This is a genomic window from Brevundimonas sp. KH_025 (genome assembly GCF_057839885.1).
In genome coordinates this window covers 1,215,361-1,661,614 of sequence record NZ_CM174501.1, presented here as the reverse complement: position 1 = coordinate 1,661,614, position 446,254 = coordinate 1,215,361, and the positions used below count along the sequence as shown (strand labels likewise).

Annotated in this window: 429 protein-coding genes, 7 tRNA genes and 1 other RNA gene (2 of these 437 running past the window's edge); 210 read left to right on the top strand and 227 right to left on the bottom strand. The window is 67.2% G+C overall.

Translation table 11 applies throughout. The features are described from left to right. Together AC3IS2_RS08340 and AC3IS2_RS08335 are read right to left on the bottom strand one after the other, a co-directional pair. Positions 1 to 387, bottom strand: the 5' portion of a protein-coding gene (locus AC3IS2_RS08340; RefSeq protein WP_489197149.1) for an LptF/LptG family permease. Its footprint begins 717 nt before the window's first position; only the first 387 of its 1,104 coding nucleotides appear in the window; it begins with the start codon at positions 385 to 387; its stop codon lies off the left edge, out of view. Further along, positions 384 to 1,517, bottom strand: coding sequence for an LptF/LptG family permease (locus tag AC3IS2_RS08335; protein WP_489197147.1), 1,134 nt, complete (start codon positions 1,515 to 1,517; stop codon positions 384 to 386). The genes AC3IS2_RS08340 and AC3IS2_RS08335 overlap by 4 nt, the downstream gene beginning before the upstream one ends. Positions 1,518 to 1,672: 155 nt before the next feature. Here AC3IS2_RS08335 and AC3IS2_RS08330 point away from each other — a divergent pair, with 155 nt between their 5' ends. Genes AC3IS2_RS08330 through AC3IS2_RS08315 form a run of 4 tightly spaced genes read left to right on the top strand, consistent with a single transcriptional unit; the run spans position 1,673 to position 4,287 of the window. Then, positions 1,673 to 3,148 carry a leucyl aminopeptidase gene (locus tag AC3IS2_RS08330; RefSeq protein WP_489197146.1) on the top strand — a complete coding sequence of 492 codons (1,476 nt, stop codon included), beginning with the start codon at positions 1,673 to 1,675 and terminating at the stop codon, positions 3,146 to 3,148. 27 nt (positions 3,149 to 3,175) lie between these two features. Beyond that, the gene (locus tag AC3IS2_RS08325; protein WP_489197144.1) at positions 3,176 to 3,637 is read left to right on the top strand and encodes a DNA polymerase III subunit chi; all 462 of its coding nucleotides are present in this window, start codon (positions 3,176 to 3,178) and stop codon (positions 3,635 to 3,637) included. An 8-nt stretch (positions 3,638 to 3,645) separates the two neighbouring features. Beyond that, positions 3,646 to 3,966: a hypothetical protein gene (locus AC3IS2_RS08320; protein ID WP_489197143.1), complete on the top strand. Its 321-nt coding sequence runs from the start codon at positions 3,646 to 3,648 to the stop codon at positions 3,964 to 3,966. Positions 3,967 to 3,987: 21 nt separating this feature from the next. Next, complete coding sequence (locus AC3IS2_RS08315) at positions 3,988 to 4,287, top strand: hemolysin (RefSeq protein WP_489197142.1); 300 nt, start codon at positions 3,988 to 3,990, stop codon at positions 4,285 to 4,287. 6 nt (positions 4,288 to 4,293) lie between these two features. Here the strand turns inward: AC3IS2_RS08315 and AC3IS2_RS08310 are convergent, their stop codons facing one another. The 3 genes from AC3IS2_RS08310 to AC3IS2_RS08300 all read right to left on the bottom strand — a co-directional run bounded on the left by AC3IS2_RS08310 (position 4,294) and on the right by AC3IS2_RS08300 (position 7,048). Then, the gene (locus AC3IS2_RS08310; RefSeq protein ID WP_489197141.1) at positions 4,294 to 4,689 is read right to left on the bottom strand and encodes a hypothetical protein; all 396 of its coding nucleotides are present in this window, start codon (positions 4,687 to 4,689) and stop codon (positions 4,294 to 4,296) included. Between the two features lie 224 nt (positions 4,690 to 4,913). Further along, positions 4,914 to 5,162: a DUF2164 domain-containing protein gene (locus tag AC3IS2_RS08305; protein WP_489197140.1), complete on the bottom strand. Its 249-nt coding sequence runs from the start codon at positions 5,160 to 5,162 to the stop codon at positions 4,914 to 4,916. Then, the gene (locus AC3IS2_RS08300; RefSeq protein WP_489197139.1) at positions 5,162 to 7,048 is read right to left on the bottom strand and encodes an ABC-F family ATP-binding cassette domain-containing protein; all 1,887 of its coding nucleotides are present in this window, start codon (positions 7,046 to 7,048) and stop codon (positions 5,162 to 5,164) included. The genes AC3IS2_RS08305 and AC3IS2_RS08300 overlap by 1 nt, the downstream gene beginning before the upstream one ends. A 97-nt stretch (positions 7,049 to 7,145) precedes the next feature. Between AC3IS2_RS08300 and ndk the strand changes: the two genes are divergently transcribed. Then, complete coding sequence (gene ndk / locus AC3IS2_RS08295) at positions 7,146 to 7,565, top strand: nucleoside-diphosphate kinase (RefSeq protein WP_489197138.1); 420 nt, start codon at positions 7,146 to 7,148, stop codon at positions 7,563 to 7,565. A 306-nt stretch (positions 7,566 to 7,871) separates the two neighbouring features. Here ndk and AC3IS2_RS08290 read toward each other — a convergent pair whose 3' ends face one another. Then, the gene (locus tag AC3IS2_RS08290) at positions 7,872 to 9,944 is read right to left on the bottom strand and encodes a M13 family metallopeptidase (protein ID WP_489197137.1); all 2,073 of its coding nucleotides are present in this window, start codon (positions 9,942 to 9,944) and stop codon (positions 7,872 to 7,874) included. Positions 9,945 to 10,066: 122 nt separating this feature from the next. Further along, positions 10,067 to 10,660, bottom strand: coding sequence for a phosphoribosylglycinamide formyltransferase (purN, locus tag AC3IS2_RS08285; protein WP_489197136.1), 594 nt, complete (start codon positions 10,658 to 10,660; stop codon positions 10,067 to 10,069). A gap of 180 nt (positions 10,661 to 10,840) precedes the next feature. Here purN and AC3IS2_RS08280 point away from each other — a divergent pair, with 180 nt between their 5' ends. Next, positions 10,841 to 12,433, top strand: a complete 1,593-nt coding sequence (locus AC3IS2_RS08280; protein ID WP_489197135.1) for a S10 family peptidase — start codon at positions 10,841 to 10,843, stop codon at positions 12,431 to 12,433. 69 nt (positions 12,434 to 12,502) lie between these two features. Here the strand turns inward: AC3IS2_RS08280 and purM are convergent, their stop codons facing one another. Next, on the bottom strand, positions 12,503 to 13,540 hold the full coding sequence (gene purM, locus AC3IS2_RS08275) for a phosphoribosylformylglycinamidine cyclo-ligase (RefSeq protein WP_489197134.1): 1,038 nt from the start codon (positions 13,538 to 13,540) through the stop codon (positions 12,503 to 12,505). 81 nt (positions 13,541 to 13,621) lie between these two features. Between purM and rnd the strand changes: the two genes are divergently transcribed. Continuing rightward, positions 13,622 to 14,773 (top strand): ribonuclease D, encoded by a 1,152-nt coding sequence (rnd, locus tag AC3IS2_RS08270; RefSeq protein WP_489197133.1) that lies wholly within the window; start codon positions 13,622 to 13,624, stop codon positions 14,771 to 14,773. 72 nt (positions 14,774 to 14,845) lie between these two features. Here the strand turns inward: rnd and AC3IS2_RS08265 are convergent, their stop codons facing one another. Genes AC3IS2_RS08265 through AC3IS2_RS08255 form a run of 3 tightly spaced genes read right to left on the bottom strand, consistent with a single transcriptional unit; the run spans position 14,846 to position 18,957 of the window. Then, the gene (locus AC3IS2_RS08265) at positions 14,846 to 15,214 is read right to left on the bottom strand and encodes a VOC family protein (RefSeq protein WP_489197132.1); all 369 of its coding nucleotides are present in this window, start codon (positions 15,212 to 15,214) and stop codon (positions 14,846 to 14,848) included. Between the two features lie 9 nt (positions 15,215 to 15,223). Further along, positions 15,224 to 16,726, bottom strand: coding sequence for a Ppx/GppA phosphatase family protein (locus tag AC3IS2_RS08260; protein ID WP_489197131.1), 1,503 nt, complete (start codon positions 16,724 to 16,726; stop codon positions 15,224 to 15,226). Further along, complete coding sequence (locus AC3IS2_RS08255) at positions 16,726 to 18,957, bottom strand: RNA degradosome polyphosphate kinase (RefSeq protein WP_489197130.1); 2,232 nt, start codon at positions 18,955 to 18,957, stop codon at positions 16,726 to 16,728. The genes AC3IS2_RS08260 and AC3IS2_RS08255 overlap by 1 nt, the downstream gene beginning before the upstream one ends. A 101-nt stretch (positions 18,958 to 19,058) precedes the next feature. Between AC3IS2_RS08255 and AC3IS2_RS08250 the strand changes: the two genes are divergently transcribed. Continuing rightward, positions 19,059 to 19,355: a hypothetical protein gene (locus AC3IS2_RS08250; RefSeq protein WP_489197129.1), complete on the top strand. Its 297-nt coding sequence runs from the start codon at positions 19,059 to 19,061 to the stop codon at positions 19,353 to 19,355. On the opposite strand, the gene AC3IS2_RS08245 is transcribed toward AC3IS2_RS08250, so the two are convergent. Beyond that, the gene (locus AC3IS2_RS08245; RefSeq protein ID WP_489197128.1) at positions 19,356 to 20,030 is read right to left on the bottom strand and encodes a P-loop NTPase family protein; all 675 of its coding nucleotides are present in this window, start codon (positions 20,028 to 20,030) and stop codon (positions 19,356 to 19,358) included. A gap of 175 nt (positions 20,031 to 20,205) precedes the next feature. On the opposite strand from AC3IS2_RS08245, the gene aspS reads away from it, so the two are divergent. Next, entirely contained in the window at positions 20,206 to 22,035 is a 1,830-nt protein-coding gene (gene aspS, locus AC3IS2_RS08240; RefSeq protein ID WP_489197127.1) for an aspartate--tRNA ligase, read from the top strand. A 71-nt stretch (positions 22,036 to 22,106) separates the two neighbouring features. On the opposite strand, the gene AC3IS2_RS08235 is transcribed toward aspS, so the two are convergent. From AC3IS2_RS08235 to AC3IS2_RS08225, 3 genes are all read right to left on the bottom strand, one after another. Next, a complete protein-coding gene (locus AC3IS2_RS08235) occupies positions 22,107 to 23,018 on the bottom strand; it encodes a pentapeptide repeat-containing protein (protein ID WP_489197126.1) in 912 nt (303 codons plus the stop codon). A gap of 65 nt (positions 23,019 to 23,083) precedes the next feature. Next, positions 23,084 to 23,575 carry a pentapeptide repeat-containing protein gene (locus AC3IS2_RS08230; RefSeq protein ID WP_489197124.1) on the bottom strand — a complete coding sequence of 164 codons (492 nt, stop codon included), beginning with the start codon at positions 23,573 to 23,575 and terminating at the stop codon, positions 23,084 to 23,086. Positions 23,576 to 23,633: 58 nt separating this feature from the next. Further along, the gene (locus AC3IS2_RS08225; RefSeq protein WP_489197123.1) at positions 23,634 to 26,297 is read right to left on the bottom strand and encodes a TSCPD domain-containing protein; all 2,664 of its coding nucleotides are present in this window, start codon (positions 26,295 to 26,297) and stop codon (positions 23,634 to 23,636) included. A 218-nt stretch (positions 26,298 to 26,515) separates the two neighbouring features. On the opposite strand from AC3IS2_RS08225, the gene AC3IS2_RS08220 reads away from it, so the two are divergent. Together AC3IS2_RS08220 and AC3IS2_RS08215 are read left to right on the top strand one after the other, a co-directional pair. Further along, positions 26,516 to 26,908 carry an NADH:ubiquinone oxidoreductase subunit NDUFA12 gene (locus AC3IS2_RS08220; RefSeq protein WP_331034267.1) on the top strand — a complete coding sequence of 131 codons (393 nt, stop codon included), beginning with the start codon at positions 26,516 to 26,518 and terminating at the stop codon, positions 26,906 to 26,908. After that, positions 26,905 to 27,597, top strand: a complete 693-nt coding sequence (locus tag AC3IS2_RS08215; RefSeq protein WP_489197120.1) for a DUF2155 domain-containing protein — start codon at positions 26,905 to 26,907, stop codon at positions 27,595 to 27,597. Before AC3IS2_RS08220 ends, AC3IS2_RS08215 begins: the two co-directional genes overlap by 4 nt. Here the strand turns inward: AC3IS2_RS08215 and aat are convergent. Genes aat through aroQ form a run of 4 tightly spaced genes read right to left on the bottom strand, consistent with a single transcriptional unit; the run spans position 27,564 to position 30,605 of the window. After that, the gene (gene aat / locus AC3IS2_RS08210) at positions 27,564 to 28,259 is read right to left on the bottom strand and encodes a leucyl/phenylalanyl-tRNA--protein transferase (RefSeq protein ID WP_489197119.1); all 696 of its coding nucleotides are present in this window, start codon (positions 28,257 to 28,259) and stop codon (positions 27,564 to 27,566) included. The two genes, AC3IS2_RS08215 and aat, sit on opposite strands and share 34 nt — an antisense overlap. Before the next feature lie 6 nt (positions 28,260 to 28,265). Beyond that, on the bottom strand, positions 28,266 to 29,618 hold the full coding sequence (gene accC / locus AC3IS2_RS08205; protein ID WP_489197117.1) for an acetyl-CoA carboxylase biotin carboxylase subunit: 1,353 nt from the start codon (positions 29,616 to 29,618) through the stop codon (positions 28,266 to 28,268). Positions 29,619 to 29,626: 8 nt separating this feature from the next. Beyond that, entirely contained in the window at positions 29,627 to 30,118 is a 492-nt protein-coding gene (gene accB, locus AC3IS2_RS08200; RefSeq protein ID WP_489197116.1) for an acetyl-CoA carboxylase biotin carboxyl carrier protein, read from the bottom strand. Positions 30,119 to 30,131: 13 nt separating this feature from the next. Continuing rightward, on the bottom strand, positions 30,132 to 30,605 hold the full coding sequence (gene aroQ, locus AC3IS2_RS08195; protein ID WP_489197115.1) for a type II 3-dehydroquinate dehydratase: 474 nt from the start codon (positions 30,603 to 30,605) through the stop codon (positions 30,132 to 30,134). A 104-nt stretch (positions 30,606 to 30,709) separates the two neighbouring features. On the opposite strand from aroQ, the gene thiS reads away from it, so the two are divergent. The 3 genes from thiS (at position 30,710) to AC3IS2_RS08180 (ending at position 33,663) form a co-directional block, all read left to right on the top strand. Next, positions 30,710 to 30,907 (top strand): sulfur carrier protein ThiS, encoded by a 198-nt coding sequence (thiS, locus tag AC3IS2_RS08190; RefSeq protein ID WP_400544732.1) that lies wholly within the window; start codon positions 30,710 to 30,712, stop codon positions 30,905 to 30,907. Positions 30,908 to 31,102: 195 nt separating this feature from the next. Continuing rightward, entirely contained in the window at positions 31,103 to 31,891 is a 789-nt protein-coding gene (locus tag AC3IS2_RS08185) for a thiazole synthase (protein ID WP_489197113.1), read from the top strand. A 77-nt stretch (positions 31,892 to 31,968) separates the two neighbouring features. After that, positions 31,969 to 33,663 (top strand): tetratricopeptide repeat protein, encoded by a 1,695-nt coding sequence (locus AC3IS2_RS08180; protein WP_489197112.1) that lies wholly within the window; start codon positions 31,969 to 31,971, stop codon positions 33,661 to 33,663. On the opposite strand, the gene AC3IS2_RS08175 is transcribed toward AC3IS2_RS08180, so the two are convergent. Genes AC3IS2_RS08175 through AC3IS2_RS08165 form a run of 3 tightly spaced genes read right to left on the bottom strand, consistent with a single transcriptional unit; the run spans position 33,660 to position 38,640 of the window. Continuing rightward, complete coding sequence (locus tag AC3IS2_RS08175) at positions 33,660 to 34,466, bottom strand: DsbA family protein (protein WP_489197111.1); 807 nt, start codon at positions 34,464 to 34,466, stop codon at positions 33,660 to 33,662. The genes AC3IS2_RS08180 and AC3IS2_RS08175 overlap by 4 nt on opposite strands. 31 nt (positions 34,467 to 34,497) lie before the next feature. Then, a complete protein-coding gene (locus AC3IS2_RS08170; RefSeq protein ID WP_489197109.1) occupies positions 34,498 to 35,922 on the bottom strand; it encodes a M48 family metalloprotease in 1,425 nt (474 codons plus the stop codon). 54 nt (positions 35,923 to 35,976) lie between these two features. Further along, a complete protein-coding gene (locus tag AC3IS2_RS08165) occupies positions 35,977 to 38,640 on the bottom strand; it encodes an Rne/Rng family ribonuclease (RefSeq protein WP_489197107.1) in 2,664 nt (887 codons plus the stop codon). A gap of 506 nt (positions 38,641 to 39,146) precedes the next feature. Here AC3IS2_RS08165 and AC3IS2_RS08160 point away from each other — a divergent pair. Next, positions 39,147 to 40,310: an N-acetylmuramoyl-L-alanine amidase gene (locus tag AC3IS2_RS08160; RefSeq protein WP_489197106.1), complete on the top strand. Its 1,164-nt coding sequence runs from the start codon at positions 39,147 to 39,149 to the stop codon at positions 40,308 to 40,310. Position 40,311: 1 nt separating this feature from the next. Here AC3IS2_RS08160 and AC3IS2_RS08155 read toward each other — a convergent pair whose 3' ends face one another. Together AC3IS2_RS08155 and AC3IS2_RS08150 are read right to left on the bottom strand one after the other, a co-directional pair. Further along, the gene (locus AC3IS2_RS08155) at positions 40,312 to 40,956 is read right to left on the bottom strand and encodes a uracil-DNA glycosylase (protein WP_489197105.1); all 645 of its coding nucleotides are present in this window, start codon (positions 40,954 to 40,956) and stop codon (positions 40,312 to 40,314) included. Further along, positions 40,953 to 41,534, bottom strand: a complete 582-nt coding sequence (locus AC3IS2_RS08150) for a LabA-like NYN domain-containing protein (RefSeq protein ID WP_489197104.1) — start codon at positions 41,532 to 41,534, stop codon at positions 40,953 to 40,955. The genes AC3IS2_RS08155 and AC3IS2_RS08150 overlap by 4 nt, the downstream gene beginning before the upstream one ends. Positions 41,535 to 41,552: 18 nt before the next feature. Between AC3IS2_RS08150 and folK the strand changes: the two genes are divergently transcribed. The 11 genes from folK to AC3IS2_RS08095 all read left to right on the top strand — a co-directional run bounded on the left by folK (position 41,553) and on the right by AC3IS2_RS08095 (position 51,428). Next, positions 41,553 to 42,116, top strand: coding sequence for a 2-amino-4-hydroxy-6-hydroxymethyldihydropteridine diphosphokinase (folK, locus tag AC3IS2_RS08145; RefSeq protein WP_489200126.1), 564 nt, complete (start codon positions 41,553 to 41,555; stop codon positions 42,114 to 42,116). 84 nt (positions 42,117 to 42,200) lie between these two features. Next, complete coding sequence (gene rpoZ / locus AC3IS2_RS08140) at positions 42,201 to 42,560, top strand: DNA-directed RNA polymerase subunit omega (protein ID WP_489197103.1); 360 nt, start codon at positions 42,201 to 42,203, stop codon at positions 42,558 to 42,560. 197 nt (positions 42,561 to 42,757) lie between these two features. Then, the gene (locus tag AC3IS2_RS08135; protein ID WP_489197101.1) at positions 42,758 to 44,911 is read left to right on the top strand and encodes a RelA/SpoT family protein; all 2,154 of its coding nucleotides are present in this window, start codon (positions 42,758 to 42,760) and stop codon (positions 44,909 to 44,911) included. A 30-nt stretch (positions 44,912 to 44,941) separates the two neighbouring features. Then, positions 44,942 to 45,721, top strand: a complete 780-nt coding sequence (locus AC3IS2_RS08130) for an LOG family protein (RefSeq protein WP_489197100.1) — start codon at positions 44,942 to 44,944, stop codon at positions 45,719 to 45,721. A gap of 47 nt (positions 45,722 to 45,768) precedes the next feature. Continuing rightward, on the top strand, positions 45,769 to 46,353 hold the full coding sequence (gene pyrE / locus AC3IS2_RS08125) for an orotate phosphoribosyltransferase (protein ID WP_489197099.1): 585 nt from the start codon (positions 45,769 to 45,771) through the stop codon (positions 46,351 to 46,353). A gap of 15 nt (positions 46,354 to 46,368) precedes the next feature. Then, the gene (locus AC3IS2_RS08120; RefSeq protein ID WP_489197098.1) at positions 46,369 to 47,127 is read left to right on the top strand and encodes a pyridoxine 5'-phosphate synthase; all 759 of its coding nucleotides are present in this window, start codon (positions 46,369 to 46,371) and stop codon (positions 47,125 to 47,127) included. Beyond that, on the top strand, positions 47,124 to 47,525 hold the full coding sequence (gene acpS / locus AC3IS2_RS08115; RefSeq protein ID WP_489197097.1) for a holo-ACP synthase: 402 nt from the start codon (positions 47,124 to 47,126) through the stop codon (positions 47,523 to 47,525). Before AC3IS2_RS08120 ends, acpS begins: the two co-directional genes overlap by 4 nt. A gap of 57 nt (positions 47,526 to 47,582) precedes the next feature. Further along, on the top strand, positions 47,583 to 48,509 hold the full coding sequence (gene lepB / locus AC3IS2_RS08110; protein WP_489197096.1) for a signal peptidase I: 927 nt from the start codon (positions 47,583 to 47,585) through the stop codon (positions 48,507 to 48,509). Next, positions 48,509 to 49,222 carry a ribonuclease III gene (gene rnc / locus AC3IS2_RS08105; protein WP_489197094.1) on the top strand — a complete coding sequence of 238 codons (714 nt, stop codon included), beginning with the start codon at positions 48,509 to 48,511 and terminating at the stop codon, positions 49,220 to 49,222. The genes lepB and rnc overlap by 1 nt, the downstream gene beginning before the upstream one ends. Next, positions 49,219 to 50,172: a GTPase Era gene (era, locus tag AC3IS2_RS08100; protein ID WP_489197093.1), complete on the top strand. Its 954-nt coding sequence runs from the start codon at positions 49,219 to 49,221 to the stop codon at positions 50,170 to 50,172. Before rnc ends, era begins: the two co-directional genes overlap by 4 nt. A gap of 17 nt (positions 50,173 to 50,189) precedes the next feature. Further along, positions 50,190 to 51,428, top strand: coding sequence for a serine hydrolase domain-containing protein (locus AC3IS2_RS08095; RefSeq protein WP_489197092.1), 1,239 nt, complete (start codon positions 50,190 to 50,192; stop codon positions 51,426 to 51,428). A 174-nt stretch (positions 51,429 to 51,602) separates the two neighbouring features. Here AC3IS2_RS08095 and scpC read toward each other — a convergent pair whose 3' ends face one another. Together scpC and AC3IS2_RS08085 are read right to left on the bottom strand one after the other, a co-directional pair. Further along, positions 51,603 to 53,111 (bottom strand): succinyl-CoA:acetate CoA-transferase ScpC, encoded by a 1,509-nt coding sequence (gene scpC, locus AC3IS2_RS08090; RefSeq protein WP_489197091.1) that lies wholly within the window; start codon positions 53,109 to 53,111, stop codon positions 51,603 to 51,605. A gap of 113 nt (positions 53,112 to 53,224) precedes the next feature. Next, complete coding sequence (locus AC3IS2_RS08085) at positions 53,225 to 53,665, bottom strand: VOC family protein (RefSeq protein WP_489197089.1); 441 nt, start codon at positions 53,663 to 53,665, stop codon at positions 53,225 to 53,227. Between the two features lie 212 nt (positions 53,666 to 53,877). On the opposite strand from AC3IS2_RS08085, the gene AC3IS2_RS08080 reads away from it, so the two are divergent. After that, positions 53,878 to 54,357: a nuclear transport factor 2 family protein gene (locus AC3IS2_RS08080; RefSeq protein ID WP_489197088.1), complete on the top strand. Its 480-nt coding sequence runs from the start codon at positions 53,878 to 53,880 to the stop codon at positions 54,355 to 54,357. Beyond that, a complete protein-coding gene (gene recO / locus AC3IS2_RS08075; RefSeq protein WP_489197087.1) occupies positions 54,357 to 55,088 on the top strand; it encodes a DNA repair protein RecO in 732 nt (243 codons plus the stop codon). The genes AC3IS2_RS08080 and recO overlap by 1 nt, the downstream gene beginning before the upstream one ends. Here the strand turns inward: recO and AC3IS2_RS08070 are convergent. Next, positions 55,085 to 56,815 carry a cytochrome c biogenesis protein DipZ gene (locus AC3IS2_RS08070; protein ID WP_489197086.1) on the bottom strand — a complete coding sequence of 577 codons (1,731 nt, stop codon included), beginning with the start codon at positions 56,813 to 56,815 and terminating at the stop codon, positions 55,085 to 55,087. The two genes, recO and AC3IS2_RS08070, sit on opposite strands and share 4 nt — an antisense overlap. Before the next feature lie 146 nt (positions 56,816 to 56,961). On the opposite strand from AC3IS2_RS08070, the gene parC reads away from it, so the two are divergent. From parC to AC3IS2_RS08055, 3 genes are all read left to right on the top strand, one after another. Further along, positions 56,962 to 59,163, top strand: coding sequence for a DNA topoisomerase IV subunit A (parC, locus tag AC3IS2_RS08065; RefSeq protein ID WP_489197084.1), 2,202 nt, complete (start codon positions 56,962 to 56,964; stop codon positions 59,161 to 59,163). Positions 59,164 to 59,368: 205 nt separating this feature from the next. Continuing rightward, positions 59,369 to 59,938, top strand: coding sequence for a LemA family protein (locus AC3IS2_RS08060; RefSeq protein ID WP_489197083.1), 570 nt, complete (start codon positions 59,369 to 59,371; stop codon positions 59,936 to 59,938). 6 nt (positions 59,939 to 59,944) lie between these two features. Continuing rightward, positions 59,945 to 60,982, top strand: a complete 1,038-nt coding sequence (locus AC3IS2_RS08055; RefSeq protein WP_489197082.1) for a M48 family metallopeptidase — start codon at positions 59,945 to 59,947, stop codon at positions 60,980 to 60,982. Between the two features lies 1 nt (position 60,983). Here AC3IS2_RS08055 and AC3IS2_RS08050 read toward each other — a convergent pair whose 3' ends face one another. After that, a complete protein-coding gene (locus AC3IS2_RS08050) occupies positions 60,984 to 61,718 on the bottom strand; it encodes an arginyltransferase (RefSeq protein WP_489197081.1) in 735 nt (244 codons plus the stop codon). A gap of 111 nt (positions 61,719 to 61,829) precedes the next feature. After that, positions 61,830 to 62,729: a flagellar motor protein MotB gene (locus AC3IS2_RS08045; protein WP_489197079.1), complete on the bottom strand. Its 900-nt coding sequence runs from the start codon at positions 62,727 to 62,729 to the stop codon at positions 61,830 to 61,832. 126 nt (positions 62,730 to 62,855) lie between these two features. Here AC3IS2_RS08045 and AC3IS2_RS08040 point away from each other — a divergent pair, with 126 nt between their 5' ends. Then, entirely contained in the window at positions 62,856 to 63,356 is a 501-nt protein-coding gene (locus AC3IS2_RS08040) for a flavin reductase family protein (RefSeq protein WP_489197078.1), read from the top strand. Between the two features lie 6 nt (positions 63,357 to 63,362). Here the strand turns inward: AC3IS2_RS08040 and hemB are convergent, their stop codons facing one another. Continuing rightward, positions 63,363 to 64,367 carry a porphobilinogen synthase gene (gene hemB / locus AC3IS2_RS08035; protein ID WP_489197077.1) on the bottom strand — a complete coding sequence of 335 codons (1,005 nt, stop codon included), beginning with the start codon at positions 64,365 to 64,367 and terminating at the stop codon, positions 63,363 to 63,365. Between the two features lie 262 nt (positions 64,368 to 64,629). Here hemB and AC3IS2_RS08030 point away from each other — a divergent pair, with 262 nt between their 5' ends. The 8 genes from AC3IS2_RS08030 to AC3IS2_RS07995 all read left to right on the top strand — a co-directional run bounded on the left by AC3IS2_RS08030 (position 64,630) and on the right by AC3IS2_RS07995 (position 71,962). Further along, positions 64,630 to 65,766, top strand: coding sequence for an isobutyryl-CoA dehydrogenase (locus AC3IS2_RS08030; RefSeq protein ID WP_489197076.1), 1,137 nt, complete (start codon positions 64,630 to 64,632; stop codon positions 65,764 to 65,766). Continuing rightward, the gene (locus AC3IS2_RS08025; RefSeq protein ID WP_489197074.1) at positions 65,763 to 66,821 is read left to right on the top strand and encodes an enoyl-CoA hydratase/isomerase family protein; all 1,059 of its coding nucleotides are present in this window, start codon (positions 65,763 to 65,765) and stop codon (positions 66,819 to 66,821) included. Before AC3IS2_RS08030 ends, AC3IS2_RS08025 begins: the two co-directional genes overlap by 4 nt. Before the next feature lie 59 nt (positions 66,822 to 66,880). Continuing rightward, a complete protein-coding gene (locus tag AC3IS2_RS08020) occupies positions 66,881 to 68,251 on the top strand; it encodes a class II 3-deoxy-7-phosphoheptulonate synthase (RefSeq protein WP_489197073.1) in 1,371 nt (456 codons plus the stop codon). Beyond that, positions 68,248 to 68,820: a prephenate dehydratase domain-containing protein gene (locus AC3IS2_RS08015; RefSeq protein ID WP_489197072.1), complete on the top strand. Its 573-nt coding sequence runs from the start codon at positions 68,248 to 68,250 to the stop codon at positions 68,818 to 68,820. Before AC3IS2_RS08020 ends, AC3IS2_RS08015 begins: the two co-directional genes overlap by 4 nt. A 284-nt stretch (positions 68,821 to 69,104) precedes the next feature. Further along, positions 69,105 to 69,866: a chorismate mutase gene (locus AC3IS2_RS08010; RefSeq protein ID WP_489197071.1), complete on the top strand. Its 762-nt coding sequence runs from the start codon at positions 69,105 to 69,107 to the stop codon at positions 69,864 to 69,866. A 70-nt stretch (positions 69,867 to 69,936) separates the two neighbouring features. Continuing rightward, positions 69,937 to 70,578 carry an SPOR domain-containing protein gene (locus AC3IS2_RS08005; protein WP_489197069.1) on the top strand — a complete coding sequence of 214 codons (642 nt, stop codon included), beginning with the start codon at positions 69,937 to 69,939 and terminating at the stop codon, positions 70,576 to 70,578. A 96-nt stretch (positions 70,579 to 70,674) separates the two neighbouring features. Continuing rightward, the gene (locus tag AC3IS2_RS08000; RefSeq protein WP_489197068.1) at positions 70,675 to 71,523 is read left to right on the top strand and encodes a division plane positioning ATPase MipZ; all 849 of its coding nucleotides are present in this window, start codon (positions 70,675 to 70,677) and stop codon (positions 71,521 to 71,523) included. 7 nt (positions 71,524 to 71,530) lie between these two features. After that, positions 71,531 to 71,962 (top strand): J domain-containing protein, encoded by a 432-nt coding sequence (locus AC3IS2_RS07995; protein ID WP_489197067.1) that lies wholly within the window; start codon positions 71,531 to 71,533, stop codon positions 71,960 to 71,962. 142 nt (positions 71,963 to 72,104) lie between these two features. On the opposite strand, the gene parE is transcribed toward AC3IS2_RS07995, so the two are convergent. Next, positions 72,105 to 74,198, bottom strand: coding sequence for a DNA topoisomerase IV subunit B (gene parE, locus AC3IS2_RS07990; protein WP_489197066.1), 2,094 nt, complete (start codon positions 74,196 to 74,198; stop codon positions 72,105 to 72,107). A 156-nt stretch (positions 74,199 to 74,354) separates the two neighbouring features. Between parE and AC3IS2_RS07985 the strand changes: the two genes are divergently transcribed. Further along, positions 74,355 to 75,512 (top strand): low temperature requirement protein A, encoded by a 1,158-nt coding sequence (locus tag AC3IS2_RS07985; RefSeq protein ID WP_489197065.1) that lies wholly within the window; start codon positions 74,355 to 74,357, stop codon positions 75,510 to 75,512. Here AC3IS2_RS07985 and AC3IS2_RS07980 read toward each other — a convergent pair. Continuing rightward, the gene (locus AC3IS2_RS07980) at positions 75,509 to 77,863 is read right to left on the bottom strand and encodes an ATP-dependent helicase (protein ID WP_489197064.1); all 2,355 of its coding nucleotides are present in this window, start codon (positions 77,861 to 77,863) and stop codon (positions 75,509 to 75,511) included. The two genes, AC3IS2_RS07985 and AC3IS2_RS07980, sit on opposite strands and share 4 nt — an antisense overlap. Before the next feature lie 147 nt (positions 77,864 to 78,010). Here AC3IS2_RS07980 and AC3IS2_RS07975 point away from each other — a divergent pair, with 147 nt between their 5' ends. After that, positions 78,011 to 78,337 carry a hypothetical protein gene (locus AC3IS2_RS07975; protein WP_489197063.1) on the top strand — a complete coding sequence of 109 codons (327 nt, stop codon included), beginning with the start codon at positions 78,011 to 78,013 and terminating at the stop codon, positions 78,335 to 78,337. Positions 78,338 to 78,356: 19 nt separating this feature from the next. Then, a complete protein-coding gene (locus AC3IS2_RS07970) occupies positions 78,357 to 78,698 on the top strand; it encodes a DUF488 domain-containing protein (RefSeq protein WP_489197061.1) in 342 nt (113 codons plus the stop codon). 159 nt (positions 78,699 to 78,857) lie between these two features. On the opposite strand, the gene AC3IS2_RS07965 is transcribed toward AC3IS2_RS07970, so the two are convergent. From AC3IS2_RS07965 to AC3IS2_RS07955, 3 genes are read right to left on the bottom strand one after another with little or no spacing between them, the layout of a single operon-like run. Continuing rightward, complete coding sequence (locus tag AC3IS2_RS07965) at positions 78,858 to 79,577, bottom strand: SIMPL domain-containing protein (RefSeq protein ID WP_489197060.1); 720 nt, start codon at positions 79,575 to 79,577, stop codon at positions 78,858 to 78,860. Beyond that, positions 79,574 to 79,810 carry a ribbon-helix-helix domain-containing protein gene (locus tag AC3IS2_RS07960; protein ID WP_489197058.1) on the bottom strand — a complete coding sequence of 79 codons (237 nt, stop codon included), beginning with the start codon at positions 79,808 to 79,810 and terminating at the stop codon, positions 79,574 to 79,576. Before AC3IS2_RS07960 ends, AC3IS2_RS07965 begins: the two co-directional genes overlap by 4 nt. Positions 79,811 to 79,813: 3 nt before the next feature. Then, positions 79,814 to 80,224, bottom strand: coding sequence for a YbaY family lipoprotein (locus AC3IS2_RS07955; RefSeq protein ID WP_489197056.1), 411 nt, complete (start codon positions 80,222 to 80,224; stop codon positions 79,814 to 79,816). A 167-nt stretch (positions 80,225 to 80,391) separates the two neighbouring features. On the opposite strand from AC3IS2_RS07955, the gene AC3IS2_RS07950 reads away from it, so the two are divergent. Next, positions 80,392 to 81,288, top strand: a complete 897-nt coding sequence (locus tag AC3IS2_RS07950; RefSeq protein WP_489197054.1) for a DMT family transporter — start codon at positions 80,392 to 80,394, stop codon at positions 81,286 to 81,288. A gap of 115 nt (positions 81,289 to 81,403) precedes the next feature. Here the strand turns inward: AC3IS2_RS07950 and AC3IS2_RS07945 are convergent, their stop codons facing one another. Both AC3IS2_RS07945 and AC3IS2_RS07940 read right to left on the bottom strand, forming a co-directional pair. After that, entirely contained in the window at positions 81,404 to 81,586 is a 183-nt protein-coding gene (locus tag AC3IS2_RS07945) for a DUF4169 family protein (protein ID WP_489197053.1), read from the bottom strand. After that, on the bottom strand, positions 81,586 to 82,179 hold the full coding sequence (locus AC3IS2_RS07940; protein WP_489197051.1) for a glutathione S-transferase family protein: 594 nt from the start codon (positions 82,177 to 82,179) through the stop codon (positions 81,586 to 81,588). The genes AC3IS2_RS07945 and AC3IS2_RS07940 overlap by 1 nt, the downstream gene beginning before the upstream one ends. An 86-nt stretch (positions 82,180 to 82,265) precedes the next feature. On the opposite strand from AC3IS2_RS07940, the gene AC3IS2_RS07935 reads away from it, so the two are divergent. After that, positions 82,266 to 82,499, top strand: coding sequence for a DUF2171 domain-containing protein (locus AC3IS2_RS07935; RefSeq protein ID WP_489197049.1), 234 nt, complete (start codon positions 82,266 to 82,268; stop codon positions 82,497 to 82,499). A gap of 95 nt (positions 82,500 to 82,594) precedes the next feature. Beyond that, positions 82,595 to 82,987 carry a YccF domain-containing protein gene (locus tag AC3IS2_RS07930; protein ID WP_489197047.1) on the top strand — a complete coding sequence of 131 codons (393 nt, stop codon included), beginning with the start codon at positions 82,595 to 82,597 and terminating at the stop codon, positions 82,985 to 82,987. 62 nt (positions 82,988 to 83,049) lie between these two features. Here AC3IS2_RS07930 and fumC read toward each other — a convergent pair whose 3' ends face one another. Then, a complete protein-coding gene (gene fumC / locus AC3IS2_RS07925) occupies positions 83,050 to 84,453 on the bottom strand; it encodes a class II fumarate hydratase (RefSeq protein ID WP_489197046.1) in 1,404 nt (467 codons plus the stop codon). A gap of 103 nt (positions 84,454 to 84,556) precedes the next feature. Between fumC and AC3IS2_RS07920 the strand changes: the two genes are divergently transcribed. Continuing rightward, positions 84,557 to 84,907 (top strand): RusA family crossover junction endodeoxyribonuclease, encoded by a 351-nt coding sequence (locus AC3IS2_RS07920; protein ID WP_489197045.1) that lies wholly within the window; start codon positions 84,557 to 84,559, stop codon positions 84,905 to 84,907. A gap of 569 nt (positions 84,908 to 85,476) precedes the next feature. On the opposite strand, the gene AC3IS2_RS07915 is transcribed toward AC3IS2_RS07920, so the two are convergent. From AC3IS2_RS07915 to AC3IS2_RS07905, 3 genes are all read right to left on the bottom strand, one after another. After that, positions 85,477 to 85,974 carry an SspB family protein gene (locus tag AC3IS2_RS07915; protein ID WP_489197044.1) on the bottom strand — a complete coding sequence of 166 codons (498 nt, stop codon included), beginning with the start codon at positions 85,972 to 85,974 and terminating at the stop codon, positions 85,477 to 85,479. A 116-nt stretch (positions 85,975 to 86,090) separates the two neighbouring features. Continuing rightward, positions 86,091 to 86,457, bottom strand: a transfer-messenger RNA (tmRNA) gene (gene ssrA / locus AC3IS2_RS07910). A gap of 48 nt (positions 86,458 to 86,505) precedes the next feature. Further along, positions 86,506 to 87,354 carry a class I SAM-dependent methyltransferase gene (locus AC3IS2_RS07905; RefSeq protein WP_489197043.1) on the bottom strand — a complete coding sequence of 283 codons (849 nt, stop codon included), beginning with the start codon at positions 87,352 to 87,354 and terminating at the stop codon, positions 86,506 to 86,508. Positions 87,355 to 87,420: 66 nt separating this feature from the next. Between AC3IS2_RS07905 and AC3IS2_RS07900 the strand changes: the two genes are divergently transcribed. After that, positions 87,421 to 87,867 (top strand): helix-turn-helix domain-containing protein, encoded by a 447-nt coding sequence (locus AC3IS2_RS07900; RefSeq protein WP_489197042.1) that lies wholly within the window; start codon positions 87,421 to 87,423, stop codon positions 87,865 to 87,867. Here AC3IS2_RS07900 and miaA read toward each other — a convergent pair. Next, complete coding sequence (gene miaA / locus AC3IS2_RS07895) at positions 87,821 to 88,633, bottom strand: tRNA (adenosine(37)-N6)-dimethylallyltransferase MiaA (RefSeq protein ID WP_489200125.1); 813 nt, start codon at positions 88,631 to 88,633, stop codon at positions 87,821 to 87,823. The two genes, AC3IS2_RS07900 and miaA, sit on opposite strands and share 47 nt — an antisense overlap. Positions 88,634 to 88,782: 149 nt before the next feature. On the opposite strand from miaA, the gene AC3IS2_RS07890 reads away from it, so the two are divergent. Next, positions 88,783 to 89,853 carry an Mrp/NBP35 family ATP-binding protein gene (locus AC3IS2_RS07890; RefSeq protein WP_489197041.1) on the top strand — a complete coding sequence of 357 codons (1,071 nt, stop codon included), beginning with the start codon at positions 88,783 to 88,785 and terminating at the stop codon, positions 89,851 to 89,853. On the opposite strand, the gene AC3IS2_RS07885 is transcribed toward AC3IS2_RS07890, so the two are convergent. From AC3IS2_RS07885 to AC3IS2_RS07855, 7 genes are all read right to left on the bottom strand, one after another. Further along, complete coding sequence (locus AC3IS2_RS07885; protein WP_489197040.1) at positions 89,850 to 90,170, bottom strand: YbjQ family protein; 321 nt, start codon at positions 90,168 to 90,170, stop codon at positions 89,850 to 89,852. The genes AC3IS2_RS07890 and AC3IS2_RS07885 overlap by 4 nt on opposite strands. Positions 90,171 to 90,185: 15 nt before the next feature. Then, positions 90,186 to 90,725: a dihydrofolate reductase gene (locus tag AC3IS2_RS07880; RefSeq protein ID WP_489197039.1), complete on the bottom strand. Its 540-nt coding sequence runs from the start codon at positions 90,723 to 90,725 to the stop codon at positions 90,186 to 90,188. 52 nt (positions 90,726 to 90,777) lie between these two features. Further along, complete coding sequence (locus tag AC3IS2_RS07875) at positions 90,778 to 91,449, bottom strand: aquaporin (protein ID WP_489197038.1); 672 nt, start codon at positions 91,447 to 91,449, stop codon at positions 90,778 to 90,780. A 91-nt stretch (positions 91,450 to 91,540) separates the two neighbouring features. Beyond that, positions 91,541 to 91,840, bottom strand: coding sequence for a phosphoribosyl-ATP pyrophosphohydrolase (locus tag AC3IS2_RS07870; RefSeq protein WP_489197037.1), 300 nt, complete (start codon positions 91,838 to 91,840; stop codon positions 91,541 to 91,543). Positions 91,841 to 91,845: 5 nt separating this feature from the next. Then, positions 91,846 to 92,703, bottom strand: a complete 858-nt coding sequence (locus AC3IS2_RS07865) for a thymidylate synthase (RefSeq protein WP_489197036.1) — start codon at positions 92,701 to 92,703, stop codon at positions 91,846 to 91,848. 71 nt (positions 92,704 to 92,774) lie between these two features. Continuing rightward, positions 92,775 to 93,323 carry a DUF924 family protein gene (locus AC3IS2_RS07860; RefSeq protein ID WP_489197035.1) on the bottom strand — a complete coding sequence of 183 codons (549 nt, stop codon included), beginning with the start codon at positions 93,321 to 93,323 and terminating at the stop codon, positions 92,775 to 92,777. Between the two features lie 76 nt (positions 93,324 to 93,399). After that, positions 93,400 to 93,476: transfer RNA gene (locus AC3IS2_RS07855), tRNA-Pro, on the bottom strand. A 213-nt stretch (positions 93,477 to 93,689) separates the two neighbouring features. Here AC3IS2_RS07855 and AC3IS2_RS07850 point away from each other — a divergent pair. Then, a tRNA-Gln gene (locus AC3IS2_RS07850) sits at positions 93,690 to 93,763 on the top strand. Between the two features lie 277 nt (positions 93,764 to 94,040). Here AC3IS2_RS07850 and AC3IS2_RS07845 read toward each other — a convergent pair. Beyond that, positions 94,041 to 94,667 carry a helix-turn-helix domain-containing protein gene (locus AC3IS2_RS07845; RefSeq protein ID WP_489197034.1) on the bottom strand — a complete coding sequence of 209 codons (627 nt, stop codon included), beginning with the start codon at positions 94,665 to 94,667 and terminating at the stop codon, positions 94,041 to 94,043. 170 nt (positions 94,668 to 94,837) lie between these two features. Between AC3IS2_RS07845 and AC3IS2_RS07840 the strand changes: the two genes are divergently transcribed. After that, positions 94,838 to 95,728: a hypothetical protein gene (locus AC3IS2_RS07840; protein WP_489197032.1), complete on the top strand. Its 891-nt coding sequence runs from the start codon at positions 94,838 to 94,840 to the stop codon at positions 95,726 to 95,728. A 3-nt stretch (positions 95,729 to 95,731) separates the two neighbouring features. Next, complete coding sequence (locus AC3IS2_RS07835; RefSeq protein ID WP_489197031.1) at positions 95,732 to 96,409, top strand: phosphoribosyltransferase; 678 nt, start codon at positions 95,732 to 95,734, stop codon at positions 96,407 to 96,409. 6 nt (positions 96,410 to 96,415) lie between these two features. Here the strand turns inward: AC3IS2_RS07835 and AC3IS2_RS07830 are convergent, their stop codons facing one another. Next, complete coding sequence (locus tag AC3IS2_RS07830) at positions 96,416 to 97,054, bottom strand: dienelactone hydrolase family protein (RefSeq protein WP_489197029.1); 639 nt, start codon at positions 97,052 to 97,054, stop codon at positions 96,416 to 96,418. Positions 97,055 to 97,173: 119 nt separating this feature from the next. Here AC3IS2_RS07830 and AC3IS2_RS07825 point away from each other — a divergent pair, with 119 nt between their 5' ends. Further along, complete coding sequence (locus AC3IS2_RS07825) at positions 97,174 to 98,484, top strand: erythromycin esterase family protein (protein ID WP_489197028.1); 1,311 nt, start codon at positions 97,174 to 97,176, stop codon at positions 98,482 to 98,484. On the opposite strand, the gene AC3IS2_RS07820 is transcribed toward AC3IS2_RS07825, so the two are convergent. The 4 genes from AC3IS2_RS07820 to AC3IS2_RS07805 form a co-directional block, all read right to left on the bottom strand. After that, the gene (locus tag AC3IS2_RS07820) at positions 98,466 to 99,191 is read right to left on the bottom strand and encodes a hypothetical protein (protein WP_489197027.1); all 726 of its coding nucleotides are present in this window, start codon (positions 99,189 to 99,191) and stop codon (positions 98,466 to 98,468) included. The two genes, AC3IS2_RS07825 and AC3IS2_RS07820, sit on opposite strands and share 19 nt — an antisense overlap. 239 nt (positions 99,192 to 99,430) lie before the next feature. Continuing rightward, positions 99,431 to 101,512 (bottom strand): prolyl oligopeptidase family serine peptidase, encoded by a 2,082-nt coding sequence (locus tag AC3IS2_RS07815; protein WP_489197026.1) that lies wholly within the window; start codon positions 101,510 to 101,512, stop codon positions 99,431 to 99,433. Positions 101,513 to 101,649: 137 nt separating this feature from the next. Beyond that, positions 101,650 to 101,726, bottom strand: a tRNA-Asp gene (locus AC3IS2_RS07810). A 111-nt stretch (positions 101,727 to 101,837) separates the two neighbouring features. Further along, positions 101,838 to 103,448: an AbgT family transporter gene (locus AC3IS2_RS07805; RefSeq protein WP_489197025.1), complete on the bottom strand. Its 1,611-nt coding sequence runs from the start codon at positions 103,446 to 103,448 to the stop codon at positions 101,838 to 101,840. A gap of 210 nt (positions 103,449 to 103,658) precedes the next feature. On the opposite strand from AC3IS2_RS07805, the gene AC3IS2_RS07800 reads away from it, so the two are divergent. The 20 genes from AC3IS2_RS07800 (at position 103,659) to AC3IS2_RS07705 (ending at position 122,195) form a co-directional block, all read left to right on the top strand. Further along, positions 103,659 to 104,036 carry an NADH-quinone oxidoreductase subunit A gene (locus tag AC3IS2_RS07800; RefSeq protein WP_207821670.1) on the top strand — a complete coding sequence of 126 codons (378 nt, stop codon included), beginning with the start codon at positions 103,659 to 103,661 and terminating at the stop codon, positions 104,034 to 104,036. Further along, positions 104,006 to 104,605, top strand: a complete 600-nt coding sequence (locus tag AC3IS2_RS07795) for a NuoB/complex I 20 kDa subunit family protein (protein WP_489197024.1) — start codon at positions 104,006 to 104,008, stop codon at positions 104,603 to 104,605. The genes AC3IS2_RS07800 and AC3IS2_RS07795 overlap by 31 nt, the downstream gene beginning before the upstream one ends. Continuing rightward, positions 104,602 to 105,225, top strand: coding sequence for an NADH-quinone oxidoreductase subunit C (locus AC3IS2_RS07790; RefSeq protein WP_489197023.1), 624 nt, complete (start codon positions 104,602 to 104,604; stop codon positions 105,223 to 105,225). The genes AC3IS2_RS07795 and AC3IS2_RS07790 overlap by 4 nt, the downstream gene beginning before the upstream one ends. 95 nt (positions 105,226 to 105,320) lie before the next feature. Next, positions 105,321 to 106,499 carry an NADH-quinone oxidoreductase subunit D gene (locus AC3IS2_RS07785; protein WP_489200124.1) on the top strand — a complete coding sequence of 393 codons (1,179 nt, stop codon included), beginning with the start codon at positions 105,321 to 105,323 and terminating at the stop codon, positions 106,497 to 106,499. After that, complete coding sequence (gene nuoE / locus AC3IS2_RS07780; protein WP_489197022.1) at positions 106,496 to 107,170, top strand: NADH-quinone oxidoreductase subunit NuoE; 675 nt, start codon at positions 106,496 to 106,498, stop codon at positions 107,168 to 107,170. The genes AC3IS2_RS07785 and nuoE overlap by 4 nt, the downstream gene beginning before the upstream one ends. Further along, the gene (locus AC3IS2_RS07775; protein ID WP_489197021.1) at positions 107,170 to 107,439 is read left to right on the top strand and encodes a hypothetical protein; all 270 of its coding nucleotides are present in this window, start codon (positions 107,170 to 107,172) and stop codon (positions 107,437 to 107,439) included. The genes nuoE and AC3IS2_RS07775 overlap by 1 nt, the downstream gene beginning before the upstream one ends. Positions 107,440 to 107,445: 6 nt before the next feature. Continuing rightward, positions 107,446 to 108,759, top strand: a complete 1,314-nt coding sequence (gene nuoF / locus AC3IS2_RS07770) for an NADH-quinone oxidoreductase subunit NuoF (RefSeq protein ID WP_489197020.1) — start codon at positions 107,446 to 107,448, stop codon at positions 108,757 to 108,759. A gap of 5 nt (positions 108,760 to 108,764) precedes the next feature. Beyond that, a complete protein-coding gene (gene nuoG / locus AC3IS2_RS07765) occupies positions 108,765 to 110,810 on the top strand; it encodes an NADH-quinone oxidoreductase subunit NuoG (protein ID WP_489197019.1) in 2,046 nt (681 codons plus the stop codon). A 3-nt stretch (positions 110,811 to 110,813) separates the two neighbouring features. Continuing rightward, positions 110,814 to 111,890: an NADH-quinone oxidoreductase subunit NuoH gene (gene nuoH / locus AC3IS2_RS07760; protein WP_489197018.1), complete on the top strand. Its 1,077-nt coding sequence runs from the start codon at positions 110,814 to 110,816 to the stop codon at positions 111,888 to 111,890. Beyond that, positions 111,887 to 112,102, top strand: coding sequence for a hypothetical protein (locus AC3IS2_RS07755; protein WP_489197017.1), 216 nt, complete (start codon positions 111,887 to 111,889; stop codon positions 112,100 to 112,102). Before nuoH ends, AC3IS2_RS07755 begins: the two co-directional genes overlap by 4 nt. Then, positions 112,102 to 112,593, top strand: a complete 492-nt coding sequence (nuoI, locus tag AC3IS2_RS07750) for an NADH-quinone oxidoreductase subunit NuoI (protein WP_040345161.1) — start codon at positions 112,102 to 112,104, stop codon at positions 112,591 to 112,593. Before AC3IS2_RS07755 ends, nuoI begins: the two co-directional genes overlap by 1 nt. 63 nt (positions 112,594 to 112,656) lie before the next feature. Further along, a complete protein-coding gene (locus tag AC3IS2_RS07745) occupies positions 112,657 to 113,283 on the top strand; it encodes an NADH-quinone oxidoreductase subunit J (RefSeq protein WP_489197016.1) in 627 nt (208 codons plus the stop codon). Beyond that, the gene (gene nuoK / locus AC3IS2_RS07740) at positions 113,283 to 113,591 is read left to right on the top strand and encodes an NADH-quinone oxidoreductase subunit NuoK (RefSeq protein ID WP_105563431.1); all 309 of its coding nucleotides are present in this window, start codon (positions 113,283 to 113,285) and stop codon (positions 113,589 to 113,591) included. Before AC3IS2_RS07745 ends, nuoK begins: the two co-directional genes overlap by 1 nt. Before the next feature lie 14 nt (positions 113,592 to 113,605). Beyond that, positions 113,606 to 115,687 carry an NADH-quinone oxidoreductase subunit L gene (gene nuoL, locus AC3IS2_RS07735; RefSeq protein WP_489200123.1) on the top strand — a complete coding sequence of 694 codons (2,082 nt, stop codon included), beginning with the start codon at positions 113,606 to 113,608 and terminating at the stop codon, positions 115,685 to 115,687. A gap of 5 nt (positions 115,688 to 115,692) precedes the next feature. Then, positions 115,693 to 117,180 (top strand): NADH-quinone oxidoreductase subunit M, encoded by a 1,488-nt coding sequence (locus AC3IS2_RS07730; protein ID WP_489197015.1) that lies wholly within the window; start codon positions 115,693 to 115,695, stop codon positions 117,178 to 117,180. Between the two features lie 7 nt (positions 117,181 to 117,187). Next, positions 117,188 to 118,630, top strand: a complete 1,443-nt coding sequence (gene nuoN, locus AC3IS2_RS07725; protein ID WP_489197014.1) for an NADH-quinone oxidoreductase subunit NuoN — start codon at positions 117,188 to 117,190, stop codon at positions 118,628 to 118,630. A 6-nt stretch (positions 118,631 to 118,636) separates the two neighbouring features. Further along, a complete protein-coding gene (locus tag AC3IS2_RS07720) occupies positions 118,637 to 119,383 on the top strand; it encodes a biotin--[acetyl-CoA-carboxylase] ligase (RefSeq protein ID WP_489197013.1) in 747 nt (248 codons plus the stop codon). After that, positions 119,380 to 120,174 (top strand): type III pantothenate kinase, encoded by a 795-nt coding sequence (locus AC3IS2_RS07715; RefSeq protein ID WP_489200122.1) that lies wholly within the window; start codon positions 119,380 to 119,382, stop codon positions 120,172 to 120,174. Before AC3IS2_RS07720 ends, AC3IS2_RS07715 begins: the two co-directional genes overlap by 4 nt. A 6-nt stretch (positions 120,175 to 120,180) precedes the next feature. After that, positions 120,181 to 121,857, top strand: a complete 1,677-nt coding sequence (locus AC3IS2_RS07710) for a ribonuclease J (protein WP_489197012.1) — start codon at positions 120,181 to 120,183, stop codon at positions 121,855 to 121,857. Continuing rightward, a complete protein-coding gene (locus AC3IS2_RS07705; RefSeq protein ID WP_489197011.1) occupies positions 121,857 to 122,195 on the top strand; it encodes a DUF3088 family protein in 339 nt (112 codons plus the stop codon). Before AC3IS2_RS07710 ends, AC3IS2_RS07705 begins: the two co-directional genes overlap by 1 nt. A gap of 6 nt (positions 122,196 to 122,201) precedes the next feature. Here the strand turns inward: AC3IS2_RS07705 and AC3IS2_RS07700 are convergent, their stop codons facing one another. Beyond that, positions 122,202 to 122,561 carry a 5-carboxymethyl-2-hydroxymuconate Delta-isomerase gene (locus AC3IS2_RS07700; protein WP_489197010.1) on the bottom strand — a complete coding sequence of 120 codons (360 nt, stop codon included), beginning with the start codon at positions 122,559 to 122,561 and terminating at the stop codon, positions 122,202 to 122,204. Between the two features lie 92 nt (positions 122,562 to 122,653). Here AC3IS2_RS07700 and AC3IS2_RS07695 point away from each other — a divergent pair, with 92 nt between their 5' ends. Genes AC3IS2_RS07695 through AC3IS2_RS07680 form a run of 4 tightly spaced genes read left to right on the top strand, consistent with a single transcriptional unit; the run spans position 122,654 to position 126,313 of the window. Next, complete coding sequence (locus AC3IS2_RS07695) at positions 122,654 to 122,920, top strand: DUF1467 family protein (RefSeq protein WP_489200070.1); 267 nt, start codon at positions 122,654 to 122,656, stop codon at positions 122,918 to 122,920. 60 nt (positions 122,921 to 122,980) lie between these two features. Further along, positions 122,981 to 124,297: a proline--tRNA ligase gene (proS, locus tag AC3IS2_RS07690; protein ID WP_489200069.1), complete on the top strand. Its 1,317-nt coding sequence runs from the start codon at positions 122,981 to 122,983 to the stop codon at positions 124,295 to 124,297. Continuing rightward, a complete protein-coding gene (locus AC3IS2_RS07685) occupies positions 124,294 to 125,604 on the top strand; it encodes a lipoprotein-releasing ABC transporter permease subunit (protein WP_489200067.1) in 1,311 nt (436 codons plus the stop codon). Before proS ends, AC3IS2_RS07685 begins: the two co-directional genes overlap by 4 nt. Beyond that, positions 125,597 to 126,313 carry an ABC transporter ATP-binding protein gene (locus tag AC3IS2_RS07680; protein ID WP_489200066.1) on the top strand — a complete coding sequence of 239 codons (717 nt, stop codon included), beginning with the start codon at positions 125,597 to 125,599 and terminating at the stop codon, positions 126,311 to 126,313. The genes AC3IS2_RS07685 and AC3IS2_RS07680 overlap by 8 nt, the downstream gene beginning before the upstream one ends. On the opposite strand, the gene msrA is transcribed toward AC3IS2_RS07680, so the two are convergent. Continuing rightward, complete coding sequence (gene msrA, locus AC3IS2_RS07675; protein WP_489200065.1) at positions 126,314 to 126,937, bottom strand: peptide-methionine (S)-S-oxide reductase MsrA; 624 nt, start codon at positions 126,935 to 126,937, stop codon at positions 126,314 to 126,316. It lies immediately after the preceding gene. Between the two features lie 284 nt (positions 126,938 to 127,221). Here msrA and dnaE point away from each other — a divergent pair, with 284 nt between their 5' ends. The 19 genes from dnaE to AC3IS2_RS07580 all read left to right on the top strand — a co-directional run bounded on the left by dnaE (position 127,222) and on the right by AC3IS2_RS07580 (position 146,687). Next, entirely contained in the window at positions 127,222 to 130,713 is a 3,492-nt protein-coding gene (gene dnaE, locus AC3IS2_RS07670; protein WP_489200064.1) for a DNA polymerase III subunit alpha, read from the top strand. A 17-nt stretch (positions 130,714 to 130,730) separates the two neighbouring features. Next, complete coding sequence (locus AC3IS2_RS07665) at positions 130,731 to 131,126, top strand: DUF3224 domain-containing protein (RefSeq protein WP_489200063.1); 396 nt, start codon at positions 130,731 to 130,733, stop codon at positions 131,124 to 131,126. Between the two features lie 14 nt (positions 131,127 to 131,140). Further along, on the top strand, positions 131,141 to 131,491 hold the full coding sequence (locus tag AC3IS2_RS07660; protein WP_489200062.1) for a GFA family protein: 351 nt from the start codon (positions 131,141 to 131,143) through the stop codon (positions 131,489 to 131,491). A 164-nt stretch (positions 131,492 to 131,655) separates the two neighbouring features. Next, on the top strand, positions 131,656 to 132,504 hold the full coding sequence (rpsB, locus tag AC3IS2_RS07655) for a 30S ribosomal protein S2 (RefSeq protein ID WP_489200061.1): 849 nt from the start codon (positions 131,656 to 131,658) through the stop codon (positions 132,502 to 132,504). 100 nt (positions 132,505 to 132,604) lie between these two features. After that, complete coding sequence (gene tsf, locus AC3IS2_RS07650; protein ID WP_489200059.1) at positions 132,605 to 133,546, top strand: translation elongation factor Ts; 942 nt, start codon at positions 132,605 to 132,607, stop codon at positions 133,544 to 133,546. Between the two features lie 139 nt (positions 133,547 to 133,685). Next, the gene (pyrH, locus tag AC3IS2_RS07645) at positions 133,686 to 134,426 is read left to right on the top strand and encodes a UMP kinase (RefSeq protein WP_489200058.1); all 741 of its coding nucleotides are present in this window, start codon (positions 133,686 to 133,688) and stop codon (positions 134,424 to 134,426) included. Positions 134,427 to 134,465: 39 nt separating this feature from the next. Beyond that, complete coding sequence (gene frr, locus AC3IS2_RS07640; RefSeq protein ID WP_489200056.1) at positions 134,466 to 135,023, top strand: ribosome recycling factor; 558 nt, start codon at positions 134,466 to 134,468, stop codon at positions 135,021 to 135,023. Positions 135,024 to 135,054: 31 nt separating this feature from the next. Continuing rightward, complete coding sequence (uppS, locus tag AC3IS2_RS07635) at positions 135,055 to 135,819, top strand: polyprenyl diphosphate synthase (protein ID WP_489200055.1); 765 nt, start codon at positions 135,055 to 135,057, stop codon at positions 135,817 to 135,819. Then, positions 135,819 to 136,637: a phosphatidate cytidylyltransferase gene (locus tag AC3IS2_RS07630; protein ID WP_489200053.1), complete on the top strand. Its 819-nt coding sequence runs from the start codon at positions 135,819 to 135,821 to the stop codon at positions 136,635 to 136,637. Before uppS ends, AC3IS2_RS07630 begins: the two co-directional genes overlap by 1 nt. Next, the gene (gene dxr, locus AC3IS2_RS07625) at positions 136,634 to 137,830 is read left to right on the top strand and encodes a 1-deoxy-D-xylulose-5-phosphate reductoisomerase (RefSeq protein ID WP_489200051.1); all 1,197 of its coding nucleotides are present in this window, start codon (positions 136,634 to 136,636) and stop codon (positions 137,828 to 137,830) included. The genes AC3IS2_RS07630 and dxr overlap by 4 nt, the downstream gene beginning before the upstream one ends. A 23-nt stretch (positions 137,831 to 137,853) precedes the next feature. Continuing rightward, complete coding sequence (locus AC3IS2_RS07620) at positions 137,854 to 139,071, top strand: M50 family metallopeptidase (protein ID WP_489200050.1); 1,218 nt, start codon at positions 137,854 to 137,856, stop codon at positions 139,069 to 139,071. 53 nt (positions 139,072 to 139,124) lie between these two features. After that, complete coding sequence (gene bamA / locus AC3IS2_RS07615) at positions 139,125 to 141,521, top strand: outer membrane protein assembly factor BamA (RefSeq protein WP_489200049.1); 2,397 nt, start codon at positions 139,125 to 139,127, stop codon at positions 141,519 to 141,521. Between the two features lie 32 nt (positions 141,522 to 141,553). Next, positions 141,554 to 142,138: an OmpH/Skp family outer membrane protein gene (locus tag AC3IS2_RS07610; RefSeq protein WP_489200048.1), complete on the top strand. Its 585-nt coding sequence runs from the start codon at positions 141,554 to 141,556 to the stop codon at positions 142,136 to 142,138. An 8-nt stretch (positions 142,139 to 142,146) separates the two neighbouring features. Next, positions 142,147 to 143,160 carry a UDP-3-O-(3-hydroxymyristoyl)glucosamine N-acyltransferase gene (gene lpxD / locus AC3IS2_RS07605; RefSeq protein WP_489200046.1) on the top strand — a complete coding sequence of 338 codons (1,014 nt, stop codon included), beginning with the start codon at positions 142,147 to 142,149 and terminating at the stop codon, positions 143,158 to 143,160. Then, positions 143,157 to 143,621, top strand: coding sequence for a 3-hydroxyacyl-ACP dehydratase FabZ (fabZ, locus tag AC3IS2_RS07600; RefSeq protein WP_114816288.1), 465 nt, complete (start codon positions 143,157 to 143,159; stop codon positions 143,619 to 143,621). Before lpxD ends, fabZ begins: the two co-directional genes overlap by 4 nt. Next, the gene (gene lpxA / locus AC3IS2_RS07595; RefSeq protein WP_489200045.1) at positions 143,618 to 144,406 is read left to right on the top strand and encodes an acyl-ACP--UDP-N-acetylglucosamine O-acyltransferase; all 789 of its coding nucleotides are present in this window, start codon (positions 143,618 to 143,620) and stop codon (positions 144,404 to 144,406) included. The genes fabZ and lpxA overlap by 4 nt, the downstream gene beginning before the upstream one ends. Further along, positions 144,403 to 145,254 carry a UDP-2,3-diacylglucosamine diphosphatase gene (gene lpxI / locus AC3IS2_RS07590; protein WP_489200043.1) on the top strand — a complete coding sequence of 284 codons (852 nt, stop codon included), beginning with the start codon at positions 144,403 to 144,405 and terminating at the stop codon, positions 145,252 to 145,254. Before lpxA ends, lpxI begins: the two co-directional genes overlap by 4 nt. Continuing rightward, a complete protein-coding gene (gene lpxB, locus AC3IS2_RS07585; RefSeq protein ID WP_489200042.1) occupies positions 145,251 to 146,417 on the top strand; it encodes a lipid-A-disaccharide synthase in 1,167 nt (388 codons plus the stop codon). Before lpxI ends, lpxB begins: the two co-directional genes overlap by 4 nt. Before the next feature lie 36 nt (positions 146,418 to 146,453). After that, positions 146,454 to 146,687: a hypothetical protein gene (locus tag AC3IS2_RS07580; protein ID WP_489200041.1), complete on the top strand. Its 234-nt coding sequence runs from the start codon at positions 146,454 to 146,456 to the stop codon at positions 146,685 to 146,687. Positions 146,688 to 146,753: 66 nt separating this feature from the next. Here AC3IS2_RS07580 and AC3IS2_RS07575 read toward each other — a convergent pair whose 3' ends face one another. From AC3IS2_RS07575 to gltX, 3 genes are all read right to left on the bottom strand, one after another. After that, a complete protein-coding gene (locus AC3IS2_RS07575; RefSeq protein ID WP_489200040.1) occupies positions 146,754 to 146,927 on the bottom strand; it encodes a hypothetical protein in 174 nt (57 codons plus the stop codon). A gap of 193 nt (positions 146,928 to 147,120) precedes the next feature. Next, entirely contained in the window at positions 147,121 to 148,422 is a 1,302-nt protein-coding gene (gene gltA / locus AC3IS2_RS07570; protein ID WP_489200039.1) for a citrate synthase, read from the bottom strand. Between the two features lie 65 nt (positions 148,423 to 148,487). Further along, complete coding sequence (gltX, locus tag AC3IS2_RS07565; RefSeq protein WP_489200038.1) at positions 148,488 to 149,903, bottom strand: glutamate--tRNA ligase; 1,416 nt, start codon at positions 149,901 to 149,903, stop codon at positions 148,488 to 148,490. A gap of 196 nt (positions 149,904 to 150,099) precedes the next feature. Between gltX and AC3IS2_RS07560 the strand changes: the two genes are divergently transcribed. Then, positions 150,100 to 152,076, top strand: a complete 1,977-nt coding sequence (locus tag AC3IS2_RS07560) for a ComEC/Rec2 family competence protein (protein ID WP_489200037.1) — start codon at positions 150,100 to 150,102, stop codon at positions 152,074 to 152,076. Here the strand turns inward: AC3IS2_RS07560 and lexA are convergent. From lexA to AC3IS2_RS07540, 4 genes are all read right to left on the bottom strand, one after another. After that, entirely contained in the window at positions 152,057 to 152,749 is a 693-nt protein-coding gene (gene lexA, locus AC3IS2_RS07555; RefSeq protein WP_178826469.1) for a transcriptional repressor LexA, read from the bottom strand. The genes AC3IS2_RS07560 and lexA overlap by 20 nt on opposite strands. Before the next feature lie 868 nt (positions 152,750 to 153,617). Next, the gene (trpC, locus tag AC3IS2_RS07550) at positions 153,618 to 154,415 is read right to left on the bottom strand and encodes an indole-3-glycerol phosphate synthase TrpC (RefSeq protein ID WP_489200035.1); all 798 of its coding nucleotides are present in this window, start codon (positions 154,413 to 154,415) and stop codon (positions 153,618 to 153,620) included. After that, positions 154,412 to 155,449, bottom strand: a complete 1,038-nt coding sequence (gene trpD, locus AC3IS2_RS07545) for an anthranilate phosphoribosyltransferase (RefSeq protein WP_489200034.1) — start codon at positions 155,447 to 155,449, stop codon at positions 154,412 to 154,414. The genes trpC and trpD overlap by 4 nt, the downstream gene beginning before the upstream one ends. Before the next feature lie 2 nt (positions 155,450 to 155,451). After that, complete coding sequence (locus AC3IS2_RS07540) at positions 155,452 to 156,042, bottom strand: anthranilate synthase component II (RefSeq protein ID WP_489200033.1); 591 nt, start codon at positions 156,040 to 156,042, stop codon at positions 155,452 to 155,454. Between the two features lie 109 nt (positions 156,043 to 156,151). Here AC3IS2_RS07540 and AC3IS2_RS07535 point away from each other — a divergent pair, with 109 nt between their 5' ends. Beyond that, positions 156,152 to 156,340, top strand: a complete 189-nt coding sequence (locus AC3IS2_RS07535; protein ID WP_489200032.1) for a hypothetical protein — start codon at positions 156,152 to 156,154, stop codon at positions 156,338 to 156,340. Here the strand turns inward: AC3IS2_RS07535 and trpE are convergent. Next, a complete protein-coding gene (gene trpE / locus AC3IS2_RS07530; protein WP_489200031.1) occupies positions 156,337 to 157,878 on the bottom strand; it encodes an anthranilate synthase component I in 1,542 nt (513 codons plus the stop codon). The genes AC3IS2_RS07535 and trpE overlap by 4 nt on opposite strands. Beyond that, positions 157,875 to 159,800, bottom strand: a complete 1,926-nt coding sequence (locus AC3IS2_RS07525) for a peptidylprolyl isomerase (RefSeq protein ID WP_489200030.1) — start codon at positions 159,798 to 159,800, stop codon at positions 157,875 to 157,877. The genes trpE and AC3IS2_RS07525 overlap by 4 nt, the downstream gene beginning before the upstream one ends. A 129-nt stretch (positions 159,801 to 159,929) precedes the next feature. Between AC3IS2_RS07525 and tpiA the strand changes: the two genes are divergently transcribed. The 7 genes from tpiA to AC3IS2_RS07490 all read left to right on the top strand — a co-directional run bounded on the left by tpiA (position 159,930) and on the right by AC3IS2_RS07490 (position 165,171). Further along, on the top strand, positions 159,930 to 160,679 hold the full coding sequence (gene tpiA, locus AC3IS2_RS07520) for a triose-phosphate isomerase (RefSeq protein ID WP_489200029.1): 750 nt from the start codon (positions 159,930 to 159,932) through the stop codon (positions 160,677 to 160,679). Between the two features lie 105 nt (positions 160,680 to 160,784). Continuing rightward, positions 160,785 to 161,204 (top strand): preprotein translocase subunit SecG, encoded by a 420-nt coding sequence (secG, locus tag AC3IS2_RS07515; protein WP_489200028.1) that lies wholly within the window; start codon positions 160,785 to 160,787, stop codon positions 161,202 to 161,204. Positions 161,205 to 161,326: 122 nt separating this feature from the next. Beyond that, positions 161,327 to 162,979 (top strand): CTP synthase, encoded by a 1,653-nt coding sequence (gene pyrG / locus AC3IS2_RS07510; RefSeq protein WP_489200027.1) that lies wholly within the window; start codon positions 161,327 to 161,329, stop codon positions 162,977 to 162,979. A gap of 354 nt (positions 162,980 to 163,333) precedes the next feature. Beyond that, a complete protein-coding gene (locus AC3IS2_RS07505; protein ID WP_489200025.1) occupies positions 163,334 to 163,723 on the top strand; it encodes a hypothetical protein in 390 nt (129 codons plus the stop codon). Between the two features lie 149 nt (positions 163,724 to 163,872). Next, positions 163,873 to 164,448, top strand: coding sequence for a hypothetical protein (locus tag AC3IS2_RS07500; protein WP_489200024.1), 576 nt, complete (start codon positions 163,873 to 163,875; stop codon positions 164,446 to 164,448). Then, complete coding sequence (locus tag AC3IS2_RS07495) at positions 164,441 to 164,590, top strand: hypothetical protein (RefSeq protein ID WP_489200022.1); 150 nt, start codon at positions 164,441 to 164,443, stop codon at positions 164,588 to 164,590. The genes AC3IS2_RS07500 and AC3IS2_RS07495 overlap by 8 nt, the downstream gene beginning before the upstream one ends. After that, on the top strand, positions 164,587 to 165,171 hold the full coding sequence (locus tag AC3IS2_RS07490; protein WP_489200021.1) for a TetR/AcrR family transcriptional regulator: 585 nt from the start codon (positions 164,587 to 164,589) through the stop codon (positions 165,169 to 165,171). The genes AC3IS2_RS07495 and AC3IS2_RS07490 overlap by 4 nt, the downstream gene beginning before the upstream one ends. Before the next feature lie 51 nt (positions 165,172 to 165,222). On the opposite strand, the gene AC3IS2_RS07485 is transcribed toward AC3IS2_RS07490, so the two are convergent. Further along, positions 165,223 to 167,997, bottom strand: a complete 2,775-nt coding sequence (locus tag AC3IS2_RS07485) for a TonB-dependent receptor (RefSeq protein ID WP_489200020.1) — start codon at positions 167,995 to 167,997, stop codon at positions 165,223 to 165,225. A 135-nt stretch (positions 167,998 to 168,132) separates the two neighbouring features. Between AC3IS2_RS07485 and AC3IS2_RS07480 the strand changes: the two genes are divergently transcribed. Next, a complete protein-coding gene (locus AC3IS2_RS07480) occupies positions 168,133 to 169,161 on the top strand; it encodes a cyanophycinase (protein WP_489200019.1) in 1,029 nt (342 codons plus the stop codon). 65 nt (positions 169,162 to 169,226) lie between these two features. On the opposite strand, the gene AC3IS2_RS07475 is transcribed toward AC3IS2_RS07480, so the two are convergent. The 3 genes from AC3IS2_RS07475 to AC3IS2_RS07465 all read right to left on the bottom strand — a co-directional run bounded on the left by AC3IS2_RS07475 (position 169,227) and on the right by AC3IS2_RS07465 (position 170,856). Next, complete coding sequence (locus tag AC3IS2_RS07475) at positions 169,227 to 169,607, bottom strand: cupin domain-containing protein (RefSeq protein ID WP_489200018.1); 381 nt, start codon at positions 169,605 to 169,607, stop codon at positions 169,227 to 169,229. A 141-nt stretch (positions 169,608 to 169,748) separates the two neighbouring features. Next, positions 169,749 to 169,838 (bottom strand) — tRNA-Ser (locus tag AC3IS2_RS07470). Between the two features lie 88 nt (positions 169,839 to 169,926). After that, on the bottom strand, positions 169,927 to 170,856 hold the full coding sequence (locus tag AC3IS2_RS07465) for a DMT family transporter (RefSeq protein ID WP_489200017.1): 930 nt from the start codon (positions 170,854 to 170,856) through the stop codon (positions 169,927 to 169,929). 139 nt (positions 170,857 to 170,995) lie between these two features. On the opposite strand from AC3IS2_RS07465, the gene AC3IS2_RS07460 reads away from it, so the two are divergent. The 8 genes from AC3IS2_RS07460 to AC3IS2_RS07425 all read left to right on the top strand — a co-directional run bounded on the left by AC3IS2_RS07460 (position 170,996) and on the right by AC3IS2_RS07425 (position 177,052). Beyond that, positions 170,996 to 171,823: a septal ring lytic transglycosylase RlpA family protein gene (locus tag AC3IS2_RS07460; protein WP_489200016.1), complete on the top strand. Its 828-nt coding sequence runs from the start codon at positions 170,996 to 170,998 to the stop codon at positions 171,821 to 171,823. A 37-nt stretch (positions 171,824 to 171,860) separates the two neighbouring features. Next, positions 171,861 to 172,487: a dTMP kinase gene (gene tmk / locus AC3IS2_RS07455; RefSeq protein ID WP_489200015.1), complete on the top strand. Its 627-nt coding sequence runs from the start codon at positions 171,861 to 171,863 to the stop codon at positions 172,485 to 172,487. Next, positions 172,484 to 173,464 (top strand): DNA polymerase III subunit delta', encoded by a 981-nt coding sequence (locus AC3IS2_RS07450; protein ID WP_489200014.1) that lies wholly within the window; start codon positions 172,484 to 172,486, stop codon positions 173,462 to 173,464. The genes tmk and AC3IS2_RS07450 overlap by 4 nt, the downstream gene beginning before the upstream one ends. After that, positions 173,461 to 174,246 carry a TatD family hydrolase gene (locus AC3IS2_RS07445; protein ID WP_489200013.1) on the top strand — a complete coding sequence of 262 codons (786 nt, stop codon included), beginning with the start codon at positions 173,461 to 173,463 and terminating at the stop codon, positions 174,244 to 174,246. The genes AC3IS2_RS07450 and AC3IS2_RS07445 overlap by 4 nt, the downstream gene beginning before the upstream one ends. Next, on the top strand, positions 174,243 to 175,052 hold the full coding sequence (locus AC3IS2_RS07440; RefSeq protein WP_489200012.1) for an MBL fold metallo-hydrolase: 810 nt from the start codon (positions 174,243 to 174,245) through the stop codon (positions 175,050 to 175,052). Before AC3IS2_RS07445 ends, AC3IS2_RS07440 begins: the two co-directional genes overlap by 4 nt. A gap of 67 nt (positions 175,053 to 175,119) precedes the next feature. Continuing rightward, the gene (locus tag AC3IS2_RS07435; RefSeq protein WP_489200011.1) at positions 175,120 to 175,515 is read left to right on the top strand and encodes a cupredoxin domain-containing protein; all 396 of its coding nucleotides are present in this window, start codon (positions 175,120 to 175,122) and stop codon (positions 175,513 to 175,515) included. Further along, complete coding sequence (locus tag AC3IS2_RS07430) at positions 175,515 to 176,564, top strand: type III polyketide synthase (RefSeq protein ID WP_489200010.1); 1,050 nt, start codon at positions 175,515 to 175,517, stop codon at positions 176,562 to 176,564. The genes AC3IS2_RS07435 and AC3IS2_RS07430 overlap by 1 nt, the downstream gene beginning before the upstream one ends. Further along, positions 176,561 to 177,052, top strand: a complete 492-nt coding sequence (locus AC3IS2_RS07425; RefSeq protein ID WP_489200009.1) for an isoprenylcysteine carboxyl methyltransferase family protein — start codon at positions 176,561 to 176,563, stop codon at positions 177,050 to 177,052. The genes AC3IS2_RS07430 and AC3IS2_RS07425 overlap by 4 nt, the downstream gene beginning before the upstream one ends. 1 nt (position 177,053) lies before the next feature. Here AC3IS2_RS07425 and AC3IS2_RS07420 read toward each other — a convergent pair whose 3' ends face one another. Both AC3IS2_RS07420 and AC3IS2_RS07415 read right to left on the bottom strand, forming a co-directional pair. After that, the gene (locus AC3IS2_RS07420; protein ID WP_489200008.1) at positions 177,054 to 177,752 is read right to left on the bottom strand and encodes a TetR/AcrR family transcriptional regulator; all 699 of its coding nucleotides are present in this window, start codon (positions 177,750 to 177,752) and stop codon (positions 177,054 to 177,056) included. Then, a complete protein-coding gene (locus AC3IS2_RS07415) occupies positions 177,749 to 179,272 on the bottom strand; it encodes a carboxylesterase/lipase family protein (protein WP_489200006.1) in 1,524 nt (507 codons plus the stop codon). Before AC3IS2_RS07415 ends, AC3IS2_RS07420 begins: the two co-directional genes overlap by 4 nt. 210 nt (positions 179,273 to 179,482) lie before the next feature. Between AC3IS2_RS07415 and AC3IS2_RS07410 the strand changes: the two genes are divergently transcribed. After that, entirely contained in the window at positions 179,483 to 181,720 is a 2,238-nt protein-coding gene (locus AC3IS2_RS07410) for a TonB-dependent receptor (RefSeq protein WP_489200005.1), read from the top strand. Positions 181,721 to 181,808: 88 nt separating this feature from the next. Here the strand turns inward: AC3IS2_RS07410 and AC3IS2_RS07405 are convergent, their stop codons facing one another. The 3 genes from AC3IS2_RS07405 to AC3IS2_RS07395 form a co-directional block, all read right to left on the bottom strand. After that, complete coding sequence (locus AC3IS2_RS07405; RefSeq protein ID WP_489200004.1) at positions 181,809 to 182,213, bottom strand: hypothetical protein; 405 nt, start codon at positions 182,211 to 182,213, stop codon at positions 181,809 to 181,811. Between the two features lie 439 nt (positions 182,214 to 182,652). Continuing rightward, a complete protein-coding gene (locus tag AC3IS2_RS07400) occupies positions 182,653 to 183,744 on the bottom strand; it encodes a PepSY-associated TM helix domain-containing protein (RefSeq protein ID WP_489200002.1) in 1,092 nt (363 codons plus the stop codon). Further along, positions 183,744 to 185,924 carry a TonB-dependent receptor gene (locus AC3IS2_RS07395; protein WP_489200001.1) on the bottom strand — a complete coding sequence of 727 codons (2,181 nt, stop codon included), beginning with the start codon at positions 185,922 to 185,924 and terminating at the stop codon, positions 183,744 to 183,746. Before AC3IS2_RS07395 ends, AC3IS2_RS07400 begins: the two co-directional genes overlap by 1 nt. 291 nt (positions 185,925 to 186,215) lie before the next feature. Here AC3IS2_RS07395 and AC3IS2_RS07390 point away from each other — a divergent pair, with 291 nt between their 5' ends. From AC3IS2_RS07390 to AC3IS2_RS07365, 6 genes are read left to right on the top strand one after another with little or no spacing between them, the layout of a single operon-like run. Then, the gene (locus tag AC3IS2_RS07390) at positions 186,216 to 186,782 is read left to right on the top strand and encodes a hypothetical protein (protein WP_489200000.1); all 567 of its coding nucleotides are present in this window, start codon (positions 186,216 to 186,218) and stop codon (positions 186,780 to 186,782) included. Further along, complete coding sequence (locus tag AC3IS2_RS07385; RefSeq protein ID WP_489199999.1) at positions 186,770 to 188,005, top strand: DUF4350 domain-containing protein; 1,236 nt, start codon at positions 186,770 to 186,772, stop codon at positions 188,003 to 188,005. The genes AC3IS2_RS07390 and AC3IS2_RS07385 overlap by 13 nt, the downstream gene beginning before the upstream one ends. Then, positions 187,992 to 188,948 (top strand): AAA family ATPase, encoded by a 957-nt coding sequence (locus tag AC3IS2_RS07380; protein WP_489199998.1) that lies wholly within the window; start codon positions 187,992 to 187,994, stop codon positions 188,946 to 188,948. The genes AC3IS2_RS07385 and AC3IS2_RS07380 overlap by 14 nt, the downstream gene beginning before the upstream one ends. 29 nt (positions 188,949 to 188,977) lie before the next feature. Next, positions 188,978 to 190,261, top strand: coding sequence for a DUF58 domain-containing protein (locus tag AC3IS2_RS07375; protein ID WP_489199997.1), 1,284 nt, complete (start codon positions 188,978 to 188,980; stop codon positions 190,259 to 190,261). Further along, positions 190,258 to 191,271, top strand: coding sequence for a stage II sporulation protein M (locus tag AC3IS2_RS07370; protein WP_489199996.1), 1,014 nt, complete (start codon positions 190,258 to 190,260; stop codon positions 191,269 to 191,271). The genes AC3IS2_RS07375 and AC3IS2_RS07370 overlap by 4 nt, the downstream gene beginning before the upstream one ends. Beyond that, positions 191,261 to 192,142, top strand: a complete 882-nt coding sequence (locus AC3IS2_RS07365; RefSeq protein ID WP_489199995.1) for an RDD family protein — start codon at positions 191,261 to 191,263, stop codon at positions 192,140 to 192,142. Before AC3IS2_RS07370 ends, AC3IS2_RS07365 begins: the two co-directional genes overlap by 11 nt. Before the next feature lie 10 nt (positions 192,143 to 192,152). Here AC3IS2_RS07365 and AC3IS2_RS07360 read toward each other — a convergent pair whose 3' ends face one another. Together AC3IS2_RS07360 and AC3IS2_RS07355 are read right to left on the bottom strand one after the other, a co-directional pair. Next, complete coding sequence (locus AC3IS2_RS07360; RefSeq protein ID WP_489199993.1) at positions 192,153 to 193,124, bottom strand: DUF7847 domain-containing protein; 972 nt, start codon at positions 193,122 to 193,124, stop codon at positions 192,153 to 192,155. 69 nt (positions 193,125 to 193,193) lie between these two features. Next, the gene (locus AC3IS2_RS07355; protein ID WP_489199992.1) at positions 193,194 to 194,156 is read right to left on the bottom strand and encodes a LysR substrate-binding domain-containing protein; all 963 of its coding nucleotides are present in this window, start codon (positions 194,154 to 194,156) and stop codon (positions 193,194 to 193,196) included. Between the two features lie 114 nt (positions 194,157 to 194,270). Here AC3IS2_RS07355 and AC3IS2_RS07350 point away from each other — a divergent pair, with 114 nt between their 5' ends. The 8 genes from AC3IS2_RS07350 (at position 194,271) to AC3IS2_RS07315 (ending at position 203,807) form a co-directional block, all read left to right on the top strand. Further along, positions 194,271 to 195,143 carry a pirin family protein gene (locus tag AC3IS2_RS07350; protein ID WP_489199991.1) on the top strand — a complete coding sequence of 291 codons (873 nt, stop codon included), beginning with the start codon at positions 194,271 to 194,273 and terminating at the stop codon, positions 195,141 to 195,143. Positions 195,144 to 195,246: 103 nt separating this feature from the next. Next, on the top strand, positions 195,247 to 195,936 hold the full coding sequence (locus AC3IS2_RS07345; RefSeq protein WP_489199990.1) for a hydrolase: 690 nt from the start codon (positions 195,247 to 195,249) through the stop codon (positions 195,934 to 195,936). Between the two features lie 70 nt (positions 195,937 to 196,006). Beyond that, complete coding sequence (locus AC3IS2_RS07340) at positions 196,007 to 196,645, top strand: hydrolase (protein WP_489199989.1); 639 nt, start codon at positions 196,007 to 196,009, stop codon at positions 196,643 to 196,645. 126 nt (positions 196,646 to 196,771) lie between these two features. Next, positions 196,772 to 197,668 carry a pirin family protein gene (locus tag AC3IS2_RS07335; RefSeq protein WP_489199988.1) on the top strand — a complete coding sequence of 299 codons (897 nt, stop codon included), beginning with the start codon at positions 196,772 to 196,774 and terminating at the stop codon, positions 197,666 to 197,668. A gap of 14 nt (positions 197,669 to 197,682) precedes the next feature. Beyond that, the gene (locus AC3IS2_RS07330; protein ID WP_489199987.1) at positions 197,683 to 198,081 is read left to right on the top strand and encodes an OsmC family protein; all 399 of its coding nucleotides are present in this window, start codon (positions 197,683 to 197,685) and stop codon (positions 198,079 to 198,081) included. Between the two features lie 185 nt (positions 198,082 to 198,266). Beyond that, positions 198,267 to 198,974, top strand: coding sequence for an ImuA family protein (locus AC3IS2_RS07325; RefSeq protein WP_489199986.1), 708 nt, complete (start codon positions 198,267 to 198,269; stop codon positions 198,972 to 198,974). After that, entirely contained in the window at positions 198,865 to 200,421 is a 1,557-nt protein-coding gene (locus AC3IS2_RS07320) for a Y-family DNA polymerase (RefSeq protein ID WP_489199985.1), read from the top strand. Before AC3IS2_RS07325 ends, AC3IS2_RS07320 begins: the two co-directional genes overlap by 110 nt. Beyond that, positions 200,418 to 203,807, top strand: coding sequence for an error-prone DNA polymerase (locus AC3IS2_RS07315; RefSeq protein WP_489199984.1), 3,390 nt, complete (start codon positions 200,418 to 200,420; stop codon positions 203,805 to 203,807). The genes AC3IS2_RS07320 and AC3IS2_RS07315 overlap by 4 nt, the downstream gene beginning before the upstream one ends. 5 nt (positions 203,808 to 203,812) lie before the next feature. Here AC3IS2_RS07315 and gcvA read toward each other — a convergent pair whose 3' ends face one another. From gcvA to lipA, 16 genes are all read right to left on the bottom strand, one after another. Beyond that, positions 203,813 to 204,778, bottom strand: a complete 966-nt coding sequence (gcvA, locus tag AC3IS2_RS07310) for a transcriptional regulator GcvA (RefSeq protein ID WP_489199983.1) — start codon at positions 204,776 to 204,778, stop codon at positions 203,813 to 203,815. Further along, positions 204,763 to 205,767, bottom strand: coding sequence for a cysteine synthase A (locus AC3IS2_RS07305; RefSeq protein ID WP_489199981.1), 1,005 nt, complete (start codon positions 205,765 to 205,767; stop codon positions 204,763 to 204,765). The genes gcvA and AC3IS2_RS07305 overlap by 16 nt, the downstream gene beginning before the upstream one ends. 66 nt (positions 205,768 to 205,833) lie before the next feature. Then, positions 205,834 to 207,240: a dihydrolipoyl dehydrogenase gene (lpdA, locus tag AC3IS2_RS07300; protein ID WP_489199980.1), complete on the bottom strand. Its 1,407-nt coding sequence runs from the start codon at positions 207,238 to 207,240 to the stop codon at positions 205,834 to 205,836. A 2-nt stretch (positions 207,241 to 207,242) separates the two neighbouring features. After that, positions 207,243 to 207,722, bottom strand: coding sequence for a glutathione peroxidase (locus AC3IS2_RS07295; RefSeq protein ID WP_489199979.1), 480 nt, complete (start codon positions 207,720 to 207,722; stop codon positions 207,243 to 207,245). Between the two features lie 15 nt (positions 207,723 to 207,737). Continuing rightward, a complete protein-coding gene (locus tag AC3IS2_RS07290) occupies positions 207,738 to 209,009 on the bottom strand; it encodes a pyruvate dehydrogenase complex dihydrolipoamide acetyltransferase (RefSeq protein ID WP_489199978.1) in 1,272 nt (423 codons plus the stop codon). Then, positions 209,006 to 209,314 (bottom strand): DUF5076 domain-containing protein, encoded by a 309-nt coding sequence (locus AC3IS2_RS07285; protein ID WP_489199977.1) that lies wholly within the window; start codon positions 209,312 to 209,314, stop codon positions 209,006 to 209,008. The genes AC3IS2_RS07290 and AC3IS2_RS07285 overlap by 4 nt, the downstream gene beginning before the upstream one ends. Then, a complete protein-coding gene (locus tag AC3IS2_RS07280) occupies positions 209,314 to 209,631 on the bottom strand; it encodes a DUF5076 domain-containing protein (protein WP_489199976.1) in 318 nt (105 codons plus the stop codon). The genes AC3IS2_RS07285 and AC3IS2_RS07280 overlap by 1 nt, the downstream gene beginning before the upstream one ends. Beyond that, positions 209,628 to 210,968, bottom strand: a complete 1,341-nt coding sequence (locus AC3IS2_RS07275) for a pyruvate dehydrogenase complex E1 component subunit beta (protein ID WP_489199975.1) — start codon at positions 210,966 to 210,968, stop codon at positions 209,628 to 209,630. Before AC3IS2_RS07275 ends, AC3IS2_RS07280 begins: the two co-directional genes overlap by 4 nt. Positions 210,969 to 210,971: 3 nt before the next feature. Continuing rightward, the gene (pdhA, locus tag AC3IS2_RS07270) at positions 210,972 to 212,003 is read right to left on the bottom strand and encodes a pyruvate dehydrogenase (acetyl-transferring) E1 component subunit alpha (protein ID WP_489199974.1); all 1,032 of its coding nucleotides are present in this window, start codon (positions 212,001 to 212,003) and stop codon (positions 210,972 to 210,974) included. Between the two features lie 114 nt (positions 212,004 to 212,117). Further along, the gene (locus AC3IS2_RS07265) at positions 212,118 to 212,438 is read right to left on the bottom strand and encodes an FtsB family cell division protein (protein ID WP_489200120.1); all 321 of its coding nucleotides are present in this window, start codon (positions 212,436 to 212,438) and stop codon (positions 212,118 to 212,120) included. 150 nt (positions 212,439 to 212,588) lie between these two features. Further along, a complete protein-coding gene (eno, locus tag AC3IS2_RS07260) occupies positions 212,589 to 213,866 on the bottom strand; it encodes a phosphopyruvate hydratase (RefSeq protein ID WP_489199973.1) in 1,278 nt (425 codons plus the stop codon). Positions 213,867 to 213,945: 79 nt separating this feature from the next. Continuing rightward, positions 213,946 to 214,542: a hypothetical protein gene (locus tag AC3IS2_RS07255; protein WP_489199971.1), complete on the bottom strand. Its 597-nt coding sequence runs from the start codon at positions 214,540 to 214,542 to the stop codon at positions 213,946 to 213,948. Positions 214,543 to 214,652: 110 nt separating this feature from the next. After that, complete coding sequence (gene rpmF, locus AC3IS2_RS07250) at positions 214,653 to 214,835, bottom strand: 50S ribosomal protein L32 (RefSeq protein WP_114816620.1); 183 nt, start codon at positions 214,833 to 214,835, stop codon at positions 214,653 to 214,655. A gap of 273 nt (positions 214,836 to 215,108) precedes the next feature. Continuing rightward, the gene (locus AC3IS2_RS07245; RefSeq protein WP_489199970.1) at positions 215,109 to 216,239 is read right to left on the bottom strand and encodes an NAD(P)/FAD-dependent oxidoreductase; all 1,131 of its coding nucleotides are present in this window, start codon (positions 216,237 to 216,239) and stop codon (positions 215,109 to 215,111) included. Positions 216,240 to 216,245: 6 nt separating this feature from the next. Beyond that, on the bottom strand, positions 216,246 to 216,698 hold the full coding sequence (locus AC3IS2_RS07240) for a type II toxin-antitoxin system RatA family toxin (RefSeq protein ID WP_489199969.1): 453 nt from the start codon (positions 216,696 to 216,698) through the stop codon (positions 216,246 to 216,248). 7 nt (positions 216,699 to 216,705) lie between these two features. Beyond that, a complete protein-coding gene (gene lipA, locus AC3IS2_RS07235) occupies positions 216,706 to 217,677 on the bottom strand; it encodes a lipoyl synthase (protein ID WP_489199968.1) in 972 nt (323 codons plus the stop codon). 197 nt (positions 217,678 to 217,874) lie between these two features. On the opposite strand from lipA, the gene AC3IS2_RS07230 reads away from it, so the two are divergent. The 3 genes from AC3IS2_RS07230 (at position 217,875) to AC3IS2_RS07220 (ending at position 220,732) form a co-directional block, all read left to right on the top strand. Beyond that, positions 217,875 to 219,431, top strand: a complete 1,557-nt coding sequence (locus tag AC3IS2_RS07230; protein WP_489199967.1) for an AMP-binding protein — start codon at positions 217,875 to 217,877, stop codon at positions 219,429 to 219,431. Positions 219,432 to 219,536: 105 nt separating this feature from the next. After that, positions 219,537 to 219,956: a DoxX family protein gene (locus tag AC3IS2_RS07225; protein ID WP_489199966.1), complete on the top strand. Its 420-nt coding sequence runs from the start codon at positions 219,537 to 219,539 to the stop codon at positions 219,954 to 219,956. 89 nt (positions 219,957 to 220,045) lie between these two features. Continuing rightward, positions 220,046 to 220,732: a M23 family metallopeptidase gene (locus tag AC3IS2_RS07220; protein ID WP_489199965.1), complete on the top strand. Its 687-nt coding sequence runs from the start codon at positions 220,046 to 220,048 to the stop codon at positions 220,730 to 220,732. Between the two features lie 13 nt (positions 220,733 to 220,745). Here the strand turns inward: AC3IS2_RS07220 and ygiD are convergent, their stop codons facing one another. From ygiD to AC3IS2_RS07205, 3 genes are all read right to left on the bottom strand, one after another. Further along, complete coding sequence (gene ygiD, locus AC3IS2_RS07215; protein ID WP_489199964.1) at positions 220,746 to 221,501, bottom strand: 4,5-DOPA-extradiol-dioxygenase; 756 nt, start codon at positions 221,499 to 221,501, stop codon at positions 220,746 to 220,748. A 78-nt stretch (positions 221,502 to 221,579) separates the two neighbouring features. Further along, entirely contained in the window at positions 221,580 to 222,047 is a 468-nt protein-coding gene (locus AC3IS2_RS07210) for a hypothetical protein (protein WP_489199963.1), read from the bottom strand. After that, on the bottom strand, positions 222,022 to 222,861 hold the full coding sequence (locus AC3IS2_RS07205; protein ID WP_489199962.1) for a D-alanyl-D-alanine carboxypeptidase family protein: 840 nt from the start codon (positions 222,859 to 222,861) through the stop codon (positions 222,022 to 222,024). Before AC3IS2_RS07205 ends, AC3IS2_RS07210 begins: the two co-directional genes overlap by 26 nt. A 139-nt stretch (positions 222,862 to 223,000) precedes the next feature. On the opposite strand from AC3IS2_RS07205, the gene AC3IS2_RS07200 reads away from it, so the two are divergent. The 3 genes from AC3IS2_RS07200 to AC3IS2_RS07190 are packed head-to-tail and all read left to right on the top strand — an operon-like array spanning position 223,001 to position 225,828. Next, positions 223,001 to 224,365 (top strand): MFS transporter, encoded by a 1,365-nt coding sequence (locus AC3IS2_RS07200; RefSeq protein ID WP_489199961.1) that lies wholly within the window; start codon positions 223,001 to 223,003, stop codon positions 224,363 to 224,365. Continuing rightward, on the top strand, positions 224,366 to 225,154 hold the full coding sequence (gene mazG, locus AC3IS2_RS07195) for a nucleoside triphosphate pyrophosphohydrolase (RefSeq protein WP_489199960.1): 789 nt from the start codon (positions 224,366 to 224,368) through the stop codon (positions 225,152 to 225,154). It abuts the gene before it with no gap. 2 nt (positions 225,155 to 225,156) lie between these two features. Next, positions 225,157 to 225,828, top strand: coding sequence for an HAD family hydrolase (locus AC3IS2_RS07190; RefSeq protein WP_489199959.1), 672 nt, complete (start codon positions 225,157 to 225,159; stop codon positions 225,826 to 225,828). On the opposite strand, the gene AC3IS2_RS07185 is transcribed toward AC3IS2_RS07190, so the two are convergent. The 7 genes from AC3IS2_RS07185 to dusB all read right to left on the bottom strand — a co-directional run bounded on the left by AC3IS2_RS07185 (position 225,819) and on the right by dusB (position 234,705). Next, positions 225,819 to 227,447: a Na+/H+ antiporter gene (locus AC3IS2_RS07185; protein WP_489199958.1), complete on the bottom strand. Its 1,629-nt coding sequence runs from the start codon at positions 227,445 to 227,447 to the stop codon at positions 225,819 to 225,821. The two genes, AC3IS2_RS07190 and AC3IS2_RS07185, sit on opposite strands and share 10 nt — an antisense overlap. A gap of 6 nt (positions 227,448 to 227,453) precedes the next feature. Further along, a complete protein-coding gene (gene hflX, locus AC3IS2_RS07180) occupies positions 227,454 to 228,767 on the bottom strand; it encodes a GTPase HflX (protein ID WP_489199957.1) in 1,314 nt (437 codons plus the stop codon). Beyond that, on the bottom strand, positions 228,768 to 229,013 hold the full coding sequence (gene hfq / locus AC3IS2_RS07175; protein WP_003164861.1) for an RNA chaperone Hfq: 246 nt from the start codon (positions 229,011 to 229,013) through the stop codon (positions 228,768 to 228,770). A 107-nt stretch (positions 229,014 to 229,120) separates the two neighbouring features. Continuing rightward, on the bottom strand, positions 229,121 to 229,981 hold the full coding sequence (locus AC3IS2_RS07170) for a D-amino-acid transaminase (RefSeq protein WP_489199956.1): 861 nt from the start codon (positions 229,979 to 229,981) through the stop codon (positions 229,121 to 229,123). Then, a complete protein-coding gene (gene ntrX / locus AC3IS2_RS07165) occupies positions 229,981 to 231,390 on the bottom strand; it encodes a nitrogen assimilation response regulator NtrX (protein WP_489199955.1) in 1,410 nt (469 codons plus the stop codon). The genes AC3IS2_RS07170 and ntrX overlap by 1 nt, the downstream gene beginning before the upstream one ends. Positions 231,391 to 231,400: 10 nt before the next feature. Then, positions 231,401 to 233,653, bottom strand: a complete 2,253-nt coding sequence (locus AC3IS2_RS07160; RefSeq protein ID WP_489199954.1) for a sensor histidine kinase NtrY-like — start codon at positions 233,651 to 233,653, stop codon at positions 231,401 to 231,403. Next, positions 233,653 to 234,705: a tRNA dihydrouridine synthase DusB gene (gene dusB / locus AC3IS2_RS07155; protein WP_489199953.1), complete on the bottom strand. Its 1,053-nt coding sequence runs from the start codon at positions 234,703 to 234,705 to the stop codon at positions 233,653 to 233,655. The genes AC3IS2_RS07160 and dusB overlap by 1 nt, the downstream gene beginning before the upstream one ends. 64 nt (positions 234,706 to 234,769) lie before the next feature. On the opposite strand from dusB, the gene AC3IS2_RS07150 reads away from it, so the two are divergent. Then, positions 234,770 to 235,903 carry a bifunctional 2-C-methyl-D-erythritol 4-phosphate cytidylyltransferase/2-C-methyl-D-erythritol 2,4-cyclodiphosphate synthase gene (locus AC3IS2_RS07150; RefSeq protein ID WP_489199952.1) on the top strand — a complete coding sequence of 378 codons (1,134 nt, stop codon included), beginning with the start codon at positions 234,770 to 234,772 and terminating at the stop codon, positions 235,901 to 235,903. Here the strand turns inward: AC3IS2_RS07150 and AC3IS2_RS07145 are convergent. Beyond that, complete coding sequence (locus AC3IS2_RS07145; protein WP_489199951.1) at positions 235,900 to 237,204, bottom strand: diguanylate cyclase domain-containing protein; 1,305 nt, start codon at positions 237,202 to 237,204, stop codon at positions 235,900 to 235,902. The genes AC3IS2_RS07150 and AC3IS2_RS07145 overlap by 4 nt on opposite strands. Before the next feature lie 282 nt (positions 237,205 to 237,486). Between AC3IS2_RS07145 and AC3IS2_RS07140 the strand changes: the two genes are divergently transcribed. Then, positions 237,487 to 238,317: a YihY/virulence factor BrkB family protein gene (locus AC3IS2_RS07140; protein ID WP_489200118.1), complete on the top strand. Its 831-nt coding sequence runs from the start codon at positions 237,487 to 237,489 to the stop codon at positions 238,315 to 238,317. Here the strand turns inward: AC3IS2_RS07140 and AC3IS2_RS07135 are convergent. Together AC3IS2_RS07135 and AC3IS2_RS07130 are read right to left on the bottom strand one after the other, a co-directional pair. Further along, entirely contained in the window at positions 238,283 to 238,525 is a 243-nt protein-coding gene (locus tag AC3IS2_RS07135; RefSeq protein WP_489199950.1) for a sulfurtransferase TusA family protein, read from the bottom strand. The two genes, AC3IS2_RS07140 and AC3IS2_RS07135, sit on opposite strands and share 35 nt — an antisense overlap. Then, positions 238,522 to 239,016, bottom strand: coding sequence for a CinA family protein (locus AC3IS2_RS07130; protein ID WP_489199949.1), 495 nt, complete (start codon positions 239,014 to 239,016; stop codon positions 238,522 to 238,524). Before AC3IS2_RS07130 ends, AC3IS2_RS07135 begins: the two co-directional genes overlap by 4 nt. An 85-nt stretch (positions 239,017 to 239,101) precedes the next feature. Here AC3IS2_RS07130 and AC3IS2_RS07125 point away from each other — a divergent pair, with 85 nt between their 5' ends. Then, positions 239,102 to 241,378 carry a spermidine synthase gene (locus AC3IS2_RS07125; protein WP_489199948.1) on the top strand — a complete coding sequence of 759 codons (2,277 nt, stop codon included), beginning with the start codon at positions 239,102 to 239,104 and terminating at the stop codon, positions 241,376 to 241,378. On the opposite strand, the gene mfd is transcribed toward AC3IS2_RS07125, so the two are convergent. After that, positions 241,375 to 244,821 carry a transcription-repair coupling factor gene (gene mfd, locus AC3IS2_RS07120; protein ID WP_489199947.1) on the bottom strand — a complete coding sequence of 1,149 codons (3,447 nt, stop codon included), beginning with the start codon at positions 244,819 to 244,821 and terminating at the stop codon, positions 241,375 to 241,377. The two genes, AC3IS2_RS07125 and mfd, sit on opposite strands and share 4 nt — an antisense overlap. Positions 244,822 to 244,835: 14 nt before the next feature. Beyond that, positions 244,836 to 245,153: an FAD assembly factor SdhE gene (locus AC3IS2_RS07115; protein WP_489199946.1), complete on the bottom strand. Its 318-nt coding sequence runs from the start codon at positions 245,151 to 245,153 to the stop codon at positions 244,836 to 244,838. A gap of 83 nt (positions 245,154 to 245,236) precedes the next feature. Between AC3IS2_RS07115 and recG the strand changes: the two genes are divergently transcribed. Then, positions 245,237 to 247,327, top strand: a complete 2,091-nt coding sequence (gene recG / locus AC3IS2_RS07110) for an ATP-dependent DNA helicase RecG (RefSeq protein WP_489199945.1) — start codon at positions 245,237 to 245,239, stop codon at positions 247,325 to 247,327. Here the strand turns inward: recG and AC3IS2_RS07105 are convergent. Genes AC3IS2_RS07105 through kdsA form a run of 4 tightly spaced genes read right to left on the bottom strand, consistent with a single transcriptional unit; the run spans position 247,324 to position 251,788 of the window. Then, a complete protein-coding gene (locus AC3IS2_RS07105; RefSeq protein WP_489200116.1) occupies positions 247,324 to 248,427 on the bottom strand; it encodes a DUF3089 domain-containing protein in 1,104 nt (367 codons plus the stop codon). The two genes, recG and AC3IS2_RS07105, sit on opposite strands and share 4 nt — an antisense overlap. A gap of 2 nt (positions 248,428 to 248,429) precedes the next feature. Next, positions 248,430 to 249,431: an ADP-glyceromanno-heptose 6-epimerase gene (rfaD, locus tag AC3IS2_RS07100; RefSeq protein WP_489199944.1), complete on the bottom strand. Its 1,002-nt coding sequence runs from the start codon at positions 249,429 to 249,431 to the stop codon at positions 248,430 to 248,432. Then, complete coding sequence (gene rfaE2, locus AC3IS2_RS07095) at positions 249,428 to 250,891, bottom strand: D-glycero-beta-D-manno-heptose 1-phosphate adenylyltransferase (RefSeq protein WP_489199943.1); 1,464 nt, start codon at positions 250,889 to 250,891, stop codon at positions 249,428 to 249,430. The genes rfaD and rfaE2 overlap by 4 nt, the downstream gene beginning before the upstream one ends. An 18-nt stretch (positions 250,892 to 250,909) precedes the next feature. Then, positions 250,910 to 251,788 carry a 3-deoxy-8-phosphooctulonate synthase gene (kdsA, locus tag AC3IS2_RS07090; RefSeq protein WP_489199942.1) on the bottom strand — a complete coding sequence of 293 codons (879 nt, stop codon included), beginning with the start codon at positions 251,786 to 251,788 and terminating at the stop codon, positions 250,910 to 250,912. Between the two features lie 168 nt (positions 251,789 to 251,956). On the opposite strand from kdsA, the gene sseA reads away from it, so the two are divergent. Then, positions 251,957 to 252,805 (top strand): 3-mercaptopyruvate sulfurtransferase, encoded by an 849-nt coding sequence (gene sseA, locus AC3IS2_RS07085; RefSeq protein WP_489199941.1) that lies wholly within the window; start codon positions 251,957 to 251,959, stop codon positions 252,803 to 252,805. Between the two features lie 4 nt (positions 252,806 to 252,809). Here the strand turns inward: sseA and AC3IS2_RS07080 are convergent, their stop codons facing one another. After that, complete coding sequence (locus tag AC3IS2_RS07080; RefSeq protein ID WP_489199940.1) at positions 252,810 to 254,111, bottom strand: dicarboxylate/amino acid:cation symporter; 1,302 nt, start codon at positions 254,109 to 254,111, stop codon at positions 252,810 to 252,812. Positions 254,112 to 254,140: 29 nt separating this feature from the next. Further along, entirely contained in the window at positions 254,141 to 255,118 is a 978-nt protein-coding gene (locus AC3IS2_RS07075) for an amino acid ABC transporter substrate-binding protein (protein WP_489199939.1), read from the bottom strand. A 204-nt stretch (positions 255,119 to 255,322) separates the two neighbouring features. Here AC3IS2_RS07075 and metC point away from each other — a divergent pair, with 204 nt between their 5' ends. Next, a complete protein-coding gene (gene metC / locus AC3IS2_RS07070; protein ID WP_489200115.1) occupies positions 255,323 to 256,516 on the top strand; it encodes a cystathionine beta-lyase in 1,194 nt (397 codons plus the stop codon). Here metC and AC3IS2_RS07065 read toward each other — a convergent pair. From AC3IS2_RS07065 to AC3IS2_RS07055, 3 genes are all read right to left on the bottom strand, one after another. After that, positions 256,475 to 256,551 (bottom strand) — tRNA-Arg (locus AC3IS2_RS07065). The two genes, metC and AC3IS2_RS07065, sit on opposite strands and share 42 nt — an antisense overlap. A 30-nt stretch (positions 256,552 to 256,581) precedes the next feature. Beyond that, positions 256,582 to 256,887 carry an ETC complex I subunit gene (locus AC3IS2_RS07060; RefSeq protein WP_489199938.1) on the bottom strand — a complete coding sequence of 102 codons (306 nt, stop codon included), beginning with the start codon at positions 256,885 to 256,887 and terminating at the stop codon, positions 256,582 to 256,584. 79 nt (positions 256,888 to 256,966) lie between these two features. Further along, positions 256,967 to 257,269: a sel1 repeat family protein gene (locus AC3IS2_RS07055; protein ID WP_489199937.1), complete on the bottom strand. Its 303-nt coding sequence runs from the start codon at positions 257,267 to 257,269 to the stop codon at positions 256,967 to 256,969. A 221-nt stretch (positions 257,270 to 257,490) separates the two neighbouring features. Here AC3IS2_RS07055 and AC3IS2_RS07050 point away from each other — a divergent pair, with 221 nt between their 5' ends. Next, positions 257,491 to 258,078 carry an RcnB family protein gene (locus AC3IS2_RS07050; protein WP_489199936.1) on the top strand — a complete coding sequence of 196 codons (588 nt, stop codon included), beginning with the start codon at positions 257,491 to 257,493 and terminating at the stop codon, positions 258,076 to 258,078. Positions 258,079 to 258,253: 175 nt separating this feature from the next. After that, positions 258,254 to 259,156: an RcnB family protein gene (locus AC3IS2_RS07045; protein WP_489199935.1), complete on the top strand. Its 903-nt coding sequence runs from the start codon at positions 258,254 to 258,256 to the stop codon at positions 259,154 to 259,156. A 153-nt stretch (positions 259,157 to 259,309) separates the two neighbouring features. Here the strand turns inward: AC3IS2_RS07045 and gatB are convergent, their stop codons facing one another. Genes gatB through gatC form a run of 3 tightly spaced genes read right to left on the bottom strand, consistent with a single transcriptional unit; the run spans position 259,310 to position 262,575 of the window. Then, positions 259,310 to 260,803 carry an Asp-tRNA(Asn)/Glu-tRNA(Gln) amidotransferase subunit GatB gene (gene gatB / locus AC3IS2_RS07040; RefSeq protein WP_489199934.1) on the bottom strand — a complete coding sequence of 498 codons (1,494 nt, stop codon included), beginning with the start codon at positions 260,801 to 260,803 and terminating at the stop codon, positions 259,310 to 259,312. Positions 260,804 to 260,805: 2 nt separating this feature from the next. After that, complete coding sequence (gene gatA / locus AC3IS2_RS07035) at positions 260,806 to 262,284, bottom strand: Asp-tRNA(Asn)/Glu-tRNA(Gln) amidotransferase subunit GatA (RefSeq protein ID WP_489199933.1); 1,479 nt, start codon at positions 262,282 to 262,284, stop codon at positions 260,806 to 260,808. 3 nt (positions 262,285 to 262,287) lie between these two features. Then, positions 262,288 to 262,575: an Asp-tRNA(Asn)/Glu-tRNA(Gln) amidotransferase subunit GatC gene (gene gatC, locus AC3IS2_RS07030; RefSeq protein ID WP_441453325.1), complete on the bottom strand. Its 288-nt coding sequence runs from the start codon at positions 262,573 to 262,575 to the stop codon at positions 262,288 to 262,290. A gap of 120 nt (positions 262,576 to 262,695) precedes the next feature. Here gatC and ruvX point away from each other — a divergent pair, with 120 nt between their 5' ends. The 6 genes from ruvX to dprA are packed head-to-tail and all read left to right on the top strand — an operon-like array spanning position 262,696 to position 268,120. Then, positions 262,696 to 263,160, top strand: coding sequence for a Holliday junction resolvase RuvX (gene ruvX / locus AC3IS2_RS07025; protein ID WP_489199932.1), 465 nt, complete (start codon positions 262,696 to 262,698; stop codon positions 263,158 to 263,160). A gap of 1 nt (position 263,161) precedes the next feature. Beyond that, complete coding sequence (locus AC3IS2_RS07020) at positions 263,162 to 264,085, top strand: AEC family transporter (protein ID WP_489199931.1); 924 nt, start codon at positions 263,162 to 263,164, stop codon at positions 264,083 to 264,085. 23 nt (positions 264,086 to 264,108) lie between these two features. Continuing rightward, positions 264,109 to 265,092, top strand: coding sequence for an aspartate carbamoyltransferase catalytic subunit (locus tag AC3IS2_RS07015; protein WP_489199930.1), 984 nt, complete (start codon positions 264,109 to 264,111; stop codon positions 265,090 to 265,092). Then, on the top strand, positions 265,089 to 266,384 hold the full coding sequence (gene pyrC, locus AC3IS2_RS07010) for a dihydroorotase (protein WP_489199929.1): 1,296 nt from the start codon (positions 265,089 to 265,091) through the stop codon (positions 266,382 to 266,384). The genes AC3IS2_RS07015 and pyrC overlap by 4 nt, the downstream gene beginning before the upstream one ends. Positions 266,385 to 266,399: 15 nt before the next feature. Beyond that, complete coding sequence (plsY, locus tag AC3IS2_RS07005) at positions 266,400 to 267,038, top strand: glycerol-3-phosphate 1-O-acyltransferase PlsY (RefSeq protein ID WP_489199927.1); 639 nt, start codon at positions 266,400 to 266,402, stop codon at positions 267,036 to 267,038. Further along, positions 267,035 to 268,120 (top strand): DNA-processing protein DprA, encoded by a 1,086-nt coding sequence (dprA, locus tag AC3IS2_RS07000; RefSeq protein WP_489199926.1) that lies wholly within the window; start codon positions 267,035 to 267,037, stop codon positions 268,118 to 268,120. The genes plsY and dprA overlap by 4 nt, the downstream gene beginning before the upstream one ends. 4 nt (positions 268,121 to 268,124) lie before the next feature. Here dprA and AC3IS2_RS06995 read toward each other — a convergent pair whose 3' ends face one another. Further along, positions 268,125 to 268,331: a hypothetical protein gene (locus AC3IS2_RS06995; RefSeq protein WP_489199925.1), complete on the bottom strand. Its 207-nt coding sequence runs from the start codon at positions 268,329 to 268,331 to the stop codon at positions 268,125 to 268,127. Between the two features lie 154 nt (positions 268,332 to 268,485). Here AC3IS2_RS06995 and topA point away from each other — a divergent pair, with 154 nt between their 5' ends. Further along, positions 268,486 to 271,146, top strand: coding sequence for a type I DNA topoisomerase (topA, locus tag AC3IS2_RS06990; RefSeq protein ID WP_489199924.1), 2,661 nt, complete (start codon positions 268,486 to 268,488; stop codon positions 271,144 to 271,146). A 45-nt stretch (positions 271,147 to 271,191) separates the two neighbouring features. Here topA and AC3IS2_RS06985 read toward each other — a convergent pair whose 3' ends face one another. Further along, positions 271,192 to 271,548 carry a hypothetical protein gene (locus AC3IS2_RS06985; protein ID WP_489199923.1) on the bottom strand — a complete coding sequence of 119 codons (357 nt, stop codon included), beginning with the start codon at positions 271,546 to 271,548 and terminating at the stop codon, positions 271,192 to 271,194. 216 nt (positions 271,549 to 271,764) lie between these two features. On the opposite strand from AC3IS2_RS06985, the gene AC3IS2_RS06980 reads away from it, so the two are divergent. From AC3IS2_RS06980 to AC3IS2_RS06970, 3 genes are all read left to right on the top strand, one after another. Beyond that, positions 271,765 to 273,315: a DEAD/DEAH box helicase gene (locus AC3IS2_RS06980; RefSeq protein ID WP_489199922.1), complete on the top strand. Its 1,551-nt coding sequence runs from the start codon at positions 271,765 to 271,767 to the stop codon at positions 273,313 to 273,315. Positions 273,316 to 273,410: 95 nt separating this feature from the next. Then, positions 273,411 to 274,469 carry a GGDEF domain-containing protein gene (locus AC3IS2_RS06975; RefSeq protein ID WP_489199921.1) on the top strand — a complete coding sequence of 353 codons (1,059 nt, stop codon included), beginning with the start codon at positions 273,411 to 273,413 and terminating at the stop codon, positions 274,467 to 274,469. 40 nt (positions 274,470 to 274,509) lie between these two features. Then, positions 274,510 to 275,292, top strand: a complete 783-nt coding sequence (locus tag AC3IS2_RS06970) for a lysophospholipid acyltransferase family protein (RefSeq protein ID WP_489199920.1) — start codon at positions 274,510 to 274,512, stop codon at positions 275,290 to 275,292. Here the strand turns inward: AC3IS2_RS06970 and AC3IS2_RS06965 are convergent. From AC3IS2_RS06965 to AC3IS2_RS06915, 11 genes are read right to left on the bottom strand one after another with little or no spacing between them, the layout of a single operon-like run. Continuing rightward, entirely contained in the window at positions 275,289 to 276,098 is an 810-nt protein-coding gene (locus tag AC3IS2_RS06965; protein ID WP_489199919.1) for a MetQ/NlpA family ABC transporter substrate-binding protein, read from the bottom strand. The genes AC3IS2_RS06970 and AC3IS2_RS06965 overlap by 4 nt on opposite strands. A gap of 19 nt (positions 276,099 to 276,117) precedes the next feature. Next, positions 276,118 to 276,774 carry a methionine ABC transporter permease gene (locus tag AC3IS2_RS06960; RefSeq protein WP_489199918.1) on the bottom strand — a complete coding sequence of 219 codons (657 nt, stop codon included), beginning with the start codon at positions 276,772 to 276,774 and terminating at the stop codon, positions 276,118 to 276,120. Beyond that, positions 276,774 to 277,778 (bottom strand): methionine ABC transporter ATP-binding protein, encoded by a 1,005-nt coding sequence (locus tag AC3IS2_RS06955; protein ID WP_489199917.1) that lies wholly within the window; start codon positions 277,776 to 277,778, stop codon positions 276,774 to 276,776. The genes AC3IS2_RS06960 and AC3IS2_RS06955 overlap by 1 nt, the downstream gene beginning before the upstream one ends. A gap of 1 nt (position 277,779) precedes the next feature. Next, positions 277,780 to 278,178 carry a HesB/IscA family protein gene (locus AC3IS2_RS06950; protein WP_489199916.1) on the bottom strand — a complete coding sequence of 133 codons (399 nt, stop codon included), beginning with the start codon at positions 278,176 to 278,178 and terminating at the stop codon, positions 277,780 to 277,782. A 10-nt stretch (positions 278,179 to 278,188) separates the two neighbouring features. Further along, positions 278,189 to 278,587 (bottom strand): SUF system Fe-S cluster assembly protein, encoded by a 399-nt coding sequence (locus tag AC3IS2_RS06945; protein ID WP_489199915.1) that lies wholly within the window; start codon positions 278,585 to 278,587, stop codon positions 278,189 to 278,191. 5 nt (positions 278,588 to 278,592) lie between these two features. Then, complete coding sequence (locus tag AC3IS2_RS06940) at positions 278,593 to 279,831, bottom strand: aminotransferase class V-fold PLP-dependent enzyme (protein WP_489199914.1); 1,239 nt, start codon at positions 279,829 to 279,831, stop codon at positions 278,593 to 278,595. After that, complete coding sequence (sufD, locus tag AC3IS2_RS06935) at positions 279,810 to 280,829, bottom strand: Fe-S cluster assembly protein SufD (RefSeq protein ID WP_489199913.1); 1,020 nt, start codon at positions 280,827 to 280,829, stop codon at positions 279,810 to 279,812. Before sufD ends, AC3IS2_RS06940 begins: the two co-directional genes overlap by 22 nt. Then, on the bottom strand, positions 280,826 to 281,575 hold the full coding sequence (gene sufC, locus AC3IS2_RS06930; protein WP_489199912.1) for a Fe-S cluster assembly ATPase SufC: 750 nt from the start codon (positions 281,573 to 281,575) through the stop codon (positions 280,826 to 280,828). The genes sufD and sufC overlap by 4 nt, the downstream gene beginning before the upstream one ends. Positions 281,576 to 281,584: 9 nt before the next feature. Further along, a complete protein-coding gene (gene sufB / locus AC3IS2_RS06925) occupies positions 281,585 to 283,051 on the bottom strand; it encodes a Fe-S cluster assembly protein SufB (protein ID WP_489199911.1) in 1,467 nt (488 codons plus the stop codon). Positions 283,052 to 283,054: 3 nt separating this feature from the next. Next, positions 283,055 to 284,191 carry a cysteine desulfurase family protein gene (locus AC3IS2_RS06920; protein WP_489199910.1) on the bottom strand — a complete coding sequence of 379 codons (1,137 nt, stop codon included), beginning with the start codon at positions 284,189 to 284,191 and terminating at the stop codon, positions 283,055 to 283,057. After that, complete coding sequence (locus AC3IS2_RS06915) at positions 284,188 to 284,658, bottom strand: Rrf2 family transcriptional regulator (RefSeq protein WP_489199909.1); 471 nt, start codon at positions 284,656 to 284,658, stop codon at positions 284,188 to 284,190. The genes AC3IS2_RS06920 and AC3IS2_RS06915 overlap by 4 nt, the downstream gene beginning before the upstream one ends. Before the next feature lie 161 nt (positions 284,659 to 284,819). Here AC3IS2_RS06915 and AC3IS2_RS06910 point away from each other — a divergent pair, with 161 nt between their 5' ends. Continuing rightward, on the top strand, positions 284,820 to 285,470 hold the full coding sequence (locus AC3IS2_RS06910) for an alpha/beta hydrolase (RefSeq protein WP_114816512.1): 651 nt from the start codon (positions 284,820 to 284,822) through the stop codon (positions 285,468 to 285,470). Positions 285,471 to 285,477: 7 nt separating this feature from the next. Here the strand turns inward: AC3IS2_RS06910 and AC3IS2_RS06905 are convergent, their stop codons facing one another. The 4 genes from AC3IS2_RS06905 to AC3IS2_RS06890 form a co-directional block, all read right to left on the bottom strand. Next, positions 285,478 to 286,455 (bottom strand): TerC family protein, encoded by a 978-nt coding sequence (locus AC3IS2_RS06905; protein WP_489199908.1) that lies wholly within the window; start codon positions 286,453 to 286,455, stop codon positions 285,478 to 285,480. A 139-nt stretch (positions 286,456 to 286,594) separates the two neighbouring features. Beyond that, entirely contained in the window at positions 286,595 to 287,299 is a 705-nt protein-coding gene (locus tag AC3IS2_RS06900) for a DUF6624 domain-containing protein (protein ID WP_489199907.1), read from the bottom strand. 56 nt (positions 287,300 to 287,355) lie between these two features. Beyond that, complete coding sequence (locus AC3IS2_RS06895) at positions 287,356 to 288,306, bottom strand: DMT family transporter (RefSeq protein ID WP_489200114.1); 951 nt, start codon at positions 288,304 to 288,306, stop codon at positions 287,356 to 287,358. 5 nt (positions 288,307 to 288,311) lie between these two features. Next, the gene (locus AC3IS2_RS06890; RefSeq protein WP_489199906.1) at positions 288,312 to 289,454 is read right to left on the bottom strand and encodes an anhydro-N-acetylmuramic acid kinase; all 1,143 of its coding nucleotides are present in this window, start codon (positions 289,452 to 289,454) and stop codon (positions 288,312 to 288,314) included. 182 nt (positions 289,455 to 289,636) lie between these two features. On the opposite strand from AC3IS2_RS06890, the gene tyrS reads away from it, so the two are divergent. The 3 genes from tyrS (at position 289,637) to AC3IS2_RS06875 (ending at position 292,020) form a co-directional block, all read left to right on the top strand. Continuing rightward, a complete protein-coding gene (gene tyrS / locus AC3IS2_RS06885) occupies positions 289,637 to 290,893 on the top strand; it encodes a tyrosine--tRNA ligase (protein ID WP_489199905.1) in 1,257 nt (418 codons plus the stop codon). Between the two features lie 12 nt (positions 290,894 to 290,905). Beyond that, a complete protein-coding gene (locus tag AC3IS2_RS06880) occupies positions 290,906 to 291,373 on the top strand; it encodes a peroxiredoxin (RefSeq protein ID WP_489199904.1) in 468 nt (155 codons plus the stop codon). 104 nt (positions 291,374 to 291,477) lie between these two features. Further along, complete coding sequence (locus AC3IS2_RS06875; RefSeq protein WP_489199903.1) at positions 291,478 to 292,020, top strand: bactofilin family protein; 543 nt, start codon at positions 291,478 to 291,480, stop codon at positions 292,018 to 292,020. A 52-nt stretch (positions 292,021 to 292,072) separates the two neighbouring features. Here AC3IS2_RS06875 and prfB read toward each other — a convergent pair. The 4 genes from prfB to dapA form a co-directional block, all read right to left on the bottom strand. Further along, positions 292,073 to 293,192 (bottom strand): peptide chain release factor 2 gene (gene prfB / locus AC3IS2_RS06870; protein WP_489199902.1). Its coding sequence is split into 2 segments (ribosomal slippage): positions 292,073 to 293,122 and positions 293,124 to 293,192, totalling 1,119 coding nucleotides; the frame shifts between segments, so codons are not numbered across the junction. A 180-nt stretch (positions 293,193 to 293,372) separates the two neighbouring features. After that, positions 293,373 to 295,757 (bottom strand): penicillin-binding protein 1A, encoded by a 2,385-nt coding sequence (locus AC3IS2_RS06865; protein WP_489200113.1) that lies wholly within the window; start codon positions 295,755 to 295,757, stop codon positions 293,373 to 293,375. Positions 295,758 to 295,860: 103 nt separating this feature from the next. Continuing rightward, complete coding sequence (gene smpB, locus AC3IS2_RS06860) at positions 295,861 to 296,328, bottom strand: SsrA-binding protein SmpB (RefSeq protein WP_105563368.1); 468 nt, start codon at positions 296,326 to 296,328, stop codon at positions 295,861 to 295,863. Beyond that, complete coding sequence (dapA, locus tag AC3IS2_RS06855; protein WP_489199901.1) at positions 296,328 to 297,212, bottom strand: 4-hydroxy-tetrahydrodipicolinate synthase; 885 nt, start codon at positions 297,210 to 297,212, stop codon at positions 296,328 to 296,330. Before dapA ends, smpB begins: the two co-directional genes overlap by 1 nt. Positions 297,213 to 297,328: 116 nt before the next feature. Here dapA and AC3IS2_RS06850 point away from each other — a divergent pair, with 116 nt between their 5' ends. Further along, positions 297,329 to 299,359: a lytic transglycosylase domain-containing protein gene (locus AC3IS2_RS06850; RefSeq protein ID WP_489199900.1), complete on the top strand. Its 2,031-nt coding sequence runs from the start codon at positions 297,329 to 297,331 to the stop codon at positions 299,357 to 299,359. A gap of 34 nt (positions 299,360 to 299,393) precedes the next feature. On the opposite strand, the gene AC3IS2_RS06845 is transcribed toward AC3IS2_RS06850, so the two are convergent. Genes AC3IS2_RS06845 through AC3IS2_RS06830 form a run of 4 tightly spaced genes read right to left on the bottom strand, consistent with a single transcriptional unit; the run spans position 299,394 to position 302,564 of the window. Beyond that, positions 299,394 to 300,158: an ABC transporter ATP-binding protein gene (locus AC3IS2_RS06845; RefSeq protein ID WP_489199899.1), complete on the bottom strand. Its 765-nt coding sequence runs from the start codon at positions 300,156 to 300,158 to the stop codon at positions 299,394 to 299,396. Next, a complete protein-coding gene (locus tag AC3IS2_RS06840) occupies positions 300,155 to 301,132 on the bottom strand; it encodes a FecCD family ABC transporter permease (RefSeq protein ID WP_489199898.1) in 978 nt (325 codons plus the stop codon). Before AC3IS2_RS06840 ends, AC3IS2_RS06845 begins: the two co-directional genes overlap by 4 nt. An 8-nt stretch (positions 301,133 to 301,140) precedes the next feature. Beyond that, positions 301,141 to 301,935 (bottom strand): ABC transporter substrate-binding protein, encoded by a 795-nt coding sequence (locus AC3IS2_RS06835; protein ID WP_489199897.1) that lies wholly within the window; start codon positions 301,933 to 301,935, stop codon positions 301,141 to 301,143. Next, a complete protein-coding gene (locus AC3IS2_RS06830; protein WP_489199896.1) occupies positions 301,932 to 302,564 on the bottom strand; it encodes a TetR/AcrR family transcriptional regulator in 633 nt (210 codons plus the stop codon). The genes AC3IS2_RS06835 and AC3IS2_RS06830 overlap by 4 nt, the downstream gene beginning before the upstream one ends. A gap of 143 nt (positions 302,565 to 302,707) precedes the next feature. On the opposite strand from AC3IS2_RS06830, the gene AC3IS2_RS06825 reads away from it, so the two are divergent. From AC3IS2_RS06825 to AC3IS2_RS06815, 3 genes are read left to right on the top strand one after another with little or no spacing between them, the layout of a single operon-like run. Then, on the top strand, positions 302,708 to 304,093 hold the full coding sequence (locus AC3IS2_RS06825; RefSeq protein ID WP_489199894.1) for a glycosyltransferase family 2 protein: 1,386 nt from the start codon (positions 302,708 to 302,710) through the stop codon (positions 304,091 to 304,093). A 17-nt stretch (positions 304,094 to 304,110) separates the two neighbouring features. Then, entirely contained in the window at positions 304,111 to 305,007 is an 897-nt protein-coding gene (locus tag AC3IS2_RS06820; protein WP_489199893.1) for an RsmD family RNA methyltransferase, read from the top strand. Then, positions 305,007 to 305,819 (top strand): TrmH family RNA methyltransferase, encoded by an 813-nt coding sequence (locus tag AC3IS2_RS06815; protein ID WP_489199892.1) that lies wholly within the window; start codon positions 305,007 to 305,009, stop codon positions 305,817 to 305,819. Before AC3IS2_RS06820 ends, AC3IS2_RS06815 begins: the two co-directional genes overlap by 1 nt. Here the strand turns inward: AC3IS2_RS06815 and AC3IS2_RS06810 are convergent. Further along, positions 305,807 to 306,241, bottom strand: coding sequence for a dioxygenase family protein (locus AC3IS2_RS06810; RefSeq protein WP_489199891.1), 435 nt, complete (start codon positions 306,239 to 306,241; stop codon positions 305,807 to 305,809). The genes AC3IS2_RS06815 and AC3IS2_RS06810 overlap by 13 nt on opposite strands. Positions 306,242 to 306,527: 286 nt before the next feature. Between AC3IS2_RS06810 and AC3IS2_RS06805 the strand changes: the two genes are divergently transcribed. Then, complete coding sequence (locus AC3IS2_RS06805; protein ID WP_489199890.1) at positions 306,528 to 307,064, top strand: cytochrome b; 537 nt, start codon at positions 306,528 to 306,530, stop codon at positions 307,062 to 307,064. On the opposite strand, the gene AC3IS2_RS06800 is transcribed toward AC3IS2_RS06805, so the two are convergent. Both AC3IS2_RS06800 and hrpB read right to left on the bottom strand, forming a co-directional pair. Further along, positions 307,061 to 308,365, bottom strand: a complete 1,305-nt coding sequence (locus AC3IS2_RS06800) for an MFS transporter (protein ID WP_489199889.1) — start codon at positions 308,363 to 308,365, stop codon at positions 307,061 to 307,063. The two genes, AC3IS2_RS06805 and AC3IS2_RS06800, sit on opposite strands and share 4 nt — an antisense overlap. 48 nt (positions 308,366 to 308,413) lie before the next feature. Next, entirely contained in the window at positions 308,414 to 310,849 is a 2,436-nt protein-coding gene (hrpB, locus tag AC3IS2_RS06795) for an ATP-dependent helicase HrpB (RefSeq protein WP_489199888.1), read from the bottom strand. A gap of 155 nt (positions 310,850 to 311,004) precedes the next feature. Between hrpB and AC3IS2_RS06790 the strand changes: the two genes are divergently transcribed. Further along, the gene (locus AC3IS2_RS06790) at positions 311,005 to 312,663 is read left to right on the top strand and encodes an amino acid permease (RefSeq protein ID WP_489199887.1); all 1,659 of its coding nucleotides are present in this window, start codon (positions 311,005 to 311,007) and stop codon (positions 312,661 to 312,663) included. Between the two features lie 156 nt (positions 312,664 to 312,819). Then, positions 312,820 to 312,904, top strand: a tRNA-Leu gene (locus AC3IS2_RS06785). Between the two features lie 7 nt (positions 312,905 to 312,911). Here AC3IS2_RS06785 and AC3IS2_RS06780 read toward each other — a convergent pair. Beyond that, positions 312,912 to 313,643: an NAD(P)H-hydrate dehydratase gene (locus tag AC3IS2_RS06780; protein WP_489199886.1), complete on the bottom strand. Its 732-nt coding sequence runs from the start codon at positions 313,641 to 313,643 to the stop codon at positions 312,912 to 312,914. Positions 313,644 to 313,855: 212 nt separating this feature from the next. Between AC3IS2_RS06780 and AC3IS2_RS06775 the strand changes: the two genes are divergently transcribed. From AC3IS2_RS06775 to AC3IS2_RS06765, 3 genes are all read left to right on the top strand, one after another. Further along, the gene (locus tag AC3IS2_RS06775; RefSeq protein ID WP_489199885.1) at positions 313,856 to 314,194 is read left to right on the top strand and encodes a P-II family nitrogen regulator; all 339 of its coding nucleotides are present in this window, start codon (positions 313,856 to 313,858) and stop codon (positions 314,192 to 314,194) included. A 73-nt stretch (positions 314,195 to 314,267) separates the two neighbouring features. Further along, positions 314,268 to 315,677, top strand: a complete 1,410-nt coding sequence (glnA, locus tag AC3IS2_RS06770) for a type I glutamate--ammonia ligase (protein WP_489199884.1) — start codon at positions 314,268 to 314,270, stop codon at positions 315,675 to 315,677. A 123-nt stretch (positions 315,678 to 315,800) separates the two neighbouring features. After that, a complete protein-coding gene (locus AC3IS2_RS06765; protein WP_489199883.1) occupies positions 315,801 to 316,046 on the top strand; it encodes a hypothetical protein in 246 nt (81 codons plus the stop codon). Positions 316,047 to 316,494: 448 nt separating this feature from the next. On the opposite strand, the gene tatC is transcribed toward AC3IS2_RS06765, so the two are convergent. Genes tatC through AC3IS2_RS06750 form a run of 3 tightly spaced genes read right to left on the bottom strand, consistent with a single transcriptional unit; the run spans position 316,495 to position 318,172 of the window. Next, complete coding sequence (gene tatC / locus AC3IS2_RS06760) at positions 316,495 to 317,376, bottom strand: twin-arginine translocase subunit TatC (protein ID WP_489199882.1); 882 nt, start codon at positions 317,374 to 317,376, stop codon at positions 316,495 to 316,497. Beyond that, positions 317,373 to 317,927: a Sec-independent protein translocase protein TatB gene (gene tatB, locus AC3IS2_RS06755; protein ID WP_489199880.1), complete on the bottom strand. Its 555-nt coding sequence runs from the start codon at positions 317,925 to 317,927 to the stop codon at positions 317,373 to 317,375. Before tatB ends, tatC begins: the two co-directional genes overlap by 4 nt. 26 nt (positions 317,928 to 317,953) lie before the next feature. Then, on the bottom strand, positions 317,954 to 318,172 hold the full coding sequence (locus tag AC3IS2_RS06750; RefSeq protein WP_489199879.1) for a twin-arginine translocase TatA/TatE family subunit: 219 nt from the start codon (positions 318,170 to 318,172) through the stop codon (positions 317,954 to 317,956). A 111-nt stretch (positions 318,173 to 318,283) separates the two neighbouring features. On the opposite strand from AC3IS2_RS06750, the gene rnhA reads away from it, so the two are divergent. Beyond that, entirely contained in the window at positions 318,284 to 318,736 is a 453-nt protein-coding gene (gene rnhA / locus AC3IS2_RS06745; RefSeq protein WP_409515770.1) for a ribonuclease HI, read from the top strand. A gap of 4 nt (positions 318,737 to 318,740) precedes the next feature. Here the strand turns inward: rnhA and AC3IS2_RS06740 are convergent, their stop codons facing one another. Genes AC3IS2_RS06740 through AC3IS2_RS06730 form a run of 3 tightly spaced genes read right to left on the bottom strand, consistent with a single transcriptional unit; the run spans position 318,741 to position 320,727 of the window. Next, complete coding sequence (locus tag AC3IS2_RS06740) at positions 318,741 to 319,199, bottom strand: NfeD family protein (RefSeq protein ID WP_489199878.1); 459 nt, start codon at positions 319,197 to 319,199, stop codon at positions 318,741 to 318,743. Between the two features lie 3 nt (positions 319,200 to 319,202). Further along, positions 319,203 to 320,234, bottom strand: a complete 1,032-nt coding sequence (locus AC3IS2_RS06735; protein WP_489199877.1) for an SPFH domain-containing protein — start codon at positions 320,232 to 320,234, stop codon at positions 319,203 to 319,205. A 25-nt stretch (positions 320,235 to 320,259) separates the two neighbouring features. Further along, positions 320,260 to 320,727, bottom strand: a complete 468-nt coding sequence (locus AC3IS2_RS06730) for an NUDIX hydrolase (protein WP_489199875.1) — start codon at positions 320,725 to 320,727, stop codon at positions 320,260 to 320,262. Between the two features lie 77 nt (positions 320,728 to 320,804). On the opposite strand from AC3IS2_RS06730, the gene AC3IS2_RS06725 reads away from it, so the two are divergent. The 4 genes from AC3IS2_RS06725 (at position 320,805) to AC3IS2_RS06710 (ending at position 325,013) form a co-directional block, all read left to right on the top strand. Beyond that, positions 320,805 to 322,220 carry an FAD-binding oxidoreductase gene (locus AC3IS2_RS06725; RefSeq protein WP_489199874.1) on the top strand — a complete coding sequence of 472 codons (1,416 nt, stop codon included), beginning with the start codon at positions 320,805 to 320,807 and terminating at the stop codon, positions 322,218 to 322,220. A gap of 94 nt (positions 322,221 to 322,314) precedes the next feature. Next, positions 322,315 to 323,088: a peroxide stress protein YaaA gene (gene yaaA, locus AC3IS2_RS06720; RefSeq protein ID WP_489200112.1), complete on the top strand. Its 774-nt coding sequence runs from the start codon at positions 322,315 to 322,317 to the stop codon at positions 323,086 to 323,088. 65 nt (positions 323,089 to 323,153) lie between these two features. Then, positions 323,154 to 323,951 (top strand): 3-hydroxybutyrate dehydrogenase, encoded by a 798-nt coding sequence (locus AC3IS2_RS06715; RefSeq protein ID WP_489199873.1) that lies wholly within the window; start codon positions 323,154 to 323,156, stop codon positions 323,949 to 323,951. Between the two features lie 21 nt (positions 323,952 to 323,972). Next, entirely contained in the window at positions 323,973 to 325,013 is a 1,041-nt protein-coding gene (locus tag AC3IS2_RS06710; protein ID WP_489199872.1) for a patatin-like phospholipase family protein, read from the top strand. On the opposite strand, the gene AC3IS2_RS06705 is transcribed toward AC3IS2_RS06710, so the two are convergent. Together AC3IS2_RS06705 and AC3IS2_RS06700 are read right to left on the bottom strand one after the other, a co-directional pair. Continuing rightward, complete coding sequence (locus AC3IS2_RS06705) at positions 325,010 to 325,930, bottom strand: L-threonylcarbamoyladenylate synthase (protein WP_489199871.1); 921 nt, start codon at positions 325,928 to 325,930, stop codon at positions 325,010 to 325,012. The genes AC3IS2_RS06710 and AC3IS2_RS06705 overlap by 4 nt on opposite strands. Continuing rightward, positions 325,927 to 326,478: a cytochrome b gene (locus AC3IS2_RS06700; RefSeq protein ID WP_489199870.1), complete on the bottom strand. Its 552-nt coding sequence runs from the start codon at positions 326,476 to 326,478 to the stop codon at positions 325,927 to 325,929. Before AC3IS2_RS06700 ends, AC3IS2_RS06705 begins: the two co-directional genes overlap by 4 nt. A gap of 122 nt (positions 326,479 to 326,600) precedes the next feature. Here AC3IS2_RS06700 and AC3IS2_RS06695 point away from each other — a divergent pair, with 122 nt between their 5' ends. Next, the gene (locus AC3IS2_RS06695) at positions 326,601 to 328,385 is read left to right on the top strand and encodes an acyl-CoA dehydrogenase (RefSeq protein WP_489200111.1); all 1,785 of its coding nucleotides are present in this window, start codon (positions 326,601 to 326,603) and stop codon (positions 328,383 to 328,385) included. 57 nt (positions 328,386 to 328,442) lie between these two features. Here the strand turns inward: AC3IS2_RS06695 and AC3IS2_RS06690 are convergent, their stop codons facing one another. Continuing rightward, on the bottom strand, positions 328,443 to 329,255 hold the full coding sequence (locus AC3IS2_RS06690; RefSeq protein WP_489199869.1) for a trypsin-like serine peptidase: 813 nt from the start codon (positions 329,253 to 329,255) through the stop codon (positions 328,443 to 328,445). Between the two features lie 65 nt (positions 329,256 to 329,320). Here AC3IS2_RS06690 and AC3IS2_RS06685 point away from each other — a divergent pair, with 65 nt between their 5' ends. The 3 genes from AC3IS2_RS06685 to AC3IS2_RS06675 all read left to right on the top strand — a co-directional run bounded on the left by AC3IS2_RS06685 (position 329,321) and on the right by AC3IS2_RS06675 (position 332,231). Beyond that, positions 329,321 to 331,501 carry a S9 family peptidase gene (locus AC3IS2_RS06685; RefSeq protein ID WP_489199868.1) on the top strand — a complete coding sequence of 727 codons (2,181 nt, stop codon included), beginning with the start codon at positions 329,321 to 329,323 and terminating at the stop codon, positions 331,499 to 331,501. After that, positions 331,498 to 332,055 carry a GNAT family N-acetyltransferase gene (locus AC3IS2_RS06680; RefSeq protein WP_489199867.1) on the top strand — a complete coding sequence of 186 codons (558 nt, stop codon included), beginning with the start codon at positions 331,498 to 331,500 and terminating at the stop codon, positions 332,053 to 332,055. Before AC3IS2_RS06685 ends, AC3IS2_RS06680 begins: the two co-directional genes overlap by 4 nt. A gap of 99 nt (positions 332,056 to 332,154) precedes the next feature. Then, a tRNA-Asp gene (locus AC3IS2_RS06675) sits at positions 332,155 to 332,231 on the top strand. 114 nt (positions 332,232 to 332,345) lie between these two features. On the opposite strand, the gene AC3IS2_RS06670 is transcribed toward AC3IS2_RS06675, so the two are convergent. Further along, entirely contained in the window at positions 332,346 to 333,596 is a 1,251-nt protein-coding gene (locus AC3IS2_RS06670; RefSeq protein WP_489199866.1) for a glycosyltransferase, read from the bottom strand. Positions 333,597 to 333,900: 304 nt separating this feature from the next. Between AC3IS2_RS06670 and AC3IS2_RS06665 the strand changes: the two genes are divergently transcribed. The 4 genes from AC3IS2_RS06665 to AC3IS2_RS06650 all read left to right on the top strand — a co-directional run bounded on the left by AC3IS2_RS06665 (position 333,901) and on the right by AC3IS2_RS06650 (position 341,324). After that, positions 333,901 to 337,188 carry an autotransporter outer membrane beta-barrel domain-containing protein gene (locus AC3IS2_RS06665; RefSeq protein ID WP_489199865.1) on the top strand — a complete coding sequence of 1,096 codons (3,288 nt, stop codon included), beginning with the start codon at positions 333,901 to 333,903 and terminating at the stop codon, positions 337,186 to 337,188. A 151-nt stretch (positions 337,189 to 337,339) separates the two neighbouring features. Then, complete coding sequence (locus AC3IS2_RS06660; protein WP_489199864.1) at positions 337,340 to 338,770, top strand: amino acid permease; 1,431 nt, start codon at positions 337,340 to 337,342, stop codon at positions 338,768 to 338,770. A 243-nt stretch (positions 338,771 to 339,013) separates the two neighbouring features. Then, positions 339,014 to 340,546 (top strand): tyrosine-type recombinase/integrase, encoded by a 1,533-nt coding sequence (locus AC3IS2_RS06655; RefSeq protein ID WP_489199863.1) that lies wholly within the window; start codon positions 339,014 to 339,016, stop codon positions 340,544 to 340,546. 199 nt (positions 340,547 to 340,745) lie between these two features. Then, positions 340,746 to 341,324: a hypothetical protein gene (locus AC3IS2_RS06650; protein WP_489199862.1), complete on the top strand. Its 579-nt coding sequence runs from the start codon at positions 340,746 to 340,748 to the stop codon at positions 341,322 to 341,324. A 151-nt stretch (positions 341,325 to 341,475) separates the two neighbouring features. On the opposite strand, the gene AC3IS2_RS06645 is transcribed toward AC3IS2_RS06650, so the two are convergent. From AC3IS2_RS06645 to AC3IS2_RS06590, 12 genes are all read right to left on the bottom strand, one after another. Continuing rightward, positions 341,476 to 341,598, bottom strand: a complete 123-nt coding sequence (locus tag AC3IS2_RS06645; RefSeq protein ID WP_489148820.1) for a hypothetical protein — start codon at positions 341,596 to 341,598, stop codon at positions 341,476 to 341,478. A 206-nt stretch (positions 341,599 to 341,804) separates the two neighbouring features. Beyond that, the gene (locus AC3IS2_RS06640) at positions 341,805 to 342,224 is read right to left on the bottom strand and encodes a helix-turn-helix transcriptional regulator (protein ID WP_489199861.1); all 420 of its coding nucleotides are present in this window, start codon (positions 342,222 to 342,224) and stop codon (positions 341,805 to 341,807) included. A 452-nt stretch (positions 342,225 to 342,676) separates the two neighbouring features. Next, the gene (locus AC3IS2_RS06635; protein ID WP_489199860.1) at positions 342,677 to 343,279 is read right to left on the bottom strand and encodes a lytic transglycosylase domain-containing protein; all 603 of its coding nucleotides are present in this window, start codon (positions 343,277 to 343,279) and stop codon (positions 342,677 to 342,679) included. A 5-nt stretch (positions 343,280 to 343,284) separates the two neighbouring features. Further along, positions 343,285 to 343,770 carry a S26 family signal peptidase gene (locus tag AC3IS2_RS06630; RefSeq protein ID WP_489199859.1) on the bottom strand — a complete coding sequence of 162 codons (486 nt, stop codon included), beginning with the start codon at positions 343,768 to 343,770 and terminating at the stop codon, positions 343,285 to 343,287. A 14-nt stretch (positions 343,771 to 343,784) separates the two neighbouring features. Then, positions 343,785 to 344,951, bottom strand: coding sequence for a TrbI/VirB10 family protein (locus AC3IS2_RS06625; RefSeq protein ID WP_489199858.1), 1,167 nt, complete (start codon positions 344,949 to 344,951; stop codon positions 343,785 to 343,787). Continuing rightward, positions 344,948 to 345,856 carry a TrbG/VirB9 family P-type conjugative transfer protein gene (locus AC3IS2_RS06620; protein WP_489199857.1) on the bottom strand — a complete coding sequence of 303 codons (909 nt, stop codon included), beginning with the start codon at positions 345,854 to 345,856 and terminating at the stop codon, positions 344,948 to 344,950. Before AC3IS2_RS06620 ends, AC3IS2_RS06625 begins: the two co-directional genes overlap by 4 nt. Positions 345,857 to 345,924: 68 nt before the next feature. After that, positions 345,925 to 346,518: a conjugal transfer protein TrbF gene (gene trbF, locus AC3IS2_RS06615; protein ID WP_489199856.1), complete on the bottom strand. Its 594-nt coding sequence runs from the start codon at positions 346,516 to 346,518 to the stop codon at positions 345,925 to 345,927. Between the two features lie 93 nt (positions 346,519 to 346,611). Next, the gene (gene trbL / locus AC3IS2_RS06610; RefSeq protein ID WP_489199855.1) at positions 346,612 to 348,072 is read right to left on the bottom strand and encodes a P-type conjugative transfer protein TrbL; all 1,461 of its coding nucleotides are present in this window, start codon (positions 348,070 to 348,072) and stop codon (positions 346,612 to 346,614) included. An 11-nt stretch (positions 348,073 to 348,083) separates the two neighbouring features. After that, complete coding sequence (locus tag AC3IS2_RS06605) at positions 348,084 to 348,821, bottom strand: TrbJ/VirB5 family protein (RefSeq protein ID WP_489199854.1); 738 nt, start codon at positions 348,819 to 348,821, stop codon at positions 348,084 to 348,086. Continuing rightward, entirely contained in the window at positions 348,772 to 351,195 is a 2,424-nt protein-coding gene (gene trbE, locus AC3IS2_RS06600; protein WP_489200110.1) for a conjugal transfer protein TrbE, read from the bottom strand. Before trbE ends, AC3IS2_RS06605 begins: the two co-directional genes overlap by 50 nt. A 7-nt stretch (positions 351,196 to 351,202) precedes the next feature. Beyond that, a complete protein-coding gene (locus AC3IS2_RS06595) occupies positions 351,203 to 351,481 on the bottom strand; it encodes a VirB3 family type IV secretion system protein (RefSeq protein WP_489199853.1) in 279 nt (92 codons plus the stop codon). Continuing rightward, positions 351,481 to 351,801, bottom strand: a complete 321-nt coding sequence (locus AC3IS2_RS06590) for a TrbC/VirB2 family type IV secretion system protein (protein WP_313105080.1) — start codon at positions 351,799 to 351,801, stop codon at positions 351,481 to 351,483. The genes AC3IS2_RS06595 and AC3IS2_RS06590 overlap by 1 nt, the downstream gene beginning before the upstream one ends. 374 nt (positions 351,802 to 352,175) lie before the next feature. Here AC3IS2_RS06590 and AC3IS2_RS06585 point away from each other — a divergent pair, with 374 nt between their 5' ends. Then, positions 352,176 to 352,850 carry a pentapeptide repeat-containing protein gene (locus AC3IS2_RS06585; protein ID WP_489199851.1) on the top strand — a complete coding sequence of 225 codons (675 nt, stop codon included), beginning with the start codon at positions 352,176 to 352,178 and terminating at the stop codon, positions 352,848 to 352,850. 77 nt (positions 352,851 to 352,927) lie between these two features. Further along, complete coding sequence (locus AC3IS2_RS06580) at positions 352,928 to 353,149, top strand: hypothetical protein (RefSeq protein WP_489199850.1); 222 nt, start codon at positions 352,928 to 352,930, stop codon at positions 353,147 to 353,149. A gap of 65 nt (positions 353,150 to 353,214) precedes the next feature. Here the strand turns inward: AC3IS2_RS06580 and AC3IS2_RS06575 are convergent, their stop codons facing one another. Continuing rightward, positions 353,215 to 353,427, bottom strand: coding sequence for a hypothetical protein (locus AC3IS2_RS06575; RefSeq protein ID WP_489199849.1), 213 nt, complete (start codon positions 353,425 to 353,427; stop codon positions 353,215 to 353,217). A gap of 166 nt (positions 353,428 to 353,593) precedes the next feature. Between AC3IS2_RS06575 and AC3IS2_RS06570 the strand changes: the two genes are divergently transcribed. After that, on the top strand, positions 353,594 to 354,256 hold the full coding sequence (locus tag AC3IS2_RS06570) for a haloacid dehalogenase-like hydrolase (RefSeq protein ID WP_489199848.1): 663 nt from the start codon (positions 353,594 to 353,596) through the stop codon (positions 354,254 to 354,256). Positions 354,257 to 354,646: 390 nt separating this feature from the next. Here the strand turns inward: AC3IS2_RS06570 and AC3IS2_RS06565 are convergent, their stop codons facing one another. The 4 genes from AC3IS2_RS06565 to dinB form a co-directional block, all read right to left on the bottom strand. Next, positions 354,647 to 355,618, bottom strand: coding sequence for an arsenic resistance protein (locus AC3IS2_RS06565; RefSeq protein WP_489199847.1), 972 nt, complete (start codon positions 355,616 to 355,618; stop codon positions 354,647 to 354,649). Positions 355,619 to 355,763: 145 nt separating this feature from the next. Beyond that, entirely contained in the window at positions 355,764 to 356,045 is a 282-nt protein-coding gene (locus tag AC3IS2_RS06560) for a DUF7662 domain-containing protein (RefSeq protein WP_489148843.1), read from the bottom strand. Positions 356,046 to 356,380: 335 nt separating this feature from the next. Continuing rightward, the gene (locus AC3IS2_RS06555) at positions 356,381 to 356,962 is read right to left on the bottom strand and encodes an alpha-ketoglutarate-dependent dioxygenase AlkB (RefSeq protein ID WP_489199846.1); all 582 of its coding nucleotides are present in this window, start codon (positions 356,960 to 356,962) and stop codon (positions 356,381 to 356,383) included. Next, positions 356,959 to 358,038 carry a DNA polymerase IV gene (gene dinB / locus AC3IS2_RS06550; RefSeq protein ID WP_489199845.1) on the bottom strand — a complete coding sequence of 360 codons (1,080 nt, stop codon included), beginning with the start codon at positions 358,036 to 358,038 and terminating at the stop codon, positions 356,959 to 356,961. The genes AC3IS2_RS06555 and dinB overlap by 4 nt, the downstream gene beginning before the upstream one ends. A 161-nt stretch (positions 358,039 to 358,199) precedes the next feature. On the opposite strand from dinB, the gene AC3IS2_RS06545 reads away from it, so the two are divergent. Further along, positions 358,200 to 359,000, top strand: a complete 801-nt coding sequence (locus tag AC3IS2_RS06545) for a TlpA family protein disulfide reductase (RefSeq protein ID WP_489199844.1) — start codon at positions 358,200 to 358,202, stop codon at positions 358,998 to 359,000. Positions 359,001 to 359,067: 67 nt separating this feature from the next. Here the strand turns inward: AC3IS2_RS06545 and AC3IS2_RS06540 are convergent, their stop codons facing one another. From AC3IS2_RS06540 to AC3IS2_RS06520, 5 genes are all read right to left on the bottom strand, one after another. Next, positions 359,068 to 359,964 (bottom strand): endonuclease/exonuclease/phosphatase family protein, encoded by an 897-nt coding sequence (locus AC3IS2_RS06540; protein ID WP_489199843.1) that lies wholly within the window; start codon positions 359,962 to 359,964, stop codon positions 359,068 to 359,070. Between the two features lie 123 nt (positions 359,965 to 360,087). After that, a complete protein-coding gene (gene trbB, locus AC3IS2_RS06535; RefSeq protein WP_489199842.1) occupies positions 360,088 to 361,044 on the bottom strand; it encodes a P-type conjugative transfer ATPase TrbB in 957 nt (318 codons plus the stop codon). Beyond that, entirely contained in the window at positions 361,045 to 361,491 is a 447-nt protein-coding gene (locus tag AC3IS2_RS06530; protein WP_489199841.1) for a hypothetical protein, read from the bottom strand. Next, positions 361,484 to 363,358: a type IV secretory system conjugative DNA transfer family protein gene (locus tag AC3IS2_RS06525; protein WP_489199840.1), complete on the bottom strand. Its 1,875-nt coding sequence runs from the start codon at positions 363,356 to 363,358 to the stop codon at positions 361,484 to 361,486. Before AC3IS2_RS06525 ends, AC3IS2_RS06530 begins: the two co-directional genes overlap by 8 nt. Position 363,359: 1 nt before the next feature. Next, positions 363,360 to 363,989 (bottom strand): hypothetical protein, encoded by a 630-nt coding sequence (locus tag AC3IS2_RS06520; protein WP_489199839.1) that lies wholly within the window; start codon positions 363,987 to 363,989, stop codon positions 363,360 to 363,362. A 231-nt stretch (positions 363,990 to 364,220) separates the two neighbouring features. On the opposite strand from AC3IS2_RS06520, the gene AC3IS2_RS06515 reads away from it, so the two are divergent. From AC3IS2_RS06515 to AC3IS2_RS06505, 3 genes are all read left to right on the top strand, one after another. Further along, a complete protein-coding gene (locus tag AC3IS2_RS06515; protein ID WP_489199837.1) occupies positions 364,221 to 364,706 on the top strand; it encodes a helix-turn-helix domain-containing protein in 486 nt (161 codons plus the stop codon). Between the two features lie 262 nt (positions 364,707 to 364,968). Next, complete coding sequence (locus AC3IS2_RS06510) at positions 364,969 to 365,628, top strand: lasso peptide biosynthesis B2 protein (RefSeq protein WP_489199836.1); 660 nt, start codon at positions 364,969 to 364,971, stop codon at positions 365,626 to 365,628. 2 nt (positions 365,629 to 365,630) lie between these two features. Further along, positions 365,631 to 367,391: an asparagine synthase-related protein gene (locus AC3IS2_RS06505; RefSeq protein WP_489199835.1), complete on the top strand. Its 1,761-nt coding sequence runs from the start codon at positions 365,631 to 365,633 to the stop codon at positions 367,389 to 367,391. Here the strand turns inward: AC3IS2_RS06505 and AC3IS2_RS06500 are convergent. The 4 genes from AC3IS2_RS06500 to AC3IS2_RS06485 form a co-directional block, all read right to left on the bottom strand. Continuing rightward, positions 367,324 to 369,834, bottom strand: a complete 2,511-nt coding sequence (locus AC3IS2_RS06500) for an alpha/beta hydrolase family protein (RefSeq protein ID WP_489199833.1) — start codon at positions 369,832 to 369,834, stop codon at positions 367,324 to 367,326. The genes AC3IS2_RS06505 and AC3IS2_RS06500 overlap by 68 nt on opposite strands. A 9-nt stretch (positions 369,835 to 369,843) precedes the next feature. Continuing rightward, a complete protein-coding gene (locus tag AC3IS2_RS06495) occupies positions 369,844 to 372,741 on the bottom strand; it encodes a TonB-dependent receptor (protein WP_489199832.1) in 2,898 nt (965 codons plus the stop codon). A gap of 94 nt (positions 372,742 to 372,835) precedes the next feature. Next, positions 372,836 to 373,843 carry a FecR family protein gene (locus tag AC3IS2_RS06490; protein WP_489199831.1) on the bottom strand — a complete coding sequence of 336 codons (1,008 nt, stop codon included), beginning with the start codon at positions 373,841 to 373,843 and terminating at the stop codon, positions 372,836 to 372,838. Between the two features lie 13 nt (positions 373,844 to 373,856). Next, on the bottom strand, positions 373,857 to 374,348 hold the full coding sequence (locus tag AC3IS2_RS06485) for an RNA polymerase sigma factor (RefSeq protein WP_489199830.1): 492 nt from the start codon (positions 374,346 to 374,348) through the stop codon (positions 373,857 to 373,859). A gap of 473 nt (positions 374,349 to 374,821) precedes the next feature. On the opposite strand from AC3IS2_RS06485, the gene darT reads away from it, so the two are divergent. Together darT and darG are read left to right on the top strand one after the other, a co-directional pair. Continuing rightward, positions 374,822 to 375,475 carry a type II toxin-antitoxin system toxin DNA ADP-ribosyl transferase DarT gene (gene darT / locus AC3IS2_RS06480; RefSeq protein ID WP_489199829.1) on the top strand — a complete coding sequence of 218 codons (654 nt, stop codon included), beginning with the start codon at positions 374,822 to 374,824 and terminating at the stop codon, positions 375,473 to 375,475. Beyond that, the gene (darG, locus tag AC3IS2_RS06475) at positions 375,472 to 376,512 is read left to right on the top strand and encodes a type II toxin-antitoxin system antitoxin DNA ADP-ribosyl glycohydrolase DarG (protein WP_489199828.1); all 1,041 of its coding nucleotides are present in this window, start codon (positions 375,472 to 375,474) and stop codon (positions 376,510 to 376,512) included. The genes darT and darG overlap by 4 nt, the downstream gene beginning before the upstream one ends. Before the next feature lie 316 nt (positions 376,513 to 376,828). On the opposite strand, the gene dmeF is transcribed toward darG, so the two are convergent. The 4 genes from dmeF to AC3IS2_RS06455 all read right to left on the bottom strand — a co-directional run bounded on the left by dmeF (position 376,829) and on the right by AC3IS2_RS06455 (position 382,332). Continuing rightward, the gene (dmeF, locus tag AC3IS2_RS06470; protein ID WP_489199827.1) at positions 376,829 to 377,785 is read right to left on the bottom strand and encodes a CDF family Co(II)/Ni(II) efflux transporter DmeF; all 957 of its coding nucleotides are present in this window, start codon (positions 377,783 to 377,785) and stop codon (positions 376,829 to 376,831) included. Between the two features lie 128 nt (positions 377,786 to 377,913). Continuing rightward, a complete protein-coding gene (locus AC3IS2_RS06465) occupies positions 377,914 to 379,521 on the bottom strand; it encodes a Tn7 transposase TnsA N-terminal domain-containing protein (protein WP_489199826.1) in 1,608 nt (535 codons plus the stop codon). Between the two features lie 40 nt (positions 379,522 to 379,561). Further along, entirely contained in the window at positions 379,562 to 380,479 is a 918-nt protein-coding gene (locus AC3IS2_RS06460) for a HEPN domain-containing protein (RefSeq protein ID WP_489199825.1), read from the bottom strand. Positions 380,480 to 380,766: 287 nt separating this feature from the next. Further along, entirely contained in the window at positions 380,767 to 382,332 is a 1,566-nt protein-coding gene (locus AC3IS2_RS06455) for a hypothetical protein (RefSeq protein ID WP_489199824.1), read from the bottom strand. 259 nt (positions 382,333 to 382,591) lie between these two features. Here AC3IS2_RS06455 and AC3IS2_RS06450 point away from each other — a divergent pair, with 259 nt between their 5' ends. Beyond that, positions 382,592 to 384,613: an ATP-binding protein gene (locus AC3IS2_RS06450; protein WP_489199823.1), complete on the top strand. Its 2,022-nt coding sequence runs from the start codon at positions 382,592 to 382,594 to the stop codon at positions 384,611 to 384,613. Positions 384,614 to 384,705: 92 nt separating this feature from the next. Here the strand turns inward: AC3IS2_RS06450 and AC3IS2_RS06445 are convergent, their stop codons facing one another. From AC3IS2_RS06445 to radC, 11 genes are all read right to left on the bottom strand, one after another. Continuing rightward, positions 384,706 to 385,947: a DUF3363 domain-containing protein gene (locus AC3IS2_RS06445; protein WP_489199822.1), complete on the bottom strand. Its 1,242-nt coding sequence runs from the start codon at positions 385,945 to 385,947 to the stop codon at positions 384,706 to 384,708. A 329-nt stretch (positions 385,948 to 386,276) separates the two neighbouring features. Next, on the bottom strand, positions 386,277 to 387,224 hold the full coding sequence (locus AC3IS2_RS06440) for a DUF2493 domain-containing protein (RefSeq protein ID WP_489199821.1): 948 nt from the start codon (positions 387,222 to 387,224) through the stop codon (positions 386,277 to 386,279). Between the two features lie 304 nt (positions 387,225 to 387,528). Further along, the gene (locus AC3IS2_RS06435) at positions 387,529 to 388,032 is read right to left on the bottom strand and encodes a GcrA family cell cycle regulator (protein ID WP_489199820.1); all 504 of its coding nucleotides are present in this window, start codon (positions 388,030 to 388,032) and stop codon (positions 387,529 to 387,531) included. A gap of 117 nt (positions 388,033 to 388,149) precedes the next feature. Beyond that, positions 388,150 to 388,512, bottom strand: coding sequence for a DUF6915 family protein (locus tag AC3IS2_RS06430; RefSeq protein ID WP_489199819.1), 363 nt, complete (start codon positions 388,510 to 388,512; stop codon positions 388,150 to 388,152). 7 nt (positions 388,513 to 388,519) lie between these two features. Beyond that, the gene (locus AC3IS2_RS06425; protein WP_489199818.1) at positions 388,520 to 388,990 is read right to left on the bottom strand and encodes a DUF6878 family protein; all 471 of its coding nucleotides are present in this window, start codon (positions 388,988 to 388,990) and stop codon (positions 388,520 to 388,522) included. 72 nt (positions 388,991 to 389,062) lie between these two features. Then, positions 389,063 to 389,497 carry a single-stranded DNA-binding protein gene (locus tag AC3IS2_RS06420; RefSeq protein ID WP_489199817.1) on the bottom strand — a complete coding sequence of 145 codons (435 nt, stop codon included), beginning with the start codon at positions 389,495 to 389,497 and terminating at the stop codon, positions 389,063 to 389,065. 29 nt (positions 389,498 to 389,526) lie between these two features. Then, complete coding sequence (locus tag AC3IS2_RS06415) at positions 389,527 to 389,937, bottom strand: single-stranded DNA-binding protein (protein WP_489199816.1); 411 nt, start codon at positions 389,935 to 389,937, stop codon at positions 389,527 to 389,529. Between the two features lie 122 nt (positions 389,938 to 390,059). Next, positions 390,060 to 394,322 (bottom strand): strawberry notch-like NTP hydrolase domain-containing protein, encoded by a 4,263-nt coding sequence (locus AC3IS2_RS06410; RefSeq protein ID WP_489199815.1) that lies wholly within the window; start codon positions 394,320 to 394,322, stop codon positions 390,060 to 390,062. 155 nt (positions 394,323 to 394,477) lie between these two features. Next, positions 394,478 to 396,541 carry a ParB/RepB/Spo0J family partition protein gene (locus AC3IS2_RS06405; RefSeq protein ID WP_489199814.1) on the bottom strand — a complete coding sequence of 688 codons (2,064 nt, stop codon included), beginning with the start codon at positions 396,539 to 396,541 and terminating at the stop codon, positions 394,478 to 394,480. Positions 396,542 to 396,592: 51 nt separating this feature from the next. After that, a complete protein-coding gene (locus AC3IS2_RS06400; protein ID WP_489199813.1) occupies positions 396,593 to 397,495 on the bottom strand; it encodes a toprim domain-containing protein in 903 nt (300 codons plus the stop codon). Positions 397,496 to 397,502: 7 nt separating this feature from the next. Further along, entirely contained in the window at positions 397,503 to 398,174 is a 672-nt protein-coding gene (gene radC, locus AC3IS2_RS06395) for a RadC family protein (RefSeq protein ID WP_489199812.1), read from the bottom strand. A gap of 352 nt (positions 398,175 to 398,526) precedes the next feature. On the opposite strand from radC, the gene AC3IS2_RS06390 reads away from it, so the two are divergent. Next, complete coding sequence (locus AC3IS2_RS06390; protein ID WP_489199811.1) at positions 398,527 to 399,528, top strand: hypothetical protein; 1,002 nt, start codon at positions 398,527 to 398,529, stop codon at positions 399,526 to 399,528. A 77-nt stretch (positions 399,529 to 399,605) separates the two neighbouring features. Here AC3IS2_RS06390 and AC3IS2_RS06385 read toward each other — a convergent pair whose 3' ends face one another. The 3 genes from AC3IS2_RS06385 to AC3IS2_RS06375 all read right to left on the bottom strand — a co-directional run bounded on the left by AC3IS2_RS06385 (position 399,606) and on the right by AC3IS2_RS06375 (position 403,283). Next, positions 399,606 to 401,162, bottom strand: coding sequence for a copper resistance protein B (locus AC3IS2_RS06385; protein ID WP_489199810.1), 1,557 nt, complete (start codon positions 401,160 to 401,162; stop codon positions 399,606 to 399,608). Continuing rightward, positions 401,159 to 402,955: a copper resistance system multicopper oxidase gene (locus AC3IS2_RS06380; protein WP_489199809.1), complete on the bottom strand. Its 1,797-nt coding sequence runs from the start codon at positions 402,953 to 402,955 to the stop codon at positions 401,159 to 401,161. The genes AC3IS2_RS06385 and AC3IS2_RS06380 overlap by 4 nt, the downstream gene beginning before the upstream one ends. Positions 402,956 to 403,154: 199 nt before the next feature. Then, the gene (locus AC3IS2_RS06375; protein ID WP_489200109.1) at positions 403,155 to 403,283 is read right to left on the bottom strand and encodes a hypothetical protein; all 129 of its coding nucleotides are present in this window, start codon (positions 403,281 to 403,283) and stop codon (positions 403,155 to 403,157) included. A 150-nt stretch (positions 403,284 to 403,433) separates the two neighbouring features. On the opposite strand from AC3IS2_RS06375, the gene AC3IS2_RS06370 reads away from it, so the two are divergent. The 3 genes from AC3IS2_RS06370 (at position 403,434) to AC3IS2_RS06360 (ending at position 404,383) form a co-directional block, all read left to right on the top strand. Beyond that, entirely contained in the window at positions 403,434 to 403,559 is a 126-nt protein-coding gene (locus AC3IS2_RS06370; protein WP_489199808.1) for a hypothetical protein, read from the top strand. A gap of 141 nt (positions 403,560 to 403,700) precedes the next feature. Next, complete coding sequence (locus AC3IS2_RS06365; protein ID WP_489199807.1) at positions 403,701 to 403,892, top strand: heavy-metal-associated domain-containing protein; 192 nt, start codon at positions 403,701 to 403,703, stop codon at positions 403,890 to 403,892. A gap of 2 nt (positions 403,893 to 403,894) precedes the next feature. After that, positions 403,895 to 404,383 (top strand): DUF411 domain-containing protein, encoded by a 489-nt coding sequence (locus tag AC3IS2_RS06360; RefSeq protein WP_489199806.1) that lies wholly within the window; start codon positions 403,895 to 403,897, stop codon positions 404,381 to 404,383. Positions 404,384 to 404,656: 273 nt separating this feature from the next. Here AC3IS2_RS06360 and AC3IS2_RS06355 read toward each other — a convergent pair whose 3' ends face one another. The 3 genes from AC3IS2_RS06355 to AC3IS2_RS06345 form a co-directional block, all read right to left on the bottom strand. Next, positions 404,657 to 404,797 (bottom strand): hypothetical protein, encoded by a 141-nt coding sequence (locus AC3IS2_RS06355; RefSeq protein ID WP_489199805.1) that lies wholly within the window; start codon positions 404,795 to 404,797, stop codon positions 404,657 to 404,659. A gap of 126 nt (positions 404,798 to 404,923) precedes the next feature. Beyond that, a complete protein-coding gene (locus tag AC3IS2_RS06350; RefSeq protein ID WP_489199804.1) occupies positions 404,924 to 405,073 on the bottom strand; it encodes a hypothetical protein in 150 nt (49 codons plus the stop codon). 9 nt (positions 405,074 to 405,082) lie between these two features. Next, positions 405,083 to 405,751, bottom strand: coding sequence for a methyltransferase family protein (locus AC3IS2_RS06345; protein WP_489199803.1), 669 nt, complete (start codon positions 405,749 to 405,751; stop codon positions 405,083 to 405,085). Between the two features lie 292 nt (positions 405,752 to 406,043). Between AC3IS2_RS06345 and AC3IS2_RS06340 the strand changes: the two genes are divergently transcribed. Beyond that, positions 406,044 to 407,252: an MFS transporter gene (locus tag AC3IS2_RS06340; protein WP_489199802.1), complete on the top strand. Its 1,209-nt coding sequence runs from the start codon at positions 406,044 to 406,046 to the stop codon at positions 407,250 to 407,252. 53 nt (positions 407,253 to 407,305) lie between these two features. On the opposite strand, the gene AC3IS2_RS06335 is transcribed toward AC3IS2_RS06340, so the two are convergent. The 13 genes from AC3IS2_RS06335 to AC3IS2_RS06275 form a co-directional block, all read right to left on the bottom strand. Beyond that, positions 407,306 to 407,740, bottom strand: coding sequence for a CBS domain-containing protein (locus AC3IS2_RS06335; protein ID WP_489148883.1), 435 nt, complete (start codon positions 407,738 to 407,740; stop codon positions 407,306 to 407,308). A gap of 354 nt (positions 407,741 to 408,094) precedes the next feature. Continuing rightward, complete coding sequence (locus AC3IS2_RS06330; protein WP_489199801.1) at positions 408,095 to 408,469, bottom strand: copper-binding protein; 375 nt, start codon at positions 408,467 to 408,469, stop codon at positions 408,095 to 408,097. Then, the gene (locus AC3IS2_RS06325; RefSeq protein ID WP_489199800.1) at positions 408,466 to 411,615 is read right to left on the bottom strand and encodes an efflux RND transporter permease subunit; all 3,150 of its coding nucleotides are present in this window, start codon (positions 411,613 to 411,615) and stop codon (positions 408,466 to 408,468) included. Before AC3IS2_RS06325 ends, AC3IS2_RS06330 begins: the two co-directional genes overlap by 4 nt. Further along, a complete protein-coding gene (locus AC3IS2_RS06320; RefSeq protein WP_489199799.1) occupies positions 411,612 to 412,901 on the bottom strand; it encodes an efflux RND transporter periplasmic adaptor subunit in 1,290 nt (429 codons plus the stop codon). The genes AC3IS2_RS06325 and AC3IS2_RS06320 overlap by 4 nt, the downstream gene beginning before the upstream one ends. Beyond that, on the bottom strand, positions 412,898 to 414,103 hold the full coding sequence (locus tag AC3IS2_RS06315) for a TolC family protein (RefSeq protein ID WP_489199798.1): 1,206 nt from the start codon (positions 414,101 to 414,103) through the stop codon (positions 412,898 to 412,900). The genes AC3IS2_RS06320 and AC3IS2_RS06315 overlap by 4 nt, the downstream gene beginning before the upstream one ends. Positions 414,104 to 414,537: 434 nt before the next feature. Further along, entirely contained in the window at positions 414,538 to 414,903 is a 366-nt protein-coding gene (locus AC3IS2_RS06310; protein WP_331033254.1) for a hypothetical protein, read from the bottom strand. Between the two features lie 109 nt (positions 414,904 to 415,012). Further along, positions 415,013 to 415,414 (bottom strand): copper resistance CopC family protein, encoded by a 402-nt coding sequence (locus AC3IS2_RS06305; protein ID WP_331033255.1) that lies wholly within the window; start codon positions 415,412 to 415,414, stop codon positions 415,013 to 415,015. 14 nt (positions 415,415 to 415,428) lie between these two features. Further along, positions 415,429 to 415,833, bottom strand: a complete 405-nt coding sequence (locus AC3IS2_RS06300; RefSeq protein ID WP_489199797.1) for a hypothetical protein — start codon at positions 415,831 to 415,833, stop codon at positions 415,429 to 415,431. A gap of 17 nt (positions 415,834 to 415,850) precedes the next feature. After that, positions 415,851 to 417,017, bottom strand: coding sequence for a copper resistance protein B (locus AC3IS2_RS06295; RefSeq protein ID WP_489199796.1), 1,167 nt, complete (start codon positions 417,015 to 417,017; stop codon positions 415,851 to 415,853). 248 nt (positions 417,018 to 417,265) lie between these two features. Beyond that, positions 417,266 to 419,101: a copper resistance system multicopper oxidase gene (locus tag AC3IS2_RS06290; RefSeq protein WP_489199795.1), complete on the bottom strand. Its 1,836-nt coding sequence runs from the start codon at positions 419,099 to 419,101 to the stop codon at positions 417,266 to 417,268. Between the two features lie 131 nt (positions 419,102 to 419,232). Further along, positions 419,233 to 419,796, bottom strand: a complete 564-nt coding sequence (locus tag AC3IS2_RS06285) for an RNA polymerase sigma factor (protein ID WP_489199794.1) — start codon at positions 419,794 to 419,796, stop codon at positions 419,233 to 419,235. A 5-nt stretch (positions 419,797 to 419,801) separates the two neighbouring features. Continuing rightward, positions 419,802 to 420,242 (bottom strand): periplasmic heavy metal sensor, encoded by a 441-nt coding sequence (locus AC3IS2_RS06280; RefSeq protein WP_331033259.1) that lies wholly within the window; start codon positions 420,240 to 420,242, stop codon positions 419,802 to 419,804. After that, entirely contained in the window at positions 420,242 to 420,511 is a 270-nt protein-coding gene (locus AC3IS2_RS06275; protein ID WP_489199793.1) for a hypothetical protein, read from the bottom strand. Before AC3IS2_RS06275 ends, AC3IS2_RS06280 begins: the two co-directional genes overlap by 1 nt. Positions 420,512 to 420,890: 379 nt before the next feature. On the opposite strand from AC3IS2_RS06275, the gene AC3IS2_RS06270 reads away from it, so the two are divergent. Both AC3IS2_RS06270 and petA read left to right on the top strand, forming a co-directional pair. Beyond that, positions 420,891 to 421,382 carry an SgcJ/EcaC family oxidoreductase gene (locus AC3IS2_RS06270; RefSeq protein ID WP_489199792.1) on the top strand — a complete coding sequence of 164 codons (492 nt, stop codon included), beginning with the start codon at positions 420,891 to 420,893 and terminating at the stop codon, positions 421,380 to 421,382. Positions 421,383 to 421,525: 143 nt separating this feature from the next. Continuing rightward, a complete protein-coding gene (gene petA / locus AC3IS2_RS06265; RefSeq protein ID WP_489199791.1) occupies positions 421,526 to 422,071 on the top strand; it encodes a ubiquinol-cytochrome c reductase iron-sulfur subunit in 546 nt (181 codons plus the stop codon). A gap of 93 nt (positions 422,072 to 422,164) precedes the next feature. Here petA and copD read toward each other — a convergent pair whose 3' ends face one another. The 3 genes from copD to AC3IS2_RS06250 all read right to left on the bottom strand — a co-directional run bounded on the left by copD (position 422,165) and on the right by AC3IS2_RS06250 (position 425,908). Then, entirely contained in the window at positions 422,165 to 423,091 is a 927-nt protein-coding gene (copD, locus tag AC3IS2_RS06260; RefSeq protein WP_489199790.1) for a copper homeostasis membrane protein CopD, read from the bottom strand. A gap of 3 nt (positions 423,092 to 423,094) precedes the next feature. Then, the gene (gene copC, locus AC3IS2_RS06255) at positions 423,095 to 423,457 is read right to left on the bottom strand and encodes a copper homeostasis periplasmic binding protein CopC (RefSeq protein ID WP_489199789.1); all 363 of its coding nucleotides are present in this window, start codon (positions 423,455 to 423,457) and stop codon (positions 423,095 to 423,097) included. A 105-nt stretch (positions 423,458 to 423,562) separates the two neighbouring features. Further along, a complete protein-coding gene (locus AC3IS2_RS06250) occupies positions 423,563 to 425,908 on the bottom strand; it encodes a heavy metal translocating P-type ATPase (RefSeq protein WP_489199788.1) in 2,346 nt (781 codons plus the stop codon). Between the two features lie 175 nt (positions 425,909 to 426,083). On the opposite strand from AC3IS2_RS06250, the gene cueR reads away from it, so the two are divergent. Continuing rightward, complete coding sequence (gene cueR, locus AC3IS2_RS06245; protein ID WP_489199787.1) at positions 426,084 to 426,479, top strand: Cu(I)-responsive transcriptional regulator; 396 nt, start codon at positions 426,084 to 426,086, stop codon at positions 426,477 to 426,479. Between the two features lie 43 nt (positions 426,480 to 426,522). Here the strand turns inward: cueR and AC3IS2_RS06240 are convergent, their stop codons facing one another. Both AC3IS2_RS06240 and AC3IS2_RS06235 read right to left on the bottom strand, forming a co-directional pair. Further along, on the bottom strand, positions 426,523 to 427,149 hold the full coding sequence (locus AC3IS2_RS06240) for a class I SAM-dependent methyltransferase (RefSeq protein ID WP_489199786.1): 627 nt from the start codon (positions 427,147 to 427,149) through the stop codon (positions 426,523 to 426,525). A 63-nt stretch (positions 427,150 to 427,212) separates the two neighbouring features. Then, entirely contained in the window at positions 427,213 to 428,121 is a 909-nt protein-coding gene (locus AC3IS2_RS06235; protein WP_489199785.1) for a cation diffusion facilitator family transporter, read from the bottom strand. Positions 428,122 to 428,419: 298 nt separating this feature from the next. On the opposite strand from AC3IS2_RS06235, the gene AC3IS2_RS06230 reads away from it, so the two are divergent. After that, entirely contained in the window at positions 428,420 to 429,229 is an 810-nt protein-coding gene (locus AC3IS2_RS06230) for a universal stress protein (RefSeq protein WP_489199784.1), read from the top strand. A 99-nt stretch (positions 429,230 to 429,328) separates the two neighbouring features. Here the strand turns inward: AC3IS2_RS06230 and AC3IS2_RS06225 are convergent, their stop codons facing one another. Next, a complete protein-coding gene (locus AC3IS2_RS06225) occupies positions 429,329 to 429,847 on the bottom strand; it encodes a GrpB family protein (protein WP_489199783.1) in 519 nt (172 codons plus the stop codon). A 232-nt stretch (positions 429,848 to 430,079) separates the two neighbouring features. Continuing rightward, positions 430,080 to 430,346: a hypothetical protein gene (locus AC3IS2_RS06220; protein WP_489199782.1), complete on the bottom strand. Its 267-nt coding sequence runs from the start codon at positions 430,344 to 430,346 to the stop codon at positions 430,080 to 430,082. 123 nt (positions 430,347 to 430,469) lie between these two features. On the opposite strand from AC3IS2_RS06220, the gene AC3IS2_RS06215 reads away from it, so the two are divergent. From AC3IS2_RS06215 to AC3IS2_RS06185, 7 genes are all read left to right on the top strand, one after another. After that, complete coding sequence (locus AC3IS2_RS06215) at positions 430,470 to 431,723, top strand: TolC family protein (protein WP_489199781.1); 1,254 nt, start codon at positions 430,470 to 430,472, stop codon at positions 431,721 to 431,723. Then, positions 431,723 to 432,892 carry an efflux RND transporter periplasmic adaptor subunit gene (locus AC3IS2_RS06210; protein WP_489199780.1) on the top strand — a complete coding sequence of 390 codons (1,170 nt, stop codon included), beginning with the start codon at positions 431,723 to 431,725 and terminating at the stop codon, positions 432,890 to 432,892. Before AC3IS2_RS06215 ends, AC3IS2_RS06210 begins: the two co-directional genes overlap by 1 nt. A 10-nt stretch (positions 432,893 to 432,902) precedes the next feature. Then, positions 432,903 to 436,124 carry an efflux RND transporter permease subunit gene (locus AC3IS2_RS06205; protein WP_489199779.1) on the top strand — a complete coding sequence of 1,074 codons (3,222 nt, stop codon included), beginning with the start codon at positions 432,903 to 432,905 and terminating at the stop codon, positions 436,122 to 436,124. A gap of 181 nt (positions 436,125 to 436,305) precedes the next feature. Further along, positions 436,306 to 436,629 carry a hypothetical protein gene (locus AC3IS2_RS06200; protein ID WP_331033275.1) on the top strand — a complete coding sequence of 108 codons (324 nt, stop codon included), beginning with the start codon at positions 436,306 to 436,308 and terminating at the stop codon, positions 436,627 to 436,629. After that, positions 436,622 to 439,126, top strand: coding sequence for a heavy metal translocating P-type ATPase (locus tag AC3IS2_RS06195; protein ID WP_489199778.1), 2,505 nt, complete (start codon positions 436,622 to 436,624; stop codon positions 439,124 to 439,126). The genes AC3IS2_RS06200 and AC3IS2_RS06195 overlap by 8 nt, the downstream gene beginning before the upstream one ends. Positions 439,127 to 439,255: 129 nt before the next feature. Further along, positions 439,256 to 439,594 (top strand): DUF305 domain-containing protein, encoded by a 339-nt coding sequence (locus AC3IS2_RS06190; RefSeq protein ID WP_489199777.1) that lies wholly within the window; start codon positions 439,256 to 439,258, stop codon positions 439,592 to 439,594. Position 439,595: 1 nt separating this feature from the next. Beyond that, complete coding sequence (locus AC3IS2_RS06185) at positions 439,596 to 440,066, top strand: hypothetical protein (protein ID WP_489199776.1); 471 nt, start codon at positions 439,596 to 439,598, stop codon at positions 440,064 to 440,066. 162 nt (positions 440,067 to 440,228) lie between these two features. On the opposite strand, the gene AC3IS2_RS06180 is transcribed toward AC3IS2_RS06185, so the two are convergent. Continuing rightward, positions 440,229 to 442,370, bottom strand: a complete 2,142-nt coding sequence (locus AC3IS2_RS06180; RefSeq protein ID WP_489199775.1) for a heavy metal translocating P-type ATPase — start codon at positions 442,368 to 442,370, stop codon at positions 440,229 to 440,231. A 68-nt stretch (positions 442,371 to 442,438) separates the two neighbouring features. Between AC3IS2_RS06180 and AC3IS2_RS06175 the strand changes: the two genes are divergently transcribed. The 4 genes from AC3IS2_RS06175 to AC3IS2_RS06160 all read left to right on the top strand — a co-directional run. Continuing rightward, on the top strand, positions 442,439 to 442,861 hold the full coding sequence (locus AC3IS2_RS06175; RefSeq protein ID WP_489199774.1) for a MerR family transcriptional regulator: 423 nt from the start codon (positions 442,439 to 442,441) through the stop codon (positions 442,859 to 442,861). A 438-nt stretch (positions 442,862 to 443,299) separates the two neighbouring features. Further along, positions 443,300 to 443,716, top strand: a complete 417-nt coding sequence (locus AC3IS2_RS06170; protein WP_489148915.1) for a hypothetical protein — start codon at positions 443,300 to 443,302, stop codon at positions 443,714 to 443,716. Positions 443,717 to 444,062: 346 nt separating this feature from the next. After that, a complete protein-coding gene (locus AC3IS2_RS06165) occupies positions 444,063 to 445,100 on the top strand; it encodes a TolC family protein (RefSeq protein ID WP_489199773.1) in 1,038 nt (345 codons plus the stop codon). Between the two features lie 2 nt (positions 445,101 to 445,102). Continuing rightward, positions 445,103 to 446,254, top strand: partial view of an efflux RND transporter periplasmic adaptor subunit gene (locus tag AC3IS2_RS06160; protein WP_489200108.1) — the 5' portion only. It continues 102 nt past the right edge of the window; only the first 1,152 of its 1,254 coding nucleotides appear in the window; it begins with the start codon at positions 445,103 to 445,105; its stop codon lies off the right edge, out of view.

The window sequence follows — 446,254 nt, the reverse complement described above, 5'->3', positions numbered from 1 at the left end:
GGCGGCGGCCATGGGGCCGAACACCGTGACCGTCAGCACGCCCAGCACCAGGGCTGCGCCGGCTGCCGGCAGGACGAAACGCCAGGCCGATACGCCTGCGGCGCGCATGGCGATCAGTTCGCTGCGTCGGTTCAAACCGACGAAGGCCGCCAGGGTGCCGAACAGGAAGACGAACGGCAGCAACTGAACCACTACGGTAGGGGATTTCAGCAGCACCAGACCGAAGATGCGGGCGCTGGACAGCTCGCCGGACGAGTTCAATCCGCGCGACACCTCGACGAAGTCGATCAGCATCACCAGGGCGGAAATGATGGCCAGGGCGACGGCCAGGGCGCGGAACTGCTGGACCAGCACATAGCGTTCGATGCGGCCGAGACGGAGCTTCATGCGAACCTCGCCTTGAAGCGTTCATAGGGCGCCCAGACGCGCCGCCGATGCGGCTTCAGCGCGCGGAACAACAGGCGCAGGGCCACGAAACAGGTCGCCAGCGGCAACAGATACTGCAGCAGGTTCAGGGCTCCATTCCAGGCGCTGGCCGCCACCAGGCCGTAACCGACCACGCGCACAACCAGGAAGACGCCCGCCGCCTTGGCGATGCGGCCGCTGTAGCCGGTGCGGCTGAACGATCCGCCCAGAATGGCTGTCAGCGCCAAAGCCATCGCCGCCAGGGCGTAAAGGGGCGAGGCCAGCCGCGAATGGGCCTCGGCCGCCAGCTCGCCGCGCGTGCCGGCGCTTTCCAGCAGGGCCGGGGTGGGGTCGAACAATTCGGTCAGCCACAGGTCGGACGGCTTGAAGCGGATGCGCTCGGTCGTCTTGGTGTAGGGCGACAGGTCGAACACCTGCTGGTCGAACGACAGCTGGTTCAGCACGGCGCGCGACGAATAGCGCTGCATCGACCCGTTCTGCATGGTCAGGACCGGCACGCCGTCGACCCGGCCGAAGCGGGCGGTCTCGGCGTCCCAGGTCGTCACCGTCTTGCCGTTGTCCAGATAGACGAACAGGTTCTTGAGCAGGCCGTTCTGCTCGATCTGCTGCACATAGACGGTCAGGCCGCCCGGTCCCTGAACGAACTGGCCTTCTTCGACCAGCAAGGCGGCCAGGTCGGTACGGATGGCGAAGGCCTGACGCCGCGCCTCGCGCTGGGCCCAGGGCTGGACGAAGACATTGGTGATCAGAGCGATCACGGCCACGATGACGGCGATCTTGATCGCCGGCCGGATCAGCGACCAGCGGCTGACGCCGGCGGCATAGGCGGCGGTCAGCTCCTGTTCGCGCTGCAGTCGCGTCAGGGCGATCAGGGCGCCGACGAACAGGCCGATGGGCAGGATGACGGCGACCAGCTGGGGCAGGGTCAGCAGGGTCAGCTTGGCCATGACCCAGACGCTCTGGCCGCGCTCGACGATGACCTCGAGCTGATCCAGGCTCTGGCTCAGCAGGCCGATTCCGGCCAGCGCCGCACACGCCGCCACGACGGGCAGACCGATCTGGCGAAAGAGGTAGCCCTGAATCAGCGTCATGGTCGGAAAGAAAGGGTTTCGGGGGCGAGCGAGTTGCAGCCGCGAGCGATGCGGGCCATGTAATACACATCCGAGCGTAACGGCGAAACAGCCGGTGCGCCTATGTCTGATTCAAGCACGACCGGGGCACAGAACCCTGGCCTGGAGTAGGTTTCATGAAAATCGAGTTCGTCGCTTCCCCCAGCGCCGCCGAAATCCTTGCCGTTCTGGTCCATGAAGGCCGCGCGCTGGCCGGTACGGGTTCTGCCCTGGACGCCGCCGCGTCGGGCGCCCTGACCAAGGCGATGACGAACAGCCGCTTCACCGGCGCAGTCAACAGCCACCTGACCGTCGCGGCCCCGGCCGGTATCGACGCCAATTCAGTTCTGCTGGTCGGCGCGGGCGCGGCCGACAAGTTCGACGATCTGGCGGTCGAGACCGCCGCCGCCGCCGCCTATCACGCAGCCAAGCTGTCGGGCGCTGAAGTCCTGACCATCGACGCGGCCCACCTGTCGGCCGAACAGGCCGCGCGCGCCGGTTTCGCTGTGCGTCTGGCCGCCTATCGCTTCGCCAAATATCTGACCAAGCAGAAGGCCGACAAGGTTCCGTCGGTCACGACGGTTCGCGTCGTCACTTCGGACGCAGCCGCCGCCGAGGCCGCCTTCGGCCCGCTGTCGGCCGTGGCTGACGCCGTCCTGTTCTCGCGCGATCTGGTGTCGGAACCGGCCAACGTCCTGTACCCGGCCGAGTTCGCGCGCCGCGTGAAGGAACTGGAAGCCCTGGGCGCCAAGGTCGAGATCCTGGGCGAAGCCGAGATGGAAAAGCTGGGCATGCACACCCTGCTGGGCGTCGGCATGGGTTCGGAGCGTGAAAGCCAGCTGGCCGTCATCCAGTGGAACGGCGGCAAGGAGGGCGAGGCCCCCATCGCCTTCGTCGGCAAGGGCGTTTGCTTCGACACCGGCGGCATCAGCCTGAAGCCCGCCGACGGCATGGAAGAGATGAAGTGGGACATGGGCGGCGCCGCCGCCGTGGCCGGCCTGATGCACGCCCTGGCGGGACGCAAGGCCAAGGTCAACGTCGTCGGCGTCCTGGGCCTGGTCGAGAACATGCCTGACGGCAAGGCGCAGCGTCCGGGCGACGTGGTGGTGTCGATGTCGGGTCAGACGGTCGAAGTCCTGAACACCGACGCCGAAGGCCGCCTCGTTCTGGCCGACGCGCTTTGGTACACGCAGGAGCGCTTCAAGCCGAAATTCATGATCGACCTGGCCACCCTGACGGGCGCCATCATCATCTCGCTGGGCCTGGAATACGCCGGCGTCTTCTCGAACGACGACGATGTGGCCAACGGCATCCTGGCCGCTGGTCCCAAGGTCGGCGAGAACGTCTGGCGCCTGCCGATCCCGGCCGCCTATGAGCGTCACATCGACAGCCCGATCGCCGATGTGAAGAACACCGGCAACGGTCGCGCCGGTGGTTCGATCACCGCCGCCCTGTTCCTGCAACGCTTCACCAACGGCACGCCGTGGGCGCACATCGACATCGCCTCGACCGCCTGGGTCAAGGACAGCCGCAACCCGACCGTGCCGGACGGCGCCGTGGGCTATGGCGTGCGTCTGCTGGACCGCATGGTCGCCGACAAATACGAAGCCTGATCCGACGCATTCAGAGGGTAGGGCCAGGTGTCTGACGCAAAGCCGGAAATCTGGTTCTACCATCTGGAGCGCTCGACGCTGGATCAGGTGCTGCCGGGTCTGCTGGAGAAGACCCTCCAGCGGGGCTGGCGCGCGCTGGTGCGCGGGGCGACCCCGCATCGGCTGGACGACCTCGACGAAAGCCTGTGGACCTATCGCGACGACAGCTTCCTGCCGCACGGGCTGGCGTCGGAAGAGCACGCCGCGCGACAGCCGATCCTGCTGTCCGAATCGGGCGAAAACCTCAATCGTGCTCAGGCGTTGTTCATCGTCGATGAGTCAGAGCTGGGGGCCACGGAGGGGTACGAGCGGTGCTTCATCATTTTCGACGGCCGAAACGAGCAGGCGCTGCAGTTCGCGCGCGAACGTTGGCGCACGCTGAAGGCGGCGAACGCCAACCTGGCCTACTGGAAACAGACGGACGAAGGACGTTGGGAAAAGGCGGCCTGATCGCTTCTTTGACCGCCTTGAGCCTGCTGGCCGTCGCCGGCTGCTCCTCGTCTTCGTCCGCGCCCACCGCGCCCCGCATCGTCGACCAGGCGCGTCAGAACCCGCCGATCGGCACGCGCCTGCCTCAGGGCGACGCCGACATGTGCAAGGCGGGCGAGCTTCAGTGGCTGGTCGGGAAACCCCGGACCGAGATTCCCGTTCCGGTGGACGTGGTGAACCGTCGGGTGGCCTGCACAACCTGCCCCATTACCGAAGACTATTCGCCTTACCGACTGAATATATTCTACAATCAGCAAACCGGCATCGTCGAGCGCGTGAGCTGCGGCTAGGCCGAAACGGAGAGAGACGCCATGAAGACGATGCTGCTGTTGACGGCTTTCGCGGGCGCTGTGGCGCTTTCGGCCTGCGCCCCGACGCAAGAAGCCATGCCCGCGCCGGGCGGCGAGGCCACGCCTGTCGCCTGCAAGGCCGGCGACTATCAGGAATATGTCGGCCGAAACCGTTCGGCGATTCCCGCCGACGCGCCGGCCGGCCGCATCTTCCGCGTCCTGTGCAGCAGCTGCGCCGCGACGATGGACTTCCGCGATAACCGCGTGAACTTCACCTACGACGACAAGACCAATGTCGTGACGCGCGTCAGCTGCGGCTGACGCGGCTCAGGGGGCGGGCCTGATCGTGACGCGGACAGAGTCAGCCCCCTCGGTCCCGACTTCGTAGCGCGCCGTGCCGGTGCGCTTCATCATCATGCGCGGGGCGGCGATTTCCTCGCCGTTGCGGATCAGGTTGACCTCGGTGAGCAGCATGTCGTCGGCGCCGTCGCCCTGCTGGGTGTAGATGTTGGCGTTGAACTCGAGCGCGTCCTTGTCGGCGTTCAGCGTCAAGTTCGCCGGGCTGCCTTCCGCAACGAAGGTGCGCGCCATGACCACCTCCTTGCCGGCCTCCATCACCTGAAGCTCTACCGAGTAGCGTTGCGGCGTCGCGTTCTGAGCCAGGGCGGCGGCGGGCGAGAGCAGGGCCGCGGTCAGGGCAAGGGCGGCGAAGGTTCTGATCATGACGGCTCCGTGGATCGTGTGACGGCGACGTCGCACGATTCCGGTTCACTAACAAAACATCGGTCGTCGAGGCGGCTGCGGCTGCGGCTGAACGGCTAAACGGCCGTCATCCCGGAAGCGGCGAAGCCGCTATTCGGGACCGCCTCAAGCTCAGACGTCTGCCTCTTGGGCGGTCCCGGCTCTGCGCCTCGCTAGCGAGGCTTCGGCCGGGATGACGTCCTTTGTCAGCGCTCCAGGCCGTAGAGGGCGTCGGCGACGTCCTCGACCTTCTGGCGCACCACGGTCTCGGCGTCGCGCAGGCCCCGATTGTAGAACAGCCGGCCGATGTCGCGTTCGATGAACTCGACCAGCATTTCCGTCGGCAGTTGGCCGGCCTCGACATCCATTTCCTCGCGCAGATAGGTCCGCAGGCGGCTGGCCGCCTCCTGCATTTCGTCGCGGGTCAGGACCGAGGGCGGGGCCTTTTTGCTCATCAGGACACCGCCGCCAGGGCTTCTTCGGCCTCGACCCAGGCGGCCTCGGCGGCCTCTAGATCGGTCTGGGTCTTGGCGCGGGCGCGCGTCAGGCCTTCCAGCGCCTTGGGGTTGGAGACGGCGGCGTTGGCCAGGTCGTCGTCGATGCGGGCCACCTCGGCGGTCAGGGCGGCCATGCGCTCTTCGGCCTTTTTCACCGCGTGACGCAGGGTTGAGGGCGAGGGGCCGGACTTCTTGTCGTTCTTCTTCTTGCCGCCTTGCGAGGGTGCCGCCGCAGCAGCCGCCTCCTGCTTGATCTGGCTGGGCTTGACGGCGGCGGCCTTGGCGCGGTCGAGGACGAACTTCTGATAGTCGTCCATGTCGCCGTCATAGGGCTTCACCGTGCCGTCGGCGGCCAGCCACAGGCGGTCGGCGACCAGTTCCATCAGCGAGCGGTCGTGGGTGATCAGGATGACGGCGCCGCTGTAGTCGTTCAGCGCGTCCAGCAGGGCGCGGCGGCTGTCGATGTCCAGGTGGTTGGTCGGTTCGTCGAGGATCAGGACGTGGGGCGCGTCCATCGCCACCATGTTCAGCAGCAGACGGGCGCGTTCGCCGCCCGACAGACTGTCGACCGTGGTTTCCTGCTTTTCGTAGCCCAGACCGAACTGGGCCAGCTTGGAACGGCGGCTGCTCTCGCTGGCGTCCGGCATGGCCCGGCGGATGATCTCCAGCGGGGTGTCGGTCGGGTCCATGGCCTCGATCTGATGCTGGTGGAACCAGCCCACGCGCATCTTCTTGTCGCGGTGCAGTTCGCCCTCGGAGACGTTCAGCGCGCCAGCGATCATCTTGGCGAAGGTGGACTTGCCGGCGCCGTTGACGCCCAGCAGGCCGATGCGGTCGTCCAGGTCCATGCGCAGGTTCAGATTGCGCAGGATGGGCTTGCCGGTCTCATAGCCGACGTTGGCGCGTTCCAGACGGATCAGCGGCGGCGCCAGCGGGCGGGGCGGCGACGGCAGGGTGAAGGGGGCGACACGCTCCTCGATCGTGGTCGAGACCGGCTCCATCTTGGCCAGGCGCTTCATGCGCGACTGGGCCTGGGCGGCCTTGGAGGCCTTGGCCTTGAAGCGGTCCACGAAGGCCTGCAGGTGGGCGCGCTCGGCGTCCTGCTTGGCCTTGGCCGACAGTTGCAGACGGGCCTTTTCGGCGCGCGCCTTCTCGAACATGTCGTAGCCGCCGGTGTAGAGTTCCAGCTTGCGGTTCGCCAGGTGCAGGGTGTGGGTGCAACTGTTGTTCAGCAGTTCGCGGTCGTGACTGATGATCAGGGCCGTGTGCGGATATTTCTGCAGGCGGCTTTCCAGCCACAGGGCGCCTTCCAGATCGAGGTAGTTGGTCGGTTCGTCGAGCAGCAGCATGTCCGGCTCGGCGAACAGGGCCGCCGCCAGGGCCACGCGCATCCGCCAGCCGCCCGAGAACTCGGACATGGGACGCTGCTGGTCTTCCTGGCTGAAGCCCAGACCGGCCAGGATTTCACCGGCGCGGGCGGGGGCCGAGTCGGCGTCGATGTCGATCAGGCGCGCCCAGATCTCGCCCATCTCCTCAGGCGGCGCGGTTTCCAGCCGGGTCAGCAGGGTGTGGCGTTCGACGTCGGCTTCCAGAATGGTGTCCAGCACGCTGTCGGGCGTGGCCGGGTGCTCCTGATCCACCGAGCCGACGCGCGCGGTCTTGGGCAGGCTGACCTCGTCGCCGTTGGCGGCCAGTTCGCCCAGGATCAGCTTGAACAGGGTCGATTTGCCGATGCCGTTGCGGCCGACCAGGCCGACTTTCGAGCCCGGCGGCAGGCTGACGGAGGCGTCGTCGAGGAACTGGCGGCCCCAGGCGTTGAACGTCAGGTTTGTGATCTGGAGCATGGAGTGCGTCTGACGTTCAGGTGGCGGTTGGAAAGCGGGGAGGGCGCCGCTATAAGCCCGCGACCCTCAATCCTCCAAACTGCAAAGAGTCTTCCCCATGACCGAACGCACCTTCTCGATCATCAAACCCGACGCCACGCGCCGCAACCTGACCGGCGCGATCAACGCCGTCATCGAAGGCGCCGGCCTGCGCGTCGTCGCTCAGCGCCGCATCAAGCTGACTGAAGAACAAGCCAAGAAATTCTACGAAGTGCACGCCGAGCGTCCCTTCTACGGCGAACTGGTCGGCCAGATGATCGCTGAGCCGGTCGTCGTCCAGGTGCTGGAAGCCGAAGGCGCCGTCGCCAAGTACCGCGAAGTCATGGGCGCCACCAACCCGAACGACGCCGCTGAAGGCACGATCCGCAAGCTGTTCGCCCTGTCGATCGGCGAGAACTCGGTCCACGGTTCGGACTCGCTGGAAAACGCCGGCATCGAAATCGCCCAGTTCTTCACCGACGCCGACATCGTTGGCTAAGGTTTGAACAGGCCACCTTGTACGGCCTGGCTCAGCGATAAAAGCGGCCCGCCTTCGGAAACGGAGGCGGGCCGTTTGTTTGTCGGGACCTCCCCCTTCACCGCTCATCCCGGCGGACGCCGGGATCCAGTAAGAGCCACAATCTCCAGGGTGGGAAAAAGCCTCTATCCAGCGCCGCGCTTGCAACCAAAGTACTGGATCCCGGCGTCCGCCGGGATGAGCGGGATTTGGAGCGGGCGCCTCAGACAAAGAAACGGCGTCGGCTTTGCAGCCGACGCCGTTCTCATGTCCGCAGGGACGTCGCGTCTACCAGATGCGAGCGCGCTTCTCCGGGGCGATGAACTCGGCCTGATCCGGGGTGACGCCGAAGGCGGCGTACCAGGCGTCGATGTTGCGCGGCGGGGTGGCGGCGCGGGCGGCGCCCGGCGAGTGCGGGTCGGTGGTCAGTTGCTCCTTGAGCGCCGCCTCACGCGACTTCTCGCGCCAGACCTGCGCCCAGCCCAGGAAGACGCGCTGTTCGCCGGTCAGACCGTCGATCACCGGAGCCGGCTGGCCGTTCAGGCTGCGGTGATAGGCGTCCAGCGCCATCAGCAGGCCGCCTAGGTCGGCGATGTTCTCGCCCATCGTCAGGGCGCCGTTGATATGCGTGCCGGGGACCGGCTCCTGGGCGTCGTAGAGGGCGCCCAGGACCTTGGCGCGCTCCTCGAAGCGGGCGGCGTCTTCGGCCGTCCACCAGTCGCGAAGCACGCCGTTTGCGTCCGACTTGCGGCCCTGATCGTCGAAGCCGTGGGTGATCTCGTGGCCGATGACGGCGCCGATGCCGCCATAGTTGACCGCCGGGTCGGCGTTCGGATCGAAGAAGGGCGGCTGCAGGATGGCGGCCGGGAAGACGATCTCGTTGCGCGGCGGGTTGTAGTAGGCGTTCACCGTCTGGGGCGTCATCCCCCATTCCAGCGGATCGACCGCCTGGCCGATCTTGCCGCGCTTCCAGGCCCAGTCGAAGGCCGAGGCGCGCTCGACGTTGCCGTAGAGATCGCCCGCCGACAGCTCCAGCCCGTCATAGCTGCGCCATTTCTCGGCATAACCGATCTTCACGCCGAACTTGGACATCTTGAGCAGGGCCTGCTCGCGCGTCGGTTCGCTCATCCAGTCCAGGGCCTTCAGGCGCTCGGTCATGGCGGCGCTGAGGTTGGCGACCAGGGCCTCCATCTGGGTCTTGGACGACGGGGGGAAGTGCAGGCGGACGTATTCCTGACCCAGAACCTCGCCCAACTGGCCGTCGACCAGGGCGACGCCGCGGTTCCAGCGCGGACGGTTCTCGGGCTGGCCGCGCAGGGTCTTGCCGCGGAACTCGAAGCGGGAATCGACGAAGGCGTCGGATAGATAGGGGCCGGCCTGATCGACGATCTGGAAGGCTTCCCACGCCTTTAGCGTGTCCAGCGAGGTCTCGGCGAAGACCTGGGCGATGCTCGGGATGGCGGTGTTTTCCATCAGGACGATGGTCGGCACGGCGCCGATCTGGGCGCCTTGCAGGAAGGCGGTCCAGTCAAAGCCGGGGGCCAGCTTGGCCAGGTCGGCGGTCGGGGCCGGGTTGTAGATCTTGTCGATCTGGCGGCGCTCGACCGTGGTCCAGTGCTTCTCGGCGACCTTGGTCTCGAAGGCCAGGATGTCGGCCGCGGCCTGGGCCGGGTTCGACCAGCCGGCGGCGGTCAGGGCGCGGGTGATGTAGGCGACGTAGGCCTCGCGCTGGGGCGCGAAATCCGCCTTCAGGTAGTAGTCGCGGTCGGGCAGGCCGAGGCCGCCCTGGCCCATATAGGCCGAGTTGAGGTTGGGGTTCTGCAGGTCCTCGAAGACGTCGACGCCGAACAGGGAGCCGCCGAAACCTGCGTGGCTCTCGCCCATCAGACGGGCCATGCCGCTGTGGTCAGCGACGGCGCGGACGGCGGCCAGGTCGGCGGCCAGGGGCTGGGCGCCCAGCTGGTTGACGCGGGCCTCGTCCATGAAGCTGGCGTAGAGGGCGCCGACCTTTTGCGCGTTGGCGTTGACCGGGTTGGCGGCGCTGGCCTCGATGATCGACTTCAACTGGTTCTGGGCGGTCTCGTACAGGACGTCGAACGGGCCGAAGCGGGCCTTGTCCGCAGGAATCTCGGTGTTCCGCAGATAGGCGCCGTTGGCGTATTCGTTGAAGTCGTCGCCCGGCTTCACCGCCAGGTCGCGACCGTTCAGGTCGAAGCCCCAGGGATGGATCTGCGGCGCGTCAGCCGCAGCGGAGGCCGGGGCGGCATGGCCAGCGTGGGCGTTCTGGGCGGAAGCAGCTTGGGCGGAGAGCGCGAGGGCGAGCGCCAGGCCGGCGGCGCCCATCAGGCGGGTCTTGGACATCGGGTCTTCCCATGTGGAAACAGCGAGCGATCGCCGGAGAAGCCGGTCCGATCGTTCGCCGGGAAACTGCTCCCGCCTGCGACGGGCTGTCGCATTAAAAATAATTCAGAAAGCGTGGCCGTTCATCGCGCGGCGAAGGCCGCCAGCGTCTGCGGGTAAAGCGTGTGTTCCGCCGCCTTGACCCGTTCGGCCAGGGTCTCGGCGTCGTCGCCCGGCAGGATCGGCACGCGCGCCTGGCCCAGGACGGGGCCTTCGTCGACGCCCTCGGTGACGACGTGGACGGTGCAGCCGGCCTCGGCGTCGCCGGCCTCGATGGCGCGGGCATGGGTGTTCAGGCCGGGATAGAGGGGCAGCAGCGACGGGTGGATGTTCAGCATCCGCCCCGCCCATTTCTGCACCAGCCAGGGCGTCAGCAGGCGCATGTAGCCGGCCAGGGCCACGACCTCGATCTCGCGTTCGACCAGCAGGGCGTCCAGCGCGCGCTCATGCGCCTCGCGGTCCTTGCCGAAAGGACGGTGTTCGACGGTCAGGGCCTCGACCCCGGCGGCGCGGGCTTTTGCCAGCCCTGCGACGTCCGCCACATTGGAAACGACCGCCACGACCTCATAGGGCGCGCCCGCCGCCTGACCGGCCGCGATCAGCGAGGCCATGTTCGTGCCCGAGCCGGAGATCAGCACGGCCACGCGGGTCTTGGGCTTGGCGGTTTCAGTCGGCATGGGGACGGCTCGGGCGACAGGTCGGGGAGGAGGCGAGGGATGCGACCGCGACGGCGGCTTGGCAAGCCCGCAGCGTTATTTGGCAAGCCCGCAGCGTTATAAAGTCCGTTGCCGGATGGCCAGGCTTGGCGTTAGCGTCCCGGCGCCGGATGTCCGGCGTGTTCAGGGGGAGTTCCAATCATGCGTCATCTGCTTACCGCCGTCTGTGCGACGGCGCTGCTCGCCGCGCCCATGGTCGCCATGGCTCAAGAAGCGTCCAGCGGAGGCTCCGGCCCCGTGCGCTCGGCCTCCGACCGACTGCGCAACGCCAACGCCGAGCAGGTGGAGCGCAACTGGGCCCGCGCCAGCGTTGAGGAAAAGGAGGTGACGACCAGCCATTCGATCACCGCCCACGGCCGCGCCATGCGCTACAAGGCCACGGCCGGCACTCTGACGATCCGCGACGACGCCGGGATGCCGACGGCCAGCCTGTTCTACGTCGCCTATACCCTGGACGGCCAGCCGGTCGGCCGCCGCCCCGTGACCTATCTCTACAACGGCGGGCCGGGTTCGCCGACGGTGTGGCTGCACATGGGCGCCTTCGGCCCGGTGCGGGTGCTGACGGATGATCCGGTGGTCGAGCGCCCGGCGCCGTTCAACGTCGGCCCCAACGACATGACTCTGCTGGACAAGACCGATCTGGTCTTCATCGACATGGTCGGCGCCGGCTATTCGCGCCCGCTGGCCGAGACGCCGGGTTCGGCCTTCTGGGGCGTGGATCAGGACGCTGACGCCTTCACCCGCGCCATCATGCGCTACACGACCAAGTTCAACCGCTGGTCCAGCCCCAAGTATGTGCTGGGCGAAAGCTACGGCACCCTGCGCACGGGCGCGGTGGCGCATCAGCTGGAAAGCCGGGGGATGTCGCTGAACGGCGTCATCCTGCTGTCGTCGATCATGAACTACGGTGTGCGCCAGCCGGGATATGCGCAGAACTTCATCACCCTGCTGCCGACCTATGCGGCGACGGCCTGGTATCACAACAAGGTTCCGAACCGCCCCGCGACGGTGGAAGCCCACGTCCAGCGGGCGCGCGACTTCGCCATGGGCCCCTATGCGGCGGCCCTGGCCAAGGGCCACATGATCTCTGACGCCGAGCGTGCCCAGATCGCCCAGCAGATGAGCGAACTGATCGGCGTCTCGCCGACCTTCATCGACAACGCCAACCTGCGGGTCGAACTGTCGCCCTTCCGCAAGGAGCTTCTGCGCGACCGGCGCGAGACCGTCGGCCGCCTGGACACCCGCTATATCGGCATGGACGCCGACGCGGTGGGCGGCGAGCCGGAAGAAGATCCGTCGAGCAGCGCCATCACCGGGGCCTATTTCGGCGTCTTCAACGACTACATCGCCAATACGCTGAACTTCCGCACCGACATGGACTATCGCCAGTCGGCGCGCGGCCTGCCGGGCTTCAACTGGAACTGGAGCCACCGTCCGCCGGTCGGCGGGCCGCAGACCACGCCGAACACGGCGATCGACCTGGCCACGACCATGCGGCGCAATCCGCATCTGAAAGTGTTGGCGCTGAACGGCTACTACGACGCCGCCACGCCCTTCTTCTCGACTGAGTTCGACCTGGCCCAGATGATGCTGGAGCCGAAGCTGCGTCAGAACCTAGAGTTCACCTACTATGAGGGCGGACACATGATGTACACGAGCCGCAAGGCGCTCGAGGAACTGCACGTCGATCTGGCGAAGTTCTACGACGAGACCGAGAACGGCGGCGTTCGCTGACGTTCAGGCGGTAAAAGAAAAGGCCCCGGTCTCGCGACCGGGGCCTTTGTCGTTTCAAGCGGTGGAAGCTCAGGCGGCTTCGAGTTGGCCGCAGATGAAGGCTTCTTCGCCCGCGTTCAGCAGGGCGGCCAGGACCGGCTCGGCGTTTTCCGGCGAGACGATCAGGATGAAGCCGACGCCGCAGTTGAAGGTGCGGCGCAGTTCGTGGTCGGAGATGCCGCCGACGACGCCCAGCCATTCGAAGACCGGGGGCAGGGACCAGGCGTTCCAGTCGAACGCGGCCTGCAGGCCCTCGGCGATGCAGCGCGGCGGGTTCTCGATCAGGCCGCCGCCCGTGATGTGGGCGGCGCCCTTGACCAGACCGGCCTTCATCAGCGGCAGGACCGGCTTCACATAGATGCGGGTCGGCTCCATCAGGGCCTGGGCCAGGGTGCGGTCCTTGGCGAAGGGCGCGTCGTCGCCCCAGGCCAGGCCGGATTTCTCGACCACCTTGCGGATCAGCGAATAGCCGTTCGAGTGCGGACCCGAGGAAGCCAGGCCGATGACGACGTCGCCTGCCTTCTGCTGGTCCAGATAGGGCAGGACCTGGCCGCGCTCGACCGCGCCGACCGAGAAGCCGGCCAGATCATAGTCGCCGCCCGAATACATACCGGGCATTTCGGCCGTCTCGCCGCCCACCAGGGCGCTGCCCGACTGACGGCAGCCCTCGGCGATGCCGGCGACGACGCGGCGCGCGGCGTCCACGTCCAGCTTGCCGGTGGCGTAGTAGTCCAGGAACATCAGCGGCTCGGCGCCTTGGGCCAGCAGGTCGTTGACGCACATGGCGACCAGATCGACGCCCACGCCGTCATGACGGCCGGTTTCGATGGCGATTTTCAGCTTGGTGCCGACGCCGTCCGTCGTGGTGACGATCAGCGGGTCTTCAAAACCGGCGGCCTTCAGGTCGAACAGGGCGCCGAATCCGCCCAGCGAAGCTTCGGCGCCGGGGCGGCGAGTCGACTTGGCCAGGGGCTTGATCGCATCGACCAACATTTCTCCGGCGTCGATATCCACGCCTGCATCGGCGTAGGTGAGGCCGTTTTTCAGGGCTTCGGGGGTGTCGCTCATCGGTCACGGCTCGATATCGGGGGCGAAAATCTGTTGCGGCGCTCTTGCCACAACGGCGTCGCGCGGGGCTATAGCATCGGAATGACGCCAATCACCACCAATGACGCGCTAATCGAGTTCTGCGAACGGCTGGCCAAGGCCCCGTTCATCACAGTCGACACCGAATTCATGCGCGAGACGACCTACTGGCCCAAGCTGTGCCTGATCCAGGCCGCTTCGCCGACGGACGCCGCCATCATCGACCCGATGGCCGAGGATCTGGACCTCGAGCCCTTCCTCGACCTGCTGCGCGACGAATCGATCATCAAGGTCTTCCACGCCGCCCGTCAGGACGTCGAAATCTTCAACCGCCTGGGCGCCATGCCCAAGCCGATGTTCGACACCCAGGTCGCCGCCATGGCCGCCGGCTTCGGCGATCAGGTCAGCTACGAGCAGCTGGTCCGCCAGATGCTGCGCCAGGAACTGGACAAGGGCAGCCGCTTCACCGACTGGGCGCGTCGCCCGCTGTCGGATGCGCAACTGGTCTACGCCCTGGGCGACGTGACCCATCTGGCCGCCCTCTATCCCAAGCTGCGCGATCGGCTGCAGAAGGAAGGCCGTCTGGACTGGGTCATGTCGGAGATGTCCGCCCTGACCGATCCGGCGCTTTACGACACCACGCCCGAGAATGCGTGGAAGCGCCTGAAGCCCAAGAAGTTCAGCGCCAAGTATCTGGCGGCCTTTGTCGCCGTCGCCGTCTGGCGCGAACGCGCGGCGCAGGAACGCGACCAACCGCGCGGCCGTATCCTCAAGGATGAAGGCATCGACGAGATCGCGGTGCAGACCCCGACCGACCCGGAGGCCTTCAACCGCCTGCGTTCGGTGCCCAAGGGCTTCGGCGGTTCGCGCCTGGGTCTGGAACTGGCGGCCGAACTGAAGCGCGTTATGGCCGATCCGGAGGCCCATGCGCCCAAGCTGGAACGCCCGGCGCACAGCCAGCCGGCCCCGCCCTCGGTGGTGGAACTGCTGAAGGTGCTGCTGAAGGCCAAGAGCGACAACGCCGGCGTGGCCACCAAGCTGATCGCCAACGTCGCCGATCTGGAAAAGATCGCCATCGACGACAACGCCGAGGTCGAGGCCATGAAGGGCTGGCGCCGTCAGTTGTTCGGCGAAGACGCGCTGAAGCTCAAGAAGGGCGAGATCGCCCTGGTGCTGAACGGCGCCCGGGTCGAAGTCGTCGAAATCGAGGGCTAGAGCGAAATCGGTTCAGACGCGAAAGCGTCTGAACTCAGATATTCGCTCAGATATTCGCTGGGCGAAGAGGGGTCAGGCCGGCGGCGACGCCGGCTCCCACAGCTCGATCGGATTGCCCTCGGGATCATGGATGCGGGCAAAGCGTCCGATCTCGGGCGTGGCGTCCCATTCGGCCTTGGTGATGACCTCGATCCCGGCGGCCTTCAGCGAGGCGATCAGGTCGTCCAGCCCCTCGACCCGCAGATTCAGCATCCAGCGGTGGTCGGCGGCGAAATAGTCGCTGTCTTCCTTGAACGGGGCAAAGACCGTCGGCCCCGCCTGCTGGTTCCAGATCCAGACGTTTTCCGGCGCCCCGACGCCGAGGTGGGTCAGATACCAGTCGGCCAGGGCCTTGGTGTCCTTCGAGCGGAAGAAGAAGCCGCCGATTCCGGTCACGGGCATGGTCGTCCCCTAGATTTTCAGAGTCAGGTTCATGGCTTCGGCCAGGGCCTTGGCGCGGCGGCGGGTCTGTTCGCCCAGCAGCATGTCGGCGTAGCCCTCGGCGGCGGTGATCCGCAGCGCCCCCTTCTCGACCGTGGCGGCGGCGTTGGCCAGCAGTTGCGGCGAGCGGCCGGACAGGTCGCAGGCCAGCCGCATGGCCAGGCCGAGAGCGCGGGCGCGCTTCTGGCCCTTTTCCGACAGCAGGCGATCCACGGCGCCGGGCGACGGCGTCTTGGCCTCGCCGCCGTAGCGGGCGTTCATGGCCACGGCCAGGAAGGCGCGTTCGGCGTGGGTCTGGCCTGGAATGGGCGAGCGCAGCACCTGATCGAAGACCAGATCGACCCGGTGGTCCGGGTGCAGCCGGGCGCCGAGATCGGCCAGTCGACAGACCGAGGCGGTCAGCAGGGCGTCGCGTTCCTCGCCAAAGGCCTCGGGCATGGCCGAGACGACCGGCTGCAGCCAGCCGTCCAGCGCGCGGGGCAGGGCCGGGTCCACGCCCTGGCGTCCGCCCCAGGCCGAACAGCCGGCCAGCAGGGGATCCACCGCCGCCATGTCGGACGACATCCCGGCGTAGAGCAGGCCCTCGCGCACGCCCCAGGCGGAGAAGGTCACGGATTTCAGGCCCAGGGCGTCGATCAGACCGTCCAGCACCAGGGCGGCGTAGGGCAGGGTTTCGGCCCGGCGCTTGGACACGCCGGGCAGCTTCTCCAGCGAGGCCTTGGGCTGACGCGCCACCAGCCGGGCCAGGTCGCGGGCGTCGGCGGCGGTCATGGCGTATTCGTGCACGATCCGCAGCGGGTGGTCGGTCTGGGCCATGTGCATCTGGGCCAGGCTGCGCCAGGCCCCGCCGACGGCGTGCAGGGCTTCGGTGGCGTAGGTCTTGGCGACCGGCTCCAGGCGCTTGGCGATGCGGGCGCGCAGACGATCAACGTCGAACCCCCTGGGATCGGCCAGGGCGAACGGCCCCAGCGGCAGGGTCACGCCTTCGCCCAGCGGGCGGTTGCGGGCGCCGTCGCCGATGCGGGTCAGTTCCAGACTGGCGCCGCCCATGTCGGCGGCGACGCCTTGCGAGCCGGGCGCGCCGGCCAGGACGCCGAGCGCCGAATAGCGGGCTTCTTCCTCGCCGCTCAGGACGCGGACCTGCAGCCCGGTTTCGGCGGCCACGCGGGCGCAGAACTCGGCGCCGTCCTCGGCTTCGCGGACGGCGGCGGTGGCGGCCACGATGGTCTGGTCCGGCTGGACGCCCTCGATGACGGCGGCGAAGCGGCGCAGGGCCGTCATGGCCGAGACGACGCCGGGCACGGACAGGCGCTTGGTCGCGGCCAGATCACGCCCCAGACCGGCCAGGACCTTCTCGTTGAACATGGTCCAGACCGCCCGGCCTTCCAGTCGGTAGAGGACCAGACGCACCGAGTTGGAGCCGATGTCGATGACCGCGATCTGACGCGAGGGGTATTCGGCCTCGACGCCCATCAGCGGCGCTTCCGGGCTTTAAGCCCCGAATAGGACAGGGCGCCGGGCAGGGTCTTCACCTTGCGGCCGCGGCCCGACAGGCTGGGATTGGTCATGAAATACTTGTGGGCCGAGAAGGGGCGTTCAGGACCGGAGGGCGTGACACGGCGATAGGTTCCGTCGGCTTCCAGAACCCAGCTCTGAGCGTCGTCCTTCAGGTTGGCGACCATGATCTGATCCAGCACCTGATCGTGGACCGTGGCGTTCAGGATCGGCGTCATCAGTTCGACCCGGCGGTCCAGGTTGCGCGGCATCCAGTCGGCGGAGGAAATGAACAGCTTGGCCTTGTTGCTGGGCAGGTCGTGACCGTTGGCGAAGGCGACGATGCGGCTGTGCTCCAGGAAGCGGCCGACGATCGACTTGACCCGGATGTTCTCGGACAGGCCCGCCACGCCGGGGCGCAGGCAGCAGATGCCGCGGATCACCAGTTCAATCCGCACGCCCCACTGGCTGGCGCGATACAGGGCGTCGATGATCTCGGGATCGACCAGGGCGTTCATCTTGGCCCAGATGGCGGCGGGCTTGCCCTTGGCGGCGGCCGACATCTCCTTGCCGATCATTTCCAGCAGGCTGGTCTTCATGTTCAGCGGCGAGACCACCAGGGCCTCCAGCTCGTCCGGCGCCGCATAGCCGGTGATGTAGTTGAACACCCGCGTCGCATCGCGCCCCAGCACCGGGTCGCAGGTGAACAGGCTGAGGTCGGTGTAGATCTTGGCCGTGGTCGGGTGGTAGTTGCCGGTGCCGAAGTGGCAGTAGGTGCGCAGGGCCTCGCCCTCGCGCCGCACCACCACGCTCAGCTTGGCGTGGGTCTTGTACTCCACGAAGCCGAAGACGACGTGGACGCCGGCCCGCTCCATCTGCCGCGCCCAGCGCAGGTTGGCCTCTTCGTCAAAGCGCGCCTTCAGTTCGATCAGGGCGGTGACGTTCTTGCCGTTCTCGGCCGCCTCGATCAGGGCGGCGACGATGGGGCTGTCCTTGGAGGTGCGGTAAAGCGTCTGCTTGATGGCGATGACGTGGGGATCGCGCGCGGCCTGTCGCAGGAACTGGACCACCACGTCGAAGCTCTCGAACGGGTGGTGGATCAGCATGTCCTTCTCGCGCACCGCCGCGAAGATGTCGCCGCCGTTGTCGCGGACCCGCTCGGGATAGCGGGGCTCATAGCCCTTGAACTTCAGGTCGGGGTGGCCGCCGGGGATCAGTTCGGCCAGTTGCGCCAGCCCCAGCATCCCCTCGACCAGAACCACGTCCTGGGGCTGGGCGTGCAGTTCGGCGATGATGAAGTTGCGCAGGTCCTCGGGCATGGAGGCCTGGATCTTGATGCGGACGACCGAGCCCATGCGGCGCTGCTTCAGCGCCTCCTCGAACTCCATGACCAGGTCTTCGGCCTCTTCCTCGATCTCGATGTCCGAGTCGCGGATCAGGCGGAACAGCCCCTTCTCCAGAACCTCGCAGCCGGGGAAGAGATGATCGATGAAGAGCAGCAGCAGGCTTTCCAGCGAGACAAAGCGCTTGCGTCCGGGCGTCGAACGGCCGTCCGTCGCCAGAGCCCAGAAGCGTCGTACCTGCGTCGGCACCGGCACCAGGGCGTAGAGGACGCGGTTGTCATTGTTCCGGCGCAGCTTCAGCGCCAGCGAGAAGCCGAGGTTGGGCAGGAAGGGGAAGGGGTGGGCCGGGTCGATCGCCATCGGCGTCAGAACGGCGAACAACTGGTTCAGGAACTCGGGCTCCAGCCGCTCGCGCTCGGTGCGGGTGATCTTGCCGCCGTCCACGACCTCGATCCCGGCGGCGGCCATCTCCTTGCGCAGGACGCGCCAGCGGCGCTGCTGCTCGGCCATCAGGGCCCCGGCGGCGGCGTTGACCTGCTCCAGCTGTTCGGCGGGCGTCAGGCCGTCGGGCGAGACGACGCGGACGCGCTCGCGCACCTGCCCCTTCAGCCCCGCCACGCGGGTCATGAAGAACTCATCCAGGTTGTTGGCCGAGATCGACAGGAAGCGGACCCGCTCCAGCAGCGGATGGCCCTCGTTCGCGGCCTCTTCCAGCACGCGCCCGTTGAAGGCCAGCCAGGACAGCTCACGGTTGATGAAGCGCTCGGGCGAGTTCATCAGCGCCTCGGACAGCTCCAGCTGCGGGGCGCGCGAGGAGGGGACTTCCTCGCCGGTGGTGTCGACAGCGATGGGCGCGATTTCAGTCATTTGACTGTTGTCGCGCGGCCCTGTGACGGCTGCAACCGCGATCTGGCGACTTGTTGGATCGCAGACCTGCTTTACCGTGTCGGCAACGCGGGGAGGGTGTCATGGATGAGGAAACGATGCGGGTCGCCTGTCCGGCTTGTCGGCGGCGCATTCCGCTTTCGAGAGCGCTGTCTCAGCTCAAGCCCAAGCCCTTTTCGTGCAAGGGGTGCGGCGAAATGCTCGTGCGAGCGTCGAACCTTGGCTGGATGGGGCTGGTTGCGATTGCAGCTTTCTGGCTGGCGCGGACCCAATGGGGTGAGCGGAGTCCGAAAACATGGATGGTCTTCGGCGGGCTGATCATCGGCATGGGCTTGGCGCAACTGCTGCTGACGCCAGTGAAGCTTGCCGACCGAGCCTGATCAGTCGGACAGTTCGTCGCTGTCTTCCAGGACCTGACGGGCCAGGACGCGCGTGACCGGGCGGTGGAAGGCGTCCAACTGGTCGACGATGCGCTCGACGGCGTCGGCCGAGCGGTCGATGCGGCGGGCCAGATAATCCACCACCTCCTCGCCGGGCGTGATGTTGCGGGTGGCGAAGGCGCGTTTCAGCATGGCGGCCAGGACGGCGTCGTCGGGGGCTTCGATCCCCACGGTGCGGATCGCGTTCAGGCGCGAGCGCAGGTCGGGCAGGTCGCAGGCCCAGGCTGCGGGCGGGTCGCGCGACACCAGCAGCAGGGCGCCGCCGCCGGATTGCGTCAGGTTGATGAGGTGGAACAGGCTCTCGTCGTCGGCGTCCTGGGCGCGGTCCAGGAGGACGATCCGGCCCTCCAGCTCCAGCGGATCGACGATGGCGGCCTCGGCCCCGTGCAGGGCGACGGCGCCGGTGCGTTCGACCCAGGCGGCGGCCAGATGGCTCTTGCCGCTGCCGGGCGGGCCGAAGATCGACAGGACCGAACCGGCCATCTCGGGCCAGGTCGCCAGCACCGAGGTCGCGGCCGCATTGGATTCGGACACGACGAAATCGGCCGCACGTTGCGACGCCTCCTGCCGCAGGGGCAGGCGCAGTTGCTGGATGTCGGAACCGAGTGCGGTCATGAACTGAACCATAGCAGAGGCCGTCCGGCGCGCTGTGGGCAGGTTCCTTGCTGCGGTGGACAACCGCGCGGCGCTGTGGATTTAGCCGCCAGCCTTGACTTTCCGGGGCGATGATGGGCCTTTCGCCCCTCCTAATTCACGCTGTTCTCCAGCCGTTTTCAGACGAAATCCGATCATGCACGCCTATCGCACCCATACCTGCGGCGCCCTCCGTTCGACGGATGCGGGCTCGAATGTTCGTCTGTCGGGCTGGGTTCACCGCAAGCGCGACCACGGCGGTCTGCTGTTCATCGACCTGCGCGACCACTACGGCCTGACCCAACTGGTGCTGCACCCGGAGACGCCGGGCTTTGAAGCCGTCGAGCGTCTGCGCGCCGAAAGCGTCATCAAGATCGACGGCGAAGTGGTCAGTCGCTCGGCCGAAACCACCAACGCCAACCTGCCGACGGGCGAGATCGAAGTCCGCGTCCTGTCGGTCGAGGTTCTGTCGGAAGCCGCCGAACTGCCGCTGCCGGTCTTCGGCGAGCCGGAATATCCTGAGGAAATCCGCCTCAAGAACCGCTTCCTCGACCTGCGTCGCGAGACCCTGCACAAGAACATCGTCCTGCGCTCCAAGGTGATCCACTCGATCCGTCAGCGCATGGTCGAGCAGGGCTTCCTGGAGTACCAGACCCCGATCCTGACGGCCTCGTCGCCGGAAGGCGCGCGCGACTTCCTGGTGCCGTCGCGGATGCACCCGGGCAAGTTCTACGCCCTGCCGCAGGCCCCGCAGCAGTTCAAGCAACTGCTGATGGTGTCGGGCTTTGACCGCTACTTCCAGATCGCGCCCTGTTTCCGCGACGAAGACCTGCGCGCCGACCGTTCGCTGGAATTCTACCAGCTCGACGTCGAGATGAGCTTCGTCACCCAGGAAGACGTCTTCGCCGCCATCGAGCCGCTGATGCACGGCGTGTTCAACGAGTTCGGCGAGGGCAAGCCGGTCTCGCCGATCGATCAGCCCCACACCTTCATCAACGACTTCGATCAGAGCATGGAGCACAAGGGCTTCGAGCGCCTGACCTATGCCCAGTCGATGAAGTGGTACGGCTCGGACAAGCCGGACCTGCGCAACCCGATCAAGATGCAGGACGTCTCGGACCACTTCCGCGAAGGCGGCTTCGGTCTGTTCGCCAAGATCCTCGGCGCCGACGCCAAGAATGCCGTCTGGGCCATCCCGGCTCCGACCGGCGGTTCGCGCGCCTTCTGCGACCGCATGAACTCGTGGGCGCAGGGCGAAGGCCAGCCGGGTCTGGGCTACATCTTCTGGTCCGACGATCAGCAGGCCTGGGGCGGCCCGATCGCCAAGAACCTCGGCCAGGAGCCGACCGAGGCCCTGATGGCCTCGCTGGGTCTGGGCAAGGGCGACGCCGCCTTCTTCACCGCCGGCGACCCCGCGGTCTTCGCCAAGTTCGCCGGTCTGGCCCGCACCCGCGTGGGTACGGAGCTGAAGCTGGTCGACGAGGAGCAGTTCAAATTCTGCTGGATCGTCGACTTCCCGATGTTCGAATGGTCGGAAGAAGAGAAGAAGGTCGACTTCAGCCACAACCCCTTCTCGATGCCGCAGGGCGGCATGGAGGCCCTGGAGACCCAGGACCCGCTGACCATCCGCGCCTATCAGTACGACATCGTCTGCAACGGCTATGAGCTGTGCTCGGGCGCGATCCGGAACCACAAGGCCGAGATCATGCTCAAGGCCTTCGAGATCGCCGGCTACGACGCCTCGGTGGTCGAAGAGCAGTTCGGCGGCATGCTGAACGCCTTCCGCTTCGGCGCCCCGCCGCACGGCGGTCTGGCCCCCGGCATCGACCGCATCGTCATGCTGCTGGCCAACCAGACGGCCATCCGCGAGGTCATCGCCTTCCCGCTGAACCAGCAGGGCCAGGACCTGCTGATGAGCGCGCCCGCCGAGGCCGCCGACAAGCAGCTGAAGGAACTGTCGATCCGCACGGCCCTGCCGCTCAAGTAAGCGGCGTTGCGGCGCTGGAATGCAAAAGGGGCGGCCTTCGCGGGCCGCCCCTTTTTTGTCTTGTCTTGTGGTCAGTTGCCGGAGGCGATGACCAGATTGCGCTGGCGCGGCGGGACGGGCGGCGTCGGCGGCGCCGGGTGGGACCGGATAATGCGGACGCCGCCGCCGCAGGAACGCACTGACAGACCGCTGGGCAGGCGGGTGGATCCGTCGCCACAAGCTTCCTGGATCTGTTCCTGACGCAGGCCGCGCGCGCCTGACAGGTCGGCGCCGCGAATGTCGGTGCGTTTCATCGAGGCGCCGGAGAAGTTGGCGCGGTCGAAGCTGCCGCCGGTCAGGCGAGCGCTGTCCAGCGAGGCGTTGCGGAACAGGGCACCGTCGAATACGCCGTTGGACAGGTTGGAAGCATTGACCTCGGCGTTGGTGAAATCGGCGCCTTCGGCCCGAACATTGGCCAGGGTCGCGGCGAACATCTCGCTGTTGCTGAGATTGGCGCGCGTCAGGACGGCGCGGTTGAAGTTTGCGCTGTTCAACTCGGCGGACGACAGGTTGGCGTCCCGGAAATTCGTGCCGATCAGGGTCGCGCCCGAGGCTTCCGCGCCCGTCATATTGGCGCTGATGAACAGGGCGTTGGTGAAGTTTGCGCCCATCATCTCGGCGCCGCGCAAATCGGCGCGGCTGAAGTCGCTGCCCGAGAAGTTCGAGCCCATCAGCTCGGCGCCGCGCAGGGTGGCGCCGACCAGGGTGGCGTTGGTGAAGCTGGCGCCGGTGAAGGTGGCGCCCGACAGGTCGCGGCCCGACAGTTCGCAACGGTTGCAGCTGCCGCCCAGCGACACCATGCGGGCGACGTCGCGATCCTGCATCTGAGCCATGTCCACCACCCCGGCGAAGGCGGGTGCGGCGGTCAGCACGCCGGCCAGCCCGCCCGACAGGGCGGCGGCTGCAGGAGCCAGGCGACGGAGAAGGGCGAACGAGCGTTTCATCACGTTATCTAGATGCGCCCATCGCCCGAAAAACCCTACTTAAATCGTGGTAACGAAGGCGACCTTCAGCAGGCTGGAATGCGTAGGCCGGAAGGCAGGACGGTCGCATCATCGCCGCAGGCCTGATTGAGCTGGCCCTGGGTCAGGCCCACCGCCCGCGCCAGCTGGGCGCCCGACAGGTTGGTCCCGTTCAGCCGCGCGCCGGACAGGACGGCTCCGTCCAGATAGGCGCCGACGAAGCTGGCGTTGGTCAGGTCGGCGCCGGCGAAGTTCGAACTTGAGAAGACGCCGCCATAGGCCTCCACGTCGCGCATGTCGGCGCGCGAGAAGCGGGTGCGGTTCATGACGGTCAGGCTGAGATCGGCCTGGCGCAGACGGGCCCCGGCCAGATTGAGGCCGCGCACCTCCATGCCGGAAAAATCACCCTGGAACAGGTTGCAGCCGGGGCAGTTGGCGCCGCTGCGCACGCGGCTGATCTGCGAGGCGTTCTGGGCCGCGGCGGGCAGGGCCGCGGCGGCGACGAGCGAGGCGACGAGTGCGATTGCGAGACGATTCATGCGAAGGCTCCGGGCTTTGACACATCGACAGCAAGAAGCGGGCCGAACGGGGCTTGTCTCAGCCCTGCATCTGCGGGGCTGCTCCGCAGGTGTCGCAAATCCATCCGCCGCCGCGATTCTGGAGACTGAAGTCGCCGCATTCGGGACAGGCGACGGCCTCGGTGGGCGCATTTGGTCGGGGAGCCTCGGCCTTGCGTCCAAATGGGACGACGACAAGGTTGTCGGGCGCCGCGCCGCGCGCGAACCCCTTGGAGATGAAGCGCGCCGCCGGCACTGGCTCGGCGTCTTCGGCGGCGCCCCCCAGACCGTCGGGGTTCAGCCCCTCGGGCTCGGCGTTGGCCAACTCCTGACGCTCCAGATAGGAGACGCCCAGCTCGCGGAAGATGTAGTCGAGGATCGACGTCGCCGAGCGGATCGAATCATTGCCGGTGACGCGCCCCGCCGGCTCGAACCGCGTGAAGACGAAGGCGTCGACGAACTCGTCCAGCGGCACGCCGTATTGCAGGCCGATCGAGATGGCGATGGCGAAGTTGTTCATCAGCGAGCGGAAGGCGGCGCCTTCCTTATGCATGTCGATGAAGATCTCGCCCAGTTCGCCGTCTTCGTATTCGCCTGTGTGGATGTAGACCTTGTGGCCGCCGACGGCCGCCTTCTGGATATAGCCCTTGCGGCGGTCGGGCAGCTTGCGGCGGGTGCGGTCGCGTTCGATGACCTTCTCGACTACGCGCTCGACGGTCTTGGCTTCCGGCTCGGTGCGCCGCTGGGCGGGCGCGTCCTGTTCAGGCAAGTCCAGGCGGAAGTCGGCGGGCGGCGCGGCCCGGCGCAGGACGACGGCGCGGCGGCCGTCGCGGGCGGCCTGGCCTAGGGCGCGGGCGGCCTGAAGCGGACCGGCGCGCCAGTCGATGATCTCGGGCGAGGCGTCGGGAACGTCGCTGAACGGTTCGACCGCGCGGCGAAGGTCGGCCTCGAAGTCGGCCGGATCGCAGGACAACAGGTCGCGCAGGGCGTCCGGGGCGGCGGTCCAGTCCGACAGGTCGGCGTGACCGAAGGCGGCGGCCCGGGCCGCCTCGATGGCGCCCTCGTCGAAGCCCAGGCGCGGCAGCAGGTCGCCGCCGTCCTCGACCGACAGGCCCAGCACATCGCCGATGAAGCCCGCATCCAGCACCGGCGGGGCGAAGACGGCGGACAACTGGTCCGTCCGCGCCAGCGCGTCCTCGACCGCCTCCAGCTCCAGATCGGTGAAGCCCAACTCTCGCAGGGCCGAATGATTGAGGCCCGGCGCGCCCATCAGGGTGCGGCGACCGAACAGGCGGCGCTCCGCGTCCTCGACGTCGCCGCCCGTGCGGGCGATGGCGCGGGCCAGCGAGGGACGCAGACGACGCTCGGTCTCGCCATCCTCGGTCTGGAACAGGTCGGTGGCGGCGAAGGGCGAGGCGCCGAGACGCAGTTCCAGCTCGGGATCGCGCACGAACAGATTGATGGCGGCGTGACGACGACCGCTGTGCTTCAGCGCCCTGGTCTCCTGACCGCGCTGGGCGGCGGCGTCCACGACTTCGTCGCTGACGGCGTCCCATTCGGCGCAGGGGCCGAGCAGGGCGGCGAGTTCGGCGGAGGCCGCGCTGGCGGCGGCCGAGACGCGCGCGCCGACCGAGGCGGCGAGGGCGGTCGGGTCTTCGGCGTTGGTTGCGACGGCCCAGTCGGCCAGACCGGACAGGCCCAGCGCGATGGGACGGACGGCCTGGCGCCTGCGGGCGCTGGCGGCGTCGGCGCGGAAGCCTATGGCCGTTTCGATCTCAAGGGCGACGACCCAGAGCCGGGTCAGGTCGTCGAGCGCTTCGTCGAAGGCCTCGCCCGCGATGGCGGCCAGGGTCGGCAGATGGAAGGCGGCGCGGGCTTCCAGCGCCGCGTCGGCCAGGGCCTCGGCGTCGCGCGGGGCGAAGGTCAGGGCCAGATCGCCTTCCAGCGCGGCCTCGGCCACGGCCAGAGCCTCGGGGCCGCCCGAGGCGATGCTGTCGCGCGGGGCCAGCACGGGCGTGAGGACGCCAGTTGCAAGGGCGGGGAGGGCGGCGATGGGGCTCTCGCCCTCGACGGCGCGGACGATGTCTGCGTCGCTCGCGCCGCAGCGGCGGGCGGTCAGGGCGGCGCGCGCCAGGGCCGGATTGGCGGCGGGATCGGCGCAGGCTTCGCGCGGGCCTTCGCAGCGGTCCACGGCGTCGGCGACCGCGCGCAGGGCGTCGGACAGGGACTCGGTTGCGCGTGCGGCCATGCGTTGGCCGCGTCGGGCTGCGGTCAAATCGGCCAGACGCCGCGCGGCGCCAGGCTCGCTGACGGAGAGATAGGCGGCATCCGACCGAGCCGCGTCCGACACAGGCGCGTCGGGCGCGGCGAGGCCGAGCAGCAGAACAGCCCAAAGTTCCTCGGCAAAGGCCTCGGCGTCGGCGTCGACAGCGAACAGGCCCAGGGCGCGCCCCCAGGCGCCGAGGCGATGCGCCCAGCGATCGGCGGCGCCGTCCAGCCAGGCGGTGTAGTCGTCGTCCGGAGCGGCGGCGTCCTGCGGCAGATCGGTCGGCAGGCTTTCGGCCCAGTCCAGCCAGGCTTCGACGCGCGCATCAGACCAGTCGGCGGGCGCCAGCGTCGGCGTCATGACGCCGGGGCGTTCGATCAGGCGGGGCTCCAGCGCCACGGCTGCGGCGAGGGAGGCAAATCGGGGCTTGATGCGCATCAGACGTCTCCGCGCGTGTCCTGATCGCGACATTAACGACGCCTCGGAAGCCGTTTCAATAAATCTTGGGCCTCAGGGGCGTGTTACCCCCAAGATGTTGATGTCGGGCGGCGACGCTCTGTGCGGGTCCCGGGCTGGACGCGGGCGGCTGCGGTTTCTATGATCGCTTTGCGCCGCCGGACCTCCCTGGGCGGCGGAATTCAAGTGAGTTCGACGACGTGCTGAGCAAGATCTTCACCTGGTGGAACGGCGCCACGATCGGCACCCTGTTCACGGTCGGCAAACGCGGCCAACTGGTCGGCACGGACGAGTTCGGCAATCGCTATTATCAGTCGCGCGACAACGTCAGCTATGACGGCCGCAAGCGCCGCTGGGTCATCTATGACGGCTACGCCGAGGCGTCGAAGGTGCCGCCGGAATGGCAGGGCTGGCTGCGCTACACCTATGACGAATCGCCCGCCGAGAAGCCGCTGCCGCGTCGCGCCTGGGAGAAGGACCACCTGCCGAACCTGACGGGCACGCCGATGGCGTGGCGCCCGCAGGGCTCGCTGGCCAACGAAGGCAAACGTCCCGCCGCCACCGGCGACTACCAGGCCTGGAGCCCGGAATGACCGCACGCCGCCTCCTGCTTGTCGGCATGGCCGTGGCGGGACTGGCGGTCGCGGGCGCCGGCATGACCAGCGCCCTGATGGACCTGCCGCAGGACGCCGTTCCGGTTCAGGATCCGGTCGGCGATCTGCTCCGCGACACCAACCGCGCGCCTCTGCAAAATCCGCCCGCAACGGCGCCGCAGACCCCGGCGACGCCCGCGCAGGGCTCTACGACGCCCTCGACCGCGCCGACCGCCGCGCCGGGAACGCCCGGGGTCGTGGTGACGCCCGAGGCCGAGATCGCCGCCGTTCAGGAAGACGTCCCGCCGGAAGCAGCGGTTGAGGCGCCCAAGCCGGCGGCTGAGCCCGCCGCCGTTCCCGGCCGTCGCCAGCGCCGCCCGGTCGCCATCATCCACGCCATCGACAAGGTCACGGCCGAATCCATGCGGTTTGAGGTCGAGGTCGGCGGGCGTCCCGTTCGCTTCAACAAGACCCTGATCTTCAGCGCACGCGCTTGCGAGGTTTCGGCGTCGGACGAACAGACCGAGGACTCCATCGCCTATCTGGAGGTCGGGGTGCAGCCGCGCGGGATCGCCGTGCCGACCGAGGCGCGTCAGATCTTCAAGGGCTGGATGTTCGCGTCATCGCCGGCCGTCAGCGGCCTGCAACACCCGATCTACGACGCCTGGGTCGTGGGCTGTAAGGCATAGGTCACGGCCTCTGCGCCCGTCATGGGCGCGGTCAGGACCAACTTGTCGGGCGTCAGGCGCAGGGCGGGCTTCAGCAGCCGCAAGTAAGCCGCCTGCGGCGTCTCCACGGCCCCGAACTGGCTCAGGTGTTCGGTCAGGAACTGGGCGTCCAGCAGACCCCATCCGCCCTTCCGCAGCCGCGCCACCAGATGCACCAGGGCGACCTTTGACGCATCGCGCGCCCGGCTGAACATGCTCTCGCCGAAGAAGGCGCCGCCCAGCGTCACGCCATACAGCCCGCCGACCAGAACCTCGTCCTGCCAGCACTCGATGCTGTGGGCGTGGCCGCGCAGGTGAAGCTGGAGATAGAGCGAGCGGATCGGATCGTTGATCCAGGTGTCCTCACGCCCGGCGGCTGACGCCGCGCAAGCGTTCAGGACGGCGTCGAAGGCCGTGTCGACCCGCACCTGGAACGGCTCGCCCCGAACGGTGCGGCGCAGCCGCGCAGGGATGTGGAAGCGGTTGAGCGGGACGACGCCCCGCTGGTCCGGCTCGACCAGGAAGACGCGCGGATCGTCGCGCGCCTCGGCCATGGGAAAGACGCCCCGAGCGTAGCAGGCCAGCAGTTCGTCAGGCCCGAAGGCGCTGGGAGGGCTGCTGGCGCTGAACTCGGGGTCTTCCAAGGCGCCTTAGGCCTGAGCCTTCTGGGCGGCGGCCCATTTTTCCAGCCAGTGGATGTCGTAGTCGCCCGACAGGATGTCCGGCTCCTGCAGCAGCTTCTGGAACAGGGGGATGGTGGTGTCGACGCCGCCGATGACCATTTCGCCCAGACTGCGCTTGAGGCGCGCCAGGCACTCCTCGCGGTCGCGGCCGTGGACGATCAGCTTGCCGATCAGGCTGTCGTAGTAGGGCGGGATCGAATAGCCGGCGTAGATGGCGCTATCCAGACGCACGCCCAGGCCGCCCGGAGCGTGGAAGTCGGTGATGGTGCCGGGCGACGGGGTGAAGGTCTCGGCGTTCTCGGCGTTGATCCGCACCTCGATGGCGTGGCCTTCGAAATGGATGTCTTCCTGCGTGAAGGACAGCGGCAGGCCGGCGGCGATGCGGACCTGTTCGCGGACCAGATCGACGCCCGTGATCATTTCCGTGACCGGGTGCTCGACCTGCAGGCGGGTGTTCATCTCGATGAAGAAGAACTCGCCATCTTCCCACAGAAACTCGATCGTGCCGACGCCCAGGTAGCCGATGGCGGCGATGGCCTTGTTGACCGTCTCGCCGATGGCCTTGCGACCCTCGGCCGACAGGGCGGGCGAGGGGGCCTCTTCCAGCACCTTCTGGTGGCGGCGTTGCAGCGAACAGTCGCGTTCGCCCAGGTGGACGACGTTGCCGTGGCTGTCGGCGATGACCTGGATCTCGATGTGGCGCGGCTTCTGGAGGTAACGCTCCATATAGACGGCGCCGTTGCCGAAGGCGGCCTTGGCCTCGGTCTGGGCCGTCTGCACGGCTTCGACCAGATCGTCGGGCGTCAGGGCGACCTTCATGCCGCGACCGCCGCCGCCGGCGGCGGCCTTGACGATCAGGGGGAAGCCGATGGTCTTGGACGCCTCGATGGCGGCCTCGACGGTCTCCACTTCGCCGTCAGAGCCGGGGACGACGGGGATGCCCGCCTCCATGACCGTCTTCTTGGCGGTGATCTTGTCGCCCATGACCCGGATATGCTCGGGCTTGGGGCCGATGAAGGTCAGGCCGTGCGCCTCGATGATCTCGGCGAAGCGGGCGTTTTCCGACAGGAAGCCGTAACCCGGGTGGATCGCCTGGGCGCCGGTGATTTCCGCCGCCGCGATGATCTGCGGGATGTTCAGATAGGACTTGGCCGCCGGCGCGGGGCCGATGCAGACGCTTTCGTCGGCCAGCCGCACCCACATGGCGCCGCGGTCGGCTTCGGAGTGCACGGCGACGGTGGAGATGCCCATCTCCTTGCACGCCCGGTGGATGCGCAGGGCGATTTCGCCGCGGTTGGCGATCAGGACCTTGGTGAACATGACGGGTCTCAGGCTTCCAGCATAACCAGAGCTTCGCCGAACTCGACCGGCTGGGCGTCGCCGACCAGGATTTCCGAGACGACGCCGTCACGCGGGGCCTGGATCGGGTTCATGGTCTTCATGGCTTCGACGATCAGCAGGGTCTGGCCCTTCTTGACCTTGTCGCCGGCCTTGACGAAGGCCGGAGCCTCCGGCGAGGGCTGCAGATAGACGGTGCCGACCATCGGCGACTTCACCTCTTCGCCCTTGCGCGAAACGATGGTGGCCGGGTCCGAGGGCATGGAGGCCGGAGCGGTGGCGGCCGGAGCGGCGTGCGCGACCGGAGCGGCGGCGTAATGCACCGGGGCGGCGGCCGTCATGGTGATCTCGCGGGCGACGCGGATACGCAGTTCGCCGCGCTCGACCTCGATCTCGGTCAGGTCGGTTTCGTTGAGGATGTCGGCCAGGCTGCGGATCAGGCCGGCGTCGATGCCTTCGTTCTTGTGCTTGTCGTCAGACATGATGAGTCTCTCTTCAGATCTTGGGCGAACGAACCCCGGCCTCGGCGCGTTCCCGCGCGAGCCGAAGGGCGGCCTTGACGGCCAGTTCGTAGCTGTGGGGGCCGAAGCCCGAAATTACGCCGGTCGCAACCAGCGAAACATAGGAATGACGCCGGAAATCCTCGCGCGCGGCGGGGTTCGACAGGTGGCATTCGATGACGGGCACGCTGAGCGTCTTCAACGCATCCAGCAGGGCTACCGAAGTATGGGTGAAGGCGGCGGGATTGATCACCAGGGCGCAGGCTTCGTTGCGCGCCTCATGGATCCAGTCGACCAACTGGCCTTCGTGATTCGATTGGCGGAAGACCACGCGCGCGCCCTCGGCGGCGGCCTCGCACAGGGCCTGCACATCGGCCAGGGTCTCGCGGCCATAGATGTCCGGTTCTCTAACCCCGAGGAGGTTGAGATTGGGGCCGTTCAGGACGTAGAGGACAGGGGCTTCGGGCATTCGCTCGGAAAACTGGCGCTCACGACCGCGCGGATTCGGTCGGGCGTTGTAGCTCAGGTAAGGCGCGACGCAAAGCGCGTCGATGAAGAGGTTGACCTAACGTCATGCGTATCGAAGTCAACGGCGAGGTGCGGGACACCGCCGCCACGACCATTCTGGGCCTGGTTCAGGAGCTGTCGCTGGACCCGAAGAAGGTGGCGGTCGAGCGCAATCTGGAGATCGTGCCGCGCTCGCTGCACGGCGAAACCGCGCTGGCCGAGGGCGACAAGATCGAGCTGGTGCAGTTCGTCGGGGGCGGCTGACGTTTCCCTAGATCCCCGCTCATCCCCGCGGAGGCGGGGACCCAGTTCTTTGGCGACAAGCCTGACGGTCCTAGGGTGCGCATGGGGTTCTCACTGGGTCCCCGCCTCCGCGGGGATGAGCGGAAGGGTGGGACGCAGTTATCAAATCCCGCAACGACGCTTCCCCCGTGCGCCCCGCAGCGCTAGGTCAGGAGCATGACCGATACCGCCCCCCGCACCGACAGCTGGACCGTCGCCGGCCGCACCTTCAACTCGCGCCTGATCGTGGGCACCGGCAAGTACCGCGACTATGCTCAGAACGCCGCCGCCGCCGAGGCTTCGGGCGCTGAGATCGTCACCGTGGCCGTGCGCCGGGTGAACCTGACCGATCCCAGCCAGCCGGTGTTGACCGACTTCCTGGACCCCAAGCGCTATACCTATCTGCCGAACACGGCGGGCTGCTTCACCGGCGAGGACGCGGTGCGGACCCTGCGTCTGGCGCGCGAGGCGGGCGGCTGGACCCTGGTGAAGCTGGAGGTTCTGGCGGACCAGCGCACCCTGTTCCCCGACATGGAAGAAACCCTGCGCTCGCTGAAGCTGCTGACCGCAGAGGGCTTCGAGGTCATGGTCTATTGCACCGACGACCCGGTCTATGCGCGCAAGCTGGAAGACGCGGGCGCCGTGGCCATCATGCCGCTGGGTGCGCCGATCGGCTCGGGCCTGGGCGTGCAGAACCCCATCAACATCCGCCTGATCGTCGAGCAGTCCAAGGTGCCGGTGCTGGTCGACGCGGGCGTCGGCACGGCGTCGGACGCCGCCGTGGCGATGGAGCTGGGCTGCGATGGCGTGCTGATGAACACCGCCATCGCCGAGGCGCGCGACCCGATCCTGATGGCCAGCGCCATGAAGCACGCGGTCATCGCCGGGCGTGAAGCCTATCTGGCCGGGCGGATGAAGAAGCGCCTCTATGCCGATCCGTCGTCGCCGCTGGCGGGCCTGATCTAGGCTTATTGCGAAGCTGAGGCCGCTTGCAGCCTCGCTGTCGGACGCGCACTCTCCCGTCTGCTCAGGGAGAGGGTTCCATGCGTTTCGGATTGATGGCCTGCACGGCCGTGGCGGCCTGCATGATCGGGCCGATGGCGGTGGCGGACGCGACGGCGGACAAGGCCGTGCGCGACCTGCTGGATCAGCCCCAGGTCTGCGGCCCCGGCGGCTCGGCCATCGAGGCGATCCCGGCCAGCGACATCGTCATGGTCGAGGGCTTTGGCACGGGCGGGTTCAAGATCGACACGGCCAACCCCGAGGCCCAGGCCTGGTTCGACCATGGGGTGCGGTTGCGCTGGGCCTTTGAGCATACCGAATCGGTACGGGCCTTCCGCAAGGCGCGGGCGCTGGACCCGACCTGCGGCATGTGCGCCTGGGGCGAGGCCTGGGCCATCGGTCCCAATCTGAACGGCGGCGGTCAGGACAAGGCCTCGATCGAGGCGGCCCGCAAAGCCGCGCGCGACGCCCGCCGTCTGGCCCGCGACGCCACGCCGGTGCAGCGCCAGATGATCGACGCCCTGATCCAGCGCTATTCCGGCGGAGAAAAGAGCCGCGCCGACCGCTTTGCCCAGCGCATGGACCGGATCGCACGTCAGAACCCCGACGACGGGGCCATCGCCAACATCACCGCCGACGCCTGGCTGCTGGCCGCCGATGAATGGTGGGACGACGACGGCAAGGCCGCCGATCCGGCCATCCCCCGCGCCATGGGCCTGCTGGAGCAGGCGCTGGCCAAGAACCCCAATGATCCCGGCGCGATCCACCTCTATATCCACCTGACCGAGTGGTCGGACGACCCGCACAAGGCCATTCCCTACGGCGAGAAGCTGGCCCTGCTGGCCCCGGCGGCCAGCCATCTGGTGCATATGCCGTCGCATACCTATTACCGGGTCGGCCGCTATCGCGACGCCATGATGGCCAACGTCAACGCTGTGGCGCTGGACCGCCGCTATGACGCCCTGGCCAAGCCGCCGGGCGGGGTGCCGGCGATGCGGCTGCACGGCCACAACATCCACTTCGGCATGGGCGGCGCCCTGATGGCCGGCGGCGGCGAGGAGGGGCTGAAGCTGGCCGACTGGTTCCTGACCACCTATCCGAACATCGGCGCTCAGGAATACTGGCGTCAGATCGTCGCCAACAACGCCTACGCCATCTACGGCCGCTTCGGCACGCCGGACCAGGTGGCGGCGCTGAAGGAACCTTCGGAGACCCATCCGTTGCTGCGGATCAGTTGGCGCTACGCCCGGGGCGAGGCCGCAGCGCGAGCGGGCGACGCCGCCGCCGTGCGCGCCGAGGCGGACGCCATCAAGGCGCTGCGCGAAGCCACGCCCTTCACCGGGCCGATGGCCGAGCAGCGGGCGGTCTTTACCGAGTTGTCTCAGCGCATCCTGGAGGGCCGCGCGGCCATGATCGAGGGCAATGCGACGGCCGCCGTCGCCGCCTTCACCCGCGCCGCCCAGATTCAGGCCCTGGACGACGAGGGCGGCGATCCGCCGATCATCTGGTATCCGACGCGCCGCAGTCTGGCGGCGGCCCTGCTGGCCAGCGGCGACGCCGCCGGGGCCAAGGCCAAGATCGAGGAACTGCTGAAGGACTGGCCCAGCGATCCCTACAGCTACTTCGTCCTGGCCGAGGCCGAACGGAAGCTGGGCAACGCGGACGCCGCCGCCGAGGCGACCCGCCGCGCGAACGTCGAGTGGATCGGCGGCGAGCGGAGCCTTGCGGCCGCCTAGCGCTTGGCCGCTTCGATCTGCTTGGCGACTTCGCCCGGTTCGATGCTGGCGCTGGCCTTGCCGTTGATGAAGAAGGTCGGCGTGCCTTGCAGGCCCAGGGTCGCGGCGACGGTGTGGATGTCGGTGACGTGGCGCGTCATCTCGGGCGAGGCGATGGCCGCCTGGGCCCTGGTCATGTCGACCCCGTGCTGGACCAGGATGCCGTCGATGGCGGCGCGGTCCAGGGCGCGCTCGGTCATCAGGGCGTCGTAGACCTCCAGATACTTGCCCTGTTGATGCGCGGCCAGGGCGGCGCGGGCGGCGTATTGCGAGGTGACGTCGTCGCCCCGGTCCAGGATCGGCCAGTCCTTGAAGACGAAGCGGACCTCGGGGTGGGCGGCCATCAGGGCGCGGTAGTCATGGGCCACGGCCTTGCAGCCCGGGCAGCGGAAGTCGAAGAACTCGATCACCGTCACCTTGGCGTCGGCGGGGCCGAAGCTGGGGTCGCGCGCATCGGGGGCCAGCAGCGCCGGATTGGCGGCGACGGCGGCGTTGATGGTCTGAACGCGCGACTGTTCCTCGCGCGCCTGGCGCGCGGCCAGAACCTCGTCCAGCACCTGCGGGTGTTCGATCAGATAGGCGCGCACCCGGCCGCCGAAATCGCCGCCGGTCAGATAGGGAGCGGCCGACACGCCCAGAGCCAGGACCGAGACGGCCAGAGCCGCGCCGCCCAGCGTCTTGCCGGACAGCCGCGACAGGGCGCTGCCCTTGGGGGCGGCGGGCGTCGGGGTCTCGGGGGCGTCGGGGCGTGCGTCGTCAGTCATGAAGGTCTCGATATCGGAAAGTTGGGCGGCGTCAGCCGTTGGGCAGGATGACGCCGCGGCTGTTGCGCTGTTCGTTGCGGCGCTCGGCGTCGTCGATGTCTTTCTGCGAGGCACCGGATGCGAAAACGATATCCGTGGCGCGACGCCATTCGATGGAGCTGCGGTCCAGCATGTCGCGGGCGCGCATGGCGAATTGCGTGGCCTGTTCGGTGCGGCCCAGGGCGAACCAGTATTCGGCCGAGGCCAGGCGCGCCTCGCCCTCCTTGCCCTGACTGGCGTAGGCCTGGGACAGCAGGCGCCAGGCCAGGGTGTTGTCCTTTTCCAGCGCGATGGCGCGTTTCAACTGGTCGATGGCGGCGTCCAGATTGGCGGCGTCGTTGGTCTCGATCAGGGCGTGGGCCAGGTTGATCTTTAGCAGCGGGGCGTCGGGCTTTAGCTCGACGGCCTTCTGATGGGCGCCGATGGCCTCGGCCGGTCGGGCTTCCTCGAACAGGATCTGGCCCTTCAGCTCCCAGAAGTAGGGATTGTCGGGCTGCTCGGTCAGCAGGTCGTCGACCGCCGACAGCGACTTGTCCGTCTGGCCGTCCCGATACCAGGCGATGGCCCGGGCGTAGCGGGCGGGCAGGGTGGTGTTGGACGACGGATAGTCCCGCAGCGTCGCGTTCGGAGCGTCCATGAAGGCGTGGATCTTAGCCAGGACCAGCGCGTGCTGGGCCATCCGCTCGGGGCTGTCTTGGTGGCTAAAATGGGGGGCGGCCTCGACTGGGCGACGCAGGGCCTCGATGCGTTGCGACGACAGCGGGTGGCTGCGGAAATAGGGGTAGCGGCGCTGATCCGAGAAGATCTCCTGGGCGCGGAAATTCTCGAAGAACTCGACCATGCCCTTGCCGGATTCCCCGGCGCGTTCCAGGGCGCGGGCGCCGGTGATGTCGGCTTCGCCTTCCTGGCTCTGCATATAGCGCAGGGCGCCGAGCGTGCCGAAATACTGGCTGGAGGCCAGAAGCGCCGCGCCCGCGTCCGGCGCGCCCGCGATCACGGCCAGGGCGCCGAGCGCCATGGTCATGATCATTGGCTGCATCCCGGCATTCTGGGCGCCGTCGCGCAGGGTGTGGCGGTTCTTGATGTGGCCGGCCTCGTGGGCGATCACGCCCAGAAGCTGGTTGGGGGTCTTGGTCTGCAGGATCAGGCCGGTGTTCAGCCCCATGATCCGCCCGCGCGTGGCGAAGGCGTTCAGGTCCTGATCATTGACCAGCAGAACCTCGACCTCGGACGGCTCCAGACCCATGGCGACGAAGACCGGGTCGGACCAGTCGCGGATGATTCCCTCGACCTCGGTGTCGCGGATCAGGCTCTGTGCCGAGGCCGATCCCGCCATCGCCAGCACCGCCACGATGGCCGTGGCGGCGACGAGGATGCGGGATGCGACACGTGTAGGGACACGGGGAAGCCTGGTCATGGCGTGCTCCAGAGCGACAGTCTCCCCCGTGTCTTCAAGCCTAATCGTGTCCGATCAACGGCGCCACCAGCCGCGCTTCGGCTTGGCGGGCGGTGCGCCGATCTGGTTCGGGTCTTCGGCGATGAGGGCCGCCACATCGACTTCGGGCGTCGGTTCGGCGATGACGACCGGTTCCGGCTCGGGAGCCATGGCCTGCTCTATGGCGGCCTCGATCTTGGCGGCGACCACGGGTTCCACGTCCAGTTGGGCGGGGATCGGTTCCGCTTCGACCTCGGCTTCAACCGGAGCTTCGGCCTCGATCGGCGCTTCGATCACGGCTTCGCCCGCGACGTCGGCGCTGGCCTTGCGACGCACGCGGCGACGCTTGGGGGCCTCGACGGCTTCGGCGACGATTTCAGGCGCGTCAACGGCGTCATCCTCAGCGGGGATGATCGTGGCGATCGGCGTGTCCGGCGAGCCGACGGGGGGCAGGCCCTCGTTGACGGCGCGGTCCTCGACCTTGGCCTCGTGGGGCAGGCCGCCGCGATCACGACCGCGACCGCGACCGCGACGACGGCGCGAACGGCCGCCTTCGCGCTCGGCGCGTTCGCCTTCGGGACGTTCGGCGGTCGCTTCCACGACGTCGCCGGCTTCCGAGGCTTCGACCGGGGCGCGTTCGTTGCGCGGGGCGGGATTGATCGGGTCGAACCAGACGTAGGGATCGTCCAGCGACGGCGTGCGGCCGCGCACCCAGGTGAAGGCGTCGCGTTCGCCGTCTTCGCGCATCCGGCGACCGCCACGACGGCCGCGACGACGGCGACGGCCGGCCTCGCTGTCGTCGTCTTCGTCATCGGCGGCGACCACATCGGCGGGCGCGGCTTCGTCGGCGGTTTCCTCGTCACGGCGACCGCCGCGACGGCGGCGACGGCGGCCACGGCCGCGGCCTTCGCCGTCGTGATGTTCGGCGCGCTCGCGAGCCTCGTCGTCGTCGCTGTCTTCGCGGTCCAGGTCGGCTTCGTCCTCATCGTCGCCGCCGATGATTTCCTCGTCCTCGTCTTCGTCCTCATGGTCGAAGGCGCTGTCGTCGAAGCCGTCGTCCAGCTCGGCGGCCGAGATGTGGGTGACGGTGGGGACGAAGTCCTCGTTGGTCGAGGTGCGCTCGATGGCGTGCTCGCCCTGACCCAGGCTGTCATCGATCAGAATGACGACGTTCAGGCCGCGCTGCTCCAACAGGCGCTGCAGATAGTTGCGCTTGTGGTTCAGGATGTAGAGGGCGACGGCGGTCGAGACGCGCAGGTTGACCGAGCCGGCGCCGTTGCGGCCTGCCTCGATGTCCACGGCGCGCAGGGTCATCAGAGCCGCCGATTCCGCCGAGCGGATGCGGCCGGCGCCCTGGCAGTGCGGGCAGACCTCGGTGGCGCCTTCGATCACGCCCAGGCGGCGACGCTGGCGGCTGATCTCCATCAGGCCGAAGCCGGAGATGCGGCCCATCTGGATGCGGGCGCGATCCTTGGCCAGCGCGTCCTTCAGCGCCTTTTCGACGGCGCGGTTGTTCTTGCCTTCATCCATGTCGATGAAGTCGATGACGATCAGGCCGGCGAGGTCGCGCAGACGCAGCTGGCGGGCGGCTTCGACGGCCGCCTCCATGTTGGTCTTGGTCGCGGTGGCCTCGACGTTGCGCTCTTTGGTGGAACGGCCCGAGTTCACGTCGATGGCGACCAGGGCTTCGGTCTGGTTGATGACCAGATAGCCGCCCGACTTCAGCGGCACGACCGGCTGGTGGATCTGGGTCAGCACCTCTTCGATGCCGTTGGCGGCGAACAGGGGCTTGGAGCCCTGATAGAGGTGGATCTTCTTGGCCTGCGACGGCATCAGCACACGCATGAAGTCGCGGGCTTCCTTGAAGCCTTCCAGACCCTCGACCTGAATACCGTCGAAGTCCTTGTCGTACATGTCGCGCACGGCGCGGCGGACCAGGTTCTCTTCTTCGTAGATGACAGCCGGGGCGTTCGACTTCAGCGTGGTCTCGCGGATCGTCTCCCACAGGCGCAGCAGGTATTCGTAGTCGCGCTTGATCTCGGCCTTGGTGCGCTTGGCGCCGGCCGTGCGGATGATCAGGCCCATGCCTTGCGGCACCTTCAGCGCCGAGGCGGCGGCCTTCAGGCGACGACGGTCCGAGGTGTTGGTGATCTTGCGCGAAATGCCGCCGCCCTTGCCGGTGTTCGGCATCAGGACGCAGTAGCGGCCGGCCAGCGACAGCCAGGTGGTCAGAGCCGCGCCCTTGGCGCCGCGCTCGTCCTTGACGACCTGCACCAGCAGGATCTGACGGCGCTTGATGACGTCCTGGATCTTGTAGCGGCGCATCAGGCGACGCTTCAGACGCTCCTCGTCGGCCAGACCGCCTTCGGACTCGTCGTCGCCTTCACGGCCCAGATCGTCGTGATCGTCGTCGTCCGACTGCGCTTCGGCCATGATGGCTTCGCGGTCGGCGACCGGGATCTGATAATAGTCCGGGTGGATTTCGTTGAAGGCCAGGAAGCCGTGACGATTGCCGCCGTACTCGACGAAGGCCGCCTGAAGGCTGGGCTCTACGCGAGTGACCTTGGCGAGGTAGATGTTGCCGCGAAGCTGGCGGCGGGCCGTGGATTCGAAATCGAATTCCTCAACCTGACGTCCGTCCACGATGGCGACGCGGGTTTCTTCCGCGTGCGCCGCATCGATCAGCATTGTCTTTGACATGAAGGGTCTCTCTCAGGCGCGCCAGGCCGGGCCCTGCGGATGTCTCCGCGGACAAGGGGGCGGCTCGCCGAATGGAAATGGGGGCCAGGGCGCGCGTCATCCCCTCGCGGAATGCGAGAGCGGCAATGGTCTGCCGGTCGGGAGCGCAGGCGGGTCGGCCCATGAGGTCTGTCGGTCCTGGATCCGAACGCGCCGTTCAAGGCCGCGTCCCGGACCCGTTTCGTCGAATCGTCGGCCAGGCCGATCGATCCTCGGAATGAGGTGAAAGTCAGCGCCGCGAGGAGGGCGCGCCCGAACCCTGCGATGCTGCAGGGGGCGCGATCATTCGCTAGCGGACCAGATCATAGGCATATGTGGCGGAAATTAAAAGAACCACGACCGTTACAGGTCTTAACGAAATCCTTAGCACGTTCGGCCACGCTAGCGCGGAACCAGAAGGGTGAAGTCCGTCCATGTATGGCCGGTGGCGTAACAGTTTGGCCCGTTGGGGCGTGCGTGAATGGGCGATGACGGCCTTGGCCTTCGTGGTCATGAGCGGCGTCGTGCTGACGGCTGGGCGCGGCCTGGCCTTCGGTCCTGACGGGCAGATCTCCGCCATCCGCTTCGGCGGCGACGCCCAGCGCACGCGGGTCGTGCTGGATCTGGGCAAGACCACGCGCGGCCAGGTGATCGAGGACGGCACGACCGGCCGCGTGATCGTGGCCCTGTCGGACGTGGCGCCAGGCAGGGGGCTGGACGGCAATGGGTCCGGCCTGGTGCGCGGCTATGGCGTAAGCGCGTCGGGCGGCTCGTCCCGTGTGCGGCTGGACCTGGCGCGCGGCGCCGAGATTGAACGCCGCTTCCTGCTGCCGCCGGGCGACGGGGTTCAGCACTATCGCTATGTCATCGACCTGAAGGCCACGGGCGCCGCAGCCGCCGTCGCCGCCAGCACGCCGCCGCGCCGCGAACAGGCGCGCAAGGAAAAGCCGCTGATCGTCATCGACGCCGGTCACGGCGGCCGCGATCCGGGCGCGCAGGGCGTTCATGCGCAGGAAAAGGCCGTCACCCTGGCCGCCGCCCGCGAGCTGAAGGCCGCGATCGAGCGCACCGGCCGCTATCGTGTGCGCCTGACCCGCGACGGCGACGTCTATGTCGTTCACGGCCGTCGAGTGCAGATCGCGCGCGACGCCGGCGCCGACCTGTTCATCTCGCTGCACGCCGACGCCGGGACCGACCCGGCCCTGCGCGGGGCCAGCGTCTATACCCTGTCGGAGCAGGGGGCGGGGCGCGCGGTGCGCGAATACACGCGCGGCGACGACTGGCAGCGCGATCTGCGCCTGCCGGGGCGCGACCCCTCGGTCGACCGCATCCTGCTGGATATGACCCAGCGCGCCACCCAGAACCGCTCGGCCCAGTTCGCGCGGGTGTTGCTGACCCATCTGGAAGGGGCGGACCATCCCTTGCTGCGCCGCAGTCACCGCGACGCCGGTCTGGCCGTGCTGCTGGCCCCCGACGTTCCGGCCATCCTGCTGGAGATGGGCTTCATCACCAATCCCGAGGACGAGCGCGTCCTGACCGACGAGCGCGCGCGTCGCCGCCTGATGCGCTCGGTCGCCGAGGGCATCGACCGCTATTTCCGCGAACCCTCGGCGCCGGTGATGGTGGCCGGCGAGGTCGCCGGCGGCGGCTGATCTAGTCTTCCAGCGCCAGCTTGGCGCGGTGGAAGATCGCCTCGAACATCTGCGGCGTCAGTCGGCCCGTGTTCGTGTTCAGTCGCGAGCAGTGATAGCTGTTGATGATCGTATAGGCGCCGACCTTGCCCTCGACGCCGTGCCCGGCGGGGATGGCCGTGCCGGGATAGCCCAGCGTCCTCAGGATGCTGCGCCGCGACACGTCGCCCAGGGTCACGATCACCTTCAACCGGGGCAGGGCGGCCAGGCGGTCGATCAGGAAGGGGCGGCAGGTGTTTTCTTCGGCGCCGGTCGGCTTGTTCAGCGGCGGCGCGCAGCGCACCGCATTGGTGATCATGCAGTCGACCAGCGTCAGGTCGTCCTTGCCGTCAGGGTCATAGCTCCCTTGAGCAAAGCCGGTCTTGCGCAGGGTGTCGTAGAGCAGCCATCCGGCGTGGTCGCCAGTGAAGGGGCGGCCGGTCCGGTTGGCCCCGGTGCGGCCGGGCGCCAGGCCCGCGATCAGCAGGCGCGCGTTCGGATCGCCAAAGGACGGCGCAGGGCCGTTCCACCAGTCGGGGTTCTGGCGGATGTTCTCCTGGCGATAGGCGACCAGGCGCGGGCACAGCGGGCAGTCGCGCGGCGGCTCGGGGTTCAGGGCGCGGCTCATGGGCGGTCGTCTCGTTCAAAGGTGCGCATCGTCGTCTGCGACGCGGCGCTCTTGGGCTTGCTGAAATGGGCAGCGACATCGGCCAAATCGATAAAGGCGTCGGCCTGACGGCGCAGTTCGTCGGCGATCTGCGGCGGCTGGCTTTTGGTGGTCGAGACCACGGTGACGCGCACGCCCTTGGCCTGAACGGCCTGCACCAGTCGGCGGAAGTCGCCATCGCCCGAGAACAGGATCATGTGATCCAGCCTGGGCGCCAGCTCCAGCATGTCCACCGCGATTTCGATGTCCATATTGCCCTTGATGCGCGACTGCCCTTGCGCGTCGGTGAAGCGCTTGGCCGGCTTGGTCACGACCGTGAAGCCGTTGTAGTCGAGCCAGTCCACCAGCGGCCGGATGGGCGAGAACTCTTCGCCCTCGACCACCGCCGTGTAATAATAGGCGCGCACCAGTTGGCCCTTCTGAGCGAACCAGTCGGACAGCTTTTTGAAGTCGAGATCGACGTTGAGCGCGCGGGCCGCCGAATAGAGGTTGGCGCCGTCGATGAACAAGGCGAGACGGTCGCCCGTATGGCCGGTCATGAATATGAGTCCGTGGAAATGGTCGAGAATATGAGCGTCCCGACCGAGATTCCCGAAGGCGACATCGACCTGGACGGCGCAGTCATCGTCGCGCTGGGCTGCAATGACAAGGGCGTCTGGGCGTCATGCGCAGAGTCGCTTGAGGCGACGCTGGCGCGGTTCCGGGCCGAGGGCATCGACATTCTGGCCCGCTCGTCCTGGTGGTCGTCGCAGGCCTGGCCCGATCCGACAGATCCGCCCTTCTTGAACGGGGTGGTGATCGTGCGGACGGCGCATGACCCAGGAGCCCTGATGCGCAAGCTGGCCCGGGTCGAGGACGTGTTCGGCCGTCGTCGCAGCGTCCGCAATGCGCCCCGCACCCTGGATCTGGATCTGATCGCCTATGGGCGGCTCAGCGGCGATCTGGACGGGCTGATCCTGCCGCACCCGCGCGCCGCCGAACGCCTGTTCGTCATGGGGCCGCTGGCCGAGATCGCGCCCGATTGGGAGCATCCCGTGGTCGGCGGGCGCGCCGCCGCTCTTGCCGCCGCCTGTGTCGTCGGGCTAGACGCGCGCCCTGTCCCGGCGGAAACGGGCGTCTGAGGCCTCATTCCGGCCTTCGCGGCGTTGCACAATCACGCCTAACCCTATATTTTGTGCGGTTCTCCCTGCCGCCAGAGGAAATTCATGGCCCGCGTCACTGTCGAAGACTGCATCGAAAAGGTGCCGAACCGCTTTGGTCTGGTTCTGCTGGCCGGCCACCGCGCCCGCAACATCGCCAACGGCGCCGCCCTGACGCTGGATCGCGACAACGACAAGAACCCGGTCGTGGCCCTGCGTGAGTTGGCCGACGAAACCGTCGTGCCGGACGAACTGCGCGAAAACATCATCACCACGCTGCAGCGCGTCGATGAGCGCACCGAAGCCGAGGATGAAGCCGAAGTCGTGGCGCTGCTGGCCGAGCCGCAGCACATGAACATGGCCGAGGCCGAACTGATCCGGGCGCTGCAAAGCGACCGGGACGGCGGCCAGGAGGAACGCTACTGACGGCTGAGCCAGTCAACGGCGTAACGATTCTTCCGGCGCGGTCCCCCGCAGGCCCGTCGCCGGACCAAGTCGCGAATCAGATAGATCAGACGGCGTCGCTCCTTTCCGGGGCGGCGCCGTTGTCGTCTGAAGTCCCCTCCCAGTCCGAGTCCTCCCAGTCCGTGTCTCCTGTGCCTGAAGCCAAGCGCGCGCCGATCATGCGCCAGTTCGAATTGATCGAGGCGGTCAAGGCCTATGACCCGACCGCCGACGAGGCGCTGCTGAACCGCGCCTATGTCTATGCGATGAAGATGCACGGCTCGCAGTTGCGGGCCTCGGGCGACCCCTATTTCGCCCATCCGATCCAGGTCGCGGGCATCCTGACCGACTACAAGCTGGACACCGCGACCATCGTCACGGCTCTGCTGCATGACGTGGTCGAGGACACCTCGGCGACGCGCGACGACATCGCCGCCATGTTCGGCGAAGAAGTGGCGGTTCTGGTCGAGGGCGTGACCAAGCTGTCGCGTCTGGAGTTGCAGGCCGAACACACGCGCCAGGCCGAGAACCTGCGCAAATTCATCCTGGCCATTTCCAAGGACGTGCGGGTCCTGCTGGTCAAGCTGGCCGACCGCCTGCACAACATGCGCACCCTCCAGTACGTCAAGCCGGAGAAGCGCGAGCGCATCAGCCGCGAGACGCTGGAAGTCTATGCCCCGCTGGGCCGCTCCATCGGCATCCACTCCATCGCCTCCGAGCTGGAGGAACTGGCGTTCGAGCACCTGAACGCCACGGCGCGCGTCGCCATCCAGCGCCGGCTGGAGGCGCTGAAGCTGGAGCACGGCCGCGCCATCGAGGGCGTGTCGCGCGAAATCGAACTGGTCCTGAGCGAGGCGGGCGTCCGCGCCCACGTGAAAGGCCGGGAAAAGACGCCCTATTCGATCTGGCGCAAGCTGCAGAGGAAGTCGGTCGGCTTCTCGTCCCTGTCGGACATCTACGGCTTTCGGGTGATCGTCGAGGCTGAAGACGACTGTTACCGCGCCCTCGGCGTCATCCACCGCGCCTGGCCGATGGTGCCGGAGCGGTTCAAGGACTTCATCTCGACGCCCAAGTCGAACAACTATCGCTCGCTGCACACCACGGTCGTCGGTCCGGGCGGGCTGCGCATCGAGATGCAGATCCGCACCGAGATCATGGATCGCGTGGCAGAGGACGGGGTCGCGGCGCACTGGGCCTACAAGAACCACTCCTACGGCTTCGACCGCGAGGCGATGGAGGCGGACGGCGGGCGCGACCCGCTGCTGAACCTGCGCCATCTGGTTCAGGTCATCGAGCACGGCGAGGGCGGCGAGGACTGGGTCGAGCACGCCAAGCTCGAAATGTATCTGGATCAGGTCTTCGTCTTCACGCCCAAGGGCGCGCTGATCACCCTGCCGCGCGGCGGCATGGCGCTGGACTTCGCCTATGCGGTCCACACCGAGGTCGGCGACACGGCCGTGGGCGTCAAGATCAACGGCGAACTGAAGCCGATGCGCACGGCGCTGCAGAACGGCGACGTGGTCGAGATCATCCGCGGGACCAAGCGCGAGGTGCCCACCGATTGGCGCAGCCTGACCGTCACTGGCCGGGCGCGCTCGGCCATTCGCCGCCATATCCGCACGTCGGAGCGCGACGAGTTCGTGCGCCTGGGCAAGGCGACGCTGGAACAGACGCTGGAACGGGCGGGCAAGTCGCTGGCCGACGTCGCGCTGAAGCCGGTGCTGGAAGCCCACGCCATCGCCTCGGAAGAGGATATGTTCGACGCCATCGGCCGAGGGCGTCTGGCCGCGACCAAGGTGGCCGAGACCATCTTCCCGGCGCTGAAAGGGCAACTGAAGGCCGGGCCTGAGCGCAAGCGGATCGGCAATGAACACGCCCGCCTGTTCGTGCGCGGCAGCGGCCTGACGCCGGGCGTCAGCATCCATTTCGGCGCCTGTTGCAGCCCCGTTCCGGGCGACCGCATCGTCGGCATTCTGGAGCCCGACAAGGGGCTGACGGTCCATACCATCGACTGTCAGACCCTGGCCGACTTCGCCGACGACGATTCCGTCTGGCAGGACCTGCAGTGGACGCCGCAGGCGGAGCAGGACGCCGTGGCTTCGGCTCGTCTGCGCGCCACGATCCGCAATGCGCCGGGCGTGCTGGGGCAGGTGGCGACCATCATCGGCGAGGCCGGGGGCAATATCCTGAACCTGTCGATGGCCCATCGTCAGCAGGACTTCTTCGACGTCGACATCGACGTGGAGGTCGAGGATGCGCGTCACGCGACCATGATCATCGCCGCCCTGCGCGCCAATCCGTCCGTCGACACCGTGGACCGCGCCCGCGGCTGACTTCGCTTGGGCGTCTGACTGAAGGCCGAAATGTCACCCGAACAGCAAGACCTCGCCAACGCCGCCCAACTGGCCTCGCCCTCCTATCGTCTGGCCGCGCTGGATCAGGACTTCCTGCTGGGCGAGTCGATGCGCGGCGTGCGCTTCCTGATGGAGTACGAAAAGGCCGAGGAGGCGCTGAAGGCCTGGGGCGTGCGTTCGACCATCGTGGTGTTCGGCAGCGCCCGCATCGGCGCCAGCGGCGGGGGGCGTCACGCCTACTGGTACGAGCAGGCCCGTCAGTTCGGCCGCATCGCCTCGGAGCGGGGCGGGGCCTTCCGCGGCTCGCCGGGCGAGGTGCGCGACAACGTCATCGCCACCGGCGGCGGGCCGGGCATCATGCAGGCCGCCAATCAGGGCGCGCATGAAGCCGGCGCGCCGTCGATCGGTTTCAACGTCACCCTGCCGCACGAGCAGGTGCCCAACCCCTGGTCGACGCCGGAACTGACCTTCCAGTTCCACTACTTCGCCATGCGCAAGATGCATCTGGCCATGCGGGCCAATGGTCTGGTGGTCTTCCCCGGCGGCTTCGGCACGCTGGACGAGATGTTCGAGATCCTGACCCTGCGCCAGACCGACAAGGCGCCGCCGATTCCCATCGTCCTGTTCGACGAGGCCTATTGGCGCTCGGTCATCAACTTCGACACCCTGATCGAGCACGGCATGGTCAAGGCCTCGGACATGGCGCTGTTTTCCTTCGCCGATGACGCTGAGACGGTGTGGGCCAAGCTGCTGGAAGGCGGGCTGAAGCCGAACTGCGACATCAAGTAGATCGCTCGGCTTGAGGGGGAGGGTCCCAGGGTCTAAGGGACGCTCTCATGAACACTGAAGACGTCCTCAACGAATTCCGCGACGCCGGCGCCCTGCGCGAAGGCCATTTCGTCCTGTCGTCCGGCCTGCACAGCCCGGTCTTCCTGCAGAAGAACCTGGTCTTCATGGACACGCGCCGCTGCGAGCGCCTGTGCCAGGCCCTGGCCGACAAGATCGTCGCCACGGTCGGCCCCGTCGACGTGGCCATCTCGCCCGCCGTCGGCGGCATCATTCCCGGCTATGAGACGGCGCGGCACCTGAACGTGCGCTCGCTCTACGTCGAGCGCGAAGGCGGCGAGTTCAAGCTGCGTCGCGGCTTCACCGTCGAGCCGGGCGAGAAGGTCGTCATGGTCGAGGACATCGTCACGACGGGGCTTTCTTCGCGCGAATGCATCGCCGCCATCCAGAAGGCCGGGGGCGAAGTCGTCGCCGCCGCCTGCATCGTCGACCGCTCGGGCGGCCGCGCCGACGTGGGCGTGCCGCTGATCGCCCTGGCGACGCTGGACGTGCCGGCCTATCCGGCCGACGCCCTGCCGCCCGAACTGGCCGCCCTGCCGGTCGAGGACCCGGGCAGCCGCCGGCTGTCCAAGTAGAAGAAAGAGAACGGGATGAAGCGCGAGCGGGTTCGTCTGGGCGTCAACATCGACCACGTCGCCACGGTTCGTAACGCGCGGGGCGGCGCTCATCCCGATCCGGCCCGCGCGGCCGAGGCGGCGTTGGCGGCGGGGGCGGACGGCATCACCGCCCACCTGCGCGAGGATCGTCGCCACATCACCGACGCGGACATCGACGTGCTGACGGCCCTGTGCCGTCGCGCGAACAAGCCGTTGAACTTCGAGATGGCGGTGACGGAAGAGATGCTGGCCATCGCCCTGCGTCACCGTCCGCACGCCGCCTGCCTGGTGCCCGAGCGGCGCGAGGAAGTCACGACCGAGGGCGGTCTGGCCGTCGCCGGTCATGAGGCGCGCATCGCCCCCGTAGTGAAGGCGCTGTCGGACGCGGGCATCCGCGTCAGCCTGTTCATCGAGCCGTCGGAGGAGCAGGTCGAGGCCGCCGCCGCCGTGGGCGCGCAGGTGGTCGAGTTCCACACCGGCCGCTACTGCCACCTGGCCGATCCGGCCGAACGGGCGTTCGAACTGGACCGTCTGGCCGCCGCCGCCGCTCAGGCCGACATCTTGGGGCTGGAGGTCCACGCGGGCCATGGCCTCGACTACGCCACCGCCAGCGTGGTTCTGGCCATCCCCGAGATCAAGGAACTGAACATCGGCCACTTCCTGATTGGGGAGGCGGTCTTTGTGGGTCTGGACGCCGCCATTCGCCGAATGCGGGCGGCGATGGACGAGGCCGTGGCCGGAGCAGGCCGGTGATCATCGGCATCGGCGCTGATATGTCGGACATCCGGCGCATCGAGGCGTCGCTGGCCCGGTTCGGCGACCGCTTCAAGAACCGCGTCTTCACCGAGATCGAACGCACCCGTTCGGACCGCAAGCCGGACCCGGCCTGGAGCTACGCCAAGCGGTTCGCGGCCAAGGAGGCCTGCGCCAAGGCCCTGGGCACAGGCATGCGCGCCGACGTCTATTGGCGCGACATGGGGGTGGTGAACCTGAAGTCGGGTCAGCCGACCCTGGCCCTGACCGGCCACGCCGCCGAGCATCTGGCGCGCCTGACCCCGCCGGGGCATGAGCCGCGCATCCATCTGACCCTTAGCGATGAACACCCGTATGCTCTCGCTTTCGTGGTCATCGAAGCCTTGCCCGTGGCGTAATCAGCCTTTACGCCTCAGGCTTCCAACCCCGCGTTCTGTGGGGGATTCGAGCAGACCATGAGCGACGACCCCAAGGCGAACGGCGGCGCCGGCAATCCTGCCATCGACCCGACCGAGCAGCGACCGATCTGGAGCGACGACGGCGACGCCCCCTTCGATATGGGCGACGACCCGGAAGCCCTCGACAGCGACAAGCCGATCTACGCCACGCCGCGTCCCAAGAAAGCCAAACGTGTGAAAAAAGAGAAGTCCGCGAGCAACGAGACGGTCGAGATCATCAAGACCGTCGTCTTCGCCCTGCTGATCGCCTTCGTGCTGCGGGTGCTGCTGTTCCAGCCCTTCACCATTCCGTCGGCCTCGATGGAGCCCAACCTCTATGAGGGCGATTACATCGTCGTGTCGAAGTGGTCCTATGGCTATTCGAAGCACTCGATCCCGTGGAGCCCGCCGCTGTTCGACGGCCGCATCCTGGGCAAGGATCCGGCGCGCGGCGACATCGTCGTGTTCAAGCTGCCGCGCGACAACAAGACCGACTACATCAAGCGCGTGATCGGCCTGCCGGGCGACAAGGTGCAGATGATCGCCAACAAGCTCTACATCAACGGCGCTGCGGTTAAGGACGTCGTCGTCAGCCGCGCCGAGATGGCCGACATGTTCGGCCCGCGTCCGGTGACCCAGGTCCGCGAGACCCTGCCGAACGGCAAGAGCTTCATGACCCAGGACTTCGGTCCCGGCGGCGATCTGGACGACACCCCGGTCTATGAGGTCCCGGCTGGCCACTTCTTCATGATGGGCGACAACCGCGACAACTCGATCGACAGCCGCGTCGAGATGTCGGCCGGCGTGGGCATGGTCCCGGCCGAAAACATGGTCGGCAAGGCCGAGATCATCATGTTCTCGTGGTCGCCGGGCGCGTCGCTGTTCAACCCGGTCAGCTGGTTCGCCAACATCCGTCCCAGCCGGTTCTTCAAGATCCTCGACTGATGACGAATGTGCGGGCCGAGGCTGTCGCCGCGCTCAGGCGTCGGCTGGGCCATGATTTCGCCGATCCGTCTCTGCTGGAGCGCGCCCTGACCCACGCCAGCGTGGGCGAGGGCGGGGGGCAGGCCGACGGCCGTCGTCCCGCCGATAACGAGCGGCTGGAGTTCCTGGGCGACCGGGTGCTGGGCCTGCTGGTGGCGGATCGCCTGACGCGGGACTATCCCTCGGCGGACGAGGGCCAGCTGTCGGCGCGTCTGCATGCCCTGGTGGACAAGAGCGCCTGCGCCCGCGTCGGCGAGCGGCTGGAGATCGGCCCGGCCCTGCGCCTGTCGGCGGGCGAGACCAAGACGGGCGGCCGCAGAAAGGCCGGAGTCATCGCCGATGCTGTCGAGGCTGTTCTGGCGGCCGTCTATCGCGATGGCGGGCTGGCGGCGGCCAAGATCATGTTCGATATCGCCTGGGCCGAGGAGTTCGCATCTCCGCCGGCGCCGGCCGTGACCAATCCCAAGTCCGCTCTGCAGGAGTGGGCGCAAGCGCAAGGGCGTCCGCTGCCGACCTATCGGGTGGTGGAACGTACCGGATCAGATCATGCTCCGACCTTCGTGGTCGAAGCGACGGTGGTCGGTTTCGACCCCGTGAAACAAACAGGACGTTCGCGTCAGGAGGCGGAAAAAGCCGCCGCCACGGCGCTGTTGAAACGAGAAGGCGTAATTTGACCGAGACCCTCAACCCCAACCAGCACGCGGGCTTCGCCGCCATCATCGGCGCGCCCAACGCCGGCAAGTCGACGCTGGTGAACCGGCTGACGGGCTCCAAGGTCTCGATCGTGACCCAGAAGGTCCAGACCACGCGCTTCCCCGTGCGCGGCATCGCCATCGAGGGCGACGCCCAGATCGTGCTGGTGGATACGCCCGGCATCTTCACCCCGCGCCGTCGCCTGGACCGCGCCATGGTCGCCTCGGCCTGGGGCGGGGCGCAGGACGCCGACGTGGTGATCCACCTGATCGACGCCCAGTCGCACATCAACGCCGAGGGCAAGGAAGGCACCGCCGCCGACCGTCGCTCGGCTGAGGACACCGAGACCATCATCGCCAATCTGCAGTCGACGGGGACCAAGGTCATCCTGGCGCTGAACAAGATCGACGGGATGCGCCGCGACACCCTGCTGGCCCTGTCGCACCGCCTGTTCGAAACCGGCGTCTATGAAGAGGTCTATATGATCTCGGCCCTCAGCGGCGACGGCGTGGACGACCTGAAGAAGCGTCTGGCCCGCTCCATGCCCGCCGGTCCCTGGCTCTATCCCGAGGATCAGTCGGCCGACGTGCCGGTGCGCGTCCTGGCCGCCGAGATCACGCGTGAGAAGGTCTATCTGCGCGTCCACGAGGAACTGCCCTATTCGGCGGCGGTTGAGACGACCGCGTTCGAGGAAAAGCCCGACGGTTCGGCCCGGATCGAACAGACCATCTATGTTGAGCGCGAAAGCCAACGCCCCATCGTTCTGGGCAAGGGCGGCCAGACCCTGAAATGGATCGGCCAGAAGTCGCGCGAGGAGCTGATCGAACTGCTCGACCGGCCCGTCCACCTGTTCCTGACCGTCAAGGTCGACCCGAAATGGCAGGACAGCCGCGCCCTGTACGCCCAGTTCGGGCTGGAGTTCGACGTCTAGGATCGTAGTTCAGTATCGTGTTTGTAGTTCCCAAGTCCGCAGGCGGGCGGCCCTGGTTCCTCGGATCCCTGGCCGCGGTCGCCCTCGCATCCGCCGGCGCCGGCGCCTGGATCGTCCACGCCATCGCGCCTGAGACCCAGGCGGCGGTGGCGAAGCCCAAGCTGCCCGAGCGCCCGCCGGTCGAGGTCGTTGAGGCCCTGCCGCAGCTGAAGATGCGGCTGGACTATCTGGCCGAGCGCAAGCAGTTCATGGGCGCCATCCTGGTGGCCAGGGGCGATCAGGTCCTGTTCCGTCAGGTCTACGGCAAGGCCAACTACGAGAACGACCAACCGCTGAAGCTGGACACTCGCTTCCGTCTGGCCTCGGTGTCCAAGCAGTTCACCGCCGCGGCGATCCTGAAACTGCAGGACGAAGGCAGGCTGTCGGTCAACGATCCGGTCTGCAAATGGATCGAGGCCTGCCCGGACGCCTGGAAGCCGCTGCGCATTCACCACCTGCTGTCGCACACCTCGGGCATTCCCGACCTGATGGCTCAGTCGGAGTGGGGGCGTATCCGCGTCACGCCGCGCACGCCGCAGGAGCTGACCGAGACCTCGGCCCGCTATGGCCTGCAGTTCGAGCCGGGGACCAAGATCCGCTACGACAACGCCGCCTATAATCTGGCCGCCGAGATCGTGGCCAAGGCCAGCGGCAAGCCGTTCGAGACCTATCTGAACGACGCCGTCCTCAAGCCGCTGGGGCTGAAGGACACGGGGTCGGACGCCCGCGCCGACGCACAAGGCCTGGCTATGGGCTACGCCAACTTCCCCGGCGGACTGGCGGCCCAACCGATCGCCAATGTCAGCGTCGTCTTCGGCGCCGGCGCCCTGTATTCGACGCTGGACGACATGCTGGTGTGGAACCGCGCCCTGCATAAGGGCCATGTCCTCAGCGACGCTTCCTATGCTCAGATGGTGGCCGATCACGCTCCGGCGAATACGCCCAAGGAGCGGGGCCGCGCGCACCGGGCCTATGGCTACGGCATCTACGTCAACAGCCTGGGCCAGCAGGTTTCGCCGTCGTTTGACGACAAGCAGATCTATCACACGGGCAGCTGGGCCGGGTTCCGCAACCTGGTCCTCTATCAGCCCGAGGCCGACGTGACGGTGGTGGTCCTGTCCAACAACTACCACCAGCGCGACCTGGTCTTCATGCTGAGCCAGCAGGCTATGGCCGAGGCCTTGGGGCGTGAGTTCCCGACTGGGATGAACCGCTAAGACCTATCCGATCCTCCCTTGTCGCGCAGCGACGGGGGAGGGGACCGCCGTCAGGCGGTGGAGGGGGCGAGCTTCAAGAGCCGTCCCCTAGTCGTTTGAGCGCCAGGCTGTTTCCGCCCCCCTCCACCATGCTGCGCATGGTCCCCCTCCCCGCGAGCGGGGGAGGATCGAAGGTCAGGCCTTCATCGATCCCGTTTCGATAAACCGCTGGTGCCAGGACAGGGCCTCGGTCAGCAGATGCGGCGATTGCAGGCCGTATGACCCTTTCAGCGCCCGCGCGTAGTAATCGCTGAGCGCGTCGCGATAGTCGGGGTGGGCGCAGTTGGCGATGATGACCTGGGCGCGCTGCTTGGGCGACAGGCCGCGCAGGTCCGCCAGCCCCTGTTCCGTGACGATGACCTGCACGTCCTGGGTGATGTGGTCGACGTGGCTGGCCATGGGGACGATGGCGGAAATTTTGCCGCCCTTGGCCGTCGAGGGGGTGACGAAGCAGGAGATGTAGGCGTTGCGTGCGAAGTCGCCGGAGCCGCCGATGCCGTTCTGGATGCGCGAGCCCATCACGTGGGTCGAGTTGACGTTGCCGTAGATGTCGGCCTCGATCAGGCCGTTCATGGCGATGCAGCCCAGACGGCGGATGATCTCCGGGTGGTTCGAGATCTCCTGCGGACGCAGGATGATCTTGCCGCGGAACTGCTCCATGCGGCTGTTCAGGTCGGCGGCGGCCTCGGGGCTGAGCGAGAAGGCAGTGGCCGAGGCGACCGTCAGCTTGCCGCTGTCGAGCAGGTCCAGCATCCCGTCCTGCAGCACCTCGGTATAGGCGGTCAGGTTCTCGAACGGGCTGTTCTGAAGGCCCGCCAGCACGGCGTTGGCCACATTGCCCACGCCCGATTGCAGCGGCAGCAGATGGGCGGGCAGGCGGCCCAGCTTCACCTCATGCTGCAGGAATTCGATCAGGTGGCCGGCAATGGCCGTGGCGCTGGCGTCGGGCGCGGCGAAGGGCAGGTTGCGGTCGGGCGAGTCCGTCTCGACGATGGCGGCGATCTTGGACGGATCGACGCGGAAGACCGCCTCGCCGATCCGGTCGGTCGGCCTGGTCAGCGGGATCGGCACACGGGCGGGCGGCAGGGCCGTGCCGTAGTAGATGTCGTGCATCCCCTCCAGCGCCGGGTTCTGCCAGCTGTTGACCTCCAGGATGATACGGTCGGCGCGGTCCAGCCAGGTCTTGTTGTTGCCGATGGAGGACGAGGGGATCAGCGAGCCGTCCTCGCGGATGCCCGACACTTCGACCACCGCCGTCTCCAGAGGGCCGAGGAAGCCCTGCCAGGCGACGGGGGCCACCTGCGACAGGTGCATGTCGAGGTATTCCATCTCGCCTCTGTTGATCTTCTCGCGGGCGATGGGGTCGGAGTTGTAGGGCAGGCGGAACTCGATGCCGTCCGCCTTGGCCAGGGCGCCGTCCAGTTCCGGCCCGGTCGAGGCGCCGGTCCAGACCTTCAGCTTGAACGGGTTGCCCGCCGCGTGCTCGGCCTCGATCCGGTCGGCCAGGGCCATCGGCACGACCTTGGGATAGCCCGAGCCGGTAAAGCCGCTCATGCCCACGGTCGAGTTCGCCGGGATCAGGGCGGCGGCGTCCTGGGCGGACATGATCTTCGACTGCAGGGCGGCGTTGCGGACGCGGGACATCGGAAACCTGAAGGCGGCGGCCCATGCGGGCGCGGGAAAAAGGCGGACATAGGCGCCGCATCACCCTGATTCCAATACGGCTTTGGTCGTAACGGTCCGTGATCACAAAGGCGTCAGCCGCCGGGTTTCCACTCCTCCGCCGGGTTGGTGTTGACCATCCACGGGATGCCGAACTTGTCGGTGAAGGCGCCGAATCCGGGGGACCAGAAGGTTTCGGCGAAGGGCATCGACACCTTGCCGCCCTCGGACAGGGTGTCGAACACCTCGCGCGCCTTGGCGACATCGTCGGTGTGATAGGAGACGTCGAAGCCGTTCTTGGGCTTGTCGATGTTCGGCGCGAACTCGGGCGGCATGTCGGACCCCATGATCGACTGATCGCCGACGTCCAGCCAGCCGTGCATCAGCCAGTCCTTGTACTTGGCGTCCACCTGCATGTCGGGCGGGCCGTCGCCGAAGGGAAAGGCGGCGGTGACCTTGCCGCCCAGAACGCGGGCGTAGAACTCCAGCGCCTCGCGGCACTGGCCCTGGAAGCTGAGACTGGTGACGATCTTCATGGGACCTCTCCGGGTGTCGGGTTGGAGGTCTCAACGCATGGGGCGGACGTCGTTTCCCATCTTTTCGGATAGCGGGACTTTCCTCCGCTCATCCCGGCGAAGGCAGGGATCCAGATCATATGGCGGAACGGCAGCTTCCAAAGGGCGGTGCGCCGGGATGAGCGGGAGTGTGAGTGCTTCCCCCACTGACGGAACAGGACTAGAACATCAGCATGATCACCGCCGCCCTGATGATGCTCCAGATGTCCGCCGCCCCGGTCCAGGCCGCGCCTGCGCCGGATGCCGAAGTCGCCCCCGTGAACCGCGTGCTGGACGCCATGCACGCGGCAGCCTCGGCGGCTGACGGCGAGGCCTATTTCGCCACCTTCACGCCCGACGGCCGATTCATCGGCACGGATGCGACCGAGCGGTGGACGCTGCCGGAGTTCCGCGCCTACGCCATGCCCTACTTCTCGCAAGGCAAGGGCTGGACCTATCGGCCGACGACGCGGACCGTGACCATCGCCCCGATCGACTGCCGTTGCGTCGCCTGGTTCGACGAGGTGCTGGACAACGACGCCTATGGGACCACGCGCGGTTCGGGTGTGCTGCGCCTGACCGACGGCGGCTGGAAGATCGAGCAGTACGTCCTCAGCTTCGCCGTGCCGAACGACAAGGCGCGCGCCGTCGTCGATGTGATCAAGGCCGACTGATGGAGGTTCAGGACGACGCCTTCGTCCTGTCGGCGCGGGCGCATGGCGACACGGGGGCCGTGGTTGAACTGCTGACCGAGCGACATGGGCGGCGCGCCGCCTATGTGGCGGGCGGGGCGTCGCGCAAGATGCGGCCCTTCCTGCAGGCGGGCGCGCGGGTGGTGGCTGATCTGCGGTCGCGGACCTCGGACCAACTTGGCTCGGCGCGATTGGAGCCGGTGGGCGAGGGGCCGGCGGCCCTGTTCGACGATCCTCTGGCCCTGATCGGGCTGAACGCCGCGGCTGCGGTGGCGCAAGGGGCGCTGCCCGAGCGCGAGCCGCATCCGGGGGCCTTTCTGGCCTTCGAGGCCATGATGGGGGCGTTTGCTCTGCCCGAGGTCTGGCCCGCCATCTTCGTGCGGTTCGAGGCGGGGCTGCTGGAGGATCTCGGCTTTGGTCTGGACCTGTCGCGCTGCGCCGCCACCGGTTCGATGGACGATCTGATCTACGTCAGCCCGCGCACGGGCCGCGCCGTCAGCCGCGAGGCGGGCGCGCCCTATGCCGACAAGCTGCTGAACCTGCCGCCCTTCATGCTGGGGGCGCAGGCGGGGTTGGGCGAAGGCGACGTGAAGGCGGGGCTGGAGCTGACCGGGCATTTCCTCGAACAGTTCGTCTTCCACGCCCTGAACAAGCCGCTGCCGCCCGCGCGGGTCTGGATGATCGAGCGGCTGGCCGAGGCGGGACGGCTCTAACCAAAGGTGAAGGCGAAGGCCTGAACGCCTGGGTCGAGGAACTCAATCTCGAACGTCCGCTCGCGCACCGGCCCTGACTGACGCACCAGTTGATACAGGCGCTGGCTGTCGATCCGGCCTGCGCCTTGTGCGTCGATGTCCACGCCTGCGTCGGCGCCCGGCGCCTGACCGTCGATGCGGACGCGGAAGCGCACCGGTTGACCTATGCTGCTCGGCCCCATGACCAGATGCAGATCACGCGCCTTGAAGCGGAAGGCCAGCCGTCCGTCCGCCGCCTGCAGGTCGGCGTGTTCGGCGCGCACGATCCAGTCGCCCGACAGGCTCCAGTCGTTCAGCGCCAGCGGGCCGGCCGCATAGGTCTTGCGGACATCGAAGCCGAAGCCTCCCGGCGAAACGAAGTGCTCAGCGCGGGCATAGCCGACATAGGTTTCGGGCGAGGCGACCTCGGCCATGTCGGCGGCGGCCTCGGCGCCCTGGCCGCGCACCTGGACCACGGCCTGATCGACGTTGGCGGCCCCGGCCTCCTTCAGCAGTTGCTGGATGACCCGCTCGGAGTGTTCGTAGTCGCCCTCGCCGAAGTGGTGGTAGCGGATGTTTCCCTTGGCATCGACGAAGTAGTGGGCCGGCCAGTAGCGGTTATCGAACGCGCGCCAGATGGCGAAATCGTTGTCCATGGCCACGGGATAGGTGATGCCGAAGCGGCGCACGGCGTCGCGGACATTGGCGGGCGACTTCTCGAAGGCGAACTCGGGCGTGTGGACGCCGATCACCACCAGACCCTGATCGCGATATTTCTCGGCCCAGGCGCGGACATAGGGAATGGTCCGCACGCAGTTGATGCAGGAGTAGGTCCAGAAATCGACCAACACGACCTTGCCGCGCAGCTGTTCGGTGGTCAGGGGCGGGCTGTTGATCCACTCGGTCGCCCCTGTCAGCGGCGGCATGGTTCCTTCGATCGGCAGGGCGTCCAGCGGCGCGCGCGCGGCGTTCATGGGCTGGGCGGCGCCGAAGCGGTTGAGCAGCCCCTGTTCGATCCGGTTGGTGCTGCCGGTCGAAAGCCGTGTCAGCAGGCCGGTGTCGAGGCCCAGAGCGATGGCGGCGACGCCGATCAGCACCAGCACGCCCAGACCCTTTCGCACCCATTCGCCGACGCCCAGCGACTTCTTCATCGTCTGGAAGACCTTGCCGCCGATCAGCAGGGCCAGAGCCAGAGAGGTCGCGGCCCCGGCGGCGTAGGCGACCAGCAGCAGGGTCGTGCCCATGCTGGCCCCCTGAAGCGCGGCGCCGGTCAGGATCAGCCCCAGGATCGGCCCCGCGCACGGCGCCCACAGCAGGCCCGTCGCCACGCCCAGCAGGAAGGAGGTCCAGACGCCGCCGCCGCTCTGCTGATCCAGGCTGGCTTTCTCGCTCAGCCGCGAACCGAGCGCCACCAGAGGCCGGGTCAGCCGATCCGCCAGCGACGGAAACACCAGGGTCAGCCCCAGCACCGCCATGACCGCCAGCGCGATCCAGCGTCCGACCTGATTGGCCTGCACCGCCCAGCCGCCGCCGACCGCCGCCAGCGTCGCCACGCCCGCAAAGGTCAGGGCCATGCCCAGCAGCAGGGGCAGGCCGCTTTTCATGAAGGGCTGGCCCGCCCGCGCGAACACGAACGGCAGGACCGGCAGGATGCAGGGGCTGAGAATGGTCAGCGCCCCGGCCAGATAGGACAGCAGGATCAGCAGCATGGCGTCATCCTTGGGCGTGTCGCCTCGGATGAGGATACGCCTCGATGCGCCTTCTGGATGCAGGGCGCCGGTTTTCCAGACTTTACCCCCTTCTGATTCCGCCAGTGGGCTAGACTTCCGGCGTCCGATCTCCGATTCGAAAACACATGACCATCCACACTCCGACGCCTGAAGGCGGCCGCATCGTTGAAGAGCCGATGAGCGAGGCGCTGTCCAAGCGCTACCTCGCCTACGCCCTGTCCACGATCACCAACCGGGCGCTGCCCGACGTGCGCGACGGCTTCAAGCCGGTGCACCGCCGCATCATGTACGCCATGCACCAAATGCGGCTGAACCCGCAGGCGGCGGCGCGCAAATGCGCCAAGGTCGTCGGCGAGGTCATGGGCGGCTATCACCCGCACGGCGACGCCTCCATCTATGAGGCCCTGGTGCGTCTGGCTCAGGACTTCGCCCAGCGCTATCCGCTGGTCGACGGGCAGGGCAACTTCGGCAACATCGACGGCGATAGCGCCGCCGCCATGCGCTACACCGAGTGCAAGCTGACGCCCGCCGCCGTCCTGCTGCTGGACGGCATCGATCAGGACGCGGTCGACTTCCGCCCCACCTACGACGACCAGGACGAAGAGCCGGTGGTCCTGCCGGCCGGCTTCCCCAACCTGCTGGCCAACGGTTCGTCGGGCATCGCCGTGGGCATGGCGACCTCGATCCCGCCGCACAACGTCGGCGAACTGATCGACGCCTGCCAACTGCTGCTGGAGCGGCCCGAGGCGACGACGTCGGAACTGGTGCAGATCGTGCCGGGGCCGGACTTCCCGACCGGCGGGGTCTCGGTCGAAGGCCATGCCTCCATCCTCGACGCCTATGAGACGGGCCGGGGCGGCGTGCGTCTGCGCGCCCGCTGGGAGACCGAGGACCTGGGTCGCGGCGTCTGGCGCATCATCGTCACCGAGATGCCCTATCAGGTGCAGAAAAGCCGCTTGATCGAGGGGCTGGCCGACCTGATCGAGAACAAGAAGGCGCCGCTGCTGGGCGACGTCCGCGACGAGTCGGCGGAAGACATCCGCCTGATCCTCGAGCCGAAAAACCGCACCATCGAGCCCGAGATGCTGATGGAGAGCCTGTTCAAGCTGTCCGATCTGGAGGTTCGCTTTCCGATCAACATGAACGTGCTGGACGCCGGCGGCACGCCGCGCGTCATGGGGCTGAAGGAGTGCCTGCAGGCCTTCCTCGATCACCGTCGCGTGGTGCTGAACCGTCGCTCGCAATGGCGCATCGAGCGGGTCGAGAAGCGGCTGCACCTGCTGGAAGGCCTGCGCATCGTCTTCCTCAACCTGGACGAGGTGATCCGCATCGTCCGCGAGGAGGAGCAGCCCAAGGCTGTCCTGATCGCGCGCTTCGGCCTGAGCGAGCCGCAAGCCGACTACATCCTCGACACCCGTCTGCGTCAGCTGGCGCGGATCGAGGAAATGGCGATCGAGAAGGAATTCAATGCCCTGTCGGAAGAACTTGCGGCGCTGAAGGCGCTGACATCTTCGGAAGGCAAGCAGTGGAAGGCCATTTCCAAGGAGCTGGAACTGGTCCGCAAGGCGCTGATCTCGCCGCGCCGCACGACCATCGGCGAGGCGGTGGACGCCTCGGCCTTCGTGGCGCCCGAGGCCTTCATCCCGCGCGAAGCCATCACCGTCATCCTGTCGGAACGCGGCTGGATCCGCGCCGCCAAGGGCAAGGTCGAGGACCCGTCGGAGCTGAAGTTCAAGGAGGGCGACAGCCTGGCCTTCCTAGTGCCGACCTTTACGACCGACAAGCTGCTGATCGGGGCGTCTGACGGCCGCATCTTCACGGTCGGCGCCGACAAGCTGGCCTCCGGGCGCGGCCACGGCGAACCGCTGCGCCTGATGATCGATCTCGACGAAAAAGCCGAGATTATCAACGTCGTGGCGCACGAACCGAATGCGAAGCTGCTGGTCGCGTCCAAGGCCGGTTACGGCTTCGTCGCGCCCGAGAACGAGCTTCTGGCCCAGAAGCGCGGCGGCAAGCAGGTGCTGAACGGCGACATGCTGGCCATGCTGCGCGTCACCGGCGACCACGTCGCGACGATTGGCGAGAACATCAAGGCGCTGATCTTCCCCATCGCCGAACTGCCCGAAATGGGCCGCGGCAAGGGGGTGAAGCTGCAGAACTACAAGCAGGGCGGCCTGGTCGATGTGGCGGTGTTCAACGCCGAGACGGGGCCGGAATGGGCCGACGGCGGCGGCCGCCGCCGCAACTGGCCCGACTGGAAGGACTGGCTGGGCAAGCGCGCCGGCGCCGGTCGTCAAGGTCCGCGCGGGATGCGGAAGTTCCGCTAAACTTCTTTCCTCCCCACAGCGTGGGGAGGGGGGCCGCGCAGCGGTAGAGGGGCTCTGCTGCGCCTGTAAAAGCGGCCCCTCCGTCTCGTGCGCTTGCGCGCCCGATCCACCTCCCCATTGCATGGGGAGGAGAAGTGACGGCGAATTCACTGGTTGCCGGGGCTGCGGCCCCCCATATTCCTCCTGAAATGCTGGAGGAGGCTCAATGATCACTTGGATCATCATCGGCGTCATCGTCGTCGTTCTGCTGTTCGTCGTCGTCGGCGCCTACAACAGGCTGGTGGCCCTGGATCAGGCGGCCAATCAGTCGTTCGCCGACATCGACGTGCAGTTGAAGCAGCGTCAGGATCTGATCCCCAATCTGGTCGAGACGGTGAAGGGCTACGCCACGCACGAGCGCGGCACGCTGGACGCCGTGACCCAGGCCCGCGCCGCCGCGGCCGGGGCCGTCACGGTCAACGACAAGGTGCAGGCCGAGAACATGCTGACCGGCGCCTTGGGCCGCCTGTTCGCCGTGTCCGAGGCCTATCCGGACCTCAAGGCCAACGCCAACTTCCAGCAGTTGCAGATGGACCTGTCGGACATCGAGAACAAGTTGGCCGCCGCCCGCCGCTTCTTCAACAATGCGGTCAGCGAGTTCAACGCCGTGCGCCGTCAGTTCCCGACCGTCCTGTTCGCCGGACTGTTCGGCTTCGCCTCGGACAAGCCCTTCTTCGACGTGGGCGAAGGCGATCGCGCGGCCCTGAACGCGGCCCCGCCGACGGTGAAGTTCTAAGCCCCAATGGCTGTCTTCGGTCAGGCCGTCGGCCTCAAGACCCATATCTGGAAGAACAACACCCGGTCGGCGATCCTGCTGGCCGGGTTTCCGGTCCTGCTGGTGCTGATCCTGTTCGGCATCCAGGTGCTGATGATGGGCTTCGGCCTGTTGCCCAACTCGGGCGGCTCGCTGGGCCAGGATCTGGCCCTGGCCGCCTCCATGCTGGGCTGGACCGTGCCTACGGCGCTGGTGGTGGCCGTGATCTGGTTCGTCATCGCCTATTTCGGCAATCAGGCGATGATCGACGCCATGACGGGGGCGAGGAAGGTCGAGCGCCGGGTCGAACCGGACCTCTACAACCTCCTGGAAAACCTCTCGATCTCGCGCGGCCTGCGGACACCGACGCTGCGGATCATCGAGAGCCCGTCGCTGAACGCCTATGCCTCGGGTCTGCACGAGGGGAACTACAGCGTCACCGTCACGCGCGGCCTGATGCAGACGCTGAGCCGCGACGAGATGGAGTGCGTCCTGGCCCACGAACTGACGCACGTCATCAACAAGGACGTGCGGACCATGGTGATCGCCTCGATCTTCGCGGGGATCATCAGCGTGATTGCGGAACTGGTGTTCCGAAGCCTGTTCTACATGCGCGGCGGACGCGGCGGGAACAACAAGAACGCCCTGCCGCTGATCCTGATCGGTCTGGCCATCGGCGTGATCGGCTTCGGTCTGGCGACGGTCATCCGCATGACCCTGTCGCGGACACGGGAGTTTGTGGCCGACGCGGGGGCGGTCGAACTGACCAAGAACCCGGACGCCATGATCTCGGCGCTGAGGAAGGTGTCGGGCCAGTCGAAGCTGGAGGCCCCCGACGAACTGCGCGGCATGTTCCTGGACAATACGGCGGACAAGGCCGACTTCGCGGGCCTGTTCGCCACCCACCCGCCGATCGAGAAGCGGATCGCGGCTCTGGTGAAGTTCGCCGGCGGTCGGGACGAGGGGCCGTGGGGGCCGACGCCGTCCGCACCGCTGTCGGCGGGCACGGCCGTGCCGACGACCTAAGCTAGGGAAGGCGTTCCCAGCCCAGGGGGCGCAGCGCCTCCATCGGGCGGAACTTCGCCTTGTATTCCATCTTGGGCGAGCCCTGGACCCAGTAGCCCAGATAGACGAAGGGCAGTCCCACAAGCGCCGCCTGGCGCAGGTGATCCATGATGGCGAAATGCCCCAGGCTGCGGCGCTCCAGGTCGGGGTCGAAGAAGCTGTAAACCATCGACAGGCCGTCATGCAGCAGGTCGGTCAGGCAGACCCCGACCAGATCGCCCGGACCGTCGTCGTCGGCGGGCAGCCGGTATTCGATCAGGTGGGTGCGGACGGCGGTATCCTCGACCATGGCCACGTAGTCGGACCAGCCCATGTCGCTCATGCCGCCGCCGGGGTGGCGGGCGCTCAGATAGCGGCGCAGCAGATCGAACTGCTCCATCGTCGCCTCGGCCTCGACCAGATCGCGCGACAGATCGGCGTTGCGGTTCAGGATCTTGCGCTGGGATCTCGAGAAGGTGAACTCGCCGACAGGGATGCGGACGGAGACGCAGGCGGCGCAGGCCTCGCAGGCCGGGCGGTAGGCGATGTTCTGGCTGCGGCGGAAACCGGCCTGGGTCAGGGCGTCGTTGACGTCGGCGCCGTCGCTGAAGGGCAGGTTGGCGAAGACCTTGCGCTCGAACTGGCCCGGCAGATAGGGGCAGGGCGCGTTCGAGGTCATGAAGAACCGCAACTGCCGGGTCGGGAAATGCTGGGTCACGGCCTTACGTCCGTTCCCGATGGTTTCGGCGGATTTGCGCGCGGGTCGTCATGTCCCGATTTGGCGCGCAACTGGGCGATTTCGCAAGCGCCGTGAGAGCGGCGCCTGCAGTCACAGGCTGGTGTCCGTGGGCAGGACCGGCGCCTCGCGCAGCAGGACGATGGCGATGCGGCGATTGCCGGCCAGCGACGGGTCGTCGGGGTAGAGGGGATCGGACCCCGCCTTGCCCGCCACCGAATAGACCCGGTCAGCGTTCACGCCCGCGCCCTGCAGCGTCAGACGCGAGGCGTCGGCTCGGGCAGATGACAGGGACCAGTCGCCGGCGCCGCTGGCCCGGCTGGAGCCGGCGACGGCGCTGGTGTGGCCGGTGATGGAGATGCGGTTCGGAAGTTGGTTGATGACCTTGGCGATGGCTCGCAGCAGCATCTGGGCGCGCGGATTGGGGCGCGCCGAGCCGTTCTCGAACATCGAGCGGCCTTCCTGATCGACCAGCTGGATGCGCAGCCCTTCGGGCGTCTGGTCGATGATCAGCTGTTTCGACAGCTCGGCCAGTTCGGGCATGGCCTGCATGGCCTGGCGCAGGCTCTCGGCGGCGCTGGCGAAGTCGGCGGCCTCGCGCTTGGCGATCTCGGCGCGCAGGGCGGCTTCGCTGGCGGCGGCCAGGTTGGAGTTCTGGCCCGCAGCTTCGGGCGAATCGGGCGCTTCGGGCGCCAGTTGTTCGATCACGGACATGGAGCCTGAACCCTTGGCTCCGTCGTCGCCCAGGGCGGTGCCGCCCAGAATGCCGCCGGAACCGGAGGTCGAAGCCGAGACGTTGGCCGGAGCGAAGTATTCGGCGATGCCGCGCTTCTGCTCCGGATCGGTCGTGTTGATCAGCCACATCAGCAGGAAGAAGGCCATCATGGCAGTCACGAAGTCGGCGTAGGCGACTTTCCACGCGCCGCCGTGGTGCCCGCCGCCGGACACCTTCTTCACCTTCTTGATGAGGATCGGACGATCGCTCACGGACATGGGCCAGCCAATCTTAACGTCGTTAGTGAATCCTGAATCCCACGCGGCCGTTAAGAAGCGGTTGCGGCGCGGTCGTTTCCGGCGCGCGGTCTTGCCGCATGACGCCCCACGGCTTAGGTCAGGCCTGTGTCCGGGTCTTCATCCTCATTCGAATTCGACGCCAAGGCTTACCGCCGGGCGTTGGGCGGTTTCGCCACCGGCGTCTGCGTGGTGACGGCCCATACAGCCGAGGGGCCGCTGGGCATTACGGTCAACAGCTTTACCTCCGTGTCGCTGGACCCGCCGCTGGTGCTGTGGTGCCTGGACGTGAAGTCGGACCGCCACGACGCCTTCGCTGGGGCCGACCGCTTCGCCGTTCATGTCCTGCCGGTCGAGGATCAGGCCATGTCGGACCGCTTCGCCTGGGGCGTCTGCACCCTGTCGGAAGACGAGTTCGAGGTGGGCGATCCAGCGCCGCCGCGCCTGCGCAACGCCGTGACGCGGCTGGACTGCACGACCCATGACCGCATCGTCATGGGGGACCATCTGGTCATCGTCGGCCGGGTCGCCGCGTTCGAGACCCATCCCGGCGACGCCCTGACCTATTTCCGCGGCAAGTACGGGCAGGCCGTCGATCCGACGGCCTGAACCGGATCAGGCCCCCAGCAGCCTTGCCGCCTTGGGTGCGAAGTAGCTGAGGACGCCCGACGCCCCGGCGCGCTTGAAGGCGTGCAGGGTTTCCAGGATGGCGCGGTCTTCCTCCAGCCAGCCATTGGCGATGGAGGCCTGCATCATCGCGTACTCGCCGGACACCTGATAGGCGAAGGTCGGGATCTTGAAGGCATCCGAGACCAGGCGGACGATGTCGAGATAGGGCAGGCCCGGCTTGACGATCAGGGCGTCGGCCCCTTCCGAAATGTCCATCGCCACCTCGCGCAGCGCCTCGTCGGCGTTGGCGTAGTCCATCTGATAGGTCTTCTTGTCGCCGGTCAGCGACTTGGACGAGCCGACGGCGTCGCGATAGGGGCCGTAGAAGGCCGAGGCGTACTTGGCGGCGTAGCTGATGATCAGGGTGTCCGAGAGGCCGTTGGCCTCCAGGGCTTCGCGGATGGCCTGGACCCGGCCGTCCATCATGTCGGACGGGGCCACGGCGTCGGCGCCCGCGTGGGCGTGGATGAAGGCCTGTTCGGCCAGGCGTTCCAGCGTCGGGTCGTTGACGATGCGGCCGTTCTCCAGAACCCCGTCGTGGCCGTGGTCGGTGTAGCAGTCCAGGGCGACGTCGGTCATGACGCCGATCTCGGGGGCGGCGTCCTTGATGGCCTTGATGCAGTCGGGGATCAGGCCGTCCGGATCGCTGGCGGCCGTGCCGACGTTGTCCTTCAGGCTGTCGTTCACGTTGGGGAACAGGGCGATCATGGGGATGCCCAGGTCGCGGGCCTCGACGGCGGCCTTGGCCGCTTCCTTGGGCGACAGGCGGAAGACGCTCGGCATGGAGGCGACGGCCTGCCGGTCCTCGGACCCGTCATGGACGATGATCGGCCAGATCAGGTCGGCGGGCGTCAGGGTCGTCTCAGCGACCAGACGGCGCACCCAGGGCTGCGAACGCAGGCGGCGCGGACGGGCGTAGGGGAAGGCGGCGGGCTGGAAGGGCAGGGTCATGCAGCGCTCATAGTCCCACAGGCGGGGCAGGGAAACGGCCTTGGGGACCGCATATCGGATACCGGCCGTGAAAAAACAGAGTCCAATTCGTCTGAATCGTCTGAAATCGACGTGTCGAAAGGCAGAGACTAGCGCGTCCCTGCGTCACAGGCGGACACAAGATGCGGCGCACGGCGCTGGCGGGGTGACGTTTCGCAGGCGCTTGGATAGAAGCAGCAAGAACGCCCCGTCAGAGGGCCGACCAGAGTCGGGAGTAAAGATCATGGACTTCGCCCTCAACGACGACCAGCGCGCGATTCAGGACGCGGCGCGGGCATTCGCCGACGCCGAGCTGGCGCCGCATTCGGCCCGGTGGGACGAAGACAAGCATTTCCCCGTCGATGTGATGAAGTCGGCGGCCGAGATGGGCTTTTGCGGCATCTATACGGGCGAGGAGCATGGCGGCATGGCCCTGGGCCGGGTCGAGGCGGCGGTGATCTTTGAGGAGCTGTCGCGCGGGGACGTGGCGACGGCGGCCTTCATTTCGATCCACAACATGGCGACGTGGATGATCGACAAGTTCGGCTCGGCCGATCTGCGGTCGCGTTTCGTGCCGTCGCTGGTGACGATGGACAAGATCGCTTCCTATTGCCTGACCGAGCCGGGTTCAGGGTCGGACGCGGCGGCGCTGCGGACCACGGCGGTGCGCGACGGCGATCATTTCGTGCTGAACGGGTCGAAGGCCTTCATCTCGGGCGCGGGAACGTCGGACGTCTATGTCGTCATGGTCCGCACGGGCGGCGAGGGGCCGAAGGGCGTCAGCGCCGTGGTGGTCGAGGCGGGAACGCCCGGCCTGTCGTTCGGGGCGCAGGAAAAGAAGATGGGCTGGAACGCCCAGCCGACCGCCATCGTCAGCTTCGACGACTGCCGCATTCCGGTGGCCAACCTGCTGGGCGAGGAGGGCGCGGGCTTCAAATACGCCATGGCCGGTCTGGACGGCGGGCGCCTGAACATCGCCGCCTGTTCCCTGGGCGGGGCGCGGCTGGCGCTGGAGACGGCCCAGGACTACGTCGCCACCCGCAAGCAGTTCGGACAGGCCATCGGCCAGTTCCAGGCCCTGCAGTTCCGACTGGCCGACATGGCGACCGACCTGGAGGCGGCGCGCCTGATGGTGCTGCGCGGCGCCTGGGCCATCGACAACGACCACCCCGAGAAGACCAAGTGGTGCGCCATGGCCAAGCGGCTGGCCACCGACGCCTGTTTCCAGATCGCTGACGAGGCGCTGCAGATCCACGGCGGCTATGGCTATCTGAAGGACTATCCGCTGGAGCGGATCGTGCGCGACCTGCGGGTTCACCGCATCCTGGAAGGCACCAACGAGATCATGCGCGTGATCATCGCGCGGGAGCTGGCCCGATGAGCGATCAGGTGAGCGAAGCTGAAGTCCTGACGCGCATCGAAGGCGGAGTCGGCCGCATCACCCTGAACCGGCCCAAGGCGATTCATGCGCTGAACCGGGGCATGTGCGAGGCGATGATCGAGGCGCTGCTGGCCTGGCGCGGCGACGACGCCGTGAAGTCGGTCCTGATCGACCATGCGGGCGAGCGCGGCTTCTGCGCCGGGGGCGACATCCGCATGATCGCCGAGAGCGGGGCGGGGGATGCGTCGGAGGCGAAGGTCTTCTTCAAGACCGAGTATCAACTGAACCATCTGCTGTTCGACTATCCCAAGCCGATCACGGCTGTCGTCGACGGCATCGTCATGGGCGGCGGCGTGGGCATCAGCGAGCCGGCGGATGTCCGCATCGCCACGGAGCGCACCACCTACGCCATGCCCGAGACGGGCATCGGCCTGTTCCCCGACGTGGGCGGGGGCTGGTTCCTGCCGCGACTACCGGGGCAGACCGGCGTCTGGCTGGCGCTGACGGGCGCGCGGTTGAAGGCGGCGGATACGGTGGCGCTGGGCATCCATACCCATTTCGTGCCGAGCGAAGGCGTCGAGGCGTTGAAGGCCGAACTGCTGGCCGCGCCCGCCGATCCAAAGGCGGTGGTCGATCGCGCAGCCGGAGATGCGGGTCCTACGCCGCTGGACGCGCATCGCGAGGCCATCGACCGGCTGTTCGCCTTCGATACGGTGGAGGAAATCTTCGCTGCGCTGGAAGCCGACGGCTCGGACTGGGCGCTGGCCCAGCTGAAGACGCTGAAGACCAAGTCGCCGCAGTCGCTGAAGGTGTCGCTGCGCCAGATCCGCACCGGGGCGGGCCTGTCGTCCTTCGCCGAGAACATGGCGATGGAATATGCCCTGGGCGGCCGGGTGGTGCGCACTCACGACTTCCAGGAAGGCGTCCGCGCCGTCATCGTCGACAAGGACAACGCCCCGCAGTGGTCGCCTGCCGACCTGTCGGGCGTCAGCAACGAAACTCTGGATGCGTTGTTCGCGCCGCTGGCCGCCGACGAGGCCTGGTCGCCGCTCTGAATCGCCGCTGCGGCGCAACATTTGTTGTTCCGAGCGGCCTGGAGGGTTATCTAGGCGGCATGAGTAAGCGCTGGACCCCTGAATCCTGGAGAAACAAGCCCGTCGTCCATATGCCGACGGACTATCCTGACATGGCCGAACTGGCGCGTGTCGAAGACGAGCTGCGGGCCATGCCGCCCCTGGTGTTTGCCGGCGAGGCCCGCAAACTGACCCAGCATCTCGCGCAGGTGGAGGCGGGCAACGCCTTCCTGCTTCAGGGCGGCGACTGCGCCGAGAGCTTCAAGGAGTTCTCGACCGACAACATCCGGGACACCTTCCGCCTGATCCTGCAGATGGCGGTGGTCCTGACCTTCGCCGGCCGCAAGCCGGTGGTGAAGGTCGGCCGCATCGCCGGTCAGTTCGCCAAGCCGCGCTCGTCGGCAGTCGAAGAGATCGGCGGCGTCGAGCTGCCGTCCTATCGCGGCGACATCATCAACGGCATGGGCTTCACGCCGGAAGAGCGCGTGCCCGATCCGCAGCGTCTGCTGAAAGCCTATAACCAGTCGGCCTCGACGCTGAACCTGCTGCGCGCCTTCGCCGGCGGCGGCTATGCCGACCTGTACAACATCCACCGCTGGACCCTGGGCTTCGCCGACAACGGCGCAGGCGCGGCCTATCGCGAGCTGGCCGACAAGATCACCGAGGCCCTGGCCTTCATGGAGGCGGTCGGCGTCACGCCCGAGACGCATCCCGACCTGTCGCGCGTCGAGGTCTTCACCAGCCACGAAGCCCTGCTGCTGAATGTCGAGAGCGCCCTGACGCGCCTCGAAGGTTCGACCGGCGAATGGTTCGACACCTCGGCCCATATGCTGTGGATCGGCGAGCGGACCCGTCAGCTGGACGGCGCGCACATCGAGTTCATGCGCGGCATCTCGAACCCGATCGGCGTCAAGTGCGGGCCGACCATGACGGCGGAGGACATCCTGCCGCTGATCGACGCCCTGAACCCGAACAACATTCCGGGCCGTCTGACCCTGATCGGCCGCTTCGGCCACGACAAGATCGGCGATCGTCTGCCAGCCCTGATGCGGGCGGTGAAGGCCGAGGGCAAGCGCGTCATCTGGTCGATCGACCCGATGCACGGCAACACCCTGAAGGCGGCCAACGGCTACAAGACCCGGCCGTTCGACCGCGTCATGGGCGAGGTCCGCAGCTTCATCGACGTGGCGGAATCCGAGGGCGTTCACCCCGGCGGCGTCCACCTGGAGATGACCGGCCAGAACGTCACCGAGTGCCTGGGCGGCGCCCAGGCGGTGACGGAAGACGATCTGTCGAGCCGCTATCACACCCACTGCGATCCGCGCCTGAATGCGGATCAGGCGCTGGAGCTGGCCTTCCTGGTGGCGGAACGCCTCAAGGTCGGCCGCCAGGCGCGCGCCGAGGCCGCGTGACCTCGACAGTCGAAAATGAAGGGTCGGGCTGCGTCGCCTATCAAGGCGCGCCCGGCGCCTTCAGCCATGAAGCCTGCCTCGACCTGCGTCCCTGGGACGATGCGGTTGGATTCGAGACCTTCCAGGGGGCCATCGAGGCCGTGCTGTCCGGCGACTGTCAGTTCGCGCTGATCCCGGTCGAGAATTCGACCATCGGCACGGTCGAACCTGCCGCCAGCCTGGTGCGCGAGGCCGGTCTGACGGTGGTGAGCGAAGCCTGGCGGCCCATTCGGCTGGCCTTGCTGGGCCTGCCCGACGCCCGGATTTCGGACATCAGGACGGCTGAGAGCCACCCGGTCGCCCTGCAGCAATGCTCCAAGGCTCTGGGCGAGATGAAGATCACGCCGGTCGAGGTCTTCGATACCGGCGGAGCCGCCGCCGCTGTGGCCGAAGCAGAGGACGTGACCCGCGCCGCCGTGGCGCCCGCGCGTGCGGCCGAGGTCTATGGACTGACGGTTCTGCGCAACGATCTGCAGGATTTCAGCGACAATCGGACGCGATTTGTCCTGCTTAGCGCCCCTGGGGCTTGACCGCGCATAGAGTTTGCGCGCTTAAGAGAGGATCGGATCGACCCTGATCCTGAAACCGGACCGGACCAATGTCCTCGCTGCGCGCACAACTGACCCTTGAAACCACCACGCGCGCGGTGGCCGGATTCTATTTTGGCTACGGCTATTACGGCTTTCGATACGCCGGCTGAGGCGTCGAGTTTCTTCAAACTCTGACTGTCTCACCGGCGACCGCTCTGACCCAGAGCGGCGACGCGATCACACGCATCCCCCTATCGAAATTCGAATGCTGAAAGCCCAATCCCATGCCCAATTCCAATCTCCAGCAAGTCTGGCCCGCCGACCAAGCTGAACTGTCGCCCGAGCAGAAGGCGCTGGCCGCCCTGCGCGCCGAGATCGACAGCCTGGACGACCAGATCCTTGAACTGTTTGAGCGCCGTCTGGCCGTCGCCGCCCAGGTCGGCAAGGCCAAGGACGCGCCGAGCGGCCCCCACACCAAGCTGCGCCCCGACCGCGAACAGGCCGTTCAGGCCCGCGTCCTGAAGCAGTGCGAACCCGAGAACCGCGAGGCGGTCGAGCACCTGTGGCGCGAGATCGTCGGCTGGGGTCTGGCCCGTCAGGGCCGGCTGCAGGTCCACGTCTGGGCCCCCATCGACCCGGCCAAGGCCGTGGACGGCGCCCGTCTTCGCTTCGGCGCCGCCGCCGACATCAAGCTGGTCCGCGACCCGCAGGCCGCGCTGGCCCATGCGGCCGAAGGCCGTGGCGTCTCGGTCCTGTCGATCAACACGGATGACGCCTGGTGGATGGGTCTGCGTCGCGAATGGTCGATGCTGAGCGTCTTCGACGGCTACGGCGGCGAGACGCCGACCTCGCTGGCCGTGGGCAAGATTGATCCGCCGGCCCTGCCGACGGGCCGCCGCGTGGTGGTGACGGTCGGCGGCGACGCCGGCGACGGCTCTGGCGCGCGCCGCTGGGGCCTGAACACCAACCACGGCTGGACCCTGGCCCTGACCGATGCCGACGTGGCGCCCGGCGACGTGGAAGGCTGCGTCGGCGCCATCGGCTGAATGAATGAGTGAACGGGCGTTAAGCCTGTTCCTCAACCCTGTCTCAAAGAGCGGCGTCCACTGTGGCGTCATGAACGCCTCCGTCATCCTGCGGTTCGTGCCGGTCGGCGCCCTTGCGGCGCTGCTGGCCGGCTGCGGCGTGACGGAGGCAGATCCGCATCGGTTCGAGAGCATGGCGGATCGGATCGTGGCCATTCCGGTGTCGGCCAAGGCCGAGCCCGGGCGTGAATCCGCCGGGCCGCGCAACGCCGAGGCGGCGGGGCTGCGGCCGCTGAAGGTCGAGCTTCTGACGCCGCATCAGCTGTGGGACGCCCGCGACGGGTTGACGAGCAAGGCCGCCGCCGTCCTGCCGGCCATGCCGCCGGTGTTTCATGATCCAGAGGCGCCGGCCGTGGAGCAGGCTGCGCAGCGCGCCGAGGCCCAGCCGCTTCGGCGTGTTGCGGTCGCCGCGCCGTCGTCTGGCGCCCTGATCCAGCTCGGCGCCTATGCCAGCCAGGCCTCGGCCCAGGCGGCGTGGGATCGACTGGGCCATGGCGTGACGGCCGGCCTGAACCCGGTTTTCGAGCCGGTCGAGGTCAACGAGCGGCGTCTGGTTCGGTTGAAGGTTCGCGCCGGTTCGGCTCAAGCGGCGGCCCTTTGCGAGCGGGCGGCGGCGTCCGATCCGTGGTGCGTCCGGGCCGCAGCGACCGCGTCGTCCACAGGCGCGGCTTAAGGTTTCGTTGACGACTGACGCCCGTGGCCCGATCTAGGGGACTAGGGGCGGGCCGCGAACGCATGAGTCGCGACCGTCGAAACAACGGAACCCAAAATGGCGCAGCCTCAGGTCATCGTCATCGGCAATGAAAAGGGCGGGGCGGGCAAGTCCACCCTGGCCATTCACATCGTCACAGGCCTGCTGCACGCGGGCAAGAAGGTCGCCATCATCGATCTGGACCTGCGCCAGCGGTCGATGGAGCGCTTCTTCTCGAACCGCGCCGCCTGGGCCGCGGCCAACGGCCATGTCCTGCCCCTGCCGATCGTGCCCGACATGGGCGACGGCAAGGCTCTGGCCAAGGCCGACGAGGCTGAGCAGTTGGCCCGGTTCGACGCCGCCTACGCCGAGGCGCAAGGGCTCGCCGACATCATCCTGATCGACACGCCCGGCGGCGACACCGCCCTGTCGCGTGCCGCGCACGGCCGCGCCGACCAGATCGTCACGCCGATGAACGACAGCTTCGTCGATTTCGACCTGCTGGGCGAGGTCGATCCGGTGACGCTGGATCTGAAGAAGCCCTCCATCTATTCCGAGAGCGTCTGGGAGGCGCGCAAGCACCGCGCCATCACCGAGGGGCGTCAGGTGACGATCGACTGGATCGTCGTCACCAACCGTCTGGCCGTGGCCGAGGCTCGCAACCGTCGCCGTCTGGAAGAAAAGATGCTGAAGCTGGCCAAGCGCGTCGGCTTCCGCGTCGGGCCGGGTCTGCGCGATCGGGTCATCTATCGCGAGCTGTTCCCGTTTGGCCTGACGGTCGCGGACCTGTCGAACGACATCCGCCCGGTGTCGGTGTCGCTGGCCCACGTCGCGGCGCGTCAGGAACTGCGCAATCTGATGCAGTCGCTTGGGCTGGACGACGCCCAGGGCGGTTCATTGGCCCCGTTGGACGCGGCGGCGGCCTGATCCTCGCATGGGCCTGATCTGGCTGGCGCTGGCCGCCGTGGCGGTCTGGGCGCTGGTCCGGTTGGGCCGTCAGACCGAGCGCGCGCGGCGCGGCCACTGGCGCATCTCCGCGACCATCCTCAGCACAGCCCTGTTCGCGGGGGCGGTTCTGGCCGCCTCGCGTGGGGTCTGGCTGGCGGCGATCGGCATGGCCGGCGCAGGGCTGTGGCTGGCGGTTCAGTCGCGGGTTCGTCCGGCGGCGCCGCGCGCGCCGGTTGCTGAACGCCTGTCGGAGGCCGAAGCGCGGGCCATTCTGGGGGTGTCCGTCGATGCGACGCCCGAAGCCATCCAATCCGCCTGGCGCCGCCTGATGGCGCGCGCCCATCCCGATCAGGGCGGGACGGAAGGGCTGGCCGCGCGCGTCAACGCCGCCCGGGATCGGCTGCTGAAAAAGACCTAGCTAACACCGCTCATCCCCGCGGAGGCGGGGACCCAGTGCTTTGGCTGCAGGCCCTTTGCTGAAATCAAAGGGCGCTTTTCCGAGCGCAGCGCGTGAGGCTCTTACTGGGTCCCCGCCTCCGCGGGGATGAGCGGATTTTGAGTTAAACGTCCAGATCCGCCACGGCGAAGCGGGCGTTGTCCTGGATGAACTGGTACCGGGCCTCGGCCTTGCGGCCCATCAGGCGTTCGACCAGATCCTCGATCTCTTCCTCGCTCTCGGGCAGGGAGACGCGCGCCAGGGTCCGCTTCTTCGGATCCATGGTGGTCTCCTTCAGTTGGGAGGCCATCATCTCGCCCAGGCCCTTGAAGCGGCCGATCTCGACCTTCTTGCCCTTGAAGACGGTGGCCAGCAGTTCGTCGCGGTGGGCGTCGTCGCGGGCGTATTCCGACAGAGGACCGGCCGAAATCCGATAGAGCGGCGGCAGGGCCATGAAGAGGCGACCCTGACGGATGGTCTCGGGCATGGAGCGGTAGAAGAAGGTGATCAGCAGGGCCGCGATGTGGGCGCCGTCGACATCAGCATCGGTCATGATGACGATACGCTCGTAGCGCAGGTCTTCGATATTGAAGCGATTGCCCGGCTGGACGCCGAGCGCCAGGGCCAGGTCCGACAGTTCGATGTTGGCGCGCAGCTTGTCCGCCGTGGCCGAGGCGACGTTCAGGATCTTGCCGCGCAGGGGCAGGATGGCCTGGGTGGTGCGGTCGCGCGCCTGCTTGGCCGAGCCGCCGGCCGAGTCGCCCTCGACGATGAACAGTTCAGTGCCCTCGGCGGCCTGGCGGCTGCAGTCCGACAGCTTGCCCGGCAGGCGCAGCTTGCGGGTGGCGGCGGCGCGCTGGACTTCCTTGTCCTTGCGGCGGCGCAGGCGGTCCTCGGCGCGGTCGATGACGAAGCCGAGCAGGGCGTTGGCCTGTTTCGGGCTTTCGGTCAGCCAGTGGTCGAAGGGGTCGCGCAGCAACTGTTCCGTCAGGCGCTGGCCCTCGGGCGAGGACAGGCGGTCCTTGGTCTGGCCCTGGAATTCCGGGTTGCGGATGAAGACCGAGATCAGGGCACCGGCGTTGGCGATGACGTCCTCGGCCGTGATCTGGGCGGCGCGTTTCTCGTTGATCAGCTCGCCATAGGATTTCAGGCCCTTGACCAGGGCGGAGCGGAATCCGGCCTCGTGCGTGCCGCCGTCAGGGGTCGAGACGGTGTTGCAGTAGGAGCCGATGAAGCTGTCGGCGTCGCCGAAGCCGATGGGCGACCAGGTGACGGCCCATTCCAGCGCGCCCGCCTCGCCCTTGCGCTCAGCGCGGCCGGCGAAGACGGGGGTGACGGTTTCCAGCTCGCCCACGCGCTCGGCCAGGGCGTCGGCCAGACCGCCGGGGAAGTGCAGGGTGGCCTCGGTCGGCGTGGCGTCGGTGATCCGTTCCGCCGCGCAGGTCCATTTGATCTCGACGCCGCGGAACAGATAGGCCTTGGCGCGGGCCATGCGGTACAGGCGCGCGGGCTTGAAGGCCGCGCCGACGCCGAAGATCTGCTCGTCCGGATGGAAGCGGATCAGGGTGCCCTTCTTCTTCGAGGGGCCGATCTGCTGGATGGGGCCCTGGACCAGGCCGCGGCTGAAGGACTGGCGCCATTCGAAGCCGTCGCGCCAGACCGTGACGTTCAGATGGTCCGACAGGGCGTTGACCACCGAGACGCCGACGCCGTGCAGGCCGCCCGAGGTCTCATAGGCCTTGCCCGAGAACTTGCCGCCCGAGTGCAGCACGGTCATGACGACTTCCAGCGCCGACTTGCCGGGGTGCTTGGGGTGGGGGTCGACGGGGATGCCGCGGCCGTCGTCGCGGACCGACAGGAAGCCGTCGGCGTCCAGATCGACGGTGATCAGCTTGGCGTGGCGGGCCACGGCCTCGTCCATCGCGTTGTCGAGGACTTCGGCGAACAGGTGGTGCAGGGCGCGCTCGTCGGTGCCGCCGATATACATGCCGGGGCGCTTGCGGACGGGCTCCAGCCCTTCCAGCACTTCGATCGAGGAGGCGGAGTAGCCGGTGGCGGCCGCCGTTGCGGTGCTGGCGTGGCTGGCCAGCTCGACCTTGGGCTCGTGCGTGACAGGTGCGGGGGCGGCGACCGGGGCAGGCGCAAGCGCGGGCGCTTTTTCAGGCGCGCTCGGTTGGGTCGGTTCAGCGTCGTCGAGGGTGGAGAACAGGTCGGCCATCTACGCAGTCTGCGATGATTCGGGGACCGGACTGGTAGGCTCCGCGCCGCATCCGAGCAAGCCTTGCGGCCTTTGGCGCCCGTTATCCACTGAATGGCTGGACGCGCCGGATCGAGGGACGCAAGCTCGATCGAATTGGGAGGATGGAGCGGGGCCATGACTAGTCTGATGCGCGTCCGACGGTCGGGGGAACACGCCAGGGTCGGCTTCGTCGAGTTGTTCTTCGATCTGGTTTTCGTCTTCGCCATCACCCAGGTCAGCCACCTGCTGCTGGCGCACCTGACGCCGCTGGGCTCGCTGGAGGCGGCGATCCTGCTGGCGGCGGTGTGGTGGGTGTGGATCGACACCAGCTGGATCACCAACTGGCTGGACCCCGAGCGGGGGCCGGTGCGGCTGATGCTGTTCGCCCTGATGGCCGCCGGCCTGATCATGTCGACCTCGTTGCCCGAGGCGTTCGGCGACAAGGGGCTGGTGTTCGCCTGCGCCTTCGCCTCCATTCAGGTGGGACGCAGCCTGTTCACCCTGTGGGCCGTACGCGGATCTCCGTCTCAGAAGGCCAACTTCCAGCGGATCTCGGTCTGGGCCCTGCTGGGCGCCGTGTTCTGGATCGGGGGCGGGCTGGTCGAGGGGCAGACGCGGCTGCTGATCTGGCTGATGGCTCTGGCGTTGGAGTTCACGGGGCCGCTGCTGGCCTTCTTCGTGCCGGGGCTGGGCCGATCCAGCACCATGGACTGGGACGTCGAGGGCGCGCATCTGGCCGAACGGGTCGGTCTGTTCACCATCATCTGCCTGGGCGAGTCGATCATCATCACCGGGGCGACCTTCGCCGAACTGGCGTGGACGCCGCCGGTCGTCGCCGTCTTCGTGTCGGCCCTGATCACCACCATCACCATGTGGTGGCTGTTCTTCAACGAGGCGCATGAGGCGGCGTCGGAGACCATCAGCCATGCGGACGATCCCGGCGCGATCGCCCGGCGGACCTATACCTATTGCCCCATCATCGTGGTGGCGGGGATCGTGGTGACGGCGGTCGGCGACGAACTGGCTCTGGCGCATCCGCTGGGCGTAGCGGGCGTGGCGAACACGGCCGTGCTGATCGGCGGGCCGTTGTTGTTCCTGCTGGGGACGGCGCTGTCGATCTACAGCATCTGGGGCAAGGCGGCCTGGCCGCGCTTCGCCGGAGCCGCGGCCCTGGGCGCGGCGCTGATCTTCGGGCAGGTGCTGTCGCCGCTGGCGCTGACGATGACGTCAACAGCGATCCTGGTGCTGACGGCGATCTGGGAGTCCGTCGCGGGCCGAGGAAAGAAGGCCTAGGAGGCCTTCTCCACGAAGCTGTCGATGACCTTCTTCTCGCCGGCCTTGTCGAAGGCGACGACCAGCTTGTTGCCCTCGACCGCGCGCACGGCGCCATAGCCGAACTTCTGGTGGAAGACGCGGTCGCCGCGTGACCAGTCGCTGCTGGATTTCGGCGGCGTCACCGGGCGGCTTTGGCCCTCGATGATGGCCTTGCGGGCGGGTGTCGAACCCGAAGCTGAGCGCGAAGGCGGGCTGGAGGTGAAGCTCTGGGCGCGTTTCCAGCCGGGGCTGGAATAGCCGGCGCCGAAGGAGGGGGCGTCGTCCCAGCGGCTCTTGGTTTCCTTCATGCCGGCCGAGCCGCCGCCGCTGTAGTAGCCGGTGTCCGACTGCGGATCGACGTGGGCGAGGGGCAGTTCGTCGACGAAGCGGCTGGGCAGTTGCGAGGTCCAGCGGCCATAGACCAGACGGTTGGCGGCGAAGCTGATGCGCGCGTCCTGCTTGGCGCGGGTGACGCCGACGTAGGCGAGGCGGCGTTCCTCCTCGAGGCCCTTCACGCCCTTTTCGTCAATGCTGCGCTGGCTGGGGAAGACGCCTTCCTCCCAGCCGGGCAGGAAGACCAGCGGGAACTCCAGCCCCTTGGCGCCGTGCAGGGTCATGATCTGCACTGCCCCGCTCTCGGACTCGGGCGCGGCCCGGTCGAGGTCCATGACCAGGGAGACGTGCTCCAGATAGCCTTGCAGCGTCTCGAAGGCCTGCATGGCCTGGGTCAGTTCCTTGAGGTTGTCCAGGCGCGTCTGGCCGCTGGTGCGGTCGGCCTTCTGCATCTCGGTGTAGCCGCTCTCGTCCAGCAGGGTTTCCGTCACCTGCCAGTGGGGCGTGCCCATGGTGGCCAGATCGCGCCAGCGGTCGAGGTCGCGCACGAAATTGGCCAGGGGTGTGCGGGTGCGGGCCTGAAGTTCGTCTGTGGTCAGCAGGTGGCGGACCGCCTGCATGGCCGAGACGCCGTTCTCGCGCGCGATATGCAGGATCTTCTGGACGCTGGTGTCGCCGATGCCGCGCTTGGGCGTGTTGACGATGCGCTCGAAGGCCAGGTCGTCGTCCTCGGACTGGATCAGGCGCAGGTAGGCGTGGGCGTCGCGGATTTCGGCGCGCTCGAAGAAGCGGGGTCCGCCGATGACCTGATAGGGGACGGCCAGCATGACGAAGCGTTCTTCGAACGCCCGCATCTGGAAGGAGGCGCGGACCAGGACGGCCATGTCCCGGTATTTCATGCCCTGCTTGCGGGCGGTCTCGATCTCGTCGGCGATCAGACGGGCCTCGGCCTCGCCGTCCCAGACGCCGCGCACGCGCACCTTGTCGCCGCTGTCGTCCTCGGTCCACAGGGTCTTGCCCAGACGGTCCTGATTGGTCGCGATCAGGGCCGAGGCGGCGCCGAGGATGTGCCTGGTCGAGCGGTAGTTGCGCTCCAGCTTGACGATCCTGGCGCCGGGGAAGTCGCGCTCGAAGCGCAGGATGTTGTCCACCTCGGCCCCGCGCCAGCCGTAGATCGACTGGTCGTCGTCGCCGACGCAGCAGACGTTGCCGGTCGAGGAGGTCAGCAGGCGCAGCCACAGGTACTGGGCGACGTTGGTGTCCTGATACTCGTCCACCAGGATGTAGCGGAACCGGCGTCGATATTCATCAGCCAGATCAGCATGTTTCGACAGGATGGTGAGGTTGTGCAGCAGCAGGTCGCCGAAGTCGCAGGCGTTCAGCGTGGCCAGCCGCTTCTGATAGGCGGCGTAGAGGGCGTGGCCCTTACCGTTGGCGAAGTCCTCGCCCGGGGGCAGCTTCTCGGGCGTCCAGCCGCGGTTCTTCCAGTGGTCGATCAGGTGGGCCAGCGACTTGGGCGTGTGCTTCTTGGTGTCGATGTTGGCGGCTTCCAGCAGCTGCTTCAGCAGCCGTTCCTGATCGTCGGTGTCGAGGATGGTGAAGCTGGACTTCAGTCCGACCAGTTCCGAGTGGCGGCGCAGGATCTGGGCCGCGACCGAGTGGAAGGTGCCGAGCCAGCGCAGGCCCTCGGCCGAGGGGCCGATCAGGTGGGTGATCCGCTCGCGCATCTCGCGCGCGGCCTTGTTGGTGAAGGTGACGACCAGCAGTTCCCACGGCTTGGCGCGGCCGGTGGCCAGGATGTGGGCCAGGCGCGTGGTCAGGACGCGGGTCTTGCCAGTGCCGGCGCCGGCCAGGACCAGAACCGGACCTTCGGTCGTCTCGACCGCCAGCCTCTGTTCGGGGTTCAGGCCGGACAGGTAGTCGCGAACGCCAGCGGCGCCGTCGGGCGACTGGGCGCGCGCGAGGTCGGATATGCGGGGGGCGGGCAGGTCGGTCACAGGATAAGCGGCTCACGCAAGGCGGATTCGGGGGAGAACATAAGCAGCACAGCGGCCAAAGTCAGGCCCCGATGGAAAATGGCCGACGGGAACCGCCAAGCCTGACCCTCGTTCTCTGGACCTCAGGGGAGCGACGAGGAGCGCCAAATGACGGACCCCAATATCCCGCCGCCTGAACGCGTCGTGCATCAGACGACGATCAATACGACCGGCCCTGAGCGAAAGGGCGGCGGCGGGCTTCTGGCCTTCCTCGTCGGCGGGCTGGTCGTGGCCGTCGCCGTGATCGGCTGGCTTCTCTATTCGGGCGGGCGTCCGGCTGTGCCCGAGGCGCCGGAGGTCAATCTGGACATCAACATTCCCGCGCCCAAGCTGCCGGAGGCGCCGCGTCTACCCGACCGCCCGGTCCTGCCTGACGTGCCGAGCCCGGCCGAGCCGCCGACCGTGAAGACGCCGACCGCCGAGCCTCGGGCCTAGCAAGGTGGGGCGTGGCCCTGTGGCGCTCAAGCGCGCCTATGAACCCGCCGCGCCGGAGGACGGTCAGCGGGTTTTGGTCGATCGCTTGTGGCCGCGCGGCGTTAGCAAGGAGGAGGCGGCCATCGACCTGTGGCTGAAGGAGATCGCGCCCAGCACGGCGCTGCGCCGGTGGTTCGGGCATGATCCAGAGCGATGGGAAGAGTTCCAGCTTCGCTATCGCGCCGAACTGGACGCCAACGGCGAGGTGGTGGGGCAACTGAGGGATGTGATCCACGCGGGCAAGACGACGCTGGTCTATGGCGCGAAGGACGAGGCGCACAACGACGCGGTGGTGCTGGCGGCGTATCTGTTTGAGAGGTGATCTGCCCACCCCAACTCGCTCATCCCGGCGAAGGCCGGGATCCAGATGCCGAACGCTAAGGTTGGCTATCAGAGGCCGGATTGCGCCAGAGGATGTTCGCGACGCGCCCTACAATCTGGATCCCGGCCTTCGCCGGGATGAGCGGGGTTTGGGTTGGGCTTACTTCAGCCGGTAGCTGATCGTGGTGACGACGCGGACCTTCTTGTTCAGGGAGGTGGCCTCGTCGCCGAAGCCGTCGCGGGGCAGGATTTCGAACGACCCCTGACCCGCCGACTTGATCGGGCCCAGCGGCGCGCCGGAGTCCTTGGCGAACTGGACGGCGCCGGTGCGGGCGGCGGCGGTGGCTTCGGCGATCATGGCGGGGCGGACGTCGTTCAGCTTGGTGAAGATGTAGGACGGCCCCTGGAAGTCCTGCAGCACCACGCCCTGACGCACCAGATCGTTGAGGTTGCGGGTGGTGGTCTGGACCCGGTCCACGTCGTTGGTCCGCACGATGACGGTCTGGTTCAGGATGAAGCGGGGGCCGCCGGTCTGGCTGGCGTATTCGCGCGAGCGGGTGTCGGCGACGCCGAGTTGGCCCAGATCGACCGAGGCGTCGGGATAGCCCTGAGCCTTGAGGAATTGGCGCACGATGGCCAGGTCGCCGTCGATGCGGGCCTGAACCTCGGACAGGACCTCGCCCGAGGCGGTGAAACGGATCGGCAGGACGGCCAGATCGGCCTTCACATCCTTTTCCGCCAGGCCGCGCACGGTGACGGAACGGTCGCCGGCGCGGGCGTTGACGACGCCCTGACCGATCAGGGCGCCGCCGCCGATCAGGCCGACGGCGAGCAGACCACCGATGACGGCGGCGGGGATCAGGCGGCTGTCGGTGGTCATGCGTCTTCTCCTGCGAAGCTGTGGTCGCCGCTGGCCCATTGCAGAGCCAGAACGCGGCAGGCCGAGGCGAGGGGGCGACGGCCGCGCCAGGCGTCAATACGGATCAACAGAGCGGCGCGGCCGAGGTTCAGTTCAGCCCCGATGGCGTCCAGCACGGCCCAGAACTCCGGCTCCAGCGCCACCGAGGTGGCGTGGCCGGACAGGAGGACGGAACGCTTGGCGAGGCTGCTCACGGTTTAGCGGACGCCGACCATCATGATGTCGACCTTGTTCGGCGCGCCTTGCGTCAGGACCGAATGGCGGGTGTCGGTGGTGAAGCGCAGGGCGCCGGCCGGATCGCGGATTTCGGCGCGAACGGCGTAGGTGTGGCGCGGGTCGATCTGGGCGTTCGGCACGGCCAGGACGACAGCATAGGGCGGGCCGCGGCCTTCCAGCGGCTTGCTGGTTTCGGCCAGGACGCGGGCCGGGGAGTCCATCAGGCTGACGTCCTCGACGCGCACGGTCAGCACATGGCCCGGCGGCAGCATGATGCGCTCGCGATAGGCAGCTGTGACCTCGACCGAGGTGGTTTCAGCCTCGGGCGGCGCCATGCTGGAGCAGGCGGCGACCACTAGGGCGAGGGGAGCGATCAGCGGCAGATAGCGCATGAGAAAGGTCCTGTTTGGAGGTTAGCTTAGCAGAACGCGCGAGCGTCACATAAGGCTGCAAGACGTGAGGCGCATTGGTCGCGATCCGGTGCTAACGGGAGTTCCTGTTTCGTTTCCGTGAGTCGCGCGCCGTGTCCGAATCCGCCTCTTCCGCACCGAAATCCTTGATGTCGCCCGCCTTCCTAGCGTTCGGCGGCGTCGGCGTCTGCGCCCTGATCTGGGGCACGACCTGGTACGCCATCACCTTCCAGCTGGGCGCGGTTGATCCGGTGGTGTCGGTGGTGATGCGGTTCGGTCTGGCGGCGGCGGTGCTGGCCCTGGTGGTGAAGGCGACGGGCGGGCGACTGGCCATGACGCGGCCGCAACACCTGATGGCCATGGGGCAGGGGCTGTTCTCCTTCTCGATCAGCTACGCCTTCGTCTATGCCTCAGAGGAGAAGATCGCTTCGGCCGTGGTGGCGGTGATCTTTGCGGCCCTGGCCTTCCTCAACCTGATCCTGTTCCGCGTGGCCTCGAAGCAGAAGGCGGCCTCGGCGGCCTGGCTGGGCGCGGGCATGGGGGTGATCGGGGTGGCGGTCCTGTCGGGCGGCGAGGTCATGGGGGCGGGGCTGGGGCTTCATGCCGTCGAGGGCGTGACCTTCGCCCTGATCGCGGTGGTGGCCTCGGCCTTCGGCAACTGGTTTGCCTGGAAGGGTCAGCAGGCGGGGGCGCAGGTCTTGCCTGGCACGGCCTGGGCCATGGCCTATGGCACGGGTGCGCTGGCGCTCTATGGCCTTGTGACCGGGGTGTCGTGGTCGGTGGCGTGGAGTCCGGCCTATGTCATCTCGCTGCTGTATCTGTCGCTGTTCGGCTCGGTGATCGCGTTTGGCCTCTATTTCACCATCGCCCGGGCGCGCGGCTATGCCCTGGCCAGCTATATCTCGGCCCTGACGCCGCCCATCGCCATGCTGGTGTCGGTGCTGTTCGAGGGCGCGCGGTTCGGCCTGATCGCCCTGCTGGGGCTGGCGTTGGTGCTGGCGGGGCAGTTGTTCCTGATCCGCGCGCCGAAGCGGTCGGCGGCTTAAGCCGAGCGTCATCCCGGAAGCCCGCAGGGCTATCCGGGACCGCATCAAGCGGCGGCGTCTGGGGCGGTCCCGGCTCTCCGCTGCGCTGCGGCCGGGATGACGAAGGAGAATGCGGCTACTCAGGCTCGTCGAGCTTGTGGCCGTCCAGTTTCGCCGCGTCGCGGTCGCGTTCCTGCTGCGTCGTCAGACGTTCCGCCTTGGTGCGGCCGAAGGTCAGGCGGTTGGCGTCGGCGGCGCGCTTGGCCTCGGCCTTGTCGCGGGCCTTCCTAGCCTTGTTCAGATTGACGACCTCGCCCATCAGACGTGACCGTCGGGGCTGTCCTTGGACCAGGCGCGTTTCAGCGCAGGGCGGGCGCCGATCCTCTGGACGTAGGCGTCATAGGGCTCGCCCGGCGGCATGGCGGCGCGGAACCATTGCAGCAGGCTGCCGAACAGGATGTCGAGCGCCGAGAACTGACCCAGGATGTAGCCACCGTCCTTGATGGCGGCGCTCCAACGGTGGTCCAGCGCGGCGTAGCCGGCCTTCCTCAGGTCGTTCCAACTTTCGGGCGGACCCGAGGTCAGGACGCTCTCCAGCACATTGTTATAGAGGCCCAGCCACGACAGATACTCGGCCCGGCGCGGATCGTTGGGGCCGGGCGCCATCTTCGCGTCCGGGAAGCGGTCGGTCAGGAAGAGGAAGATCAGCACCGACTCGATCAGTAGTTGGCCGTCGACGCTGACGGCGGGGGCCTGTTTCAGCGGATGGGGGTTGGTGGGGTCGGCGTGACCGTGCCCGCCCTGTCGCTCGATCTCGACATAGTGGATGTCATAGTCGGCGCCCAATTCCTCCAGCAGCCACAGCAGACGGGTGGAGCGGGACTGGGGGGCGTGATGGACGGTCAGCGACATCGTGAACTCCCTGAGCGGTCTTCTGATGGACCCGAAAGCGGCGTGGCCCGTTTCACCATCACCCGCAATCGGCAATGGAGACAACGATGATAAGCGCCTCGATGATCAAGGAACATCTCGAAGTCGTGGGTTCGGACGGCGGGCACGTCGGTCGGGTGGACCATGTGATGGGCGATCAGATCGAACTGGCCAAGTTCGATATGGGCGCCGGGCTGAAGCACCACATGATCCCGGTCAGTTGGGTCGACCATGTCGACGAGCACGTCCACCTGAACATGACCAAGGACGAAGCCAAGGCGCGCTGGACTGTGAAACACTAGCCGGCTTACCGCGAATTCACCCGGGCCCCGCTGTCACAGGCGGGGTCTTTCGCCATATCAGGGACGTCGCGCAGATCGCGCATGGGGAGACGACCTTGATCCGACTGATCCTGAACCTGCTGTGGTTCTTCCTCGGCGGCTTCGCCTCGGGCCTGGCCTGGCTGTTCGGCGGGCTTCTGCTGGCGCTGACGGTGGTCGGGCTGCCGTGGGCCTTCGCCGCGTGGCGGATCGCCAGCTATTCCTTCTGGCCGTTCGGACGAGAGATCGTCTGGCGCGATCCGAACCCGGCTGATCTGGGCGTGGGTTGCCTGGGCGTGGGGCTGAATGTGATCTGGCTGGTGCTGGCCGGCTGGTACATCGCCCTGGCCCATATCCTGATCGCCGTGCCGCAGTTCGTCTCGATCATCGGCATCCCGTTCGCGCTGAAGAACGTCGAACTGGCCAAGCTGTCGCTGGCGCCGGTGGGGCGGACGATCCGGGATCGGTAGGCCAAAAGAAACGGCGGCGAGATCGCTCTCGCCGCCGTCCTTGTTCAGTCTGCTGAGACGGCTTAGCCCGGCGAGATCATCTTCTCGGGGCGGACGGCTTCGTCGAACTCAGCGTCGGTCAGGTAGCCGCCGCCGACGGTTTCCTGGCGCAGGGTGGTGCCGTTCTTGTGGGCGGTCTTGGCGATCTTGGCGCAGGTGTCATAGCCGAGGCGGCCGTTCAGGGCGGTGACCAGCATCAGCGAGTTGTTCAGGCCGCGCTCGATGTTGTCCTCGCGGGCTTCGATGCCGACGACGCAGTTGTCGGTGAAGCTGATGGCCGCGTCGGCGACCAGACGGACCGACTGCAGGAAGTTGTAGGCCATGACCGGGTTGTAGACGTTCAGCTCGAAGTGGCCTTGCGAGCCGGCGAACGACAGGGCGGCGTTGTTGCCGAACACCTGGGCGCAGACCTGGGTCAGGGCTTCGCACTGGGTCGGGTTGACCTTGCCCGGCATGATCGACGAGCCCGGCTCGTTTTCCGGCAGGGCCAGTTCGCCCAGACCCGAACGCGGGCCGGAGCCGAGGAAGCGGATGTCGTTGGCGATCTTGAACAGCGAGGCGGCGACCGTGTTGATCGCGCCGTGGCTGAAGACCATGGCGTCGTGGGCGGCCAGGGCCTCGAACTTGTTCGGGGCGGTGGTGAAGGCCAGGCCGGTGATGGCGGCGATGTTCTCGGCGACCTTCTCAGCGAAGCCGACGGGGGCGTTCAGGCCGGTGCCGACGGCGGTGCCGCCCTGGGCCAGTTCCATCAGCTTGGGCAGGGTCTGCTCGATGCGCTCGATGCCGTTGGCGACCTGTTGCGCATAGCCGCCGAACTCCTGACCCAGGGTCAGGGGCGTGGCGTCCTGGGTGTGGGTGCGGCCGATCTTGATGATGTGGGCCCAGGCCTTGGACTTGGCGTCTAGGGCGGCGTGCAGGTGCTTCAGCGCGGGCAGCAAATCGTTGACCACCTGCTCGGCGCAGGCGACGTGCATGGCCGTGGGGTAGGTGTCGTTCGACGACTGGCTCATGTTGACATGGTCGTTGGGGTGGACCGGCTTCTTGGAGCCCATCTCGCCGCCCAGCATCTCGATGGCGCGGTTCGAGATGACCTCGTTGGCGTTCATGTTCGACTGGGTGCCCGAACCCGTCTGCCAGACGACCAGCGGGAAGTGGTCGTTCAGCTTGCCTTCGATCACTTCATTGGCGGCGGCGATGATGGCGTCGGCCAGCTTGGCGTCGAGCTTGCCCAGGTCGCGGTTGGTCTCGGCGGCGGCGCGCTTGACGACGCCCAGGGCGCGCACGACAGGCAGAGGCATCTTTTCCCAGCCGATCTTGAAGTTGCCGAGCGAACGCTGCGCCTGCGCGCCCCAGTAGCGGTCAGCGGCGACCTCGATGGGGCCGAAGGTGTCGGTCTCGATACGGGTGTTGGGGCGGACGTTGCTCATCGCAGGCTCGTTCTCAGACGTGGCGGGAAGATGCCGGGCGGTGTAGCACGCGGACACGGCGGGGCAAGGCGGCCCGACCATTGGCTATAGGGACGAGGCGCGCGTGGAAGGCTGGATCGGCACAGGCAAGGTGCGCGGACGCGAGGTCGGCGACACGGTCGAGATCACCATCGACGGCCTGACCACCCAGGCCAAATACTACAAGCCGCTGGCCTATGAGTTCTTCCGCAAGGAATGGACGTCGAGGCCGGCCTGGGGCGACTACACGGTCGAGATCCTGATGGAGCACGTCGGCGACGCGCCGTGGATGGACCTCGACAACCTGGCCAAGGCCCTGCTGGATTCCATCAAGGGCTATCTGTTCCACGACGACAGCCAGGTGGCGCGGCTGCTGGTCGAGCGGAATGAAGGCGAACGTGAGCGGATCACGATCCGGGTGTTTCCGAGGCGGTGAGGGCTAGCGTCCGCTTTCGACCCAATGCAGACGTTCTCGGGCCGGTCACAACTATTTTGCGAAGGGAGAGGCTGATGCGACTTCGGAATCTTGCGACTGTCATGGTGCTGATTGCGGGCGGGTGCAGTCAGTCGGCAGAACGGGTTGTGACGAGCACCAGCCATTGCACGAGCGTGCAAGTCGCGCCGAACTTGCTCATGAGATTAAGTTCGTACGCAGGACATCCAGACTCGGTCCGACTCTGGGTGGTGCAAGCGTGCCATCCGACGGGAACCGCCTGCTCCCCCATCCTCACGTATGATCACGCACCCCCGCCGGTTTACGAGGTGAAAGGCAACACAGTAGCGGTGGCTCTGCTCGGAGGGGGCAAGCCTCGCCTGCACAAAGCCTCAATCAAATTGGGCACTCAGGATTACGCGGTGATCGTTCAACGCTATGCAGGCGACGCACAGGCATTTCATCGCCAAGTTCAGCATCGTTGCCCACCAGGCAACCGGCAATATCCCGAATAGGTCCGCTACCCACTCGCTACGGACTTCCAGTGCCTCCGACTAGGGACGCTGAAACGCCTACTTCTTCCGGAACTGGTCCAGCGAAACCACCTTGGGGCCGTCGTCGTCGCCCGAGGGGGGCGGGGCGGCGTTCGGGTCGCGGGCCGGGGGCGTCAGGGGGGCGATCTCGGCCTCGACGATCTCGGGCTCTTCGAACTGCAGCAGGAACTGGACGCTGGGGTCGTAGAAGCGGGTCACGGCCGAGTAGGGCGCCGACAGCACCTTGGGCATGCCGCCGAACTTCAGCATGACCGAGAAGCGGTCGTGATCGACGCTCAGGTCCCAATACTGGTGCTGCAGGACAATGGTCATCTCGTCGGGGTATTTGGCCAGGACGTCCGGCGGCACCGAGACGCCCGGCGCCCGCGTCTTGAACGTGATGTAGAAATGGTGGGCCCCCGGAATACCGGCAGGCTCGGCGGCGCGTTCAAGCGCAGAGCGGATCACGCCGCGCAGGGCGTCCTGGGCGAGCTGCTCGTAGTGCATCTCGTCGACCGGGGGAGATTGATCCGTCATCGGGGGCCTCGAAACTGGGAACGCGCGACTGTTACCCGCGACAGGCGAGTGACGGAAGATGGTGATTTGGGGAAAGCGCCGGGATTCTGTTGCCAGGCTCCGGACATGCCTGGGAAAGTGGGGGGCTTCTGTTGCCAGGCGCCCCCCGGGCCCCGCCTGAGGATCTGAACCCCCAGGACTTAAGTGTTCGAAATCAACCGAACCGCATTACGCGGCGAGGCGGACTTCTCCAGCGAAGTTATCGTTCGCAGTTACAATATGGCCCGATACGGTGGGCCAGGACGAGCGAAAGCATCTTCTTTACACGTCCGTCGATGCTAGTCGGCCCCGCACTTCCCGCCGATAACGCGGAGGAAGAGATTGGTGGAGCCGCCGGGAATCGCACCCGGGTCCGGTCCGCTTATTACAAGCGCGTTTATCGCCATAGTCCGGGCGAACCCGAACAAAGCCAATATAGGCGCTGAGCCGCCGGGTTCCAAGGGCGGAGCGTTGTCGGCGTCGAATTTACAGCGGGATAGCTGGCTTCGCCGCTTATCGCGCGCGGGCGCGGACCTGCCAGCAGGCGGCTGTGAATCTGGCGACGCCGTCGGTGACAAAGGGTTCGAAGGCCTGAGTGACCGCATGGATCACCGTCGTCCGGGTCGCCTCGTCGAGGTCAGGCATCATCTGGCCGACGCGACCCATGCGGGCGGCATAGGTCGCGAGGTCGTTTGCTGACAGCGTGCAGGGAACGTCGAGCGGCTGAATGTCGATGTCGCGCCAGTCCGTCTCCAGAATCCGGCGCACCCGATCCGCGTCGGCGAAGGCGAACTGGCCGGGAGCGGCGGGATCGCGCGGCGTCAGTTCGGGCAGGAAGGGCGCCGCCGCGCGCTCTGCCGCGACCATGAAGGGATTATCCTCGGCGCTGCGCCAGGCGATGAAGGTCAGATCGGCGCCGGGGCGAACGGCCCGCCGCAGATTGGCGAAGGCCGCCGACGGGTCGTCGAAGAACATGACGCCGAAGCGCGAGACGACGGCGTCGAAGCTCTCTGGCTCGAAGACATGACGTTGCGCGTCGCCGGCTATGAAACGGGCGTTGGCGAGGCCCTCGCGCTCGGCGCGACGGCGAGCAGCGGCGATCAGCGGGACCGAGATGTCCAGCCCTGTGCATTGGCCCTGCGACCCCAGTCGCCGCGCGGCGGCCAGGGTTGTCGCGCCAGCGCCGCAGCCGATGTCGAGGATATTGCCGGCCTCGCCGCTGGCGACCGCATCGTCCAGCAGGCGCTCGAACGGCAGGAACAGGCGGTCCAGCAGTTCCTGTTGCTCGACCCAGACCTCTCCGCCGCGCGAATTCCAAAGCTCCGACTGCGATTGATTGGGCTGGATGTGCGGTTGGGTCATGGCGGGTCCTTGTATCTGGCCTAGGTCCGCGCGACGATACGACTTCAAGTCAACTTGAGGTCAAGCGTGAAGCTGCTGGATATTGGCGAGGTGGCGCAGCGGTGCGGATTGCCGGCCTCGACGCTGCGGTTCTATGAGGAGAAGGGGCTGATCGCCTCGGTCGGACGGCGCGGGTTGCGGCGGCTGTTCGAGCTTGAGGTGCTGGATCGGCTGTCGCTGATCGCCCTGGGGCGCGCGGCGGGTTTTCCGCTGGACGAGATCGGGGCGATGCTGGGGCCGGACGGCCCGTTGCAGATTGATCGGGCGCGCCTGTCGGACAAGGCGAACGAACTGGATCAGACGATCAAGCGGCTGACCGCCCTGCGACACGCCCTGCGCCACGCGGCCGAATGCCCGGCGCCCAGCCATATGGAATGCCCGACGTTCAACCGCTTGCGGCAGGCGGCGGCGGCGCGCGGACGCGGGCCTAGGCGTCCGGCGAAACGCGGGTCCAGTCCGAGGTCTGGTTCCTGAACCAGGTCAGCTGGCGCTTGGCGTAGTGGCGGGTGGACAGGCGGATGGCGGCGACGGCCTGATCCAGCGTCGCGGCGCCCGTCAGGTGGGCGGCCAGTTCCGGCACGCCGACGGCCTTCATGGCGGGCAGGGCGGGGTCGAGGTTGCGGGCCAGCAGGGCGCGGACCTCGTCCACCGCGCCGTGTTGGATCATCTGGCTGACCCGGGCGTCGCAGTTGGCGTAGAGGCGGTCGCGCGGCGGCTCGACCACCAGGGCGTTGTAGGAACAGGGCGCCATCAGAGGCCGGGTGTCGGCCTTCCAGTCGCTGAGCGAGCGCCCGGTGGCCTGGGCCACGGCCAGGGCGCGGATCAGGCGCTGGCGGTCGCCAGGGGTGATGGCGGCGGCAGCGACGGGATCGACTTCGGCCAGACGGCGGCGGAAGGCGGCTTCGCCCTCAAGGTCATAGGCGGCCTGGACCGCGTCGCGGACGGCGTCGGGCACGGCGGGGATGTCGGCCAGGCCGCGCGTCAGGGCGTTGAAATAGAGACCCGTGCCGCCGACCAGCAGGGCGGGACGGCCTTGCGCTGTCAGTTCGTCCAGCAGCGGCATGACGGCGCGGGTCCAGCGGCCGACGGACCAGGATTCGGCGGCGTCGGCGACGCCATAGAGGCGATGCTCGGCGCGGGTTTCGTCCTCGACCGACGGGCGGGCGCTGAGGACGCGCAGGTCGGCGTAGAGCTGCTGGCTGTCGGCGTTGACGATAACGGCGCCGGTCTTTTCGGCCATCTCCAGCGCCAGACGCGACTTGCCCGAGGCGGTGGGGCCGGCGATCAGGGTGAGGCGGGACGGCTTGGTCAAAGGAACGGGCTCGCGAACAGGACCAGACGGCGATAGAACGCCCGCGACCGGCCCGGCAAGGGCCAAGGAGCAGAGCCTTGATCGACCGCACCGCCGTAATCGCCGCCCTCGACGCCGTTTCCGACCCGAAATCGGGCCAGGGGCTGGTCGCCGCCGGTCTGGTTCAGGGGCTGACGGTGGCTGAGGACCGCGCGGGCTTCGTCATGGAGGTTCCGGCGGGCGAAACCGCCATCTATGCCCCCGTGCGCGACGCGGCCGAGGCGGCGCTGAAGGCTATTCCGGGCATGGCGCGGGTCTCGGTCGTCCTGACCGCCGAGGCGGTGGCGGCCGCCGCGCCGCGCCGCACGGCGGGCCTGTCGAAGGCCGCGACCGATCAGGGCCGGGCCAAGGCCCCGGTTCCCACCGAACGCCCCGCCCATGTGAAGCGCGTCCTGGCGGTGGCCAGCGGCAAGGGCGGGGTCGGCAAGTCGACCGTGGCGGTGAACCTCGCGGCGGCCCTGGCGGCGCGGGGCCTGTCGGTCGGGGTGCTGGACGCCGACGTCTACGGCCCGTCGCTGCCGACCATGCTGGGGCTGTCGGGCCAGCCGGCCTATGAGGACGGGGCCATCGTGCCGCATGTCGCCCACGGGCTGAAGGCCATGTCGGTCGGTCTGCTGACCAAGGCCGACGACGCCATGATCTGGCGCGGGCCGATGGCGTCGCAGGCCATCACCCAGATGCTGACCCAGACGCGCTGGGGCACGGAGGAGGCGCCGCTGGACGTGCTGGTGGTCGACCTGCCGCCCGGCACCGGCGACGTGCAACTGACCCTGATCCAGAAGACGCCGCTGGACGGGGCGGTCATCGTCTCGACCCCGCAGGAGGTGGCGCTGGCCGACGCGCGCCGCGCGCATACGCTGTTCCAGCGCGTCAACGTGCCGACCCTGGGTCTGATCGAGAACATGAGCGGACCGATCTTCGGGCAGGGCGGGGCCGAGGCCGAAGCCGGCCGGCTGGGCGTGGCCTTCCTCGGCGACCTGCCGCTGGACGCCGCCCTGCGTCAGGCGGGCGACGCCGGGCGGCCGCTGGTTTCGACTGACCCGGACGGCGAGGTGGCGCAGCGCTTCGCCGTGGTGGCGGCGCGTGTGGCGGAGAGCCTGGGCCTCTAGGCCGGTTCGACCACGACCGCCGTGCCGTAGGCCAGGACCTCGGTCACGCCGGGCATGATCTCGTTGGCGTCATAGCGCATGGCCAGGATGGCGTTGGCGCCCATGTCGCGCGCGTGGGCGACCAGTTCGTCATAGGCCTCCTGACGCGCGGCCTCGGCCAGCTTCACATAGGCGCCGACGCGGCCGCCGATCATCGACTGCACCCCGCCGATGGCGTCGGATACGAGGTTGCGAGAACGCACGGTGACGCCGCGCACCATGCCGATATGGCGGACGATGCGGTGGCCGGGCAGGTCATTGGTGGTGGCGACGATCATGCTTGTGTCTCCGGCTCAGCGTCGGTCCAGGGTGCGGAAGGTGAAGGCGTGGTCGTCCTTTTCGCCCGCCGGATGGGATTCCGACAGGGTCTCGACGAAGGCGGCTTCGTCAAAGGCGGGGAAATGGGCGTCGCCTTCGGGCTCGGCCTCGACCTCGGTGATGTAGAGGCGCTGGGCGCGCGGCAGGGTGGCTTCGAACAGGGCCGTGCCGCCGATGATGCAGACCTCGTCCACGCCATCCTCGACGGCGGTTTCGCGGGCGATCGACAGGGCTTCGCTCAGGTTCGAGCAGACCAGCGCTCCCTTGGCCATGCCCTCGGATTCGTAGGAACCGTCCTTGGTCAGGACGATGTTCAGGCGACCCGGCAGGGGCTTGAGCGGCAGGCTTTCCCAGGTCTTGCGGCCCATGATGCAGGGCTTGCCGACGGTCACGGCCTTGAAGCGCTGCAGGTCCGAGCGCAGCCGCCAGGGCAGGTCGCCGTCACGTCCGATGACGCCGTTCCTGGCGCGGGCGACGACGAGGGCGATCTTGGGGCCAATTGGGGGAACAGACACAGGCGAACTCCGGCAGACGGGGGCGACGCGACGCCGCCCCCTCGATGCCGACTTAGGCCTCAGGCTCGAGCAGTTTCAAGCGGAAGAAGGCCGCGCCGATCACCGCGCCGATCGCCGGAGCAAGGAAGAAGACCCAGACCTGGCTCAGGGCCTGGCCGCCGACCAGCAGCGCCGGACCGAAACTGCGGGCCGGATTGACCGAGACGCCCGTCACCTGAATGCCGACGATGTGGATGACGGCCAGGGTGATGCCGATGGCGACGCCGGCGAAGGCGCCGTGTCCCTTGGCCCCCGTCACGCCCAGGATAGCGATGATGAAGATGGCGGTGGCCACGATTTCGAAGATCAGGGCGGCGTGCAGGCCGTATCCGCCGGGCGATCCGGCGTCGAAGCCGTTCTGGCCCAGGCTGGCGAAGCCGGTCTTGGCGATCATGCCGAGAATGGCGGCCCCGACGATCGCGCCGATGAACTGGGCGATCCAGTAGACCAGCATGTCCTTGGCGCTCATCCGCCCGGCGACGAAGACGCCCAGGCTGACCGCCGGATTGACGTGACAGCCCGACACCGGACCGATGCCATAGGCCATGGCGATGATGGCGAAGCCAAAGGCCAGGGCGATGCCCAACTGCCCCACATGATCGAACCCGCCCAGCACGGCGGCGCCGCACCCGAACAGCACCAGCACCATCGTCCCGACCAGTTCGGCCGCAAACTTCTTCAACATGACAACCCTCCCGTTTCATGCGCCCGCATCGACGCGGATCAGGGGAGGGTGCGCCGAGTCTCAGGCGCTCGCCAGACGGTGTTACGGGTGGTTACGCTTCAGCCTTGAGCCACTTCAGCCACTTGCGCTGCATGGCGGATTCCAGGTCGATGCCTGCGCGGTCGCAGTAGATGAGCAGCATCCCCAGCACGTCGGCGGCCTCGTCGCCGAGGGCTGTAGCGTCGGGCGCGCCGCGGGCGCGGCCGGTCAGGCGCAGATGCTCGGCGGTCAGTTCGCCCAGTTCTTCCTGCAGCTTCAGCAGGGCCCAGTCGCGGTCGCGGTCGATGGAATGCTCGCGCGCATAGATGTCGGAGATGCGGAGGACGTCCGCCTTGAGGTCAGCGATCTTCATGAGGGTCAGACCGCGACGGCGGCCTTGATGTGAGGCCAGGGGGCATAGTCGCTGAGCGCGAAGTCCGACAGCTCATAGGCGAACAGGTCGGATTTGGGCGCGACGGTCAGGGTCGGCAGGGGGAGCGGCTGGCGGGTCAACTGCAGCTCGGCCTGCTCCAGATGGTTCAGGTAAAGGTGGGCGTCGCCGAAGGTGTGGACGAAGTCGCCGGGCTCCAGCCCCACCACCTGGGCCAGCATGATGGTCAGCAGGGCGTAGGAGGCGATGTTGAACGGCACGCCCAGGAAGACGTCGGCCGAGCGTTGATACAGCTGGCAGCTGAGTTTGCCGTCGGCGACGAAGAACTGGAACAGGCAGTGGCAGGGCGGCAGAGCCATGTCGTCCACGTCGGCCGGGTTCCAGGCGCTGACGATGTGGCGGCGGCTGTTGGGATTGGTCTTCAGGCCGTGAATCAGCTTCTGGATCTGGTCGATGCTCTGGCCGTTCGGCGCGGCCCAGGAGCGCCACTGCTTGCCATAGACGGGGCCGAGGTCGCCGTTCTCGTCGGCCCATTCGTCCCAGATGCCGACGCCGTTTTCCTGAAGCCAGCGGACATTGGTGTCGCCGCGCAGGAACCACAGCAGCTCCAGGAAGATGGAGCGGGTGTGCAGCTTCTTGGTGGTCAGAAGGGGGAAGCCCTTCGACAGGTCGAACCGGATCTGACGGCCGAAGACGCCCAAGGTGCCGGTGCCGGTCCGGTCGTCGCGGCGCACGCCGTTGTCGAGAATGTCGCGCAGCAGGTTGAGATACTGCCATTCGGGGTGATCGGCCGGGGCCGCCCCGCTGCGGGTTTCCAGATCAGCGAGGGCGAGGGCGGCGTTCATGGAAAGAGAGGATGCCGCTGATTCGCGGCGCTGGGCAGGCCGCTGATTCGCTTGCCCACAAGAAAGCGGTTTCAGCCCTTGAAGCCGTCCCCGCTTAGGAAGGCAGCCTCGTCCGCTGTCGTCTCGCGGCCCAGGCAGGCGTTGCGGTGGGGAAAGCGACCGAAGCGGGCGATGATGTCGCGGTGGATTACGGCGAACTTGAAGGTGTTCGGCTGATCGGCCTCGTTCAGCAGGGTCAGCAGGGTTTCCTGATCCGTGAGCGATTCCGAGTGCATCAGCGGCATCAGGACGAAGGGGCGCAGGTCGTCGGCCACCTGGCGGTCGTCGCCGCGCGCGATGGCTGCCTTGGCGAACATCAGGGCCAGGGAATCGGTGGCGAACATGTGCGCGGTTTCGCGGAAGGCGTTTCGCGGCAACTGATCCAGCAGGACGATGAGGGCCAGCGCGCCCTCGGGCGTCTGGGCCCAGTGGTCCAGTTCGCGGCGGGCGGCGGCGAAATGCGTATCGCGGCATCGCTGGGTGAAGGCCACGTCGAAGGCGGCGTCCTTGGCGAACCATTTTTCGGGGCCGGCGTCGATCCAGAAGGCGACGACTTCTTCGGGGGTAAGCAGCGTGATCATGCGCCAAAGCTTAGCGCGCGCAGGCGTGAATGCACGGCCCCGCGAGGGGGAAATCATCTGACGATGTAAGGAAAAATGGTCGGAGTGAGAGGATTCGAACCTCCGACCCCTGCGTCCCGAACGCAGTGCTCTACCAGACTGAGCCACACTCCGACATTTCTTCTCGACGCGGGCCAGAGGCCGTCGCTGCGCCGAGGAGGGGGCTTATAGCCACGAGTTTCGGACCTCGCAAGCGGGGATTTTGCTGCTTTTTAAAAAGTCGCCGCTCGATGAAAATTCTTTTGTTTTCAGGTGTTGCATCCCAGAAAAGCTTGGCGTATCTCACCGCTCCTCGCAGCAACGAACTGCGGGGCGCACTGGTCCTGCTGGGGAATGGTGTAATGGTAACACTACGGTTTTTGGTACCGTCATTCTAGGTTCGAGTCCTAGTTCCCCAGCCAACCGCTTTCTTCATGTGATCATTGAGACGGCGGGCACTTGAGGCCCAGGCACGACGCCGTCGCCACTGTAAAACCTGTGCTGTTCCTGTAAAAATTGGCCAATTGTCCGTTGGTTCTGCAGGAGGCGCCGCCGTTTCACGGCTCCTGCCCCGTCTCTGAACAATAGAGCTGCGTGTTGCGGACACCGTCTGAGTCCGCCCCCCTTTGAGGCGTTGAGGAAGCGGGGCGAGGTCGAAGCCGCGCTGCCGATGGCTTCCCGGACCTGGCCGCGTGCGCCTCAGCTGGCGGCCAGCCGCTCCAGCGCCGGGGTCTTCAGGATGCGGAAGTCGCGGCAGGTGGGAAAGGCGACCAGACCGTCGTTCTGGAACTGGCCCAGCACGCGCGACACCGTCTCCATGGCCAGGCCGAGATAGTCGGCCATGTCCTGGCGGCTCATGGGCAGGGAGGCGTCGTTCGAGCGGGCGCGGACGGCGGTTTCAAGCAGGAAGCTGGCCATCTTCTCGCAGGCGGTGCGGCGGCCCAGCATGGCCAGATGGTCCTGGGCGCGCGCCAGTTCAGCCAGCGCCGCCTGGGTCAGGGCGTTTTCGTCGGGCAGCGCCGCGCCGCGCGGGATCGCTGCGACCTCGGTCGGGCAGAGGGCCTCGGCCGAGAACCGATGATCCTCGCCGGGTTCGAGACCGAACAGATCGCCGGGATAGTAGAAGGCGCCGATCTGGCGCCGTCCCTCAAGGGAATAGCGGATGGTCCGCACCGCGCCGGAGATCACTGCATAGACGGAATAGGCCTGGTCGCCCTCGACATAGACGGGTTCGTCGGCGGCGTAGCTCAGTTTGACGCCGGAACGGCGGTCCAGACGCGGACCGAGCCGAAACGTCGCGACGCAGAGCAGAGGGGGGGCGTCCATCACAGCCTCGCAGTCCCCGGCTCCCGTCATATGGGCGCACAGGGCGGACCGCCGCAAGATCGAAATTCGGGTCGCGCTCGGCCGGGGGGGCACGGTCAAGCTTTGACGGACGTCAACCGGCCCCGGGCGCCGGCGTGCGATGGTCGCGTTCAAGATGGCGAGGCGAAGCCATGAACGACGGATTGAAACTGATCGTCGCCCTGGCTGGCGGCGTTGAGGGCGACGACGACGAGGCCCTGAGCTTCGCCGCCGAACTGTGCGCTCGCCACGGCGCCTGGGCGCGGGTGGTTTCGACCTATGGCGATGCGGCGGGGGACCTGATCGCCATGGGCCGGTCTCTGGGCACCCGGCGGGCGGCGGAGGCGATCGCCGTGATCGAACACGCCGAGGATGAACGGCGAACCCGCATCGAAGCCTTGGCGCGCAGCGCCGCCGTCTCGCGGGGCGTCGCCTTCAGCGAGGACGAGCATGAGGCCGGCGACAGGGCCGCGCCGCGCATGGCCATGGCCCGGCATGATTATCGCCCTCCGGCCGCCGCGGCGCGCGCGACGGCTCTGGCCGATCTGGTGATCCTGGGTCAGGGCGGGCTGAACCACGCCGATCCGCGCGGCGAGGTGCTGGGCCAGGCCCTGTTGCAGCAGTTGACGCCGACGATGATCGCGCGGGGCCAGCCGTCGGCCCTGTCCGGCCTGGCGGCGATCGCCTGGGACGGCGGGGCGCAGGCGGGGCGGGCGGTGCGCGCGGCCTTGCCGCTGCTGGCCGAGGCGTCCGAGGTGGTGATCCTGCAAAGCAGCCGCGGGCTGGACCTGATGGCCGCCGACCCTGACGCGCGGCGCCTTCAGACCTATCTGGCTTTGCACGGGATCACGCGGACCTCGGCCTCCCAGGTCGACGGCGACCGCGAGGGCGAGGCGCTGGCCGCCGCCGCCCGGTCGCGGGGCGCGGGGCTTCTGGTGGCGGGCGCCTATGGCCGGTCGCGACTGCGCGAGGTCGTCTTCGGCGGCGCGACGCGAAGCTTCCTGGCCGACCGCGACGGCCCGTCCCTGCTGCTGGCGCACTGAGGCATGGACCGGCGTCCGCCCCTGTTCGAGGACCGCGCCGAGGCGGGGCGGCGGCTGGCCGATGTGCTGGAGGCGCTGAAGACGCGCGACCCGGTGATTTACGCCCTGCCACGGGGCGGGGCGCCGGTGGCGTTCGAGGTGGCGCGGCGTCTGGATGCGCCGCTGGACCTGGCCCTGGTGCGCAAGATCGGCGCGCCGGGCAATCCCGAGCTGGCGCTGGCGGCGGTGATCGACGGCGAGCATCCCCACACCGTGATCAATGAGGAGGTTCGGCGCATGACCGGCGCCGACGCGGCCTATCTGGAGCGGGCGCAGGCGCGCGAACTGGCCGAGATCGAACGCCGCCGCGCCCTCTATTTCGGCGGCCGGTCCCGGCCCGACCCGCGTGGACGGACGGCGATCATCGTCGACGACGGCCTGGCCACCGGCGCCACGGCGCGGGCCGCCGTCCTGGGCCTGCGCGGGCAGGGCGCGGCGAGGATTATCCTGGCCGTCCCGGTCGCGCCGCCCGACGCCGCCGACGCCCTGCGCGAGGAGGTGGACGCCTTCGTCTGCCTGGCCGAGCCTGTGTCCTTCCGCAGCGTCGGCGAAGCCTACGTCGATTTTCATCAGTTGGAGGACGAGGAGGTGCTGGACCTGATGGACCGCGCCGCGTCCTTCGGCGCGTCCCGCCGGGGTTAGGTCGGATCAGCGCAGGTGGTCGTCGAACCAGGCGGCGGCCAGCCGGATTGCCTCTTCCAGCGTGCCTGGCTCCTCGAACAGATGCGTCGCGCCGGGGATGACCGCCATCCGGGCCGGGCCGGCGATCTGCTGCTGCGCCTCGCGGTTCCACGTCAGCACGGGTTCGTCGTCGCCGCCGACGATCAGCAGGGTCGGGGCCGTGACCAACGGCAGCGCCTCGCCTGCCAGATCGGGTCGGCCTCCGCGCGAGACGACGGCGGCGACGGCGGCGGGCCGTTCCGCGGCGGCCTTGAGGGCGGCGGCGGCGCCGGTGCTGGAACCGAACAGGCCCAGCGGCAGGTCCGCCAGATCGGGTCTGGTCTTGGCCCAGTCGACGGTCTGGACCAGCCGTTCGGCCAGCAGGTCGATGTCGAAGACGTTGGCGCGGTCGCGCGCCTCGTCCTCGGTCAGCAGGTCGAACAGCAGGGTGGCCATCCCCTCGGCGACCAGGGCCTCGGCGACCTGGCGGTTACGCGGGCTGAACCGGCTAGAGCCGCTGCCGTGGGCGAAGACCACCAGGCCGCGCGGCCGGGCCGGCGCGCGAAGGTCGCCGGCCAGATCCAGCGGCGGGATCAGCACGGCTTCGGCGGACGGATTCGCGGACATGGGCGGCCTCGAAAAGCGGGTCGGCGCGGCCGACAGAAGGACGGGAGGCTAGGGACGCGCGCGCCCTCGGCATTGACGGGCGTCAAGGCGGAGAAGGGAAAGCCGGCTCAAATGGCCGCATGACCACGCCCCCTCTGTTCCGGATCGAGGATGTCGCGGCCTTGGTGCGGCGGCGTTCCCGCCCCCTGCCGCCCATCGACGACGAGGATTTCGTCGCCGCCTTCGACCATTTCGGGCAGGCTCGCGTCGTCTTGCTGGGCGAGGGCACCCACGGCACCCGCGAATTCTATCGCGCGCGGGCAGCGATCACTCGGCGGCTGATCGACCGGCACGGCTTTCGCATCGTCGCCGTCGAGGGCGACTGGCCCGACGTGGCGGAACTGGACCGTTTCGTCCGCAATCGCGGCGTCTGGGGCCAGAAGGACAGTTTTCCCAACTTTCCGCGCTGGATGTGGCGCAACGCCGAGTTCGCCGCCTTCGTGCGCGAACTGCGGGTCTGGAACCTGGAGCGGGCGGCGGCGGACCGCGCCGAGTTGCGCGGGCTGGACGTCTACAGCCTGTCGCAGTCGCGCAGCGAGGTGCTGGCCTATCTGGACCGGGTCGACCCCGAGGCGGCGGGCCAGGCGCGGCTGCGTTACGGCTGCCTGACGCCCTATCTGGACCAGCCCCAGGGCTATGGCGCGGCGGCGCGCCTGGGCGTGGTGGACTGCGAGGACGCGGTTGTGGCCCAACTGGGCAGCCTGATGCGGCATCGGCTGAGCTACAGCCGTCAGGACGGCGAGGACTATCTGGACGCGGCGCAGAACGCGCGGGTGGTTCGGGCGGCCGAGGGCTATTACCGCGCCATGTATCGCGGCTCGGTCGAGAGCTGGAACCTGCGCGACAGCCATATGTTCGAGACGCTGGCCTATCTGCTGCAGGCGCGCGGGCCGGGGGCGAAGGCCGTCGTCTGGGCGCACAATTCGCATCTGGGCGACGCCTCGGCCACGGCGATGGGCGCGGCGGGCGAATACAATGTCGGCCAGTTGTGCCGCGAAGCCTTCGACCGCGACTGCGTCTCCATCGGGTTCGGCACCGATCGGGGGCGGGTGGCGGCGGCCGACGACTGGGGCGGGGAGGTGCGCTTCAAACAGGTGCTGCCGTCGCGCCGCGACAGCTGGGAGCATATCTTCCAGCAGGCCGGATTGGGCCGGTCCCTGACCGACTGGAGCGCCGACGCCGGACTGGCCGAGGCGCTGGCCGAGACCCGGCTGGAGCGCGCCATTGGCGTGATCTACCGGCCCGAGACCGAGCGCAGCAGCCACTATTTCGACGCGCGCCTGTCGGCCCAGTTCGACGCCTTCGTCTGGTTCGAGGAGACCGGGGCGGTGACGCCGCTGGCGGGCGCGCCGCCGGAAGGGGCCCCGGACGTTTATCCGTTCGGTCTCTGATCAGGCGGCGGCGTGGCGGACGGCGCGGGGGGAGGCGGCGTCGCGGCGCCAAGCGCCGCAGCCACCTGGCGCGCGGCGGCGATCTGAAGCACGGCGCTCTGTTGAGCCGCGAACAGGTCCCGCGCCTTGGCGGCGTCGGCCATGGCGGTCAGGCTGGCCTGCATCGTGTTGGGAATCGATTGGGCGCTCAGCAGCGGCGCCGTCAGTCGCCATTGCTCGTCGGCGGCGGCGGCGGCGGCGGTCAGGGCGGCCCAGTCCGTGGGCTTGGCTCGCGTCAGCACCTGATAGCGCTGGCCTGCGGTGAGCAAAAGCTCCGCCGGAATCGGAGGTTTCGCCGTGGCTGCGTCCTGCGCGGCGACCAGATTGCGCTTTGCTTCCAAGGAGGCCAGGGCAAGCGCCGTCCGGTCCTCTGCCTTGCGGGCGCGGTCAAGCTCTTGCAGCGCGCGGTCGAGATCGGCGGCGCTGGCCGGCGACAAGCGCGCGCGGGCTTCGCTCGCCGAGGTCATGGCGCGCGCATGCAGGCCGTCGACCTCCTCCCAGGTGGCGCCGGTGGAGCGCTCGACCATCGCCCCGAAATCCGCAGCCGCGCTTCGCAGGGCTTGATCGGAGGTGGCGGCCGGCGGCGCGTCCGGGGATGTCTCGGGCTCCTTGCGATTGCATCCGTAGACGAAGAACGAGGCCGTCAGCGTCGCCGCCGTCAGCGTCATCAGGACTGAGTTTCGTCGCGCCATGAGATAGCTCTCCCAATCTCTTTGTCAGACGAGGCTAGGCGACAACGCGGCGCGCCGATTTGACCGTTGTCATTTTTGGTCAGTCGGCAACGGCGCATTTCCGCAGAGCAGCTTGCTGACCGCTTGGCGCGCGAAGCACTGCGGCATGCCGCTCAGGCGAGAGCCTTGAGGCCGCCGGATCGCGCCAGCGGCCTTTGGCGGTTCTGATCCGGCGGTCAGCGTGCCGGCGTTGTTGTGGCGGGGGCGGGCGCGCCGTCCTTGTAGCGGTCGAACCAGGCCAGGATGGCGCTGATCCGGGCGGCGTTCTGGGACGGGCGGACCGCCAGGCTGTGGCCGACGCCGGGAATCTTGACCAGGGCGGTCGGGACGCCGCGCAGCTGCAGGGCGCTGTAATACTGCTCCGACTCGCTGACCGGGGTGCGGTAGTCCTCGTCGCCGACGACGACCAGGGTCGGCGTCTTGACGTTTCCGACCAGCGACAAGGGCGAGCGGCGCCAGTAGGCCTCCGGGTTCTCCCACGGATATTCGCCGAACCAATAGCGGGCGAAGAAGGCCGGGTTGTCGGCGGTCAGGACGAAGCTGGCCCAGTCGATCACCGGCTTCTGGCTGGCGGCGGCCTTGAAGCGGTCGGTCTTGCCGACGATCCAGGCCGTCAGGACCCCGCCGCCCGAGCCGCCGGTGACGAACAGACGGTCGGGATCGGCCACGCCTCTGGCGATGACGGCGTCGATGCTGCTGATCAGGTCGTCGTAGTCGTGGCTGGGATAGTCGTGGTGGATCAGGTTGGCGAACTTTTCGCCATAAGAGGTTGAGCCGCGCGGATTGACCGACAGGACGGCGTAGCCCGCCGCAGCGAACAACTGGTTGTCGGTGGCGAAGTGCGGGCCATAGGCGGCGAAGGGCCCGCCGTGGATTTCCAGGATCAGCGGATATTTCTGACCCTCGACATAACCGGCTGGCAGGGTCAGCCACGACTCCACCGCGCGGCCGTCGTGCGAGGAGGCGACCTCCAGCCGCTGCACGGCGCCCAGGGTCTTGCCAGCCAGATAGTCGGCGTTCAGCCGGGTCAACTGGGTCTGACGGCCCTGGCGCAGCACATGGACGTCGGCCGGGCGCAGGGCGTCGCCGCGCGTGAAGGCGACCGCGCCGTCCTCGGCCAGGGAGAAGTCGCCGCCGGTGTAGGGGCGGCCGATGTCGTCGCCGCTGAGGCCCTGAACCACGGTCGAGACGGCGCCGTCCAGCGAGACGCGCGCGACCGTGGTCGAGCCTCGGTCGTCATAGGCGATCAGGATGGAGCGCCCGTCCTTGCTCCACACCGGCGACTGAACCGAGCGGTCCAGACCGGCGGTCAGGACACGGCGGTTCGCGCCGTCGCGGTCCATCACATAGAGACGGGTGTTGTGATAGCCCATCCGCCGGTCGTCATAGCCGACATAGGCGATACGGCGGCCGTCGGGCGAAACGACGGGCGACTGATCCGGGCCCTGACGGTCGGTCAGGGCGGTCAGGACGCCGGAGCGGACGTCCAGGCCATAGACCTCGCTGTTGGCCGCCTCCCGCTGCCAGTCGGCGCCGCGATTGGCGCTGAGGTAGAGGGTGGCGGAATCGGGCGACCAGGACAGGTCGCCGCCGTGGTTGAAATCGCCCTGGGTCAGCTGGCGCGCGCCGCCGCCGTCGGCGGGAGCCACGAAGACCTGACGATAGCCGGGCTTCAGATAGCCCTGGCCGTCGGCGCGATAGGTGACGGTGTCGATGACTTCCAGCGGCGGGGCCCATTGGGCGCCCTCGGGCTTGGCCAGCGGTGCGCCCAGTTTCGGCGCCTGACCGGCGACCAGAACCGAATAGGCCAGCTTGGTCCCATCCGGCGACCAGCTGATTCCGGTCGGCGTGTTCGGCAGGCTGGTGACGCGCACCGACTGGCCCGAGCCGATCCAGCGCACGAACAACTGGGCGCCGCCGCCCTCGGCGGTCGAGATATAGGCGACGCGGGTTCCATCGGGCGACCAGCGCGGCTGGCTGTGCGATCCGGCGCCGGCGACCAGCGGCGTCTGCTGGCCGGTGCGCACGTCGATCAGCCAGATCGTCGGCCGCATCCGGTCGGTCATGATGTCGGCGGTCTGGCGCACATAGGCGATGCGCGAGCCGTCCGGGCTGATCTGCGGGTCCGAGGCGACCTCGAGGCCGAACAGGTCCTGAGCCTGGAAGCGGGCGGATTCGGATGAAAGCGGCGCGGATTGCGCCATGGCGGGCGCGGCCAGCAAGGCCAGGGCGCAACAGGCCCAGATCGCTTTAGACATTCGACGTTTCCCCCTCTGGAACGCCGAGATCATAGATGGGGCGAGGGGGGCGGCAAGCGGCATCGCGCTGTCGATGACCGATGTGCCGATTTCAAATGTTTGGGGGCGGTGTGCGCCATCCCCTTCGCTGAAGGGAATGGCGCGAGTGACGGGGCTCGAACCCGCGACCTCCGGCGTGACAGGCCGGCACTCTAACCAACTGAGCTACACCCGCGTTTCCCGCTGCGATGCAATGCGTCGCGGCGAGGGGCGTCGTTTAGGCGGGAGGGCCGGTTACTGTCAAGCGATGCGTCTGTGGATAAGTGAAAATATCGCGAGACCTCCGTTACTTGGCCGCAGCGGCGGCCTGAGGCGGGGCCACGGGACCGGCGATTCCGCCGTCCGCCGGCAGGTGCGAGGCGGTGGCGGGCGGCGGCGGGTCGTAGTGGACGCCCACGCCCGGCCCCAGCGGCAGGTCCAGCGCCACCCAGGTCGCCACCATGATCAGGCCCGCCACCAGGAAGGCCCCGGCGTAGGGCAGCATGGTCGCCATCAGCGAGCCCAGGCCGAAACGGGGGTCCCAGCGCTGGGCGAAGGTCAGGATCAGGGGGAAGTAGCTCATCAGCGGCGTGGCGATGTTGGTGACGCTGTCGCCCATGCGATAGGCGGCGGTCGTCATCTCGGGGCTGATGCCCAGCAGCATGAACATGGGCACGACGATGGGGGCCAGCGCCGACCACTTGGCCGAGGCCGAGCCGATGAACAGGTCGAAGACGCAGGACACCAGCACCACGACGATCAGCAGCAGCGGCGTGGGCAGGGCCAGTTCGCGCAGCGAGGCGGCGGCGTTGACCGCCAGGATCGGTCCCAGACCGGACCAGTTGAACATGGCCACGAAGTGGGCGGCGAAGAAGGCCAGGACGATATAGGGGGCCAGTTGGCTGATCCCCTCGCGCATCATGCGGACGAGGTCGCGGTGATCCTTGATCGAGCCGGAGCCGACGCCGAAGGCTGCGCCTGCGCCGAAGAAGGTCAGGGCGAAGAAGGCGACCAGCGAGCGATAGAGCGGGTTGAAGCGCTGCGCCGGCTCGGCGTCCGCATCAACGAAGGGCGAGCCGGGCAGGAGGGTGACGATCGTCCACAGCGCGATCATGACCAGGATGGTCAGGCCCGCGAACAGCAGGCCGCGCTTTTCGGCGCCGCTCAGGGGCGTCTTTTCCTCGGCGGTGGCGGGCGCGGCGGAGGAGGGAACCCAGGGGCCTAGGCGCGGCTCGATGACCCGATCGGTCAGGAACCAGACGATGGGGGTGAAGACGAAGACGACGCCGACGATGAAGAACCAGTTGCCGGCGATGCTGACGGCGTAGGAGGGATCGATCAGGTGGGCGGCCGGCTCGGTGATGCCCAGGATCAGGGCGTCGCTGGCGCCAGGGAAGAGGTTGCCGGCATATCCGCCCGAGACGGCGGCGAATCCGGCGGCCAGACCGGCCAGCGGGTGACGGCCGGCCGCGGCGAAGATGACGGCCGCCAGAGGGATGACGACGACATAGGAGGCGTCAGAGGCATGGTGCGACACCATGCCCGTCACCACCACGATGGGCGTCAGGATGAATCGCGGCGCGTTGAGCAAGGCCCCGCGAATGGCGGTCGAGAACATGCCGGTCCGCTCGGCGACCGAAGCGCCGTAAATAATTGTGATCACAATCCCCAGAGGCGGGAAGTCGGCCAGGGTGCGCGGCATGCCGATGAACAGCCGCTCCAGATTGGCGGGCGACAACAGACTCTCGGCCTGCAGCGCGTCGCCGGTCACGGGATTGACCGCGGACCAGCCCAGGCCGGCGCCCACCAGGCTGAGGACGATCAGGCCCAGGATCAGCCACAGAAAGAGAAATACAGGATCGGGCAGGCGGTTGCCGACGCGTTCGATGGTGTTCAGCAAGCGGGCTGCCAGGCTCATGCTGCGACCTTGATTACAGAGATATGGGAAAGCCGCCATTTACGCGTATCCGCGGTGCGACTGGCAACGCCGGAGCCTGCGGCAAAACGCGCATTGGCTTGCGAACCGTTCTCAACAAAAAACCTTTGCCGACATGGGTTTGAACCCCGGCGAGGTTGGGTCTAAGAAGCCCCGAATCCGCCCCCTCCCTCGGCGGGCGAGGCAGCTCGAATGAACGCATTTCTTCTGGAATACCTCCCGATCGTCGTTTTCCTGGCGATCGCCGCCGTCCTGGGCCTCGGCTTCATGCTGGCCGCCTGGGCCTTGGCGCCGAAAAACCCCGACACCGAGAAGCTGTCGGCCTATGAGTGCGGCTTCAACGCCTTTGACGACGCACGCATGAAGTTCGACGTCCGGTTCTATCTGGTGTCGATCCTCTTCATCATCTTCGACCTGGAAGTGGCCTTCCTGTTCCCGTGGGCGGTGTCGATGTTCGACCTGTCGACGGGCGGCATGGTCTTCGCCTTCTGGTCGATGATGGTCTTCCTCGGCGTCCTGACCGTCGGCTTTATCTACGAATGGAAGAAGGGAGCGCTGGAATGGCAGTGATCGCGCCTTCGTCGCCCCTGGTCCCCGCCGGCTCGGCCGCGCGCTCGACCGTGGAAGGCTACGACCCCAAGATTCACGACAAGTTCTTCGAGCAGGTGAACACCGAGCTCGGCGAGCAGGGCTTCCTGACGACCTCGCTGGACGACGTCATCAACTGGGCCCGCACGGGTTCGCTGATGTGGATGTCGTTCGGCCTGGCCTGCTGCGCCGTCGAGATGATCCACCTGTCGATGCCGCGCTTCGACCTGGAACGCTTCGGCACCGCGCCGCGCGGTTCGCCGCGCCAGTCGGACCTGATGATCGTCGCCGGCACCCTGACCAACAAGATGGCTCCGGCCCTGCGCAAGGTCTACGACCAGATGCCGGACCCGCGCTACGTCATCTCGATGGGCAGCTGCGCCAACGGCGGCGGCTATTATCACTACAGCTACAGCGTCGTGCGCGGCTGCGACCGCGTGGTGCCGGTGGACGTCTATGTCCCGGGCTGCCCGCCGACGGCCGAGGCCCTGCTGTACGGCATCCTGCAGCTGCAGAAGAAGATCCGCCGCACGGGGACGATCGAGCGATGAGCGAACTGGTGCGCGTCGCGGAGCGCGAAACCGCCCTGACCCCGCTGGGGACCGAAATGGTGGCGGCTCTCGGTGTCGAGGCCGTCGTCGCCTATGGCGAGCTGACGCTGATCGCCCCGCGCGAGAACATCGTCGCCGTCATGACGGCCCTGCGCGACCAATTCGGCTTCCAGCTGCTGATGGACGCCTGCGGCGCCGACTATCCCGACCGCGCCGAGCGGTTCGAGGTGGTGTATCACCTGCTGTCGCTGACGCGCGCCGCGCGCGTCCGCGTCAAGGTTTCGACCGACGAAGTGAAGCCCGTCCCCAGCGTGTCGTCCGTCTATCCGTCGGCCGGCTGGTTCGAGCGCGAAGCCTTCGACATGTACGGCATGATCTTCTCGGATCACCCCGACATGCGCCGCATCCTGACCGACTACGGTTTCCAGGGGCATCCGCTGCGCAAGGACTTCCCGATGACGGGCTATGTCGAGGTCCGCTACGACGAAGAGCAGAAGCGCGTGGTCTACGAGCCGGTGAAGCTGGCTCAGGAATATCGCAACTTCGACTTCCTCTCTCCGTGGGAAGGCGCTGAATATCCGACCGTCCTGCCGGGCGACGAGAAGGCGGGAGCCAAGTAATGGCTGACGGAAACAACACCCCCGCGACGGCCGCCCCCAAGGCGATCGATCCGTTCGAGGACTACGAAGACGGCCTGACCCCGCACGCGCGGGCGATGGACGACCGCAAATTCACCATCAACTTCGGCCCGCAACACCCGGCCGCGCACGGCGTGCTGCGTCTGGTGCTGGAGCTGGACGGCGAGCTGGTGACGCGCGTCGACCCGCACATCGGCCTGCTGCACCGCGGCACCGAGAAGCTGATGGAGGCGCGCACCTATCTGCAGAACATCCCCTACCTGGACCGGCTGGACTACGTCTCGCCGATGAACCAGGAGCACGCCTTCTGCCTGGCGATCGAGCGCCTGCTGGAACTGGACGTGCCGTATCGCGGTCAACTGATCCGGGTCCTGTACTCGGAAATGGGCCGCATCCTGAACCACCTGCTGAACACGACCATGCAAGCCATGGACGTGGGCGCTCTGACCCCGCCGCTGTGGGGCCATGAAGAGCGCGAGAAGCTGATGATCTTCTACGAGCGGGCCTGCGGCGCGCGCCTGCACGCCAACTACTTCCGTCCCGGCGGCGTCCATCAGGACCTGACGCCGGAGCTGGTCGACGACATCGGCCGCTGGTGCGCCGAGTTCCCGGCCAAGCTGGCGGACATCGAAAGCCTGGTCACGGAAAACCGCATCTTCAAGCAGCGCAACGTCGACATCGGCGTGGTGTCCAAGGAGCAGGCTCTGGCCTGGGGCTTCTCGGGCGTCATGCTGCGCGGTTCGGACATCGCCTGGGACCTGCGCAAGGCCACGCCCTACGACTGCTACGCCGATCTGGAGTTCGACATCGCTGTCGGCAAGAACGGCGACTGCTGGGACCGCTATCTCTGCCGCGTCGAAGAGATGAAGCAGTCGATCCGCATCATGGAGCAGTGCATCCACAAGCTGCGCAACTGCCCCGGCGAGCCGGTCCTGGCCGAAAACAACAAGATCACCCCGCCGCGCCGCGGTGAGATGAAGCGTTCGATGGAAGCGCTGATCCACCACTTCAAGCTCTACACCGAGGGCTTCAAGACGCCGGAAGGCGAGGTCTATGCGGCCGTCGAAGCGCCCAAAGGCGAGTTCGGCGTCTATCTGGTGTCGGACGGCACCAACAAACCCTACCGCGTCAAGCTGTCGGCCCCTGGGTTCCGCCACCTGCAGGCGATGGACTGGATGAACACGGGCCACATGCTGGCGGACGTGTCGGCCATCCTCGGCTCGCTCGACATGGTGTTCGGAGAAGTGGACCGATGAGCGTTCGTCGCCTCGCCAAGGAACAGCCTGAATCCTTCGCCTTTTCAAAGGACACGAAGGCCAAGGCCGAGTGGTGGATCAAGAAGTATCCCGAGAACCGCCGCCAGTCGGCGGTGATCCCGATCCTGTGGCTGGTCCAGAAGCAGGAAGGCTGGGTCTCGGAACCTTCCATCCGCGCTATCGGCGAACTGTTGGGCATGCCCTTCATCCGGGTGCTGGAGGTCGCGACCTTCTACACCATGTTCCAATTGGAGCCGGTCGGTAAGGCCGCCCTGATCCAGGTCTGCGGCACTACGCCCTGCATGCTGCGCGGCGCCAATGAGCTGATGAAGGTCTGCAAGGAAAAGATCGGTCCCAAGGACGAACTGTCCGCCGACGGTCGCTTCACCTGGCAGGAAGTCGAGTGCCTGGGCGCCTGCGCCAATGCGCCGATGGCCCAGATCAACGACTATTACTATGAAGACCTGACGCCCGAGACGATGGCCCAGATCATCGACGACTTCGCCGCCGGCAAGTCGCCGAAGCCGGGCTCGCGCGTCGGTCGTCACACGTCCGAGCCTGAAGGCGGCGCCAAGGTCCTGACGGACCCGACGCTGTACGACGGCTCGCGCGCCAAGAAGATCAAGTCGCTGCCGAACTCCAAGCCGGCGGCCGAGAAGGCTCCGGCCTGATGACGAAACCGAACCTGGACACGGACGAGGGCAGGGCGGCTTACCGGGCCGAGCTGCGTCGCGTCGGCTGGCCGTTCCGCTGGGGCGGGATGGCGCTGATCGTGGTGGCGGCGGGACTGGTGCTGTTCGCTCGCGAAGGTCGGTTCGGACTTACGGAAGATGCGGTGACGGTCGCCTATGGCGTCCTGGCCGTGGGTTGGGCGCTGGTGATCGGTTCGATCTTCATGCGCACCCGCCACCATAAACGCCGCATGGCGGAAGGACTTTAAGGGCTCATGGTCGGAATCCTCGAAGACAAGGACCGCATCTTCACCAACCTCTATGGTTTCCATGACTGGGGCCTCGAGGGTGCGAAGCAGCGCGGCGCGTGGAACGCCACCAAGGACATGCTGGACCTTGGCCGCGACTGGATCATCACCAACGTCAAGAACTCGGGCCTGCGCGGACGCGGCGGCGCCGGCTTCTCGACCGGCCTGAAGTGGTCCTTCATGCCGAAGGAAGTGAAGGATCGTCCTCACTACCTGGTCATCAACGCCGACGAGTCCGAGCCCGCCACCTGCAAAGACCGCGAGATCATGCGTCATGATCCGCAGCTGCTGATCGAAGGCGCGCTGATCGCTTCCTTCGCCATGCAGGCCCACGCTTGCTACATCTACCTGCGCGGCGAGTACGTGCTGGAGCGCGAGCGGATGGAAGCTGCCGTCAAGCAGGCCTATGAGGCCAAGCTGATCGGCAAGAACAACGTCCACGGCTGGGACTTCGACGTCTATATCCACCACGGCGCCGGCGCCTACATCTGCGGCGAAGAGACGGCCCTGCTGGAATCCCTGGAAGGCAAGAAGGGCCAGCCGCGCCTGAAGCCGCCGTTCCCGGCGGGCGCTGGCCTCTATGGCTGCCCGACGACCGTGAACAACGTGGAATCGATCGCCGTGGTCGGCACCATCCTGCGTCGTGGCGCAGACTGGTTCGCCAGCTTCGGTCGTCCGAACAACACCGGCACCAAGCTGATGTCCCTGTCGGGTCATGTGAACACGCCCTGCGTGGTCGAAGAAGCCATGTCGATCCCTCTGCGCCAGTTGATCGAAGATCACGGCGGCGGCGTTCGTGGCGGCTGGAGCAATCTGAAGGCCATCATCCCCGGCGGCGCCTCCTGCCCGGTGATCACGCGTGAGCAGGCCGAAACCGTCCTGATGGACTTCGATTCCATGCGCGAAATGCGCTCGTCGCTGGGTACGGCGGGCGTGACGGTCATGGACCAGTCCACCGACATCGTTAAGGCGATCGCCCGCATCAGCTACTTCTTCAAGCACGAGAGCTGCGGCCAGTGCACGCCGTGCCGCGAAGGCACGGGCTGGATGTGGCGCGTGCTGGAACGCATGGCCATTGGCGATGCTGATCCTTCGGAAATCGACCTGCTGCTCGACGTGGCCGGTCAGGTCGAAGGCCACACCATCTGCGCCCTCGGCGACGCCGCCGCCTGGCCCGTTCAGGGCCTGATCCGGCACTTCCGTCACGAGATCGAAGACCGCATCAACACCTACCGCAGCCGCCGCGCGAACTTCGCCGGCCACGCGATCGCGGCGGAGTAATCGTAATGCCTATCGCCAAGGTCAACGGCGTCGAAACCGAGTTCGAACCCGGCATGACGGTTCTGCAGGTCGCAGAGCGCGCCGGCCAGGAGATCCCGCGTTTCTGCTACCACGAGCGCCTGTCCATCGCCGGCAACTGCCGCATGTGCCTGGTCGAAGTGAAGCCCGGACCGCCGAAGCCGCAGGCTTCGTGCGCCCTTCCGGCCATGGACGGCCAGGAGATCTTCACCGACACGCCGATGGTCAAGAAGGCCCGCGAAGGGGTGATGGAGTTCCTGCTCATCAACCACCCTCTGGATTGCCCGATCTGCGACCAGGGCGGCGAGTGCGACCTGCAGGACCAGGCCGTCGGCTACGGCCGTGACGGTTCGCGCTACGGCGAGAACAAGCGCGCGGTCGAAGAAAAGAACATGGGCCCGACGGTCAAGACGTTCATGACGCGCTGCATCCAGTGCACGCGTTGCGTTCGCTTCATCACCGAAGTGGCCGGCGTGCCGGACATCGGCATGATCTCGCGCGGCGAAGGCGCCGAGATCACGACCTATCTGGAAAAGAACATCGACAGCGAGCTGTCGGGCAACGTCAACGACCTGTGCCCGGTGGGCGCCCTGACGCACCGCCCGTGGCAGTACCACTATCGTCCGTGGGAGCTGAAGAAGACCGAGACCATCGACGTCATGGACGCCCTGGGCTCGAACATCCGCGCCGACGCGCGCGGCGCCGAGGTCATGCGCGTGCTGCCGCGCGTGAACGAGGGCATCAACGAAGAGTGGCTGTCGGACAAGAGCCGCTATGCGGTCGACGGTCTGGCCCGTCAGCGTCTGGACAAGCCCTACGTTCGTGAGAACGGCAAGCTGCGCGTCGCCTCGTGGGACGAGGCGCTGAACGCTGTCGCGACCAAGATCAAGACGGCCTCGGCCGACCGCATCGGCGTCATCGCCGGCGACCTGCAGGACGCCGAGTCGATGAAGGCCGCGCTGGACCTGTTCCGCGGGCTTGGCTCGGCCAATACGGACTGCCGTCAGGACGGCGCCGCGATCGGGCAGGGCGCTCGCGAGGGCTGGCTGTTCAACTCCGGCCTGCAAGGTATTGAAAACGCTGACGCCATCCTGATCATCGGCGCCAATCCGCGCGCCGAAGCGCCGCTGCTCAACGCCCGCATCCGCAAGACCTGGCTGAAGGGCGCCGCCGAGATCGGCGTCATCGGCGAGCAGGTCGATCTGACCTATGACTACAACTACCTGGGCGCCGGTTCGAAGACCCTGGGCAAGCTGCCCAAGGCCGCGATCGACTTCCTGACCAAGGCTGAACGTCCGGCGATCATCGTCGGCGCGGGCGCCCTGATCGGCGACACCGGCGCGGCTGTGCTGAACGCCCTGGGCGCGCTGGCCAAGAAGGTCGGCGTGGTCAAGGACGGCTGGAACGGCTTCAACGTCCTGCACACCGCCGCCGCCCGCGTCGGCGGCCTGGACATGGGCTTCGTCCCCGCCGAGGGCGGTCTGGACGTGGCCGGCATGCTGAAGCCGGGCGCGCTGGACGTGCTGTTCCTGCTGGGCGCCGACGAGGTCAACGCCTCGGGCTCTGACGCCTTCCGCGTCTATCTGGGTTCGCACGGCGACCGCGGCGCGCACGGCGCCGACGTCATCCTGCCGGGCGCCGCCTATACCGAGAAGTCGGGCCTCTACGTGAACACCGAGGGCCGGGTGCAGATGGCCGAACGCGTCGTCTTCCCGAAGGGCGAGGCCAAGGAAGACTGGGCCATCATCCGCGCCCTGTCGGAACGGGTCGGCTGCAAGCTGCCCTTCGACACGCTGGAGCAACTGCGCACCAAGCTGATGGGCGACCATCCGACCTTCGGCCGCATCGACTACCTGGCCCCGGCTGCGTCGTTCGACGTGGCGGCTCTGGGCGCCAAGGGCGATCTGGGCGACGTCGCCTTCGTCTCGACCATCGTCGATCCCTACCTGACCAACCCGATCGCGCGCGCCAGCGAAACCATGGCCGAGCTGTCCGCCGAGCGGACTGCCCCGGTCGTTCTGGCGGCGGAGTAAATCATGGACGCTGCGACCTCCTTCTGGGCCACCCCCCTCGGCTGGACCCTCGCCACCATCGGCGGAATTCTGATCGTCACGGTCGGCATCCTGATCTCGCTCGCCTTCCTGCTGCTGGCGGACCGCAAGATTTGGGCCGGCGTGCAGATGCGCAAAGGCCCCAACGTGGTGGGCCCGTTCGGCCTGCTGCAGTCCTTCGCCGACTTCTTCAAGTTCGTGCTCAAGGAAATCGTCGTCCCGTCGGGTTCCGACAAGGTCGTCTTCCTGGCTGCGCCGCTGATCACTTTCATCCTGGCCTTCATCGCCTGGGCGGTGATCCCGTTCGCGCCGGGCTGGGTGATCTCGGACCTGAACGTCGGCATCCTCTACATCCTCGCGATCAGCTCGCTGGGCGTTTACGGCATCATCATGGGCGGCTGGGCTTCGAACTCGAAGTATCCGTTCCTGGGCTCGCTGCGTTCGGCGGCGCAGATGGTGTCCTATGAGGTCTCGATGGGCCTGGTCATCATCAACGTCATCCTGCTGGCCGGGACGATGAACCTGACCGAGATCGTGAGCCAGCAATCGGGCTGGATCTACGAGTGGAACATGTTCGGCGGCGGCCTCGAGACCCTGCCGACCATCGTGGTCATGATCCCGATGACGATCGTCTTCTTCATCTCGGCCCTGGCCGAGACCAACCGCCCGCCCTTCGACCTTCCCGAAGCGGAGTCGGAGCTGGTGGCCGGCTATCAGGTCGAATACTCGTCGACGCCCTACCTGCTGTTCATGATCGGCGAATACGCCAACATCGTCTTCATGTGCGCCATGATCAGCCTGCTGTTCTGCGGCGGCTGGAACCCGGGCTTCCCGACGGACTTCCTGGACAGCTGGCCGACCTTCCTGGCCAACCTGTTCTACTTCCTGGTCCTGGCGACCAAGATCGTCTTCTGGTTCTTCATGATCGCCCTGGTGAAGGCTTTCGTGCCTCGTTACCGCTACGACCAGCTGATGCGCCTGGGCTGGAAGATCTTCCTGCCGTCGTCGCTGATCGCCGTCGTGGCCGTGGCGGCCTGGCGCGTGTTCGCGGTGGGCGCGTGATGGGCGTTCGCGCCGCAGTACTGAGCGTGCTGGTCGTCGCGGGCGCCGTCGGCGCCTGCGCGCCCTACGAGGCCGAGCCCGTCTCGGTCTATCAGTGGGAACGCAAGGTGGAGCAGGTGCAGCGGCAGGACGCCGAACGCCAACGCCTTTGCCAGACCCTCGACAAGGAAAGCGCGCGCTATCAACGCGACTGCGCCGGAGTGAAATCGTAATGCTGACCCGTATCGTTCAGGCGGCCAAGGGCGCGATGCTGACCGACGTGTTCGGCGCCGTCGGCCTGTCGATGAAGTACATGATGAAGCCGAAGGCGACGGTGAACTATCCGTTCGAGCGCAACCCGCAGTCGCCGCGCTTCCGCGGCGAACACGCGCTGCGCCGCTATCCGAACGGCGAAGAACGCTGCATCGCCTGCAAGCTGTGCGAGGCCATCTGCCCGGCTCAGGCCATCACCATCGAAGCCGAACCGCGCGCCGACGGCAGCCGCCGCACGACCCGCTACGACATCGACATGGTCAAGTGCATCTACTGCGGCCTGTGCCAGGAGGCCTGCCCGGTGGACGCCATCGTCGAGGGACCGAACAGCGAGTTCGCCACCGAGACGCGCGAAGAACTGCTCTATGACAAGGCCCGACTGCTGGACAACGGCGACCGCTGGGAACGGCTGATCGCGAAGAATCTGGAACTCGACGCTCCGTATCGCTAAACCGAGCCGCGATTCCGCCATGGGATCGCAGCGCAAGATTTTGAAGGGGGCTTTGTCCCACCCATGCTGCAAGGCATAGCGTTTTATCTTCTGGCGACGGTCGCCGTGGTTTCGGGCCTTTTGGTCGTCACCGCGCGCAATCCCGTGCACTCCGTCCTGTGGCTGATCCTCAGCTTCTTCTCGGCCGCCGGCCTGTTCGTCCTGCTGGGCGCAGAGTTCCTGGCGATGCTGCTGGTGGTCGTCTACGTCGGCGCCGTCGCGGTGCTGTTCCTGTTCGTGGTCATGATGCTGGACGTCGACTTCGTCCGCCTGCGCGAAGGCTACGCCCGCTACCTGCCGCTGGCGGGCATCGTCGCCGGCGTGCTGCTGGCCGAGATGATCATGGTGTCGATCACCGTGGTGCAGGGCGGGGCGGCCAAGGCCGCGCTCGGCCCGGTCGTCGCGAGCGCTGACGCCTCGAACGTCGAGACGATCGGGCGCGTGCTGTACACGGACTACGTCTACTTCTTCCAGGCCGCGGGCATCGTGCTGCTGATCGCCATGATCGGCGCCATCGTCCTGACCCTGCGTCACCGCCCGGGCGTGCGTCGCCAGGACCTGGCCGCCCAGGCCAACCGCGAACGCGCCAAGGCCGTCGAGGTCAAGTCGGTCGCTACCGGCCAGGGCGTCACCCCCGAGGAGCTTCTGTGATGGACATCTCGCTCCAGCACTATCTGGCGGTCGCCGCCATGCTGTTCACCATCGGCGTGTTCGGCATCTTCGTGAACCGAAAGAACGTCATCATCATCCTGATGTCGGTCGAGCTGATCCTGCTCGCGGTGAACATCAACTTCGTCGCCTTCTCGACCTACCTCAACGACGTGTCGGGCCAACTGATGGCCATGTTCGTCCTGACCGTCGCCGCGGCTGAAGCCGCCGTCGGTCTGGCGATCCTGGTGACCTTCTTCCGTAACCGCGGCGACATCGCGGTTGACGACGCCTCCGTGATGAAGGGCTGATCGGAACCGTGACTATCCAGACTCTCGTCACTCTCGGCGTCATCGCCCCCCTTCTGGGGGCGATGATCGCTGGCTTCTTCGGTCGCAGGATCGGGAACATCGCCTCGCAGTCGGTCACGACCGGCCTGCTGTTCTTCTCGTGCGCGATCTCGTGGATCGTGTTCAGCCAGTGGACCTGGGGCGGGCTCGAAGCCTTCACCGTCCACCTCGCGCCCTTCATCCACGTCGGCGACTTCCAGTCGAACTGGTCGATCCGCGTGGACGCCATGTCGGCCACCATGCTGATCGTGGTGACGACGGTGTCGTCGCTGGTTCACCTCTATTCCTGGGGCTACATGGCCGAGGACGACAGCCGGCCGCGCTTCTTCGCCTATCTGTCGCTGTTCACCTTCATGATGCTGGCGCTGGTGACGGCCGCCGACTTCCTGCAGATGTTCTTCGGCTGGGAAGGCGTGGGTCTGGCCTCCTATCTGCTGATCGGCTTCTGGTACAAGAAGGACACCGCCTCGGCCGCCGCCATCAAGGCCTTCGTGGTCAACCGCGTCGGCGACTTCGGCTTCCTGCTCGGCATGATGACCGTCTTCTGGATGTTCGGCACGATCGAGTTCGCCGAGCTGTTCCCGCAGATCGCCGGCAAGGTCGGCACGGGCTGGGAATTCCTGGGCTACACTTGGTCCGCCCTGGATCTGGCCGGTCTGCTGCTGTTCATCGGCGCCATGGGCAAGTCGGCCCAGTTCTTCCTGCACACCTGGCTTCCGGACGCGATGGAAGGCCCGACGCCTGTGTCGGCCCTGATCCACGCGGCGACCATGGTCACCGCCGGCGTCTACATGGTCTGCCTGCTGTCGCCGCTGTATGAGCACGCGCCGGTCGCGTCGCTGTTCATCGCCATCATCGGCGGGATCACGGCCATCTTCGCCGCGACCGTCGGCATGATGCAGAATGACATCAAGCGCGTGATCGCCTATTCGACCTGTTCGCAGCTGGGCTACATGTTCTTCGCGGCGGGCGTCGGCGCCTATCAGCCGGCCATGTTCCACCTGTTCACGCACGCCTTCTTCAAGGCCCTGCTGTTCCTGGGCGCCGGTTCGGTGATCCACGGCATGCACCACGAGCAGGACATGCGCAGCATGGGCGGCCTGTGGAAACTGCTGCCCATCACCTATGCGGTCATGATGATCGGCACCATCGCCATCACCGGCCTGGGCCTGCCCGGCGTCGGCGGCTTCGCCGGCTTCTATTCCAAGGACTCCATCCTCGAGAGCGCCTATGCGGCGGCGACGAGCGGCCATTCGGTCGCGGGCATGTTCGCCTTCGTCATCGGCATCTCGGCGGCCCTGCTGACGGCCTACTATTCGTGGCGCCTGGTCTTCATGACCTTCCACGGCACGGCCAAGTGGAAGGACGACGGTCATCACGCCGCCGACGACCACGCCTCGCACGCCCAGCTGGAGACGCACTCCGAGCCGCTGGACGGCGACAACTCTCACGATGGGCATACGCACGACGACCACCACCACGGTCCGCTGCAGCCGCATGAGAGCCCGCTGCCCATGGTCCTGCCGCTGCTGGTGCTGTCGATCGGCGCCATGTTCGCGGGCATGATCTTCGCCCCGCACTTCATCGGTCACCATGAGGCCGAGTTCTGGCGCGGCGCCATCTTCGTCGGCAGCAACAACCACGTCCTGCACGAGAGCCACAACGTTCCGACCTGGGTGAAGTGGTCGCCGCTGGTCGTGACCCTTCTGGGCACCTTCGCCGCCTTCTGGATCTACGTCCTCAAGGAAGGCGTCGCCAAGCAGTGGGCCGAGCGCAAGGGCCCGCTGTGGACCTTCCTCTACAACAAGTGGTTCTTCGATGAGCTGTATGACGTCGTCTTCGTGAAGGGCGCCAAGGCCATCGGCGACTTCTTCTGGAAGATAGGCGACGTGAAGATCATCGACGGTCTCGGCCCCAACGGCGCGGCCTGGGCTTCGCTGAAATCGGGCGGCTGGCTGTCGCGCTTCCAGTCCGGTTTCGTCTACTTCTATGCATTCGTGATGCTGATCGGCGTGGCTGTGTTCCTTGCCTTCGCCATCTTCACGTGGGGAGCCTGAGCCTCGTGCCTCACATTCTGAGCATCGTCACCTTCCTGCCGCTGGTCGGCGCCGGCCTGCTGCTTCTGGCCGGCATGATGAACAAGGGCGGCCAGGACGCCGCGGCCCCGGCCGCGCGCTGGATCGCCCTGGGCACCACGCTTGTGGTGCTGGCCGTGTCCGTCCTGCTGGTCGCCCAGTTCGATCCGTCGAACCCGGCCTATCAGTTCGTTGAAAACTACGTCTGGTTCGCCGGCGCCGGTTATCACCTGGGTGTGGACGGGATCTCGATCCTGTTCGTCCTGCTGACCGCCTTCCTGATGCCGATCTGCATCGTGGCCAGCTGGAAGTCGATCGAGACGCGCGTCGTCGAATACATGATCGCCTTCCTGGTGCTGGAGACCCTGGTCATCGGCGTCTTCACGTCGCTGGACCTGTTCCTCTTCTACATCTTCTTCGAAGGCACTCTGGTGCCGATGTTCCTGATCATCGGCATCTGGGGCGGGGCGAACCGCATCTACGCCTCGTACAAGTTCTTCCTCTACACCCTGCTGGGGTCGGTGCTGATGCTGCTGGCCATGCTGTGGATGGCCCATGAGACGGGCACCACCAGCATTCCCGAGCTGAAGACCTACGCCTTCGACCCGGCCGTTCAGCCGATCCTGTGGCTGGCCTTCTTCGCCTCGTTCGCGGTCAAGATGCCGATGTGGCCGGTCCACACCTGGCTGCCCGACGCCCACGTTCAGGCCCCGACGGCCGGTTCGGTCATCCTGGCCGGCATCCTGCTGAAGCTGGGCGGCTACGGCTTCATCCTGTTCAACCTGCCGATGTTCCCGCAGGCGTCGCAGATGTTCACGCCTCTGGTCTTCACCCTTTCGGTGATCGCCGTGGTCTACACCTCGCTGGTCGCCTTCCGTCAGACCGACATCAAGAAGCTGATCGCCTATTCGTCGGTGGCCCACATGGGCTTCGTGACCATGGGCATCTTCGCCGGCAACGACACCGGGGTGCAGGGCGCGGTCTTCCAGATGCTGAGCCACGGCCTGATCTCGGGCGCGCTCTTCCTCTGCGTCGGCGTGGTCTATGACCGGATGCACACCCGTGAGATCGCCTTCTACGGCGGCCTGACGGCGCGGATGCCCTGGTATGCGGCCATCTTCCTGATGTTCACCATGGCCAACGTCGGCCTGCCGGGCACTTCGGGCTTCATCGGCGAAGTGCTGACCATGACCGGCGCCTACAAGGTCTCGACCTGGACGGCCTTGATCGCCGCCTCGGGCGTCATCTTCTCGGCGGTCTACGCCCTGACGCTGTTCCGCAACGTCATGTACGGCGAGATCAAGAACCCGGCGCTGCAGACCATCACGGACATCGACAAGCGCGAGCTGCTGATCTTCGTGCCGCTGATCGTCGGCACCATCTGGCTGGGCCTCTATCCCAACGCCGTCCTCGACTACACCGGGCCAAGCGTTGAGGCCCTGACGACCGCCTATCGCGCAGCCATCGGCGGGTGAGAGCATAATGACTGATCTGTCTTCCGCCCTTCAACTCGCCGCCCCGGAGCTGACCCTTGCGGTCGGCGGGCTGGTGCTGCTCATGCTCGGCGCCTTCACCGGCGAGAAGTCGACGCGCCTGATCTCGGGCCTGTCGGTTCTGCTGCTGGCTGTCGCTTCGGTGCTGGCTGCGGTCGGTCCGCTGGGCACGGCCTTCAACGGCGCCTATGTGGCCGACCCGCTGGCTGTCTATGGCAAGGTCGCCATCTTCCTGTCGGCGGCGGTGGCCATCGTCCTCGGCGACGGCTGGATCCATCGCAACGGCATCGCCAAGTTCGAGTATCCCGTCCTGATCGTGCTGGCCTCGGTCGGCATGTCGATGATGGCCTCGTCCGGCGACCTGATCTCGCTCTACATCGGCATCGAGATGCACTCGCTAGCCCTGTACGTGCTGGCCGCCTATCACCGCGACAACCTGAAGGCCTCGGAAGCGGGCCTGAAGTATTTCGTCCTGGGCGCCCTGTCGTCGGGTCTGCTGCTCTATGGCGCCAGCCTGATCTACGGCTTCGCCGGTTCGATGCGCTTCGTCGACATCGCCGCCTTCGCCACCGCCAACCCCGGTCCGGGCCTGATCTTCGGCCTAGTCTTCCTGATCTGCGGTCTGGCGTTCAAGGTTTCGGCCGCGCCGTTCCACATGTGGACGCCGGACGTCTATGAAGGCGCCCCGACCCCGGTCGTGGCCTTGTTCGCCACGGCGCCCAAGATCGCGGCCATGGTGCTGATCATCCGCGTTCTGGTCGAAGGCTTCGGCGTCGCCCACGGTCAGTGGGCCCAGGTCATCATCCTGATCTCGCTGATCAGCTTCGCTGTCGGATCGTTCGGCGGTCTGATGCAGAAGGACATCCAGCGCCTGCTGGCCTATTCGTCGATCATCAACATCGGCTACGCCCTGCTGGGCGTGGCGGCGGGCACCGAAGCCGGCGTCCAGGCCACGCTGATGTTCATGACCCTGTACGCCATCGACCAGTTCGGCTTCTTCGCCGTCCTTCTGTCGCTGAGCCGCAATGGTCGTCCGATCCGCAAGATCGCCGACCTGGCCGGTCTGAAGAAGGATCGTCCGCTGACGGCGGTGGCCCTGACCATCCTGTCGCTGTCGGCCGTCGGCATTCCGCCGATGTCGGGCTTCTGGGGCAAGTTCTTTGTCTTCGGCGCCGCCGCCGACGCGGGCTACTGGATGGCCGGCGCTGCTGGTCTGGTCGCCTCGGTCGTGGCCGGCTTCTACTATCTGCGCATCATCAAGGTGATGTGGTTCGACGCGCCTGAAACCGAGGTCGCCACCGACAAGTCGCCGCTGGAAGCCAAGTGGATCGCCCTCGCGGCCGCCGCCTTCTGCTTCCCGCTGGTGATCGTCGCCCTGACCTGGCTGGAGCCGCTGACCCGCGCCGCCGCCTCGGGCGTCGGGGTCGGGTAAGGGTCTTTGGCCGCGCCGGTTCTGATCCTCGACGAAACCGACTCCACCAACGCCGAGGCGCGACGCCGCGCCGAGGCGGGCGAGGTCGGGCCGCTGTGGATCACGGCGCGGCGCCAGACGGCCGGCCGCGGCCGTCGTGGACGCAAGTGGGAGAGCGAGAGCGGCAATCTCGCCTCCACCCTGCTGCTGCTGACCCGGAAATCCCCCGCCGAGGCGGCGCAACTGACCTTCGCCGCATCCCTGGCCGTGGCCGACCTGCTGGACCGCTACGTCCCGCCGGCACTGGTCACGATCAAATGGCCCAATGACGTGTTGCTGGATGGTCGCAAGACCTCGGGCATCCTGATCGAGTCCGGTCCGGCGCCTTCGGGGGGGCTGTGGCTGGCGATCGGCATCGGGGTGAACCTGAGCCAGACGCCCGGCGAGACCGAACGGCCCGCCACCTGCATCGCTGAACATCTGGCGCATGGCGTCGTCTCGGCGCCGACCGTTGATGAGGCGGCCAAGGCTCTGGCCGAGACCTTCGGCGTCTGGCTGGATCGCTGGACGACGCTGGGCTTCCAACCCATTCTCGACGCCTGGACCGTGCGGACGCCCGGTCTGCATGGCCCATGCACGGCGCGGCTGACCAACGAAACCCTGAGCGGCGTGGCCGACGGGGTCGAGGCGGACGGCTCGTTGCGCCTGAAACTGCCGGACGGATCGCTGCGCGTGATCTCGGCTGGCGACGTCTTTTTCGGAGAGGCCGCCTGATGCTGCTGGCGATCGAGCAAGGCAACACCAACACCCTGTTCGCCGTCCACGACGGCACGGAATGGATCGCCCAGTGGCGCACGGCCACCGACGCCATGCGCACGGCCGACGAATACGCCGTCTGGCTGCATCAACTGTTCGAGATGCGCGGCAAGGGGCTTTCCATGAAGGACCTGGACGGCTGCATCATCTCCAGCGTGGTGCCGCAGTCGATCTTCAACCTGCGCAATCTGGCGCGGCGCTATATCGCGGTCGAGCCTCTGGTGATCGGCGAGAACGTCAACCTCGGCATTGAGGTGCGCATTCCCAAGCCCAGCGAGGCCGGGGCCGACCGTCTGGTCAACGCCATCGGCGCGCTGCAGATCTATGAGGGCGACCTGCTGCTGATCGACAGCGGCACGGCCACGACATTCGACGTGGTGTCGGGCGGGGCCGAGCGAGGGCAGGGGGCCTTCGAGGGCGGACTGATCGCGCCGGGCATCAACCTGTCGCTGCAAGCCCTGCACGAAGCGGCGGCCAAGCTGCCGCGCATCGCCATTCAACGCCCCGATGTCGTTATCGGGCGCGACACCGTCACCTCCATGCAATCCGGCGTCTTCTGGGGCTATATCGCCCTGATTGAAGGGCTGGTGGACCGCATCAAGGCCGAGTGGGGCAAGCCCATGACGGTCATCGGCACCGGCGGCGTCGCCTCCCTGTTTGAAGGCTCAACCCAATCTATCGACCGGTTCGATCCGGACCTGACTATCCGCGGCCTACTCGAAATCTGGCGGCGGAATACCCACCTTTAGGGACGTATGACAAAGAAAACTCAAAACGACGAACTCGTCTTCCTGCCGCTGGGCGGCTCGAACGAGGTCGGCATGAACCTCAACGCCTATGGCTTTGGCCCGGCGCATGATCGCAAGTGGATCATCGTCGATGTCGGCGTGACCTTCGGCGACCCGTCCACGCCGGGCGTGGACGTGATCGTGCCCGATCCCACCTTCCTGGAAGGCGAGAACATTCTGGGCATCGTGCTGACGCACGCCCACGAAGACCATATCGGCGCTCTGGGCTGGCTGTGGCCGCGCATCCAGGCGCCGCTGTATGCGACGCCCTTCACCGCCTATCTGATCCGCGAGAAGCTGCGCGACGCCAACATTCTGGATCAGGTCGAGCTGAACGAAGTGCCGCTGGGCGGCGACCTGAACCTGGGTCCGTTCGACGTGACCTTCGTCACCATCACCCACTCGATCGCCGAGCCGAACGGCTTGGCCATCAAGACCCCGCTGGGCACGGTCCTGCACACAGGCGACTGGAAGATCGACAATGATCCGGTCGTGGGCGAGCGCACCGACGTCGAGACCATCCAGCGCCTCGGCGACGAGGGCGTGCTGGCCATGGTCTGCGACAGCACCAACGTCTTCGTCGACGGCGTGGCCGGTTCCGAGGGCGACGTGAAGGTGGCCCTGGCCGCCTTGATCAAGGACCTGAAGGGCCGCGTCGCCGTGGGCTGCTTCGCCTCCAACGTCGCGCGCATGGACAGCGTGATCCGCGCCGCCGAAGCCGCCGGCCGCCGCGTGGCCCTGGCCGGGCGCTCGATGCACCGCATCACCGCCGCCGCCAAGTCGGTCGGCATGCTGAGCGACGTCAAACCCTTCCTGTCGGAACAGGAGGCCCGCGTCTGGCCCGAGGACGAGATCCTGTATCTCTGCACCGGCAGCCAGGGCGAGGTCCGCGCGGCCCTGTCGCGCGTGGCCGAGGGGACCCATCCCTTCATCAAGCTGGGCAAGGGCGACCACTGCATCTTCTCGTCGCGGGTCATTCCGGGCAACGAGCTGTCGATCGGCCGACTGCAGGACAAGATGGCTGACCGGGGCGTGCGCCTCTACACCGAGAAGGACCATCCGGGCATCCACGTCTCGGGCCACCCGTGCCGTGACGAACTGCGTCAGATGTATAACTGGGCGCGTCCGCAGATCGCGGTGCCGACCCACGGCATGCGCCGTCACCTGATGGAGCACGCCAACCTGGCCAAGGACATGCAGGTCCCGGAAACCGTGACGCCGCGCAACGGCGACATGGTGCGTCTGGCCCCCGGACCCGCGGCCATCATCGACGAAGTGCCCTCGGGCCGTCTGTTCGTCGACGGCGGGATGCTGGTCGAGGAGGCGGGCGAGGCCCTGCGTGAGCGCAAGCACGCGGCGACCAATGGCGTCCTGATCGTCAGCTTCGCCATGGACAAACGCGGCAAGATCGTCAGCGACATCGACGTGCGCGGCATCGGCCTGCCGGGCGACGAAGATCGTCCTCTGGGCGATGTGCTGGATGATCTGGCCGAGCGCGCCGAACAGGCGGTTCGCAAGCTGAAGGGCGAGGCTCTGGACGACGAACTGGTGGTCGAACAGGCTGTCAGCCGCGCCCTGAAAAAGGCCAGCCAGCAGATCTGGGACCGTCGTCCCATCGTAGAAACCGTGATCCTGCGGCTGTAATGACGGACCGGCTTTATCTGCTGAACGCCGATTGGTTCGATGATCAGGGCGGGCCTTGGTATTGCCCGCCCGGCGCCCGGATCGAGGGGGTGCTGGGCCTCTATCCGCGCCTGCGCGAGCAGGTTCAGGTCACGCATCTGGATCACCCCCGTCCGCGCGCCGCTGTGGTGGCCGAGGTGGGGGAGGCGAACCAGAGCTGCCCGCTGCTGGTTCTAGACGGCGAGTTTGACTGGCCCGACGCCCAGGTCAGCGCGGAGACCGGCGCCCGCTTCCTGCAGGACGACGACATCCTGCCCTACTGGGCGGCCCGCTACGGCATAGGGCGGCCGCATCCATAGGCGGCGTCAACCGCCCAGCGTGACCTTACGATAGTTGTCCTTGTCCAGGTTTCCGATCTCGACGGAAATCTGGGCCGGACCGTCGTAGGGCTTCACGCCCGCCAGCAGGGCCGCCTGAACCGCTTCGCCCAGCGCCGTCTTCTGCTCCTGGGTGCGGCCGGTCAGGATGCGCAGGTCGCAGTGGACCATGGCCTGGGCCGGGTCGCCGTCGGCGATGATCAGGTCGTCGCAGCGCACGATCCGCGTCTTGCAGGCCTGGGTCGTCGCGCCGACCACGTCCACGCACAGCTTATGGATCTCCAGCGCCAGGGCGCGCCAATCGGTCCCGTCGAAATGGGGGGAGTGTTCCAGGGTGATCTGTGGCATGAGGACGTCCTTGTTTCGCGCCCTTCCTTAGCCCGCCGCCGACATGGGCGGAATGCGAAAGGGGCGCACGAACTGATGGATGGATTGTCCCGATGCCTCTTGGCCCCTTTACCCTGGTGGCGCTGTATCTGACCTCGTGGTGGATCGTGCTGTTCACGATCCTGCCGTTGGGGTCGTCGAAGCAGGTGGAGGCGCCGCCGACCGACGGCAGCCAGTGGGGCGCGCCCGCCAACCCGCAGTTGAAGAAGAAGTTCATCACCACGACCTGGGTCGCGGCCATCGTCTGGGCCCTCATCGTCCTGATTGTCTGGACCGGATGGGTGCCGCTGCCGAACTTCAGCCGCGGACCAGCGCTCTAGCTTTCGCCCCATTCGCCCGGTTAAAACTCGGGCCAGACTGATTTTGCAGAGATTCCCGCCATGCGCCTGTCGCGCTACTTCCTGCCGACCCTGAAAGAAGCCCCTTCCGACGCCCAGATCGTGTCGCATCAGCTGATGCTGCGCGCGGGCATGATCAAGCAGGAGGCCGCCGGCATTTACGCCTGGCTGCCGCTGGGCCTGCGTGTGCTCCGCAAGATCGAAGGCATCGTGCGTCAGGAGCAGGAGCGGGCAGGGGCGGTCGAACTGCTGATGCCGACGCTGCAACTGGCCGACCTGTGGCGCGAGAGCGGCCGCTATGACGCCTACGGTCCCGAGATGCTGCGCATCACCGACCGCCACGAGCGCGAGCTGCTGTACGGACCGACCAACGAGGAAATGGTCACGGATATCTTCCGAGCCTATGTGAAGAGCTACAAGGCCCTGCCGCTGAACCTCTTCCACATCCAGTGGAAGTTCCGCGACGAGCGCCGTCCGCGCTTCGGCGTCATGCGCGGCCGTGAGTTCCTGATGAAGGACGCCTATTCGTTCGATCTGGACGAGGCCTCGGCCCGCATCGCCTACAAGCGCATGTTCGCCGCCTACCTGAACACCTTCTCGCGCCTGGGCCTGAAGGCGGTGCCGATGCGCGCCGACACCGGCCCGATCGGCGGCGACCTGAGCCACGAGTTCATCGTTCTGGCCGAGACCGGCGAGAGCGAGGTCTTCTGCGACCGCAAACTGGTCGAGATGGATGCGCCGGGCCACAACCTCAGCGTCGAGCAACTGGAAGGCGTGTTCAACGAACGCACGGCCCTCTACGCCGCGACCGAGGAAATGCACGACGCGGCCCAGTTCGAGGCCCAGACCGCCGAGGGCGACCGCCTGTCGGCGCGTGGCATCGAGGTTGGCCACATCTTCTACTTCGGCACCAAATACTCGGCCCCGATGAAGGCCAAGGTCGCCGGGCCGGACGGCCAGGACACCGAGGTCCACATGGGCAGCTACGGCGTCGGCGTGTCGCGTCTGATGGGGGCCATCATCGAGGCCAGCCACGACGCAGGCGGCATCATCTGGCCGGACCCGGTCGCCCCGTTCGACGTGGTGGTGATCAACCTGCGCGCCAACGACGAAGCCGTCTCGGCCGCCTGTGAAGAGGCTGTCGCCAAGCTGGAAGCCCTGGGCAAGGACGTCCTCTACGACGACACCGACGAGCGTCCGGGCGGCAAGTTCGCCACCGCCGACCTGATCGGCGTGCCGTGGCAGCTGACCATCGGTCCCAAGGGCCTGGCCGACGGCGTGGTCGAACTGAAGCGCCGCGCCACGGGCGAAAAGCAAACCCTGTCGCTGGACGCCGCCCTGGAGCTGCTGACGAAATGACCGACGCCGCGACGGCCTCCGCGCCGCCCGCCGTGAAGCCCGCCGGTCCCTTCTCCGCCTGGGAGATCGGACTGGCGCTCCGCTACCTGCGCGCCAAGCGCAAGGAGGGCGGGGTCGCCCTGATCGCCATCATCAGCTTCGTCGGCATCATGCTGGCTGTGGCGGTGCTGATCAGCGTGATGAGCATCATGGCCGGTTTTCGCGGGACGTTGATGGACCGGATCCTGTCGTTCAACGGGCATATGTATGTGCAGGGGCCGGTGCTGACCTCGCCCGACCGCGAGGCGACGCTGAAGCGGATCAGCGACGTTCCAGGCGTGGTTTCGGTGTCGCCGCTTGTCGAATCTGCAGCCATGTTCCGCGCGGGCGGTCAGATGACCGGCGGCATGGTGCGCGGCGTGCGGCCGCAGGATCTGGCGGCGACCCGGTTCGTCTATGACAGCCTGACCCCCGAAATGCGCGCCTCTTTCGGCCAGGGCGCCTATGGCGGCGACAACATCCTGATCGGCAAGGCGCTGGCGGATCAACTGGGCCTGAGCGTGGGCAGCGCCATCTCCATCTATTCGCCGACCGGGGCTGACAGCGCTTTCGGCAATCTTGGCGGGCTTGAAAAGACCTATCGGGTCGGCGGTATCTTCAGTTCGGGCGCGGCTGATTACGATCGCGCCTTCATCTTCATGCCGCTGGAGCAGGCCCAGCTCTTCTTCGGCAAGGAAGGCGTCTGGGACGTGCTCGAGATGAAGGTGGCCGAGCCTGATCTGGTGGAAAACCAGATCGCGTCCGTGCAGCAGGCGGCGGGCCCCGGCAATATCGTCACCGACTGGCGCAATCGTCAGGCCGCGATCTGGGGCGCGCTGGAGGTCGAGCGCGCGGCCATGAGCATCATCCTGGGCATGGTCGTGGCCATCGCCGCCATGAACATCATCAGCGGCATCATCATGCTGGTGAAGAACAAGACCCGCGACATCGCCATCCTGCGGACCGTGGGCGCCAGCCCGTCGTCGATCCTGCGCATCTTCTTCGTCTCGGGCGCGGCCATCGGCATCGGCGGCACCATCGCCGGCCTGATCCTGGGCCTGCTGTTCTGCCTGAACATCGGCGCGATCCAGCACTTCATCGAAGCCCTGCTGGGCGTCCAGCTGTTCAACGCCGAAGTCTATATGTTGGATTCCATTCCGGCCGAGGTCGACGCCTGGGACGTGACCTGGGTGGCGCTCTTCTCCTTCTTCATGAGCTGCCTCGCCAGCCTGCCGCCGTCGTGGAACGCGTCGCGGATCGACCCGGTGGAGGCGCTTCGCTTTGAATAGTCCGCTGAACAAGGCGCCGACGCTGCGTCTGCGCGGGATCACCCGCACCTATCCGACCGCCTCGGGCGGGCTGACGGTGCTGAAGGGCGTCGATCTGGACATCATGCCGGGCGAGGTCGTCGGCCTGATCGGGCCGTCGGGCTCGGGCAAGTCGAGCTTGCTGCACGCCGCCGGCCTGCTGGAGCGGCCGACTAGCGGTCAGGTTATGATCGACGGCGAGGACGTCGGCGGTCTGGACGAGCGGGCGCGGACGCGTCTGCGCCTGTCGCGGATCGGTTTCGTCTATCAATTCCATCACCTGCTGCCGGAATTTGACGCACGGGACAACGTGGCCCTGCCCATGCGCATCGCCGGTCATTCCGAGGCCGAGGCGCGTCGCCGGGCCGAGGCCCTGCTGACCAGTCTGGGGCTTGGCGAGCGTTTCCTGCACCAGCCGGCCCAGTTGTCGGGCGGCGAGCAGCAGCGGGTCGCCATCGCGCGGTCGCTGGCCAACAGCCCGCGTCTGCTGCTGGCCGACGAACCTACGGGCAACCTCGACCCGACCAACAGCCACGCGGTGTTCGAAGCCCTGCGCGAACTGGCCAAGACCACGGGCGTCGCCGCCCTGATCGCCACCCACAACATGGAGCTGGCCGGTCACATGGACCGCGTCTTCGCCCTGAAGGACGGCCATCTGGAAGAACGCGCGGCCGAAGCCCAAGCCTACTGATCAGCCCACGGCGGCGTCGCCCCACAGGGCGTGCAGCCTGATGCTGCGGCGGCAACCGATGCGGTAGGCCTCGTATCGGACCGGATGCCGACGGGCGAAGTCCTGATGCTCGGCGCCGGCCGGCCAGAAACGCATGGCGGGATAGACGGGCGTGACGAAGTTGCGGGCGCCAAGCGTGGCCCTCGCCGCCGTTCGCGACGCCTCGGCCGCGGGCGTCTGGGCCTCGGTCGCATAGACCGCCGTGACGTAGGACGGGCCCTGATCGCAGAACTGGCCGGCGGGGTCGGTCGGGTCGATGGTGCGCCAGTAGCGGTCGACCAGACTGCGGTAGCTGACGACGGCCGGATCGAACGTCACCTGCACCGCCTCGCGATAGCCGGTCCCGCCGCGCACCACCTGCTCATAGGTCGGGTTGGGCCGCGTGCCGCCGACAAAGCCGGACACCGCCGAGCGTACGCCCCGCAGACCGTCGAACGCTTTTTCGCTGGACCAGAAACAGCCGCCGGCGAAGACCGCCATCTGAAAGCCAGGCGGCGGTTCCGGCGGAGCCGCGCGGGCGGACGTTTCGCCGGGCGAACAGGCCGCTGCGAGGGTCAGGGCGATCAGGGGCAGAAGGCGCGACATGGGAAACTCCCGGTCATTCTCCGCATCAGAGGCCCAACATGGGAAGGCGGACCGCCGCGCGCATCAGCGAGAAGGCGGCTTGCAATGAGAACAAAGCGAGAATATAGAACGTTTCAGGAACAAGCGAACTGGGGATAAGCCGATGTCGCGTTGGGTGAGGGATATGCTGTCGCTTGCGTCGTGCGGCGGCTTCGTCTGGATGATCTGGCAGGCGTCTTTCCTGGTGACGTGATCGCCGCGAAGACCCTCTGCATGATCGAGGTCCGACCGCGTGGCGGTCGGACATGAGGTCCCGGCGTCCGGGATCAGCGGAGTTTGTATTGGCGGAAACGGCGAACAGTCAGGGTTTTGTCCATCTGCGGGTCCGCAGCGCCTATTCCCTGCTGGAAGGGGCGATCAAGGCCGGCAAGATCGGCAAGATGGCCGCAGACGCGGGGATGCCGGCCGTCGCGGTGGCTGACCGCGCCAACCTGTTCGGGGCGCTGGAGTTCAGTCAGAACACCAAGGATGCGGGCGTCCAGCCGATCGTGGCCTGCGCCCTGCCGGTGCTGGGCATCGGCGGTCAGATTTCCGATCGTTGGGCCAAGACGCCGACCGTGGTGCTGCTGGTCCAGAACGAGCAGGGCTGGCTGAACCTCTGTGCGCTTTCGTCGGCCGCCTACCTCGACGCGGGCGAGATGTCCGAGCCGGGCGTGCCCTGGGGACAGGTTGTGGATAAGTCCGAGGGGCTGATCCTGCTGTCGGGCGGTCCCGACGGTCCGATCGACCCTCTGTTCGTGCAGAACAAGCCTGCTGAGGCCCAGGCGGCCCTGGCGGAAATGCAGCGCGTCTTCGGCGACCGCTTCTATGTCGAACTGCAGCGCCACGGCCTGCCGCAGGAGCCTGTCGCCGAGGCGGGACTGGTCGACTGGGCCTACGCCAACGACGCGCCTCTGGTCGCCACCAACGACGTCTATTACGCCAAGGCGGCGCAGGCGAAGTCGCACGACGCCCTGCTGTGCATCTCCGACGGCGCCTTCACCGGCCAGGAGGAGCGGCGGCGCATCACCGACCAGCACTGGTTCAAGACCGCCGCCGCCATGCGCGAGCTGTTCTCGGACCTGCCCGAGGCCTGCGACAACACCATCGACATCGCCCGCCGCTGCGCCTTCCTGGTCCCGACGCGGGCGCCGATCCTGCCGCGCTTCGACACCGGCGCCGGTCGCTCCGAGCCCGACGAACTGGCCCATCAGGCGCGCGAGGGACTGAAGGCTCGCCTGCAGCAGGTCACGCCCGCCGCGCCCGAGGAGGAATACTGGACCCGCCTGGAGTGGGAGGTCGGGATCATCCAGCAGATGGGCTTCCCGGGCTACTTCCTGATCGTGGCCGACTTCATCAAATGGGCCAAGCTGCACGGGATTCCCGTGGGGCCGGGGCGGGGTTCCGGCGCCGGTTCGCTGGTGGCCTGGTCGCTGACCATCACCGATCTGGACCCCTTGCGGTTCGGCCTGCTGTTCGAGCGGTTCCTGAACCCCGAACGCGTCTCCATGCCCGACTTCGACATCGACTTCTGCCAGGAGCGGCGGGAAGAGGTGATCGACTATGTGCAGGATCACTACGGCAAGGACCGGGTGGCCCAGATCATCACCTTCGGCACCCTGCAGGCGCGGGCCGTGCTGCGCGACGTCGGCCGGGTGCTGCAGATGCCGCTGGGGCAGGTGGACCGTCTCTGCAAGATGGTGCCGAACAACCCGGCCAATCCTGTGACCCTGGCCCAGGCCATCGACCTGGAACCGCGCCTGAAGGAGGCGCGCGACGCGGAACCGGCGGTCAAGACCCTGCTGGAGACGGCGCTGGAACTGGAGGGGCTGTACCGCAACGCCTCGACCCACGCCGCCGGCATCGTCATCGGCGACCGGCCGCTGACCGAACTGGTGCCCCTGTATCAGGATCCGCGCTCGACCATCCCAGCCAGCCAGTTCAACATGAAGTGGGTGGAACCGGCGGGTCTGGTGAAGTTCGACTTCCTGGGCCTGAAGACGCTGACGGTGCTGGACCGGGCGCGGGAGTATCTGGAACGGCGCGGAGCGGCTCCGGAGTGGAATCTGCTGCCGCTGGACGACCCCAAGACCTACGAGTTGATGGCTTCGGGCCAGACGGTCGGGGTGTTCCAACTGGAATCCCAGGGCATGCGCGACACCCTGCGCAAGATGCGCTGCGGCTCCATCGAGGAAATCACCGCCCTGATCTCCCTCTATCGGCCAGGGCCGATGGAGATGATCGACACCTATATCGATCGGAAATTCGGCCGGGCCGAGGTCGATTATCTGCACCCATCGCTGACCGAGGTTCTGACCGAGACCTACGGCGTCATCATCTACCAGGAGCAGGTGATGAAGATCGCCCAGATCCTGGCGGGCTACAGCCTGGGCGAAGCCGACCTTCTGCGCCGGGCCATGGGCAAGAAGAAGAAGGAGGAGATGGACTTCCAGCGTCTCCGCTTCGTCAAGGGCGCCTCCGAGAAGTCCGTGCCGGAAGCCCAGTCCGGCTCCATCTTCGACCTGGTGGCCAAGTTCGCGGGCTATGGCTTCAACAAGTCGCACGCCGCCGCCTATGCGCTGATCTCGTTCCAGACAGGCTGGCTGAAGGCCAATCATCCGGTCGAGTTTTTCGCCGCCTCCATGAGCCTGGACCTGTCGAACACCGACAAGCTGGCGGTATTCTATCAGGACTGTCGCCGGTTCGAGGTTCCGGTCCTGGCCCCCGACATCAACCGCTCGTCCGCTGACTTCGACGTCCAGTGGAAGGACGGGCAGGGCAGCGTCCTCTACGCCCTGGGCGCCATCCGCAACGTGGGGCTGGAGGCGATGAAGCACGTCGTCGAGGTGCGCGAGACGGGCGGGCCCTTCGCAGACATCTTCGACTTCCTGGAGCGGGTCGATCCCAAGGCGGTCAACAAGCGGGCGCTGGAAGGCCTGGCCAAGTCGGGCGCCTTCGACAGCCTCAATCCCAATCGCCGCCAGCTGTTCGAACAGGCCGACACCCTGATCGCCTATTGCCAGAGCGTGGCGGCTGAACGCGCCTCGTCGCAGGTCAGCCTGTTCGGGGCGGATCAGGCGGGGGCCGCGCGGCCGCGTCTACGCAGCGTCGAGCCCTGGGCCGGCCCGGACAAGCTGGATCAGGAGCTGTCGGCGGTCGGCTTCTACCTGTCAGGCCACCCGCTCGAAGATCTGACGCCGGCGCTGAAGCGCAAGCGCGTGACCTTCGTCGCCGAGGCGCAAGGCTTGGCTGAGGCGGGACACGAAGCCTTCCTGATGGCCGGCGTCGTGCGGCGTCGTCAGGAGCGGGCCAGCGCCAAGAGCGGCGAGAAATTCGCCTTCGTCACCTTCTCGGACCCGACGGGCGAGTTCGAATGCCTGTTCCCGCCGGAACAGCTTCGACGCTGTCGCGACATCCTCGAGGTCGGGACCTCGGTTCTGGTCAAGGTGCGGGCCAAGTCGGCGGACGGCGAGGTTCGCTTCTTCGGCGACGACGCCAATCGCATGGATGTCCTGCTGGACGACGCCCAGATCGGGCTGCGGGTCGTGCTGTCGGCGCAATCGGCGGACGCCGAGGCGCTGAAGGCGCGGCTGGACCGGGCGCGGGCGCAAGGGAAGGGCGGCGAGGTCTGGCTGCAGGCGACCTTGGGCGGCCGCACCGAGGTCGAGATCAAGCTGCCGGGCCGCTATCGACTGGACGCGGCCTTGCGTGGGGCGCTGAAGTCGGCGCCGGGCGTGGTGATGCTGGAGGATGCCTAGTGGGCGAGGGCCAGATCATGCGGAATGCACGCGGAACCTTTGATGTCGTCATCACGCCGGTTCAGCCCGCCGCCGATGCGGCGTCGGACGCGCCGGGACGGATGCTGCTGGCCAAGACCTTCCACGGTGATCTGGTCGGAACCGCCGCCGGCGAGATGCTGGCGACCATGAGCCCCGATCGGTCGGGGGCCTATGTCGCGCTGGACCGGGTGTCCGGCGTGATCGACGGGCGCGAGGGCGCCTTCACCCTGGCGCATCGCGGCCTGATGGACCGGGGCGCGCAGGAACTGCTGATCACCATCGTGCCGGGATCCGGGGCAGGGGGCTTGACCGGGATCGCCGGCGTCTTTCACCTGACCATCGCCGACGGCGTTCATCACTACGATCTGGAATACAGCTTGCCGACACCCTGAGGGAGGGATGGATCATGAGCGTGCACAAGGGGTCCTGCCACTGCGGCGCGGTGGCCTATGAGGTCGAGGTCGGGCTGGAAGGCCTGATCGAGTGCAACTGTTCGCACTGCTATCGAAAAGGGTTCGTCCTGGCCTTCGCGCCTCGCACGGCCTTTCGATTGACGGCGGGCGAGGAGGCGACGACTTCCTACTTCTTCAATCAGCACAAGATCGAGCATCGCTTCTGCAAGACCTGCGGCGTCCAGCCCTTCGGTTACGGCGTGGCGCCGGACGGGTCCGAGGTCGCGGCGATCAATGTGAGGACCCTGACCGACGTGGAACCCTGGGCGTGGACAGCGAGCCGCGTGGACGGGCGCAGCTTCTGACTGATTGGCTTGCCTTTTCCGAACAATACGCCTAGAGAGCGCGCGCACTTCGCACGTGGGCGTGGCGCGGTCCGGGGAGACATCCTGGCCTGCACCGTTCCGAGGGACCGTCCGGTCCTTTACTCGCTCACGCTAGGTTTGATCGGAAAAAGGATACAACGATCATGGCTCTGCCTGAATTCTCGATGCGTACGCTGCTGGAAGCCGGCGCTCACTTCGGCCACCAGACGCACCGCTGGAACCCGAAGATGGACCGCTACATCTTCGGCTCGCGCTCGAACATCCACATCATCGACCTGTCGCAGACGATGCCGCTGCTGCACCAGGCCCTGGTCGCCGTGCGCGAAGTCGCCGCCAAGGGCGGCCGCGTGCTGTTCGTCGGCACCAAGCGTCAGGCTGCTGACCCGGTCGCGCAAGCCGCTACGCGCTGCGCCCAGTACTACATGAACAACCGCTGGCTCGGCGGCACGCTGACCAACTGGCGCACCGTCTCGGGCTCGATCGCCCGCCTGCGCGAGCTGGAAACCGTTCTGGCCACCGGCGGCGAAGGCCGCGTCAAGAAAGAGCTGCTGAACCTGCAGCGCGAGAAGGACAAGCTGGAACTGTCGCTGGGCGGCATCAAGGACATGGGTTCGATCCCGGACATCATGTTCGTGATCGACACCAACAAGGAAGCGATCGCGATCCAGGAAGCCCGCAAGCTGAACATCCCGATCATCGCCATCCTGGACACCAACTCGGACCCGGACGGCATCACCTATCCGGTCCCGGGCAACGACGACGCCGCCCGCGCCATCCAGACCTACTGCGACCTGATCGCCGACGCCGTCCTGGACGGCCTGGCCGCCGGCGCTTCGGCCTCGGGCATCGACCTGGGCGCTTCGGAAGCTCCGGTCGAGCCGATGCTGCGTGAAGCCGCTGCTGCTCCGGTTGAAGCCGAAGTCGCTCCGGCCGGCACGGAAGGCGCTGCTGAAGAACTGCTCGCGACGACTGAAGAAGAGGTCGAGGGCTAAGACGCCCTCGGGGCCCGGTCGATGATCGGGCCTACGCCAAACTGACATGCGGCCGGGCTATCCATGCCCGGCCGCTCATTTGAATTTTCAGGAGAAGAACATGGCCGAGATCACTGCCGCCCTCGTGAAGGAACTTCGCGAGCGTTCGGGCGTCGGCATGATGGACTGCAAGAAGGCGCTGGTCGAAAACGACGGCAACATCGAAGCAGCAATCGACTGGCTGCGCGCCAAGGGCCTGTCCAAGGCCGCCAAGAAGGCTGACCGCGTCGCCGCTGAAGGCCTGGTCGCTGTCGCGTCGAAGGAAGACGGCAAGGGCGAAGTCGCCGCCGCCATCGAATTCAACGCTGAAACCGACTTCGTCGCCCGCAACGATCTGTTCCAGAACGCTGCCAAGTCGTTCGCCCAACTGGGCCTGGACCACCACACGGTCGAAGCCCTGCACGGCGCCGAACTGGAAGCCGGCAAGACGGTCCAGGACGAAGTGACCAACATGATCGCCACCATCGGCGAGAACATGCAACTGCGCCGCGCCGCCCGTCTGTCGGTGTCGGAAGGCGTCGTCTCGACCTACGTCCACAACGCAGTGTCGCCGGGCGTCGGCCGCATCGGCGTGCTGGTCGCCCTGGAAGGCGAGGGCGACAAGACCGCTCTGCGCGAACTGGGCCGCAAGATCGCCATGCACGTCGCTGCGACCGCGCCGCTGTCGCTGAACACCGACGACCTGGATCCGGCCGCCATCGAGAAGGAACGCGCTGTCCTGATCGAAAAGGCCAAGGAAGAAGGCCGTCCGGAAGCCATGATCGAGAAGATCGTGGAAGGCCAGATCAACAAGTTCCAGAAGGACGTGGTGCTGTCGAAGCAGCCGTTCGTCATGGATCCGGACGTGACCATCGAACAACTGGTCGCCAACTCGGCCAAGGAACTGGGCTCCTCCAACCTGCACCTGGCCGGCTTCGTGCGCCTGGCTCTGGGTGAAGGCGTCGAGAAGGTTGAAGGCCCCGACTTCGCGTCGGAAGTCGCCTCGATGATGGGCGGCAACTAACACTGAAGTTTCTTCCCGAAAGGGAAGAATTTTCAAAAGGGCGCGTTCGGCTTTGATGGCCGGCGCGCCCTTCGTCTATGATGAGCCGCCGATTCACCTCGCGCGGATGCGTAACCCCTGTATCCACGGACCCATACCCATGCCCGACGCCCCTTCCGAGTTCCGATATAAGCGCGTCCTGCTGAAGGTCTCGGGCGAGGTCCTGATGGGCGAGCAGTCCTATGGCATCGACATGAAGACCGTCGACGTCGTGGCGGCCGCCGTGGCCCAGGTGGCGCGCGAGGGCGTCGAGATCTGCCTGGTCATCGGGGGCGGCAACATCTTCCGCGGCCTGTCCAAGGCCGCTGCGGGCATGGACCGCGCCAACGCCGACTACATGGGCATGCTGGCGACGATCATGAACGCCCTGGCCATGCAGGGCGCGCTGGAGAAGATCGGCGTCGATACGCGGGTCCAGAGCGCCATCCCGATGGCCGCCATCGCCGAACCCTACATTCGCCGTCGCGCCATGCGTCACCTGGAAAAGGGCCGGGTGGTGATCTTCGCCGCTGGCGTGGGCGCCCCCTTCTTCACGACCGACTCGGGCGCCGCGCTGCGCGCCGCCGAAATGGGCTGCGACGCCCTGTTGAAGGGCACCAGCGTGGACGGCGTCTATACCGCCGATCCCAAGAAGGACGCGACCGCCACCCGCTATGAAACCCTGACCTATCAGGACGTTCTGGCCAAGGACCTGCGCGTCATGGACGCCTCGGCCATCGCCCTGATGCGCGACAGCGACATCCCGATCGTGGTCTTCTCGATCCGTGAGGAAGACTCGCTGCGCAAGACCCTGCGCGGCGAAGGCACCTTCACCGTCATCACCAACAACAAGGCCGCCTGAGCGGCCCTCGACCCGAACGACCAGACCAAGGAAACCACCATGGCCAAGCCCGAGTTGAAGACCTATCGCGAACGCATGGACAAGTCCGTCGCGGCGCTGAAGGAAGACTATGCCGGTCTGCGCACGGGCCGGGCCAACTCGGGGCTGCTGGATCCGGTTCAGGTCGAAGCCTACGGCTCGACCTCGCCGCTGAACGCCGTGGCCGCCATCAGCGTGCCGGAGCCGCGCATGATCTCGGTCAGCGTCTGGGACAAGAGCATGGTCGTGGCGGTCGAAAAGGCCATTCGCGCCGCCGGCCTGGGCCTGAACCCGATCGTGGACGGCCAGACCCTGCGTATCCCGGTGCCGCCGCTGACCGAAGAGCGCCGCAAGGATCTGGTCAAGCTGGCCGGCAAGTACGCCGAGCAGCAGAAGATCGCCGTGCGCAACGTGCGTCGCGACGCCAACGACGACCTGAAAAAGGCCGAAAAGGCCACCGAGATCAGCCAGGACGAACAGAAGAAGATGGAAGCCGAGGTCCAGAAGGATACCGACGCGGCCATCAAGCGCATTGACGAGGCCTTGAAGGCCAAGGAAGTCGAGATCATGCAGGTCTGACGCAGACACGCGCGTCAGGAGGGATCTTACAATGTCGGCCGAGACCGTCGCCACGGCGCCTGAGAGGGGGCCTCGTCACGTCGCCCTGATCATGGACGGCAACGGTCGCTGGGCCGAGCGTCGCGGCTTGCCGCGCGTCATGGGGCATCGCGAGGGCGTTCAGGCCCTGCGCCGCACGATCAAGGCGGCGCCGGACTTCGGCGTCCGCTGCCTGACTGTGTTCGGCTTCTCGACCGAGAACTGGAGCCGTCCGGCGGACGAGGTGTCGGACCTGATGGGTCTGGTCCGTTCGTTCGTCGGCAGCGACCTGAAGCGGCTGGAGGCGGCGGGCGTGCGTATTCGCGTCCTGGGCCGTCGCAAGGGCCTGCCCGCCGACATCGCCGCCATCGTCGACCGCGCCGAGGCGCAGACCGCCCACAATGACCGCTTCCTGCTGCAGGTGGCGTTCAACTATGGCGGCCGCGCCGATCTGGTGGACGCTGCTCAGCGGCTGGTCGACCAGGCCCGCGCGGGACAGTTCACGGGCGAAGTGACCGAGGACGACCTCGGGGCCGGCCTGTCGACGGCTGGGGCGCCGCCGGTGGATCTGATCGTGCGGACCTCGGGCGAACAGCGGCTGTCGAACTTCCTGCTGTGGGAAGCCGCCTACGCCGAACTGGTGTTCCAGGACATCCTCTGGCCCGACTACGGCGCCGAGGCCCTGGGCGAGGCGGTCGCTCTCTATGGCAATCGCGAGCGGCGGTATGGGGGGCGTGACGCCTTGCCGGATGCGGCGCCGAAGACGGCGGCAGGCTGATGGCGTTGAAGATCGGTGACATTGGCCTGAGAGCGGCCTCGGCCGTAGTGCTGGCGCCGGCGGCTGTTCTGGCGACCTGGGCCGGGGGCGGCTGGTTTTGCGCCCTGGTGGTGGCGGCTTGCGGCCTGCTGGCGTTTGAATGGGCGCGGATGAGCGCCCCGCGCTTCTGGCGTTCGGTCGGCGTCGCCGTGGCTGTGGCGCTGATTACGGCGGTCATCGCCGCCCATATCGGCCAGATGTCGTTGGCGCTGATTTTGCTGGTCTTCGGGGCTCTGGCGGCCGGGCTGTTCGCGCGGTCACGCGGAGCCGAGGCGATGGATGCGGCCTATGGCGTCCTCTATCTCGGCTGGCCGTGCGTCCTGCTGATCTGGCTGCGCGATCTGAACGCGGCGCAGGGGCTCTACTGGACCGTGCTGGTCTTCGCCGTGGCCTGGGCCTCGGACATCCTGGCCTATCTGGTCGGCAGCGCCGTGGGCGGGCCCAAGCTGTGGCCGCGCTTTTCACCCAACAAGACCTGGTCCGGCTTCATCGGCGGTCTGATCGCCGGGATGATCGCCGGCGCGGCCATGGCGGGCTGGCTGGACATGGGCCGGTTGAACATCTTCTGGGGCGGCGTCCTCGGCTTGGCGGCGGCTCTGGCCACCATGGCGGGCGACCTGTGGGAATCCGCCCTGAAGCGCCGCTTCGGGGTCAAGGACGCGGGCAATATCATTCCCGGCCACGGCGGACTGCTGGACCGGGTCGACGGCCTGATGTTCGCGGTCGTGGTCGTGGCGGCAGGGCGCGTGATCGTCCTGATGCTGGAGCGCGGCGCATGATCGCCCGCAAGGTCAGCGTCCTGGGCTCGACCGGCTCGGTTGGGACGTCCACGCTGGACCTGATGGATCAGGCCGAGCAGGCGGGCTCCGGCGCGTTCCAGGTCGAGGTCCTGACCGGCGGGAACAACATCGCCCGCCTGGTCGAACAGGCCCGACGCTGGCGGCCCCGACTGGCCGTGACCGCCGATCCGGCGCGTCTGTCGGAACTGCGCGAGGCGCTCGCCGGAACGGATGTCGAAGCGGCGGCCGGACCCGAAGCCATCGTCGAGGCCGCCAGCCGGCCTGTGGACTGGGTCATGGCGTCGATCGTCGGCGCTGCGGGGCTGCGGTCCGCCTGGGCGGCGGCCGGCACCGGCGCGACCCTGGCCCTGGCCAACAAGGAAAGCCTGGTCTGCTGCGGCCCGGCGCTGATCGAACGGGTCAAGCGCAGCGGCGGCAAGCTGATCCCGGTCGATTCCGAGCATTCCGCCATCTTCCAGGTCTTTCCGGCCGAAGCGCCCGAGCAGGTGTCGAAGCTGGTGCTGACCGCATCCGGCGGACCGTTCCGCACCCTGCCGCGCGAGGCCATGGGCCGGATCACGCCGGAGCAGGCGGTGGCCCATCCGAACTGGAGCATGGGCGCCAAGATCTCGGTCGACAGCGCCACCATGGCCAACAAGGGTCTGGAACTGATCGAGGCGGCCTATCTGTTCGGCATGAGCGGCGAGCGGATCGATGTCGTGGTCCATCCGGAATCAATCATCCACAGCCTTGTGGAATATGTGGATGGTTCGACCCTGGCTCAGATGGGGCCTCCGGACATGAAGACGCCGATCGCCTGCGCCCTGGCCTGGCCGGACCGCCTGGCGTGGCCGGCGCCCAGGCTGGATCTGGCCGCCCTGGGGCGGCTGACCTTTGAAGCGCCTGACGAGACGCGGTTCCCATTACTGCGGCTCGCGCGTGAAGCCCTGGCGGCGGGGGGCGCGGCGCCCATCGTCTTCAATGCGGCCAACGAGGTGGCGGCCCTGGCCTTCCTTGACCGCCGACTGGGCTTTCTCAATATTGCCGCAGTCGTCGCCGACACCTTGGAACGTGCGACGAACGCGGGGGTGAGTTCCGGTTCCGACGACGCCTGCGACGCGGCACTGGCCGTGGACGCCATGGCCCGGCGGATTGCGAACGACATCATCGCCTCGCTCGCGATTGCTGCCTGAGGGCGACAGGAGACATGATTGGGATGCTAGGTGTTCTTGGGCAGGCCCTGATCTATGTCGTGCCGTTCCTGCTGGTGCTGACCCTGGTCGTCACCATTCACGAACTGGGGCATTTTCTGACCGCGCGCGCCTTTGGCGTGAAGATGGAGCGCTTCTCCATCGGCTTTGGCCGCGCCATCTTCCGGCGCACCGACAAGCAGGGCGTCGAATGGCGGCTCGGCTGGCTGCCGCTGGGCGGCTACGTCAAATTCGCCGGTGATCTGGACGCGACGGGCGTGCCGGACAAGGCGGGTTTGGACGCTCTGAAGAACGAAGTCGTCGCCGCTCACGGCCCCGGGGCCGAGAAGGACTACCTGTATTTCAAGCCCTTGTGGCAACGCGCCCTGGTCGTGGCGGGCGGTCCCTTCGCCAATTTCGCGCTGGCCATCTTCATCTTCACCCTGCTGTTCAGCCTGGTCGGCGTCGAGCTGCGCCCCGCGCGGGTCGTGCAGGTGCAGCCGGAATCCCCCGCCGCCGCCGCCGGCTTCCAGCCCGGCGACCTGATCACCCGCGTCAACGGCAAGCTGATCGCCGACGGCGGCGAGGTGACGCGCGTCGTGGCCCTGAGCAGCGGCGATCCGGTTCAATTCACGGTCGAGCGCGCGGGCGCCGACGTGCAGTTGACCGCCACGCCAGAGCGTCGGGTCGAGAATGATCCCATCGCCGGGCGGGTCTCGGTCGGTCGCATCGGCCTGGGTCTTGGCTCCAGCCGCGCTGAGGTGCGCCATGTCCGCTATGGGCCGGTCGCCGCCGTGGGGCAGGGGTTCAAGGAAACCGGCGCCATCCTGAGCACGACCTTCACCTATATCGGCCGCATCTTCACCGGCCGCGAATCGGGCGACCAGTTCAGCGGCCCCCTGGGCATCGCCAAGGCTTCGGGCGCCCTGACCAACGCCGCCGTGGCCGCCAATCCCGATCCTCTGGCGATGGCGGGAAATCTCCTGCTGACGCTGACCAGCTTCGCCGCCATACTTTCGGTTGGAATCGGCTTTCTTAATCTGCTGCCTGTTCCGGTTTTGGATGGGGGGCATCTGATGTTCTACGCCTATGAGGCGGTGGCGCGCAGGCCCGTGGCGGCCAAGGTGCAGGAGGCGGGATATCGGGTCGGTCTTGCTTTGCTTGCCAGTTTAATGTTGTTCGCGACCTGGAACGACCTGCAGAAACTCAATCTCTTCAAATTCCTCGGCGGGCTCGTCTCGTGAGCCGACGCCAGCCCCCGATGGTTCCCCGAATGATTCAGAACGACAGTCGCCTCATGATCCGAACCCGTGGCCGTATTCTTGGACCCAGCGCCCTGGTGCTGGCCGTCGCCGCCGGACTGGCGGGACCCGCGTTGGCGCAGACGGCGCCCGCTGCCGCTCCGGCGGCACAACAGGATCCTCAGGTCGTCGTTACGGCTCCGCCCGAAGAACGCGCGCTCGTCAACCGGATCGTCGTGCGCGGCAACCAGCGCATCGACCAGACCACGGTCCTGTCCTATTTGCCGATCCAGCCGGGCGACACCATCGACGCGGCCACGATCGACGTGGCGGTGCGGACCCTGTCGCGGACCGGCCTGTTCGCCAACGTGCAACTGGGCCTGCAGGCCAACGGCGACCTGATCGTCGAGATCGCGGAAAACCCGATCATCAACCAGGTGACGTTCGAGGGTAACAAGGCCCTCACCGAGAAGAAGCTGACGGACGAGGTCACGATCAAGCCGCGCGGCATCTACACGCGCGCCCGCGTTCAGGAGGACGTCGGCAAGATCGTTGAACTCTATCGTCTGTCGGGCCGCATCTCGGCGACCGTGACGCCGAAACTGGTTCAACTGGATCAGAACCGCGTCGACGTGGTGTTCGAGATCGACGAAGGGCCGGAGACCGGCGTCGCCGCCATCACCTTCCTGGGCAACACCGCCTTCTCGGACACCGACCTGCGCGACGTCATGGTCACCAAGCAGTCCAGCTGGTGGCGCCTGTTCAGCTCGAACGACAATTACGACCCGAACCGGCTCGACTATGATCGCGAGCAACTGCGGAAATTCTATACGAACCGCGGCTATTACGATTTCCGCATCCTGTCGTCGGTGTCGGAGCTGAAGCCCGACAACAGCGCCTTCGGCATGACCCTGACGGTGGATGAAGGCGATCGCTACAACTTCGGCGAGGTCAAGGTCGTCACCGAGAACGATCGCCTGAACGCTGACTTCCTCAAGCGCCTGCTGCCGATCCGCTCGGGCGATCTGTACGAGAGCGATCGTATCCAGAGCGCGGTCGACACCCTGACCTTCGCTGCAGGTTCGGCAGGTTACGCCTTCGTCGAGATCAACCCGACCTATCGCGCCAATCCCGATACCGACACGGTCGATGTCACCTTCAACGTGAAGGAAGGCCAGCGCGTCTACATCGACCGCATCAACGTGGTCGGCAACACGCGGACCCTGGACTCGGTCATTCGCCGCGAACTGATGGTCGGCGAGGGCGACGCCTTCAACCGCTCGCTGGTCGAGCGGTCGCGCAACAATCTGCGCGCCCTGGGCTTCTTCAAGGACGTCAAGATCGAGGAGACGCGCGGCAGCGCGCCGGACCGTTCGGTCGTGAACGTCACCGTTGAGGAACAGCCGACCGGCGAACTGTCCGTCGGCGCCGGCTTCAGCTCGGTCGACTCCTTCGTGCTGAACCTGGGCATCACCGAGCGCAACTTCCGCGGTCGCGGCCAGAACGTGGTGGCGCGCGCCGAGTGGGGTTCGCTGCGTCAGCAGATCGACTTCCGCTTCACCGAGCCGAAGTTCATGGGGCGTGACCTGCGGGCTGGTTTCGACCTGTTCCACACCCGTTACGACCTGAGCGAATATTCGTCCTACGACTACCGTTCGACCGGCGGCGGCCTGCGCCTCAGCTACCCGCTGAACGGCTATTCCTCCTTCAGCGTTCGCTACTTCCTGAAGTCGGATGAAGTCATCATTCCGGCGGGCTACTGCTCGGGCACGGGGTCGTCGGCGCTGTGTGATCAGGCGGGCGCGTTCCTGAACTCGTCCGCCGGCTATACGCTGGTGGTCAACCGTTTGAACGACCCTGTGCGGCCGACGCGCGGATGGTCGGCGTCCCTGCGTCAGGACTTCGCCGGCATCGGCGGCGACGTGAACTATCTGAAGACCGAGGCCGACGCCTCCTGGTATTACGGCATCCGTCCGAACTGGGTGGTGAGCGTCCAGGGCTCGACTGGCTACGTCTCTGGCTGGAACGGCGATCCCATCCGCATCAACGACCGCTTCTTCAAGGGCGGCAACACCTTCCGCGGGTTCGAGACGGCCGGCATGGGCGCGCGTGATCTGAACACGACCGACGCCCTGGGCGGCAACTTCTACGCCATCGGCACGGTTGAACTGACGGTGCCGAACTATCTGCCTGACGAATACGGCATCAAGACTTCGCTGTTCGCCGATGTCGGCACCCTGGGTCTGCTGGACGACCGCTATATGGTCGACACCGTCACCGGAGCGCCCAATCCGAACATCGTCGACAACCTCGCCCTGCGGGCCGCGGCCGGCGTCAGCATCCACTGGCGTTCGCCGATGGGACCGATCCGTTTCGATCTGTCCAAGGTCCTGTCGAAGGAAGACTACGACAAGACCGAAACCTTCCGCTTCTCCACCTCGACCCAGTTCTAACCGCAGCCTTCCAGACTGCTCAAAGGTTCAAGATGAAATTGTTTGCTTTCGGCGCCGCCGCCCTTGTTTCGCTGACCGCTTCGGCGGCCATGGCTCAGTCGCAAGGCCCGGCCAACCCTGGTCCGGCCATCCCGGGCGTCTGCGTCTATTTCAACCAGCAGGCGCTGGCCCAGTCGACCGTCGGCCAATCGGTGCAGACCCGCATGGAGCAGCTGGCTCAGGAAGTTCAGGGCGAAATCGCTCCCTACGCCACGCAACTGCAGACCGAGTATCAGGCGCTGCAGCAAGGCGCCTCGACCATCCCGGCTGACCAACTGAACCAGCGTCGCCAGGCTCTGCAGCAGCGTGCCCAGGAAGCCCAGCAACTGGAGCAGACCCGCGACAACGAGCTGCGCTACACCCTGGGCGAGCAGCGCAAGAAGATCTCGGAGGCCATCGAGCCGATCCTGGTCGCCGTCTATCAGGAAAAGGGCTGCGGCATCCTGGTCGACCGCGAGAGCGTCTTCATCATGAACCCGGCCATGGACGTGACGCCGCTGGTCATTCAGCGCCTGAACACGGCTCTGCCGACGCTCAGCTTCAACCGTATGCCGGTTCCGGCTCAGCCGCAGTCGTAAGACGGGCCATGCCCGATCCGAGGTTCTTTCAGGCCCTGTCGCCCCTGACGGTCGCCGCCCTCGCCGAGCAAATCGGCGGGGAGGCGGTCCGGGGCGGCGAGGTCGTCATCTCGGCCGTTGCGCCCCTGTCCTCAGCGGACCGGGGCGCGATTGCGTTTCTGGGCGACCGGAAATTCGCGGCGGCCCTGGCTGAAACACAGGCCGGCTGCGTCATCGTGCCGGCCTCGGCGGTCGAGGCGGCGCCCGAGGGCGCGGCGGTGATCGTGTCCGGTGAGGCCCAGGCCGCCTGGGCGCGAGCCTCGGCCTTGCTGCACCGGCCCGTGCGGCTGGATCGCGCGGCGAGCGTCGCCGACGTGGTCGAGGACGATAGCGTGGTCCTCGAGCCGGGCGTGGTGCTGGGCGAGGGTGTCCGCATCGGTCGCGGCAGCCGCATCGGCGCCAACACCGTCATCGGTCCCGGCGTCCAGATCGGTCGCGACTGCCTGATCGGTTCCAATGTCACCATCAGCTTCGCCCTGCTCGGCGACCGGGTGAAGCTGCTTTCCGGCGCCCGCATCGGCGAGGCGGGCTTCGGCGCCGCCGGGTCGAAGGCGGGGCCGGTGGACATTCCGCAACTGGGCCGCGTCATCCTGCAGGATGGCGTCACCGTCGGCGCTAACTCCTGCATCGACCGCGGCGCCTATGGCGATACCGTCATCGGCGAGAACTCCAAGATCGATAATCTGGTCATGATCGGCCACAACTGCGTCATCGGCCGCAACAACCTGATGGCCGGCCACGTCGGTCTGGCGGGGTCGGTGACGACCGGCGACAACTGCATCTTCGGCGGTCGCGCGGGCGTGGGCGACCACATCACCATCGGCGAGGGCGCGCGCGTCGCGGCCGGCGGCGGCGTCCTGGCCGACGTGCCGCCGGGCGAGACCTGGTCGGGCTATCCCGCTAAACCCCTGCGCCAATCCTTGCGCGAAGCCATCTGGCTGGCCAAACAGGCGTCCCAGAAAAAGGGCGCGAAAGAATCATGAGCGACGAAAACAAGATCGACTATGCCGAAGTCATGCGGCGCCTGCCGCATCGCTACCCCTTCCTGCTGGTCGACAAGGCCGAGGACTTCGTGGCGGCGACATCGATCGTCGGCATCAAGAACGTCACGCATAACGAGCCCTTCTTCCCCGGCCACTTCCCGATCGATCCGGTCATGCCGGGCGTCCTGATCGTCGAGGCCATGGCTCAGACCGGCGCCCTGCTGATGTCCAAAAGCTTGGATGTTGCGGTGGCCGACAAGGTCATCATGTTCATGTCGATCGACGGCGTGCGCTTCCGCAAGCCCGCCCGTCCGGGCGACCAGCTGCGGATGGAGGTCAAGGTCATCCGCGCGCGCGGCGACGCCTACAAGTTCCGCGGCGAGACCTTCATCGACGGCAAGCTGGCCGCCGAAGCCGAGTTCATGGCCATGGTCGTGACCGTGGCGGAGCCCGCCCAGTGACCATCCATCCGACCGCTGTCGTCGACGCCTCGGCCCAGATCGCCGACGGGGTCGTGATCGGCCCCTGGTGCATCGTCGGCCCGGGCGTGACCCTGGCCGAGGGCGTCAAGCTGGTCAGCCATGTCGTGGTCCAGCAGGACACCAGCGTCGGCGCGCGGACGGTGATCCATCCCTTCGCCGTCATCGGCGGCGACCCGCAGCACAACGGCTACAAGGGCGAGCCGGTGCGGCTGGAGATCGGCGCGGACAACGTCATCCGCGAGCACGCCACCTTCAACCGGGGCACGCCACAGGGTACGGGCGTGACGCGCGTCGGATCGAACGGCCTGTTCATGACCGGCGCCCACGTGGGCCACGACTGTGTCGTCGGCGACAATGTCGTCATGGCCAATAACGCCACCCTGGGCGGTCACGCCCAGATCGGCGACAAGGTCTTCCTGGGCGGCCTCTGCGCCGTGCATCAGAACGGTCGGGTGGGGCAGGGCGCCATCGTCGGCGGTCTGGCCGCCGTGACGCGCGACGTCATCCCCTACGGTTCGGCCTGGGGCAATCACGCTAGCCTGCACGGGCTCAACCTGATCGGGCTGAAGCGCAAGGGTTACGGCAAGGACGCGGTGCGCCGTCTGCTGGCCGCCTATCGCGACCTGTTCGAGGGCGAGGGCGTCTTCGCCGAGCGTTTGGACCGGGTCGAAACGACCTATGCCGACCTGCCCGAGATCATGGAGATCGTCGCCTTCATCCGCGACGGCGCCAAACGGCCGCTCTGCCTGCCGGGCAAGGAATGACAACCGGACCCAAGCTGGCCCTGATCGCCGGCGGCGGCGACCTGCCGGCGCGTATCGCGGCGCGGTGCGAGGCCGAAGGGCGGGCGGTCTTCATCATCCGCCTGGCGGGGTTTGCCGACGAGCATCTGGTGCGCTGGCCGGGCGCCGAGTTCGGCATGGCCGAGATCGGCCGCATCCTGAAGACGATGAAGGCCGAGGGCTGCGAGGCCGTTTGCCTGGCTGGCTATGTGAACCGACCTGATTTCAAGAACTTGAAGCCTGATTTTAAGGGCGCGACCCTGCTGCCCGGCATCGTGGCGGCGGCGACCAAGGGCGACGACGCCCTGTTGCGCAAGATCCTGTCGGTGTTCGAAGCCGAGGGTTATGCGGTCGAGGGCGCGGACGACATTCTGGGCGGCGAGGCCCTGGCGCCCGGCGCGCTTGGCGCGGTCAAGCCGACCGAAGAGCAGCTTCAAGACCTGAAGAAGGCGCTGCACGTCGCTGAAAAATCAGGCGAACTGGATATCGGTCAGGGCGCGGTCGTCTGTGACGGCCTGGTGCTGGCGGTCGAGGCGCAGGAAGGCACGGACGAGATGCTGCGCCGCGTGGCGGGTCTGCCCGCCGACCTGCGGGGCGCGCCGGGCGCGCTGAAGGGCGCATTGGGCAAGGCGCCCAAGCCGATCCAGGACCTGCGGGTGGACATGCCGGTCATCGGCCCAAGAACGGTTGAACTGGCTTCCGCCGCCGGTCTGGCGGGCATCGGCGGCTTCGCCGGGCGGTTGATCATTATCGACCATGAGGCTCTGGTTGAGGCGGCCGACCGCCTGGGCCTGTTCGTCTGGGGCGTGGCCAAGGCCGAGAAATCATGAGCCGCCCGCTGAAGATCATGCTGGTCGCCGCCGAGGCGTCCGGCGACGCCCTGGGCGCGAGTCTGGCCCACGCGCTGAAAATGGGTCTGGGCGCTGATGTGGCCTTCGTCGGCGTCGGCGGGCCCAAGATGGCGGCCGAGGGCGTGGTCAGCCCGTTCGACATCGCCGAGCTATCGATCCTTGGCTGGATCGAGGGTCTGAAGGCCTATGGCCTGGTCAAGCGCCGGGTGGCCGACACGGTCGAACTGGCTAAGGCCGAGCGGCCGGACGCCGTGGTCCTGATCGACAGCTGGGGCTTCACCATCCGTGTGGCCAAGGCGCTGCGCGAGGTCCTGCCGGGCGTGCCGCTGATCAAATATGTCGGGCCTCAGGTCTGGGCCTCGCGTCCGGGCCGGGCCAAGACCCTGGCCGCCAGCGTGGATCACCTGCTGTCGCTCTACAGCTTCGACGCGCCCTGGTTCGAGCGCGAAGGCCTGCCGACGACGGTCGTGGGGTCTCAGGCCCTTCATGTGGACATGGCCAACGCCGATGGCGCCCGGTTCCGCGCCGCGCGCGGGATCGCCGCCGACGCGCCCCTGCTGCTGGTCCTGCCGGGCAGCCGCCCCAGCGAGATCATGCGTATGACGCCCGTCTTCGAGGCTACGGTGAAGCGGTTGAAGGCGACGGACTCGTCGCTGGAGGTGGCCGTCGTCGCCGCCGGCACGGTCGCCGCCGATGTGGCCGGCCGTGTCGCCGCCTGGCCCTTCCGCGCCCATCTGGTGCAGGAGGCCGACAAGTATGATGCGATGAAGGCCGCGAACGTCGCCCTGGCCACCAGCGGCACGGTCTCGACCGAACTGGCGCTTGCGGGTGCGCCCATGGTCATCGCCTACCGGATCGACGGGCTGTCCTATCTGCTGATGAAGAACCTGGTGACGGCCAAGCACATCACCCTGTTCAACATCGCCGCCGACGATCGCATCGCGCCCGAGTTCATCCAGAACGACGCCACGCCCGAGAAGCTGACCGAGGCGGTCGGGCGTCTGCTGACGGACCCGCAGGTCGCCGCCGATCAGGCCGCGCGCCAGACAGCGGCGCTGGACCTGATGGGCCGCGGCGGCCCCGATCCGTCCGAGTTGGCGGCGGATGCGGTGCTGAGAGTGATCGCCGGTCGGAAGGGCTAGGCAGCGCTTGTGCCCCTTCGCTCAGTAGCCATAACGATGATCACTGCTCTGGTCGGCGGGTGCTTTCCAGGTAACGAGTTTGAGGAGCCGGCTCCGCGCGACATGATCGTTGTCGCAGCAGCACGGTGTGGGATTCCGAACTTTGAGCCGACCCCGCGTGGTGATGGGTTTGCAGCCTACGTGAATGACAACGTGCCGAACCGCGATGCGAAAGAAGCCTGCATCATTGAAGATGTGGAGCAGCGGCAGGGGTATCGGATCGAACGATAGCCTTTGGCTTAGAGGGCGTGTCCCACCCGCCACCGACGGCTTGAGTGCTATCGTCGTCGCAACCGCCTAGCGCGTCATCCAGGGCTTGTTCGAGCCGGACTTCACCGTGACCGACTTGTCGCGCTGCAGGCCGCCTTTCTGGGGCGGGCCGGAGCGGGCTTTCAGCGCGGCCTGTTTCAGACGCAGTGCGCGCTGGGCCGGGGTTTCTGCGGCGGGGGCGTCGTCGTTCTGGTCGCTCATGGTCGTTTCCTAGCACAGCGGAGCCGTTTCAGCGGCCTGCTTCCGTGAACAAAAAACGCCGGAGCGAAAGCCCCGGCGTTTTTCATCTTTGTTGGGCTGCGGTCAAAAGGCTGCGCCTTTTCGATCCGACGCAGCCATTCTCCTGGGCTGCGGTCAGGAGACGAAGTCTCCTCGACCCGACGTAGCCTGGTGATCAGCCGCGCTGTTCGATCGGCACGTAGTCGCGTTGCGTCGGGCCGGTGTAGAGCTGACGCGGGCGACCGATCTTCTGCGAGGGATCGGCCATCATTTCCTGCCACTGCGAGATCCAGCCCACGGTGCGGGCCAGGGCGAACAGGACGGTGAACATGGTGGTCGGGAAGCCCATCGCCGACAGGGTGATGCCCGAGTAGAAGTCGACGTTCGGGAACAGCTTGCGCGAGGTGAAGTATTCGTCCGACAGGGCGACGCGCTCCAGTTCCTTGGCGACCTGGAACAGCGGATCGTTCTCGCGGCCCGTGGCGGCCAGCACTTCATAGGCCGACTGCTGCATGACCTTGGCGCGCGGGTCATAGTTTTTGTACACGCGGTGGCCGAAGCCCATCAGCTTGTAGCGTTTGTCCTTAACGCCCTGGATGAACTCAGGAATACGGTCCGGCGTGCCGATTTCCTTGAGCATGTTCAGCGCCTCTTCGTTGGCGCCGCCGTGCGACGGGCCCCACAGGCAGGCGATGCCGGCGGCGATACAGGCGAAGGGGTTGGCGCCCGACGAACCGGCCAGGCGGACGGTCGAGGTCGAGGCGTTCTGCTCGTGGTCGGCGTGCAGGGTGAAGATGCGGTCCATGGCGCGAACCAGGGCCGGATCGACATGATAGTCCTCGGCCGGAACGGCGAAGCACATGCGCAGGAAGTTCTCGGCGTACGACAGGTCGTTGCGCGGCGAGATGAAGGGCTGGCCGACGTGGTACTTGTAGGCGCGGGCGGCGATGGTCGGCATCTTGGCGATCAGGCGAATGGCCGAGATGTCGCGCTGCACCGGATCATGGATGTCCAGGCTGTCGTGATAGAAGGCCGACAGGGCGCCGACGGTGCCGACCATGATCGACATGGGGTGGGCGTCGCGGCGGAAGCCTTCGAAGAATCGGTCGAACTGAGCATGCAGCATGGTGTGCCGCGTGATGCTCTCTTCGAACTTCGCGTATTGCGCGGCGGTCGGCAGTTCGCCGTGCAGCAGCAGGTGGCAGACCTCGATGAAGTTCGATTTCGACGCCAGTTGGTCGATCGGATAGCCGCGGTGCAGCAGGACGCCTTCGTCGCCGTCGATGAAGGTCAGGGCGCTTTCGCACGCCGCCGTCGAGGTGAAGCCGGGGTCAAAGGTGAAGGCGCCGGTCGCGCCGTACAGCTTGCGGATGTCGATGACGTCCGGCCCGGTGGAGCCCGCGAGGACGGGAAGTTCGACGTTCTTGTCGCCGTAGGTGAAGGTCGCCGTGCCGGCGGGTTTCGCTTGTTCAGTCATCTAGGCCCCTTATTTTTCTTCGGGCCGGGCGCGGGGAGGCGTCCAGCCTGCATGGTTATGGGTGATCACTTAGTCTGTTGCAGCGCATCATCCAAGCGCCCCAGACCTTCGTCGCGCCCCAAGGCCGCCAGAATTCGCGCAATGTCGGGCGACACAGAGCCGCCAGTCAGGACGCCGCGCATCGAAGGGCCTATTTTTCCGAAACCTACGCCTTCTTCCTCGGCAAAAACCTTAAGTTCGGCTTCGAGGGCGAAAACGTCCCAGCTCTGGAAAAGGCGGAGTCGTTCACGGAGTCGTGAAATACGTTCGCCGCCTTCACCTTCCAGCAGGGTCCGGGTTTTGTCGTCCAGAACCAGGGGGCGAGCCTTCAGCGCGAACTCGGTCTGGGTCGCCAGTTCCAGGATGGTCTTGGCGCGATCCTTGACGAAGGGCATGGCGCGCAGCAGGCGGGCTTCGTCGTCGGGTTGCAGGGCGCGGCCGGCCGCCAGATGGGCGTCCAAGGTCAGCTTGGCCAGGCGGTCGTCTTCGGTCAGCCGGATCCAGTGGGCGTTGACGTGGGCCAGCTTGTCGAAGTCGAGGCGGGCGGGCGCCTTGCCGATTCCCGGCAGGTCGAACCACTCGATGGCCTGTTCGTCGCTGAACAGCTCATGGTCGCCGTGGGCCCAGCCCAGACGCGCCAGATAGTTGCGCATGGCCTCGGGCAGATAACCCATCTCGGCGTATTCATGCACGGCCTGGGCGCCGTGCCGCTTGCTGAGCTTGGCGCCGTCGGGGCCGTGAATCAGCGGAATGTGGGCGAAGGTCGGCCGGGTCCAGCCGAGGGCGTCATAGATCAGGCTCTGGCGGGCGGCGTTGTTCAGGTGGTCGTCGCCGCGAATGACGTGGGTCACGCCCATGTCGTGGTCGTCCACCACCACGGCGAGGTTGTAGGTCGGGGCGCCGTCCGAGCGCAGGATGACCAGATCGTCCAGAGACGCCGAATCCCATCGCACAGCGCCCTGAACCGCATCCTCAACCACAACGGCCTGATCCAGCGGACGGCGGAAGCGGATGGTGTGGGGCTTGGCCAGGTCGTCGACGCTCGGCTCGCGGTCGCGCCAGGGCGAGACGAAATCGCGCCCCTCGGCCTTGGCCTGGTCGCGCAGGGCGCCGGTTTCATCGGCGGTCAGATAGTCGCGGTAGGCATGTCCCGAGGCCAGCAGTTGCTCGGCGACCTCGCGGTGGCGGTCGGCGCGGGCGAACTGGAAGACGGGCTCCTCGTCGCCGAACAACTCCAGCCAGGACAGGCCGTCGAAGATGGCCTTCACGGCGTCGTCGGTCGAACGCTCGCGGTCCGTGTCCTCGACGCGGATCAGGAATTTCCCGCCCCGGCTCTTGGCGTACAGCCAGTTGAATAACGCGGTTCTCGCCCCGCCGATATGCAGGTAGCCTGTCGGCGAGGGGGCGAAGCGGGTGACGACTGTCGAGGAGGGGGAGGTCATTCAGGAGGGGTCCGTTGCGGAGGCCCTTATACGCCCGCGCGCGCCAAAGCGAAGCCTTGCCGTAAGGGTTATTGAGGCTCTGCGCGATGAAGTCGCGGACCAGACGGATCGGTGGCGGTTGTGGGCGCCGGTCTTCTTTGGCGGCGGGTGCGCGGCCTATTTCGTCCTGAGGAGCGAGCCGGCGGGATGGCTGCTGATGTTTGTGGCGATTCTGGCGGGCGGGATGTGGCTGGCGGGGAGGCGGCTGGGACTGGCGCGGCGCTGGACCTTGATCTTGCTGATGCTGGCCTGTCTGTGCGGCGGGGCGGCGGTGGCCAAGCTGCGGACCGAGGCGGTCAGCGGGCCGATTGCCCCGGCGATGGCTCGCCCGACCGTGGTCGAGGCCTGGGTCATGGATGTCGACAGCCCCGGCGAGCGTGGCGCGCGAATCGTCGTGGCGCCGGTGCGGATCAGGGGACTGACGCCCGAGGCGACGCCGGTGCGGCTGCGGGCCACGGTGCGGGGCGAGCCGCCGGCGCCGGGGACGGCGGTGCGGCTCTATGGCATTCTGAACCCGCCGCCCGCGCCGGCCAGTCCCGGAGCCTATGACTTCGGCCGCAACGCCTTCTTCCAGGGCATGGGCGGGACGTTGTTCGCTCTGGGCCAGACGCGGCCGACGGTCCTGCCTGAACCGCCGTGGCGGGTGCGGGTGGCGATGAAGGTCAATGCGGCCCGCTATGCTTTGGCCCAGCGCATCGTGGCGCGGCTGGGCGAGCGGACGGGCGGGATCGCCGCCGCCATGACCACGGGGCATGAGACCTGGATCGGGCGCGAGGATCTGGACGCCATGCGCGATTCCGGGTTGGCGCATATCCTGTCGATCTCGGGCTTGCACATGGCCATCGTCGGGGGCTTCGTCTTCTTCGCGGTGCGGCTGGGCGTCGCAGCCTGGCCGTGGCTGGCGCTGCGGGTGTCGGGCAAGAAGGTGGCGGCGGTGGCGGGTCTGATCGCGGTCGGGACCTATCTGGTGGTGTCGGGCGCGCCGCCGCCGGCCGAGCGGGCGGCGATTACGGCCTCCATCGCCTTTGTCGCCATCCTGCTGGACCGACAGGCGGTGACCATGCACGCCCTGGCGGTGGCGGCCTTCGCCGTGCTGTTACTGCAGCCCGAGGCCATCGTCACGCCGGGGTTCCAGATGTCGTTCGCGGCGACAGCGGCTCTGGTGGCCCTGGTCGAGGTCTGGCCGCGTCGGATCAAGGAGATTGCAGCGCCCTGGCCCATCGTGGCGACGCAGCGGCTGGGCAGCTGGTTGCTGGCAGCCTGCACCGCCAGTCTGGTGGCGGGCATGGCGACGGGACCGTTCGCCATGCAGCATTTCAACCGGACGGCGGTCTATGGGTTGGTCGCCAATCTGGGCACGGCGCCGATTGCGGACTTCATCCTGATGCCGGCGTTGGCCTTGGGCGCTGCGCTGGAGCCGTTGGGGGTGGGCGCGCCCTTCCTGTGGCTGGCGGGCAAGGGCGTGGAGATGATGCTGGCCATCGGCCACTGGACGGCGGGGCTGCCGGGGGCGGTGCAGACGGTGGCCAGCGCGCCGGCGGCGGCCTTGCCAGTCGCCTTTCTCGGTATCCTGTTCATCTGCCTGTGGCGGGGGCGGCTACGCTGGCTCGGTCTGCCGCTGGCGGCGGCGGTGCTGGTCTGGCCGCGCCCGGCCGCGCCTGACCTGTGGATCGGCGACGGCGGGACCAATGCGGCCTTTCATCAGGCGGGCGAGGCGGTCGTGGTGCGCCCCGGCGTGCGACAGTTCGCGGCGGACCTGTGGTCGCGGCGGCGGGGGCTGACGCTGACCCCGAGGCCGGACGAGGGCTGGACCTGCAAGCGGTCGTCCTGCGCGCCGGAAACCAGCAAGGCCGGGCCGGTCGCCCTGTGGTGGGGCAAGAAGGCGCCGTCGAGCGAGCAGTTGGAGGCGATGTGCCGTGCGGCAGAGGTCGTCAGCAGTCGGGCCGAGCTGGCGTCGCTGCCCGCCTCATGCGCCGGACGACTGGTGCTGGACGGCGTGGATTATGGACGCGGCGGCTCCGTTGAGCTGTGGCGCGTTGGGGCGGGCTGGAAGGCGGTGTGGGCGGCGGAGGTCAGGGGCGAGCGGCCGTGGACGCGGCAGCCCGATCCCGACTTCAGTGATAGCGGCGGATAAGGCCGACCAGCTTGCCCTGAACCGCGACCTGGTCCGAGCCGTAGATCTTGGTCTCATAGTTGCGGTTGGCGGGTTCCAGCGCGATGGAGGCGCCCTTCTTGCGCAGGCGTTTCAGCGTCGCCTGTTCGCCCTCGACCAGGGCCACGACGATCTCGCCGGACGAGGCGTCGGCGGTCGATTTGATGATGACCATGTCGCCGTTGAGGATGCCCGCCTCGATCATCGAGTCGCCCTCGATCTCGAGCAGATAGTGTTCGCCCGCGCCCAGCATGGCTTCCGGCACCGGATAGCGGGCGGTTTCATGCTCGATGGCGTCGATGGGCGTGCCGGCCGCGATCTTGCCCATCATCGACAGTTCGCGGGTGTCGTTGGCCGGTTCAGCCGCCTTGGGACGACCGCCGCCCTCGATCACGCCGGGCTTGAAGCCCGCGTGGCCGCGCGGCGCGCCGGCCGTGGCCTGTTCAGGCAGCTTGGTCACTTCCAGCGCGCGGGCGCGATGGGCCAGACGGCGGATGAAGCCGCGTTCCTCCAGCGCCGTGATCAGGCGGTGGATGCCCGACTTGGACGCCAGATCCAGCGCCTCCTTCATCTCGTCGAAGGAGGGCGAGACGCCCGTTTCCTGAATCCGTTCGTGAATGAACATCAGGAGTTCGTGCTGCTTCTTGGTGAGCATGGGCGCAAGGCTTCCAGAACAAGGCGTGAACCGTCAGCGATGTTCTGTAAGTGTTCTTGCTGAATGTCAACTCGACCGCGTTCAACTGACGCAGGCGCTCGAACCAATGGCAGAGGGATTTCCGCCGGCAGGAGGTTTTGCCACTCACAGCAGTCCCTCTGGATGTCGCCTAAAGGTGGACAGCGGTACTTCAGCGCCGCACGGTGAGGTATGCGGTCTTCAGCTATTACACCCCTCGCAGTCTCCATCGCCGCACTCGCAGCGTGTTCTGCTCCGGTTGCCAACGCGCAATCAGCTTTGGAACAAGGCTTCTCTGGAGCCCTTCGTGGCTGTGAGGAATGGATTCTAAACCCAGAAAGCTGGATCGACGGCCCGGCACCTTTCATGTCTACGGTGGGGCTGGGCGACAAGATGGGCCTGGTTGCGCAGGTCGATGAGGCTTCGCTTCCACCCCCGCCACTCCGTCGCGGAAACCGCTATTGGCGCATCAACTCAACGGACGCCGCTGGCTACGTCCTGGTCGTCTCCGACCAAATGCCCATCTGCCACATCACGGGCGGCGGAAATGTAGATTTGCAGCCTGTAGTTGAAGCCGTTCTTACGTCAGCAGAGTTTGCGGGCCGTTGGGAAACGGTTGAGCGAGCTGAGCGGGGCAATATGGCGACGACATCGTTCCGGAACCGGACGGATCCGTCCCTGTCAGCGGTCGTCAGCCGGGCTAGTGGGCCGGGCGCGAGATTGGACCGCGTCCAAGTCTTGGTGACGGCCACCTACGAAACGCAGAACTAGACTCTGCTTCAATGCCGTGCGCGCAAACGTCCGCAAAGGGTCGACTGCGGACGTTCCCCGGCCAAGCCGATATCCGACATTAGCTCAGCGACAGCAGGGCCTTCGTCGCCGCCTCAACATCGTCCTGACGCATCAGGCTTTCGCCGACGAGGATGGCCTGGGCGTGGGCGTCGGCGACGCGCTGGACGTCGTCGGGGGTGAAGATGCCGCTTTCGGCCACCAGCAGGGCCTTGACGGGGCTGAGCATGGACAGGCGCTCGGTCGCGTCGAGGTCGACCTCGAAGGTGCGCAAGGAGCGGTTGTTGACGCCGACGAGGTCGCCTCCGAGCGCGCAGGCGCGGGCCATTTCGGCCTCGTCGTGGGTCTCGATCAGGGCGTCCATACCGAAGCGCTCGGCCTCGGCCAGCAGGTCGGCGGCCAGGGCGTTGTCGACCATGGCGAGGATGATGAGGATGCAGTCGGCGCCCAGGGCGCGGCTCTCGGCCACCTGCCAGGGATCGACCAGGAAGTCCTTGCGCAGGCATGGCAGGGCGACCGCGTCGCGCGCGGCGGCCAGGAAGGCGTCGTCGCCCTGGAAGCTGGGGCCGTCGGTCAGGACGGACAGGCAGGTGGCGCCGCCGCGCTCATAGGCTTTGGCCAGCGCGGGCGGGTCGAAGTCGGCGCGGATCAGGCCCTTGGACGGGCTGGCCTTCTTGATCTCGGCGATCAGGGCGGGCCGGCCGGTATCCTCGGAGACGCGTTCCAGGGCGGCGCGGAAGCCGCGCGGGGCCGAGGCTTCGCGGGCGAGGGCCTCGATGGCGTCCTGAGAGGTCGCGGCCTTGCGGGCGGCGACTTCGTCGCGCTTGTAAGCGGCGATCTTCGCCAGAACGTCGGTCATGCGGCCTCAGGTACAATGGGAGTGTTGGTGACGCGCACCAGGGTTTCCAGCGCAGCAGCCGCGCGACCGTCGTCGATGACGGCAGCGGCCAGTTCGGCGCCTTCACGCAGATCGGCGGCGCGGTCGGCCACGACCAGGGCGGCGGCGGCGTTCAGCACGACGATGTCGCGATAGGGGCTGTGTTCGCCGGCCAGCAGGGCCTTCAGCGCCGCCGCGTTGTAGTCGGCGTCGCCGCCGCGCAGATCGTCCAACGTCGCCAGCGGTAGTCCGGCGTCGGCGGGGGTGACGGTGAAGCGGCGGACGGCGCCGTCCTTCCACTCGGCCACTTCGGTCGGGCCTGTGGTGGTCAGTTCGTCCAGACCCTGACCGTGGACGGTCCAGGCGCGCCGCGCGCCGAGGCGGCCCAGGACCTCGACCAGAGGCTCCAAGAGGGCGGGATCATAGACGCCCATGACCTGCCGCGTCGCATGCGCCGGATTACAAAGCGGCCCCAGAAGGTTGAAAACCGTGCGGAAACCGATCTCGGCGCGGACCGGGCCAACGTGGCGCATGGCCCCGTGATAGGTGGGGGCGAACAGGAAGGCGATGCCGGCCTGATCCAGGGCGCGGGCCTGTTGCGCGGGCGTGGCGTCGAGGTTGACGCCGAGCGCGGCCAGGACATCGGACGAGCCGGACTTGGAGCTGATGGCGCGATTGCCGTGCTTGGCGACCTTGAGCCCCGCGCCGGCCAGGACGAAGGCGGCGGCGGTCGAGACGTTATAGGTGTGCTGGCCGTCGCCGCCGGTGCCGCAGGTGTCGATCACCTCGTCGAAGGGGTGGTCCAGCGACAGGGCGGCGTCGCGCATGGCGCTGGCGAAGGCGACGATCTCGTCCACCGTCTCGCCGCGGATGCGCAGGGCGGTGACGGCGGCGGCGACCTGTGACGGGGTCGGCTCGCCGCGCAGGCAGGCGGAGAAGAAGGCGTGGGCTTCATCCGGCGTCAGGACGCGGCCGTCGACCAGCTTGGCCAGCAGAGGCTTGAAACCGTCGGCCATGATCAGACCGTCGTCCGACGCTTGACGCCCGCCAGATCCAGGAAGTTGGCGATCATGTCGTGGCCGTGCTCGGTGGCGATGGACTCCGGGTGGAACTGGACGCCGTGGATCGGCCGGGTGCGGTGGGCCAGGCCCATGATCTCGCCGTCGGCGGTCCAGGCGGTGACTTCCAGCTCATCCGGCAGGGTTTCGCGGCGCACGGCCAGCGAGTGGTAGCGGGTGGCGGTGAAGGGCGAGGGCAGGCCCTTGAACACGCTGCGGCCCTCATGAAGGATAGGCGAGGTCTTGCCGTGCATAAGAGTCTTGGCGCGGATCACCTCGCCGCCGAAGGCCTGGCCGATGGCCTGGTGGCCCAGGCAGACGCCGAAGATGGGCATGTCCAGCGGCGCGGTCGTGATCAGCGGCAGACAGATGCCCGCCTGATCCGGGGCGCAGGGACCGGGCGACAGCAGCACGGCTTCGGGCTTCAGTGCCCAGGCTTCGTCCACCGTCAGGTCGTCGTTGCGGATGACGTGCGTCTGTGCGCCCAACTCCGCGAGGTAGTGGACGAGGTTGTAGGTAAAGCTGTCGTAGTTATCGACGACGAGGATCATGGCAGGGTTCTTAGGACGGGAGGGAGGACGCGCCAAGCGGAGGCGAGATGAAAGCGGACGTTAAGCTGTCCGCGCGATATAGGAGCATCGCCATCGGAAGAAATCCGTCTTGACCGCCATCAACGCCATCCGCGACGCCCGGGCCATGCTGAATGAGCCGCCCATAGAGCAGCCGAAACCGCTGCGTCTGCTGGCGGCGGCGGCCTTCGCCGCGACGACGGCGGTGTTGCTGGCGGGGACCATGGTCGTGGGCCCCGGCGTGTCGTTCGACCAGGGTTCCACGGTTTCCAATCCTTAGACTGAGCCGTCGGCGCCCTGGCCGCGAGTGGTCGCGGTGAATCGCCACGCATCCTCGGCCGCCTTCATCGGGGCGCGGGCCTTGGCGAGGGTCTCGGCGTACTCGGCGGCAGGATCGCTGTCGGCGACGACGCCGGCGCCGGCCTGAACGAAGATCTGGTTCTGGGCGAACATGGCGGTGCGCAGGACGATGCAGATGTCCGCTTCGCCATTGGCTGAGATATAGCCTACGCCGCCGCCGTAACCGACGCCGCGCTTCTCGGTCTCAAGCTCGTCGATGATCTCCATGGCCCGCACCTTGGGTGCGCCCGAAAGGGTCCCGGCGGGCAGGGCGGCCAGAAGCGTATCGACCGCGTCCAGCTTGGGATCGGCCGCGCCGTGCACGTTGGAGACGATGTGCATGACCTGGCTGTAGCGTTCGACGACGAAGCTTTCCGTCACCTCGACCGAGCCGGGCGACGACACGCGGCCCACGTCGTTGCGGCCGAGGTCGAGCAGCATCAGGTGCTCGGCCCGCTCCTTGGGATCGGCCAGAAGTTCGGCCTCCAGCGCCTTGTCCGCCTCGGGCGTGGCGCCGCGCGGGCGGGTGCCGGCCAGGGGACGGATGGTGACGCGGCCGTCCTTCAACCGGACCAGGATCTCCGGGCTGGAGCCGGCCAGCTGGAAATCGACGTAGTCGAGGAAGAACAGATAGGGCGACGGATTGCCGCGCCGCAGCGACCGATAGAAGGCGAAGGGGTCCTGGCTCCACGGCGCCGAGAAGCGATGGGCCAGCACGACCTGGAATATGTCGCCGGCGCCGATGTAGTCCTTGGCCCGGGCCACCATGGCGTCGAAACCGGCGGCGTCGACGGGCGAGCGGAAGGCGGGGGCCGGAACCGGCTCGGCCTCGCGCTGGATCGGCAGAGGGCTGCGCAAGCGGTCCTCGAAGTCATCGAGGCGCGCTAGGGCCGCCGAGAAGGCCGTGTCCGCGTCGGCGCCGCTGTCGGGATAGGCGGCGGCGACCAGGACGATCTCGTGCTTCACCGAATCGAAGATGGCGACCAGCGACGGGCGCGCCATGACGGCGTCGGGCAGGTTCAGAGGGTCGGGATTGGCCGGACCCAACGGCTCCAGCAGCCGCACCATGTCGTAGCCGAAGACGCCGAACAGGCCGGCGGCCATGGGCGGCAGGTCGTCGGGCAGGTCGAACCGGGTGGCGGCGATCAGGGCGCGCAGGGAGTCCAGCGCGGGCCGGTCTTCGGGGGTGAAGCGATCGGCCAGCACGGCCTCGCCGCGTGCGACCTCGGCCTTGCCGTCACGGCAGCGCCAGACCACGTCGGGGGCCAGGGTGACGATCGAATAGCGGCCGTTGACGGCGCCGCCTTCGACCGACTCGAGCAGGCTGGCGTAGGGCCGCCCGTGACCGACCTTGAGGAAGGCCGAAACGGGGGTCTCCAGGTCGTCGATCAAGCGACGCACGACGACCTGGGGGCGGCCTGATTTCAGGCCCGAAACAAACGCAGCGCGTTCAGCTTCCTGTCCGACGCCTGCGCTCATTTCTTGGCGGGCGCGGCCGGAGCCGCCGGAGCGGCCGCGGGGGCTTCGATGCCGAGCGCCGTGATCGCGGCGGCCGGGTCGTTCTTGGCCTTCATCCGCGCGGCGGCGGCGGTGAAGCTTTGCTCGACCATGGCGTTGGCCATGGCCTGGGTCAGGCGCGGACGAACCTGTTCGACCAGAGGCGCGGCCAAGGCGGGGACGGCGCCGTGGATGGCGTCGACGTGGCCGACCACGAAGCTGGTTTCCGACTGGGCGCCGGTGAAGACCTGGCCCTTGCCCTGACCGAACAGGCCGCGCAGCACGCCTTCGCCCAGTTGGGTCTGGCTGTCGCGGCTCTGTTGCACGGCCGTGCGGGTGGTCAGTTGAGCGCCGGCCGAAGCGGCCACCTTGGCGATGTCCTCGCCGCCGCGGACGCGGCCAGCCAGTTCCTCGGCCTTGGCGGACAGGCGGCGGGCGTTCTCGCGCAGGGTCCATTGCTGGGCCAGCGGCGCGCGGACTTCGGCCAGGGTCGGCAGCGAAGCGGGGCGGATGTCGTCGAGGCGAACGGCGAAGTACTGGCCTTCGCCGGCGTCGATGATCTCGCTCTCGCCGCCCTTGGACAGGGCGTAGGCCGACTCGAAGATCTGACGCGGGGCGTTCAGCGGCTGGCCGTCGGGCAGGCGGCCGTCAGCGGTGAAGGGCGGCAGTTGCACCAGACGCGCGCCGACCGACTGGGCGGCGTCGGCCAGGTTTTTGCCGTCCTGGCGAGCCTTTTCGTACTTCTCGACCTTGGCGTAGGTCTCGCCCTTGGCGTCTTCGGCGCGCAGTTCCTGAACCAGGGCGTTGCGGACGCTTTCCAGCGTGGCCGGCGCGCCGGCGGTGACGGCCGTCACCTTGGCGACGGTGAAGCCGAGGCGGCCCTGGATCGGGTTGGAGACCTGATTGACCGGCAGGGCGAAGACGGCGGCGCCGACGGCGGGGTCGCCCAGGGCGCTCTGCGGCGTGTCGACATACTCGCCGGGCTGGATCTTGTTGGCGGCGGCGACCTGGGCCGGCGTCTGACCGGCGCGCAGGGCGGCGGCGATGCGGTCGGCGGTTTCCTTGTTCGGGGCAGTCAGCGTCACGAAGGTGCGCTTCTCGGCGTTCGACAGGGCAGCCTTGCGGAACTCGAAGCGTTCGCGAATGCGTTCTTCGGTGATCGGCGCCGGCTGGCTGTTGGGCGCAGCGTTGAACAGCACGATCGAGATCATGCGGAATTCGGGACGACGCAGCTGGGCGGCGTTCTCATTGAGGAAGGCGGTCAGCTGGGCGTCGGTCGGGGCGGAGGCCGAGCCGGCCATCGCCTGGGTCACGGAGAACCAGCGACCGTCGCGCGTCTCCAGCGCCTGGCCGGCCAGCAGGGCGCCGTAGATGCGCGGCACGCGGGCGCCGGCGAAGACGCCTGCGCCGAACTGGCTGGCGACGTACTGGTCGCGCAGGTCCTGCTCCAGCATTTCCGAGGTCATGCCCTGGGCGGCCAGAGCCTGCTCATAACGGTCCTGATCGAACTGGCCCGTGACCTGGTTGAAGAAGGCGGGGATCTGGCGAATCTGCTTCAGCACCAGCTCCTTGCCGGGGCGGATGCCGGCGTTCCAGGCCCAGGCGAGGAAGCCCAGGCGCTGCGTCTGGCTTTCCAGGTACTGGGTGTGGATGTTCTCCTTGACCATGTCGTCGAACGACACGGGGCGCCCCGCCTGTTCCTGCAGGTTGGCGCGAACGCGCTCGAAATCGCCGCGGAACTGCTGGGCGCTGATGCTGCGGTCGCCCGCGTCGATCACGTTTTTCGGCCCGAAGCTCGAAAAGACGTCAGACTGCGCGCCCACAATCAGGAAGCTGAGGATCAGCAGGGCGAACAGGCCCGCAGCCCATTTCGATTTGGCGAAGTTGCGGAACAGCGAGATCATCTACAGAACCTGACGAGGGCCGGCGTCGAAAGGGCGCCACGCTCGCCTATAAGGGCAGTCCCTAGGGCGCCGCAAGCCGACGCATGGCCACATCTTGGCTTCGGCGCGAGCGGCGCCTAAAGAGACCGCATGAAACAATCTGCGAAGCTGGTCGCCGGCAATTGGAAAATGAACGGTCTGGGCGCGAGCCTGGGCGAGGCTGAAGCTCTGGCGAAAGCCTTGCAGGAACAGGCCGCGGCCTGTCGCGTGGCCCTGTGCCCGCCTGCGACGCTGATCGAGCGGATGGCGCGCGCCCTGGCGGGCGGCCCGGTCGAACTGGGCGGTCAGGACTGCCACGCCGAGACCTCGGGCGCATTCACCGGATCGGTGTCCGCCGCCATGCTGGGGGACGCCGGGGCGACCCTGGTGATTCTCGGTCACTCGGAACGCCGCGCCGGATTCGGCGAGACCGACGCCGATGTCGCCGCCAAGGTCGAGGCGGCCCTGGCCGCCGGTCTGGAGCCCATCATCTGCATCGGCGAGACGCTGGCGGAGCGTGAAGCGGGCCAGGCGGTCGAGGTCGTCAGCCGTCAGGTGGCCGGTTCGCTGCCGTCGTCGCTGTCGGGCAAGGCCTTCGCCGTCGCCTATGAGCCGGTCTGGGCCATCGGCACCGGTCTGACGCCGACGCTGGAGCAGATCGAGGAAGTCCACGCCGCCGTGCGCGCCGCCATGGTCGCCAAGCTGGGCGAGGGCGGTCGCGTCGCGCCGATTCTCTACGGCGGCTCGGTCAAGCCGTCGAACGCGGCTGAAATCCTGGCCGTGGCCGAAGTCGGCGGCGCCCTGGTCGGCGGCGCCTCGCTGAAGGCCGAGGATTTCCTGGGCATCATCCGCGCCGCCTAGGCGCGGATTTAGCGCCACAGTTCGTTCGGCGTTTGCCCCGGTCCCGCATCGGTGTTAGACGCCGCCGCTTGATCGGCGCATCTGCGCGCCCACATGATTGACACCATGCTCCAGACCATCTTGCTCGTCGCCATGATCCTGATCTCGGTCGCCCTGACGGCCGTGATCCTGCTGCAACGCTCCGAGGGCGGGGCTCTGGGCATGGGCGGAGGCCCTTCGGGCTTCATGACCGCACGCGGCGCGGGCAATCTGCTGACCCGGGCGACGTCGATCCTGGCGATCGCCTTCTTCGTCTGCGCCATCAGCCTGACCATCGCTGGCAACTTCGCCCGCGGTTCGCGCTCGGTGATCGACGCCGACGCCGTCGGCGCCATCGCAGTCGGCGCCGAACAGCAAGCTGCGCCGGCCGAACAGACGGCTCCGACGCCGGCTGCTCCGGCGGCTCCGTCGCTGGACGATCTGGAAGCCAGCCTCCCGGCTGCTTCCGCTCCGGCTCCGGCGCAGGCTCCCGCTCCGGCGCAGTAAGCCGCCGACAGCCACGAAAATCCCCGAAAGCGCGCCGCAGGGCGCGCTTTCTTATTATGTTCAACAGTTGTTTTGCGTCGGGCCATGCTCCCGCCGCGAATCATGGAGTAAGGTGTCCGCCCATGGCTCGCTATGTGTTCATCACCGGCGGCGTGGTTTCCTCGCTAGGAAAAGGCCTCGCCTCCGCCGCTCTCGGCGCTCTTCTGCAAGCGCGAGGTTACAAGGTCCGTCTGCGCAAGCTGGACCCTTATCTGAACGTCGATCCGGGGACGATGAGTCCCTATCAGCACGGCGAGGTCTTCGTGACCGACGACGGCGCTGAGACCGACCTGGATCTGGGCCACTATGAGCGCTTCACCGGCGTCTCGGCGGCCAAGTCCGACAACGTCACGACCGGGCGCATCTATTCGACCATCCTGGAGAAGGAGCGTCGCGGCGACTATCTGGGCGCGACCGTCCAGGTCATTCCGCACGTCACCGACCAGATCAAGCAATTCTGCCTCAGCCCGGCCAAGACCGACGGCGGCGAGGACGTGGACTTCGTCCTGGTCGAGATCGGCGGCACCGTAGGCGACATCGAGGGCCTGCCCTTCTTCGAAGCCATCCGCCAGCTGGGCCAGGACCTGCCGCGCGGCCAGTCCTGCTTCGTCCACCTGACCCTGCTGCCGTTCATCAAGACGGCCGGCGAGATGAAGACCAAGCCGACGCAGCACTCGGTCAAGGAACTGCGCTCCATCGGCATCCAGCCCGACATCCTGCTGTGCCGCTGCGAGCAGCCGATCCCGGCCGAGGAAAAGCGCAAGATCGGCCAGTTCTGCAACGTACGCGAAAGCGGCGTGATCCAGGCGATGGACTCGGCCGACATCTACGCCGTGCCGCTGGACTATCATAACGAAGGTCTGGACAGCGAAGTCCTGGCCCATTTCGGCATCACCGACGCGCCTCAGCCCGACCTGTCCGGCTGGGAAGAGATCGTGCGTCGTCGTCTGCATCCGGACGGCGAAGTCACCATCGCCGTGGTCGGCAAATACACCGTGCTCAAGGACGCCTATAAGTCCCTGATCGAGGCCCTGCATCACGGCGGCGTGGCCAACAACGTCAAGGTCAACATCGACTGGGTCGAGGCCGACACGTTCGAAGGCGATCCCCAGGCCTGCCAGGAGCGTCTGCAGGGCGCTCACGCGGTCCTGGTGCCCGGCGGCTTCGGCGAGCGCGGGGCCGAGGGCAAGATCGAGGCGGCGCGTTTCGCCCGCGAGCGCAAGATCCCTTACTTCGGCATCTGCTTCGGCATGCAGATGGCGGTGATCGAGGCGGCCCGGAACCTGGCCGGCTTCCCCAAGGCGACCTCGACCGAGTTCGGCCCGGCGGAAGAACCCGTCGTCGGCCTGATGACCGAATGGACCCAGGGCAACCAGCGCGTTCTGCGTCAGCAGGGCGGCGATCTGGGCGGCACCATGCGTCTGGGCGCCTATGACTCGACACTGATCGCGGGCTCCAAGATCGCCGAGATCTACGGCGCGACCGAGATCAGCGAGCGTCACCGCCACCGCTACGAGGTGAACATCAACTATCGCGAGGCGATCGAGCAGAAGGCCGGTCTGGTCTTCGCCGGCCTGTCGCCCGACGGCGTCCTGCCCGAGACGGTCGAGCGCCCGGACCATCCGTGGTTCATCGGCGTCCAGTACCACCCGGAACTGAAGAGCCGTCCGTTCGCGCCGCACCCGCTGTTCGCCAGCTTCATCGGCGCCGCCGTGGTGCAGAGCCGTCTGGTCTGAGGCGTCGGTTCAAGCACGGTTGTTGCAGCGTTTATCCAGTATTGTGCCAATATGGGCCGCAATCACTGGATAAACGCAGATGGCGGGTGAAATCCTCTATTTCTTGCACAGGCATTTCAAGGTCGTCCTGATCCTTGGAATGATCGCAAGCCTGGGCGTTCTGTTCACCTTGGCGAACGCCGTGCTCCGCCTCCTTCAAGTAGGCCTTTAACCGCATCGCTGCGCCTGACAGTGGGGTGCCGCCGCCGAAGGCGTTCGGGGAGGGGGCTGGGGCGCGCGGGTTCTGGTCCCGGCTTGGCTCCGCAATCTGGCGACATGTGTTGCGACTGGTTCGCTGAGGCCGAAGCAATGTCGATGGGCCAGCAATCCCGGCGCGCCGGGTGGCTGGTCCTCGGTCTGATCTTCGTCGGCCTGGGCTGTCTTCGTGGCGTCGCGCCCGTCGCCGGGAGGCCGCGATGGGCGTATGACATGACGACGGCCTCGGCGCCGTCCGCGTCCGATGTTCGCGCCAGGGTCCGGCCTCGCCGCAGGCGCAGATGGGGCGCAGGCGTCGCGGCCTCGGTCCTGCTGCACGTCGCGCCCTTGGTCCTGGCGGGCGGCTTGTGGGCCTCGCGGCCGCCGCTGGCCCCGCCGCCCGAGGCGGTGTTCGAGGTCGAACTGGTGCGTCTGCAGGCACCGCCCGCCGATGCGCCAGGCGAACGCATCACCCTGATCGTGCCGGTCGAGTTTTTCACGAGGCGATGAGAAGGGCCCCGAACCTCAAGCGCCGGTTTGATCGCCTTGCCGTCAAGACCAGGATCATCAGCGGCGATCGAGCAAGCTGGCTCATTGACAACGTGCGGTCTTGCCTTTCAACATACCGACCGTTCGGTTTGTTTCTCTGGGAGGAGGAGTTGAAGCGCGTTCGTGTCCATCGTCATCTGCGGGATGTCTTCGGCGAGGCGCAATCGCCGTCGCAATTGATCGCGATCATCCTGTTCGGGATAGCTGTGCCGGTCGCCCTTGCGGCCACATCGTTCGATCTGATCGGATCCGTGTCGCCGTGGCGGAGTGCTTTGGCGCTTCTGCTCGTGCTCGATGTCGCGGCTGGCAGCGTCGCGAACTTCACCCGCGCGACCAACGACTTCTATGCCGGCCGACCGCGCAATCGCTGGGTTTTCATCGCCATTCATGTCCACGCCGTCGCCGTGGCCGCCTTGTTGAACGCCGACGTCGGCCCGTCCATCGCCGTTTGGGGCTACACGATCGCCGGTGCGGTCGTCGTCAACCTGCTCGCCGCCAGCCAGTCGCAGACATTCGTCGGCGGATTGCTCCTGGCGATCGGCTTGACCGGGATTGCGCTATGGCCGGGGCTGTCGCCCTTCATGTCGGTCGTCTTTGTGCTGTTCACGCTGAAGGTCCTCTTCAGCTTCGCCGTCGACCACTATCCCGCACCTGCTACAGACGCCCCGGGCGCCCAACATGATTGAACCCGCGCACATCCGAGATCTGCGCGGCAATGACAGGGCGAGTTTTCTGGCGGTCATGGCGCGAGCGTTCGAAGTGGCGTCGCTGGACCTCGGTCGTGTCGAGGCCCACCGCATGTTTCTGCCCCTTGGAGAAACGAAATGAAGGACACCAGGGCGACGATTGTCGAATGCGCCTTTCGATTGTTTATCGAGCGCGGCTACGAAGGCGCGAGCATGGCGGACCTCGTCAGCGCCACTGGTCTATCGAAGGGGGCTTTCTATCACCACTTCAAGGACAAGGATGCGCTGCACGATGCAGCGATCGAGTATTTCTTTCTGCGCTTTTTCGGCGACGGCGAGCCGCTCCCAACGACCGAGGCCGATGAGGGGCTGGACGCCGTCCTTGGCGACATGTGCGGAGACTATGCTCGCCTCATGGAGGCGATCTCAACCGTCGTACCCGATCACATCGCCTACTACCGCTTCGTGTTCTCCATTCTCCCAAAGGTGAAGGAGCGGGTCAGGCGACAAATCGCGCGTGGGCGAAATGGGGTGATAGCCTCCGTGGTGCTCGATCAGAAAAGAGGGAGGCTTGCCGCATCGCTCGCCCCGGAGACGATCGCAGATCATTGCCTCGCATTGATCGAAGGCACGGCGCTTCTCTGTGTCATTGAAGGTAGGCGAGACATCGCCGCCGCTCTCGAACAGTCGTTGGAGAGCTACCGCCGACTGCTGCTCTCGTGACGCCCTCCAGCCCCCTCGACAGGGCTGGAGGTGCTTCTATCGCGCGGTTCTTCAGAGTCCGGCGCCGCCATATTTGTAGGTCAGTTGGAAGTAATAGCTGCGGCCGACCGAGTCGAACCAGGAGATGTCGTAGTAGGGGTAGGCGCTGTAGGTCGGATCCTTGACCGGCCCCTCGTCGAACAGATTGTTGACCGTCAGCGACAGGCGGACGTGATCCGTCAGATCGTACTGGGCCGAGGCGTTGAACAACCAGCTGTCGCTGATGAAGGCGTCCTCGTCATAGTTCGGCAGCTTGCCGAGGTACTGGCCCTGAAGCGTCGTGGTCAGCTTGTTCAGCGCCCAGCTGACGCTGGCCGTGCCCTTGTCGCGCGGGATGTAGTAGCCGCTGTCGAAGGCCAGCTTGTCGATGACCGGGTCACCCGGATACTGCTGGAACGTATGGTCGTCGACATAGGTGTAGGCCAGCGAGAGATTGAACTCGCCGATCCGATCCGTCGGGACGCGAAGGCGCGCGGCGACATCCAGGCCGGAGGTGGTTTCCTTGGCGATATTGATCGGGTTGGTGAAGACGCCGATCAGTTGCCCCGCCAGAGGCCCCGTGGTCTGACGCTCGACGCGGGCGATGGCGTCCAGGCAGGTGGGCGAATTCCGGTCAACGGGCGTGCCGCCCTGGGTTTTGCCCAGTCGACAGTCGGCCTCGTCGCGCAGGATGGTGTCCAGGCTCATGTCGCGGACCTGGTTGGCCAGCTCGACACGGAAATAGTCGAGCGACAGGCTGAGGTTTCGCGTCGGTTGCCAGACGATGCCGCCGTTGAACGACTTGCTGGTCTCGGGATTCAGGTCGCGGTTGCCGTTGCGGTGGGCGACGATGCCCTCGTCCGAAAAGCTGCAGTCGCCGATTTCCTCGTCCGGCTCCTCGCTGCGGCAACGGAAATAGTCCGTGCCCGAGGGGTGGGTGTTGCCTGGCCCGGAGAAGACATAGTGCAGGTCCGGCGCGCGGAAGCCGGTGCCATAGGCGGCGCGGAGCAGGACGGTGCTGATCGGGCGATACTCGAGGCCGGCGTTGTAGGTGAACTTGCCGAAGCCGTTGCCGGCGAACTCATAGTGATCGTAACGACCGGCCGTGCTGAGTTCCAGATTGCTGAGCAGCGGCGCACGCACTTCATAGCCCACGCCCCAGTGGTCCCGGTCTCCCTTGCCGTCGGAATCCACCAGCCCGTAGTAGTAGGGCGTCAGGGCCAGAGGGTCGGGCTTCAGGTTGTAGCTCTGGTTGCCGGCCTCGACGACCGCGGCGAAGCCGACCGGCCCGGCGGGCAGTTCAAACAGGGCTCGGTTGGTGATCGTGGCCGACAGATTGTCGGTGCGCGAGCGCGGATTATAGACCGCATCCTGAGAGATCAGGTCGTATTCGGCGGGTGTCAGCGGCTTGTACAGCCGGGCGGCGTTGGCGCCGGCGGCGAAGATCGCATAGCCGCTCTCGGGATCGACGCCGAGTTTCGGGCCGAGGAAGAAGGCGTTCGCCGCTGAGGCGATGATCTGGGGGAAGCGGACCTTCGAGCGGTATTCGGCGTGGTTGAAGGCGACCTCATAGCCCCACTGGTCGGCGTCGCCGAACGTGCCCTTCACCCCCGGAGTGATGGTGAAGCTGTCGGAGCGGTTGCGGGTGAAGCCCTTCGACAGGCCGCCCATTTCCTCGGGCGAGAACTGGCGCTGCCAGCCCTCGACCATGCCGGTGTCGGCGTTGAAGAAGAGGCCGTCCTCGCTGCCGTTCTCATCCTGATATTGCCATGACTGGACGTCGGAGAAGAGCTTCAGATCGCTGTGGCTATACTGCAGGTCCAGGAACAGCTCGGTCCTGTCGCTGAGCGTGTAGCCCATGGACGCATAGCTGTTCAGGCCCTTGCGGTCGCTGAGGATGGTGCCGTAGCCGATCGCTTCGTCGCTGCCGCAGAAATTGCCGTAACGCGGCCGGTTGGCGTGGTAGGTCGTGCCGCCGTTGAGCGAGGACAGGGCCGCGCAGGTCGCCGCGCCGGGATCCAGATAGTCGTCGTTTTCGTCGAACCGCAGGAAGGCGCGGCGGGCCGTCGTGTTGGTCGGGCTGTCCTTCGTCGAGTCCTGGATTTCGCGATCATAGGCCCACAGCGGTTTCTGGCGAAGCAGCTCCAAGCCGACGACGCCATGGAAGCCGCCGCGGCTGCCCCCGGCCGTCACGGTGAAGCGCTGGGAATCGCCGCCGCCGTCTTCGGTCAGGCCCTGGCGGAAGTCGAAGCGGATGCCGTCGGCCGATTGCTTGAGCACGAAATTGACCACGCCGGCGATCGCGTCGGAGCCATAGACCGCCGATGCGCTGCCGCTCAGCACTTCGACCCGTTCGATCAGGCCGACGGGGAGGTTGGAAACGTCGGTGAAGTTGCTCTGTCCCTGGAAGGGCAGGGGAAAGTCGGCGATGCGCCGCCCGTTCACCAGCACCAGCGTATGGTTGGGGCCAAGGCCCCGCAGGTCGACCTGCTGCGCCCCGGGCGTGAACGAGGCGCCGGAGAAGGACTGCTGGCTTTGGGTCTCGCCGCCGTTCTGCGTCACCGCGCGAAGCAGATCCGGCACGCTCTGATAGCCGTTGCGCAGGATGTCGTCGGCGGTGATCGTCGTCACCGGCGCCGGACCTTCGGTGTCGATCTGGCGCGGGATCCGCGAACCCAGGACGACGATCTCATCGACCGTGGTCGCCTGGTCAGTTGACGGAGCAGGCGCGGTCTGCGCCGCCGCCGTCAGCGCGATGAGGCTGGTCCCGGCCCCCAGACTCCAGATGATCGATTTGATGCGTCGCATGACAATCCCCTATGCCCCTGCAGTCACCATGACGACGTTCTTTCAGTTTTTGAAGGGCGAAAATATCCGTTCGTATCGCCTGTCGCGATGAACTGTGCCCATATGTGCTCCTCATGGCAGGATAGGGGGCGTTTCATGCGGCCGGCGGTTTTCGTGCTCTTCAGCGTTCTGGCGCTCGTCTGCGGCCTGGCGCCAGCGCAGGCGTCAAACGCCTCACCGGCCGGCTACACCTATTATGAGGTCGGCGACGTCGCCGCGCCGACGCCCGGTTCGACCGAGGCCGGTCTGATGCTGATGGGCGGCGGCGACTGGGACTATCGCGCGTGGCGATGGTTCCTGGCCAAGGCCGGGCACGGCCATGTGGTCATCCTGCGCGCCTCTGGCGACGGCGAGGGGGGCGAAGAGATCTATCGCGACATCGGCGGCGCCGCATCGGTGCGGACCTTGATTTTCGACGACCGCAAGGCGTCCGAGGATCCCCGCGTTCTCGCCATCCTCGAGAGCGCAGACGGCGTCTTCCTGGGCGGCGGCGATCAGGCCAAATATGTCCGCTTCTGGAAGGGCACGCCGGTCCAGAAGGCGCTGAACGACCATGTCGCGCGCGGACGCCCGATCGGCGGCACCAGCGCCGGCCTGGCCATCCTCGGCGGCGCCGGCTACGGCGCGATGGACGGCGGCAGCATCGACTCGATCACGGCTCTCAAGGACCCAATGGGACCGGAAGTCACCATGGTCGGCGATTTCCTGACCATGCCCTATCTGGCCCATGTCGTGACCGACACCCATTTCAGCGCCCGCGACCGGCTGGGCCGTCTCATCGCCTTCGTCGCCCAGGTGCGGGCCTCTAGCGATCCGCAAGCCGTCGGCCTGGGCGTCGATGAGGACGGCGCCCTGTGCATCGACGCCGACGGCGTCGGTCGCTTCTTCACCGCCAGCACCGGCTTTGCATGGCTGGTGCAGCCGGACGGCGCGCCGCGCGTCGAACCCGGCCAGCCGCTGGACTATCCAGCGGTGCGTGTCACGACCCTGGGGCAGGACGGCGAGATCGACCTGAAGACGATGCGGATCACACGCCCCGCCTTCTCGGGAACGGCGTCGGTCCAGGCGGGCCGGTTGCTGAACGCCCCCGCCGATCCGGCGCCGTCATCTCGACCAGCGGCCTGATCGGCAAACCGCGGGGCGGTGCTGTCATTGCGAACTTGGCTGCAGCAGGCGCCATGTTCGCGCTTTTACGATGGCTTTGCGTATTGCTCGGCGCTTAGGAATTCGATGCCCACGAAGCGCTCGTCGCCTTCCACCCAGGCGTCATGGCCGGGCGGAATGGTGTAGGAGGCGCCTGCTCCAAAGGTCTTCTGGGTTCCGTCGTTCATTCTGACCGTCAGGGTTCCGGACACGACATGACCGACGTGCGCCGCTTGGCAACTGTCCGTCTTGACGACCGGCTTGACGCACTCGGACCATTTCCATCCCGGTTCGAGATTGAACCGCCCGAGAGTGAAACCGGGAAGCCGAACCACCTCGACGCGGGTCTTGTCGGGCGTCCGCACCTCATCCGGGCTATCGTGAGATTTGGTCTCGAATTTCGTGACGGTCATTCCGCTATCGGCCATGGCATCCTCCTGATACGCGGCACGTAGTCTGAGGTTTTGTGGTTCCCATAACGGCTGGCGCATCCTTGGCGTTCCGAGGATGCGGGAATGTCGAGGTCAATTTCAGGGAAACAGCGAACCGTCAGTCAGCGACTGACGGCGTGGCGGACAGGGTGGGATTCGAACCCACGGTAGGCTCTCACCTACGGCGGTTTTCAAGACCGCTGCCTTAAACCACTCGGCCACCTGTCCAGCGCGAGTCGAGACAGCGCGCGGAGGCGTGCATAGCGGCAAGTTCGCCGTCGCCCAAGCACAAAGCGCAGCCTGGATGCGCGGATGATCAGGCTGGGCGGGGAACCGCCGGGCGCGTCACCAGCCAGATGCCGGCGCAGACCAGGAGCAGCGCCGCCAGATAGCTCCACCGCAGCAGGGATTCGCCCAGGAAGATCGCCGACAGGGCGACGCCGAATACGGGAATCAGGAAGTTGAAGGCGGCGATCAGACCGACGGAGTTGTGCTTCAGCAGCAGACTCCACACCGCGAACGCCACCGAGGACAGCAGCGCCATATAGAGCAACAGGGCGCCGGACTGAAGATCCAGCCCTTCCAGATGTCCGCCGCCCGCCATGCCGATCCCGGTCAGGATCGCCCCGCCGATAAAGAGCTGCCAGGCGGTCATGACCATAGGGTCCATGCTGGCCGACACGCGCTTGCCGTAGATCGAGGCCGCCGCCAGCACGAAGGCGGCGATGATGACAAAGCCTTCGCCCAGCAGGCTGAAATCGAAGCCCAGGGCCCCGCCGCCCAGATTGACCACGACCACGCCGAGGAAGCCGATGGCGCAGCCCAGCGCCTTGCGTCCGCTGAGGCGGTCGTCGGCGTAGATGAAATGGGCCAGGACGACGCTGAAGAAGACGCCGGTGGCGTTCATGATCGACGACTTCACGCCGCTGGCATGAGCCAGGCCGATATAGAAGAAGACGTACTGGATCGCCGTCTGCGTCAGTCCCAGAAGGGCGACCTGTCGCATCTGCCGCCCGTTCAGCGCCATGACCGGCTTTCGCATCCCGGCCGCGACGATCAGCAGGATGATCCCGGCCAGGGCGAACCGCCAACCGGCGAACAGCATCTGGCTGGCGATATCGGACGGCGCGATATGCAGCAGGGCATAGCCGTTCTTGATCGCCGGATAGGCGCTGCCCCACAGGAGGCAGCACAGAGTCGCAAGGGCGAAGACCCCCGAACGGGTCTGATAGAGTGAGGGTTTCAAGGCGCTCGCTTCAAGAACTGGACGCGGGCGCAAGGGCGAGGCCGCGACGCTGGGACGCATAATCCCAAAGGCCCCGTTAACCAAACCGGAAACGTCCTCGGCGATGATCACCTCCGAGTGAACCGGAGTGCGTGAGGCCATGATGGCGAGATTGCTGAAAGGCGTACTGATCGCCGCCGCCTTTTCCACCCTGGCGGCCTGCGCCAGCCTAGGGGGAGGGCGCGACGCCCCGCTGCGTCCGCCCGTCGTGACGGATCCCGCGCCCATCGTTTCGGGGACGATGCGCCCCTATCAGATCCGCGGCCGCTGGTATCGGCCCGCCGAGCAGCCCCATTATGACGAGGTCGGCTTGGCCTCCTGGTACGGGGCGCAGCACAACGGGCGCCCGACTTCGACCGGCGAGCGGTTCGACATGAACGCCCTGACGGCGGCGCACAAAACTCTCCCTTTGCCGAGTCTCGTGGAGGTGACGAACCGCGCCAACGGGCGTCGCGTCATCCTGCGCGTCAATGACCGCGGACCGTTCGTCGACAGCCGTATCATCGACCTGTCGCGCGCGGCGGCCGAGGAGTTGGGCTTGCTGTCGCAGGGCGTGGGCGAGGTACGGGTCCGCTATGTCGGGCGTGCGCCGAGAGCAGGCGGCGGAACGCCAATGCGGCGAGCCGAAGCCGAAGCACCGTCTTCGCAGCCAGCGCCCCATGTCCGGCCTTCGGCGCCTGTTGCGCCTGCGGTGTCGGAAGCATCCGCGTACTGGGTGCAGGCGGGCGCCTTTTCCGATCGAAGGGCGGCCAGGCGAATCGCTGACCGTCTCGGTGATCGGGCGTCGGTTCAGGACATCCGCCGGGACGGGCAGCCCCTGTTCCGGGTGATCGTCGGTCCGTGGCCGGACGCCAACGCCGCCGAACAGGCCCGTCAGGCCGTCATTGCACGCGGGTTTGGCGACGCCCTGTTGATATCAGGCGGTTAAGGCTTGCCTGACGCGCCGCGCTCGCCATTGTGCGCGGGTGCAGCGCGGTAAGTTCATCACATTCGAGGGCGGCGAGGGAGCCGGCAAGACCACGCAGGCGCGCCTGCTGGTCGAGCAACTGCGCGCGCGCGGCATTGATGTCGTCCAGACGCGCGAGCCGGGCGGCTCGCCGGGCGCCGAGGTCATCCGCAACATCGTCGTGGCCGGGGACGCCGAGCGTTGGTCGCCGCGCACCGAGACCCTGCTGATGTACGCCGCGCGCTCGGACCATCTGGAGCGCACCATTCGCCCGGCGCTGGACGCCGGGAAATGGGTCGTCTGCGACCGCTTCGCCGATTCCAGCCGCGTCTATCAGGGCGCGGGCGGCGGCGCGCCGGAAAGCCTGATCGAGGCGCTGGACGCCGCCATCGTGGCCGAGGACCAGCCGGACCTGACCCTGGTGTTCGATCTGCCGGTCGAGGTCGGACTGGAGCGCGCCTTCGGTCGCGGCTTGTTCGAGACGCGGTTCGAATCCAAGGGCCTGGCCTTTCACCAGAAGCTGCGCGAGGGCTTCCTCGGCGTGGCTCGCCGTCACCCGGAACGCTGCATCGTGATCGACGCCACGGGCGAGCTTGAGGCCGTTTCCGAACGCCTGTGGAGCGCTGTGTCCGAGCGGCTGCTGTGAGCGAACACCCGCGCGACCGGTTCGACCTGGTCCCGGACGCGGCGGCCGAAGAGGCTTTTCTTGACGCTTTGAACCGGGGGCGGTTGCACCACGCCTGGCTGCTGTGCGGAGTCGAAGGCAGCGGCAAGGCGACCTTCGCCTATCGCGCCGCCCGTCGCCTGCTGGGCGCCGCGCCCGATCCCACGCGCGGTCCTCTGGGCGCCGCTCCCTATGATCCCGTCAGCCAGTTGGTCACAGCCCAGTCCCATCCCGACCTGCTGGTGCTGGAGCGGCTGGTCGAGGGCGGCAAGCAGAAGAAGACCATCTCGGTCGATCAGGCGCGCGACCTGCCCGGCTTCTTCGCCAAGAGCCCGTCTCAGGCCCAGTATCGCGTGGCCATCATCGATGCGGCAGACGACCTGAACGTCAACGCCGCCAACGCCTTACTGAAGATTCTTGAGGAGCCGCCTGAGCGCGGCGTCCTGCTGTTGGCGACCCATGCGCCCGGCCGGCTGCTGGCGACGATCCGATCGCGCTGCCGTCGCCTCAGCTTCCCGATCTGGACGCAGGATCAGCTGGAGACCCTGGTGCGCAACCGCACGGGGGCGGAGCCCGACGACGCGCGACTGGCCGCCGACATGGCTGGCGGTTCGCCCGGCGCGGCCCTGGCCCTGTCGTCCGGCGCCATGCAGGAAGTCGACGCCTTGGCCCGCAGTTGGGTGTTTGGCGCCGCCGTGGATCGCGCTGAACAGTTGGCGGTCGCGGACGGTTTTCGCGGCGCTGAAGGCCAGGCCCGATTCGAGGCTCTGATGGATCGGCTGATCGCGGCGGTGAAGGCCAGGGCGCTTGAAGCGCCGGCGGGACAGGGCGCGCGCTGGGCCGAACTCTGGACCCGGCTGGCCGAACTGCCTGACCGGACGGCCGCCATCAATCTGGACCGGGCCGACGTTCTGGCCGGCGCCCTGGCCGACATCGCCCGCACCAAGGCGCTCGGATGATCATCGACAGCCACGTCAACCTGCACGCCCCTCAGTTCGACGAGGACCGCGACGCCGTCATCGCCCGCGCTCGCGAGGCCGGCGTGCGTTTGATGGTCGAGATCTCGGACAAGCTGTCGACCTTCGAGGCGACCCATGCTCTGGCCATGGCGCACGACGACATCTGGTGCACGGTCGGCGCCCACCCGCACGAAGCCAAGGACCACATCGAACTGACCGCCGACGAACTGGTCGCCCTGGCTCAGCGGCCGCGCGTCATCGGCATCGGCGAATGCGGCCTGGACTTCCACTACGATCTCAGCCCCCGCGACGAGCAGGCGGCGGTGTTTCGTCAGCATATCGACGCCGCGCGCCGAACCGGCCTGCCGCTGGTGGTGCATACGCGCGAAGCCGACGACGTCATGGCGGCCATCCTGCGCGAGGAGCACGCGAAGGGGCCGTTCAAGCTGCTGATGCATTGCTACACCAGCGGCATCGAACTGGCTGAAACGGCTGCGGAACTCGGCGCCTGGTTTTCCGTTTCCGGCATCGCCACCTTCAAGGCGGCGGAAGACGTGCGCGAGGTCATTCGCCGGATGCCTGAGGACCGGATCATCGTCGAGACGGACTGCCCCTATCTGGCGCCCATCCCGCATCGCGGACGACGCAACGAGCCGGCCTATGTCTCCCTGGTGCTGCAGAAGCTGGCGGAAGTCCGTGGCTGGACGCCGCAAGAGGCCGATCAACGCACGACCAACGCCTTCTTCGCCCTGTTCGACCGCATCCCCCGGCCCGCCGAATGAGCAAGCCGGGCGAGTTGGAGATCGTCATCCTTGGTTGCGGTTCATCCGGCGGCGTGCCGCGTGGCGACGGCGACTGGGGCGACTGCGATCCCAATGAACCCAGGAACCGACGCACCCGCTGCTCCATGCTGGCGCGGCGTCACGGCCCGGACGGGACCACCAGTGTTCTGATCGACACCTCGCCGGATCTGCGGCAGCAGGCGCTGGCCGCCAAAATCCGCCACGTCGATGCGGTCCTCTACACCCACGACCACGCCGACCAGACCCACGGCATCGACGACCTGCGGGTCTTCGCCATCCATGCGCGGCGGCGGATTCAGGCCTGGATGGATCCGGCGACCCATCACGCCCTGACGACGCGGTTCGACTACATCTTCGAGAGCCATCACGGCTATCCGGCCATTCTGGAAGCCCAGCGGATTCCGCCGCACGGGGAGGCCTGGAGCATCGACGGCGCGGGCGGCGAGATCCCTGTCATCACCTTCGACCAGATGCACGGGCCGATCCGCTCGGTCGGCTACAGGATAGGGCCTGTCGCCTATTCCAGCGACGTATCCGATCTGGATGAGGCGGCGTTGGAGGCGGTGCGCGGCGCGGATCTGTGGATCATCGACGCCCTGCGCTACACGCCCCATCCGACCCACGCCCACGTCGACAAGGCGCTGGACTGGATCGCACGGGCCGAAGTTGGGCAGGCCGTGTTGACTAATCTGCATATTGATCTGGATTACAACGCCTTGCGTGGCTCTCTTCCGGATAACGTCGAAGTCGCCTTCGACGGCTGGAGCCGCCGTTTCGACCTCTGATCCGGCCGCCATTGAACCGGCATCCCGGCCCGGCGTTGCATGGGTTTCCGGATGAAGGATCGACGCCATGCTTCGCATGGGCCTCATGGTCGCCGCCGCAGCCGCCGCCCTGACCCTGACCGCGGCCTTCTCGCCCGCGCGGGAAGCCAGCCCCGCGGTCATCGAGATTCAGCTGAAGAACTATGATTTCGTCCCCTCCGCCCTGCGTCTGAAACGCGGCGTCCCCGTCGTGCTGCGACTGGTCGAGACCCGCGGCTCCCACAGCTTCTCGGCGCCCGAGCTGTTCGCGGCCTCGACCCTGGACCCGGCGACCGCCCAACTGGTTCGCAACGGAAAGGTCGAAGTGGGCGAGGGCGGCGTCGAACTGCGCCTGACCCCGAATACCCCCGGAACCTACGCCTTTCACTGCACCCATTTCATGCATTCGGCGTTCGGCATGAAGGGCACGGCGGTCGTGGAGTAGTGCCGCCTCCCGTCGCCTTGCTGGCCCTGTCCACGGCGTCGCCGCCCAACGTCCTTCGCCAGGACGAGGTCGCAGCCGCCGCGCGTTCACTGCTTCAGGATCGCTTCCCCGGCTTTGACCGGATGGCGTCGGTGTTCACCACGGCGGGCATCGACACCCGCCAATCCGCCATGCCGATCGAATGGTTTCTGGAGCCGCGCAACTGGCCCGAGCGAACCGAAATCTATCTGAGCGTCGCCGTCGATCTGTTCGTCCAGGCGGCGCAACGGGCGCTGGACGAGGCAGGCCTGACGGGAGGCGAGGTGGACGCCATCGTCACCGTGTCCTCGACCGGCATCGCCACGCCCAGCCTGGAGGCGCGGGCCATGGAGCGGATGGGGTTTCGCCCCGACGCGGCGCGGGTTCCGGTTTTCGGCCTGGGCTGCGCGGGTGGGACAACGGGGTTGGGGCTGGCTAGCAAGCTGGCGCGGGCGTCGCCGGGCAGCGTGGTCCTGCTGGTCGTCGTCGAGCTTTGCACCCTGTCGTTCCGGATGGACGATCTCAGCAAGGCCGACATCGTGGCCACCGCCCTGTTCGGCGACGGGGCGGCGGCCTGCGTGCTGCGGACAGGCGAGGGCGGTTTCGCCCGCGTCGAGGGGGCGGCGGAACACACCTGGCCGGACACGCTGAACATCATGGGTTGGCGGGTCGGCGACACCGGGTTCGGCGTCATCTTCGACCGCGCCATCCCGCCCTTCGCCAAGAACCACCTGCGTCCGGCGATAGACGAGATGCTGACGGCGCAGGGTCTTAATGTTGACGACGTGGACCGCTTCATCTGCCACCCCGGCGGGATGAAGGTCATCCACGCGCTGGAAAGCGCCCTGTCGCTCGAACCCGGACGGCTGGATCATGAGCGCGCCGTTCTGGCCAAGCACGGCAACATGTCGGCGCCGACCGTCCTCTATGTGCTGGACCGGGCCAGGCGTGCGGGCCTGCCGGCGAAATCTGTCCTGGTCGCCCTGGGGCCGGGCTTCACCGCCAGCACCGTGAGCCTGAGCGCGACGTGATCCTGTCCATCATCATCCTGAGTCTGGTCACGGCGCAGCGTGTCGGCGAACTGGTGCTGGCCCAGCGAAACACGCGGCGGCTGCTGGCGCGCGGGGCGGTCGAGAGCGGCGCCGGCCATTATTCCTTCATCGTGGCGCTTCACGGCGCCTGGCTGGGCGGACTTTGGCTGCTGGCCTGGGATCGTCCGCTGAACCTGTGGCTCCTGGCTGCCTTCATCGGGCTGCAGGCCGCGCGCATCTGGGTCATCGCGACCCTGGGCGAGCGCTGGACGACGCGGATCATCACCCTGCCGGGCGAGCCGCTGGTGCGGCGCGGACCCTATCGGTTCGTGTCGCACCCGAACTATCTGGTGGTAGCGGCTGAAATTCTTGTCTTGCCGCTGGCCTTTGGCCTGGTGTGGTTCGCCCTGATCTTCAGTCTTCTCAACGTCGCGATGATGGCGGTCCGGATCAGCAGCGAGATGCAGGCGTTGCGGGTTTCGCGTTAGGTCATCCTCGGCGGATGGCCTCGAACCCGCCGGTGAAGACCGCCTCCATGGCGTCGCAGATGGCGGCCATTTCCGAGGACTTGCACAGGCCGCCGGACAGGACGTCGATACGGCCGGTCTGGGCCAGCGACAGGGTCAGCGACCCGGACAGCAGGTGATAGAACCAGTAGATCTGACGCGGGGGCGTCTCCGGCGCGATCCGCTTCAGCACGCCGATGAAGCGTTCGATCACCGGGTCGAAATGCTGGTGCATGGTGTCGCCGCCCCAGGCCGGAGTGTTGTTCACCTGGGCCACCAGGGCGGCGTAATTCAGCCAGGCCGCGTCGCCGTTGTCGAACAGGACGAACAGCGGACGCAGGAAGGCGTCGATGGCGCCGCGCACGGTCATGGCGTCGCCGTGCTTGGCCTCATAGCGATCCAGACTGTCGAGGCGCAGCCGGTTCACGACCTCGGCGCGGCGTCCGAAGACGGTGGAGAACAGCCGATTCTTGTCGTCGAAATAATAGTGCAGCAGGGCCGTATCGACGCCCGCCTCCTTGGCCACGGCCTTCAGGGTGACGCCGTGCAGGCCGTCGCGCGCGAACAGGGCCTCGGCCACGTCGAGGATGCGGGTCGTCGTCTCCTCGCGGCGCTGGGCCTTGGGTTTGGGCGGGGCCTTGGCTTTCGCCTTCGGGCGTGGCCTGGTTTCGGTGGCGGTCATCGACGTAGTCTAGCCGAGAACAGGCGTCGCAGGCGATCCCGCGTCCGCAGCAGCAGGATCAGCATTCCGCCCTTGCGGCCGTGGTGGTCCAGCGCCGCCTTCCACCAGCCGCGCCGCACCTCGCCGCCGGGCGTATCGCCGAACACCATCCAGGCGTCGTCCGTCGGGACATAGGCGGGCCAGTCCGCGCCGGGGACGCCCGTTTTTGCAAAGGCGACCCAGCGCGCGTGCATGGCGGCGCCGACGGCGCGGTCGGCCTCGGTCGCGGGCGGGGCGCCGTCGGGTCGATGGTCCAGGGTCTCGAAGACGTGGAAGATCTCGGCGGCGTGATTGGCGCGCGGCATGGCCTCGCGGCGAGCCTCCTCAATGTAATCAAAGGCGTAGAGCCAGGCCTTCGACCGGCGCGGGCGCGACGCCACCCAGCGTGCTGGGGCGGCGAAGGCGAAGTCGCGGAAGCCGAGGCGGATCAACTGTTCCTCGTCGCCGTTCGCCTGCGGATAGAGGCGGGCCAGGGCCGCGTTCGGCTTGATCAACTGACCGAAGCGTTTCAGCCCGCCGCCGTAGTTGAGCAGGGAGTCCTCGCCGCTGTTGACCCCGATCATCAGCGGCACGTCGGCGAAGTCGCCGCGCGCGAAGGCGCTGATCGGGTCGCGATCCAGCAGCCGACCGTCGATGACCGGACCGAAGGCGCCCTCGACCGCGGTCAGCCGTTCGGGCGCGACGGCGCGCAGGGCGGCGGCGTCGGGATTGCTCAGGCCGAGGGCGGTCGCCGCCGCAACGCCGCGTTGCTCGGCGGTCTTCAGCGGCGTGGCGGGCAGCCAGCCGCCGCCGGACTGGACGACGGCTTTGTGGAACAGACCGCGCGCCTTCTTGGCCGTCATCAGGGCCAGGATGTCGAGACCGCCAGCGGACTCTCCGAACAGGGTGACGTTGGCCGGATCGCCGCCGAAGGCCGCCACATGGTCGCGCACCCATTCCAGGGCCGCGATCTGATCCAGCAGGGCGTGGTTGCCCAGGGGTTCGTCGGGCGCGGCCTCGGCGGTCAGCGCCGGATGGGCGAAGAAGCCGAGATGGCCCAGGCGATAGTTGACGCTGACCAGGACCACGCCGTCCCGCGCGAAGGCCGCGCCGTCATAGAAGGGCAGGGAGCCGGCCCCCATCCGGTTCGACCCGCCGTGCAGCCAGACCATGACCGGGGCCGGGCCCGTCGCCTCGGCGGGCGCCCAGACATTCAGCGTCAGGCAGTCTTCGCCGGTCGGTTCGGGCGCGCCGCCGATGGAGACGATGTCGGCCACGTCGGTCGGGCCGGCCTGGGGCGCGGAAGGGCCGAAGGCTGTCGCCTGGCGCTCGTTGCCCCAACCCGGATGCGGCCGCGGCGCCTGCCAGCGCTGATCGCCGGTCGGGGCGGCGGCGTAGGGCACGCCGCGAAACACGTTGGCCGCACCTTCGCGCCGGCCGCGCAGGTCGCCGGACGGGGTGTGCGCGACGGGCTGCGTCGCGGCGCGGTTGATCTGATCCATGTTCCGTCCCTCGGCGTCTTCCCTGGGGCGCGATCTTCGCCGCGCTCGTTCATTTGAGAATGAAGAATGCTCGCCCGGCTGTCGAGCCGCTTCGTGAAACATCATTCATGCAAGAATGAATGATGTTGACAGCGGGGCCGTTCGCGGACCACCGTCGCCCCAACACAGATCAGCGGCGACCAAACGACCGCGCGTGGAGAGGAAACGAGAATGCGAACGACAGGACAGTTGCGTCTGGCGCTGATGACCAGCGTCTTCATTGCGGCCCCGCTCTGCGCGGCGCCGGCCTTCGCCCAGCAGGCGCCGGCCCCGACCGAACAGGCGTCCAGCGTCGATGACATCGTCGTAACCGCCCGCCGTCGCGAGGAGAGCCTGAAGGACGTCCCGGTCGCCGTCACCGCCGTCAGCGGCGAGCGTCTGGAACAGACCGGCGCCGCCGACATCACCACCCTGCAGCAGCAGACGCCGAACGCGACGGTCCAGGTCGCGCGCGGCACCAACTCGACCCTGACCAGCTTCATCCGCGGCGTCGGCCAGCAGGACCCGCTGTGGGGCTTTGAACCCGGCGTCGGCCTCTATATCGACGACGTCTATGTGGCCCGTCCGCAAGGCGCGGTTCTAGACATTTTCGACATCCAGCGGCTGGAAGTCCTGCGCGGACCGCAGGGCACCCTCTATGGGCGCAACACCATCGGCGGGGCGATCAAATACGTCACCAAACGTCTGGGCCAGGACCCGGAACTGACGCTGAAGGGCGCCTACGGCAGCTATAATCAGGTCGATCTGATCGCCTCGGGCTCGGCCCCGATCACCGACACCCTGCGCGTCGGCGGCGCGGTCGCCCGCTACACCCGCGACGGCTACGGCACGAACCTGACCACGGGCGCCGAGCACTACAACAAGGACGTCACGGCGGCTCGCCTGAGCATCGAATGGACCCCGACCGACGATCTGTTCTTCCGCCTGGCGGGCGACATCACCCAGGACGATTCCAACGCCCGCCACGGCTATCGCCTGAAAGCGCCGATGACCGACGGCATCTATGACACCCGCGCCGGCATCGGCGACGAGGGCGACGTGCGCACGCGCGGCCTGTCCTTCACCGGCGAGTGGGCGGCCAGCGACACCCTGACCTTCAAGTCGATCACCGCATGGCGCGACGGCGACACCAAGGGATCGGGCATCGACTTCGACGGCCTGCCGCAGCCCATCCTCGACATCCCCGGCTACTACGCCGACAGCCAGTTCACCCAGGAATTCCAGGCCCTGTTCGAGGGCGAGCGCTGGCAGGGCGTGGCCGGCGTCTTCTACATGGACGCCTCGGCCGAGGGGGCGTTCGACACCGTCATCGGCCTCTATCCCTTCGTGCCGCCCGGCTTCAAACCCGGCCTGACGACCTTCACCGGCGGCAAGGTGGACACCGAGAGCTTCGCCGTCTTCGCCGACTTCAGCTACGACCTGACGGATCAGCTGTCGCTGTCCGTCGGCGGTCGCTGGACCCAGGACAAGAAGAGCGTCGATCAGCTGCGCCAGAACTATCTGGGCATCAAGAGCCCCTTCTTCGGCAACAGCTTGGCCGTGCCTGCCGGGACGCCCTCGACCGACTACACCAACTCGGACACCTATGCCGAGTTCACGCCGCGGGTCAGCGCCAGCTACAAGTTCACGCCTGAACTGACCGGCTATGTCTCCTACGGACGCGGGTTCAAGTCCGGCGGTTTCGACATGCGCGGCGACGCCAAGCTCTATCCTGAAACCATCAACGGCTATCAGCCCGAACTGGTCGACACCTATGAGATCGGCTTGAAGGGCTCGCTGCTGGATCGCCGGATCAACTTCGCCACAGCCCTGTTCAAGTCGGACTACACCGACCAGCAGATCACGTCGCAGTTCTTCATCCCGCCGGCCTCGGTCGTCAGCTTTGTCGACAACGCCGGCTCCAGCGAGATCTGGGGCTGGGAGCTGGAGGCCAGCGCCCGCGTCACCGACAGCTTCGTTCCGCGTCTGACGCTGGGTTATCTGGACGCCAAGTTCAACGACTTCGTCACCTTCAATCCGCTGACCGGCAAGCGCGAGAACATGGCCGACCAGCGCCACTTCCAGAACACGCCGGAATGGACCGCCAATATCGCGCTGCCCTACAGCGTCGACCTGGGCGATCGCGGCTCGGTCATGTTCACGCCGATGGCGTCGTATCGCGGCGCGACGCAGATGTTCGAGACGGCCATTCCGCTGCTCGATCAGGGCGCCTACTGGCTCTATGACGCGACCCTGATGTGGACCGCTCCGGACGCTCGCTACCGGGTCAGTCTGGCGGGCCGCAACCTTGCGGACGAACGCTATCGCGCCGGCGGCTACAACTTCCCAGGCGCTCTGACGGGTGATTCCGTCATCGGCTTCTACGGCGCGCCGCGCACCGTGACGCTGAGCGTGACGGCGAACTTCTAGACTGAAGTTCATCGTTCAATCGCTGTTTCCCCCTCCCGCCAGGACGCAAGTTTTGGGGGAGGGGGGCTTCGGTCAGGTCGAGAAGAACCTAGTCGTCGTCGCCGTCAGCCTCGTCGACGGCGCTGGCCACCAGATCCCGCCACGTCGGATCGGTGTCGTCCACCAGGTCGACATCGTCCATCAGCGCCACCGCCGCGCTGCCGTCGGGCAGGATCAGGCCCAGCACCTCCATGGTCTCGCCATCGGACCCGACGTGGGCTTCGGCCTGAACGGCCACCGCTGCCTGTTCGCCGTCGTCTTCCCACCAGATGAGCGGTTGGGGCAGGTCCATGTCGAGCGTCCAGGAGTCTTCAGTGTCGCCGAGCGCGAAGACGGCCTTGCGCGCCTGAACGTCATCAAGCGTCGCCACCGCGCCCGTGAAAGGCTTCAGGCGCGACCAGTCGTCGACATCGAAGCCGCCGCCGTCTTCCTCGTGTTCGTCATGGTCGCTCATGCGCGGCTCCTCGATTTTGGCTGATGTCTCTAGCGCCGGTCAGATCAAATGTAACGGGCCGCACAGGCGCGGCGCGGGAAGAAAGGCAGTGGGGCGGCGCGATTTTTTACGCCTAAGATATATTATGCGAAGAAGACGCCATTTGGCTACGTCATGTGTCAGTGTTCCAGGTCCCTGAGACTCCGGGCATTTGCGGCGTTTTGGTTCCAGGTTCGTTGGATTCCGGGGATTCACACGCTAGGCCGCTTCAGCAGTCGCGCTTTCCAGCACATGGCTGACTGCGGTGAATACAAGCTCGTTCGGCGTCACGCGTCTGGCTAGCGCGGCGTCGCGAACCGTATGCGCAAACCGGACCGGAACGTTGACGTTGATGTGGCGCGTCGTTCTGTGGAGGCCCCTGCCCTGTGCAGGGCTGCAGATTGCGCCTCGGTCCGGCGTCTCAGGCAGGCCGCGCTCTTGGGCGTCGTCGCTTTGGGAGCCCGCTCGGATTGGACCAGAAGGTCACGACAGCCAGCGAGCCCAGCAGCGTCAGCGCCGCGCCCGAGGCCGCGACCACCAGCCTGTAGGCCAGACCGCCGACCTTGGCCGCATGGAGTGGATATTGGGCGTTGATGACCTGCAGGCCCAGCGGCAGGGCCAGGGCGTCGCGCGATCCGACGACCCGCCCGTCGGCGGGATCAAACCACACCTGGGTCCGGCCGTTGGGCAGCCACTCCGCCGCCCGCCGCATCCGCAGGCCGATCAGGCCGCCGGGCTTGGTCGGCAGTGAGACGATGCGCAGATCGGCGTCGGGGAAGCGGGCCTGGGCCGCGACCATCATGGCCGACCAGTCCAGATCGGCGGACAGCGGCCCTCCCTCGTGCTCCGGCTGGGCCATGACCGCTTCCAGATCCACGCGCGGCGACAGGGCCTTGGCCAGGCCGTCATAAAGGGGCGAAAGCGCCACGATCGCCCCCGTCGCCAGCACCAGGGCCAGTACAGGCGCGCTCCACACGCCCATGTCGCGATGGTGCTTGACGATCCCCGGCCGCTTCCAGGTCCTGGGCAGGACTGCGAAGACGAACGTGCGCCGCGTCGGCCACCACAGGATCACCCCGGTGATGACGAAGCCCAGACCGGCCAGGCCCGCGATCCCGGCGATGGTTTTTCCTGTATCGCCGATCAGCAGATAGTGGTGCAGGTCGAACAGCCACAACTCGGGCCGCGCCCACAGGCTGTCCCACCGCGCCACGACCTGACCCGACTGCGCGACGTAGGCGCCGCGCGTCTTGTCTTCATAGTTCAGCCGATGAACGCCCAGCCGATCTGTAGCGAGGACGACGGACCGCGGCCGGTCCGGCGCCGAGAACGCCTGATCCAGCGCCGTCCCGATGAGCTTCGGATCCGAAACCCGCGCCTCGGCTGCATGGGGCACGACGGCGCGCAGCCAGTCGTCCTTGAACACCAGGACGGTCCCGGTCAGTCCCAGCACGAACAGCAGCAGGCCGATCAGCCCCCCGGTCCAGCGATGCGCCAGTCGGACCAGACGCATCAGAAGCGACGGTCCCACCCGATGGTGAAGGAGCGCCCGCGCCCGGCGAAGTAGCGCCGGTTGTCGCCTAGATTGCCGGTGTCGGAACTATAGGTCACATAGTCCTCGTTGAAGAGGTTCTGCACCGCCAGCGACACGCCGCCGAAGGCGAAGTCGTAGCGCACATAGGCGTCGGCCACGGTGTAGCCTTCGAAGTCGTTGTCCGGATCTCCGTTTTTGATCTTGAACTCACGGGCCAGATAGGTCTGGACCTGCAGACGCGCCGACAGCGGGCCATTGGCGTAAACCGCCGCTGCATTGATCCGGTCCGGCGAGATGTTGGCGCCGTCCAGGTTCGTGTCCACCCGGCCGTCGTCATTGGTGTCGGTCTGGCCGCGCAGGCGGGCGTAGCCGGTCGAGACCGTCAGCCCCTCGACCGGGGTGCGGGCGCGCAGGTTCAGCTCCAGCCCCTCGATCTCGACCGCCTGGCGCAGAACATCATAGACGCCGTCGGCGTTGCGGACCAGAAACTGGCCCAGGTCCGACGACGACCAGAAATAGGTCGCCCCGGCCTCGAACGGCCCGCGCTTCACCTCCAGCCCGATCTCCTGATTGTCCGAAACCACAGGGCTGATGTTGAGGTAGGTGTCGACGTCCTTGCCGTCCTTGTCGATGCTGCGGAGGATGCGGCCGACGTCGGGCACGGTGTAGCCCTCGGCGTAGCTGACGTAGGCGCGCACGCCCTCCAGCGGCTCATAGACCACGCCGCCGTTGACCAGGGTGGCCTCGAACTTGGGCGTGCCGCCGCCGACGCGGCGCGAGCCGTAGAAGGCCAGGGTGGTGAAGTCGTCGACCGACAGTTCGACGTTTTCCTGACGCACGCCGCCGGCCAGACGCACCCGGCCGTCGAACAGGCGCATGTTGGCCTGGATGAAGGGAGCGACGCTCTGGAACTCGGTCGGCGGCACCCAGGCGCGGTTGGTCGCGATCAGCAGTTGCTCGGTGCGGTCCTTCAGGGCGTCCAGACCCAGGGTCGCGGTCAGGGCCGGCACGCCCGGCACGGCCCGCTCGTAGCTGGCCCGAGCGCCCAGCTTGCGCGAGCGGTTCGAGGACTGGTCGAACAGGGTCCCCTTCGGGGCGATGCTGGCGTCCTGGAAGGTGCTGCTAGTGCGATCGCCGCCGAAGGTGTCGCGCGTGCGGTTAAAGAAGACCTGGGCGCTGAAGTCGCCGCCCCACAGGTCGCTGTCGGTCAGCGAGGCCGACACGGTTTCAACCCGGTTGGCGGCGGGCTCGCCCTCGACCTGGCCGCGCACGCTGCTGGTCGGACGGCCGATGAGGCGATCGCCGGCCAGGACCACATAGTCGCCGTCGCCCTTCAGCTCGAAGCGGTTGGCCAGCAGGTCGAGGCGCACCGTGTCGGTCAGGTCCCAGCCGAAGCGGCCGAAGAAGGACAGGGCCTTGGAGTCCTGAACCTCGCCCTGGGTGTTGTCGACGCCGATGCGGCGGCCGTTCGCGTCATAGAAGGCGCCGCGCTGGTCATAGGCCAAGCCGAACACGCCGTCGAAGTCGCCATGGCGATAGGCGGCCAGGCCGCCCAGCTTGGCGCCGATCCCGTCGCCTTCGGGTCCGCCCGAGCTGGAGACCTGGGCCAGCATCCGGCCGCTGAGGCCGTCCGTGGTCGGCGCGCCCACCGTCACCTGATTGACCACGCCGCCCGTCGCGCCGATGCCCTGCAGGGCGTTGGAGCCGTAGATCAGCTCAACCCGGTCGACGAAGAAGGGGTCGATCGTATAGCCGTCGCGCGACCCGTCGCGGATCGGCGTCGACTGCGGAATGCCGTTGATGGCGAAAAGCGGCGAGCGGCCGCGCAGGCTCTCGCCCGAGCCGGTCAGTTTCTGCCGCGTCGGCGAAAACGACGGCGACAGGGTCGCGACGGCGTCGATCACCGAGCCGCTGATGGCCACCTGTTCCGCCAGGGCCTTGCGGTCGATCACCTCCACCGTCATCGGCAAGGCGCTGGCCGGCAGGATCGTCCGGGCCGCCGTGACCACCACGTCCTCAACCGAACTGGCCGCTTGCTCCTGCTGCGCCGTCTGGGCGGCGGCGGTCGAGGCGAACGCCGTCCCCGCGAGCAGAACTGACACGGCGACAAGGCCCGAGCCGGTACGGCCCATGGACGGAAGGAACGGCGAGACAGACATGGAGACTCCTGGGGAAGGCCCGCCGCATAAATGCAATTGCGAGCAACTTGCAACAAAAATCCCCTGATGGGAATCGATGCTTGCTCCGAGCAAGCTCTTGGCTCCTGTCCACGAACGGTGAAGGAAACCGCCAGCTTGGCGCTAGGCGCCCTGGCGCATGGGGCGGCTCTCGGCCGGCGTTGACTCGGCTCCTCCGTTCAGTATGCCTTGGAGCTCAAAGGGGACGATGATCAGATGCAGGGTAGGACTTCGTCCTCAGATGAAGCCTTGGCGCGTGCGCATGATCGGCTGTTGACGAACGACACCTTGCAGTTCGACCGTGTTGGTTTCGATCCGCCCGCCCCGCCTGGCTGGCTGCGCTGGATCGGCGAACTCATGCAGACGCTGGGACCGGCTCTCCAATGGCTGTTCTGGATCGGCCTGGCTCTTTTGGCTGGCTTGCTGCTTTACGCCATCGGACGCGAGATCCTGCGCTTGCGAGCGCCTGGCGCCAGGCCTGAGGTGAGGCCAGCGGTTGAAACCGCATGGCGGCCTGATGAAGACGCGGCGCGCAACCTGCTGGCCGAAGCCGACGCCCTGGCGGGCCGCGGCCTCTACGCCGAAGCTGCGCACCTGCTGCTGCTGAGGAGCGTCGAGGATGTCGAAAAGCGGCAACCGCGCGCCCTGCGCGTTTCGCTGACCACGCGCGAAATCGCGTCGCTCAAAATCATGCCGGACGCAGCCCGCCCCGCCTTCGCTCTGATCGGAAGCGTGGTCGAGCGCAGCCTGTTCGGCGGCGCGGCTGTCGGTGCGGCGGACTTCGTCGCTTGTCGGCAGGCCTATGAGGCCTTTGCCCTGCCCGACGGATGGCGCCGGTGAGTCGTTCGACGAAGTCGACCCGCGACGCCTTTTCGCCCGTCGCCATGATCGTCGCCGTACTGGTCGGCGTGGTGGCGTTTGCGGGACTGGGCCTGCTGTCGGCCTATGCGCCTGAACTTCGATCAGGCAACGACGGCGGCGATCACGCCCTGTCATCCGCCGCCACAGGGTTCGGAGGCCTGCCCCTGCTTCTGCGGGGCCTCGGGGCGCCCGTGGTGATGCAAAGAGGGGTTTTGACCGAGGGGGCGGACGACAGCCTTCTGGTGCTGACGCCTAAGCCGGACACCCGCCCCGAGCAGATCCGCGAGATCGGGCACCACGGAGCGACCCTGATCGTCCTGCCCAAATGGGCGACGATGCCTAGTCCGGGGCATTCGGGCTGGGTCCGCACGCTCGGAGTGCTGCCGGCCGAGGCTGCCCTTGCCCCCCTGCCGGCGGAGTTCGGCGACGGATCGCAGCTGATCGAACGCCAGGGGCGCGCGACCGTGGTCTTGCGTCGCCCCGACGGCGCCCCGTTCGGCGCACCGATCCAGGTCGATGGTCTGAGAACCCTTTCTGGCCCGCAGTGGATTCCAGTCGTCATCGACGATCAGAATCGTCCTGTGCTGGTCATGCACAGCAAGCTGCGCACCTATGTTCTGGCGGACCCCGACCTGATCAGCACCCACGGGTTGAAGACGCTGAACGGCGCCAAGACGGCGGTGGCGCTGGTCGGTATCGTCCGGGCTTCGGATGCGCCAGTCATGTTCGATCTGACCTTGCATGGTCTTGAACGGAGCCGGAATCTGCTGCGGCTGATGCTGGAGCCGCCGCTGCTGGGCATGACCCTGGTGCTGGCGATGCTGGCGGCCTTCGTCGGTTTCCAGGCTGCGGTTCGCTTTGGCCCCACGCGCGAGACGGGCCGCGTCATCGCCCTGGGCAAACGCGGCCTGGCCGACAACACCGCGGGCCTGGTGCGGCTGGCGCGACGCGAACACCACATGGCCGCGCCCTACGCCCTGCTGGTCCGCGCCGCCGCCGCGCGCGCGATCGGCGCTCCGCGACATCTGAACGAGGCGGCGCTGGACGCCTTCCTCGACCGCGTCGGCCGGATGAACGGCGCGAGCGATGCCTATTCCGCCCTGGCCGAGCAGGCCCGAGCGGCCAAGACTTCCGGCGACCTGATGCGGGTCGCCGGCGCCCTATACCGATGGAACCAGGAGCTGACCCGTGGACGTCAATGAGGTGAAGACGATCGCCGAGCGCATCCGCGCCGAGATCGCCAAGGCCGTCGTGGGCCAGGACGGGGCCGTCGACCTGTTGCTGACCGCTCTGTTCGCGGGCGGCCACGTCCTGCTGGAAGGCCCGCCCGGCACGGCCAAGACCCTGCTGGCCCAGAGCTTCGCGCGCGCCGTCGGCCTGGATTACGGCCGCATCCAGTTCACGCCTGACCTGATGCCCGGCGACATCATCGGCTCGAACCTGTTCAACTTCCAGACGTCCAGCTTCACCCTGACGCACGGGCCGATCTTCTGCGAACTGCTGCTGGCCGACGAGATCAACCGCACTCCGCCCAAGACCCAGGCCGCTCTGCTGGAGGCCATGCAGGAGCGTCAGATCACCATCGACGGCCAGGGCCACGCCCTGAGCCCGCGCTTTACCGTCGTCGCCACCCAGAACCCGATCGAGCAGCAGGGCACCTATCCCCTGCCCGAGGCCCAACTGGATCGCTTCCTGTTCAAGCACGTGCTGGACTATCCGACGCTGGAACAGGAACAGGCCATCATCGCCGCGCACGGATCGCGCACAGGCCAGATGGATCCCATCGCCCTCGGCGTGGCGGTCGTGGGCGAGAGCGCGACGATCAATGCGGCGGTGGACATGGTGGCGAACGTGCGCCTGACCGACGAAGTCGTCGCCTATGCCGCCGGCCTGGTGCGGGCGACGCGGGATTCGGCGGATGTCGAAACCGGCGCCTCGCCCCGCGCCGGAGCCATGCTGGCCGTCGCCGCCCGAGCACGCGCGGCGCTGGACGGCCGCAACTACGTCATTCCCGACGATGTGAAGGCGCTGGCGATTCCGGCTCTGCGCCACCGCCTGGTGCTGTCCCCCGCCGCCGAGATCGAGGGCCGTCGGGTCGAACAGGTGCTGGCCGGTCTGGTGGATCAGGTGGCGGCGCCCCGGTGATCTATCCCAGCCGACGCGCAGTGATCGTCATGGCCGCAGGCGCGCCTGTCGCCCTGCTGGCTGGCGTGCTGACGCCCGCTGGATGGCTGGCGGGTCCGTTGTGGATCGCGGTCATGTTGCTGCTCGTCGCCGTGGACGCCTTGACGGCAGGATCACGCGAAGGCTTGCGGCTGGACGAACCCGAGCCGCTGCGCGCGGCGGTGGGACGCGCCGGTCTTGCTGGCTTGGCGGTGCGTTTCGCTTCGCCGGGGCGCGCGCCGCGCTCGGTGGAAGCCGCGCTGTCGGGGGAGGCCCGTCTGGGTCTGGACGGCTCGCCGCGCCTGGCCGATGTCGTCGAGAACGCCGTCCCCCTCGCCTTCCCCTTCACGCCGACGCGGCGAGGGACCGCCAGCCTAGACGAGCTGTGGGTCCGCTGGCGCGGGCCGATGGGCCTGGCGTGGAAGCAGAAGGTCTTCAGCCTGAACCTGCCCGCGCCGGTGCTGACCGACCTGCAATGGGTGCGCGACCAGGCGGTGCGTCTGTTCGCCCGCGACGCCGAGTTCGGAACCAAGACCCAGCGGGAAATCGGTGAAGGCTCGGAGTTCCAGGCCCTGCGCGACTATCAGACCGGCATGGATCGCCGCGCCATCGACTGGAAGCAGTCAGCGCGGCACTCGGCCCTGCTGGCCAAGGAGTTCCGCACCGAGCGCAATCACAACGTCATCATGGCGCTGGACTGCGGCCGCGCGGCCTGCGAGCCGGTCGGCGGGATGCCGCGCATCGACCGCTTCATCCACGCCGGACTGCTGCTGTCCTACGCCTGCCTGCGCGGCGGCGATCGGGCTGGGCTGTTCGCCTTCGATTCCCGCCCTCGCCTGTCGACCGGCGCCGTCGGCGGCGTGGACGCTTTTCGCACCCTGCAGACCGTGGCGGGGCGCATCGACTATTCGACGCACGAGACCAACTACACCCTGGCCCTGGCCACACTGTCGGGCCAGTTGCGGCGACGTTCCCTGATCGTCGTCTTCACCGATTTCACCGACTCGACCGCCGCAGAACTGATGCTGGAAGCCCTGGCGCCGATGCTGAAGCGCCACCTGGCCCTGTTCGTCGTCCTGCGCGACGAGGAGCTGGAAGGCCTGGCCGCCGCCGAGCCGGAAACGCCCGAGGACGTGGCCCGCGCCGTCGTGGCCGGAACCCTGCTGCGCGAGCGTGAAACCGTTCTGGGCCGCCTGCGCCGCATGGGCGCCCACATCGTCGACGCCCCGGCCGACCGCATCGGCCCCGACGTGGTCAACGCCTATCTGGACCTGAAGCGGAGGGACCTGCTGTGACCGAGGCTCGACCGTCCGGCCTGCTGAAAAGCCAGCGCTTCCGCCAGGCGCGCGAGGACGATTGGCGTCGTCTGGAACGGCTGATGGACAAGGCCGAAAAGGGCTCGGCCGCCAAGCTGACCGACGCGGAGATCCTGGCCGTCCCGGTTCTCTACCGCTCGACCCTATCGGCCCTGTCGGTGGCGCGCGAGACCTCGCTGGATCAGGGTCTGATCGACTATCTGGAGACCCTTTCGGCGCGAGCCTATTTCTTCGTCTATGGATCGCGCGCGACGCTGCAGGATCGGCTGGCCTCCTTTTTCCGTCACGACTGGCCGAAAGCGGTTCAAGGGATCTGGCGCGAGACCCTGATCTCGGCGGGACTGATGCTGCTGGGCGCCCTCGTCGCCGGCTGGCTGGTGATGCATGAACCCGAATGGTTCTACGCCTTCGTGCCCGGCGACCTGGGCGGAGGGCGCGATCCGGCGGCCTCGACCGCCGCCCTGCGCGCCACGCTGGACGGCACGAGCGACGCGGACGGCCTGTCGGTCTTCGCCGCCTTCCTGTTCACCCATAACGCCCAGGTGGCCCTGCTGGCCTTCGCCCTGGGGTTCGCTCTGTGCCTGCCGACGGCCCTGCTGGTCCTCTACAACGGAGCGACGCTGGGGGCTTTCCTTGCCCTGTTCGTCAGTCGGGGGCTGGGCGTCGAGTTGGGCGGCTGGCTGCTGATCCACGGCGTGACCGAACTGTTCGCCGTCGTCCTGGCCGGAGCCGCGGGCCTGCGCATCGGCTGGTCGGTCGCCTTCCCAGGTCAGAAACGACGACTGGACGCCGCCGTCGAGGCCGGACGAACGGCAGGGACCGTCATGGGCGGGGTCGTGGTCATGTTGCTGCTGGCGGGCCTGCTGGAGGGCTTTGGCCGACAACTGATCGTCGACACCGGGGCGCGCTACGCTGTGGCGGCGGCGACCGCCGTGCTGTGGGGTCTCTATTTCTACGCCGCCCGACGCGAGGCGCCTCATGTCCGCTGAACGGATCGATCGCAGCCCGACCGAGCGCGCCTTCGTCACGCCCGAGGGCGTTGATCTGCGGCTCAATATCGGCGATGCGGGCCAAAGAGCCGCCGCCTTCATGCTGGACGCGGCCATCGTCGTCGCCGTTCTGGTCGTCTTCACCCTGCTCATCATCTTCACAGGCGTGGGCGCGGTCGGCGCCGCAGGCCGCGCGGGGGCCGAGATGATGGCGGTGATCTGGTTGGTGGTCTTCTTCCTGCTGCGGAACTTCTATTTCACGGCGTTTGAACTGTCTGCCGCCGCCGCCACCCCCGGCAAGCGGATCATGGGTCTTCGTGTCGCGGCGCGCGACGGCGGACGGCTGCGGGCCGAGTCGGTCTTCGCCCGCAACGCCATGCGCGAACTGGAGGTCTTCCTGCCGCTGTCCGTACTGCTCGCGCGCGCCGACGAGGGCGGCGTGGACAGCTGGATGTATCTGCTGGCCTTCGTTTGGGCGGGAATTTTCGTCTTCTTCCCATTGTTCAACAAGGATCGGCTGCGTCTAGGCGACCTGGTCGGCGGGACCTGGGTCGTCCGGACCCCGCGCCGCAAGCTGACGCGAGACATGGCTGACGACGGCGCGCCGCGCCGGACCGCCTATGGCTTTACGCTGGCCCAGATCGACGCCTATGGCGCCAAGGAACTGCATGTCCTGGAATCCGTCCTGCGCCAGGGCGACCGCAAGACCAAGCGCGCCGTGGCCGACCGGATCGCGACCAAGATCGGCTGGACCCGCGACCCGCTGCAGAGCGACAGCGACTTCCTCAGCGCCTACTATGCCGCCCTGCGCGGTCGGCTGGAGGAAAAGCTGCTGATGGGCGTCAGGCGCCGCGACAAGCACGACGTCTGACTGGCGCTCGTCAGTCGAACACGGACGCCAGATCTTCCGGTCCTGCGCCCTCCTTGGCCGTCCGCAACTCATAATAGAGCGAGGCCACGCCCGCCGAAGCGACCACGCCGGACAGGACGTTCACCACAGGGCCGGCAATCAGGTTGAAGCCCAGGTTGGGGCCGGCCTCAAAGGTGCCGCCCAGCGCCAGATTCAGCCCGCCGATCGCCCCGCCGACGATCCACGTCAGCACCATATAGATCACCAGCAGGCCGAACACCGGCCAGCGATACCCCCGCGTCAAATCCCGGCTGCGTTGCAGGCTTTCAAGGATGCCGCGCTTTTCGACCACGACAGCCGGCGCCGCCACGGACCACAGCACGGTCAGGATCACGCCCGGCACGATCAGAAAAATAAACCCGAGGCCCATGCCCAGACCCGCCACGATGCCCAGCCCCAACAGCGGCAGGAACATCTGGATGCCGACGTTGAAGGCGCTGTCGAAAGAAGTGGTCTTGCCGTTGAAGCCGTTGACCGCCGCCTTCACCACCACGCCTTGCAGGATGTAGAGGCCGACCATGTAAAGCACGGCTCCGAACGCCACGAAGAGGAATGACGAGCCGGACGTCGTCGTCAGCAGGTCGCCCTGTCCAAAGGCCGAGAGGGCGCTGGGAACCCCGACCAACAGGGCGGCGGCGCCGAAAAACACCGCCGCGTTCTGGCTGATGCTGGTGAAGGTCCGCTGGATCACCCGCCCCAGATCGAACTCGCCGCGTCGGACGCCTGCCGCGGCCGCGTCCCGGACCGGGGCCGCCGGACGCATGACGAAAATCTCCCTCGCCAGGCGATCCTCACCCGTCACGAAATCAACCCGTTGCCCCTGTTCCAGCGGCGATGACGAGGGGTGAACATCCCCCGCCGCAAACCGATAGCGCGCGCCGTCATCGCCCAGAATGGCGCCTTCGCCAGCGTCCTCATTGAACGATAAAACCTGTCCCCGCATGGCGGCCTCCTATGCTGGCGTCATGCTGGCACGATGCAGGGGGATAGGCAAAATTGGCGGGCGTGTCGCTCAACCGTTCTCCTCAGCCAGGAGAACCGGCGGCGTCAGAGGCGGCGCGGGCGTCTCACCGTGAACCTGCTGGGCGGCGCAACCTTCGACCAGGAAGTCCAGCAGCAGCCGCACCGACGGCAACAGCCCCCGCCGCGAAGGGAAGACCGCGTGCACGATCCAGCGTCTGGGCCGCCAGTCGGGCAGCAGGTCGATCAGCCGCCCGGCCTCCAGATCGCTCGCCACCGCCACGCTCGGCAGCAAGACCAGGCCCAGCCCCCGCAGCGCGCCCTCGTGCAGCATATAGAGGTCGTCCGTCACCAGACGCGGCCTGTGCCGCACCGAGGCGGTCATGCCGTCGCGATGATGCAAGGCCCAGACATGGTCCCCCCGCGCCGGGCCGAAATCCAGACTGGGCCAGTCGGCCAGATCCGCCGGACCGGAGGGCGCCGCAAACCGCGCCATCAGATCGGGCGCAGCGACCAGGCGATGCACGCTCTCGTCCAGCTTGCGCATGACCAGATCGGTCTCCTCCAGCGGCGGCTCGCGCACACGGATGGCGAGGTCGAAGCCCTCGCCGATGACGTCCACCCGGCGGCTGGTGCTGTGCAGGTGGACCTCGACCTCGGGATAGACCGCCATGAAGCGGGCGATCAGGCCGCCCATCTGATAGGTCAGCAGCCCCGGCGTGCAGGCCACGCGGATGACCCCGCGCGGCTGGGCCGTGACATTGTCGATCACGGCCTGGGCCGCCTCGGCCTCGACCAGCATGGCCAGGCAGTGCTGGTAATAGGCCTGACCGATCTCGGTGACGGAAAACTTGCGCGACGAGCGCTGGATCAGGCGGGTCCCCAGCTGGTCCTCCAGCGCGGCGACCCGTCGGCTCAGCTTGGACTTCTGCATCCCCAGCGCCCGGGCGGCGGGCGCAAAGCCGCCATGGTCCACCACCTGCACGAAGTAATAGAGGTCGTTGAGGTCCCGCATCGTTCTATTGATAGAACGCAGCGGCGCGATTTCGCAATCTCCCCCTGTCGGCGTTCCCGGATCATATGGGTGTCAACGCGGTCGGCGAGGTCCGGTCGCCACAGGAGACACACCATGAAGAAGGTTCTGGGACGTTACGGCAATGATCGCGGCCACTGGGTCGGCGACGGCTTTCCCGTTCGCTCGCTGTTTTCCTATGACGCCGTCGGCAAGCAGGTCAGCCCCTTCCTGCTGCTCGACTATGCCGGTCCGCACAATTTCGAGCCGACCGACAAGCGACGCGGCGTCGGCCAGCATCCCCACCGCGGCTTCGAGACCGTGACCATCGTCTATGACGGCGAGGTCGAGCACCGCGACTCCACCGGCCAGGGCGGCATCATCGGCCCCGGCGACGTGCAGTGGATGACGGCGGGCGGCGGCATCCTGCACGAAGAGTTCCACTCGTCCGCCTTTGCGCGGACGGGCGGCCCCTTCCGCATGGTGCAGCTGTGGGTCAATCTGCCGGCCAAGGACAAGATGGCGCGGCCTGGCTACCAGTCGATCCTGAACGCCGACATTCCGGCGGTGGCCCTGCCTGACAATGCGGGCACGGCCCGGATCATCGCCGGTCAGTTCGGCGCCGAAGCCAAGGGTCCGGCCAGCACCTTCACCCCCATCAATGTGTGGGACGTGCGGCTGAACCGGGACGCCGAGACCACGCTGGACCTGCCGGAAGGCCACACCGCCATCGTCGTGGTCCTGTCGGGTCACGTCACGGTCAACGGCGACCAGCCGGCCGGCGCCGCCGAGGCCCTGCTGCTGGACCGCAAGGGCGACAGCGTCACCCTGAGCGCCGACGCGGACTCGGTCCTGCTGGTCCTGACCGGCGAGCCGATCGACGAACCCATCGTCGGTTACGGCCCCTTCGTGATGAACAGCGAGGACGAAATCCGTCAGGCCGTCACCGACTTCAACAGCGGCCGCTTCGGCGACATCCCCGCCGCCTGATCCACCTCACGAAAACGTAGGCCCGGTCTTCGGACCGGGCCGCAACCCCCGCCCCGACCGGACATTTGTCCGGGCGCGGCCCTCTGCCTGAAAGGAACGCCCCATGTCGACTTCCGCCCAGCCCGCCAACTTCAACGGCGCCCGTCCGGTCATCGACCCCGACGACGCCGTCATGCTGCTGATCGACCATCAGAGCGGCCTGTTCCAGACCGTCGGCGACATGCCGATGACCACCCTGCGCCGTCACGCCGCCGCCCTGGCCTCGATGGCCACCCTGGCCAAGCTGCCGGTCATCACCACGGCCTCGGTGCCGCAGGGTCCGAACGGCCCGCTGATCCCCGAAATCCACGCCAACGCCCCCCACGCCCAGTATGTGGCGCGCAAGGGCGAGATCAACGCCTGGGACAACCCCGATTTCGTCGCCGCGGTGAAGGCCACGGGCCGCAAGACCCTGATCATCGCCGGCACCATCACCAGCGTCTGCATGGCCTTCCCGGCGATCAGCGCGATCTATGAGGGCTACAAGGTCTTCGTCGTGGTCGACGCCTCGGGCACCTATTCCAAGATGGCCCAGGAGATCACCCTGGCCCGCGTGGTCCAGGCCGGCGTCGTGCCGATGGACATGGCCGCCGTCGCCTCGGAGCTGCAGAAGACCTGGCATCGCGACGACGCCCAGCAGTGGGCCGCGATCTACACCAATATCTTCCCCGCCTATCAGCTGCTGATCGAGAGCTACGGCAAGGCCCAGCAGGTCGCGACCGACCACGAAACCCTGGACTCGCAGCGGTCCTGACGCCTCCCGCCGACCTCGCCCGCGCGGCGAGGTCGGCCCCTTCTGCACCCCCAGCCCCGGAGCCTTGAACATGACCAGCGAACCGATCCGCGATCCCGTCGCCGACGACCTTCTGACGCCTCAGAACTCCGCCTTCGTCATCATCGACTATCAGCCGGTCCAGGTGAACTCGATCGCCTCGATGGACCGCCAACTGCTGGTCAACAACATCGTCGGCACGGCCAAGGCCGCCGTCGCCTACGGCCTGCCGATCGTCCATTCGACGGTCAATGTGAAGACCGGCCTGAACAAGCCGCCCATCGGCCAGCTGCGGAAGGTCCTGGGCGACTATCCCACCTATGACCGCACCACGATCAACTCCTGGGAGGACGTGGAATTCCGCAAGGCGGTCGAGGCCACCGGCCGCAAGAAGCTGATCATGACCGCCCTGTGGACCGAGGCCTGCCTGACCTTCCCGGCTCTCGACGCCCTGCGCGAAGGCTATGAGGTCTATGTCGTGGCCGACGCCGTCGGCGGCACCTCGACCACGGCCCACGAGATGGCCCTGCGCCGCATCGAACAGGCCGGCGGCAAGATGATCTCCGTTCCGCAGCTCTTCTGCGAACTGCAGCGCGACTGGAAGCGATCGGAAACCGTCCCCGCCTTCATGAACCTGTTCATTGAAACCGGCGGCACGGCCGGGATTCAGTTCTCCTACGACAAGGACTGATCCCTGAGGGGCGGTTCGTCTCCCCCGACCCGGACCGCCCTTTCTTTCTCCCGACCGCCCCATGGTCAGCGACGACATTGACGTCCAGACTGCCTCTCGAAGCCCCCCTGATCAGGAAAGAACCTCATGATCGAACTCGTCATCGACCAGCGCCGCAAGGACCTCGGCGGCTTCGAGGTGGGGCGCGTTCTGCCCCACGCCAAGCGACGCATGGTCGGCCCCTTCGCCTTCTTCGACCACATGGGGCCGGTCGACATGCCCGCCGGCATCCCCAAGACCGTGGACGTGCGGCCGCATCCGCACATCGGCATTTCGACCCTGACCTATCTGTTCTCGGGCGAGATCACCCACCGCGACAGTCTGGGCGTCCAGCAGGACATCCGTCCGGCCGAAGTCAACTGGATGACCGCCGGCAGCGGCGTCACCCACTCCGAACGCTTCGAACGGGCCCGTCGCGAGGGCGCCCATCTGGAGGGCATCCAGGCCTGGGTCGCCCTGCCGAACGGTCAGGAGGAGATCGACCCCTCGTTCCAGCACGTGACGGCGGCCGATTTGCCGACCTGGCGCGAAGACGGGGTCAAGGGCCGCCTGGCGGCCGGCGAGGCCTTCGGCATGAAGGCCGGGGTCAGCACCTTCTCGCCCCTGCACTACCTGCATCTGGAGCTGGAGCCCGGCGCCCGCTTCCAGACCCCGACCGACCATTCCGAAAGCGCCGTCTACGTGGTCCAGGGCCTGGTCGAGATCGACGACGGCCGCCCGCTGGGTCACGGCCAGATGGCGGTTCTGGAAAAGGGCATCGCCTCGGTCGTCTGTGCGCTGGAGCCCTCGACTGTCATGGTGCTGGGCGGCGAGCCGGTAGGCGAACGCTTCATCGACTGGAACTTCGTCTCCTCGTCCAAGGACCGCATCGAACAGGCCAAGGCCGACTGGCGCGCCGGACGGATGAAACTGCCCGACATGGACAATCAGGAATTCATCCCCCTGCCGCCCGATCCGACGCCGCCCGCCAATCCCATGTCCTGACCGGAAATCGCCTCATGGCCATCGCCCACGCCCGCATCGGAACCGCCCGCTACCGGACCTCGATCCGGACGGGCGGCGACCTGAAGCACGAACTGACCGCCGACGAGCCCGAACGTCTGGGCGGCGCCGACCTTGGTCCTGCGCCGTTCGACCTGCTGGTCTCGGCGCTCGGCGCCTGCACCGCCATCACCCTGACCATGTACGCCGAGAAGAAGGGCTGGCCGCTGGAGGGGCTGGACGTGCAGCTGGAATATCTGGGCGGCGAGACCCCGCCGCGCATCGAACGGGTGCTGACGCCCGCCGGTCCGCTGGACGAGGATCAGCGCGCCCGCCTCGCCGCCGTGGCCGAACGCACCCCCGTCACCCTGGCCATCAAGAACGGCGTGCCGGTTCACACGCAAATGCAGTCCTAGACGCCATCTGCACCCAGGATGGGCAGGCCACGGCAAGCCTGCCCATCTGTTTGTTTTTCTGCTGCGCTTGACATCGGGTGGTCTTGAAGCGGCATATAGAACAAATGGAGAACGTCAAATCACATCCGGCCCGGCTGGCCGCCCTCAAGAGGCGATTACAGGCTCTCGACAGGGGTTCCGACCCAGTGCTGCGCGCGCCTGTCCCGGTCGCCTCCGGAGATTTCTCTGTCGATATCGCCCCTCACGCCTTGCACGACCTCTACGCCGCAGCCCCCGCCGACGCTGTGGCGGTCAATGCCTTCGGCCTGGGGCTGGCGCTGCGGGCGGCGGCGGGACGGCCCATCGTCTGGGCCCTGCATGAGGTAATGGGACAGGAGGCGGGGCGGCCGCACGGGCCGGGCCTGCACGAGATGGGACTGTCGCCGCGCGACCTTCTGCTGGTGCGGGCGCGCGACGTGCAGACCTTGCTGGCCGTGGGCGAAGAGGCTCTGCGCAGTCCTGCCGTCGGCGCGGTCCTGCTGAGCGCTTGGGGCGAGGCCAAGGCCTTCAGTCTGACGGCCAGTCGGCGACTGGCGCTGGCGGCCGAGACCGGCGGCGCGACGCTTTTTCTGGCGCGGGCGGGGGCGGATCCCTGCCCCAGCGCGGCCGAGACCCGCTGGTCGGTCGGGTCGTGCGCCTCGCAGCCTCTGGAAGGCGGGGCGCCGGGGCGGCCGTCTTTTTCCGCGACCCTGCTGCGGCGACGCGGCGGCGGGGGGACCGGAACCTGGATCATGGAGTGGGATCGTGAACAGCGCACATTCCGCCCGCCCGCGCCGCTATCTGGCGGTCTGGTTCCCCTGGCTGCCCAGCGACCGGTTGCGGCGTCAGGAACAGGCGAACGACGGGCCGCCTGATACGCCTCCCGTCGTCCTGGTCGAGAAGGTCAAGGGCGCCCTGCGTCTGGCCGCCGTCGATCCAGCGGCGGCGCGGGCGGGGCTGACCCCCGGCCTGACCCTGGCCGACGCGCAGGCGCGCACGCCGAGCCTGCGCACCGTCGCGCACAGGCCCGACGCCGACGCGGCCCTGCTGGCCCGGGTGCTGGAGGATTTCGGCCGCTTCACCCCCATGATCGCCCTGGACCCGCCGCACGGCCTGATGCTGGATGTGACCGGCTGCGCCCACCTGTTCGGCGGCGAGGCGGGGCTAATGCAGACGGTTCAGACCCGCGCCGGACGCGCCGGGCTCCAAGCCCGCTGCGCCCTGGCTGGAACGCCCCAGGTCGCGCGCGCCCTGACCCGCTTCGGTCCCGGCGGCCTGTTCGAACCTGGACAGGACCGCGCCGCCGCCCGCCGACTGCCGGTCGCCGCGCTGGAGCTGTTGGACAAGGAGGAACAGGCCCTGCGCCGCGCCGGGCTGAAACGTCTGGCCGATCTGGACGACCGCCCGCGCGCGCCCCTGGCCGCCCGTTTCGGCGCCGACTTCCCCGCCCGGCTGGCGCGGGTTCTGGGCGACGAGGACGTGCGCATCACCCCGCATCGCCCGCCCGCCCCCTTGGTCGTCGACCGCGTCTTCTTCGAGCCGGTCTCGGCGCCCGAGGACATCGAGCGCGTCCTGTCCGACCAGCTGATCGAAACCATGGACCGGCTGGATCTGGTCGGTCAGGGCGGTCGCGCCTTCGAGGCCGGCTTCTATCGCGTGGACGGCGAGGTGCGCCGCATCGTCGTCCACACCGGCCGTCCGACCCGCGATGCGCCCGCGACCTTGCGCCTGTTCCGCGAACGGATGGCGGCCCTGTCCAACCCGCTGGACCCCGGCTTCGGCTTCGACCAGATGCGGATGTCCGTGCCCTGGACCCAGACCCTGACGCCGACCCAGCGGGGACTGGAGCGTGAGACGCCGGGCGATGAGGCCTTCAGCCGCCTGATCGACCGGTTGACGGCCCGTCTGGGACCGGAGGCGGTGCTGCGCTTCGAACCCTTCGCCTCGCACATTCCCGAACGCGCCGCACGGCTGGTCTCAGCCTCGGCGCGCCCCGACGACGAGGTCTGGCCCGAGCTCGATCCCGACGATCCTCCCTTGCGCCCCCTGCAGATGTTCGATCCGCCCCAGCCGGTCGAGACCCTGGCCGAAGTGCCCGACGGCTATCCCCTGAAGTTCCGCTGGCGCCGCGTCCTGCACGAGGTGACGCGCGCCGAGGGGCCCGAGCGCATCGGCGGCGAATGGTGGCGCGCGCCGGACCAGCGCACCCGCGACTACTACCGCATCGAGGACCAGGACGGCCGCCGCTTCTGGCTGTTCCGCCAGGGCCTCTATGGCGAGACGCCCGAGCCGCGCTGGTTCATCCACGGCCTGTTCGCATGAACACGCTCGACTCTTGCGGCGACTACGCCGAGCTGGCGGCGGCCAGCAACTTCTCCTTCCTGCGCGGGGCTTCGCACCCCAAGGATCTGGTGCTGACGGCCCTGCTGCGCGGCCACGCCGGGCTGGGCCTGGCCGATCGCAACACGGTGGCGGGCGTGGTGCGGGCCTGGAGCGCGCTGAAGGAACTGCGGGCTGTGGGCCTGAACCCGCCGGAGAAGATGCGCGATGGCGGCAGTCCCGGCGAGGTCGCCTATGTCGAGGACCCGCTGAACGATCCGGCCGTGTCGGAGGCGGTGAAGCGGCGCGCGGCGGACTTTCGCCTGCTGACCGGCGCGCGGCTGGTCTTCAACGACGGGACACCGGACGTCATCGCCTATCCCGAGACCCGCACGGGCTGGGGGCGGCTGACCCGGCTGCTGACCCTGGGCAATCGCCGCGCGAAGAAGGGCGAGTGCGAGATCGGCCTGAGCGACCTGCTCGCCGACGCCGAGGGCCTGCTGCTGATCCTCATGCCGTCGGATCGATTGACCGGCTTGGAGACGGTTCTGACGCGTCTGGCCGAGGCGGCGCCCGGCGCGGTCTGGCTGGCCGCCGTCATGCTGAGGCGCGGCGACGACCGGCGGCGTCTGGCCCGGCTGAAGGCGATGGCGGCGAGCACGAACACGCCGCTGCTGGCCGTCAACGACGCCCTCTACGCCTCGCCGTCCGACCGCGACCTGCAGGATGTTCTGACCTGCATCCGCGAAGGCGTGACCATCGAAACCGCCGGCCTCCGGCTGGAAGCCAACGCCGAACGCTGGCTGAAGCCCGCCCCCGAGATGACCCGCCTGTTCCGCGACGCGCCCGAGGCAGTGGGCGAAACGGCCGCCTTCCTGTCGCGCGCGACTTTCGATCTGTCTGACCTCAGCTACCAGTATCCAGAGGAACCGATCCCGCCGAACTGGACCCCGCAAGCCTGGCTCGAAGACCTCACCGGCCGCCACGCCGCCATGCGCTATCCCGACGGCGTTCCCGACAAGGTCCAGGCCCTGCTGGACAAGGAACTGGCTTTCATCGCCCGCAAGGAAATCGCCCCCTACTTCCTGACCATCTTCGACATCGTGCGCGTGGCGCGGGACAAGCGCATCCTGTGTCAGGGACGAGGCTCAGCTGCGAACTCGGCGGTCTGCTATGTCCTGGGCATCACCTCGGTGGACCCGATGGAATCCGACCTGCTGTTCGAACGCTTCCTGTCCGAGGACCGAAACGAACCGCCCGACATCGACGTGGATTTCGAGCATGAGCGGCGCGAGGAGATCATCCAGCACATCTACGAGCGCTATGGCCGCCACCGCGCCGGCATCGCGGCCACCGTCATCCATTTCCGCCCCCGCAGCGCCATCCGCGAGGTCGGCAAGGCGCTGGGCCTGACCGAGGACGTCACCGCCCGTCTTACCTCCAGCCACTGGGGCAGTTGGGGGACCGAGATCGGCGACCGTCATGTCGCCCAGGCGGGACTGGACGCGACCAACCCCATGATCGCCCGCGCGGTCGAAATGGCGTCACGTCTGCTGAACTTCCCCCGCCACCTCAGCCAGCACGTCGGCGGCTTTGTCCTGACCCAGGACCGGCTGGACGAACTGGTCCCCATCGGCAATGCGGCCATGCCGGACCGCACCTTCATCGAATGGGACAAGGACGACATCGACGCCCTGCGCCTGATGAAGGTCGATGTGCTGGCGCTCGGGATGCTGACCTGCATCCGCAAGGCCTTCGACCTGATGCGCGCGCACCATGACGTGGATCACGACCTGGCCTCGATCCCGCGCGACGACGTCGGGGTCTACGACATGCTGTGCCGCGGCCAGTCCATCGGCGTGTTTCAGGTCGAGAGCCGGGCCCAGATCAACATGCTGCCCCGGCTGCGGCCCCGCTGCCTTTATGACCTCGTCATCCAGGTCGCCATCGTCCGCCCCGGCCCGATCCAGGGCGACATGGTCCATCCCTATCTGCGGCGCAGGAACAAGGAGGAGGCGGTCGTCTATTCTTCTCCTTCGCCCACACACGGCCCGCCCGATGAACTGAAGGAAGTTCTGAAGAAAACCCTCGGCGTTCCTCTGTTTCAGGAACAGGCAATGAAGCTGGCCATGGTCGCCGCCGAGTTCACTGACGCCGAGGCCAACGGCCTGCGCAAGGCCATGGGCACGTTTCGCGGCGATGGCAGTCTGCACACCTATGAGGGGCGGATGGTCGGGCGGATGATCGAGCGCGGCTATGACCCCGCCTTCGCCCAGCGCTGCTTCGAACAGATCAAGGGCTTCGGCTCCTATGGCTTCCCCGAGAGCCACGCCGCCTCCTTCGCGCAACTGGTCTACGTCTCGTCTTGGATCAAGCACCACCACCCGGCGGCCTTCGCCTGCGCCCTGCTGAACAGCCAGCCGATGGGCTTCTATGCCCCGGCGCAGATCGTGCGTGAGGCGCAGGAGGTCGGCGGGGTCGAGGTGCGGCCCATCGACGTCTCGCACAGCGATTGGGACAACAGCCTGGAGCCGAGGTCGGGTGAACCGGCCCTGCGGCTGGGCCTGCGCCAGATCGACGGGTTCAGGGAAAACTGGGCCAACAGCCTGTCGGCGGCGCGAGCCGAGCAGCCCTTCGCCGACATCGAGACTCTGGCCCGGCGTGCTGAACTGCCTGCTGCAGCGATGCGCAAACTGGCGGACGCCGACGCCTTCCGCTCGCTGGGCCAGGACCGGCGTGAGGCTCTGTGGGCGGTGCGGCGTCTGCCCGACGACGATCCCCTGCCCCTGTTCGCCGCCGCCGAGGCGCGCGAGCGCGGCGCCCGCGAACTGGGCGCGGAACCGGATGCGCAACTGCCGTTGATGCCTCTGGGCGAGCACGTCGCCGCCGACTACCAGACCGCGCGCCTGTCGCTGAAGGCCCACCCGATGGCCATTCTTCGCCCCGTCTTCATCGCCGACCGGGTGCTGACCTGCGCCGAGACCGAGGCCAGACGCGGCGGCTCCGTGGTGCGGGTCGCGGGCGTGGTTCTGGTGCGTCAGCGGCCGGGCAAGGGCAACGCCGTCTTCATCACCCTGGAGGACGAGACCGGCATCACCAACGTGGTCCTATGGGCGCGGATGTTGGAACAGTTCCGCCGCGAGGTCATGGCCGCCCGGCTGATGCAGGTCGAAGGCGTGGTCGAGAAAAGCCCCGAGGGCGTCGTCCACGTCGTCGCCCGCCGCGTCGTCGACCGCACCGCCGATCTGGCCCGCCTGTCAGAGGATCATCAAACCGAGATCGAGCTGGCCCGCGCCGACATCGTCGCCCACCCGCAACCGCCGCGTCAGCCGCCGCATCGCCATCCGCGCGATGTCCGCATCCTGCCCGGTTCGCGCGACTTCCACTGACCGGGCTAGAGGTCGTCCGCCCGTTGTTCTGCGGCCTGGATCTCGGACTTCATCCATCGCACGAAGGCGCGCGCAGGTTCTGAAACGCCGCTACGCCGCGTCAGCACGTGATAGGCCAACTCGGTCGCGAGCGCGCCGTCGGCGAAGGGCGCGACCAGTCGGCCTGACGCCAGATCGTCGGCGACAAAGGCGTAGGGCGCCAGCGCGACCCCCTGGCCATAGGCCGCAGCTTCGATCGCCAGAGCGGTCTGGTCGAACCGAGGCCCCGCCGAGGCGTCGATCTGCTCCAGTTTGCGAGCGGCCAGCCACGTCGGCCAATCCGGTCGCGACTCTTCCAGGTCGCCCGGCCGCAGATGGATCAGGGCATGATGCGCCAGATCCGCCGGCCGTTTCAGCGGATGCGCGCCGGTCAACAGGGCCGGACTGCACACTGGGGTCACGTCGGCTGTCAGCAAGCGCTCCGACCGCACGCCGGTGTAGTCGCCACGCCCGTAACGGACCGCCACATCAACCCGACCGCCGCCGACATCGGCCAGTCGCATGTCCGCCGACATCCAGACCTCGACCTCCGGGTGGGCCGCCGCGAACCGGGCGATGCGCGGAGCCAGCCACTTGGCGGCGAAGGACGGCGGCACGCTGATCGCCAGGGCGTGTCGGCGGTTGGGCCGATAGAGCAGATCCCCTGCCCGTTTCAGATAGTCGAAGCCGTCGTGCAGCAGCGGATAAAGCTCGGCGCCCAGTTCGGTCAGGGCGATCTGACGGCCCTCGCGGTGGAACAGCGGCGCGCCCGCGTGCTGCTCCAGAATGCGGATCTGCTGGCTGATGGCGCCGGGCGTGACCGACAGTTCTTCAGCCGCGCGGGTGATGTTCAGACGCCGCGCGGCGGCTTCGAACGCCTTCAGCGCGTTCAGCGGCGGGATGCGGCTGTCGATGGGCGCGTCCTTCTTGGCCCGGCTCATCGGTTCAGCCACTCGGGCGTCGGCAGGCCGCGCGCGGTCAGGAAGGCTGGATCATAGACCTTGCTGGAATAGCGCTGCCCGGCGTCGCACAGGACGGTGACGATGGTCTTGCCCGGCCCCAGGTCACGGGCCATGCGGATGGCCCCGGCGATATTGACCCCGCTGGACGGCCCCAATGACAGGCCCTCGTGCTTCACCAGATCGAACAGGATGGGCAGGAATTCTGCGTCCTCGATGCGGTAGGGATGATCGACGGTCAGCCCCTCCAGATTGCCGGTGATGCGGTTGACGCCGATGCCCTCGGTGATCGATGAACCTTCGCCCGCCAGCCTGCCCTCGGTGAACCAGCTGTAGAGCGCGGCGCCCGGTACGTCGGCCAGGCCGATGCGGACCTCGGGCTTCCGTTCGCGCAGATAGGCGGCGCAACCGGCCAGAGTCCCGCCCGAACCGACGGCGCAGATGAAGCCGTCGATCTCGCCGTCGGTCTGTTTCCAGATCTCGGGCGCCGTGCCTTCATAGTGGGCTTCGCGGTTGGCCAGATTGTCGAACTGATCGGCGTAGAAGGCGCCGTTCGGCTCGCTCTCGTTCAGTTCCTCAGCCAGGCGGCGGGAATAGGCGACGAAGTGGTTGGGGCTGGCGAAGGGGGCCGGATCGACCTCGATCAGACGAGCGCCGTGCAGGCGAACCGCCCGCTTCTTCTCGTCCGTCTGGCTGCGCGGCATGACGATGACGACCGGATGGCCCAGCGCCGCCCCGACCAGGGCCAGGCCGATGCCGGTGTTGCCCGCCGTGCCCTCGACGATGACGCCGCCGGGCTTCAACGCGCCCGACGCCCGCGCCTTACGGATGATGCTGAGCGCCGCCCGATCCTTGATCGAGCCGCCGACGTTCATGAACTCGGCCTTGCCGAGGATCTCGCAGCCCGTCAGCTCGGACGCGCGCTTCAGGCGCACCAGAGGCGTATTGCCGATCAGGCCGAGGACGTCAGAGGCGACGATCATGGAAAATCCGAACCGTGGAGAGAGGGCGATCCTCTTAGCCACAGTTCAGATTTTCTAACAACCGGATCAGATGTGGATCACACGGCCATAGGCGTCCAGAGCCGCCTCGTGCATGGCTTCGGACATGGTCGGGTGCGGATAGACGATGCCGTGGATGTCTTCCTCGGTCGCTTCCATGGTGATGGCGGTGACGTAGCCCTGGATCATCTCGGTCACTTCATGGCCGATCATGTGGGCGCCGATCAAGGCACCGGTCTTGGCGTCGAAGATGACCTTGACGAAGCCGTCGATCTCGCCCGCCGCCACAGCCTTGCCGTTCACGCGGAACGGGAAGCGTCCGATCTTGACCTCGCGCCCCTCGGCGCGCGCGCCCTGCTCGGTGATCCCGACCGAGGCGACCTGCGGCTGGGCATAGGTGCAGCCGGCGATGGGCGAATGGACGTTCGGGGTCTTGTAGGCCGCGATGTGCTCGGCGGCGTGAATGCCTTCGTGGCTGGCCTTGTGCGCGAGCCAGGGCGCCCCGGCGCAGTCGCCGATGGCGTACAGGCCTTTGACGTTGGTCTGGCAGTGGCTATCAGTCTTGATGTGGCCGCGGTCCAGCTCGACGCCCAGCGCCTCCAGGCCGATGCCGTCGGTGTTGGCGGTGATGCCGACGGCCGAGATGCAGACCTCGGCCTCCAGCGTCTCGGCCTTGCCGTTCACTTCAACAGCGACCTTCACGCCCTTGGAATCCTTGGAGACCTTCGTGACCTTGGCGCCGACCTTGAACTTGATGCCGCGCTTTTCGAACGACTTCTGAGCGGCCTTGGAGACCTCTTCATCCTCGACCGGCATGATGCGGTCGACGGCTTCAACGACCGTCACCTCGGAGCCCAGGGCACGATAGAAGCTGGCGAATTCGATGCCGATGGCACCCGAGCCGATGACGACGAAGGTCTTGGGCAGTTTCTTCGGCGCCAGGGCGTCGCGATAGGCCCAGATCTTGTCGCCGTCCGCTTCCAGGCCGATCTGCGGCAGGGCGCGAGCGCGGGCGCCGACGGCCAGCATGACGGTCTTGGCTTCGATGGCGCGCGTGCCGCCGGCCTTCAGGGCCACGACGACCTTAGGGGCAGCAGCGCCTTTCTCGAGCGTGGCCGAGCCTTCGATCACCTCGATCTTGTTCTTCTTCATCAGGAAGCCGATGCCCTTGTTCATCGTCGCCGCGACCCCGCGCGAGCGCTGGATGATGGCGTCGAAGTCAAAGGAGGCGCCCGAAGCGGACAGGCCGTATTCCTTCAGGTGTGACAGGCTCTCGAACTTCTCACCGGACTTGAGCAGGGCCTTGGTCGGGATGCAGCCCCAGTTGAGGCAGATGCCGCCCAGGTTCTCACGTTCAACGATGGCGACCTTCAGGCCCAACTGGCTGGCGCGGATCGCCGCGACGTAACCGCCGGGGCCCGAACCGATGACGACGAGATCGAATTCAGCAGCCATGGTCAGATCAACTTCTCGATGTCGGCCTTGATGGCCGCGGGTTCAGTCTGGGGCGAATAGCGCGCGACGACGCGGCCTTCGCGGTCGGTCAGGAATTTGGTGAAATTCCACTTGATGGCCTGGGAGCCCAGGAAGCCGCGCTTCTGCTTGGTCAGCCAGGCATAGAGCGGGTGCCGGTTCGGCCCGTTGACCTCCACCTTGTCGAACAGGGGGAAGGTCACGTCGAAGCTGCTGGCGCAGAAGGCGGCTATTTCCGCCGCCCTGCCCGGCTCCTGTTCGCCGAACTGATTGCAGGGAAAGCCCAGAACCTCGAACGGCGCGTCGGCGAAGTCGCGGTGCAGCTTCTCCAGCCCGTCATACTGACCGGTGAAGCCACACTTGGACGCCGTATTGACGATCAGCAGCGCCTGCCCGCGAAAGCGGTCCAGCGCCACGTCCGTGCCGTCGATGGCCCGGGCGGAGAAGTCATAGACCGAGGTCATGACCTCACCCTCCCCTTAGGCCAGCATCGCCACGGGATCTTCGATCAGCGGCTTGAACGCTTGCAGGAAGCGAGCGCCCGTTGCGCCGTCGACCACGCGGTGATCGCAGGTCAGGGTCACGGTCATGACCGTGGCCGGCACGATCTGGCCGTCCTTGACGACCGGACGAAGCTCGCCGGCGCCCACGCTCATGATGCAGCCCTGCGGCTCGTTGATGATCGAGGTGAACTGCTTGATGCCGAACATGCCCAGGTTGGACACCGAGAAGGTGCCGCCCTGGAACTCTTCGGGCTTCAGCTTGCGTTCGCGGGCGCGCTTGGCCAGGTCCTTGGACTCGGTCGCGATCTGCGCCAGGCCCTTGGTCTCGGCCTTCTTGATGATCGGGGTGATCAGGCCGCCGTCAATCGCCACCGCCATCGAGACGTCGGCGTTGTGGTGCATGGCGATGCCTTCGGGGGTGTAGGAGGCGTTCGCCTCCGGCACCAGCTTCAGCGCCAGGGCCGCGGCCTTGATGACGAAGTCGTTGACCGAGACCTTGATGCCCTGCGGCTCCAGCATCTTGTTCACTTTGGCGCGGACGGCCATCAGCTGGTCGATCTCGACGTCGATGAAGAGCGGGAAGTGCGGGACGTTCTGGATGCTGTCGACCATGCGACGCGCCACGGCCTTCTTCATCCCGTCCAGCGGGATCAGGTCGTAGCTGCCGTCCGGGATGCCCATCTGGGCCAGCGACGGGGCCTGACGCGGGGCGATACCCGTGGTCGCGGCTGCGGTCGCCGTGGCGGCTGCGGGCTGGGCGGCGCCCTTCGGAGCGCCCTCCACGTCACGTTTGACGATGCGGCCGTGCGGGCCGGTGCCCTTGATCGCCTTCAGATCGACGCCGTTCTGGGCAGCGATGCGGCGCGCCAGGGGCGAGGCGAAGATACGTTCGCCGCTGGCCGACTTCGGCGCAGCGGGAGCCGCGGCTACCGGGGCAGCAGCCTTGGGCGCTTCCACCGCAGCAGGAGCGGCTTCCGTCTTGGTGGCAGGCTTGGGCGCAGCAGCGCCGCCCTCGTCCTTCAGGCGGGCGATCGGGGTGTTGACCTTCACGCCCTCGGTGCCTTCGGCGACCAGGATGTCGGTGACTTCGCCCTCGTCCACGGCCTCGACTTCCATCGTGGCCTTGTCGGTCTCGATCTCGGCGATCACGTCGCCGGCGGAGACGACGTCCCCGACCTTGACGTGCCACTTGGCCAGAACGCCCTCTTCCATGGTCGGCGACAGGGCCGGCATCAGGATGTCGGTCATTGCGCGGACTCCGTTTGGGCGGACTCGGCGGCCTTGGCGTGCGCCGCGTTCCAGCTGTCGCAGATGGCCTTGAACGCTGTGGCTTGGTCAAAGCCGTGGTGTTCGGCGTAGGCGTGGGAGTAGTGCCAGGCCAGTTCGGCCAGCACGACGCCGATGTTGCCCGGCTCAGCCAGAGCCGGGCGGATGTTCATGATCGGGCCGGTTCCGTTCCACCAGACACGGGCCAGTTCAATGACCTGGTCCTCGGGGGCGTTCAGCCCTTCGGGGATCGGCAGGGAGCGTTGTTCCAGAGCGGCGGCGTCCATCAGGCGTTCCCCTTCGCTTCGACCACAGGCTCGGCCACGGTCTGCACATTGTCCGCCTTCACGACCTCGGAAAGGCCCTGAAGGATGCGGTTGTAGGCTTCACGCTCGTTGTGGCCGTGACGCAGAGCGTAGCCGTGCGCCATGTGACGCGCAGCATAGGCCAGCAACTCGCCGAACTTGATCGGGTCGTTGAAGGCGGGCTTCACCGACATGACCGGCTCGTCCTTCGACCACCACATCCGCAGGATTTCGATGGCCTGCGGATCAGCGGCGACGCTTTCCGGCGTCGTCAGCAGGAACTCGGAAGCCTCGCTCACGCCATCACCTGCTTCACGGCGGCGACGATTTTGTCCACGCCCGGAAGCGACAGGACTTCCAGATTGGCGGCGTAGGGCAGCGGCACGTCTTCCTGGTGCACGCGCAGCGGCGGAGCGTCCAGGTAGTCGAAGGCGTGTTCGATCACGCGAGCCACAACCTCGGCGCCGACGCCCATCGGACCCCAGCCTTCTTCGGCCGAGACCAGGCGGCTGGTCTTCTTGACGCTTTCGACGATGGTTTCGTGGTCCAGCGGACGCAGGGTGCGCAGATCGATGACCTCGGCCTCGATGCCTTCCTCGGCCAGCTTCTCGGCGGCCTGCAGGGCGAAGCCGACCATGCGGGCGTGGGCCGTAATGGTGACGTCCTTGCCTTCGCGACGGACCTTGGCCTTGCCGATCGGCAGGACGTAGTCGTCGCCCCCCGGCACGTCGAACTCGGTGCCGTACAGCATTTCGTGTTCGAGGAAGACGACCGGGTTCGGATCGCGGATGGCGGCTTTCAGCAGGCCCTTGGCGTCGGCCGCGTCATAGGGCGCGATGACCTTCAGGCCCGGGATCTGGGCGTACCAGGCCGAATAGTCCTGGCTGTGCTGGGCGCCGACGCGGCTGGCCGCGCCGTTCGGGCCGCGGAAGACGATGTCGGCCCGGATCTGACCGCCCGACATATAGAGGGTCTTGGCGGCCGAGTTGATGATGTGGTCAATCGCCTGCATGGCGAAGTTGAACGTCATGAACTCGACGATCGGCTTCAGGCCCGCCATGGCGGCGCCGACGCCGAGACCGGCGAAGCCGTGCTCGGTGATCGGGGTGTCGATGACGCGCTGGGCGCCGAACTCTTGCAGCAGGTCGCGGCTGACCTTGTAGGCGCCCTGATACTGGGCGACTTCCTCGCCGATCAGGAAGACGCGGTCGTCACGACGCATTTCCTCGGCCATGGCGTCGCGCAGGGCGTCGCGGACGGTCGTCTTGACCAGCTTGGCGTCGGCCGGGATTTCCGGGTCGCGCAGTTCGACCTTGGGCGCAGCCGGAGCAGCGGCAACCGGAGCGGCCTGGGCGACGGGCGCCGCTTCAGCCTTGGGCGCGGGCGCAGGCGCGCTGTCTTCGCCGGCAAGACGTGCGATCGGCGTGTTGACCTTCACGTTCTCGGAACCCTCGGCGACCAGGATTTCCAGCACTTCGCCTTCATCGACGGCTTCGACTTCCATCGTCGCCTTGTCGGTTTCGATCTCGGCGATCACCTGGCCGGCCGACACGGTGTCGCCTGCCTTGATGTGCCACTTGGTCAGCGTGCCCTCTTCCATCGTGGGGGACAGCGCCGGCATCAGAATGTCGGTCACGGATCAGGCCTCCACGTAGACGTCAGTATAGAGCTCGGACGGATCCGGCTCAGGGCTTTCCTGTGCGAACTGCACGGCTTCGGCGACGATGGCTTTCACCTCGTTGTCGATGGCCTTCAGCTCTTCCTCGGTCGCCTTGGCGGCGGCGAGCAGCATTTTCAGATGGTCGATCGGGTCGCGGGTCTTCTTGACCTCGTCGACCTCTTCCTTGGTGCGGTACTTGGCCGGGTCCGACATGGAGTGGCCACGATAGCGGTAGGTCTTCACTTCCAGGATGTAGGGGCCGCCGCCTTCACGGGCGCGCTTCACGGCGCGGGCCGTGGCGTCGCGGACCGCCAGCACGTCCATGCCGTCGACCTGCTCGCCCGGAATGCCGAAGCTGGCGCCGCGCATGTAGAGCTCGGTCGTGGACGACGAGCGTTCGATGCTCGTGCCCATGGCGTACTGGTTGTTCTCGATGATGTAGATGGCCGGCAGCTTCCACAGCTGGGCCATGTTGAAGCTCTCGTAGACCTGACCCTGGTTCGAGGCGCCGTCGCCGAAGTAGACGAAGGCGACCGAGTCATCGCCCCGGTACTTGCCGGCGAAGGCCAGGCCGGTGCCCAGCGCCACCTGGGCGCCGACGATGCCGTGCCCGCCGTAGAAGCCGGTCGGCACGTCGAACATGTGCATCGAACCGCCCTTGCCCTTGGACGAGCCGCCGATGCGCCCCGTCAGCTCGGCCATGACGGCGTTCGGGTCCATGCCCGCGGCCAGCATGTGGCCGTGGTCACGATAGCCCGTGATGATCTTGTCGTGGCCCTGCCTGACGCTCTCCTGAACGCCCACCGCCACGGCCTCCTGGCCGATGTACAAGTGGCAGAAGCCGCCGATCAGGCCCATGCCGTAAAGCTGGCCCGCGCGCTCCTCGAAGCGGCGGATGAGGACCATCTCGCGATAGAAGCGCAGCAGGTCTTCTTTCGAAGCCTGAGGCGTGTTCGGAATCTTGTTGTCGCCCACGCTGGACGAGGATTTCTGAGCGGCGGCTTTCGCCATCCGGCATCTCCCGGCTGCGCCCCAATTGTCAGGGACTCTTATCGTTACGGAAAGGGGCTTTAGCAGCCTTCGTTCCCGAAACGCAAAGCGCCCCAGCCAGGCTGTAACAATAGTTCAGGAGGCGTGGATCGCGTCAGGGTTGCGCGCAGCGGGCGCACTAAGGCGAACGACGTAGTCGCGCGGATCGGTGAAGCCAAGCACCGCCCTCGCCCGTTCTTCCAAAAGGTCCTTGGACAGGCTTTCGGTCCGCAGGTAACGCACCCGCACCTCAAGGTCGCGGCGCTGCTCCGTCAGATGCGCAAGTTGGGCCTCGCGCTTGGCGAGAAGCGCATCGCGCTCGCCGCCGCTCAGCAAGCCGCGCTGCCCCGTCAGGGCCTGAACGCCCAGATAGACGATCAGGAACAGCAGGAAGGCGGACGGAAGATAGGGCTTCATCTGCTCGGGCACGACTGACGCTCCTTCTGAGCGTAAACACGGTTTCCTGACCCTGACCGAAAATGCCTAACGAACCGTAGCTTGGCCGCAATTGCGAACGCCGCCTCCGAGGTTCGGAGACGGCGTCATGCACGTCTTCGTGAGAGGCGCTTACTTCAGCAGCATGCCGTCGCCGAAATAGGCGGCCTGGTCGCCCAGCATCTCTTCGATGCGCAGCAGTTGGTTGTACTTGGCCGTGCGGTCCGAGCGGGCCAGCGAGCCGGTCTTGATCTGACCGCAGTTGGTGGCGACGGCCAGATCGGCGATGGTCGAGTCCTCGGTCTCGCCCGAACGGTGGCTCATCACCGAGGTGTAGCCGGCGCGGTGGGCCATATCGACGGCGTCCAGGGTCTCGGACAGGGTGCCGATCTGGTTGACCTTGATCAGGATCGAGTTGGCCAGACCTTCGCCGATGCCCGCGGCCAGACGGCGCGGGTTGGTCACGAACAAGTCATCGCCGACCAGCTGAACCCGGTCGCCCAGTCGGTCCGTGAGCAGCTTCCAGCCGTCGAAGTCGTCCTCGGCGCAGCCGTCCTCGATCGAGACGATGGGGAAGCGCTCGACCAGATCGGCCAGGTAGCCGACCATGCCGTCAGCGTCGAAGCTCTTGCCTTCGCCGGTCAGGTTGTACTTGCCGTTCTTGAAGAACTCGGTCGAGGCGACGTCGAGGCCCAGGTGGAAGTCCTCGCCCGCCAGATAGCCGGCCGACTGACCGGCCTTGGTGATGAAGGCCAGGGCTTCTTCCGCCGAGGCCAGGTTCGGCGCGAAGCCGCCCTCGTCGCCGACGTTGGTGTTGTGGCCGGCGTCCTTCAGCGCCTTCTTCAGGGCGTGGAAGATTTCGGCGCCCATCCGCAGGGCGTCCGAGAAGGTGTCGGCGCCGGTCGGCAGGATCATGAACTCCTGGATGTCGATCGGATTGTCAGCGTGAGCGCCGCCGTTGATGATGTTCATCATCGGCGTCGGCAGGACGCGGGCCGACACGCCGCCGATGTAGCGGTACAGCGGCAGGTTCGAGCTGATGGCGCTGGCCTTGGCCGCAGCCAGGGAGACGCCCAGGATGGCGTTGGCGCCCAGGCGGCCCTTGTTCTCGGTGCCGTCCAGTTCGATCAGGGCTTCATCCAGGCGGCGCTGGTCTTCGGCGTCCATGCCGCTGAGGGCGTCGAAGATCTCGCCGTTGACGGCGTCGACCGCCTTCTGGACGCCTTTGCCGCCCCACATGTCCATGTCGCCGTCACGCAGTTCGACGGCTTCGTGCGCGCCGGTCGAGGCGCCCGACGGCACGGCGGCGCGGCCGAAGCTGCCGTCTTCCAGGGTGACGTCCACCTCGACCGTCGGATTGCCCCGGCTGTCGATAATCTGGCGGGCGACGATGTCGGCGATGTCGGTCATGAGGAAGGCGCTCTGTCAGGAGGAGAAGTTCAGCCCCCGGTTTAGACCAGCCGCCGCCGAATCGCCAACTGCGCCGAAGCTAGCCGCAGCTTTCGACCAACTGGATCGAAGGGCCGCCGCCGTGGATGGCCTTCACCTTGCCGTCTACGCCGACGTCGTAGCGAACGCCGCGCGCGGCCGCGTCGGTGACATAGGCCTCGCTCTTGGGACCGCCGCTCCAGACGGTCACGTATTCCGACGGCGCCGATTCGTATTTGTGCGGCGAGAGCTGGGCGGCGGCGCCGTAAGCCTGCTTCACTGCGGCAGCGGGCGCGCCCAGGCCCAGGGCGCGGTCGGTCACGGCCGATGCGCCGTCGCGCAGGGTGACGCGGCTGACCCTGCCCTCTTCGGTCATGACCCAGACGCCTTCGGGCGCGCGGGCGGGGTGGAAGACGTTGCAGCCGTTGGGATCAGCAATGGGCTTGGCCGGCGCGCCATAGGCCCGTTCGACCTCGGCAAGCGTCTGGCCGACCCGAATGGCGCCGAATCCTTCAGCCGTCAGCTGATCCGCCGCTGGCGCTTCGGTCGCGGCGACCGCAACGGGCGCGTCCGGCGTCGCGGGCGCGGGTTCGGCCGGTCCCTTGCATCCCGCCAGGGCGAGGACAGCTACGGAGCCGAGGGCGGCGAAACGAGTCATGCGGGCGTCTCCTGTTCAGGTTCGCCGCAGACTACGCACGAAAACGGCGCGCGATACATCGCGCGCCGTTGAATTCTTCGTCCGGCCGAAGCCAGGGCCTTATAGGAAGACTAGTCTTCCTTCGGCGTGATGACCTGGCGGCCGCGATAGGTGCCGGTCTTCAGGTCGATGTGGTGCGGACGCTTCAGCTCGCCCGTGTCCTTGTCTTCGACGTAGGAGTTGGCGCCCAGGGCGTCGTGAGCACGACGCATGTTGCGACGCGAGGGGGATACTTTGCGCTTCGGAACGGCCATGTCCGTCTCAATCTCTAAGTCGGTGCGCCGTAAAGACGCGAAAACATACAGTGCCGGCCCCCCGATAAGAGCCGCCACGCGAGGGCGGGCTTATGCATGAAGACGCTGGCGATTTCAAGGGTGTCCGTCGGATGAACGCCGCTTGAGGGTCTGCGCCGGATTTCCGCAGCGAATACGGCTGTTTCAGCGATGATTGTGGGCCAAATGAGCCGGTATCGTTCGCCGAGGCCAAGATGCTTCGCTCAGTTTGCTCGCCAGAGTGATTCGTCACGCTCAGGCTTTCGTCAGCGCCTCCGCCACGGCTTCGCCGATGGCCAGTGAACTGGTCAGGCCGGGGCTCTCGATCCCGAACAAGGCCATCAGGCCGTCGATGCCATGATGCTCGCGCCCATGAAGCTGGAAGTCAGGCTGGGATTCGCCCGGTCCGTGCAGCTTGGGCCTGATGCCGGCGTAGTCGGGCGTCAGTCGCTCGACCGCCACGCCCGGCCAGAAGCGGCGGATGTAACGGGCGAACTCCTCGGCCTTGGCCGGATCGACGGAATAGTCCTCGATCTCGACATAGGCCAGGTCGGGGCCGAACACCCCCTGCCCGCCCAGATCCTTGCGATAATGGGTGCCCAGCGCGCCAGGGATGGGCGGCGGATAGATCAGTCGGTTGAACGGCGCCGGCCCCGTCAGACGGAAATAGACGCCCTTGCCCAGATGACGCGCCGGAATGTCGCCGGCCGGATAGCCCTCGACGGCCGCGGCGACGCTCTGGGCCGACAGGCCGGGCGCCGTGACCAGCAGAGGCGTCGTCAGCACGGCCCCGCCCTCCCCCGAATCTGACCCGCCCGCCGTGATGCGGAACCCGCCATCCGGCAGCAGCTCTGCCCGCTCGAACGGGGTGGAGATCACGACCGAGCCGCCCGCGTCCTCGATCTCGCCCTGCAGGGCCAGCATATAGCCGTGGCTGTCGAACACGCCGCTCTCAGGCGACAGGATGGCGGCGTGGGCGTTCAGATCTGGCTCCAGCGCCCGCGCCTGGGCGGCGGTCAGGTGTTCCAACCCCTCGACGCCGTTGGTCGTCGCCTGCTCGAAGATGGCCTCGATGCGCGGAATCTCGGCTTCCTCGGTCGCCACGACCAGCTTGCCGCATTTCCAGTGGTCGATCTTGTGGCTGGCCAGGAAGTCATAGAGCGCCCGCCGCCCCTCGACGCAGAACTTCGCCTTCAACGATCCCGTCGGATAATAGAGCCCGCCGTGGATGACCTCGGAATTGCGTGAGGAGACGCCCTGGCCGATGTGGGCTTCTTTCTCCAGCACCAGGACCGACAGGCCGCGTTTCGCCAGCGCCCGTCCGCACGCCAGCCCCACAGCCCCCGCGCCCACGACCGTCGCATCGAAGTCGAAGGGCGCACTCATGGGGTCCTACCTCTTGCCGTACAGGGCCTTGGCGCGGCCCTCGAAGCACTGGATCAGCTTGTCGACCGCTCGATCGAAATTCGCCTGCAGCATCATGTCCAGCATGCGTGACTTGAAGGCGAAGTCGATGAAGAACTCCAGCCGCGTTCCATCAGGATGCGGATGAAACTCCCAGCGGTTCTTCAGATGCTTGAACGGCCCGCGGATCAGGCCGACCTCCACCTTGGGCGCATGGACGTCATGCCGGACCCAGGTAGAAAATCTCTCGGTCAGGAAGGCGAAGCCCACGCCCGCCTCGGCGTCCAGCAACCGCACGCCCGGCGCCTCGTCACGCTGGTTCCAGACGCGCATGGAGGTGATCCACGGCACGAAGGCCGGATAGGCCTCCACGCCTGCGACCAGGTTCGCCAGATCTTCGGGCGCATACGGAAGAATGCGCGTAACGCGATGGACCGCCATTCAGGGCTTAGCGGGCCGAACGGCCTGCCTGCGCCTGACGCGCGGCCTTCAGGCGGGCGAAGTCGTCCCCGGCGTGGTGCGACGACCGCGTCAGCGGCGACGACGACACCATCAGGAAACCCTTGGCGCGCGCGATGGCCTCATAGGCCTTGAACTCTTCCGGCGTGACGAAGCGATCGATGGCGGCGTGCTTGCGCGTCGGCTGCAGGTATTGGCCGATGGTGATGAAGTCGACGCCGGCGGACCGCATGTCGTCCATCACCTGCATGACCTCTTCCTTGGTCTCGCCCAGGCCGACCATGATGCCGGACTTGGTGAACTGGTTCGGGTCGCGCTCCTTGACCATCTGCAGCAGGCGCAGGGAGTGGAAGTAGCGGGCGCCGGGCCGGATCTTCAGATAGAGGCGCGGGACCGTCTCGAGGTTGTGATTGAAGACGTCGGGCGTGGCGTCGATCATCACCTCGGCCGCGCCGTCCTTGCGCAGGAAGTCGGGCGTCAGGATCTCGATCGTGGTGTTCGGCGCCTGCAGGCGGATCTGGCGCACCACTTCGGCGAAGTGGGCGGCGCCGCCGTCCGACACGTCATCGCGGTCCACCGAGGTGATGACCACGTGGTTCAGGCCCATCTGCTGGACGGCCAGGCCGACCTTGGCCGGCTCTTCCGGGTCCAGGGCTTGCGGCAGGCCGGTCTTGACGTTGCAGAAGGCGCAGGCGCGCGTGCAGGTGTCGCCCATGATCATGAGCGTGGCGTGCTTCTGGCTCCAGCACTCGCCGATGTTCGGACAAGCCGCCTCTTCGCAGACCGTGTTCAGCCCCTTGGAGCGAACAATGTCCTTGGTCGTATTATACTGGCCCGAGCCGGGCGCCTTGACGCGCAGCCAGTCAGGCTTCTTCAGCACCGCCGATTCCGGGCGGTTTTGCTTTTCCGGGTGACGCAGCTCGGAAGGCTTCTTCGTCAGGGTGTCGATCAGCGTGACCATAGCCGGCGGTCTGGCTCCTGTGCAGAAGGGCGGTATGTCGGCTTTCCGACCGCCGATGGCAAGCCACAGTCGGTTTCAGTGATGGAGATACGACGTTCACGCGACGTTACGCATCTTTTCAAGGCGAACTTAGGTCACTAGTTTCCGGCCTCTTGTAACCGAGAGGGCCGCTGAGAGCCCTCCGAAGGAGGACGTGCTTGCGGGCTGCCCTGGACCCCACGGTCTATGATGAATCCCTGTTCGACGCGCTGATCGATGCGCGCGCTCGCTATGGCGACAAGGAGATCCTGGAAGACCAGGACCGTCATCCCCTGACCTACACCGGCCTGATCCGCGCCGCCTTCGTGCTGGGCCGCAAGATCGCGGCCATGACCCAGCCGGGCGAACGTGTCGGCGTCCTGCTGCCGTCCAGCGCGGGCGTGGTCGTGACCTTCTTCGGCCTGCACGCCTTTGGTCGCGTGCCGGTCATGCTGAACTTCACTTCGGGCGAGGCCAATCTGAAGGCGGCGCTGAAGACGGCGGGCGTCACCAAGATCCTGTCGGCCAAGCGGTTCGTCACCCAGGCCAAGCTGGACGACCTGATGACGGCGCTGGGCGAAGTCGCCGAGATCATCTGGCTGGACGACGTGCGCAAGACCATCGGTCTGGCCGACAAGTTGTATGGCCTCAGCGCCGGCATGGCCCCGCGTCGCTTCCGTGTGAAGACTGATCCGAATTCGCCGGGCGTGGTCCTGTTCACCTCGGGCAGCTTCGGCGCGCCCAAGGGCGTGGTGCTGAGCCAGAAGAACTTGGTCGCCAATGCGCGTCAGGTCGCGGCCCATATCGAGCTGAAGCCCGAGTGGGTGATGTTCAACCCGCTGCCGACCTTCCACTGTTTCGGCCTGACCGGCGGAGTTCTGCTGCCGCTGCTGCAAGGGATGAAGGCGTTCGAATACCCCTCGCCCCTGCACGCCAAACAGATCACCGACCTGCTGCCGCAGGTGAAGGCGTCCATCCTGTTCGCGACCGACACCTTCCTGAACCAGTACGCCCGCGTGGCCGAGCCGGGCGACTTCGCCACCCTGCAGTTCGCCGTGGCCGGCGCTGAAAAGGTCCGCGACGAGACGCGCCAGATGTTCAACACCAAGTTCGGCGGCGTCGAGCTTCTGGAAGGCTATGGCGCCACCGAGGCGGCGCCCGTGGTCGCCGTGAACCACCCCAACCGCAACCGCCCCGGCAGCGTCGGCCAGATCATGCCGGGCATGGAATACCGCCTGGACAAGGTTCCGGGCATCGAGGGCGGCGGACAGCTTTATCTGCGCGGGCCGAACGTCATGGCGGGCTATATCTCGCCGAACAATCCAGAGGGCATCGAGCCGCTGGAAGGCGGCTGGTATGACACCGGCGACATCGTCGACATCGACGCCGAGGGCTACATCACCATCCTGGGCCGGGTGAAACGCTTCGCCAAGGTCGGCGGGGAAATGGTGTCCCTGCTGGCGGTCGAGGACATGGCCGGCGCGGTCTGGCCCGAGCATCGCCACGCCGCCGTCTCGGTGCCCGACAGCAAGAAGGGCGAGCGGCTGATCCTGGTCACTGACCACACGGACGCCGAGTCCGCCCGACTGTCGGAATGGGCGCGCGTCAACGGGGCGCCGGAATTGGCGGTCCCCAAGAAGATCATCAAGATCGACGCCATTCCCGTCCTGGGCACAGGCAAGACCGACTATGTCGCCATCCAGAAGCTGGTCGAGGACATGTTGAAAGCCGCCTGATCGGGACGCTTGCAGAGCCAGCAGCTTCGCCTAACCTCCGCCTTTGCGCCTTGCGTCGGTCCGGTTCCCGGACCTGACGGTCGTGCGTCATCGGGAGGAAAATGAATGGCGAGTTCAACGTCTCTTTCGGGCTGGGCCCCGCGCTTCCAGAGCATTCTGCGGATCGTGGCAGGCCTGCTGATCCTGCAGCACGGCGCGCAAAAGATCCTGGGTTTCCCGCCCGGCGGGCAGGGCGGCGGGTTTGACCTCTCCAGCCTGTCCACCCTCCCGGGCTGGTCCGGTCCGATCGAACTGGTCGGCGGCGTCCTGATCGTGCTGGGCCTGTTCAGCCGCCCGGCGGCCTTCATCCTGTCCGGCTTCACCGCCGTGGCCTACTGGATGGTGCACGCGCCGCAGAGTCCCTATCCGATCAACAACGGGGGCGAGTTGGCGGCGCTCTACTGCTTCGTCTTCCTGTATCTGTTCTTCGCCGGTCCCGGCCCGATCGCCCTGGACAGCATGATGCGCAGCGGTCGCCGCCGCTGATCGCTCGACACGGCGCCTGGATCAGCCGATCCGGGCGCCGGTCATCGAGATCCAGCCGCCCTTTCGCTTCGGTTCAGCGAGATCCAGCCGTGACAGATGAGTTGATTGTCGAGTTCCCTCTGCAAGGTGAGTGGTTCGTCGGCGCGGACGGCACCGAGCCCGGCCACGAACTGGCGCTTGATTTCATACGCCTGGATGCAAAGCTGCGGGCGACCCAGAAATCATCGCTGCATGAACTTCTGACCGCGGTGCCGTTGGAGCTGTATTTCGGCTGGGGCCAGCCCATTCTCAGCCCGTTCGACGGGCGCGTCGTGACGGTCGTTGATGGTTGCGCTGAAAAGTCACAGAGCTTTATCGCGGCCATCTTTAGCGGCTTGTCGGCGACTGTCTCGTCAAGCCAACGCCAGCAACTCGAAACGTTGCAGGCGAAAGGCGGCGACATCAGCCCGCTTGCCGGAAACCACCTGGTCATCGAATCCGCCGAAACTGAGGGCGTGTTTGCGTTCATCGCCCATGCCAGACCCGGCTCGATCATCCCGCGCGTCGGGGATCTTGTCTCCGCCAGTCAGCAGGTGGCCGAAGTCGGCAACTCCGGGTCCTCGATGGCCCCTCACCTGCATTTCCACCTGATGAGCGACCCGTCGCCGCAAAGCGTCCAGGTCATTCCGTTCAAGTTCGCCCGCTACGAGGTGCTCGTCAAAGGCGAATGGCGGCTTCAGGAGCGCGCTCTGCCCAAGAAACGGCAACGCATCCGCAGCATACCGCCAACGACTTGAACCGGCGCCTGGATCAGCCGATCCGGGCGCCGGTCATCGAGATCGAGCCGCCCTCGATGGCGTCGGTGAAGAAGCTGACCGTCTCGCCGGAGGCCTGCTGAGCGGCGACGTAGAGCAGCGGCAGATAATGTTCGTCGGTCGGCACGCTGAGTTGCGCCTGTTCGGCCAGATGCACCCAGTCGATCAGGCCGTCATGGTCGCCCGCGACAAAGGCGCGTTTCACCGCCTCGTTGAAGTCGATCGCCCAATCGTAGGGCGCGCCGCCGTCGCGCTTCCACGTCCGCAGATTGTGCACGAAGTCGCCGGAACCGGCGATCAGGATCCCCTCGTCCCGCAAGGGCTGCAGCTTTTTCGCCAGTTCATAGTGGGCGCGTGCGTCGATGGTCCGATCCAGCGACAGCTGGACGATCGGCACATCGGCCTCTGGCCAGACATGGGCCAGGACCGACCAAGTGCCGTGATCCAGGCCCCATTGCGTCGTCTGCTGCGCCCCGGTCAGTTCCGCCACCCGGGCCGCCAGCGCGGGCGAACCGGGCGCGGGATACTGCATGGCGTGAAGTTCAGGCGGGAAGCCGCCGAAATCATGGATGGTTTCCGGCCGCTCCTGCGTGGTCACGCCCAAGCCCCGCGTCTCCCAGTGAGCCGAGACCATGACAACGCCCTTGGGCTTGCCGATCTCCTCTCCCAGCGCGCGCCAGGCGTCGGCGTAGGACCCGCCGAGGGCGTTCATCGGAGAGCCGTGACCGAAGAAGATGGCGGGCTGTCTCATGGCTAGACCTTGCTTGCGACGCTTATTGCGCCAATGACTGTTACAGATTTAGTGCGGTCTGTCGCTCCCGCAAGGGGTCTAAATCTCCATTCGCCGCGCCAGCGGACAGACTCGGTCGTAGAAGGCCTGATTGGCGGGCGCACGGCCTCCGCGCGACAGGATGAAGCGGTGCTCGACCACCATGGCCTGCTGTTCGATGTTAAGCCCGCCCCAGTCGCACAGGTCATCCAGCGGATAGGCGTAGGCGGCGGGACCGTCGCCCGCGCGCAGCTTGCTCATCAGCAGGTTCAGTCCGTTCTGCGCCTGCCAGACGTGGACCAGTTCGTGAATGAAGACGGCCTGGGTCCGCAGCGGCGTACGCGAAAGGTCCGGCTCCAGCGACGTCTTGGGCCAGACGATCCAGTCGCGACCAAACCATGCGCCCGGCACGAAGGCCCGATCAAACGGCCAGGGCGAGGCCAGGAAGCGGATGTCGTCCAGCCTCAGCGCCGCGCCGAAGACCTCGCGCGCCAGCGTCGCCTCACCGTCCGCCAGCGGCCGTATCATTGCCTGTCCATTCCCAGTGCCACGGCTCGAAAACATAGGGCGTGAAGCCGAAACGAGAAGCATTGGCCACCAGCCAGCGATAGGCCGGCCCCTGGGCCATATGGCGGCGGCTCATCGGATCAGTCGAGTCCACGCCCATGCCGGCGACATGGCCGACATGAATGTCGATGGCGGTTCCGGTCCTGTGCGGCGAGCAGGCGGCGCGGCGCAGGCCGTCGCAGTTCCCTTGCGCGGCGCAACGCGCGGCGTCGGCCTCCGGGTCGCGGAAGCCCGAGAATATCTGCATCAGTTCGGGATCGGCGGCGATGGCCGGCACCTCGGCGCGAGCGGCGGCGGCCATGCGACGGTAGGCGTCCAGCACGTCGCGGCGCAGCAGGCGCGTCATGCGCTGTGCATGTTCCTCGGCGGGATCAAGATAACCCAGCAGGTTGATCGGCGGCGGCTCGGGACATTCCCCCCTCACCCGCGCCATGACGAAGGGGCGCCGTTCCTGCCACAGGCCGCGAAACACCTGGAAGGTCGCCTGATCAAACTGCCCTGTCGCCATCAGGCCATAGCGCGTCTGAAACTGGGCCAGAGCCTCGGCGAAGGCCGGCGACGCCGGATCGCAGGGCGAGCCGATCTCGCGCTGGATCAGGGGGGTGTAGGGCTCCCAGCCCCATTCCACCGTGCCGAACGGCGTCCATTCCAGCGTGTAGAGCGAGATCCCGTTGGCCTGGGCTGCGCTGTCCCAGGCGTTGGTCGGCCGGTCGCAGATCTGGGCGTCCCTGGCCTGGGCCGCTCCGGCGCCGCCGAGAACCGCGGCAAAGGCCACAGCAAGGATCGTAAATCGCACTGACATGAGACCAGCAGGCCTCAGCTTGCCGGGAACCGCAAGGCCGTCTTCGCCTGTTCGCGGAAAACCGGCATGGTGAAGCTGCGGCCGACTCAGGCCGACCATGCCCGGACGCCTGATGTCATCCGCTGTCACCGCTGACGCTCCCCGCCGTTCCAACGCCGTTCTGGCGGCCTTTTCCGGCCCTTGCTTGCCGCTGGCGGCCTTCGGTGTCGCCTTGCCCGTCACCCTGCCGGAGTTCTACGCCACCCACGTCGGGCTGGAACTGGGCGTGGTGGCCGCCGTCTTCATGGCGGTGCGGCTGATCGACATCGTCTTCGACCCCTTCATCGGCTGGGGCATGGACAAGACCAAGACCGCGTTCGGCCGCTATCGCCCGTGGATGGCGGTCTCGACGCCGATCCTCATGCTGTCGGCGCTGATGATGTTCGTCCTGGTCCAGCCGGGCGCCGGACCCGCCTACCTGTTCGCCTGGCTGCTGGTCCTCTACCTCGGCTTCTCCATCGGCACCCTGGGTCAGCTCGGCTGGGCGGCGGTTCTGGCGCCCCAGTACGACCAGCGCAGCCGCGTCTATGGCTGGTGGCAGGTGTTCAACATCATCGGCGTCATCCTGATCCTGATCCTGCCGACCGTGGTGGTGAAGACCGGCATCGGGAACTACGCCGACGGCGTGCGGATCATGGGCTGGGCCATCCTGATCGCCCTGCCCGTCTCCATCGGCTTGGCCATGGTCGCGGTGCCGGAACCGATGAACGTCGGCGCCCCGCCGCATGGCGGACCCAGGGCCTATCTGGCGCTGTTCGGCATGAAGACGGTGCGCAAGCTGCTGATCGCCGACCTGCTGCTGGGCGTCGCGCCGGGCATCACAGGCTCGCTGCTGTTCTTCTTCTTCGGCCAGATCAAGGGCTACGACCACAGCCAAGCAGGCCTGTTCATGCTGTTCTATTTCGTTGCTGGCCTGTGCGGCGCGCCCATCTGGGCCTGGCTGGCGACCAGGATCGGCAAGGACAAGGCCCTGGCCGTCGCCAGCCTGATCTTCGCCGGTCTCTATATCGCCGCCACCCTGGTCCCCGGCGGCAACTTCGCCCTGACGGCCGTGGTCATGTTCATCGCCGGCCTGCCCTATGCGGCGGGCCTGTTCCTGCTGCGCGCCATGATGGCCGACGCGGGCGACGAGGTGCGGCTGGAGACGGGCGTGGACCGCACCGGCCTGATGTTCTCCATCCTGTCGGCCACGACCAAGATCGGCCACGTCGTGGCCCTGATCCCCTATCTCATCCTGCAATGGGTGGGGTTCAAGGCGCTGCCGGGTCCGGCGGGCAACAGCGAGTTTTCGCTGCTGATGCTGCAAATCCTGTTCATCGCCGTGCCGGGCCTGCTACTGGCGGCGGCCGCCTGGGTGCTGAAGGGCTATCCCCTGACGCCCAAGCGCCATGATGAAATCCGCGAGGCGCTTGCACTTCGCGACGCCAGGACCGCCTGAATGACCCACTCCGTCGACCGCCTGAAAGAGATCATGGTTCGCCTGCGCGATCCGAACGGCGGTTGCCCTTGGGATGTCGAACAGACCTTCGCGACCATCGCCCCCTATACGATCGAGGAGGCCTACGAGGTCGCCGACGCCATCGAGCGCGCCGATATGCAGGAGTTGAAGGTCGAACTGGGCGACCTGCTGTTCCAGGTCGTCTTCCACGCCCGCATGGCCGAGGAAGCCGGTCATTTCGCCTTCGATGACGTGGCCGAGGCCATGGCCGACAAGCTGATCCGTCGCCACCCTCATGTCTTCGGTGAAGAGGACGCCAAGCCCAGCGGTTCGGCCCAGAAGATGCGCTGGGAGGACATCAAGGCCGCCGAGCGCAAGGCCAAGGCCCAGCATGGCGTGCTTGACGACGTGCCGGTCGGCCTGCCCGCCCTGACCCGCGCCGCCAAGCTGACCAAGCGCGCCGGCCGCGTCGGCTTCGACTGGCCCTCGACCGACGAGGTCTTCGACAAGCTGGCCGAAGAGGTCGAGGAACTGCGCGTCGAGATCGCCGCCGGCGACAAGGACAAGGCGCGCGAGGAACTGGGCGACCTGCTGTTCGTCGTCGCCAACCTGGCCCGCAAGCTGGAGGTCGAACCCGAAGACGCCCTGCGCGCCGCCAACGCCAAATTCATCCGCCGCTTCGGCTTCATCGAAGCCGAACTGGCCAAGGACGGCCGCACGCCGGAACAGTCCGATCTGGCGGAGATGGACGCCCTGTGGGACGCAGCCAAGGCGGCTGAGAAGGCCTGATCTTGGCGGCCTACGACCTGATCATCTTCGACTTCGACGGCGTCGTCGCCGACAGCGAAGTGCTGAACAACGCCATCCTCGCCGACCTCCTGACAGAGAACGGGATGCCGACCACGCTGGACCACGCCCTGACTGCCTATGTGGGCAAGCGCTGGCTGGACTGCCTCGCCCTGATCGAGGCGCGGTTCGGACCTTGCCCTGAAGGCCTGCACGCCGAATGGACCCGTCGGTGCCACGCCCGGGCGCCGATGGAACTGATGCCCGTCGCTGGCGCGCTCGACTTCATGGCGTCGCGGAACGAACGGCGCTGTGTCGCCTCGTCCAGCCCGCTCGACTGGATTCAGATGGGCCTCGACCGCTTCGGCATCGCGGGCACGTTCGGCGGGCCGATCTTCAGCGCGACCGTTCATGTCACGCGCGGCAAGCCTCACCCCGACCTGTTCCTGCACGCCGTCGCCGAGATGCGAGCCGATCCGGCCAGAACTCTGGTGATCGAGGACAGCGCCGCCGGGGTGGCGGCGGGCCGGGCTGCGGGCATGACCGTCGTTGGTCTCTGCGCCGGGGGCCACATGCGCTCGGGCGACGGCGAACGTCTGCGTCAGGCGGGCGCTGACCATGTCTTCGACGACTATGCCGGCGTCAGCGCGCTGCTAAACCGCTCCGCTCAGACGTAGCGCAGTTCCTGCAGGTCGACTTCGCGGATCAGGCGACGCGCGGTCTCCTCGTCGATCAGGCGCTGGCGTCTCAGGCGGATCAGTTCGGCGCGCTCGCCCGCAAGGCCAGCCAGTCGCAGGTGGCGTTCGACCGCCTCGGTTTGTTGGGCCAGGGCCATGTCGTCGCCCGCGCAGTGGGTGCGCATCTCGATGCGATGGCGATAGATCTCCATCAGGCGGGTGGCCGTCTCGGCATAGAGGTCGGGGTTGGCCTTGCCCTCGGCCATGGCGTGCTGCGCGTCCTCGATAGCGTGCATCGCCGCCGTCGCCGCCGCCACGCGGCCCCGGTCTTCCTCCTCCAGATGCGACGGCTCGGGCGGCAGTTCGATCCCCTTCAACAGGCGCGGCAGGGCGACGGTCGCCAGCCCCAGGGAGACGATGATCACCCCCGCGGCCAGGAAGATGGCCAGGTTGCGCGCCGGCATGGGCGTGCCGTCGCCCAAAACGAACGGCAGGGTCAGGATACCGGCCAGGGTGATGGCCCCGCGCACCCCCGCCAGCGACATCACCGCGACCAGACGCAGGCCCACCTTGGGCGGGGCGCCGCGCCCGCGATGGCGGAACAGGGTCAGCTTCAGCGACATCCACACCCAGATGAAGCGCAGGGTCGCCAGCGCCGCCACTATGGCCAGGACATAGACCGCCAGCCACCAGACCTCGCTGTGCCGGGTCGTCTGGATGACCTCGGCCGCGCGGGCCATGATCGACGGCAGTTGCTCGCCCAGGATGACGAAAATCACGCCGTTAGCCACGAACTGCACCGTGTCCCAGACCACGGCCCGACGGATGCGCGTCGCGGCCAGGGCCAGACCCTTGCGCTCGGTGAAGCTCATGGTCACGCCCGCCGCCACGGCGGCCAGAATGCCGGAGCCGTGGACGGCCTCCGCGGCCAGATAGGCGGCGAAGGGGATCAGCAGGCTGATCAGAATCTGCCCGCCGACGTCCTCGCCCCAGCGCCGGCTGATCCAGCCCTTGAGCAGGCTGATGACCAGGGTCACGACGACGCCCGCGGCGATCCCCGCGACGGCCAGCCAGGCGAAGGTCCCGACGGCGCTGGTCAGTGAAAACGCCCCCGTCGTCGCCGCGATCACGGCGATCCGCATGCAGGTCAGGCCGGTCGCGTCGTTGAGCAGCGCCTCGCCCTCAAGGATATGCATCAACCGCTTGGGGATCGGCGCGCGCGCGGCGATGGCCGAAACCGCGATAGGGTCGGTCGGTGACAGGATGGCCGCCAGCGCAAAGGCCACGGCCAGAGGCATGGCCGGAATCATCCAGTGGATCAGGAAGCCCAGCCCCACGACGGTGAAGATCACCAGGCCCAGCGCCAGCTCCAGGATCACCACCCGGTCGCGATACAGGGCCTCATTGGGAATGCGCCAGCCGTCCACGAACAGCAGCGGCGGCAGGAACAGCAGGAAGAAGATGTCCGGCTTCAGATCGACCGCCTGACCCGTGATCAGAACCACGACCGCGCCCAGACCGATCTGCACCAGCGGCAGGGCGATCCGCGTGATCCGCGCCACCCAGCCCGACAGCACCACGGCCAGAAGCAGGAACAGGATGGTCTCGATCAGGTGCATCGGGCGTCAGTCGATGATGTCGGGGTAGAGGCGCTCCAGTCGCCCCAGAGCCGCCGGGTGCAGCCTCACGACCAGATGGGTCCGACCGTCCGCGTCTGTGTCGCGGAAGGTCACGCGGCCGTTCTCATACAGCCAGGCCAGGGCTTCGCCCTGATGCGGCTCCAGCGTCAGCCGGGTTTCCGGGTCGTCGTCGATCAGACCGGCGATGGTTTCGCGCAGGGTTTCGATGCCCTCGCCTGTCCAGGCCGAGACCGCGACCGCCTTGCCCTCGCGCGCCAGACGTTCGGCCTGGCCCAGAACCGCCTCGCGCACGTCGGTGTCCAGCAGATCGGTCTTGTTCCAGACTTCAAGAATACGACGGGTCTTGCCCTCCGGCGTCGGGATCTGCTCCAGCACCGCCTCAACGTCCTTGGCCTGGGCGTCGCTGTCGGCCGAGGCGATGTCGCGGACGTGCAGGATCAGGTCGGCCTCGCCCACCTCTTCCAGCGTGGCGCGGAAGCTCTCGACCAGTTCGTGCGGCAGGTCGGAGATGAAGCCCACGGTGTCGGCGATGATGGCCGGTCGCCCCTGCGGCAGGCGAATGGTGCGCTGGGTCGTGTCCAGGGTGGCGAACAGCAGATCCTTGGCCAGGACTTCCGAGCCCGTCAGCCGGTTGAACAGCGTCGACTTGCCGGCGTTGGTGTAGCCGACCAGGGCCACCGATGGGAACGGCACCTTCTTGCGCGCCTTGCGGTGCAGGCCGCGCGTGCGGCGCACATCTTCCAGTTCGGCCTTCAGGCGCACGATGCGGTCGGCGATCAGGCGTCGGTCCAGTTCGATCTGGGTTTCGCCAGGACCACCAGTCGAGCCGGTGCCGCCGCGTTGGCGCTCCAGGTGGGTCCAGGTGCGGACCAGGCGCGACCGTTCATAGTCCAGACGCGCCAGTTCGACCTGCAGCCGGCCTTCCTTGGTCCGCGCGCGACGCCCGAAGATTTCGAGAATCAGGCCGGTGCGGTCGATGACCTTCACCTCCCAGGCCTTCTCCAGATTGCGCTGCTGGACCGGCGACAGGTCGTCGTCGATGACCACGGCCTCGGCGTCCGCCGCGCGCACCAGGGCGGCCAGTTCCTCGACCTTGCCCGACCCGAACAGGGTCGCGGGCGTGGTCGAGCGCAGGCGCACGATTTCCTCGGCGCGCACGTCGAGGTCCAGCGCGCGGGCCAGGCCCGCAGCTTCCTCAAGGCGCTCGCTCGCCAGCCGAGGGCTGTCCGAGCGTCGGTCGGGGTGGATGACGACCGCCCGGATCAGCGGGACGGCGTGGTCGATCAGTTTACTGGACAATCAGTCTTCTTCGGCGTCGGGCTCGTACAGTTGCACGGGCGCGGACGGCATGATGGTCGAGATGGCGTGCTTATAGACGAGCTGCGACTGGCCATCGCGACGCAGCAGCACACAGAAGTTGTCGAACCAGGTCACGATTCCCTGCAGCTTGACGCCATTGACCAGGAAGATGGTCAGCGGGGTCTTGGTCTTGCGGACGCTGTTGAGGAAGGTGTCCTGAAGGTTCTGTCGTTTGTCTTGCGACATGGCAGGTTGGTCCTGTTCTTGGTTCTTTTTCGCCGGCTGGCCCAGCCGGTGCGGACTCGTCGGTCCGCACCCAACTTTAGACGCGCCTTCGCAGTCGCGGCAACGCCCTAAATGGCCTCTCGCCGCGCCTGTTCAAGATAGACCTCGCGCAGACGGGTCGCGATCGGACCCGGCTTGCCGTCCGCGATTTTCGATCCGTCCAGCGACACGATGGGCATGACGAAGGAACTGGCGGCGGTGACGAAGACTTCCCTGGCCCGCTTGGCTTCGTCCACGCTGAACGGACGCTCGTCCAGTTCGATGCCCTCGGCCTCGGCCAGTTTCAGAATCGCCGCTCGGGTGATGCCGCGCAGGATGTTGGCCTGGGTGTCGCGGGTCCGAAGCTTGCCCTCTTCGTCGACGATCCAGGCGTTGGTGGACGAGCCTTCCGTCACCAGCCCCATTTCGTCGAACATCAGGCACTCATAGGCGCCCTTCTCGCGCGCCGCCTGCTTGGCCAGGACATTGGGCAGCAGGCCCACGGTCTTGATGTCGCAACGGCCCCAGCGGATGTCGGGCATGGTCACGCCCGCGGCGCCCTTGGCGGCCAGAGCCTCGCCCTTGGACAGGTCCAGCGACTTGGCGGTGACGACGACGCTGGGCGGCGTGTTCACTGGGAAGGCGTGGTCGCGCGGCGAGGTGCCGCGCGTCACCTGCAGATAGACGATGCCGTTGCGGACCCGGTTGCGCCGAATGGTTTCCTTGAGCACGCGCTCCAGGGCCTGGGCGGTCATGGGGATCGGGATGCGAAGCTCAGTCAGGCTGCGGGCCAGACGCGTCATATGGCCTTCGAAATCGGCGAGCATTCCGTCGAACACCGACCAGACCTCATAGACCCCGTCGGCGAACTGGAAGCCGCGATCCTCGATATGAACCGTGGCGCCGCTGTGCGCCTGATAGGTCCCGTTGACATAGGCGATCCTGGACATCAGGCGCCCTCTCCTTCTTCGTCTTCGCCGCCGCGAGCGGGCGAAACGCCCAGCGACTTCAGTTTGCGGTGCAGTGCGGATCTTTCCATGCCGATGAAGGCGGCAGTGCGCGAGATATTTCCGCCGAAACGCATGATTTGCGCCGCCAGATAGTCTCGCTCGAACACTTCGCGCGCCTCACGCAGCGGCAAGGCGATGATGCGGTCCGCGCCCAGCGACGGCGCGCCACCCGACGAGGCCACCTCTTGCGGCAGCATCTCGGCGGTGATCGGCTCGTCCGGATCGCCCGTCGCCAGGATCAACAGACGCTCCACATTATTGCGAAGCTGGCGCACGTTGCCAGGCCAGGGATGAACCTGCAGCACGGCCAGGGCGTCGTCCGCGATACGGCGACGCGGCAAGCCCTGCGACGCCGCCAGACTGTCCACGAAATACTCGATCAGTTCGCCGATATCCTCACGACGCTCCGACAGCGGCGGCACGCGGATCGGCACCACGTTCAGGCGGTGGAACAGGTCCTCGCGGAACCGTCCCTCGGTGATCTCGACCTTCAGGTCACGCGCGGTCGAGGTGACGACGCGCACGTCGACCTGCACGTCCTGCTCGCCGCCGACCCGGCGGAAGCGCTGCTCGACCAGGACGCGCAGGATGCGGCTCTGGCTCTCACGCGGCATGTCGCCGACGTCATCCAGATAGAGGGTGCCGTTATGGGCGCGTTCGAACACGCCGATCTTGCGCGGACGGCCGTCGCCGCCCTCTTCGCCGAACAGTTCGACGTCCAGCCGTTCGGGCGTCATGCCGGCGGCCGAGATGGCGACGAATTCGGACTTGGCGCGCGGGCTGGCGTCGTGGATCTGGCGCGCGACCAGTTCCTTGCCCGAACCAGGCGGGCCCGAGATCAGCACGCGGCTGTTGGCCGGGGCCACCTTGGCGATGGTGCCGCGCAGCAGTTGCGCCGCCGCCGATTTCCCGATCAGGCCGGTCGGCGCCATCGTCTGCGCCCGCAGGCGGCGGTTCTCGCGCTTCAGCGAGGCCGCTTCCAGGGCGCGCTCGACCACCACCACCAGCCGGTCCGACTTGAACGGCTTTTCGATGAAGTCGTAGGCGCCGCGCTTCAGCGCGCTGACGGCGGTTTCGATATTGCCGTGGCCCGAGATCATGACGACCGGCAAGTCCTCGTCCAGACCCTTGACCACATCCAGCAGTTCCAGCCCGTCCAGACCGCCGCCCTGCATCCAGATGTCCAGCACGGCCAGCGAGGGTTTGCGCGCCCGGATGGCGGCCAGGGCCTCGTCCGAGTTGGCGGCCACGCGGACCGAATGGCCCTCGTCCTCAAGCAGACCCGAGACCAGTTCGCGGATGTCCGCCTCGTCGTCGACGACCAGAATGTCGGCACCGGTGTTTCGCATGACGCCTCTCTTACTCCGCCGCTCGCGCCGCGCCGGGGGCACGGTGAGCAGCCTTGCTGTCTTGGGTCAGGGGGAAGGTCAGGCACACACGTGCGCCCGACAATGTCTCGGCGTCGGCCAGCTTCAGCTCGCCGCCGTGGTCTTCACAGATGCGCTTGACGATGGCCAGGCCCAGGCCGGTGCCCTTCTCGCGCGTCGTGACATAGGGTTCGGTCAGCCGGTCGCGATCCTTGGCCGGAAGGCCGACGCCGTCGTCCTCGATCGTGAAGGTCGCCACGCCGCCATCCACGTCCAGCCTGGCGATAATGCCGGCTGTTCCAGCAGGCACAGGCTCGCGCATCCGCTTGGCGGCCACGGCCTCGCCCGCATTCTTCAGGATATTGGCCAGGGCCTGACCAACCATGCGGCCGTCGCATTGCAGGACGACGGCAGGCAAGGGTTCGATCAACTCGACGCCGATATCCGCCGCCGCGACGCGCTGGGCGAAGACCGCCTCGCGCAGCATTTCAGCGGGGTTCTCACGGGTGAAGCGCGGCGCCGGCATCCGGGCGAAGGACGAGAACTCGTCCACCATCCGGCCGATGTCGCCGACCTGGCGGATGATGGTCTCGGTGCAACGGTCGAAGACCTCCACGTCGTCACCGACCTGAGAGCGGTACTTGCGCCGCAGCCGTTCCGCCGACAGCTGGATCGGCGTCAGCGGGTTCTTGATCTCGTGGGCGATGCGGCGGGCCACATCGCGCCAGGCGGCGTTGCGCTGGGCCGTCACCAGACGGGTGATGTCGTCGAAGGTCAGAACCATCTCGCCGCCCTGCCCGCCTTCGATCCGAACCCGCAGCCGCCGCGTCTCGCCGTCGCGGCTGACGTCGATGTCTTCCTCGATATGGGCCTCGGCGCGCTCGGACAGTTCCGCCAGTTCCGGCGCCACCTCGGCCAGCAGACGGCCCTGGACGTCGGTTTCGCTGATCGCCAAAAGCTGGCTGGCGCTGTCGTTGATGGCTGAGATACGGCCCAGTCTGTCCAGACCGATCACGCCGGCGCTGACGCCCGACAGCACGGTCTCGATGAAGCGGCTGCGGCCCTGGGCGTCGTCGCTGGCGGTCTTCAGCGCCGCCTGCTGGGTCATGATGTCGTCGGTCATCCGGTTGAAGGCCTCGGACAGGACGACCAGTTCGGACGGGGCGCCGGTATTGTCCACGCGGGCGTTCAGATCGCCGCCGGCCACCTGGTCCGCCGCCTTCACCAGACGGCCGATGGGCGCCGAGATCGAACTGGCCGCCGACATGGCCAGCCAGACCGCGCCGACCAGAACCAGCAGCGCCGTCTCCAGATAGCTGAGCGCGAAGGCCGCCTGAATCCGCGCCCTGCTTTCCTCGGCGGCGCGATAGGCGGCGATGGATTCCTCGCCATTGCGCATGCGCTGGATCAGACCCGGCGCCAGCGGCCGCACCACGTAGAGGTAGGCGTCGCCATAGTCGGGCAGCGGATAGAGGGCCCGCACCATGTCGGGGTTTTCAGTCACGGTCGTCGGCGCTTCCTCGCCTCCGGCCACCGTCTCGAACGCCTCACGTGGGGGCGCGACATAGGGTGGCGCGCCGGGCTGTTCGCCGCTGGCCATCACCTCGCCGTCGCCGTTCAGGATGTAGAGGGCCGGATAGCCGAAGAAGTCGCCGATCTGAGCCAGGGCGCGCGAAAACTGGATGCGATTGTCGAACAGGCCGCGCACCCCGCCCAGTTCAGTGGACATGGTCTCCAGATCGACTTGCAGCCCCGCGCCCACGTCGGCGACATAGGCGCGGCCGATCTCAGCCCCGTTCCGAACTGCGGACTGCACATTCTCGCTGAACCACTGATCCACGCCGCGGTTGACCAGCACCCCGAACACCAGAGCGATCAGCACCGCCGGAACGACCGCCACCAGCGAAAACAGGGTGACAAAACGCAAGTGAAGCCGTGCGCCGGGGTCATTGCGGTTTCGCGTCAGACGCAACACGCGCCCGCCGATCACCGCCGCCAGGCCGCCGATCAGCACTAGGTTGCCCAGAAGAATGAACAGGACCACCTGACTGGCCGCCGTACGCGCATCGCCACCCGCCGTCGCGCCCGGCGCAATGGCCACCAGCCAGATCGCCGCGGCCGTGATCAGGAAGGCGACGGCGTAGGCCGTGCCGAACAGGGCCCGCACGCGGCTACCGGAAAGGCGCCCCCAGAGCGATCGCTCGGGGCCGTGGCCTTCAACCTGCGCGGCGGGAGAGTCCGTCATCACCTCGCAGCTTCGACCAGCTGTGGCGGATTTTCAACAACAGAGTTGCTCAAATGCGTCACTGATGGACGCCAGAGGTCGGAAAGCGCCTCTTCGACCTGTTGCGGCTCGTCCAGACGGCACAGGCGCGCCTTGGCTGCGCGGCGCTCCGCCGGATCGTCCGGCCAAGGCGCCTGCTCGATGTACCAACCCAGATGCTTGCGAAACATCTTCAGACCCAGCGGCATGCCGTAGAAGGCGACGGACGCCCGCAGATGCTCGACGACGATCGCCAGCCGCTCCTCGCGGTCCGGCTCCTGCAGCCGCGTTCCGTCCGCCAGCGCTCGCTCCAGATGCGCCGCCAACCACGGCCGGCCATAGACGCCGCGCCCCAGCATCAGGGCGTCAGCACCCGACTGGGCCAAAGCCTCGCGCGCCTGTTCGGCCGTGATGATGTCGCCGTTGACGACCACAGGGATCGACACAGCCGCCTTGACCTCGGCCACGGCGGCCCAATCGGCCTGGCCCGTGTAGAACTGCTTGCGGGTGCGGCCGTGGACCGTGACCGCCTTGACACCCAGGTCCTCGGCGCGGCGCGCCAGTTCGGCGGCGTTGCGGCTGTCGTCGTCCCAGCCCAGCCGCATCTTGACCGTCACCGGGCGGCTGACGGCCTTCACCGCCGCCTCCATCAGGCGACAGGCCAGATCCGGCGTCCGCATCAGGGCCGAGCCGCAGGCCGAACCGGTCACTTCCTTGGCCGGGCAGCCGAAATTCAGGTCGATGATGTCCGCGCCCGCCGCCTCGGCCATGCGCGCGCCCTCGGCCATGGTGTCAGGGTCGCGGCCTACCAACTGGATCACCGTCAGCGGCAGGCCGCCGCCGACCGCCGCCCGGCGCACCACGTCGGGCCGCCCGCGCGCCAGCTCGGCCGAAGCCACCATCTCGGTCGCCACATAGGCTGCGCCCAGCTTTGAGGCGAGCAGCCGAAACGGCAGGTCGGTGATCCCGGTCATCGGGGCCATCAGCACCCGCCCGGCGATCCGCACGTCTCCGATTTGCAATCCTGCGTTCATGCCGCCCTTACCGCCGACTGTTGCCCCTCTCGTCAAGCGGAACTGGGGCGCTTAGAAGGCCGACATGGGATTTGCAGCAATCGTAGTGGCCGCCGGTTCGGGGTCTCGGGCCGGTGGAGACAAGCAGTGGCGGGCCGTCGGCGGTCGCCCGATGGTGCGCTGGTCGGTCGAAGCCCTGCTGGCCGCAGGGGCCGATTCGGTCGTCGTCGTGGTCGCGTCCGGGGCCGAACTGCGCGTCGCTGAAGCATTGGCCGGCCTGTCAGGATGGCGCGCGGTCGCTGGCGGCGCCACGCGCGCCGAGTCGGTGTGCGCCGGTCTTGCCGCATTGGAATGCGCTGAAGACTCGCCGGTTCTGATCCACGACGCGGCCCGCCCATTCCTGAGCGCAGCCGTGATCGACCGTCTTCTGGCGGCTCTGAACCATGCCGACGGCGCCCTGCCCGCCCTGCCCATGGCCGACAGCCTGCGTCGCGGCGTGGACGGCCTGGTCGTCGGCGGGGTCGAGCGTGACGGCCTGTGGCGCGCCCAGACGCCGCAAGCCTTCCGCCTTAAGACCATCTGTGACGCCTACGCCGCCTGGAACGACGCCGACGCCCCCACAGACGAAGCCGCCGTTGTCGAACGCGCCGGCGGCCGCGTGCGCCTGGTCGAGGGCGACGCCCGTTTGATGAAGCTGACCTATCCCGAGGATTTCACCATGGCCGAGGCCCTGCTGCCCAAGACCATCCGCATCGGCCAGGGCTTTGACGTGCATCGCTGGGGGCCGGGAACCTCGGTCTGGCTCTGCGGCGTCGAGATCCCGCACGACCAGACCCTGATCGGCCATTCCGACGCCGATGCGGGCCTGCACGCCCTGACGGACGCCATCCTGGGCGCCATAGCGGACGGCGACATCGGCGATCACTTCCCGCCCAGCGATCCGCAGTGGAAGGGCGCTTCCTCAGACCGCTTCCTGGTTTACGCCGCCGAGCGCGTGGCGGCGCGCGGCGGGCGGATCGTCAACGTCGACGTCACCCTGATCTGCGAGCAGCCCAAGGTGAAGCCGCACCGTCAGGCCATGCGCGAACGCCTCGCCGAGTTGCTGAAGCTTCCGCTCGACGCCGTCAGCGTCAAGGCGACCACGACCGAGGCCCTGGGCTTCACCGGACGCGGCGAAGGCCTGGCGGCGCAGGCTGCCGTTTCCGTGGAACTGCCCTAGGCGTTCGCCAGGTCGGCCGACGCCCGCTCCAGAACGACGGCGGGCGTCTCGCCGTCACGCATTTCGGCGACCCCGACATCGAACTCGACAATGAAGGGCGAGCGATCCTGACCTGCGTCAAACGCCGTGCAGGCGATCACCGCCGCGATCCGGTCGGCCGCCATCCGCGCCTCCCGCTCTTCTGTCGCCGGCAAGACGAGGGCGAACAACTCCGGCCCTAGACGCGCCGCCGTATCCTCGACCCGCACCAATCGCGACACCATGGCCCCGATCTGCGGCATGGCGCGATCCAGCCAGCCGCCAGCCCGCGCCTGAACGACAGGATCGCGCTCCGCCACGCGCAACACGCAGACCGACAAGGCGCGATTGCGGGACCGGGCGCCTTCGGCCAGGCGTGCCAAATGCGATGCGAACAGATCTCGGGCGAACAGGCCGGTGGCGACGTCCATCAGGTCCGATCCGCGCACAGAATCGAGCGCGCGCCTTATGGCCTGACGCCGACGATGGTTGCGCGCCAACGCCAGCACGCGCTCGGCGGTCTCGTCTTCCGGCGTTTCAGCCGCCGCCACGTCGGCGAAGCCACGGCGGAACAGGTCGGCCAGTTCGACCTCGGCTGCGCCGCGCAGATAGAGAACTAGGGGAATATGATAGAGGCGGGTGTTGCGCTTCATGCCCGATGCGATCGACAGGGCCGGCGCATGGTCTTGCCCGCCCCACAGGACGGCGGCGTCAAAGGCCCGCTCGTGCAGATAGTCGAAGGCGGTATAGGGCGTCGGCGCGGCGACGACCTCGGCCCCGGCCGCCGACAAGGCGTTGGACATGGCCAGGAAACGGCGGTCCGCCGCCCCCGCAGTAAGAATCTGCAGCGGCGTTTCTCCGACATCGGGCGCATGCAGGGTCACGCCGTGGGCGGCGAAGGTCGCCTGCCGCAATCGGAACTCCTCCTCTGCGATGCCTGCGCGCGTCAGTTGGTCCAGCCGCAGGGCGGCCTGGGCCGGATGAGGAGGCGACGACATCGCCAGATCGACGTCCCTGCCGCTCGTCTCATCCTGTCCGATCATGAGGATTGGAAGATAGCGCGGCGCTGCGGCGTCACGCAGTCGAGCGACGATGTCATGGCCCTCAAGGCCCGGTGCGGCCACAACCGCGGCGTCGACCATCATGTCCTGCAACACCAGCACGGCGGCATCCACCGTCCGCGCTGTCATCGTGGGCCACCCCAACTGATCCAGCCCCTCGCACAGGGGGCCGATCAGGGCGTCATCAACGGCGACGACCAGTACGCGAGGATCGGAATCCAAACTTCTCTCCCATGGCCTGAACGGCTCGCCCCCGACGCCGGTGCTCCAGGCCGATGGATGATACTGATCATGCCCACGCTCTAGCAATGGCAAGCACGCTCTCCGAGGTTACAAATTCAACGCCCTTGCTAGGGTTTCGCCACAGGCCGAATGGGGTTAATCGGTCGCTTTGACGACTGTCCGAGGTCAGGCTTGAACCAACCATCTCGTTTGACGGCCCACCCCTTGTTCTGGGGCAAGCTCGCGGTTCGCGCCTTCACCCGTAGCTGGGGGCGCGACGTCATGCTTTACACGGGCGGCGTGTCCTTCTTCGCCCTGCTGGCTGTCTTCCCCGCCATCGCCATCCTGATCGGCTTCTACAAGGTGGTCCTGTCCATCGGGCAGGTCAGCGAACAGGCGGCGGCCCTGGCCGATGTCGTGCCGCACGCCGCGCGATCCATCTTCCTGAATGAGATCGACCGCCTGGCGAACGCTTCGGCGCGCACGGTTTCGGCGCAAAGCGCGCTGGCGCTGATCATCGGCGCCTATGCCGCGCACAGGGGATTCAAGGCCTTGTTGGCAGGTCTGAACCTGATTCACGACGAGACGGAGCCGCACGGCTTCTTCAAATTCAATATGCTGGCCTTCCTGGTCGCCCTGGCCGCCTTCGTCCTGTTCACCATCGTGTCGGGCGCGGTCGTGACGTCACGACTGATGGAGCATGCCCACGCCCAGGACCCGGTCGGCCTGCTGGTCCTGCCGCTGGACGGTCTGTGGCCAGCCCTGGGCCTGTGGCTGGGTCTGGCCATGCTCTATCGCTACGCCATGTCCCATGCGACGCGGGTGGCGTGGAAGGCGGCGATCATGGGCGGGCTGATCGCCACGGTCATGTCCAGCTTCTTCTCCTGGCTCTGCGCCATCTACGTCGAGCAGATCGCCCAATTGGGCGCCACCTACGGCTCGGTCGGCGCAGTCGTGGTGCTGCTGATCTGGCTGTCGTGGAACGTCAACGCCATCTTCTATGGCGGCGCCTTCGCTACCGAACTGGAGATCGCCTGGAAGCCGGAAGAACCGGAAGTCGAAAGCGGCGGTTCGGTCGTCAATCTCTCTGAACGGCGCCAGTCTCGACGGTGATGCGCAAAGTCCCGCTGACCTCTTCGATCTCGCAGACCCGCCCACCCCGCTCGCTCATCAGATAGGGCACGTCGATCCGCGCCATCGGATCGCTGGCCAGCAGGATCAGCCGCACGCCCGGCGCCAGCCCCTCCATCGCCTTGCGCAGCCGCAGACTTGGGACAGGGCAACGATGCCCCCGCGCATCGACCAGAACGGGTTCGCTCACGCCGTCACCGCGTCCAGGAGCAGGGCCAGGGCGACCCGGACGCTCTCCAGCCGAATCGCCTCGCGCCCAATGTCGCCGAACCGACGCTCGACATGGACAACGACGCCGCTGGGGCCGACGGCGGCGAAATGCACCAGGCCGACCGGCTTTTCCGCCGAGCCGCCGCCGGGACCGGCGACGCCGGTGATCGACACGGCCGCCAAGGCCCGCGACCGCGCCACCGCCCCCAGAGCCATGGCCCGCGCCACCGGCTCCGACACCGCCCCGAACTCCGCCAGCAGGTCATCTGAGACGCCCAGAAGCTCATTCTTCGCCTCATTGCTGTAGGTAACGAGGCCTCGGTCCAGCACCGCCGAAGATCCGGCGATCGCGGTCAGGGCGCCGGACACCAGGCCGCCGGTGCAGCTTTCCGCCGTGGCGACCATGACCCCGGCCTTGAGCGCGGCCTGAATCACGGCGGCGGCCGAGGCCTGAATATCTTGCGGGAACATGGCTATGCGCTCCGTCTGCGAGTCGGTCTAAACCTGCTGAACAGGGGGCGGGTCAGACGACCACGCCGATGCCAGCGGATCGCGAATGACCGATTCCACCATGACGACGGCCTTTCGCAAGGCCGATGCGATAACACCCGCGCTGTTCGCCGTCGCCATCTTCACGTCGGCGTCGCTGGTTTTTGTCGTCCAGCCCATGGTGACCAAGCTGGTCCTGCCCATGCTGGGCGGATCGCCGTCGGTGTGGAACACCTCGATGGTCTTCTTCCAGACGGCGCTGCTGGTCGGTTACGGCTACGCCCACCTGCTGCAACGGGTTCGCTCGCTGAAGTGGCAGGCCGCCGTTCACCTGTCCCTGCTGCTGGCGGCGGCCCTGTTCCTGCCCTTGCAGATCAGCGGCGTCCTGGGCGAGCCGAACCCCGCCGCGCCTACCGCCTGGCTGCTGGCGACATTGGCCCTGTCGGTCGGCGCGCCGTTCGCCGTCCTGTCAGCCACAGCCCCCTTGTTGCAGGCCTGGTATGCGCGGGTTCGCGCCGATCACGCCGACGGCCAGAACCCCTATGTCCTCTATGCCGCTTCCAACCTTGGCAGCTTCCTGGCCCTGCTGGCCTACCCGGCCCTGATCGAGCCGCTGCTGTCCCTGTCGGGGCAAAGGACGGGGTGGACGGGCGGTTACGGCCTGTTCGTCGTGCTTGTAATTGGTCTGGCCGTCGTGGTCTGGCGCCGACGGGTTCAGGATGCGCCCGAGCCTGCGCCCCTGGCCGTCAGCGCGCCGATCCCGTGGCGTGAGAAGGGCATACTGGTCCTGCTGGCCGCCGCCCCATCCAGCCTGATGCTGGGCGTCACCGCCCACCTGTCCACCGACGTGGCCTCCGCCCCCTTCCTCTGGGTCGCGCCGCTGGCCCTCTATCTGCTGACCTTCGTCATCGCCTTCCAGGCCAAGCCGTGGATCAGGCTGTCCACGACCCTGGTGCTGCAAGCCGCACTCGGCGTCATCGTCGTCAGCATGGTCGGCACAAGCACGGGACACTGGCTGGCCCTGTTGCTGACCCACCTCGGCGCCTTCTTCATCACCGCCCTGATGTGCCATCAGAGGCTGGCCGAACGACGCCCCGCGCCGGACCGGCTGACCGAGTTCTACCTGCTGCTGTCGCTGGGCGGCGTGGTCGGGGGCGCGTTCAACGCCCTGATCGCACCGACGATCTTCAACGTGGTGTGGGAGTATCCCCTGGTCATGGTGCTGGTCGGTCTGGCCCGCCCCTGGGGCGAAGGCCCGCTGTCGCGCCGCGACATCGTCGTCCTGCTGATCGGCATCGGCATCGCCGCCGCACCGCCGATCGTGCTGGAGTTCATGCGCTACAATCCCGACTTCCGGGCGCTGCTCAGCGATCAGGTGCGGCTGCAGGTCGTCCAGTTCATCCTCGGCGGCGCCGCCATCTGCGCCTTCCTGGTGCGGGACCGGGCGGTGCTTTTCACCATCATCGTCGGAGTTATCACTCTGTCGGCGCACCATGTCGGTCGGGGCTATGACTGGAGCCTGTCGGAACGCAGCTTCTTCGGCGTCATGCGGGTGGCGGTGACGCGCGACGACGCCATGGGCGGCGACGTCCACGTCCTGATGCACGGCACCACCCTGCACGGCGCCCAGGCGCGCGCGCCCGGTCACGCATGTGGTCCGACCATGTATTATGCGCCCTCCACGCCTCTGGGACAGGCCGCCATGCGCATCCAGCAGCGCACCCCGGCGGCCAAGATCGGCATCGTGGGCCAGGGCTCCGGCGCCATGGCCGCCTACAAGCGCGCCGAAGACGAGATGACCTTCTTCGAGATCGACCCGATGGTGGACCGCGTGTCGCGCGATCCTTCCTGGTTCACCTATATCTCGAACTGCGCCGACGGCCCGATCCGCACCGTTCTGGGCGACGCCCGGTTGACCATGGCCAAGGAAGCCCCCGGCGCCTATGACCTCTTGGTCATCGACGCCTTTTCGTCCGACGCCGTGCCGACCCACCTGCTGACGGTCGAGGCGATCCAGGGCTATCTGCGGCTGCTGAAGCCTGACGGCGTGGTGGTGCTGCACCTGTCCAACCGCAACCTCGAGATCACCATGCCAGCCGTCGCCGCAGCACGTCAGCTGGGCGCAGCGGACCTGCATCAGATCTATATCGAGCAGCCGAACGCGCCTGAAATGGCCGAAGCCTCGACTGAAGCCCTGGCCATCTCTCCGACCGCCGAAGGTCTGGCCGACTTCAAGGCTGACGGGCGCTGGCGCAAGCTGGCCCCGACCGAGGTGCGGCCGTGGACCGACGACTACGTCAACCTGTTCGGCGCCCTGGTTCGGCAGATGCAGGGGCGGGGTTAAGCCGCCCCCGCCACCCGCGCCAGATCGGCGGTGATCCGCTCGGCGACCTTCAGACGGTCGTCGGGCGTGGGCCATTCGCCCTTGATCACGATCTTCTGGTCCGGCCGGATTTTCCAGAAGGCCTGGTTCTTCTGGATCAGGCCGACCAGCCCCATCGGATTGGGGAAGCTGTTGTTGCGCAGGGTCAGCACCGCGCCCTTCGGCCCGATGTCGATGCGTTCGATCGAGGCCGTGCGGCAGTTGGCCTTGATGCCCACGATCCGCAAAAGCTGCTGCGCCTCGTTCGGCAGCGGGCCGAACCGATCGATTAGTTCGGCGGCCAGGGCTTCGCGATCCTCGCTGCGTTCGGCGTCGGACAGACGGCGATACAGGCTGAGGCGAACATTCAGGTCCGGCACGTAAGCCTCTGGAATCAAGACCGCCGCGCCGACGTTGATCGACGGCGACCAGCCCCGGTCGGCCACGGCTTCACCCGCTTCGCGCAGTTCGGCGACGGCGTCTTCCAGCATCTGTTGATAGAGCTCGACCCCGACCTCGCGGATGTGGCCCGACTGCTCGTCGCCCAGCAGGTTGCCGCCGCCGCGCTGGTCCAGATCGTGGCTGGCCAGTTGGAAGCCGGCGCCCAGGTTGTCCAGCGACTGCAGCACCTGCAGACGCTTCTCGGCCGACAGGCTCAACGGCCGCTTCGGGTCCGTCGTCAGATAGGCGAAGGCGCGGGCCTTGGACCGGCCGATGCGGCCCCGGATCTGGTGCAACTGAGCGAGGCCGAACATGTCCGCGCGATGGACGATCAGGGTGTTGGCCGTCGGAATGTCGATGCCGCTTTCGACGATGGTGGTCGAGACCAGCACGTCATAGCTGCCGTCGTAGAAGGCGCTCATCACGTCTTCCAACTGGGTCGGGGTCATCTGGCCGTGGCCGACGACGAACTTCACCTCGGGCACCTGCTCGCGCAGGAATTTCTCGATTTCCGGCAGTTCCTTCAGGCGCGGCGCGACATAGAAGGCCTGACCGCCGCGATACTTCTCGCGCAGCAGGGCCTCGCGCACCAGCACCGGATCCCACGGCGTCACATAGGTCCGCACCGCCAGACGATCGACCGGCGGCGTGGCGATGATCGACATCTCGCGGATGCCCGACAGCGCCATCTGCAAGGTGCGCGGAATGGGCGTGGCCGTCAGGGTCAGCAGGTGAACATCGGCCCGCAGGGACTTCAGCTTCTCCTTGTGCTTGACCCCGAAGTGCTGCTCCTCGTCGACGATCACCAGGCCCAGATCGCGGAAACCGACCTGCTCGGCCAGCACGGCATGGGTGCCGACCACGATCTCGAACGTGCCGTCCTTCAGGCCCGCGCGCGTCTCGTTGGCGTCCTTGGCCGTGACCATGCGCGACAGGTGCCGCACCGTGATCGGCCAGCCAGCGAAGCGTTCGCTGAAGGTCTTCAAGTGCTGACGCGCCAGCAGGGTCGTCGGGCAGACAATCGCCACCTGCTGACCCGTCATGGCCACGACGAAGGCGGCGCGCAGGGCCACTTCCGTCTTGCCGAAACCGACGTCGCCGCAGATCAGGCGATCCATCGGCGTGCCCTTGCCCAGGTCTTCCAGCACGTCGCCGATGGCGTTCAACTGGTCGTCCGTCTCCTCATAGGGGAAGCGGGCGCAGAACTCGTCGAACAGGCCAGACGGCGGCACGATGGCGTCGGACACGCGCATCGCTCGCTTGGCGGCCAGGGCGATTAGCCCCTCGGCCATGGCGCGCAGACGCTCCTTGGCCTTGGCCTTGCGGCCCTGCCAGCCGGCGCCGCCCAGACGGTCCAGCAGCACCCCGTCGGCGTCGGTGCCGTAGCGGGTCAGCAGGTCGATATTCTCGACCGGCAGATACAGCTTGCTGTCGCCGGCGTAGAGCAGTTCCAGACAGTCGTGCGGCGCCTCCTGGATCTCCAGCGTCTTCAGGCCCTCGTAGCGCCCGATGCCGTGATCCAGGTGGACCACCAGATCGCCCGCCGTCAGGGCCGAGGCCTCGGCCAGGAAGTTGGAGGCTCGCCGCTTGCGACGGGGCCGCGCCAGACGGTCGCCCAGGATGTCGGTCTCGGAAATCACCGCCACGTCGTCGGTGACGAAGCCATGCTCGACCGGCAGGACGGCCCGCAGATAGATGTCCTTGGGCGCCGCCAGAACATCGTCCCAGTCACGCACAGGCAGGACGTGTTCCAGCCCGTGATCCGACAGCATGGCCGCCAGGCGTTCGGATGAACCTTCGCTCCACGAGGCGAACAGGACCTGCTTACCGGCAGACTTCAAAGTCTCCGCGTGTTTGGCCACGGCGGCGAACAGATTGACGCTGTCCTGGGTGCGCTCGGCCGCGAAACTGTGGCCCAGACGCCCGCCGGCGTCCTCGCCGCCCTGAGACGCATCGGCGGCGAGCGGCGACAGGCGACGCACGGCGCGACCGGCCAGCGCGCTGTTCCAGTCGCCCTCGTCCAGATAGAGGCTGCGCGGCGCGGGCGCGCGATAGGCCGCCCCGCCCTTGCCCTTGGCCGCCTCGCGCCGCGCCTCATAGGCGTCTGTCGTCAGGCTCCAGCGCTCGGCGCGCGCCTGCTCGACCTGACTGTCGAGGAAGACCGGGGCCGTGTCGGGCAGGAAGTCGAACAAGGTGTCGAGCCGGTCGTAAAAGAGCGGCAGCCAGTGCTCCAGCCCCTGACGCCGCGCGCCCTCGCTGACGGCGGCGTACATGGGCTCGTCGCCCGCAGCGCCGAACAGGTTCAGATAGCCGGTGCGGAAGCGCGAGATTGCGTCGGCGTCCAGCAGGATCTCGGACACCGGCAGCAGGGCGACCTGCTTCAGCTGTTTGGTCGAGCGCTGCGTCTCGGGATCAAAGGCCCGGATCGATTCCAGTTCGGTCCCGAACAGGTCCAGACGCACCGGCTCGTCGAAGCCCGGCGGGAAGACGTCGATGACGCCGCCGCGAATGGCGTACTCGCCGCGTTCCGACACAGTCGAGGCGCGCATATAGCCGTTGGCCGAGACGTAGCGTTCCAGCGCCGCCGTATCCAGATCGCGGCCCACGCGGGCCTCGAACCCGGCCCCGGTCACGGCCTGACGCGGCGGCGTGCGCTGGGTCACGGCGGCGATGGTGGCGACGACCAGCAGAGGTCTGGCGTCCGACGGATCGCGTTGAGCCAGACGGGTCAGGGTCGCCATGCGCTGCGCCGCGACTGAGGCGGTCGGGCTCAGGCGGTCGTAGGGCAGGCAGTCCCAAGCCGGATATTCAAGAACTTCAATATCCTTGGCGAAGAAGCTGAGCGCCTGAGTGAAATTGCCCGAGCGCTGATAGTCGCGCGCCACCAGCAGGCCCGCGCCGCCCTGCGCCATCAACCGTTCGGCGACGATCAGCGCGTCCAGCCCCTCGGGCGCGCCGCCCAGTTCGACGTCACGCCGCGTCATCGCCGCAGAACTCATCAACCGATACCCTTGGCCACTTCGGCGGCGACGTGTTCGCGCATGAAGGCCCGGATGCGCGCCAGCATCGGCCCGTCGAACTCGGGCGGGGTCGGCTCCTTCTCGATGATCCAGGCGTAGAGGTACTGATCCTCTTCATCCAGCAGGGTCTCGAGCTGATCCAACTCCTCGTCGCTCAGCGTCGGCCCGACCTGATCGGTGAAGGGGCCCAGCACCATGTCGGCCTCGCGGAAGCCGCGTCGCCAGGCGCGATAGGAGATCCGGCCCAGGCGTTGGTGCTTCAGATTGTCCTCTGGACGTGCGTCAATTTCGGCCACGCGGTTCCTTGCCCGGTCCGTTCATGTGAAGAGTTCGATCAGATAGCGTTCCCGTTCCGTTTTCGCTAGCTATGCTGAGGCTAATGCGGCCCGAGATTCTCTTTCCCCTGTTCGCCGACGTCTCCACGCTGAAAGGCGTGGGGCCTCGAAGCGCGCCTCTCGTGCATAAACTGGCGGGTCCGCTGGTGCGCGATGTCCTGTTCCTGTCGCCGTCCGGGATCATCCAGCGCCGCCGCACGACGGCCGCCGCCGCCGTCGAGGGCGAGATCGGCATCTTCGACGTCCTGATCGACCGGCTGATCCCGCCGCACAAGATCGGCGCCCCGCTGAAGATGCGGGCGTCGGACGACACAGGCTTCGTCCACCTGATCTGGTTCGCCGGATCGCCGCGCCATATCGAGAGCTTGGCCCCGCGCGGCGAGCGGCGGCTGGTGACGGGCAAGGTCGAGCGCTTCAACAACGAGGTGCAGATCGCGCACCCCGACTACATCCTGCCGCTGGAAAAGGCGGACGAGATTCCGCTGTCCGAACCCGTCTATCCGGCGACGCAAGGCCTGACCTCGCGTGTGGTCAGGAAGCTGGCGCAGGGCGCGCTGGCGACCGCGCCGGAACTGGCCGAGTGGCAGGACGCCGCCTGGCTGTCGGCCCGGCGCTGGCCCGGCTGGCGCGCGGCGCTGGAGACCCTGCACGCCCCGACCTCGGAAATGGACCTGACGCCTGAGGCTCCGGCGCGACAGCGCCTGGCCTATGACGAGCTGTTTGCGCATCAGCTGGCGCTGGCCCGTCGCCGCCGCGCGCGTCAGGTCACGCCGGGCGCGCGCATCGCGGCGGGCGAGGCCTCGCAGCGGATGCTGGCCGCCCTGCCCTTCACCCTGACCGGCGCCCAGGCCTGCGCCATCGAGGAAATCCGCGCCGACCTGGCCTCGGGCGAGCAGATGGGCCGGCTGCTGCAAGGCGACGTGGGCTCTGGCAAGACGGCGGTGGCTGCGCTCGCTCTGGCCGACGCAGCCTCCAGCGGCTTCCAGTCCGCCCTGATGGCCCCGACCGAAATCCTGGCCCGCCAGCACTATCAGCGGCTGGCCCCGATGCTGGAGGAAGCCGGGATCTCGACCATCCTGCTGACCGGCCGCGACACTCAAGGAGAGCGGCGGCAGAGGCTGGCCGCGCTGGCGTCCGGCGAGGCCCAGGTCGCCATCGGCACTCACGCCCTGTTTCAGGACGCGGTCCAGTTCAACCGGCTGGCCCTGGCCGTCATCGACGAACAGCACCGCTTCGGCGTCAACGAGCGCCAGAGGCTGCAAGCCAAGGGCGATCCGCGCTTCGGCGGGGTCCACCTGCTGACCATGTCGGCCACGCCGATCCCGCGCACCCTGGAACTGACCCAGTACGGCGAGCTGGAAGTCAGCCGCCTGATGGAAAAGCCGCCGGGCCGCACCGCCGTCGCCACCGCCGTCGTGCCTCTGGTTCGCATCGGCGAGGTCGCCAAACGGCTGAAGGCGGCGATCGACAGCGGCGCCCAAGCCTACTGGATCTGCCCTCTGGTGGCCGAATCCGAAGCCATCGACCTGGCCGCCGCCGAGGAGCGCGCCAACGACCTGCGCCGCATTCTTCAGGTCGAGGTCGGCCTGGCCCACGGCCAGATGCCGGGCGCCGAGCGCGAGGCGGTGATGGCCGAGTTCGCCGAGGGCCGCATCCCGCTGCTGGTCGCCACCACGGTCGTTGAGGTGGGCGTGGACGTGCCCAACGCCTCCATCATGGTCATCGAACACGCCGACCGCTTCGGCCTAGCTCAGTTGCACCAACTTCGGGGCCGCGTCGGACGCGGGGCCAAGTCCAGTTCCTGCATCCTGTTGTACGGCGGTCAGGACGGCGCGCTCGGCGAAACCGCGCGCGAGCGTCTGGAGACCCTCCGCCGCACCGAAGACGGGTTCGAGATCGCCGAGGAGGATTTCCGCCTGCGTGGCGGCGGCGACCCTCTCGGCCTGAAGCAGAGCGGCTTCCCCGCCTATCGCTTCGCCGATCCGATCAAGCATCGCTCGCTGATGCTGGCGGCGTCCGACGACGCCCGCCTCATCCTGGGCCGCGACCCCTACCTGACCAGTCCGCGCGGCGAGGCCGTGCGGGTGCTGGAATCCCTGTTCGACTGGCGCAACGAGCGGCCAGGGATCGACTAGGCGGCGGGCGCCTGCCTGGCCTTCCAGACCGCCAGTCGCGCCAAGGCATCGGCCTCGATGTCGGCATAGAACAGATTGTAAGGTCGCGCCTTGCGGCGGTCCGCCCATCCACTGAACTCGCGGAAGGATTCCGACTTCAGCACCGTATGGCGCAGCAGACCGTCGCGGCACTGCGTGGCGATCTGCCGGTCGATGAAGGCCGGTCGCACCCCCCACTCCAGGCCGGTGGCGTTGGCCGCGCCCAGATGGCGTCGCGCCGGGACCGCCGAGCCTTCGTCGCTGCCCGACACAGGGTTCACGCATAGCGCAGGACGGTCGCCCAGCTCGACCAGTTGGCCGCGATCATTCCACACCAGGGCGCGCCGCAGCCGTCGCTTCGCGGCCCCCTCGTCGCCCTCGCCGACCTGTGACCAACCGACGACACAGTCGGTCTGGTCGCGCACATGGCAGGCGGCGATAGGCACCGTCTGATCCAGGCCTACGATGGCGTCCATCAGGTAAACGGCGACCAGACGCCGGCGCAAAGCGGCGTCATTGGCCACACGCTCGTGAACCAGACGCGCAATCAGATCCGCGCCCTGCTCCACGCCCGCCAGAATGATCGGCCCGTTCGGGTGGGCGGCCAGCCATTGATCGAACGCCTTTTCCACATCGCCATAGGCGAAAGCGCGGGCTTCGCGCGCATCCTCGCGCAGCGTCAGGCGCGTATAGAGGCTGGCCTGGCGATAGCGCGGCGCGCTGATGGCCCCGGCGCGCGCGAAGGGACCCGCGTAGTTCGGGATCACGACCCGCTTCAGATAGGCGTCGGCCTTGCGATCGCCGATCGGGCCGTTCCAGCCGGCGCCGCCGTCATACGTGGTCGAATGAACAAAGAAGATCGCGGCGTTCTCGGCCGCCGGCGCGCGGGCGTCCAGCAGCGCCCAGGCGGCCGGTTGAGCGTAATCCGGCGGCGGCGGCGGCTCATAGGTCTGGAACGGAATCTGCGGATCCAGGCCCGCCTTCAGGATGTCGCCGCGCCAGACGGCCACGGCGGCCACCAGAATGAAGACGAGCGCAAAGCCCGTGTAGCCGACCCATTGGCGCAAGGTCAGGCTGGGCATCTTCACCGATAGGAGTCCGGCTGGGACAGGAAGTCCTGAACATAGCGACGCACGCCTTCTTCGAGCGGCGTCGACTGGCCGCCGAAGCCGACCGCGCGGATGCGGTCCATGCTGGCCTCGGTGAAATACTGATACCGGTCGCGGATCACCTCGGGCATGTCGATATAGGCGATGGACGGTTCCTTGCCCGCCGCCGCGAAGGTCGCTCGCGCCAGATCGGCGAAGGACCGCGCCTGACCCGACCCGGCGTTGAACACGCCCGAGACATCCGGCGTCTGCAACAGCCACTCGATGATGTTCACCACGTCATCGACATAGACGAAGTCGCGCAGTTGGCCGCCGTCGGGATAGCTGGGGTTGTGCGACCGGAACAGGCTGACCGTCTCGCCCGCCTGAACCTTGGGCCAGATCTGGGCCACGACCGACTTCATCCCGCCCTTGTGACCCTCGTTCGGGCCATAGACGTTGAAGAATTTCAGCCCGGCCCACTGACGCGGCGCCTGTCCGCGATCCGCCTGACGCACCGCATACTGGTCGAACAGGTATTTCGAATAACCATAGGCGTTTAGAGGGCGAAGCGCATTCAGGCTCTCAGGATCGTCGCGGTCCTCGAACCCCGTCTCGCCGTCGCCATAGGTAGCCGCCGACGAGGCGTAGATCATCCGCACGTCGCGAAGGGCGCACCAGTCCCAGATGTCGCGCGACAGGCTGAAATTGGTGCGCAGGATCAGGTCGGCGTCCGGCTCGGTCGTCGAGGAGATGGCGCCCATGTGCACCACGGCCTCGATGCGTTCGGCGTGGCGTTCCAGTTGCTCGAACAGCTCTTCCGGCGCCCACAGATCGGCGATCGGGTGCTTGGCGATGTTCTTCCATTTGGCGAGATCAGCCGTCTCCAGCCGGTCGCAGACGACCACGTCCCAGGCGTCGCTCTCGCACAGACGCGCCACGATGTTCGAACCGATGAAGCCCGCGCCCCCCGTCACAACGATCATGCGAGGGGTCATTCAGCAGCTCCGGTCGTCATCTTCTCAATCGTCTTGGTCGTGGAATAGCCGTCGGCGAAATCAGCCAGACGGACGACGCCGCCCCAGCTCTCGACCTCGGTCGCGCCGACCACCTTGTCCTTGGTGTAGTCCGCGCCCTTGATCAGGACGTCGGGCCGCAGCCGTTCGATCAGCGCCATCGGCGTCGGATCGTCAAAGGCCGTCACCCGGTCCACGCTGGCCAGACCGCCGATGACGACGGCGCGACTGTCCAGATCATTGACCGGCCGGCCCTCGCCCTTCAGGCGACGCACCGAGGCGTCGGTGTTCAGCGCCACCACCAGCCGGTCGCACCAGCTGCGCGCCTGGGCCAGATAGGCCACGTGGCCGCGGTGCAGGATGTCGAAACAGCCGTTGGTGAAGCCGACCTTCAGCCCCTGACGCTTCCACGCCTCGACCTGATCCGACAGCTCGTCCAGCGGTGTCACCTTGGACTGGGCCAGGGCCGCGTGCTGGCTCATCTCCGCCTCGATCAGCTCGGCGGGCGTGACGACCGCCGTGCCGCTCTTACCGACGACGACGCCCGAGGCCAGGATGGCGAACTGCACCGCCGTCTCCAGCGACGCGCCTGCGCCGAGCGCCAGGCCCAGCGCCGCCAGCGAGGTGTCGCCCGCGCCGGACACATCATAAACCTCGCGCGCCCGACCGGGGAAATGCACCACGCCGCCGTCGCGACGGGCCAGGGTCATCCCCTTGCCGGCGCGAGTGACGACGACCGCCTTGGTCGTGGTGGAGGCCAGCAGCGCCGCCAGCGCCGCCTCAACCTCGGCGTCCGTCTCGACCGGCAGGCCGGTGGCCCCGGCCAGTTCGCTGGCGTTCGGCTTGATCAGATCGACCGCGCCATAGCGGGCGAAGTCGCGGCCCTTGGGGTCCACGATGACCGGCGCGCCGTATTCGCGCGCGGCCCACAGCGCCGCCTCGATCAGGGCGTCGTCCACCACGCCCTTGGCGTAGTCGGACAGCAGGATGGCCTTGGCGCCCTTGAACACAGATTGGTCGCCATAGGCGCCGGTCGCGGGCTGTTCGTCGTCCAGCCGCAGAAGCTGCTGACCGGCGGCGACGAAGCGCGTCTTGACGATGGTGGCCGCGCCCTCAGGCCGGACCAGGGCGTCCTCGATTCGGTCCTCGGCGGCGATCAGATCGGTCAGTTCGGCGCCCGCCGCATCCTGTCCAGCGACAGCGCCCAGTCGGGCGTGACCGCCCAGGGCCGCGACGTTGCGCGCCACATTGCCCACGCCGCCGGGCATGGCCACGGTGCGGCGGGCGCGCAGGACAGGGATCGGCGCCTCGGGCGAGATGCGGCTGACCTCGCCATAGACATAGCGGTCCAGCATCAGGTCGCCCACGCAGGCGACCTTCAGCTCATGCACCTGCGCCAGCAGACCCTGCAGCGCGCCCAAATCCAGTGATCGTTCAGCCATCACGCCGAACTACCGGATTCAGGCCAAGTTCGCCATCGGCGCCTTGGCGCCGACCTTGATGGCCAGGTCGTCGAAGGCGATCAGTTCGGCGGCCAAGGCCTCGAACTGGTCCAGCGGCACCATGTTGGGGCCGTCCGACGGAGCGTTGTCGGGGTCTTCGTGCGTCTCCAGGAAGACGGCGTCCACGCCCACGGCCACGGCGGCGCGCGCCAGAACCGGCACGAACTCGCGCTGACCGCCCGAGGACGTGCCCTGCCCGCCCGGCTGCTGCACACTGTGGGTGGCGTCGAAGACGACGGGGCAGCCGATCTCACGCATGATCGGCAGCGAGCGCATATCGCTGACCAGGGTGTTGTAGCCGAAGCTGGCGCCGCGCTCGCAGGCCATGACGTTGGGATTGCCCGCGCCGACCACCTTGGCGATGACGTTCTTCATGTCCCAGGGGGCCAGGAACTGACCCTTCTTGATGTTGATCGCCTTGCCCGTGGCGGCGGCGGCCAGCAGCAGGTCGGTCTGACGCGACAGGAAGGCCGGAATCTGCAGCACGTCCACGGCCTGGGCCACGCCTTCGCACTGGGCTTCGGAGTGAACGTCGGTCAGGGTCGGCAGGCCGGTGACTTCGCGGATTTCGGCGAAGATCGGCAGGGCGTCCTTCAGGCCGATACCGCGCGCGGCGGTTGCGCTGGTGCGGTTCGCCTTGTCGAAGCTGGTCTTGTAGATGATGCCGACGTTCAGCCGTTCGCCGATTTCCTTCAACCGGTGCGCCGTTTCCAGCGCGTGCTGGCGGCTTTCCATCTGGCAGGGGCCGGCGATGAAGACGATACGGCGGCCGCCGCCGATCACGACGGGCTTCTTGAGGCCAGCGGACAGTTCGATGACGGCGTTGGGACGGTTCACGGCGGCGCTTTCGGCTGTTTGAATCGATAAAGTCGCGGGCTAGTGCCGCAACTTTGCGTCCGACAGGTGGCGTCGAACCCTCAGCTTCGCAACCTACAAGGCGACTCAGCGCCTGACCACAGGCCCGACAAGGCCTGAGCAAACCGCGCATTGTGATAGTCTGGTCCAATGACCTCATCGCCTTCCCTGACCTCGCCCCTGATTTCGACCGCCGATCTGGCATCCCGCCTCGGCGATCCGGCGCTCCGCATCGTCGATGGAAGTTGGCATCTGGACGGGCGTGACGGACGGCCCGATTTTGAAGCGGCTCGCCTGCCCGGCGCCGTGTTTTTCGATCTCGAGGCCAGCTCTGATCAGGGCAACTCACTTCCCCACATGATGCCCTCCGCCGCGGCCTTCGCCGAGCGCATGGAAAGCATGGGCCTGAACCAGGCTGACCACATCGTTGTGTACGACACCGTTGGAATTCGCTCCGCGCCCAGGGTGTGGTGGATGTTGCGCGTCATGGGCGCCGCCCATGTTCAAGTGCTGGATGGAGGTCTGCCGAAATGGCGATCCGAAGGCCGACCGCTGGAACAAGGCCCCACCACGCCAGCGACGCCAGTGAGGTTCCAACCTCATTTCCACACCGCCGCCGTGGTCGATCTGGATCAGGTGCGACAGGCGTTGGATGGATCGATCCAGGTGCTCGACGCGCGCGCCGCCGAGCGCTTCCGCGGCGAGGCGCCGGAGCCGCGCGCGAGTCTGCGGTCCGGCCATATGCCCGGCGCGCTCAACCTGCCCTTCGGCCAGGTGCTGAATGCTGATGGAACGATGAAGCGCGGCGCGGCGCTGGAAAGCGCCTTCCGCGACGCCGGGGTTGATCTTGACCGCCCCATCATCACCAGCTGCGGGTCCGGCGTCACCGCCGCCATCCTCAGCCTGGGTCTGGCGGAACTGGGTCGGCCGTCGCGGCTCTACGACGGCTCATGGGCCGAATGGGGCGCGCGCGAAGACGCACCGATAGCGGTCGGCTAACACGTCAGGCGGCAGCAGGAGCCGCGTCTGTATCTTCTTCGCCACGCGAAACCACGACAGCGACGACCAGATCGCCTGTCACGTTCAGCGTGGTGCGGCACATGTCCAGGAAGCGGTCGACGCCCAGGATAAGGCCGATGCCTTCCGGCGGCACGCCCACCATGGCCAGGATCATGGCGATGACCGGCAGCGACCCCGCCGGCACGCCCGCCGTGCCGACCCCGCCCAGAATACAGACCAGCATGACCACGAACTGCTGACCCAGGCTGAGGTCCACGCCGAAGAACTGGGCCAGGAACAGCACTGTCACGCCCTCGAACAAGGCCGTGCCGTTCTGGTTCGCCGTAGCGCCGACCGTCAGGACGAAACGAGCGATCTTGCGCGGCAGGCCCAGGTTCTGCTCGGCGACGCGCAGCGACACCGGCAGGCTGGCGTTGGATGAAGCAGTCGAGAAGGACACCACCATGGCCTCGCGGATGTCCCGAAAGAACTTCAGCGGCGACATCCCGCCCAGGGTGGCGATGCAGATCGGATAGACGACGAACATGTGGATCGCCATCGCCCCTACCGCGACGGCGACAAAAGCGGCCAGCCGCACCAGCAGATCCCAGCCGAACAGGGCCGCCAGGTTGAACATCAGACAGGCGATCGCGATCGGGGCCAGTCGGATGACGAGGTTGATCAGCTTCATCATCACCTCGAACACGCCCTCGATGGTCTTCTGCAGGCTCTCCGTTACGGGGCTTTTCACCAATACCAGCCCGATGCCGAACAACAGGGCGAATACCATGACCGGCAGAATTTCGTTCTGCGCCGCCGCCGTGAAGACATTGGACGGCACCAGATCGAGGAAGAAATCGCCCGCGCGGACCGAATCCGGCGCGCCGCCGACGATGGAGGCAGCGCCGCTGCGTCCCTGTTCCAGCAGTTGCTGGGCCAGGGCGGGGTCCACGCCGTCGCCGGGCCTGAAGATGTTGACCATGGCCAGACCGATCAGAACAGCGATGGCGGAGATGAAGACGGTGAACAGCAGACTCTTCGTCCCTGCGCGCCCCAGCGTCTTCAGATCCCCCATCTCGGCCACGCCGACCACCAGGGCCGAGAACAGCAACGGCAGGACCATCATGAACAGCAACCGCAGGAAGATCTGCCCCACCGGTCCCGTGATGTTGCTCGTCAGCCACTGAACCCAGGGCGCGTCGCCGCCGATGGTCAGGTTGACCGCCAATCCTCCGAGCAAACCGACAAGGAAGCCGATCAGCATCAGCATATGAAGTGGAAGGCCGTGTTTGGTCGCCGTGATCATACGTCCCCCAAATCAGGCCGCGCTACGCCCTACCGGATCGGCAAGCCGTAGAGCAGGCCACTGGGTCGAGCGCTCCATTGCGCATTCAATCCTCTGGCCAGATTCAGCGCCGATTGCTGGCCAAGGTTCCGTTCGAAGATCTCGCCATAGTTTCCGCTGGCGGCGATCGCGTCGCGCGCCCAGGTGCGCGGCAGGCCGAGCGAAGGCCCGAACTCGCCCTCCTCGCCCAGCAGGCGGCGGACGCGCGGGTCCTGGCTGTCGCTCTCCAGCGCCGCGACATTGGCTTTGGTCACGCCCAGTTCCTCCCCCAGGATCAAGGCGTTCAAGGTCCAGCGGATCACCGCCGTCCACTGATCGTCGCCGCGCCGCACGACCGGGCCGAGCGGCTCCTTGGAGATCACGTCCGGCAGGATGACGTGCTGCTGCGGATTGGGCAGCGTCGTTCGCGCGGCCGCCAGGGCGGAAATGTCCGCGGTGAAGGCGTCGCACGCTTCGCGCGCATAGGCCTGACGCGCCTCCTCCTCGGTCTTCACCACGACCGGGCGATATTCGATCCCGCGCGTCCTGAAATAATCCTCGACGTTCAGTTCGGTTGTCGAGCCGGCCTGGACGCAAACCCGTGCGCCGTTCAACTCCGCCGCGCTGCTGAGATTCAGCGCGCGACGCACCAGGAAGCCCTGCCCGTCGTAGTAGTTTATGCCCGCGAAGCTGAGCTCGCCGCCGGTATCGCGGCTCATGGTCCAGGAAGAATTGCGCCACAGCACGTCGACACGACCATCCCGCAAGGCCTCGAACCTTTGTTCTGCCGTCAGGGGAACAAAGCGCACCGCATCGGGATCGCCGAATATGGCCGCCGCCGTTGCGCGACAGAAGTCCACGTCGAAGCCCCGCCAGGCGCCGCGATTGTCGGTGAAGGCGAAACCGACCAGGCCCTGATGCACCCCACAGTTCAGCCGGCCACGCTTCTTGATCGCCGCCAGCGTCGGACTTTCGGTATTCTCCGGCAAGGTCGCGGGCCTGGCAGGAAGGGCCTCGTTCACATCGGACGCAGGGGTCTCGGCGCGTCGCTCGCAACCGCCTATCGCCACCGCGAAGGCTATCGCCGCTCCCGTCGCTATCCTCGACGCCCGCATTTCATCACCCTCGCAAACTTGCGCCCCGGAGGACTTTAGAGCCCTCTAGGCGCGGAACCGCAACCCGCTGGAGCTTTCATGCCTCGTCTTTCCGACCGCACCCGCTTGATCGCGTCGGCTACACGTCGGGGCTACGGGCGGCGAGCGGTCAATCCGCCGCTGGAGCGCGCCTCGACCATGCTCAGCGATGATCCGGCGGCCATGCAGGATGCGACCGACGGCCCCGTCTACGGGCTGGACGGCACCAGTGCGGCGCGAGAGCTGCGCGCGGCTCTGGCTGATCTGGAGGGAGCCAATGACGCCTTCCTGCTGCCTTCGGGCCTGGCCGCCGTCACCGTCCCGCTCAGCGCTCTGCTCCGGCCCGGCGATGAGGTTCTGGTCACGGACGCCGTCTATGGCCCGACGCGGCGGTTTCTGACCCGGCACATGGCGGCGCGCGGCGTCACGGTCCGCTTTCATCCCGCCGAGGCCTCGACAGCCGACATTCTGGCGGCGCTCAGCGAACGCACCCGTCTGTTGCTGATCGAGGCGCCGGCGTCGCTGACGTTCGAGATCGTCGATGTTCCCGCCCTCGCGGCCGCCTGTCGGGAACGCGGCGTGCTGACGATCATGGACAGCACCTGGGCCGCCGGCCTGTCGTTTCGACCGCTCGACCATGGCATCGATGTCAGCGTGCAGGCCCTGACGAAGTACGCCTCGGGTCATTCCGACCTGCTCATGGGCGGCGTCGCCGTGCGCGACCGCGAGATCGGCCGCGCCATCATGGAAACCATCGACGACATGGGCTGGCACGTGTCGCCGGACGACGCCTGGCTGGCCCTGCGCGGCCTGCGAACCCTGCCGTTGCGCTACGCCGAGCAGGCCCGTTCGGCGCTGGCTGTCGCCGAATGGCTGCAAGCCCGGCCGGAGGTCGCGCGCATCCTCTATCCGCCCCTGCCCGACTCGGTCGGCCATGATCTGTGGCGACGCGACTATTCGGGCGCGGCGTCGCTGATGGGCGTGGTGATGAAGGGCGGCGACAAGACAGCGGCGCATGCCCTGATGCGCGCCCTGTCGCTGTTCGGCATGGGCTATTCCTGGGGCGGCTTTGAAAGCCTGATCACCTTTGAGACCCCGCAACTGGCTTACCGCCAGCACGCGCCCGCCCTGCCCGGCCAACTGCTGCGCCTGCATATCGGGCTGGAGGATCCGGCTGACCTGATCGCGGATCTGGAGAACGGGCTAAAGGAATGGCGCGCCCTGCAGGACTCGAACCTGCAACATCCCGCTTAGAAGGCGGGTGCTCTATCCGGTTGAGCTAAGGGCGCCTAAGCCGAGGCCGCAGCGAAAATCCGGACCTAATGGGTCCAGGACTGCTTGCGGTTGGTGGCGAAGTTGTCAGCGTAGGCCTTGAGAATGACCGGGGCTTCCTGCGGTTCGTGCAGGCGGAAGGCGATGCCGTGGCGTTCGGCGTATTCGACCGCTTCTTCCTTGGTTTCGAAATTCAGGCGCACCTGACCGTTCATGTCCGAGGAGCTGGTCCAGCCGGTCAGCGGGTCCTGGGTGCGGGCCGAGGCCGGTTCGAATTCCAGACGCCAGTCGTTAGTCTTGGCCTTGCCCGACTGCATCGCGGTCTTGGCCGGGCGATAGATGCGAGCAAGCATGGGCGGAATCCTTCGGCGACGTGTCTTGGCCGGGTCAATAGCCCGACCTCGCCGCCCGGTCCAGCCGTCCGCCGCGACTTCAGGCGGCGAGCGTGGTCGAGCCGGCGTCGATCCAGCGGCGGGCGGCGCGCTGGGCTTCGGCGATCTCGTCGTGCTCCATTTCCTGGCTCATCTCGCGGCGATAGATGCGCGCCTCGATCGAGCCCTTCATGGCCGCAAGATTGAAGATCATGTGAGCCGAGACCCGGTCGATGGGGCATCCGTCCAGACCGGCCGAATAGGCCAGCCCCAGTCGGAACAGGGCGTCCCCGTCCATGTCGATGGTCGGCAGCGGCAAGGCTGCGGTCTCGATAGCCTCAGGCGCGGTTTCGTGCGCGGTCATAGCCAGTCCTCCGGGCGTTGGTCGTTCTGACCCTGCCTTTCGAACTGCATTCAAATACCGCCGATTTGAAATTAGAGTTAACGCCCGAACCCCGTGCGAAATTGCCGCTGACAAGCTGACTTCGTCGTTCAGGGCGAGTTCATCCGCAGAGACCGACTTTGATCGCCTGTTTCAACGGGCCGCCCGCAGTTCCCTCGGCGCCCTGACCAAGGAGACGCAAGATGAACCGCCTGACCAAGGCCGCCATCGTCGCCCTGGCGCTGACCACGACGGCTGCGCCGTTGGCGGCCCAGGCCCAGGACCGCCATGACCGTCGCGAATGGCGCCAGGATCGCCATGATGACCGACACGACGACCGCGACGATCGTCGTGAGTGGCGTCAGGATCGCCGCGATGATCGTCGTGAGTGGCGCCAGGACCGTCGTGAGGATCACCGCGAATGGCGTCAGGATCGTCGGGACGATCGCCGCGACTATCGCCGGGACCGCCGCTATGACCGCTGGGATCGCAACAACCGCGACTGGTGGCGCGACCGCTCGGACTTCCGCGACTATCGCGGCGCTCGCCACGGCTACTGGTATGCGCCAGGCCACGGCTACTATCGGGTCGAGCCGCGCTACTACGGTCATCGCTGGCGTCAGGGTTCCTACCTGTCTTCGGCCTATCGCAGCTACTATGTGGACGATCCCTACTATTACGGCCTGCGCCCGGCGCCGCGCGGCTATCGCTACGTCTACGCCGGCAACGACATTCTGTTGATCGCCCTCGCCAGCGGGCTGATCGCCAGCGTGCTGCACGACATCTACTAGGTCCGAGCCATCGCTTCGGAAGTCCCCGCAGAGCCAGGCTTTGCGGGGACTTTTTCATGGGCGCGTGCTCACAGAAGGCTGCCAATTTCCATCGACCGACGTTCAGCCTCGGTTCATGGCCGCGGCCTCAGATTCCGGATCAAGCCGCCGCAATCGGCGTGCGAGGAACAAGATCATGAAACGTTCCCTGATGGTGTTCACGGCCATCGCCAGCTTCGTCCTTCCGGCGGCGGCCCCCGTGGCCTCCCTGGCGCAGGACCAGCAGGCTCAAACGGAGGACTCGTCCGGTCCCGAGCGCGCCCAGCGCCGGGCTGAACGCGGCGACAGAGGCTCCACGCCCCAGCAACGACGTGACGCGCCGCGGGCGGAAAGCCCGCAGCCGCGCCCGGACGTTCAACGTCCAGACCACCCCGATCGACCGGACCGTCCCAACCGCCCTGACTGGCAGGGCGACGGCCAGCGCCCGAACCGTCCTGATCGCCCTGATCGTCCCAGCCGACCGGACGGCGCTGACGAAGGCCGGCCAAACCGGCCCGATCGTCCTGGCGGTCAATGGCAAGGGCGCCACGATCGGCCCAATCAAAACTGGCCCAACCGGCCTGGCGGCGACTATCGCCCCGATCGACCGAACCGTCCTGACCAGCCCGACCGTCCGCATCGACCAGATCGGCCGGATCGTCCTGACAGGCCCAACTGGAACCAGAACCGCGACTATCGCGACTTCCACAATCGCTGGAACCGCGACCAGTGGCGGCGCGACTGGAACCGGCGACATCACGACGACTGGTGGCGCCACGACCGGCGCTTCCGGGGCTGGAACGGCGTGCGGCTCGGCTTCTATTTCGCGCCGGGCTACGGCTACTACAGCGTGCCGCGCAGCTATTGGAACCGTCAGTATCGCGTCGGCGACTATCTGCCGGCCATCTTCTGGCGCTATCAGGTCAACGACTGGCGCACCTACGGCCTGGGCTACCCGCCTCCGGGGACGCGCTGGGTCTATGTCGACAACACGATCTATCTGATCGACGACTACGACGGCTACATCATCGAGGTCGTCCGCGACGCCTGGAACTGGTAGCAGCTGCGTAGAAACAGAAAGGCCCCGAGGAGCAATCCCCGGGGCCTTTTCCATATCCACCGCCCATGTCGCTCATGCAGCGAGCGACCGCGTCGCGAGCGTTAGCGATCCACGGGGGTTGGGGGCGCAAGCCCCCAGGTGAAAACCCTTAAATCAAAGCCCAAGCTTTGATTTAAGGATTTCGTTGACGGCGGCCGGGTTGGCCTTGCCGCCCGTCGCCTTCATCACCTGACCGACGAACCAGCCGAGCGCTTGCGGCTTCTCGGCCACGGCCGCCGCCTTGTCCGGGTTGGCGGCGATGATGTCATCGACAGCCTTCTCGATGGCGCCGGTGTCCGTCACCTGCTTCAGGCCGTGCTTCTCTACCACCTCGGCGGGGCTGCCCTCGCCGTTCCAGACGTAGTCGAAGACTTCCTTGGCGATCTTGGACGAGATGACGTTGGTCTCGATCAGTTCGACCAGCTGGGCCACGTGCGCGGCCGGCAGCGGGTTCTCGCTGAAGTCCTTGCCGTCGGCGGCCAGACGCGCCGACACCTCGTTGGTGACCCAGTTGGACACCAGCTTGGCGTCACGCCCCTTGGCTGCGGCCTCGAAGTAATCGGCCTTGGCCTGTTCCGAGATCAGCACCACGGCGTCGTATTGCGACAGGCCGTAATCGGCCATCAGACGACGGCGCTTCTCGTCCGGCAGTTCCGGCAGATTCGCCTTGATGCCGTCGATCCAGGCCTGCTCCAACTCCAGCGGCAGCAGGTCGGGGTCGGGGAAGTAGCGATAGTCCATCGCCTCTTCCTTGGAGCGCATCGAGCGCGTCTCGCCCGCCGTCGGATCATACAGACGGGTTTCCTGCGTGATCGAACCGCCGTCCTCGAGAATCTCGATCTGGCGGCGCGCCTCGTAGTTGATGGCCTGGCTGATGAAGCGGAACGAGTTGACGTTCTTGATCTCGCAGCGCGTGCCCAGGAAGCCGAAGTCGCCCGTTTCCTTGAACTTGTCGTAGTTGCCGGCGCGGCAGACCGAGACGTTCACGTCGGCGCGAAGATTGCCCTTCTCCATGTCGCCGTCGCAGGTGCCGAGGTAGATCAGGATGGTGCGGATCTTCTTGACGTAGGCGACCGCCTCTTCCGGCGTGCGGATGTCGGGGCGCGAGACGATCTCCATCAGCGCCGTGCCGGCCCGGTTCAGGTCGACATAGGATTCCGTCGGCGACAGGTCGTGGATCAGCTTGCCCGCGTCCTGTTCCAGGTGCAGGCGCTCGATGCCGACGTTGAAGAAGCTGCCGTCCTCGGCCTCGACCTCGACCACGCCCTCGCCCACGATCGGGAAATACAGCTGGCTGATCTGATAGCCGGTCGGCAAATCGGGATAGAAGTAGTTCTTGCGGTCGAACTGGCTGCGCTTGTTGATCTGCGCCTTCAGGCCCAGGCCGGTCTTCACCGCCTGCTCGACGCACCAGCCGTTCAGGGTCGGCAGCATGCCGGGGAAGCCGGCGTCGACCAGCGACACCTGCTCGTTCGGACCCGCGCCAAAGCCCACGGCCGCGCCCGAGAACAGCTTGGCCTTCGACGCCACCTGGGCGTGGATTTCCAGCCCCATGACGATTTCCCAGTCGCCGGTGCGACCTTTGATCAGTTTCGTGTTCTCAGACATGCTCACCACCAACGATCCGGCTTGGCCACGAAGCCGGCAGACTCTTCCAGCGCGCTCGCGACCTGGAAGACGGTCGCTTCATCCAGCGCCTTGCCGATGACCTGAAGACCCAGCGGCAGGCCGTTGGCGTCGACGCCCGCGGGCACCGAGATGCCCGGCAGGCCGGCCAGGTTCGTCGTCACCGTGAAGATGTCGTTCAGGTACATCTGCAGCGGGTCGATCTGCTTGTCGCCCAGGGCGAAGGCGGCCGACGGCGTCGAGGGGGTCAGGATGGCGTCCACCTTGCCCCAGACGTTGTCGAAGTCCTCGGCGATGCGGCGACGCACCTTCAGCGCCTTGACGTAGTAGGCGTCATAGAAGCCCGCCGACAGCACATAGGCGCCGATGATCAGACGACGCTTCACCTCGGCTCCGAAGCCCTCGGCGCGCGAGGTTTCATAGAGGTCGGTCAGCGAAGTCGTGCCTTCGGCGCGATGGCCGAAACGCATCCCGTCATAGCGGGCCAGGTTCGACGACGCCTCGGCGGGAGCCACGATGTAATAGGTCGGCAGGGCGTATTTGGTGTGCGGCAGGCTGATCTCGACGATCTCGCAGCCGGCGGCCTTCAGCCACGCGACGCCCTGCTCCCACAGCTTCTGGATCTCGGCGGGCATGCCGTCGATCAGGTATTCAGCCGGCACGCCGATACGCAGGCCCTTGACCGACTTGCCGACCGACTGGGTCCAGTCCGGGGTCGGGATGTCGAGGCTGGTCGAGTCCTTGGCGTCGAACGAGCACATGGACTTCAGCAGGATGGCGGCGTCGGCCACCGTCTTGGTGATCGGCCCGGCCTGATCCAGCGAGCTGGCGAAGGCGACCATGCCGAAACGGCTGGCGCGGCCATAGGTCGGCTTGATGCCCACGGTGCCGGTGAAGGCGGCGGGCTGGCGGATCGAGCCGCCGGTGTCCGACGCGGTCGCGGCCAGGCAGAGGTCAGCCGCCACGGCCGAAGCCGAACCGCCCGACGAACCGCCCGGCGTCAGCTCGGCGTTCGAGGTTTTCGACTTCCACGGGTTCTTCACCGGACCAAAGGCCGAGGTCTCGTTGGACGAGCCCATGGCGAACTCGTCCATGTTCAGCTTGCCCAGCATGACCGCCCCGTCGCGCCACAGATTGGCGGTGACGGTCGATTCATAGGGCGGCTTGAATCCGCGCAGCATGTTGGAGCCGGCGGTCGTCTGCACGCCCTCGGTGCAGAACAGGTCCTTGATGCCCAGCGGCGCGCCTTCCAGAGCGCCCGCCGTGCCGGCCGCGATCTTCGCGTCAGAGGCCCGCGCCTGTTCCAGCGCCTTGTCCGTCGTCACTTCGACATAGGCGTTCAGCGCCGGGTTCGAGGCTTCGATGTTGCTCAGGAAGGCCTTGGTCAGTTCCTCGGACGAGAAGGTCTTGGCCTTCAGCCCGTCCAGGGCGTCCTTCAGGTTCAGTTTGGTCAGATCAGACATGGCTTACTCGACCACCTTGGGCACGACGAAGAAGCCGTCGGCCGACTTCGGGGCGTTCGACAGGACCGCATCCACCTTGCCGCCGTCGGTGACGACGTCTTCGCGCAGGCGCAGGGGCTGGGCGACGTTGGAGGTCATCGGCTCGACACCCTGCACGTCGACCTCGTTCAGCTGCTCGATCCAGTTCAGGATGCCGTTCAGCTCCTGGGCCAGCGGCTCCAGGCGGTCCTCGGGGGTCTTGATGCGGGCGAGGTGGGCGACACGCCTCACCGTCGCGGCGTCGATAGCCATGAAAATCTCCGAAATTCCTCCAGCCGCAACGCAAGGGAGTCGTCGCAGACTGATGATTGTCGTGGGTTAACCGCCCGATGCGGCTTCGACAAGCGTTCCGCATTGCAATATGGGACGTCCGTGCCCGTATTTAACCTCGAAGACCTGCCCGCCGCCTGCCCGCCCGACACCGCCTGGATGGGGCTGGATCTGGGCGAGAACACCATTGGCGTAGCCGTGTCCGACACCAGCCGCATGATCGCCAGCCCGCTGCAGCTGATCCGCAAGGTGAAGTTCAGCCAGGACGCCGAGCAGTTGATCAAGCTGATGAACGGTCGCAACGTCTCGGCCCTGGTTATCGGCCTGCCGCTGAACATGGACGGCTCCGAGGGGCCGCGCGCCCAGTCCTGCCGCGCCTTCGCCCGCAATCTGGAGCGGCTGCGCCCCGTCAACGTCGCCTTTCAGGACGAGCGCCTGTCGACCAGCGCCGTCGAACGCTTCCTGATCGAAGAACTGGACCTGAACCGCAAGCGCCGCGCCAATGTCGTGGACCGCACCGCCGCCGCCTGGATCCTCCAGGGCGCGCTGGACCGTCTGCGCGACTGACATGACGGCCATCGTCGCGGGCGTCCTGCCGGTCTTCATCCTGTTGGCGCTGGGCTACGGGCTGAAGAAGTCGGACTATCTGCCCGACGCCGCCTGGCGGCCGATCGAAAAGCTGGCGATCAACGTCCTCTACCCCGGCTTTCTGATCCCCGCGATCTGGAGCGCGGACCTGTCGGGATCGGCGGCCGGCGCGGCTGGCGCAGCCGCCGTGACGGTCTCCATCATCGTCTCGACCCTGACCCTCTTGTCTCGGCCGCTGCTGAACCTCAGCGGCCCGGCCTTCACCAGCGTGTTCCAGGGCATGATCCGCTGGAACAGCTTTGTCTTCCTGCCGGTCGTGCAGGCGACGTTCGGACCTGTAGGCGTCGGTCTGGCCGCCGTGGTCATCGCCGCCATGATCCCGGTCAGCAACATCCTCAGCGTCATCGTCCTGGCCAAGTGGGGCGCGGACCAGCGCGGCGCCTCGCCCAAGGCCCTGTTCAGGGCGATGATGTCCAACCCCATCCTGCTGGCCTGCCTGCTGGGACTGGCGCTCAACTTCCTGGGCGCGCCACAGCCGCCGGGCGTAGCCGAGACGCTGCGCCTGCTGGGTTCGGCCGCCCTGCCGCTGGGCCTGATCGTGGCGGGCGCGGGCCTCAGTTTCCGCGAGCTGGCGCGAACCCGCGTCACCGTCGGCGCCGTGGTCGTGGTCAAGATGATCGTGACGCCCCTGGCGATGTGGCAGCTGGCGCGCCTCTACGGCGGCGACGAACTGGCCCAGGGAATCGCCCTGTTGTGCGGGGCGGCTCCCGGCGCGGCCTCGGCCTATGTGCTGGCGCGGCAGATGGGCGGAGACGCGCCTTTGATGGCCGGGATCATCGCCGCGACGACGGTATTCTCGGTCTTCGGCATCCCGATGGCCTTGCTGCTATTCCATCTGACCTGAGTCCCGCTTATAGCGGCGTCTCGATGACCCATGCCGCTTCCGTCACCGAAACCATCGAGGAGCGACTGACGCCGTTCCCCCGCGATCATTTCCTCGCCGCCGGCGATCTGAACCCGCCCGCCGCCCTGGCGCTGCTGGATCTCGCCGACGCCTTCGTCGACTTCAATCGACAGTCGGCCAAGGGCATCGACCTGATGCGCGGCCAGACGGTCGTGAACCTGTTCTTCGAGAACTCGACCCGCACCAGCTCCTCGTTCGAGATCGCCGCCAAGCGTCTCGGCGCCGACGTCGTGACCATGCCGGTCTCGGCCTCCTCGGTGGCCAAGGGCGAGACCCTGATCGACACGGCGGTGACGCTGAACGCGATGAAGCCGGAGATTCTGGTGGTCCGCCACTCGTCGTCGGGCGCCGTGGACCTGCTGTCGCAAAAGGTCGGCTGCGCGGTCGTCAACGCCGGCGACGGTCGTCACGAACACCCGACCCAGGCCCTGCTGGACCTGCTGAGCCTGCGCCGCGCCTTCGGCGATGTAGGCGGGCTGACGGTGGCCATCTGCGGCGACATCGCCCACAGCCGCGTGGCCCGCTCCAACGTCGCCCTGCTGTCGATGATGGGGGCGCGCGTCCGCCTGATCGGCCCGCCGACCCTGGTGCCGGGCGACGCCGACCGTTGGGGCTGCGAGGTTTTCCACGACATGAAGGAAGGCCTGGCCGGCTGCGACGTGGTCATGATGCTGCGCCTTCAACTGGAACGCATGACCGGCGCCCTGATCCCTTCGACCCGCGAGTATTTCCGCTTCTGGGGTCTGGACCGCGAAAAGCTGGCCTGGGCCGCGCCCAACGCCAGGGTCATGCACCCCGGCCCGATGAACCGGGGGGTCGAGATCGACTCCGACGTGGCCGACGACCTCAGCGTCTCCCTGATCCAGGATCAGGTCGAGATGGGCGTCGCCGCCCGCATGGCCGTTCTGGCCGCCCTCGCCCACCGCCGCGCGGGAGCCGCCGCATGACCGCTCCGAACACGCTCGCGATCATCAACGCCCGCCTGCTGGACCCGGCCAGCGACTATGACGGCCCCGGCGCGGTCCTGATCCAGGACGGCCGCATCGTCGAGGTCGTCCACGGCCAGGCGACCCAGCGCCCCGACGGCGTCACCGTCATCGACGCCCAGGGCCGCTGCCTCGCCCCCGGTCTGATCGACATTCGCGTCAAGACCGGCGAACCGGGCGCCGAGCCCAAGGAGACGCTGAAGTCGGCCAGCCTGTCGGCGGCGGCGGGCGGCGTCACCACCATCGTCGTCCAGCCCGACACCGACCCGGCCATCGACGATCCGGCCCTGATCGACCACATCCAGCGGCGCGGCGCGGCGCTCGAGCTGGTCAACGTCCGGGCTGCGGGCGCCGCCACCCAAGGCCGCGACGGCCAGCGCATGGCCGAGATCGGCCTGATGCACGAGGCGGGCGCCCTCTATTTCACCGACGGCGACCGGGTCATCGTCAACACCCGCACCCTGCAACGGGTGATGAGCTACGCCGCCGCCTTCAACGCCCTGATCGCCTGTCGTCCGGCTGAACCCTGGCTGTCGGAGGGCGCGGTCGCCACCTCGGGCGAACTGGCCACCCGTCTGGGTCTGTCGGGTTCGCCCGCCATCGCCGAGCGCATCCAACTGGAGCGCGATCTGGCCCTGGTCGAACAGACCGGCGCCCGTTTCCTGGTCGACCAGATCTCGACCGAGGGCGCGCTGCAGACCCTGGCCCGCGCCCGCGCTCGGGGCCTTGAGGTCTCGGCCTCGGTCTCGATCAACCACCTCTGCTTCAACGAAATCGACATCGGCGACTACCGGACCTTCTACCGGCTCGACCCGCCGCTGCGCGCCGAGAGCGACCGTCAGGCCCTGGTCGAGGCCGTCCGCGACGGCCTGATCGACGCCATCACCTCGGCCCATGCGCCCGAGCCTGCCGAGAACAAACGCCGTCCCTTCGCCGAGGCCGCGCCCGGCGCCGTGGGTCTGGAAACCCTGCTGCCCGCCGCCCTGATGCTGCATCACGAGCACGGACTGGACCTGCTGGACGTGCTGCGTCCGCTGACCCAGGGCCCCGCCGGTCTGCTGGGCTTGGACGCCGGGGTCCTGGCGCAAGGCGCGCCGGCCGACCTCGTCCTGTTCGACGCGGGCGCTCCGGTTGTGATCGACGCGGCCACACTGCGTTCCAAATCGAAGAATTCGCCCTTCGACGGCCGTCGTCTGCAAGGCAAGGTCTTGCTCACGGTCGTCGGGGGACGCATCGTCCACGACGCACGCTAAACGGGAGCGAATCACTTGCAGGATCTGGCGGCGCCGGCGCTTCTTACGCTCGGGCTTGTGGCTATTGGCGGATACCTGCTCGGTTCAATCCCGTTCGGGGTCATCCTGACGCGCGCGGCGGGCACCGGGGACGTGCGCAACATCGGCTCGGGCAATATCGGCGCGACCAATGTGCTGCGCACCGGGCGCAAGGACCTGGCCATCGCCACCCTGATCCTCGACGCGGGCAAGGGCGCGGTCGCCCTGCTGATCGCGCGCTATCTGTTTGGCAGCGAGGCGGCGGGCGCCATCGCCGGCGGCGCGGCCTTCATGGGCCACTTGTTCCCCGTGTGGCTGGGCTTCAAGGGCGGCAAGGGGGTCGCGACCTTCTTCGGCCTGATCCTGGCCGCCTGCTGGCCCCTGGGTCTGATGGCGGCGGCGACCTGGCTGATCGTGGCGTTCGCCCTGCGCTATTCCTCGCTGGCGGCCCTGGTCGCGGCGGCGCTGACGCCGCTCTACGCGCTGCTGCCCCTGCCGATGCTGGGCCTGCCGGCCCCCGCGCCCATCCTGATCCTGGCCATCTTCACCGCTGTGCTGATCTATATCCGCCACCATGAGAACATCGCCCGGCTGCTGAAAGGCGCCGAGCCGCGTATCGGGGCCAAGAAGGCTTGACCCCCCTGTCCGACGCCGAGCGTTTCGCCCGGCTTCGGCTGGCCCGCACCGACCGCGTCGGTCCCGTGGCCTTTTCCCAACTGTTGCAACGCTTCGGCTCTGCCGTTCGCGCCATCGACGCCCTGCCCGATCTGGTGCGACGCAGCGGTCGCGACGGCTATGCCCTGCCCGCCATTGAGCGCGTCGAGGCCGAACTGGCCGCGGGCGAGCGTGTCGGCGCGCGGCTGATCCTGCTGGGCGACGCGGACTATCCAGACATGCTGGCGGCGGTCGATCCGCCCCCGCCCCTGCTGTGGACGCGCGGCGACCCAAACCTGCTGTCACAGCCCTGCATCGGCGTTGTCGGCGCCCGCATCGCCTCGGCGGGCGGCCAGCGCATCGCGCGCGGCCTGGCTCAACAGTTGGGCGAGGCCGGCCATATCGTCGTGTCCGGTCTGGCGCGGGGCGTCGATGCGGCGGCTCACCTGGGCGCCCTGCCGACCGGCACAGTGGCGGTCCTCGGCGGCGGCGTGGACGACATCTATCCGGCCGACAACACCGACCTCTACCGCCAGATCGCCGAACAGGGCTGCATCGTCTCGGAAAGCCCCGTCGGCGCCCGCGCCCAAGCCCGCGACTTCCCCCGCCGCAACCGCATCATCTCGGGCCTGTCGCGCGGCGTCATCGTGGTCGAGGCGGAAATCCGTTCAGGCTCCCTGATCACCGCCCGCCTGGCCAATGAACAGGGCCGCGACGTCTTCGCCGTGCCGGGATCGCCGCTGGACCCCCGCTCGAAAGGCCCCAACGAACTGCTGCGTCAGGGCGCTATTCTCTGCGAAGGCCTGGAAGACGTAGAGCGCGCCTTCAACACCCTGCGAACCCTGCGCGAGCCGCCGGCTGATTCGCCCTTCGACGGCGCCCCGGATGATCTGGACGAGGCCCTGATCGAACAGGTCGCGGCCTTGCTGTCCCCCACGCCCGCGCCGCGCGACGAACTGGCGCGGGCGCTGAACCTACCGATCGGCGTCGTCGCCGCCGCCCTGCTGGAACTCAGCCTGATCGGTCGAGCCACGCTTCTGCCGGGAGGCCTGGCCTCCGTTTGAAGCGCTATTTCGCCGCGCCGGACGCCATTGCCGATGCGGCTTCCAGAGCCCCTGCAAGAACTTCGTCCCCGTCCCAGCGCGCCATTCGGGCCAGTTCCAGCGCCATGGCGGTGACGTACTCCCGCACCGGATAGTCATTGAGATCGGGGGCCGCTCGTCCCGTCGTCGAAACACCTTGCTGCAGCGGCACCTGGTCGCCTTGGCTCGACATCGTCTCGCTCCTGATTGCAGTTGCGAATAATGCACAACCTTTAGTGGCTCGCAAGACGTGTCAAACACCCTCAGGTAGACGTCGTTCATCCATGCGATTGACTTCCCTCGCGACGCCAACCACGTTCGCGCCCCGATTTCCCGAACAGAGCGCCATGAATCTCGTCATCGTCGAGAGCCCCGCCAAGGCCAAGACCATCAATAAATACCTGGGCTCCGGCTACGAGGTGCTGGCTTCCTACGGCCATATCCGCGACCTGCCGTCCAAGGACGGCTCGGTCCTGCCCGACGAAGATTTCGCCATGCAGTGGGAGGTCGACGCCAAGGCGTCCAAGCGCCTGTCCGAGATTGCGGAGGCGGCCAAGCGCGCCGACCGCGTTATTCTCGCGACCGACCCCGACCGCGAGGGAGAGGCGATCAGCTGGCACGTTCTGGAAGTCCTGAACAAGAAGAAGGCGCTCAAGGACACCGAGGTCCAGCGCGTCACCTTCAACGCCATCACCAAGGCCGCCGTGCTGGAAGCCATGGCTAATCCGCGCCAGCTGGATATGGAGCTGGTCGAAGCCTATCTGGCCCGCCGCGCGCTCGACTATCTGGTGGGCTTCAACCTGTCGCCCGTCCTGTGGCGCAAGCTGCCCGGCGCCCGCTCGGCCGGCCGGGTGCAATCGGTCGCCCTGCGCATCGTCGTCGATCGCGAGATGGAGATCGAGAAGTTCAAGGCCCAGGAATACTGGTCGGTCGAAGCCGATCTGGTCGCCGACAGCCCGCCCTTCACCACCCGCCTGGTCAAGCACGCCGGCAAGCGCATCCAGCGCCTGGACATCCCGACCGAGGCAATGGCCTTCGCCGCTCGCGACGCCATCCAGTCCGGCGACTTCACTATCAAGTCCGTCGAGAAGAAGCCGGCCAAGCGTTCGCCCGCGCCGCCCTTCACCACCTCGACTCTGCAGCAGGAAGCCTCGCGCAAGCTGGGCTTCACCGCCCAGCGCACCATGCAGGCGGCGCAGAAGCTGTATGAAGGTGTCGACGACACCGGCGGCCTGATCACCTACATGCGTACCGACGGCCTGTTCGTCAGCCCCGAGGGCATCGCCCAGGCGCGCGAGGTCATCGCCGACCGCTTCGGCCCCGCCTACGTCCCGGCCGAGCCGCGCTATTACAAGACCAAGGCCAAGAACGCCCAGGAAGCGCACGAAGCCATCCGCCCGACCAACATCGCGCGCCATCCTGACAGCCTGCGTCTCGAAGGCGATCTGCAGCGTCTCTACGAACTGATCTGGAAGCGCATGGTCGCCTCGCAGATGGAGAGCGCCCGCCTGGACCGCACCACGGTCGAGATCGAGACGCCCGACGGCCAGACCGGCCTGCGCGCCACCGGCCAGGTCGTCGCCTTCGACGGCTTCATCGCCGCCTACGAAGAAGGCCGCGACGAGAAGCAAAAGGGGTCCGAGGACGAAGAGGACGAGGGCGGCCGCCTGCCCGCGCTGAAGGAAGGCGCCAAGGCCAAGGTCGAGGCCGTCCGCGCGGACCAGCACTTCACCGAGCCCCCGCCGCGCTTCTCGGAAGCCACCCTGGTCAAGAAGCTGGAAGAACTCGGCATCGGTCGCCCCTCGACCTACGCCTCGATCCTGACGACCCTGCGCGACCGCGAATACGTCCGCATGGACAAGAACCGCTTCTATCCCGAGGACAAGGGACGGCTGGTCACGGCCTTCCTGGAACAGTTCTTCAGCCGCTGGGTCGAATACGACTTCACCGCCGCGCTGGAGTCCCAGCTGGACGAGGTCTCCGCAGGCGAACTGGACTGGAAGGCGCTGCTGCGCAGCTTCTGGACCGACTTCCACGCCGCGACCCAGGCCGCCGGCGAGCTTCGCACCACGGCCATCCTGGATCACCTGAACGACGCCCTGGGCGCGCACATCTTCCCGGACAAGGGCGACGGGTCGGACCCGCGCGAATGCCCCCTGTGCCATCAGGGCCAGCTCAGCCTGAAGACCAGCCGCTTCGGCGCCTTCATCGGCTGCTCGCGCTATCCCGACTGCAAATACACCCGCCCTGTGGCTTCGCCTGACGGCGCCGAAGGCGGCGCGGACGGCGGCGACCGCGAACTGGGCGCCGATCCGGCGACCGGCCAGCCGGTGCAGCTGAAGATCGGCCGCTTCGGCCCCTATGTCGAAACCACGCCGCCCGGCGAGGAAAAGCCGAAGCGCTCGTCCCTGCCCAAGGGCTGGAGCCCCGCATCCCTGACGCTGGACCAGGCCCTGCGCCTGCTGGCCCTGCCGCGCGAAGTCGGGGTTCACCCCGAGGACGGCAAGATGATCACGGCGGGTCTGGGGCGTTACGGTCCGTTCGTCCTGCACGCCGGCACCTACGCCAATGTCTCTGACATCGACGAGGTGTTCGAGGTCGGGATTAACCGCGCTGTCGCCCTGCTGGCTGAAAAACGCGCCGGTCGTCCCGGTCGCGGCTCGGCCACGGCCCCGCTGAAGGAACTGGGCGCCCACCCGGAAGACGAAGCCCCCGTTCAGGTCATGGCCGGACGCTTCGGTCCCTACGTCAAATGGGGCAAGGTCAACGCCACCCTGCCCAAGGGCGTGGCGCCCGAAGATCTGACGCTGGAAGACGCCCTGCCCCTGCTGGCCGCCAAGGCCGGCGCGGCGCCGAAGAAAAAGGCGGCTGCGGCCAAGAAGCCGGCCGCGAAGAAGGCTCCGGCCAAGGCCGCCGCCGAGAAGAAACCTGCAGCTGCGAAAAAACCTGCGGCCAAAAAGCCGGCCGCGAAGAAGGCCGCGCCCAAGAAGACGGCCGACGCCGAGTAGGATCGCGACGGCGCCTCCCGGTTCGCCCAGCGGGCCGGGAGGTGTCTAGCGGCCCGCTACCAGCTCGTTGCGAACCCGACGCCCCAACGGATCACGCCCCGGCCAGGTCTGACCCACCGACGCTTCCACCAGGGTCGTGCAGAACCGCGACAGCAACATCCGCGGTCTGATCCCGTTCAGGCAGACGCGCTCGCCCTCGATGGCCCAGCGCGCCGTCAGTCGGCGCCCGTCGGAAAAAGCCGCCCGATAACTGCCGTCCCGGTCAAACCAGTGCTTCACCCACGCCCCATCAGGATAGTGGGAGATCACGGTGTTTCCGAAAGCTGATTCCATCTCCGCCTGGGCCGGCAGCGCAGTCGCGCAACAGGCCGCCAAGGCGAACGCAAGCGTTTTCATACGCATACGACAACCCTTCCCTTCCCCAAGGCGACATTACAGACGTGTAAGGTTTTGCCAACCGCCTGGTTCCCGAACGGAAATACTTGACTGAGGCGTAGGGGTTTCCATATACCGCCGCAGGCTCGGAATAGGACTGGCGATGCGCGCCGCCCACTCGCCCACGAGGGGCGGTTCCGTAAGCCGAAGACGTTACGACGTTTCCTCCGTCCTCAAGGTTACATGACAGAATTCACCAAGCTGGGCCTTTCGGCCACGACCCTGCAAGCGGTCGCCGATACGGGCTACACCGAAGCCACCCCCATTCAGGCCTCCGCCATCCCGGTGGCCCTGGCCGGCCGCGACGTCCTGGGCATCGCCCAGACCGGCACCGGCAAGACCGCCGCCTTCACCCTGCCGATGATCGACCGCCTCGGCTCCGGCCGCGCCCGCGCTCGCATGCCGCGCGCCCTGGTCCTGGCCCCGACCCGCGAACTGGCGGATCAGGTCGCTGAAAACTTCGCCAAATACGCCAAGGGCACCAAGCTCAGCTGGGCGCTGCTGATCGGCGGCGTGTCCATGGGCGATCAGGTGGCCCTGCTGAACAAGGGCGTCGACGTCCTGATCGCCACGCCGGGCCGTCTGCTGGACCTGTTCGAACGCGGCAAGATCCTGCTGACGGGCGTTGAGATGATGGTCGTCGACGAGGCTGACCGTATGCTCGACATGGGCTTCATCCCCGACATCGAGCGCATCTTCAAACTGACGCCGCCCAAGCGCCAGACCCTGTTCTTCTCGGCCACCATGCCGCCCGAGATCACACGCCTGACCACGCAGTTCCTCAAGGATCCGACCCGGATCGAGGCCTCGCGTCCGGCCATGACCGCCGACACCATCACCCAGTATCTGGTCCGCATCCCGACCAGCGATCCCAAGGCCAAGCGCACGGCGCTGCGCGCCCTGATCGAACGGGCCGAGGTCAAGAACGGCATCGTCTTCTGCAACCGCAAGTCGGAAGTCGATATCGTCGCCAAGTCGCTGAAGACCCACGGCTTCGACGCCGCGCCTATCCATGGCGACCTGGACCAGTCGCTGCGGATGAAGACCCTGGCGGACTTCCGCGCCGGCGATCTGAAGATCCTGGTGGCCTCGGACGTCGCCGCGCGCGGTCTGGACATCCCCGATGTCAGCCACGTCTTCAACTACGACGTCTCGCACCACGCCGACGACTATGTGCACCGCATCGGCCGCACGGGCCGCGCGGGCCGCAAGGGCGAGGCCTTCATGATCGTCACCCCGTCCGACGACAAGTCGTTGGATAAGGTGCTGAAGCTGATCAAGATGGAGCCGCAGGAGCTGACGCTGGAAGGCATCGACTTCGCCGCCATCAAGGACCGCCCCCGCACCGACGACGCCAAGGGTCGCGGCCGCAGCCGCAGCGACCGTCCTCGCCCCATCCCCAAGAGCGACAACGTCGCCTCGATGGAGCCGATCGCTCGCGCAGCGCCGAAGGCCGAAGAAGCCGCCGAGGAGGCTCCGCGCCGTTCGCGCAGCCGCCGCGCGCCGCGCACCGAAACTGCTGAAGTCGCCGCCCAGGTTCCGGCGACGACGCCGGACGCCCAGACCGCTTCGGCCGAAGTCGCGCCCCAGCGTCGTGAACGCACCCGCGATCACGCCCCGCGGGAGCCAAAGAAGCCCGAAAAGCACAAGGAGCAGCCCGTCCAGGCCGCTCGCGGCGGTTTTGGCGACGACGTTCCGGCCTTCCTGCGTCGCCCTGTGATTTTCTCGGACTGACAGCCAATTCGTCAGACGTGGTTTCGCATTTAACTGCTCATTACGGATCACCGGCCTAGAGTTCCCTTACTGGAACTAGGGGCGCGAGAATCAGAATGACGGCGCAGGTCGAAACCACGCTTCGAGGCCCGGACGCCTATGGGCTGGCGCACCGCGTGGTGGATGCGATGCAAGAGGCCTCGGTCTGGCCGACGCCTCTGAATTTTGAACTTTGGCTGCACTACGTCAGCGATCCGGAAGGACCGCTGGGCCGCGAGATTCATCGCCTGCTGGCCGGCGACACGCCCTTCACTGACGCCACTGCTGAAATGCTGGCCGCCGAATTCCTGCCGCGCGGCCGACTGTCGGAAGAAATTCGCGACGTCGGCGCGGTCCTGAATCGCGAACTCGCCGCCGTCGCCGAAGCCATCGACAACGCGCGCAAGACTCAAGCCTCCTATGGCGAAACCCTGACCAGTGCGTCCGCCAAGATGGAAGGCGCCGAAGACGCCTCGGTCCTGACCGCCATCGTCACAAGCCTGTCCTCCGCCACGCGCAAGGTCCAACGGCACACTTCGGCGCTGGAGAAGCGCCTGGAGTCCTCCAACCGCGAAGTCGTCCGCCTGCGCGAACACCTAGAGCAGGTCCGGCGCGACGCCATGACCGACGCCCTGACCAATCTGGCCAACCGCAAGACTTTCGATGAGCAATTGGCCCGCGTCTGCGAGGAAGCGGAAGAAGGCGGCAAGGGCGTCACCCTGGCTATCGTCGACATCGACCACTTCAAGCGTTTCAACGACACTTGGGGTCACCAGACGGGCGATCAGGTGCTGCGCTACGTCGCCAGCGTCCTGGGCCGCATCTCGCGCGCGCCTCGCGTCGCCGCCCGTTATGGCGGCGAAGAGTTCGCGGTCATCTTCCCCGGCGAGACGCCTGGAACCGTTGAGGCCGCACTGAACGCCATTCGCGAGGAAATCGCCTCGCGCTCGTTGCGGCGCCGCTCCACCAACGACGACCTGGGCGCCGTGACCATTTCGGTCGGTTTCGCTGAGCGCCACGCCGGAGAGACAGCCCTGGCCCTGCTTGAGCGCGCCGATGAAGCCCTCTACGCCTCCAAGCGTGGCGGCCGGAACCGCGTCACCAACGCCGAAACCCTGGCGCGCGCCGCCGCTTGACGGCTGTCGCAAAACCGAAGCCGCATGGCATAGTGCCGACATGAGAAGCTTGGCTTTCTGTGTCGCCTATTGGGCGCTGTCCATCACCTACGGCCTCGCCGCAGCCTTCGCCGCGCTGGCGCCCGGGCGCGGCGCGACCAGTTGGATCATTCGCCGCTATGTCCGGCGGATGGTGCAGGCGATGAACCTGCTCGCCGGCATCAAGATCAAGGCGCGCGGCAAGGAGCGTCTGCCGCAAGGCGCCTTCATCATCGCGTCGAAGCATCAGAGCTGGGGCGACGGCTTCGCCACCTATGACCAGTTCGACGATGTGGCCTTCGTCACCGGCGACCACCTGGAGAAATTCCCCCTGCTCGGCACGGTGCTGAGAAAGCTGGGCGCCATCGTCGTCAACAACTGCGGCGGCCATGCCGCACGCGCCGCGTTGAAGGAACGCGCCGCCGACGCCCATCGCGAAGGCCGCAAGATCCTGATCTATCCCGAAGGGCATCTGGCTCGCGTCGGCGAGAAGTTCCGCTACCGCTCGGGCGTCTGGCACATGTACCGCGACTTCGACATGCCTGTGGTGCCGCTGGCCACCAACCTGGGCCTGTTCTGGCCGCTGGACGGCTTCGAGAAGCACCCCGGCGCGGCGACGCTGGAGTTTCTCGAGCCGATCCCAACCGGCCTGCCCAAGGGCGAGTTCCTGGCCCGGCTCGAAGCCGCCGTCGAGGGAAAGACCGCCGAACTGATCGCCGAGGCGACCGGCCAGCCGCTCGCCCACGCCGTGCAGGTTCCGTCGCCCAACGAGGCGGCGCTCGTGACGGCGGCTGCGGCGGCTTAGGCCGCCGGGATCACCGCGCCGTCGTACTTCCTGGCGATGAAGTCCTTGACCGCCTGGCTGCGCAGGGCGGTCGCCAGGGCCTGAACGCGCGGGTCGTTCTGGTTGTCGGGGCGCGCCACCAGATAGTTCACATAGGGGCTGTCGGCGCCTTCCAGCGACAGGGCGTCGGTCTTCGGCTTCAGCCCGGCGTCCAGGGCATAGTTGGTGTTGATCACCGCCGCATCGACCTGGGGCAGGATGCGCGGGATGGTGGCGGCCTCGACCTCCTGGAACTTCAGTCCCTTGGGGTTGGTCGCCACGTCGCGCACGGTCTGCAGCGGATTGGTCGGGTCGCGCAGGGTGATCAGGCCCGCGCTCTGCAGCAGCAGCAGCGCCCGCCCGGTGTTGGACGCATCGTTCGGCAGCACGACCTGCGCCCCGTTCGGGATCGCCGCCAGCGCGGCGTGCTTCTTGGAATAGACGCCCAGCGGCTCGACGTGGACGCCGGCGACCGTCACCAGATCGGCGCCCCGCGCGATATTGAACTCGTCCAGATAGGGCTTGGTCTGGAAGTAGTTCACATCCAGCCGTTTTTCAGACAGTTGCACGTTCGGCTGAACGTAGTCGTTGAAGACCTTGACCTCGATCGGCACGCCCTCTGCGGCCAGGATCGGCTTCACGACCTCCAGAATCTCGGCATGCGGCACGGCGGTCGCGCCAACCAGTAGAGGCGCGCCCTCGGCGCCCGCTTTCTTGTCCGCGCCTTGGCCGCAGGCGGCAAGCGTCAGGACAGCGACGGCGGACAGCAGCAGCGAACGGCGGATCATGGGGCAGGCTTTCGAAAAATCAGCGGTGCGAAACCTTAGCGACCAGACGGTCGCCGATCATCTGCAGAATTTGTACGAGGATCAGCAGAAGAACTACGGTCACGACCATGACATCGGTCTGGAACCGCTGATAGCCGAAACGCACGGCCAGGTCGCCCAGCCCGCCCGCCCCGACCACGCCCGCCATGGCGGTGTAGCTGACCAGGGCGATAGCCGTGACCGTGGCCCCGGCGATGATGCCCGGCATGGCTTCGGGCAGCAGGGCCCGCGTGACGATCTGAAAGGTCGAGCCGCCCATGGCCTGGGTCGCCTCGACCACGCCCTTGTCCACTTCGCGCAGCGCCGTCTCGACCAGACGCGCATAGAAGGGTGCCGCCCCCACGACCAGCGGCGGAATGGCCCCGGCCACGCCCAGCGAGGTGCCGACCAGCAGCACCGTCACCGGCAGCATGACGATCAGCAGGATGATGAAAGGCACCGAGCGGAGCACGTTGACGATCAACGACAGCACGGCGTTCAGCACCGGATTGGCCGCCAGCCGTCCCTTGCCCGACAGATAGAGCAGCACGCCAAGCGGCACGCCCAGTATCACGGTCAGCACCAGCGACCCGCCCAGCATCAGCAGGGTGTCCGCCGTCGCGCGGCCGATCTCGGCCCAATCGACATTCTCGAACATCAGGCGCTCTCCCCCAAGATGCTTTCAACTTCCACGCCGCGCGCGGTCAGTTGCGCCACCGCCGTCTCGGCGTCGCCGCCGGTAAAGGCCACGACCAACTGGCCATAGGGCTCGCCCCGGATACGGCTGATGCGGCCCGACAGGATCGAATAGTCCACGCCGACCGAGCGCGCGACGCGGCTCAGCTCCGGCTCATAGGTCGAGCCGCCGCGGAAAGTCAGCTTGGCCAGACGCGCCCCGACCGGCACGACCGAGGCGTCGAACGCCTCTTCGCCCTCGGCCAGCATGGCGCGGGTCACGGGATGCTGCGGGTGCAGGAAGACGTCGGCCGTCGCGCCCTGCTCCACGATCTTGCCGTCCTTCAACACGGCCACCCGATCGCAGACGCGGCGCACCACCTCCATCTGGTGGGTGATCAGGACGATGGTCAGACCCAGGTCGCGGTTCAGCCCGTCCAGCAGGGTCAGGATGTCCTCGGTCGTCTCCGGGTCCAGCGCGCTGGTCGCCTCGTCGCACAAAAGGACGCTGGGACCGCAGGCCAGGGCGCGGGCGATGCCGACGCGCTGCTTCTGACCGCCGGACAGCTGGGCCGGATGCTTCCTGGCGTGTTCCGCCAGACCCAGTTGGGTCAGCAGTTCCGCCGTGCGCGCCTTCACCTCGGCCTCGGGCCGCCCCTCCAGCCGCAGGGGAAAGGCGACGTTGTCCTCGATGGTCTTGGCGTTCAGCAGGTTGAAATGCTGGAAGATCATGCCGATCCGGCGCCGTGCGGCGCGCAGCTCTGCGGGCTTCAGCGCCGTGATCTCCTGATCGTCGACGAAAATGCGGCCCGCGTCGGGCGTCTCCAGCCGATTGATGGCGCGGATCAGGGTCGACTTGCCGGCGCCCGAACGCCCGACCACGCCGAACACCTCGCCGCGCCCGATGGTCAGGTCCACGGCGTCCAGCGCCGTGCGCTCGCCCGCCGCGCTGCGATAGCGCCGGGTCACACCCTCCAGTCGGATCATGTCAGTCGGCGTCCAGGGCGGCGGCGGGGATGATGGTCACGCTCTCGCCGCAGCCGCAGGCGTCGGTTTCGTTCGGATTGCGGAACACGAATTTCGAGGCCAGCTTGGTCGTCTCGTAGTCGATCTCGCTGCCGATCAGGAACAGCACGGCCTTGGGCTCGATCAGGATGGTGACGCCCTTGTCCTCGACCACCTCGTCCAGCGGCTCGATCTGCTCGGCATAGGCGAAGGTGTACTCCTGCCCGGCGCAGCCGCCGTTCTTCACCCCGACGCGCAGGGCGACATAGGGCTTCGCCGCATTGGCCATGATCTCGCGAACGCGCTCGGCGGCGGCGTCGGTCAGGGTCACGGCCTTGGGCCGGGGGCGGCGCGGTCGGGCGGCGGTCTGAAGCTCGGTCATCGACGCATCCCTAGAACATGTTCAGGGCCAGCTTGGCCTCGTCGCTCATCTTGGAGGAGTCCCACGGCGGATCGAACACCAGATTGGCCTTGGCGCTGCGCACGCCCTCAACCTTCTTCACCGCATCCTCGACCCAGCCGGGCATTTCGCCCGCCACGGGACAGCCCGGCGCCGTCAGCGTCATCTCGATCAAGACGTCGCGGTCGTCGGAGACATCCACCTTGTAGATCAGGCCCAGCTCATAGATGTCGACCGGGATTTCCGGGTCGAACACCGTCTTCAGCGCCTCGATCAGGTCGTCAGTCAGCTTGTCCAGCTCAGCCTGAGACAGGGCGCTTTTCTGCGGCTCGTCCCAAGTCGCGGCGAAGGCGTCGCTGTCGCTGATGGCGTTGTCGGTCTTGGCGTCCATACTCGTCACACGAAGAAATTCCGCGCCTTGATCAGCGCATCCACGAAGGCGTCTGTATCCTCCACGGTGTTATATAGGGCGAAACTGGCGCGCGTGCTCGAGGTCACGCCCAGTCGGTTGGCCAGGGGTTCGGCGCAGTGCAGACCGGCCCGCACGGCGACGCCGTAGCGGTCCATGATCTGGGCCACGTCATGGGCGTGCGCGCCCTCGACCGCGAAGGTCAGCAGCGCGCCCTTGCCCTCGGCCTCGCCCAGAACCCGCAGCCAGCCGGCGTCGGCCAGCCGCGAACGCGCGTGGTCGTAGAGCGCCATCTCGTGCGCAGCCACGGCCGCCCGGTCAAAGCCCGACAGCCATTCCAGCGCCGCGCCCAGACCGACGGCCTCCAGGATCGCCGGCGTGCCCGCCTCGAACCGATGCGGCGGCTTGGCGTAGGTGATGCGGTCCTTCGTGACCGTCTCGATCATCTCGCCCCCGCCTTGATAGGGCGGCAGGCTCTCCAGAGCCTCGGTCGTGCCGTAAAGCGCGCCGATCCCGGTCGGGCCGTACAGCTTGTGGCCCGTGATCACATACCAGTCGCAACCGACCGCCTGAACGTCCGGCGTCGCATGGACCGCGCCCTGGCAACCGTCGACCAGCACCCGCGCCCCGGCCGCGTGGGCCAGACGGGTGATCTCGGCGATCGGGTTGATGGTCCCCAGGACGTTCGACATGTGGGTGACGGCGACGACTTTCGTCCTCGGCCCCAGCAGCTCGGCATAGGCCGCCATGTCCAGCGAGCCGTCGTCGTTGATCGGCGCCCATTTCAGCACCGCCCCCTTGCGCTCGCGCAGCAGGTGCCACGGCACGATGTTGGAGTGGTGCTCCATCTCGGTGACGATGATCTCATCGCCGGGCTCGATGCTCAGACCGATGCCGTTGGCGACCAGATTGATCGCCTCGGTCCCGCCCTTGGTCCAGACGATGTTCTCGCCCGACGGCGCGTTCAGGAAGCGGGCCACGATCTCGCGCGCCGCCTCGAACGCCTCGGTCGCCTCGTTCGACAGAGTGTGTAGGCCGCGGTGGACGTTGGCGTAGCTGCCCTCCATCGCGCCGACCATGGCGTCGATCACCGCCCGCGGCTTCTGCGCCGAGGCGGCGTTGTCCAGATAGACCAGCGGCTTGCCGTTCACCTGTCGCGACAGGATCGGGAACTGCGCCCGCGCGGCGTAGGGGTCGAACGTTTTCACAGGCGAGCCGTCAGCCATTCGCGCACAACCTCCTTCGCCGCCTCGTCCTCGATGCGGTCGACGACCTCGATCAGGAAGGCCTGGGTCAGCAAGGCGCGGGCCTCGTCGGCCGGAATGCCGCGCTGCTGCATGTAGAATAGGGCGCTCTCGTCCAGCGTCCCGACCGTATTGCCGTGCGCGCACTGCACGTCGTCGGCATAGATGATCAGCTCCGGCTTGGCGTCGACTTCGCCGCGCTCGCCCGCGATCAGGGCGTGGTGGCCCATGCGGGCATCGGTGCCGTCGGCCCCGCGCTCGACGATGATCTTGCCCTGGAATACGCCGCGCGCCGTGTCGTGGACCACGCCCTTGGTCAGTTGGCTGGTCATGCCGTCGGCGGCGGTGTGATCGACCACGGTCGTCAGGTCAGCGTGACGCGCCCCCTTCAACAGATAGAGGCCGTCCAGCCGCACGTCCGCGCCCTCGGCGCCGTGGCTTACTTGCGTCTCCAGACGCTGCAGCTTGGCGCCGGTCGTGACGATGGTCTGACGATACAGGCCGCCGGCCTCGACCCGCACCACGGCGTTGGTGACGGAAATGGCGTCTTCCGGCTCGTCCACCAGCACGATGCGCGTGACCTCGGCGCCCGCCGGGACGTCCAGTTCTACGCGGTTATGAGCGACATAGGCCGAGCCCGCGCCCTCATGGCTTTCCAGCAGCAGCAGCTTGGCGCCCGCTCGCGCCGCGATCCGCACCGAGGCCGTGTGGCCGGTGTTCACCGCGTCCGAGACAAAGCGCAGGCGCAGCGTCTGCGCGCCCGCCGCGACAAAGGCGTCCGCGCCGGTCGCCCGTCCGTTGGCGAAGGCCAGAGCCTCGCCACCCAGCGTCGCAAAAGGCCCCTCGCCGCTGACGGCGATTTGGCCCGACGGTTCCGGTGCTTCACGAAGCCAACGCTTCAGGTCGCTGTATTTCCACGCTTCCGTGCGCCGCGAGGGAAAGGTCTCGGCGTCCTTCAGGTCGATCTGAACGGCGTTCACGCGGCGGTCGGCAGGAACTTGTCGTACCCTTCCGCCTCCAGCTCCAGCGCCAGTTCAGGCCCGCCCGAGGCGACGATCCGGCCGGCTGCCAGCACGTGCACCTTGTCCGGTTTGATGTAGTCCAGCAGGCGCTGATAGTGGGTGATGATCAGCATCGACCGGTCGGCGCGACGCAGGGCGTTCACCCCCTCCGACACGATGCGCAGGGCGTCGATGTCGAGGCCCGAGTCCGTTTCGTCCAGGATCAGCAGCGACGGCTCCAGCAGGGCCATCTGCAGGATTTCCATTCGCTTCTTCTCACCGCCGGAGAAGCCGACGTTCAGCGGCCGCTTCAGCATATCGAAGTCCATCTTCAGCGCCTGCGACGCCGCCTTGACCTGCTTCAGGAAGGCGGGGGCCGAGACCTCCTCCTCGCCGCGCGCCCGCTTCTGGGCGTTCAGCGCCGTGCGGATGAAGGTCATGGCCGGTACGCCGGGGATCTCCATCGGGTATTGGAAGGACAGGAAGACGCCCGCAGCCGCACGCTCGGCCGGGTCCAGACCCAGCAGGTCCTGCCCGTTCCACGAGGCGGAACCGTCCGTGACTTCATAGCCGGGACGGCCCGACAGGCTGTAGCCCAGCGTCGACTTGCCGGCCCCGTTCGGCCCCATGACAGCATGGACTTCGCCCGCCGGCACTTCGAGCGTCAGGCCCTTGAGGATCGGCTTGTCAGCGACCGAGACGTGGAGGTTTTCAATCTTGAGCATAGTTCTTCTTTACCCGACCGAGCCTTCGAGGCTGATCGCCACTAGTTTCTGCGCCTCGACGGCGAACTCCATCGGCAGCTTCTGCATCACGTCGCGGACGAAGCCGTTGACCAGCAGGGCCACCGCCTCTTCCTGCGACAGGCCGCGCTGCTGGGCGTAGAAGAGCTGGTCTTCCGACAGGCGGGTCGTCGTCGCCTCGTGCTCCAGTTGGGCCGAGCCGTTGCGGGCCTCGATGTAGGGGATGGTGTGCGAGCCGCACTCCTTACCGATCAACAGGCTGTCGCACTGGGTGAAGTTGCGCACGCCCGTCGCCTTGGGATGCACCGAGACCAGGCCGCGATAGGTCGAGTCCGACTTGCCCGCCGACACCGCCTTGGCGATGATCCGACTCTTCGAGTTCTTGCCCAGGTGGATCATCTTGGTGCCGGTGTCGGCCTGCTGATGCCCGTTGGTGATGGCGATGGAATAGAACTCGCCCGAGCTTTCCTCGCCCTTCAGGATGCAGGACGGGTATTTCCAGGTGACGGCCGAACCGGTCTCGACCTGGGTCCAGCTGACCTTCGACCGGTCCCCCCGGCAGTCCGCGCGCTTGGTGACGAAGTTGTAGATGCCGCCCTTGCCCTCGGCGTCGCCGGGGTACCAGTTCTGAACCGTCGAGTATTTCACCTCGGCGTCGTCCAGCGCCACGATCTCCACGACCGCCGCATGCAGTTGGTTCTCGTCGCGCATCGGCGCGGTGCAGCCTTCCAGATAGGAGACGTAGCTGCCCTTGTCGGCGATGATCAGGGTCCGCTCGAACTGGCCGGTCTGGCTGGCGTTGATTCGGAAATAGGTCGACAGCTCCATCGGGCAGCGTACGCCCGGCGGGATATAGACGAAGGACCCGTCCGAAAAGACAGCGCTGTTCAGCGCCGCGAAATAGTTGTCCGACACCGGCACGACCGATCCCAGGTACTGACGCACCAGATCAGGATATTCGCGCAAAGCCTCGGAAATCGGCATGAAAATCACGCCAACCTTGGCCAGCTCGGCCTTGAAGGTGGTCACGACGGAGACGCTGTCGAACACGGCGTCCACGGCCACCTTGGGCGCGCCCTGCACGCCCGCCAGCACTTCCTGCTCCTTCAGCGGGATGCCCAGCTTTTTGTAGACTTCCAGAATCTCGGGATCGACCTCGTCCAGCGACTTCGGCCCCTCCTTCTGCTTCGGCGCGGCGTAGTAGAAGAGGTCCTGATAATCGACCGGCTCGTACTTCACCGCCGCCCAGGTCGGCTCTTCCATCGCCAGCCAGCGCTCATAGGCGGCCAGACGCCATTCCAGCATCCATTCCGGCTCGCCCTTCTTCTCGGAGATGAAGCGGATGATGTCGGCGTTCAGGCCGCGCGGCGCATATTCCGTTTCGATGTCCGAGGTGAAGCCATGCTCATACTTTTCCAGAGCGGCGACAGCTTCGACAGTTTCCTTAACAGCAGCCATGACTTACGCGACTTCCTTCACGCGCTCGAGCACGCGCGCTTGATGCTTGTTCCAGGCGGAGACCCAGGCGTCGGCGAACCGATCCCAGTCCGCCTCGGTCGTTCCCCAGCCCCCGGAGACGCGCACGCCCCCGGTCGCCAGATGATCCAGGCCCATGGCGCTGATCGTCTTGGACGGCTTGACCTTGCCCGACGAACAGGCCGAGCCGGCCGAGACCATGACCCCGACCAGATCCAGCGTGATCAACTGCTGCGGGCTGTCCCAGCCTTCGACGGTCATGAACAGGGTGTTGGGCAGACGCGCAACCGCGCCGCCGATGATGGTTGCGCCGGCCGCCTTGACCCTGGCCTCGGCCGCGTCGCGCCAGGCGGCGTGGGCCATGGCCTCGTCCAGATCGCGCGCCGCGCAGTCGGCGGCGGCGCCGAAGCCGGTGATGCCCGGCACGTTCTCGGTCCCGGCGCGCAGGCCGCGCTCCTGACCCGCGCCATGCAGGATGCGCACAGCAGCGACGCCTTCCTTCAGCACCAGAGCGCCCACGCCCTGCGGCCCGCCCAGCTTGTGCGCCGACAGGGTCAGGCTATCCGCGTCCAGCGCCCGCATGTCGACCGGCACCTTGCCCGCCGACTGGATGGCGTCGACGTGCAGCCAGCCGCCCGCCGCGCGGACCAGAGCCGCCGCCTGAGCGATCGGCTGAATCACGCCGCTTTCATTGTTCGCATGATGGATGGCGACCACGGCCCGGCCCGGACGCTTCAGCGCCTCGGCCAGCCAGGCCAGATCGACCACGCCGTCGGCATCGACCGGCAGCACCTCGACCGGCGCGCCCGACGCCGTCGCCGCTTCAGCCACGCAAGGATGCTCGGTTGCGCCGACGATCAGCCGCTCGCAACCCGCCGCCAGAGCGCTGACGACAGCCTGGGCGTTGGATTCCGTGCCGCCCGAGGAAAAGACGATCGCCGTCGGATCGGCCCCAACCAGATCGGCCACCTGAGCCCGCGCCGTCTCGATGCGCGCGCGGGCGCGGCGGCCGGCGGCGTGAACGGCCGAAGGATTTCCGTTGTCAGCCAATGCCTTGGCCATGATCTCTTGCACTTCAGGACGAACCAGGCCCGAGGCGTTGTAATCCAGGTAGACGCTCATGCCGTCGCCTCCATGCCCGCGGCAGCCGCGGCGGCGCCCATGCGCGCCTGGCCGGTGCGGTTCTGGATCACGTCCTCCAGACTGACGCTGGCGAGATAGCGGTGGATCTCCCGCCCCAGATCCTCCCACAGGTGGTGGGTGATGCAGCGCTCGCCCTTGATCATGCAGCCCTTGGGCGATCCGGCGCCGACGCAGCGAGTGGCGCGGATCGGCTCATCCACCGCCAGAACGATCTCGGCGACGGCGGTTTCACAGGCTTCACGGGCCAGGCGATAGCCCCCACCGGGGCCGCGCACGCTCTTGACGAGGCCGCTTTTGCGCAGCCGCGCGAACAGTTGCTCCAGATAGCTGAGGGAGATCTCCTGGCGCGTCGCGATCTCGGCCAGCGACACCGCCCGATCCGCGCCATTGCGCGCCAGATCGGCCATCGCCATCACGGCGTATCGTCCCTTTGTCGACAGGCGCATCGAAAGCCCTCAAAAATCTCGCGCTTTTCAGGGCTCATGTGCTAGAACCCGCGCCCTCGCAGACAAGTGCGCCACGCAGGGCGGACTTAGAAAGTCCTACTGCGTTGGTCAAGTATTGTCCGCCCGCGAAACGACAGTTGAAGACAGGATTCCGCTGATCCATGCCTGAAGTCATTCTTCCCGGCGCCTCGGGCCGCATCGAAGGCCGCTATTCGCCCGGCAAGCGCCCGAACGCGCCGATCGCCCTGATCCTGCACCCCCACCCCAAGGCGGGCGGGCATATGAACAACCCGGTCGCGGTGACGCTGCACCAGTTGTTCGTCCAGCGCGGCTTCGCCACCCTGCGGTACAACTCGCGCGGCGTCGGCAAGTCGCAGGGCGAGTTCGACAGCGGCATCGGCGAGCTGGCCGACGCGGCCACGGCCCTGGACTGGCTGCAGGCCAACAACCCCGCCGCGACCCAGACCTGGGTCGCCGGTTATCAGTTCGGCGCCTACATCGGCATGCAACTGCTGATGCGCCGCCCCGAGACGGACGGCTTCATTTCAGTGTCGCCGCCCTCGAACATGTACGACTTCAGCTTCCTGGCCCCCTGCCCGGCCTCCGGCCTGTTCCTGCACGGCACCAACGACACCGTCGTTCCGCCGGTCGAGGTCGAGCGCGTGGTCAACAAGCTGCGCACGCAAAAAGGCATCGTCATCGATTATGAACTGGAAGAAGGCGCGAGCCACTTCTGGCAGGACCACATCGGCGCGGTCGAGCGTCGCGTCGGCGCCTATCTGGACAAGCGCCTGGAAGAAAACCCGGCCTGATCCGACTTCATGTGTCGACCCGGGTTTCGGCCCGGGTCTTCCACATCGACCACAGAATACCCGCGGCCAGGATGGTGGCCGTCACGACGAGCGAGATCGCCGGCGGAAACTTCTCCAGCCCCATCAGCGGCGCGGCGACGACCTTCCCCCCGATAAAGACCAGCAGGATGGCCAGCGCCTGCTTCAGATAGGCGAAGCGGTGGATCACCGCCGCCAGCGCGAAATACAGCGCCCGCAGCCCCAGAATGGCGAAGATGTTGGACGTGTAGACGATATAGGGGTCCGTCGTGATGGCGAAGATCGCCGGCACCGAGTCCACGGCAAAGATCACGTCGGCGACCTCGATCGTCATCAGGGCCAGGAACAGAGGCGTGGCGCGCCAGACCAGCCTTCCCGCCGTGCTTGTCTCGCGCACGAAAAAGTGCGAGCCGTCCAGCCGATCTGTTACCGGCATGCGTCGGACCAGCCAGTTCACGACCCCCCGCCCCTCCGTCGCCTCCTCGCCGGGACTGGTGGCGATCATCCGACCGCCGGTGAAGATCAAGAAGATGGCAAAGAGATAGAGCGCCCACTCATAGCGGCTGATGAGAGCGGCCCCGGCGGCGATCATCACCGCCCTCAGCACGATGACGCCCAGCACGCCCCAAAACAGGACGCGATGCTGATGCAGACGCGGAACGCCGAAGGCGCTGAAAATCAAGGCGATGACGAAGACATTGTCCATCGCCAGGCTCTTCTCGATGGCGAAGCCGGTCAGATAGTCCAGTCCGCTGTCCGCCCCCAGCCTGACCCAGACCCAGCCCCCGAACAGCAGGGCGACCGCAATGTAAAAGCCCGACAGCAGCAGGCTCTCCCTGACGCCGATCTCATGCGCCTTGCGGTGCAGCACCCCGAGATCGAAGGCCAGAAGCCCCGCGACCATGACCAGAAAACCCACCCACATCCAGGCGGGCTTGCCCATCCACTCCAGCGTCAGAACATCCATCAGCGCCTCTAGACCGCATCTGTCGCCGCCGTCCAAACGGACGACCGGCGCGGCCCGACATCACGACCTGAGCCGCCAGAGGGACCCGGTCCGCTGAAGGATCAACGCAACACGCGCGGGGATGTTCACCCCGCGAGCGCTACGGCGTGCAGGGCGGATAGTGGGCGAAGTTGGTCTCGTATTCCGCCAGGGTCTGATGAAATCCCATCTCGGCCCGGCGTTTGTCGGCGTTGGCCGGGTCTTCCAGGTTCTCACGGTCAATGACCCAGCGGCCGTCCTTGCAGGTCATCTGCGTGCCGTAACGCTGCGGACGATTCTCGTTGACGGCCAGACGGTCGTACATGAGCCCGAACCTCTGACCATGAACTTCGCCAGCTGCGACCAACGGCTCAAGAACCGGTACAAAGCGCCGCCATTGTTCGACGTCGGAGTGCTGAATGATGAGGAAGGCCGCGCCAGCCGCCCGGTCGCCATAGACGCTTTCCAGAAACCAGCCCTCAGGCGGCAGCATGGCCAGAATTTGGGTCAGATGGGTTCGGTCGAGTTCCTCGATAGGCGCCCAGGCCGCCGCCTCAGCCGCCTTCCGCTCCTCCTCCGGCAAACCGCTGACATCGACCGAGATCGAGGCGCGCCGACCAACCTGATCCAGCAGCCCCATCCGCTCCAGTTTCTCTCGGTCGTTGGCCGCTGGCGGCAGGGCCGCCTGACGCGATTTCTCGGCCTCGATTGCGCCTTTCACCGCCTGGATCAGGGCTGTCGCCGGGTCACTGGGCGTGGCTGCTTCCGAGTTCGCCTGCGGCCCTTGCGAGCCAAGCAAGGCCAACGCCAACGCGATTCCAATCATCTACCCCTCCCGATTTTGGAGATAGCGCCCGGTTCTGATGGCCGAATTTTGGCGTATCAGTGCTCGCCTTCCGCCGCAGCGATCGCCGCCGGACGGTGCCCCCGCACGCACCAGACGACGCTGACGACCATCAGGATCATGGCGACAACCTCGATCACGGTCGGCCCGCGCCCTTCCCACAGGAAGCCGTAGAGGAAGGCGAACAGGGTTTCGGACACGATCATCTGGCCCAGCATGGTAAGGGGCAGCAACCGGCTGGCCTGGTTCCAGAAGGCGTTGCCAATGATCGAGGCGAAGACGGCGACGCCGAGACTGACCCCGATGAACCGCACCCAGGCTTCGCCGGACCAGACGCCCATGGTCAGCACCGCCGGAACGGCCAGCAACAGCGCGAACCCGCCTGTCACCACGCCGGTCAGCAGGGACCAGTCATGGGGCGAGACATCAGGCAGACGTCCCATCCAGCGGCTGTTGCCGACGGCGAAAGCCGACCACGACAGAAGAGCCGCCAAGGCGCAGGCCAGTCCGATCAGGGTCTGGACGCCGTCATGCGCCCCGCCGCCCGTCTGGCTCAGGGATTCCCAGCCGATCAGACCGACCGCCAGGGCCGCGACCGCAATGGGCGGCGCCACGCGCGCCAGCGGCGGCGAATCCTTGTCCTTCAGCCCCCACAGCGCCACCACGACCGGCACCATGCCGACGATCAGGGCCGAAGCCCCGACGCCCGCGAAATGGACGCTGACCACCAGGAAGACGAAATAGACGATGTTCCCGGCCAGGCTCAGCCAGGCCAGCGCCCGCCACGCCTTCCAGTCCAGCGCCGCCGTGACCCGCCGCCAGCGCGGGGCGACCAGCAGGGCGGCGATCAGGCCATAGGCGAGGTAGCGCCCCGCCGTCAGCATCATCGGTGACGCCTCGGGCGCGACCTTGGGCGCCAGAAAGACCAGCCCCCACAGGGCCCCGGCCGCGATACCGCTGGCGACGCCCCAGAACCGCTGGGACTGCATCAGGCTCACTGTTCGCCGGGCTCCACGATGCGGCCGCCGGTCATGGGTTCGGCCACGCCGGTCGTGCCGGGGAAACTGATCGGCAGACCCAGCAGGCAGCGCGCGGCCAGGAAGGCGAAGGCCTCAGCCTCGATCGAGTCGCCGCGCCAGCCCTCGTCCTCGGCGGTCGTCACCGGCACGCCCGCCCGCTCGCGGATGGCCGCCAGCAGGACGGGGTTATGGCGTCCGCCGCCACAGGCCACGACCTTGGTCGGCCGTTCGGAACAGCGCGCCACGCCCAGCGCCGCCGCCTCGGCCGCAAAAGCCGTCAGCGTCGCCGCCGCGTCTTCCAGCGACAGATGCATAACCGGGTCCAGCGAGAAGTCGAAACGATCCAGCGACTTCGGTCCGGTCGCCGCGAAATAGGGATGGGCCAGATAGGCGTCCAGCACGGCCTGATCGACGGTCCCCGCCGCCGCCAGCTTGCCGCCCTCGTCCATCCGCTTCTTGCCGCGCGACTGGACCAGCAGGTCGACCATGCCGTTGGCCGGGCCGGTGTCGAAAGCCTCCAGCCCCCCATCGGCGCGGATCAGGGTGATGTTGCCCACCCCGCCCAGGTTCAGCACGGCGACCGGCCCGCTCAGGCCCGCCTTCTTCACCAGGGCCGCGTGATAGATCGGGGCCAGCGGCGCCCCCTGCCCGCCCGCCGCCACATCCGCGCTGCGGAAATCATAGGCCGTACGCACGCCCAGCCCCTCGGCCACGCTCAGGGCGTCGATCAACTGGACCGTGCGGCCGGGCAGTTCCGGCGTCGGCGCCTCGTGCAGCACCGTCTGGCCGTGCACCCCGACAATATCCAGCCCGCTGGCCTTGACCCCGTTCACCGCCATGAAGCCGAGCGCCGCCGCCAGATGGGCGTCGGCCACCGCCATGCGGGCGTCCTCGAAGCTGCCGGGCTCCTCCTCGTCACGCTCCCAGTCCAGGGCGTCCTCGATAGCGTCCTCAACGATGGCGCGGGTCTCGGCGTCCAGCTTCATCTCGCCGGCGGGGCCGAAGCTGAGGATGTTCTCGCCGTCGGTTTCGATCACCGCCATGTCCACGGCGTCGAGCGAGGTGCCGGTCATGAAACCGAGCACGCGAAGGGTCTTTGTCGAGGAGGAGGTCGTCATGCCGGGTTGACTGCCACGTCGCGCACGCCGTAGCTAGCGCCCATGATCGCCGCCCGCGCCATTTCCGGCCTGTATTACCGTTCGCTGAGCTAGCGAGCGGCCGCGATCTCGTGCCGCCTTCGCTGGCGGCACGGCTTTCCGAAAGGAAGACGGCCGCCGGCATCCCTGCTACGGAGCCGTCCATGACCGACCAAGCCTTCAAGTCCGACTTCCTCAAGACCCTGCAATCGCGCGGCTACATCCACCAGGTGACGCACCCGGTGGAGTTGGACGAGGCCGCCTCGAACGGGATCGTGACGGCCTATATCGGCTTCGACGCCACGGCCCCTTCCTTGCACGTCGGCAGCCTGATCCAGATCATGATGCTGCGCCGTCTCCAGCAGGCCGGGCACAAGCCTGTCGTCCTGATGGGCGGCGGCACGACCAAGGTCGGCGATCCGACCGGCAAGGACGCCTCGCGCCCGCAACTGACCGACGAGACGATCCAGGCCAACATCGCCTCGATCAAGACCGTGTTCGAGAAGTTCCTGACCTTCGGCGAAGGCCCGTCCGACGCCGTCATGGTCGACAACAACGACTGGCTGTCCAAGTTCGGCTACGTCGAGTTCCTGCGCGACTACGGCACGCACTTCACCGTCAACCGGATGCTGAGCTTCGACTCGGTCAAGCTGCGCCTCGAGCGCGAGCAGCCGATGACCTTCCTCGAGTTCAACTACATGCTGATGCAGTCGGTGGACTTCCTGGAACTGAACCGTTCGCTGAACGTGACGCTGCAGATGGGCGGCTCGGATCAGTGGGGCAACATCACCTCGGGCGTCGACCTGGTGCGTCGCGTGGACCAAAAGTCCTCCTTCGGCCTGACCACGCCGCTGCTGACCACGGCGTCGGGCGGCAAGATGGGCAAGACGGCCCAGGGCGCCGTCTGGCTGAACGCCGAACAGCTCAGCCCCTATGACTACTGGCAGTTCTGGCGCAACGCCGAGGACGCCGACGTCGGTCGCTTCATGCGCCTGTTCACCGACCTGCCGCTGGATCAGATCGCGCTTTACGAAGCCATGGAAGGCGCCGGGATCAACGAGGCCAAGAAGGCCCTGGCCGACGCCGCGACCTCGATGCTGCACGGCTCGGAGGCCGCCCACGCCGCCCGCGCCGCCGCCGAGGCCGCCTTCGAGAAGGGTCAGCTTTCGGCCGACCTGCCGACCGTCGAACTGCCGCGCGACGAGGTGATCGGCGCCATGATCGCCGCCGTCGTGACCAAGGCTGGCCTCAGCGCCTCCAACGGCGAGGCGCGGCGCCTGGCCCAGGGCGGCGGCCTGCGTCTGAACGACGAGGCGATCGCCGACGGCGCGCGCCTGATCGAAGCCTCGGACGTCAACGCCGACGGCGTGCTGAAACTGGCGGCCGGCAAGAAGAAGATCGTCCTGGTCAAGCCGGTCTAAGGAGCAAAGAGGATGACCGACATCACCGAAGGCCAGCCGGCCCCCGCGTTCGACCTGTCCACCGACGGCGACGGCCGCGTCACGCTGGAAGGCCTGAAGGGCCGCTCGGTCGTCCTCTACTTCTACCCCAAGGCCGACACCCCGGGCTGCACGACCGAGGGTCTGGACTTCTCGGCCCTGGCCGACCAGTTCGCCGCGGCGAACGCCGTCGTCATCGGCGTCTCACGCGACGCGGTGAAGAAGCTGGACCGCTTCAAGGCCAAGCACGACCTCAAGCTGGTGCTGGGTTCGGACGAGGACGGCGTGGTCTGCGAGGCCTACAGCACATGGGTGCAGAAGAAGCTCTACGGCCGCGAATACATGGGCGTCGAACGCGCCACCTTCCTGATCGACGGGGCGGGCGTGGTCCGCCGCGTCTGGCGCAGCGTCAAGGTCAAGGGCCACGCTGAACAGGTGCTGGAGGCAGCCAAGACGCTCTGATCGCTCAGGCCAAGCTTGCCTCTCTCGCCGACCTGCTCCTAACTGCTGCTCAAGGGGCTATAGTAGGATTAGGCCGGCCTTGCTGGCGAGATGCGGAGAGCACCATGTTCAACAAGAGCAAGCCTTACGACAACAACCCGTCCAGCGGCCTGGGCATCCCCCCGGCGCCGGAACCCACCTCGACGACGTCGCCCAGCCCCGCGCCCGCCCGCGCGCCTGAGCCGTCGCGGCCCGCCGCCCGTTCGTCCAGCCTGTCGACCCTGTCGGCCGGGGTGAAATACGAAGGCAACATCTCGGGCGCCGGCGAGCTTCAGGTCGACGGCTCGCTGAAGGGCGACATCCGCGTCGTGCGCGTCACCATCGGCGAAGGCGGATCGGTCGAGGGCACGGTCCACGCCGACGTTCTGGAGGTGCGCGGTCGCGTCTCGGGCGCCATCGTCGCCAAACAGGTCAAGCTGTTCGCCACCGCCCGCATCGAGGGCGACATCACCCAGGAACAGCTGTCCATCGAACAGGGCGCCTGGTTCCAGGGCCGCTGCACCCAGGCCAAGCGCGACACGCCGGGCGCCTCCATGCTGGACGCCACGGAAAAGCCGGCCGCCGCCAACGCCAAGACCGACAAGGTCGAGGCCAAGCCCGCCGCCTGATCGGCACATCCCGCCAAATGAAAAGGGGCGGCCCAGCGGGGCCGCCCCTTTTTTAGTTCGCTGCGTCGCGGGTCTCGCCGACCCGGGCCGCCAGGGCCGCGCCCATGAACCGATCCAGATCGCCGTCCAGAACCCCTTGCGTGTCCGAGGTCTCGACCTCGGTGCGCAGGTCCTTGACCATCTGATACGGCTGCAGGACGTAGGATCGGATCTGGTGACCCCAGCCAATGTCGGTCTTGGCGTCGGCCAGGGCCTGAGCCGCGGCTTCACGCTTCTGCAGTTCCAGTTCGTACAGACGGGCCCGCAGCATCTTCCACGCCATGTCGCGGTTCTGGTGCTGTGAACGACCGGCCTGACAGGCCACGACCGTATTGGTCGGAACGTGGGTCAGACGAACAGCCGAGTCCGTCTTGTTGATGTGCTGACCGCCCGCGCCCGAAGCGCGATAGGTATCGGTCCGCACGTCGGACGGATTGATGTCGATCTCGATCGTGTCGTCCACGACGGGCGAGACGCCGATGGAGGCGAACGAGGTGTGCCGCTTGGCCGCCGCGTCATAGGGGCTGATGCGGACCAGACGGTGCACGCCCGATTCCGACTTCAGCCAGCCATAGGCGTTGGGCCCCTCGATCAGGATGGTGGCCGACTTGACCCCCGCCTGCTCGCCCTCTTCGTGGGCCTCGATCGTGACCTCGTAGCCATGAGCCTTGGCCCAGCGCGAGTACATGCGCAGCAACATGCCGGCCCAGTCGTTGGACTCGGTGCCGCCGGCGCCGGAGTTCACTTCCAGATAGGCGTCGTTGCCGTCGGCCTCCCCGGACAGCAGGGCTTCCAGCTCGGCACGGGCGGCGCGGTCCTTGACGCCGCGAAGTTGGGCGCGCGCTTCTTCAAGCGTCGCCTCGTCGCCTTCCTCGTCGGCCATGTCGGCCAGCATGACGCCCTCTTCCAGGCCGCTTTCCAGTTCGCGGACGCTGTTGATCTGGCCTTCCAGACGCGAGCGGTCGCGGCTGACGGCCTGGGCCTGCTCGGGGTTGTCCCAAAGGGTCGGATCCTCGACCCGAGCGTTCAGCTCATCCAGTTTTCGAAGCGAGACATCCCAGTCAAAGACGCCTCCTGAGCAGAGCGACGCTCTGCTCGATGTCGGCCTTCATGGCCTCGACATCCGGTCTCATCGCAATCTCCTGCGAAACAACGCCTTCCCTCAAGCAGGGCCGCACCGCGTGCGGACCGATAGGGAAAGCAAGAACGTCCCCCTCATACAGGGTCGCGTCGCGCGCGACCCGATAGGGGAAGGACAATGACAACGGCGCGCCTGCGGACAGGCGCGCCGATTGATGGGCCTAACTAGAGCCTCAGTAGAGTCCGCTCAAGTCCTCAGCGGGCTGCTTCTTCGGCGGCGGCGGCGCGACGGCGGCGGGCGCAGACGGCGCCGGGGCCTGTGCAGCCTCCTGCTCACGGCGGACCACGTCGTTGTAGCTCTGCGGTCCTGACGGCTGGACGGGACGCGGCGCTTCCTCGCGGATCTGGCGCTCGGTGCCGGGGCGGAAGGCTTCCTCGATGCCGTTGACCGTGCGGAAGACGGCGTTCTTGGGTCGGACGAAGGGCCGCGCCGGACGCTCCTTCAACGCGACCTGCATGAAGTCGGTGAAGATGGGCACGGCGGTCGCCGCCCCGGCTTCGCCGCCGCCCAGCGAGCGGTTGTCGTCGAAGCCGACGAAGACGCCGACCACAACGTCGCTAGAGAAGCCGACGAACCAGGCCGAGCGATACTCGTTGGTGGTGCCGGTCTTGCCGCCGACCCAGCGGCCCAGGCCACGGGCGCTGGCGCCCGTGCCGCGCTGGATCACGCCTTCCAGCATGGAGCTGACCTGATAGGCGGTGATCGGGTCGATCACCTGAGTTCCGCGATCCGGCAGACGCGGCGACTCCTGACCGCTGAAGCCACGGCTGCAATCGCGGCACTGGCGCCGGTCAGCGCGGTGGATGGTCTGGCCGTTCCGGTCCTGCACCATCTCGATCAGATAGGGATCAACCCGTCGCCCGCCGTTGACGAAGGCGGCATAGGCGGCCGTGATCCGATAGGGCGTCGTCTCCCCTGCCCCCAGCGACATGGCCAGGTTCGGCGACATATCGTCAACCACGCCCATCTTCTTGGACAGATCGACGACGTTCTTCATGCCGACCGCCTGGGCCAGACGCACGGTCATGACGTTGCGCGACAGCTCCAGACCGCGACGCAGGGTCTGCGGACCGTAATACTGGCGGCTGTAGTTCTCAGGCGTCCAGCGGCCGCCGTTGGCGCCGCCAGGGAAGCTGATCGGGGCGTCCAGCACGATCGAGGCCGGCGTGAAGTCGCCCTCGAGCGCCGCCGCGTAGACGAACGGCTTGTAGGCCGAACCCGGCTGGCGGCGCGCCTGCGTCGCGCGGTTGAAGCTGGACAGGGCGTAGGAATAGCCGCCGACCATCGCCAGGACGCGACCCGACTGCGGCTCGATGGCGACCAGGGCGCCGTTCACCGCCGGGACCTGTTTCAGCGCATACTGGCCGCCGCGCGGCTCGACGAAGATCAGGTCCCCGCGCTTCAGCGGACGGTTGGCGTTGGCCCAGGCGGCGTCGGAGACGAGCAGCGAGCCGGTGCGGTCGTCCTTGGCCGTGCGGACACGGACGTTGTTGCCGCTGACGCTTTCGACGGCGGCGGCCTGCCAGGTGCGGCGCTCCGGCGGCGTATTCTTCTTCAGCGCTTCGGCCTGCCAGCCCTCGGCGAAGTCGGTCGTGCCCCAGGCGCCGCGCCAGCCGTGGCGGCGGTCGTAATTCTCGAGCCCGTTCATCAGGGCTTCGCGGGCGGCCGACTGGAGCTGCGGGTCCAGCGTCGTGCGCATGTAGTAGCCGCCGCGGTTGACCTCGTCCTGACCGAACAGGCCGATGGCGCGACGGCGCGCTTCCTCAACGAAGAAGTCGGCGTCGGCGTATTCCGCACGGCGCGGGGCGGCGCGGGTGTTCAGCGGGCGGGCCAGAGCCGTCGCCAGGTCTTCCTGCGACAGCCACTTGTTGTCAGCCATCTCGCCCAGAACCCAGTCGCGGCGGCCCTTGGCGGCTTCCGGATGGCGTTTCGGGTTGTAGTTGTTCGGCCCCTTGGGCAGGGCCGCCAGGAAGGCCGCCTCGTCCGGCGTCAGTTGATTCAGCGACTTGCCGAAATAGTTGTAGGCCGCCGAGGCCACGCCATAGGAGCGATAGCCCAGGTAGATCTCGTTCAGATACAGCTCAAGGATCTGTTCCTTGGTCAGGGTCGCTTCCAGACGGCTGGAAAGGATGGCTTCCTTCAGCTTGCGGTTCAGGCTGGATTCGTTGGTCAGCAGGACGTTCTTGGCCACCTGCTGGGTGATGGTCGAACCGCCTTCAAGGCGTCGCCCCGACAGGACGTTGAAGACGTTCTTGAACATGGCCCGGCCAATGCCGGATACGTCGATGCCGCCGTGCTGGAAGAAGTGGCTGTCTTCCGCCGCCAGGAAGGCGTGGATCACCTGCTCCGGCACCTGGTCATAGGTGACGTAGATGCGCCGCTCGTCCGAGAACTCGCCGATCAGGGTGCCGTCGCCGGCAAAGACGCGCGTCGCCGTCGCCGGGCGGTAATCCGCCAGCTCGGACGCATCCGGCATGTCATGCAGCACCCAGGCGGCATAGATGGCCACGACCAGCCCGGCCACAGCGATGCCGCCCAGCAAGGCGACGCCCGCCATAACGAACCAGCGTTCGGCTATCTTCACCGTGAACTCCGCAAGACGCGCCCCAGGAATTGTCGTTTATCGCGCGTCGGCCGCGCCGCAAAGCGGAACCGCAAACTCAGCCCTTGTCGCGCAACAGCCGAGCCTTGTCGCGCTGCCAGTCGCGTTCGGCCGAGGCCTCGCGCTTGTCGTGCAGTTTCTTGCCCTTGGCTAACGCGATCTCCAGCTTGGCCTTGCCCTTTTCGTTCAGGTACAGGCGCACCGGAATGATGGTCCGACCGTCGCGCTGGACGGCGCCGATCAGCTTGTCGATCTGCTTGCGATGCAGCAGCAGTTTCCGGTGGCGGCGCGGCTCGTGGTTGAAACGGTTGGCCTGCTTGTAGGGCGGAATGTCGGAGTTGATCAGGACGATCTCGCGCCCCTCCACCGCCGCATAGCTTTCCGCGATATTGGCCCGACCGTCGCGCAGCGCCTTGATCTCGGTCCCCAGCAACTGGATCCCGGCCTCGATATAGTCCTCGAGGAAATAGTCGAAGCGCGCGCGCCGGTTCTCGGCGATCACCTTCTTGGGCGCGTCAGCAGCCATCAGGCGACCCCGGCCTCCATCATGGCCTGGTCGATCAGCGGTTTGACAGAATCGCGCGTCAACGACAGCGGCAGGCGGACTTCCTCGCTGCACAGGCCCAGCTTGGCGAGGGCGTATTTGGCCGGCGACGGCGAGTTGTCGAGGAACAGCGCCTTGTGCAGACCGATCAGTCGGTCCTGCCAGGCCCGAGCCGTGGCGAAATCGCCCGCGGTGATGGCGTCGTACATGGCGACCATGGCTTCGGGCGCGACGTTCGAGGTGACCGAGATCACGCCCGCGCCGCCGCTGGCGGCATAGCCCAGCCAGCTGGCGTCATCGCCGCTGATCAGATCAAACGGACCGCTGATGTGGCTGCGCATCCAGCTGACCCGCGATATGTCGCTGGTGGCGTCCTTGATGCCGACGATATTGGGATTGCCCGCCAGATGCGCGACCGCCTCGTTCGACAGATCGACGCCGCAACGGCTCGGCACGTTGTAGAGCAGCATGGGAATCTGAACGGCGTCGGAGATCGCCTCGAAGTGGGCGATCATGCCTTCCTGCGAGGGCTTGTTGTAATAGGGCGTCACCACCAGGGTCGCATCAGCGCCGACCTGCTTGGCGAAGGCCGACAGCTCGATCGCCTCATGCGTGGCGTTCGACCCGGCGCCGGCGATCACGCGCACGCGCCCGGCCGCGATGTTCACGCACTGCTCGATGACGCGCTTGTGCTCGTCCATCCGCAGGGTGGCGCTTTCCCCGGTCGTGCCGACCGGGACGACGCCATGGACGCCAGCAGCGATCTGACGTTCCAGGAGTTTTTCAAAAGCCCCTTCGTCCACGTTTCCGTCACGAAGAGGTGTGATCAAGGCGGTGATCACGCCCTTGAACAAGGGGGCGGTCATTGAAACAAGTTACCTGCGCGGTGTTTCGGGCGGCGTGCCGCCCTTTTGAAGAGGCAGGGAGCGTAGGTTGCTCGCCGCTCGGCCGCAACCAGTGATGAATGAGGATCGGACATCTGATGATCGCGACGACCGTGGCCGCCGCCTTGGCGATTCTGACTCCGCCGACCCAGAACGTGCTGAACAGTGCGCCCGCGCCCTATGCCTCCAGCCAGAACGGCGTCATCAACGGCCAGGACATGGCCCTGTTCCAGCAAGGTCTGGCCTCGGCCCGCGCCCGCGACGTGATCGGCACGCAATCCATCATCAGCCGCATTTCCGACCCCACGGCCAAGAAGCTGGTCGAGTGGGCCTTGGTCGACACCTCGGACCGCCAGCTTTCCTATACGGATCTGGCCCGCGCCCAGTCCGATCTGGCCAACTGGCCGCGCGGTGATTCGCGCCGGGCGGCAGGCGAGCGCGCCCTCGGCCTGGCCAACGCCTCGCCCGACACGATCCTCGCCTTCTTCAACGGCTCAGCCCCGACGACCGCCGACGGCGCCATCGCCCTGGCTGGCGCCCTGGAGCAGAAGGGCCAGCGCCGCGAAGCCCAGGCCCTGATCCGCGACTGGTGGCGCACTCAATCCTTCGAGGAAGCCCAGCAGTCCCGCATCGCTGCGCGCTGGAGCGGCTGGCTGACCCCCGACGACCATGTCGCCCGCCTGAACATACTACTGCTTGGCCCGCACGGCCCAGCGACCCGCGCCATGACCTATATGGTCCCCGCCGACCGTCAGGCCGTCGCCAACGCCGTCATGGCCCTGCGCGCCGCCTATTCGCCCGACGCCATCGTCGCCGGCCTGACCCCGGCCCAGGCCAACGACCCGGCCGTGGTGCTGGAGAGGGTGCGCCTGCTGCGCTCGGCCGGTCGCCAGTCCGAAGCCTTCCCCCTGTTGTCCGCCCTGCCCGCCGCGCCGTCGCACAAGGAAGGCCAGGACACCCTGTGGAACGAGCGTCGCAACTACTTCCTCGACGCCTTGCAACAGGGCAATCCCCGCGCCGCCTACGCCGCCATGAACGGCCACGGCTTCCCCTCGGGCGAGCGCAAGGTGGACGCGGAATTCTTCGCCGGCTGGGTCGCCCTGACCAAGCTCAATGACCCGGCGACGGCGGCGGGGCATTTCGAGACCCTGCGCAACGCCTCCTCGACACCGATCACGCAAGGCCGCGCCCTCTACTGGCTGGGCCGCGCCTCCGAAGCGCGCGGCGACCGCGCGGGCGCCCAGCGCTGGTATCAGGCGGGCGCCGAGCACTGGCAGACCTTCTATGGCCAGTTGGCCGCCGAAAAGGCCGGAGCCACGACCCTGACCCTGCCGGGCGAACCCGCGCCGACGCCCGAAGACGTCAATCGCTTCGAGGGCAATGAGGTCGTGCGCGCCACCCGCATCCTGGGCGCGGCGGGCGAAAGGACCCTGATGCGGGTCTTCGCCTACCACCTCGACGACACCCTGCCCTCGCCCTACGACCTGACCCAGTTGTTCGACCTGATGCAGGGCTATGGCGACCAGTTCGGCTCCATGATGGTCGGCCGCGCCGCCAGCCAGCGCGGCTTTGTCATGCCCGAGCGCATGTATCCGGTCCGCATGCCGCCCCAGACCTCGGGCGCAGCGCCGCTGGAGTTCACCCTGGCCATCACCCGTCAGGAATCCAGCTTCGACCCTCTGGCCCGCTCCGGCGCCGACGCGCGCGGCATGATGCAGCTTCTGCCCGCGACGGGTCAGGGCGTGGCCCGCCGCATGGGCATCGGCTTCTCGTCCGAACAGCTGTGGGACCCGGACGCCAACATGCGCCTGGGCAGCTATCACCTGGGCGAGCTGATCAACAACTTCGGCGGTTCGCCGTTGCTGGCCACGGTCGGCTACAACGCCGGTCCGGCCCGACCGCCGCAATGGGTGGCCCGCTGCGGCGACCCGCGCAGCCAGCAGGTCGACCCCATCGACTTCATCGAGTGCGCCCCCTTCACCGAGACGCGCAACTACATGATGCGGGTGATGGAGAACATGCAGGTCTATCGCGCGCGGCTGAACGGCGGCTCGGCGCCGCTGACCCCCTCGGCCGATCTCGCGCGCGGCACGCCGCCGTCCAGCGGCCCGCGCGCCTATCAGCCCTAATCCAGGCGGCGGGCCGCCAGCAGCGTCCCGCCAATCAATCTTGAGAAAGACGACGGGCCGCCAGCAGCGGCCCGTCGGGCGCCTCGACCCAGACGCCGTCCAGGCGGAAGGCCGAACGCAGCACCCCCGGCGCCAAGGCCTCGACCGGCGCCGCATCCGCGACCACCCGCCCAGCGTCCAGCACCACCACTCGGTCCGCGATCCGCGCCGCCAGCGTCAGGTCGTGCAGGCTGACCAGCACGCCCCCACCGGCGTCGGCTCGCGCCCTCAGCCGCTCCAGCACCAGCAGTTGCGCGTCCGGATCCAGCCCAGCGATCGGTTCATCCGCCAGCAGCAGCGGCGCCTGAACCACCAGCGCCCGCGCCAACAGCACCCGCGCCCGCTCGCCGCCCGACATCTCGGCCACGCCGCGCTCGGCCAGATGGCCGGCCCCGACCTCGTCCAGCGCCGCGCGCGCCCGCTGCAACGCTGCATCCCCCGCCAGGAAGGGCGCGCCCAGCGCCGCCACCTCGATGGCCGGCAGGTTCCAGGCGATATGCCGTTCCTGCGGCAGATAGGCCGCCCGCGTCCCGCGCTCTCGTTCGGACAGGCGGTGCACGTCGTCGCCGCCCAGCTTCGCCACGCCGCTGTGCAGAGACATCAACCCCAGAGCCGCGCGAACGGCGCTGGACTTGCCCGCCCCGTTCGGCCCGCACAGGGCCACCAGTTCGCCCTTCGCCACCGACAGGCTGACCCCGCCCAGCACCGTGGCCGCGCCCATGCGCGCGACGACGCCGTCCAGTTCCAGCAAGGCGCTCACAGCCGCCACTCCCGCGCCGCGCGCCAGGCGATCAGGGCGAACAGGGGCGCCCCGACCAGGGCCGTGAACACGCCCAGCTTCAACTCCTGATCCGTCGGCATCAGCCGCGCCGCCAGATCGGCCAGCAGCAGCATCAGCCCGCCCGCCAGCGCCGAGGGCGCCAGCAGTCGCCCCGGATCGCCGCGCACGGCGGCGCGCACCAGATGCGGCGCCGCCAGACCGACAAAGCCGATCACGCCCGCCACGGCCACCGCCGCCCCCGCCGCGACCGCCGAGGCGATCAGGGCCAGCACCCGCATCCGCCCCATCGACAGGCCCGAGGCCCGCGCCGCCTCCTCGCCCAGGGTCAGCATCCGCAAGCCTGGCGACGCGCCCGCCGCAAAGACGGCGGCGACGGCCAGCGCCGGCGCCACCCAGGCCACATCGATCCAGCTTCGGTTCTGCACTGAACCCAGCAGCCAGTTCATCACCTCGGCCGAAGCGATGGGCGACGGCGACAGGTTGAAGATCAGGGCCGTCAGCGCCCCCGCAAAGCTCGACAGCGCCACCCCGAACAGGATCAGCGCCTCGGGCGCCCGCACCCTGGCCGCGATGGCGACCAGCAGCAGACCGGCCAGCGCCGCCCCGACCAGGGCTGCGCTCTCGACCAGACCGGGGATGGCCGCGGCCCCCAGCACGATAGCCCCCGCCGCGCCCAGCGCCGCCGTCGCCGACACGCCCAGCACGCCCGGGTCCGCCAGCGGGTTCCTCAGCAGGCCTTGCAGCACCGCCCCCGCCAGCCCCAGCGCCGCCCCGACCATCAGGGCGCAGACCGCGCGCGGCGCCCGCACCTGCCACAGCACCTCGCCCGGCCCCGACGCCGGATCGGCCAGGGCCTGCCCATACTGGGCCGACGACAGGGCCGTCTCGCCGAACAGCACCGCCCCCGCCAGAGCCAGCAGGATGGCCGCCGCCAGCCCGATATTCAGGCTCATGTGTCTGTTCATCGCGCGGCCTCCGCCAACAGGACCGCAGCGTCGGCGGCGAACCAGGCGGGACAACTCAGCGTCGGGGCCGGCAGGTCCGCCACCGTCCGCCCCTTGGCCGCGCGCTCGACCACCGGATGTCGCCCCGGCCCGCGCCAGTCGGATCGCCATTGCTGGAAGAAGCCCCGCACGAACAGGGCCGGCGGGCTCAGGGCGATCTTCTCGATCCCCAACGGTTGATAGCCCGGCCCGCTGACGCCGTTGCGGAACCCGGCCGCCTTCAGGATGGAATCGATCAGCGACCCCGATCCGGTCGTATAGCCGCCCGGCGTGACATAGACGGCTTCCCGTCCGCGTCCCGCACCCGCCGCCTTGGCCAGCCGCCGATCCATGTGAGCGATCAGAGCGGCGCCGCGCGCGTCCTGGCTCAAGCCATGCGACACGGACCTCAGGTTCTCGCGAACCCCGGCCATGTCTGTCGCATCATTGATGGCCAGCACCCGCGTTCCCCGCTTCTCCAGCGCGGCCAGCAGGCGCGGCTCGCCGCCCCAGTAGCGGACCACGACGTCGGGCTGAAAGCCGATGGCCGCCTCCAGCGTCGGCCGAACCCGAGTTCGCCCCCGCGCCGCCCGGCGCATCCAGGAATCCGGGTCGTCCGCCCGCGAGGACAGGGCCAGATCGGCTTCCGGCGCCAGGGCCAGAACATACTGATCGGCGCACTGATCCAGCGACAGCACCCGCAACGGCCGCGCCTCAGCAAAGGTCGGCGCCAATACCGCAAGCGCCAGGGCGACACCGCCAGCCCGGATCACGGCTTGAGCAGCCCCGCGAACAAGGCGTCCAGCTGGATGCGGACCAGTTCGTCGCGGTCCACCCAGTCGAAATAGGGCTTGGTGATCATCAGCGACACGATGCCATGCCCGCTGGCCCATATGGCCTGGGCGATGGCGCGCGCATCACCCTGCATCCGCCCGGAGCCCACGGCTTCCTCGACCACCGACGTGAAGGACCGGAACAGCTCGAACCCCGTCTCCTGCGCCACGGTTTCCGCGCCCTCACGCGCCTCGATCGGGCGGGTCAGATAGGTCAACCGATAGGCGTTGGGGTTTTCAAAGCCGAAGCGGACGTAGCCCTCGATCATCCGCCGCAGCCGCACTTCGGCGGGCGCCGCTTCGGTCGTGATCCCCTCGTGGGTCGCAATCAGCGTCTCGAAGGCCCCACGGCAGATCTCGTGCAGGATCGCGGCCTTGTCGGGAAAATGCATGTAGAGGGCCGTCGACGACAGGCCGACCTCATCCGCGATCTTGCGGATCGTCGCTCCCTCATAGCCATGCTCGACGAAGATGCGTTCCGCCGCCGCCAGGATCTCCGCACGGCGCGCGTGGCCTTCGCCCTTGGGCTTGCGAGCGGATCGAGGCGTGGGAAGCGATGAACCGGGCAATCCAGACTCCATGGCTGGGACCCGGCTTGAATAACCGCAATGCCTGAGTCCGCCAATCGCTTGCCATCAAAGAACAACGATATTAACGCTTCTCGTTTGCATCGGGTCCGGGGGCTTCTCGTATGCACGGCGGGTCAACCAGCATGAAGCGTAGCCACATGGCGTCCGCGGCGCAGATCACTCTGTCGCGGGCGCAGCTTCTCATTCTCTCCGCACTGATGGCCGGGTTGTCGATCAGCTTCTTCGCCTCGCCCCATGTCGCCCCTGCGGTTCTAACTGCGATCCAGCTTGGCTTTCTGGCCGTCGCCGGATGGCGGATCGTAACCTTGCTGACACGTCGCCCGCCAAAGCGCGACGATCCGGAGCCCGTCACTTGGCCGCACTACACCGTCATCGCAGCCCTCTATGACGAGGCCGCCGTTCTGCCCCAGCTTGTCGAACGGCTCGCTCGGATCGACTACCCCGCCGACCGGCTAGAAGGCTTTCTGGCGCTGGAAGCCGACGACAGCGTCACCATCGCCGCCGCCCTCGCCGCCGACCGTCCGGAATGGCTGAAGGTGCTGATCGTGCCGCCGGGCTCGCCAAAGACGAAGCCTCGCGCCCTGAACTACGCCCTGTCCGTCGCGCACGGCGATCTGGTGACGATCTATGACGCCGAAGACGATCCCGACCCGCTCCAACTCCGGGAAGCCGCCGCTCGCTTTGCGGCCGAGGGGGACGACCTGCTCTGCCTTCAGGCGCCGCTCCGCATCCAGCGACGAGACAAACGGAAGAGCGCCTCGCCGTTCCTAGACGCGCAGTTCGCGGCGGAATACGCGGCGCTCTTTGAAGTCACCCTACCCGCCATGGCGGCGCTGGGCCTGCCATTTCCCCTGGGTGGGACCAGCAATCACTTTCGCGCATCCGCGCTTCGCTCACTCGGCGGATGGGACGCCTGGAACGTCACGGAGGACGCCGACCTGGGCTTCCGCATCTGGCGCACGGGAGGACGCCTGGGGGTGCTGGAGCGCCCGACGTATGAAACGCCGCCCGGCGCGCTGCGGCTATGGCTGCCGCAACGCACGCGCTGGCTCAAGGGTCACCTCCAGACGCTCGCCGTTCACACCCGAACACTGGGCGGCATGGGTTGGCGCGGCTGGACCGCGCTGGCGATGACCCTGGGCGCGGGTTGCGCGTCGGCGGCCATCCACGCGACCTCCATCGCCTGGATCGGCGCTGTGGCGTTGACTTCCCTTGTTTCCGGCAAGCTGCCGCCCGCCCCCGCACTGGGCATGAGCGTTTTGATCACCGGCATTGCGACCGCTTGGCTGGCCATGGTGATGGGCGCACGCCGCGCCGGCATCCGATTCGGCGCGAGAGAGATGGCGACGGCGCCTGCCTATTGGTGCCTGCTCAGCTTGGCCTTCGTGCATGCCCTCTACCGGCTGATCACAGAACCTCACCGGTGGGACAAGACCCCGCACACGCCCGACTTCGCGGTCGATCGAGACATGGACAAGGCCTTGGACGCTGGACGAGCAGCCGCCTGAGCGCCTATCAGCCCTAGATGGCTCCCGTTCTTTCCTCCTCGCCCGAAACCCTCGTCACGCGAGGCTGGTCGGACTACGCCCTGCTGGACAGCGGCGACGGCCGCAAGCTGGAGCGTTACGGCCGCTACACCGTCGTCCGACCCGAGCCGCAGTGCTTCTGGAAGGCCCATGACGAAGGCGCGTTCCAGCGCGCCAACGCCGTCTTCGATCCGCAGCAGGAAGAAGAGGACGCCGGTCGCTGGCGTTTCGACGCTCACGGCCCCATCGACGCCTTCCCGCTGAAATGGCGCGACGTGCGCTTCATGGGCCGGTTCACGCCGTTCCGGCACCTGGCCTTCTTCCCCGAGCAGGCGGCCAACTGGGAATGGCTGGACGCGCGCATCCGCACCCTGAAGCAGCCGAAAATCCTGAACCTGTTCGGCTACACCGGCGTGGCCAGCCTGGCCGCCGTTGCGGCGGGCGCGCACGTGACTCACGTGGACGCCTCCAAGAAGTCGGTCGCCTACGCCCGCGAGAACGCCGAGCTGTCCGGGCTGTCCGACCGCCCGATCCGCTGGCTGGTCGAGGACGCCCGCAAGTTCGTCGCCCGCGAGGTTCGTCGCGGCAGCAAGTACGACGGCATCATTCTGGACCCCCCCAAATACGGGCGCGGCGCCAATGGCGAGGTCTGGCGGTTGTTCGAGGACATGCCCGAGCTGCTGAAGGACTGCGCCTCCCTGCTGTCCGACGACGCCTCCTTCCTGCTGCTGAACGCCTATGCGGCGCGGATTTCGGGCCTGTCGCTGGCGCACATGATGGCCGAGGCGACGCATGATCGCGGCGGGCGCATCGACTGGGGTGAACTGGCCCTGTCGGAAGACGGCCCGGACGCCCGCGCCATCGGCCTCAGCTTCTTCGCCAGGTGGAGCGCCTGATGTACGAGCGCGTCATCACCTCCCTGACCAACGACACCATCAAGTCGGTTCGCGCCCTGCATATGCGCAAGGAGCGCGACCTGACCGGCCGCTTCCTGGCCGAGGGTCTGAAGTTCATCGGCGAAGCCCTGGATCAGGGCCGCGCTCCGGTCATGCTGCTGGTCGGCGAAGAGGCCCGACCGCACCCGCTGCTGGATCGCGCCAAGGCCGAGACGATCAAGGCCGGCGGCCAGATCATCGTCGTCACCCACGCCATCCTCGAAAAGATCAGCCGTCGCGACAATCCGCAGACGGTGCTGGGCGTGTTCGAGCAGGTCTACACCCCGCTGGACGCCATCCAGCCCTACGCCAAGCCCTGCTGGGTGGCCCTGGAGCAGGTGCGCGATCCGGGCAACCTCGGCACCATCATCCGCACGGCGGACTCAGCCGGGTGCGGCGGCGTCATCCTGATCGGCGACTGCGTCGATCCCTTCTCGGTCGAGGCCGTGCGCGCCACCATGGGCTCGGTCTTCGCCGTCACCATCAGCAAGGCCACGCGCGAGGAATTCCTGGCCTGGCGCTCCAAGTGGCCCGGCAGCGTCATCGGCACGCGGCTCGACGCCACCCACGGCTATCGCGACAGCCCGGTGCGCTATCCGGCCCTGATCCTGATGGGCAACGAGCAAGCCGGGCTGACCGACGAACTGGCCGCCGCCTGCGACCTGAACGTCAAGATCCCCATGCGCGGCCGAGCCGACAGCCTGAACCTGGCCATCGCCACCGGCATCATGGTCTATGCGGTGACGGACGCGGCCGTCGTTCAGGCGGGGTGAGCCTCCAGCCGGATATTCCGCACCGCCGTCCAGCCTGAGGCGGCGTTCCCGCCCAGGCGCACGATGCCCGAACCGCCCCGCAATTCCTGGCGGGCGCGATAGACCTCGTCGACGCGGAACTCTCCCTCGAACACGACATCGTCAATGTAGTAAAGCGGTCTGCCCGGTTCCTGGATGAACAGGTGCACATGGGCCGGCCCCGTCCGATCCGGATAGGGCGCGGGCTTGATGGTCTCGAACACATAGTCGCCGTCGGCGTTGGTGCGCGCCCAGCCGCGCAGGCGACCGTGCCGACGGCTCCATTCGGTTTCACTTGACCCGTTGGCGTAAAGACCGTCGGCGTTGGTGTGATGGGCGTAGATGACGACGCCCGGCCTCGGCGTCACGCCGTCCGGCGCATAGACCCGCCCCGAAAGCCGCATCCGTTCGCCGGGTTCGTCCGGTCCCGCCAACACCGCCGACCAGGATAGGCTTTCGGGAGCACGCTCGGTCGTCGCTTCGCACCCCTCGCAGACGTACAGGTTCGCTCGGACCTCGTCGTCTGGCGCGGATGTGCGGCCCCGCGAGCAGGCGGTCGAGGACGCAAAAACGCCCGCCAGGCCTGAAACGACAAAGGTTCTTCTGCGCAGCCCCATGATGTCGCATCCTTCCATCGAGAACGGAAATATATCTGCTTCGGTCAGGGAGGAGAAGCGTATGCCCCGGATCATGCCCCCACACGCTTGGAACCACGTTGCGAAAGGCCTGCACTGGATCGTGGCTGTGATGATCGTCGTCCAGTTCACCCTCGGATGGTTGACCGAGAACGCGCCCGACAGGCAGGCCGAGTTCCTCTTCGGTCGCAGCCATTTCCAGTTCGGCGTTCTGCTGGCGGGGCTGATCCTGATGCGAATTCTCTGGAGGCTGGCCAACGCCAGGCCGCCCCCGCCGCCCGGCGAGCCGGCATGGCGGCGCCATCTGGCGACGACGGTCCATGGCCTCATCTATCTGGCTCTGATCACGCTGCCGATCAGCGGCTATGTGGTCTGGGTCCATATGCGCGAGCCCATGGACCTGTTCGGCGCCGTCACGGTTCCGACCGTCTTCACCCCCTCGCCCGACGACGAAAGCCTGTGGTCAGGGGCCTGGTATATGCACTTCTTCGCGGGCTGGGTGCTGATCGGACTGGTCGCCCTGCACGTGGGCGCCGCCCTCTATCACCAGTTTGTGCTCAAGGACGGCCTGATCCGCCGAATGCTAGGCTAGGCTTCGCCCTCCGTCCGGATCCGCTTCATGCCCAGCAGGGCCAGGATGGTCAGGACGGCGGCGACGGCCAGATAGGCGCCCACCGCCTGCAAGCCGTAGTGACCGGCCAGCCAGGTCGCCGCAAACGGCGCCAGCGATGCGCCGAGAATGCCCGCCAGATTGAAGGTCATCGACGCGCCGGTGTAGCGCACAGTGGTCGGGAAGGGCCGCGCCAACGCGGCCCCCAGCGGCCCATAGGTGCAGCCCATCAGGCTGAAGCCGATGATGAAGAAGGCCACCACCCCGGCCAGTCCGCCGCCGCCGAACAGCGGCGCCAGCACGACACCGAACAGGGCGATGCCGACCGAGGTCGCCAACAGCGTCCGCCCCTGCCCCCAGCGATCCGCCGCCAACGCCGACAGCGGAATGAACAGGCCGAAGAAGCAGACGCCCAGCAACTGGATCGGCAGGAACTGCTCGCGGGTGTAGCCCATGGCGGTGGTGCCCCAGCCCAGGGCGAAGACGGTCATCAGATAAAACAGCACAAAGGTCGCCAGCCCCGCGAACGTCCCGGTCAGCAGCGCCCATTTGTGCCGCGCGATCAGCGTCAGGATCGGCATTTCGACGCGCTCGGCCTTATCCAGCGCGCGCTTGAACTCCGGCGTCTCGGTGATGCGCAGCCGCACCCACAGGCCGACGAAGACCAGCAGCGAGCTGGCGATGAAGGGAATCCGCCAGCCCCAGGTCAGGAACTGTTCGTTCGACAGCGTCGCCGTCAGGATGATGAAGGACAGGGTCGACAGGATGAAGCCGATCGGCGCGCCCAGTTGCGGGAACATGCCGAACCAGGCCTTCTTGCCCTGTGGCGCGTTCTCGGTCGCCAGCAGCACCGCCCCGCCCCACTCGCCGCCCAGACCCAGGCCCTGCCCGAACCGGCACAGGGCCAGCAGCAGCGGAGCAACCACGCCGACGGAATGCCAGGTCGGCAACAGGCCGATGGCCACTGTCGACAGCCCCATCGTCATCAGGGCCGCGATCAGCGTCGCCTTGCGTCCGACCCGGTCGCCGAAGTGGCCGAAGACGACCGCGCCGACCGGCCGCGCGAAGAAGGCGATGGAAAAGGTGGCGAAGGACGACAGCATGGCCGTCGTCGGGTCCCGGCCCGGGAAGAAGAGGGCCGGAAACACCAGCACCGCCGCCGTGGCGTAGATGTAGAAGTCGAAGAACTCGATCGTGGTGCCGATCAGGCTGGCGAACAGAATTCTCCGTTTGGAGGCGGCAGGCGGTGAGAGTGCAGCGTCGGCCACGCGAAATCCTTGCATTGATGCAAGGTCCTTGCGGTGCGTCGCCGCCTATCGTCAAGCCGGGCCTTAGGTTCCGCGGGGTTTGACCCGGTTGGTGGGCGCGGCGTTGGCAGGGTCTTCCGGCCACGGGTGCCGCGGATAACGGCCACGCATCTCGCTGCGCACCGCCGCCCATGATCCGCTCCAGAAGCCGGGCAGATCCTTGGTCACCTGCACCGGCCTTCGTGCGGGCGACAGGAGACTGAGCGTCAGCGGAACCCGCCCGCCGCCCACGGTCGGATGCGTCTTCACCCCGAACAGCTCCTGCACCCGGATCTCGACGCGCGGTCCGCCCTCGGCGGCGTAGTCGATGGAGGCAGAACCCAGCGGCGTGGTCAGGCGCGGCGGGGCCATATCGTCCAGCTTGCGCTGCAAGTCCCACGGGATCAGGCCGCGCAGGGCCTCGGCCAGCTTGCCGTCGCCGATGTCGCCCAGCGACCGCGCGCCCTCCAGCAGCGGCCACAACCAGTCCTCGCGCAGGGCCAGCAGTCCCTCATCCGACACGTCGGGCCACATCGCATCCAGCCCCTGCAGGAAGGCCAGCCGCGCCCGCAGCGCCCCCGCCTGCTCGCCCCAGTTCAAGGCCTTCAGCCCGCCCGCCTCGACTTCAGACTTCAGCGCCGCCGTCATGGTCGCCCGATCCGGCGCGCCCACGACCTTCTCGTCCAGCACCAGGGCGCCGATCCGGCGAATGCGGCGGATCACCGGCTTGCCCGACGGCTCCCGCGCCAGCCGGTCCTCGACCTCAATCCGGTGCCCCAGATCGGCCTCCAGCGTCGCGGCGTCCAGCGCCGCCGCCAGCCGGATACGGTCGCGCGCCTCGCCGCCGCCCAGTTCCGCCACCGCCAGCCAGGGCTCGCGCGCCATATGCTCCGTCGGGTCGAGGAAGGCCCCGCGCCCGGAGGCCAGCAACACCTCGCCCGGCTTGCCGCGCGCCCGCGCGATCCGCTCGGGGAAGGCCTCGGCCAGCAGCAGGCCCGCGTCCGCCTCGCCGCCGTGACCGCCGCCCGCCGTCCGCGCCCAGCGCTCAGCCAGCTTCATGGCATCACGAGCGCGCGGCGAACGGTCCCGCTCCAGCCCCTTCAATCGGTCGTGCAGATCGACGGCGTTCCCGCCCAGCCCTGGCTCGCTCAGCACCGCCGCGATCTTCGCCCCGCCCAGCGCATCATCCTGATCCGAAGCGACGGCGACCATGTGCGCCAGTCGCGGCGGCAGAGGGATGCGTGTCAGCCGCCGCCCGTGCGACGTCAGATCGCCCTTGGCGTCCAGCGCCCCCAGCCGGGTCAGCACCTTCCTCGCCTCAGCCAGCGCCCCGGCCGGCGGTGGGTCCAGCAGCGCCAGCCCCTCGACCGACTTCGCCCCCCAGCGCGCCAGATCGAGCGCAAAACCGGTCAGGTCGGCTTCCTGAATCTCGGGCCGCTGATGCGGGACCAGACCGCGCGTCTGTTCCTCGTCCCACAGGCGGTAGCAGACGCCGGGCTCGACGCGACCGGCCCGCCCCCGCCTCTGCTCCGCCGAAGACCGGCTGACCTTGACCGTCGCCAGCCGGGTCAGGCCGCTGGACGGCTCGAACCGCGGCACGCGCGACAGGCCGCCGTCGATCACCACGCGCACGCCCTCGATCGTCAGACTGGTTTCCGCCACCGAGGTCGCCAGCACCACCTTGCGACGGCCCGGCGGCGCGGGCTCGATGGCCCGGTCCTGCTCGCCCTTGTCGAGCGCGCCATAGAGGGCGACGACATCGACCTTGGGATCGCGCAGCCGTTCGTTCAGGCGCTGAACCGTGCGATGGATCTCACCCTGCCCCGGCAGGAAGACCAGCACCGATCCGGTCTGCTCGCCCAGGGCCAGCATGACGGCGCGCGCCACGGCGTCCTCGAATCGCTCGGCGGCGTTGCGGCCCAGATAGAGGGTCTCCACCGGGAACATCCGCCCCTCGGCCTCGATCACCGGCGCGCCATCCAGAAGATTCGACACCCCGGCGATATCCAGCGTCGCCGACATGACCAGCAGCCGCAGATCCTCGCGCAGCACTGACTGGCTTTCGCGCGCCAGAGCCAGGCCCATATCCGCGTCCAGACTGCGCTCGTGGAATTCGTCGAACAGGACGGCGCCGACGCCTTCCAGCCCCGGATCATCAAGAATCATCCGGGTGAAGACGCCCTCGGTGATGACTTCGATGCGGGTGTCAGGCCCGATCCGGCTTTGCAGCCGGGTGCGATAGCCGACCGCGCCGCCCGCCTTCTGGCCCAGGGTCGTCGCCATTCGGTCCGCCGCCGCCCGCGCCGCCAGCCTTCGCGGCTCCAGCACCAGCACCTTTTGGTCGCCCAGCCAGGGCTGATCCAGCAGGGCCAGAGGCACGACCGTGGTCTTGCCCGCCCCCGGCGGGGCGGCCAGAACGACCGCATGGGTCGCGCTCAGCGCCGCTTTCAGCGGCTCCAGTACGGCGTGAATCGGCAGCATCAGATGCGCTCTAGCCGCAACGCCCCAGGTCACGAAAGCGTCGTCTGCGCTTCATCCAACCGAAACCGCGTTGCGCGCGGCCCTTCGGATGGTTAGCGTCCGCCCCCAAGAAGACGACCCGGGAGGGGTCGTTGCGTAATTGGGGGCGCGACTTCATGTCCGCAGACGGCGTAAAGCCAGCCGGCAACCGGCTATTCCTTAAAAAGTCCATTGCTCAGATCCAGAAAGAAGCCGCCAAGAGCGAGTTGAAACGGACCTTGGGCCCCTTGAACCTGATGAGCCTGGGGATCGGAGCCATCATCGGCGCCGGCATCTTCGTGCTCACGGGTCAGGTCGCCTCGGCGCACGCCGGTCCGGCCATCATGTTCTCCTTCGTCATCGCCGGCATCGCCTGCGGTCTCGCCGGCCTCTGCTACGCGGAACTGGCCTCGACCATGCCGGTGTCCGGTTCGGCCTACACCTACGCCTACGGCACCCTGGGCGAGGTCTTCGCCTGGATCATGGGCTGGCTGCTGGTGCTGGAATACGGCGTCGCTGCCTCGACCGTCGCGGTCGGCTGGTCCGGCTATGTCGTGTCGATCCTGAACGACTTCGGCCTAAGCGCCAGTCTATTCCCGACTATAAGTTTCGCCGGCGGTGAAGGCCCTCAGTGGGCGACGCCCCTGATCCAGTACATCGCCAGCGGCCCTGACGCAGGCTTCCCGATGACGGGCACCTTCAACCTGGTGGCCGCTGTCGGCATCGCCGCCGTTTGCGGCCTGCTGGTCCTCGGCGTGTCTGAATCGGCGAACATCAACAACGCCATCGTCGTCATCAAGATCATCGTCCTGCTGACCTTCATCGCGGTTGGCGTTCAGTACATCAACCCGGCCAACTGGCAGCCCTTCGTTCCCGCCCAGGGCGCGACCTGGGACCAGTTCGGCGTGGGCGGCATCTTCCGCGGCGCGTCGATCATCTTCTTCGCCTACGTCGGCTTCGAGGCCGTCTCGACCGCAGCCGCCGAGGCCAAGAACCCGTCCAAGGACGTGCCGGTCGGCATCCTGGGCGCCCTGTTCGTCTGCACCCTGATCTATATGGCCGTCGCCGCCGTCATGACCGGCGTGGTTCCCTATCTGGAACTGGCTTCGCCGGCTCCCATCGCCGTCGCTATCGACCGCATGGGTCTGGAATGGGCCAACGTGCCGCTGGCCGCCGCGCCGAACGGCCACCTCAACCTGATCGCCTTCCTGATCAAGATCGGCGCCGTCACCGGCCTGTCCTCGGTCATGCTGGTGCTCTGCTACGGCCAGACGCGCATCTTCTACACCATGGCCCGCGACGGCCTGCTGCCGAAGGTGTTCGCCACCATCCACCCGAAGTTCCGCACCCCCTGGATCGGCACCATCCTGCTGGGCATCGTGATCGCGATCGCGGCATCCTTCCTGCCGATCTCGATCCTGGGCGACCTGGTGTCGCTGGGCACGGCGACGGCCTTCTCCATCGTCTGCCTGTCGGTCATCGTCCTGCGCATCAAGCACCCCGAGATGGAGCGTCCGTTCCGTGTTCCGGGCGGTATCGTCACCGCTGTCCTGGGCATCATCGCCTGCTTGGCGCTGGCCTCGTTCAACTTCGTCCCGATGGTTCAGCACGCTCTGAACGACAACCCGCTGCCCCTGGCCATCCTCGGCATCTACGCCCTGGTCGGAGCGCTGGTTTACGGTCTCTATGGCTTCGCTCACTCGAAGCTGGCCAAGGGCATCGACATCACCGAGGACACCACGCTGGATACGGCTGTGGAAGCTCTCGGCCACGGCGTCGACAACAAGAAGGACTGATCCTCGGATCAGGCTTCAACGGCCTCAAGCAGCGCAAGCTGCGATAGGCCACGAGAATGAAGAGGCCCCGGAGAAATCCGGGGCCTTTTTTGATGCTCGACGCCGATGACGATTGCCCAATCTCACGCCCTCGCCTACAGGCATCGGCCTACCTATGCGGATGTGGCGGAACTGGTAGACGCACCAGATTTAGGTTCTGGCGCCGAGAGGCGTGGAGGTTCGAGTCCTCTCATCCGCACCATAGGTCTTCAGCCGGGGTAAAGATCCGCCAGCACCGCCGGGATCAGTTCCGGCAAGTCTTCCGCGATCAGTCCCGGTCCAAACCGCCGCCCGGCATCCGCGTGCATCCAGACCGCCGCGCAGGCCGCGTCGAAGCTGTCCATATGCTGGGCCAGCAGTCCGCCGATCATCCCCGCCAGCACGTCGCCGCTGCCCGCCGTCGCCAGCCAGGGGGAGCCGTTTCCGTTGACGACGCAGCGTCCGTCCGGCGCGGCGATGACGGTGGCGCTGCCCTTCAGCACTACGATGCATCCCGCCCGTTCGGCGGCCTCTGCAGCGCCCGCCTCGCGCCCCTTGGCCAGCAGGCCGGGAAACAGCCGCTCGAACTCGCCCTCATGCGGCGTCAGCACGTCGTCGCGGTCCAGACAGGCGAACAGGTCGCCTGGACGATCGCGGAACAGGGTCAGGGCGTCGGCGTCGACGACCAGGGCCACCCCGGTCTGCGCCAGCGCCGCCACATTGGCCCCCGTCGCCTCTGTGAGGCCGGCGGCGGGCCCGATCACCACGGCGTCCATCGGCTGGGCCAGCGCCGCCAGCTGATCGGCTGTGGCGAAGCTGGCCAGCATGACCACCTCCAGCGTCGGCGCCAGGATCGACGCCGCGTCGGGCGGGCAAAAGACCTTCACCAACCCCGCGCCGACCCTCAGTCCCGCTCGCGCCGCCAGCCGCGCCGCGCCGGTCGACAAGGCGTTCCCGGACACCACGCCGAGTCGGCCTCGCGCATGCTTGTGCGCCTCGGATCTCGGCCAAGGGAGCAGGCTTTGCCATGTCATGGGGTCGTTGATCGGGTTCATGATCGAATTCCGTTCACGGATGGCCTCTAAGCTCGAAAATTGCTTGCCTTATTGTGCAATGCAATGTCCCTTTACGCCCCGAGCGTCGGACCAACTAGGGAGCCGCCTCGGGACTCGCCATGAAGAAGATTGAAGCCGTCATCAAGCCGTTCAAGCTGGATGAAGTTAAGGATGCGCTCCAGGACATCGGGGTGCAGGGCATGACCGTTATGGAGGCCAAGGGATACGGCCGTCAGAAAGGCCATTCCGAACTGTATCGCGGCGCCGAGTACGTCATCGACTTCCTGCCCAAGATCAAGATCGAGGTCGTCGTCGCCGACGATCTGGCCCCGGCCGTGGTCGACGCCATCCAGACCGCAGCCCGCACCGGAAAGATCGGCGACGGCAAGATCTTCGTCTCCGCCCTGGAAGACGTGATCCGCATCCGCACCGGCGAAACCGGCGCACAGGCCATCTGACCACCACGGCCGCCCCTTCCGGGCGGCCGCTTTTCGTTCCTCCTCTCCTCCCCGAACCAACAGGACTTCGAGCATGAGCGCCGCCCAAAAGATCCTTCAAGAGATCAAGGACAAGGACGTCCAGTACGTCGACATCCGTTTCACCGACACCCGTGGCCGCCTGCAGCACGTGACCTTCGACATCGACCTGGTCGACGAGGAGTTCCTGGAAGAAGGCACCATGTTCGACGGCTCGTCGATCGCGGGCTGGAAGGCCATCAACGAAAGCGACATGCTGCTGAAGCCGGATCTGGAGCGGGCCTATATCGACCCCTTCTATCAGCAGACCACGCTGTTCCTGTTCTGCGACGTCCTGAGCCCCGACACGGGCGAGCCCTACAACCGCGACAGCCGTTCGATGGCCAAGAAGGCCCTGGCCTATGTCCAGTCCTCGGGCGTGGGCGACGTGGTCTATTTCGGCCCGGAAGCCGAGTTCTTCATCTTCGACGACGTGCGCTGGAACACGGCCCCGCACAACACCGGCTACAGCTTCGACTCGATCGAACTGCCGTCCAACACCGGCGCTGAATACGCCGAGGGCAACCTGGGCCACCGTCCGGGCCACAAGGGCGGCTACTTCCCGGTAAACCCGGTCGATTCCGCCCAGGACCTGCGCGGCGAGATGCTGGGCGTGATGAAGGACCTGGGCATGGACCCGGAGAAGCATCACCACGAAGTCGCCCCGGCGCAGCACGAACTGGGCCTGAAGTTCAGCGACCTGCTGACCATGGCCGACCGCCTGCAGCTCTACAAATACGTGATCCACAACGTGGCCGCGGCCTACGGCAAGTCGGCGACCTTCATGGCCAAGCCCATGTTCGCCGATAACGGCTCGGGCATGCACGTCCACATGTCGATCTGGAAGGACGGCAAGCCCCAGTTCGCGGGCGACAAGTACGCCGGCCTGTCGCAGGAATGCCTGTGGTACATCGGCGGCATCATCAAACACGCCAAGGCCATCAACGCCTTCGCCAACTCGACCACCAACTCCTACAAGCGCCTGGTGCCCGGCTATGAAGCCCCGGTGAAGCTGGCCTACTCGGCCAGCAACCGTTCGGCCTCGATCCGCATCCCGCACGTCTCGTCGCCCAAGGCCAAGCGTCTGGAAGCCCGCTTCCCCGACCCGATGGGCAACCCCTACCTGACCTTCGTCGCCCTGCTGATGGCGGGTCTGGACGGGATCGAGAACCGCATCGATCCGGGCGCGCCCGCCGACAAGAACCTCTACGACCTGCCGCCGGAAGAGCGCGGCTCGATCCCGGAAGTCGCCGGTTCGCTCAAGGAAGCCCTGGACGCCCTCGACGCCGACCGCGCCTTCCTCAAGAAGGGCGGCGTCATGGATGACGACTTCATCGACAGCTTCATCACCCTGAAGATGGAAGAAGTCGCCCGTCTGCAACTGCACCCGCACCCGGTCGAATTCGACATGTACTACAGCTGCTGATCCCCGGATCAGGCTGACGATCAAGGCGCCGGGCGGAAACGTCCGGCGCCTTTTTCATGGACGCTATGGGCGGGAACAACCGCCCCTTCTGCGTGGTTTGGCTGCTCAGAGGAGCGCGTCGTCATGCCGAACAAACACGCAGACACCGATCGCTGGGGCGGCCCAGGGGCAAGTCACGAAAACCGGGACAAGCCCAAGCCCGACCCTCGGGTCAAAGACGCCGACGCCCCTGACCACCTGTCCCCGCGCAGCCAGATTTCCGGCGGCGGCGGCGAGGGCGACGTTCACAAGGGCCACTCCGCCAAGGCCAAGCACGAGAAACGCTCGACCTCGCAGGAGAAGAAGCACGAGCGAGACGGCCGCCACTAGCCGCGTCTCAAGCCTATGGACTATGGTTCGGCCAAGACCGGGATGGGGGTTGGCGATGGACCGCGCTGCGACAGTCCTTCTGGCCATGGCCTTGGCGGCGATGTCGTCAAGCGCATCCAGCCAAACCCACGTGGGACAGAATCACGACGGCGGTCTTCCCTGGTCCGTGGCGGCGCCGCGCGGCACGGCTTGGTCTCTGTCTTGCGGCTTTAGCCCCGTCACGCTGCACATGGGCCAGTATGATCGCCAGCACTGGGCGAACCGCCTGACCCTCTCGGGACGCGGACCTCAGCGGGGCCGCCTGCCGGGAGACAACGGTAGCTGCACTCTAACCATGACCGACGGCGCAGGGCCGGTCGGCATCGCCATCATGAAGAGCGGTCGGGCTACGGCCGCCGGAACGAACCATCCGGCCAGACCAGCTCAGATCAATGTCTTCTAGCGGGCGTCAGACCGCTTCGGCCGCATCCGCCTTCTTGCGACGCAGTTCGATGAGGCGAACGCACCAGATCGAAACCTCGTAGAGCAGCACCATGGGCACGGCGAGCATCAGCTGACTGATGGGGTCCGGCGGGGTGACGACGGCGGCGACCACGACCACGGCGACGATGGCGTAGCGACGGCCCTTGGCCATGACCTGGGAGCTGATCATGCCGGCCAGCCCCAGCAGGGTCATGACGACCGGCAGCTGGAAACACAGGCCGAAGGCCAGAATCAGGGCCGTCACCAGGTTCAGATAGTCCGACACCTTGGGCAACAGTTCGGCCGCCACGCCCTCACCGATGATCTGCTGGCTCAGCGAGAACCACATGACGAAAGGCAGCATGACGAAATAGACCAGCGCCGCGCCCAGCAGGAACAGCAGCGGCGCCGCGATCAGGAACGGCAGGAAGGCGCCCTTCTCATTGCGATACAGCCCCGGCGCGACAAAGCGATACAACTGCCAGGCCAGAACCGGGAAGGCCACGATCACCGCCCCCAGGCCCGCCAGCTTCATCTTGGTGAACAGGATTTCCAGCGGCGCCGTATAGATCAGTTTGACGCTCTGATGATCCACGTCCGGCACCGGGATCAGGCGCGCCGTACCCAGGATCAGGTCGAACGGCGACACATGGCCCTGCGCCCCGACCGTCTGATGGAAGGCCGCCGACACCACATAGGGCTGGACCAGGAACAGGTAGAGTTTCTCGGAGAAGGCGAAGCAGCCGATGAAGGCGACGACGAAGGCCACGACGCAGATCAGCAGCCGCCCGCGCAGCTCGATCAGGTGATCCATCAAGGGCGCGCGCGACGCCTCGATCTCGGCCTCGTCCCGGTCGAGCGACGTCATTGATCGACCTTCTTCTTACGCACGGTCTTGGGTTTGGCGACCGCAGCCTCAGCGACGGCAGGGCTGGCCTTGGGTGCAGTCTTGGCAGGAGCGCGAGCCGTCTTGGGCTTTGATATCGCCTGGGTCTTGGGTTCAGCGGGAACGGTCGCCGCGACCGGCTCAGCCGCAGGCTGGAATGCGTCGGGCCATTCATCCACGCCCGTGGCGACGGGCCCTGCAAAGGCAGGCGCCGCCAGCGCCGGGGCGTCCAGCGGCGCCTCCAGATCCTTGCGGATGTCCTTGAAGGCCGCTTCGGCCTCGGCGCCGAGCGGGTGCATGCCCTGCCCCGTCCGCAGCGCCTCGACCTCCTTGCGAAGGTCGTCCAGCTCGGACTGGCGCGCCATTTCGTCGAAGCTGGCGCGGAATTCGTTGGCCATGCCGCGCGCCTTGGCGACGAACTGACCGACCTTGCGCATCAGCATCGGCAAATCCTTTGGCCCCACGACAAGCAGGGCCACCAGACCGATGACAAGGATTTCGAACCCGCCGATTCCGGGGCCAAGACCACCCATGATTCAGCGTCTTTCCGCGAACGCGATCAGCGGTTCAGATCTTCTTTTTCGGCCTCGGTGCGCGGCAGCGAGCTGACGCCTTCCTTCGGCCCCTTGGAATCACCGTCGTCTTTCAGGCCGTCCTTGAAGGCGCGGATGCCCTTGGCCGCATCGCCCATGATGCCGGACAGCTTGCCGCGTCCGCCGAACAGAAGGGCGACGACGACGATGACGATGGCCCAGTGCCAAATGCTAAATGAGCCCATGGCGTTACCTCCTCAAGGAACCGACTACGCCCGGTCCCGTCCGACTGATTGTTATGCGTCATATAGGCTGACTGATGGCGGCGCGCCAAGGGACGCTGTAGGCATCCCGCCATGAGTCTGGTCGATCACGTCATCATTCACACCGACGGCGCCTGCAAGGGCAATCCTGGCCCCGGCGGCTGGGGCGCAATCCTGCAGACCGGCGGCGGTCACGAAAAGGAATTGTGGGGCGGCGAGCCCAACACGACCAACAACCGCATGGAGTTGATGGCCGCCATCGCCGCGCTGGAAGCCCTGAAGCGTCCTTGCCGCGTCGATCTGCACACCGACAGCAAATACGTCATGCAGGGCATCACCGAGTGGATCCGGGGCTGGAAGGCCCGCGGCTGGAAAACCGCCGACAAGAAGCCGGTCAAGAACGACGACCTGTGGCGCCGCCTGGACGAGGCCCGCAGCCGCCACGAGGTCAAGTGGCACTGGGTCAAGGGTCACGCCGGCCACGTCCTGAACGAACGGGCCGACGCCCTCGCGAATCGCGGCGTCGACGACATGCGACGCCGCTAGAGCCTCAGACCGGGCGCACCCGCAGGTGGGCCCCGTCCACCGATTCGACCACGACGCTTTCGCCCGCCAGGGGCGCCGCGCCCTCGATCTCGGCCGGCCATTCGGCGCCCGAGACGAAGACCCGGCCGCGACCGTCCACAAAGGCCTCGACCACCTGCGCCCGCTCGCCGACCAGGCGCAGATCGCGGTCGTTGATGTCGGGCTCACCCCCGGGGTTCACCCGCTTGATCAGGCGACGCGACAGGACGGTCGAGACGACCGTCAGGGCGGCGAAGATCCCGATCTCGACCGGCAGGCCCAGATTGGGCGCCAGCGCCGAAATCAACGCCACCAGCCCCGCCGAGACGGCGGGCCACAGCAGCCATTCGGTCGAGGCCGCTGCCTCGATGGCCAGCAGCACCACGCCCACCGCAAGCCAAAGCCAGAAGGGCTGGGCGGCGTAGAGGTTCAAGATCCAGTCCATGCGCTACTCCGTGGTCGGCACGCCGCCGCCGGGGCGACGCGGCGTGGCGGGGCGGGCGGGCGGCGCCGAGGCCGGCGTCGGGGCCGGGCGCGCGTCGCGGCGAACGTCCGTGCGGCCCTGCTGTTGCTCCTTGGCCAGACCGACCAGTTCGCCCAGACCGGCGATGGTGCCGACCAGACCGCCCATTTCGGCAGGAACGATGACCGTCTTGGCCGTGGGGTTGCGGGCCAGCTCGGCGAAGGCTTCGACGTACTTCTGGGCCACAAAATAGTTGATGGCGTTGACGTCGCCGCGCGCGATGGCTTCGGACACCATGGCGGTCGCCTTGGCCTCGGCCTCGGCTTCGCGCTCGCGGGCCTCGGCGTCGCGGAAGGCGGCTTCGCGGCGGCCCTCGGCCTCCAGAATCGCCGCCTGCTTGGCGCCCTCGGCGCGGGTGATCGCGGCCTGCTTCTCGCCATCCGCCTCGGTGACGACGGCGCGACGTTCGCGTTCGGCCTTCATCTGACGCGCCATGGCGTTGGTGATGTCGGCGGGCGGCGTCAGGTCCTTGATCTCGATCCGGTTGGCCTTGACGCCCCACGGCTCGGTCGCCGCGTCGATGACGTGCAGCAGACGGGTGTTGATGGCGTCGCGCTGCGACAGCACCTCGTCCAGCTCCATCGAGCCGACCACGGTCCGCAGATTGGTCATGCAGAGCTGGGCGATGGCGTAGGGCAGGTCGTCCACGCGATAGGCGGCGCGGGCGGCGTCCATCACCTGAATGAAGACGATGCCGTCGACCTTCACCACGGCGTTGTCGCGGGTGATGACTTCCTGGGTCGGGACGTCCAGCACCTGCTCCATCATGTTCATGCGCTTGCCGACGCGCTCGACGAAGGGGGTCAGGATGCTGATGCCCGGCTTCAACGTCTTGGTGTATTTGCCGAAGCGTTCCACCGTGAATTCACGGCCTTGCGGCACGATCTTGATGACGCTGAACAAGAAGATGATCGCGAAGGCCGCGAACACCACAAAGAAGATAAGTGAGAAATCCATAAGCCCCTCCGGTTGAGAGCGGAGCTTAACGGTCGCCTGGTCCCGACGCCACCGAATCCGGTTCACTGGCGATGACAAGGCCGTCAGCGCGACGATCCGCCGCCATGGCGCGCGCCTGTCGGATGATCCGCCGCGTCTCGGACCAGTCGACCCGCCGCAGCGCCTCGTCAAACGGCACGAAGGCCGCCTCGGCCGCGTCGTCGCCCGCGATCGGCTCGCCGCCGGTCCAGATCGCCGCATAGTCGATCAGGACGTAGTGCCGCCCGGCCTCGGGAAACAGGCCGTCCACGACGTCGATCAGGCCGATCAGTTCGGCCTCAACGCCCGTCTCCTCGCGCAGTTCACGCAGGGCGGCGTCGGCCAGGCGCTCGCCCGGCTCGATTCGGCCGCCCGGCAGGCTCCATTCGCCCTGACGCGGCGGCGTGCCGCGCCGGATCAGCAGGACCTCGTCGCCTTTCAGGCAGACCACGCCGACGGCCGGGACCGGAATCATGTTTTCTCCGCGAATTGACCGCCTGGAGGCAGGGTTTTGCGCTTCCACCACGCCACGCCTTTTGCCACAAGGCGGATATGACCCTCCCCACGTCCGCCGCCCTCCCTGCCGCTCTGGAAGACCTCAAGGCCGCCCTGCCCGGCGCCTGGACCACGGACGCCGACGACATGGCGCCTTGGCTGACCGAATGGCGCGGACGCTGGACGGGCGAGACGCCGATCCTGCTGCAGCCGCGCACGACCGAGGACGTAGCCAAGGCTGTCGAGATCTGCGCCCGTCACGGCGTCGCGGTCGTGACCCAGGGTGGCGGCACCGGCCTGGTCGGCGGCCAGATTCCGTTCGGCGAAGTCCTGCTGTCCACGCGCAAGCTGCGCACCGTGCGCGACGTGACGCCGCTGGACGACGCCATGACGCTGGAGGCCGGCGTGACCCTGCTGGAGGCGCAGCAACTGGCCAAGGAGAAGGACCGCTTCTTCCCTCTCAGCCTCGCGGCAGAGGGCTCGGCCACCATCGGCGGCGTCATCTCGACCAACGCCGGCGGCACGGCGGTGCTGCGCTACGGCATGATGCGCGACCTGGTGCTGGGCATCGAGGCCGTCATGCCCGACGGTCAGGTGTTCAACGGCCTGAAGCGCCTGCGCAAGGACAACACCGGCTATGACCTGAAGCAACTGTTCATCGGCGCCGAAGGCACCCTCGGCGTCGTCACGGCGGCGACGCTGAAGCTCTTCCCCATCATGCGCAGCCGCGCCACGGCCATCGTCGGATTGGAAAGCCACCACGCCGCCGTCGCCCTTTTGGCCCGCGCCAAGGCCGAGACCGGCGGCGGGGTCGAGGCCTTCGAGCTGATGAAGCGTCTGGGCATGGCCCTGGTGCTCAAGAACATTCCCGACACGCGCGAGCCGCTGGAAACGACCCCGCCCTGGTACGTCCTGATCGAGCTGACCTCGGGCGAGCCCGGCGGCGCCGATTCGGCCATGGAGCGGCTGCTGACCAACGCCTTCGAGGAAGGCCTGATCATCGACGCCGCCATCGCCCAGAATGACGCCCAGAAGGCCGCCTTCTGGCGTCTGCGCGAAGAACACTCGGCGGGCCTGAAGCCCGAGGGCGGCGGCTGGAAGCACGATGTCTCGGTGCCGGTGTCGCAGATCGCGGACTTCATCGATGAGGCCACGGCGGCGGTCGAGAAGTTCCACCCCGGCTGTCGGGTCTCGGTCTTCGGCCACGTCGGCGACGGCAACCTTCACTATGACGTGATCCCCGGCGTCGGCGAGGACGTCCCTGCCTTCATCGCTCGCTGGATGGAAGGCTCCGAAATCGTCCACGACATCGTCGCCCGCTACAACGGCTCGATCTCGGCTGAACACGGGCTGGGACGGCTGAAAACCGAAGAAGCGCGCCGCTACAAGTCTCCGCTGGAGATCGCGACCATGCAGGCGATCCGTCAGGCCATCGACCCGCAGCGGATCATGAACCCGGCGGTCCTCTTCTAGGCCTCACGACCGAATGTGACGCCGCCGACGGTTCAAATCGTCACGGAAGCGGCCTATGAGGCCCGCTTCCCGATGCTTCGGAGCCTGTGTCGCCTTGCTGATCGTCCTGTCCCCGGCCAAACGGCTGGACTTCACGCCCCCTGCCCTCGACGTGGCCTCGACCCCGCGTCGATGCGCCGACGAAACGGCGGAGCTGGCCAAGGTCACGAAGAAGCTGAGCCGCGCCGACCTGCGCCGCCTGATGTCGATCTCCGACGCCCTGGCCGACCTGAACTACGAACGCTTCCAGGCCTTCGACAACGAGACGGCCGAGGGCGCGCTGCAGGCCGTCTTCGCCTTCGCCGGCGACGTCTATGACGGGCTGGACGCGCGCTCGCTGGCCCCGGCCGATCTGAACTGGGCCCAGGATCACCTGCGCATCCTGTCGGGCTTCTACGGCCTGTTGCGCCCGCTGGACGCCATCCAGCCCTATCGGCTGGAGATGGGCATCCGATTGAAGACCAAGCGCGGCGCCAACCTCTATGACTTCTGGGGCGAACGCATTTCGCTGCGCCTGAACGAAGACGCGGCGCCCCTGCCCGACCGCACCCTGGTCAACCTGGCCAGCCAGGAGTACTTCGGCGCCGTCGACGCCAAGGCGCTGAAGCTGCCGGTCATCACGCCCCATTTCAAGGAGCGCAAGGACGGCGAGGCCCGCATCATCTCCTTCTTCGCCAAGAAGGCGCGCGGCGCCATGGCCCGCTACGCCATCGAGAACCGCATCGAGAAGGCCGCCGATCTCAAGGCTTTCGACCGCGACGGCTACCGCTTCGACAAGGCGCTTTCGACCGAGGCGGACTGGATATTCATCAGAGAAGGAAATTCCTGATCGCCAGATTGAACGACTGCGGTTAGGCTGCGTTGCAGCATAGCTATTCCACGGGTTCTCACCGCATGTTCGCCATGAACGATCTCAAGGGCCAGGTCGCCGTCGTCTCCGGCTCGACCTCCGGCATCGGCCTGGCGCTGGCCCGCGCCGTCGCGCAATGCGGCGGCGACGTGGTGCTGAACGGCTTGGGCGATCCCGCTGTCATCGAACAGACCCGCGCTGCTCTGGCCGCCGAGACGGGCGTGCGCGTCCTCTATCACCCCGCCGACATGACCCAGCCGGATCAGATCGCCGACATGGTCGCCACCGCTCACCGCGAGTTGGGCCGCCTCGACATCCTGGTCAACAACGCCGGCATCCAGCACGTCGAAGCCGTCGAGAACTTCCCCGCCGATGCGTGGGAGAAGATCATCGCCATCAACCTGTCCTCGACCTTCTACGCCACCAAGGCGGCGATCCCGATCATGAAGGCCCAGGGCCGCGGCCGCATCGTCAACATCGCCTCGGCCCACGGCCTGGTGGCCAGCCCGTTCAAGTCGGCCTATGTCGCCGCCAAGCACGGCGTGATCGGCTTCACCAAGACCGTGGCGCTGGAACTGGCGCAACAGAACATCACCTGCAACGCCATCTGCCCCGGCTTCGTCGAGACTCCCATCGTCGCCAAGCAGATCGAGGATCAGGCCCGCACGCGCGGCATGACGCCCGAAGACGTGATGAAGAACGTCATCCTCGGCTCGCAGCCGACCAAGCGGTTCGTCACGACCGACGAACTGGCGGGCATCTTCCTCTATCTGGTGTCCGACCTCGGGGCCTCGGCCAACGGGTCCCACTACTCGGTCGACGGCGGCTGGACCGCGCAATAGCGACCTGAACAGGGGCGGATGATGGCCAAGTCAAAATCCCGCCCTCATCGTCACCCCGTCTGTCTCGCGCTTCAGGGCGGCGGCTCGCACGGCGCCTTTCAGTGGGGCGTGCTGGACCGGCTGCTGGAGGCCGACATCCTCGACATTCGCGCCGTCACCGCAGCCTCGGCGGGCGCGATGAACGCCGCCGCCCTGATCACCGGGTTGGCGCAGGATGGCGCAGCGGGCGGCCGCGCCGTCCTCGACAAGCTGTGGCGCGAGGTCAACCAGTCCGGCGGCCGCAACGTCTTCGGCGACAGCGCCATCTGGTCCAAGGCCCTGACGCCGGGTTGGCTCAAGGAAAGCCCGATGTGGAAGGCCGGCGAGACCCTGGCCCTGTCCATGAGCCCCTATTCGTTCAACCCCTTCAACCTGAACCCGCTGAAACGGGTGCTGGAGACCGCCGTCGATTTCGAGGCGGTGCGGGGTTCGGACATTCAGTTGATCGTCTCGACCACGGCGGTCCGCGCCGGGCGGTCGCGCCTGTTCCGCTCGGCCGAGATCACCCCTGACGTCCTGCTGGCCTCGGCTTGCTTGCCGCACCTGTTCCAGGCGGTCGAGATCGAGGGCGAATTCTATTGGGACGGCGGCTATCTGGCTAACCCGGCGCTGTGGCCGCTGTTCTACGCCGACACACCCGACGACATCCTGCTGCTGCCCCTGAACCCCTTCGTCCGCGACGAGGCCCCGCGCGAGGCGGGCGAGATCATGGACCGCCTAAATGAGATCCTGTTCAACGCCCCGCTGGTCGCCGAACTACGCGCCGTGGCCTTCGTTCAGGACCTGATCGCCGAGGGCAGGCTGAGCCACAACGAGGACCATTATCGCGGCGTCCGCATGCACGCGATCGAGGTCGACGACTGGCTGGGCAGCCTGTCGCTGTCGACCAAGTTCGACACGGAATGGAGTTTCCTCAACGACCTGAAGTCGCGCGGCCGTCAGGCGGCGGAGCAGTGGCTGGAAACCTGCGCGCCCCAGGTAGGCAAGGCTTCCAGCGTCGATCTGAAGGCCCGCTTCCTCTAGCCGACAAACCCCGCCGCGCGGCGCAGCCGGTCGTTGATGGCCTCGCCCAACCCTTTGTGCGGGATGGGCGACACGGCGATGCCCCTGGGCTTGGTCCGGTCCGCTTCCCGCAGCAGGCGGAACAGATTGGCCGCCGCCTCGCGCAGGTCGCCCGTCGGACTGAGGCTCCAGCGCGGCTCGCCGACGCCGGGGCCAAAGCCCAGCAGGACTTCGCCATCCTTCGCCGCCTCGGCCTCGATCCGCACCGGGGCGTCGGGGGCGTAGTGCAGGGCCAGCCGGCCGGGCGAGCGATGCCCCTGCCCGCTCTCGGCGAGCGGACCGACCACAGCCTCGATCTCCTCGCGCGTCACCGATCCGGGGCGCAACAGGGCGACGACGCCGTCCAGCACCGAAACGACCGTGCTCTCGACCCCCACAGCGCACGGACCGCCGTCGACGGCGGCGCCGACCGCATGGCCGGTTTCCTCCAGCGCATCGGCATAGGTGGTGGGGCTGGGCCGCCCCGAGCGGTTGGCCGAAGGCGCGACCACGGCCCCGCCGAAGGCCGCGATCACGGCTCGCGCGCGCGGATGCCCCGGCACGCGCACGGCGACGCTGTCCAGACCGGCGCGCGCCAGATCGCAGACGCGCTCGCGGTCCCGAACCGGAGCCACGATGGTCAGCGGACCGGGCCAGAAGGCCTCGGCCAGCGCGCGCGCCCGGTCGTCGAACACGGCGATCGCCTCGGCGTCCAGGCCGTTGGCGACGTGCGCGATCAAGGGGTTGAAGCGCGGTCTTCCCTTGGCCTCGAAGATGCGCGCCACCGCCTGCGGGTTCGAGGCGTCGGCCGCCAGCCCATAGACGGTCTCGGTCGGCAGGATGACCAGCCGACCGGTCTTCAGCGCCTCGGCCGCGATCTCGGGGGTGTCGCCCTTCATGGCCGGCGCGGGATGATCGGGATCATGCGGTGCAGCACATTGTCCCGGTTGATGAACTGATGCTTCAGCGCGCCCGCGACGTGCAGCAGGATCAGCAGATAGAGCAGCTTCGCCACCATCTCATGCACGTCCATGAACTGGCCCGCCGCCTCGCGCCCGCCGCCGACCGGCAGGAGGGGCCATTGGAACAGGCCGAACCAGCTGATCTCACGCCCGCCCGCCGACGACGCCAGCCATCCGGTCAGCGGCATGACCAGCAGCACGACATAGAAGGCGATCTGCGTCGTCCGCGACAGAACCCGCTCCCACTTCGGCATCTGGACCGGCAGGGCGATCAGCGGATTGGCCAGCCGCCAGCCGATTCGCCCCAGGGTCAGGACCAGAATGGTCAGGCCGACCGCCTTGTGCATCTGCACGAACTCGCGCGACAGCGGCCCCTCGGTCGCCTCATGCGCCATGATCAGCGCCACCTGGGCCACCACAGCCAGGGCGATAGTCCAGTGCAGGATCAGCGAAACGGTCGAATAGCGGTTCCGGGGCTCGGCCAAGGTCTTTCCTTCCGCGACGGCATTGGGGCAGAGATTGGCGCGAACCGCGACCAAAGTCCAAGCGCCCTTGCATCCACGACGGCTCGGGCGTCAGAAGCATGTTGAAGATTCTGGAGACCGCCATGAGCTACCGCGCCCCCGTCCGTGACCTCGCCTTCGCCCTGGAAGCCGTCGCCGGCATTGATCAGGTCGCCGCCACCGGCGCCTTCGCCGACTACGACGCCGACGTTATGGGCGCGGTGCTGGAGGCCGCAGGCCAGTTCTCGGAACAGGTGCTGGCCCCGCTGAACCGTCCCGGCGATCTGGCCGGCGCCAAATACGCCAACGGCGCCGTCACCGCCGCCCCCGGCTTCGTCGACGCCTACAAGCAGTTCGCCGAAGGCGGCTGGACCGGCCTGACCGCCTCGGTCGAGGCCGGCGGCCAGGCCCTGCCCAAGGCGCTGGAGCTGGCGGCCTATGAGACCGTCCACTCCGCCAACATGGCCTTCGGCCTCTGCCCCATGCTGTCGCTGGCCTCGATCGAGGCGCTGGAGCAGGTCGGCACCGAGCACCAGAAGACCACCTATCTGACCAAGCTGGTCTCGGGCGAATGGACCGGCGCCATGGTGCTGACCGAACCCCACGCAGGTTCGGACCTGGGCGCCCTGACCACCACGGCCACGCCCAACGGCGACGGGACATACGCCCTGAACGGCCAGAAGATCTTCATCACCTGGGGCGACCACGACGCCACGGACAACATCGTCCACCTGGTGCTGGCCCGTCTGCCCGACGCCCCGGCAGGGCCGAAGGGCATCAGCCTGTTCCTGACGCCCAAGTTCGCGGTCAACGCCGACGGGTCGCTGGGCGAGCGCAACGCCTTCCACCCGGTCGGCGTCGAGCACAAGCTGGGCATCCACGCCTCGCCCACCTGCGTCATGTCCTATGAAGGCGCCCGCGCCGAACTGGTCGGCCGTCCGAACGAGGGCCTGGCCCATATGTTCGTGATGATGAACGCCGCCCGTCTGGCCGTCGGCGTCGAGGGCGTCGGCGTCGCCGAGCGCGCCTATCAGCACGCCCTGGCCTATGCGCTGGAGCGCCGTCAGGGGCGCAGCGTCTGGACCGGCGAGAAGAACGCGCCGATCTTCGACCATCCCGACGTGCGCCGCACCCTGGGCGTCATGAAGGCCAAGATCGCCGCCGCCCGCGCCATCTGCCTGTCCACCGGCGTCGCCACCGACCTGGCCAAACACGCCGCGACCGAGGCCGAGCGCAAGCTGTGGAAGGGCCGCGAGGACCTGTTCACCCCCATCGCCAAGGCCTGGTCCACCGACGTCGGCTGCGAGGTCGCCTCGCTGGGCGTCCAGGTCCACGGCGGCATGGGCTTCATCGAGGAGACCGGCGCGGCCCAATACTATCGCGACGCCCGCATCACCCCGATCTACGAAGGCACCAACGGCATCCAGGCCATGGATCTGGTCGGCCGCAAGCTGTCGATGGACGGCGGCGATTCCGCCAAGGCCCTGATCGCGGACATGAAGGACACCCTGGCTCAGATCGACCGCCTCTATGTCGGCAAGCCGGTCGAACGCTTCGCCACGGCCATCGAGGCCGTCGAGGACGCCACCCTGTGGTTGCTGGACCGCAAGGCCGCCGCCGACGGCGCCGCCGACGTTCTGGCCGGCGCTGACGCCTATCTGAAGCTGCTGGGCGACGTGGTCGGCGGCTGGATGCTGGCCAAGGGCGCGCTGGCGGCCAAGGCGCGGCTAGCCGCCGGAAACGGCGACCCCGTCTGGCTGCAAGGCAAGCTGGACCTCTACGAACTCTACGCGGCCAACGTGCTGGGCCATGTCTCCAGCCGTCTGGCCGCCGTGGGCCAGGGCGGAGAGCTGCTGCAAGGCCTGAGCGTCGAGGCCCTGGCGGGCTAAGATCGCAATATCAGCGGGAAGGCGCATCGTGCCTTCCCGGAGTTGCAGGATGTGGCGCTACGGCCTGGATACGGCGGCGGGCTGATCCAGCAAGGCGATCGCCTCGCGCACATATTGGGCGTGGGCGACGACGCCCAGCTCCAGCCCTTCGCCGCCGCCTTGCACTTCCTGCACCAGAACGCCAGCGATGTAGGGGTGGTCAGGCGTCGGCGCGCCGGGGCGACGATGCACGGCGGGCGTCCAGAAAACCGGGCCGCCCGAGTTGCCCTGCGACACGGCGAAATCCAGCAGGAAGATCGGGAAGTGACGGATCGGCGTCAGCGGCCAGGAACTGATCCTGCCCAGGCGCAGGATCGGGAAGCCCGCCTTGTTGGCCGCCAGTCCATGCGGAAAGCCCAGCGCCATCAGTTCGTCGCCCGGTCCCACGCGCCACTGATCCAGGGTCGCACCGTCGGCCAGCCAGCCCAGAGGAATGGCGGCCTGGGCGAAGGCGTCCGGCGCGGTGATCTCCATGACCGCCACATCCCGTTCGGGATGCTGCGTCCACAGCGGGGCGCCGGCGCTGCCCCGGATCGTCAGACCCGCGGGCGCGAACTTCCACGCCCCGTCGGCTTCGGCGGTGCGCCAGCCGATGCGCGCTTCCGATCCCGGCATGACGTTCAGGACATGGGCCGCCGTGACCAGAACCACGCGCGGCGCGCCGTCCGGCCGCGGCGCCGAGATCAGGAAGCCGGTGCCGACCTTGCGTGTGCTTTCATTCAGCGGCTGGTCGATCTGCACCGTGGCGCTGATCAGACCCAGGGTCAGGTCCCATTCCATAGGGGCGGCCACGGCGACGGGCGGTTCGGGCGGAGTATCCGAAGTGATCATCGGGACATTTGACGCCGGTCGTCCGCGCGCACAAGGTCCGCCCGACCATACAGGGGGCTGACGCCATGAATCGCCGCGAACTGATCGTCTCGACCGCCGCCGCCGCACTGGCGACCGCCTCCCCCGCCCTCGCCCGCCAGACCCCTACCGGAGCCTCGATGTCCCTGCCTGTCCCGCCCGTCGCCAAGAAGGTCCCCGTCCGCATCGAACAGTTGGGCCGGGTTCGCACCGACGACTATCAGTGGATGAAGGACGACAACTGGCAGGCCGTGCTGCGCGATCCGTCGCTGATCAAGGCCGACGTCAAGGAACACCTGACCGCCGAGAACGCCTATCGCGAAGCCATCATGGCCTCGACCCTGCCGCTGCAGGCCGCGATGTTCGAAGAGATGAAGGGCCGCATCAAGGAGGACGACAGCTCCGTCCCCGCACCCGACGGCGCCTGGGAATACTACGTCCGCTACAACACCGGCGACCAGCACCCGCTCTATTGCCGTCGCCCGCGTGGCAAAACCGATGGCGAGGCCATCCTGCTGGACTGCAACAAGCTGGCCGAGGGCAAGGCCTATTCCGAGGTCTCGGCTGTCGAGCACAGCCCCGACCACGCCCTGTTCGCCTATGCCGAGGACGCGCAAGGGTCCGAGGTCTTCAAGATCTACGTCAAGGATCTGGCGACCGGCGAGGTCCTGCCTGAGCCCATCGAATCGGCGACCGAGAACTTCACCTTCTCGCCGGACAGCCAGTGGATCTTCTGGACCAACCGCGACGACAACGGCCGCCCGGACAAGATCTTCCGCCGTCCGGCGCGCGGCGGCGAGACGACCCTGGTCTATGAGGAAACCGACGACGGCATGTTCCAGAGCGTCGGCCGCACCGCCGACGACGCCTTCATCATCATCGGCATCGGCAATCAGGAAACCTCGGAAGGCCGCATCATTGCGGGCGCGAATCCGACCGCTACGCCGGTCGTGGTCGAGCCGCGCCATGTAGGCCGCCTGTACGACCTGGACCACTGGGGCGACCGCTGGGTGATCCGCACCAACGCTGACGACGCCATCGACTTCAAGGTGGTCGAGGCACCGACAGCCGCGCCCGCCAAGGCGAACTGGAAGGACCTGATCCCCCACACGCCGGGCCGCTTCATCGAGGGCGTCGCCCTGGTGAAGGACTATCTGGGCCGCCAGGAACGCGCCGACGCCAACACCAAGATCGTCATCCGCGACCGCGCCGGCGCCGAGCATGAAATCGCCGTGGACGAGCCGGCCTACGCCTTGTCGCTGGGCGGGGCGTCGGAGTTCGACACCACGGTCATGCGTTATGGCTATAACTCGCCGTCCACGCCGACGTCGACCTACGACTACGACCTCAAGTCGCGCGAACGGACCCTGCGCAAGGTTCAGGAAATCCCTTCGGGCCACAATTCGGCGGACTATGTGGTCGAGCGGCTGAACGCTCCCGCCTCGGATGGTCAACTGGTGCCGGTGACGGTGCTGCGCCGCAAGGACACGCCGGTCGACGGCTCGGCGCCTCTGCTGCTCTACGGCTACGGCTCCTACGGCATTCCCATGGCGGCCAGCTTCTCGACCAATCGGCTGTCGCTGGTGGATCGCGGCTTCATCTACGCCATCGCCCATATTCGCGGCGGTTCGGACAAGGGCTGGAACTGGTTCCTGACCGCCCGGCGCTTCACCAAGATGAACACCTTCACCGACTTCATCGCCGCTGCCGACCACCTGATTGCGAAAAACTACACCAAGGCCGGAAATATCGTGGCCGAAGGCCGGTCGGCTGGGGGGCTGCTGATGGGGGCCGTCACCAACATGCGCCCCGACCTGTGGGCCGGGATCATCGGCGGCGTGCCCTTCATCGACGTCATCAACACGATGAGCGACACCTCCCTGCCGCTGACCCCGCCGGAATGGCCCGAGTGGGGCAATCCGCTCGAGGACGCCGCCGCCTACGACTACATGCTCAGCTACAGCCCCTACGATCAGATCGAGGCCAAGCCCTATCCGGCCGTGCTGGCGACTGGCGGCCTGTCCGATCCGCGCGTCACCTATTGGGAGCCTGAGAAGTGGGTGGCCAAGCTGCGTCCCGCCACGACCTCGGGCAATCCGGTGCTGTTGAAGATCAACATGGAGGCGGGCCACTTCGCCTCGTCGGGCCGGTTCGACTATCTGAAGGACATCGCCCACGACTACGCCTTCGCCGTCTGGGCCGTCGAAAAGGGCTGGGAAAAGGTGTGATCGTTCGGCCGTTCAAGGAAGCCGACCTGGCCGCCGTCACGGCCATCTACGCCGAGAGCGTACTGCACGGCACGGGGACGTTCGAACTGGATGTCCCGTCGGCTGACGAGATGCGGGCGCGCCTGGCCGCGCCCGCCGCCCTCGGCCTGCCGGTTCTGACCGCCGAGATCGAGGGGCCAGACGGAATTGGGCAGGTCGCGGGTTACGCCTACGCCGGCCCTTACCGCCTGCGCGCCGCCTATCGCTTCCTGGTCGAGGACTCGATCTATGTGGCCGAGGCGTTTCGCGGGCGCGGCGTCGGCAAGGCCCTGCTGGACGCCCTGCTGAGCGCCTGCGAGGCCCTGGGAATGCGTCAGATGGTGGCGGTGATCGGCGACAGCGCCAACGCCGGCTCCATCGCCCTGCACGCCGCCGCCGGCTTCGAACATGTCGGCATATTCCACGCCGCCGGATGGAAGTTCGACGCCTGGCGCGACGTGGTCTTCATGCAGAAGGCGCTCGGCCCCGGCGCGACCGCCGCGCCAGATGCTCCCGGCCTCGACTGCGGGCGCTAGAACCTGAATTCGCAGCTAATTTCGACCTTTTCGCACATTGCGCTTGACCCCATCGTGAGTCGCCCTTAATCGGCCCTTCTCCTCCTCGCGGAGGGGAACGCGGGTGTAGCTCAGTTGGTTAGAGTGCCGGCCTGTCACGCCGGAGGTCGCGGGTTCGAGCCCCGTCACTCGCGCCATTCTCTTCAGCGAAGAGAATGGCGCACACCGCCCAAAACGGGCGCCGCCTCTCTTCTCACTGCATCGTCAGCGCCATCCGCAGCCGCGCATCTTTGCGGCCCGACGCCGCGCGGCTAGTTCAGCGGCGCGACATCTTGCGGCAGGATGAACTCGGGTCGCCCGCTCAGCTCGCCATAGAGCATCGACAGGTCCTCAAAGACCCGGTTCCAGGCGAATTGCTCCACCATCTTGACCCGCGCCGCCCGGCCCAGAGCCTCGACGTCCCGCTCGAACAGCGCCTCGATCGCCTCGGCGTAGTCGGCCGGGTCGGCCGAGCGCGCCAACTGACCCACGCTGGAATCGACCGTCTCGGCCACGCCGCCCGCATTGACGCCGACAACGGGACGGCCGCAGGCCATGGCCTCCAGCACGATCAAGCCGAACGGCTCCTTGTCGTTGGCGTGAACGAAGGCGTCGCAGCTGGCGATGATCCGCGCCACGGCCTTGGGGTCCTTCTCATAGGGCAGCGAGATCACGCGATCTTCCGGAGGCATCCCAGCCCCGGCCCCGACCAGCACCAGGTGATAGGGCGCGCCCAGGCGTTGCACCGCGTCGATCAGGACATCGACGTTCTTCTCCTTGGCCGGACGCCCGGCGAAACAAAGCAGGCGGGCATCGGCGCCCAGGCCCAGCTTCTTCAACAGCCAGTCGCGGTCGCGCCGATCCGGGCGAAAGGTGTCGACCTCGACCCCCAGAGGACGAATCACGATGCCGCCGACGCCCGCCTCTTCCAGCCGTCGGGCGATGAAGCGGCTAGGTGAGACCACGCGGTCGAACTGCGAAAACAGCCTGGCCCAGCGCTTCTCGACCGGCTTCTTGGCCCATTCGCCGAAATGCAGCGCCGCCAGACCCGCCGGGTCCGAATGGCAGAAGCCGACGACCGGGCAGCCGGCTCTCTGACCTGCCTCCAGAGCGCCCTGCCCCGGCGTATAGGGATCCCCGGCCTCAATCACGGATGGGTTCATCGAAGCCACCCAGGCGCCCCAGCGTCGCACAGAGCTGGGCCAGCGATAGCCATCGCCAAACGGCAGCTTGGCGGCGTGAAGCTGAACGATGCCGTCCGCGCCTGCCTTATGCTTGGCCCCTGGCACCACCAGCGTATGAGCGATCGCAGGCCGATTCGCCTCAAGCCAGGCCTTCTTGGACAGGAGGTAGCGCTTCACGCCGCCGGATCGGGGGGCGAACAGCATGGTCGTGTCCACCAGTCGCGGCCGCGGATCGGATGTCGACGCCTTCAGCGTCCTCAGAGTTTCTGCGACCTCCTCATCCAGCCCAGGAAACAGGCGAAGTTCGCTTTCCTGGACGTCGATATCGCTCATGCTCATCGAGGCGGCTTCTCCCGGGTTTGACGCCGCAACGCGGCTGGCCCGGCTTTGGATGCGACGCGCGCGTTTGGAACTCACCATGAATCGCCCGTAGCGCCGGAAACTGCTCCGCTCAAGCATCCTTTTTTCAGAACCCGCGCCAACCGGCGCTGAATAGAGGTTTTCATCTCCCGTTCAGCTTCGCCGCACTACCCCCGGCCTTGCATTCGCCTCAAATTCGAGAAACTTGGGGCATGGTGGCGCCGAGCCTGTTAAACGGGCGGCTGGCGTCGTTGCGCGTGTGTCCACGAGGGGTTTCTATCTAATGCGTATTCTGCTCGCGACCGCGGTGGCGATCGCCCCCTTGATGGCCGCCGCCGGGGCTCAGGCCGAGGTGGTCATTTCGACGGCCCGCACGACCCCGATTTCGACCTCCAACGCCACAGGCACGGCGCCGGACAGCATCCGCCTGGCCAACGGCGGCTCGGTTTCTGTTGCGAGCGGCGCCGCCGTGACCGTCGATTCCAGCCACGGCGTGGACCTGGACAGCGGTTCCACGATCACGATGGCCAAGAGCGCCAACGGCTCGACCGGCATCCTGGCCCTGGGCGGCACGACCGGCACGATCACCATCGGCGGCGGGATCAGCGTCACCGACGATATCGACGAGTACAAGGACACCGACAAGGACGGCGACGCCGACGGCCCCTTCGCTTCAGGCTCGGACCGCTACGGCCTGCGCGTGACCGGCCCCGCCGCCAAGACCGGCGACATTCTGATCGAGACGTCGGGTTCGATTCTGGTCGAGGGCAACAACTCTTACGGCGTTTCGGTTGAAGCGCCTCTGGTCGGAAATCTGACCAACTTCGGCAACATCAACGTGACGGGCGACAACACCCGCGGCGTCAGCGTCAGCGGCCCCGTGAGCGGCAACGTCAGCGTCCTGGGTTCAGTGGCCGCCCGCGGCCAGAATGCAGTGGGCGTTGCGGTGGACGGCGCTGTCGACGGACGCCTCGCGATCCAGGGCACGATCACCTCGACCGGCTATCGCTACACGACCCGCCCCAACAGCAAGCCGACGACCGGCACGGTTCCTGCTGAAACCCTGTTCCTCGAGAACCTCGACGCCGACGACCTGCTCCAGGGCGGACCGGCCGTGCGTATCGGCGGCAACGTCGCCAAGGGCGTCCTGTTCGACGTCGGTCCGACCTATGGCGCCGCCGGGATCGAAGGCGACGACGACGGCGACGGCGTCAAGAACGGCGACGAGGACAACGACGGCGACGGCGTCAAGAACCGCGAGGACGCGGATCGCGACGGCGACGGCCTGCCCGACGCCAACGAAGCCGCCGCAAAGGTCACGTCCTACGGCGCGGCCCCTGCCGTGGTCGTCGGATCGACCGCCAACACGGTCACCTTGGGCCTCGCGGGCGCAGGCAACAACGCCTACGGCTTCGTCAATCGCGGCGAAATCTTCGGCATCGGCGTCTATGACGACATTGCGCCCACGGCGCTTCAGTTCGGTGTCGCCGGCGGTCAAGCCGTGACGATTGAAGGCGGCGTGCGCAACGAAGGCTCCATCGCCGTTCTCGCCAACAAGGCCGACGCCACCGCGATTCGCTTCGCGGCCGGCGCGACGACCCCGACTCTGATCAACACCGGCACCATCAACGCCGCTTCCGCCTCCGATAGCGCGGATCAGGTCACGGCTGTGCGCATTGAGGCCGGGGCGAACGTTTCGTCGATCAACAACGACGGCACGATTGCCGCCACGACGGGCGGCGGCGCCGCCAATACGACGGCGATCGCCGATCTCAGCGGCAGCCTGACGTCGATCACCAATACGCGGTCGATCCAGGCCACCGTCTCGCCGAACGACAAGGGCGACCCGATCACCGGCAAGGCAACAGCCATCGACGTCACCGCCAACACTTCCGGCGTCACCTTCACGCAGAAGGGCATCGCCGGGACCGCCACGACCTCCGATCCGGACACTGACGGCGACGGCGTGACGGATTCGCGCGAGCCCACCACCTTCGGCGACATCAAGCTGGGGTCGGGCGCCGACTTCCTCGACATCCAGAACGGCGTGGTTCAGGGCGATATCTCGTTCGGCGCGGGCGCCGACCGGCTGTCGATTTCGGGCGGTGCCGTGGTTCGCGGCGCGATCAACAATTCGGACGGCCTGCTGGACATCGACATCTCCAAGGGCACCCTCGACGCTCGCCAGAGCGGCGTGACCACCATCAGCAAGCTGAACGTGGGCGCGGACGGGGACCTGATCGTCACCCTCGATCCCGCCAAGGGCATGAACAGCGGCTTCAAGGTCGACGGCGTCGCCAATATCGCCACCGGCGCCGGCCTGGGCGTGAGGTTCAACTCGCTGCTGCAGGACCCCACCCGCTTCACCATCATTGATGCGAACACGCTCAACGTCGGAACCATCGACGCCGACGCCATCCAGGCCAACTCGCCCTACGCCTTCGTCGTCAAGGCCGGCGCCGATGTCGCCGCCGGCGACATCTATGTCGATGCTCGACGCCGTACGGCTCAAGAAGCCGGCATGATCGACGTCGAGGCCGCCGCCTATGACTCGATTTACGGCGCGCTCGACAAGAATGAAGCCATCCGCAACGCCATCCTGGGCCAGACCGGACGCGACGGCTTCTTCGACATCTATGAGCAGATGCTGCCCGACCACTCGGGCGGCCCCCTGCTTTCGCTGGCCAGCGGCGTCGACGCCGTGACCCGCGCCCTGACCGGCCGCAACGCCTCGGCCGCGCCCGGCGAAACCAGCGCCTGGGTTCAGGAAATCAACTTCTACGCCGACAAGGACAAGACCGACTCCTACGGCTTCCGCTCGGAAGGCTTCGGCGTCGCCGGCGGCGTCGAGCGCGGCACCGGCATGGGCGCGGTCGGCCTCACCGCCGCATTCACCTCGTCCGACCTGGAAGATCCCGAGGCTGCGGCCGAGGAAGTCCTGTCGGCCAACCTGCTGGAGCTGGGCCTCTACTGGCGCGCCCAGGGTCAGTATTGGACGACGTGGGCGCGGGCTGCGGGCGGCTACGCCTCGTTCAATGCGACCCGCAAACTGGTCGCCGACGGCATCAACCTGAAGAACGAATCCGACTGGCACGGCTTCACCCTGGCCGCCGCCGGCGGCGCCTCCTATGAGCGCAACTTCGGCCGCCTGAACGTCCGTCCTGAAATCTACGGCGAGTATTTCTCGCTGAGCGAAGGCGCGCGCACTGAAAAGGGCGGCGGCGACGGCTTCGATCTGAAGATCGATGAGCGCGACGGCCATATGTTCTCGGGCGTGGCCGCCGTGAACATCGGCTACGGCTTCGGCCAGAACGGCTGGATCCGTCCGGAAGTCCGCCTCGGCTGGCGTCAGAACTTCTCGGTCGACGCCGGGACGACCATCGCCCGCTTCGCCTCGGGCGGCGACGCCTTCACCCTGGATCCCGCCAGCATCGAAGGCGGCGGCCCGATCCTGGGCTTCCGCCTGAACGTCGGCAACGAACTAGGCATGCTCGCCATCACGGGCGATGCGGAACTTCTGGAAGACTACGTTCGCTACACCCTGCTGCTGCGAGCCAGCTTCAAGTTCTGATCGACCTCGATCTCAACAGAAAAAGGCCGCCGGTTCGCCCGGCGGCCTTTTTCATGAGCGCATGACATCGAAAGCCCTCAGTCTCTTGTGATGGATCGCTCAGCGCCTCTGGCTCTATTCGACCACGACACTCATCAAGCAGGAGCCCCGAATGGGCCGCTGGAACACGCGCAAGCGCATTGATGCAAGCCCCCAGGACGGCCAGAGCCTGGCCCGCACCCTGAGTTGGCCGCATCTGATCGCCATGGGCGTCGGCGCCATCGTCGGCACCGGCATCCTGACCCTGATCGGCATCGGCGCCGACAAGGCGGGGCCCGCCGTCCTGCTGTCCTTCCTGATCGCCGGCTTCGTCTGCGCCTGCGCCGCCCTGGCCTATGCCGAGATGGCGGCCATGATCCCGGCCTCGGGCAGCGCCTATACCTACAGCTACGTGGTCATGGGCGAGGTCTTCGCCTGGATCATCGGCTGGAGCCTGATCCTGGAGTACAGCCTGGTGGTCAGCGCCGTGGCGGTCAGCTGGTCGGGCTACGCCGCCCCCCTGCTGAATGGCTGGGCGGGCGTGCCCATGAGCCTGATGCAGGCGCCGCATGCCGGCGGCGTCGCCAACCTGCCGGCCCTCTTCATCATCCTGGCGGTCGCGGGCCTTCTGATCGCCGGCACGCGCAAGAGCGCCAGCCTGACCATGATCCTGGTGGTGGTGAAGCTGTCGGCCCTGGCTGTCTTCGTCTGGTTCGCCCTGCCCCATTTCGACGTCGCCAATCTGGAGCCCTTCAGCCCCTACGGCTTTGCACGCAACATGGGCGAGGACGGCATCGAGCGCGGGGTTATGGCCGCCGCCGCCATCATCTTCTCGGCCTTCTACGGCTTTGACGCCATCGCCACCGCCGCCGAGGAAACCCGCAACCCCAAGCGCGATCTGGCCATCGGCATCATCGGTTCGATGTTCGCCTGCGCCGCCATCTATACGGTCATCGCCCTGGCGGCCCTGGGCGCCACGCCCTTCATCCGCTTCGCCAACAGCCCCGAGCCCCTGGCCCTGATCCTGCGCGAGATCAACCAGCCCGGCGCCGCCCGCTTCCTGGCCGTGACCGCCGTCATAACCCTGCCGACCGTGATCATGGCCTTCTTCTATGGCCAGAGCCGGATCTTCTTCGTCATGGCGCGCGACGGCCTGCTGCCCCACGGCCTGTCCAGGGTGTCCAAGGGCGGCCGTCCGATCCGCATCACCCTGTTCACGGTCGCCATCGTCGGCTGCATCAGCCTGTTCCTGCCGCTGGACGAGATCGTCGCCCTGGCCAACGCCGGCTCGCTGGTGGCCTTTACGGCGGTGGCGGTCTGCATGCTGATCATGCGCCGCCGCGCCCCCGATGCCCCGCGCGGCTTCCGCACGCCCCTGGCCTGGATCGTGGGCCCGATCGCCATCGCCGGCTGCCTCTATCTGCTGGCCAGCCTGCCGCAGAAGACCCACCTATGGTTCCTGTTCTGGAACCTGGCCGGCGTCGCCGTCTATCTGGCCTATGGCCGTCGCCACAGCCTGGCGGGACAGGCGTTCAGCGCCGACCGCGCCTCGCCCGAACACTAGTTTTGCGTGGAAATGGTAGGCGGCGACGGGTTCGAACCGCCGACCCTCTCGGTGTAAATCGCCCCAGATGCCATTTCAAGGCTTTTCATCACATTACAAAACTCGCCTAAGTGACTGAACATAAAAGAATTGGGGTTTGCACACCTGTGCACGGGTTTGCAGTGAATCTTGCACCGACTGCCCCCCTATTGCCCCCCTTGATGGTAGGCTGGGCGCGTCTGATTTGCTCAGGACGTAGCCTCCATGCCAACCCAGGTCATCACGACAGATCGCCAGATCGTCGGCCTCAAGCCGCTCGACTGTCGGTTCGAGCGCCGTGTTTCCGGCGCCCGAGGTCTTAGCCTGCGGGTCTGGCCGTCTGGCCTGAGGCAGTTCGAGGTTCGATACGCGGTCAAAGACGGACCTCGGCGTAGGGTGATCCTTGGCGACTATCCCGAGGTGTCGCTTGCCGATGCACGGCAAAAGGCGACCAAACTCAGGCTTGAACTTCTCAAGGGCGTCGACCCCGTCGCGGAGCGCGCCGCCGCCCAGCTTCCCGCTCCGCCCCAGGACTCTTTGGACGAAGTCGCGGAGACCTACTGGGCTGCAGCGGAGCTGGGTCTGCATGGCGGTCGCCGAAGGCCCAAACGTCCAAGGACGATCGCCAACGAGCGCCACCTCTGGAAACGTCATATCTCGCTATCTCTCGGTACGACGGCACCGCGCGATTTGAAGCGCGCCGAGGTCAAGACCTTCATGCGCTCGCTCGTCACCGAGCGGCGGCTCTCTGCCGCCAGCGCGGCTTCGATTGGCGGGCTTCTTCACAGCGTCATGGCCTTCTGTGTTCAGGAGGAGATGATCGATGCCAACCCCGTGGTCGGACTCGCTCGGCCTCTGGCCCTGGTTTCACGCGACCGGATGCTGGACGACGCCGGACTGAGGCTGGTTTGGGACATTGCGCTGGACGGCATACAGCCACGACCGCCCGGCTATCTCAATGTCGGCCTTGCGGCGCGGCCCGAGCCAGTCATGGCGCTCGCCATCCAGTTGCTCATGCTCACCCTGACACGCCGCAACGAGGTCGCGGGCGCGCGAAAGGCAGAGTTCGACCTGAACGCCGCGCTCTGGGTGATTCCGGCGGACCGGGCCAAGGCCAACCGTCAGCACGTCGTCCCGCTAAGCCCGCAGGCTCTGGAGGTGCTCGGTGCAGCGATCGCACTCGATCCCGACAGCCCCTTCGTCTTCCCCTCCCCGCGCGTCGCCGATCAATGCATTGACGAGCAGGCGATCACGCGAACTTTTTCGCGCATCTTCGAGCGCAGGAAGCTGCCGCTTCGATCGCCTCATGATGTCCGCCGAACGGGCGCGACGACCTTGACGGGGCGCTACGGCGTCACCCGTTTCATCGTCGGTCTCGTGCTCGGCCATACGCCAAAGGACGGCGCAGCAGTCACGGCCGTCTACGACCGCTATACCTATGTGCCGGAGAAGCGCGACGCTCTCGTCAAATGGGCGGAGCACCTTACCGGAGCGCGATCCGAATCCACTGCTGCTTCGGCTGCCGACGAAGCCAGTGTTCCGGGGCGAACCGCAGACCTGGAGGCGGCCAAGGTCCGTGCGCTCGCGCTCTGCGTCGATGGCCGGACGCAGCAGGCGGTGCTGACGATGTGCATGGCGGCCAGTCGGGAGGGCTCGGTCTCACCAGCCCACCTGGATTTGCTTTCAGCCGTCGGCCTGGACCTCGCCAGTCGCAACGACTGGTCAGAGCTGGAGGCGTGGATCAACGGCTTCGGGTGAGGAGCCGTGATCGAAAGCTGGACGGCAATGCAAGGATTAGATCGCGGTAAACAAGGAATCTAGTGGCTCAGAGACAGAAGGTCGCGTGCCATCAATGCGCGCTGACCACCCCGGATTCCCCCGATAATGTGCAAGGAATTTAAACCAAAAACGCTGCACGAATGACTAGGCGCGTCCATGTTCACGCCTAGAGGTGGTCATGTCGGCCTTGAACGATCTGAAGAAGCGGCTGCGACCCGGTCAGGTCTATCGTCGCCAGGACCTCGCGAAGTGGTCCAATGCGGTGGACCGCCATGTGCGGCAGCTGCTCGACGAAGGCCGGCTCGAGAAGGTCTCCGGCGGCGTCTACATGGCGCCCCGCCAGACCCGTTTCGGCAAGGCGCCCGCCAAGCCCGAGAAGCTGGTCGAGGCCTTTCTGAAGGACGACGGCTTCCTGATGGTGTCTCCGAGCGCGTTTAACGGCCTCGGGGTCGGTTCGACCCAGCTCTACAACGAGCCGGTGGTCTACAATCTGAAGCGCCATGGTCGGTTCAAGCTGGGCGGCCGGACCTACGACTTTCGCAAGAAGTCATCTGTTCCCGCTCGCCTGACCCAGGAGGTCCTGCTCGTCGATCTGCTGCAGACTATGGACCGGCTGGCGGAGGACAAGGCCGAGCTCCTGCCGAGGGCGCTGGAGCGGGCCCGATCCATGGATCGGGTTCGCCTTGCCAAGGCCGCGCGCGACTTCGGTTCGGTCCGGGCCGGGCGGCTCGTGACCCAGGCATTCCAGGCGGCCTGAGGAGATGACGCTTCTTCACGACACCGACGACTATGCGATCCTGATCGAGGTCGTCGCGGGCGAGATCGCGATCGATCCCGGTCTGGTGAAGAAAGCCGGGCCCTAAACGTTCGCCTATACAACCGGCGCCATCGTTTGATCGCCCAACGGTTCAGCCCTTGCCGCGCAACCAGGCCATAAAGAGGTTGAAGACCACGCCGCCTGAGGTCGAGCGAATCCTGCGGGCGTGGCGGCCCTTGCCGCGATAGACCTCAAAGCCCGACTGCCCCGTCATGGAATCTGCCCTTTCTTCGCGCTCCAGATGCGTGATTCCGCAATGCCAGTCTGGCCCATCTCACGAGGCGAGGAAACGGGCTATCGGCGCCAACCGTCGCGCGACCAGGCGACAGTTCGGCCCGCTCGGCGAGAGACGAACCGAACTGTCTATGAAGGCGAGGTCGGTCGCCTCCATGGCGTCATCTTAAGGCAAAGCTTGATCGGCTAGAAGCCGAAGTCGATCTGGTCGACATGGACAGGACGTCCGCGCCGCTTTGGTGCAGACGGCCTCGCAGGCGTGTTCGTCGAAGCCTTCAACGTCTCCTGTCGATCGCAGGCTTCGTTCGACGTCGCCGCCACGGAACGCATCGGAGCCCGCCGCGGCATGCCGGGCAACCGCGGCCTCGAAGGCGGCGCCAGCGGCTTGGCCGCGCCCCGCGTACCTTTCCAGGCCGTGAGTTCGCTCTCCCACCAGCCGACTCGGCCCGGCGACACCGGCACCGGCGTCGGAAAATCACCGCTCTGCTGCATCCGCCACGCCGTGGTCCGGCTGATGCCCGCAATGTCCCGGACCCGATCCCAGGGCAGCAGCCGGTCCTCCGGTCCGCCGGTATCGACGGATTCACCATCCACCCGGAAGCTCATGGCGCGAGGCCCAGCCCGTGATCAGCCCTTCTGGCGAGGGCTGCATGGAGAAGACGGGCGTCGTGCTCCGCATCCAGGCAATCCCGTCCCGCCCAGGCCTCGATCACAGCCTTCAGGGCGAAGCTCGTCGTCGGGTCCGCAAGCAGCCCGTCTAGCGTCACAGGTTCAATGGCGCTCGTTTCAGGCACGGCTTCGGCCCCTCGCCGCCGCCGGCGCGCCGGTCCTCACCTCGGTGATCTGGGCTTTCGCCCAGTCCCGCAGAAGTCCGCGCGGGTAATAGGGCCTGGAGCGAATATGGCGGCACGGCGGGCCGTGGGATCCTGTCGACCAGAGGCGCGCCAGGGTAGCTGGCTTGAGCCGGACGCCCAGCAGCGCCAGAAAGGCAGAGGCCTCGGCACGCGTCAGCAGATCATCCTCGCCAGACGGCGCCGCAGGACCCGCAACATCCGGGATCATGGCGTCGCTCCTTCCGACCGGCACTGACGTGAATTGACGACGGCCCGCCCCGCGCTCAGCGCGAGATAGCATTCGATGACGGCGGCGACATAGGCGCGGGTCTCGGCGATGTCGGGGATCCGCCCCAGACGCGCTACACGCCCCGGCCCAGAATTATAGGCCGCCAGAGCCAGTCTCAGATCGCCGAAACGTAGGATCTGACGGGCCAGGTAGTCCGCCCCTCCTCTCAGGTTTTCAATGGGATCGAAGCGGTTCCTGACACCCAACTCGAGCGCCGTGGCCGGCATCAACTGCGTCAGACCGGCGGCGCCGACCGGCGAAACCGCATCAGGCCGGTAGGCGCTCTCCGTCACGACCAGGGCGTGCAGCAGTTTCGGGTCCAGCCCGTGGGCGGCGGCGGCATGGGCGACCGCCTCCCGGAACGGCTGGTCCAATGGCCGGAGCCTCGGGGGCGCCTCTCCCTCTCCCTCCCCGGCGCCGGTCGCCACAACCTCGTCCGCCGGCGCGCGGCCGAACAGGTCGCCGCCCGCCGCGCTCCAGTTCACGCCTTGAGCCCGGGCGCTGCCGCAAGCCGCCGCCATCAGCAGCGCGGCGATCATCACTCTCACCATGTCAGGATCTCCCTGTAGACGCCGACCACGTCGGATCGACGCACCGGCCCGAAATACCGGCTGTCGAAGCTCCCCGGCGTATCGCCGAGGAGGAAGACTTCGTCCGGTGCCAGGACGCGGCACTCGCGCCAGGCCGGCAGAACTGCGCCCCGTCGATCCCGGTCCGGCGCTCTCGTATGCCGCCCCGGGGTCTGCACCCCTCCATCGGCGACGCAGACCCGGTCTCCTCCGATCGCCGCAACCCGCTTGAGCAAGAGAACCTCGCCCGGCATACCCAATCGCTCGAGATAGGGCCTGGCCGTCCAGGGCTGGGGAACCGCCACGACCGCGCCCGGCTCGATCCTCATGCCCGCGCGCAGGTAGAGGCCGCGCGGCAGGCTGGGGCTTTCGTTGATCAACGCCAGAGCCGGCCGTTCGCTGCCGAACGACATGGCCGCCAGGAAGACGCCGACAGCCGAGACCGTCGCCCTTCGCCGCATTGTTCGCTGTCCTGTCATGACCTGTAGGGCTCCAGGATCAGGTCGCGCGTGATCATCACCCGGACCGGCGCCCCTGGCTGAAGCCTGATCGACGGACGAACCTCCAACTCGCGATCCACCAGCCGGCCGCCGACCTGCGCCCCCTCGATCGCGGCCGCATCCCCGGCGTCGCCGAGCCAGCCGCCCGAATTCCGACCGCTGTCGTCCCGGGCCATCTGGCCCAGGGTGGTCACGGCGCCTGCAAAGAGGGTTCCGACCAGGAGGGGAAACAGTCTGCGGTCGACCTGCCCCCGCACCCCGATCGCCCCTTGGGCGTCCACGCCGGGTTCACCGTCCAGGAGCAGGCTCTTTCCGTTGGGCAGGATCAGGCGTTCCCAGACCAGGAAGGCCCGGCGGTCGCCATAGGCGCTTTCGCCCTCATGGCGACCGATCAGCCGCGCTCCCTGGGGGATGAGCAGATGGCGTCCGCTGACGGTGTCGAAGACGTTCTGGGTCACCATGGCGACGACCGGCCCCGCGCGCGCCGTGTCGACGCCGGTCAGCAGGGCGGCGGCCACCACAGCGCCGGCCTTGAGCTCAAAGGGCGACAGGGGCGCCGCCAGCACATTCTCATTATAGACAGCGCCCCGTCGCCCGTTCGCCGCAGAAGCCTCGCCCGCCCGCGGCGCCGACGCCACAACCGGCTCAGCGACCGATGAACTCCCGCCCCTGCCAGCATCGAAAAACAGGGCAGAGCGCGCCGCCTGGTCCGCGGCGCTCGCCCCCGTGGACCTCGGCGTCGGCGGCGGGCGATAGGCCTGAGCAGGATAGGCGGAGGCCGGCGTCGCCACGGCCGAAGGTTCAGCCGCTTCCGGCGCCGCCCCGCCGCGAGGGTCCGGGAGCCGGTCGTAGCTCGAGGGCTGGCGAGTGACGATCTCGGTCGGGCGCACCAGGCCGCGCCCCTGCTCCGGCTTCTTCTCTGCGGCACGTGCCTGGGCGCCCGCGCGAAGCTCGGGCTGGACCACGAAGGCCCAGGCCAGGGAGCCCGAGACCAGGATGGCGCCGCCCATGACCACGGCCTGGACGACCGACTTCCGAAGCCGGATCACCGGTGGGCGAGGCGCGCGCAGGGAAAGGCCCGGCGCCGGCTCCTTCGGCTGAGGCGCGTCTGCTGCTGGATCGGGCTTCTCAAGGTCGGTCATCGGCCCGCTCCCGCAAGTCGATGGATGCGCACCACCTGGGGCCGGCGATCACCCAAGCGCAGTTCGGCGCGGTCGAACAGGCGGTCGACCACGAACAATCCGCCCTGCTGCCGGTAGTTGACCATCTGGGCTTGGCCGTCCGGCGCCAGCACGAACAAGACCGGCGCCTCATCGACCTGCAGGTCGGCGTCGAAGGCGATGAAGGTGCGCGTGCCGTCGTTGAAGACCGACGACGGCGTCCAGCGCGCGCGCCGTCCCCGGGGTTCGATACGGTAGCGGGCGTCGAGCGGTCCCTGCGGCGTCACGAGCGGGTCCGCTCCCTTCGGTCCTTCGACAATCACCCCGGCTGCAGACGGCGCCGGTTCATCCCAGGCGATAGCCGCATTGAAGGCGTCAGCCGGGCCGCTCTTCAGGTCCAGCAGATAGACCCGGAGATTTGTGGTCAGGACCAGGTTGGTCTCCAGCCCGCGTTCGAGCGGCTTCAGCAGGACATGGGTTCGGCGCGCCGCACCCGATCCCGACGCTGCCTCGCCGATCTGCCAGCGGATCGTGTCGCCCGCCGCCTTGGAGACCAGGGTCTCGCCCTCGCCGAGCGTCAGGGTGGTGACGCGCAGAGGCGCCGTCCAGACCTCGAACACCCGCCCCGGCGACCAGGCGAAGACCTGGACCCCGCCGACGAACCCATCTGCACGAGAGGGCGATCGCGCCGCCTGGTTGGCGATGGCGATGGCGGCCCGTCCGCTCGGGCCAACCCTCGTTTCAACGACTGGCGGCGGCGGCCCGATCGTCGCCGCCAGATAGGGGACCTCTGTCGGAGAGATGACCGGCTCGTCCGGCACGACGCGCACTTCTTCGAAAGCCGCCAGGACGACTTCTTGAGCCAGGCCGGGTTCGGGCGAATCCATCCCGCCTCCAGCAAGGGCGGCGCAGCCGGCGAGCAGCGATCCAGCCGCCGCCAGCGTGAGTGTCGGGGTCAGGAGGCGTCGGGGGTCCATGATACGTCCTCGATCTTCAGTCCCAGGGGGTTCTTCATCAGCTCGGCCTCGGTGCGGGGCGGCTGGAGGCCGGTGGTGATCAGCGCGCGCCAGCGTTCGCTCCCGGCCTGCTGGCCGTTGACGAAGCGGGTCTCGCGCCATTGCAGGTCGTAGGTCCGCTCGGTGCGGCGTACGACGTTGAGGACCTCGACGTTGACCGCCTCGCGCCCGGCGTCGGCGAAGGGGTCGTGGGTCTGGGCCCAGGTGTTGAGGAAGGCCGCAGCGCGAGGCGTCATCAGGTCATAGGCCCTCAGCCAGTTCTGCCGGATGACGATGGGGTCGATGCTCTTGGAGCGGACGTCGCGGATCCAGCCGCCGAGCGCATGGCCGACCTGGGCCTCGCTGGGTTCATAGAGGCCGCCGATGGCGGTGATCCTCTGGGTCTCGCCCCAGTCCGACACCTCCACCACAAAGGGTTTGACCACGGCCCGGTCGGCCTGGACCCACCAGCCCGCGCCGAGGAAACCCGCCATGACCAGATTGGCCAGGGCCATGCGCCGCCAGTTGCGGGCATGGGCCAGGGACAGACCCATGCGGTCGTCCCAGACCTGGCCGGCCCGCTGGTAGGGCGTCGAGTCCGGGGCGGAGGTTCGGGCTCTCCGGGGACGGAAGAAGGGATGCATGGCTCAGGGCTCCTCGGTCTTGAGGGAGGGCGACAGGACGCCGCTGGTCTCGCCGGACGGCATCAGGCCGCGTCCGGCATTGGCGACGAAGAAGGCCTGGAGGGCTGCAGATCGGCCCTGCGGTCTGCTCTTCGCCGGGGCGTCGCCACCCGCCGCCGCTCGGTGGAAGTCCCGGCGCGCCGCCTCGGCCTCCCGGGCGATGGTTTCGGGCTTCCGCCCAGGACCTGCTCCGCCCGTCGAATCCGGATTGCTTCCGGCCCGGTCCTTCCCGGACGTCGACGCCGGCCGCGGCTCCGCAGCCGATGCCGATTCCCCCTGCGGGCCGGCGTCCGGTGACCAGGCCCGCAGGGCCTCGCTGACGCCGGGGCCTCCAGGCGCGGATCTCGGGCCCGACGGCGAAGGGTTGTCATTGGAGGCGCGCGCCGGCCCGCCAGGCCTGGGCGAGGCCGGAGACGACGGAGGGGACGAAGGCGAAGACGGGGGTGAAGGCGAGCCCGAACCGGAGGGCGGCGCCGAACGCCCTGCCCCCGCGCTTGACGCCGCGCGTGCCGGACCGGCCAGACGCGCGGCGGCCCCGCCTGCTCCGACCAGGCCGACGCCCGTCAGGAGCCCTGCGCCGCCGACCGCCAGCCCGCCGGTGATGAGCGCGCCCGCGCCGAGAGCCGGACCTCCGGTGACCAGGGCCGAGGCCAGGTTGGGAATGAATACGGCCAGCATGGCCAGGAGGATGGCGGCGACCAGAATGGTCAGGGCTTCGTAGATGTCGGGATTGGCCGAGGGCTGGAGCTGGTCGAAAACGGTCCGCGCGCCCGACACCACAATGGCCAGGGCCAGGACCTTGAGGCCCGAGGAGACGACGTAGCCCAGCGGCCGTTCGGCCAGGAAGGCGGACTTGCTCCATATGCCGAAGGGCAGAAGGATGAAGCCGCCCAGGGTCACGATCTTGAACTCGACCAGGGAGACGATGATCTGCAGGGCCAGGACCGCAAAGGCCAGCATGATGCCGATCATGGCCATGCCGAGGATCAGGGCGTCGGTCAGGTTGCCGGCGATGTCGAGCGGGTTGTTCACCGGCGCGGGCGTGTCGCCCAGGGCCTTCACGATCCGCCAGCCTTCCGCGAGGATGGCCCCGGGGTTGAGGAAGTCGGCGCGGCTGAGATCGCCCCCGCCTGCCGTCAGCCCCAGCTCGAGAAAGCCCGCGTAGATGGTCTCCGACAGGGCCTGCCAGTCATTGATCAACCAGGCGAAGGCCCCGATCAGCAGGATCTTGCCGAAGCCAGACGCCAGGACCTCCCGGTTGGGCGACAGGGCCCACTGGATGCCGGTCAGGGCCACGACCAGGGCGATCAGCAGGCCGAAGATGCTGTTGACCGGACCCTGCAGGGCCGAAAAGCCCGCCGAGACGGTGTTGGAAAAGACCGCCATCAGCTCATTGGGGGTCTCTACGCCGACAGATGCCGCCATCGCCCTGCCCCTCAGTTCCGCGCGTTCGACAACGGGTCGAAGGCGGGCGGGTTGGGGACCGCAACCGGCCGCGACCAGGTCCGGCGGCGCGCTTCGGCTCCGGCTGTCCGCTCGGCGGCATCCCGGGCCGCGCCCTCGGACAGCAGCCGGGCCTGGGCCAGCATGATGACGCGCAAGGCAGCCAGGTCCTCGGCCAGCACCGCCAGCATCTGATTGGAGGACTGGACGGCGGCCGTCTGACCCTGGGCGGACTGGCTGGCCTCAAGGGCCCCGGAGAGACGCTCGCCCCGTCCCTGCCCCAGCCGTTCCAGATCGGCGGCGGTCCGGGCCAGATCCTCGGCCGTGCGCCGCGCATTGGCGGTCCGGCCCCGGCTCTGTTCCAGCAGACGCAGGGCGTCCGCCCCTGACAGGTCTTCGGGATAGAGGTCCGCAAACTGCCGCTCCAGCCCGTCGACCGAGGTCGCAAGCCCGCGCGCCGTCCGGGCCAGTTCAGCCATGTCCTGAAGCGCCTGGCTGTTCCCGGCCAGATGGCTGTAGGGCGAGGCCGCCAGGCTCTTCGCCTCATTGGCCAGACTCTCAAGCTGGCGCGCGGCCTGCAGCGCATTCTCCAGATGATTGCGCGGGTCGAACACGACCTGCTGGGCCTCGACCGGCCCCACGAAGGCCAGGGCCGCCACCGCTGCGGCCAGGCTGAGCCGCCTACTCGGCCGCCAGCGGCGGGGCGAAGGCGTCGAAAACGGAATCCACATGTCGCACTCCCTTGGCTTTGAGGAATTCACGGGCGAAACCGGCCTCGCCGGATCGCGACAGCACGGCGTCGATGAGGGCCTGATCCTCAGGCGAGCCGGCGCCGCACAGGGCCAGGGCCACGCCTGACAGCCGAAGATCGAACAGCCGCCGCCCCTGGGGCTGACGCCAGTAGTAGGCGCGCTTGGGCGCGGCGAAGGTGATCAGCTCCAGCTGGCGTCGGTTCAGGCCGAAGCCGCGGTAGAGATCGGCCGACGACGGCTCCAGCGCCCGGGGATTGGGCAGGAAGACCTGGGTCGGACAGGATTCGATCAGGGTGGCGGCGATCGGCGAAGCCGCCACATCGTCCAGGCTCTGGGTGGCGAAAACCACGGCGACCCGCTTCTTGCGCAGGGTCTTCAGCCATTCGCGGATCTTGGCCGCAAAGGCCGTCTCGCCAAGGAAGAGCCAGGCCTCGTCCAGCACCAGCAGGGTCGGCCTGCCGTCGAAGCTCTGCTCCATATGATGAAACAGGGCCGAGAGCACCGGCGCGACCGCCGAGGGCGTCGCCATCAGGGCCTCAAGCTCGAAGGTGTCGAACCGGCTCGGGGCCTGGCTCCCTCCGGCTCCATCCAGCAGAGCGCCGTGCGGCCCTTTCAGGGTCAGAGCCTCAAGGCCTGCCGCCACGGCCTTGTTCTGGACCAGGGCGCAGAAGACGGTCAGCGTCCTCTGCTCCACGGGCGCCTCGCCGAGCGCCGCCAGGGCCGCCCATATCTCCTCGCGCACCGCCGGCGTGGGCTCAAGACCGGCCTGGCGCACCGTCTCGGCGATCCATTCGGCGGCCCAGGCGCGTTCGTCGTCTGCGTCGATCCCCGCCAGGGGCTGAAGGGAGAAGGCCGCCCCCGGCTCCAGCGCCCGCCAGCAGCCGCCCGCCGCCAGGGTCGCCGCCCGCGCCGAGCGCCCCTTGTCGAAGAAGACCACCCGCGCGCCCGGATAGCGAAACCACTGCAGGGCGAGGAAGGACAGCAAGGCGCTCTTGCCGGACCCTGTCGGCCCCACGACCATGGCATGGCCGACGTCGCCGACATGGAGCACCAGGCGAAACGGCGTGGAGCCGGTCGTCCGGGCGACTGCCAGCGGCGGCCCGTCCAGGCAGGCGTCGCCTGGAGGTCCGGCCCAGACCGCAGAGACCGGCAGGAGGTCAGCCAGATTGAGGGTCGAAACCAGGGGCCGGCGCACATCGGCATAGGGCTCGCCCGGCAATGAGCCGAGCCAGGCCTCCACGGCGTTAAGGTCCTCGATCCGCGCCGTCAGCCCCTGGGCGTTGAGCGCCGCCTCGATCGCCCGGGCCTTGGCCGCTGCGCCCGCCTCGGTTGGATCCATGACCGTCACCGTCAGGGTCAGGTAGCCGAAGGCGCAGGCCTCGGCGCCCAGCATCTCCAGGGCGCCGTCGCACTCCTCCGTCTTGGAGGCGGCGTCGGTGTCGATCAGAGGCTGCTCCTCGCGGGTGATGGCCTCCCTCAGCAAGGCCCCGACGCCCTTTCGCTTGGAGAACCAGCGCTTGCGCAGCTTGACGATCTCCCGCTCGGCCTCGGCCTTGTCGAGACCGATCCAGCGGGCGGTCCAGCGATAGGCGAAGGGCAAGGCCCCGAGACCATCCAGCAGGCCGGGCCGGGTCGCCGAGGGCAGGCCCCGCACCGACACTGTCCGCAGCCATTGATCGCCGAGCCGGGGCGCCGTCCCGCCCGTCAGGCCGGCGTCCGCCAGCCAGACGTCGAGAAAGACCGGCGTCTCCGGCGGCCGCACCGGATAAGGGTTGGGAGAGACGCAGGCGTGCAGCCAGGTCAGCAGGGCCGCGTCTTCCAGCGGCGTGATTTCCGGCAGGGCGTCCGCCAGCAGATCAAAGGTCGCATCGGCCTCTCGCCGGAAGGTGGCCAGGGTCTGGCGCCAGTCCTGGCCGGCCCGGGCCAGGCCGTCGAACAGCCACCGCTCCAGCCGCCGCGTCTCGTCGGCCGGCGGCAGCCAGGTCAGGGCCAGGCGGAAATCCGTTTCAAAGGCCGGTTCGGCGTCCTCGAACCGGTCGCGCCGTTCGGCGTCGACCAGCCAGGCCGCTTCGGCCTCGAACGCGCTCTCGGGATAGGCGGCCGCAGGCCGACGCTGCGCCTCCACATGCAGGCACCATCCGGTGCCGAGGCGCTTCAAGGCGTTGTTCAGCCGCGCCCGGACCGCCATCAGTTCCTCTTCGGTCGAGGACTCCAGATCCGGCCCCCTGAAGGAAAAGGCGGTGGTGAAGGAGCCGTCCTTGTTCAGAACCACGCCGGGCGATACCAGAGCGGCCCAGGGCAGATGATCCGCCAGGCTGGCGGGGCGACGGCGATGTTCGTCGAGGAAGCGCATGGCGGCCTCACGCGTCCAGATGGCCAGGCAGGGCCAGATGGCGCCGCAGGACATCGAAGAAGCGCCGGTCCGCCCGCGCCGCCCACAGGCCGACGGCATGGGCGACGGCCCACCACAGGAGACCCAGCCACCAGATGCGCAGCGCCAGACCCAGCACCATGGCCGTCGTGCCCATGAGGATGGCGTAGTCGCGCGGCATGCCGGCCATCAGCACCGGCTCGACCAGGGCCTGGGCCACAGGCAAGTCCCAACCTTCGGGCTGCAGGGCGTCAAGGGAGCGGGCCATCAGGCGATCTCCACCCCGCCGGCGAAGCCGAAGAAGTCGAGGAAGAAGGTCGAGGCCGCAAAGGCGATGGTCAGCCCGAACAATATGCCCAGGGCCCGCCGCATGGAGGAGCCGCTCTCGCTCATGGCGACGCCGGCCCCGAACAGGACCACGGCGATGACCGCGGCCGCCTGGACGACCGGGCCGGTGATCGACTGAACCACCTGCTGGATCGGCCCTTCCCAGGGCATGCCCGATCCGCCCGCCAGGGCCGTGCCCGCCGCCAGAAGACCGCTGGCCAAGGCTGCGCCGAACAGGCGCTGTCCCACTCTCCGCTTCATGATCCGCCTCCAAGGGTTCAGCGCATTTCAGCGCGCCGCACCCCATTGCAAGCAAAACAATCCACAGGCTGTCAATAGAAAATATTGGGGTATTTCAGAGAGTTAAAGTAAGTTTTTGAGCGACTGGTTCACGAGTTTTGAAAGCGTCGCCGCGAGTTGAGCCATCCGGTAAAGCCCGACCTGCGACCTCGAGCGATGGCGAAGAGCGGCGCGGGCGGGGAAACCTCAAGCCGGCGCCCGCCTCGGCTCCTACTCATCTTCCATAGCCATTTGGCCTCAGGGTCGCCGATCAGGAGCGACCGGCGCCGCCTGCCAGAATTTAGCCTCAATCTATATGCTAGCCGCAGGGTCCCGGATTCACCTCAGGCGCCCAGATGCACCCCCTCATTCACGACCAGACCCTTGCGCGCTCCGACCTTGAGGCTCTTGCCGGCGGCAAGATCAGGACCCTGAGCGAATGTGTTTTCAATGATGTCGACCTGTCCGGCCTGAATCTGAACGGCCTTCTGTTCGAGCGCTGCAGCTTCAAGGGAGCGGACTTCACCAGCGCCCAGCTGGAAGACACGCGCTTTGCCGGCTGCCGCGGCGCCATGGCCAATTTCACCGCCGCCAGACTGGATGCTTCGACCTTGAAGTCCTGCGACCTCAACAATGCACGCTTCACCGGCGCCAGCCTCTCGGAGACGGTCTTCACCGGCTGCAAGCTGACGGGGGCGGACTTCTCGCGATCGCGGCATGTCGGGATCACCTTCATCGAGACCACCCTGGCGTCCGCCCGCCTGCCCGGCTTCTCCTTCCGGAACCAGACCCTCGAGACCCTCGACTTCAGCCATGCGGATCTGGCGGGCGCTGACTTCAGGGGCGCGGTGCTGAACTCATGCAGCCTGCGCGACAGCCACCTTGTCGATGCGCGTTTCGACAACGCCGACCTGAGGGGCGCAGACCTCGGCGGCCTACGCCTGAACGACGCCCGGCGGTTCAAGGGCGCGACCATCTCGCGCGTCCAGGCCGGCGCCCTGCTGGCCGAACTGGGCCTCAAGGTGATCTAGCCCACAGCCTTGCCCTATCTGTTGAGAACCCGCCCCAGCGCATCGACACCAGGATCGAACCTCTGTCTTACAGGCCAATGAAACGACTGACGCCGATCGAACACGCCAAGGCCAAGGGCAAGACCATCACCATGAGCATGCCTGACCGTGGGCCTGACGTGCGCGCGCAAATCCTCGCGTGGCTGGAGAAGCGGCCGGGAGACGGATGGTTCTACGCCAAGGGCGACAACTACACATTCGGCACGCCCGCGGACGCGTCGGCGTTCAAGCAATGGCTGATGAGCGCGGTCGCCGCCTGAACAGCGACGTCTGCTTTCAGGCCGGAAGCCAAGGTCGGCTTTCGCCCCATAAGAGACCTTCGATCTCAATCCGGGCTTTGTTGCCATGAGCCCGGCGGCACGCCCCAAAGTTCGAAGCACATGGCCTTCGCAGCGTTCACATCCTGCCCCCAATAATCCCATTCCGGATAGGGAGAGTCTGCCCGCTCAAACGCGAAGCAGTCCACGCCATCATCACCGACCTCAAGCACGGTTTTGGCAAAGCTCTTGGTGTTGTTGGTGGATACGAGCTTGATCATCCGAGCAGGCTAAATCGAAGAATGTCCGCTAACCACCCTTAGCTGACCAAAGCGAAGTTCGCTCCCGGGCTTGCACGCCAATGTCTGCTTTCGGCGCCAGAGCCTAGGACCGCATTCGACCCATTGCGGACCTTCTCCCGTATCGGGCCAAGTGTATGTTCGGGAAATGCCGCCGCTGCCCACAATCGTTTTCGACCTGGATGGCACGCTGCTCGACGGCGACTCCGCCACAGCCTGGATGATCGGCAGGATCAGACGCTCTTGGGCGAGAACTGCTATGGCCATCGCTGCCGCGCCCCTTGCCTGCTTGCTCATGACGAATTCTCGATCGCGGCGCTGGGGTGCCTCAATAGCCCTTTGGATCGCAAGCGCAGGGCAGACCGAAGATGAGCTCCGAGCCTCCTTTGGTGTCTTCGCGGATGGAATTCATCGAGGTGATGGGCCCATCGGTTGGCGGGAGGCCGGGCTTTTGACGATACGCGGCCATATCGAGCGTGAAGAGCCAGTGATCATCGCCACTGCCGCCCCGGCATGGCTGGCTGAAAAGCTAATCGAGCGCCTGAACTTGCCGATGATCGCCGTCGTTGGCTCCACGCTCGGCCCATGGCTCGGAGGATGGGTCGGAATCCGACACTGTCGCAATCAGGCGAAGTGCGACGCCATTTGGGCCGCCGGGCATGGCCAGCGGTGGGCGGTAGCCTATTCAGACAGCGCAGATGACCTGCCATTATTGGCGCGAGCGGATCGAGCGTGCCTAGTGAATGGGTCTGCCTCAACACTCGCTCGGTTCGCAAAGAGCGGCGTCGCGATCGAACCTATTTCCTGGTGAGCTAGACCAATCGCCAACCGTGAAGCTGACCTGAAGCCAGCTGGACCGTGACGACATCGCCGAGCAGGCTAACTTCTGACGAACGACGCCCCGAACCAAGTACGTCAAGCTCATGGTCATTGGCTAACCGAACCCTCCGACCACCCTGCGGCAAGAGCCCAATGACATGGGCAGCCATCGTGATTGGATTTTGCCCGGCAGGCGTGTTCCTGGCGGTGACTTCGTAAAGTCTGATGAGAGACATGACCGATATTTCCTGTCGGTCCAAACGAGCGACTTTATGGATATGGGCACGTGTGCTCGTTTCCCAGCGCTGCTGGCATCCGCCCCCCTCAGCTGACGTCGACAACGACCGCTTTCCGCGCCGAAGCCCAGGGCCGCAATCGACCCTTAGCGGACCTTGATAGCTGTATTGCCGAGCAAAGGCAGGATCCGCATGTAGGCCAGAGAGGCGACAAGTTCGACGAGCGTTTGTGTCACGATCACCGCTGGCAAAAGCGGAGCCGCATCCGGAATGGCGAAAGCTAGTGGAAGCACGACAAGCGAGTTCCGTGTCGCCGAACTAAATGCCACGGCGCGTGTCGCGCTCGTCTCCAGCCGGGCGATCCTGCCTACTAGCCATCCGACCGATGGCGCGAGCACTGCAAAAGCGAGATACAATGGCAGAGCCGTTAGAGCGCCGTCCAGCGCCTGCCCCATCTGCGGCGCCACGGACGCGATCACCACGAAGAGAACGAGCGCGGTCGCGGGGACCGGCAGAAGGCCCAGCGTATCCTTTAGCTGCAAAAGCGCGTTGCTCCGGTTGGCTAGCATCTGGACCGCGCCGGCGAGCGCTAGAGGAGCCACGATCAACCAGATGAAAGCATGCATGAACGGCTCGATGTGGATCAAACCGACAGCGTCTCGTCCCAGGAATGCACTGAGATAGACGGGCAGTAAGAGCATTTGCAGCAGAAGCAGGACGGGCGTTGTCGCAAGTAGCAGTCGAGCGTTCGCTTTGCCGATGTGCGCGAAGGTCACGACATAGTCGATGCAGGGGGCTAACAAGACCAGAAGTACTCCGATCCGCACTAGCGGGTCCGACGGCAGGAACTGAACCAGACCGAAAACCAGCGCTGGGATCAGGATGAAGTTGGCGACGCAAAGAGCGCCCAGAAACCTGAAATTCCGCAATGACCGCCCTAGATCGGCAAGCGGCACCATCAGAAAGGTCGCGAACAGCATCACCGCTAGGGCAGGGTTGATCCATGGTTCCAGTCGTTCCGTCGATGGGAACGCTAAAGCCGCGAGGCCCCCGCAAACAACCGTGACCAGGTAGATGGCGACCTGGTGGGTTTCGAGCATGTCACGCAGCTTAGCCATGCGGCGACGAACACCAGGGCGCTGCGCGGGTCAAGCCGAGTTCCCACCCGAACCTACCCCTCCTCCCCAGGGAATCCTGAATGCCCGCTGTGAGCGTGACCGACGCAAGCTCGCGGCCAGGGGCAGGTTCGACGCCGTGCTCTGATCAGCCCGACCGTGCGCTGTCGCCCGCCGTCGCAGAAGATGCGGCGCGAACGAAACGAACCCGTTCGGCGCGCAGCTCGGGCAGGGGCGAAAATCCTGACTGCGCGAAGGCGCGCTGCTGCGGCTGGGCAGAGACGGCGTCCTCGGCGCGCCACCACAGGAGATTGTTCGAGGCCTTGGGAAGAAGGCCGCCGACGATCCGTTCGATATCGCGAAAGCTCAGTTCAACCTCGGCGCCCTTCTGGCGACGGAGATATCGAACAAGAGGCTCATACTTCGCCATGTGTCGCCCCGTTTCTGTCTCACGCGCCGCAGGGTGAATCACCTGCCCAAAAGCAAGCGAGCCCCAATAGCGACGGTCGTCGCCGGAGAGAAGGTCCAGCCTTGAGCTGCGCCTGCCAGATTTTATGGCGGCCCGACTGTTCCGCCGCAAAGGGGGGGCAGTGGACGGAGAAGACCGGGCCGCCGCCCCGACCGAAGCAGGGGACCCAGCTCAACTCGCCGATCCGCCTCGAGGTTCCTTCAGGCCCCTCTCGCTGTTCGCCAGCCCCCCCCCGCCTCGCCTAGCCCAGCGTTTTCTCGAGGCCGCCGATATCCTGTCCGACTAGGCTCGCCCCCTCAGGCCAGCGTCCTGAAGGTGATCGAATAGCGTAGCGCCGTCATCGGCGAGATCGAATGCTCCCAAGCCCGCCGCGCCTCGCCGGAGAGCCGATAGGCAGACCCAGGCTCCAGCGGCGCCGCTGACCGACGCCATCCCGGCCCATCCTTCTGGCGCAGGCGCATGACGCAGGGCGCAAGCAGAGAGACGCCGAGGATTTCGCCATAGACTGGCCGATCGCGATGCCAGCCGATCCCCGCGCCAGGGGCGTACTCATTGACGAGGGCCTGAACGAAGTCGCCGCGGTTCAAGCCGACCCGCTCCGCGAGACGGGCCAGCAGGACCTGCAGGAAGTCCGGCCAGGGATCGGCAACCTCAAGCCTGTCCTGTTCGACGTCATAGCGCCGCCCGAAAGCAGCGATGCGCCTGAATCCCTGATAGCCCATGTGCTCATAGGGCTTGAAGCTCAGTCTTTGAAGCTGCGCCGCCAGTTCACCCTGCTCTTCAGCGGACAGCACTTCGGGCCAGTAGTCGAAGCCGTTCGGCTTCACTGTCGCCGAGGCAGGGACATGGCCGAACAGGTCGGTCTGGACCGCCGTCATGACAGCGCCAGTTCGCCGACGGCGGTCTGGGCCGTCGCCTTCTCAAGGTTGGAGATCGTCACCCCCACCAGTCGGATCCCCCTGGCGGGAGGATAGAGCGACCTGATCAGCAGGCGGCTGACCTCTCTGAGGCGGGCTTTCGATGCGACCAGCTCAGCGAAGGACCGACTGCGGGTCGATTGCTGGAAATCGGCCCACTTCACCTTCACCGTCACGGTCCGACCCAGCGAGCCGGCCTTCTCGCACCAGGCCCAGACCTCGTCCGCCATCTCCTTGACACCGGCCTCGATCGCTTCCGGTTCGACGAGGTCCTCGGCGAAGGTGGTCTCTGAGCCGCTGGACTTACGCTCGCGGTCCGGATTGACCGCCCGATGATCTTCGCCTCTGGCGATGGCGTAGTACCAGGGGCCCGACTTGCCGAAATGATATTGCAGGAAGGCCAGCGACTGGCGGCGCAGGTCCGCCCCCGTTTCGATGCCCAACCGGGTCATCTTCTCGGCCGTCACGGGTCCTACGCCATGGAAGCGCTTTACCGGCAGGTCCTGGACAAAGGCCTCGCCCCGTCCCGGCGGCACGACGAACTGGCCGTTCGGCTTACGCTGGTCCGAGGCCAGCTTGGCCAGGAACTTGTTGTAGGAGATCCCGGCCGAGGCCGTCAGCCCGGTCGTCTCCAGAATGCGGGCGCGGATTTCATCGGCGGTGGCGGTGGCTGTCGGCAGTCCCTTGATATTGGCGGTGACGTCGAGATAGGCCTCGTCCAGCGACAGCGGCTCTATCAGGTCCGTGTAGTCGGCGAAGACAGCGTGAATCTGGGCCGAGACGGCGCGATAGACCTCGAACCGGGGCGGCGCAAAGATCAGTTCGGGGCAGCGCCGCAGAGCGGTGCTCGACGGCATGGCCGAGCGCACCCCGAATTTGCGCGCCTCATAGCTGGCGGCGGCGACGACCCCGCGCGCGGCGGCGTGACCCACCGCCACCGGCCGACCGCGCAGGGCCGGATCATCCCTCTGCTCCACCGAAGCGAAGAAGGCGTCCATGTCCACGTGAATGATCTTGCGAACCGCCGCTTCTCCCATAGCGGACGGCTAGCAAAATCAGAACAAAAAGAGAACATAAAATCACACGTCAGGCCGCCGATTGAAGGATCTGATCCGGCCCGCGACCTCGGGTCCAGTGGCCGCCGTAACCGCAGCCCGATAGGAGACACAGGCTCCTGAACCGTTCCTGGAACCGCTGCATGAACACCATCGCCCTCGGCCCCCTCATACTTTCAGGCGAACGGTTCGCCATCCTGGCCGGGGTCTTCGTCTTCCTGATCGGCACGGGCGTGCTGGCCTGCCGCGTCAGCCCCCGCTTCAATCTGTGGAGCACCGTCGTCGTCATCGGCGGCCTGGCCGCCGCGCGGCTGGCCCATGTGATCGCCCAGTGGTCCTATTTCAGCGAAGATCCTCTGCGCGCCCTGGCGATCTGGCAGGGCGGCTTCAACTGGCTCTGGGTCCTGCCTGTCGTCGCCCTGTCGCTGGCCTTCCTTCTGCGGACCTTGCGAGAACGCGCCTGGGCGATCGCGCCGCTCGCGGCAGCGACCCTGGCCTGGACCACGGCCCATCACCTGGCCTCGGCCACCGAGCCCCTGCCCCCGCCGGTCCTGACCCTTGCCGCCCTGGACGGCCCGCCGATCGATCTGGCGGCCAGCGATGGGCGGCCGACCGTCATCAACCTCTGGGCCACATGGTGCGCCCCGTGCCGACGCGAGATGCCCGCCCTGGCCCAGGCCGAACGCGCGCATCCCGAGGTTCGCTTCCTCCTCATCAATCAGGGCGAAGGCGAAGCCAAGGTGCGCGACTTCCTCGGGCGCGAAGGCCTGGCCTTCGATCACATGCTGCTTGATCCCGCCATGGCGACGCAGCGCCACTACCGGACGGTCGGCATTCCTGTGACCCTCTTCCTTTTCCCCGACGGTCGACTGGCTATGGCTCACACGGGCGAGATCGCGCCCGAACGGATCGCCGCAGAGATCGCGCGGTTGAAATCGCCCTGAAGCCTCTCGCCCGGCCGGGACGCCTCCCCGACCTGCCCCGGTCGCGCCGGGACCTGAAGGAGCGCTCTCAGCTCAGAACGCGCACCGATATCGGGCAGTGATCCGAAGGATGTTCGGCCTCCGGCACGCCATAGACATATTCCTCGAACGATCCCGGCTCGATACGTGCTGCGGCGTCCACGCCGACGACGATGAAATCGATGAACTCCCGATACCGCGCCTTGCAGCCCGCCGAACGGTCGCCTCCGGCAAGGGTCAGCGCCGCAGCCGCTGGCTCGCCGTCATTGAGCCCGTCGAAGAAGGCGTCGCCTCGGCTCGCCATGCGCCGGTTCCAGTCCCCCAGAACGGCAAAGGCCTCCCGGGCATGAGCCCGCTCATCGACCCAGGCCTCGAGGACCGGGAGCTGATCAAACAGGACGGGGCAGTCGGGATCGTTCGAGGCGCGCCCTGAATTGCAGCCGGACTTCAGGTGAACAGCTAGAAGCCGCAGGGGCCGTCCCTGGACGACAGTGATGTCGACGCCCCAGCGCAGGTTGGGGTTGCCGAGAGCCAGAGCCGAGAGGTCGCCGTTGCGCGACCAGGCGACGCCCTTGCGGATCGCGAATCCGACGGCCTGGTTCTGGATGTGGCGCCCAGGAAGCCCCCGGCATTCCGGACCACGCTCGCTCGCCGGGCGGGTCGACATCACGACATCATACTTCGCCGGCTCGAACACCCGTTCCGCCGCGGCCTGGTTCTCGACCTCCTGGAGAGCGATCACATCGGCCCCCAAGGCATCAGCATGACGGCGCAGGACGGCGTAATCGGCTTCTACTCGCGGCCGGCATCCCTGGCCGTCCAGCTCGGCCAGGTGTTCGAGATTCCAGCTGGCGATCTTGAGCGGCGCGCCATCCGACGGGACGGGCAAGACCCCGGCGCAGCCGGACAGAAGAGCGGCGGCGAATGCGACAAAGAGACGTTTCATGCGTGACCCGTAGCGGGATGAAGCTTAACCGCGCTCCAACATGGCCGCGCCTGCCGCTGCCTATCCCAGCGACGGCTTCGCGCCCAGGGGCTTCCGGACGCGGGCAGCCATCAACTCGAGCAATCAGGCCAGGGATCGGATGTGATACTCGCCGTCTGCAAACCCGCTCACCGCGATCACAGCCTCGACGCGACGCCCTGACGCGGTCCGGCGAATGTGGGCGATGCAATTCACAGCCTCTCCGATCATGCGAAACGGAACCTGGCTCGCAACCTCTCCGATCAGGTCCTCCATACGTCTCAGCGCTTCCGGGGCCGAGTTGGCGTGGACCGTGGACAAGCCGCCTGGATGGCCTGTGTTCCAGCTTTTCAGGGTCTCCAGCGCGGCAGCGCCGTCCCGCATTTCTCCGATGACGATCCGATCCGGCCGCATGCGCAAGGCGTCGCGCACGAGCTCCGCCACGCCGATGACTAGCGGCTGCCGGCGGGTCACGACCGATACGACGTCCCAGGCCGAACACTGCAGTTCAGGCGTATCCTCGATGAGAAAGACCCGGTCCCCGGCGAATGCCGGCTCGGCCAGGACAGCGTTGGCCAGCGTCGTCTTTCCCGATCCCGTTCCGCCGGAAATCAGTATGTTGCGACGTTCTGATGCAGCGACACGCAAGGCATTCGCCTGCCCCTCGCTCATGACGCCGTCGCGCACATAGTCGTCCAATCCCCAGATCACGGCGGGACGCTTGCGTATCGAGAAGGCAGGCCCAACGGCGACGGGCGGCAACACCCCCTGGAACCGCTCACCTGTCCCCGGCAGGACGCCGGACAGCCTCGGGTTCTCCCGTGTCACCGTCTCTCCCGCATAGTCGGCGATCAGCCGGATCGCCCTCTCCCTCGCCTCGGTCGACAGGACGCAGCCCGTGTCGCTTCGTCCCGCGCCCACCCTGTCCAGAACAAGCCGTCCGTCCGGATTGGCCATGATCTCGACCACGGCCGGTTCCTCGAGCGCGGCGAGCACCGTCGCGCCCAGGGCATGCCGCAACGCCTCCAGCTTGCGCTCGGCGATGATCGGATGGGGCGCCACCTAGTTGGCCGGAGCGAAAGACGGCGGCTCGCCCCTGACCTCCGCACGCCCTCCATCCCGCCTACCCGAGACGATCCGGGCGGCGGTCGCGTCCAGCAGACGCTCGATGCGCCGCTCCACCGCCGCCTGCACCGTCGGATCCTCATCGACGACAGCGTCCGGCAAACGCAGGAAGAAGGCCTTGGCCACCTCGATCAGGAGCTCCTGCACGATCTGCATGTCCCGCCCGGTCGAGCGCATATGATCCCGCAGCGATCGCTCCAGGTTCAGCAGCCGGTCATCCGGATCGGCCTTGGGGTTCCTCGCCAGGCCTCGCACAATGGCCTGGCTCGCCGCCTGGCTCAGGGCGATGCGCCCGACCCTGGCCTCGCGGTTGAGGCTCGACACCACCTTGGGGTCGTTGAGATAGACCTGCACGCGCGTCGCCAGCTTTTCGCTTCTAGCCATCGCTCCCTCCTTGCAGTTGATCCAGGACCGCCTGTTGCGCCGCCATCTCCTGGGCCACCCGCCCATAGATGTCGGCGGCGCGCGAGGCGGCCTTCCTGTCGTCCATGGCGCCCGCGACCTCCTTGAACAGGGGCAGGCTGGCCATGACGTCCCGGCCCAGACTGCGCCGTCCGAGCCAAGGATGGGGCGGCCGGCCCGGCGTATCGACGCGCAGCGCCTGGTCCGGCGGCGATCCGCCTGCGCGACTGCGAAAGGGCTCACGCCGATCATAGAGAAGCTTGTCGGTCCGCAGCGGCCGCTGCCCCGCCACGAAGACCAGCTGCTGGTCGTCCGGCAGGGCGCGGATTTCGCCGGGCTCCAGCAGGGGCCGCTCTACTTCCGAGCGCGACACCGAGCTGCGGCCCGCGCCGAACCCTGACGGCGCACTGCGGCTCGTCCGGGTCTCGGTCACGGAGCCGGTCAGCTTCGACACCTTGTCCTGGGTCAGCGGGTCCAGGGCGGAAAAGGCCGTGTAGACGTGGCAGTTGTCGAGGATCGTGTTGTGCGGGCCGTAGGTCTCGACGATGTCGTTCAGGGACTGGGCCACGAACATGGCCTTGATCCCGTAGCCGCTCATCAGCCTCAGCGACTTCTCGAAGAAGCCGAGCCGCCCGAGCAGCGGGAACTCGTCCATGACCATCAGCAGCTTGTGGCGCTTGATCCGCCCGGCGGCGTCGCGCTTCTCCTCGGCTGTCAGGGCCTGGGCCGCCGCGTAGAAGAGCAGCCGCACCAGAGGTCGAAGCGCCGCCGCATCAGCAGGCGCCACCTGCACGTAAAGGGACATCGGCGCCTCGGCGCACATCAGATCGCCCATGGCCAAGTCTGAAGCGGACAGGACCCGCTCCACGTCCTCGCCCGCCAGCCACTTCAGATAGGAGCGCGCTGTTCCCTGGACCGAGGTGCGGAACCGGTCATGCATGGCTGCATAGCCCTTCACCGCCGTCTGGATGAAGGGATGCGCCTGCGGCTCGCCGTCCAGGCCTGAGCGATGCAGGGTCTTCAGCATGACGTCCGCCGCCTCATCGAGGTCGGCCAGCAGCGCCCGGACCTTGAGCAGGGTCTTGTCCTGATCTTCGGCCGTATAGAGAACATGCAGGATCACGGCCTCCAGGATCTCCGAAGCCGCCTTGTCCCAAATGGCTTCCTCGTCCCGTGTTCCGCCCGGGTCCGAGAGAATGGCGACCAGCCGCTGCACCTGGGCCAGTTCGCCCGGTCCCGGCTGGATCTCCGCCAGCGGGTTCCACCGCGCCGAGGCCACATCGCGAGGCGCCAGATAGAGGGTGTGCGAAAACCGCGACCGCCAACCGGCCGTCACAGCCCAGAGCTCGCCCTTGGGATCATGGACCAGGGCGCTGCCGCCCCAGGACAACAGGGTCGGAACCACATGCCCCCTTCCCTTGCCGCTGCGGGTGCCGCCGGTCACCAGGGTCGGCCTCAGGTCCGTCGTGGCCAGAAGCCGTCCCTTCAGCAGGCCCAGGACCGCGCCCCCGGAAGCGAAAATGCCTGCACGGCGGGCCTCGGCCAGCCCTCCCCAGCCCCGGACGCGATGCAAGGGGCGTTCCGCGCCGATCAAGACGCCAGCCGCCAATCCGCTGAATACGCCCAGCAGGATCAGGGGCGCCGCACGGGTCATTCCCGGGTCGGCCTCCTCGCCGAACTGGCGCCGCCACGACAGGATGGACCAGGGCGGATAGAGCACGAGATCGGGCCTCGCCTCCAGGCCCGCGCCCAGCACCCCATCCCAGCGATATGTCCAGGCGAAGACCTGGGTGGCGGCCTGGAGTCCGAGCAGCAGCCCCAGGGTCAAAAAGGCGAGCCGCGCCTTCACCTCACGCCCCCAGACTCTGTGAACGGAGCCGTTCGGTCTCACGTTCAAGGATCAGGAGCGGGGCCGCTTCCATCCGGCGCTGATGATAGCCGACGAGCGAGGCGCGCAGATCTGACAGGGCGCCGCCCTGGAACAACTGCACTGCGGCTCGGGCTTCTTCCTCCTGATCGGGGAAGAGGCGCTTCTCCGCCGTCGCCAGCGGGAGCAACTGACTGCCTATGCGCTCGAAGGCGTCGAAGAGGACCTGATTGCCGGCGCTGCGGACCAGGATGTCGAGCCGTTCGGCGAGATTCAGTCCCTGTGAGGCCACCAGGCTCGTCGGAAGGCTTCCGCCCTGCAGATCGGCGACGATATCGAGACTTGAGACGAGGCAGTGAAGGCGAAAGGCGAAACGATCACGAACCACCGTCGCATCGAGCCTCGGCGCCAGGAAGCCGCCCAGAGGCCCTCGCTCGATCAGGCCTTCGCCGCAAAGCCAGGCCAGAGCTTCCCGAACCGGCGTCGTCGAAAGGCCCAGCCGTCGCGCCTCGTCGATGATCACCACAGGGCATCCGGCAGGATAGCCGCCTCGCCGCGCACGTTCGCGGATATTGTCCAGCGCCAGCATGAATGGATCGCGTCTGCGGGTCACGGCCGCCTCCGACAGGGAACCGTGACTATTGGCGCCCGGGGGCGTCTCGCCAACAAGTTGAGATCCCAGCCTTCAGTTTTCGCCGCTGATTGTCGGTCCGGCTCCCACGGAGCGACGGTTCAACCGCCACTTTGTGGCGGTTCGCTACGGCTGCCGCGCCGCCAGAGCTGTAAAGAACATTGATCGCCGATCATCCAAGCGTCACCATGCGGACGAAAGGGTGGTGCGTCGATGACAGGCTCCACGTCCATACCGCTGCGCGACGGAGACGTCCTTTCCGCAGCGCTGAAAGCGATACGTCGGCTCCGCGGCATGACGGTCGCCGAAGCGGCCAAGGCCATGAACATGGCCGTGCGGACCTATGAACGCTTCGAGGCCGGCGCCACGCGGCTCAACATTGATCACATCCACCGTTTCGCGGTTGCGACGAACAGCGACCCCTACGCTATTCTTCTGGCGGTGGCCCTGGGATCGCCGGAGATGGCGCGGCGCTGTGCGGACAACAAGCTGGCCACGATCCTGACGATCGCGCTGCAGAAATACGATGTCGCCATGGGAGACCGGATCCAGCGACAGGAGACACGAACCTTCATCGCCGCCGTCTCCGACATGTTCGACCGCCTCGCTGCCGACGGCCTTGAACAGGATGAGGCCCAGACCTGGCTGGAAGATGGAAAGCAGACCCTGAAGGCCAACCGGCCGCTGCCAGGACGCTGAGGCGCAATATACTCCAGATATAGTTTTGAAGTCGGACAGTGCGGGCGCTCACTGGGTCCGCCACCTGAGTGGCGATCAACCCAAGGAGACTGTGATGAAGACCACCGCACTCAAGCGCGTCAGCTTCGGCAGCGCCCGGGCCCTCACCCAGCAGGACATCAAGGGCGAATTCCTGGAACAGACGTTCCAGCCCAGCCGCGTCCCCATGGCGTGAACGAAATCGGGCGGCCGTTCGCGCGGCCGCCCGAACCTCGAACCGGTCATGGACAACCGCCAACCTAATCATGCCTGGCTCTCCGGCCATATCCACATGGCCTGGCGAGGCCCCGACATCATAGTCCTCGACGTCCTGAATGACGCCTATTCCTGTCTTGTCGGCGCGGCCGAACACATCCGGATCTCAGACGCGGGCAACGCCGTCCTAGCCCACACCGACATTCTTGATGACCTTTTACTCGCGGACCTGATCACGCAACGCCCCCCGGCCGTTCGAAGAACCTCCTGTCCGCCCCCCACGAAAACCCTGCCGCTCCGCCAGACAACCACCGCATCAAGGATCTTGGGCGTGGGACTGAACGCGGTTAGCGGCGGACTCGCCTTTCGGGATCGCACTTTCGCCGAACTCGCCGTCCCCCTGCTCCCAGCCCAGGGCTCGCAACCTTGCCCTCAGACATTTGAGCGTCTCCAACATCAGGTTACCGCCTTCTGCATGCTCCTCCCCTGGCTTCCGTTCCAGGGACAGTGCCTTCACCGCGCCTTTATGCTCCGCCGACTGCTCGCCCGTCGCGGCCTGTCCGTCGCCTGGGTCTTCGGCGTACGGACATGGCCTTTCATGGCCCATTGCTGGCTGCAGGCTGGCGACACCCTGGTGGCTGATGATCTCGACCGGGTTCTTGGCTTCACGCCGATTCTGGTGGTCTGACGATGGGGCTCTATGTTCTTGCAGCCTGCGAGGCAGGCGACCGTGACGCCCTTGGGCGCGCAGCCACACTCAGGGAACTGGCCGTCTCGAACGGCATGACCATCCATGACCTGAGCGACCTCGTTTGGCTGGGCACAGCGGGCCCAAGGCCGCCCCGCCTGGTGTCCATTGGGTCCTGGGTGTTGATCGGCGATGTCATGGACCGTCGACGGACATCCAGGACGGCGCCGCCGGTCTGGGATGACGACCACGCCTATGAACGAAAGATGATCCGGCGGTTCTGGGGTCGCTACATAGGGATCCAGCTTGGCCCGCGCGGCCAGGCCGAAGCCGTCCTGCGTGACCCTTCCGGCGCGCTGGACTGTTTCATCTGGACCGCGTCCGCCCTGACCATTGTCGCATCCGATGCGCCCGACTGGCTCGTCCGCGCCACGCGACCGGATTGGCGCATCAACTTCGACCGCCTCGCGGATGCGCTCGTGGATCCGCTGGGCAGTTGGGCTCGCCCTCTCGTCGATGGACCGACGGGTCTCCTTCCCGGCGCCCTTCTCACCCTGCACGACAATACGCCCCCCACGGCTCTATGGCGGCCCGATGAATTCGCGCGCAACGGAGAAGGAGAATCCGTCGATGACGCCGAGGCCAGCGAACGACTGCACGAGGCAGTCGATGAAGCGGTGACAGGCTTTGCCTGGATCGGGAGCCCCCTGGCCGCGGAAATCTCCGGCGGCCTGGATTCGAGTATTGTGGCGAGCAGCCTCGCTCGATGCGAACACGCAGATGTCCGTCTATGGCTCAATGCCTACGGACCGGATTCCGAGGCCGACGAACGTCTCTATGCGAAGGCCCTGGCGTCCAAGCTTAGCATTTCACTGACGACGTCGCTCCGTTCACCGGCCCCCATTACGGAAGACATGCTCCTAAACCTCGGCGCAGGCCTGCGCCCTGGGTTCAACAGATTGGACGCTCCCAATGATGATCTGCTGGCGCGCCTATGGGCCGATGCAGGCGTAACCTCGGTCATGACCGGCAAGGGCGGGGACGCCGTCTTCGTCCAATCCGCGACCAACGACGTTTTCACCGAAGTCTGGCGCAAGCTCGGATGGCGCTCGGCCTTCTCTCCGGTTCTGCCGGCGCTGGCGCGCTGGAACGGCTGTTCAACCTGGTCGCTCATCGCCGACGCGAGGCGATCCCGCAGAACTCGAACGCCGTCGCTGGATCGCCCCCTTTCCTTCGCTTCCCCTGCACATGCCTCGCCGACGCCGCACCCCTGGCTCGCCGATTGCGACGACATCGGCCCGGCGAAGCGATATCAGATCGCCGGCGTCATCAATGGCGTCACTTTCAGCGCCCCCTCGCCACAGTCCGACGTCGTCGACCTGCTTCACCCGCTGCTGGCGCAGCCGGTTGTGGAGGTCTGCCTCTCGCTATCAACGCAGCGCCTCACCCTGGGCCGGCGAGACCGGGCCCTGGCGCGCCTCGCCTTCCGTAACCGCCTGCCCGCCGAGATCGCGGATCGCCGGTCTAAGGGAGAAATGACCGCCTATTACGGCCGCCGTATCGCCGCCAGCCTCGACGTCCTCCGGCCATGGCTTCTCGAAGGACGCCTGGCGTCCGAAGGCCTGATCGACCGGGCCGCCGCCGACGCCGTTCTCACCGAAGAAAGCCTGATCTGGCGAGGAGGCTTTGGCGAGATCATGATCGCGGCCGCTCTTGAGGCCTGGGTAAGGGAATGGGAGCGACGGTTGTCGACCGCGCCGTGACGGCGGCGTTTCCGCCAAGGGTCTCATCCAGCCATGACAGGATCTGGTGGTAGAGGTCGCGGATATTGGCCGGGCTCCAGTTGAAATGCCCTTCTCCCCAATAGGTCACGAGCCGAGCCGTCTGACCCTGCCGATGGAGCACGGTGAAGATTCGTTCTGATTGAGACATGGGCACAAAGTCGCGATCACCCGTGATCAGCAGAACCGGAGACCCGATCTTCTGCGCCTCGAAATAGGGGCTGCCGTCCTCAAAGCGATCCTTCGCATCCGACGGAACGCCGCCTGTCCCGCCCTGCCCGGTTTCAACCCACCCCATCTGGATTTGCACGCTCATCCCCTCCTCGGGCAGGGCACGGCTCACGGGATCGAACTCGCCCCACGACCCGAAGAGGTCCGTCACCGCTGACCAGGCCACATAGGATTGGTAGCGCTCCGACCGAGCCGCTATGGCCAGCACCGCCGTGCCGCCAAAACTATGGCCGAGGATCGCGACACGATCCTCTGGCAGGTCAGGCACAGCCTGCAGCACGGCGTCCACGGCCAGATCGACGCTGGCGAGAAAACTATCGCCCGCGTCCGCTTCATCCCCGCCCTCAGGCATGGCCGGCGAAAGGACCGCATAGCCCGCCGCCGCCAACAGGGGTGCCCGTATGCCGTAGAGCAAAACACGTGGATCGATATGGGCGTCATTGCTGACCGAGCCTGGATAGATGTTGACCACCAGACCTTTCACCTCCCCCGCAACCACGCCGACCGGCAGGGTCAGCCAGCTGCGCGTCTCCCGTCCCAGACGGTCGCGGTGAGCGACCGCCATCGGCCGGGCGAAGGCCCGCTCGGCGAAATCGGCGTTGACCGCGTCGATCGGCCGATCAACGCCTGACATGGAAAGCCACAGGGTCTCAGCCCCCTGGTTGCGGATCAGAGGCAGGACGGCCTTCTGCGAGGCGGCGCTGATCACCGAAGCCCCCTGCATCGGTCGGGTGGTCAAGACTCGCGAGCGACCATCAGCCTCCACAATGAGGACGCCTTCCTCGCCTTGCCGCCCCACGGCCCAGTCGCGGCGCGGCGCGTCGTTCATCCGCAGCCGCAGCGGTCTCATGTTGTCGGCGGGGCTGCCGTCCGTCAGCCGGACGTCAGGCGGCGAGATCCGCACCAAATCCCTGCCCGCCTCCGCCCGCCAAAGCGCCCCGTCGGCGAACATCAGCAGGCCTCGATCCGTCATGGCGGCCAAACGATCCGGCGCCCCCTGCAAACCGCCGGTCAGATTGCGCGGCGCCCTCCCAGACGCCAGGGCGTACCAGTCGAACCTCTGCCCGCCCGAAACCCGGGCACGCAGCACAGGGACCTCTCCCATCCAGTCCGCCTGGACCCCGCGCAGTTCATCGATGTCGCTTCCCTCCGGCAGGGCTTCGAGTTGACCATGATCAAAGGCCGTCATCTCGCCGTCGACGGCCACGCGCCGGAGACCGCCCTCACGCCATCCCTGTCCCTCCGCCCGCGCCCAGACCAGAACCGCATCCGAATTCGCCGACCATCGCAGCAGATGAAGGGCGACGTCCGCCTTGAGAGGCGCGGCCACGGCTCCGCTCTCCGCATCGATCAGCTTCAGGTGGGTCCGCCGCCGCATCGCATAGGCCCGGGCCTGATCCTGATCAGGGGGGATGGCGTCGTCCGCATGCAGCACCGCGATCCAGCGCCCGTCCGGCGCCCCCGCGACATCAAGGATCTCGCCTTCCCACAGGATGCGCGTCTGGGCCGTCGGCGTCGCCGCATTGACCTCGACCAGTTGCAGGGGACGCGGCGGAGTTTGGGCCGATGCGACGCCTCCGGCGGTATCGACGACGGTTCGGGAGGGCCTGCCCCCCTCGGCCATCACCGCCCATTGTCGCGTCGTCTCCGCCTGGCTCGCGCCGTCATGCCGGAGCATCCAGGGCAGGCTGCCGTCCGGCCGGATCGTCAGAACCAGCCGGTCGTCATCAAGCCAGGCCGCATGAGCGCCGCTGAAGGGCATGTCCGGCGCCAGACCCGTCCATCGCACGGTTCGGGCGCGAGGATCGGCGATCCCCGCCTCGAGACGGTCGCCCGCCAGCCTATAGACGAGCAGCCGCCGGCCGGACGGCGACCAGGGGCCGAGAAGAAGGCCGCCATCGCGTTCATGCGGCAGGAGCCGCTGGGGCGCGCCTCCCCCTTCGAGATCGACGATGAAGAGATCCGTGATCGCCCACACGGACCGGTGCCCCAGATCAAAGCGTGGCGCGCTGTCATATCGTCCGCGTCGTTCGTAGACGGCCCGCTCGCCGTCCGGAGAAATCGAGGCGACGCCGAAGGCCTCCATGGAGAGGACATCGTCAATGCCGAGCGGACGAACCTGCCCTGCAGCCGGCGCCGCCACGCAGGCGAGAGCGACCGCCGCCCAGGTCAGGCGGAAGAGGAAACCAGCCATGTGTCCGCCTCACCAGCGCCGAATGAGCTGCAGGGAGGCGACCCGACCCAACTGGTTGGCCTGTCCGGGATCAAAACCATAGCCCGTCCGGCCGTTGTGAAAGGGCGGATCCGCGTCAAACAGGTTTTGCACGCCCAGAGACAGGCTCAGACCCGCCAGCCAGCCCGCCGACGGTCGCCAGGTGAGCATGAGATCCGCCGTATTCCAGGCGTCGATCCTGTTCCCGACCTCGTCCGCATAGTCGGAGACGTGGCTCCAATGCAGGCTTCCGCTCAGGTCGTCCCGGCTCCAGGCCGCGCCGGCGCGGAACCTCAGCGCGGTAGGATAGCCGATCTGGTCCAGCACCGACCTGACCGCCGCCGTGGGCGTCATCTGGACCTCATAGTCGAGCAACCAGGACGCCGCAGCATCCAGGGTCATCACGCCGCCGCCCAGTTCGATCGGGTAGCGGGCCGACAGGTCCAGTCCCCGAACCCTGACCGAAGCCGTATTCAGCCAACGGCCGTCGAGAATGGCGCCGAAATTGGAGGGCGGAAACAGGCTGCCGAAGCCAAAGCCCGGCGCCGTGATATAGCTTTCGACGAGGGTCCGATCCGCCGGATTATTGGCGGCGTCGACAAGCTGAACAAAGGGCGCCAGGGCCGGATCCGTCAGGATGTTGGCGAGATTGCCGCTGGTCGGCCGTTCGATCCGGTCGTTGAACCTCGTGTCGAAATAGCTCGCGCTCAACACCAGGCCGCCGTCGGATCGATAGTCGGCTCCTGCCGTCCAGGTCTCAGCCGTCTCGGGCCCCAGATCCGGATTGCCGCCCGTCCGATAGATGGCCAGCATGCGCGAGCCGTCCTGACGAGGCACCAGGGTGGCGCCGGCCACCGGCGCGTCGTGGATCTGGGTCAGGGCGGGAGCCCGGAAGGAGGTTCCCCAGGACGCCCTCATCTTCAGGCCCGCCATGGGCGACCAGACCAGCCCCAGCTTGGGATTGGTCGTCGTCCCGAAGTCGTCGTAGTCCTCGACCCTGCCCGCAAGCGAGAGTTCCAGGCTCCGCAAGCCCGGTCGGCTGTTGGCGTCGCCAACGATAGGCAGACGCGCCTCGGCGAAGACAGCGCTGATAAGGCGATCCTGTTGGGGCACACGCCTGGTCACCGGCTCAAGGGTTGTCAGAAAGACGGTGGAAGCCGTCTGGAATGCCTCGCGTCGGACCTGGGCGCCGAGCGCAAGCTGCACCTCCCCGCCCGGCAGGGCGAACAACGGCCCCTCGATCAGGAGGTTAGCCGAGCTGGCCCGGCTGCGGTCAAGATTGCCGGAATGCCCCGCCCCGATGAAGTCGAGCACGGCCGCACCATTGGCCTCGCCCGCGCCGAACGGGTTGAAATAGCCATCGACCGAGGGGCGGTAGGTCGTCGCCGGATTGTCAGGACTGTTGCCCAGGGCTTCCTGAAGGAAGAGGGAATTGACCTGTCCCGATATCCGGCTCTGTCCCCTTTCTTCCGCATAGGCGAGATAGCCGTCCGCCGACCAGCCGCGACCGATCTCAAGCGCCGCTCCAGCCGTGACGCCCAGGCTTCGCGAGACGCCGGACTGACGCGAGGCCCCGAGGTCGCCGGAGAAGGAATAGGCCAGGGTGTGAGACGCGGCCCCGGACGGGGATACGAACCAAGGATTGGCCCGAGTGACCTGCAGGACGGTCCCGCCCGGAGAATTGTCGAAGCCATAGGCTCTGCGGCTGAAGCGAATATCCGCCGACAGGTCGAGACGATCGCCGATCGACTGGCGCAGACGCCCGTAGGCGCTGTGGCGCTCGATGTCCGGCATGAGATCCACGCCGAGCGAGGTCGCCTGGAGATTGGTCTGCCCCGCCGCGAAGTCCGCGGGCGTCTGCGCCGCGCCGCTGGCGCCCGGCCGGATCGCCCATTGCGACACATAGCTGGCGCGAGCGGGATCATAGGTGATGATGTTGCCCGGCGCGCTGAACAGGGTGCGCCAGTCCGATCCGCCAAAGGGGCGCAGGTCGCCGTCCGCCGTATAGGGGCGATCCAGCGAGCTCAGAGCCTTCTGGTGCTGATACTCATAGGAGAAGAGCGCCGATCCGCTGGACCAGGCGCGTCCGGCGAGATGGGAGGCGATCACCGTCTCCATCCCGCCTTCGGCGGCGGAGACCCGGACCCGGCTTTCCTGGCCGTCGAAAGCGCGGCGCATGATGATGTTGACCACGCCGGCGACCGCGTCGGAGCCGTACAGGGCGGACGCCCCGTCGAGGAGGACGTCCACCCTTTCCACCGCCGCCGACGGCAGGGCCGAAACATCCGCGAACTCGCCGCGAAAACCCGTCCCCGCCAACCGCCGGCCGTTGACGAGGACCAGGGTGGCGTCCGCGCCTAGTCCCCGCAGATTGACGCCGGTCGCTGCTACCCCGTTCGATCCGCCGCTGTCGGCCCCGGCCAGAAGGGCGCCCGTCGTCCCGCTGCCGGCGTAGTTCTGCGGCAGATCGGTCAGCACGTCGGCCACGGTTCCCCGGCCCCGCGCATCAAGCTCGTCCCGATCCAGCATGACCACGGGCGAGGCCAGTTCTCCGGACGCCTTCAGCAGGGTCCCGGTGACGACCACGTCGTCCACGACCGTGGCCTGATCGACCGCGCCGCCGCCCGCGTCCTGACGCCTCAGGAAGATGACGCCCGGACGCGTCTCCGACCAGACCAGCCCTGTTCCCGCCAGCATCCGGTCGAGCGCCGCAGACGGCGCATATCGTCCACGCAGCCCCTGGGTCCTCAGTCCCTCCACCGCCTCACCGGAGAAGAGGATCTGCTGATCGGACTGGGTGGCGAAGATGTTGAGGCCGTCCCGCAGGCTTCCTGGAGGAATATTGAACTCCCGCGCCTCTTGGGCGCAGGCGGCCGTGCTGATCGCCAAAAGGCTGGCGCCCAACAGGCTTGCGGATAATAGGCTGGCTCGTCTCATGGTCCTGGGTCCCCTCCACGCCACATGGCGTCAGAGAAGAGACGGCTCAGACCCCGGGCGACCCCGGAGCGCCCCCTGCATTTTTCGCGCTCGACAACACAATCCTTCCCTCCCCGTCCTTGGACGCCCTCAAGCCGAACACGGCCGAGGCCGTCGACACGAAGGCGTCCCGGTCCCCGGTCTTGAACACGCCGTTGACCGAGGCGCTCTCCCGGACGGCCGGGTCGAGCAGGATCTTGTCCGGCAGATAACGGTTCACCTCCGCCACCGCGTCACGCAGCGGCATATCCCGGAACACGATCCGCCCTTCTGTCCAACTGGTCTCAGTCTGGATGTCGGCGGCGCGGGTCACCTGGCCCTGAGATGTCACCCGGCTCTGCTGGCCGGCGGCCAGCCTCTTCGTCTCCCTACCCGCCCGACGCTCCGCCACATCGACGACGCCCGACACCAGGGTCACCTTCACGCCGGATCCGTCGCGGCGGACGTCAAAGACCGTCCCGACCGCCGTCACCTGCGCGCCGTCGGCCTCGACCACGAAGGGACGGCCGGCGTCATGAGCCACCGTGAACAGGGCCTGGCCCGCGTCCAGCTCCACCAGTCTCCGGTCGCCGTCGAAGCGCACCCGGATCCGGGAATTCGTGTCGAGCCTCACGTTCGACCCGTCCGCCAGTTGCACCAGACGCTGCTCGCCCACGCCGGTCGCGAACACCGTCCTGGACTGAAGCCATAATGCCCCGCCGACCGCCGCCGCCATGACGGCGCCGCCGACGGTCAATCCGATAAGGGTGCGCGGCAGCCGCCTCGGGCGCGCCGCGCCCTGCCTGCGGGACAGGGCCTCGTCCAGCGCTCGAGCGATCTCCGGATCATTCGCAAGCCTGCCGGTATCCCCCCAGATCTTCTCCACCCGCCGATAGGCGTCGGCGTTGGCCGGCTCGGCCCGCCAGGCGAAGAACTCCTCGATGGTCTGGGTGCTGACGCTTCGCGCGCCGAGGCGGGCGTGCCACGCCGCCGCTTCGGTCTCGCTGGTTTCAACCCGGATTTTCGGGTTGGTCATGATCACCCTCATCCTAGCGCCGAAGCTGGGCGGCGCAGTGCGCCAAGGCCCTGATCATGCGCCACTCAACGGTTTTGGGAGAAATCCCGAGCTGTTCGGCGATCTGCACATTCGTCAGTCCGCCGAACCTTGATAGCACAAAGACATCGCGCAGGGGCTCTGGCAAGCCGAGGACCAGTTGGCGCGCCAGAACCTCGTCGGCCTGGGACGCCGGTTCCTGGGCGAACCTCTCCGTGCCGCTGACCTCCCGGGCATAGCGCTCGCAATGAAAACGCCGCGCCTTTCGATCCGCCATCAGGTTGGCCGCTATCCGCAAAAGCAGGGCCTGAGGATGCCGCACCGCTTGCGCCGCCTGATAGGACGCGATGCGCAGCCAGGCCTCCTGCGCCAAGTCCTCGGCGTCCTGGGCTCCATAGCGCCGGGTCAGCCGCGCCCGAAACCATTGGGCGTAGCGGCCATAGAGGCCCTCCAGCGACAAGGGCGCGTCAGGCTGCAGCTTCTCCAATCCATCCGACACGGGCTCGCCTCCAGCTATGAGGCGAGCCCGGCCGAAGCACCGGGTGTTGAGAACATGCTCAAACACATGCGCCAACGTCTTTAGCCCGCGAGGAGCCTGGACATGCACGCTGGCCACGCCGCTGCCGCGAAGCGCGAAGTGGGATTTTCAGGATCTGCTCAAGCGAGGTTCTCACGCCTCGGCGTCAAATCAGACGCGCTCCAAGACTGAATAACGCGGTTTCAGTTGGCAAGTAAGATAATGGCGGTCTGAGAAATCTCCCACGACACCTCAATTGGGAACAAGGACGACAGACGCCTCAGGAACTCGAATTGCCAGACAGCACCGTGCTGGGATAGCCTGACAACGGCTGACGCAGCCACGAGGGGACAAGCGATCTTGGAAGGACTCAGACAGCCCTACGGCGACAGGCGCCTGACGCCCCCTGAAAAGCTCCGCTTTCAGATTCTGGGCTGAGAGTCGTGCCGGTTCCCGCAAACCCGAAAATCTACCACATCGTTCACGTGGACCGGCTCGCCTCGATCGTCGCCGGGGGCCTACTCCTGTGCGACGCTGCCATCGCAGCCCAGGCCGTCCCCGGAACCACGATCGGCATGAACACCATCAAGCAACGGCGACTCCGGGAACTTCGCCTGCAGAACCACCCGGACCTGCACGTAGGCGACTGCGCTCCGTTCTATTTTTGTTCTCGATCCGTCATGCTGTATCTGATATACAGGCGAAGCCAAGACCTCGCCTACAAGGGCGGACAAGAGCCGATCGTGCATCTTGAAGCAGACTTGCGAGCGACCGTGGCGTGGGCGGAGGCGAATAACCGTCGTTGGGCGTTCACGCTGTCGAACGCGGGCGCCTATTACTTCGAGGATCGCGTGAACCTGGACCAACTCGACCAGATCAACTGGGCATCGGTTCAGACCCGACAGTGGGCCGGCGCGCCCAAGGAGGGCAAGCAGGCCGAGTTCCTGCTCGAGCACAGCTTTCCCTGGCATCTGGTAGAACGCGTGGGCGTCTTCTCAAACGCCTTTGTCCAGCCGGTATCCGACGCCATGGGCCCTCAGGGACATCGCCCGCCCATCGAAATCCGGCGCGACTGGTACTATGGGGAAGCGGCATGATCGAATTCACCACAGGCGATATCCTACAGGCCGACGCTGAAGCGCTGGTCAATACGGTCAACTGCGTCGGCGTCATGGGCCGAGGCGTCGCTCTGCAGTTCAAGAATCGGTTCCCTGAGAACTTCAAGGCCTATGCCGCAGCATGCGCCAGCGAGGCGGTCCAGCCCGGCCGGATGTTCGTCTATGAGACGCGCAGCCTCACCAATCCCAAATTCGTCATCAACTTCCCGACCAAGCGCCACTGGAAGGGCAAGAGCCGGATCGAAGATATCGAGTCCGGCCTCAAGGCCCTGGTCGATGAAATCCGCGAGCGTGACATCCGCTCGATCGCCATTCCCCCGCTCGGCGCTGGACTAGGCGGTCTGAACTGGGCCGACGTCCGCCCCCTGATCATCGCAGCCATGGAGCCGCTCAGGGACGTCCGTGTCATGGTCTTCGAGCCCATGGCTGCGCCCGTGGCCACCAAGTCGCGCGATATCCCCGCAATCACTCCGGGCCGGGCTGCGCTCGTGGTCCTAGTCAATCGCTACCTCAGCGGCCTGCTGGATCCGTTCGTGACCCTGATCGAGCTGCAGAAGCTGATGTATTTCATGCAGGAGGCCGGACAGCCGCTTCGCCTGAATTACGTCAAGCACCACTATGGGCCCTACGCTGACAACCTGCGGCATGTGCTGGTCAAGATCGAAGGCCATATGGTCTCCGGCTACCACGACGGCGGCGATGCACCGGATAAGCAGCTCGAATTGGTTCCCGGAGCAGTGAAGGACGCCGAAGCCTTCCTCGCAGACGACCTCGAGACGAAACAGCGTTTCGACAGGGTCGGAAATCTTGTTGAAGGGTTCGAAACTCCCTTCGGGCTGGAGCTTCTGGCGACGGTCCATTGGGTCGCGACCCGTGAGCAGGCGAAGTCATCCGACGACGTCCGCGCCAAGGTCTATGCCTGGAACGAACGCAAGAAGCAGTTCTCCCCGCGTCAGATCGAGATCGCCCTCGGCGCCCTCAGTTCCAAAGGCTGGCTGAACGCGACCGCCCACTAGTCGCCAGCCTTGCACCGCAGGCGACGACACCGCCCGAGCGCCGCGTTCTTACCAGCTTCACTCCGCTTGAATTTTCCTGACAACGCGCCAACGAAGGGCACGTGGCGACCCGCCCAAACTGGCAGACATGATCGCACGGCCAAGCTTATAGTTGAGGGCCGTCGGGATTCCGACCTTTTCCCGTCTGGCATGATACGGCGGCGGCACGCAAACCGTCGCCGGGTCGCTCATCACCTTCTCCGGCCTATGCAGCATGACCCAGGCGGCTGTTAGCGGACGCCATGTGCGTCCGCCGAGGGAAGACAGCGGGCGCTAGCTAAACCCCAGCAGACACGCCCCGCACGTGAGCTTCCACGGTCAAATGGCTCAACTCATGCACCGTCTTCAATCGACGGCGCACTTCGTCGGCGGAGATCTCGCCTACATAGCTGACGATCGCGGCGTGGGCTCCAGGGCCGACCCGCCAAACGTGCAGGTCGGTGATTCGCGCGCCGCCTGGACCTTCGACCTCCTCGCGCACCTCGGCTTCAAGATGATCGTCGGTCCGGTCGAGCAAGACCGCCCCTGTGTCGCGGACGAGGCTCCACGACCAACTGGCGATGACCCCCGCACTGACAATGCCTATGGCCGCATCCAGCCAGGTCCAGCCTAGAAACCGCCCGGCAAGCAGGGCCACTATGGCCAGAACTGCAGTCAGGGCGTCGGCCAGCACGTGAAAAAAGGCGCCGCGCAGGTTGTTGTCCTGTCCGTGGCCGCGCGCGCCCTTGGCATGGTCGTGATGGTCATGGTCGTGGTGATCTCGCCCATGATGATGTCCCCCGGAGAGCAGAAGAGCGCTGACAAGGTTCACCGCCAGGCCGATCACGGCGACGACCGTCGCCTCGCCAAATGCCACCTCCTTGGGCTCCAGCAGCCGGATAACTGACTCCCAGGCAATGCCCAGCGCGACGACGCCGAGCACCAGGGCTGAAGCAAATCCCGCGAGGTCGCCGACCTTGCCGGTACCGAAAGTATAGCGTCCGGTCCGCGCGTACTTCTTAGCGAAGGCATAGGCGGCCGCCGCGACCGCCAAGGCCCCAGCATGGGTCGCCATGTGGAAGCCGTCGGCGAGTAGAGCCATGGAGTTGAAGATGGTCCCGGCGATGATCTCGCCCACCATCATCACCGCGGTGATCGCGACTACAATCAGGGTCCGCCGCGCATTCTCGTCGTGAGCATCGCCCAGATAGACGTGCTCGTGGACCAGAGCGTCGAAGTCGTTGTCGAAAGTCATGGCTCCTACTTTGCGTAACGGCGGATGGCGGCCAGCACGGCGACGGAGGCGAGAGCGACGGTGCCTCTCATGACGGCTTTCCATTCAGCGCCCAATGGGCGGCATGGGTCACGAGGCCTCAAAGTTGTTCAGCTTCCATTTCTATTGGCTGATTTACCAACCACCGTCTCGCCGGCTCTGGAAAGCGAAAAATCGAATCCGTAGCCTGTCGGCACATCCCACATGGTGGTTTCGTAGCGCAGGCCGCCGCGAAGCACGGCGGCCTGGAGCAGATCGTAAGCGCGCGGCAATTCGGCGTTGAAGGCCCCATCAAAGGCTGCCCGCTTCACCGTCCCTTCCCGTGCCAGGAGCGCGTGAAGGGTATCGACGAAGCTTTCGTCCGGCTCGAGAGCGCGAAGATCGCTAAGACCGAAACCGTCGGCGTCCGTCAGGCAATAGCCGATGCCGCGCGCCCCAAGATGGCGCTCCGCCGCTTCGGCCTTCGCCAGCGTGTAGCAATCCGCCAATCGCTTTCGAGCCTTGATTTCAATCACGAAGAAAAGGTCGTCGTCCACCCGGACCAGAACGTCCGGAAAATAGCTATGGCCTCGCCCCTCGAATTCGTAGGGGATCTCCAGCGGTTGTTCCAGGAACTCAGTCGCCATGACGCCGTGGTCCAACGCCCTGATCAGCCGCAACTCCCCCCGGCTGTCGTAGCCGATGTGCCGCCTAAGGCTGTTTGAGAAGAAGGACTTTTCAGTCTGGCAATCGCGAAGGGGCTGCATCCCTGAAAGATCGATGGGGCGTCCGCTCAGCCGCTCCGGCCACGCCGCCTTGCGTAAGATACCAAGCACAAAGGCGTCAGCCTTTTCCGTCCGATCCGAGACCTCGTCATCGCGTTTTCGCCGCCTTCGCGGCCGCTCCTCTCGACGGCGCGCGCGCTCGACCGTCATCGCCCGAGCAACCAGCTGGCGGGCGCCGTATGGGGCGGCGCCGCCACGACTGAGCACCGCCATCAGTACGAATTCCATGAACTCCCTGCGACAACCGTGTTGGGCGAGCTCAATCGCAAACCATAGAGGCAAAGACCGATCCGCCGCTTCGGGCGCGGCGTCCGTCATGGCGTCCAACACCCGCTTCGTCAGACTGTCCGCCTTCAGGACCCGCAGGCTCAACCTGCGTACGGCTTTCACAAGAATCTGCCTGATCCGCTCACGCGTCACGCCATATTCGGCGCCCAGATCGGCCAAGGTCCTGGGCGGATGCAGGTCAGCCTCCGGGGTGAGCTGCGCCAGAATGACCACGAGGGAGCGTTCGTCCTTGGCGTCGGCGCCCTCGGCCAAGGCTGCCGCATCGTGGCTCAGCGCGCACCAGAGCTGCTCGATCCAATCGCCGCCATGAGGGAAGTCCGCAGGCCAGGCGCTAAGCGCAGGCGTGGAGACAGGCGAGGGCTTCTTCGCCTCCCAGCTTGAGGCACGCAATACGCTTGATGTCGGCGGCTTGGCGCGCCTCCGTCGATCCGACGCCCCGCCGGTCACCTTCTTCGTGGTTAAGGCCGATCGAAACTCCGGCGTCGGGGTGATCAAGACTCCAGCCTCATCCCGCAGCCCTATGAGCTTCTGGCGGGACTGGATGCCGCCCGTCGTCCGGCCGTGCGACGCCGCCATGTCCTGCAGGGACTCGCCCCGGCAGGTCGCCGCGTACAGGCGCTGCTCCTCCTCCAGCGTCCAGGCCGTCCCGATATTGCTCGTCGACATATCTTCCCCTCCCCGCCGCGTAGGGCCGCAGTGCGACGGCTCAGCTCTTGTCAGCGTCCTGTTTGAGGGCGGCGATGCGGTCTCGGCAGGCGACTTCGACCAGGTCACGCAGCCGGCGGACGCCGTCGGTGAGCCAATCGAGGTCCTCAGGGGTCAGATCGTACTGGTCCGAATAGCGCGCCTCGACGTAGGCGCGTTTCAGCAATTCAAAGCGGCGTCGGTCAGGCCGCTGTTCCCTGGGCCAGGCGGCGGTCAGACGCTTGTCCGTGTCCTCGGCCAGCGAGCGCAGGAACTTGATGTTGTGGGATCGCGGAAAATAGAAGGTTTGGGTCAGCAGGAAGCAGGCATAGGCACGCTCCGTGGCCTGGTGCAGCAAGAAGGCCGCGTCCTTTCGATTACCTCGCTCAACGTAGAACTGGGCTCCGGCCAAAGCCTCAGAAATCTTCACACTCCACTGGTCAAAGGATTTCTGAGCCATCTCAACCGCCTGTTGCGGCGTCATCGGCTGCGGCTGCGCGAACGCATTGCCCGGCAACTGGTACAGGGCCACGCCGTCGCGCAGGATGTCGGTCCAGAAATACTCGCCCCTGGTCAGCGCCTGGTTCACCTCGGCCATTGTGTGGACGATGATGTTGACCGTCCGCCCCACGGCGGGATCGCGCAGGATCTTGTCCTCAGCAACGTACCAGTAGTCGGCGATATCGGTCAGCTTCTCATGGCTAACGATCACCAGCAGATCGAAATCGGACAGATAGCCATTGTCAGGCTCATCGACCCAATCGGTGCGGGCGTAGGATCCGAACAGGATGATCTTCAACACCCGGCCGTCGCGCCGCCAGGACTGGGTGCCCCCGCCCCCGCTTTTGATCGCGGCGTCGAATTCGGTCAGCAGGGTCGTCCGGACGCGCTCCAGCTCACGCTGCTGCTTGGCCGGCAGATGATCGAGGTCAGCCCGCATGGCGCCGCCCGCCCTGCGAACGCGGCGCCGTCGGATCGATCATCATGCCTGCCAGGTTCGTTCGCATCAGCGCCCCAAATCACTTCGGCAAAAGCCTACCCTGCCGCCACGCCTAGCGCCACAATGAGGGATGGTGTCCGCCGGGCTGTTGAGAACACGAGAGCTCGCGCGCCGACGCCTTTAGCTTTCGCCTGGACATAGCGACGGCCATCCGAGGGACAGGCGACTGTCGCTGGTACGGCATTCCGAGGCAAGTCAAACGCAGACGTGGTGTTTCACATTCTCGGTCAAACGATCGCTTTTTGCTCCGCCGCTTCCAAGAAGCGAACCATAGCCCTGAAGTCGCCCTCCAGAATTTCAACCGCGCCTTGGCCCGCCGCCCGCACATAGCTCCTGTATAGCGGCATAAGCTCCTGCAGATTGTCTTTGCCGTCGCCAGGTCGCACCAGTCCCTCGACGCGTCGCGCCGGCCCGCAAACCATGCGCACCGTATCGCTATCGACGTCGAAACGGCGGATCTCCCGCGAAACGATGGTGAGGAAGCTCCAGCCGCCGACGTTGGCATAGCCGTAACTCCACAGACTGTCAGGCATCGGACCGGGGGCCACCGGTTCGTCGAAGACCAACCGAGCGGTCAGATTGCCATCGGCAATCATTCCGCTGAGATCGGCGATCTCATTCCAGCCGTCATCGAGGTCCCTGACCGACAGTGTGAGGCCATCCGGAACGTCGGCGCCGGCCACAGCCTCCAAGGCCGCCAGCCCTTTGCAAAAGCGCGCCGCCCACCGGAAGCGCTCGGCCTCGCTCAGCTTGCATTCGCCCCCGAACCAGATCTGGCTATCCACGCGCACCTGGACATCAAGCGGCCCCTCGGCGAGCAGCCGGGCGATATCCAAGGCGTTGCGCAAGTCACGCAGGCTGCGCTGCTGGTCTGGAGACCAGTTCAGCGTCACGTCCCCGTCGCCGTCGAGCCGGCTCACCATGTCCAGAAAATCCGCCTGCACGCGCAGCTTGAAATGCTCGCGTGGCACGTCCCGGAACGTCGGCGCCACTACGGTCCCGTCGAGCCAAACTACCTCAGTTCCACTGCCCCGCACGCGGACACGGCAGGGCTTTGGGTCTGGCCGAATCGAGGCCGAAGTGGGCGCAAAGGAGATCAGGGGCTGAGCAGCGTCGATACCGAACCGGCTCTGCCTAACCGTGACATGCGTCACTGGTGCCTCTGCTCTGAGGCCGATCTGATGATCGACGACCGCCTCCCAATCGGAGATGTCGATGGAAAACTCTCCGCGGATGCCACCGTCTTCCATGCCGATGGTCTGGGCAATGACGTTCTTCTTCTCGGCATAGACGCCGCCAACACCCTCGATCTGCGCCCGCATCCAGGGCAGAAGATCGTCCGTGTGCTCGTCTTTGTCCAAAAATGTCAGAGGGAGACTCAAAGCGTTTAGGCGTGTTTGGCCAACCGATTCCGCGCGACGCACCCGTTTCAGGGTCTCGCCGATCAAGTCCGTCCAGAAATGCCGTGCGTAGATGCGCGCTGGCTCCGCCCCATCGACTGCGAGATAGAGCACGACGAAGCAGGGCTCCGGCGCTTTGGCGAACCGCAGGGCGTTGGACAACCTCAGCGAGGTGGTAGGCCGCCCCTTCCCCTTGGCTTTGATTTGGACCCGAGCGGATGCTCCGGCTGGCTGCATATCAGGCGGGAGACCCGGCAATCCTCTCGGCGCGAACTCGACCAGATAGTCCCAACCCGTGCGGTCCTGGGACGCCTTGTTGCGCGTTACGCCCTCAGCGGCGCACAGGGTGGAGAACCGGCTTTCCGCCCATTCCCCAAGGTCAATGATCGTCATGGCGTCGCCTTGCTCGGCCTCGCGCCGACTACCCGCCAATAGACCCGGATTCCCAACCGAAGAGAAAGCGCTCTACGGCTCAAGCCGTGTCTCGTACTGGCGGCATCACTGAATCCGGAATTGATTGTGACCCCGCTTGTGAGGTCTCTGCCTAGCACTTCTCCCTACCGGACAGAGCTTGCCACTACCCATCGCCCAAGCTGAGCCTTGGCTTCGTGCGGGTCCCAGTCTAGGGGTGTCGCAGGCTGGATGGAACCAAATGACGTCGCTACGCCCGAACCTCGTCAAGCGAATCGAACGACTGCCCAAGCCGACAAATGTCGCGGGAGCCATGCAACCGCTATTCGAAGCGATCAGCAACGCCATTCATTCTACCCAAGCTCGTTTTCCTGATGATGTCAGTGATCAAGGCCGAGTGGTCGTGACAGTGGCAACAGATCGAAAGAAGACAGATGTTTGGGCCACGGTGGAGGACAACGGCCTCGGCCTCAATGAGAAGAACTGGGACGCCTTCACCACCACGGATACCGACAACAAAATCCAGATCGGCGGCAAAGGCGTCGGCCGCCTGCTTTGGTTCGACTGCTTCGACAGCATCAAGGTCGAAAGTGTGTTCGACGGTCCCAGCGGACTGACCCGCCGAAAATTCGATTTCGTCCTAGCCGTTGATGATCAGATACAGAATGAGACCCTCCTGCCCGCGCCAGATGCGCAGGGCACGTCATTTCATGTTCGGTTCACAGGCCTCCGGGACAACGGATACGAGGCGAAATTTCCGGGACGCGGAAGCTTCGTCTTTCAGCACCTTACCTCGCACTTCCTGCCTACTTTCATCGGTAATCGCTGCCCGAACATCCAGGTCATCGTCGGGGACGAGACGCGGAACTATCCGGGCGACATCGACAAGATCGTGCACCGGCGCGAGCCCGAGATTGAGATCACAACGGAAGCCTACGGCGTCCTCAGACTGACAATGATGGAGTGCGACAAAAGCGCGAGCGCGGACTTGAAGGGATCCCATTTCATCCACTTCATCGCCCATGACCGGACTGTCCACTCTCAGTCCATCGACGGCAAGTTGGGGCTAAAAACCTTCGGGCCGGAAAACGATCGCGTCTTCCACGGCATTCTGACCGGTCAATACCTCGACAGCCAAGTCAATCAGGAGCGTACGGCCTTCCTCTTTGAGGACGCGGTTATCGAACGGATCATCAACGATGTGTGCGCGCCGTATATTGAGGCGTTCCTTGCAGAGCCACTGGCCCGACTGCGCGGATCCCAACGGGAAATAATCGAAAAGATCACGGAATCTTATCCCTCAGTGGCCTTCGGCGATACCGACGAGTTGCAGGCCAAATTGCCATCCGGGGAACTAAGCAACGACGCCATCTACGGCCATCTCTCGCGCGAGCGATTCCGGCGTGATGCCCGACAGGCCGAGAAGATCAGGGCCGTTCTGACGCGATTGAAGGGCGACAACGCAGATCCGTCCACTTTCGCGGATGCGATTTCGGAAGCTAGCCTCGCGATTGAGGACGCCGAAAGGAAAAGCCTGGCGGAGTATGTCGTCCGTCGTAAAGTCGTCCTCGACTTCATAGAAATCCTGCTGGAGAAGGTCCGAGACGACACTCGCGACAGCGCCTATCAGCGCGAGGACATTCTCCACTCATTCATCTGCCCCGTCCGGGTCAACACGATCGAAGGGGGGGATGGAAGAAAGGTCGAAGCTTCGGCATCACACGACCTCTGGATCGTCGATGAACGACTGACGTTCGCGCGCTACTTCAGCTCCGATGTCGATTTCAATACGTTGGCGAAGGCCGTCGAGAGCGATGAACGGCCTGACGTCCTCATTTTTGATTACGTCCATGGACTGCGACAGACAGACAGCGCCTCCAAAGTTCTGCTGGTAGAGTTCAAACGGCCGGGCCGGACGGCGTATGCCGATGACGAGAACCCCCAACTTCAAGTCGAACGTTATATCCGCCGCCTCCAGGGAGGAGGCCTGTCCGACGTGAAGGGTCGCCCTGTCCAGCTCAACGACCAGACGATATTTCACTGCTTCATCATTGCCGACATCGTCGGCAAACTCGATGAATGGACCTATTCTTGGCAGCGCACACCCGACGGTCGAGGTCGCATATATAGGCCCGACAACGGGTTCCGGGGCACAATCGAATTGGTGGGATGGGACGCATTGCTGGCTGACGCCCGTGCGCGAAACCAAGCCTTCTTCGACTCAGCAGGCATATCCGGAAAGAGCTTCTTTGGCACAGACTGACTCCTCCTGGGTGCCATTCTCGCACCCAGGGGTGCGCTCTTCGACGCGGCTTCCGGTAGGCACCCCCTGCCGCGCCTGAAAGGGGCAGATCTTCAAAGATGGAGGCCCATCTCCTTTTCTTTCACCGCCACCGCCATCCCCTGCCCCACAGGCGACAGCGCCATCGCCTCCCCAACCGCCAACGCCTGCCCTCCCACCTTCAGCCGCCCATAGTGCTCCACCCCCTGAGCATCCCGCACCACCACGAAAGGCGCAGCACCCGCCTCATCGTGGAACCCCGCCTTCACCACCACCCCTGCCACCTTCTCGCGCCCCAACAGCCGCACTTCCCGCGCCCCCTCCAGCCGACGCTGGTTCATCGTCCTGATGATGTCCCGCCGCACCTGAAGCGTTCGCAGCTTCATCTCCATCTCCGGATCGAGCCGGTAACGTCGCCCTGTCCGCACGGCCAGCCCCAGCCCCTCCAGATGCCGGAGCCGCCCCCGGCTCAGCGCCGCCCAGGCGGCGCCTCCTCCCACTCCGTCATCGATCATGCCGCCCGCATCCGCCGCCGCCAGCAGCCGACGGTCCAGCCCAGTGAACCGATCCGCCTGGGTATCCTTCCAGACCCTTCGCTCCGCCTCGACCCGCGACAGATCCCCCAGTCGTTCCTGCGCGACCTCCTGGGCCCGCGCCCGAAAGCCGTAGCCCATGTAGTCACGGGGAATGACCAGGTCCCGTCCGTCTGCGCGCCGCCCCCTCACCAGGACGTGGGCGTGCGGCTGGTCGGTGTCGTAGTGGCAGGTCGCCACCCAGCGTAGCTCCGGTTCGGCGAGATCCGCCGAGACCCGCGCCATGACCTCGCGCACATAGCCCCTCAGGTCGGCGATCCGGTCGCCGTGCTCCGGTGAGATGATGAAGCGGAAATGATGGCGGTCCCCGCTCCAGGCCCGCGTCTCGAGCGCCGCCCCCACCCCGTCGTCTGTACGGTCAAAGAAGTCTGGACGCGCCCCCTCGACACCTGCGCCCGACCGGCCGAGATAGGCGAAGTGCGCCGCCAGCGCCCCCGCCCGGGCCGCGGCCTTTCCGATGTGTCGCGATACCAGGGCCTTCACGATCACCCGCTGTCGGACGTCCATGCGGAAGGCCCTGCCCGACCGCCCCTGCGCCGCCCTGAGCACGCCTGCACGATCTCCCAGGGCGAACTGTCGCGACGCTGCCAGTCGCTGGAACATGCCCGTCCGCACCGGTACACGGTCGGTCTTCAGGGACAGGGGAAGGCGTACCTCGACGCCCTCAAGCTCTCGCGCCGCACCCGACGTCAACCGGTTCTCGATCGCCTCGCGGATGAGCATATCGCACCTCCCGAATAGGCCGCCGCTCCGCCCGATCCGGACAACTCGCCGCAAGTCATCCAGAGCCCGACCATCATCGACTAACCCATCGAAAGAATAGCGAAAAGGCGAAGCAGCCAACACCGCCTTTTATCTTGCCCTAAGCCCCTTTTCGCAGTTTCCCGGACATCATCGTCAACTCCCCCCGCACCCGATCAAACCTCCGCAAACGAAGCTCGCCAGGACTGCCCCCCAGACAAAGCGCCCGCCATGCCCTCTGCACGACACGAAGAAACCCGCCCGGCCGAAGCCGAGCGGGTCAAGTTCAGGGCCAGATCGCCCTTGTCTCTTCAGTGCGGTCGCGACCGAACCGCCAGATGCCGGACGCCCTGCTCCATCGCCTTCTGCCCGAGGTTGAGCGCAGGCCCGAACTGACGTCCGTCCGCCGACCGTCCCTCGTCGAGAGACCGTGCGAGCGTGAGGCAGCAGGTCGGCTCGAGCGCGATCAGTTCATCGTTGGCCCGGAACGGCGCCGCCTTGCCGTGGGCGTCGAAATCCGCCCGGGCGAGGATGAGCGTCACCCCCTTCTGCTGGGCCCATCGGATTGCCAGCTTCTCGGCGCCTCTCGCCCCGGTCGTCGCGAGCGCCATGTCCGGCCATTCCGCCAGGGCCCAGTTGAGGGCGTCGAAGATCCGGGCCGCGTCCTCAGCCGCATCCGCCGATGGCGCGCCCCGGAAGGCCACGACCGGTCCGGCGTGATACTGGTCTCCAGCCCTCCGGTCACGAACCGCCCGGATGGCCTGTTTGGCCTCCAGCTGCGCCGCCGTCAGGAAGCTGCCCCGGCGACTGCCTCTCCAGGCCGTCCAGACCTCGCCGCTCGCCACCGTCCAGGCATCGGAGGCGGCATCTCGGATTCTCTCCGCCGCCTGCATCGCCGCATCTCCCGCCCGGGCCTTGGCGGTCGCCTCCTGCAGTTCCACGTCCGCAGCCTCCGAGCCGTCGAAATCGCGGTCGAGCCGGCGCATCACATCGCGCGCCCGGTCTGCGTCCCGTTCGATCCGTCCGGCCGCCGAATGGAAGGCGCCGATCAGGGCTTCGCCGAGAAGCGTCTGGAAGTCCTCCAGCGCCGTGTCCGCAATCACGTCCAGAAGTTCGGTCATGAGCGCTCGTCCGAGCTGAACCAGGGCTTCCTCGGAGGCCTGCGGTCGCTGATCGCCGAGCGCTGCGGCCAGGTCGTCGAAGCCGGAAACTGACTTCGGGGCGAAGGCCGTGGTGAAGGCGGGGTTGGAGCTGTGCATGATGTCGTTCCAGTTCTGAATCGCCGAAGCGCCCCATGCGCAACGACCCCATCCCTGACCACGTCGGGGCCCCCGGCAGTCACCGAAGCGGTCCTCCCTTGAGGGCCGTTGAGGGAAACGGCGAAGCCGTTGACGGCCGGGGTGACGTGTCAGGATGGGAAGTCGTTGTGTGGGGGCATGTCCTCGTCCATCTTCGGACGAGGACGCCTTTCGGCGCCGTCGCGCCGACAGCCACGCAATCCATGCGGCCGCCCTGGACCGCGACGACGGCCCCCGGCCGTGGCGCTGCACGCTGCGGCGAGCCTCATTCGAAGCCGCCCATCCTCAGCAGGCTCTCGGCGGTGCAGGACCGCTTCTGATAGCCGACCTCGGCATGGGCTGCGCAAAAGGCGCCGCGCGCAACCGGACGACCACACAGGCCGAACCCCGCCTCGCCGGCATGCCCGTAGGGCCAGCGACATTGGCCGAAGCCGACCGCCAGGATGGTGGTCGTCGGACCGGGCGGCGTCGGGATCAGCGCCGCCGAAGGCGCGCCCATCGCCCTGATCCTGGGCGGCCCGGACGGACGCGCCGCAGGTCGCGAGGCGGCGCCCGCCCCCCGACGCCGTTTCTCGCGCGATGTCCCCGCAGGACGCCCCCGCCGGGCCTCCGGTCCACGGACCAGGCCCAGGCGATAGACCTTGCCCAGAACGGCGCAGCGGGAGACGCCGGGTCCCAGCGCGCGGGCGATCCAGGCCGCCGTGCGGCCCTCCTTCCAGAGGGCGATCAGTCGCTGGGTATTCTCAAAGGTCCAGATAGCGGAGGTCATGGCGACGCTCTAGATCAGCAAGCCCGATCGGCTCGCCCGACCCCGCCCTTCCTTTCCCCTTCCGTCGGCATGAGCACGGCCCGGACCAGGGGATCCGGGCCGCCGTGTCGTTGAGGATCAAGTCGCAGCGAACGGATCGACCTCGCGATGGATCGGCTGCGCGCGTCCCATCCACGGCAAGGGGCGGATGGCCCGAGCCCAATCGGCGAAACTCGGAATGAAGCCGAGGTCCTCGCGCACATGCTGTTCGCCGATCAAACGCACCGGAACGACCCGGCCGGTCGAAAGGGTCAGCGTGGGCCCAAAGAAGCGCTCCAGCATGAAGATGCCTTCGGCATGATGCCGAAGCGCGCGGTGACGAAAGTCGGCAGTGATCGCCTTGGATTCATCGAACCAGTTGTGAAGAGGCAGGAACTCATCCGCCTCCCCGCCCCAGCGTTTCGCCGATGACAGGGCGTGATGATAGCAGTGTCCCATCATCGCCCCCTCAGAACCTGTGCTCGGAGCCGTGGATTTCCGTCACCCGTGTGTTCATCTCGAGATGGATGCCTCGGGTCGCGACATCGAACACGAAGGTCCCATAGCCGCCCTCGTTGTTCTCCCAGCCGATGTGGCTCTGAAAAAGACAATCGTAGGCGAGGGTTTCGATAACGTCACGGACGCTCTGGTCCTGATAACGGGGCGCGCCGTCCGGGCCATCCAAGAGGTGCAGGGATAGGGTGTCGTCGGGCAGGTCGACCGGCGCGCCGTCTCCGGTTTGAGCTTCGATCGATTCGATCTGCCCGGAGTCGCCGCCGCCATCGAACTCGACCTGGACGCGGACGACGCCCGCCGCCGCAAGCCGATCAAACAGCGTCGCCTTATTCTCGGCCAGCAGAACGGAAACCCGGCCTTGCTCCTCCGCCAGCCTGGCGAAGACGTCCGCGACATCAATCATGAGGGGGTCATTCGGGGTCATGGGAACATCCTGAAAAACCGCCTGGAACGCGCACGCGCGTTCCAGGCGAAAAAGATCGATCCGCGTCAGCGGTCAGAAGGGAATGTCGTCGTTGAGATCGTAGCCGTCCGCGGTCCCGACCCCAGTCCCGGACCCCGTCACGTCGTCAGACGCGGCGTCGTCGTTTCCAGAGCGATCGCGCCGGTTCTTCAAACGGATGTCGGCGACGATCAGGCGCAGGTCGAAGTGTTCGACGCCATCCTTGCCGGTCCAGCTGTCATTCTCGACATGGCCCTGGATGACGACCCGGCTGCCTTTGCGGGCATAGGGGGCGATATAGTTCTCCGCCGTCGCCTCGTTGAAGCAGACGCAGTTGAAGCCGGTCGTCCGCTCGCCCGGTTCGCCGTCGGCGCGGCGATAGCGGGTGGTCTCGAGCACGCGGAAGCTCGCACGCTTGCGGCCGGATCCCTGAGCCGAGAGGATGGAAGGTTCGGCGGCCAGATAGCCTTCGATGACGAGGGTCTGCATGGTCAGTCTCCTTGAATGAGGGGGATGATTCAGGCTGCCGCGCGGCGGCCCTTGCGCAGCGGCGCCGGCTCGGCGGTTTCGCCGGGCGCAGCCGCCGCGCCCGGCACGCCCGATTCCGCGGCCTTGTCCCCGGCCCAGTCGAGGACGGTCAGCCGGTTCACGACCAGTTCCTTGGCGGCGCGTTCGGTCCCGTCCCTGGCCGTGTAGGCGGTGTCGACAAACGCCCCCACGACCAGGGCCTCGCAGCCCTTGGCCAGGGCGCGGGCGATGACCTTCTCGTTGAGGCCCCGGGCCCAGCTGACGCAGTTGACGCCGACAATGCGGTCCTTGCCGCCCGCTTCCACGCCGCGTTTCTCGAGCAGCCGGAATACCGCCTTGGCGAAATCCGGACTGATTTGGGGGTCGGCCGCGAGCCGGCCGGTGAACACCATGGTCTGCATGTCAGTCTCCTGTTGATCCGAAGCGCCGGGGAGCCGTTCTCCCTCATCCCGCTTCAACCGAGACCTCCCTTCCTCCCGTCCTCCTCCTGACCGGACGGGGCCTTCGCCCCGCCCGGCCTGCCTCAAGCCGCCGCCGCGTCGACGACGGTCTGCACCGGGTGGCGGCGCAGCACGGCCTCCACCACCCTGGGCTGGTCGATTGGAACGAAGACACGAGGCGTAAAGGCGATGATCTCGACGAAGCATCCGAGCGCCACCAGAGCGTCGCGATCGGTCCGCCCGCCCACCACCTCGATCCGCCAGCGGTCCATGACGCGCGCCCGCCTGAGCCAGAGCCCGCCCTCCAGCGAGAGCTGGACGCTGCGATCCAGGAGGGTTGCGGCGGTCTTGGCGCCGTCGGTCCAGGCGTCGCCAATCTCCGTCAGGCCAAGCGTGGCTTTCAGCGCCTGGGCCTGGACCGCGTCCAGCACCCGGCCAAGCCAGCGACGTCCATCCGGAGCGCGCACCCTGCGGACAGAGCAGCCCCGGGTCGGCAGCCGACCCCAGATCGGCAGTAACAGTCCCGTCGCCAAGGTCAGTTCACGCGTCCGCCAGGGATCTGTTCCCGCGACCTCTGCGTCCCACACAGGGCGCCAGTCGGCGTTCGTCGCCGGCTTCCACGCCGACTCCCTGAACGCCTGCTCCGGCATCGTCTGGCGGTGATCCGGTCGGACCAGGCGCACGGCGGCGACCAGCCGGTCCTGGTCCGTAGCGGTTGTCAGGCCCAGTTCCGCGATCGCCGCCCGCCCGGACTTCTCGTTGATGACCAGTTGGTGAGCGATGTCGTCGGCCCAGGCCAGCGCGTCGCCAGACAGCAGGATCTCGCGACGAACCTTGAGCGAGAAGGTCACCAGCGCGGTCTCGGCGCCCGTGGAAACATCGGTCCGGATGACCTCCTGGTCCAGAACTTCGAGCTCCTCGGCCTCGATGTCCTCCAGGCCCCGATCCAGATCGCCTGAGGCGGCGGCGTGCTCGAGAATGCCCGAGAGGATGCGATCGAAGTCCTCGAACAGGGCGTTCTGGTCGCAGATGCGCAGGGCGAGGAGCCGGTTCAGAAAGGTATGGATCGGCGGCAGATCGTCAGAGGGCTTCAATCCACCATCGGCGTCGAGGAGTTTCATTCCGGTCTTTTCCATGAAGGTCTCGAGCGTCATGGACGCCAGTTCCCCGAAGGCGAGCGCACCGTAGAAGACGAGAAGGGCACGGCGGGCCCAGGGGCTTTCCAGATTGTCCTCGGCGCGGAACAGGCCGGCTCCGGCAGTGCGGCGCTCGCCCCGCGTCAGGGCGCCCAGGGAGTCCAGGCGCCGGGCGATGGTGGAGGTGAACCGCTTCTCGCCCTGGATATCGGTGGTGACGGGCCGGAACAGGGGCGCCGACGCCTGGTGCGTGCGATGGCTGCGCCCCAGGCCTTGGATGGCGGCGTCGGCGCGCCATCCGGGCTCGACCAGATAGTGGACACGATGCTGCTGGTTCGCCGCCGACAGGTCCGAGTGATAGCTGCGTCCGGTCCCCCCGGCGTCGGAGAAGACCAGCACGCGCTTGCGGGCGCCCATGAAGGCGTCGGTCTCGGCGCGGGCGGCGGAGGCGCCGCGCCGCTCGACCACGCGACGCCCATCGCGCACGACGACCCGACGTGATCGTCCAGTGATCTCGGCGACCGCATCTGTGCCGAAGGCCTCCAGCAGGGCGTCGAGCACGCCAGGCACGGCGGGCAGACAAGCCATCTGTTCAATCAAGGCCTCGCGCCGGGCCAGGGCCTCCTGGCTGACGGCGGGTCGGCCTTCGTTCATGACAGGGACCATGGTCACCGCGCCATCCTCACCCTCGATCGCTTCCATCAGGTGGATCGGAAAGGCCTCGCGCAGATAGTCGAGGACGTATTCGCGCGGGGTCAGGTCGATCGAGAGATTGTTCCATTCCTCGGGCGGGATGGACGCCAGGCGGCGCTCCATCACGGCCTCATTGGTCGAGACGATCTGAACCACGGACGAACGGTCGTTGGCGAAATCATCCCGGATAGAGGCCACCAGACTGGGGGCCTTCAGCCCGGCCAGCAGATGGCCGAAGAAGCGTAGCTTGGCGCCCTCGAAAGCGGAGTGGACCGCCGAGGCGGCCTGACCGCTCTTCGCCTTGCCTTCCTCGTCATTGAGGCCTGTGGCTTTCAGCGCCTCGGCGAGGTTGGCGTGAATGAGTTGGAAGGCATCGGCCCAAGCATCCCAGATGGCGATATCGTCGGACGTCAGCAGATGGACGAGGGGTTCATATTCAACCCCCTCGAACGACAGGCTGCGCGCCACATAGAGGCCCAGCGCCTTGAGCTCACGCGCGACCAGCTCCATGGCCGCCACCCCGCCCCGGTCCATGGCGTCCAGGAAGTCCGCCCTGGACATGAAGGGCGCCTCCGGCCCGCCCCACAGGCCCAGACGGGCGGCATAGGCGAGGTTTTCGGCGGTCGTGGCTCCCGTGGCCGAGACATAGAGGATCCGAGCGTTGGGCAACCGGTTCTGCAGGGCCAGGCCCGCCATCCCCTGCATCGAGGCCTTCTTGGCGCCCCGCGCGCCCTTGCCGCCGCCGGCGGCATTGGCCATGGCGTGGGCCTCGTCGAAGGCGATGACGCCGTCAAAGTCGGCGCCCAGCCAGGCGACGATCTGATCCAGTCGAGATTGGCGACCGCCCCGCGCCGGCTGGCGCAGGGTGGCGTAGGTCGTGAACAAGACGCCATGGTCGAGACGAATGGCGTCGCCCTGTTTCCAACTGGAAAGCGGCACGATGTCGTGGGCCCCGCCGCCGATGGCGATCCAGTCGCGCCGGGCGTCTTCCAGCAGGGCGTCGTTCCGCGACAACCACAAGGCCCGCACCCGGCCCTGACTCATATTGTCGGCGATGACGGCGGCGATCTGACGCCCCTTGCCGCACCCCGTGCCGTCGCCAAGGAAGAAGCCGCGCCGCAACTGGACGGCGTCCTCGCAGTCCTCGGGGACGAGCGCCATCTGATGCGGCGCCTCGTCGAGCCGCCACCACCCGGGCAGATGAGCCGCATGGGCCTCTCCGGCGTAGATGACGGTCTCGGTCTGGGCGTCGGATATCCGCGCCGCGTCCCGCACCGTAGGCGGCAACACGGGTCGATAGGTGGGCGCGGGCGGCGCGACCGAGGCCATGGGACCGGATTCGACCAGGGGAGACGGATGCGGCCGGGCGTCGGGCAGGACGATGCGCGCCAGAGCATGGGCCTGGTAGAGGCCGACATCCCGCCCCTCCCCGCCCCAAGACCGGACGTCATAGGCCAAGGGCGCCGCGCCACTGAGGAAGGCCAGACGGCCGGACGGCAGAGCGAGCCCCCGCTCACGCGGCGCCAACAGGGCGTCCAGAGACACCTGTATGCGCGGGCGGGGCCTGACGCCGACCCGGGACGGCAAGGCCGCGATGATCTTCGCCGCGGCCTCCAGGTCGTCCGCGCTCACAAGCGGCGCAGGGTCCGCTCCGGCGAGGGTTCGGTCGACGACCAGAAGGCCTGTCTCCACCGAGGTTCCATGTTTGGCGAAAGAACCCGACGGCAGGGCGATCCGGCCCACCACCACGCCGACTTCGCTGAGGCGATGAAGCAGGCCGGCATGGGTCAAGGCGGTCAGCGGCACGATCGCCGCCAGACGACCATTATCCGCCAGCGCCTTCAGGCTCGCCCCAAGATGGTCGGCGATATCCGAGAACGGCGGATTGGAGACGACGACGTCGAAGGCGCCCGCGCCGACGGACAGGTCGTGAATATGGCGTCCGTCATGACGCGTCCGTTCCGCCGCCGGGAACAGGCCGTCCAGCAGGTCGGCCCGACCCGGCGCGATCTCGTTCAGCGCCAGCACCCCGCCGCAGGCATCGGCGACCGCGGCGAGAAGGCCCGTTCCGGCCGAAGGCTCCAGCACCCGGTCGCCGGGCCGGACCTGGGCGGCCAGGACAACCAGTGCAGCCAGTTGAGGCGGCGTCGAGAACTGGTCGAGCGCTATCTGTTCCTCGCTTCGGCGCGTGTGGGTCAGGCCAAGCGCCGAAACAGCCGCCAGAAGAGCGGAGATCTCGGCAGGGGCGTCCTCCAGACGTCCGACCTGGGGCGCGAGCCTGCGGATCTGCAGCACGGTCGCCGCCTCGATCGCATCATAGGCGTCGCGCCAGGTCCAGGCGCCCTCGGCGTCGGACGCGCCGAAGGCGGTGGTCATGACCGCGGCGACCAGACGTCGGTCGAGAGAACGGGATCGCGCCAGATGCGCCGCCAGCGCCCGGGCGGCGGCGAGGACATTGGCGGCTGTGTCCGCGGCGGATGGATCGCCGAACAGGGACAGGGTACGGGTCGAGGACATGGGCGAGGCTCCGACGCCTAGAGCGGAGGGCGCCTCCCTCTCGGTCCTCCAGGCTCGCCTCGCCTCGCCCTTCCTTCGCCTTCGGATACCTGGGTCTCAAAACAACAAACGCCGCCCCGGCAGAAACCGGAGCGGCGTGTCAGACCTGCGGATGATCAGGCTGCGGCGGGATCAAGAGCCGCTTCGCCCGCCGGGGTGACGACAAAGACCCCGGGTCCATCATCATCGACGTCATCGAAGGCGGGCGGGTCCCCGTCATCGACCACCCCGTCTTCGCCCTCGCCTCCATCCCCTTCGCTCTCGGGCGACGCCGTCCACGACAGACTGGCGGGCGCCCAGGTCCGAGCGGCGGCCTGTTCCACCACCCAGTCGACCAATTCACCCTTCTTAAGCGTCCTGGCGCGCTCGTCTTCGGATCCCATTATCTCGAGCATGCCCATCAGCAGCCCCTTGGAATGGGGCTGGAGGAAGGGCGCGTCGGGCGTCCAGTGCAGGGTGATGTCCGCGTTGCACAGCGCGGCCAGCTCGGCCGCCTCGGCGCGGGCGCTACGGCGAATCTGGACGGTGCGCTCCTCGCGGACATCCAGGCTGATGGCGGTCAACTCGGCCAGCAGCCCCATCTTCTCGCCGTGCGGCAGGGCGTGAATCCAGGCGATGACGGTTTCGCCCGAGGCCTGCCAGGCCGCCCTGCGGTCATCGAGGCGCTGGCGCACCTCCCCGTCCAGAGCCTCAATCACCCGGCCGCCCGTCGGATTGAAGCCGGTGGCGAGGATGGCCAAGGCCGAATCCGAGCGCGCGATGGACGCGCCCCGCACCAGGACGTTGAACAGGCGCGCGATCAAGGCGGTTAGCGCAGCACCCGGGTCGTCAGCCAGCGCCCGGATCAGGCCCCGTGTCGCCACATCGGTCCGCACGGCATGCAGGACGTGATTGACGCCCTCCGTGTCAGGCTCCGGAGCCTCGACCTCGGGCGGAACATAGGCCGGCGACGCTGCGACGCGAGGCGCCGTACCGGTTTGGTCGACCTCATCCGCCGCCTCGATCTCAGGCTCTTCCGGCGTGTAACAGCAAACATCAACGCCCGTGCCGGCGGCCGGCCACATCACCATCGTCGTCACGGCGCGTCCGCCACACCCCGTCTGGTCGGAGGTCACCCTGGCGCGGATCATGGCGATGATCGCGGCGTCGACGACCTCGGGGTCGGAGGCCTCAGCCAGGGTCTGGCGCGCCGCCTCCGTCCGTTCGTTGAACACCTCGCGCTGGGCGCGGTAGCGGGCCATCTCTTCTGTCGGCAACCGGCCGCCGTAGACATAGCCGAGCGCCTCCAGGCCCCCCGGTAGTTCAGGCTCGGGGCCAGCAGTGACATGGACCGCGATCCCCTCCGCCTCAAAGACGGCGGCGATGCTGCGCGCGCGCTTCATCCAGATCGCTGTGAGGATGTCCGGATCGAGCAGGACCGGCGCCAGTTCGCCGAAGAGATCAACCTCGGTTCTGCCTCCAGCCTCTCCATAGGCCGCCTGATCAACCAGGGCGCAACGCCGATCCAGGGTCGTGACCCGGCTGTCGTCCAGACGTTCTGTGATCCGCCAGTCCTGGAAACCATGGCCGTCGAGCGCCGCCTGGGCGAGTTCGGCCTGCTCGGCCTTGTCCGGCAGGCGGGTCAGCAGCTTCGCCTGTTTCAGCGTCATGCGTCCGGCCTTGAGCGCGACGAGGGCCGCCGAAGGCAGGTCGGCCAGGGCCCCCAGCCGCTTGATGTCGATTTCGGCGTAGCCGAGGGCGCGGGCGATCGAGGAGACCGTCAGCTTTGACTTCAGCATCCGGCCGATGGCGGCGATGATGTCGGCCACATGGACCGGCAGGGCCGTGTTGGTGAGCAGGACCGCCGCCGCCTGGCGGGCGGGATCGGTCTCGACACAGACTGTGACGGGGTAGTCTTCATCGAGGTCGCCAGCGTCAAGCAGAAGTCCCAGGGCCAGACGGCGGCGACGGCCGTCGAGCGCCATCCAGGCTTCTTCCTTTTTGCCGCGTCCCGGACGGACGGTCAGGCGCTGGAGCTGGCCTGCCGCCTTCAATGTGGCCGCGAGTGTCGGGATGTCATCGTCCGGCGGCTCGTTGAAGCGCAGGTTCTCGCGGGCGATGCCGATGTCGCCCAGACGGACGGTGCGTTCGTCGCGCTCGACGACGACGGCGGGGGTGATGACGGGAACAAGATCGGTCATGAAGCTTCTCCTGCCGGGCGACCGGGCCCATCCCCGCCGCTCCGGCGCCCCTCAGCCCCCTCGCTCCTCCCTTTGCGACCTCCCGTCGGCCGCCGCCTCGTTCCAGTCCCCAAACGGCAAGTCAGGGAGCCGGATGCACGCGCTCAGTCCGGCCGCCGACAGCCGCCGTCGCAGACGCTCCGCCGCGCCCTGGCCGACGGTGCCCCGGTCGGCGGCGATCAGAACGCGCCGCACCCCGCCGGGCGGCGTCCATGCCGCGAGGTTACCGGCGGACATCAGCGCCCAGCCGGGAAGACTGAAGCGCTCCATTGCCGACAGGGTGGTGATCACGCCTTCGGCGACCAGCATCTCGGATGCGGCCGACGCCAGGCGCACGGCGGCGCCCGCGGGAACAAGCCCGACGGTCTTGCGCGATAGGCGCAGGCCGACCGCGCGACGCCCATTGGGATCGAGATAGGTCAATTCGACGGCCGTAAGGTCCCCGCCGGGGGCCCGAACCCCGACTGTCAGCGCGGGTCGTGTCGTCGATTGCTGGCGGTAGACCGATATCGGCGCGCAGGCGTGATGGCGCAGGTCGCTGATCCCCCCAGGGTCGCTCAACACCCTCCTTCCCTTGAGATACGCCAGGCTCAGAGTCGCCGGCGTGATCGCCCCCGCCCCCTCCCAGAGATCGCGCGCGGTTCTGACGCGACACGTCCGATCCGGCGTGGCGACAGGTGCGCCGCCATCGCCCGCGACGCGCCCGTCGGCGTCGATCAGGCCCCGCTCACGCAGCATCCGAAGCGCCGCGCGCCAATCCGCACCCCCGAAGCCATGGACGACGAGACGTCCATGGCTCAGCAGCAGCGAGATCGACCGGTCGCGCCGGCTGTGGCCCGGCGCCGGAATATTGGCGCGCGCGCCGCCCTGGTAGAGGTCCCCGCCAAGGGCCCGGACAATCGCATGCAGGGTCATGACCGCCTCACATCAGGCCGAGGGATTTGAAGCTGGTGGTCGCGTCGCGCCCCACGACCAGGTGATCGTGGACCTCCAGGCCAAAGACCCCGGCGGCGTCGATGATCTTGCGCGTCATCTCGATGTCTGGTCGGGACGGCGTCGGATCCCCCGACGGGTGATTGTGCACAAGGATCAGGGCTGAAGCTGACAGTTCGAGCGCTCGGCGAATGACTTCCCGCGGATAGACAGGCGCATGGTCCACGGTCCCGTGGGCGACGAATTCGTCGCGCAGCAAGGCGTTTCGCTTATCCAGGAACAGGGCGCGAAACTGTTCTCGGGGTTCATGGGCCAGCGCGACACGGACATAGGCCAGAAGCGCCGTCCAGGATGAGATAGAAGTCCGCTCACCCACTTCCGACCGGACCAGCCGGACGCAGAGCTGTCGCAACAGTTTCAGGTCCACAACAGCGCTAGCGGCCATGCCCGGCGTGCGCGCCAGCTCGGAGGCGTCCGCAGCGACGACGGCCGCAAGCGCGCCGAACCGATCCAACAACGCCCCTGCGACGCGGTCGGGGTCCTTCGACGACGAGATCCGCATGAGCATGACCCCCAGGAGGGTCCGTTCATCCATCATTTCGAAGGTCGGCGGATCGAGCTCGGGCGAGTTGGAAGGGGCCGGTCTAGGGATGGGTCGCATGGCGAGCTCCTCTGTCGCTATCCGCTTCCGCTCGGGAAGCCGACCCAATCCCGCCTTCCTTTTACCTTTCGTCATGGAGCCCGACCGGCTGCGCGCTCCCACAGGCCCTGATCGACTGCAGCAGGCGACGCCATCACGAAATCCCTCCCGGGCCGGCCAGCTCCAAATCGAGACGCCATTCACGGAACCACGATTGACGAACCATGTCGCAAGGACTAGCCAAGCGCGTTCCACGCTAGCTGGTCGATCGGCAGTCTGTCCGGGCGCACAATTCGGGCTTGGCCGCGCGCTCGGCGAGTACAAGCTCCGGGGCTCGTCCCACATCCATCGTCCTGCTGCCGTCGAGGCCCCCTTGGCTATCCCTGATTTACGCGCGAGGCGCGCCCTTGCCATGATCGTATGTGGGGCCTGCTTCCTAGTGTTCCTCTCATGGCTGTCCTGGGCCATCGCCATCGCCCCGCCTCGTGTGCCGGATCGCCAAGGCGTCGTTCACCTGGACACGGATTACGAGTCGGTTCGACCTGGCTGCCGTCCAGCCGAACTCGAGCGGATTCAGAAGCCGGACCTGAGACTCGCAAAGACCAACCTTTGCGCCGCGGACGCAGAACGCCATCGGATCGACAGGGAGGCCCTGAATCAAGCGTCGCGCACGACAGACGCCGCCGAAGAAGGCGTCCGGCTGACGTTTCAGCAGACTCGGATCGCCTTCTTCCAGGCCATCTTCAGCGTGTTCGCTCTGGTCTTCACCGGTTGGGCGGCTTGGGCGGCGAGCCGCGCCGGGAGGGCGGCCGAGAAAGCGGTTTCACATGCAGATGAAGTCATGCGGAACGATCTGCGCGCCTATGTTCATGTGGAGCGCGCGGAAGTGACCTGGGGTGCAAAGGGCGCCAGACCCGTCATCACCCTCTTCGCCAAGAACACTGGCCAAACGCCGGCCCGCTGGTTCGGCGCCTCCACAAAAGTCCTGACGACAGACGACTCCGGCGACAGGACATTTGATTTGTCCGCGGTAGACCTCTCGGACCGCCCCATGATCCAATGGTCAGCCCTTGGCGGTCAGGGTGCCGAGCTCAGCTTCTACGGCGTCAAGGAGGCTGACTATGCAGCGCTGCGCGACGCGTTCGACAATAACAAGATCCTCAATGTCGTCGGTCGGGTCCGCTACGAAACCCTTTTTGGCGAAATTTATGAAACCGAGTTCTGGTTCAGGCGGCGTCCGCCGCATCGGCCTAAGTTCCGGCAACCAGAGGGCGCAGCCTCCGGCATAGCCACCTTTGGCGTCGCCAAGGAAACCGCCCAAACCTTGCAAAGAGCCCCGGTGGCCCTCTCAAGCTACAAACGGTTGAGTACGTAGAATCGCATATCGACTATTTCTCCGGGGTCCGAACCGGCGGCGATCAACGATCACCGCCGGTTCGAGGTGAGCTGACCTCAGAACCAGGCCTTGATCCCGACGACCAGACGCGTCGCATCCACGTCGTCACCGCGCGCCTTGGCGTAGTCGGCGGTGTCGCCGAACGAGCGGCTCCACTCGACCCCGACATAGGGGGCGAACTCCTTGCGGATTTCGTAGCGCAGACGCAGCCCCGCCGTGACCGAGGTCAGGCCCGAACCGATCTCCAGCTCGGGAATGTCGCTGGCCGAGAAGGCTGCCTCGATCGCGGGCTGCAGGATCCATCTCTGGGTGATGCGCTGGTCGTACTCCGCCTCGGCGCGGGCGGTCAGGTCGCCCTCGGTCGACAGGAAGGCGGCGGCGCTCATCTCGAACCAGTAGGGCGCCACGCCCTGAACCCCGACCGTCAGGTGGGTGGTGTCGTCGCCGTCTGGTCGGAAGTCCTGCCGCACCCCGGCCTGAACGTCCCAGAAGGGCGCGACGGCGCGACTGTAGAGGGCCTGAACCTCGGCGTCGTGCAGCTTGCCGTCGAAGGCGCCCTCGCCCTCGGTCTTCCACCAGAAGCGGTTGATGTCGCCGCCGGTCCAGCCCTGCGCGTTCCAGCTGTAGCCTTCCTCGCCGTCGCCGAAGCTGGCCTCGATGGAGTCGATCAGCACCGCCGTGGTGCGCACGTCGCCGTTCTCGACCAGCAGCTGCTTTCTCGACGCCGCCATGACGGCCGGGTCGAACAGCAGGTCCGCCGCATGGGCGGGCGCAGCGCGGGCGGCGGCGGGCGGCGGCGTCTCGACCATGCGGCCGCCGACGGCGTCCACGCTGGTCGGGATGTTGGGCGCGCCGCCCGCCATGGCCGACATGTCATGCCCTGCGTGAGGATCAGCCGCGGCCGCCGGGGCAGCACCCATGTTGTGACCCGCATGGGGATCGGCGGCGGGTGCCTGCATGGCGCTCATATCGTGACCAGCGTGGGGATCAGCCGCCGGAGCCATGGTGTGACCGGCATGAGGGTCGGCGGCGGGGGCCGTCTGCATACCGCTCATGTCATGCCCGGCATGCGGGTCGGTCGCAGCCGCCGGAGCGGCGCCCATGTCATGACCCGCGTGGGGGTCTGCCGCCGGCTTGTCATGCATGGGGCAGTCGTGGGCCGCGCCCTGCTCTGCGCATTTCGGGCAGGCACAGGTCTTGGTTGTCGGTTGCTGCGTCGTCGCTGGAACCGTCGCAGCAGCCGAGCCCATGTCGTGACCCGCATGAGGATCGGCGGCAGGCGTCGTCTGCATCCCGCTCATGTCATGGCCGGCATGCGGGTCAGCGGCAGACGCCGGAGCCGGGGCCGCCTGCATACCACTCATGTCGTGGCCCGCGTGCGGGTCGGCGACAGGCGCCTGGGCCAGCGGCGTAGCGCGGCGCGGCTGAGGCGCGGCAGCACGCGGCTTGGGCTTGGGCGCCGGGCGGGCTTGCGGCGGACGCGCTGGAGAAGGACGGGCGGGCGCAGCATGGGCACCGTGACCGCCATGGCCCCCGTGGCTCTGGGCGACGGCGGAACCGGCGGCCAGCATCAGGGGCAGAACCGCGACGGCGGCGAACAGGGCGCGGCTCATCGGGCGGCTCCTTCCAGCGGACGAACCGTGACGACGTTGAACATCCCCGCATGCATGTGCATCAGCAGGTGGCAGTGGAAGGCCCAGTCGCCGGGCGCATCGGCGGTCAGGTCGAAGGTCACTTTCGAGCCCGGGGCCACATTGACGGTGTGCTTCAGCGGCTGATGCCCGTCGTGGCCGTTGACCAGCTGGAAGAAGTGGCCGTGCAGGTGGATGGGGTGGGCCATCATGGTGTCGTTGACCAGGGTGACGCGCACCCGCTCGTTCAGCTCGAAACGGATCGGCTCGACCAGCTCCGAGAACTTGCGCCCGTCAAAGCCCCACATGAACCGTTCCATATTGCCGGTCAGGTGGATTTCCATCGAGCGCGACGGCGGGCGCGAGTCCTTGTTCGGCTCCAGTGAGCGCAGGTCGGTATAGACCAGCACCCGGTGATCGACGTCCTGTAGACCCTGCGGCCGCTCGCCCAGACGGTTGGCGGGCATAGGCGCGATGGCGTCCACCCCGACGCCGACCGCCATGTCGGCGGGGGCCTTGTTCGGGTCGCGCATGCTCATGGCGCCGTGATCCATCGGCGCGGCGGCGCCTGTGGCCCCGGCGGCGGCGGCCCCCGCTGCTCCATGAGCCGAGTGATCCATCCCGGCCATCGAGCCGTGATCCATGCCGGCCATGCCGGCCATCCCGCCCATCCCCATGTCGGCCATGGTCAGGTTCGGCACCTTGCGCAGCGGCGGAACCTCGGCGGTCATGCCCATACGCGGGGCCAGGGTCGCGCGGCCCATGCCCGAACGGTCGATGGCCTCGGAGACGATGGTATAGGCCCGGTCCTCGGTCGGACGGACGATGACGTCATAGGTCTCGGCGACCGAGATCTGGAACTCGTCGGTCTCTACCGGGCGGACGTGCTCGCCGTCGGCCTGAACCACGGTCATGGCCAGACCGGGGATACGGACGTTGAAGATCGACATGGCCGAGGCGTTGATGACGCGCAGACGCACCCGCTCGCCGGGGCGGAACAGGCCGGTCCAGTTCTCCTGCGGGCCGTGGCCGTTGATCAGATAGGTATAGGTCGTGCCGTTGACGTCGAGGATGTCGCGCGGATCCATCCGCATCCCGCCCCACATCCGGCGCTCGGCCAGATCCATCCCGTCCGACCCGTCCAGCAGGCCCGCCAGCGTGGTCTTCTGCATGTTGAAGTAGCCGGGGCTCTTCTTCAGTTTGGCCAGGATTTCGTGCGGATGCAGGAAGCTCCAGTCCGACAGAACCAGGACGTGCTCGCGGTCATAACCGACCGGGTCCACGCCCGCCGGGTCGATGACGATGGGGCCGTAGTGGCCCATGGCCTCCTGCAGGCCCGAATGGCTGTGATACCAGTAGGTGCCCGACTGTTTGAGCGGGAACTCATAGACAAAGGTCTCGCGCGGCTTGATGCCGGGGAAGCTGACGCCCGGCACGCCGTCCATCTGGAACGGCAACAGCAGGCCGTGCCAGTGGATCGAGGTGTCCTCGTCCAGATGGTTGGTCACCGAAAGACGCACATTCTGGCCCTCGCGCATCCGCAGCAGGGGAGCGGGCAACAGGCCGTTGATCATGAAGGCGTGGCCCGTGCGTCCGCCGACGGTAAAGCTGGCGTCTCCGACGGTCAGGTCGATGTTGGGTCCCGTCAGCGTCGGCAGATCGGCGCGCAGACCAGGGGACCCCGTTTGGGCCCAGGCCGGCATCAGGCCGGAGAGGCCCAGTAATCCGCCGCTGGCGGCGGCGCCCCGCAACAGGGATCTGCGATCGAGAGCCATGCTCGACATATGATGGATCATCCTTCTTGAATGCGGCTCGCCGCCGACGACTTCGAAGCGAGCTTCACTGGGTACTACGCACCCGCTAGCCGTTTCCCCTTGCGACAGGTCGCCACACAAGCGTGCGCGGGCCAGTAAGCGGCCAAGAGGTCGCATTTCAGGCGAAGTGGCGGCAAATCCTTCCAAAGAGACGTCGCGCTTATCTGGCGTCGAGCCGCGTCAGGATCACCTGCATCCAGACGACCTCATCGTCCTGCGCCCGCACGATCTGGTCGCACAGGACCAGGATATCCCGATCGCGCATCGAGGCCTGCTCGCACGCCAGCATCGCGCCGGAATGGTGGGGGATCATGGAGCGGAGGAACTCCCTGGCGCCCACCCCCGCCTGGTCCGCATGCCGACGAAAGCCAGGTCGAACACTGCGGCGGCCTCGCCGACGATCACCAGATTCAGCTAACGCGACGGATACATGGATCCCATGAACCAGAGCGTGAGGATCGCCATGGGCGTGACCAACTCGATCCCGAATGAGCGGTATTGCCCCTTGTTCACGGCGCGCCTCCTGCCTGTCGACTATCCGGATCCCTCGGCGCCCGGCGCATGAAGGTCGCTCAGCCACCCAACCCGAAAAATCATGGTTCCGGCCGTTGACCTTCCCATAAGGGGAAGGATTAGAACCGACAGGCGTCAAATGTTGTAAGGTCCGCCCATGTCCGCTCACGGCCCCGGAGTTACCGATCTACAGGTGCTCCACATTCCCAAGATCCGCTGCGGCGGCTGCGTCGCCGGCGTCGAGAAGGCCATTTATTCCGTCGACGCCTCGGCCCAGATCACCGCCGACATCGAGGCCCGCCGCGTCGAGGTGACGACCAGCGCCGACCCTAGAACCCTAATGGCCGCGCTTGCAGACGCCGGCTATCCGGCCGAGGCTGCCTGATCATGAACAAGCTCAAGCTTTCCGCTCTCGCCGCCGGCGTCGCCATCCTGGGCGGCGCGGGCTTCCTCCTGAACGGCCTGCCCACCGTGGCCCAGGCCTCGGACATGACCGTCTACAAGAGCGATTCCTGCGGCTGCTGCGGCGGCTGGGTCGAGCATATGCGCAAGGCCGGCTACGCCATCCGCGTCGTTCCGACCGACGACCTGGCCCCGGTGAAGACCCGCCTCGGCGTGCCCGAGTCCCTGTGGGCCTGCCACACGGCCGTCGTCGACGGCAAGGTGATCGAGGGCCACGTCCCCGCCGCCGCCGTCAACGCCTTCCTCAAGGCCCCCGGAGCCTCGCGCGGCATCGGCGTGGGCGGCATGCCGACCGGCTCGCCCGGCATGGAGGCCCCCGGCTACGCCCCCGAACGCTATGACGTCATGCGCTTTGGCAGCGGCGCCCCCGCCCCCTTCATGACCTTTGAAGGCGCGAACCCGGTTCGTCGCTAAAAGCACAAGGCCCCGTCAGCTCGCGCCCAAAGCTTGTCGACGGGGCCTTTTCATATCCTCAGTCGCTGACCGGTTCGCCGCCCGGGCGACACGGCGATGACCTGCAACGCGGTGGAACTGGCCTATGTCGCCGAACGCATCGCCCTCCTCCGCGACATTCGACCGCGAGGCCTGCAAAGCCCGACTGGCCCAACGGCAACAAGACGCGACATCCAATGTGTAGGCGGCTCGCTGCGGTCAGGGACGAGAACGACAGCTCGACCGCAGCCAGACCTATTTCGAGGGCGTTCGCAGGTATTTCACCAACGCCGCGATCCCTAGCACAGCCAGCACGACGGCGAGGAGCCATTGGAGGCCCATCGCCAGCATCATCATGCCGCCCATGCCGCTCATCATATTCATGCCGTTCATCATTGTGCGCGTCCTGACATTCAATTCGCAATCCCAGGCGAGCGTAAGGGTTCCAAGACCCCCGGGTCCGGTTTGGGAGCCGGTGAGCATTTGAGTCGGCATGCAAGTTCGCTGATTGGCCAAGTCGACCTATTTTTTGCGGTTCGCGCCGAAGTCGGTGTCGTTGTCACGCTTCGGAGCGTCCGTCTTCCGCCGGCGGCGCGCCTTCATGATCATGGGCGCCACGCAGCAGATAAACAGCAACATAGCGACGATGGTTATGACGAAGTTCTGATCCATGACAGGCTCCTAGACAGATCTTCCTCCCGACCTGGGTGATGCGACCCACCGCACCAGCGAACCCCATGCCGCACGCCTTGGAATGAACATCGGGGTCTGGCTGCAGTATCGCCTGTAGGCTTCGCCGTACTGGCTGAGCAGTTGTCGTTCCTCGCTCCTGGCGAGCCATGCGTAGGCGATGACAATCACCGGAAAGGCCGCGAGAGAGAAGATGGTGGGCCAGTGGATCACCCCTTCGCCCAGAATCGCCAGGAAAAGTCCGGTGTATTGCGGGTGCCGCATATAGGCGTATGCGCCCTGCGTAACGAGCCGGCCTTCCCTCGCCCCCGAATGCAGTTGCCGCCAGGCGATTATGACCAGCATGAGCCCGAAGGCCGCCACGCCGTATCCCACGACCATCGACACGTACATGATCTCGGGAATACCGGTCAGGTAGACCCACAGATTTCCGCGCCAAAGCCCACTTCCCGCGTCGAGACCGAAGACGCGGGTGATCACGTAGAGCGTGAGCGGAAACCCGTACATCTCGGCGTAGAAGGCCATGAGGAAGGCTTGCAGGACGCCGGCGCGCGTCCATTCTCGCCATGTCCGGGGGGCCAGATAGCGGTAGAGAATCCAGGAGATGACGGCGATCGATATCGCCGCTGCTCCCCAATAGGTGCGGTCATGCATCAGCATGCCTTCCTGCTCAGGCCCGCTCAGCCGCCAGCTCGCGCCAGATCGCTAATGGTTAGCTTCAGGAACCCGTCCAAGGCGCCATCGTTCCGCTGACCGCCCCTTGCAGACATCGCGGTCCAACGGCAGCGACCGGCCCAATTGCGGCGCCGCCAGAACCGTCGATTCTCGAGGACGGGCTCGCGCCTCACGTCGTATCCAGAGGACGCGCTTTGCGCCGCACGATAGTGTCGGAGCACGGAATCCGTGACGACGCTCGGGTTTGACGGACCCTTCGACGGCAGGAGGAAGGTTGATGATCGGTCGAGGCTTGCGAGCGGTCCCGCGCGGCGTCTGGGCCCTGGGGTTCGTATCCATGTTCATGGACATCTCCTCGGAGATGATTCACAGCCTGCTGCCCATCTTCCTTGTCACCACCCTGGGCGCCAGCGTCGCCCTGGTCGGCGTGGTCGAGGGCGTATCCGAAGCCGGCGCGTCCATCACCAAGGTCTTCTCGGGCTGGCTCAGCGACCGGCTGGGCAAACGGAAACTTCTGGCCGTTCTCGGCTATGGTCTCGGCGCCGTGTCCAAGCCTTTCTTTCCCCTGGCCGTGACGCCGTTCGAGGTGCTGGGCGCCCGTTTCGTCGATCGGATCGGCAAGGGTCTGAGAGGCGCGCCGCGTGATGCGCTCGTCGCCGACATCACGGAGCCCGGGAACCGGGGCGCTGCGTTCGGGCTTCGTCAGTCGCTGGACACGATCGGCGCCTTCATGGGTCCCATGATCGCCATCCTGCTCATGCTGGCCCTGGCAGGCGACATTCGGGCCGTGTTCGCCTGGGCCGTCGTCCCCGCCGTCATCGCGGTGCTTCTGCTCGTTCTCGGCGTCGAGGAACCGAAGAAGCATGGCGAAGCCAGGACCGCGCGCGCGCCCATCCGATGGAGCGAGGTCAAGGCCATGGGACGGCCCTTCTGGTCGATCGTCGCTGTCGGCGTCGTGTTCACCATGGCCCGGTTCAGCGAAGCCTTCCTGGTCCTGAGGGCTCAGGACGTCGGCCTCGCCATCGCCCTGGTTCCAGCGGTGATGATCGTGATGAACGTGGTCTACGCTGCTGTCGCAGCGCCTGTCGGAGCCTTGTCCGACCATCTCGATCGGAGAATCCTGCTGGCCTTGGGGCTGGGCGTTCTGGTGCTGGCCGACATCGTCCTGGCCTTCGCCCCCTCGATCGGGGGCGTGCTGATCGGGGTGGTCCTCTGGGGGCTCCATATGGGCATGACTCAAGGTCTGCTGGCCGCCTTGATCGCCGACACGGCCCCCGCTCGATTGCGGGGAACCGCCTTCGGCGTCTTCAATCTCGCGACCGGCGCCGCCTTGCTGGCGGCGAGCACCCTGGCGGGCGGGCTCTGGTCTCTGGCGGGACCGCAAGCCGCCTTTCTATCAGGCGCCGCCTTCAGCATCGTCGCCATGATCGGCTTGGCGCTGCTTTATATGCGAGGGAGACCGGGCAAGCCTAACGCCCGCGGATAGGCATCAATCCAGGTCGCTCGTCTCATCACAAAAGAACGACCAGGCATGGAGCCTCAATGCTGACTATGACGAGCGCTCGGTTCGGTTACTCCCGCAAGCGCCGCAGCTGCCTGTGAACCATTTCCACCGACCTGGCTGATGTCGCCAAGGGATATGATCCCCACCAGCCGCTTGCTCCGACTAAGGACCGGGAGCCGGCGGACTTGCTGAGCTCCCATCTGGGAGGCGACGTCGTCAAGGCTCTCATCATCGAAGCAGTAAAGGACCTCGGCGCTCATGATATCGCGTACAGGCGTTTTCGGACCTCGGTCTTCCGCGACCGCGCGAACCGCCAGATCGCGATCAGTGATCATCCCGACCAACCGGTCATTCTCGCCGACCGGCAGGAAACCGGCGTCGATCTTCTTCATCATCCGCGCAGCGTCGCCGATGGAGTCGCCGGGCGAGCAGACCTGCACGTCCGTGCTCATGCATTCGTTGACCTTCATCATCCTGTTCCTTGCCAATCGCCTTGTCTCTGGAACGGACGCCAAACGCGAAGGACATCATTCCTGGGTCAAGGCTGTCCGCTGGGGCAGTCCCGATCTATCCGTGCCGGGGAAGGCGTCCGGACAGGTCGGGACCGCAGTCCTCGGGACGACCAGAGGACGTCATCGGAAACCGACCAGACCTCGCTCGGTTCCGGCGCCGCTCGGGTTGGTTTCTCGCGCCTTCTCGCCCTGAAGGCTTGAAGCCCTGCCGCAGAACAGACCGTAGTCGCAATGCCCAGGGCCTGGGGCCTAGGGGCCAGCCGACGACGCAGCGTTTGCCCCATCGTCGACCTTCTCCCGGGACGACCGTGCCTATTCGGGCCGGATCGCGGTCACTTCGGATTCACGACCGCGCACCGTCACGTCGAACTGGACGCGCTCGCCGACCTTGGCCTTTTCGACCACGGTCGGGGCCGCCTTGAAGCTCATCGTCATGGCGGGCCAGTCAACGCCCGGGATCGGACCGTGATCGATCGTGACCGAGCCCGCCGCCGCATCGACCTTCGTAATCACGCCCGTTCCGACGCCGGATTTGACGGCTTCGGCCGGGGCCATGGGCGTGGCGGCCATGTCGCCGGAGGTCGCCGGGGCGGCGGCCGGCGCCTCGACCGGCGCAGGCTCCGTCTTCTGGTTGCAGGCGCCGAGGCCGATGGCCAGACCGGCCGACAGAATGAGGGCGTGTTTCATTTGGGTTCTCCAGGGTTGGACGCGGGGTTGGGTAGCTTTCGACGGCGAAGCAGGAGGTATCCGGCCGGGATCACCAGCATGGACAGCAAGGGCGCCGTCAGCATGCCGCCGATGACCGGCGCGGCGATGCGGCTCATGATTTCCGATCCGGCGCCGTGGCCGATCAGGATCGGCAACAGGCCGGCGATGATGACAGCGACCGTCATGGCCTTGGGCCGGACCCGAAGCAGCGCCCCCTCCCGGACCGCCGCCTCCACCTGATCGCGATCAGGGTTCAGTCCCCGATCCGCCAGGGCGTGCTTGAGGTAGATCAGCATCACCACGCCGAACTCGGCCGACAAGCCGGCCAGGGCGATGAAACCGACGCCGGTCGCCACCGACTGGTGATAGCCCAGCAGGTAGAGCATCCAGATTCCGCCGGTCAGGGCGAAGGGCAAGGTGGCCATGATCAGCAAGGCCTCGTCGAAACGACCGAACGTCAGATACAGCAGAATGAAGATGATCACGAGCGTGACCGGAGCCACGATCTTGAGCCGGTTCGCCGCCCGCTCCAGATATTCGTACTGCCCCGAGTAGGCGATGACGACGCCCTGGCTCAGGCGCACATCCCTGGCCACGGCCTTTTTCAGATCGGCGACGACAGACGCCAGGTCTCGCCCACGGACATCGACATAGACCCAGGTCGAGGGGCGTCCGTTCTCCGACTTCAGCATGGGAGGGCCGTCGGCGATCTCCAGCTTCGCGACCGTGCCCAGGGTGATCTGCTGACCCGACGGCGTCAGGACCGGCAGCGCCCGCAGTTGCTCAAGATCATCCCGTAGTTCGCGCGGATAGCGCACATTGATCGGATAGCGAGCCAGGCCCTCGACGGTCTGGCCGATCGTCTCGCCGCCAATGGCGCCGGCCACGATCGACTGGACATCGGCGATGTTCAGCCCGTATCGGCCCGCCGCCTCCCGGTCGATGTCGATATCGACATAGCGCCCCCCGGTCAGCCGCTCGGCCAGGGCCGAGGTGACGCCCGGCACGGTCTGGGCGACCTTGGCCACGTCGGCGCCGATGCTGTCGATCTCGGCAAGGTCAGCCCCGGAGACCTTGACCCCGATCGGGCTCTTGATCCCGGTCGCCAGCATGTCGATGCGGTTGCGGATCGGAGGCACCCAGAGATTGGCCAGGCCTGGCGCGCGCACGACGCGGTCCAGCTCCTCGACCAGTTTCTCCGGCGTCATGCCGGGCCGCCACTGATCGCGCGGCTTGAACTGGATGGTGGTCTCGAACATCTCCAGCGGCGCGGCGTCGGTCGCGGTTTCGGCTCGCCCCGCCTTGCCGAACACGGTGGCGACCTCGGGCACGGAACGGATCATCCGATCCGTCTGCTGCAAAAGCTCGGCGGCCTTGGCGGTCGAAAGTCCCGGCAGGGCCGAGGGCATATAGAGCAGGTCGCCCTCGTCCATCGGCGGCATGAACTCCCCGCCCAGCTGGCTCAGGGGCCAGGCCGTGGTGGCGAAGGCCAGGACGGCTATGGCCAGGGTGGTCCGGGGCCGTTTCAGCACCCAGTCGAGCGGCCGACGATAGAGCCGCGTCAGCCAGCGATTGATCGGATTGCTCTGTTCGGCGGGTATTCGTCCCCGGATCAGATAGCCCATCAGCACGGGAACCAGGGTGACCGACAGAATGGCCGCCGCGGCCATGGCGTAGCTCTTGGTGAAGGCGAGCGGAGCAAACAGCCGCCCCTCCTGCGCCTGGAGCGTAAAGACCGGCACGAAGGACAGGGTGATGATCACGAGGCTGAGGAACAGGGCCGGGCCGACCTCGGCGGCCGCCTCGGTGATGACGGTCCAGCGCGTCTCGCCGGCCAGTTTCTGGTCGGGATGGTCGTGCTCCCATCGCTCGATATGCTTGTGGGCGTTCTCGATCATGACGATCGCCCCGTCGACCATGGCCCCGATGGCGATGGCGATCCCGCCCAGCGACATGATGTTGGCGTTCACCCCCTGGGCGTGCATCAGCAGAAAGGCCGCCAGCACCCCCAGCGGCAGGGTCAGGATGGCGACGAGCGCCGAACGCGCGTGCCAAAGGAACAGGCCGCAGACGAGCGCGACGATGATGAACTCCTCGATCAGCTTGCTGCTGAGGTTTGAGACGGCGCGGTCGATCAGCTGCGACCGGTCGTAGGTCGTGACGACCTCCACGCCCGGCGGCAGGCCGGCCTTCAGGATCTGGAGCTTGTCGCGCACGGCCTTGATGGTCGCCCGCGCGTTCTCGCCCGAGCGCAGGACCACCACGCCGCCGGCCACCTCGCCCTCGCCGTTCAGTTCGGCGATGCTGCGCCGCATTTCCGGACCGACCTGGATCGTCGCCACGTCGCCCAGCGTCACGGGCGCGCCGCCGGCCGCGGTGCGGATCGGTATGGCGCGGAAGTCGTCAAGATCGGTCAGATAGCCATTGGCCCGGACCATGTATTCGGCCTCGGCCAGTTCCAGCACCGAGCCGCCTGTTTCGGCGTTGGCGCGCTGGACGGCTTCGACCGCCTGCTGGTGCATGACGCCGTAGCCAGCCAGCTTGATCGGATCCAGAACGACCTGATACTGCCTCACCATGCCGCCGATGGCCGCGACCTCGGCCACCCCCGGCACGGTCTTGAGCTCATAGCGTAGGAACCAGTCCTGCAGGCTGCGAAGCTGCGCCAGATCGTGACGCCCGGTCCGGTCGACCAGGGCGTATTCATAGATCCAGCCGACGCCGGTGGCGTCGGGGCCCAGCGCGGGCCGGGCGCTGTCGGGGAGTCTGGACTGGACCTGGCTGAGGTATTCCAGCACCCGCGACCGGGCCCAGTAGAGGTCGGTTCCGTCCTCGAACAGGACATATACGTAGCTGTCGCCGAAGAAGGAGTAGCCGCGCACCGTCTTGGCGCCCGGCACCGACAACATGGTGGTCGCCAGGGGATAGGTGACCTGGTTCTCGACGATCTGCGGCGCCTGGCCGGGGTAGCTGGTGCGGATGATGACCTGGACGTCCGACAGGTCCGGCAGGGCGTCGACCGAGGTGTTCCTGACCGCCCACAGCCCCGCGACCAACAGGGCCAGCGCCGCCATCAGGACAAAGACCCGGCCCTTGACCGAGGCTCTGATGATGCGGGCGATCATCGGCCCGGCTCCTTCATCGCCGTCCCGGCGGCGGGCGACGCCGCCGGGGGCGCGGCGTCGCCGATGGGGCGCGCCGCGACGCCCGACAGGCTGGCCTCGGAATCGATCAGGAACTGGCCCGAGGCGATGACCTGCTCTCCGGCGCGGAGGCCCGCCAGGATTTCCGTCTGGCCGCCGCTCTCGCGTCCGATACGGACCTGGGCCGGTTGATAGCGCCCCTCAGGCAGGGCCAGCATGACGATGTCTCGCTGACCCGTGCGGATGACCGCCTCGGACGGCACAAGAAGCGCAGGCGTCGTCGCCCCGCCGAATACGACCCGGCCGAACATGCCCGGCCGCAGACGTCCGCCCCGGTTCGCCAGTTCGATGCGGCCCGTGAGGGTGCGGCTGTCGCCCGACACCTCGGGCAACAGGGCGGTCAGGCGGCCGGTGAAGCGTTCGGACGGGAAGGCCGTCAGGCCTACCTCCACGGATTGTCCGACCCGCAGTTGTCCGGCGAGGGCCTCCGGGATGGCGGCGTTGAGCCAGACGGTCGACAGGCCGCTGATCTCGGCCAGGGCGGCGCCCTGCGTCACGCTCATGCCGCGCCGGACCGCCAGGGTGCGAATGGCGCCGGCCGTCGGGCTGGCGATGGTGATGGTGTCCCGCGGCCGACCACTGCGTTCGACCGAGGTGATCAGGCCGTCGGACATCCCCATCAACACCAGCCGGCGTCGCGCGGCCTGGATCAGAGCCGTGTCGCCGGTGCGTCGCACCGCCAGATATTCCGACTGAGCGCCGCCCCAGCTGGGCACCAGCAGATCGACCAGGGGCGCGCCGGCGGCGACGACGTCGCCGGGCGCGCGATCATAGACCCGTTGCACGAAGCCGTCGGCCCGCGACTGCACGATCGCCACGTCCCGCTGATTATAGTCGATCACGGCGGTGGCGGTCAGATCGCCCCCCAGGGCTCCCATACGCGCTGTCGCGAACCGCACCCCCAGGTTCTGGGTCAGGGCCGGATCGATACGCACGCCGCCGGAGGCCGCTCCAGCCCCGCCCTCGTCGGCGTATTTGGCGACCAGGGGCATGTCCATGAAGGGCGACTGACCCGGCTTGTCGAACTTCCGGTCCGGATACATGGGATCATAGTAGTAGAGGACCTTTCGCCCCCCTCCCCCGTCAGCGGCAGGCGCGTCAGGGCCGCCGGATCGCTGACCGATCACCACGCCGGTCCCGACGCCGATCCCCACCAGCACCAGAGCGCCCAGGGCGACGCCGAGGCGATTGTAGCTGAAGCCGCTCATCGGTCGCTCCCATAGGTCAGGGTGATTTCGGCGGCGTGACGCATCACCGCCGCCTCCTTGTCCAGGGCGTCCAGCCGGGCGTTGGCCACGGCGGTGAAGGCCTGGACGATTTCGGCGAGTCCGATCCGGCCAGCGGCATAGGCGGCGGTCTCCAGATCGGACTGCTGCACGACGGCGGGCAGGACGATGTCGCGCGCCCTGATCCACTGATCGTGGTCCGTGGCGTGCTGGGCCAGATCGCGCTGCAGGTCAGCCTCCAGTTGGCGGCGCGCCCCCTCGCGCTCCGCTCCCACCCTGCGCGCGTCCGCGGACCGCGCGGCGATCAAGGGTTCCTGACGCTGCCCCTGGAACAGCGGCAGACGCACGCTGGCGCCCACCGAAACCATGTCGCCGAAGGCGGGGTCGCGGCGCTGATAGCTGGCCTCGACCGACCAGTCCGGACGTCGTCCGGCCCTTGCCAGGTCGAGTTCGGCCTGGGCCCGCCGATCCTCGGCATCGTAAGCCTTCAGCACAGGCAGGTTTCCAAGCCCCATGCGCAAAGCCGACGAGTCCGGCGCGTCCGACGGCGGCGCGCCGTCCGTGGTGGGCGCCGGGTCGCCCGTCCACCGGGTCAACACGGCGCGCGCAGCCTCCCGTTCCGCAACCAGCCGGCTGCGCCGATCGTCCAGCGCCGCCTTCAACTGGATCGGCGCCAGGGCCATGGCCGGACGATCCGCGCCCGACGCCACCCCGGATGGCGCAGCGTCCCAGAGCGGTTGAAGCGCCGCCAGGACCGCGTCCACGGCGGACAGCTTGCGGTCTGAATAATAGAGATCGATCCAGGCCAGGCCCGCCGCGATCCGCACCTCGCGCAGCGCCGAAGCGTCGTCGGCGACCGCGACGCCGATCGCGGCCTCGGCCAGGCTGCGCTCCGCTCGACGGCGCGCCCGGCTGGGCAACTCCTGCTCGACGCCGACCCGCAAAGCGGTGAAGTCGTCTTCGCCGAACCGGCCCGCCATGGGGCCGGTCACGGGAAAGCCGTCCAGTCCGAACTTGAGGCTGGGATCGGGCAGCCGTCCGGCCGCGACCACGGCGGCGCGGGCCGCATCGACGCCAAGCGCGCTGGCGCGAAGATCAGGGGCGTCAGAAGCCGCCCGCGCCAGGGCGGCCTCGAAGGTCAGGGGCTCGGCCCGGGCCGACATGGCGCCGAAGGCAGCCAACAACGCAAGGACCGAAGGCAGGCCAAGCGCGCGCACTACAGCACCCCCTGGTCAGGGCGATGCGTCGAGGCGGCCGACGCCGCCTCCCCTTTCGTGCGCTCGGCGACAGCCGGAGCCCGATGGGCGGAGCGGCCTTCACGTGGGGCCACGCAAACCACACGACGAAACACGTCATGGGGGGCGGAAGACGGCGACGAGACTTGGCGAACGCAATCAGAAGCGCTGGTGCGTTCTACGGACTGGCAGGCCGCGACGCCTGACAGGCTGACGACGGCGAGCACAAGCACGGTCGACCTGGCCGACTGGAAACGGGGGAGCATGGATCCTCCTTTGAAACAGCGTGCATCGGCCACGAACGGCGCGACGCATGGGGCATGGCGTTCCATCGGGATGACAGGGGCGCGCCGCTTGGGGCGCCGATCAAACCGATGGGCGGATCAGGCCTGCTGTTGTGGAGGAGAATGAAGCGGAGCGGGCCCGGCCCCTTCACGCGAGACGTTCAAATGGAGAAAGGCGATCGTACCGCGCGAGGCCGGCGGAGGGATCAGGACGAGCGGCGGCATCGGCGCGGCGACAGCAGCGCACCCCATCTTGGCCATGCAGTCCGGCGTCATGTCCTTGCAGCAGTCGCCGGGGTTTTCGGACCTGTCCCCGTCCATATCCATGGCCTCGGCGCAGTCCATCGCCTCGGCGCCGATCCCGACGTTCTGGAACATCTGGATCGGCATGGCGTGCGCCGTCGACTGGCCGAAGAATCCGGCCAGAGCCAAGGCGACCAAAACTGTGCGGATCAGGTTCCACATCACGGCGTCAGGTTACGCGCTCCAAGCGTCGTCAAGTCAAGATGGACGGCGAAGCCGACCGACCGGCGCCGATGTGGGCCTGGTCGGTCGGCTTCGCCATGAAGACGTCCTAGTGGACCATGAAACGCGTTGCGCCATTCATACGGTGGCCGTCAGCGCCCTCCGCAGACCACGTCAGTACGTGATTTCCCTTGCCCAGAGCGGGCAAGGGCGTCGTCACGGTCGTGCCTGCCGCGGCCTGCACCGGGATGGAGACCGGACGACCGCCGTCCGTAGCCACCGTAAGCGACGTCAGCTTCATCGAATGGGGAAAGGTGATGGTGAAGACGGTCGGCGCCGTCGAAGACATCCAGCCGTCGGCCGGCGTCGTCTTCACGCCGTCTTGCGACGGAGCCGGCATCGACATGTTCCCATGACCCGCATGGGGATTGGTCGACGAGCTCTGGGCGGCGGCGGCGCCAACGGAAACCATCGTCATTGCGGCGACGGCGAGGGGAAGGATTTTACGCATATGGGTTGTCTTCCTTAGTTCGGGCTTGGTTTCGGAGAGTGGTCCATGCCGGGCATGTCCGGCATGGTCGACATGTCGTGGCCCGGCATATCATGGCCCGGCATATCATGGCCCGGCATGGCCGCAGACTGGGGCTTGGGTTGCGACGGGCTCACGTTCGGGGTCTGGGACGGACGCCGGGGCTCACGCGCTGGCGCAGCCTGGACGGGTTCAGCCGTTTTCTGACCGATGTCCTTGGCCTGCCCCGTCGTCTCGGTCGCGGGGGCTGCTTCCGTAACCGGCGCGACGGCCGGGGCGGTTGTGGTTGCGGCCGGCTCGGCGACCGAGATCGCTTCCTTGGGTTGCGGCTGTTCGGCCGCCGGCTGACAGGCCGCCAATAAGCCTGTAGCCGCCAGAGCCGCGGCGATTTGAATCTTCATCATCTTCTCCAAAAAAACTAGAACCAGGCCCTGACGCCGACCACCACGCGGGTGTCTTCGGCGCTTCGCCCTCGGGCTTCGGCGAAATCGCGCGTGTCGCCAAAGCGCCTGGTCCATTCGACCCCGACATAGGGCGCGAATTCACGGTGGATCTCGTATCTCAGACGGGCGCCGACCTGCAGGGTGGACAGACCTGACCCGATACCCAGCTCCGGAATATCTTCGGCCGACAGGTTCACCTCCGCACGGGGCTGAAGGATCAGCTTCTGGGTGATCCTCTGATCATATTCGACCTCGGCGCGCGCCGTCAGTTCGCCCTTGCTGGACAGGAAGGCTGCGGCGTCGACTTCAAACCAGTAGGGCGCCAGGCCCTGGACCCCGACGACAAGGTCAGTCCGGTCGCCCTCTGGCCGATAGGTCTGCCTCAGACCCGTCTGAAAGTCGAAATAGGGCGTGAAGGCGCGGCTGTAGAGGGCCTGGAGTTCGGCCTCCTCGAGCTCTCCGCCGAACTCGCCCTCGCCTTCGGATTTCCACCAGAAGCGATTGATATCTCCGCCGCGCCAGCCCTGGGCCTCCCAGGCATAACCCACTTCGCCATCCACGGATGTCGCTTCCAGTTGGTCGATCATCACGGCGCTGGCGCGAACATCGCCATGTTCGGCAAGAAGCACCCTTCGCGCCGCCGCCATATCTTCAGCGTTGAAAACCTGATCCGCGACATGGGGGGACCCGCTTAGGGCGCCGGGCGGAGGCGGCGCCTGGGGCGGACGTCCAGGATTGTCTGCCCCAGTGGGAACACTGGGCGGCATGGCCATTCCAGCCATGCCGGACATGTCGTGTCCGGCATGAGGGTCCGTCTGTCCTGAGGGCGTGGCGCCCATAGGCATCATGGACATGTCGTGCCCGACCGGCGTCGCCGGCGAAGGCTGCGCCTGGCCCATGGTGGACATGTCGTGACCGGCGGGAGGGCTCGCCTGCCCGGATGGAACCACGCCCATCGGCATCATGGACATGTCATGTCCGGCCGGCGCCGTCGGCGAAGGCTGCGCCTGGCCCATGGTGGACATATCGTGCCCGGCGGGAGGGCTCGCCTGCCCGGTTGGAGCCGCGCCCATAGGCATCATGGACATGTCATGCCCAGCCGGCGTCGTCGGCGAAGGCTGCGCCTGGCCCATGGTGGACATGTCGTGACCGGCGGCGCCGTCTCGGGCGGGCACGGTTCCCGGCGGGCAGGCCGGAGCGCGAGATGCGGTCGTCCTGGCGGAATTCGCCTCCGTGGAAGCCGCAGCAGACGACCCCGGCGCGCCGCATTCCGCGGTCGCGGCCGGAGCCTGACGCGTTGTGGGCAGGGTCGCGCCATGACCGGCGTGGGTCTGGGCGAAGGTCGGCGTCGACGCCAGCAACAGCGGAACCAGAGCAACGGACAGCCGGATCATGACCCCGCGCCTTCCATCGGCCGAATGGTGACGACGTTGAACATGCCGGCGTGCATGTGCAGCAGCAGATGGCAGTGGAAAGCCCAGTCCCCGGGGTTGTCGGCCGTAAGATCGAAACTGACCTTGCCGCCCGGCGCGACGTTGACGGTATGCTTCAACGGCTGATGCCCGTCAGGCCCGCCCGTGACGAGCTCGAAGAAGTGGCCGTGCAGGTGGATCGGGTGGGCCATCATGGTGTCGTTCACCAGGGTGACCCGCACACGCTCATTTCGTTCAAACCGGATCGGTTCGACGAGCTCGCTGAATTTGCGGCCGTCGAAGCCCCACATGAACCGCTCCATATTGCCGGTCAGATGGATCTCCATCGAACGGCTGGGCGGGCGCATGTCCTTGTTGGGAGCGAGCGACACAAGGTCAGTGTAAACCAGCACCCGGTGATCGACCTTCTCCAGGCCCTGCGGCCTTTCGCCCAGACGGTTGGCGGGCATGGGCGAAATGGTCTGAACCCCGACGCCCACGGCCATATTGGGCGGCGCATTGTCGGGATCGCGCATATTCATGGCGCCCATGGATCCGTGATCCATTCCAGCCATGGAGGCGCCGGCCTGGGCGCCTGCGGCGCCATGGTCCATCCCGGCGGCCATCGAGCCGTGATCCATTCCGGCCATGGGTGCGGCCCCCATGCCCTCCATGGCCCCCATGCCGTCCATCCCTCCCATGTCGCCCATGCCCATGTCCTTCATGGTCAGGGTAGGGATTTCACGCAGAGGCGGAACCTCGGCCGTCATGCCCAGACGCGGGGCCAGGGTCGCGCGGCCCATGCCCGAACGGTCGATGACTTCCGACACGATGGTGTAGGCGCGGTCCTCTAGCGGGCGGACGATGACGTCATAGGTCTCGGCGACCGAGATCTGGAACTCGTCCGTTTCAACCGGACGCACGTTCTCGCCGTCGGCCTGGACCACGGTCATGGCCAGACCGGGAATACGGACGTTGAAGATCGACATGGCCGAGGCGTTGATGACGCGCAAACGCACCCGCTCGCCGGGCCGGAACAGGCCGGTCCAGTTCTCCTGCGGGCCGTGACCGTTGATCAGATAGGTGTAGGTCGTGCCGTTGACGTCGAGGATGTCCCGAGGATCCATCCGCATGGCGCCCCACATCCGACGCTCCGCCAGGCTCATGCCGTCCGCGCCCGAGAGCAACCCGGCCAGCGTCGTCCGATGGCGATTGAAATATCCGGGGCTTTTCTTGAGCTTCTCCAGGATCTGGTGCGGATGCATGAAGCTCCAGTCCGACAGGACCAGGACATGCTCGCGGTCATAGCCGACCGGATCGGCGCCCGCCGGGTCGATGACGATGGGGCCGTAGTGGCCGAGCGCCTCCTGAAGACCCGAGTGGCTATGATACCAGAAGGTCCCGGACTGCCGGACAGGGAACTCATAGACGAAGGTTTCGCGCGGCTTGATCCCGGGGAAGCTGATCCCGGGCACGCCGTCCATCTGGAAGGGCAAGAGGATGCCGTGCCAGTGGATCGAGGTGTCCTCGTCCAGTTGATTGGTCACAGCCAGGCGAACATTCTGCCCCTCGCGCAGGCGCAGGAGCGGACCCGGGAGCTGACCGTTGATCGTCGTCGCCGTGGCCGTCCGACCGTTCACGGTGAAGGGCGACTGTCCGACCGTCAGATCAATATTTGCCCCCGTCAGCGTCGGGTAGTCCGCACGCAAGCCAGCAGAGCCTGTCTGCGCCCAGGCCGGCAGCAAACCCTGCATCCCCAGCAGTCCGCCGCCAGCGACAGCGGCGCGCAGCAGGCTTCGACGATCAAACGTCATGGCACAGTCCTCACCGCTGGTTCGTTCCAAGAAGCGAACCTGGCTCTCCAATAGGATACGCACGCGAGACCGCCCTCCCCTCAGAGGTGTCTGGTGCAGCAAGTCCGGAACGCGAACGCGGTTCCAGCGGATCAGTCGGCCAGGCCGGCCCGGAACTGCTGGGACAGCTTCTGGCGCGCCCGGGCGACCCGCATCTCAACGGCCTTGACGGACAGGCCAAGGATTTCGGCGGCCTCTGGATGGCTGCGTTCCTCGATCGCGGTCAGCAGCAGGGGTTCCTTCAGCTTGGGCGGCAGGGCGGCGATGGCCGCATGCAGGCGCCGCGCCTGCTCGACAGCTTCGTACCGGTCTTCCGCGCCGACTTCGTCATCCGCCACAGCCAGGGCCTCGGCGGACTGAAGGTCGGCTCCGCCCATGAACAGCCTGCGGATGTTGCGACGGCGGCTCCAGTCCCGGCATTTGTTGATGGCGATCGTCCTCAGCCAGGCTTCAAAGGACCGTTCCGGATCATAGCGGCGGATGGCCAGCCAGGCGGCGGCATAGGCCTCCTGAACGAGATCATAGGTTTCGTCGGCGTCGCCGACATAGCGACGGACAAACCTGTAGAGACCCGCCTTGGTCTCTCCCACGAGGGTTTCAAAGGCCACGACGTCGCCGTGGGCCGCTCTCGTCTGCAGGTGTTGACGCTCCTGCACGGACGCTATTGAGCGTCGGCGGTGAGCGCCTCGACAACGCTCCGGTCGAAACGTCGCGCCTGGGCGTCGTTCATCACCGTCCGCATCTCGAAGATGTGGGCGATGGTCGCCTGTTGCAGGTCGCCCATGGCGTCGTGAAAATGGTCGACGGCGGGCTGAACCACCCGGCTGTCGCCATTGCTGACCCTGATCGCCTCGGCCAATTCGCGATTGGCGGCCTGGACGCGGCCTTCCAGCAGGACGCGCTGTCCAGCGAACCGGGTTTCTATGGCTTCGATCTTCTTGTGCTGCTCAGGCGACAGATCAAGATCATTATGAACGATCTCGTGCAGGGAGGGCGGCGTCTGCTTGTTCAGCACCCAGGTGGCGCCGGCCCATGCGCCGACCCCGCTCGCTGCTGCGGCCAGCGCGACCGTCACGACGATGGATTTCCAGGCGATCGCCATCAGCCCGCTTCCAGGCGAACCAGGGGCGACGTCGCCGCCATCGAGAAGATCGCCATCTCCGAGGCGGTCGTCTGAGCGAATTTCGCCCCGAGACCGCCGTTGGCGAGTCCGACCACAAGGGCGACAGCGACCGCGGCCACGCGAATCCTGTCGGTCGCCCGCTGGGCCTGGATCGCGCTTACGCGTCTCCAGACGTCTTCCTCGAGCCGATCGAGCGATACGCCGTCGCCGGGCGCCGCGCGCCTCAGCCAGTTTTCTAGATCATCCATGATCGGTGCCTTTCGACGTTCTTATTGAGGATACGCATGACCCGGCGCTGATCCCTCAAGACGGGGGCCGTCGTCTCACTGTGGCGTATTTTGAGGGGCCCAAGCCAGACCGTGCGTAGGGGAATTAGAGCGGGTCTTCGCCGGGAGGGGCGAAAGCATGGTCATCACGCGCCTGGATACGACCCTCGCCTGTGGGTTCAGATCGGACGAGTCCCTGGAAGCTCACCCCGGCTCCTCGCGCTCTTACTCGCCCGGGCCGCCTTCGTATGGGCCTGGAGCGGCGCGGTCGGCCCAGCATTTATCGGATCTTCGACCGACGCCGCCCCAGGCCCAGACCCGAACCAAGCCGTTTCGTTCACAGTGACCAAGGACACTTCCTTTGACCTATCGTTCCATGATCATCGCCGTCGCCGCTCTCGCCGCTCCGGCCCTGATCGCGGCGCCCGCGCTGGCGCAAACGACCACGCAAACGACCGCAGAATCCGAAGTGGTCGCCGTGCTGGACGGCTACCGCGACGCGCTCGAGGCGCTTAGCGCCTCCCGCTCCGAATCCTTCTTCTGGCCCGACGCCCAGGTCTTCGAGCAGGGCAGCTCGGAGGGCTCCATCTCCCAGTACCTGTCCCATCACCTCGCCCCGGAGCTCGAGGAATTCTCCAGCTTCGCCTTCCAGGATCAGGTGACCAAGGCGACCGTCGTCGGCGACGTCGCCTATGCGACGGAGACCTATCGCTTCCGGATCGCCTTCAAGACGGCCGGCCGCGCTCCGGTCGAACGCCGCGGCGTCGCCACAAGCGTCCTGAGACAGCGCGACGGCGAATGGCGCATCGTCAGCTACCACTCCTCGACCCGGGCGCCGCGACCAGCCTCCTGATACGCCCCCCACCCGGCCCCGCCTTCAGAACGGGGCCGGGAACAGCCAAGGCCAGTCTGACGTTGATCCATGAGGATCGATTCAGCCGCCGATCGAGACGGCGGCCACGGGCCTGCGAAGGATCCATTTCGAGAGGAACTCGAATGCCTTCTCCTGAAACCACCGAGATCCCGCCCTCCGTCGAAGATTCCGATCGTCGGGACTTCATCCATGTCGCGGCTGGAGCCATGGCCGTCGGCGCCGTCGGCATGGCGCTCTGGCCCCTGATCAACTCCATGAACCCGGCGGCCGACACCCTGGCGCTATCCTCGGTCGAGGTCGACTACGGCAAGGTCCAGCTCGGCCAGCAGATCGTGGTCAAATGGCGCGGGAAGCCGGTCTTCATCCGCCACCGCACCCCCAAGGAAATCGCCGAGGCGGTTGCCGACGACGATGCGCCTCTGCGCGACTCTGCGACCGACGCCAGCCGTCACAAGCCCGGCAAGGCCGAATGGCTCATCCTGATCGGCGTCTGCACCCACCTGGGGTGTATTCCGACGTTCGGGACGGGCGACTACGGCGGCTGGTTCTGCCCGTGCCACGGCTCCCACTACGACACCTCTGGCCGCATCCGGAAGGGACCCGCGCCCAAGAACCTCTTCCTGCTGGACTACACCTTCCTCAACGAAACACGGGTCAAGTTGGGCTAGGGAACGCCCTCCCCCGCGCTGACGACGCGAGGGGAGGACATCGTCGCTCCGAGGCGCCCGAAGGCGACGCTGGCCGTGTCGAGCGCGATGACGTTACATCATCATGGCGGCGGGCGGCGCAAGCGTTCCCATCGTGGCGACCAGCCCCAGAAGGATGACCGCCAGGAGCGTCTCCAGCACCAGGCTGCGCTGCAGGGCGCGGATCGCCGACGGCTTCTGGCTCTCATCCTCCAAAGCGCGATGAAGACAGGGCGTGAGGACGAAACGATTGGACGCGGCCAGGGCCAGCATGCCGACGAAGACCAGCAGTTTGGCGCTCAACAGAAGGCCGTAGGCCGTCGTCAGCAGTGCGCCCAGCCGGTCCGGACCGACCAGGAACCAGGTGTTCACCAGACCTGTCGCGACCAGAAGCCCGACCGCAAGCGTGCCCATGCCTGCAAAGCCGTGCAGGGCGTCGTGCGTCAGCCGGTCCCGTTCGGAATCTCCATGGGGAATGGTCAGAAACAGGCCCAGCGCGGCTAGCGCGCCCAGCCACATGGCGGCGGCGAAGGCGTGGATGACATCCGCCCCGAGATGGACGACGCCCAAGGCGCCCTCGGTGGCTGCACCGTGGCCGGTCCAGGCCAGACTGGCGCAAACCATCAGGCCGAACGCCGTCAGGACGAACCATCCGCCCCGACCGGGCCGGAGCACGAGAAGAAGCACGCCGGTCAGGGCCGCGGCCACCGCTCTCGCCAGAAAGGCGCGACCGATCTCCATGTCGAACGCCATGTAGGCCAGGGACGCCGGCTTCAGCGCTTCCGTCATTGATCCCGCCATGACGGCTGTCTGCAGAACCAGAGCCGCGAGCGAGGCGATCGCGGTCACGAACGCCGCAGCGAGCAAGGTCTTTCGCGGCCATCTTTCGACGGCCGCGGCGGACAAGGGCATCCTCAGGGCGAAGAACAGGGGCACGCCCATCAGGAGCATGGCGCCCAGATACTGCGCCAGCCTCAGCAGGACGACCGAGATCTCGAGCACGGTCTAGCGCACGATGAAGGTCGTGGAGCCTGTCATGCGGTGGCCGTCGGGCGAAGCCACACGCCAGTTGACCGTATAGGCGCCGGCCGCCAGGGCGGTGCGCGGCGAGCCGCTCAGCGTCTTGCCGTCCTTGGAGACCTGGGCCTGAACAGGAATGACGGTTCCCTGGGCGTTGGCGACGTCAAAGCCGGAAAAGGCCGGCGCCACGCGCTCGCTGAAGGTGAGGCTGATGGTCCGCGGGGCCGCGACGGTGGCGCCGGCCGCCGGGGTGGCGCTGACGAGGCGGGCGTGGGCGTCGGCCTGACCCGCGAACAGGGAAAGCGCGGCGGCCGCGCCGGCCAGGGTTGCGATCTTGAAACGGTTCACGTGTGTCTCCTTGGGGAAGCGCCCCTCTCTCATGAATACGCAAGCGCGCAGCTTTCCCCTCAAGACCGGAAACAGCCACACGAGGACCTCCTCGCGAAACGTCGCCTACAGCCTGACCGCCCTGAGACGCAGCGCATTGGCGATGACACTGACCGAGGACAGCGCCATCGCCAGAGCCGCCAGCGCCGGCGACAGCATCAGGCCGAAGACCGGATAGAGGACCCCGGCCGCCACCGGGATCCCCAGGGTGTTGTAACCGAAGGCGAACAGCAGATTCTGGCGGATGTTGCCCATGACGGCCCTGGACAGGTGTCGCGCCCGGACGATGCCCTGGAGGTCGCCCCCAAGGAGGGTGACCCCGGCGCTCTCGATCGCCACGTCGGAACCAGCCCCCATGGCGACGCCGACGTCGGCCGCGGCCAGGGCCGGGGCGTCGTTGACGCCGTCGCCGGCCATCGCCACGACGCGGCCTTCGGATCGAAGCTGCTCCACGACCGAGGCCTTGTCCTGGGGCAGAACCTCGGCGCGGACGTCGTCGATGCCCAGACGGCGGGCGACCGCCTGCGCGGTCGTACGGTTGTCGCCTGTCATCATCACCAGCCGAAGGCCTGCGGCCTTGAGGTCACGGATGGCGTCCGCAGTCGTGGCCTTCACCGGGTCGGCGATGCCAAGGACGCCGGCGACGCGCCCGTCGACGGCGACGAAGATGGCCGTGGCGCCGTCCTCTCTCAGGGCTTCAGCCTCGGCCTCAAGGGCTGCGACGTCGATACCAGCCGCCTTGAGGTAGCGGGCATTGCCCAGGAACAGTCGACGGCCGTCGACCAGACCGGTGACGCCGCGCCCCACCGGACTATCGAACTCACTGGCTTCGGAGAGCGTCAGGTTACGATCCGCCGCTGCACGCAAGATAGCGTCAGCGAGGGGATGCTCGCTGCCCCGCTCCAGACTGGCCGACAGGCGAAGAAGCTCGCCCTCGTCGAATCCGTCCGCCGGAAGGATCGCCGTGACCGACGGCCGCCCTTCGGTCAGGGTGCCGGTCTTGTCGAGCACCAGGGTGTCCACCTTCTCGAACCGCTCCAGCGCCTCGGCGTTCTTGATCAGGACGCCGGCGCGCGCCCCGCGCCCCACCCCCACCATGATCGAGATCGGCGTGGCCAGACCGAGCGCGCAGGGACAGGCGATGATGAGGACCGACACCGCCGCGACCAGGGCGTAGGACAGGCGCGGGTCTGGCCCGACCAGACCCCAGACAACGGCGGCGACGACGGCGATGCCGACCACGGCCGGCACGAACCAGCCAGAGACCAGATCGGCCAGGCGCTGGATGGGCGCGCGGCTGCGCTGGGCCTGGGCCACCATCTGGACGATCTGGGCCAGAAGGGTGTCGGCGCCGACCTTGTCCGCACGCATGAGGAAGGAGCCGGTCTTGTTCAATGAGCCCGCGATGACCCTGGCCCCGGCCTCCTTGGTGACCGGCATGGATTCCCCGGTCACGAGGGACTCGTCGATAGCCACGCGCCCTTCGAGGATCTCGCCGTCAACCGGGACCTTTTCACCGGGCCGGACGCGCAGCCGGTCGCCGACGGCCACGAGATCAAGCGTCACATCCTCGTCGGCGCCGTCCTCGCGCACGCGCCGGGCCGTCTTGGGCGTCAGGTCGAGCAGGGCCCGGATCGCGCCCGAGGTCTGCTCGCGCGCTCGCAGTTCCAAAACCTGGCCGACCAGGACCAGCACCGTGATCACCGCCGCCGCTTCGAAATAGACGGGCGCGCTGCCGTCCATGCGCAGCATGGCCGAGGGAAACAGCCCCGGCGCCAGCACGGCGACGACGCTGTAGATCCAGGCCGCCCCGACGCCGAGGGCGATCAGGGTGAACATGTTGAGGCTTCGATTGAGGACAGACTTCCATCCCCGTTCGAAGAAAGGCCAGCCGGCCCACAGGACCACCGGCGTCGCCAGAGCGATCTGGATCCAGTTCGACGTCTGGCCGGGGATCCGGTCGGCCAGTCCCGTGAGATGCCCGCCCATCTCGAGGGCTACGACCGGCAAAGTCAGAATGGCGCCGATCCAGAGACGACGGGTAAAGTCGATCAGCTCGTGATTGGGCGCAGCCTCGGCAGTGACCGTCTCGGGCTCCAGCGCCATGCCGCAGATCGGACAGTTACCTGGCCCCTCCTGACGCACCTGCGGATGCATCGGACAGGTGTAGATCGTCCCTGGCGACGCCGGAGCCGCCTTCAACGCCTTGCCCAGGTATTGGGCCGGGTCCGCGATGAACTTCGTGCGACAGCCCGCCGAGCAGAAGACGTAGTCGTGTCCCTCGTGCTCTGCGCGATGCTGGGCGGCGGCGGCATCCACGGCCATGCCGCAGACCGGATCGATCGCCTTCCCGTCTTCATGCGAAAATCCGCCGTGAGCATGGCTCTGGTGAGGGTCGTGGGCCGTCGGCATGGCGTCACTCCTGTCAGCTTCCGTCCAGCCGCGTCTCTTGAAGGCTGTGGTTCGGGACGCGCCGGAAGCGTATGCTGGACTGCCCATCAAGACCGATGATGGAGACGGAAACAAGCCCAAGCTGCTGAACTGATCAGGCGCTGAAGGTCAGGCGCCGCATCACGGGAGTCCCAGCGTGAATATCGGCCAAGCCTCCCGCGCCACGGGCGTGTCCGCCAAGATGATCCGCTACTACGAATCCACGGGGCTGATCCGGCCGGCGGAACGCACCGGCGGCAACTATCGCGCCTTCGGCGATCGCGACATCAACGAGCTCCGGTTCATCCGCCGCGCCCGCACGCTCGGCTTCTCGATTGAGGAGATCGTCATACTGCTCTCCCTGTGGCGCGACCGGACGCGGCCCAGCCGGGAGGTCAGGGCCGTCGCCGAGCAACGCGTCGCCGACCTTCATGCCCGGATCGCCGAAATGCAGGCCATGGCCGACACCCTGGAGACCCTGGCGCGTTGTTGCGCAGGCGACGATCGACCTGATTGCCCCATTCTCGCGGACCTGGCTGCGGCGCGCCATTGATGCCGAAGGCGTCGGACGCCGCCCGCCCCGGCTCATCCGAGCCTCAGGCTGATCGCTTCAACACCGACCAGAGGAAGGGCTGCACCCTGCCGCTCGGCGTGACGTGGTCATTCCGCCAGCTATCGATCAATACGAAATCGTCCGAAAACTCCGCAGCGAGGGTTGGCTCATCATAGCGCTGAACGGGCAGGCCGCTGCACCGCTCGGGACCGGTCATGGCGAACGTCGCGATAATCGCCAGCGAGCCCTCGGTCGTGCCGAGGCGCAGGGCCGTCTTGTACCCTGCCCTCTGTTCGGGTTCGGTCATGAAGTGAAACACCGCCCGATCATGCCATATCTGAAAGGTGCGGGACGGCGTCCACGCCGAAATATCGACCGCGAGCCAGCTCACGCCGGGCGCCCGTTCGCCCAACCGCTGCTGCGAGACAGCCAGGGCTTCGGACGCGATATCGACAACCGTAAGGTCGGACCATCCGCGATCCAAAAGTTGGTCCACCAGCCGAGAGGCTCCGCCTCCGACATCGACGAAAGATCGGGCGCCAGACACGCCCGCACGCGCCAGCGCCTCAAGAGATGCGCTGGGCTCGGCTTCATACCAACTCACGGCGTCGGCGCCGGTCTCGCGATAGACCTTGCGCCAATGGCCTTCGCCCGCATCGCTCCCGGTCATTTGCAAACCCCGTGACTATGAATCCTGGGCTCAGAGATCGTGGCGGACGAGCCGATTTCAACGTCATCGATGAGGGACAGGCCCGTGGCCGGCCCCATCCCGGTCGCCGCCCGCACCGGTTTCGATCTGGACGGTGGCGTGTTCGATGCCGTGGACGTCATTCATCTGCCCCAGCACCGCGCGGCGCACCGGTTCCGGCGCCTCGCCCGGCGCGAGCACCAGGTGGACCGAGCCGTTCACATCGTCGCTGCTCACGCCCCAAAGGTGCAGGTCGTGGACCTCCGCCACGCCAGGGACCGCGGCGATCGTCGCTCGCACCGCCTCCAGCGACAGGCCCTTGGGCACGCCTTCAAGCAGGATATGGGTGGTGTTCTTCAACAGCATCCAGGTCCGCGGCAAGACCCAGAGGCCTATGCCGATCGCGACGACCGGATCGATCCATGTCCAGCCCGTCAGCATGATGAGAAGGGCGCCCCCGATCACCCCCACCGAACCCAGCATGTCGGCCCATACCTCGAGATAGGCCCCCTTCACGTTCAGGCTGGCGCTCGCTCCCGAGGCCAGCAGTCGCATCGACACCAGGTTCACGACCAGGCCCAGAGAGGCCACGACCAACATCCCGACAGAACCGACGGGTTCGGGCGCAACCAAGCGCAGCACCCCTTCATAGAGGACGTAGCCCGCCACCAGAAACAACAGGACGGCGTTGAAGGCGGCGGCGAGAATTTCGAACCGGCGATAGCCGAATGTCCGCACGGCGTCGGCCGGCCGCTCTCCGATCTTGATCGCCGCCAGCGCGATCGCCAGGGCGGCGACATCGGTAAACATATGGGCCGCGTCCGACAGCAGGGCCAGGCTCTTGAACACCACCGCCCCGACGACCTCAGCGATCAGGAAGGCCGACGTCAGGGCGAGCGCACAGGTCAGACGTTTGCTGCTGGCCCCCGCGCCATGAGCATGTCCTTCAGCCATGATGGTCTGCTCCTTGTCGGCGCCGATCGGCCCCCGTGTTGATCATTGGCGAACCTGCATCGCCTCGCAACATTCATGATCGACCAGGGTTCTGTTCTCATAGGCCCGCCGAACATCATGTCCGGTCGGCTCCGGAACGGGTCCGTGGAGCGCTAGCGCGGGATGATCGGGATGCATCAAGGATCCTGCCAGCTGAGGCGTGATCTGGATCAAGGCGACAACGCCTCCCCCAGGGCAGGCTTGCGGATCAGGTTAGCCTGCGACTGCCGGCGCAGGCTGTCCCTACAGGAGAACAGCCATGACCTATCGTGACATCATCGTGGATGCGACGCCGAGGTCCGATCTCGTCCAGACGCTGGAACACGCGCGCGATCTGGCGGGGAGGTTCGACGCCCGGCTGACGGCGGTGTGTTTCGCCTGGCCCCGGACGTCGGCGCTCAGGACGGCCGTGGCGAGTTCGCCCCTGTCAGTCCTGGAGGACACGCGAAGAATGGACGCCGCCCTCGCCAGCGCCCACGACGCCTTTCTTCGGGTGTTCGGCGCCGGCTCGAAAGCCGCCGCATGGCTTTCCGGCATGGCGGAGCCCGCCCCCCTGTTGCGCCATCACCTGCTCACCGCGGACCTGCTCGTCACCTCGTCGCCGCCGCCGACCGGCTGTCTTCTGGCCGCCCCCGGCGAGCTTGCCATCCACGGCGGCGGCCCCGTCCTGCGTCTTGGACAGGCAGACGCTAGCGGCGGCTTCAGCAATGCCGTCATCGGCTGGAAAGACGCGCCTCAGGCCAGACGCGCCCTGCATGACGCCCTGCCTCTGCTCAAGCGCGCTCAAACCGTGACCGTGGTCGGGGTCGGCGACGAGGTCGATCCGGATCGACTTGGAAACGTTGCCGCTCATCTCAAACGGCACGCTGTGACGGCCGCCGTCCGTCATGTCCCGGCGACATCGGGCGCCACGGACGCGCAAGACCTTCTCGCCGAAGCCCGCCGTGTCCATGCCGACCTGATCGTCACGGGGGCTTTCGGTCGCGGGACGCTGGCGCAACGCCTCTGGGGCGGCATGACCAGCGGCCTGCAGAAGGACCCCGACCTGTCCTGGCTCATGTCGCACTAGAACAGTCCCTCGCATGGGGGGCTTCGCTCATCGCCAACCCCGCCCTTGTTCGCCGTCTTCAGGGAAGGAATGACCGTCCGAAGCCGGGGCGAAACGGCCTTATGGGCGGCCTGTCGACTGCCGCCAAGCAGCGGCTTCGGCATCCAGCGCCGCGACAAACGCCGCCTTGGCCTCCTGATAGGTTGCGCTCCCGCCGGACGCGATCCGGGCCTTCAATTCCGAATAGGCCGCCGCCCGTTCCGGAAAAGCCAGGAGGTAGTCACGGAAGGCCAGGTGGCGAGCGATCTGGGGCGAACCGATCTCGTACACATGGAGGTGATGGGTGCGCGCGCCATCCGCGGCGCTCTTGCGAAAATACCTCCGGCCCTCGATCCCGAAGGCTCCCATGCTCTCGTACCCGATCGCTTCCAGGCGGCGGGAAGACCGATCGAACGCCCCCAGGCTGGGCGTCTCCCCCAGCATGTCGATGATAGGCTTGGCCAGGATCCCCGGTACGGCCGTGCTTCCGATGTGGTGGAGCCCGATATCGGCCGGAGCGACAGCGGCCGCCAGCACCAGCGCCTCGTCCCTGAAGTTCTGCATCCAGCTCGGATCATGGGGAAGGACCAGGGTCGCCATTCTGTCCGCGTCGCACCTCCGTCAGGAGCAGGAACCTAACTGATCGGCACGCTCAGGTCCTGGCGTTTTCCTCACAGGCCAAGCCCCGCCTCCCCTGAGGCTGGCCGGGGCCGACGGAGATCGGCGACGGGCCGTGAAAACACTTCAATTCCCGCGGACCTGCTGCAATCCGGACTTTATAACACGTTGTCATGCCGATCCGCCGGGCCTAACTAGCGGAACAATGACCTGGTCAATGGCGAGCCTGGCACGACTTTTCGCGGCGCTGACGCTGGTCATCGCCGCCTTTGTCGTGGTCCCTGTCTCGGACGCCGCCGCCTGCGCGCCGGAACCCGTCGCCGCGCACCAGGCTTTCGATCATGACCCTGCCGCCGGCGACCATAACGGCCCCGGAGGAGAGCATGGCCTTTGCGCCCACGGCCATTGCCATCACACCGCCTCCGAACGCCACGCCACATCTGAATTCGGTCTCGCCGAAGCCTTCGTCCAGACGCGCCACGGCCGTCCCCAGGACGACGGCGTAGCCTCGTTCGCCGCCAATGGACTGATGCGGCCTCCCAGAAGCTGAGCAGAGGTTTGCGCCATCGCGCGCCCTTCTGTTCATCACTTCTGGAAATGAAACATGTACTCGACAATTCGTCGTCGGCCGCGCCTTGCGGTCGGCTGCGCCCTCGCCGTTCTGGCGACTATGGCGGCCGGCCCGGCATGGGCCGACCCTGCCCCCTCCTATGCGGAACTGCTCGCCCGACTGGACCAGACACCCGCTTCGGCTGAAGCCAATGCGCTTGTCGACGCCGCTGAAGCACGAGTCCGGCAAGCCCGCGTCCGTCCCAACCCCAACCTGTCCTTGACCGCCGAGAACGTCGGCGGAACTGGACCCTATAGCGGCTTTGGCGGCGGCGACCTCAGCCTGTCCGTCAGCCAGGATCTCGAACTCTGGGGTCGTCGTCCGGCGCGCGTGAACGTGGCCCGCGCCGAGGCGGGAACCGCGGGCCTGCGTCGCGATCTCGCCCTCGTGGATACGGCGGGCCGACTGGCCCTGACCTATGCCGAAGCCGAAGCGTCGCAGCGCCGGGCCCAACTGGCCGAAGAAGGCCTGACCCTGGCCCTGGCCGACGCTCGCGCCGCCCTGGCTCTCGTCGAGGAAGGCCGGGAGCCCCTCCTGCGCGGCATCCAGGCTGAAAGCGAAGCCGCCTCGGCTCGCGCAGGCCTGGACGAGGCCAAGGCCGAACAGGCCGCCGCCTTCGCACGACTGACCGCCGTCGCCATGCTGACGGCGTCTCCGACCTCCATCGGAACAAGCCTGCTGGACGCCGGCGCCGGCCCAGGCGTCGTCCAGAGCGACAACATACCGACCGTGCGCGTGGCGGAAGCGGAAAGAACGGCGGCCGAACGCCGTATTGATGTCGAACGCATCCGCGCGCGTCCCGATGTCACGGCCAGCGTCGGCGTGACCCGGTTCGGCATCGAGGATGAGACCGCCCTCACCGTCGGCCTCAGCCTGCCCCTGCCCCTCTTCGACCGGAACCGCGGAAACATCGACGCCGCGCGCGCCGAATTCCGCGCCGCCGAAGCGCGCGTGGCCCAGGCCCGGCAGGACGCCGGCGCCGACCGGGCGGCGGCGGTCGCCCGACTGGCGGCGTCCGGAAGCCGGGTTTCCGCGGCTGACGCCGGGGTGACCTCCACCGAGGAGGCCTATCGCCTGTCGCGTATCGGAGCCGAAGCCGGCCGCATCTCGCAACTGGAGCTGCGCGTCTCGCGCGCCGCCCTGATCAACGCCCGCACCGCCGCCGTTGACGCCCGCCTCGCGCGCGTTCGCGCCGAAATCGATCTGGCGCGCCTCGACGGCCGCGCCCCGTTCCAAGGAAACCCGTGATGCGCCCAGTCACATCGAACAAGACCCTCCTGATCGGAGGGGTCGCCGCCCTCGTCCTCCTGGGCGGCGGCGGTCTCTATCTGGCGCTCCAGAAGCCGGACGCGACGCCCGTTGCGGCGCAAGGCGAAGCCGAACCTGCCGAAGAAGGCGAAGCCCCTGAAGGCGTGGTCGAACTGACCGCTGAACAGCAAAAGGCGGCCGGCATCGCCGTCGTCGCCGTTTCGCGCGGCGGCGGCGGCGAGACGCGGCTTTCCGGCCGGGTCGAAGCCATGGTCGACGCCCGCGCGGCCGTCGGCGCCGTGGTCGGCGGCACAGTCGAGCGGGTGCTGGTCGCGCCGGGCCAGTCGGTTCGCGCCGGACAGGCCCTGGTCAGCCTCGTCAGCGGTGAAGGCGCCGCTCTCAGGGCCGACATCGACGCCGCGGCGGCCGCGGCGACCGCGGCCAGCCAGGCCCACCAACGCAATCGAAACCTCGCGGATCAGGGCGTCGTCGCCCGCCAGGAAGTCGAGGCCTCGCAGGCTCAAGCCGCCAGCGCCGAGGCCATGGCGCGCGCAGCCCGCGCGCGGGCCGCTGCGGCGGGCTCGCCGAGCGCCTCGGGGCGGATGAGCATCGTCAGCCCCATCTCCGGCGTGGTCACGAACGTGCAGGTTGGACCGGGCGGCTTCGTGCCCCAGGGCGGGGTGGTCGCTGAGGTGACCAATCCGGCGCGGATGGAGATGGTCTTCAACGCGCCGCCGCATCTGGCGGCCCTGGTTCGCGCGGGCTCGCATATCCGGGTCTCCGGACCGCAGGGCGAGTTCGACGCCCTGGTCACCGGCGTCGCTGCGGACGCAGGTCTTCAGAACAGCGGCGCGGCCGTCATCCGCGCCCGCCCCCAGGGCGCAAGCCTGCCGCCCGCCGGATCGGCGGTCACCGGATCCGTGGTCACCGAAAGTCAGGGCGCCGGTCTCACCGTGCCGTCCGAAGCGGTCCAGACTGTGGAGGGGGCGACTGTGGTCTTCGTCCAGACGGACGGCGGCTTCCGCGCCCAGCCCGTCCTGACCGGACGGCAGGCCGGCGGCGGCACTGAAATCCTGCGCGGCCTGACCGGAACCGAGCGCGTCGCCTCCACCAACGCCTTCCTGCTCAAGGCCGAGTTGGCCAAGGGCGAAGCCGAGCACGGCCACTAGGAGGGCGACCATGTTTAAATCCCTCATCGAGGCGTCCGTACGCTTCCGCTGGTTCATCGTCCTCGCCACCGCTCTGGTGGCCGCCTGGGGGCTGGTCCAGCTGACCAGACTGCCGATCGACGCCGTGCCGGACATCACCAACCGGCAGGTGCAGATCAACACCGTGGCCCCCGCCCTGGCGCCCGAACAGATGGAGCGTCAGGTCACCTATCCCCTGGAGACCGCCATGGCGGGTATTCCAGGGCTCGAGAACACGCGCTCCCTGACCCGGAACGGCTTCAGCCAGGTCACGGTCATCTTCAGCGACGCCACGGACATCTACTTCGCCCGCCAGCAGGTGGCCGAACGGATGGCCCAGGCCCGCGAGAAGCTGCCCGCGGGCGTCGAGCCCGTCCTGGCTCCGATCACCACGGGTCTGGGCGAGGTTCTGATGTGGACCGTCGACTTCAAGCCGTTCGACGCCGGGACCGCGCGGGTCGGCCGACCGGGTTGGCAGCCCGACGGCGCCTATCTGACGCCGGACGGCGAGCGCCTGACCACGCCCCAGGCCCGCGCCACCTATCTGCGCACGGTGCAGGACTGGATCATCGCCCCACGCATGCGCACCGCGCGCGGCCTTGCGGGCGTCGACGTCAACGGCGGCTATGTGAAGGAATACGCCGTTCGCCCCGACCCGGCGCGCCTGGCCGCCTACGGCCTCAGCCTGGCTGACCTGATCCAGGCCCTGGACCGGGCCAACACCCAGGCGGGCGCGGGTTATGTGCAGCGGGCGGGCGAGGCCTTGACCGTCCGCACCGATGCTCTCGCCCAGACGATCGAAGACCTGGCCCAGGCGCCGGTCGTCAATCGCAATGGTCTGGTGGTTCGCGTCGCCGACGTGGCCGCGGTCGAGATCGGCCAGGCGCCGCGCCTCGGCGGGGCCAGCCGCGACGGCCATGAAGCGGTCATCGGCACGGCCCTGATGCTGGCCGGAGAGAACAGCCGCACCGTGGCCCAGGCGGCCGCCGATCGGCTGAAGGAGGTCGGCGCCAGCCTGCCGCCCGACGTTGTCGCCGAGCCGGTGCTGAACCGCAGCGCCCTGGTCAACTCCACCATCAAGACAGTGGCCAAGAACCTGACCGAGGGGGCCCTGCTGGTCATCGTCGTGCTGTTCCTGCTTCTGGGCAACATCCGCGCCGCGACCATCACGGCCCTGATGATCCCGATCAGTTTCCTGTTCGCGGTCATCGGCATGAACCGCTTCGGCATCAGCGGAAATCTGATGAGCCTGGGCGCGCTGGACTTCGGCCTCCTGGTCGACGGCGCGGTGGTGGTGGTGGAGAACACCCTGCTGATGCTGAGCCAGCGGCGGGCGGAAGCCGGCCGGACGCTCACGCGTCACGAGCGTCTGGGCGTCGCCGCCGCCGCGGCTCGTCAGATGGTCAAGCCGGCCGCCTTCGGCCAGCTGATCATCCTTCTGGTCTTCACGCCCCTGCTCATGCTCGAGGGGGTCGAAGGCAAGACCTTCATCCCCATGGGGGCGACGGTGATGCTGGCCCTGGTCGGCGCCTTCATCTTCTCCTTCACCTTCGTGCCGGCCATGACGGCCCTGCTGGTGCGCGAACCCAAGACCGTCCACCTCGACGAGAACGGAGAGGCGCAGGAACATGAGACCTTCCTGCTGCGCCATGCACGCCGCTGGATCGAGCCAGCCATCCGTGCTGCGGTCGCCCGGCCCAGAACGGTGCTGGCCTCTGTCATCGGCGCCCTGCTGGTCGGCGGTCTAGTCTTCTCGATCCTGGGCCGGGAGTTCATCCCGACCCTGGACGAAGGCGACATCGCCATGCAGGCGCTGCGCGTGCCCTCGGCCTCCCTGGAGCAATCGCTCGCCATGCAGATGGCGCTGGAACGCGCCATCAAGGCTCAACCCGAAGTGAAGACCATGTTCTCGCGGACCGGCACCGCCGAGGCGGCGGTGGACCCCATGCCGCCCAACATTTCCGACGCGGTCATCGTGCTGAAGGACCGCAAGGAATGGCCCGACCCCAAGCTGGCCAAGGAAGATCTGATCGCGCGTATCGAGAAGGTTGCTTCGACGCAGCTAGGCAACAGCTTCGAGTTCAGCCAGCCGATCGAGCTGCGGTTCAACGAACTGATCTCGGGCGTTCGAACCGATCTGGCCGTCATGGTCTACGGCGACGACTTCGCCCAGCTTCAGAAGACGGCGGACCAGGTGGCCGGCACCCTGCGCAACACCCCCGGCGCCGCTGACGTCCGTGTCGAGCAGGCTTCAGGCCTGCCGACCCTGACGATCAGCGTCGACCGTTTCGCCGCCGCCAACTACGGCCTCTCGGCGGCGGATGTGTCCGAAGCCGTCTCGGCCGCCATCGGCGGCGCCGAGGCGGGGCAGATCTTCGAAGGGGATCGCCGGTTCAACGTGGTGGTGCGCCTCGACGACGCCGAACGCAACGATCCGGCCGCCCTGGCCGCCCTTCCGGTCACCACGGCGACGGGCGTGACGGTGCCCCTCTCCTCGGTCGCCCGGATCCAGGTGGCGGAGGGCCAGAACCAGATCAGCCGCAACGACGGCAGCCGGCGCATGGTGGTCCAGGCCAATGTGCGCGGCCGCGATCTGGGCGGCTTCGTCGCCGACGCCCAGGCGAAGGTCCAGCAACAGGTCAAGTTGCCGACAGGCTATTCCCTGACCTGGGGCGGGCAGTTCGAAAACCTGAAGCGAGCCGAGCAGCGACTGGGGCTGGTGGTCCCCGTGGTCTTTATCCTGATCGGCATCCTGCTGTTCATGGCCCTGGGGTCGTTCGCCGAGGCTGGCCTGGTCTTCGCCTGCGTGCCCCTGGCCCTGGTGGGCGGGGCCCTGGCCCTCTTGCTCAGGGGCATGCCCTTCTCCGTCTCGGCGGCGGTCGGTTTCATCGCCGTATCCGGGGTCGCGACCCTGAACGGCCTGGTGCTGATGCAGGCGATCCGCGAACGGCTGACCGCCGGACAATCGCCGCGCGACGCCGCCCTTCTGGGCGCCTTCAGCCGCCTCCGCGCGGTCCTGACCACGGCCATGGTGGCCATCGTCGGCTTCATTCCCATGGCGCTGGCGCATGGGGCCGGCGCCGAGGTGCAGAAGCCTCTGGCCACCGTGGTCATCGGCGGCCTGCTCACCGCAACGGCTCTGACGCTGCTGGTCCTGCCGACCTTCGCCGCCAAGGCCGTCAAGCATCGCAAGGCGGAGGGGATCGAAGACTGATGGACGGGGGCCACGACGCAGAGGCCGTGCCGCGCCACGCTCTGCAAGCGATGTCGCCCCTCGACCTCGCCCCCTTCGTGAGCCTCGGGGTCGGCGGCCTGTTCGCCGACCCCGCCCCCCCAAGGGGCGTATCTGACATCCTCCGGGCCGCCAGGAGCGGCCTCGGTGAAGGAGAAAAACAATGAATGCGACCGACCCGGGTCCAGACGTCGCCGCCGCGTCGGCGGTCGACCTTCAGTCGATCCAGCACTGGCGCAAGCTCTTCACTCTTGCGGGGCTTTTCACGCTTCTGGCGTGGACCCCGCTGGTGAAGGCCCAACCTGTGCTTGAGCACCCGGTCGAGCTCCTCGGCCCTATCGCCATCCTCCTCGCGGCCCTGTCCCTCCTGACGGGTGTCGCAGTCAGGCTCGCCGCCGCGGAAGACGATGCCGCTCGCGCCGCCTCGACCCTGCGTCTCCTGCCCGTTTCTCCCAGGTCCTTGAAGCTGGAGTTCCGCCATGTCTGACACCGTCCGGCTGGACATCCCCGTCCTGCTCCCGGAAGCGCCAGACGCGTCCGACGCCTGCATCCAGCGGCTCATCTCCAGGTTGAGCGGCGCGCCGGGCCTGTCCCAGGTCCACGTCACAGGGACGGACGGCGCGGCCCAGCTATGCATCCACTATGACGCCGCCCTGCTTTCGCCCGCTGACGTCCGGCGCAAGGCCGTTCAGGCCGGCGCGGAGATCAGCCGGCGCTTCGGCCACCTTGTCGGTTGGGTGGAAGGCGTTCGTCACGCCCGTCACGCCCGCACCCTCGAGGCCGCCATGGCCGAAGAACCCGGCGTCCTGGAGGCCGCCCTGGACGCATCCGGCGCCGTCCGCCTCGAATTCGACCAGGCCAAGACCAGCCAGGACCTCCTTCGTCAGCGTCTTGCGGCCCACGGACTCAGCTTCTCGCCCGACCCCCTGCCCGCGAGGCCGGAACCGACCGCGACGGGCGAGAAAGGCCATGATCATGATCACGGCGAGGATCAGACCCATGGAGAGGGCGACGGCCACACCGGTCACGCCCATGGCGGCCTGTTCGGCCCGAACACCGAACTGATCTTCGCCCTCGCCGCCGGCGGCGCGCTCGGCGTCGGCTTTGCGCTGGAAAAACTGGCGCCCGGCCTTGCCGGCTGGATTCCGCTCGCGCTCTTCCTCTGCGCCTATGGCCTCGGCGGCTTCTTCACCGTCCGGGAAGCCGTCGAGAACCTGAAACGGCGCCGCTTCGAGATCGACACGCTCATGCTTGTGGCGGCGGCGGGCGCCGCCGCGCTCGGCGCCTGGGCCGAAGGCGCCCTGCTCCTCTTCCTGTTCAGCCTGGGCCATGCGCTGGAGCATTACGCCATGGGTCGAGCCAAGCGGGCCATCGAGGCCCTGGCCGAGCTGGCTCCGCGCACCGCGCATGTTCGTCGCGGCGACCAGATCCTGGAGACCCCCGTCGAGCGTCTCGAGATTGGCGACGTGGTGGTGGTTCGTCCCAACGAACGACTGCCCGCCGACGGCTTTGTCGTCTCGGGAACGACCAGCATCAACCAGGCCCCGGTGACTGGCGAGAGCATGCCAGTCGACAAGCAGCCTGTATCCGATCCTGCCCAGGCCCGGACCAGGCCCGCCTCTATCGCTTCGACCTCCGCTGTCTTCGCCGGCACGATCAACGGCGCCGGCGCCATCGAGATCGAGACCACCCGCAAGTCCAGCGACACCACCCTGGCCAAGGTGGTGCGAATGGTGAGCGAGGCTGAAACCCAGAAATCTCCGACCCAGCGCTTCACCGACCGCTTCGAGCGCGTCTTCGTGCCTCTGGTCCTGGCCCTGGCCTTCGTCCTGCTCTTCGCCTGGGTCGTCGTCGATGAACCCTTCCGTGACAGCTTCTACCGCGCCATGGCGGTGCTGGTCGCCGCCAGCCCATGCGCCCTGGCCATCGCCACCCCCAGCGCCGTCCTCTCCGGCGTCGCACGCGCGGCGCGCGCCGGCGTGCTCATCAAGGGCGGCGCGCCTCTGGAAAACCTCGGAGCCATTGAGGCCATCGCCTTCGACAAGACCGGCACCCTGACGGAAGGCCGCCCTCGCATTACAGACATCATCCCGCTCGAAGGCGTGGAAGAACGCGAACTGCTTGCCGTCGCCGTCGCTGTCGAACGCCTCAGCGATCATCCGCTCGCGGAAGCGATTGCGCGTGATGGCGCTCAACGCCTCGGCGACGCCTCGACACGCACGGCGTCAAGTCTGCGCAGCCTCACCGGCAAGGGCGTAGCCGCGGAGTTGGACGGCGAAACCGTCTACATCGGCAAGCCTGAAATGTTCGGCGCGGACGGCGTTGCGGCCCTCGGCCAGTCGGCTATCCAGGCCGTCGATCAGTTGCGCGCCCAAGGCCGCACCCTGATGGTCGTGCGACAAGGCGCACGTGATCTAGGCGTCATCGGCCTGCTCGACACGCCGAGACCGGCCGCCCGCGAAGCGCTCGATAGGCTGCGGGCCCTGGGCGTGAGGCGGATGATCATGCTCTCCGGCGATCATCAGAAGGCCGCGGAAGCCATCGCCGGCCAGATGGGGCTGACCGAGGCCTGGGGCGACCTGATGCCGGACGACAAGGTCGAGGCGGTCAAGCGTCTGCGGGCCGACGCCAAGGTCGCCATGGTCGGCGACGGGGTCAATGATGCACCGGCCATGGCCACGGCGACGGTGGGCGTCGCCATGGGCGCCGCCGGATCGGACGTCGCGCTCGAGACGGCCGATGTGGCCCTCATGGGCGATGACCTGTCCAACCTCCCCTTCACTGTCGGCCTCAGCCGCAGGACCCGGGCCGTCATTCGACAGAACCTCTTCGTCAGCCTGGGCGTCGTCGCCTTCCTCGTGCCGGCGACCATCCTCGGACTGGGCATAGGACCAGCCGTCGCCCTGCATGAGGGTTCCACCCTGCTGGTCGTCTTCAACGCGCTGCGCCTGCTCGCCTATCGCGATCGCGGCGGAGCGGCCTGACGGCCGATATCAGGAGCACAATCGATGAAACGCTTGAGCTGGCTCACCCTCGTCGCGGCCCTTCTAGGCGCGGCCGTCTTCGCCTTCGGCATGGTCTCCCGACAGGCTCCGCCCCGTCCCGATCGTCCCGTGGCGTCGACGGCCCAGCCCATCGACGAGCATGCCGGGCATGACGACATCCCCGGAGACGCCCTTTCCACCCGCGCCTTCAAGGAGGCCAACGAACGCCTGCATCAATCGACGAACATCCCCTGGAGCGGCGATCCCGATATCGACTTCATGCGGGTGATGATCGCCCAGCATCAAGGCGCTATCGCCCTGGCGCGGATAGAGGTGGAAAAGGGCTCGGACGCGGACGCCAGGGGCGTCGCGGAGGAACTGATCCGGACGCGTGAATCCGAAATCGTGCGCATGCGTCTCTGGATGGCGCGCCGTGAAACGGCAAGCACGACATCCCCAGGAGACTGACATGAGCCGCAAGATCATCAGCGGAGGCGGCAGGCTTTCCATAAATTGGCGGCCGGGGCGCTACGGCAAGCGCATCCGTCCCATGAAGAGGGCCCGACACAAGCCCAGGCCCGTGCTCGACGGCTTCCTCCTGGTCCTGAACACCGTCTTCATCGCCAGCCTCGCCCTCTACCTCGCCATCGCCGGCTTCAATGTCGCCCGGATCCCCGTCTACGCCGCCTACGGCGTGGTTCTGCCGTTGTTCGCCTGCGGCAGCCTGTTCCTGTCGCCTCGCGGCCGCCCTGCCGCCGTCCAGGCCGCGCTTTTCACCCTCCTATGGGTCGCCGGCTCCGCCTTCCTTTTCGCGACGCGCAACGAGATGAACCCTTCAACCCACAACCATGGCCGGCCGTCGGCCTCAACGTCCCGACCGAAGCAAGCCGAGACGCCCCTGGCCGTCCCATCCGGCCGGCCTGCGCTCGAAAAGGAATGAAGCGCTCGACCTTCTCCCCTCGGCGCGGCATGCGCGCCTCCAGGACGGCGCCGGCTGGCTGGCTGGCTGCGGCCGCCTGGGCAGACCGCCCGGATCGCTCGCAAGGTGAAGACCGGAACCGGCAGGGTCGCCGCCGCGCCGGCGACCTGAAGCCCTACCTCGTCATTTCGGCTTCCATCCCAGAAGGCGCATGGCGTTGGCGGTCACCAGCACGGTCGCGCCCGTATCGGCGAGAATCGCCGGCCACAGGCCGGTGACGCCGATCACCGTCGTCACGAGGAAGACGGCCTTCAGGCCCAGGGCGATGGTGATGTTCTGGCGGATATTGCCCATCACCCCCTTCGAAAGGACGATCATGTCGGGAATGTCCTGAACCCGGCCATGCAGAACCGCCGCATCGGCTGTTTCCAGGGCCACGTCGGCGCCGCCGCCCATGGCGACGCCGACGTCGGCGGCGGCGAGCGCCGGCGCGTCATTGATGCCGTCGCCGACCTTGGCGACGACAAGGCCCTCGGCTTGCAGGGCCCTGACGATGCCCTGCTTGTCCTGCGGCAGCAGTTCAGCTCGCGCTTCGACGTCCAAGCCTTCGGCGACCGCCGCCGCGGTGCGACGATTGTCGCCTGTCAGCATGACGGCGCGGATCCCCATGGCCTTGAGCCTGGCCAGACCCGCCGCCGCGTCCGGCCGCGCCTCGTCTCTCATGGCCAGGAAGCCAATGACCAGGCCGTCGACCACAACCACGGAAACCGTCTTGCCCGCAGCGTTGAAGCCCGAGATCGCCGCGTCCTGAGAGGCTGACAGCGGAGCGCGCCGGACGGCGGCCTGGGGCGACCCCAGAAAGACATGCGCGCCGCCCACGATCCCTTCGACGCCCTCGCCCGCGATCGCCCGCGCAGCGGAAGCCGACGGGATTGGCGCATTGTCGGCTTTCGCCCGCTCAAGGATGGCGAGGGCCAGAGGGTGGCTCGAGCCGGTTTCCAGGGCCGCCGCGAGCGATACCACCTCGGCGTCAGAACACCCGCTCGCCACGATATCGGTCACGACCGGCTTGCCGGAGGTCAGCGTCCCCGTCTTGTCGAAGGCGACGGCGGTGATCTTGCCCAGGGTTTCGAGCACGGCCCCGCCCTTCATCAGCAGCCCCCGCCGCGCGCCGGCGGAAAGCCCGGCGGCGATGGCCGCCGGGGTGGAGATCACAAGGGCGCAGGGACAGCCGATCAGGAGGATCGCCAGGCCCTTGTAGATCCACTCGCTCCACATGCCGCCGAACATGAGCGGCGGGACGGTCGCGACCAGGGCGCCGACGACGAGCACCAGGGGGGTGTAAATCTTGGAGAAGCGGTCGATGAACCGTTCGGTCGGCGATTTGGATTCCTGGGCCTCCTCCACCAGGCGCACGACCCGCGCAATGGTGTTGTCGGCCGCGGTCGCCGTGACCTCCACCCGCAGGACGCCGCCCACATTGATGGTGCCCGCGAAGACCGGGTCGCCGACCATTTTTCGCCTCGGCACGCTCTCCCCCGTCACCGGCGCTTCGTCGATCTCCCCCTCGCCCTCCACGACAGTCCCGTCGGCGGGCACGCGATCGCCGGGCCGCACGAGGATGACGGCGCCTATGGCGAGGCTTTCCGCCGGAACTTCGCTGACCTGGCCGTCGATCTCGACCAGGGCGGTCTTGGGCACCAGATCGGTCAGGCCCTGTATGCTCTTGCGGGCCCGCCCGGCGGCGACGCCCTCCAGCATTTCGCCGATCAGGAAGAGAAGGACGACAGCCGCCGCCTCTTCAGCGGCGCCGATGAAGACCGCCCCGACCGCCGCGATCGTCATCAGCATCTCGATCGAAAACGGCGTCCCGAACCGCGCCGCGGTGATCGCACGCCAGCCGACGGGGACCAGGCCAACCGCCAGGGCGACCAGGAAGGCGCCCGCCGCCAGACTCGGGAACAGGGCGCCGAAGAGGTAGGCCGCGACCAGGGCGACGCCGCAGGCCGCCGTCAACCTGGCCTTGGGCGTCCACCACCAGGGACCGCGCGCCGTCGTATCGGACCGCGCGGCGCGTTCGCCGTTCGCCGCCGGCTCCAGCGGTGCGAGGATTTCGACGCCGTAGCCCAGGTTGCGCACCTGACGAAGCACCCCGTCCGACGCGAAGCCGTCGCCGTGCTGGACTTTCAGAACCCCCGTGGAGACGGCCACGGCGACATCGGTGACCCCCGGCAGCTTCCGCACCGCCGTATCGACCTTGGAGCCGCAGCCCGCGCAGTCCATGCCGGTCACGCGATACCGGGTTTCCAGGGTTTCCAGGATCACGAGGGACTCCTTGTTTCGAATGCCTGGCGACGCTACTTCCTCTAGCGACTAGAGGAGCAAGCGCTAAGATGAACCGGGGCGTGACGATCGGCGAAGCGTCGAGGGCCAGCGGGATCAAGATTCCCACGATCCGCTACTATGAGCAGATCCAGCTCCTGCCCTCGCCGCCCCGCACGGAGGGCAACCGGCGCTTCTATGACGACGGAGACCTGCGGCGTTTGCGGTTCATTCGACATGCGCGCGAACTCGGCTTCGAGATCGAACCGATCCGGGAGCTTCTGGCCCTGGCGGGGGCCCCCAATGCGCCTTGCGAGACAGCCGACAGCATCGCCCAGGCCCATCTCGCCGATATCGACCACAAGATCGCGCGCCTCACCGCCCTGCGGGTCGAGGTCGCCCGCATGGCGCAATGCCCCCATGGCTCCACGGCGGAATGCCGGGTGATCGAGGTGCTGGGCGACCACGGCGGCTGTTTGAACGACAGACACTAGGATCAACCTGCCGCCGTCCAGGGGCGGCCTTAAGCCTGTCGCAACAAATCGGCGTTGACGGCGCTGATGTGCGGGATGTGGAGACTTCCAGGAAGGTCGCCGTCAGTCCTGACAGGCCGAGCGCGGCCGGAACGGCGCCCCGCAAAGGCGTGCGGCGCATGTGTCCCCCGAAAACCACGGGCGATCATCTGCGCCCCCGCAGCAGGCGATCGCCCTATCCTCTCGCGCGTCTCCGCTGTCACGACGTCCACTTGGCGGGATCCGTGTCGCCGGGGAGCGCTCGCTCGGAGAGTCCCGGCGCTGAGGCTCGTATCCCTTTCGCCGGCCGACCGGGTCACGGCCGCGTCGCCGCCTTCCGGAGCTGCGACCATCGCGACGTTGCAAGGGAAACCATTTTCCCCTAACGAAATTCGATCGGGGAATTTCGATTTGCCACGCTTGCTCCGCCTCCTTTGCGTCTGCCTGGGCGTGACCGTCATGGTCGCGGTGCAGATGCATGGCGTGGTCAACAGCCAGCACCGCATCGAGCACGGCCTTCAGTTCCCCGGCGTCACCTTCGAGGACGCATCGGACCTGGCCCACGATCATGCCCCTGACCACGGCCACAGCCATGACGCCGCCGACGATGCGCCTTCCGACGCCGCCGTCGCTGTCGACGTCGCCGATGAAGGTGGAAAGACGCCTTTCAGCCATCACCACCACAACGGCGGCGACATTCATGTCGCCCTGGCCGCGCCCGTCCATCCGATCGCATCGGGGATGATAACCGCGCTTGATCTAGGTCCCGCGCCGGACGCCCTGCCTCCGGGGGCGCTTCTCGACGCCCCGCACCAACCTCCCAGACAGAACGCCTGATCGCCTGAAAAGCTGATCCTGCGCGGCCTCGCGGCCGTGCGCGTCCTGTTGGAGATATCCCTTGAAACCTTCCATGTCCGGTCCTGCCGGATGGCGAGAGCGAGGCGCGGCCGTATCCGCCCTTGCGCTCGTCCTGACGGCGGCTTCGTCGCCGCCTGCCATCGCGCTTGTCCAATCCCCGCCGTCAGTCGTGACGGCGGGCTCCGGGCAAGTCCTCGCTCTTGAGACTGCGCTTCGGCGCGCCGCCGAAGCCGATCCGGCGCGGCCAGGCCTCGACGCGCGTCTTCGTGCGGTCGAAGCCGGCGTTCGTCAGGCTGACCTTCGGCCCAACCCCACCGTGGGCCTGATGGTCGAGAATCTGCCGACGCTCGGCGGCGGCGACATCCTGGGGCGGACCGAAACCACCCTGACCTACGAGCAAAGGCTCGAACGCGGCGGCGACCGTCCGGCTCGCACCGGCCTGGCGCAAAGCGAGGGCCTGCTGGTTCTCGCTCACGCCCGGATTGCGCAACTGGACCGCCTGGAGTCGGTGCAGCGCGCCTGGGCCGACGTCATGGCGGCTGACGCCCTGCTGGAGATCGCCCGCGAACGGCTTTCGCTGGCCGAGCGCTTCCAGACCGAGGTGCAACGTCGGGTCAACGCGGCCCGAGACCCGCTGTTCGCAGGAGCCCGCGCCGAGGCCGAACTCGCCCAGGCCCAGATCGATTTCGATCAGGCCGAGATTGCGCTTCGCGTGGCGCGCATCGTCCTGGTCAAGTTCTGGGACGGAGGCGCCGACTTTACTCTGATGCGTTCCGACTTCGAGGACACCAGCGCCGCGCGCGTCGCCGCCGGCGAGGTCGCATCGACGGACCTGGAGGCGTTTCGCGCCCGTCAGGCCATCTCCGACGCCCAGGTTCGGCTGGAGGAAGCCCGCGCCGTGCCTGATCCCACGGTCAGCGTCGGCGTCCGTCACATCTGGGACAACGAGGTCGCCCTCGTCTTCGGCGGATCAATCCCGCTGCAGCGTTATGACCGAAACCAGGGCGCCATCGATCGCGCCCGCGCCGAAGGGGCAGCCGCTCAAGCCGACCAGAACGCGCTGCGACTGGAACGCGAACGCGAGATCGCCCGCCTGCAGGTCCAACTGCTGGCGCGGGCGAACGAAGCCCGGCGCATCGCCGAGGAAACCCTGCCGCAGGCGGAGCGCGCCGTGACCCTGGTCCGGGACGGCTTCGCGCGCGGGGGCTTTACCTACAACGACGTGATGAGCGCTCACACCGCTCTGCTGCAGACCAGGGCCCGCCGCGTCGCGGTGCTGCAGACCTTCCACAACGACCGCGCGCGGCTGGACCGCCTGACCGGCGCGCACGCCGACCTGCTCGGCCTGGAGACCCAACCATGAAGATGTCCCGCACTTCAGCGACCGCGCTGGGCGGCGTCCTGACCGCCGTGGCCCTGTCGCTGGCCGCCTGCAGCGGCGGTGATCAGGCCGCCAAGCCCGAGGGCGAAGCGGCTGCCGCCGCCGACTACGAGCGCGGACCGCACAACGGCCGTCTGCTTCGCGACGGTGATTTCGCCATCGAGGTCACCATCTTCGAAGAAGGGCCGGAGCCGCTGTTCCGCCTCTACCCCTATCTGAAGGACAAGCCGCTCGATCCGAAACAGGTCCAGGCCGGCATCGCCCTGACCCGCCTCGGTCCGAAGGTGGATCGCTTCACCTTCACGCCGGAGAACGACTATCTGGCCAGTCCGGGCGTGGTGTCCGAGCCCCACTCCTTCGACGTCTCGGTCACCGCCACGCAGGCCGCCAAGCGTTCAGCCTGGTCCTATCAGTCCTATGAGGGCCGGACCGTCATCGGCGCCGACGCCGCCCGCGCCGGAGGCGTCACGACCCAGCAGGTCGGTCCCGCCGTCCTGGGCGAGACCCTGCCGCTGAGCGGTCGGGTCGAGATCACGCCCGAAGGCCAGGCCGAGGTGCACGCCCGCTATCCGGGCCGCGTCATGTCCATGAGCGTCCAACTGGGTCAACGCGTCTCGCGCGGCCAGGTCGTCGCGCGCGTGGAATCCAGCGAGAGCCTTCAAACCTATTCGGTCACGGCCCCGATCTCCGGCGTGATCACCGCCAAGACCGTCAACCCTGGCTCGATCACCGGCAACGGCGCCCCCATGCTGGTGATCGGCGATCCGACCCGCCTGCACGCGGAGTTCTTCCTCTATCCGCGCGACGCCGAACGGGTTCGTGTCGGCCAGCGGGTTGAACTCAAGAGCCTCGCCGGCGAGCACTCGGCCAGCGGGGTCATCAAGGCGATCCTGCCGTCGGACGACGTCCTCAGCCAGACCCTCGTCGCCCATGTCGAACTGCCCTACCAGGGCGGCGTCTGGCGGCCCGGCCTCGGCGTGTCGGGCATGGTCCAGGTCGGCGAAGGCGAGGTTCCGCTGGCGGTGCGCACCAAGGCGCTCCAGCCGTTCCGCGACTTCACCGTGGTCTACGCCAAGGTCGGCGACACCTATGAGGTGCGTATGCTCGACCTGGGCCGCCGCACCGAAGAATGGACC

Bases quoted from the DNA above. Each gene is read 5' to 3' on its own strand.
- AC3IS2_RS06920 (WP_489199910.1), bottom strand. From the start codon at position 284,191: ATGAGCGTCTACCTGGATTACAACGCCTCGGGCCTGGTTCGTCCTGAA.
- AC3IS2_RS06465 (WP_489199826.1), bottom strand. From the start codon at position 379,521: ATGTCGACGAGCAATATCGGGACGGCCTGGACGCTGGAGGAGGAGCAG.
- AC3IS2_RS07080 (WP_489199940.1), bottom strand. From the start codon at position 254,111: ATGATCACGGCGACCAAACACGGCCTTCCACTTCATATGCTGATGCTG.
- dmeF (WP_489199827.1), bottom strand. From the start codon at position 377,785: ATGACTTTCGACAACGACTTCGACGCTCTGGTCCACGAGCACGTCTAT.
- AC3IS2_RS07935 (WP_489197049.1), top strand. From the start codon at position 82,266: ATGATAAGCGCCTCGATGATCAAGGAACATCTCGAAGTCGTGGGTTCG.
- AC3IS2_RS07745 (WP_489197016.1), top strand. From the start codon at position 112,657: ATGCTGCAAGGCATAGCGTTTTATCTTCTGGCGACGGTCGCCGTGGTT.
- hrpB (WP_489199888.1), bottom strand. From the start codon at position 310,849: ATGCTGCCGATTCACGCCGTACTGGAGCCGCTGAAAGCGGCGCTGAGC.
- AC3IS2_RS06975 (WP_489199921.1), top strand. From the start codon at position 273,411: ATGACGGCGCAGGTCGAAACCACGCTTCGAGGCCCGGACGCCTATGGG.
- accB (WP_489197116.1), bottom strand. From the start codon at position 30,118: ATGTCTGACGACAAGCACAAGAACGAAGGCATCGACGCCGGCCTGATC.
- trpC (WP_489200035.1), bottom strand. From the start codon at position 154,415: ATGACCGACGTTCTGGCGAAGATCGCCGCTTACAAGCGCGACGAAGTC.
- AC3IS2_RS06205 (WP_489199779.1), top strand. From the start codon at position 432,903: ATGTTTAAATCCCTCATCGAGGCGTCCGTACGCTTCCGCTGGTTCATC.
- fumC (WP_489197046.1), bottom strand. From the start codon at position 84,453: ATGAGCAACGTCCGCCCCAACACCCGTATCGAGACCGACACCTTCGGC.
- tyrS (WP_489199905.1), top strand. From the start codon at position 289,637: ATGACCGACCAAGCCTTCAAGTCCGACTTCCTCAAGACCCTGCAATCG.
- AC3IS2_RS08230 (WP_489197124.1), bottom strand. From the start codon at position 23,575: ATGAATCGTCTCGCAATCGCACTCGTCGCCTCGCTCGTCGCCGCCGCG.
- AC3IS2_RS08215 (WP_489197120.1), top strand. From the start codon at position 26,905: ATGACCGCACGCCGCCTCCTGCTTGTCGGCATGGCCGTGGCGGGACTG.
- AC3IS2_RS07360 (WP_489199993.1), bottom strand. From the start codon at position 193,124: ATGCGGGGACAGGTTTTATCGTTCAATGAGGACGCTGGCGAAGGCGCC.
- rnd (WP_489197133.1), top strand. From the start codon at position 13,622: ATGACGCCAATCACCACCAATGACGCGCTAATCGAGTTCTGCGAACGG.
- AC3IS2_RS08265 (WP_489197132.1), bottom strand. From the start codon at position 15,214: ATGCCCGTGACCGGAATCGGCGGCTTCTTCTTCCGCTCGAAGGACACC.
- AC3IS2_RS08290 (WP_489197137.1), bottom strand. From the start codon at position 9,944: ATGTCCAAGACCCGCCTGATGGGCGCCGCCGGCCTGGCGCTCGCCCTC.
- AC3IS2_RS06545 (WP_489199844.1), top strand. From the start codon at position 358,200: ATGAACACCATCGCCCTCGGCCCCCTCATACTTTCAGGCGAACGGTTC.
- glnA (WP_489199884.1), top strand. From the start codon at position 314,268: ATGAGCGCCGCCCAAAAGATCCTTCAAGAGATCAAGGACAAGGACGTC.
- AC3IS2_RS06305 (WP_331033255.1), bottom strand. From the start codon at position 415,414: ATGCGTAAAATCCTTCCCCTCGCCGTCGCCGCAATGACGATGGTTTCC.
- AC3IS2_RS07295 (WP_489199979.1), bottom strand. From the start codon at position 207,722: ATGACCTCGGTCTATGACTTCTCCGCCCGGGCCATCGACGGCACGGAC.
- AC3IS2_RS06405 (WP_489199814.1), bottom strand. From the start codon at position 396,541: ATGACCGATCTTGTTCCCGTCATCACCCCCGCCGTCGTCGTCGAGCGC.
- AC3IS2_RS06575 (WP_489199849.1), bottom strand. From the start codon at position 353,427: ATGATCAAGCTCGTATCCACCAACAACACCAAGAGCTTTGCCAAAACC.
- AC3IS2_RS06750 (WP_489199879.1), bottom strand. From the start codon at position 318,172: ATGGGCTCATTTAGCATTTGGCACTGGGCCATCGTCATCGTCGTCGTC.
- AC3IS2_RS07315 (WP_489199984.1), top strand. From the start codon at position 200,418: ATGAACACGCTCGACTCTTGCGGCGACTACGCCGAGCTGGCGGCGGCC.
- trbL (WP_489199855.1), bottom strand. From the start codon at position 348,072: ATGGCGGCATCTGTCGGCGTAGAGACCCCCAATGAGCTGATGGCGGTC.
- AC3IS2_RS06775 (WP_489199885.1), top strand. From the start codon at position 313,856: ATGAAGAAGATTGAAGCCGTCATCAAGCCGTTCAAGCTGGATGAAGTT.
- parE (WP_489197066.1), bottom strand. From the start codon at position 74,198: ATGGCCGACCTGTTCTCCACCCTCGACGACGCTGAACCGACCCAACCG.
- AC3IS2_RS08045 (WP_489197079.1), bottom strand. From the start codon at position 62,729: ATGTCCGTGAGCGATCGTCCGATCCTCATCAAGAAGGTGAAGAAGGTG.
- AC3IS2_RS06415 (WP_489199816.1), bottom strand. From the start codon at position 389,937: ATGCAGACCATGGTGTTCACCGGCCGGCTCGCGGCCGACCCCCAAATC.
- AC3IS2_RS06435 (WP_489199820.1), bottom strand. From the start codon at position 388,032: ATGACCTCCGCTATCTGGACCTTTGAGAATACCCAGCGACTGATCGCC.
- AC3IS2_RS07945 (WP_489197053.1), bottom strand. From the start codon at position 81,586: ATGGGCGAGGTCGTCAATCTGAACAAGGCTAGGAAGGCCCGCGACAAG.
- AC3IS2_RS06570 (WP_489199848.1), top strand. From the start codon at position 353,594: ATGCCGCCGCTGCCCACAATCGTTTTCGACCTGGATGGCACGCTGCTC.
- AC3IS2_RS08165 (WP_489197107.1), bottom strand. From the start codon at position 38,640: ATGTCAAAGACAATGCTGATCGATGCGGCGCACGCGGAAGAAACCCGC.
- AC3IS2_RS06945 (WP_489199915.1), bottom strand. From the start codon at position 278,587: ATGGACGCCAAGACCGACAACGCCATCAGCGACAGCGACGCCTTCGCC.
- metC (WP_489200115.1), top strand. From the start codon at position 255,323: ATGCCTCGTCTTTCCGACCGCACCCGCTTGATCGCGTCGGCTACACGT.
- AC3IS2_RS07985 (WP_489197065.1), top strand. From the start codon at position 74,355: ATGACTAGTCTGATGCGCGTCCGACGGTCGGGGGAACACGCCAGGGTC.
- AC3IS2_RS06705 (WP_489199871.1), bottom strand. From the start codon at position 325,930: ATGAAGGGCGACACCCCCGAGATCGCGGCCGAGGCGCTGAAGACCGGT.
- AC3IS2_RS06295 (WP_489199796.1), bottom strand. From the start codon at position 417,017: ATGTCCACCATGGGCCAGGCGCAGCCTTCGCCGACGACGCCGGCTGGG.
- AC3IS2_RS07790 (WP_489197023.1), top strand. From the start codon at position 104,602: ATGAGCGAACTGGTGCGCGTCGCGGAGCGCGAAACCGCCCTGACCCCG.
- topA (WP_489199924.1), top strand. From the start codon at position 268,486: ATGAATCTCGTCATCGTCGAGAGCCCCGCCAAGGCCAAGACCATCAAT.
- AC3IS2_RS06560 (WP_489148843.1), bottom strand. From the start codon at position 356,045: ATGGCGAAGTATGAGCCTCTTGTTCGATATCTCCGTCGCCAGAAGGGC.
- tsf (WP_489200059.1), top strand. From the start codon at position 132,605: ATGGCCGAGATCACTGCCGCCCTCGTGAAGGAACTTCGCGAGCGTTCG.
- AC3IS2_RS07410 (WP_489200005.1), top strand. From the start codon at position 179,483: ATGCGAACGACAGGACAGTTGCGTCTGGCGCTGATGACCAGCGTCTTC.
- AC3IS2_RS06320 (WP_489199799.1), bottom strand. From the start codon at position 412,901: ATGAGCGGCTTCAGCTACAATCGCCTCGGCGTCGCCCTGGGCGCTCTG.
- AC3IS2_RS06685 (WP_489199868.1), top strand. From the start codon at position 329,321: ATGAATCGCCGCGAACTGATCGTCTCGACCGCCGCCGCCGCACTGGCG.
- smpB (WP_105563368.1), bottom strand. From the start codon at position 296,328: ATGGCTGCTGACGCGCCCAAGAAGGTGATCGCCGAGAACCGGCGCGCG.
- AC3IS2_RS07335 (WP_489199988.1), top strand. From the start codon at position 196,772: ATGATCGAACTCGTCATCGACCAGCGCCGCAAGGACCTCGGCGGCTTC.
- AC3IS2_RS06175 (WP_489199774.1), top strand. From the start codon at position 442,439: ATGAACCGGGGCGTGACGATCGGCGAAGCGTCGAGGGCCAGCGGGATC.
- AC3IS2_RS07290 (WP_489199978.1), bottom strand. From the start codon at position 209,009: ATGACCGACATCCTGATGCCGGCCCTGTCGCCGACCATGGAAGAGGGC.
- AC3IS2_RS07385 (WP_489199999.1), top strand. From the start codon at position 186,770: ATGGCGCCGGTGAGTCGTTCGACGAAGTCGACCCGCGACGCCTTTTCG.
- AC3IS2_RS07245 (WP_489199970.1), bottom strand. From the start codon at position 216,239: ATGAGTGCGCCCTTCGACTTCGATGCGACGGTCGTGGGCGCGGGGGCT.
- AC3IS2_RS07485 (WP_489200020.1), bottom strand. From the start codon at position 167,997: ATGCGACGCATCAAATCGATCATCTGGAGTCTGGGGGCCGGGACCAGC.
- AC3IS2_RS08185 (WP_489197113.1), top strand. From the start codon at position 31,103: ATGACCGATACCGCCCCCCGCACCGACAGCTGGACCGTCGCCGGCCGC.
- AC3IS2_RS06165 (WP_489199773.1), top strand. From the start codon at position 444,063: ATGGTCGAGAATCTGCCGACGCTCGGCGGCGGCGACATCCTGGGGCGG.
- aspS (WP_489197127.1), top strand. From the start codon at position 20,206: ATGCACGCCTATCGCACCCATACCTGCGGCGCCCTCCGTTCGACGGAT.
- AC3IS2_RS06250 (WP_489199788.1), bottom strand. From the start codon at position 425,908: ATGCCGACGGCCCACGACCCTCACCAGAGCCATGCTCACGGCGGATTT.
- dusB (WP_489199953.1), bottom strand. From the start codon at position 234,705: ATGAACGCAGGATTGCAAATCGGAGACGTGCGGATCGCCGGGCGGGTG.
- AC3IS2_RS06350 (WP_489199804.1), bottom strand. From the start codon at position 405,073: ATGGATCAGAACTTCGTCATAACCATCGTCGCTATGTTGCTGTTTATC.
- AC3IS2_RS06210 (WP_489199780.1), top strand. From the start codon at position 431,723: ATGCGCCCAGTCACATCGAACAAGACCCTCCTGATCGGAGGGGTCGCC.
- AC3IS2_RS06655 (WP_489199863.1), top strand. From the start codon at position 339,014: ATGCCAACCCAGGTCATCACGACAGATCGCCAGATCGTCGGCCTCAAG.
- AC3IS2_RS06310 (WP_331033254.1), bottom strand. From the start codon at position 414,903: ATGTGGAACCTGATCCGCACAGTTTTGGTCGCCTTGGCTCTGGCCGGA.
- sseA (WP_489199941.1), top strand. From the start codon at position 251,957: ATGACCTCATCGCCTTCCCTGACCTCGCCCCTGATTTCGACCGCCGAT.
- AC3IS2_RS07525 (WP_489200030.1), bottom strand. From the start codon at position 159,800: ATGATCTCGCTGTTCCGCAACTTCGCCAAATCGAAATGGGCTGCGGGC.
- AC3IS2_RS06605 (WP_489199854.1), bottom strand. From the start codon at position 348,821: ATGTGGATTCCGTTTTCGACGCCTTCGCCCCGCCGCTGGCGGCCGAGT.
- AC3IS2_RS06375 (WP_489200109.1), bottom strand. From the start codon at position 403,283: ATGCTGGCGTGCGAGCAGGCCTCGATGCGCGATCGGGATATCCTGGTC.
- AC3IS2_RS06370 (WP_489199808.1), top strand. From the start codon at position 403,434: ATGAACCAGAGCGTGAGGATCGCCATGGGCGTGACCAACTCGATCCCG.
- hfq (WP_003164861.1), bottom strand. From the start codon at position 229,013: ATGTCGCAAGACAAACGACAGAACCTTCAGGACACCTTCCTCAACAGC.
- AC3IS2_RS07695 (WP_489200070.1), top strand. From the start codon at position 122,654: ATGCCTCTTGGCCCCTTTACCCTGGTGGCGCTGTATCTGACCTCGTGG.
- AC3IS2_RS07355 (WP_489199992.1), bottom strand. From the start codon at position 194,156: ATGCGGGACCTCAACGACCTCTATTACTTCGTGCAGGTGGTGGACCAT.
- AC3IS2_RS06895 (WP_489200114.1), bottom strand. From the start codon at position 288,306: ATGCAGTCCCAGCGGTTCTGGGGCGTCGCCAGCGGTATCGCGGCCGGG.
- gltA (WP_489200039.1), bottom strand. From the start codon at position 148,422: ATGACTGAACAAGCGAAACCCGCCGGCACGGCGACCTTCACCTACGGC.
- AC3IS2_RS06195 (WP_489199778.1), top strand. From the start codon at position 436,622: ATGTCTGACACCGTCCGGCTGGACATCCCCGTCCTGCTCCCGGAAGCG.
- AC3IS2_RS07975 (WP_489197063.1), top strand. From the start codon at position 78,011: ATGACGGACCCCAATATCCCGCCGCCTGAACGCGTCGTGCATCAGACG.
- AC3IS2_RS08310 (WP_489197141.1), bottom strand. From the start codon at position 4,689: ATGATCAGAACCTTCGCCGCCCTTGCCCTGACCGCGGCCCTGCTCTCG.
- AC3IS2_RS08335 (WP_489197147.1), bottom strand. From the start codon at position 1,517: ATGACGCTGATTCAGGGCTACCTCTTTCGCCAGATCGGTCTGCCCGTC.
- AC3IS2_RS07055 (WP_489199937.1), bottom strand. From the start codon at position 257,269: ATGACCGCGCACGAAACCGCGCCTGAGGCTATCGAGACCGCAGCCTTG.
- uppS (WP_489200055.1), top strand. From the start codon at position 135,055: ATGTCGGCCGAGACCGTCGCCACGGCGCCTGAGAGGGGGCCTCGTCAC.
- AC3IS2_RS06710 (WP_489199872.1), top strand. From the start codon at position 323,973: ATGGCCAAGTCAAAATCCCGCCCTCATCGTCACCCCGTCTGTCTCGCG.
- AC3IS2_RS07860 (WP_489197035.1), bottom strand. From the start codon at position 93,323: ATGATCACGCTGCTTACCCCCGAAGAAGTCGTCGCCTTCTGGATCGAC.
- AC3IS2_RS07225 (WP_489199966.1), top strand. From the start codon at position 219,537: ATGGCGAGTTCAACGTCTCTTTCGGGCTGGGCCCCGCGCTTCCAGAGC.
- AC3IS2_RS08020 (WP_489197073.1), top strand. From the start codon at position 66,881: ATGAGTAAGCGCTGGACCCCTGAATCCTGGAGAAACAAGCCCGTCGTC.
- AC3IS2_RS06630 (WP_489199859.1), bottom strand. From the start codon at position 343,770: ATGCGGCGAAGGGCGACGGTCTCGGCTGTCGGCGTCTTCCTGGCGGCC.
- AC3IS2_RS07330 (WP_489199987.1), top strand. From the start codon at position 197,683: ATGGCCATCGCCCACGCCCGCATCGGAACCGCCCGCTACCGGACCTCG.
- AC3IS2_RS07805 (WP_489197025.1), bottom strand. From the start codon at position 103,448: ATGAGCCTGGCAGCCCGCTTGCTGAACACCATCGAACGCGTCGGCAAC.
- AC3IS2_RS07560 (WP_489200037.1), top strand. From the start codon at position 150,100: ATGTTTGTGGCGATTCTGGCGGGCGGGATGTGGCTGGCGGGGAGGCGG.
- AC3IS2_RS07575 (WP_489200040.1), bottom strand. From the start codon at position 146,927: ATGAGCGACCAGAACGACGACGCCCCCGCCGCAGAAACCCCGGCCCAG.
- sufB (WP_489199911.1), bottom strand. From the start codon at position 283,051: ATGGCTGCTGTTAAGGAAACTGTCGAAGCTGTCGCCGCTCTGGAAAAG.
- sufC (WP_489199912.1), bottom strand. From the start codon at position 281,575: ATGCTCAAGATTGAAAACCTCCACGTCTCGGTCGCTGACAAGCCGATC.
- AC3IS2_RS08080 (WP_489197088.1), top strand. From the start codon at position 53,878: ATGATCACCGCCGCCCTGATGATGCTCCAGATGTCCGCCGCCCCGGTC.
- AC3IS2_RS07140 (WP_489200118.1), top strand. From the start codon at position 237,487: ATGCTTTACACGGGCGGCGTGTCCTTCTTCGCCCTGCTGGCTGTCTTC.
- rfaD (WP_489199944.1), bottom strand. From the start codon at position 249,431: ATGACCCCTCGCATGATCGTTGTGACGGGGGGCGCGGGCTTCATCGGT.
- AC3IS2_RS08010 (WP_489197071.1), top strand. From the start codon at position 69,105: ATGCCCAATTCCAATCTCCAGCAAGTCTGGCCCGCCGACCAAGCTGAA.
- AC3IS2_RS06695 (WP_489200111.1), top strand. From the start codon at position 326,601: ATGAGCTACCGCGCCCCCGTCCGTGACCTCGCCTTCGCCCTGGAAGCC.
- AC3IS2_RS06385 (WP_489199810.1), bottom strand. From the start codon at position 401,162: ATGAGCCGCGCCCTGTTCGCCGCCGTCGCGGTTCTGCCCCTGATGCTG.
- lipA (WP_489199968.1), bottom strand. From the start codon at position 217,677: ATGGTCACGCTGATCGACACCCTGACGAAGAAGCCTTCCGAGCTGCGT.
- AC3IS2_RS06355 (WP_489199805.1), bottom strand. From the start codon at position 404,797: ATGATGAACGGCATGAATATGATGAGCGGCATGGGCGGCATGATGATG.
- AC3IS2_RS06580 (WP_489199850.1), top strand. From the start codon at position 352,928: ATGAAACGACTGACGCCGATCGAACACGCCAAGGCCAAGGGCAAGACC.
- AC3IS2_RS06500 (WP_489199833.1), bottom strand. From the start codon at position 369,834: ATGGCTGGTTTCCTCTTCCGCCTGACCTGGGCGGCGGTCGCTCTCGCC.
- AC3IS2_RS08160 (WP_489197106.1), top strand. From the start codon at position 39,147: ATGACGGCCTTGGCCTTCGTGGTCATGAGCGGCGTCGTGCTGACGGCT.
- frr (WP_489200056.1), top strand. From the start codon at position 134,466: ATGGCCAAGCCCGAGTTGAAGACCTATCGCGAACGCATGGACAAGTCC.
- parC (WP_489197084.1), top strand. From the start codon at position 56,962: ATGACCATCCACACTCCGACGCCTGAAGGCGGCCGCATCGTTGAAGAG.
- AC3IS2_RS06800 (WP_489199889.1), bottom strand. From the start codon at position 308,365: ATGCAAGGATTTCGCGTGGCCGACGCTGCACTCTCACCGCCTGCCGCC.
- AC3IS2_RS07365 (WP_489199995.1), top strand. From the start codon at position 191,261: ATGTCCGCTGAACGGATCGATCGCAGCCCGACCGAGCGCGCCTTCGTC.
- AC3IS2_RS06460 (WP_489199825.1), bottom strand. From the start codon at position 380,479: ATGCGGGCTGACCTCGATCATCTGCCGGCCAAGCAGCAGCGTGAGCTG.
- AC3IS2_RS06900 (WP_489199907.1), bottom strand. From the start codon at position 287,299: ATGATTGGAATCGCGTTGGCGTTGGCCTTGCTTGGCTCGCAAGGGCCG.
- ntrX (WP_489199955.1), bottom strand. From the start codon at position 231,390: ATGCGAAACACCGGTGCCGACATTCTGGTCGTCGACGACGAGGCGGAC.
- AC3IS2_RS06360 (WP_489199806.1), top strand. From the start codon at position 403,895: ATGAACAAGCTCAAGCTTTCCGCTCTCGCCGCCGGCGTCGCCATCCTG.
- AC3IS2_RS07685 (WP_489200067.1), top strand. From the start codon at position 124,294: ATGACCGACGCCGCGACGGCCTCCGCGCCGCCCGCCGTGAAGCCCGCC.
- AC3IS2_RS08245 (WP_489197128.1), bottom strand. From the start codon at position 20,030: ATGACCGCACTCGGTTCCGACATCCAGCAACTGCGCCTGCCCCTGCGG.
- tatC (WP_489199882.1), bottom strand. From the start codon at position 317,376: ATGACGTCGCTCGACCGGGACGAGGCCGAGATCGAGGCGTCGCGCGCG.
- rnhA (WP_409515770.1), top strand. From the start codon at position 318,284: ATGAGTCTGGTCGATCACGTCATCATTCACACCGACGGCGCCTGCAAG.
- AC3IS2_RS07915 (WP_489197044.1), bottom strand. From the start codon at position 85,974: ATGACGGATCAATCTCCCCCGGTCGACGAGATGCACTACGAGCAGCTC.
- AC3IS2_RS07820 (WP_489197027.1), bottom strand. From the start codon at position 99,191: ATGACGCTGACGGCGGCGACGCTGACGGCCTCGTTCTTCGTCTACGGA.
- pyrH (WP_489200058.1), top strand. From the start codon at position 133,686: ATGCCCGACGCCCCTTCCGAGTTCCGATATAAGCGCGTCCTGCTGAAG.
- AC3IS2_RS06540 (WP_489199843.1), bottom strand. From the start codon at position 359,964: ATGAAACGTCTCTTTGTCGCATTCGCCGCCGCTCTTCTGTCCGGCTGC.
- AC3IS2_RS08315 (WP_489197142.1), top strand. From the start codon at position 3,988: ATGAAGACGATGCTGCTGTTGACGGCTTTCGCGGGCGCTGTGGCGCTT.
- AC3IS2_RS07995 (WP_489197067.1), top strand. From the start codon at position 71,531: ATGGGCCTGATCTGGCTGGCGCTGGCCGCCGTGGCGGTCTGGGCGCTG.
- pyrE (WP_489197099.1), top strand. From the start codon at position 45,769: ATGAACACTGAAGACGTCCTCAACGAATTCCGCGACGCCGGCGCCCTG.
- AC3IS2_RS08130 (WP_489197100.1), top strand. From the start codon at position 44,942: ATGTCACCCGAACAGCAAGACCTCGCCAACGCCGCCCAACTGGCCTCG.
- AC3IS2_RS06345 (WP_489199803.1), bottom strand. From the start codon at position 405,751: ATGCTGATGCATGACCGCACCTATTGGGGAGCAGCGGCGATATCGATC.
- AC3IS2_RS06185 (WP_489199776.1), top strand. From the start codon at position 439,596: ATGAGCCGCAAGATCATCAGCGGAGGCGGCAGGCTTTCCATAAATTGG.
- AC3IS2_RS08000 (WP_489197068.1), top strand. From the start codon at position 70,675: ATGGCGCAGCCTCAGGTCATCGTCATCGGCAATGAAAAGGGCGGGGCG.
- recO (WP_489197087.1), top strand. From the start codon at position 54,357: ATGGAGGTTCAGGACGACGCCTTCGTCCTGTCGGCGCGGGCGCATGGC.
- AC3IS2_RS07405 (WP_489200004.1), bottom strand. From the start codon at position 182,213: ATGAGCGACCATGACGAACACGAGGAAGACGGCGGCGGCTTCGATGTC.
- AC3IS2_RS06735 (WP_489199877.1), bottom strand. From the start codon at position 320,234: ATGGATTTCTCACTTATCTTCTTTGTGGTGTTCGCGGCCTTCGCGATC.
- AC3IS2_RS06865 (WP_489200113.1), bottom strand. From the start codon at position 295,757: ATGGCGGGCGTCGCCTTGCTGGGCGGCATCGCTGTGGCCGGGCTGGTC.
- AC3IS2_RS07440 (WP_489200012.1), top strand. From the start codon at position 174,243: ATGAGCAAGCCGGGCGAGTTGGAGATCGTCATCCTTGGTTGCGGTTCA.
- AC3IS2_RS06235 (WP_489199785.1), bottom strand. From the start codon at position 428,121: ATGGCTGAAGGACATGCTCATGGCGCGGGGGCCAGCAGCAAACGTCTG.
- AC3IS2_RS07665 (WP_489200063.1), top strand. From the start codon at position 130,731: ATGCGGAATGCACGCGGAACCTTTGATGTCGTCATCACGCCGGTTCAG.
- lepB (WP_489197096.1), top strand. From the start codon at position 47,583: ATGAGCGACGACCCCAAGGCGAACGGCGGCGCCGGCAATCCTGCCATC.
- AC3IS2_RS07785 (WP_489200124.1), top strand. From the start codon at position 105,321: ATGGACGACCGCAAATTCACCATCAACTTCGGCCCGCAACACCCGGCC.
- folK (WP_489200126.1), top strand. From the start codon at position 41,553: ATGGTCGAGAATATGAGCGTCCCGACCGAGATTCCCGAAGGCGACATC.
- AC3IS2_RS08005 (WP_489197069.1), top strand. From the start codon at position 69,937: ATGAACGCCTCCGTCATCCTGCGGTTCGTGCCGGTCGGCGCCCTTGCG.
- AC3IS2_RS08055 (WP_489197082.1), top strand. From the start codon at position 59,945: ATGGCTGTCTTCGGTCAGGCCGTCGGCCTCAAGACCCATATCTGGAAG.
- AC3IS2_RS08030 (WP_489197076.1), top strand. From the start codon at position 64,630: ATGGACTTCGCCCTCAACGACGACCAGCGCGCGATTCAGGACGCGGCG.
- AC3IS2_RS07830 (WP_489197029.1), bottom strand. From the start codon at position 97,054: ATGTCCGCGAATCCGTCCGCCGAAGCCGTGCTGATCCCGCCGCTGGAT.
- nuoE (WP_489197022.1), top strand. From the start codon at position 106,496: ATGAGCGTTCGTCGCCTCGCCAAGGAACAGCCTGAATCCTTCGCCTTT.
- AC3IS2_RS07265 (WP_489200120.1), bottom strand. From the start codon at position 212,438: ATGAAGCCCTATCTTCCGTCCGCCTTCCTGCTGTTCCTGATCGTCTAT.
- AC3IS2_RS07350 (WP_489199991.1), top strand. From the start codon at position 194,271: ATGAAGAAGGTTCTGGGACGTTACGGCAATGATCGCGGCCACTGGGTC.
- AC3IS2_RS06420 (WP_489199817.1), bottom strand. From the start codon at position 389,497: ATGCAGACCCTCGTCATCGAAGGCTATCTGGCCGCCGAACCTTCCATC.
- AC3IS2_RS06555 (WP_489199846.1), bottom strand. From the start codon at position 356,962: ATGACGGCGGTCCAGACCGACCTGTTCGGCCATGTCCCTGCCTCGGCG.
- msrA (WP_489200065.1), bottom strand. From the start codon at position 126,937: ATGTCGCGCCTTCTGCCCCTGATCGCCCTGACCCTCGCAGCGGCCTGT.
- dnaE (WP_489200064.1), top strand. From the start codon at position 127,222: ATGAGGTCCCGGCGTCCGGGATCAGCGGAGTTTGTATTGGCGGAAACG.
- AC3IS2_RS07400 (WP_489200002.1), bottom strand. From the start codon at position 183,744: ATGCGTCTGGTCCGACTGGCGCATCGCTGGACCGGGGGGCTGATCGGC.
- AC3IS2_RS08305 (WP_489197140.1), bottom strand. From the start codon at position 5,162: ATGAGCAAAAAGGCCCCGCCCTCGGTCCTGACCCGCGACGAAATGCAG.
- AC3IS2_RS07870 (WP_489197037.1), bottom strand. From the start codon at position 91,840: ATGAAGATCGCTGACCTCAAGGCGGACGTCCTCCGCATCTCCGACATC.
- AC3IS2_RS06330 (WP_489199801.1), bottom strand. From the start codon at position 408,469: ATGAAACACGCCCTCATTCTGTCGGCCGGTCTGGCCATCGGCCTCGGC.
- AC3IS2_RS07420 (WP_489200008.1), bottom strand. From the start codon at position 177,752: ATGACCGCCACCGAAACCAGGCCACGCCCGAAGGCGAAAGCCAAGGCC.
- AC3IS2_RS07015 (WP_489199930.1), top strand. From the start codon at position 264,109: ATGACCCATGCCGCTTCCGTCACCGAAACCATCGAGGAGCGACTGACG.
- AC3IS2_RS07200 (WP_489199961.1), top strand. From the start codon at position 223,001: ATGTCATCCGCTGTCACCGCTGACGCTCCCCGCCGTTCCAACGCCGTT.
- AC3IS2_RS06200 (WP_331033275.1), top strand. From the start codon at position 436,306: ATGAATGCGACCGACCCGGGTCCAGACGTCGCCGCCGCGTCGGCGGTC.
- nuoK (WP_105563431.1), top strand. From the start codon at position 113,283: ATGGACATCTCGCTCCAGCACTATCTGGCGGTCGCCGCCATGCTGTTC.
- AC3IS2_RS06335 (WP_489148883.1), bottom strand. From the start codon at position 407,740: ATGAAGGTCAACGAATGCATGAGCACGGACGTGCAGGTCTGCTCGCCC.
- AC3IS2_RS06275 (WP_489199793.1), bottom strand. From the start codon at position 420,511: ATGGATGATCTAGAAAACTGGCTGAGGCGCGCGGCGCCCGGCGACGGC.
- purN (WP_489197136.1), bottom strand. From the start codon at position 10,660: ATGCCGACTGAAACCGCCAAGCCCAAGACCCGCGTGGCCGTGCTGATC.
- AC3IS2_RS07540 (WP_489200033.1), bottom strand. From the start codon at position 156,042: ATGATCCTCGTCGTCGATAACTACGACAGCTTTACCTACAACCTCGTC.
- AC3IS2_RS06590 (WP_313105080.1), bottom strand. From the start codon at position 351,801: ATGAAGCGGAGAGTGGGACAGCGCCTGTTCGGCGCAGCCTTGGCCAGC.
- AC3IS2_RS06995 (WP_489199925.1), bottom strand. From the start codon at position 268,331: ATGTCGAGCCAAGGCGACCAGGTGCCGCTGCAGCAAGGTGTTTCGACG.
- AC3IS2_RS07950 (WP_489197054.1), top strand. From the start codon at position 80,392: ATGTCGCCCGCCTTCCTAGCGTTCGGCGGCGTCGGCGTCTGCGCCCTG.
- AC3IS2_RS06815 (WP_489199892.1), top strand. From the start codon at position 305,007: ATGTACGAGCGCGTCATCACCTCCCTGACCAACGACACCATCAAGTCG.
- AC3IS2_RS06625 (WP_489199858.1), bottom strand. From the start codon at position 344,951: ATGACCGACCTTGAGAAGCCCGATCCAGCAGCAGACGCGCCTCAGCCG.
- AC3IS2_RS07495 (WP_489200022.1), top strand. From the start codon at position 164,441: ATGATTGAACCCGCGCACATCCGAGATCTGCGCGGCAATGACAGGGCG.
- thiS (WP_400544732.1), top strand. From the start codon at position 30,710: ATGCGTATCGAAGTCAACGGCGAGGTGCGGGACACCGCCGCCACGACC.
- AC3IS2_RS06455 (WP_489199824.1), bottom strand. From the start codon at position 382,332: ATGACGATCATTGACCTTGGGGAATGGGCGGAAAGCCGGTTCTCCACC.
- AC3IS2_RS08070 (WP_489197086.1), bottom strand. From the start codon at position 56,815: ATGCTGCTGATCCTGCTGTCCTATCTGGCCGGGGCGCTGACCATTCTC.
- gltX (WP_489200038.1), bottom strand. From the start codon at position 149,903: ATGACCTCCCCCTCCTCGACAGTCGTCACCCGCTTCGCCCCCTCGCCG.
- AC3IS2_RS08260 (WP_489197131.1), bottom strand. From the start codon at position 16,726: ATGGGCGTCGAGGCCGAATACCCCTCGCGTCAGATCGCGGTCATCGAC.
- secG (WP_489200028.1), top strand. From the start codon at position 160,785: ATGCTCCAGACCATCTTGCTCGTCGCCATGATCCTGATCTCGGTCGCC.
- AC3IS2_RS07955 (WP_489197056.1), bottom strand. From the start codon at position 80,224: ATGCGCTATCTGCCGCTGATCGCTCCCCTCGCCCTAGTGGTCGCCGCC.
- AC3IS2_RS06665 (WP_489199865.1), top strand. From the start codon at position 333,901: ATGCGTATTCTGCTCGCGACCGCGGTGGCGATCGCCCCCTTGATGGCC.
- AC3IS2_RS06635 (WP_489199860.1), bottom strand. From the start codon at position 343,279: ATGATCGCCGCGCTGCTGATGGCGGCGGCTTGCGGCAGCGCCCGGGCT.
- AC3IS2_RS06340 (WP_489199802.1), top strand. From the start codon at position 406,044: ATGATCGGTCGAGGCTTGCGAGCGGTCCCGCGCGGCGTCTGGGCCCTG.
- nuoN (WP_489197014.1), top strand. From the start codon at position 117,188: ATGACTGATCTGTCTTCCGCCCTTCAACTCGCCGCCCCGGAGCTGACC.
- AC3IS2_RS07835 (WP_489197031.1), top strand. From the start codon at position 95,732: ATGGACCGGCGTCCGCCCCTGTTCGAGGACCGCGCCGAGGCGGGGCGG.
- AC3IS2_RS06510 (WP_489199836.1), top strand. From the start codon at position 364,969: ATGGACAACCGCCAACCTAATCATGCCTGGCTCTCCGGCCATATCCAC.
- AC3IS2_RS06430 (WP_489199819.1), bottom strand. From the start codon at position 388,512: ATGATGGGACACTGCTATCATCACGCCCTGTCATCGGCGAAACGCTGG.
- AC3IS2_RS07885 (WP_489197040.1), bottom strand. From the start codon at position 90,170: ATGATCGTCGCCACCACCAATGACCTGCCCGGCCACCGCATCGTCCGC.
- AC3IS2_RS08135 (WP_489197101.1), top strand. From the start codon at position 42,758: ATGCGCCAGTTCGAATTGATCGAGGCGGTCAAGGCCTATGACCCGACC.
- AC3IS2_RS06380 (WP_489199809.1), bottom strand. From the start codon at position 402,955: ATGGCTCTCGATCGCAGATCCCTGTTGCGGGGCGCCGCCGCCAGCGGC.
- AC3IS2_RS07185 (WP_489199958.1), bottom strand. From the start codon at position 227,447: ATGCACCTGATCGAGACCATCCTGTTCCTGCTTCTGGCCGTGGTGCTG.
- AC3IS2_RS07460 (WP_489200016.1), top strand. From the start codon at position 170,996: ATGATGGCGAGATTGCTGAAAGGCGTACTGATCGCCGCCGCCTTTTCC.
- AC3IS2_RS08255 (WP_489197130.1), bottom strand. From the start codon at position 18,957: ATGACTGAAATCGCGCCCATCGCTGTCGACACCACCGGCGAGGAAGTC.
- AC3IS2_RS07345 (WP_489199990.1), top strand. From the start codon at position 195,247: ATGTCGACTTCCGCCCAGCCCGCCAACTTCAACGGCGCCCGTCCGGTC.
- AC3IS2_RS06660 (WP_489199864.1), top strand. From the start codon at position 337,340: ATGGGCCGCTGGAACACGCGCAAGCGCATTGATGCAAGCCCCCAGGAC.
- AC3IS2_RS08300 (WP_489197139.1), bottom strand. From the start codon at position 7,048: ATGCTCCAGATCACAAACCTGACGTTCAACGCCTGGGGCCGCCAGTTC.
- aroQ (WP_489197115.1), bottom strand. From the start codon at position 30,605: ATGCCCGAAGCCCCTGTCCTCTACGTCCTGAACGGCCCCAATCTCAAC.
- AC3IS2_RS07240 (WP_489199969.1), bottom strand. From the start codon at position 216,698: ATGGCGGTCCATCGCGTTACGCGCATTCTTCCGTATGCGCCCGAAGAT.
- nuoF (WP_489197020.1), top strand. From the start codon at position 107,446: ATGGTCGGAATCCTCGAAGACAAGGACCGCATCTTCACCAACCTCTAT.
- AC3IS2_RS06595 (WP_489199853.1), bottom strand. From the start codon at position 351,481: ATGGCCCGCTCCCTTGACGCCCTGCAGCCCGAAGGTTGGGACTTGCCT.
- AC3IS2_RS08280 (WP_489197135.1), top strand. From the start codon at position 10,841: ATGCGTCATCTGCTTACCGCCGTCTGTGCGACGGCGCTGCTCGCCGCG.
- AC3IS2_RS06875 (WP_489199903.1), top strand. From the start codon at position 291,478: ATGTTCAACAAGAGCAAGCCTTACGACAACAACCCGTCCAGCGGCCTG.
- AC3IS2_RS06690 (WP_489199869.1), bottom strand. From the start codon at position 329,255: ATGATCACTTCGGATACTCCGCCCGAACCGCCCGTCGCCGTGGCCGCC.
- AC3IS2_RS08170 (WP_489197109.1), bottom strand. From the start codon at position 35,922: ATGACCAGGCTTCCCCGTGTCCCTACACGTGTCGCATCCCGCATCCTC.
- AC3IS2_RS07620 (WP_489200050.1), top strand. From the start codon at position 137,854: ATGCTAGGTGTTCTTGGGCAGGCCCTGATCTATGTCGTGCCGTTCCTG.
- AC3IS2_RS06915 (WP_489199909.1), bottom strand. From the start codon at position 284,658: ATGCGCCTGTCGACAAAGGGACGATACGCCGTGATGGCGATGGCCGAT.
- AC3IS2_RS07210 (WP_489199963.1), bottom strand. From the start codon at position 222,047: ATGATACGGCCGCTGGCGGACGGTGAGGCGACGCTGGCGCGCGAGGTC.
- AC3IS2_RS07105 (WP_489200116.1), bottom strand. From the start codon at position 248,427: ATGCCCAGCCTGACCTTGCGCCAATGGGTCGGCTACACGGGCTTTGCG.
- AC3IS2_RS06515 (WP_489199837.1), top strand. From the start codon at position 364,221: ATGACAGGCTCCACGTCCATACCGCTGCGCGACGGAGACGTCCTTTCC.
- AC3IS2_RS08155 (WP_489197105.1), bottom strand. From the start codon at position 40,956: ATGAGCCGCGCCCTGAACCCCGAGCCGCCGCGCGACTGCCCGCTGTGC.
- proS (WP_489200069.1), top strand. From the start codon at position 122,981: ATGCGCCTGTCGCGCTACTTCCTGCCGACCCTGAAAGAAGCCCCTTCC.
- AC3IS2_RS07255 (WP_489199971.1), bottom strand. From the start codon at position 214,542: ATGACTCGTTTCGCCGCCCTCGGCTCCGTAGCTGTCCTCGCCCTGGCG.
- miaA (WP_489200125.1), bottom strand. From the start codon at position 88,633: ATGGCCGAAAAGACCGGCGCCGTTATCGTCAACGCCGACAGCCAGCAG.
- AC3IS2_RS06240 (WP_489199786.1), bottom strand. From the start codon at position 427,149: ATGACCGGGAGCGATGCGGGCGAAGGCCATTGGCGCAAGGTCTATCGC.
- AC3IS2_RS07130 (WP_489199949.1), bottom strand. From the start codon at position 239,016: ATGTTCCCGCAAGATATTCAGGCCTCGGCCGCCGCCGTGATTCAGGCC.
- gatB (WP_489199934.1), bottom strand. From the start codon at position 260,803: ATGTCTGAGAACACGAAACTGATCAAAGGTCGCACCGGCGACTGGGAA.
- AC3IS2_RS07875 (WP_489197038.1), bottom strand. From the start codon at position 91,449: ATGTTGAAGAAGTTTGCGGCCGAACTGGTCGGGACGATGGTGCTGGTG.
- AC3IS2_RS06840 (WP_489199898.1), bottom strand. From the start codon at position 301,132: ATGAGCCTGAATATCGGGCTGGCGGCGGCCATCCTGCTGGCTCTGGCG.
- AC3IS2_RS07710 (WP_489197012.1), top strand. From the start codon at position 120,181: ATGACAAAGAAAACTCAAAACGACGAACTCGTCTTCCTGCCGCTGGGC.
- accC (WP_489197117.1), bottom strand. From the start codon at position 29,618: ATGTTCACCAAGGTCCTGATCGCCAACCGCGGCGAAATCGCCCTGCGC.
- AC3IS2_RS06645 (WP_489148820.1), bottom strand. From the start codon at position 341,598: ATGACGGGGCAGTCGGGCTTTGAGGTCTATCGCGGCAAGGGCCGCCAC.
- AC3IS2_RS06890 (WP_489199906.1), bottom strand. From the start codon at position 289,454: ATGACGACCTCCTCCTCGACAAAGACCCTTCGCGTGCTCGGTTTCATG.
- AC3IS2_RS06670 (WP_489199866.1), bottom strand. From the start codon at position 333,596: ATGAGCATGAGCGATATCGACGTCCAGGAAAGCGAACTTCGCCTGTTT.
- AC3IS2_RS07160 (WP_489199954.1), bottom strand. From the start codon at position 233,653: ATGACGGACTCTCCCGCCGCGCAGGTTGAAGGCCACGGCCCCGAGCGA.
- AC3IS2_RS06905 (WP_489199908.1), bottom strand. From the start codon at position 286,455: ATGGATGTTCTGACGCTGGAGTGGATGGGCAAGCCCGCCTGGATGTGG.
- AC3IS2_RS06325 (WP_489199800.1), bottom strand. From the start codon at position 411,615: ATGATCGCCCGCATCATCAGAGCCTCGGTCAAGGGCCGGGTCTTTGTC.
- AC3IS2_RS07490 (WP_489200021.1), top strand. From the start codon at position 164,587: ATGAAGGACACCAGGGCGACGATTGTCGAATGCGCCTTTCGATTGTTT.
- trpE (WP_489200031.1), bottom strand. From the start codon at position 157,878: ATGAGCGCAGGCGTCGGACAGGAAGCTGAACGCGCTGCGTTTGTTTCG.
- pyrG (WP_489200027.1), top strand. From the start codon at position 161,327: ATGGCTCGCTATGTGTTCATCACCGGCGGCGTGGTTTCCTCGCTAGGA.
- AC3IS2_RS08175 (WP_489197111.1), bottom strand. From the start codon at position 34,466: ATGACTGACGACGCACGCCCCGACGCCCCCGAGACCCCGACGCCCGCC.
- AC3IS2_RS07060 (WP_489199938.1), bottom strand. From the start codon at position 256,887: ATGCTTGCTCGCATCTATCGCCCGGCCAAGACCGCGATGCAGTCGGGC.
- AC3IS2_RS06225 (WP_489199783.1), bottom strand. From the start codon at position 429,847: ATGGCGACCCTGGTCCTTCCCCATGATCCGAGCTGGATGCAGAACTTC.
- AC3IS2_RS07940 (WP_489197051.1), bottom strand. From the start codon at position 82,179: ATGTCGCTGACCGTCCATCACGCCCCCCAGTCCCGCTCCACCCGTCTG.
- rfaE2 (WP_489199943.1), bottom strand. From the start codon at position 250,891: ATGGCTGAACGATCACTGGATTTGGGCGCGCTGCAGGGTCTGCTGGCG.
- AC3IS2_RS07395 (WP_489200001.1), bottom strand. From the start codon at position 185,924: ATGTCTGTCTCGCCGTTCCTTCCGTCCATGGGCCGTACCGGCTCGGGC.
- AC3IS2_RS06215 (WP_489199781.1), top strand. From the start codon at position 430,470: ATGTACTCGACAATTCGTCGTCGGCCGCGCCTTGCGGTCGGCTGCGCC.
- AC3IS2_RS07375 (WP_489199997.1), top strand. From the start codon at position 188,978: ATGGCCGCAGGCGCGCCTGTCGCCCTGCTGGCTGGCGTGCTGACGCCC.
- dapA (WP_489199901.1), bottom strand. From the start codon at position 297,212: ATGACCGCCCCCTTGTTCAAGGGCGTGATCACCGCCTTGATCACACCT.
- eno (WP_489199973.1), bottom strand. From the start codon at position 213,866: ATGACCGACATCGCCGACATCGTCGCCCGCCAGATTATCGACAGCCGG.
- AC3IS2_RS07305 (WP_489199981.1), bottom strand. From the start codon at position 205,767: ATGATCGTCGCCTCTGACGTCCTCGGCCTGATCGGCAATACGCCTCTG.
- AC3IS2_RS06650 (WP_489199862.1), top strand. From the start codon at position 340,746: ATGTCGGCCTTGAACGATCTGAAGAAGCGGCTGCGACCCGGTCAGGTC.
- AC3IS2_RS08250 (WP_489197129.1), top strand. From the start codon at position 19,059: ATGGATGAGGAAACGATGCGGGTCGCCTGTCCGGCTTGTCGGCGGCGC.
- lpdA (WP_489199980.1), bottom strand. From the start codon at position 207,240: ATGGCTGCTGAATTCGATCTCGTCGTCATCGGTTCGGGCCCCGGCGGT.
- AC3IS2_RS08225 (WP_489197123.1), bottom strand. From the start codon at position 26,297: ATGCGCATCAAGCCCCGATTTGCCTCCCTCGCCGCAGCCGTGGCGCTG.
- AC3IS2_RS07285 (WP_489199977.1), bottom strand. From the start codon at position 209,314: ATGGACGCCGCCGCTCTGGAACAACGCTCCCTGCCGATCCCCGAAGGG.
- AC3IS2_RS06955 (WP_489199917.1), bottom strand. From the start codon at position 277,778: ATGATCCGACTGGAGGGTGTGACCCGGCGCTATCGCAGCGCGGCGGGC.
- AC3IS2_RS06910 (WP_114816512.1), top strand. From the start codon at position 284,820: ATGCCTGAAGTCATTCTTCCCGGCGCCTCGGGCCGCATCGAAGGCCGC.
- petA (WP_489199791.1), top strand. From the start codon at position 421,526: ATGCCTTCTCCTGAAACCACCGAGATCCCGCCCTCCGTCGAAGATTCC.
- AC3IS2_RS06965 (WP_489199919.1), bottom strand. From the start codon at position 276,098: ATGATCCGCCGTTCGCTGCTGCTGTCCGCCGTCGCTGTCCTGACGCTT.
- rpmF (WP_114816620.1), bottom strand. From the start codon at position 214,835: ATGGCCGTTCCGAAGCGCAAAGTATCCCCCTCGCGTCGCAACATGCGT.
- AC3IS2_RS06640 (WP_489199861.1), bottom strand. From the start codon at position 342,224: ATGAGCTTCCGGGTGGATGGTGAATCCGTCGATACCGGCGGACCGGAG.
- AC3IS2_RS07795 (WP_489197024.1), top strand. From the start codon at position 104,006: ATGGAAGAAGGGAGCGCTGGAATGGCAGTGATCGCGCCTTCGTCGCCC.
- AC3IS2_RS07050 (WP_489199936.1), top strand. From the start codon at position 257,491: ATGAACCGCCTGACCAAGGCCGCCATCGTCGCCCTGGCGCTGACCACG.
- AC3IS2_RS06505 (WP_489199835.1), top strand. From the start codon at position 365,631: ATGGGGCTCTATGTTCTTGCAGCCTGCGAGGCAGGCGACCGTGACGCC.
- AC3IS2_RS06565 (WP_489199847.1), bottom strand. From the start codon at position 355,618: ATGGCTAAGCTGCGTGACATGCTCGAAACCCACCAGGTCGCCATCTAC.
- AC3IS2_RS06765 (WP_489199883.1), top strand. From the start codon at position 315,801: ATGCCGAACAAACACGCAGACACCGATCGCTGGGGCGGCCCAGGGGCA.
- AC3IS2_RS07340 (WP_489199989.1), top strand. From the start codon at position 196,007: ATGACCAGCGAACCGATCCGCGATCCCGTCGCCGACGACCTTCTGACG.
- AC3IS2_RS07845 (WP_489197034.1), bottom strand. From the start codon at position 94,667: ATGGACGCCCCCCCTCTGCTCTGCGTCGCGACGTTTCGGCTCGGTCCG.
- AC3IS2_RS06820 (WP_489199893.1), top strand. From the start codon at position 304,111: ATGGCTCCCGTTCTTTCCTCCTCGCCCGAAACCCTCGTCACGCGAGGC.
- recG (WP_489199945.1), top strand. From the start codon at position 245,237: ATGCGGCCCGAGATTCTCTTTCCCCTGTTCGCCGACGTCTCCACGCTG.
- AC3IS2_RS07020 (WP_489199931.1), top strand. From the start codon at position 263,162: ATGACGGCCATCGTCGCGGGCGTCCTGCCGGTCTTCATCCTGTTGGCG.
- AC3IS2_RS06985 (WP_489199923.1), bottom strand. From the start codon at position 271,548: ATGCGTATGAAAACGCTTGCGTTCGCCTTGGCGGCCTGTTGCGCGACT.
- AC3IS2_RS06790 (WP_489199887.1), top strand. From the start codon at position 311,005: ATGTCCGCAGACGGCGTAAAGCCAGCCGGCAACCGGCTATTCCTTAAA.
- AC3IS2_RS08150 (WP_489197104.1), bottom strand. From the start codon at position 41,534: ATGACCGGCCATACGGGCGACCGTCTCGCCTTGTTCATCGACGGCGCC.
- darG (WP_489199828.1), top strand. From the start codon at position 375,472: ATGATCGAATTCACCACAGGCGATATCCTACAGGCCGACGCTGAAGCG.
- AC3IS2_RS06450 (WP_489199823.1), top strand. From the start codon at position 382,592: ATGACGTCGCTACGCCCGAACCTCGTCAAGCGAATCGAACGACTGCCC.
- AC3IS2_RS06960 (WP_489199918.1), bottom strand. From the start codon at position 276,774: ATGTTCGAGAATGTCGATTGGGCCGAGATCGGCCGCGCGACGGCGGAC.
- mazG (WP_489199960.1), top strand. From the start codon at position 224,366: ATGACCCACTCCGTCGACCGCCTGAAAGAGATCATGGTTCGCCTGCGC.
- AC3IS2_RS07705 (WP_489197011.1), top strand. From the start codon at position 121,857: ATGACGGACCGGCTTTATCTGCTGAACGCCGATTGGTTCGATGATCAG.
- AC3IS2_RS06530 (WP_489199841.1), bottom strand. From the start codon at position 361,491: ATGGCTAGAAGCGAAAAGCTGGCGACGCGCGTGCAGGTCTATCTCAAC.
- AC3IS2_RS06805 (WP_489199890.1), top strand. From the start codon at position 306,528: ATGCCCCCACACGCTTGGAACCACGTTGCGAAAGGCCTGCACTGGATC.
- AC3IS2_RS08330 (WP_489197146.1), top strand. From the start codon at position 1,673: ATGAAAATCGAGTTCGTCGCTTCCCCCAGCGCCGCCGAAATCCTTGCC.
- AC3IS2_RS08085 (WP_489197089.1), bottom strand. From the start codon at position 53,665: ATGAAGATCGTCACCAGTCTCAGCTTCCAGGGCCAGTGCCGCGAGGCG.
- gatA (WP_489199933.1), bottom strand. From the start codon at position 262,284: ATGTCTGATCTGACCAAACTGAACCTGAAGGACGCCCTGGACGGGCTG.
- radC (WP_489199812.1), bottom strand. From the start codon at position 398,174: ATGCGACCCATCCCTAGACCGGCCCCTTCCAACTCGCCCGAGCTCGAT.
- AC3IS2_RS06490 (WP_489199831.1), bottom strand. From the start codon at position 373,843: ATGACCAACCCGAAAATCCGGGTTGAAACCAGCGAGACCGAAGCGGCG.
- AC3IS2_RS06280 (WP_331033259.1), bottom strand. From the start codon at position 420,242: ATGGCGATCGCCTGGAAATCCATCGTCGTGACGGTCGCGCTGGCCGCA.
- AC3IS2_RS06425 (WP_489199818.1), bottom strand. From the start codon at position 388,990: ATGACCCCGAATGACCCCCTCATGATTGATGTCGCGGACGTCTTCGCC.
- tpiA (WP_489200029.1), top strand. From the start codon at position 159,930: ATGAAACAATCTGCGAAGCTGGTCGCCGGCAATTGGAAAATGAACGGT.
- purM (WP_489197134.1), bottom strand. From the start codon at position 13,540: ATGAGCGACACCCCCGAAGCCCTGAAAAACGGCCTCACCTACGCCGAT.
- fabZ (WP_114816288.1), top strand. From the start codon at position 143,157: ATGAGCGACGAAAACAAGATCGACTATGCCGAAGTCATGCGGCGCCTG.
- AC3IS2_RS07150 (WP_489199952.1), top strand. From the start codon at position 234,770: ATGGGATTTGCAGCAATCGTAGTGGCCGCCGGTTCGGGGTCTCGGGCC.
- AC3IS2_RS06230 (WP_489199784.1), top strand. From the start codon at position 428,420: ATGACCTATCGTGACATCATCGTGGATGCGACGCCGAGGTCCGATCTC.
- AC3IS2_RS07825 (WP_489197028.1), top strand. From the start codon at position 97,174: ATGACCACGCCCCCTCTGTTCCGGATCGAGGATGTCGCGGCCTTGGTG.
- AC3IS2_RS06880 (WP_489199904.1), top strand. From the start codon at position 290,906: ATGACCGACATCACCGAAGGCCAGCCGGCCCCCGCGTTCGACCTGTCC.
- AC3IS2_RS07800 (WP_207821670.1), top strand. From the start codon at position 103,659: ATGAACGCATTTCTTCTGGAATACCTCCCGATCGTCGTTTTCCTGGCG.
- dxr (WP_489200051.1), top strand. From the start codon at position 136,634: ATGATCGCCCGCAAGGTCAGCGTCCTGGGCTCGACCGGCTCGGTTGGG.
- AC3IS2_RS06440 (WP_489199821.1), bottom strand. From the start codon at position 387,224: ATGCACAGCTCCAACCCCGCCTTCACCACGGCCTTCGCCCCGAAGTCA.
- scpC (WP_489197091.1), bottom strand. From the start codon at position 53,111: ATGTCCCGCGTCCGCAACGCCGCCCTGCAGTCGAAGATCATGTCCGCC.
- AC3IS2_RS07905 (WP_489197043.1), bottom strand. From the start codon at position 87,354: ATGACCCAACCGCACATCCAGCCCAATCAATCGCAGTCGGAGCTTTGG.
- AC3IS2_RS06850 (WP_489199900.1), top strand. From the start codon at position 297,329: ATGATCGCGACGACCGTGGCCGCCGCCTTGGCGATTCTGACTCCGCCG.
- AC3IS2_RS06585 (WP_489199851.1), top strand. From the start codon at position 352,176: ATGCACCCCCTCATTCACGACCAGACCCTTGCGCGCTCCGACCTTGAG.
- lpxB (WP_489200042.1), top strand. From the start codon at position 145,251: ATGAGCCGCCCGCTGAAGATCATGCTGGTCGCCGCCGAGGCGTCCGGC.
- AC3IS2_RS08025 (WP_489197074.1), top strand. From the start codon at position 65,763: ATGAGCGATCAGGTGAGCGAAGCTGAAGTCCTGACGCGCATCGAAGGC.
- AC3IS2_RS06825 (WP_489199894.1), top strand. From the start codon at position 302,708: ATGAAGCGTAGCCACATGGCGTCCGCGGCGCAGATCACTCTGTCGCGG.
- AC3IS2_RS08060 (WP_489197083.1), top strand. From the start codon at position 59,369: ATGATCACTTGGATCATCATCGGCGTCATCGTCGTCGTTCTGCTGTTC.
- mfd (WP_489199947.1), bottom strand. From the start codon at position 244,821: ATGACGCGGCGTGACGTCGAACTGGGCGGCGCGCCCGAGGGGCTGGAC.
- AC3IS2_RS06620 (WP_489199857.1), bottom strand. From the start codon at position 345,856: ATGGATTCGCCCGAACCCGGCCTGGCTCAAGAAGTCGTCCTGGCGGCT.
- AC3IS2_RS07610 (WP_489200048.1), top strand. From the start codon at position 141,554: ATGAAATTGTTTGCTTTCGGCGCCGCCGCCCTTGTTTCGCTGACCGCT.
- nuoG (WP_489197019.1), top strand. From the start codon at position 108,765: ATGCCTATCGCCAAGGTCAACGGCGTCGAAACCGAGTTCGAACCCGGC.
- lpxD (WP_489200046.1), top strand. From the start codon at position 142,147: ATGCCCGATCCGAGGTTCTTTCAGGCCCTGTCGCCCCTGACGGTCGCC.
- AC3IS2_RS06290 (WP_489199795.1), bottom strand. From the start codon at position 419,101: ATGACGTTTGATCGTCGAAGCCTGCTGCGCGCCGCTGTCGCTGGCGGC.
- AC3IS2_RS07865 (WP_489197036.1), bottom strand. From the start codon at position 92,703: ATGAACGCCGCCCTCGCCCTCGCTGATCTGGAAACCCGCAGCGGGGCG.
- AC3IS2_RS07700 (WP_489197010.1), bottom strand. From the start codon at position 122,561: ATGCCACAGATCACCCTGGAACACTCCCCCCATTTCGACGGGACCGAT.
- AC3IS2_RS07480 (WP_489200019.1), top strand. From the start codon at position 168,133: ATGCGGCCGGCGGTTTTCGTGCTCTTCAGCGTTCTGGCGCTCGTCTGC.
- AC3IS2_RS06300 (WP_489199797.1), bottom strand. From the start codon at position 415,833: ATGAAGATTCAAATCGCCGCGGCTCTGGCGGCTACAGGCTTATTGGCG.
- AC3IS2_RS07775 (WP_489197021.1), top strand. From the start codon at position 107,170: ATGACGAAACCGAACCTGGACACGGACGAGGGCAGGGCGGCTTACCGG.
- hemB (WP_489197077.1), bottom strand. From the start codon at position 64,367: ATGACCCTGCCCTTCCAGCCCGCCGCCTTCCCCTACGCCCGTCCGCGC.
- AC3IS2_RS07475 (WP_489200018.1), bottom strand. From the start codon at position 169,607: ATGGCCGATAGCGGAATGACCGTCACGAAATTCGAGACCAAATCTCAC.
- AC3IS2_RS07580 (WP_489200041.1), top strand. From the start codon at position 146,454: ATGATCACTGCTCTGGTCGGCGGGTGCTTTCCAGGTAACGAGTTTGAG.
- trbF (WP_489199856.1), bottom strand. From the start codon at position 346,518: ATGGGTCTGTCCCTGGCCCATGCCCGCAACTGGCGGCGCATGGCCCTG.
- AC3IS2_RS07630 (WP_489200053.1), top strand. From the start codon at position 135,819: ATGGCGTTGAAGATCGGTGACATTGGCCTGAGAGCGGCCTCGGCCGTA.
- nuoI (WP_040345161.1), top strand. From the start codon at position 112,102: ATGCTGACCCGTATCGTTCAGGCGGCCAAGGGCGCGATGCTGACCGAC.
- lexA (WP_178826469.1), bottom strand. From the start codon at position 152,749: ATGCTCACCAAGAAGCAGCACGAACTCCTGATGTTCATTCACGAACGG.
- AC3IS2_RS07660 (WP_489200062.1), top strand. From the start codon at position 131,141: ATGAGCGTGCACAAGGGGTCCTGCCACTGCGGCGCGGTGGCCTATGAG.
- dinB (WP_489199845.1), bottom strand. From the start codon at position 358,038: ATGGGAGAAGCGGCGGTTCGCAAGATCATTCACGTGGACATGGACGCC.
- AC3IS2_RS08120 (WP_489197098.1), top strand. From the start codon at position 46,369: ATGAAGCGCGAGCGGGTTCGTCTGGGCGTCAACATCGACCACGTCGCC.
- AC3IS2_RS06740 (WP_489199878.1), bottom strand. From the start codon at position 319,199: ATGGACTGGATCTTGAACCTCTACGCCGCCCAGCCCTTCTGGCTTTGG.
- rpoZ (WP_489197103.1), top strand. From the start codon at position 42,201: ATGGCCCGCGTCACTGTCGAAGACTGCATCGAAAAGGTGCCGAACCGC.
- tatB (WP_489199880.1), bottom strand. From the start codon at position 317,927: ATGGGTGGTCTTGGCCCCGGAATCGGCGGGTTCGAAATCCTTGTCATC.
- AC3IS2_RS07045 (WP_489199935.1), top strand. From the start codon at position 258,254: ATGAAACGTTCCCTGATGGTGTTCACGGCCATCGCCAGCTTCGTCCTT.
- AC3IS2_RS07445 (WP_489200013.1), top strand. From the start codon at position 173,461: ATGATCATCGACAGCCACGTCAACCTGCACGCCCCTCAGTTCGACGAG.
- gatC (WP_441453325.1), bottom strand. From the start codon at position 262,575: ATGGCTATCGACGCCGCGACGGTGAGGCGTGTCGCCCACCTCGCCCGC.
- AC3IS2_RS07505 (WP_489200025.1), top strand. From the start codon at position 163,334: ATGGGCCAGCAATCCCGGCGCGCCGGGTGGCTGGTCCTCGGTCTGATC.
- trbE (WP_489200110.1), bottom strand. From the start codon at position 351,195: ATGCGCTTCCTCGACGAACATCGCCGTCGCCCCGCCAGCCTGGCGGAT.
- AC3IS2_RS07170 (WP_489199956.1), bottom strand. From the start codon at position 229,981: ATGTCCAGGATCGCCTATGTCAACGGGACCTATCAGGCGCACAGCGGC.
- ndk (WP_489197138.1), top strand. From the start codon at position 7,146: ATGACCGAACGCACCTTCTCGATCATCAAACCCGACGCCACGCGCCGC.
- AC3IS2_RS07965 (WP_489197060.1), bottom strand. From the start codon at position 79,577: ATGACCACCGACAGCCGCCTGATCCCCGCCGCCGTCATCGGTGGTCTG.
- AC3IS2_RS06980 (WP_489199922.1), top strand. From the start codon at position 271,765: ATGACAGAATTCACCAAGCTGGGCCTTTCGGCCACGACCCTGCAAGCG.
- AC3IS2_RS08235 (WP_489197126.1), bottom strand. From the start codon at position 23,018: ATGAAACGCTCGTTCGCCCTTCTCCGTCGCCTGGCTCCTGCAGCCGCC.
- nuoH (WP_489197018.1), top strand. From the start codon at position 110,814: ATGGACGCTGCGACCTCCTTCTGGGCCACCCCCCTCGGCTGGACCCTC.
- AC3IS2_RS07840 (WP_489197032.1), top strand. From the start codon at position 94,838: ATGAACGACGGATTGAAACTGATCGTCGCCCTGGCTGGCGGCGTTGAG.
- pdhA (WP_489199974.1), bottom strand. From the start codon at position 212,003: ATGGCGAAAGCCGCCGCTCAGAAATCCTCGTCCAGCGTGGGCGACAAC.
- AC3IS2_RS06445 (WP_489199822.1), bottom strand. From the start codon at position 385,947: ATGCTCATCCGCGAGGCGATCGAGAACCGGTTGACGTCGGGTGCGGCG.
- AC3IS2_RS07435 (WP_489200011.1), top strand. From the start codon at position 175,120: ATGCTTCGCATGGGCCTCATGGTCGCCGCCGCAGCCGCCGCCCTGACC.
- AC3IS2_RS08180 (WP_489197112.1), top strand. From the start codon at position 31,969: ATGCGTTTCGGATTGATGGCCTGCACGGCCGTGGCGGCCTGCATGATC.
- bamA (WP_489200049.1), top strand. From the start codon at position 139,125: ATGATCCGAACCCGTGGCCGTATTCTTGGACCCAGCGCCCTGGTGCTG.
- rpsB (WP_489200061.1), top strand. From the start codon at position 131,656: ATGGCTCTGCCTGAATTCTCGATGCGTACGCTGCTGGAAGCCGGCGCT.
- AC3IS2_RS06400 (WP_489199813.1), bottom strand. From the start codon at position 397,495: ATGACCCTGCATGCGATTGTCCGGGCCCTTGGCGGGGACCTCTACCAG.
- AC3IS2_RS06810 (WP_489199891.1), bottom strand. From the start codon at position 306,241: ATGCGGCTTTCGGGGCGGGTCTATGCGCCGGACGGCGTGACGCCGAGG.
- rnc (WP_489197094.1), top strand. From the start codon at position 48,509: ATGACGAATGTGCGGGCCGAGGCTGTCGCCGCGCTCAGGCGTCGGCTG.
- ygiD (WP_489199964.1), bottom strand. From the start codon at position 221,501: ATGAGACAGCCCGCCATCTTCTTCGGTCACGGCTCTCCGATGAACGCC.
- lpxI (WP_489200043.1), top strand. From the start codon at position 144,403: ATGACAACCGGACCCAAGCTGGCCCTGATCGCCGGCGGCGGCGACCTG.
- AC3IS2_RS06970 (WP_489199920.1), top strand. From the start codon at position 274,510: ATGAGAAGCTTGGCTTTCTGTGTCGCCTATTGGGCGCTGTCCATCACC.
- AC3IS2_RS06715 (WP_489199873.1), top strand. From the start codon at position 323,154: ATGTTCGCCATGAACGATCTCAAGGGCCAGGTCGCCGTCGTCTCCGGC.
- AC3IS2_RS06950 (WP_489199916.1), bottom strand. From the start codon at position 278,178: ATGACCGAGCTTCAGACCGCCGCCCGACCGCGCCGCCCCCGGCCCAAG.
- AC3IS2_RS06725 (WP_489199874.1), top strand. From the start codon at position 320,805: ATGACCCTCCCCACGTCCGCCGCCCTCCCTGCCGCTCTGGAAGACCTC.
- AC3IS2_RS06730 (WP_489199875.1), bottom strand. From the start codon at position 320,727: ATGATTCCGGTCCCGGCCGTCGGCGTGGTCTGCCTGAAAGGCGACGAG.
- AC3IS2_RS06940 (WP_489199914.1), bottom strand. From the start codon at position 279,831: ATGGCTGACGGCTCGCCTGTGAAAACGTTCGACCCCTACGCCGCGCGG.
- AC3IS2_RS07415 (WP_489200006.1), bottom strand. From the start codon at position 179,272: ATGGATCAGATCAACCGCGCCGCGACGCAGCCCGTCGCGCACACCCCG.
- AC3IS2_RS06410 (WP_489199815.1), bottom strand. From the start codon at position 394,322: ATGTCCTCGACCCGTACCCTGTCCCTGTTCGGCGATCCATCCGCCGCG.
- trpD (WP_489200034.1), bottom strand. From the start codon at position 155,449: ATGGCCGACGGTTTCAAGCCTCTGCTGGCCAAGCTGGTCGACGGCCGC.
- pyrC (WP_489199929.1), top strand. From the start codon at position 265,089: ATGACCGCTCCGAACACGCTCGCGATCATCAACGCCCGCCTGCTGGAC.
- AC3IS2_RS07125 (WP_489199948.1), top strand. From the start codon at position 239,102: ATGACCGATTCCACCATGACGACGGCCTTTCGCAAGGCCGATGCGATA.
- AC3IS2_RS07815 (WP_489197026.1), bottom strand. From the start codon at position 101,512: ATGTCTAAAGCGATCTGGGCCTGTTGCGCCCTGGCCTTGCTGGCCGCG.